This is a genomic window from Nocardia sp. Tas62D01, assembly GCF_055232035.1.
The window spans coordinates 6,797,435-7,258,807 of sequence record NZ_JBUYUZ010000001.1 but is presented as its reverse complement, the minus strand read 5'-3'; the positions used below and the strand labels follow the sequence as shown (position 1 = coordinate 7,258,807).

General features: G+C 65.4%; 425 protein-coding genes, 25 pseudogenes and 1 riboswitch (1 of these 451 running past the window's edge). Of the genes and pseudogenes, 215 read left to right on the top strand and 235 right to left on the bottom strand.

The window, feature by feature from the left end:
• Positions 1-18: 18 nt before the first annotated feature.
• Positions 19-909 carry a RecB family exonuclease gene (locus tag ACV7NQ_RS34660; protein ID WP_463365935.1) on the top strand — a complete coding sequence of 297 codons (891 nt, stop codon included), beginning with the start codon at positions 19-21 and terminating at the stop codon, positions 907-909.
• A 25-nt stretch (positions 910-934) separates the two neighbouring features.
• On the opposite strand, the gene ACV7NQ_RS34655 is transcribed toward ACV7NQ_RS34660, so the two are convergent.
• The 10 genes from ACV7NQ_RS34655 to metH all read right to left on the bottom strand — a co-directional run bounded on the left by ACV7NQ_RS34655 (position 935) and on the right by metH (position 13,528).
• The gene (locus ACV7NQ_RS34655) at positions 935-1,567 is read right to left on the bottom strand and encodes a hypothetical protein (RefSeq protein WP_463363406.1); all 633 of its coding nucleotides are present in this window, start codon (positions 1,565-1,567) and stop codon (positions 935-937) included.
• Entirely contained in the window at positions 1,567-1,701 is a 135-nt protein-coding gene (locus tag ACV7NQ_RS34650; RefSeq protein WP_463363405.1) for a hypothetical protein, read from the bottom strand. Before ACV7NQ_RS34650 ends, ACV7NQ_RS34655 begins: the two co-directional genes overlap by 1 nt.
• 153 nt (positions 1,702-1,854) lie before the next feature.
• Positions 1,855-2,706 carry an ATP phosphoribosyltransferase gene (gene hisG, locus ACV7NQ_RS34645; RefSeq protein ID WP_463363404.1) on the bottom strand — a complete coding sequence of 284 codons (852 nt, stop codon included), beginning with the start codon at positions 2,704-2,706 and terminating at the stop codon, positions 1,855-1,857.
• A 49-nt stretch (positions 2,707-2,755) separates the two neighbouring features.
• Positions 2,756-3,052 (bottom strand): phosphoribosyl-ATP diphosphatase, encoded by a 297-nt coding sequence (locus tag ACV7NQ_RS34640; RefSeq protein ID WP_463363403.1) that lies wholly within the window; start codon positions 3,050-3,052, stop codon positions 2,756-2,758.
• 62 nt (positions 3,053-3,114) lie between these two features.
• On the bottom strand, positions 3,115-4,929 hold the full coding sequence (locus ACV7NQ_RS34635) for a choline/carnitine O-acyltransferase (protein WP_463363402.1): 1,815 nt from the start codon (positions 4,927-4,929) through the stop codon (positions 3,115-3,117).
• Positions 4,930-5,002: 73 nt separating this feature from the next.
• Complete coding sequence (locus ACV7NQ_RS34630; RefSeq protein WP_463363401.1) at positions 5,003-5,839, bottom strand: methyltransferase domain-containing protein; 837 nt, start codon at positions 5,837-5,839, stop codon at positions 5,003-5,005.
• A gap of 53 nt (positions 5,840-5,892) precedes the next feature.
• The gene (locus tag ACV7NQ_RS34625) at positions 5,893-6,753 is read right to left on the bottom strand and encodes a HalD/BesD family halogenase (RefSeq protein WP_463363400.1); all 861 of its coding nucleotides are present in this window, start codon (positions 6,751-6,753) and stop codon (positions 5,893-5,895) included.
• 187 nt (positions 6,754-6,940) lie between these two features.
• Positions 6,941-7,651, bottom strand: a complete 711-nt coding sequence (locus tag ACV7NQ_RS34620; protein WP_463365934.1) for an HAD family hydrolase — start codon at positions 7,649-7,651, stop codon at positions 6,941-6,943.
• Positions 7,652-7,695: 44 nt separating this feature from the next.
• Positions 7,696-9,402 (bottom strand): serine/threonine-protein kinase, encoded by a 1,707-nt coding sequence (locus ACV7NQ_RS34615; protein WP_463363399.1) that lies wholly within the window; start codon positions 9,400-9,402, stop codon positions 7,696-7,698.
• A 529-nt stretch (positions 9,403-9,931) separates the two neighbouring features.
• Positions 9,932-13,528 carry a methionine synthase gene (metH, locus tag ACV7NQ_RS34610; protein ID WP_463363398.1) on the bottom strand — a complete coding sequence of 1,199 codons (3,597 nt, stop codon included), beginning with the start codon at positions 13,526-13,528 and terminating at the stop codon, positions 9,932-9,934.
• A gap of 225 nt (positions 13,529-13,753) precedes the next feature.
• Between metH and ACV7NQ_RS34605 the strand changes: the two genes are divergently transcribed.
• Both ACV7NQ_RS34605 and ACV7NQ_RS34600 read left to right on the top strand, forming a co-directional pair.
• A complete protein-coding gene (locus ACV7NQ_RS34605; RefSeq protein WP_463363397.1) occupies positions 13,754-14,647 on the top strand; it encodes a PAC2 family protein in 894 nt (297 codons plus the stop codon).
• A 6-nt stretch (positions 14,648-14,653) separates the two neighbouring features.
• Positions 14,654-14,922: pseudogene (locus tag ACV7NQ_RS34600) on the top strand (AMP-binding protein); the annotation flags it as partial.
• A 203-nt stretch (positions 14,923-15,125) separates the two neighbouring features.
• Here ACV7NQ_RS34600 and ACV7NQ_RS34595 read toward each other — a convergent pair.
• Complete coding sequence (locus ACV7NQ_RS34595; RefSeq protein ID WP_463363396.1) at positions 15,126-15,431, bottom strand: hypothetical protein; 306 nt, start codon at positions 15,429-15,431, stop codon at positions 15,126-15,128.
• 339 nt (positions 15,432-15,770) lie between these two features.
• Between ACV7NQ_RS34595 and ACV7NQ_RS34590 the strand changes: the two genes are divergently transcribed.
• From ACV7NQ_RS34590 to ACV7NQ_RS34575, 4 genes are all read left to right on the top strand, one after another.
• Positions 15,771-16,886, top strand: a complete 1,116-nt coding sequence (locus tag ACV7NQ_RS34590) for an XRE family transcriptional regulator (protein ID WP_463363395.1) — start codon at positions 15,771-15,773, stop codon at positions 16,884-16,886.
• Positions 16,887-17,103: 217 nt separating this feature from the next.
• Positions 17,104-18,660: a TIGR02677 family protein gene (locus ACV7NQ_RS34585; protein ID WP_463365933.1), complete on the top strand. Its 1,557-nt coding sequence runs from the start codon at positions 17,104-17,106 to the stop codon at positions 18,658-18,660.
• On the top strand, positions 18,660-20,057 hold the full coding sequence (locus tag ACV7NQ_RS34580) for a TIGR02678 family protein (protein WP_463365932.1): 1,398 nt from the start codon (positions 18,660-18,662) through the stop codon (positions 20,055-20,057). The genes ACV7NQ_RS34585 and ACV7NQ_RS34580 overlap by 1 nt, the downstream gene beginning before the upstream one ends.
• A 3-nt stretch (positions 20,058-20,060) precedes the next feature.
• Positions 20,061-24,299, top strand: coding sequence for a TIGR02680 family protein (locus tag ACV7NQ_RS34575; RefSeq protein WP_463363394.1), 4,239 nt, complete (start codon positions 20,061-20,063; stop codon positions 24,297-24,299).
• Positions 24,300-24,450: 151 nt separating this feature from the next.
• Here ACV7NQ_RS34575 and ACV7NQ_RS34570 read toward each other — a convergent pair whose 3' ends face one another.
• The 3 genes from ACV7NQ_RS34570 to ACV7NQ_RS34560 form a co-directional block, all read right to left on the bottom strand.
• Positions 24,451-24,885: a M15 family metallopeptidase gene (locus ACV7NQ_RS34570; RefSeq protein ID WP_463365931.1), complete on the bottom strand. Its 435-nt coding sequence runs from the start codon at positions 24,883-24,885 to the stop codon at positions 24,451-24,453.
• 422 nt (positions 24,886-25,307) lie between these two features.
• On the bottom strand, positions 25,308-25,484 hold the full coding sequence (locus ACV7NQ_RS34565; RefSeq protein WP_463363393.1) for a hypothetical protein: 177 nt from the start codon (positions 25,482-25,484) through the stop codon (positions 25,308-25,310).
• Positions 25,485-25,559: 75 nt separating this feature from the next.
• Entirely contained in the window at positions 25,560-27,236 is a 1,677-nt protein-coding gene (locus ACV7NQ_RS34560) for a fumarate hydratase (protein WP_463363392.1), read from the bottom strand.
• A gap of 265 nt (positions 27,237-27,501) precedes the next feature.
• Here ACV7NQ_RS34560 and ACV7NQ_RS34555 point away from each other — a divergent pair, with 265 nt between their 5' ends.
• Entirely contained in the window at positions 27,502-27,972 is a 471-nt protein-coding gene (locus ACV7NQ_RS34555) for a MarR family winged helix-turn-helix transcriptional regulator (protein ID WP_463363391.1), read from the top strand.
• Between the two features lie 26 nt (positions 27,973-27,998).
• Here ACV7NQ_RS34555 and mftD read toward each other — a convergent pair whose 3' ends face one another.
• Positions 27,999-29,225: a pre-mycofactocin synthase MftD gene (mftD, locus tag ACV7NQ_RS34550; RefSeq protein ID WP_463363390.1), complete on the bottom strand. Its 1,227-nt coding sequence runs from the start codon at positions 29,223-29,225 to the stop codon at positions 27,999-28,001.
• Positions 29,222-29,926 carry a mycofactocin biosynthesis peptidyl-dipeptidase MftE gene (gene mftE, locus ACV7NQ_RS34545; RefSeq protein WP_463363389.1) on the bottom strand — a complete coding sequence of 235 codons (705 nt, stop codon included), beginning with the start codon at positions 29,924-29,926 and terminating at the stop codon, positions 29,222-29,224. The genes mftD and mftE overlap by 4 nt, the downstream gene beginning before the upstream one ends.
• Before the next feature lie 40 nt (positions 29,927-29,966).
• Between mftE and mftR the strand changes: the two genes are divergently transcribed.
• The 7 genes from mftR to ACV7NQ_RS34510 all read left to right on the top strand — a co-directional run bounded on the left by mftR (position 29,967) and on the right by ACV7NQ_RS34510 (position 35,741).
• Positions 29,967-30,569 (top strand): mycofactocin system transcriptional regulator, encoded by a 603-nt coding sequence (mftR, locus tag ACV7NQ_RS34540; RefSeq protein ID WP_463363388.1) that lies wholly within the window; start codon positions 29,967-29,969, stop codon positions 30,567-30,569.
• A 125-nt stretch (positions 30,570-30,694) separates the two neighbouring features.
• Positions 30,695-31,600 (top strand): STAS domain-containing protein, encoded by a 906-nt coding sequence (locus tag ACV7NQ_RS34535; protein WP_463363387.1) that lies wholly within the window; start codon positions 30,695-30,697, stop codon positions 31,598-31,600.
• A gap of 12 nt (positions 31,601-31,612) precedes the next feature.
• Complete coding sequence (locus ACV7NQ_RS34530; RefSeq protein ID WP_328400287.1) at positions 31,613-32,002, top strand: STAS domain-containing protein; 390 nt, start codon at positions 31,613-31,615, stop codon at positions 32,000-32,002.
• Entirely contained in the window at positions 31,980-32,405 is a 426-nt protein-coding gene (locus ACV7NQ_RS34525) for an ATP-binding protein (RefSeq protein WP_463363386.1), read from the top strand. Before ACV7NQ_RS34530 ends, ACV7NQ_RS34525 begins: the two co-directional genes overlap by 23 nt.
• Positions 32,398-33,033, top strand: coding sequence for a SpoIIE family protein phosphatase (locus tag ACV7NQ_RS34520; protein ID WP_463363385.1), 636 nt, complete (start codon positions 32,398-32,400; stop codon positions 33,031-33,033). Before ACV7NQ_RS34525 ends, ACV7NQ_RS34520 begins: the two co-directional genes overlap by 8 nt.
• The gene (locus ACV7NQ_RS34515; protein ID WP_463363384.1) at positions 33,030-35,318 is read left to right on the top strand and encodes a SpoIIE family protein phosphatase; all 2,289 of its coding nucleotides are present in this window, start codon (positions 33,030-33,032) and stop codon (positions 35,316-35,318) included. Before ACV7NQ_RS34520 ends, ACV7NQ_RS34515 begins: the two co-directional genes overlap by 4 nt.
• An 84-nt stretch (positions 35,319-35,402) precedes the next feature.
• Positions 35,403-35,741, top strand: coding sequence for an STAS domain-containing protein (locus ACV7NQ_RS34510; RefSeq protein ID WP_463365930.1), 339 nt, complete (start codon positions 35,403-35,405; stop codon positions 35,739-35,741).
• Positions 35,742-35,801: 60 nt separating this feature from the next.
• Here ACV7NQ_RS34510 and ACV7NQ_RS34505 read toward each other — a convergent pair whose 3' ends face one another.
• Positions 35,802-36,839, bottom strand: a complete 1,038-nt coding sequence (locus tag ACV7NQ_RS34505) for an LLM class F420-dependent oxidoreductase (RefSeq protein ID WP_463363383.1) — start codon at positions 36,837-36,839, stop codon at positions 35,802-35,804.
• A 114-nt stretch (positions 36,840-36,953) separates the two neighbouring features.
• Here ACV7NQ_RS34505 and ACV7NQ_RS34500 point away from each other — a divergent pair, with 114 nt between their 5' ends.
• The 4 genes from ACV7NQ_RS34500 (at position 36,954) to ACV7NQ_RS34485 (ending at position 39,965) form a co-directional block, all read left to right on the top strand.
• Positions 36,954-37,613, top strand: coding sequence for a cyclodeaminase/cyclohydrolase family protein (locus ACV7NQ_RS34500; RefSeq protein ID WP_463363382.1), 660 nt, complete (start codon positions 36,954-36,956; stop codon positions 37,611-37,613).
• A gap of 197 nt (positions 37,614-37,810) precedes the next feature.
• Complete coding sequence (locus ACV7NQ_RS34495; protein WP_463363381.1) at positions 37,811-38,563, top strand: L,D-transpeptidase; 753 nt, start codon at positions 37,811-37,813, stop codon at positions 38,561-38,563.
• A 154-nt stretch (positions 38,564-38,717) separates the two neighbouring features.
• Positions 38,718-39,152: a nucleotidyltransferase domain-containing protein gene (locus ACV7NQ_RS34490; protein ID WP_463363380.1), complete on the top strand. Its 435-nt coding sequence runs from the start codon at positions 38,718-38,720 to the stop codon at positions 39,150-39,152.
• Positions 39,153-39,257: 105 nt separating this feature from the next.
• Positions 39,258-39,965, top strand: a complete 708-nt coding sequence (locus ACV7NQ_RS34485) for a hypothetical protein (RefSeq protein WP_463363379.1) — start codon at positions 39,258-39,260, stop codon at positions 39,963-39,965.
• Positions 39,966-40,186: 221 nt separating this feature from the next.
• On the opposite strand, the gene ACV7NQ_RS34480 is transcribed toward ACV7NQ_RS34485, so the two are convergent.
• On the bottom strand, positions 40,187-41,041 hold the full coding sequence (locus ACV7NQ_RS34480) for a bifunctional 5,10-methylenetetrahydrofolate dehydrogenase/5,10-methenyltetrahydrofolate cyclohydrolase (RefSeq protein ID WP_463363378.1): 855 nt from the start codon (positions 41,039-41,041) through the stop codon (positions 40,187-40,189).
• Between the two features lie 218 nt (positions 41,042-41,259).
• Between ACV7NQ_RS34480 and ACV7NQ_RS34475 the strand changes: the two genes are divergently transcribed.
• Positions 41,260-42,132 (top strand): YdcF family protein, encoded by an 873-nt coding sequence (locus tag ACV7NQ_RS34475; RefSeq protein WP_463363377.1) that lies wholly within the window; start codon positions 41,260-41,262, stop codon positions 42,130-42,132.
• 55 nt (positions 42,133-42,187) lie between these two features.
• Positions 42,188-42,997 carry a putative protein N(5)-glutamine methyltransferase gene (locus ACV7NQ_RS34470; RefSeq protein ID WP_463363376.1) on the top strand — a complete coding sequence of 270 codons (810 nt, stop codon included), beginning with the start codon at positions 42,188-42,190 and terminating at the stop codon, positions 42,995-42,997.
• A 246-nt stretch (positions 42,998-43,243) separates the two neighbouring features.
• On the opposite strand, the gene ACV7NQ_RS34465 is transcribed toward ACV7NQ_RS34470, so the two are convergent.
• The 3 genes from ACV7NQ_RS34465 to ACV7NQ_RS34455 form a co-directional block, all read right to left on the bottom strand.
• The gene (locus ACV7NQ_RS34465; RefSeq protein ID WP_463363375.1) at positions 43,244-44,188 is read right to left on the bottom strand and encodes a short-chain dehydrogenase/reductase; all 945 of its coding nucleotides are present in this window, start codon (positions 44,186-44,188) and stop codon (positions 43,244-43,246) included.
• Positions 44,189-44,328: 140 nt separating this feature from the next.
• Positions 44,329-45,402 carry a PDR/VanB family oxidoreductase gene (locus ACV7NQ_RS34460; protein WP_463363374.1) on the bottom strand — a complete coding sequence of 358 codons (1,074 nt, stop codon included), beginning with the start codon at positions 45,400-45,402 and terminating at the stop codon, positions 44,329-44,331.
• Positions 45,399-46,262, bottom strand: a complete 864-nt coding sequence (locus ACV7NQ_RS34455) for a metal-dependent hydrolase (protein ID WP_463363373.1) — start codon at positions 46,260-46,262, stop codon at positions 45,399-45,401. The genes ACV7NQ_RS34460 and ACV7NQ_RS34455 overlap by 4 nt, the downstream gene beginning before the upstream one ends.
• 112 nt (positions 46,263-46,374) lie before the next feature.
• Here ACV7NQ_RS34455 and ACV7NQ_RS34450 point away from each other — a divergent pair, with 112 nt between their 5' ends.
• Positions 46,375-47,037 (top strand): TetR/AcrR family transcriptional regulator, encoded by a 663-nt coding sequence (locus ACV7NQ_RS34450; protein ID WP_463363372.1) that lies wholly within the window; start codon positions 46,375-46,377, stop codon positions 47,035-47,037.
• On the opposite strand, the gene ACV7NQ_RS34445 is transcribed toward ACV7NQ_RS34450, so the two are convergent.
• On the bottom strand, positions 47,034-48,527 hold the full coding sequence (locus ACV7NQ_RS34445; RefSeq protein ID WP_463363371.1) for a flavin-containing monooxygenase: 1,494 nt from the start codon (positions 48,525-48,527) through the stop codon (positions 47,034-47,036). The genes ACV7NQ_RS34450 and ACV7NQ_RS34445 overlap by 4 nt on opposite strands.
• Before the next feature lie 461 nt (positions 48,528-48,988).
• Between ACV7NQ_RS34445 and ACV7NQ_RS34440 the strand changes: the two genes are divergently transcribed.
• Complete coding sequence (locus ACV7NQ_RS34440; protein WP_463363370.1) at positions 48,989-49,378, top strand: hypothetical protein; 390 nt, start codon at positions 48,989-48,991, stop codon at positions 49,376-49,378.
• Here ACV7NQ_RS34440 and ACV7NQ_RS34435 read toward each other — a convergent pair.
• Entirely contained in the window at positions 49,368-49,562 is a 195-nt protein-coding gene (locus tag ACV7NQ_RS34435; RefSeq protein ID WP_463366129.1) for a hypothetical protein, read from the bottom strand. The genes ACV7NQ_RS34440 and ACV7NQ_RS34435 overlap by 11 nt on opposite strands.
• Between ACV7NQ_RS34435 and ACV7NQ_RS34430 the strand changes: the two genes are divergently transcribed.
• On the top strand, positions 49,477-49,959 hold the full coding sequence (locus ACV7NQ_RS34430; protein WP_463365929.1) for a DUF3558 domain-containing protein: 483 nt from the start codon (positions 49,477-49,479) through the stop codon (positions 49,957-49,959). The two genes, ACV7NQ_RS34435 and ACV7NQ_RS34430, sit on opposite strands and share 86 nt — an antisense overlap.
• A 20-nt stretch (positions 49,960-49,979) precedes the next feature.
• Here ACV7NQ_RS34430 and ACV7NQ_RS34425 read toward each other — a convergent pair whose 3' ends face one another.
• The 6 genes from ACV7NQ_RS34425 to recC all read right to left on the bottom strand — a co-directional run bounded on the left by ACV7NQ_RS34425 (position 49,980) and on the right by recC (position 60,901).
• Positions 49,980-50,192: an MGMT family protein gene (locus ACV7NQ_RS34425; RefSeq protein WP_463363369.1), complete on the bottom strand. Its 213-nt coding sequence runs from the start codon at positions 50,190-50,192 to the stop codon at positions 49,980-49,982.
• Between the two features lie 45 nt (positions 50,193-50,237).
• Positions 50,238-50,849: a methylated-DNA--[protein]-cysteine S-methyltransferase gene (locus ACV7NQ_RS34420; protein ID WP_463365928.1), complete on the bottom strand. Its 612-nt coding sequence runs from the start codon at positions 50,847-50,849 to the stop codon at positions 50,238-50,240.
• Positions 50,849-51,328 carry an RNA polymerase sigma factor gene (locus tag ACV7NQ_RS34415; protein WP_463363368.1) on the bottom strand — a complete coding sequence of 160 codons (480 nt, stop codon included), beginning with the start codon at positions 51,326-51,328 and terminating at the stop codon, positions 50,849-50,851. The genes ACV7NQ_RS34420 and ACV7NQ_RS34415 overlap by 1 nt, the downstream gene beginning before the upstream one ends.
• Positions 51,329-51,371: 43 nt before the next feature.
• Positions 51,372-53,285, bottom strand: coding sequence for an exodeoxyribonuclease V subunit alpha (recD, locus tag ACV7NQ_RS34410; RefSeq protein ID WP_463363367.1), 1,914 nt, complete (start codon positions 53,283-53,285; stop codon positions 51,372-51,374).
• A gap of 379 nt (positions 53,286-53,664) precedes the next feature.
• Positions 53,665-57,300 carry a UvrD-helicase domain-containing protein gene (locus tag ACV7NQ_RS34405; protein ID WP_463363366.1) on the bottom strand — a complete coding sequence of 1,212 codons (3,636 nt, stop codon included), beginning with the start codon at positions 57,298-57,300 and terminating at the stop codon, positions 53,665-53,667.
• A 217-nt stretch (positions 57,301-57,517) separates the two neighbouring features.
• On the bottom strand, positions 57,518-60,901 hold the full coding sequence (recC, locus tag ACV7NQ_RS34400; protein WP_463363365.1) for an exodeoxyribonuclease V subunit gamma: 3,384 nt from the start codon (positions 60,899-60,901) through the stop codon (positions 57,518-57,520).
• Positions 60,902-61,140: 239 nt separating this feature from the next.
• Here recC and ACV7NQ_RS34395 point away from each other — a divergent pair, with 239 nt between their 5' ends.
• Entirely contained in the window at positions 61,141-61,338 is a 198-nt protein-coding gene (locus ACV7NQ_RS34395) for a hypothetical protein (protein ID WP_463363364.1), read from the top strand.
• A 128-nt stretch (positions 61,339-61,466) separates the two neighbouring features.
• Positions 61,467-62,351 carry a serine hydrolase gene (locus ACV7NQ_RS34390; RefSeq protein ID WP_463363363.1) on the top strand — a complete coding sequence of 295 codons (885 nt, stop codon included), beginning with the start codon at positions 61,467-61,469 and terminating at the stop codon, positions 62,349-62,351.
• Between the two features lie 56 nt (positions 62,352-62,407).
• Here the strand turns inward: ACV7NQ_RS34390 and ACV7NQ_RS34385 are convergent, their stop codons facing one another.
• On the bottom strand, positions 62,408-63,895 hold the full coding sequence (locus ACV7NQ_RS34385; RefSeq protein WP_463363362.1) for a cytochrome P450: 1,488 nt from the start codon (positions 63,893-63,895) through the stop codon (positions 62,408-62,410).
• Positions 63,896-64,123: 228 nt separating this feature from the next.
• On the opposite strand from ACV7NQ_RS34385, the gene ACV7NQ_RS34380 reads away from it, so the two are divergent.
• Positions 64,124-65,584 (top strand): NAD(P)/FAD-dependent oxidoreductase, encoded by a 1,461-nt coding sequence (locus ACV7NQ_RS34380; RefSeq protein WP_463363361.1) that lies wholly within the window; start codon positions 64,124-64,126, stop codon positions 65,582-65,584.
• A 213-nt stretch (positions 65,585-65,797) separates the two neighbouring features.
• On the opposite strand, the gene ACV7NQ_RS34375 is transcribed toward ACV7NQ_RS34380, so the two are convergent.
• The 10 genes from ACV7NQ_RS34375 to ACV7NQ_RS34330 form a co-directional block, all read right to left on the bottom strand.
• On the bottom strand, positions 65,798-66,448 hold the full coding sequence (locus ACV7NQ_RS34375) for an urease accessory protein UreD (protein ID WP_463363360.1): 651 nt from the start codon (positions 66,446-66,448) through the stop codon (positions 65,798-65,800).
• On the bottom strand, positions 66,438-67,157 hold the full coding sequence (ureG, locus tag ACV7NQ_RS34370) for an urease accessory protein UreG (protein ID WP_463363359.1): 720 nt from the start codon (positions 67,155-67,157) through the stop codon (positions 66,438-66,440). The genes ACV7NQ_RS34375 and ureG overlap by 11 nt, the downstream gene beginning before the upstream one ends.
• A gap of 51 nt (positions 67,158-67,208) precedes the next feature.
• The gene (locus ACV7NQ_RS34365; RefSeq protein WP_463363358.1) at positions 67,209-67,865 is read right to left on the bottom strand and encodes an urease accessory protein UreF; all 657 of its coding nucleotides are present in this window, start codon (positions 67,863-67,865) and stop codon (positions 67,209-67,211) included.
• 215 nt (positions 67,866-68,080) lie between these two features.
• Complete coding sequence (locus ACV7NQ_RS34360; protein WP_463363357.1) at positions 68,081-68,950, bottom strand: SDR family NAD(P)-dependent oxidoreductase; 870 nt, start codon at positions 68,948-68,950, stop codon at positions 68,081-68,083.
• A gap of 55 nt (positions 68,951-69,005) precedes the next feature.
• Positions 69,006-69,437 (bottom strand): hypothetical protein, encoded by a 432-nt coding sequence (locus ACV7NQ_RS34355; protein ID WP_463363356.1) that lies wholly within the window; start codon positions 69,435-69,437, stop codon positions 69,006-69,008.
• 327 nt (positions 69,438-69,764) lie between these two features.
• Positions 69,765-70,064: a nitrile hydratase accessory protein gene (locus ACV7NQ_RS34350; RefSeq protein WP_463365927.1), complete on the bottom strand. Its 300-nt coding sequence runs from the start codon at positions 70,062-70,064 to the stop codon at positions 69,765-69,767.
• A 62-nt stretch (positions 70,065-70,126) separates the two neighbouring features.
• A complete protein-coding gene (nthA, locus tag ACV7NQ_RS34345) occupies positions 70,127-70,753 on the bottom strand; it encodes a nitrile hydratase subunit alpha (RefSeq protein ID WP_463363355.1) in 627 nt (208 codons plus the stop codon).
• Positions 70,754-70,764: 11 nt separating this feature from the next.
• A complete protein-coding gene (nthB, locus tag ACV7NQ_RS34340) occupies positions 70,765-71,514 on the bottom strand; it encodes a nitrile hydratase subunit beta (protein WP_463363354.1) in 750 nt (249 codons plus the stop codon).
• A 240-nt stretch (positions 71,515-71,754) separates the two neighbouring features.
• Positions 71,755-71,988 carry a DUF1097 domain-containing protein gene (locus tag ACV7NQ_RS34335; protein ID WP_463363353.1) on the bottom strand — a complete coding sequence of 78 codons (234 nt, stop codon included), beginning with the start codon at positions 71,986-71,988 and terminating at the stop codon, positions 71,755-71,757.
• Between the two features lie 464 nt (positions 71,989-72,452).
• Entirely contained in the window at positions 72,453-73,727 is a 1,275-nt protein-coding gene (locus tag ACV7NQ_RS34330) for an IS4 family transposase (protein WP_463365926.1), read from the bottom strand.
• 677 nt (positions 73,728-74,404) lie between these two features.
• Here ACV7NQ_RS34330 and ACV7NQ_RS34325 point away from each other — a divergent pair.
• Complete coding sequence (locus tag ACV7NQ_RS34325) at positions 74,405-75,289, top strand: class I SAM-dependent methyltransferase (protein ID WP_463363352.1); 885 nt, start codon at positions 74,405-74,407, stop codon at positions 75,287-75,289.
• A gap of 56 nt (positions 75,290-75,345) precedes the next feature.
• Here ACV7NQ_RS34325 and ACV7NQ_RS34320 read toward each other — a convergent pair whose 3' ends face one another.
• The 11 genes from ACV7NQ_RS34320 to ACV7NQ_RS34270 all read right to left on the bottom strand — a co-directional run bounded on the left by ACV7NQ_RS34320 (position 75,346) and on the right by ACV7NQ_RS34270 (position 86,529).
• Positions 75,346-75,756, bottom strand: a complete 411-nt coding sequence (locus tag ACV7NQ_RS34320) for an allophanate hydrolase-related protein (protein WP_463365925.1) — start codon at positions 75,754-75,756, stop codon at positions 75,346-75,348.
• A 34-nt stretch (positions 75,757-75,790) separates the two neighbouring features.
• A complete protein-coding gene (locus ACV7NQ_RS34315) occupies positions 75,791-76,507 on the bottom strand; it encodes a GntR family transcriptional regulator (RefSeq protein ID WP_463363351.1) in 717 nt (238 codons plus the stop codon).
• A 14-nt stretch (positions 76,508-76,521) separates the two neighbouring features.
• On the bottom strand, positions 76,522-77,919 hold the full coding sequence (hydA, locus tag ACV7NQ_RS34310; protein WP_463363350.1) for a dihydropyrimidinase: 1,398 nt from the start codon (positions 77,917-77,919) through the stop codon (positions 76,522-76,524).
• Positions 77,901-79,424, bottom strand: coding sequence for an amidohydrolase family protein (locus ACV7NQ_RS34305; RefSeq protein ID WP_463363349.1), 1,524 nt, complete (start codon positions 79,422-79,424; stop codon positions 77,901-77,903). Before ACV7NQ_RS34305 ends, hydA begins: the two co-directional genes overlap by 19 nt.
• Entirely contained in the window at positions 79,421-80,308 is an 888-nt protein-coding gene (locus ACV7NQ_RS34300; RefSeq protein ID WP_463363348.1) for a carbon-nitrogen hydrolase family protein, read from the bottom strand. Before ACV7NQ_RS34300 ends, ACV7NQ_RS34305 begins: the two co-directional genes overlap by 4 nt.
• Complete coding sequence (locus ACV7NQ_RS34295) at positions 80,305-81,105, bottom strand: ABC transporter ATP-binding protein (RefSeq protein WP_463363347.1); 801 nt, start codon at positions 81,103-81,105, stop codon at positions 80,305-80,307. Before ACV7NQ_RS34295 ends, ACV7NQ_RS34300 begins: the two co-directional genes overlap by 4 nt.
• Positions 81,102-81,998: an ABC transporter permease gene (locus tag ACV7NQ_RS34290; RefSeq protein WP_463363346.1), complete on the bottom strand. Its 897-nt coding sequence runs from the start codon at positions 81,996-81,998 to the stop codon at positions 81,102-81,104. Before ACV7NQ_RS34290 ends, ACV7NQ_RS34295 begins: the two co-directional genes overlap by 4 nt.
• Positions 81,995-82,858, bottom strand: a complete 864-nt coding sequence (locus ACV7NQ_RS34285; protein WP_463363345.1) for an ABC transporter substrate-binding protein — start codon at positions 82,856-82,858, stop codon at positions 81,995-81,997. Before ACV7NQ_RS34285 ends, ACV7NQ_RS34290 begins: the two co-directional genes overlap by 4 nt.
• Positions 82,859-83,046: 188 nt before the next feature.
• The gene (locus tag ACV7NQ_RS34280) at positions 83,047-83,955 is read right to left on the bottom strand and encodes an ABC transporter substrate-binding protein (protein ID WP_463363344.1); all 909 of its coding nucleotides are present in this window, start codon (positions 83,953-83,955) and stop codon (positions 83,047-83,049) included.
• The gene (locus ACV7NQ_RS34275) at positions 83,952-84,449 is read right to left on the bottom strand and encodes a hypothetical protein (RefSeq protein ID WP_463363343.1); all 498 of its coding nucleotides are present in this window, start codon (positions 84,447-84,449) and stop codon (positions 83,952-83,954) included. The genes ACV7NQ_RS34280 and ACV7NQ_RS34275 overlap by 4 nt, the downstream gene beginning before the upstream one ends.
• A 601-nt stretch (positions 84,450-85,050) precedes the next feature.
• Positions 85,051-86,529 carry an MFS transporter gene (locus ACV7NQ_RS34270; protein WP_463363342.1) on the bottom strand — a complete coding sequence of 493 codons (1,479 nt, stop codon included), beginning with the start codon at positions 86,527-86,529 and terminating at the stop codon, positions 85,051-85,053.
• A 103-nt stretch (positions 86,530-86,632) separates the two neighbouring features.
• Here ACV7NQ_RS34270 and ACV7NQ_RS34265 point away from each other — a divergent pair, with 103 nt between their 5' ends.
• Together ACV7NQ_RS34265 and ACV7NQ_RS34260 are read left to right on the top strand one after the other, a co-directional pair.
• Complete coding sequence (locus ACV7NQ_RS34265) at positions 86,633-87,310, top strand: TetR/AcrR family transcriptional regulator (RefSeq protein WP_463363341.1); 678 nt, start codon at positions 86,633-86,635, stop codon at positions 87,308-87,310.
• A 67-nt stretch (positions 87,311-87,377) separates the two neighbouring features.
• Entirely contained in the window at positions 87,378-88,373 is a 996-nt protein-coding gene (locus ACV7NQ_RS34260; RefSeq protein WP_463363340.1) for a zinc-binding dehydrogenase, read from the top strand.
• A gap of 189 nt (positions 88,374-88,562) precedes the next feature.
• Here ACV7NQ_RS34260 and ACV7NQ_RS34255 read toward each other — a convergent pair whose 3' ends face one another.
• From ACV7NQ_RS34255 to ACV7NQ_RS34230, 6 genes and pseudogenes are all read right to left on the bottom strand, one after another.
• Complete coding sequence (locus ACV7NQ_RS34255) at positions 88,563-89,240, bottom strand: O-methyltransferase (protein ID WP_463363339.1); 678 nt, start codon at positions 89,238-89,240, stop codon at positions 88,563-88,565.
• 46 nt (positions 89,241-89,286) lie between these two features.
• Positions 89,287-89,595, bottom strand: a pseudogene (locus ACV7NQ_RS34250) (YbaB/EbfC family nucleoid-associated protein); the annotation flags it as partial.
• Positions 89,596-89,826: 231 nt separating this feature from the next.
• The gene (locus ACV7NQ_RS34245) at positions 89,827-91,548 is read right to left on the bottom strand and encodes an urease subunit alpha (protein ID WP_463363338.1); all 1,722 of its coding nucleotides are present in this window, start codon (positions 91,546-91,548) and stop codon (positions 89,827-89,829) included.
• 87 nt (positions 91,549-91,635) lie between these two features.
• Entirely contained in the window at positions 91,636-91,947 is a 312-nt protein-coding gene (locus ACV7NQ_RS34240) for an urease subunit beta (protein WP_463363337.1), read from the bottom strand.
• A 77-nt stretch (positions 91,948-92,024) separates the two neighbouring features.
• Entirely contained in the window at positions 92,025-92,327 is a 303-nt protein-coding gene (locus tag ACV7NQ_RS34235; protein WP_463363336.1) for an urease subunit gamma, read from the bottom strand.
• A gap of 81 nt (positions 92,328-92,408) precedes the next feature.
• Positions 92,409-92,822: a PaaI family thioesterase gene (locus ACV7NQ_RS34230; protein WP_463365924.1), complete on the bottom strand. Its 414-nt coding sequence runs from the start codon at positions 92,820-92,822 to the stop codon at positions 92,409-92,411.
• Positions 92,823-93,041: 219 nt separating this feature from the next.
• Here ACV7NQ_RS34230 and ACV7NQ_RS34225 point away from each other — a divergent pair, with 219 nt between their 5' ends.
• From ACV7NQ_RS34225 to ACV7NQ_RS34185, 9 genes are all read left to right on the top strand, one after another.
• Entirely contained in the window at positions 93,042-93,245 is a 204-nt protein-coding gene (locus ACV7NQ_RS34225) for a hypothetical protein (protein ID WP_463363335.1), read from the top strand.
• A 70-nt stretch (positions 93,246-93,315) separates the two neighbouring features.
• Positions 93,316-93,714: a BlaI/MecI/CopY family transcriptional regulator gene (locus ACV7NQ_RS34220; protein ID WP_463363334.1), complete on the top strand. Its 399-nt coding sequence runs from the start codon at positions 93,316-93,318 to the stop codon at positions 93,712-93,714.
• 62 nt (positions 93,715-93,776) lie between these two features.
• On the top strand, positions 93,777-94,715 hold the full coding sequence (locus tag ACV7NQ_RS34215; RefSeq protein ID WP_463363333.1) for a M56 family metallopeptidase: 939 nt from the start codon (positions 93,777-93,779) through the stop codon (positions 94,713-94,715).
• Positions 94,716-94,836: 121 nt separating this feature from the next.
• Positions 94,837-96,297: a DEAD/DEAH box helicase gene (locus tag ACV7NQ_RS34210; protein ID WP_463363332.1), complete on the top strand. Its 1,461-nt coding sequence runs from the start codon at positions 94,837-94,839 to the stop codon at positions 96,295-96,297.
• A 3-nt stretch (positions 96,298-96,300) separates the two neighbouring features.
• Positions 96,301-97,146 (top strand): DMT family transporter, encoded by an 846-nt coding sequence (locus ACV7NQ_RS34205; RefSeq protein ID WP_463363331.1) that lies wholly within the window; start codon positions 96,301-96,303, stop codon positions 97,144-97,146.
• Between the two features lie 97 nt (positions 97,147-97,243).
• The gene (locus tag ACV7NQ_RS34200; protein ID WP_463363330.1) at positions 97,244-98,680 is read left to right on the top strand and encodes a GuaB1 family IMP dehydrogenase-related protein; all 1,437 of its coding nucleotides are present in this window, start codon (positions 97,244-97,246) and stop codon (positions 98,678-98,680) included.
• Between the two features lie 444 nt (positions 98,681-99,124).
• Positions 99,125-100,543, top strand: a complete 1,419-nt coding sequence (locus ACV7NQ_RS34195) for a hemolysin family protein (RefSeq protein WP_463363329.1) — start codon at positions 99,125-99,127, stop codon at positions 100,541-100,543.
• Positions 100,536-101,600, top strand: a complete 1,065-nt coding sequence (locus tag ACV7NQ_RS34190; protein ID WP_463363328.1) for a hemolysin family protein — start codon at positions 100,536-100,538, stop codon at positions 101,598-101,600. Before ACV7NQ_RS34195 ends, ACV7NQ_RS34190 begins: the two co-directional genes overlap by 8 nt.
• A gap of 81 nt (positions 101,601-101,681) precedes the next feature.
• Positions 101,682-102,677 carry a 3-methyladenine DNA glycosylase gene (locus ACV7NQ_RS34185; protein WP_463363327.1) on the top strand — a complete coding sequence of 332 codons (996 nt, stop codon included), beginning with the start codon at positions 101,682-101,684 and terminating at the stop codon, positions 102,675-102,677.
• A 252-nt stretch (positions 102,678-102,929) separates the two neighbouring features.
• On the opposite strand, the gene ACV7NQ_RS34180 is transcribed toward ACV7NQ_RS34185, so the two are convergent.
• Positions 102,930-103,454 carry a GNAT family N-acetyltransferase gene (locus ACV7NQ_RS34180; protein WP_463363326.1) on the bottom strand — a complete coding sequence of 175 codons (525 nt, stop codon included), beginning with the start codon at positions 103,452-103,454 and terminating at the stop codon, positions 102,930-102,932.
• A 258-nt stretch (positions 103,455-103,712) separates the two neighbouring features.
• Complete coding sequence (locus ACV7NQ_RS34175; RefSeq protein ID WP_463363325.1) at positions 103,713-104,285, bottom strand: hypothetical protein; 573 nt, start codon at positions 104,283-104,285, stop codon at positions 103,713-103,715.
• Positions 104,286-104,891: 606 nt separating this feature from the next.
• Here ACV7NQ_RS34175 and ACV7NQ_RS34170 point away from each other — a divergent pair.
• The 4 genes from ACV7NQ_RS34170 (at position 104,892) to ACV7NQ_RS34155 (ending at position 108,070) form a co-directional block, all read left to right on the top strand.
• On the top strand, positions 104,892-105,320 hold the full coding sequence (locus tag ACV7NQ_RS34170; protein ID WP_463363324.1) for a magnesium chelatase domain-containing protein: 429 nt from the start codon (positions 104,892-104,894) through the stop codon (positions 105,318-105,320).
• 150 nt (positions 105,321-105,470) lie between these two features.
• Positions 105,471-106,706, top strand: coding sequence for a hypothetical protein (locus ACV7NQ_RS34165; RefSeq protein WP_463363323.1), 1,236 nt, complete (start codon positions 105,471-105,473; stop codon positions 106,704-106,706).
• Positions 106,707-106,764: 58 nt separating this feature from the next.
• A complete protein-coding gene (locus tag ACV7NQ_RS34160; protein ID WP_463363322.1) occupies positions 106,765-106,983 on the top strand; it encodes a hypothetical protein in 219 nt (72 codons plus the stop codon).
• A gap of 514 nt (positions 106,984-107,497) precedes the next feature.
• Positions 107,498-108,070: a hypothetical protein gene (locus tag ACV7NQ_RS34155; RefSeq protein WP_463363321.1), complete on the top strand. Its 573-nt coding sequence runs from the start codon at positions 107,498-107,500 to the stop codon at positions 108,068-108,070.
• Positions 108,071-108,352: 282 nt separating this feature from the next.
• On the opposite strand, the pseudogene ACV7NQ_RS34150 reads toward ACV7NQ_RS34155, so the two are convergent.
• The 4 genes and pseudogenes from ACV7NQ_RS34150 to ACV7NQ_RS34135 all read right to left on the bottom strand — a co-directional run.
• A pseudogene (locus ACV7NQ_RS34150) lies at positions 108,353-108,799 on the bottom strand (transposase); the annotation flags it as partial.
• Positions 108,800-108,820: 21 nt separating this feature from the next.
• Positions 108,821-111,151: a tyrosine-type recombinase/integrase gene (locus tag ACV7NQ_RS34145; RefSeq protein WP_463359983.1), complete on the bottom strand. Its 2,331-nt coding sequence runs from the start codon at positions 111,149-111,151 to the stop codon at positions 108,821-108,823.
• Positions 111,148-112,212, bottom strand: a complete 1,065-nt coding sequence (locus tag ACV7NQ_RS34140; RefSeq protein WP_463361685.1) for a tyrosine-type recombinase/integrase — start codon at positions 112,210-112,212, stop codon at positions 111,148-111,150. Before ACV7NQ_RS34140 ends, ACV7NQ_RS34145 begins: the two co-directional genes overlap by 4 nt.
• Positions 112,213-112,313: 101 nt before the next feature.
• The gene (locus tag ACV7NQ_RS34135) at positions 112,314-112,808 is read right to left on the bottom strand and encodes an IS3 family transposase (protein ID WP_463359981.1); all 495 of its coding nucleotides are present in this window, start codon (positions 112,806-112,808) and stop codon (positions 112,314-112,316) included.
• Positions 112,809-113,289: 481 nt separating this feature from the next.
• On the opposite strand from ACV7NQ_RS34135, the gene ACV7NQ_RS34130 reads away from it, so the two are divergent.
• Both ACV7NQ_RS34130 and ACV7NQ_RS34125 read left to right on the top strand, forming a co-directional pair.
• Positions 113,290-113,952 carry a site-specific integrase gene (locus tag ACV7NQ_RS34130; RefSeq protein ID WP_463363320.1) on the top strand — a complete coding sequence of 221 codons (663 nt, stop codon included), beginning with the start codon at positions 113,290-113,292 and terminating at the stop codon, positions 113,950-113,952.
• Positions 113,949-114,743, top strand: a complete 795-nt coding sequence (locus ACV7NQ_RS34125) for a tyrosine-type recombinase/integrase (protein ID WP_463363319.1) — start codon at positions 113,949-113,951, stop codon at positions 114,741-114,743. The genes ACV7NQ_RS34130 and ACV7NQ_RS34125 overlap by 4 nt, the downstream gene beginning before the upstream one ends.
• A gap of 177 nt (positions 114,744-114,920) precedes the next feature.
• On the opposite strand, the gene ACV7NQ_RS34120 is transcribed toward ACV7NQ_RS34125, so the two are convergent.
• A complete protein-coding gene (locus ACV7NQ_RS34120; protein ID WP_463358523.1) occupies positions 114,921-116,360 on the bottom strand; it encodes an NF041680 family putative transposase in 1,440 nt (479 codons plus the stop codon).
• 161 nt (positions 116,361-116,521) lie between these two features.
• Here ACV7NQ_RS34120 and ACV7NQ_RS34115 point away from each other — a divergent pair, with 161 nt between their 5' ends.
• The 6 genes from ACV7NQ_RS34115 (at position 116,522) to ACV7NQ_RS34090 (ending at position 120,887) form a co-directional block, all read left to right on the top strand.
• The gene (locus ACV7NQ_RS34115; protein WP_463363318.1) at positions 116,522-117,208 is read left to right on the top strand and encodes a hypothetical protein; all 687 of its coding nucleotides are present in this window, start codon (positions 116,522-116,524) and stop codon (positions 117,206-117,208) included.
• Complete coding sequence (locus tag ACV7NQ_RS34110) at positions 117,184-117,684, top strand: tyrosine-type recombinase/integrase (RefSeq protein ID WP_463363317.1); 501 nt, start codon at positions 117,184-117,186, stop codon at positions 117,682-117,684. Before ACV7NQ_RS34115 ends, ACV7NQ_RS34110 begins: the two co-directional genes overlap by 25 nt.
• A complete protein-coding gene (locus ACV7NQ_RS34105) occupies positions 117,681-118,601 on the top strand; it encodes a tyrosine-type recombinase/integrase (protein ID WP_463363316.1) in 921 nt (306 codons plus the stop codon). Before ACV7NQ_RS34110 ends, ACV7NQ_RS34105 begins: the two co-directional genes overlap by 4 nt.
• The gene (locus tag ACV7NQ_RS34100) at positions 118,598-119,179 is read left to right on the top strand and encodes a site-specific integrase (protein ID WP_463361360.1); all 582 of its coding nucleotides are present in this window, start codon (positions 118,598-118,600) and stop codon (positions 119,177-119,179) included. The genes ACV7NQ_RS34105 and ACV7NQ_RS34100 overlap by 4 nt, the downstream gene beginning before the upstream one ends.
• Positions 119,077-119,589, top strand: a complete 513-nt coding sequence (locus ACV7NQ_RS34095) for a tyrosine-type recombinase/integrase (RefSeq protein ID WP_463365923.1) — start codon at positions 119,077-119,079, stop codon at positions 119,587-119,589. The genes ACV7NQ_RS34100 and ACV7NQ_RS34095 overlap by 103 nt, the downstream gene beginning before the upstream one ends.
• 308 nt (positions 119,590-119,897) lie before the next feature.
• Entirely contained in the window at positions 119,898-120,887 is a 990-nt protein-coding gene (locus ACV7NQ_RS34090) for a tyrosine-type recombinase/integrase (protein ID WP_463363315.1), read from the top strand.
• 65 nt (positions 120,888-120,952) lie between these two features.
• Here the strand turns inward: ACV7NQ_RS34090 and ACV7NQ_RS34085 are convergent, their stop codons facing one another.
• Entirely contained in the window at positions 120,953-121,270 is a 318-nt protein-coding gene (locus ACV7NQ_RS34085; protein ID WP_463363314.1) for a transposase, read from the bottom strand.
• Between the two features lie 504 nt (positions 121,271-121,774).
• Here ACV7NQ_RS34085 and ACV7NQ_RS34080 point away from each other — a divergent pair.
• The 4 genes and pseudogenes from ACV7NQ_RS34080 to ACV7NQ_RS34065 all read left to right on the top strand — a co-directional run bounded on the left by ACV7NQ_RS34080 (position 121,775) and on the right by ACV7NQ_RS34065 (position 124,332).
• Positions 121,775-122,839, top strand: a complete 1,065-nt coding sequence (locus tag ACV7NQ_RS34080) for a cobalamin-independent methionine synthase II family protein (RefSeq protein WP_463363313.1) — start codon at positions 121,775-121,777, stop codon at positions 122,837-122,839.
• A gap of 238 nt (positions 122,840-123,077) precedes the next feature.
• Positions 123,078-123,359, top strand: a pseudogene (locus ACV7NQ_RS34075) (ArsR/SmtB family transcription factor); the annotation flags it as partial.
• Between the two features lie 48 nt (positions 123,360-123,407).
• A complete protein-coding gene (locus ACV7NQ_RS34070; protein WP_463365922.1) occupies positions 123,408-123,875 on the top strand; it encodes an SRPBCC family protein in 468 nt (155 codons plus the stop codon).
• 1 nt (position 123,876) lies between these two features.
• Positions 123,877-124,332 carry an SRPBCC family protein gene (locus tag ACV7NQ_RS34065; protein ID WP_463363312.1) on the top strand — a complete coding sequence of 152 codons (456 nt, stop codon included), beginning with the start codon at positions 123,877-123,879 and terminating at the stop codon, positions 124,330-124,332.
• 155 nt (positions 124,333-124,487) lie between these two features.
• Here the strand turns inward: ACV7NQ_RS34065 and ACV7NQ_RS34060 are convergent, their stop codons facing one another.
• The 8 genes from ACV7NQ_RS34060 to ACV7NQ_RS34025 form a co-directional block, all read right to left on the bottom strand.
• The gene (locus ACV7NQ_RS34060) at positions 124,488-125,696 is read right to left on the bottom strand and encodes a ferritin-like domain-containing protein (RefSeq protein ID WP_463363311.1); all 1,209 of its coding nucleotides are present in this window, start codon (positions 125,694-125,696) and stop codon (positions 124,488-124,490) included.
• The gene (locus ACV7NQ_RS34055; protein ID WP_463363310.1) at positions 125,693-126,544 is read right to left on the bottom strand and encodes a phosphate/phosphite/phosphonate ABC transporter substrate-binding protein; all 852 of its coding nucleotides are present in this window, start codon (positions 126,542-126,544) and stop codon (positions 125,693-125,695) included. Before ACV7NQ_RS34055 ends, ACV7NQ_RS34060 begins: the two co-directional genes overlap by 4 nt.
• Positions 126,545-126,574: 30 nt before the next feature.
• Positions 126,575-127,720 carry an acyl-CoA dehydrogenase family protein gene (locus ACV7NQ_RS34050; RefSeq protein ID WP_463365921.1) on the bottom strand — a complete coding sequence of 382 codons (1,146 nt, stop codon included), beginning with the start codon at positions 127,718-127,720 and terminating at the stop codon, positions 126,575-126,577.
• A 212-nt stretch (positions 127,721-127,932) separates the two neighbouring features.
• The gene (locus tag ACV7NQ_RS34045; protein WP_463365920.1) at positions 127,933-130,167 is read right to left on the bottom strand and encodes an ATP-dependent Clp protease ATP-binding subunit; all 2,235 of its coding nucleotides are present in this window, start codon (positions 130,165-130,167) and stop codon (positions 127,933-127,935) included.
• Positions 130,168-130,220: 53 nt separating this feature from the next.
• Complete coding sequence (locus ACV7NQ_RS34040) at positions 130,221-131,459, bottom strand: ABC1 kinase family protein (protein WP_463363309.1); 1,239 nt, start codon at positions 131,457-131,459, stop codon at positions 130,221-130,223.
• A gap of 23 nt (positions 131,460-131,482) precedes the next feature.
• On the bottom strand, positions 131,483-132,175 hold the full coding sequence (locus ACV7NQ_RS34035; RefSeq protein ID WP_463363308.1) for a hypothetical protein: 693 nt from the start codon (positions 132,173-132,175) through the stop codon (positions 131,483-131,485).
• Positions 132,176-132,195: 20 nt separating this feature from the next.
• Positions 132,196-132,939 carry a DUF6073 family protein gene (locus ACV7NQ_RS34030; protein WP_463363307.1) on the bottom strand — a complete coding sequence of 248 codons (744 nt, stop codon included), beginning with the start codon at positions 132,937-132,939 and terminating at the stop codon, positions 132,196-132,198.
• 64 nt (positions 132,940-133,003) lie between these two features.
• On the bottom strand, positions 133,004-133,447 hold the full coding sequence (locus tag ACV7NQ_RS34025; RefSeq protein WP_463363306.1) for a hypothetical protein: 444 nt from the start codon (positions 133,445-133,447) through the stop codon (positions 133,004-133,006).
• A gap of 268 nt (positions 133,448-133,715) precedes the next feature.
• Here ACV7NQ_RS34025 and ACV7NQ_RS34020 point away from each other — a divergent pair, with 268 nt between their 5' ends.
• Both ACV7NQ_RS34020 and ACV7NQ_RS34015 read left to right on the top strand, forming a co-directional pair.
• Positions 133,716-134,336: a flavin reductase family protein gene (locus tag ACV7NQ_RS34020; RefSeq protein WP_463363305.1), complete on the top strand. Its 621-nt coding sequence runs from the start codon at positions 133,716-133,718 to the stop codon at positions 134,334-134,336.
• Positions 134,337-134,355: 19 nt separating this feature from the next.
• Positions 134,356-134,988, top strand: coding sequence for a methyltransferase (locus tag ACV7NQ_RS34015; protein WP_463363304.1), 633 nt, complete (start codon positions 134,356-134,358; stop codon positions 134,986-134,988).
• A gap of 25 nt (positions 134,989-135,013) precedes the next feature.
• Here ACV7NQ_RS34015 and ACV7NQ_RS34010 read toward each other — a convergent pair whose 3' ends face one another.
• The 9 genes from ACV7NQ_RS34010 to ACV7NQ_RS33970 all read right to left on the bottom strand — a co-directional run bounded on the left by ACV7NQ_RS34010 (position 135,014) and on the right by ACV7NQ_RS33970 (position 148,990).
• On the bottom strand, positions 135,014-135,496 hold the full coding sequence (locus ACV7NQ_RS34010; protein ID WP_463363303.1) for an acyl-CoA thioesterase: 483 nt from the start codon (positions 135,494-135,496) through the stop codon (positions 135,014-135,016).
• 5 nt (positions 135,497-135,501) lie between these two features.
• Positions 135,502-141,375 carry an SDR family NAD(P)-dependent oxidoreductase gene (locus tag ACV7NQ_RS34005; RefSeq protein WP_463363302.1) on the bottom strand — a complete coding sequence of 1,958 codons (5,874 nt, stop codon included), beginning with the start codon at positions 141,373-141,375 and terminating at the stop codon, positions 135,502-135,504.
• 3 nt (positions 141,376-141,378) lie between these two features.
• A complete protein-coding gene (locus ACV7NQ_RS34000; protein ID WP_463363301.1) occupies positions 141,379-142,440 on the bottom strand; it encodes an enediyne biosynthesis protein in 1,062 nt (353 codons plus the stop codon).
• Positions 142,437-144,419, bottom strand: a complete 1,983-nt coding sequence (locus tag ACV7NQ_RS33995) for a CRTAC1 family protein (RefSeq protein ID WP_463363300.1) — start codon at positions 144,417-144,419, stop codon at positions 142,437-142,439. Before ACV7NQ_RS33995 ends, ACV7NQ_RS34000 begins: the two co-directional genes overlap by 4 nt.
• Complete coding sequence (locus tag ACV7NQ_RS33990; RefSeq protein WP_463363299.1) at positions 144,416-145,435, bottom strand: DUF1702 family protein; 1,020 nt, start codon at positions 145,433-145,435, stop codon at positions 144,416-144,418. The genes ACV7NQ_RS33995 and ACV7NQ_RS33990 overlap by 4 nt, the downstream gene beginning before the upstream one ends.
• 51 nt (positions 145,436-145,486) lie before the next feature.
• Entirely contained in the window at positions 145,487-146,713 is a 1,227-nt protein-coding gene (locus tag ACV7NQ_RS33985; protein WP_463363298.1) for an acyl-CoA dehydrogenase family protein, read from the bottom strand.
• Between the two features lie 61 nt (positions 146,714-146,774).
• Entirely contained in the window at positions 146,775-147,323 is a 549-nt protein-coding gene (locus ACV7NQ_RS33980) for a carboxymuconolactone decarboxylase family protein (protein WP_463363297.1), read from the bottom strand.
• Positions 147,324-147,430: 107 nt separating this feature from the next.
• Positions 147,431-148,603, bottom strand: a complete 1,173-nt coding sequence (locus ACV7NQ_RS33975) for an NAD(P)/FAD-dependent oxidoreductase (RefSeq protein ID WP_463363296.1) — start codon at positions 148,601-148,603, stop codon at positions 147,431-147,433.
• A 33-nt stretch (positions 148,604-148,636) separates the two neighbouring features.
• Positions 148,637-148,990, bottom strand: coding sequence for a DsrE/DsrF/TusD sulfur relay family protein (locus tag ACV7NQ_RS33970; RefSeq protein WP_463363295.1), 354 nt, complete (start codon positions 148,988-148,990; stop codon positions 148,637-148,639).
• A gap of 390 nt (positions 148,991-149,380) precedes the next feature.
• Between ACV7NQ_RS33970 and ACV7NQ_RS33965 the strand changes: the two genes are divergently transcribed.
• Entirely contained in the window at positions 149,381-150,550 is a 1,170-nt protein-coding gene (locus tag ACV7NQ_RS33965; RefSeq protein WP_463363294.1) for an IS4 family transposase, read from the top strand.
• Between the two features lie 231 nt (positions 150,551-150,781).
• Here ACV7NQ_RS33965 and ACV7NQ_RS33960 read toward each other — a convergent pair whose 3' ends face one another.
• From ACV7NQ_RS33960 to ACV7NQ_RS33935, 6 genes are all read right to left on the bottom strand, one after another.
• Positions 150,782-151,561 (bottom strand): class I SAM-dependent methyltransferase, encoded by a 780-nt coding sequence (locus tag ACV7NQ_RS33960; protein WP_463365919.1) that lies wholly within the window; start codon positions 151,559-151,561, stop codon positions 150,782-150,784.
• 231 nt (positions 151,562-151,792) lie between these two features.
• Positions 151,793-153,205, bottom strand: a complete 1,413-nt coding sequence (locus ACV7NQ_RS33955) for a DHA2 family efflux MFS transporter permease subunit (protein WP_463363293.1) — start codon at positions 153,203-153,205, stop codon at positions 151,793-151,795.
• A 95-nt stretch (positions 153,206-153,300) separates the two neighbouring features.
• Positions 153,301-154,083 carry a metalloregulator ArsR/SmtB family transcription factor gene (locus ACV7NQ_RS33950; protein WP_463363292.1) on the bottom strand — a complete coding sequence of 261 codons (783 nt, stop codon included), beginning with the start codon at positions 154,081-154,083 and terminating at the stop codon, positions 153,301-153,303.
• 144 nt (positions 154,084-154,227) lie between these two features.
• Entirely contained in the window at positions 154,228-154,899 is a 672-nt protein-coding gene (locus tag ACV7NQ_RS33945) for a class I SAM-dependent methyltransferase (protein ID WP_463363291.1), read from the bottom strand.
• A gap of 79 nt (positions 154,900-154,978) precedes the next feature.
• Positions 154,979-156,172: a MalY/PatB family protein gene (locus ACV7NQ_RS33940; protein ID WP_463363290.1), complete on the bottom strand. Its 1,194-nt coding sequence runs from the start codon at positions 156,170-156,172 to the stop codon at positions 154,979-154,981.
• A gap of 19 nt (positions 156,173-156,191) precedes the next feature.
• On the bottom strand, positions 156,192-157,643 hold the full coding sequence (locus tag ACV7NQ_RS33935) for an FAD-dependent oxidoreductase (protein WP_463363289.1): 1,452 nt from the start codon (positions 157,641-157,643) through the stop codon (positions 156,192-156,194).
• Between the two features lie 216 nt (positions 157,644-157,859).
• Between ACV7NQ_RS33935 and ACV7NQ_RS33930 the strand changes: the two genes are divergently transcribed.
• Positions 157,860-158,894: an alpha/beta hydrolase gene (locus ACV7NQ_RS33930; protein WP_463363288.1), complete on the top strand. Its 1,035-nt coding sequence runs from the start codon at positions 157,860-157,862 to the stop codon at positions 158,892-158,894.
• 133 nt (positions 158,895-159,027) lie between these two features.
• Here ACV7NQ_RS33930 and ACV7NQ_RS33925 read toward each other — a convergent pair whose 3' ends face one another.
• From ACV7NQ_RS33925 to ACV7NQ_RS33890, 8 genes are all read right to left on the bottom strand, one after another.
• Positions 159,028-160,602, bottom strand: a complete 1,575-nt coding sequence (locus tag ACV7NQ_RS33925) for a PhnE/PtxC family ABC transporter permease (protein ID WP_463363287.1) — start codon at positions 160,600-160,602, stop codon at positions 159,028-159,030.
• Positions 160,603-160,718: 116 nt separating this feature from the next.
• Entirely contained in the window at positions 160,719-161,483 is a 765-nt protein-coding gene (locus tag ACV7NQ_RS33920; protein ID WP_463365918.1) for a phosphonate ABC transporter ATP-binding protein, read from the bottom strand.
• Between the two features lie 5 nt (positions 161,484-161,488).
• Positions 161,489-162,400: a putative selenate ABC transporter substrate-binding protein gene (locus ACV7NQ_RS33915; RefSeq protein WP_463363286.1), complete on the bottom strand. Its 912-nt coding sequence runs from the start codon at positions 162,398-162,400 to the stop codon at positions 161,489-161,491.
• 80 nt (positions 162,401-162,480) lie between these two features.
• Positions 162,481-165,195, bottom strand: coding sequence for a cyclic nucleotide-binding domain-containing protein (locus ACV7NQ_RS33910; RefSeq protein WP_463363285.1), 2,715 nt, complete (start codon positions 165,193-165,195; stop codon positions 162,481-162,483).
• Positions 165,196-165,218: 23 nt separating this feature from the next.
• A complete protein-coding gene (locus ACV7NQ_RS33905) occupies positions 165,219-167,390 on the bottom strand; it encodes a CRTAC1 family protein (RefSeq protein WP_463363284.1) in 2,172 nt (723 codons plus the stop codon).
• A 653-nt stretch (positions 167,391-168,043) separates the two neighbouring features.
• On the bottom strand, positions 168,044-169,090 hold the full coding sequence (locus ACV7NQ_RS33900; RefSeq protein WP_463363283.1) for a ParB/RepB/Spo0J family partition protein: 1,047 nt from the start codon (positions 169,088-169,090) through the stop codon (positions 168,044-168,046).
• A gap of 1,574 nt (positions 169,091-170,664) precedes the next feature.
• Entirely contained in the window at positions 170,665-171,864 is a 1,200-nt protein-coding gene (locus ACV7NQ_RS33895) for a cysteine desulfurase family protein (protein WP_463363282.1), read from the bottom strand.
• Positions 171,861-172,535, bottom strand: coding sequence for an ArsR/SmtB family transcription factor (locus ACV7NQ_RS33890; protein ID WP_463363281.1), 675 nt, complete (start codon positions 172,533-172,535; stop codon positions 171,861-171,863). Before ACV7NQ_RS33890 ends, ACV7NQ_RS33895 begins: the two co-directional genes overlap by 4 nt.
• A 140-nt stretch (positions 172,536-172,675) precedes the next feature.
• Between ACV7NQ_RS33890 and ACV7NQ_RS33885 the strand changes: the two genes are divergently transcribed.
• Together ACV7NQ_RS33885 and ACV7NQ_RS33880 are read left to right on the top strand one after the other, a co-directional pair.
• The gene (locus ACV7NQ_RS33885) at positions 172,676-174,046 is read left to right on the top strand and encodes an MBL fold metallo-hydrolase (protein ID WP_463363280.1); all 1,371 of its coding nucleotides are present in this window, start codon (positions 172,676-172,678) and stop codon (positions 174,044-174,046) included.
• On the top strand, positions 174,043-175,356 hold the full coding sequence (locus ACV7NQ_RS33880) for an MFS transporter (RefSeq protein ID WP_463363279.1): 1,314 nt from the start codon (positions 174,043-174,045) through the stop codon (positions 175,354-175,356). The genes ACV7NQ_RS33885 and ACV7NQ_RS33880 overlap by 4 nt, the downstream gene beginning before the upstream one ends.
• A gap of 172 nt (positions 175,357-175,528) precedes the next feature.
• On the opposite strand, the gene ACV7NQ_RS33875 is transcribed toward ACV7NQ_RS33880, so the two are convergent.
• From ACV7NQ_RS33875 to ACV7NQ_RS33855, 5 genes and pseudogenes are all read right to left on the bottom strand, one after another.
• On the bottom strand, positions 175,529-176,314 hold the full coding sequence (locus ACV7NQ_RS33875) for a methyltransferase (RefSeq protein ID WP_463363278.1): 786 nt from the start codon (positions 176,312-176,314) through the stop codon (positions 175,529-175,531).
• An 88-nt stretch (positions 176,315-176,402) separates the two neighbouring features.
• Positions 176,403-176,894, bottom strand: a pseudogene (locus ACV7NQ_RS33870) (glycosyltransferase); the annotation flags it as partial.
• Positions 176,895-177,268: 374 nt separating this feature from the next.
• Complete coding sequence (locus ACV7NQ_RS33865; RefSeq protein ID WP_463363277.1) at positions 177,269-178,915, bottom strand: MFS transporter; 1,647 nt, start codon at positions 178,913-178,915, stop codon at positions 177,269-177,271.
• A gap of 132 nt (positions 178,916-179,047) precedes the next feature.
• Positions 179,048-180,211, bottom strand: a complete 1,164-nt coding sequence (locus tag ACV7NQ_RS33860) for a class I SAM-dependent methyltransferase (RefSeq protein ID WP_463363276.1) — start codon at positions 180,209-180,211, stop codon at positions 179,048-179,050.
• A 351-nt stretch (positions 180,212-180,562) separates the two neighbouring features.
• A complete protein-coding gene (locus ACV7NQ_RS33855) occupies positions 180,563-180,865 on the bottom strand; it encodes a hypothetical protein (RefSeq protein ID WP_463363275.1) in 303 nt (100 codons plus the stop codon).
• Between ACV7NQ_RS33855 and ACV7NQ_RS33850 the strand changes: the two genes are divergently transcribed.
• Positions 180,864-181,079 (top strand): hypothetical protein, encoded by a 216-nt coding sequence (locus ACV7NQ_RS33850; protein WP_463363274.1) that lies wholly within the window; start codon positions 180,864-180,866, stop codon positions 181,077-181,079. The two genes, ACV7NQ_RS33855 and ACV7NQ_RS33850, sit on opposite strands and share 2 nt — an antisense overlap.
• Positions 181,080-181,166: 87 nt before the next feature.
• On the opposite strand, the gene ACV7NQ_RS33845 is transcribed toward ACV7NQ_RS33850, so the two are convergent.
• Positions 181,167-183,188, bottom strand: a complete 2,022-nt coding sequence (locus tag ACV7NQ_RS33845) for an NACHT domain-containing protein (protein WP_463363273.1) — start codon at positions 183,186-183,188, stop codon at positions 181,167-181,169.
• A 567-nt stretch (positions 183,189-183,755) separates the two neighbouring features.
• On the opposite strand from ACV7NQ_RS33845, the gene ACV7NQ_RS33840 reads away from it, so the two are divergent.
• Positions 183,756-184,175: a Shedu immune nuclease family protein gene (locus ACV7NQ_RS33840; RefSeq protein ID WP_463363272.1), complete on the top strand. Its 420-nt coding sequence runs from the start codon at positions 183,756-183,758 to the stop codon at positions 184,173-184,175.
• Between the two features lie 675 nt (positions 184,176-184,850).
• On the opposite strand, the gene ACV7NQ_RS33835 is transcribed toward ACV7NQ_RS33840, so the two are convergent.
• Entirely contained in the window at positions 184,851-187,031 is a 2,181-nt protein-coding gene (locus ACV7NQ_RS33835) for a malate synthase G (protein WP_463363271.1), read from the bottom strand.
• Between the two features lie 166 nt (positions 187,032-187,197).
• On the opposite strand from ACV7NQ_RS33835, the gene ACV7NQ_RS33830 reads away from it, so the two are divergent.
• The 10 genes from ACV7NQ_RS33830 (at position 187,198) to ACV7NQ_RS33785 (ending at position 196,203) form a co-directional block, all read left to right on the top strand.
• Positions 187,198-187,953, top strand: coding sequence for an SDR family NAD(P)-dependent oxidoreductase (locus tag ACV7NQ_RS33830; protein ID WP_463363270.1), 756 nt, complete (start codon positions 187,198-187,200; stop codon positions 187,951-187,953).
• Positions 187,950-188,999 (top strand): zinc-binding dehydrogenase, encoded by a 1,050-nt coding sequence (locus ACV7NQ_RS33825; RefSeq protein WP_463363269.1) that lies wholly within the window; start codon positions 187,950-187,952, stop codon positions 188,997-188,999. The genes ACV7NQ_RS33830 and ACV7NQ_RS33825 overlap by 4 nt, the downstream gene beginning before the upstream one ends.
• A complete protein-coding gene (locus ACV7NQ_RS33820) occupies positions 188,996-189,637 on the top strand; it encodes a TetR/AcrR family transcriptional regulator (RefSeq protein WP_463363268.1) in 642 nt (213 codons plus the stop codon). Before ACV7NQ_RS33825 ends, ACV7NQ_RS33820 begins: the two co-directional genes overlap by 4 nt.
• A gap of 2 nt (positions 189,638-189,639) precedes the next feature.
• Positions 189,640-190,929 carry an acyl-CoA dehydrogenase family protein gene (locus tag ACV7NQ_RS33815; RefSeq protein WP_463363267.1) on the top strand — a complete coding sequence of 430 codons (1,290 nt, stop codon included), beginning with the start codon at positions 189,640-189,642 and terminating at the stop codon, positions 190,927-190,929.
• Positions 190,930-191,222: 293 nt separating this feature from the next.
• The gene (locus tag ACV7NQ_RS33810) at positions 191,223-192,128 is read left to right on the top strand and encodes a cutinase family protein (RefSeq protein WP_463363266.1); all 906 of its coding nucleotides are present in this window, start codon (positions 191,223-191,225) and stop codon (positions 192,126-192,128) included.
• A 435-nt stretch (positions 192,129-192,563) separates the two neighbouring features.
• A complete protein-coding gene (locus ACV7NQ_RS33805; RefSeq protein WP_463363265.1) occupies positions 192,564-193,109 on the top strand; it encodes an HNH endonuclease in 546 nt (181 codons plus the stop codon).
• Positions 193,110-193,126: 17 nt separating this feature from the next.
• A complete protein-coding gene (locus ACV7NQ_RS33800) occupies positions 193,127-193,402 on the top strand; it encodes a WhiB family transcriptional regulator (protein WP_463363264.1) in 276 nt (91 codons plus the stop codon).
• Positions 193,403-193,632: 230 nt separating this feature from the next.
• Positions 193,633-195,312, top strand: coding sequence for a VWA domain-containing protein (locus ACV7NQ_RS33795; RefSeq protein ID WP_463363263.1), 1,680 nt, complete (start codon positions 193,633-193,635; stop codon positions 195,310-195,312).
• Between the two features lie 61 nt (positions 195,313-195,373).
• Complete coding sequence (locus ACV7NQ_RS33790; RefSeq protein ID WP_463363262.1) at positions 195,374-195,718, top strand: ArsR/SmtB family transcription factor; 345 nt, start codon at positions 195,374-195,376, stop codon at positions 195,716-195,718.
• A gap of 122 nt (positions 195,719-195,840) precedes the next feature.
• Entirely contained in the window at positions 195,841-196,203 is a 363-nt protein-coding gene (locus ACV7NQ_RS33785) for an SRPBCC domain-containing protein (protein WP_463365917.1), read from the top strand.
• A gap of 147 nt (positions 196,204-196,350) precedes the next feature.
• Here ACV7NQ_RS33785 and gcvP read toward each other — a convergent pair whose 3' ends face one another.
• From gcvP to ACV7NQ_RS33750, 7 genes and pseudogenes are all read right to left on the bottom strand, one after another.
• On the bottom strand, positions 196,351-199,161 hold the full coding sequence (gene gcvP / locus ACV7NQ_RS33780; RefSeq protein WP_463363261.1) for an aminomethyl-transferring glycine dehydrogenase: 2,811 nt from the start codon (positions 199,159-199,161) through the stop codon (positions 196,351-196,353).
• 154 nt (positions 199,162-199,315) lie between these two features.
• A riboswitch (glycine riboswitch) is annotated at positions 199,316-199,418 on the bottom strand.
• Between the two features lie 150 nt (positions 199,419-199,568).
• Positions 199,569-200,120: pseudogene (locus ACV7NQ_RS33775) on the bottom strand (MerR family transcriptional regulator); the annotation flags it as partial.
• A gap of 246 nt (positions 200,121-200,366) precedes the next feature.
• Positions 200,367-200,840: a bifunctional nuclease family protein gene (locus ACV7NQ_RS33770; RefSeq protein ID WP_378681370.1), complete on the bottom strand. Its 474-nt coding sequence runs from the start codon at positions 200,838-200,840 to the stop codon at positions 200,367-200,369.
• Between the two features lie 196 nt (positions 200,841-201,036).
• Positions 201,037-201,849: a transcriptional regulator FtsR gene (gene ftsR / locus ACV7NQ_RS33765; RefSeq protein ID WP_463363260.1), complete on the bottom strand. Its 813-nt coding sequence runs from the start codon at positions 201,847-201,849 to the stop codon at positions 201,037-201,039.
• A gap of 72 nt (positions 201,850-201,921) precedes the next feature.
• Complete coding sequence (odhI, locus tag ACV7NQ_RS33760) at positions 201,922-202,407, bottom strand: oxoglutarate dehydrogenase inhibitor Odhl (RefSeq protein WP_463363259.1); 486 nt, start codon at positions 202,405-202,407, stop codon at positions 201,922-201,924.
• Positions 202,408-202,577: 170 nt separating this feature from the next.
• Entirely contained in the window at positions 202,578-202,976 is a 399-nt protein-coding gene (gene gcvH, locus ACV7NQ_RS33755) for a glycine cleavage system protein GcvH (RefSeq protein ID WP_463363258.1), read from the bottom strand.
• 41 nt (positions 202,977-203,017) lie between these two features.
• On the bottom strand, positions 203,018-203,614 hold the full coding sequence (locus ACV7NQ_RS33750; protein WP_463365916.1) for a CDP-alcohol phosphatidyltransferase family protein: 597 nt from the start codon (positions 203,612-203,614) through the stop codon (positions 203,018-203,020).
• 217 nt (positions 203,615-203,831) lie between these two features.
• Between ACV7NQ_RS33750 and ACV7NQ_RS33745 the strand changes: the two genes are divergently transcribed.
• From ACV7NQ_RS33745 to ACV7NQ_RS33735, 3 genes are all read left to right on the top strand, one after another.
• Entirely contained in the window at positions 203,832-205,526 is a 1,695-nt protein-coding gene (locus ACV7NQ_RS33745; protein WP_463363257.1) for a GMC oxidoreductase, read from the top strand.
• 217 nt (positions 205,527-205,743) lie between these two features.
• Positions 205,744-206,640, top strand: coding sequence for a nuclease-related domain-containing protein (locus ACV7NQ_RS33740; RefSeq protein ID WP_463363256.1), 897 nt, complete (start codon positions 205,744-205,746; stop codon positions 206,638-206,640).
• An 82-nt stretch (positions 206,641-206,722) separates the two neighbouring features.
• Positions 206,723-207,343 carry a phosphatase PAP2 family protein gene (locus ACV7NQ_RS33735; protein ID WP_463363255.1) on the top strand — a complete coding sequence of 207 codons (621 nt, stop codon included), beginning with the start codon at positions 206,723-206,725 and terminating at the stop codon, positions 207,341-207,343.
• 153 nt (positions 207,344-207,496) lie between these two features.
• On the opposite strand, the pseudogene ACV7NQ_RS33730 reads toward ACV7NQ_RS33735, so the two are convergent.
• Positions 207,497-208,138 (bottom strand): annotated as a pseudogene (locus ACV7NQ_RS33730) (acyl-CoA dehydrogenase family protein); the annotation flags it as partial.
• A 336-nt stretch (positions 208,139-208,474) separates the two neighbouring features.
• On the opposite strand from ACV7NQ_RS33730, the gene ACV7NQ_RS33725 reads away from it, so the two are divergent.
• Genes ACV7NQ_RS33725 through ACV7NQ_RS33715 form a run of 3 tightly spaced genes read left to right on the top strand, consistent with a single transcriptional unit; the run spans position 208,475 to position 211,673 of the window.
• Positions 208,475-209,107: a TetR family transcriptional regulator gene (locus ACV7NQ_RS33725; protein ID WP_463363254.1), complete on the top strand. Its 633-nt coding sequence runs from the start codon at positions 208,475-208,477 to the stop codon at positions 209,105-209,107.
• Positions 209,107-210,042, top strand: coding sequence for an ABC transporter ATP-binding protein (locus tag ACV7NQ_RS33720; RefSeq protein ID WP_463363253.1), 936 nt, complete (start codon positions 209,107-209,109; stop codon positions 210,040-210,042). The genes ACV7NQ_RS33725 and ACV7NQ_RS33720 overlap by 1 nt, the downstream gene beginning before the upstream one ends.
• Positions 210,039-211,673, top strand: coding sequence for an ABC transporter permease (locus tag ACV7NQ_RS33715; protein WP_463363252.1), 1,635 nt, complete (start codon positions 210,039-210,041; stop codon positions 211,671-211,673). The genes ACV7NQ_RS33720 and ACV7NQ_RS33715 overlap by 4 nt, the downstream gene beginning before the upstream one ends.
• Positions 211,674-212,053: 380 nt before the next feature.
• Here ACV7NQ_RS33715 and ACV7NQ_RS33710 read toward each other — a convergent pair whose 3' ends face one another.
• On the bottom strand, positions 212,054-212,908 hold the full coding sequence (locus ACV7NQ_RS33710) for a TIGR03619 family F420-dependent LLM class oxidoreductase (RefSeq protein WP_463363251.1): 855 nt from the start codon (positions 212,906-212,908) through the stop codon (positions 212,054-212,056).
• A 264-nt stretch (positions 212,909-213,172) separates the two neighbouring features.
• On the opposite strand from ACV7NQ_RS33710, the gene ACV7NQ_RS33705 reads away from it, so the two are divergent.
• Both ACV7NQ_RS33705 and ACV7NQ_RS33700 read left to right on the top strand, forming a co-directional pair.
• Entirely contained in the window at positions 213,173-214,651 is a 1,479-nt protein-coding gene (locus ACV7NQ_RS33705) for a threonine/serine exporter family protein (protein WP_463365915.1), read from the top strand.
• A 48-nt stretch (positions 214,652-214,699) separates the two neighbouring features.
• Complete coding sequence (locus ACV7NQ_RS33700) at positions 214,700-215,362, top strand: biliverdin-producing heme oxygenase (RefSeq protein ID WP_463363250.1); 663 nt, start codon at positions 214,700-214,702, stop codon at positions 215,360-215,362.
• 10 nt (positions 215,363-215,372) lie between these two features.
• Here the strand turns inward: ACV7NQ_RS33700 and ACV7NQ_RS33695 are convergent, their stop codons facing one another.
• Positions 215,373-216,884: a sugar transferase gene (locus tag ACV7NQ_RS33695; RefSeq protein ID WP_463363249.1), complete on the bottom strand. Its 1,512-nt coding sequence runs from the start codon at positions 216,882-216,884 to the stop codon at positions 215,373-215,375.
• Between the two features lie 495 nt (positions 216,885-217,379).
• Between ACV7NQ_RS33695 and ACV7NQ_RS33690 the strand changes: the two genes are divergently transcribed.
• From ACV7NQ_RS33690 to ACV7NQ_RS33675, 4 genes are read left to right on the top strand one after another with little or no spacing between them, the layout of a single operon-like run.
• A complete protein-coding gene (locus ACV7NQ_RS33690) occupies positions 217,380-218,726 on the top strand; it encodes a class I SAM-dependent methyltransferase (RefSeq protein WP_463363248.1) in 1,347 nt (448 codons plus the stop codon).
• The gene (locus ACV7NQ_RS33685) at positions 218,723-219,505 is read left to right on the top strand and encodes a glycosyltransferase family protein (protein ID WP_463363247.1); all 783 of its coding nucleotides are present in this window, start codon (positions 218,723-218,725) and stop codon (positions 219,503-219,505) included. Before ACV7NQ_RS33690 ends, ACV7NQ_RS33685 begins: the two co-directional genes overlap by 4 nt.
• On the top strand, positions 219,502-220,152 hold the full coding sequence (locus tag ACV7NQ_RS33680) for a PIG-L deacetylase family protein (protein WP_463363246.1): 651 nt from the start codon (positions 219,502-219,504) through the stop codon (positions 220,150-220,152). Before ACV7NQ_RS33685 ends, ACV7NQ_RS33680 begins: the two co-directional genes overlap by 4 nt.
• Positions 220,153-220,154: 2 nt before the next feature.
• Positions 220,155-221,201 (top strand): NAD-dependent epimerase/dehydratase family protein, encoded by a 1,047-nt coding sequence (locus tag ACV7NQ_RS33675; RefSeq protein WP_463363245.1) that lies wholly within the window; start codon positions 220,155-220,157, stop codon positions 221,199-221,201.
• Here the strand turns inward: ACV7NQ_RS33675 and ACV7NQ_RS33670 are convergent.
• Positions 221,185-221,739 carry a dTDP-4-dehydrorhamnose 3,5-epimerase family protein gene (locus tag ACV7NQ_RS33670; protein ID WP_463363244.1) on the bottom strand — a complete coding sequence of 185 codons (555 nt, stop codon included), beginning with the start codon at positions 221,737-221,739 and terminating at the stop codon, positions 221,185-221,187. The genes ACV7NQ_RS33675 and ACV7NQ_RS33670 overlap by 17 nt on opposite strands.
• Before the next feature lie 29 nt (positions 221,740-221,768).
• Between ACV7NQ_RS33670 and ACV7NQ_RS33665 the strand changes: the two genes are divergently transcribed.
• A complete protein-coding gene (locus tag ACV7NQ_RS33665) occupies positions 221,769-222,881 on the top strand; it encodes a class I SAM-dependent methyltransferase (RefSeq protein ID WP_463363243.1) in 1,113 nt (370 codons plus the stop codon).
• Positions 222,882-223,068: 187 nt separating this feature from the next.
• Entirely contained in the window at positions 223,069-223,659 is a 591-nt protein-coding gene (locus ACV7NQ_RS33660; protein ID WP_463363242.1) for an MspA family porin, read from the top strand.
• Positions 223,660-223,724: 65 nt separating this feature from the next.
• Here the strand turns inward: ACV7NQ_RS33660 and ACV7NQ_RS33655 are convergent, their stop codons facing one another.
• Together ACV7NQ_RS33655 and ACV7NQ_RS33650 are read right to left on the bottom strand one after the other, a co-directional pair.
• Positions 223,725-224,558: a glycosyltransferase family 2 protein gene (locus ACV7NQ_RS33655; RefSeq protein WP_463363241.1), complete on the bottom strand. Its 834-nt coding sequence runs from the start codon at positions 224,556-224,558 to the stop codon at positions 223,725-223,727.
• Between the two features lie 12 nt (positions 224,559-224,570).
• A complete protein-coding gene (locus ACV7NQ_RS33650) occupies positions 224,571-225,938 on the bottom strand; it encodes a polysaccharide pyruvyl transferase family protein (protein WP_463363240.1) in 1,368 nt (455 codons plus the stop codon).
• A 499-nt stretch (positions 225,939-226,437) separates the two neighbouring features.
• Between ACV7NQ_RS33650 and ACV7NQ_RS33645 the strand changes: the two genes are divergently transcribed.
• The 10 genes from ACV7NQ_RS33645 (at position 226,438) to ACV7NQ_RS33600 (ending at position 239,330) form a co-directional block, all read left to right on the top strand.
• Positions 226,438-227,508, top strand: coding sequence for a glycosyltransferase family 4 protein (locus ACV7NQ_RS33645; protein ID WP_463365914.1), 1,071 nt, complete (start codon positions 226,438-226,440; stop codon positions 227,506-227,508).
• Between the two features lie 11 nt (positions 227,509-227,519).
• On the top strand, positions 227,520-228,704 hold the full coding sequence (locus tag ACV7NQ_RS33640; protein ID WP_463365913.1) for a glycosyltransferase family 4 protein: 1,185 nt from the start codon (positions 227,520-227,522) through the stop codon (positions 228,702-228,704).
• On the top strand, positions 228,697-230,112 hold the full coding sequence (locus ACV7NQ_RS33635) for a lipopolysaccharide biosynthesis protein (protein ID WP_463363239.1): 1,416 nt from the start codon (positions 228,697-228,699) through the stop codon (positions 230,110-230,112). Before ACV7NQ_RS33640 ends, ACV7NQ_RS33635 begins: the two co-directional genes overlap by 8 nt.
• Positions 230,109-231,137 (top strand): CgeB family protein, encoded by a 1,029-nt coding sequence (locus ACV7NQ_RS33630; RefSeq protein WP_463363238.1) that lies wholly within the window; start codon positions 230,109-230,111, stop codon positions 231,135-231,137. The genes ACV7NQ_RS33635 and ACV7NQ_RS33630 overlap by 4 nt, the downstream gene beginning before the upstream one ends.
• Positions 231,134-232,519 (top strand): hypothetical protein, encoded by a 1,386-nt coding sequence (locus tag ACV7NQ_RS33625; protein WP_463363237.1) that lies wholly within the window; start codon positions 231,134-231,136, stop codon positions 232,517-232,519. Before ACV7NQ_RS33630 ends, ACV7NQ_RS33625 begins: the two co-directional genes overlap by 4 nt.
• Positions 232,510-233,793: a Wzz/FepE/Etk N-terminal domain-containing protein gene (locus ACV7NQ_RS33620; RefSeq protein WP_463363236.1), complete on the top strand. Its 1,284-nt coding sequence runs from the start codon at positions 232,510-232,512 to the stop codon at positions 233,791-233,793. Before ACV7NQ_RS33625 ends, ACV7NQ_RS33620 begins: the two co-directional genes overlap by 10 nt.
• A complete protein-coding gene (locus ACV7NQ_RS33615; RefSeq protein ID WP_463363235.1) occupies positions 233,790-235,145 on the top strand; it encodes a glycosyl hydrolase family 28-related protein in 1,356 nt (451 codons plus the stop codon). Before ACV7NQ_RS33620 ends, ACV7NQ_RS33615 begins: the two co-directional genes overlap by 4 nt.
• A 3-nt stretch (positions 235,146-235,148) precedes the next feature.
• Complete coding sequence (locus tag ACV7NQ_RS33610; protein ID WP_463363234.1) at positions 235,149-236,480, top strand: GNAT family N-acetyltransferase; 1,332 nt, start codon at positions 235,149-235,151, stop codon at positions 236,478-236,480.
• A gap of 188 nt (positions 236,481-236,668) precedes the next feature.
• Complete coding sequence (locus tag ACV7NQ_RS33605; protein WP_463363233.1) at positions 236,669-238,036, top strand: glutamate-1-semialdehyde 2,1-aminomutase; 1,368 nt, start codon at positions 236,669-236,671, stop codon at positions 238,034-238,036.
• Between the two features lie 175 nt (positions 238,037-238,211).
• Complete coding sequence (locus ACV7NQ_RS33600; RefSeq protein ID WP_463363232.1) at positions 238,212-239,330, top strand: glycosyltransferase; 1,119 nt, start codon at positions 238,212-238,214, stop codon at positions 239,328-239,330.
• Between the two features lie 131 nt (positions 239,331-239,461).
• On the opposite strand, the gene ACV7NQ_RS33595 is transcribed toward ACV7NQ_RS33600, so the two are convergent.
• Both ACV7NQ_RS33595 and ACV7NQ_RS33590 read right to left on the bottom strand, forming a co-directional pair.
• The gene (locus tag ACV7NQ_RS33595; RefSeq protein WP_463363231.1) at positions 239,462-239,869 is read right to left on the bottom strand and encodes a hypothetical protein; all 408 of its coding nucleotides are present in this window, start codon (positions 239,867-239,869) and stop codon (positions 239,462-239,464) included.
• The gene (locus tag ACV7NQ_RS33590; RefSeq protein WP_463363230.1) at positions 239,866-240,213 is read right to left on the bottom strand and encodes a ribbon-helix-helix domain-containing protein; all 348 of its coding nucleotides are present in this window, start codon (positions 240,211-240,213) and stop codon (positions 239,866-239,868) included. The genes ACV7NQ_RS33595 and ACV7NQ_RS33590 overlap by 4 nt, the downstream gene beginning before the upstream one ends.
• On the opposite strand from ACV7NQ_RS33590, the gene ACV7NQ_RS33585 reads away from it, so the two are divergent.
• Complete coding sequence (locus ACV7NQ_RS33585; protein ID WP_463363229.1) at positions 240,212-241,957, top strand: bifunctional metallophosphatase/5'-nucleotidase; 1,746 nt, start codon at positions 240,212-240,214, stop codon at positions 241,955-241,957. The genes ACV7NQ_RS33590 and ACV7NQ_RS33585 overlap by 2 nt on opposite strands.
• A 60-nt stretch (positions 241,958-242,017) precedes the next feature.
• Here the strand turns inward: ACV7NQ_RS33585 and ACV7NQ_RS33580 are convergent, their stop codons facing one another.
• Together ACV7NQ_RS33580 and ACV7NQ_RS33575 are read right to left on the bottom strand one after the other, a co-directional pair.
• A complete protein-coding gene (locus ACV7NQ_RS33580; protein WP_463363228.1) occupies positions 242,018-242,680 on the bottom strand; it encodes a cutinase family protein in 663 nt (220 codons plus the stop codon).
• A 163-nt stretch (positions 242,681-242,843) separates the two neighbouring features.
• Entirely contained in the window at positions 242,844-243,857 is a 1,014-nt protein-coding gene (locus tag ACV7NQ_RS33575; protein ID WP_463365912.1) for a zinc-binding alcohol dehydrogenase family protein, read from the bottom strand.
• Between the two features lie 217 nt (positions 243,858-244,074).
• On the opposite strand from ACV7NQ_RS33575, the gene ACV7NQ_RS33570 reads away from it, so the two are divergent.
• Positions 244,075-244,728 (top strand): TetR/AcrR family transcriptional regulator, encoded by a 654-nt coding sequence (locus ACV7NQ_RS33570; protein WP_463363227.1) that lies wholly within the window; start codon positions 244,075-244,077, stop codon positions 244,726-244,728.
• On the top strand, positions 244,725-246,416 hold the full coding sequence (locus ACV7NQ_RS33565) for an FAD-binding dehydrogenase (RefSeq protein ID WP_463363226.1): 1,692 nt from the start codon (positions 244,725-244,727) through the stop codon (positions 246,414-246,416). The genes ACV7NQ_RS33570 and ACV7NQ_RS33565 overlap by 4 nt, the downstream gene beginning before the upstream one ends.
• Before the next feature lie 19 nt (positions 246,417-246,435).
• On the opposite strand, the gene ACV7NQ_RS33560 is transcribed toward ACV7NQ_RS33565, so the two are convergent.
• The gene (locus tag ACV7NQ_RS33560; protein WP_463363225.1) at positions 246,436-247,167 is read right to left on the bottom strand and encodes an expansin EXLX1 family cellulose-binding protein; all 732 of its coding nucleotides are present in this window, start codon (positions 247,165-247,167) and stop codon (positions 246,436-246,438) included.
• Between the two features lie 467 nt (positions 247,168-247,634).
• Here ACV7NQ_RS33560 and ACV7NQ_RS33555 point away from each other — a divergent pair.
• Positions 247,635-247,828: pseudogene (locus ACV7NQ_RS33555) on the top strand (acyl-CoA dehydrogenase family protein); the annotation flags it as partial.
• Positions 247,829-247,883: 55 nt separating this feature from the next.
• On the opposite strand, the gene ACV7NQ_RS33550 reads toward ACV7NQ_RS33555, so the two are convergent.
• Positions 247,884-248,726 (bottom strand): IclR family transcriptional regulator, encoded by an 843-nt coding sequence (locus ACV7NQ_RS33550; RefSeq protein WP_463363224.1) that lies wholly within the window; start codon positions 248,724-248,726, stop codon positions 247,884-247,886.
• A gap of 282 nt (positions 248,727-249,008) precedes the next feature.
• Positions 249,009-249,170: a three-helix bundle dimerization domain-containing protein gene (locus ACV7NQ_RS33545; protein WP_463363223.1), complete on the bottom strand. Its 162-nt coding sequence runs from the start codon at positions 249,168-249,170 to the stop codon at positions 249,009-249,011.
• Positions 249,171-249,301: 131 nt separating this feature from the next.
• On the opposite strand from ACV7NQ_RS33545, the gene ACV7NQ_RS33540 reads away from it, so the two are divergent.
• The 3 genes from ACV7NQ_RS33540 (at position 249,302) to ACV7NQ_RS33530 (ending at position 251,380) form a co-directional block, all read left to right on the top strand.
• Positions 249,302-249,643 carry a hypothetical protein gene (locus tag ACV7NQ_RS33540; RefSeq protein ID WP_463363222.1) on the top strand — a complete coding sequence of 114 codons (342 nt, stop codon included), beginning with the start codon at positions 249,302-249,304 and terminating at the stop codon, positions 249,641-249,643.
• A gap of 82 nt (positions 249,644-249,725) precedes the next feature.
• A complete protein-coding gene (locus ACV7NQ_RS33535; protein ID WP_463363221.1) occupies positions 249,726-250,208 on the top strand; it encodes a nuclear transport factor 2 family protein in 483 nt (160 codons plus the stop codon).
• A 122-nt stretch (positions 250,209-250,330) separates the two neighbouring features.
• Positions 250,331-251,380: an aminotransferase class V-fold PLP-dependent enzyme gene (locus tag ACV7NQ_RS33530; protein WP_463363220.1), complete on the top strand. Its 1,050-nt coding sequence runs from the start codon at positions 250,331-250,333 to the stop codon at positions 251,378-251,380.
• Positions 251,381-251,568: 188 nt separating this feature from the next.
• Here the strand turns inward: ACV7NQ_RS33530 and ACV7NQ_RS33525 are convergent, their stop codons facing one another.
• The gene (locus ACV7NQ_RS33525; RefSeq protein WP_463363219.1) at positions 251,569-252,651 is read right to left on the bottom strand and encodes an NAD(P)H-dependent amine dehydrogenase family protein; all 1,083 of its coding nucleotides are present in this window, start codon (positions 252,649-252,651) and stop codon (positions 251,569-251,571) included.
• Between the two features lies 1 nt (position 252,652).
• Positions 252,653-253,444 (bottom strand): SDR family oxidoreductase, encoded by a 792-nt coding sequence (locus ACV7NQ_RS33520; protein WP_463363218.1) that lies wholly within the window; start codon positions 253,442-253,444, stop codon positions 252,653-252,655.
• A 99-nt stretch (positions 253,445-253,543) separates the two neighbouring features.
• Between ACV7NQ_RS33520 and ACV7NQ_RS33515 the strand changes: the two genes are divergently transcribed.
• On the top strand, positions 253,544-254,413 hold the full coding sequence (locus ACV7NQ_RS33515) for a helix-turn-helix domain-containing protein (protein ID WP_463363217.1): 870 nt from the start codon (positions 253,544-253,546) through the stop codon (positions 254,411-254,413).
• 253 nt (positions 254,414-254,666) lie between these two features.
• Here ACV7NQ_RS33515 and ACV7NQ_RS33510 read toward each other — a convergent pair whose 3' ends face one another.
• Together ACV7NQ_RS33510 and ACV7NQ_RS33505 are read right to left on the bottom strand one after the other, a co-directional pair.
• The gene (locus ACV7NQ_RS33510) at positions 254,667-255,662 is read right to left on the bottom strand and encodes a TAXI family TRAP transporter solute-binding subunit (protein WP_463363216.1); all 996 of its coding nucleotides are present in this window, start codon (positions 255,660-255,662) and stop codon (positions 254,667-254,669) included.
• Positions 255,659-256,096: a hypothetical protein gene (locus ACV7NQ_RS33505; protein WP_463363215.1), complete on the bottom strand. Its 438-nt coding sequence runs from the start codon at positions 256,094-256,096 to the stop codon at positions 255,659-255,661. The genes ACV7NQ_RS33510 and ACV7NQ_RS33505 overlap by 4 nt, the downstream gene beginning before the upstream one ends.
• Positions 256,097-256,513: 417 nt before the next feature.
• Here ACV7NQ_RS33505 and ACV7NQ_RS33500 point away from each other — a divergent pair, with 417 nt between their 5' ends.
• The 4 genes from ACV7NQ_RS33500 (at position 256,514) to ACV7NQ_RS33485 (ending at position 259,583) form a co-directional block, all read left to right on the top strand.
• Positions 256,514-256,996 (top strand): hypothetical protein, encoded by a 483-nt coding sequence (locus tag ACV7NQ_RS33500; RefSeq protein WP_463363214.1) that lies wholly within the window; start codon positions 256,514-256,516, stop codon positions 256,994-256,996.
• A 37-nt stretch (positions 256,997-257,033) separates the two neighbouring features.
• Positions 257,034-257,912, top strand: a complete 879-nt coding sequence (locus ACV7NQ_RS33495) for a glycosyl hydrolase family 32 (RefSeq protein ID WP_463363213.1) — start codon at positions 257,034-257,036, stop codon at positions 257,910-257,912.
• Positions 257,913-258,057: 145 nt separating this feature from the next.
• Entirely contained in the window at positions 258,058-258,555 is a 498-nt protein-coding gene (locus ACV7NQ_RS33490) for a thioredoxin family protein (protein WP_463363212.1), read from the top strand.
• A 50-nt stretch (positions 258,556-258,605) separates the two neighbouring features.
• Positions 258,606-259,583 carry a glycoside hydrolase family 172 protein gene (locus tag ACV7NQ_RS33485; RefSeq protein ID WP_463363211.1) on the top strand — a complete coding sequence of 326 codons (978 nt, stop codon included), beginning with the start codon at positions 258,606-258,608 and terminating at the stop codon, positions 259,581-259,583.
• Here the strand turns inward: ACV7NQ_RS33485 and ACV7NQ_RS33480 are convergent.
• On the bottom strand, positions 259,575-260,093 hold the full coding sequence (locus ACV7NQ_RS33480) for a hypothetical protein (RefSeq protein WP_463363210.1): 519 nt from the start codon (positions 260,091-260,093) through the stop codon (positions 259,575-259,577). The genes ACV7NQ_RS33485 and ACV7NQ_RS33480 overlap by 9 nt on opposite strands.
• Before the next feature lie 183 nt (positions 260,094-260,276).
• Here ACV7NQ_RS33480 and ACV7NQ_RS33475 point away from each other — a divergent pair, with 183 nt between their 5' ends.
• The 7 genes from ACV7NQ_RS33475 to ACV7NQ_RS33445 all read left to right on the top strand — a co-directional run bounded on the left by ACV7NQ_RS33475 (position 260,277) and on the right by ACV7NQ_RS33445 (position 265,794).
• The gene (locus tag ACV7NQ_RS33475; RefSeq protein ID WP_463363209.1) at positions 260,277-260,405 is read left to right on the top strand and encodes a hypothetical protein; all 129 of its coding nucleotides are present in this window, start codon (positions 260,277-260,279) and stop codon (positions 260,403-260,405) included.
• Complete coding sequence (xylB, locus tag ACV7NQ_RS33470; protein ID WP_463363208.1) at positions 260,405-261,835, top strand: xylulokinase; 1,431 nt, start codon at positions 260,405-260,407, stop codon at positions 261,833-261,835. Before ACV7NQ_RS33475 ends, xylB begins: the two co-directional genes overlap by 1 nt.
• Before the next feature lie 448 nt (positions 261,836-262,283).
• A complete protein-coding gene (locus ACV7NQ_RS33465) occupies positions 262,284-262,916 on the top strand; it encodes a maleylpyruvate isomerase family mycothiol-dependent enzyme (RefSeq protein WP_463363207.1) in 633 nt (210 codons plus the stop codon).
• Positions 262,917-263,069: 153 nt separating this feature from the next.
• Positions 263,070-263,591 carry a DinB family protein gene (locus ACV7NQ_RS33460; protein ID WP_463363206.1) on the top strand — a complete coding sequence of 174 codons (522 nt, stop codon included), beginning with the start codon at positions 263,070-263,072 and terminating at the stop codon, positions 263,589-263,591.
• 383 nt (positions 263,592-263,974) lie between these two features.
• Complete coding sequence (locus tag ACV7NQ_RS33455; RefSeq protein WP_463363205.1) at positions 263,975-264,646, top strand: FadR/GntR family transcriptional regulator; 672 nt, start codon at positions 263,975-263,977, stop codon at positions 264,644-264,646.
• The gene (locus ACV7NQ_RS33450) at positions 264,643-265,476 is read left to right on the top strand and encodes an ABC transporter ATP-binding protein (RefSeq protein WP_463363204.1); all 834 of its coding nucleotides are present in this window, start codon (positions 264,643-264,645) and stop codon (positions 265,474-265,476) included. Before ACV7NQ_RS33455 ends, ACV7NQ_RS33450 begins: the two co-directional genes overlap by 4 nt.
• A 126-nt stretch (positions 265,477-265,602) precedes the next feature.
• Positions 265,603-265,794, top strand: a complete 192-nt coding sequence (locus ACV7NQ_RS33445; protein WP_463363203.1) for a hypothetical protein — start codon at positions 265,603-265,605, stop codon at positions 265,792-265,794.
• A gap of 77 nt (positions 265,795-265,871) precedes the next feature.
• Here the strand turns inward: ACV7NQ_RS33445 and ACV7NQ_RS33440 are convergent, their stop codons facing one another.
• The 4 genes from ACV7NQ_RS33440 to ACV7NQ_RS33425 are packed head-to-tail and all read right to left on the bottom strand — an operon-like array spanning position 265,872 to position 270,499.
• A complete protein-coding gene (locus ACV7NQ_RS33440) occupies positions 265,872-267,020 on the bottom strand; it encodes a glycerate kinase (protein WP_463363202.1) in 1,149 nt (382 codons plus the stop codon).
• A 52-nt stretch (positions 267,021-267,072) separates the two neighbouring features.
• Positions 267,073-268,764 (bottom strand): glyoxylate carboligase, encoded by a 1,692-nt coding sequence (gcl, locus tag ACV7NQ_RS33435; RefSeq protein WP_463363201.1) that lies wholly within the window; start codon positions 268,762-268,764, stop codon positions 267,073-267,075.
• Positions 268,765-268,793: 29 nt separating this feature from the next.
• The gene (locus tag ACV7NQ_RS33430; RefSeq protein WP_463363200.1) at positions 268,794-269,678 is read right to left on the bottom strand and encodes an NAD(P)-dependent oxidoreductase; all 885 of its coding nucleotides are present in this window, start codon (positions 269,676-269,678) and stop codon (positions 268,794-268,796) included.
• Between the two features lie 14 nt (positions 269,679-269,692).
• Positions 269,693-270,499: a hydroxypyruvate isomerase family protein gene (locus ACV7NQ_RS33425; RefSeq protein WP_463363199.1), complete on the bottom strand. Its 807-nt coding sequence runs from the start codon at positions 270,497-270,499 to the stop codon at positions 269,693-269,695.
• Positions 270,500-271,148: 649 nt separating this feature from the next.
• On the opposite strand from ACV7NQ_RS33425, the gene ACV7NQ_RS33420 reads away from it, so the two are divergent.
• Positions 271,149-271,916, top strand: a complete 768-nt coding sequence (locus ACV7NQ_RS33420; RefSeq protein WP_463363198.1) for an IclR family transcriptional regulator — start codon at positions 271,149-271,151, stop codon at positions 271,914-271,916.
• 7 nt (positions 271,917-271,923) lie between these two features.
• Here the strand turns inward: ACV7NQ_RS33420 and ACV7NQ_RS33415 are convergent, their stop codons facing one another.
• The gene (locus tag ACV7NQ_RS33415; RefSeq protein ID WP_463363197.1) at positions 271,924-272,967 is read right to left on the bottom strand and encodes a LacI family DNA-binding transcriptional regulator; all 1,044 of its coding nucleotides are present in this window, start codon (positions 272,965-272,967) and stop codon (positions 271,924-271,926) included.
• Between the two features lie 134 nt (positions 272,968-273,101).
• On the opposite strand from ACV7NQ_RS33415, the gene ACV7NQ_RS33410 reads away from it, so the two are divergent.
• From ACV7NQ_RS33410 to ACV7NQ_RS33395, 4 genes are read left to right on the top strand one after another with little or no spacing between them, the layout of a single operon-like run.
• Complete coding sequence (locus tag ACV7NQ_RS33410; protein WP_463363196.1) at positions 273,102-274,127, top strand: substrate-binding domain-containing protein; 1,026 nt, start codon at positions 273,102-273,104, stop codon at positions 274,125-274,127.
• A gap of 9 nt (positions 274,128-274,136) precedes the next feature.
• Positions 274,137-275,132, top strand: coding sequence for an ABC transporter permease (locus tag ACV7NQ_RS33405; protein WP_463363195.1), 996 nt, complete (start codon positions 274,137-274,139; stop codon positions 275,130-275,132).
• Positions 275,129-275,914, top strand: a complete 786-nt coding sequence (locus ACV7NQ_RS33400) for an ATP-binding cassette domain-containing protein (RefSeq protein ID WP_463363194.1) — start codon at positions 275,129-275,131, stop codon at positions 275,912-275,914. Before ACV7NQ_RS33405 ends, ACV7NQ_RS33400 begins: the two co-directional genes overlap by 4 nt.
• Before the next feature lie 13 nt (positions 275,915-275,927).
• Positions 275,928-276,869 carry a carbohydrate kinase family protein gene (locus ACV7NQ_RS33395; protein WP_463363193.1) on the top strand — a complete coding sequence of 314 codons (942 nt, stop codon included), beginning with the start codon at positions 275,928-275,930 and terminating at the stop codon, positions 276,867-276,869.
• 92 nt (positions 276,870-276,961) lie between these two features.
• Here the strand turns inward: ACV7NQ_RS33395 and ACV7NQ_RS33390 are convergent, their stop codons facing one another.
• The 3 genes from ACV7NQ_RS33390 to ACV7NQ_RS33380 form a co-directional block, all read right to left on the bottom strand.
• Positions 276,962-277,651, bottom strand: a complete 690-nt coding sequence (locus ACV7NQ_RS33390; RefSeq protein ID WP_463363192.1) for a hypothetical protein — start codon at positions 277,649-277,651, stop codon at positions 276,962-276,964.
• Positions 277,652-277,838: 187 nt separating this feature from the next.
• Complete coding sequence (locus ACV7NQ_RS33385; protein ID WP_463363191.1) at positions 277,839-278,210, bottom strand: hypothetical protein; 372 nt, start codon at positions 278,208-278,210, stop codon at positions 277,839-277,841.
• Positions 278,207-278,575: a hypothetical protein gene (locus tag ACV7NQ_RS33380; RefSeq protein WP_463363190.1), complete on the bottom strand. Its 369-nt coding sequence runs from the start codon at positions 278,573-278,575 to the stop codon at positions 278,207-278,209. The genes ACV7NQ_RS33385 and ACV7NQ_RS33380 overlap by 4 nt, the downstream gene beginning before the upstream one ends.
• Positions 278,576-278,596: 21 nt before the next feature.
• Between ACV7NQ_RS33380 and ACV7NQ_RS33375 the strand changes: the two genes are divergently transcribed.
• A complete protein-coding gene (locus tag ACV7NQ_RS33375) occupies positions 278,597-279,190 on the top strand; it encodes a TetR/AcrR family transcriptional regulator (protein WP_463363189.1) in 594 nt (197 codons plus the stop codon).
• A gap of 73 nt (positions 279,191-279,263) precedes the next feature.
• Here ACV7NQ_RS33375 and ACV7NQ_RS33370 read toward each other — a convergent pair whose 3' ends face one another.
• A complete protein-coding gene (locus ACV7NQ_RS33370) occupies positions 279,264-279,914 on the bottom strand; it encodes an HAD family hydrolase (protein WP_463363188.1) in 651 nt (216 codons plus the stop codon).
• 202 nt (positions 279,915-280,116) lie between these two features.
• Between ACV7NQ_RS33370 and ACV7NQ_RS33365 the strand changes: the two genes are divergently transcribed.
• A complete protein-coding gene (locus ACV7NQ_RS33365; protein WP_463363187.1) occupies positions 280,117-280,791 on the top strand; it encodes a PaaI family thioesterase in 675 nt (224 codons plus the stop codon).
• Between the two features lie 176 nt (positions 280,792-280,967).
• On the opposite strand, the gene ACV7NQ_RS33360 is transcribed toward ACV7NQ_RS33365, so the two are convergent.
• From ACV7NQ_RS33360 to ACV7NQ_RS33345, 4 genes and pseudogenes are all read right to left on the bottom strand, one after another.
• Complete coding sequence (locus ACV7NQ_RS33360) at positions 280,968-282,137, bottom strand: sulfotransferase family protein (RefSeq protein WP_463365911.1); 1,170 nt, start codon at positions 282,135-282,137, stop codon at positions 280,968-280,970.
• Between the two features lie 4 nt (positions 282,138-282,141).
• Positions 282,142-282,294 (bottom strand): annotated as a pseudogene (locus ACV7NQ_RS33355) (SDR family oxidoreductase); the annotation flags it as partial.
• Positions 282,289-282,408 (bottom strand): annotated as a pseudogene (locus tag ACV7NQ_RS33350) (SDR family oxidoreductase); the annotation flags it as partial. The pseudogenes ACV7NQ_RS33350 and ACV7NQ_RS33355, both read right to left, overlap by 6 nt.
• Positions 282,408-283,571: a hypothetical protein gene (locus ACV7NQ_RS33345; RefSeq protein WP_463363186.1), complete on the bottom strand. Its 1,164-nt coding sequence runs from the start codon at positions 283,569-283,571 to the stop codon at positions 282,408-282,410. The pseudogene ACV7NQ_RS33350 and the gene ACV7NQ_RS33345, both read right to left, overlap by 1 nt.
• A 159-nt stretch (positions 283,572-283,730) precedes the next feature.
• Between ACV7NQ_RS33345 and ACV7NQ_RS33340 the strand changes: the two genes are divergently transcribed.
• From ACV7NQ_RS33340 to ACV7NQ_RS33320, 5 genes are read left to right on the top strand one after another with little or no spacing between them, the layout of a single operon-like run.
• On the top strand, positions 283,731-284,618 hold the full coding sequence (locus ACV7NQ_RS33340) for a helix-turn-helix domain-containing protein (RefSeq protein WP_463363185.1): 888 nt from the start codon (positions 283,731-283,733) through the stop codon (positions 284,616-284,618).
• A 32-nt stretch (positions 284,619-284,650) separates the two neighbouring features.
• Entirely contained in the window at positions 284,651-285,583 is a 933-nt protein-coding gene (gene cysD, locus ACV7NQ_RS33335) for a sulfate adenylyltransferase subunit CysD (RefSeq protein ID WP_463363184.1), read from the top strand.
• Positions 285,583-287,421, top strand: a complete 1,839-nt coding sequence (gene cysC / locus ACV7NQ_RS33330) for an adenylyl-sulfate kinase (protein WP_463363183.1) — start codon at positions 285,583-285,585, stop codon at positions 287,419-287,421. The genes cysD and cysC overlap by 1 nt, the downstream gene beginning before the upstream one ends.
• A 45-nt stretch (positions 287,422-287,466) precedes the next feature.
• Positions 287,467-288,855 carry an L-lactate MFS transporter gene (locus ACV7NQ_RS33325; RefSeq protein WP_463363182.1) on the top strand — a complete coding sequence of 463 codons (1,389 nt, stop codon included), beginning with the start codon at positions 287,467-287,469 and terminating at the stop codon, positions 288,853-288,855.
• A complete protein-coding gene (locus ACV7NQ_RS33320; RefSeq protein ID WP_463363181.1) occupies positions 288,852-288,989 on the top strand; it encodes an MFS transporter small subunit in 138 nt (45 codons plus the stop codon). The genes ACV7NQ_RS33325 and ACV7NQ_RS33320 overlap by 4 nt, the downstream gene beginning before the upstream one ends.
• Positions 288,990-289,019: 30 nt before the next feature.
• Here the strand turns inward: ACV7NQ_RS33320 and ACV7NQ_RS33315 are convergent, their stop codons facing one another.
• Positions 289,020-289,952: a MerR family transcriptional regulator gene (locus tag ACV7NQ_RS33315; RefSeq protein ID WP_463363180.1), complete on the bottom strand. Its 933-nt coding sequence runs from the start codon at positions 289,950-289,952 to the stop codon at positions 289,020-289,022.
• Between the two features lie 45 nt (positions 289,953-289,997).
• Here ACV7NQ_RS33315 and ACV7NQ_RS33310 point away from each other — a divergent pair, with 45 nt between their 5' ends.
• Positions 289,998-290,183, top strand: a complete 186-nt coding sequence (locus tag ACV7NQ_RS33310) for a hypothetical protein (protein ID WP_463363179.1) — start codon at positions 289,998-290,000, stop codon at positions 290,181-290,183.
• 33 nt (positions 290,184-290,216) lie between these two features.
• Here ACV7NQ_RS33310 and ACV7NQ_RS33305 read toward each other — a convergent pair whose 3' ends face one another.
• Positions 290,217-290,819 (bottom strand): QsdR family transcriptional regulator, encoded by a 603-nt coding sequence (locus ACV7NQ_RS33305; RefSeq protein WP_463363178.1) that lies wholly within the window; start codon positions 290,817-290,819, stop codon positions 290,217-290,219.
• A gap of 110 nt (positions 290,820-290,929) precedes the next feature.
• On the opposite strand from ACV7NQ_RS33305, the gene ACV7NQ_RS33300 reads away from it, so the two are divergent.
• On the top strand, positions 290,930-292,726 hold the full coding sequence (locus tag ACV7NQ_RS33300; protein WP_463363177.1) for an acyl-CoA dehydrogenase: 1,797 nt from the start codon (positions 290,930-290,932) through the stop codon (positions 292,724-292,726).
• A gap of 496 nt (positions 292,727-293,222) precedes the next feature.
• Here the strand turns inward: ACV7NQ_RS33300 and ACV7NQ_RS33295 are convergent, their stop codons facing one another.
• Positions 293,223-293,864 carry a TetR/AcrR family transcriptional regulator gene (locus tag ACV7NQ_RS33295; RefSeq protein WP_463363176.1) on the bottom strand — a complete coding sequence of 214 codons (642 nt, stop codon included), beginning with the start codon at positions 293,862-293,864 and terminating at the stop codon, positions 293,223-293,225.
• 95 nt (positions 293,865-293,959) lie between these two features.
• On the opposite strand from ACV7NQ_RS33295, the gene ACV7NQ_RS33290 reads away from it, so the two are divergent.
• Positions 293,960-295,315 carry a cytochrome P450 gene (locus ACV7NQ_RS33290; RefSeq protein WP_463363175.1) on the top strand — a complete coding sequence of 452 codons (1,356 nt, stop codon included), beginning with the start codon at positions 293,960-293,962 and terminating at the stop codon, positions 295,313-295,315.
• A gap of 419 nt (positions 295,316-295,734) precedes the next feature.
• A complete protein-coding gene (locus tag ACV7NQ_RS33285) occupies positions 295,735-296,541 on the top strand; it encodes an LLM class flavin-dependent oxidoreductase (protein WP_463363174.1) in 807 nt (268 codons plus the stop codon).
• 99 nt (positions 296,542-296,640) lie between these two features.
• Here the strand turns inward: ACV7NQ_RS33285 and ACV7NQ_RS33280 are convergent, their stop codons facing one another.
• Together ACV7NQ_RS33280 and ACV7NQ_RS33275 are read right to left on the bottom strand one after the other, a co-directional pair.
• A complete protein-coding gene (locus ACV7NQ_RS33280) occupies positions 296,641-297,249 on the bottom strand; it encodes an NAD-dependent epimerase/dehydratase family protein (RefSeq protein ID WP_463363173.1) in 609 nt (202 codons plus the stop codon).
• A gap of 365 nt (positions 297,250-297,614) precedes the next feature.
• Positions 297,615-298,118, bottom strand: coding sequence for a MarR family winged helix-turn-helix transcriptional regulator (locus tag ACV7NQ_RS33275; protein ID WP_463363172.1), 504 nt, complete (start codon positions 298,116-298,118; stop codon positions 297,615-297,617).
• Positions 298,119-298,711: 593 nt separating this feature from the next.
• On the opposite strand from ACV7NQ_RS33275, the gene ACV7NQ_RS33270 reads away from it, so the two are divergent.
• Both ACV7NQ_RS33270 and bfr read left to right on the top strand, forming a co-directional pair.
• Complete coding sequence (locus ACV7NQ_RS33270) at positions 298,712-298,981, top strand: (2Fe-2S)-binding protein (protein ID WP_463363171.1); 270 nt, start codon at positions 298,712-298,714, stop codon at positions 298,979-298,981.
• A gap of 61 nt (positions 298,982-299,042) precedes the next feature.
• A complete protein-coding gene (gene bfr, locus ACV7NQ_RS33265) occupies positions 299,043-299,522 on the top strand; it encodes a bacterioferritin (RefSeq protein WP_463363170.1) in 480 nt (159 codons plus the stop codon).
• Positions 299,523-299,636: 114 nt separating this feature from the next.
• On the opposite strand, the gene ACV7NQ_RS33260 is transcribed toward bfr, so the two are convergent.
• Positions 299,637-299,957: a hypothetical protein gene (locus ACV7NQ_RS33260; protein ID WP_463363169.1), complete on the bottom strand. Its 321-nt coding sequence runs from the start codon at positions 299,955-299,957 to the stop codon at positions 299,637-299,639.
• Positions 299,958-301,072: 1,115 nt separating this feature from the next.
• Between ACV7NQ_RS33260 and ACV7NQ_RS33255 the strand changes: the two genes are divergently transcribed.
• Both ACV7NQ_RS33255 and ACV7NQ_RS33250 read left to right on the top strand, forming a co-directional pair.
• Positions 301,073-302,220 (top strand): IS3 family transposase gene (locus ACV7NQ_RS33255; protein WP_463358517.1). Its coding sequence is split into 2 segments (ribosomal slippage): positions 301,073-301,343 and positions 301,343-302,220, totalling 1,149 coding nucleotides; the frame shifts between segments, so codons are not numbered across the junction.
• Between the two features lie 190 nt (positions 302,221-302,410).
• Positions 302,411-304,951: a LuxR C-terminal-related transcriptional regulator gene (locus tag ACV7NQ_RS33250; protein ID WP_463363168.1), complete on the top strand. Its 2,541-nt coding sequence runs from the start codon at positions 302,411-302,413 to the stop codon at positions 304,949-304,951.
• 102 nt (positions 304,952-305,053) lie between these two features.
• Here ACV7NQ_RS33250 and ACV7NQ_RS33245 read toward each other — a convergent pair whose 3' ends face one another.
• Both ACV7NQ_RS33245 and ACV7NQ_RS33240 read right to left on the bottom strand, forming a co-directional pair.
• Positions 305,054-305,935, bottom strand: a complete 882-nt coding sequence (locus tag ACV7NQ_RS33245) for an alpha/beta hydrolase (RefSeq protein ID WP_463363167.1) — start codon at positions 305,933-305,935, stop codon at positions 305,054-305,056.
• 349 nt (positions 305,936-306,284) lie between these two features.
• Positions 306,285-306,488 (bottom strand): hypothetical protein, encoded by a 204-nt coding sequence (locus tag ACV7NQ_RS33240; RefSeq protein WP_463363166.1) that lies wholly within the window; start codon positions 306,486-306,488, stop codon positions 306,285-306,287.
• Positions 306,489-306,797: 309 nt separating this feature from the next.
• Here ACV7NQ_RS33240 and ACV7NQ_RS33235 point away from each other — a divergent pair, with 309 nt between their 5' ends.
• Positions 306,798-307,652 (top strand): COG4705 family protein, encoded by an 855-nt coding sequence (locus tag ACV7NQ_RS33235; protein ID WP_463363165.1) that lies wholly within the window; start codon positions 306,798-306,800, stop codon positions 307,650-307,652.
• A gap of 389 nt (positions 307,653-308,041) precedes the next feature.
• Here ACV7NQ_RS33235 and ACV7NQ_RS33230 read toward each other — a convergent pair whose 3' ends face one another.
• Positions 308,042-308,638, bottom strand: coding sequence for a TetR/AcrR family transcriptional regulator (locus ACV7NQ_RS33230; protein WP_463363164.1), 597 nt, complete (start codon positions 308,636-308,638; stop codon positions 308,042-308,044).
• 73 nt (positions 308,639-308,711) lie between these two features.
• Here ACV7NQ_RS33230 and ACV7NQ_RS33225 point away from each other — a divergent pair.
• Both ACV7NQ_RS33225 and ACV7NQ_RS33220 read left to right on the top strand, forming a co-directional pair.
• Positions 308,712-308,906, top strand: a pseudogene (locus ACV7NQ_RS33225) (dihydrodipicolinate reductase); the annotation flags it as partial.
• A 99-nt stretch (positions 308,907-309,005) separates the two neighbouring features.
• Positions 309,006-309,224 (top strand): hypothetical protein, encoded by a 219-nt coding sequence (locus ACV7NQ_RS33220; RefSeq protein ID WP_463363163.1) that lies wholly within the window; start codon positions 309,006-309,008, stop codon positions 309,222-309,224.
• A gap of 427 nt (positions 309,225-309,651) precedes the next feature.
• On the opposite strand, the gene ACV7NQ_RS33215 is transcribed toward ACV7NQ_RS33220, so the two are convergent.
• Entirely contained in the window at positions 309,652-311,340 is a 1,689-nt protein-coding gene (locus ACV7NQ_RS33215) for a thiamine pyrophosphate-binding protein (protein ID WP_463363162.1), read from the bottom strand.
• Positions 311,341-311,526: 186 nt separating this feature from the next.
• Positions 311,527-311,805: a hypothetical protein gene (locus ACV7NQ_RS33210; RefSeq protein ID WP_463365910.1), complete on the bottom strand. Its 279-nt coding sequence runs from the start codon at positions 311,803-311,805 to the stop codon at positions 311,527-311,529.
• Positions 311,806-312,230: 425 nt separating this feature from the next.
• Here ACV7NQ_RS33210 and ACV7NQ_RS33205 point away from each other — a divergent pair.
• The 4 genes and pseudogenes from ACV7NQ_RS33205 to ACV7NQ_RS33190 all read left to right on the top strand — a co-directional run bounded on the left by ACV7NQ_RS33205 (position 312,231) and on the right by ACV7NQ_RS33190 (position 315,125).
• Positions 312,231-313,069 (top strand): annotated as a pseudogene (locus ACV7NQ_RS33205) (SAM-dependent methyltransferase).
• A 182-nt stretch (positions 313,070-313,251) separates the two neighbouring features.
• Positions 313,252-313,686 carry a MarR family winged helix-turn-helix transcriptional regulator gene (locus tag ACV7NQ_RS33200; protein ID WP_463363161.1) on the top strand — a complete coding sequence of 145 codons (435 nt, stop codon included), beginning with the start codon at positions 313,252-313,254 and terminating at the stop codon, positions 313,684-313,686.
• A gap of 27 nt (positions 313,687-313,713) precedes the next feature.
• Positions 313,714-314,136 (top strand): organic hydroperoxide resistance protein, encoded by a 423-nt coding sequence (locus ACV7NQ_RS33195; protein WP_463363160.1) that lies wholly within the window; start codon positions 313,714-313,716, stop codon positions 314,134-314,136.
• A gap of 2 nt (positions 314,137-314,138) precedes the next feature.
• Positions 314,139-315,125 (top strand): zinc-binding dehydrogenase, encoded by a 987-nt coding sequence (locus tag ACV7NQ_RS33190; RefSeq protein WP_463363159.1) that lies wholly within the window; start codon positions 314,139-314,141, stop codon positions 315,123-315,125.
• A 3-nt stretch (positions 315,126-315,128) separates the two neighbouring features.
• Here ACV7NQ_RS33190 and ACV7NQ_RS33185 read toward each other — a convergent pair whose 3' ends face one another.
• A complete protein-coding gene (locus ACV7NQ_RS33185; RefSeq protein ID WP_463363158.1) occupies positions 315,129-316,145 on the bottom strand; it encodes an NADP-dependent oxidoreductase in 1,017 nt (338 codons plus the stop codon).
• 139 nt (positions 316,146-316,284) lie between these two features.
• On the opposite strand from ACV7NQ_RS33185, the gene ACV7NQ_RS33180 reads away from it, so the two are divergent.
• Together ACV7NQ_RS33180 and ACV7NQ_RS33175 are read left to right on the top strand one after the other, a co-directional pair.
• Positions 316,285-316,614, top strand: a complete 330-nt coding sequence (locus ACV7NQ_RS33180; protein WP_463363157.1) for a hypothetical protein — start codon at positions 316,285-316,287, stop codon at positions 316,612-316,614.
• 89 nt (positions 316,615-316,703) lie between these two features.
• Entirely contained in the window at positions 316,704-317,462 is a 759-nt protein-coding gene (locus ACV7NQ_RS33175) for an LGFP repeat-containing protein (protein ID WP_463363156.1), read from the top strand.
• A 1-nt stretch (position 317,463) separates the two neighbouring features.
• On the opposite strand, the gene ACV7NQ_RS33170 is transcribed toward ACV7NQ_RS33175, so the two are convergent.
• A complete protein-coding gene (locus tag ACV7NQ_RS33170; protein ID WP_463363155.1) occupies positions 317,464-317,634 on the bottom strand; it encodes a hypothetical protein in 171 nt (56 codons plus the stop codon).
• Positions 317,635-317,951: 317 nt separating this feature from the next.
• Here ACV7NQ_RS33170 and ACV7NQ_RS33165 point away from each other — a divergent pair, with 317 nt between their 5' ends.
• Positions 317,952-319,364 carry an MDR family MFS transporter gene (locus ACV7NQ_RS33165; protein ID WP_463363154.1) on the top strand — a complete coding sequence of 471 codons (1,413 nt, stop codon included), beginning with the start codon at positions 317,952-317,954 and terminating at the stop codon, positions 319,362-319,364.
• Positions 319,365-319,438: 74 nt separating this feature from the next.
• Complete coding sequence (locus tag ACV7NQ_RS33160; protein WP_463363153.1) at positions 319,439-320,077, top strand: TIGR03086 family metal-binding protein; 639 nt, start codon at positions 319,439-319,441, stop codon at positions 320,075-320,077.
• On the opposite strand, the pseudogene ACV7NQ_RS33155 reads toward ACV7NQ_RS33160, so the two are convergent.
• Positions 320,054-320,263, bottom strand: a pseudogene (locus tag ACV7NQ_RS33155) (transposase); the annotation flags it as partial. The gene ACV7NQ_RS33160 and the pseudogene ACV7NQ_RS33155 overlap by 24 nt on opposite strands.
• A 397-nt stretch (positions 320,264-320,660) precedes the next feature.
• Here ACV7NQ_RS33155 and ACV7NQ_RS33150 point away from each other — a divergent pair.
• Positions 320,661-321,920 carry an IS701 family transposase gene (locus ACV7NQ_RS33150; protein ID WP_463358847.1) on the top strand — a complete coding sequence of 420 codons (1,260 nt, stop codon included), beginning with the start codon at positions 320,661-320,663 and terminating at the stop codon, positions 321,918-321,920.
• Between the two features lie 252 nt (positions 321,921-322,172).
• On the opposite strand, the gene ACV7NQ_RS33145 is transcribed toward ACV7NQ_RS33150, so the two are convergent.
• The 3 genes from ACV7NQ_RS33145 to ACV7NQ_RS33135 all read right to left on the bottom strand — a co-directional run bounded on the left by ACV7NQ_RS33145 (position 322,173) and on the right by ACV7NQ_RS33135 (position 324,917).
• Positions 322,173-322,904 carry a reverse transcriptase domain-containing protein gene (locus ACV7NQ_RS33145; RefSeq protein ID WP_463363152.1) on the bottom strand — a complete coding sequence of 244 codons (732 nt, stop codon included), beginning with the start codon at positions 322,902-322,904 and terminating at the stop codon, positions 322,173-322,175.
• Between the two features lie 31 nt (positions 322,905-322,935).
• Positions 322,936-324,144, bottom strand: coding sequence for an ISAs1 family transposase (locus tag ACV7NQ_RS33140; protein WP_463358437.1), 1,209 nt, complete (start codon positions 324,142-324,144; stop codon positions 322,936-322,938).
• A 92-nt stretch (positions 324,145-324,236) separates the two neighbouring features.
• Positions 324,237-324,917 (bottom strand): reverse transcriptase domain-containing protein, encoded by a 681-nt coding sequence (locus ACV7NQ_RS33135; RefSeq protein ID WP_463363151.1) that lies wholly within the window; start codon positions 324,915-324,917, stop codon positions 324,237-324,239.
• Between the two features lie 752 nt (positions 324,918-325,669).
• Between ACV7NQ_RS33135 and ACV7NQ_RS33130 the strand changes: the two genes are divergently transcribed.
• The 3 genes and pseudogenes from ACV7NQ_RS33130 (at position 325,670) to ACV7NQ_RS33120 (ending at position 328,311) form a co-directional block, all read left to right on the top strand.
• On the top strand, positions 325,670-326,503 hold the full coding sequence (locus ACV7NQ_RS33130) for an SDR family NAD(P)-dependent oxidoreductase (RefSeq protein WP_463363150.1): 834 nt from the start codon (positions 325,670-325,672) through the stop codon (positions 326,501-326,503).
• 41 nt (positions 326,504-326,544) lie between these two features.
• Positions 326,545-326,816, top strand: a pseudogene (locus ACV7NQ_RS33125) (transposase); the annotation flags it as partial.
• 751 nt (positions 326,817-327,567) lie between these two features.
• Positions 327,568-328,311: an SDR family NAD(P)-dependent oxidoreductase gene (locus ACV7NQ_RS33120; RefSeq protein ID WP_463363149.1), complete on the top strand. Its 744-nt coding sequence runs from the start codon at positions 327,568-327,570 to the stop codon at positions 328,309-328,311.
• A 291-nt stretch (positions 328,312-328,602) separates the two neighbouring features.
• Here the strand turns inward: ACV7NQ_RS33120 and ACV7NQ_RS33115 are convergent, their stop codons facing one another.
• From ACV7NQ_RS33115 to ACV7NQ_RS33095, 5 genes are all read right to left on the bottom strand, one after another.
• Positions 328,603-329,367, bottom strand: coding sequence for a hypothetical protein (locus tag ACV7NQ_RS33115; RefSeq protein WP_463363148.1), 765 nt, complete (start codon positions 329,365-329,367; stop codon positions 328,603-328,605).
• Complete coding sequence (locus ACV7NQ_RS33110; protein WP_463363147.1) at positions 329,364-329,573, bottom strand: hypothetical protein; 210 nt, start codon at positions 329,571-329,573, stop codon at positions 329,364-329,366. Before ACV7NQ_RS33110 ends, ACV7NQ_RS33115 begins: the two co-directional genes overlap by 4 nt.
• 132 nt (positions 329,574-329,705) lie before the next feature.
• The gene (locus tag ACV7NQ_RS33105; RefSeq protein ID WP_463363146.1) at positions 329,706-330,338 is read right to left on the bottom strand and encodes an FAD-dependent monooxygenase; all 633 of its coding nucleotides are present in this window, start codon (positions 330,336-330,338) and stop codon (positions 329,706-329,708) included.
• A 58-nt stretch (positions 330,339-330,396) separates the two neighbouring features.
• Positions 330,397-330,732, bottom strand: coding sequence for an FAD-dependent oxidoreductase (locus tag ACV7NQ_RS33100; RefSeq protein WP_463363145.1), 336 nt, complete (start codon positions 330,730-330,732; stop codon positions 330,397-330,399).
• Between the two features lie 51 nt (positions 330,733-330,783).
• Positions 330,784-332,211, bottom strand: coding sequence for an amino acid permease (locus ACV7NQ_RS33095; protein WP_463363144.1), 1,428 nt, complete (start codon positions 332,209-332,211; stop codon positions 330,784-330,786).
• On the opposite strand from ACV7NQ_RS33095, the gene ACV7NQ_RS33090 reads away from it, so the two are divergent.
• Complete coding sequence (locus ACV7NQ_RS33090; RefSeq protein ID WP_463363143.1) at positions 332,210-332,359, top strand: hypothetical protein; 150 nt, start codon at positions 332,210-332,212, stop codon at positions 332,357-332,359. The genes ACV7NQ_RS33095 and ACV7NQ_RS33090 overlap by 2 nt on opposite strands.
• Positions 332,360-332,430: 71 nt before the next feature.
• Entirely contained in the window at positions 332,431-333,213 is a 783-nt protein-coding gene (locus ACV7NQ_RS33085) for a siderophore-interacting protein (RefSeq protein WP_463363142.1), read from the top strand.
• On the opposite strand, the gene ACV7NQ_RS33080 is transcribed toward ACV7NQ_RS33085, so the two are convergent.
• The 3 genes from ACV7NQ_RS33080 to ACV7NQ_RS33070 form a co-directional block, all read right to left on the bottom strand.
• The gene (locus ACV7NQ_RS33080; RefSeq protein ID WP_463363141.1) at positions 333,191-333,319 is read right to left on the bottom strand and encodes a hypothetical protein; all 129 of its coding nucleotides are present in this window, start codon (positions 333,317-333,319) and stop codon (positions 333,191-333,193) included. The two genes, ACV7NQ_RS33085 and ACV7NQ_RS33080, sit on opposite strands and share 23 nt — an antisense overlap.
• 335 nt (positions 333,320-333,654) lie before the next feature.
• Positions 333,655-334,092 carry a VOC family protein gene (locus ACV7NQ_RS33075; RefSeq protein ID WP_463363140.1) on the bottom strand — a complete coding sequence of 146 codons (438 nt, stop codon included), beginning with the start codon at positions 334,090-334,092 and terminating at the stop codon, positions 333,655-333,657.
• Positions 334,093-334,173: 81 nt separating this feature from the next.
• Positions 334,174-334,635, bottom strand: a complete 462-nt coding sequence (locus ACV7NQ_RS33070) for a pyridoxamine 5'-phosphate oxidase family protein (RefSeq protein WP_463363139.1) — start codon at positions 334,633-334,635, stop codon at positions 334,174-334,176.
• A gap of 673 nt (positions 334,636-335,308) precedes the next feature.
• Between ACV7NQ_RS33070 and ACV7NQ_RS33065 the strand changes: the two genes are divergently transcribed.
• Complete coding sequence (locus ACV7NQ_RS33065; protein WP_463363138.1) at positions 335,309-336,124, top strand: class I SAM-dependent methyltransferase; 816 nt, start codon at positions 335,309-335,311, stop codon at positions 336,122-336,124.
• Positions 336,125-336,242: 118 nt separating this feature from the next.
• On the opposite strand, the gene ACV7NQ_RS33060 is transcribed toward ACV7NQ_RS33065, so the two are convergent.
• Positions 336,243-336,422 (bottom strand): hypothetical protein, encoded by a 180-nt coding sequence (locus ACV7NQ_RS33060; protein ID WP_463363137.1) that lies wholly within the window; start codon positions 336,420-336,422, stop codon positions 336,243-336,245.
• A gap of 607 nt (positions 336,423-337,029) precedes the next feature.
• Positions 337,030-337,572, bottom strand: coding sequence for an SMI1/KNR4 family protein (locus ACV7NQ_RS33055; RefSeq protein ID WP_463363136.1), 543 nt, complete (start codon positions 337,570-337,572; stop codon positions 337,030-337,032).
• A gap of 699 nt (positions 337,573-338,271) precedes the next feature.
• On the opposite strand from ACV7NQ_RS33055, the gene ACV7NQ_RS33050 reads away from it, so the two are divergent.
• The 8 genes from ACV7NQ_RS33050 (at position 338,272) to ACV7NQ_RS33015 (ending at position 347,360) form a co-directional block, all read left to right on the top strand.
• On the top strand, positions 338,272-338,793 hold the full coding sequence (locus ACV7NQ_RS33050) for a hypothetical protein (RefSeq protein ID WP_463363135.1): 522 nt from the start codon (positions 338,272-338,274) through the stop codon (positions 338,791-338,793).
• A gap of 82 nt (positions 338,794-338,875) precedes the next feature.
• Positions 338,876-339,736, top strand: coding sequence for a DUF4097 family beta strand repeat-containing protein (locus ACV7NQ_RS33045; protein WP_463363134.1), 861 nt, complete (start codon positions 338,876-338,878; stop codon positions 339,734-339,736).
• Positions 339,737-339,766: 30 nt separating this feature from the next.
• The gene (locus ACV7NQ_RS33040; RefSeq protein WP_463363133.1) at positions 339,767-340,720 is read left to right on the top strand and encodes an ATP-binding cassette domain-containing protein; all 954 of its coding nucleotides are present in this window, start codon (positions 339,767-339,769) and stop codon (positions 340,718-340,720) included.
• On the top strand, positions 340,717-341,502 hold the full coding sequence (locus tag ACV7NQ_RS33035) for an ABC transporter permease (RefSeq protein ID WP_463363132.1): 786 nt from the start codon (positions 340,717-340,719) through the stop codon (positions 341,500-341,502). Before ACV7NQ_RS33040 ends, ACV7NQ_RS33035 begins: the two co-directional genes overlap by 4 nt.
• Positions 341,503-341,770: 268 nt before the next feature.
• Positions 341,771-342,847: a tyrosine-type recombinase/integrase gene (locus tag ACV7NQ_RS33030; RefSeq protein ID WP_463357733.1), complete on the top strand. Its 1,077-nt coding sequence runs from the start codon at positions 341,771-341,773 to the stop codon at positions 342,845-342,847.
• A complete protein-coding gene (locus ACV7NQ_RS33025; RefSeq protein WP_463357732.1) occupies positions 342,844-343,167 on the top strand; it encodes a helix-turn-helix domain-containing protein in 324 nt (107 codons plus the stop codon). The genes ACV7NQ_RS33030 and ACV7NQ_RS33025 overlap by 4 nt, the downstream gene beginning before the upstream one ends.
• On the top strand, positions 343,164-344,435 hold the full coding sequence (locus ACV7NQ_RS33020; RefSeq protein ID WP_463363131.1) for an integrase: 1,272 nt from the start codon (positions 343,164-343,166) through the stop codon (positions 344,433-344,435). The genes ACV7NQ_RS33025 and ACV7NQ_RS33020 overlap by 4 nt, the downstream gene beginning before the upstream one ends.
• Before the next feature lie 609 nt (positions 344,436-345,044).
• Positions 345,045-347,360: a GH92 family glycosyl hydrolase gene (locus ACV7NQ_RS33015; RefSeq protein ID WP_463363130.1), complete on the top strand. Its 2,316-nt coding sequence runs from the start codon at positions 345,045-345,047 to the stop codon at positions 347,358-347,360.
• Between the two features lie 338 nt (positions 347,361-347,698).
• Here the strand turns inward: ACV7NQ_RS33015 and ACV7NQ_RS33010 are convergent, their stop codons facing one another.
• Complete coding sequence (locus ACV7NQ_RS33010; protein ID WP_463363129.1) at positions 347,699-348,307, bottom strand: dihydrofolate reductase family protein; 609 nt, start codon at positions 348,305-348,307, stop codon at positions 347,699-347,701.
• Positions 348,308-348,460: 153 nt separating this feature from the next.
• Between ACV7NQ_RS33010 and ACV7NQ_RS33005 the strand changes: the two genes are divergently transcribed.
• The gene (locus tag ACV7NQ_RS33005) at positions 348,461-349,471 is read left to right on the top strand and encodes a sigma-70 family RNA polymerase sigma factor (RefSeq protein WP_463363128.1); all 1,011 of its coding nucleotides are present in this window, start codon (positions 348,461-348,463) and stop codon (positions 349,469-349,471) included.
• A gap of 231 nt (positions 349,472-349,702) precedes the next feature.
• The gene (locus tag ACV7NQ_RS33000) at positions 349,703-350,056 is read left to right on the top strand and encodes a VOC family protein (RefSeq protein WP_463365909.1); all 354 of its coding nucleotides are present in this window, start codon (positions 349,703-349,705) and stop codon (positions 350,054-350,056) included.
• A gap of 276 nt (positions 350,057-350,332) precedes the next feature.
• Here the strand turns inward: ACV7NQ_RS33000 and ACV7NQ_RS32995 are convergent, their stop codons facing one another.
• Positions 350,333-350,902 (bottom strand): hypothetical protein, encoded by a 570-nt coding sequence (locus ACV7NQ_RS32995; protein WP_463363127.1) that lies wholly within the window; start codon positions 350,900-350,902, stop codon positions 350,333-350,335.
• Between the two features lie 139 nt (positions 350,903-351,041).
• Positions 351,042-351,902, bottom strand: coding sequence for a helix-turn-helix transcriptional regulator (locus ACV7NQ_RS32990; protein WP_463363126.1), 861 nt, complete (start codon positions 351,900-351,902; stop codon positions 351,042-351,044).
• A 127-nt stretch (positions 351,903-352,029) separates the two neighbouring features.
• On the opposite strand from ACV7NQ_RS32990, the gene ACV7NQ_RS32985 reads away from it, so the two are divergent.
• A complete protein-coding gene (locus ACV7NQ_RS32985; protein ID WP_463363125.1) occupies positions 352,030-353,025 on the top strand; it encodes an aldo/keto reductase in 996 nt (331 codons plus the stop codon).
• A 516-nt stretch (positions 353,026-353,541) separates the two neighbouring features.
• Here ACV7NQ_RS32985 and ACV7NQ_RS32980 read toward each other — a convergent pair.
• Both ACV7NQ_RS32980 and ACV7NQ_RS32975 read right to left on the bottom strand, forming a co-directional pair.
• Positions 353,542-353,754: a hypothetical protein gene (locus ACV7NQ_RS32980; RefSeq protein ID WP_463363124.1), complete on the bottom strand. Its 213-nt coding sequence runs from the start codon at positions 353,752-353,754 to the stop codon at positions 353,542-353,544.
• Between the two features lie 546 nt (positions 353,755-354,300).
• Positions 354,301-354,753 carry a winged helix-turn-helix transcriptional regulator gene (locus ACV7NQ_RS32975; RefSeq protein ID WP_463363123.1) on the bottom strand — a complete coding sequence of 151 codons (453 nt, stop codon included), beginning with the start codon at positions 354,751-354,753 and terminating at the stop codon, positions 354,301-354,303.
• Positions 354,754-354,843: 90 nt separating this feature from the next.
• Here ACV7NQ_RS32975 and ACV7NQ_RS32970 point away from each other — a divergent pair, with 90 nt between their 5' ends.
• The 4 genes from ACV7NQ_RS32970 to ACV7NQ_RS32955 all read left to right on the top strand — a co-directional run bounded on the left by ACV7NQ_RS32970 (position 354,844) and on the right by ACV7NQ_RS32955 (position 358,570).
• Positions 354,844-355,287, top strand: coding sequence for a VOC family protein (locus ACV7NQ_RS32970; protein ID WP_463363122.1), 444 nt, complete (start codon positions 354,844-354,846; stop codon positions 355,285-355,287).
• Between the two features lie 9 nt (positions 355,288-355,296).
• Positions 355,297-355,635 (top strand): YciI family protein, encoded by a 339-nt coding sequence (locus ACV7NQ_RS32965; protein ID WP_463363121.1) that lies wholly within the window; start codon positions 355,297-355,299, stop codon positions 355,633-355,635.
• Between the two features lie 582 nt (positions 355,636-356,217).
• Entirely contained in the window at positions 356,218-356,832 is a 615-nt protein-coding gene (locus tag ACV7NQ_RS32960; protein ID WP_463363120.1) for a class I SAM-dependent methyltransferase, read from the top strand.
• An 838-nt stretch (positions 356,833-357,670) separates the two neighbouring features.
• Positions 357,671-358,570, top strand: coding sequence for a hypothetical protein (locus tag ACV7NQ_RS32955; RefSeq protein WP_463363119.1), 900 nt, complete (start codon positions 357,671-357,673; stop codon positions 358,568-358,570).
• 551 nt (positions 358,571-359,121) lie between these two features.
• Here ACV7NQ_RS32955 and ACV7NQ_RS32950 read toward each other — a convergent pair.
• Positions 359,122-359,580: a phosphatase PAP2 family protein gene (locus ACV7NQ_RS32950; protein WP_463363118.1), complete on the bottom strand. Its 459-nt coding sequence runs from the start codon at positions 359,578-359,580 to the stop codon at positions 359,122-359,124.
• Positions 359,581-359,931: 351 nt separating this feature from the next.
• On the opposite strand from ACV7NQ_RS32950, the gene ACV7NQ_RS32945 reads away from it, so the two are divergent.
• From ACV7NQ_RS32945 to ACV7NQ_RS32930, 4 genes are all read left to right on the top strand, one after another.
• On the top strand, positions 359,932-361,041 hold the full coding sequence (locus ACV7NQ_RS32945) for a site-specific integrase (protein WP_463360932.1): 1,110 nt from the start codon (positions 359,932-359,934) through the stop codon (positions 361,039-361,041).
• Entirely contained in the window at positions 361,038-362,540 is a 1,503-nt protein-coding gene (locus ACV7NQ_RS32940) for a tyrosine-type recombinase/integrase (protein ID WP_463360931.1), read from the top strand. The genes ACV7NQ_RS32945 and ACV7NQ_RS32940 overlap by 4 nt, the downstream gene beginning before the upstream one ends.
• Entirely contained in the window at positions 362,530-362,982 is a 453-nt protein-coding gene (locus tag ACV7NQ_RS32935) for a DUF6262 family protein (protein ID WP_463360930.1), read from the top strand. Before ACV7NQ_RS32940 ends, ACV7NQ_RS32935 begins: the two co-directional genes overlap by 11 nt.
• A gap of 314 nt (positions 362,983-363,296) precedes the next feature.
• The gene (locus ACV7NQ_RS32930; RefSeq protein WP_463363117.1) at positions 363,297-363,917 is read left to right on the top strand and encodes a TetR/AcrR family transcriptional regulator; all 621 of its coding nucleotides are present in this window, start codon (positions 363,297-363,299) and stop codon (positions 363,915-363,917) included.
• A 1,143-nt stretch (positions 363,918-365,060) separates the two neighbouring features.
• On the opposite strand, the gene ACV7NQ_RS32925 is transcribed toward ACV7NQ_RS32930, so the two are convergent.
• A complete protein-coding gene (locus ACV7NQ_RS32925) occupies positions 365,061-366,035 on the bottom strand; it encodes an AraC family transcriptional regulator (RefSeq protein WP_463363116.1) in 975 nt (324 codons plus the stop codon).
• Between the two features lie 192 nt (positions 366,036-366,227).
• Between ACV7NQ_RS32925 and ACV7NQ_RS32920 the strand changes: the two genes are divergently transcribed.
• Complete coding sequence (locus ACV7NQ_RS32920) at positions 366,228-366,581, top strand: hypothetical protein (protein ID WP_463363115.1); 354 nt, start codon at positions 366,228-366,230, stop codon at positions 366,579-366,581.
• A 46-nt stretch (positions 366,582-366,627) separates the two neighbouring features.
• Here the strand turns inward: ACV7NQ_RS32920 and ACV7NQ_RS32915 are convergent, their stop codons facing one another.
• From ACV7NQ_RS32915 to ACV7NQ_RS32905, 3 genes are read right to left on the bottom strand one after another with little or no spacing between them, the layout of a single operon-like run.
• The gene (locus tag ACV7NQ_RS32915; RefSeq protein ID WP_463363114.1) at positions 366,628-367,680 is read right to left on the bottom strand and encodes an ABC transporter substrate-binding protein; all 1,053 of its coding nucleotides are present in this window, start codon (positions 367,678-367,680) and stop codon (positions 366,628-366,630) included.
• Between the two features lie 2 nt (positions 367,681-367,682).
• Entirely contained in the window at positions 367,683-368,570 is an 888-nt protein-coding gene (locus tag ACV7NQ_RS32910) for an ABC transporter permease (RefSeq protein WP_463363113.1), read from the bottom strand.
• A complete protein-coding gene (locus ACV7NQ_RS32905) occupies positions 368,560-369,366 on the bottom strand; it encodes an ABC transporter ATP-binding protein (RefSeq protein WP_463363112.1) in 807 nt (268 codons plus the stop codon). Before ACV7NQ_RS32905 ends, ACV7NQ_RS32910 begins: the two co-directional genes overlap by 11 nt.
• 149 nt (positions 369,367-369,515) lie before the next feature.
• Between ACV7NQ_RS32905 and ACV7NQ_RS32900 the strand changes: the two genes are divergently transcribed.
• The 3 genes and pseudogenes from ACV7NQ_RS32900 to ACV7NQ_RS32890 all read left to right on the top strand — a co-directional run.
• Positions 369,516-371,204, top strand: coding sequence for an ATP-binding protein (locus tag ACV7NQ_RS32900; RefSeq protein ID WP_463363111.1), 1,689 nt, complete (start codon positions 369,516-369,518; stop codon positions 371,202-371,204).
• A complete protein-coding gene (locus ACV7NQ_RS32895) occupies positions 371,186-371,857 on the top strand; it encodes a response regulator (RefSeq protein ID WP_463363110.1) in 672 nt (223 codons plus the stop codon). Before ACV7NQ_RS32900 ends, ACV7NQ_RS32895 begins: the two co-directional genes overlap by 19 nt.
• A gap of 62 nt (positions 371,858-371,919) precedes the next feature.
• Positions 371,920-372,009 (top strand): annotated as a pseudogene (locus ACV7NQ_RS32890) (SWIM zinc finger family protein); the annotation flags it as partial.
• 38 nt (positions 372,010-372,047) lie between these two features.
• On the opposite strand, the gene ACV7NQ_RS32885 reads toward ACV7NQ_RS32890, so the two are convergent.
• Both ACV7NQ_RS32885 and ACV7NQ_RS32880 read right to left on the bottom strand, forming a co-directional pair.
• Positions 372,048-373,697 (bottom strand): FAD-dependent oxidoreductase, encoded by a 1,650-nt coding sequence (locus ACV7NQ_RS32885; RefSeq protein WP_463363109.1) that lies wholly within the window; start codon positions 373,695-373,697, stop codon positions 372,048-372,050.
• Positions 373,698-373,754: 57 nt separating this feature from the next.
• A pseudogene (locus ACV7NQ_RS32880) lies at positions 373,755-375,183 on the bottom strand (selenium-binding protein SBP56-related protein).
• Positions 375,184-375,695: 512 nt separating this feature from the next.
• On the opposite strand from ACV7NQ_RS32880, the gene ACV7NQ_RS32875 reads away from it, so the two are divergent.
• Positions 375,696-375,893, top strand: a complete 198-nt coding sequence (locus tag ACV7NQ_RS32875; RefSeq protein WP_463363108.1) for a hypothetical protein — start codon at positions 375,696-375,698, stop codon at positions 375,891-375,893.
• A gap of 30 nt (positions 375,894-375,923) precedes the next feature.
• Positions 375,924-376,208: an ESX secretion-associated protein EspG gene (locus ACV7NQ_RS32870; protein WP_463365908.1), complete on the top strand. Its 285-nt coding sequence runs from the start codon at positions 375,924-375,926 to the stop codon at positions 376,206-376,208.
• Positions 376,209-376,278: 70 nt separating this feature from the next.
• Here the strand turns inward: ACV7NQ_RS32870 and ACV7NQ_RS32865 are convergent, their stop codons facing one another.
• Entirely contained in the window at positions 376,279-376,707 is a 429-nt protein-coding gene (locus ACV7NQ_RS32865) for a contact-dependent growth inhibition system immunity protein (RefSeq protein WP_463363107.1), read from the bottom strand.
• 69 nt (positions 376,708-376,776) lie between these two features.
• Here ACV7NQ_RS32865 and ACV7NQ_RS32860 point away from each other — a divergent pair.
• From ACV7NQ_RS32860 to ACV7NQ_RS32830, 7 genes and pseudogenes are all read left to right on the top strand, one after another.
• Positions 376,777-376,860 (top strand): annotated as a pseudogene (locus ACV7NQ_RS32860) (ANTAR domain-containing protein); the annotation flags it as partial.
• A gap of 214 nt (positions 376,861-377,074) precedes the next feature.
• Positions 377,075-377,248: pseudogene (locus tag ACV7NQ_RS32855) on the top strand (helix-turn-helix domain-containing protein); the annotation flags it as partial.
• A gap of 313 nt (positions 377,249-377,561) precedes the next feature.
• Positions 377,562-377,897, top strand: coding sequence for a WXG100 family type VII secretion target (locus ACV7NQ_RS32850; RefSeq protein ID WP_463363106.1), 336 nt, complete (start codon positions 377,562-377,564; stop codon positions 377,895-377,897).
• A gap of 44 nt (positions 377,898-377,941) precedes the next feature.
• Complete coding sequence (locus ACV7NQ_RS32845; RefSeq protein WP_463363105.1) at positions 377,942-378,232, top strand: WXG100 family type VII secretion target; 291 nt, start codon at positions 377,942-377,944, stop codon at positions 378,230-378,232.
• Between the two features lie 4 nt (positions 378,233-378,236).
• Complete coding sequence (locus ACV7NQ_RS32840) at positions 378,237-379,700, top strand: ADP-ribosyltransferase (protein WP_463363104.1); 1,464 nt, start codon at positions 378,237-378,239, stop codon at positions 379,698-379,700.
• 10 nt (positions 379,701-379,710) lie between these two features.
• A complete protein-coding gene (locus tag ACV7NQ_RS32835) occupies positions 379,711-379,947 on the top strand; it encodes a hypothetical protein (RefSeq protein WP_463363103.1) in 237 nt (78 codons plus the stop codon).
• A 218-nt stretch (positions 379,948-380,165) separates the two neighbouring features.
• Positions 380,166-380,735: an ANTAR domain-containing protein gene (locus ACV7NQ_RS32830; RefSeq protein ID WP_463363102.1), complete on the top strand. Its 570-nt coding sequence runs from the start codon at positions 380,166-380,168 to the stop codon at positions 380,733-380,735.
• On the opposite strand, the gene ACV7NQ_RS32825 is transcribed toward ACV7NQ_RS32830, so the two are convergent.
• From ACV7NQ_RS32825 to ACV7NQ_RS32800, 6 genes are all read right to left on the bottom strand, one after another.
• Entirely contained in the window at positions 380,618-381,376 is a 759-nt protein-coding gene (locus ACV7NQ_RS32825; protein WP_463363101.1) for an ESX secretion-associated protein EspG, read from the bottom strand. The genes ACV7NQ_RS32830 and ACV7NQ_RS32825 overlap by 118 nt on opposite strands.
• A 73-nt stretch (positions 381,377-381,449) precedes the next feature.
• On the bottom strand, positions 381,450-382,793 hold the full coding sequence (locus ACV7NQ_RS32820; protein ID WP_463363100.1) for a hypothetical protein: 1,344 nt from the start codon (positions 382,791-382,793) through the stop codon (positions 381,450-381,452).
• The gene (locus ACV7NQ_RS32815; protein ID WP_463363099.1) at positions 382,793-383,197 is read right to left on the bottom strand and encodes a hypothetical protein; all 405 of its coding nucleotides are present in this window, start codon (positions 383,195-383,197) and stop codon (positions 382,793-382,795) included. Before ACV7NQ_RS32815 ends, ACV7NQ_RS32820 begins: the two co-directional genes overlap by 1 nt.
• 47 nt (positions 383,198-383,244) lie before the next feature.
• Positions 383,245-383,787, bottom strand: a complete 543-nt coding sequence (locus ACV7NQ_RS32810) for a DUF3558 domain-containing protein (RefSeq protein WP_463363098.1) — start codon at positions 383,785-383,787, stop codon at positions 383,245-383,247.
• Positions 383,788-384,004: 217 nt separating this feature from the next.
• On the bottom strand, positions 384,005-384,184 hold the full coding sequence (locus tag ACV7NQ_RS32805; RefSeq protein ID WP_463363097.1) for a hypothetical protein: 180 nt from the start codon (positions 384,182-384,184) through the stop codon (positions 384,005-384,007).
• A 306-nt stretch (positions 384,185-384,490) separates the two neighbouring features.
• A complete protein-coding gene (locus tag ACV7NQ_RS32800) occupies positions 384,491-384,895 on the bottom strand; it encodes a DNA-directed RNA polymerase subunit beta (RefSeq protein WP_463363096.1) in 405 nt (134 codons plus the stop codon).
• Between the two features lie 336 nt (positions 384,896-385,231).
• Here ACV7NQ_RS32800 and ACV7NQ_RS32795 point away from each other — a divergent pair, with 336 nt between their 5' ends.
• From ACV7NQ_RS32795 to ACV7NQ_RS32785, 3 genes are all read left to right on the top strand, one after another.
• Positions 385,232-386,119, top strand: coding sequence for a helix-turn-helix domain-containing protein (locus ACV7NQ_RS32795; RefSeq protein ID WP_463363095.1), 888 nt, complete (start codon positions 385,232-385,234; stop codon positions 386,117-386,119).
• Positions 386,109-386,315 (top strand): DUF397 domain-containing protein, encoded by a 207-nt coding sequence (locus tag ACV7NQ_RS32790; protein ID WP_463363094.1) that lies wholly within the window; start codon positions 386,109-386,111, stop codon positions 386,313-386,315. The genes ACV7NQ_RS32795 and ACV7NQ_RS32790 overlap by 11 nt, the downstream gene beginning before the upstream one ends.
• A gap of 399 nt (positions 386,316-386,714) precedes the next feature.
• On the top strand, positions 386,715-386,897 hold the full coding sequence (locus tag ACV7NQ_RS32785; RefSeq protein WP_463363093.1) for a WXG100 family type VII secretion target: 183 nt from the start codon (positions 386,715-386,717) through the stop codon (positions 386,895-386,897).
• A 318-nt stretch (positions 386,898-387,215) separates the two neighbouring features.
• Here ACV7NQ_RS32785 and ACV7NQ_RS32780 read toward each other — a convergent pair whose 3' ends face one another.
• Both ACV7NQ_RS32780 and ACV7NQ_RS32775 read right to left on the bottom strand, forming a co-directional pair.
• A complete protein-coding gene (locus ACV7NQ_RS32780) occupies positions 387,216-388,091 on the bottom strand; it encodes a transposase (protein ID WP_463363092.1) in 876 nt (291 codons plus the stop codon).
• Entirely contained in the window at positions 387,979-388,794 is an 816-nt protein-coding gene (locus tag ACV7NQ_RS32775) for a transposase (RefSeq protein ID WP_463363091.1), read from the bottom strand. Before ACV7NQ_RS32775 ends, ACV7NQ_RS32780 begins: the two co-directional genes overlap by 113 nt.
• A 178-nt stretch (positions 388,795-388,972) precedes the next feature.
• On the opposite strand from ACV7NQ_RS32775, the gene tnpC (ACV7NQ_RS32770) reads away from it, so the two are divergent.
• Positions 388,973-390,463 (top strand): IS66 family transposase, encoded by a 1,491-nt coding sequence (gene tnpC / locus ACV7NQ_RS32770; RefSeq protein WP_463365555.1) that lies wholly within the window; start codon positions 388,973-388,975, stop codon positions 390,461-390,463.
• 360 nt (positions 390,464-390,823) lie between these two features.
• Here the strand turns inward: tnpC (ACV7NQ_RS32770) and ACV7NQ_RS32765 are convergent.
• Positions 390,824-392,034, bottom strand: a pseudogene (locus tag ACV7NQ_RS32765) (IS256 family transposase).
• Between the two features lie 76 nt (positions 392,035-392,110).
• Between ACV7NQ_RS32765 and ACV7NQ_RS32760 the strand changes: the two are divergent.
• From ACV7NQ_RS32760 to ACV7NQ_RS32750, 3 genes are all read left to right on the top strand, one after another.
• On the top strand, positions 392,111-392,416 hold the full coding sequence (locus ACV7NQ_RS32760) for a WXG100 family type VII secretion target (protein ID WP_463363090.1): 306 nt from the start codon (positions 392,111-392,113) through the stop codon (positions 392,414-392,416).
• 1 nt (position 392,417) lies between these two features.
• Positions 392,418-392,855, top strand: coding sequence for a hypothetical protein (locus ACV7NQ_RS32755; protein ID WP_463363089.1), 438 nt, complete (start codon positions 392,418-392,420; stop codon positions 392,853-392,855).
• Between the two features lie 64 nt (positions 392,856-392,919).
• Positions 392,920-394,067, top strand: a protein-coding gene (locus tag ACV7NQ_RS32750) for an IS3 family transposase (protein ID WP_463358517.1) whose coding sequence is annotated in 2 segments (ribosomal slippage) — positions 392,920-393,190 and positions 393,190-394,067 — 1,149 coding nt in all. Because the reading frame shifts where the segments join, the coding sequence is not laid out codon by codon here.
• Between the two features lie 39 nt (positions 394,068-394,106).
• Here ACV7NQ_RS32750 and ACV7NQ_RS32745 read toward each other — a convergent pair.
• Together ACV7NQ_RS32745 and ACV7NQ_RS32740 are read right to left on the bottom strand one after the other, a co-directional pair.
• Positions 394,107-394,943, bottom strand: coding sequence for a transposase family protein (locus ACV7NQ_RS32745; RefSeq protein WP_463358528.1), 837 nt, complete (start codon positions 394,941-394,943; stop codon positions 394,107-394,109).
• A 319-nt stretch (positions 394,944-395,262) separates the two neighbouring features.
• Entirely contained in the window at positions 395,263-396,471 is a 1,209-nt protein-coding gene (locus ACV7NQ_RS32740) for an ISAs1 family transposase (protein WP_463360829.1), read from the bottom strand.
• A 56-nt stretch (positions 396,472-396,527) separates the two neighbouring features.
• On the opposite strand from ACV7NQ_RS32740, the gene ACV7NQ_RS32735 reads away from it, so the two are divergent.
• The gene (locus ACV7NQ_RS32735; RefSeq protein WP_463363088.1) at positions 396,528-397,505 is read left to right on the top strand and encodes a hypothetical protein; all 978 of its coding nucleotides are present in this window, start codon (positions 396,528-396,530) and stop codon (positions 397,503-397,505) included.
• A 16-nt stretch (positions 397,506-397,521) separates the two neighbouring features.
• Positions 397,522-397,773 carry a hypothetical protein gene (locus ACV7NQ_RS32730; protein ID WP_463363087.1) on the top strand — a complete coding sequence of 84 codons (252 nt, stop codon included), beginning with the start codon at positions 397,522-397,524 and terminating at the stop codon, positions 397,771-397,773.
• Between the two features lie 10 nt (positions 397,774-397,783).
• On the opposite strand, the pseudogene ACV7NQ_RS32725 reads toward ACV7NQ_RS32730, so the two are convergent.
• A pseudogene (locus ACV7NQ_RS32725) lies at positions 397,784-398,356 on the bottom strand (IS30 family transposase); the annotation flags it as partial.
• Positions 398,352-399,022 (bottom strand): annotated as a pseudogene (locus tag ACV7NQ_RS32720) (transposase domain-containing protein); the annotation flags it as partial. The pseudogenes ACV7NQ_RS32725 and ACV7NQ_RS32720, both read right to left, overlap by 5 nt.
• 1,026 nt (positions 399,023-400,048) lie before the next feature.
• Between ACV7NQ_RS32720 and ACV7NQ_RS32715 the strand changes: the two are divergent.
• Both ACV7NQ_RS32715 and ACV7NQ_RS32710 read left to right on the top strand, forming a co-directional pair.
• Positions 400,049-400,516, top strand: coding sequence for a type I restriction-modification system subunit M N-terminal domain-containing protein (locus ACV7NQ_RS32715; RefSeq protein WP_463363086.1), 468 nt, complete (start codon positions 400,049-400,051; stop codon positions 400,514-400,516).
• Entirely contained in the window at positions 400,402-400,812 is a 411-nt protein-coding gene (locus ACV7NQ_RS32710; RefSeq protein WP_463363085.1) for an HsdM family class I SAM-dependent methyltransferase, read from the top strand. Before ACV7NQ_RS32715 ends, ACV7NQ_RS32710 begins: the two co-directional genes overlap by 115 nt.
• Here the strand turns inward: ACV7NQ_RS32710 and ACV7NQ_RS32705 are convergent.
• Together ACV7NQ_RS32705 and ACV7NQ_RS32700 are read right to left on the bottom strand one after the other, a co-directional pair.
• Positions 400,710-402,272, bottom strand: coding sequence for a serine/threonine-protein kinase (locus ACV7NQ_RS32705; protein ID WP_463363084.1), 1,563 nt, complete (start codon positions 402,270-402,272; stop codon positions 400,710-400,712). The two genes, ACV7NQ_RS32710 and ACV7NQ_RS32705, sit on opposite strands and share 103 nt — an antisense overlap.
• Before the next feature lie 68 nt (positions 402,273-402,340).
• Positions 402,341-403,795 (bottom strand): protein kinase domain-containing protein, encoded by a 1,455-nt coding sequence (locus ACV7NQ_RS32700; protein WP_463363083.1) that lies wholly within the window; start codon positions 403,793-403,795, stop codon positions 402,341-402,343.
• Between the two features lie 411 nt (positions 403,796-404,206).
• Here ACV7NQ_RS32700 and pglW point away from each other — a divergent pair, with 411 nt between their 5' ends.
• The 7 genes from pglW to ACV7NQ_RS32665 all read left to right on the top strand — a co-directional run bounded on the left by pglW (position 404,207) and on the right by ACV7NQ_RS32665 (position 424,499).
• A complete protein-coding gene (gene pglW, locus ACV7NQ_RS32695) occupies positions 404,207-408,691 on the top strand; it encodes a BREX system serine/threonine kinase PglW (protein ID WP_463363082.1) in 4,485 nt (1,494 codons plus the stop codon).
• Positions 408,688-412,323, top strand: a complete 3,636-nt coding sequence (gene pglX / locus ACV7NQ_RS32690; RefSeq protein ID WP_463363081.1) for a BREX-2 system adenine-specific DNA-methyltransferase PglX — start codon at positions 408,688-408,690, stop codon at positions 412,321-412,323. The genes pglW and pglX overlap by 4 nt, the downstream gene beginning before the upstream one ends.
• The gene (pglY, locus tag ACV7NQ_RS32685) at positions 412,323-416,213 is read left to right on the top strand and encodes a BREX-2 system ATPase PglY (protein WP_463363080.1); all 3,891 of its coding nucleotides are present in this window, start codon (positions 412,323-412,325) and stop codon (positions 416,211-416,213) included. The genes pglX and pglY overlap by 1 nt, the downstream gene beginning before the upstream one ends.
• A complete protein-coding gene (gene pglZ / locus ACV7NQ_RS32680; protein ID WP_463363079.1) occupies positions 416,210-419,029 on the top strand; it encodes a BREX-2 system phosphatase PglZ in 2,820 nt (939 codons plus the stop codon). Before pglY ends, pglZ begins: the two co-directional genes overlap by 4 nt.
• Before the next feature lie 240 nt (positions 419,030-419,269).
• A complete protein-coding gene (locus ACV7NQ_RS32675; protein ID WP_463363078.1) occupies positions 419,270-420,427 on the top strand; it encodes a helix-turn-helix domain-containing protein in 1,158 nt (385 codons plus the stop codon).
• 626 nt (positions 420,428-421,053) lie between these two features.
• A complete protein-coding gene (gene brxD / locus ACV7NQ_RS32670) occupies positions 421,054-422,367 on the top strand; it encodes a BREX system ATP-binding protein BrxD (RefSeq protein ID WP_463363077.1) in 1,314 nt (437 codons plus the stop codon).
• Positions 422,364-424,499 carry a DEAD/DEAH box helicase gene (locus ACV7NQ_RS32665; RefSeq protein WP_463363076.1) on the top strand — a complete coding sequence of 712 codons (2,136 nt, stop codon included), beginning with the start codon at positions 422,364-422,366 and terminating at the stop codon, positions 424,497-424,499. The genes brxD and ACV7NQ_RS32665 overlap by 4 nt, the downstream gene beginning before the upstream one ends.
• 126 nt (positions 424,500-424,625) lie before the next feature.
• On the opposite strand, the pseudogene ACV7NQ_RS32660 reads toward ACV7NQ_RS32665, so the two are convergent.
• The 6 genes and pseudogenes from ACV7NQ_RS32660 to ACV7NQ_RS32635 form a co-directional block, all read right to left on the bottom strand.
• Positions 424,626-425,004, bottom strand: a pseudogene (locus ACV7NQ_RS32660) (transposase); the annotation flags it as partial.
• A 934-nt stretch (positions 425,005-425,938) separates the two neighbouring features.
• On the bottom strand, positions 425,939-426,553 hold the full coding sequence (locus ACV7NQ_RS32655) for a transposase (protein ID WP_463358709.1): 615 nt from the start codon (positions 426,551-426,553) through the stop codon (positions 425,939-425,941).
• A gap of 20 nt (positions 426,554-426,573) precedes the next feature.
• Positions 426,574-427,212, bottom strand: a complete 639-nt coding sequence (locus tag ACV7NQ_RS32650) for a transposase domain-containing protein (RefSeq protein ID WP_463365557.1) — start codon at positions 427,210-427,212, stop codon at positions 426,574-426,576.
• A 742-nt stretch (positions 427,213-427,954) separates the two neighbouring features.
• Entirely contained in the window at positions 427,955-428,248 is a 294-nt protein-coding gene (locus ACV7NQ_RS32645; protein WP_463363075.1) for a hypothetical protein, read from the bottom strand.
• Between the two features lie 108 nt (positions 428,249-428,356).
• On the bottom strand, positions 428,357-428,899 hold the full coding sequence (locus ACV7NQ_RS32640) for a transposase domain-containing protein (protein ID WP_463365907.1): 543 nt from the start codon (positions 428,897-428,899) through the stop codon (positions 428,357-428,359).
• Between the two features lie 59 nt (positions 428,900-428,958).
• Positions 428,959-429,699 (bottom strand): annotated as a pseudogene (locus tag ACV7NQ_RS32635) (IS66 family transposase); the annotation flags it as partial.
• Between the two features lie 146 nt (positions 429,700-429,845).
• Here ACV7NQ_RS32635 and ACV7NQ_RS32630 point away from each other — a divergent pair.
• A complete protein-coding gene (locus ACV7NQ_RS32630) occupies positions 429,846-430,106 on the top strand; it encodes a hypothetical protein (RefSeq protein ID WP_463363074.1) in 261 nt (86 codons plus the stop codon).
• Positions 430,107-430,242: 136 nt separating this feature from the next.
• Here the strand turns inward: ACV7NQ_RS32630 and ACV7NQ_RS32625 are convergent, their stop codons facing one another.
• The 5 genes from ACV7NQ_RS32625 to ACV7NQ_RS32605 form a co-directional block, all read right to left on the bottom strand.
• Entirely contained in the window at positions 430,243-430,539 is a 297-nt protein-coding gene (locus ACV7NQ_RS32625; protein WP_463363073.1) for a hypothetical protein, read from the bottom strand.
• Positions 430,540-430,554: 15 nt separating this feature from the next.
• Positions 430,555-431,691, bottom strand: coding sequence for a hypothetical protein (locus tag ACV7NQ_RS32620; RefSeq protein ID WP_463363072.1), 1,137 nt, complete (start codon positions 431,689-431,691; stop codon positions 430,555-430,557).
• Between the two features lie 246 nt (positions 431,692-431,937).
• Positions 431,938-432,237, bottom strand: coding sequence for a WXG100 family type VII secretion target (locus tag ACV7NQ_RS32615; RefSeq protein ID WP_463363071.1), 300 nt, complete (start codon positions 432,235-432,237; stop codon positions 431,938-431,940).
• Positions 432,234-432,572: an ESX-1 secretion-associated protein gene (locus ACV7NQ_RS32610; protein ID WP_463363070.1), complete on the bottom strand. Its 339-nt coding sequence runs from the start codon at positions 432,570-432,572 to the stop codon at positions 432,234-432,236. Before ACV7NQ_RS32610 ends, ACV7NQ_RS32615 begins: the two co-directional genes overlap by 4 nt.
• A gap of 140 nt (positions 432,573-432,712) precedes the next feature.
• Positions 432,713-432,904 (bottom strand): hypothetical protein, encoded by a 192-nt coding sequence (locus ACV7NQ_RS32605; protein WP_463363069.1) that lies wholly within the window; start codon positions 432,902-432,904, stop codon positions 432,713-432,715.
• Between ACV7NQ_RS32605 and ACV7NQ_RS32600 the strand changes: the two genes are divergently transcribed.
• Both ACV7NQ_RS32600 and ACV7NQ_RS32595 read left to right on the top strand, forming a co-directional pair.
• Positions 432,903-433,205, top strand: coding sequence for a DUF2326 domain-containing protein (locus ACV7NQ_RS32600; RefSeq protein ID WP_463363068.1), 303 nt, complete (start codon positions 432,903-432,905; stop codon positions 433,203-433,205). The two genes, ACV7NQ_RS32605 and ACV7NQ_RS32600, sit on opposite strands and share 2 nt — an antisense overlap.
• A 44-nt stretch (positions 433,206-433,249) precedes the next feature.
• Positions 433,250-433,396 carry a hypothetical protein gene (locus ACV7NQ_RS32595; protein WP_463363067.1) on the top strand — a complete coding sequence of 49 codons (147 nt, stop codon included), beginning with the start codon at positions 433,250-433,252 and terminating at the stop codon, positions 433,394-433,396.
• A 127-nt stretch (positions 433,397-433,523) separates the two neighbouring features.
• On the opposite strand, the gene ACV7NQ_RS32590 is transcribed toward ACV7NQ_RS32595, so the two are convergent.
• A complete protein-coding gene (locus ACV7NQ_RS32590) occupies positions 433,524-433,901 on the bottom strand; it encodes a hypothetical protein (RefSeq protein WP_463363066.1) in 378 nt (125 codons plus the stop codon).
• Between the two features lie 25 nt (positions 433,902-433,926).
• Entirely contained in the window at positions 433,927-434,421 is a 495-nt protein-coding gene (locus ACV7NQ_RS32585) for a hypothetical protein (protein WP_463363065.1), read from the bottom strand.
• 191 nt (positions 434,422-434,612) lie between these two features.
• Between ACV7NQ_RS32585 and tnpC (ACV7NQ_RS32580) the strand changes: the two genes are divergently transcribed.
• The gene (gene tnpC, locus ACV7NQ_RS32580) at positions 434,613-436,103 is read left to right on the top strand and encodes an IS66 family transposase (RefSeq protein ID WP_463365536.1); all 1,491 of its coding nucleotides are present in this window, start codon (positions 434,613-434,615) and stop codon (positions 436,101-436,103) included.
• A gap of 34 nt (positions 436,104-436,137) precedes the next feature.
• Here the strand turns inward: tnpC (ACV7NQ_RS32580) and ACV7NQ_RS32575 are convergent, their stop codons facing one another.
• The 6 genes from ACV7NQ_RS32575 to ACV7NQ_RS32550 all read right to left on the bottom strand — a co-directional run bounded on the left by ACV7NQ_RS32575 (position 436,138) and on the right by ACV7NQ_RS32550 (position 440,147).
• The gene (locus ACV7NQ_RS32575) at positions 436,138-436,932 is read right to left on the bottom strand and encodes a hypothetical protein (RefSeq protein ID WP_463363064.1); all 795 of its coding nucleotides are present in this window, start codon (positions 436,930-436,932) and stop codon (positions 436,138-436,140) included.
• 6 nt (positions 436,933-436,938) lie between these two features.
• Positions 436,939-437,244 carry a WXG100 family type VII secretion target gene (locus ACV7NQ_RS32570; RefSeq protein WP_463363063.1) on the bottom strand — a complete coding sequence of 102 codons (306 nt, stop codon included), beginning with the start codon at positions 437,242-437,244 and terminating at the stop codon, positions 436,939-436,941.
• Positions 437,244-437,588 carry a WXG100 family type VII secretion target gene (locus ACV7NQ_RS32565; RefSeq protein WP_463363062.1) on the bottom strand — a complete coding sequence of 115 codons (345 nt, stop codon included), beginning with the start codon at positions 437,586-437,588 and terminating at the stop codon, positions 437,244-437,246. The genes ACV7NQ_RS32570 and ACV7NQ_RS32565 overlap by 1 nt, the downstream gene beginning before the upstream one ends.
• A 385-nt stretch (positions 437,589-437,973) precedes the next feature.
• Positions 437,974-438,576 carry a hypothetical protein gene (locus ACV7NQ_RS32560; RefSeq protein WP_463365906.1) on the bottom strand — a complete coding sequence of 201 codons (603 nt, stop codon included), beginning with the start codon at positions 438,574-438,576 and terminating at the stop codon, positions 437,974-437,976.
• A 457-nt stretch (positions 438,577-439,033) separates the two neighbouring features.
• Positions 439,034-439,645 carry a PIN domain-containing protein gene (locus tag ACV7NQ_RS32555; RefSeq protein ID WP_463363061.1) on the bottom strand — a complete coding sequence of 204 codons (612 nt, stop codon included), beginning with the start codon at positions 439,643-439,645 and terminating at the stop codon, positions 439,034-439,036.
• Positions 439,646-439,694: 49 nt separating this feature from the next.
• Positions 439,695-440,147 carry a helix-turn-helix domain-containing protein gene (locus ACV7NQ_RS32550; RefSeq protein WP_463363060.1) on the bottom strand — a complete coding sequence of 151 codons (453 nt, stop codon included), beginning with the start codon at positions 440,145-440,147 and terminating at the stop codon, positions 439,695-439,697.
• A 126-nt stretch (positions 440,148-440,273) separates the two neighbouring features.
• On the opposite strand from ACV7NQ_RS32550, the gene ACV7NQ_RS32545 reads away from it, so the two are divergent.
• Complete coding sequence (locus ACV7NQ_RS32545) at positions 440,274-441,137, top strand: D-alanyl-D-alanine carboxypeptidase family protein (RefSeq protein ID WP_463363059.1); 864 nt, start codon at positions 440,274-440,276, stop codon at positions 441,135-441,137.
• A 274-nt stretch (positions 441,138-441,411) separates the two neighbouring features.
• Complete coding sequence (locus ACV7NQ_RS32540) at positions 441,412-441,708, top strand: TetR/AcrR family transcriptional regulator C-terminal domain-containing protein (protein ID WP_463363058.1); 297 nt, start codon at positions 441,412-441,414, stop codon at positions 441,706-441,708.
• Positions 441,709-441,832: 124 nt separating this feature from the next.
• Here the strand turns inward: ACV7NQ_RS32540 and ACV7NQ_RS32535 are convergent, their stop codons facing one another.
• A complete protein-coding gene (locus tag ACV7NQ_RS32535) occupies positions 441,833-443,272 on the bottom strand; it encodes an NF041680 family putative transposase (protein WP_463358523.1) in 1,440 nt (479 codons plus the stop codon).
• Between the two features lie 262 nt (positions 443,273-443,534).
• On the opposite strand from ACV7NQ_RS32535, the gene ACV7NQ_RS32530 reads away from it, so the two are divergent.
• A complete protein-coding gene (locus tag ACV7NQ_RS32530; RefSeq protein WP_463363057.1) occupies positions 443,535-445,001 on the top strand; it encodes an alpha/beta fold hydrolase in 1,467 nt (488 codons plus the stop codon).
• A 50-nt stretch (positions 445,002-445,051) separates the two neighbouring features.
• On the opposite strand, the gene ACV7NQ_RS32525 is transcribed toward ACV7NQ_RS32530, so the two are convergent.
• The 3 genes from ACV7NQ_RS32525 to ACV7NQ_RS32515 all read right to left on the bottom strand — a co-directional run bounded on the left by ACV7NQ_RS32525 (position 445,052) and on the right by ACV7NQ_RS32515 (position 446,777).
• Positions 445,052-445,288, bottom strand: coding sequence for a hypothetical protein (locus tag ACV7NQ_RS32525; RefSeq protein ID WP_463366128.1), 237 nt, complete (start codon positions 445,286-445,288; stop codon positions 445,052-445,054).
• A gap of 181 nt (positions 445,289-445,469) precedes the next feature.
• Complete coding sequence (locus ACV7NQ_RS32520; RefSeq protein ID WP_463363056.1) at positions 445,470-445,925, bottom strand: VOC family protein; 456 nt, start codon at positions 445,923-445,925, stop codon at positions 445,470-445,472.
• 27 nt (positions 445,926-445,952) lie between these two features.
• The gene (locus ACV7NQ_RS32515; RefSeq protein WP_463363055.1) at positions 445,953-446,777 is read right to left on the bottom strand and encodes an alpha/beta fold hydrolase; all 825 of its coding nucleotides are present in this window, start codon (positions 446,775-446,777) and stop codon (positions 445,953-445,955) included.
• A 314-nt stretch (positions 446,778-447,091) separates the two neighbouring features.
• Between ACV7NQ_RS32515 and ACV7NQ_RS32510 the strand changes: the two genes are divergently transcribed.
• Positions 447,092-447,940 carry an NAD(P)-dependent oxidoreductase gene (locus ACV7NQ_RS32510; RefSeq protein WP_463363054.1) on the top strand — a complete coding sequence of 283 codons (849 nt, stop codon included), beginning with the start codon at positions 447,092-447,094 and terminating at the stop codon, positions 447,938-447,940.
• Positions 447,941-448,047: 107 nt separating this feature from the next.
• Positions 448,048-448,185, top strand: a complete 138-nt coding sequence (locus ACV7NQ_RS32505; RefSeq protein ID WP_463363053.1) for a DUF397 domain-containing protein — start codon at positions 448,048-448,050, stop codon at positions 448,183-448,185.
• An 8-nt stretch (positions 448,186-448,193) separates the two neighbouring features.
• On the opposite strand, the gene ACV7NQ_RS32500 is transcribed toward ACV7NQ_RS32505, so the two are convergent.
• Positions 448,194-448,439 carry a hypothetical protein gene (locus tag ACV7NQ_RS32500; protein ID WP_463363052.1) on the bottom strand — a complete coding sequence of 82 codons (246 nt, stop codon included), beginning with the start codon at positions 448,437-448,439 and terminating at the stop codon, positions 448,194-448,196.
• Positions 448,440-448,818: 379 nt separating this feature from the next.
• Between ACV7NQ_RS32500 and ACV7NQ_RS32495 the strand changes: the two genes are divergently transcribed.
• The gene (locus ACV7NQ_RS32495) at positions 448,819-450,093 is read left to right on the top strand and encodes an IS4 family transposase (RefSeq protein WP_463365544.1); all 1,275 of its coding nucleotides are present in this window, start codon (positions 448,819-448,821) and stop codon (positions 450,091-450,093) included.
• A gap of 668 nt (positions 450,094-450,761) precedes the next feature.
• On the opposite strand, the gene ACV7NQ_RS32490 is transcribed toward ACV7NQ_RS32495, so the two are convergent.
• The 13 genes and pseudogenes from ACV7NQ_RS32490 to ACV7NQ_RS32430 all read right to left on the bottom strand — a co-directional run bounded on the left by ACV7NQ_RS32490 (position 450,762) and on the right by ACV7NQ_RS32430 (position 459,120).
• Positions 450,762-451,124: a P-loop nucleotide/nucleoside kinase family protein gene (locus tag ACV7NQ_RS32490; protein ID WP_463366127.1), complete on the bottom strand. Its 363-nt coding sequence runs from the start codon at positions 451,122-451,124 to the stop codon at positions 450,762-450,764.
• A gap of 16 nt (positions 451,125-451,140) precedes the next feature.
• Positions 451,141-451,332 (bottom strand): annotated as a pseudogene (locus ACV7NQ_RS32485) (NUDIX domain-containing protein); the annotation flags it as partial.
• A 97-nt stretch (positions 451,333-451,429) separates the two neighbouring features.
• The gene (locus tag ACV7NQ_RS32480) at positions 451,430-451,732 is read right to left on the bottom strand and encodes a hypothetical protein (RefSeq protein WP_364779013.1); all 303 of its coding nucleotides are present in this window, start codon (positions 451,730-451,732) and stop codon (positions 451,430-451,432) included.
• Between the two features lie 28 nt (positions 451,733-451,760).
• The gene (locus tag ACV7NQ_RS32475; RefSeq protein WP_463363051.1) at positions 451,761-452,573 is read right to left on the bottom strand and encodes a class I SAM-dependent methyltransferase; all 813 of its coding nucleotides are present in this window, start codon (positions 452,571-452,573) and stop codon (positions 451,761-451,763) included.
• A 53-nt stretch (positions 452,574-452,626) separates the two neighbouring features.
• Positions 452,627-453,457, bottom strand: a complete 831-nt coding sequence (locus ACV7NQ_RS32470; protein ID WP_463363050.1) for a GNAT family N-acetyltransferase — start codon at positions 453,455-453,457, stop codon at positions 452,627-452,629.
• Between the two features lie 11 nt (positions 453,458-453,468).
• Positions 453,469-454,152 carry an SDR family oxidoreductase gene (locus tag ACV7NQ_RS32465; RefSeq protein WP_463363049.1) on the bottom strand — a complete coding sequence of 228 codons (684 nt, stop codon included), beginning with the start codon at positions 454,150-454,152 and terminating at the stop codon, positions 453,469-453,471.
• Positions 454,149-455,015 carry an NAD(P)H-binding protein gene (locus tag ACV7NQ_RS32460; RefSeq protein ID WP_463363048.1) on the bottom strand — a complete coding sequence of 289 codons (867 nt, stop codon included), beginning with the start codon at positions 455,013-455,015 and terminating at the stop codon, positions 454,149-454,151. Before ACV7NQ_RS32460 ends, ACV7NQ_RS32465 begins: the two co-directional genes overlap by 4 nt.
• A gap of 16 nt (positions 455,016-455,031) precedes the next feature.
• Positions 455,032-455,211, bottom strand: coding sequence for a hypothetical protein (locus ACV7NQ_RS32455; protein WP_463363047.1), 180 nt, complete (start codon positions 455,209-455,211; stop codon positions 455,032-455,034).
• 310 nt (positions 455,212-455,521) lie between these two features.
• The gene (locus ACV7NQ_RS32450; RefSeq protein ID WP_463363046.1) at positions 455,522-455,893 is read right to left on the bottom strand and encodes a DNA-directed RNA polymerase subunit beta; all 372 of its coding nucleotides are present in this window, start codon (positions 455,891-455,893) and stop codon (positions 455,522-455,524) included.
• A 133-nt stretch (positions 455,894-456,026) separates the two neighbouring features.
• Positions 456,027-456,281 carry a hypothetical protein gene (locus ACV7NQ_RS32445; RefSeq protein WP_463363045.1) on the bottom strand — a complete coding sequence of 85 codons (255 nt, stop codon included), beginning with the start codon at positions 456,279-456,281 and terminating at the stop codon, positions 456,027-456,029.
• A gap of 4 nt (positions 456,282-456,285) precedes the next feature.
• Positions 456,286-456,624 (bottom strand): DUF6247 family protein, encoded by a 339-nt coding sequence (locus tag ACV7NQ_RS32440; protein ID WP_463363044.1) that lies wholly within the window; start codon positions 456,622-456,624, stop codon positions 456,286-456,288.
• Positions 456,625-457,311: 687 nt separating this feature from the next.
• A pseudogene (locus tag ACV7NQ_RS32435) lies at positions 457,312-457,968 on the bottom strand (HNH endonuclease signature motif containing protein); the annotation flags it as partial.
• A 348-nt stretch (positions 457,969-458,316) separates the two neighbouring features.
• On the bottom strand, positions 458,317-459,120 hold the full coding sequence (locus ACV7NQ_RS32430) for an SDR family NAD(P)-dependent oxidoreductase (RefSeq protein ID WP_463363043.1): 804 nt from the start codon (positions 459,118-459,120) through the stop codon (positions 458,317-458,319).
• A gap of 86 nt (positions 459,121-459,206) precedes the next feature.
• Here ACV7NQ_RS32430 and ACV7NQ_RS32425 point away from each other — a divergent pair, with 86 nt between their 5' ends.
• Positions 459,207-460,055, top strand: a complete 849-nt coding sequence (locus tag ACV7NQ_RS32425; protein ID WP_463363042.1) for a helix-turn-helix transcriptional regulator — start codon at positions 459,207-459,209, stop codon at positions 460,053-460,055.
• 126 nt (positions 460,056-460,181) lie between these two features.
• Here ACV7NQ_RS32425 and ACV7NQ_RS32420 read toward each other — a convergent pair whose 3' ends face one another.
• Positions 460,182-460,370 (bottom strand): antitoxin VbhA family protein, encoded by a 189-nt coding sequence (locus tag ACV7NQ_RS32420; RefSeq protein WP_463365905.1) that lies wholly within the window; start codon positions 460,368-460,370, stop codon positions 460,182-460,184.
• Between the two features lie 64 nt (positions 460,371-460,434).
• Positions 460,435-461,373, bottom strand: partial view of a Fic family protein gene (locus ACV7NQ_RS32415; RefSeq protein WP_463363041.1) — the 3' portion only. It continues 180 nt past the right edge of the window; only the last 939 of its 1,119 coding nucleotides appear in the window; its start codon lies off the right edge, out of view; it ends in the stop codon at positions 460,435-460,437.

Genomic DNA, 461,373 nt, shown 5'->3' with positions numbered 1-461,373 from the left:
ATGCGAGTGCCCGTGACGATGCCCCCCGCCGACGCCGACCCGGCGGCCGCGCCCGAAACGGCGGCGAGCCGCTCGCGACCCGCGCTGTCCCCCTCGCGGGCGATGGATTTCAAGCAGTGCCCGCTGAAATACCGGTTGCGGGCGATCGATCGGATTCCCGAGCCGCCGTCACGCAACGCGGTCCGCGGCACGGTGGTGCACGCGGTGCTCGAGGACCTCTACGGGCTGCCTGCGGCCGAGCGTGTGCCCGAGCATGCGGCCAGACTCGCCGGACCGGCCTGGGCCCGGGTGCTCGCCGAGCAGCCGGAGGTGGCCGAGTTGGTGGCCGACGACGGCCTGGAGGGATTCCTCGGCGAGGTGCGCACGCTCATCGAAACGTATTACCGACTGGAGGATCCGACCCGGTTCGAGCCGGAGTCGTGTGAGTCGCAGGTCGAGGTGGAACTCGACGGCGTGCTGCTGCGTGGCTTCGTCGATCGCATCGATGTGGCGCCGACCGGACAGCTGCGGGTGGTTGATTACAAGACCGGGCGGGCGCCTGGCCTGGCGCAGGAGACCAAGGCACTGTTCCAACTGAAGTTCTACGCGTTGGTCGTGCTGCGTACCCGCGGCATCCTGCCCACGCAGCTGCGGCTGATCTATCTGGCCGACGAACAGATCCTCACCTACGCCCCCGACGAGGAGGAACTACTGCGCTTCGAGCGCACCCTAGCGGCGCTCTGGCAGGCCATCCTCGAAGCGGGCCGGACGGGCGAGTTCCGGCCGAGCACCAGTTGGCTGTGCGGCTTCTGCTCCTACAAGCACCTGTGCCCCGAATTCGGCGGCACTCCCCCGCCCTATCCGGGCTGGCCGGACGATGGCACCGGTGAATCGCCGGACGAGGCGCTGGCGGACGCGGTCACCGAGTGATGCCCGTGCCCGGCGCGGCGTGCGCCTAATGGATCTTGAACGACAGCAGCGCCTCCAGCGCGCCGCCATGAGATCCCAGCACGAAGACCGCCCCGATCAACACCAAGACGCCCACCACATCGCCGACGGCGATCAGCAGCTTTCGAGCTCTCCGCCGCGAGCGGACGGCCTCGGCACCGAGTTCCATCACTATCCTCCGATTACTCACCACTGTGGACGCCGTAACGCCCAAAACATTTTCCGTCACTTTCGATATCCAGTGTCGAGAATGAATCATTAACTTTTCGTGAGCACTCGACGCCCGTGCCGACCCCGTCTCCGCCGCACCACCCTGCGCCGGTGCGACGGATGCGGGGCCGATGAGGCCGATCGCGATCGCGTAGACCGGGAACTCGATCGACTTGGCCACCCGGTTGAACGGGGTATCGGAGGCCCACTGCGGCACGTGCGTGTCGAAGTAGCGGGTCAGTGCGCCGAGCAGGATGACGACCGCGATTCCGGCCACCACCTCGGCCACCGTCGGCCGCGCGATCGCCTGCAGCGCAGCGGTTTCGGACTGTACCGGCGCATCGGTCACGGCCCGCGCTTCGGTCTGCGCGGTTTCGATCTCGTTGCCGCCCTTGGCTGCTACCGATACGTCGGCCTCGGTATCCGACATCACGGCACCAGCCAGTCCGGGATCGCACCGACCAAAACCAGCGCAATCAGGGCCAGGCCGACGATCGCCGCCAGCCAGTCCTCGCTCCACGCGAATGTACGGCCCGAACCTTCAGCTGGCGGTGTCTGTGACACGGTGTGCTCCTTGCGTTCCTCATCGAGAGGCTGCAAAGTACCAACCTTCGATGAGGCAACACACCGATTGCGCTCGACGTGAATTAATCACCCATACAAGACAATTCCGGCAGTAGGCACCACCCAGACACCACGCGCGAGCGGCAATCAGACTCAGAACGCGCGGCAGGAGCGGATGTCGGTGGCGAGGATCGCCTTCGCGCCCAGTTCGGCGAGCTGATCCATCACCTCGTTGCCCTGCTTGCGCGGCACCAACGCGCGGACCGCGACCCAGCCGGGATCGGTCAGCGGCGACACCGTCGGCGACTCCAGGCCGGGCGTGATCTGCACGGCGGCGGCGAGGAGGTCCTTCGGGCAGTCGTAGTCCAGCATCAAGTACTGCTGGGCGAACACCACGCCCTTGACCCGGGCGATGAGCTGGTTGCGGGCACGATCGCGTTGATCGGAGCCGGTGCGTTCGATCAGCACGCCCTCCGAATCGCACAACGTCTCCCCGAAGGCGACCAGGTTGTGCTGGCGCAGGGTGCGCCCGGAGCCGACCACGTCGGCAATGGCGTCGGCAACGCCGAGCTGGATGGAGATCTCGACGGCACCATCGAGCCGGATCACCTCGGCCTCGATACCGCGCTGGCGCAGATCAGCGAGCACCAGGTTCGGGTAAGAGGTGGCGATGCGCTTGTCGTAGAGGTCCTCGACCTTCCATTCGCGCCCGGCCGGGGCGGCATAGCGGAAGGTGGAGCGGCCGAAACCGAGCGAGAGCCGTTCCTGCACGGTCGCACCGGAATCCAGTGCGAGGTCGCGGCCGGTGATGCCGAGGTCGAGTTCGCCAGAGCCGACGTAGATGGCAATGTCCTTGGGCCGCAGGAAGAAGAACTCCACCTGGTTGCTCGGATCGAGGACGGTCAGGTCACGGGAATCGGTGCGCCTGCGGTAACCGGCCTCGGAGAGGATCGAGGTCGCGGACTCCGACAGTGCGCCTTTATTGGGGACTGCGACGCGCAGCATGGGAAGAGTGTCCTTTCGGGAGAGAGAGAAACTACGGAATCGGCGTCCGTCACAGATGTCGGTACACGTCTTCGAGCTTCAATCCGCGGCCAACCATGAGGACCTGGACCCAATAAAGCAGTTGCGAGATCTCCTCCGCGAGCAACTCGTCGCTCTCGTGCTCGGCGGCCAGCCACACCTCGCCTGCTTCTTCGAGCACCTTCTTACCCTGGCTATGCACGCCCGCGTCCAGCGCTGCGACAGTCCCGGACCCTTCGGGGCGGGTGGCTGCACGATCCTGGAGCTCGGCGAACAGGGATTCGAAGTTCTTCACGAAGAAACATTCTTTCAGACCCGCTCGAAGCATCGATCGTCACGTTCGGTAACTCGGAGTTACCCAACGTGACGTTCGAGCCGGAGCGGTCTGGTTCAGGAGCCCGCCAGCACCGCCTCCAGATCCGCGACCGCGGTGCGCAGGTGGTCGGCGAACGCGTGCATCTGGTCCGCGACCGGTTTCGGCGTGGCCAGGTAGAGGTTCCAGCGGTCGGGCAGCAGCACGTAGGCGACGCCGATGCACTTGGGGCTGGTGGAGCCGAAACCGAAGTAGCGGATATTGACCGACGGCGCCGAGCTGGTGCTCAGGTAGTCGTCGCGCATGATGGTCCAGCCGGGGCTGTCGTACAGCGGGATGGGCTCCTGCACGCCGAGTTCGGCGCCGCGACGCCGCTGGATCCACTGCAGTTCCCACAGATGCTGTTCGGGCGCGTCCCCGGCCTGGCACTGTTTGGCCCGTTCGACGTGCGCGGCCGCCGCGGTCAGCGCGGCACCCATCCTGGTGCCCGCATCGATCGCCGGATCCTGCATCGTGTCCACGAAGGCGACCATCTGCGGGGTCACCACCCGCATCGCCTCGGTGCGGCCGTTGCGGTACTGGCGGGTGGCGATGGATTCGTAGGTGGCCCCGGTGATGCCCTTGCTGCGCCGATGAGCGAGCTGATAGCTCAACTGCGCGAACGCATCCGGCGAGATGCCGAGCTGCTTGGCGCGCGCGGTGCCGAAGTGCTCGAAAGAGACTGTGGTGGTGGCATTCTCGGCCGCATACCGGGAGAAGGCCGCACCCGCGGCGGCGATGTCGCTGCGCTGGGCGGCGTCGAGGACGAACTCGATCGGCTCGACCGCGGGCAGGCCCTGCGGCTGCGCACCCGACCGCGCGGCGTGCTCGGATGCGGGCGTCTCCAGCAGTGTGTCCACGAACGACAGGATGGTGGTGCCGTCCAGCCCACAGTGCTCCACGTTGATACCGGCCTGCCCGTCGCCGAAGACGATGAACGACACCGCCTTGTCGAACCACCGGTTTGCGCTGTCGCCGTGCAGCAGCTGGTCGCAGGCCTGCAATTCGTCGCGCGGGGTGAAATCCTCCAGACACACGCAGAACAGCGCGGTCTCGATAGTGTCCAGTGCCACGGCGTTCGCCGGTTCGGCACGCAACGCCTGTCTACTCGCAGCCCATTCGGCGCGCGCCTTGGTGGTGAGATGTCCGACCGCGGTATCGGTGCGGGCCGAGCGCGCGCCCGCCTTCAACACCGCCCGCAGTCCGTCGGCGAGGTCGTCGAGCGCGTACGGCACACCGTCCGCGCCGATCACGTCCATCCGAAACATGCTGCCGCGGAAGAACACCACGATGTGCCTGGCATCCGAGTGGCCCGGCCATTCATCGCTGTAGGGCACCCGCACCGAGTCCTGCGGCGCGCCGGGAATCCGGGTCTCGGAGAACAGATACTTGTTCTGCCACATCGACAGCCGCTGCCCGCGCTGGGTGACCGGCGGGATAGTCTCCGCGTCGAGAGCCAGCTTGTAGTCGACGGCGGCGGCGATGATCCCGGCGCCGCGCTCCACCTGACCTGCGGCGGTGGAGGTGGCCAGCGGGGTTTCGTCGCGGAAGAGGAAGAAGAAGTTGGCGTTCAACGCGATTCGGTCGCGCCTGCCCAGGTACCGCGAGGGCCAGAACCGGTCGAGCCAGCTGCCCACACCCGGAGTCGCGTCGTATTCCGCCAGCGCCGCGTGCAGGGTCCGGCCGTGCCCATCCGGGCGAAGCAGGTCGGCGACCGCCGCTTCGGTAGTTGCGAATTCGGCCGCGGTCAGCAGCGGTGCGCACCACTCGAGCAGTCGGGCGCAGCTGTCCTCCAGCGTCGGCAGGGGCACCCGGGGCAGGTGGTCGTCGGCGGCGAAGGTGCGTTGGCTCACGACTGCGCCTCGCTGGCGCTCAGCTCCGTCGTGCCCCATGGGCGCTGTGACACGGTTCGCTCGCGGTGCTCGCTCAATGCAGTTCCTCGGGGTCGGCGTTTTTGGGTAGCGGGCGGGAGATAAAGAGGTTGGCGTAGAGCCAACCCTCGGTTTCGTGGCCGGTGGTGTCGATACCATTGTCGGACAGGGTGTTCAGCACCTGCGCACGTTCGGCTTCGGAGGCGAACCTGCGTTGTTCGTAGACGCCGGGCGCCTGCTCGGTGCGATAGCCGAGCGCAGCCAGCTCCGCGGCGATCGGTTCGAAACTGAACATCCGCAAGACAAAGTGTGCCATCCACGGCCGTCTACATGGGTGCGCAAGCGCGACCCGAGCCAGAGTCTTCTCCGTGACGTAACCGACGCACCCGGTGGAGACCACGATATCGGCGGTGGCCAGCGTGGCGCGCTGCGCCTCGGTCGGGTCGGCGGCCTCGAGGTCGGCGTGCACGGTGTCGTGCAGGAATCCGGCGGCGTGCGCGTAGGACAGGGCCGGGCTGGCGGCATCCATGCCGATGAAGCGGACGCCGGGCACGCGGTCGTCGGCGTCCAGACGGGCGCGGTCGCGGGCGATCAGGCCCACCTGGTCGACCTCGTCGGCCTTGCGGTAGTGCTCGGCGAGCTCGCTGATGGTGGTGTCGAATCGCAACAGCGCCGCGTTCACACCGTAGGAACAGCCGATGTCGAGCACCGTCAGGGTGGCCACCCGCGCGGAGGCGCGGTATTCCCGAATCTGTTGCTGGAAGAATGGTTTCGCCAGTTCCGGAATCCGATAGTCCAGTTCGGACATCCGGGCGTAGTACTCGCGGGGATCTGGACGGTGGTAGATATCGTCGAAGGAGGCTTTCCCAGTCGTGTGTAACGGCACTGGCACTAGTTCGTTCCTCTCGGGTCGAGCTGTGGTCTGCCGACTGAACGGCGTCCTACTCAGTCGAGCAGTCGGTCGCCCCGGACGGCATCGGCCGCGGCTAGGTGATCGGGCAGTACCCGGCCGAACAGTTGTCGGGTCCGTTCGACGCTGCCGATGACACCGGGCCGATCGGTATAGGCGAAGATCGCCGAATGCCGTTGCGCGGCGCCCTCGACCGGGGACACCCGGTGCAGCGAGAAGCGGCCCCGGAACAACTGCAGGTCACCGGGTCGCAGCTCGAGCCGCTGGATGAGGTGCCCGCCCGCGCCAGTCAGCACGGAACGGACGTCGTCGAGGTTCTCGCCGTGCGGTGAGCGGATGTTCGGGCAGTACTCGAAGACACCACCCGTCGCCGCGGGCCGGGTCAGCATGCTGACGGTGAATTCGTTGGTGTCGAAGTGCCACGGGTGCGACATTCCCGGCGCAACCACGTTGAGGCACAGTCCGGCAAGGGGATCCGCGAATTCGTGCAATTCGGTCAGTCCGAAACAGTCGGCGACGAATCGCTGGAAGTGTTCGTTGATGTAAAGCCGGTGGATCAGCGCCTCGGCCGGAATACGGTCGCGCGGCACGAACGCATTCCCGCGCACCAGCACGATCCGGCCCGGATGATCTTCTGGCAGTTCGGTATCCAGCGGAATGTTGTAGGCGTTCACATGCTCGACCTCGTAATGAGCGTCGGGCGCGATCGCCTCCCCCTGCGCCCGCAGCGTCTCGATCAGCTCCGGCCGGATGAACTCCCGCAGTATGGTGCAGCCGCTGTCGTCCAGCTCCGCGCGGGCTCGCGCCACCGCGTCCCGCCAGCCTGGCCCACCCGGATCCGCGAGCGAATACCGTGCCGTGTCGACTATCTCGTCTAGAACACCCGACGCTGCCATGGCGTCATTTTGGTAGAGCAATCGCAGACACGCCCGGGATTCGACAAGATTGCCAGTGACTACAGTCACACCTACCAGCTGCGCTCACATACGTTGCGGCACAGTAACTCTCGCCATGTCGCACGTTCTCACAACTCGGTGGCTCGAATCCTTGTGACACGTAACAAGATCAACGCACCGCCGGTCCTCAGCCACGCGCACGTAACGCGTCTTCCAGGTCCGCGATCGTCAGGCCGATCAGCGAATCCCGAAAGACGCGACCCGGTGCCTCGGGCACCGCGATCTCGCACGGGACTACGATGACGGCGGAGCCCGCGGACTGGGCCGCGCGGGCGCCGGTGGGCGAATCCTCGATGGCCACGCAGTGCCGCGGGTCCACACCGAGCAGTTCGGCGGCGCGCAGGTAGATGTCGGCCGCGGGCTTGCCGTAGGCGACTTCGTCGCCGCAGACCGACTCGTCGAAGAAGTCGCGGCCGAGAGTGTCGAGTCCGAATTCAGTGAGCGACCGTTTGGTATTGGTGACCAGCGCGGTCGGGAGTCCCGCCGCCCGGACCAGAGCCAGCGCGTCTTTCGCGCCGGGACGCCACGGGATCGGACCGGTCATCAGCTCGGTCACCCGCGCTTCGAGGAAGTCACCAGCGGCCTGCACGGCAGCCGTCGTCGCTTCGATACCGAGGCCGTCGAACATCAGGCGCAGCGCGTCGGGTCCCGAGGCGCCGATCAGCGCGTGCCGCAGTTCGTCGGTCATCTCGTGGCCGTGCGCGCGGGCCAGATCACGGACGCCGATATCCCATAGCTTCTCCGAATCGAGCAGCGTGCCGTCCATATCCCACAGCACACCGGCCAAGCGCACGGATTCCGCTGCCGCACCGGCCGTCGGATCCTCGGCCGCCTCCATGGTTCGCTCGCTCACGGTGCGCTAAGTCTCCTTCGTTTCGCCGACTACGTGCCCGAGGCCGCGATCAGCAGTCGCCCATTGTCCGACGCGACCTGAATCCACCGGTTCTCCGAGGAGGTCGAGCCATTGTTCAGGCTATAGGTCAGCGATACGACCGCTCGGTTCTCACCGTTTGGTGTGATGGCCCCCACGCTCACCGAGCGGATGGTGGACCAGAACCGGGCATAGGCGTCGTACCCACCGGTCTGCGCCTGGTACGACGGCGACAGTTGCGTCCAGGCGGCGCCGACGTTGCCGGGCAGCATCCCGTAGTAGCTCTGGATGAATTGCGCGATCCGGTCGATGGTGACTGGGCCGAACGGCGCCGTCGTGACGGTGGTGGCAGGCGGGCGCGTGGTCGTCTGGTTGCCCGACGGGCTCGGCGTGGCCGACGCCGACGACGGGGCCGCGGACGAACTGGGTTGTGGCGCCGGGGTGGTCGTGGCCACCGGTGGTTCCTGCTGCGCGGGCCCGACCACGTTCGGCGAGGACTGGTCCGGATTCTCCGTGGTTGTCGAGGTGACTGGCCCGGCCGGTGGCGTTGCGGTGGCACCGTTGTCGCCACTGCGGTTGGCGGCCAGAGCCAGTCCGACCACGATGAGCACCGCGACGACGGCGACCGCCGCCACGGCGATCAGGCGACCGCGGGACTGCCCGTCGCCGGTGCCGCCGGGCAGCGTGCCACCCGCGCCGGTCGGCGGCTGTGGCGTCGCAGCGGCCGCGGCCAGCGCGGATCCCGCGGGCGAGGCCAAGGCCGCCGCCGAGATCACCTCGGTCGCATTCGCCGTATCGGCCGCGGTGTCGTCGCCAGGGGTGGACAGCACAGTCGTCGCGTCGGTCCCGGGAGCGGGCATGGTCTTCGTTACCGCCGGAGCGGGCGCCAACGCCGGAGTACGGCCCGCCGCAACGGCTTCCATCGCCTCCTGCGCCTCCCGCATGCTCGGACGCGCGTCGATCGTCGGGGCCAGCAATCGCATCAGCACCGGCCCGAGCGCACCCGCCTGCTTCGGCGGTGGAATGTCCCCGCGCGCCACCGCGTGCAGCACGGCAAGCGGATTGTCGCCCTCACCGAACGGCGGCGATCCCTCGACCGCCGCGTACAGCGTGGACCCGAGCGCGAACACGTCGGAGGCGGGCTCCGGGTTCTCCCCGCGCGCCACCTCCGGCGCGAGATACGCGGGCGTGCCCGCCAGGAAGCCGGTCGCGGTGACCGTCACATCGCCGACCGCGCGGGAGATGCCGAAGTCGGTGATCTTCACCGTGCCGTCGTCGCCGACCAGCAGGTTCGCAGGTTTCACGTCCCGGTGCATGATGCCCGCGTCGTGCGCGGCGGCCAGTGCGTCCGCCGCTTGGGCGCCGATACGCGCGACCTCGGTGGGCGGCAGGGTGCGCTTGCCGGACAGTTTCGCCGCCAGGCTCGGCGCATCCATGTATTCCATGACCAGCCACGGCTGGCCGTCCTCTTCCGCGACATCGAAGACGGTGATCGCGTTCGGATGATGCAGCCGGGCGGCGATCCGGCCCTCGCGCATCGCCCGCAGCCGCGCCTCGATGGCGGCCGACCGGGACAGGCCGGGCGCGAGCAGCAACTGCTTGACCGCGACGGTGCGCCGCAAGCGGACATCCGTGCCCCGCCAGACCACGCCCATGGCACCAGCGCCGATCGGATCCGTGATCCGATACCGTCCCGCGATCAACCGATCCGAGGTCATGGTGTTGTACCCCTCCTGCTTGCCCGCCGACCTCGCATGGCAGACATTTCCGCGCCCGTCCGCGAGATTCGAACATTCCGAGTCATTCAGCACTCCGCGCCTAAGCGGAAATCATCGAAAATCCTACGCGCGGAAGTACTTTGCAGCCGAATACAGCAGGACGAAGGCACCCGCCGACTGCTTTGGATGCAGTTGCAACGGTTCCGACAATGTCATACCCGACTGAGATACATCCACCAGCAGGCGAGTTTTCTCGTGATTCAGCAGGTCATTGCAGGCCCCTCCTACGAAAACAGCCCGGCGCGTCCCGGGTCCGGAATATCCGGCAACCGCCCTCCACCTGCGCCGCGATTGCATATTTCGAGGTAATCACGGTCGTGAACAGTCCCGCGATCCAGCGGGATCCGCTGCGTCGAAAATCACAACGCCCCATTCGGTCGGATCAACAATGTGACGCTCCGATCCGCGGGTCGCGATCGCGTGGTGTCGAGCCGTGTGGCCCGACACGCGGCGCGACGATCGCGCACCGTCAGGCGTTGAAGTACTTCGCCTCCGGATGCAGCAGCACGAACGCGTCCGTCGACTGCTCCGGGTGCAGCTGCAGTTCTTCGGAAAGCTCCACGCCGATTCGAGCGGCTTCCAGCAGGTCCACCAGCTTCGCGCGGTCCTCCAGTTCGGGGCAGGCACCGTAGCCGAAGGAGTAGCGCGCGCCGCGGTAGCCGAGCTTGAAGTAGTCCTGCACGTCGTCCGGATCGGAATCAGCGACCGCATGCCCTTCCAGCACCAACTCTTCGCGGACTCGCCGGTGCCAGTACTCCGCGAGCGCCTCGGTGAGCTGCACGCCGATGCCGTGCACCTCGAGGTAGTCGCGGTAGTTGTCCGCGGCGAACAGTTCGTTGGCGAAGTCGGCGATCGGCTGACCCATGGTGACCAGCTGGAACGGCAACACATCCACCTGACCGGTCCGCGTCGCCTGCTCACGCGAGCGGATGAAGTCGGCGATGCACAGGAACCGGTCGCGCTGCTGACGCGGGAAGATGAAGCGATAGCGTTCCGGCGCATCCGGATTGGGCTCGGTCAGCACGATCACGTCGTCGCCCACGGACACCGCGGGGAAGTACCCGTACACCACCGCGGCATGCTGCAGCACGTTCTCGGTGCTGAGCCGATCCAGCCAATACCGCAGCCGCGGCCTGCCCTCGGTCTCCACCAGTTCCTCGTAGCTCGGGCCGTCGCCGCCGCGCTGCCCGCGCAAGCCCCATTGGCCGAGGAACAGGGCGCGCTCGTCGAGCAGGCCCGAATATTCGTGCAACGAGAGACCTCTCACCACGCGGGTGCCCCAGAACGGGGGTACCGGCACCGGCAGGTCCGCGGCCACGTCGGAGCGGGCGGGCACCTCGACCGGCACCTCGACCGCCTTGCGCTCTTCGGCGATGCGCTTGGACCGCTCGTGGCGCGCCTTGCGTTCGGCGGCCTTCTCGCGCTCCGCGATCGCCTCCGGGCTGTCCGGGTCGATCCCGCCGCCGCGCTTGCGAGTCATGATGTCGTCCATCAGCCGCAGGCCCTCGAACGCGTCGCGGGCGTAGTGCACGTCGCCCTCGTACACCTCGGTCAGGTCGTTCTCGACGTAACCGCGGGTCAGCGCCGCGCCACCGAGCAACACCGGGAACTGCTCGGCCACGCCCTTGGTGTTGAGCTCCTGCAGATTCTCCTTCATCACCACGGTCGACTTCACCAGCAGCCCGGACATGCCGATCACGTCCGCCTTCTTGTCGACGGCCGCGTCCAGGATGGCCGCGATGGGCTGCTTGATACCGAGGTTCACCACCTCGTAGCCATTGTTGGACAGGATGATGTCGACCAGGTTCTTGCCGATGTCGTGCACATCGCCCTTGACGGTGGCCAGCACAATGCGGCCCTTGCCGCTGTCGTCGGTGGCGTCCATGTGCGGCTCCAGGTAGGCGACGGCGGTCTTCATCACCTCGGCCGACTGCAGCACGAACGGCAGCTGCATCTGGCCGGAGCCGAACAGCTCGCCGACAGTCTTCATGCCCGACAGCAGCGTCTCATTGATGATATCCAGCGGCGGCACCTCGTGCATCGCCTCGTCGAGGTCGGCTTCCATGCCGTTGCGTTCGCCGTCCACGATGCGCCGCGCCAGGCGGTCGAACAGCGGCAGCGCGGCCATTTCCTCGGCCCGTGACTCGCGTGACGACGAGGTCGACACGCCCTCGAACAGTCCCATCAGCTTCTGTAGCGGGTCGTAGTCCTCACCGCGGCGGTCGTACACCAGATCCAGTGCGGTTTCGCGCTGTTGTTCCGGAATGCGGGCGATCGGCAGGATCTTCGAGGCGTGCACGATCGCGGAATCCAGTCCGGCCTGGACACATTCGTGCATGAACACCGAGTTCAGCACTTGGCGTGCGGCCGGGTTGAGGCCGAAGGAGATGTTGGACAGGCCGAGGGTGGTCTGCACGTCCGGGTGCTTGCTCTTCAACAGCCGGATGGCCTCGATGGTTTCGACGCCGTCGCGGCGTGACTCCTCCTGGCCGGTGCCGAGCGTGAAGGTCAGCGTGTCGATGATGATGTCGCTCTCCAGCAGACCCCAATTGCCGGTGATGTCGGCGATCAGGCGCTCGGCGATCGCTACCTTCTTCTGCGCGGTGCGGGCCTGGCCCTCCTCGTCGATGGTCAGCGCGACCACCGCGGCGCCGTGCTCGGCGACCAGCTTCATCGTCTGCTGGAAGCGGGACTCGGGGCCGTCGCCGTCCTCGTAGTTGACCGAGTTGACCGCGCAGCGACCACCCAGGTGCTGCAAACCGGCCTGCAGCACCGGGGTTTCGGTGGAGTCGAGCATGATCGGCAAGGTCGACGCTGTGGCCAGACGGCTCGCGAGGGCCTCCATGTCCTTGGTGCCGTCGCGGCCGACGTAATCGACGCACAGGTCGAGCATGTGCGCGCCGTCGCGGGTCTGGTCCTTGGCGATGTCCAGGCACTTCTGCCAGTCCTCGGCGAGCATCGCCTCGCGGAACGCCTTGGAGCCGTTGGCATTCGTGCGCTCGCCGATCATCAGGACGCTGGCGTCCTGCTGGAATGGGACCGCGCTGTACATGCTCGACACGCTCGGCTCGTGCACCGGTGCACGGCGCGCGTCGATCGGCGGCAGCGTCGGCTCGACCTCGCGCACCGCGGCGGTAACCTGACGAATGTGCTCGGGCGTGGTGCCGCAGCAGCCGCCGACCAGGGCTAGCCCGAACTCGGAGACGAAGCCGCGCAACGCCGTTGCCAGCTCTTCGGGGGTCAGCGGGTACTCCGCGCCGTTCGCGCCGAGGATGGGCAGACCGGCGTTCGGCATCACCGACACCGGCATCCGGGCGTGCCGGGACAGATGGCGCAGGTGCTCGCTCATCTCGGCCGGACCGGTCGCGCAGTTCAACCCGATCATGTCGATGCCCAGCGGCTCCAATGCGGTCAGCGCCGCACCGATCTCACTGCCGACCAGCATGGTGCCGGTGGTCTCCACGGTGACGTGGGTGATGATCGGAATCCGCCTCCCCAGCTTGGCCATCGCACGCTGGCTGCCGGTGACCGCGGCTTTCACCTGCAGTAGGTCCTGGCAGGTCTCGATCAGGATGGCGTCGGCGCCGCCGTCGAGAATGCCGAGGGCCGCCTCGGTGTAGGCGTCGCGCAACGCGGCGAAGGGTGCATGCCCCAGCGTCGGCAGCTTGGTGCCCGGCCCCATCGATCCGAGCACATAGCGTGGGGCGCCATCCGCGCTCGGCCCCATGTCGTCGGCCACCTCGCGTGCCAGTCGGGTGCCGAGCTCGGACAGATCGCGGATCCGGTCGGCGATATCATAGTCGGCGAGGTTAGGCAGATTGCAGCCGAAGGTATTGGTCTCGACCGCGTCCGCGCCCGCCTCGAAGTACGCGCGGTGGATGCTGCGCAGCACGTCCGGGCGGGTGTCGTTGAGAATTTCGTTGCAGCCCTCGAGCCCGCGGAAGTCGTCGAGGGTGAGATCGGCTGCCTGCAACATGGTGCCCATCGCGCCATCGCCGATGACGACACGCCGACGGAGCGTGTCGAGAAGCGTGGTATCGAACTCGGCCGGAGTGGACGCAGACATGTGATCAAGCGTAATGGGCAGGTGCGACAACCCTAACCACCCTGTAGGTGTCCGGCGCCACACCGCACAGACGGGGTGGCGAGCCGTCCGCCCTCGCCCACCACGGCGCGCCAGTCTTACGCGCGCCGTTCGCCGCCCGGCTCAGGCGGCGGCGAACACGCCGCGCCGCAGGCGCGGCCAGACAACACGGCACCTCTTTTCGTCTTACGCCGTAGGCTGACCGGGGTGAACTCCAGTGAATCCCCGGTGTCACCCGAGCCGGAACTGCCCACATTGCGGGATCCGGTGCTCATCGCCGCCTTCGAGGGCTGGAACGATGCTGGCGACGCGGCCAGCGGCGCCGTCGAGCATCTGGAACTGATCTGGGATGCCGAGCCGCTTGCCGAACTCGATTCCGAGGACTACTACGACTACCAGGTCAATCGACCAACGGTGCGCCAAGTCGATGGCGTGACCAGGGAAATCCAGTGGCCCTCCACCATGTTGTCGGTGTGTTCGCCGCCGGGCAGCGAGCGCGACATCGTGCTGCTGCGCGGCATCGAACCGAATATGCGCTGGCGCAGCTTCTGCGACGACCTGCTCGAGTTCATCGAACAGCTGGGCGTGCAAACCGTCGTCATTCTCGGCGCGCTGCTCGCCGACACTCCGCACACTCGTCCGGTTCCGGTGACCGGCTCCGCCTATAGCAAGGAGGCGGCCGAGCGGTTCAATCTGGAACAGACCCGCTACGAGGGGCCGACGGGAATCACCGGGGTGCTGCAGGATCAGTGTGTGAAGGCCGGCGTGCCCGCGGTGTCGTTCTGGGCCGCTGTGCCGCATTATGTCTCGCAGCCGCCGAACCCGAAGGCGACCATCGCGCTGCTGCATCGGGTGGAGGACGTGCTCGACATCGAGGTTCCGCTTGGTGAACTGCCCACACAGGCCGAGGACTGGGAGACCGCGGTCAACGAGATGACCGTCGGCGACGACGAAATCAGCGAGTACGTGCGCTCGCTCGAGGAACGCGGCGACGCGGCAGTCGAAATCAATGACGCGATGGCCAAGATCGACGGCGACGCCATCGCCGCCGAATTCGAAAAGTACCTGCGCAGGCGTGGTCCGGGCAGCTTCGGTCTGTAGCCGGCGCGGCTGCACCCGGATCTCGCTCTGCTGCTGAGCACTCCGGGATCCACGGGTTCGCCGAAACTGGTGCGACTGTCCTGGTATCGAACGCGTCCGCCATCGCCGAGTACCTGTCCATCGGCCCGACTGATCGTGCCGCGACGACACTTCCGATGTTCTACTGCTACGGGCTGTCGGTCCTGCACACTCACCTGCTGCGCGGCGCGAGCCTGCTGCTCACCGAACGATCGGTACTCGACGACCAGTTCTGGGACGAGGTCCGCACTCACAGGGTTCTTCGCGCTGGGCCGGGCGGCCGCGAAGACGCGCACGATCTGGCAGCGTCTAGTGGTGAGCGCGGTCGTATTAGGGTCGGTGCCCGGCTATTTCGGCATGCACGATCGGGAACAACTCGTCATGGCAGGGCTGTTGCTGCTGATCTGGCTGCCCGCGATCCGGGTACCGGCGCTGGTACATGCCCGCGCTGCGGAAAAGTTCAGCTCTCGAGCGTCAGGACTTGGGCCGCCGCCTCGTTGGCCAGTTTCGCGATCAGAATGTCTCGCGGAATCGTCTGGCCGGCAAAGTGATCGAGTGACGGCACCACCACGTGGTGCGCATCGGCACGCTTGAGCTCCTGTGTCAGCTCGGCCAGGGCCGTACCGTCACCCGAAGTCGATTCATGGAACGTTGCGGCGAAGCAGAGGCCCTCCTCGCGGGCGAGGGTGCGCAGTGCATCCTCGAGCTCATCGCTGTGGCCGTCGGCCAGATCGTCACGCAAGTATCCATAGATCAACGCTTCCACCCGAACCTCCGTTGGATTGGGATCGCTGTTCTCTAATGTGGATCACCCCAGGTAGGGGCACTGCGCAGCTGCAGGGACAAATGTATACATCTCGAGCCAGGCAAACTCTCCGCGCCCATATCCAGCATGTAGGACGGCAAACTGCGAATGCAGCTGTCAACCCAGTGACATCTGTATGCCCTATTCGGGCCACCGAGCGTTAACTGGTGCGATACTACAAACGTGGCCGCTGGAGACGATCGACCCGTCTGGGCTGTCCGGATGCGCTCTGAGCGCGACGCGCGGGGGTGGTCACAAGCCGACGCTGTCCGCGTGATGCGTATGAAGTCATCCCACAACTTGCCGACAGACAGTACACTCCTGCGCAACTGGCGTCGCTGGGAATCGGGCGAGTCGCGGCCGGATGATTTCTATGCCCCTATCATTGCCGCCGCCTTCGACACCGTGTCTGCGGCATTCTTCCCCAAGGCCAGGCCGAACAGGGACGATGAGCTGCTCTCCGCCACCGGCATGGACACCCTGGAATTCATCGGCAGACTGCGCATGTCGGATGTCTCCACCCCCACCCTCGACGCCATCCGGATCACCGCCGAGCGACTGTGCTGCGAGTATCCTTACGCCGATCCGCATGAACTACACAGCGAGGGAACCGCGTGGTTGCGGCGCATTACCTCGTTGCTGGACGGCCGCCTGACGTTATCGCAACATCGCGAAATACTGGCGCTCGCTGGATGGGTCGCGCTGCTGGTCGGTTGCGTGGATTACGACCTCGGCCGACGCACCACCGCAGAGGCGACCCGCCGCGCCGCCCACTCGCTCGGCCAGGAGGCCGAGAACGCCGAAATCATCAGCTGGAGTGCGGAAATGGCGGCCTGGTTTGCTCTCACCCAGGGCAACTATCGGGGTGCTATCGAGGCCGTCGACGCCGCACCGGAGACCAGCCAGAGCCTCGGCGTCGGCGTCCAGTTGTGCGCACAGCGTGCGAAGGCGTGGGCCCGGCTCGGCGAACGCCGACAGGTCGAAGCCTCCCTCGATCAGGGCCGAGCAATCTTGCAACGACTCGACCATCCGTCCAATCTGGACAACCATTTCGTCGTCGATCCGCAAAAGTTCGACTTCTACGCGATGGATTGCTGCCGCGTCGCCGGCGAGGACACCCTCGCCGAATCCTATGCACGCGAAGTAATCCGCAACTCCACCCGAGCCGACGGCACCATCCGCAACCCCATGCGAGTCTCGGAAGCCCGACTGACCCTGGCCGTCGTCGCCGTCCGCGACCGCGACCTGGAACTGGCCGTCCACGAAGGCATGCGCGCGTTCTCCGGCAAGCGCCGCTCGCTGCCCTCGCTGATGTGGATCGCGGGCGAGGCGGCGCGCGAGATCATCGAACGCTTCCCCGGCGATCCGCGGACCCTGGTGTACCTCGACCAGTTGCGCACACTGTCCGCCGAATGACCGGCGCGCACAAGCCCCGGCAACATCGGGCAAAACGCCATAGTCCCTGTGCCTTTGGTAGACATTCCCTCGGAGTTCTGCGAGTTTCAAGCATTCCGAGGCACGCCGAATTGGGGTCGGTCGTGTCGGTGGCGACCGGCCCGCTACTACCCTGTTCCCGGTGACCGACTCCGTCGACGGCTTGCCGAGTGCCGCGCCCGCACTGTGGGACGAGCGGCTGCGGCTGTTTTCCTTCGCTACGGCGGAGAAGCGCTCCGAGTACCTGTGGGTGTTGCGGGCGTTCGACAGCGCTCGAGCGGCGTATGTGGTGTTGCTGCATGCCGATGACGTGGCCGAGTGGATCGAGCGCAACGGCGGACACCCGCAGGCCGACTCGGTCGAGGGCGACGGGCGGCTGGAGGTGCCGCGGCTGACGGGTGCCGAGATCGGGCCGCTACTTGACCAGCTGCATCAGTGGGGGGTCCTCGAGCGCAGCTATGACGGGACGCGGGCGGCCACCCTCGCGGAGTATCGCAATCGGCATTACGTCTACCAACTCACGCAAGCCGGGTTCCAGGCGTATCGCGCGGTCGCGGGGGTTCTGGAGTCCCGGTTGGACGAGGCTTCGCTGTCGCGGCTGGTGTTGCCGGAGCTCTTGGCCGATCTGCACGCGCTGGCCGAGGCCAATCGCGCCGGTGACGCGGAACGGGTCTACCGGACGCTGCGGCGGCTCGACGCCACGCTGTCGGATATGGCCGCCCGAGCGGCGCACTTCTATCTCTCGCTCGGGAATATGGTGCGCACCACCGAGATCACGCCCGAGTCCTTCCTGGCACACAAGGATGCGCTGCTGGCGCATATGCGCGACTTCAGCATGGATCTCGCTCGCTTCGCACCCCGACTGGCCGCGGCCATCGGTGATATCGAAGAGACCGGGGTCGGGGATCTGATCGAGCGGGCGGCGGGCTGCGACGAACGAGTTCTGTTGAGTATCGCTGAGCGGCAGGCGGATTGGCGGGCGCGGTGGCAGGGCTTGCGGATGTGGTTCGTGGCGGCCGCGCCGGAGTCCGGTGAGTCGTCCTCGACCGAGGCGGACCGGCTGCGCGAGGCCACGATGAGCGCAATCGCGGCGGTGTTGTCGCTGCTGCGGCGGGTGACCGAGACGCGTCGCGGCGGGGTGAGTCGCGAGTCTGCGCTGCGGCACCTGGCCGGGTGGTTCACCGCCGCCCCAACCACCGACAGTGCGCACGCCCTGTTCGATACGGTGTTCGGCCTCGGCAGGCCGCGGCATCTGGCCTTGGAGCACCCCGATGCGGAGTTGATTCCGGCGGCTCGGTCCTGGTGGGAGGCGCCACCATTGGAGATTTCGCGGACCTTGGCGGAGACCGGAAGGCCGCCGCAGGCGGGGGCGCCTGCGCGAATTCAACGCAACGACGCGGGAATTCGCCGGTTGCGGGAGGCGCAATTGGATGCGCAGCGGGCTCGGGCGGACGCCGCGAAGTCCCTGGCCGCCGCCGATGTGCATGATCGGGTGCTCGATGAGCGGGAGACCGAGGTGTTGTTGCGGTTGCTCGACGCGGCGTCCACGGCATGGGTGCCGGTTAGTGGGCGGGTCGACGGGACTACCGGCTCGGACAGCGGGGTCACGCTGACGGTGTCGGAGCATCCGGGCTCCACGGTGGTGCGTACCGTGCGCGGGCTGCTGCACCTGAACAGTCGCAAGCTCGACGTGCGGCAAACGACCCAGACACGGACGTCGGCCGGTAGATCCGAATCACGTGGGGGGAGAGCATGATTCACGCACGCCGCATCGGTTCGCTGGCACTGGGCAACTACCAGCGCGCGGCCCGGGTGGTTCTCGCCAACCACCTGGTCACCCGCACCTATCCGGACCGGATCGCGCTGCCGCTGATTCGCCGCTGGGCCACCGAGTTGCGCGAAGACCTTGCCGAGTTGTTCGGTTATCGCCTGGAGGTCACCGAGACCACGGCCCGGGTGTTCCCGGTGATCGACCGGCTCGACCCCGGCAAGCCCGCCCGCACTGTCGCGGACCGCATCTTCGACCGCCGCCGCTATGCCTATCTCGCGCTGGCACTGGCCGCGCTGGGCCGCGCCGGAGACCAGATCACCCTGTCCGAGTTGGCCGATCAGGTTGCCGCCTACACCGGCAGGGTCGACGGTCTCGAGCTGTCCCCGGACCGTGCGGCGGACCGCGACGCCTTCGTCGACGCGATCGGCTGGCTCGCGGCCAGGGGCGCCCTCACCCTCGCCGATGGCGACGCGAGCGGGTGGGCTACCGACCCGGAGGCGGGCGAGGCGCTCTACCACATCGACCGCCCGGTGGTGTTCGCCCTGTTCCGGCCGCCGCGCGCCCTACAGCACCTGCATAGCGTGGAGGGCTTGCTCACCGAGGACGCGATGGCCCATCCGGCAGGCCCGGCGCACGCCTCCGACAGCACCCGCCGGGTCCGCAGGACACTGGTCGAACGCCCGGTCGTCTACGCCGAGGACCTGGCCGCCAGCGAACGTCCCCTGCTCGCGCAGGACCGCGTGGTGGCGGATGTGGAGCTGTTCACCGGGCTGCGGGCCGAGCGTCGCGCGGAAGGCGTCGCGCTGATCGATACCTCCGGGCGGCTGTCGGACGTCCGGTTCCCCGGCACCGGCACACTCGCCCAGGTGGCACTGCTGCTGGTCGGTGAGATCGCCGACCGGGTCCTCGACATCGATCACCCGATGCCGCAACGCCCGAGCGCCGATCCCGCGACCGCACTGGCCACGCAACTCGACGAAGCCATCCCGGAATCCACGGTCTTCACCCCGCTCGCCGATCTTCCCTCGACGGATGTCGTTCCCGGCCCACCGGATTCGACCGACGAGGCACCGGAAGAAGTGACCTATCCGTTCATCGAATCGTCCTGGGTCCGCGAAACCGTCCAAGCGCTCACCGACCGCTACGGCCTCACCTTCGCCGCCCCATGGCAGGCCGACGTCCCCGGTCTCACCGCCGAGGTCGTCGCCCTCTTGGAACGCCTGCGCCTGATCCAGGCGGTCGACGACGGATTGATCATACTGCCCGCCCTGGCCCGCTATCGCGGCGTGGTCGTCACGGTGCGGACGAAACGAACCGCGGAACTCTTCGTCACCGCCTCCGACACCCTCGGGGCCGACAGCGTTGGTACGGAAGGGATTTAGATCATGTCGCTCATTCACGGCGGAGTGCGGTTCGTCCCGACCCGCGCCGGGATCATCAATCTGTGGGACTACCGCGATCAGGAATTCTGCTTCGCCGACGGCAGGCTGGTGCTGCGCGGTCCCAATGGTTCCGGCAAGACCAAGGCGCTCGAGGTGCTGTTTCCGTTCGTGCTGGACGGCCGGATCGAGCCGCGCAGGCTCAACCCGTTCGCCGGTGAAGAGCGCACGATGAAGTCGAACCTGTTGTACCGCAAGCAGGAATCGGCCTACTCCTACGTGTGGATGGAGTTCGCCCGCGGCAACCGGTCGGACCCGGAGGTGGTGACCGTCGGTATCGGGATGCGGGCGACCCGCTCCTCCGACAAGGTCACCCGTTGGTACTTCGTTGCCGACGGCCGTGCGGGCGTGGACTTTTCGCTGATCGGACCGGACGATCGCCCGCTGACCCGCAAGCAGCTGGCCGAGCAGATCGGTACCGACGCCATTGTGGATCGGCCGGTCGAATACCGCACCGCCATCGACGCGCGCATGTTCGGCCTCGGCACCCAGCGCTACGACCAGCTGATCAACCTGATCCTCACGTTGCGCCGCCCCCAGCTGGCCAAACACCTGGATCCGCACGGCCTTTCGCAGGCACTCACCGACGGCCTGCGTCCCCTCGACGAGCAGCTGATCCTCGATGCGGCCCGGTCGTTCAGCGATATGGAGGAGGTCGGCCGCACCCTAGAGGGACTGGTGCACGCAGACTCCGCTACCAGGGTCTTCGTCGGGGTGTATCGGAAATACCTTGCGGTGCAGGCGAAGACCGATGTCGATCAGGTCAGCGCCCGCATCGACGCGGTAACTCACTCCAGCACCGCACTGTTCGCCGCTACCGTGCTGCGGCAGCGGCGCGAGAACGAGCGCACCGCCGCCGAGGCACGCGCCGACGACGCCGACCGCTCCTACGAGCAGGCCCTCTCCGACCGGGAAACGCTGCGACGCTCCAGCGCCTACGAGGGCAAACAGCAGCTCGACGATCTCGCCGACGCGGTCCGCAGGCTGGAGACCTCGGCCGGCGTGCACGGCGACAAGGCACTCGAGGCGCGCCAGACGCTCGATCAGCGCGGTCAGGAGGGCGAACGCGCTAAGGCGTCGGTGCACAACGCGACCGCGGCACTGGCCCGTGGCGAGGACGAATTGCGCACCGCCGCCGAGGAAGCGGGCATCAACTGGACCGCACTGCCGGAGCAGGCCCGCGCGGATCAGTTGATCGCGGCAGTCCGCGGGCAGGCCGAGGAGCGCGACGCCGACGTGCGCGCGGTCCGCAAGGCGCTTGGTCTGATGGATTCCGCTGCCGCCGAACGGACCAGGGCCGAACGGCTCGCCGAACGAGCCAGGGAGTTGCGTGAATCCGCCGCCGCCGAGGTCGCGCACGCCCAGGCGGCCGTCGTGCTGGCGCGCACCGAGGCGTCAGGTGCGCTGCATGCCTGGTGGGACGCGCATCGAGAGGTATACTCCCCCATCGCGAACGGCCTATTCGAGGCCATGGATGCCGCGCTGGCGCACGCCGGTACCGACGAGGTGGCCGGTATCACCGAGGTGCTCGCCGAGCACGCCGAACCACTGCTCGACGAGATACGCAACCGTCGTCAGAATGCCCGCGCCACCGCGGCGGCCGCAGCCGAACGGATCACCGGGCTCACCGCCGAACGCGACGAGGTCGCGGCCCAGCGCGACGATGCGCCACCGGTTTTCGCGGCCCGCACCGGCGTCCGCGACGGTAGGCCCGGCGCACCCCTGTGGCGTCTGGTCCGCTTCGCCGACGACATCACGCCCGCTGCCGCCGCCGGAATCGAGGCGGCCCTGCACGCCGCGGACCTGCTCGACGGCTGGATCTGCGCCGACGACAAACTCCCGTCCGACAGCTCCGACCAGTTCCTGGTTCCCCTGCCTGCCGAACAGCGGCCGTCCGGTCGCACGCTCGCCGATGTCCTTGTCGTAGAGGATGATTCCGTCGAACTCACTGTGCCCACAGAGATGGTCGCGGAGGTCCTCGCCTCGATCGCCCTGCACGACAACGACTCCGATCTCGGTACCGGGGTCGCGGTCAGCACGACGGGCGGATTCCGGCAGGGCGTGCAGGTGGGCCACCACCACAAGTCCGATGCGGAGTTCATTGGCGCCACCGCACGCGCCAAGCGCCGCGAGATCCGGCTCACCGAGTTGGCGGCCGCGATCGAGGCGGCCCAGGAATCACAGCGGCAGGCGCAGGCCGACGAGACGGCCGCGGCCGCCGAACTCGCGCGAATCTCCGTGGTCGCCAAGGCATTACCGCGGCCCACTGCGGTATCCGCGGCCCTGCGTTCGGTGTCGGAGTCCGCGGGCATGATGCGGTCCCGGTCCGAATCGGCCCTGCAAGCCGAACGCGATCTCGACCAGGCGGTCGCCGAGGTGTCCGCGGTCGAGAAGAAGCTGCGCGCCACCGCGGTCACCCATCGCACCCCGCGCGACGCCCGCGAAATCGACGCACTGGCCGCCGCCATCCGGCATTTCGAGAATACCGGAACGGGCCTGCTGCGCCTGCGCACCGACCACGAACGGGAGCGCGAACGCGAACGCGAGAGCGCCGACCGCTACGACGAGGCGCGCGATCTCGCCGAGGCGTTCGCCGAGGAGGCCGAGGCTGCACAGGCGGGCTATCAGGAACAGCTGCGCAAGTTGGAGACGCTGCGCGAGGCGCTCGGCGCGGGCGCCGCCGATATCGATCGGAACCTCGAACAGGCGCGCGAGAAGATCGAGGCGACCAGGGCCGAGCAGAAGGCCGCCCGCAAGGCCGCCAACGAAGCGATCGAGGCGGTCGGCGATGCCGAGGCCGCCTACCGGACCGCACACGAAGCGCTCGGCACCGCACTCACCGAGGTGCTGGTCGACGTGAAAAGCCTCGCCCCGTACGCGCACCCGGATCTGCTCACGCTACTCGGCGCACCGTCCGACGGCCGCTGGCCAAGCAGCGACGCCGCCTGGTCCACGCCCGAACAGCTGCTCTACCGGATCGCTGCCGCGGGCTCAGAGGCCGAACCACAGGTGCTCCCCAAGGAAGTCGCCGAACTCTTCGAAAGCCTGGTCACCGCAACGATTTCGGTGCGCGCGGGTGAGACCGCCCGCAAGTCCATCCGTAGCGCGGTGACCGCGGCATTGCAGGAGTTCGACGCCGCGCTCGCCGCCTGCGGCCGCGACTACCGGCTGCAATGGGATGCCGCCGACGGGCTCACCGTCGTGCAGGTCCAGGACGACCACGGCGTATCGGCGCTTGCCGATTTCGCGACCCGCATCGACCAGGCCCGATATGATCAAGAACTGCTGCTCACCGACGCCGAGCGCCGCATCCTCGAGGACGCGCTGCTCACCGGGTTGGCGCAGCAGATCTACGAACGCACCAGCGACGCCCGCGATCTCATCGCCCGGATGGGCGCGGAGATGAAGCAGCGACGCATGTCCTCCGGTAACACCATCGGCGTGCACTGGGTGTTAGCCGACACGCTGTCGGATGCCGCGCGCGCCATGTGCAAGCTGCTCGACCGGGACGCGTCCTCGTTAGTCGCCGAGGATCTGGCGGCGATCCGCGCCCACTTCGCCTCCGAGATCCGGACCGCGAGGGCCGCGCACCCAGAGCGCTCCTACCCCGAAATCCTGGCCGCGACACTGGACTACCGAACCTGGCGGGTGTTCTCCTTCACCCTCATCTCCGCCGACGGCAGTGAGGACAAGCTGACCGTCGCCCGGCACAGTGCGCTGTCCGGCGGAGAGCAGTCGGTGTCGTTGCACCTGCCGCTGTTCGCCGCCGCCCACGTCATGCTCTACTCCGCAGACCCGCAGGCCCCGCGTCTGCTGGCGCTGGACGAGGCCTTCGCCGGTGTCGACGACAACGGCCGCAGCGAATTACTCGGCCTCAGTGTGCAATTCGATCTGGACCTGTTCATGACCGGCTATGACCTGTGGATCACATACCCGCACGTCCCCGGTTGCGCGCACTACGACCTGGCCCATTCCGCCGCCGAGAACACCGTAAGCGCGACGCTGTTGATATGGGACAGCGGTGACCTGCTGGCCGAGCACGACGGCACCGATCTCACCACCGCCCTCGGCTCCCCCAACCGCCGCCGCGTCCCGAAAACCATCGAGGGCGGGCTCACCCTGCCGAATATGCCCGGCGATCAGACCTTGATGGCCAGCGCGCCGGATACCGCCTCGGTGAGCTGATCGGTCACCCGCTCGGCGGACCAGTGCTGCTGTGCGGTGAGATCGTAGATTCACCCGTTCGTCGAAGATTGTGATCCACAGCAGGACGGCGTAGGTCCGCGAGGCCTACCGCCGGATCGAACCGCTGCTCGACGGCGATCCGCTGTAATTCCTACCGCTCGCTCGCGTCCGCGCGCAGCGGCGGGCAGACCATGCTCGGCACGGTCGCGAGTTTGAAGTGCCACCACTCGTTTTCGTAGATCGTGCACAGCCCCCACCGATTACCGTTCGTCTCGAGCCATTGCGCACCGGCACGCGGACCGACATCGATGGCCTGACCCGACACGTGTGTCGACTCCGAGGGCGGCAGTACCCAGCGCCGCGCCTCCTCCGGGCTGCCGTAGGTCCGCAGCCCGTCGAGCCACATCGCCTCCTGCTCCTCCGGCGTGCGGTACCCCGAGGTGATGGACAGATCCACACCCTCGGCGTGCGCCTCGTTCTCCGCCAGCGTGTAGGCCAGCGCGAGCTTCGGCTCGAGCCCGTCGGTCCCGGCCGCCGAGCTGGTCACCACGCGCTGATCGACCGACGCGGCGGCCGCGGTGGGCATCGACAATGCGGTGGCCACGAGCGCCGGCAGCATTGCCGCGGGTAGGCCGAGCAGGATCCGATTCCTCTGCACACTGCGTGTCAGCAACATATCGGCGATACTAAAGCGCTCCTCCGCCGGTCCAGGTCGGACGCCACGGCCCGACCGCGCGACATGGGTTCACTTCACAGTGCGTGTGTCCCCGATCGACGAAGCGTGAGCCGGGTCTTCGAATTCAGCAACACACCGGCGAATGTGCTGACAGCAGGATGTCCTCAGGACGCCGTAGCCAGAAAACCCTTGCGGGCGTATGCGTTACCGACGAGCAAGGCCGAACCGGCGTGTGCGTCGGCGTGTTGTCCACAGGAAAGATCGTTGTCCACAATCTATTCCAGTGTTGTGGATCACTTCGGGACGGGCGCTGCTATTACCGATTCCGGAACCTACCGAGCCTGTACGAGTTTCAGCACGGCATCCGTGTCCGAATTGTCGACGAACTCGACCCACACCCGATCCCCCGTCCGCAACGGCCGATCGGCCTCGATCACCGCATCGCGCACGGTGAACTCGTCGACGATTCGGGTCACCACACCGAAGCCGCCGTCCTCCGCAAACGCCACACCGGCGACCGGGGTGACATTTCCGTGTCCGCGTAGTTGCCCTTGTGGCGGTCAGACGCCCAGTTCAGACGTGTTTCAGTCGCGTTCCTTCGACCGCGTCCGCACCCGAAGGGCGATAGGCTTCTGCGTTTCGGCGAAGAAATCGTTGCCCTTGTCGTCGACGACGACGAACGCCGGAAAATCTTCGACCTCGATCTTCCAGACGGCTTCCATGCCCAGTTCCTGATACTCGAGCACCTCGACGGATTTAATGCAGTCCAGCGCCAGCCGCGCGGCTGGTCCGCCGATCGAGCCTAGGTAAAAACCGCCGTACTCCTTGCATGCCTTGGTCACCTGGGCCGAGCGATTGCCCTTGGCCAGCATGACGAACGAGCCGCCAGCGGCCTGGAACTGATCGACGTAGGAGTCCATGCGACCGGCCGTGGTCGGGCCGAAGGATCCCGACGCGTAGCCCTCGGGCGTCTTCGCGGGACCGGCGTAGTAGACGGCCATATCGCGCAGGTACTCCGGCATGGGCTCGCCCGCGTCGAGCCGCTCCTTGATCTTGGCGTGTGCGATATCGCGCGCGACCACCAGCGGGCCGGTCAGCGAAAGCCGGGTCTTCACCGGGTATTTCGACAGTTCGGCACGAATCTCCGACATCGGCCGGTTCAGGTCGATCTGCACCACCTCGCCACCGAGGATGGAGTCGGTCTGCTCGGGCAGGTAGTGCGCGGGCTCGCGCTCGAGCTGCTCCAGGAACACACCCTCCGGGGTTATCTTGGCCAGCGCCTGCCGGTCGGCCGAGCAGGAAACCGCGATCGCGACCGGGCAGCTGGCGCCGTGCCGGGGCAGGCGCACGACGCGCACATCGTGGCAGAAGTACTTGCCGCCGAATTGGGCGCCTATACCGAACTCCTGGGTGAGCTCGAAGACTTCTTCTTCGAGCTCCAGATCCCGGAAGGCATGGGCCGCAAGGGAACCCTCGGTCGGCAGGCTGTCCAGGTAGTGCGCGGATGCGTATTTGGCCGTCTTCAGCGCGAATTCGGCACTGGTGCCGCCGATTACGACCGCAAGGTGGTATGGCGGGCAGGCCGCGGTGCCCAGCGAGCGGATCTTCTCGTCCAGGAACTCCAGCATGCGCTCCGGGTTGAGCACCGCCTTGGTCTCCTGATACAGGAAGGACTTGTTCGCCGAACCGCCGCCCTTGGCCATGAACAGGAACTTGTAGGCCGGATGCGCGGGATCGCCTGCGGTGGAGTACAACTCGATCTGCGCGGGCAGATTGGTCCCGGTGTTCTTCTCGTCCCACATGGTGACGGGCGCGAGCTGCGAGTAGCGCAGGTTCAGCTTGGTGTAGGCATCGAACACGCCACGGCTGATCCATTCAGCGTCGTCCACGCCGGTCAGCACGCCCTCGGACTTCTTGCCCATCACGATCGCGGTGCCGGTGTCCTGGCACATCGGCAGGATTCCGCCCGCGGAGATGTTGACGTTCTTGAGCAGGTCCAGCGCGACGAAGCGGTCATTGCCGCTGGACTCCGGGTCATCGATGATCTTGCGCAGCTGGGACAGATGTGCGGGCCGCAGGTAGTGGCTGATGTCGTGCATCGCCTCGGCGGTCAGCAGCCGCAGCGCCTCGGGCTCGACCTGCAGGAAGGTGCGGCCGTTGTTTTCGAAAGTGCTGACGCCCTCGGTGGTGATCAACCGATAGGGGGTGTCGTCGGCGCCGATCGGCAGCAGATCTGAATAGCGGAACTCCGGCGCGGTCACGGGTCGCACTCCTATGGGCGGCGGGGCTGGGGCTCGGGCACAGGCGGGCCTGGGACTGAAGCACAGCCAGGGGCTGGTCACTAGCACGCCGAGCCTATCCACCACACCGCGAAGGACCGATGCTTAGGCAACCCTTTGTATAGGCATTACCCGAAAAGGTTGCACGTTCAACCCCCGTGGTGCTACCTCTCAATTCTGACAAGTTGTCACCGGGCCCAGGGGCGCGCGACAATTTACATGACACGTCATAGTTTGGAGCGCTATCGTGACCGATGCCCATTGGCTCAATGACATCGAAATGCGCGCGTGGCTCGGCTTCGTGCGCACCCGCGACCTCATCGCCGCGGCGGTCGGGCGCGACTCGTCCCGCCAGTCGAACCTCACCTACGTCGAATACTCGGTGCTGGCATATCTCGCCGGCGAGCCGGATCACCGCCTGACCTTCGCCGATCTGGCCGCCAAGCTGGAGTGGTCGCAGAGCAGGCTCTCTCATCAGATCACCCGAATGGAGAAACGCGGCCTGGTGGCCAGGGAACCGATCCCCGACGACGCCCGCCGCACCGCCGCCCGGCTCTCCCCGCGTGGCGCCGACGTCTTGTCGACCGCAGCGCCCGCGCACGTCCAGAGCGTGCGCAAACACATGGTCGATGTGCTCGATCGCCAGCAATTAGCCGCGCTCGCCGACATCTACGACACGCTGCTGACCCACCATCGAAAAGCGGCGGCCCCGGACTGACTGCCCGAGCCCGCCGATCGACGAATCTATCCGGCCACCACGGCTTCCGTGGCCGGGCGCGTGGAAACCTCCGCAGGGCGGGCCGGGATGCCGAGCGCCCGCTCAAAGCCCTCCGGCACGATCAGATCCGACCGGTCCAGATCCTGCACCGAGGTCTTGCGCAGACCGAGCAGTGCCGAATCGATGCCGCCGCGCAGGATATCGAGGACGTTCTCGACGCCCGCCTGGCCGTTCGCGGCGAGGCCCCACAGGTAGGCGCGCCCGATCATGACCGCGCGGGCGCCGAGCGCGACCGCCTTGACGACATCGCTGCCGCGGCGGATGCCGCCGTCGAGCACCACGTCGATCTGGGAGCCGACGGCGTCTGCCACCACCGGCAGGGCACGAATCGCGGCGGGGGTACCGTCGAGATTGTTGCCGCCGTGGTTGGACACCGAGATGCCCGCGACGCCCGAATCGACCGCGCGCAGTGCGTCGTCCACCCGCATCACGCCCTTGAGCATGACCGGCCCCGCCCACTGTTCGCAGATCCAGCGCACGTCCGCCCAGTCGGGTGCAGGGGTGCCCATCCATTCGCCGTAGGCGCCGAAGAATCCGGGAGCGGGACCGCCGCCGATGGCCATGTTCGGTGCGGTGAGGTCGGGAATGCGCCCGGACTTGAGGTAGGTGCTCAGCCAGCGCGGCTTGATCAGGGTCTGCGGCGCGAACCGCAGCATGGCCGGCAGGTCGAGCTTCTCCGGGATCACCGGGCTGCCCCAGTCGCGTCCGTGCGAGAACGACCAGTCCAGGGTGAGGATCAGGCCGACCGCGCCCGCCGCCTTGGCCCGGTCCATTCGCTGCAGGATTTCGTCCTTGCTGCCACACCAGTACAACTGGAAGAAGGTCGACGGGTTGGCCGCGATGACCTCTTCGATGGGCTTGCTGGCAAACGAGCTGAGCCCCATGGCGATGCCGCGTGCCGCCGCCGCGCGTGCGACGGCCACCTCACCGTCGGGGTGTACCGCCTGCACGCCGGTGGGCGAAATCAGCACCGGCATCGAAAGCTGCTGTCCCAGTATGGTTGTCGACTGGTCACGGTCGCCGATCGGGCCCGCGACGTGCGGCGCGAAACCCAGTTCGGTGAACGCCCGCTGGTTTTCCTCGATGGTCTGGCCGCGCTCCGAGCCGGCGATCAGCGCGCTGTACACGGATTTCGGCAGTCGTTTCTTCGCGCGCCGCTGCGCCTCGGCGACTGTTTCGAACCACGGGTTCATGTTCGGGTCCTTTCCCGGGAAGCCACCGGCCACCACAGCCGGGTTTTGTCATTCAGGTCGGTAGTCAGATGCGCGAGCAGCGCGGCGCCTTCGTCGGCGTTCGCGCCGACGGGGTCGCCGAGGACGCCGTTGGCGCTGACCGCGCGGACTCCCCCGGCTCGCAGTAGCGGCAGGATTTCGGCAAGTGGCCGGGTGTCACCAGCGGCGGCACGCTCCGCGCGAACCAGGTCAGGGCGCAGCGCCAGCGCGATCGCGGTCTCCGAGCGTCCCGCGTGCGGGTCGCCCTCGTATCGGGGCATATACACGCGCACGTCGCGAGACTCGCCGCGCAGCGACTCGCCCGCCTTGCCCAACGGTTCGAGGTTGCCGCCGTGCCCGCTGACCAGCAGGATGCGGTCGAAGGTATCGGTGGCCGAACGGCACAGCTCCACGATCAGCAACTCCAACGCGGCCTGACCGATCGACATAGTGCCGGGAAACCCCGCGTGCTCTCCGCTCGAGCCGTACGGAATCGCCGGCGCGACAAGTACATCCGGGCGCAGCGCGGCCAGTCGCGTGCACAATGCCACCGCGATATCGGTATCGGTGGACAGCGGCAGGTGCGGGCCGTGCTGTTCGGTCGCGCCCACCGGCACGGCCAGGATCACGCCCGCGGCGGCGCGCTCGCCCGCCTCGGGCCACGTGAGATCCGCCACCAACATGACGCGAGATTATCGTCAGTCACTGACATAATCAATAGCCGTGACACCCGAGCCGAATCGCACCACACGTGGCCGCCCGCGCGGCACCACCAAGCGCGAACTCGAATTGATCGCCATGCGACTGTTCACCGAACAGGGCTTCGACGACACGACGGTCGAGCAGATCGCCGCGGCCGCGGGCATCAGCGGGCGCACCTTCTTCCGCTACTTCCCCACCAAGGCCGAGGTGCTCTGGTACCAGTTCGACGACGAGGTCACCGCATTGCGTGAAGCCTTCGCCACGGTGCCCGACGACGTTCCGATGATGACCGCAGTGCGTCGAGTCGTGGTGAACGCCAACCGATATCGCGCCGAGGACGTCCCCGAGCTACGTGTCCGCATGCACCTGGTTGCCGCCATCCCGGCCCTGACCGCCACCGCGGGCGCGCACTACGACGCCTGGGAACGCGCGGTCAGCGCCTTCGCCGCGCAGCGGCTCGGCCAGCCCGAGGACAGCCTGCTCCCACTGGCAGTCGGCCGCACCACCCTGGCCGCCGCGCGCGCCGCCTTCGACGCCTGGCTCGCCCGTGCCGACGCGGACCTAACCGTCTACCTCGACGAGGCGCTGGCGGGCCTGTCACGTGGATTCGCCCCACCCGCATGAACCTCAGGCGAACTATCGGCAGGTTTCACCGGCGACCTTGATGGGGTATGACTAGGCTCGGTATCGGCGAGCAGCCGAACGCACGACTATCCCGACAAACCCGTCGAAAGGGGCTGGTAATTTCCATGTCCGAGGTGTCCATGAGCCTTTCGGCGGACTCGCTGCCCGCTGGGACGATCGACAACCTGCTGCCTCAGCTCGTTGAACATCTACGCCAGAATCGCACCGCACTGCGCGAAGAATGGGCCCGCCGCATCGGTGACGCCCAGTTGCTTTCCGCCATGACCCCTGAGGAAATCTTCTCCGAGGCCACCTCCGTCTACGACAACTACGTCGAGGTGCTCGAAACCGGTAGCGCCGAGGCGCTGCAGGCCTACGCGCGCGACCTGTCCGAACGCATCATTCCGCGAGGCGTCGAGACCGACGAGGTCATCGGCATCGTCCTGCTCCTGCGTGACGTGCTGGCCCGCTCGCTGTTCGAGAAATACCAGGCCGACTTCGAATTACTCAACGCGGTACTAGATGCCTACGAGCCCGCCGCCAACCGCATCGCCAACACCGTGACCGTATCGTTCGTGCAGGAACGCGAACGCGTCATCCGGCAACAGCAGGAAGCCATCCGCGAGCTGTCCACCCCAGTGCTGCAGGTCCGCGAGCAGCTGCTCATCCTGCCGATCATCGGTGTGCTCGACAGTCAGCGCGCCCGCCAGCTCACCGAGCAGTTGCTGCGCGCCATTCGGGCCAACCGCGCCAAGGTCGTCGTCATCGACATCACCGGTGTGCCCGCGATCGACTCCACGGTGGCAAACCACCTGGTACAGACCGTCGACGCGTCCGGCCTGATGGGCGCGAACGTCATCATCACCGGTCTGTCCTCGGAAATCGCGCTCACCCTCGTGACCATCGGGCTCGATCTGTCGAAGATGAACGCTGTCGGCGACCTGCAGGGCGGCATCGAAGAAGCCGAGCGCTTACTGGGTTACGAGGTGACCCGCGTGACGGATCGACCCATCGAACGCGACGGACGCTGATCGGGCGCACTCATGCCGGTTCCGATACTCAAGCAAGGCACCTTTCTCATAGCGTCGGTCCAATCAGCGTTGACCGACGCCGATACCGAGCGCCTGCAGGACGACCTGATGAAGCAGGTCAGCAAATATCGGGCGCACGGCATCATCGTCGACGTCACAGCCATCGACGTGATGGATTCCTTCGCGGCGAGATCGCTGCGAACCATCGCGCACATGACGCAGCTCCGCGGCGCCGAAACGGTCATCGTCGGATTGCAACCCGAAGTCGCGTTCGCCATGGTGCAGCTCGGGCTAACGTTCGAAGATATGCACACTGCCCTCGATCTCGAAGAGGGCCTCGCTTGGCTGAACCGCAAGACGCCAGCCCGTCGCCAGCGAGATGGTCGTGACAGTGGCCGCTGAGAACTTGGTGATCGCGGTCAGGGTGTCCGGTGACATCGTTATCGCGCGACAGGCCGGACGCGAACTGGCAGCCAAGCTCGGATTTTCCCTGACCGACCGCACGATGATCTCGACCGCGATATCCGAGATCGCCCGCAATATCACCAGTTACGCAGGCAGCGGTGAGATCCGGTTGCTCGTCGATGACCGGGAGGGTCGGCAGGCGCTGGTGGTACAGGCCGAGGACCAGGGTCCCGGCATACTCGACATCGCCCGTGCGCTGGACGACGGCTACTCGACGGGACGCGGCCTCGGACTAGGACTACCCGGCGCCCGGCGATTAATGGATCGGCTGAACGTGGATTCGGCACCCGGCAAGGGCACGTTGGTAGAGATGTGGAAGTGGGTACCCAACGGTGCATGAAGACGGGTTCATCGGCCGAATCGAGTGGGCGGTGGCTGGTCGCGCACTACCTGGGCAACACGTCTCCGGTGACCGCTGTGTCGTCCTCGACGCCGGCAGTGGCGGAGTGCTGTTCGCCGTCCTGGACGGGCTCGGGCATGGCGCCGCCGCCGCCGATGCCGCCGATCGGGCCGCGCAGGTGCTCTCCGAGAACCGCGCCGAACCATTGGACGTCCTGATGGTGCTCTGTCATCGGGCCATGGCCGAGACCCGCGGTGCGGCAGTGTCTTTGGCACTGTTCGATGCCGCCGACACGGTCCGCTGGCTCGGTGTCGGCAATGTCGATTCGCAGGTGCTGACCGCGGGTCCGATCGGGCTCACCATCCGCGCGACCGTGCTGCTGACCGGCGGCATCGTCGGCTATCGGCTACCGCACAACCTACAGCCGCAAACGGTTTCGGTGCGGCCCGGCGACCTACTGTTGATGTCAACCGACGGCCTCATCATCGACTCCCCGGAGAGCATCGACCTATCGAAGTCCACCGCCGAGATCACCGCCGACATTCTCGCCAAGCACGCCAAGGACACCGATGATGCCCTGGTGCTCGCCGCGCGCCATCGGGGCGGGCCACCGGATGTGACGACATGACCGCCGCGCTGGCCGCATTTCGGGACGCCTACGCGGATGCGCTACGGCGGCACCTGGATTCGCCGACACAGGCCGGTCTCGCGGAGGGCTACGACCTCGGCCGCCGCGCCCTCGTCGAAGGCATCAGCCTGCTCGATCTCACCGAGAACCACTTCCGCGTCGTGCAGGACGCGCAGCAGCCCGCAGACGAGCAGGACGCCAAGCTCGCGGAGACGGCGCTGGAATTCCTGCTCCAGACCCTCGCCGCGCTGGACATCGCCACCCGCGGCTTCCTCGACGGCAATCGCCGCTACGAGCAACAGCGTTCTCGCGCCGACGATCTCGCGGGCCGCGACGCGTTCCGCACCGCGCTGGTGGAGTCGCTGCAGGACGGTTTCTTCGTGGCCGACGCGCACGGCACCATCGTCGAGGTCAATTCCGCCTTCGGCGCGCTGACCGGCTACGGCGCCGCCGATATCCCCTACTCGCTGCCGCATCCATGGACGATGCCCGAGAGTCCGCGCTATCCCGATCTCGGTACCGAGGCACAGCGTTTCGTCATTCCGATCCAGCATCGCGACGGGCGCGTCGTGTGGCTGGCTGTGAGTACCAGCGCGCTCATCAAGCCGGAGAACAACGAGCAGATCTTCGTCGGCACCATCCGCGATGTCACCGCCGAACACGATGCCCAGGCCCGCGATCAGGCCGCCTCCCGGCTGGCCACGGCCGTCGGCGCGGCCACCAGCGTGGTGGAGGTGCTCGCGGTCGGGCTGGACGAGCTGCGGCGCACCATCGGCGCGGAAGTCGCGGTGGTGCAGGTCTGGCCGAGCCGCAATTCCGGACCGGAGGTGTATGTCTCCGGCGCCGCACAGTACGCGGAGCGGCCCGCGAACACCGGGCCGGGCGCGCCGGAGGCCGACGTGCTCGACGCACGAGCCCGAGCGTTGCTGGACCGGGCTCGGCGCAGGCCGGGCCGCAGCCTGGTCGCGATTCCGGAGGGCACCGACAGTTCCGAGGGTATCGTGGCGCCGCTCGGCGAAACCGGCGACGCCGCACTGTGGTTGCGCTTCGCTGCGCCGCGCGCCATCAGTGCCGCGGACTGGACGTTGTTCTCGCTGCTCATCGGTCATCTCAGCCTCGCGGTGCAGCGGGCGCGCAACTTCGATCAGGCCCGCTCGACCTCGCTGACCCTGCAGCGCGCGATGCTCGGCCCGATCGAGCTGCCGCCGCGGTTCTCCGTGCACTACGAGCCCGCGCTGCCACCATTGGAGATCGGCGGCGACTGGTATGACGTGGTGCCGCTGCAGGACAGGACGATCGGCATCGTGGTCGGCGACTGCGTCGGTCGAGGCTTGTCCGCCGCCGTGGTGATGGGCCAATTGCGCACGGCCGCAAAGACTCTGCTGCTGGGCGGCGCGGGTCCCGCGCAATTGCTCGCCGAACTCGACACCGTGGCAAGCCGCATTCCGGGCGCCATGTGCACCACGGTGTGCGCGGCCGTGCTCGATCCGGTGCGCGGGCTGGTCCGCTACAGCAGCGCGGGCCACATGCCGCCGATCCTGGCCGACGTCGGCCGGCCCGGCCGACTGCTCGAGGGCGGCCGCGCCGTGCCACTTGCCACCTTCGACACACCGCGGCGACCGGAGGCCACCACCGCGCTGTCCCCCGGTTCGACGCTGGTGCTGTTCACCGACGGACTGGTCGAACAGCGCGGCGTGGACATCGACGACAGTTTCGCCAATATCTCCGCGGTCCTCGCCGACACCGCGGCCAGACTGCCGCGCGAGGTGGCCGACGCGGTGCTGTCGCGGTTGCGCCCGGCCGCGGGCTACGACGACGACGTCGCCATGGTGGTCTACCGGCAGCCGCCAGCTCCGCTACAGCTGGACGTGCCCGCTCAGGCCGATCAACTGTCGGCGCTACGACGGAGCCTGAAGGCGTGGCTGGCCGCCGCGGCGGTACCGCACGATCTGGCGTCGGATCTGGTCGCAGCGGCCAACGAGGCGTGCAGCAACAGCATCGAACACGCCTACCTCGACGGCGAGCTGCAACACGTGGTGCTGACCGCCGAATGCGATACACAGACGGTGTCCATTGTGGTCGCCGACACCGGAACCTGGAAACCCCGCTCGGCCGACCCCGGCCACCGCGGCCGGGGCATCGACATGATGCGCGCACTGACCGAACAACTCGATATCGACCACACCGGACCGGGCACTCGCGTCCGCATGTCCGTCACCCTGCCCGCGATCAAATCGCCAGTGGCGAACCCGCTTCGCGGCACGAACCGCCAGGTTTCTGGGTGACGATGCAGCGAGAACGGCCGGTTCATGGCAGATTGTGATGATGTGACCAATACTTCCGGAGACGCGTATCCCCTCGCGGACACGATGACCACCGCGGTGACGTCCTACGACGCCGCAACCGTGCTGACGGTGGCCGGCGAGGTCGACCTAGCGACAGCGCCCGCGCTGGAGGCCGCGATCGAGGGCATTCTCAATGCCAAACCCGCGGCCCTGATCATCGACCTGACCGCGGTCAGTTTCCTCGCCTCGGCGGGCATGGCCGCGCTCGTCGGAGCGCACCAGCGGGCCGGGAAGGCAACGTCCATCGCCGTCGTCGCCGACGGCCCGGCGACCAGCCGTCAGCTCAAGATGACCAGCCTCGATCAGGTGTTCGCCCTGCATTCCACTCTGGACCAAGCGCTCGCCGCGACGCGCGAATCCTGAAGTCCGCTCGAACAATCCACGCTGGGCTCGCCGCACCGAATGCGGCGAGCCGCCAGCGCCTCAGCAGAGTTCGCGCAGCTGCTCGATCAGCTTGACCCGCTCACCGCGGGTGGCGGCCATCGGGACGACGTTGAGGACGGTGACACCCGCCTCGGCGAAGGCCGCGACCCGCTCCTTGACGTAACTCGCCGGGCCGACCAGGGAGATATCGCGCACCAGATCGTCCGGGACGACCTTGGCGGCCTCTTCCTTCTTGCCCGCCAGGTACAGCTCCTGGATACGGTCGGCCTCGGCGCCGTAGCCGTACTTGGTGGCCAGGGCGTGATAGAAGTTCTTGCCCTTGGCGCCCATGCCGCCGATGTAGAGGGCCAGATGCGGTTTCACGAATTCCAGTAGCGGCGTGACCTCTTCACCGATGGCCAGCGCCGGTCCGGCATACACGTCGAGCTCGCCGAGGATCGGATCACGTTTGGCCAGACCGGCATCCAGCGATTCGCCCCAGACTTCCTTGGCCTTCTCCGGCACGAAGAAGATCGGCTGCCAGCCCTCGGCGATCTCGGCGGCCAGCTCCACGTTCTTCGGGCCGAGCGCGGCGAGCAACACCGGAATGCGTTCGCGCACCGGGTGATTGATCAGCTTGAGCGGCTTGGCGAGGCCGGTGCCCTCGCCCGCGGGCAGCGGGATCTTGTAGTACTTGCCGTCGTATTCGAGCCGTTCGCGGCGCCACACCTTGCGGCAGATCTCCACCAATTCCCTGGTGCGGCCGATGGGGGCGTCGTAGGCCACGCCGTGGAAGCCCTCGATCACCTGCGGACCCGACGCGCCTAGGCCGAGCACGTAGCGGCCGTCGGAGACGAAGTCCAGGCCCGCCGCGGTCATCGCGGTCAGGCTGGGGGTGCGGGTGTAGATCTGCAGGATGCCCGAGGCCAGCTGCAAACGGGTGGTCTTGGCGGCCAGGTAACCCAGCGCGCTGACGGCGTCGAAGGAATATGCCTCGGGGACGAACACGATGTCTAGGCCGGCCCGCTCCAGATCGGCCACTTCCGCCGCCGCCTCTTTGAAACCGCCCGAGTAGTTGATGCCCAATCCGATCCGCATAACACTCAACATAACCGCAGCTACGGACCGGGCGTGCACCGGCCACCCGGGTGCGGGCGGTAGCGTATTCGCGGTAGTTCCCTGTTGTCCGAAGGAAACGAAAGGCCACCCGCCGTGTCGCAGCCCACCACGTCGCCCAAGGAAACTGCACCCTCGCTTGGCGGGGCCACGCTTGCGCAGTACCTGACCGACCTGGCCGCGAAGGTCCCCGCGCCCGGCGGTGGCGCGATCGCCGCGCTACACGCCGCCCAAGGGGCCGCGTTGATCGCGATGGTGGCGCGCTACACCACCCGGGCCAAGGACGCCGATCACCGTCCGGTCATCGATCGCATCATCGAAGCAGCCGACGCCGCTTGCGGGCGTGCGCTCGCCCTGGCCGATGCCGACGCGGGCGCCTTCACCGCCGTCGGCGAGGCATACAAGCTGCCGAAGTCGACCCCCGAGGAAGCCGCCGAGCGCACCGAAGCCATCGCCGCCGCGCTGATCGAGGCCGCCCGGGTGCCCGCCGCTGTCGTCGCCGAGGCCGATGAAATCCTGTCGCTTGCCGCGGAGTTGCTGCCGATCGGCAATCCGAACGTGGTCACCGATATCGGCGCCGCCGCCGATGCCGCCCGTGCCGCGGCGACCAGCTCGCAGCTCAATATCGAGATCAATGTTGCGTCCCTGACCGTCGACCAGGGTGGCCGATTCGCCCCCGTGCTGATGCGCATCGAGGAGATCACCGCACGCGCGGACGCATTGCACGCCGATGTACTGCACGTGGTACGCGGCTGACGCCGACGAGCGCCGCTTCGAGATCATCCGGCTGCTGTGGCGCGGCTGATATCGCTTGTACGACGGCCGATATCTGTCGCTGTCGGATGCCCGAGTGTTCGATCTGCCCGAACAATCGCCGGTTATCGCGGTGGCCGCGGGTGCTCGTTCCTCTAGAATGGATTTCTGTCTACCCACCATCTTGAAGGGGTGGAGCCATGAGGAGCGTACCTCGCTATCTGTTCCTTGCGACCATGGTGATGGCCTTGGCCGCGTTTGGGTCCGGCGCAGCATTCGCCACGTCGATCGGAACACCATCAGCCGCTTCGGTAGCGGCCGTCACGCCATCGGCCGGCCAAGAGGTCGGTATCGCACATCCGGTGACGATCCTGTTCGCCGGTGCCGTCGCGGATCGAGCCCGCACCGAGCGAACCGTCGACATCCGGTCCACCCAGCCGCTTCCCGGGACGTTCGCGTGGGCGAACGACCGCGAATTGACCTGGACGCCAACGGGATTCTTGCCCGCCAGCTCGCCCATTTCGGTGCAAATAGGCAGCGCCCGAACGGAATTCCGTACCAATGCCGGAATCGTGGCCGACGCCAATATGTCGAACCACACCTTTACCGTCACCGTCGGTGGTAGCGCACCGCGCGTCATGCCTGCCTCGATGGGCAAACCGGGTCGGGAAACACCGACCGGCACCTTCCCGATCCTCGAGCAGTTCCGTTCCCTCGTCTTCGATTCCCGCACCATCGGCATCCCGCTCAGCTCGCCCGAGGGTTATCTGCTCACCGGCGAGTACGCCGAAAGGCTCACCTGGGGTGGGGTTTTCGTCCACTCGGCACCCTGGTCGGTGGATTCCCAGGGCAACGCCAATGTCAGCCACGGCTGCATCAATCTGGCACCGGACGACGCCGCCTGGTATTACCAGATCGCGAGCGTCGGCGACCCGGTCTCCGCGCACTGGTAGACCGCCGACCATCCCCGCTTCCGACCCGGCCGGGGTCGGAAGGTGCCCCCGGTCACAAGCGGGGGAAGTACGTCGGGGTATGCGCGAGTTCCACATTCAAAGGCCCTGCGACGCAGCGGAAGTCGAATTCCAGTAGCTGTGGGGCGCTTGGGCGGTGATCACCCCCACCGATGTCGGCTCGGTATTGGGCGAGCTGCAGGCGCCCTGGTGGGTGGCGGGCGGCTGGGCGATCGACGCGTTCACCGGTTGCCGCCGCGAGCACAGTGATGTCGACGTGGCGATGTTCCGCACGGACCTGCCCCGCGCTGCGCGAGTCGGTCGGCGGCTGCACATCTGGTTGGCGGGGCCCGGACGGGATTCGTCCGGTCGACGAGCGCTTTCCCGATGTCGCCGATCAGGTGTAGCTGCGCGCGAATGCCTTGTCGCCCTGGCTGATCGACGTGCTGCTCAATCCCGACCAGCACGGCGTGTGGGTCAATCGACGCGACCGCTCCATGGTCGCCCCACTCGACGACACCCAGCGCGCCACCGTCCGCGGACACGTGCATCGGCATCACCCGGAGCACGAATGGCTCACGCTCATGGATGATATCGCTCGAGCCCCTCGCACAATGCGGCCGATGCGCAGTATCCTGCGGAGCTAACACAGTTGGGAACGAACGTGACGGTATGGCGTCTGATGAAGGGTGGGGCGATGGATCGACAGGAGACGCGCTCGCGGCCGCGCGAGAGCTACCAGGGTGGCTGGTCGGATTGGGCCGACCAGTTCCCCGTCGAACCGGATCCACCGAACGACCCGGACTACTTCTACGAAGACGAGGTCTACGCGCGCATGATCGACCGATCGCGGGGGCGGCGGTGGCGTCAGCGCGCGGCGAGCGCGCGACGTTGGCTGCCGGCTCTGCTCGGGTCCCTCGGGGCGGCCGCACTGCTCGCCGTCGCCTTCGCGCAATTCCGTGGTCCGGCACCGGCACCGGTCGCGTCATCCAATCCGACCCAGGTCGCCGCGTCGGCAACCGTTCCGGCCGCGCAATGCCCGGCCGGGCGTGTAGGTAACACAATCCGGGGCAACGGCGTGGGTGGCGTCGACTCCGGCCCCGCCGCGATCTTCGCCTTCCAATACGCCTACTACGTGGCACGCTCGAGCGAACAGGTCCGCGCCGTCGTCGCCCCCGACGCCGCCGTCTCCCCCGCCGCCGATATCCAACAGGGCATCGACAGCATCCCCGTCGGCACCATCCACTGCGTCACCATCACCCCGGGCGCTTTCGTCGGCCAATACCTTGTTCGAGTCAGCGAGCAGCGCCCGGACGCAAAATCCGTCTCCTACAACGCCCAACTGGTCACCACCGCCCGCACCGGCAACAAAACCCTCATCACCGCCATCACCGCAGCCCAGTAATCAAGGAATGCCGCGACATCGGCCGCAGGTCTGGGTTCGCCTCATACTTTGGGCGATTCGGAAGTAGACCGAGGTCCACTCGAACCGTGTGCCTGCCCAACGCGATCGAGCTGCCGACCCGGCCCTCCGGGGTCGCCGAGGCGCGGACACGGCGTCGGCCGCCGCCTCGGGTCCACACGAACCGGCCGAGGCGAAGGGCGCGCGACCCTTCGCCTCGGAGTTCAGACGCGGCGGGCCTTTTCGGCGGCCACGACGGCGTGGCGCATGAGCAGAGCGGTCGTGACGGGGCCGACGCCGCCGGGGACGGGGCTCAGCGCGGATGCCTTGCCGCGCACGGACTCCGCTTCGACATCGCCGACGATCTTGCCGTCGGGGGCCTCATTGGTGCCGACGTCGATCACGACCGCGCCCTCGCGAACGTGCTTGCCAGTGACCAGGCCGATGCGGCCTGCGGCAGCCACGACGATATCGGCGGCGGAGGTGACCGAGGGGAGGTCGGTGGTACGGGAATGGGCGATGGTGACGGTCGCGTTTTCGGCGAGCAGGAGTTGGGCCAGTGGCTTGCCGACGACGTTGGAACGGCCGACCACCGCGACATGCCGACCGGAGAGCGGGATTTCGTGATGCTTCAGGAGTTCGACGACTGCTTCGGACGTGGCGGGGACGAAGCCGTCGAGACCGGTGGCCAATAGACCCAGCGACAGCGGGCTGACGCCGTCGACATCCTTGGTGGCGACGATCGAGGAGCTCACGCCGTCCAGGGTGACGCCCGCGGGCAGTGGCGTCTGCAGCATGATCGCGTCGGCCGCGCGTTCCGCGCTGCGCGCGGTGAGTTCCTCACGGATGGTGGTCACGCTCGCGTCGGCGCCGAGATCGACGGTGTCGCAGACGATTCCGAGGCGTTCGGCGGCCTTGCGCAGTGAGTTGACGTACCAGGCGCTGGCTGGATCGTCATTGGCCACGATCAAGGCCAGCCGCGGCGCGGTACCGCTCGCGGTGAGCGCGGTAGCGCGCTCCTTGGTGTCGGCGTTGATGGCGGCGGCGAGTTCCTTGCCGGTCAGCGAAACGGTATCCACGTTATGACACCCTATCCGGCGCATCGCACCGCTGGCTCCGGCGGGCACCTCCGCGCCGGACCGGTTTGCCCTGGCACCGGAAATAAGCGGCGGATTAGGCCCCGGCAATTACGCGATTATGACCCGTACCAGTCGTATCGTTGTGGTTGCTTGCCCCGGCTAACTGTCAGCTGATCTACCGAGAAGCCCGTTTCATGCGCGGAAAGGTGTCGACTGAAGTGAAGATCTCGAGGCATTGGAAAACCCTGCTCGCGACCTCGTTCGCGGCCCTAACCATTACCGGTCTTGCCGGCGCGCCCGCCCAGGCGGCCCCGGATACCGACGCCCTCTACAACTCCGCCCAACGCAACTTCACCGACGGCAACGATGCCGCGGGCCGCTCCGAGCTGTGGCAACTGATCGGCGCGGATCCCTCCGACGCCGAGGCGCTGTCGCTGCAGGCGATTTGGTCGCACTACGCGGGTGACCTGCCCGCCACTGCCGCCGCGATGGCTCGCCTGTCCGCGGTCGACCCGGCCATGGCACAGGGCACCAACAACGTGCTCGGCGCCATCAGCGCCGCCGTCGGCACCCTGCCTAATCCGCTGCCCGCCCTCGTCGGCCCGCAAACCGGGATCGTGGTGTGCGGCTACGGCCTACAACCGGACGGGTCGCTACGTCCGGAGCTGGTGAACCGACTCATCGCGGCCTGGCTGCAGGCGATCGCCTCACCGTTCTCGCCGGTCGTGGTGACCGGCGGCAACCCGCAGAACGGCATTACCGAGGCCGAGGCCATGCGCGCCTGGCTGGTCGGCAAGGGCCTGCCCGCCAACCGCATCAATCTCGAGACCCGGGCCGGCTCGACCGTGCAGAACGCCCTGTTCAGCACCAGAATGCTGCGCGATCTCGGCGCGAACAGCGCGGTAGTGGTGTCCTCCCCCAACCACATTCGCCGCGCGGTCGCCGACTTCATGGTCGCCGGAACCCGGGTGGTCGGCGCCACCACCTCGCTGGAACAGCTGGTGTCACAGCTGCTGCCACCGGCAAAGCAGAACCAGCGCGGCATCTATCTCGACGCCACCCGGACGTTCCAGTTGTCCATCGCGCGCTAGCGCCGACCCGGATATCGGTTGGCCTGCACTGCGCGGGACCAGGCAGGATGTCCGGGTGAGACCAACGGGAAGTACCGATCTAGCCGCGCGCCTGCGCGCGGCCGGCTGCGTGTTCGCCGAAGAGGAAGCCGCGCTGCTGGCCACCGCAGCCGCGGAAACCGGCGCCGACTTGGAGATCCTGGTCGGACAACGGGTTTCGGGCACGCCGTTGGAGTATCTGCTCGGCTGGGCCGAGTTCCACGGGTTGCGCGTCGCAGTGGCGCCCGGGGTGTTCGTGCCACGGCAACGCACGGGATTCCTCGTCGACGAGGCCGCGGAGCTCGCGCGCGCACACTCTGGCGACAGCCTGCTTGTGGTCGATATGTGCTGCGGCTCGGGCGCATTGGGTCTCGCACTGGCGACGACACTGGCCGCCGAAGGACGTTTGATCGACCTCACTGCCGCCGACATCGAGCCCGCTGCCGTCGAGTGCGCGCGGCGCAATCTCACACCGATCGGCGCCCCGGTGTATGAGGGTGACCTGTTCGAGCCGCTCCCCCACGATCTGCGTGGGCGCATCGACATTCTCCTCGCGAACACCCCGTACGTGCCGTCCGAGATGATCGCGCACATGCCCCCGGAAGCACGTGACTATGAGCTACGCACGGCGCTTGACGGTGGCCCCGACGGTCTGGACATCTTCCGCCGAGTGGTCGACGCCGCGCAGACCTGGCTCGCGCCCGGCGGTCACCTCCTTGTCGAATCCAGCGCGGCACAGGCTCCGATCGCGACAGCCGCGCTGACCGACCACGGATTCACCGCCCGCGTTGCGGAATCCGAGGAGATGTACGCCACGGTCGTCATCGGTACGTGGCCTATGAACTGAACAAACATCAGAATCATTGCAGGTCAACGACTGTATCTGATACCTTCCGCGCCATGCATGACGAGGAGCGGCAACGGTAGACGTCCGGTCTCATCGTGCCGATGTCTGTCGGTTGGAGGAACGCCGAAGTACAGCGTCATGGTCTTGGCCCGCAGCTCTTCGGACATCCCCGGCACGCGATCGACAAAACCCGCTGTACCGCGATGGTTTGGGTATCGATGTACTCGAGCAAGCCCTCGTTGACGTTCACCGATCCGGCGTTGATTCGCGCGGCGACTTCTCGGCCGCGATCGGTGCGACGTGCCGCTGCTCGACGCGGTTGATCAAAGCGCGAACCCGTTCGTCGCCAGCGAGCCAATCGTCGAGCACCACGTTGACCGCGCCGCGCAGCAGGGCATACGGCTCCCACTGGACGGGAGCCATGGTGCGTGACGCGCGGTGGGCGATGCCCTGCGCGATCGATTCGGCGGCCTCGCTCACGCTGATGCGCCGACTGAGCGGCCATGGGAGCAGTGCGGCGACATTCGCGCCGAGCTCATCCTCGTCGAGGGCGGTACGAGTCATGCTGGTTTCGACGATGCCGAAATAGGCAATGCCCGCGGTGGCGCCGACCGCGGCGAGTTCCACCCGCAGCGCTCGGCCGAACTGCTCGACTGCGGCCTTGCTCACCATGTACGGCGATCCGGCCATGCCCGGCGCAAAGGCCGCCGCGGACGACACCACAACGACGTGGCCACGGGCGGCGACGATGTCGTCCAGCGCCGGGTGCACGGTGTTGAACACCCCGGTGAGGTTGACGCCGATCACGCGGTCGAAATCGGCGGGATTCATCGTCCTGATGGTCGCCGGTTCCGGGGCAACGCCCGCATTGGCGACCAGCACATCGATCCGGCCGAATCGTTCGCACACCCGAGATATGGCCTCGCGCATACCGATTCGATCGGACACGTCCGCGCGAACGACGAGCGCTCGCTCCCCCATCGATCGGCCCACCCGCGCCGCGGCGGGTTCGTCGATATCGATCAGCGCCACGAGCGCGCCCGCGCGATAGAGCTTTTCGGCCAGCGCACGACCGATGCCGGTACCCGCACCGGTGATCACGACCACCCGATCGCGCACGTCCAGCTCGGCGCCCGGGCTCGTCGCGAACGCCAGCAGTTGGCGTGCCAGTCCGAACACGAAGCTGCTCATCACACCCCTATCTCCGACGACTCGTCATCGAATCATCTTGTGCGCCGCCGATATTCGAAGCTACGGTCAGGGTACAGACCGGCATATCGGCGGGCTGCTCCAGCCGGACCACTTTTCGGCTGGGCCACAGCTGCTTCAGTTCACAAATCCAGTTCGAGCTCGCCACCGCGCGAGCGTGATACGCAGGTCAGCATCGCACTTTCACGGTCACCGTCGAGCAGTAACCGGTCCCGGTGGTCGATCCGGCCCGCCAGTACCCCCGCCCGGCAGGTCCCGCAGAACCCCTGCTGGCAGGAATACGCGACACCCGGCAGCGCCCGCCGGATCGCGGTCAGCGCGGATTCGTCGGCGGCGACATCGACATCGATCGCACTGCGGCGCAATCGAATCCGGAACGGCTCACCATCACGCACCGGCAGCGGCGAGAACCGCTCGGTGTGCAGCGACGCGGTCTGATCGTGCAGCGACAGCACCTCGCGCGCGGCGTCGGCCAGCGCGGGCGGGCCGCACACGTACACCGCGGCGCCGGTGGGCGTCTGCTCGAAGATCATCCGCGGATTCGGCACACCGAACTCGTCGTCCGGCCGCACCACCACGTCACCGCCGGTGTAGCCGGCAAGCTCGCACAAGAACGGCATCCGCGCCCGCGTCCGCCCGAAATACATCAGACGCCATGGTGTTCGGGCGCGCTCGGCGGCGGTGATCATCGGCAGGATCGGCGTGATCCCGATACCGCCTGCCACGAACAGATACTTCGGCGCCGAGATGAACGGGAACGCATTGCGCGGACCACGCACGGTCAGCAGGTCACCTGCGAACAGCCGCGCGTGGATCTCGCAGGACACGCCTTCGCCGTTCGCTATATGGCGCACCGCAATCCGGTACGAATAACGGTCCTCCGGATCGCCGTTCAGCGAATACTGCCGTTGCCGACCCGACGGCAGAAACACATCGATATGCGCACCCGGCGTCCAGGCGGGCAGCTGTGCACCATCCGGGTCGCGCAGGGTGAGGCTGACCACGCCTTCGGCCTCCGGCACGATCCGCTCGATCGCGAGCGGGAAGTCGTAACCGGAGTGCCGCACCGGCTGCGGACGCGAAAGAAGCTGCGCGGCAGTGCCTTCGACGAACACGCGCTTGTACACGTCGACCGCCGAGGCGAGTATCCGCAGCCCGGCTCCCGGCCGGAACGCCGCACCAACGCCCGTGGTCATGCGCTGGTCCGTGCCGCTGGCGATTGCGCGAGGTAGCGCAACGCGTTGTCCATGGGGCCGAGCTGGGAGGGATGGAAACCCGGCCGCAGGTACCGCGGAATCTCGGTGAAGAACGTGGTGAAGTTTGGCACCACGCCGCGCACCGATGCGCTGACCAGCTGCAGCGGCCAGAACCGTCCCTTGTCTCGCGAGGGGTCCTGATGGAACAGGTAGCCACCCGAAACCACAAACAGCGCAAGCAGTCCCGTGCTGGCGATGACCGCATGGCGCGCCTTGCGCGCGTAGCCGCCGTCGACGTACATGTACGCGTCGTAGACCACGCTGCGGTGTTCGACCTCCTCGGCGCCGTGCCAGCGGATGAGATCCAGCATCGCCGGATGCATTCCCTTCGCCGCGAGCTTGTCGTTGGTCAATAGCCATTCCCCGATGACGGCGGTGTAGTGCTCCATCCCGGCGAACAATGCCAGTCGCTCGCACAGCCATTCGCGTTTGGCGCGGCCGGTCAGCCCGTGGTCGCCGAGCACCCGATCGATCATCCAGCCGACCCGATCCACCATGGGGCCGACATCCAGCCCGAGCCGCTGCAGCTGTAGGCGCGCCTTTTCGTGGGAGCTCGCGTGCATCGTCTCCTGGCCGATGAAGCCACGCACTTCCTCGCGTAATCGCTCGTCGTCGATCAGCGGTAGGGCTTCGGCGAGCGCCTGCGCCATCGCTCGCTCCCCCTCGGGTAACACGAGGTGCATCACGTTGATGATGTGGGTCGCCATGACTTCACCAGGGATGTAGTGCAGCGGCACCGAATCGAAGTCGACGTCGCGCGCGTGGATGGCATGCGCCTGGTCAGGATAGGCAGAGCTCATGTGGTGGTCCTCACGTCTCGGTCCTGCAAAACCGCACCATTAATGTATTTCTGCCATCAGGTGATGTCAACATCACATGATGTCAACTTCTCGTTCGTGGGAGGATCGGGCCATGGACGACGAACCCGACGGATCGATACCGGGCATGCGCCGCTGGCGTGGTCGGCCGGCCGCCGACCGGATCGCCGCGCGCCGCGAACAACTCATCGAGGCCGCCATCGAGTTAATGGCCACTATCGGCGCCTCGGAAACCTCCATGCGCGGCGTCTGCAGGCAGGCCGGGCTCACCGAGCGCTACTTCTACGAAAGCTTCCCGAATCTCGACGCGCTGTTCACCACCGCTCTCGAGACGGTGGTCGTCGGCGCCCGCGACCGACTATTGGCGGCACTGGCCACGGCACCGGCCGATCCGGAAGGGCTGTTCCGCCATGCCATTTCGGCATTCACAGACTATCTCGTGGAAGATCGCAGGCGCGGCCGGATCATGTTCGTGGAATCCCAGGCCACCCGCGTGCTCGGCGAACGCGGCAATGAACTCATCGAGCAGTTCACCACCCCGATCGCGCTGACGATCGGACCGGGCACCGACGATCAACCGGCGCCGGACTCCGCCGACAACGCCCTGAACTCGCACGCCATCTTCGGTGCGATGGCCTACATGTACCGCCCGTGGCTGGACGGCGCCATCGACATGTCACGGGAACGGTTCGACGAACACTCGACCCGCGTGCTGCGCAATATCGCGGCCGCCCGGTCCTCCACCACAGCGCCCTAACCGTTGGTCGATGCCGGATCCAGCCGCTCGGCTCGCGCGAAGTTCATGGCGCTGTCGGTGATCTTGCCGTGGCGCAGGGCGACCAGGTCGCGTAGGTAGCTCATCCGCAGCAGCCACGGCGCTTTGGTGCCCTGGATCGGGAACTGGCTGGCCGCGCGCTGCACATAGCCGGGGTTGAAGTTCAGGAACAGCGACGCCGCGCCGACCGACGGATCGCGCACCGGCGTGCACCGCACGTATCCGTGCGCGTCCATGTGCCGCAGCAAGCGAACGATGTACTCGCAGACCAGGTCCGCCTTCAGCGTCCACGAGGCATTCGTGTACCCGATGATGTAGGCGAAGTTCGGCACGTCCGACAGCATCATCGCCTTGTAGGCCATGCGCTCCGACAGTGTGACAGGGCGGCCGTCCACGACCAGGTCCATACCGCCGAACGCCAGCAGATTCAGTCCCGTTGCCGTGATAATGATGTCGGCGTCGAGCCGCGCGCCGGAGGCGAGCGTCAGACCGGTCTCGGTGAAGGTGTCGACCGTGTCGGTGACGACATCCAGCTCGCCCTTGCGGATCGCACGGAAGAAATCGCCGTCGGGCGCCAGACACAGTCGCTGATCCCAGGGGTTGTAGGACGGCGTGAAGTGGGTGTCGATGTCGTAGCCCGGCGGCAGCCAGCGCTGCTGCCAACCGCGGATGCGTTTGCGCATGGCTTCCGGATAGCCTTGGCTCAGCTGGTACATCGCGGTGGATAGCGCGACATTCTTGGCACGGGCCACCGTGTAGGCGGCGCGGACGGGCAGGAACTTGCGCACCCTCATGGCGAGGTCGTCGCGCGCGGGCGCGCAGATGATGTAGCTCGGTGAGCGCTGCAGCATGGTCACGTGCGCGCCCTGTTGCGTCAGCGCCGGACCGAGGGTGACTGCCGTGGCTCCGCTACCGATGAGCACCACCCGCTTGCCCGCGACATCCAGCTCCGACCGCCAGTGCTGCGGGTGGATGATCGGGCCCGAGAAGCGTTCGGCGCCCGCGAAATCCGGGGTGTAGCCCTCGTCGTAGCGGTAGTAGCCGGAGCAGCAGAACAGGAATCCGGCGATGAGGGTGACGGTTTCGCCGGTGTCGGCGCGTTCGGCCTGCACGATCCAACGGTTGTCGGCCGAGGACCATTCCACTCGGACCACCCGATGCCCGAACCTGATGTGCCGGTCGATGCCGCTCTCGGTGGCGGTGTCGCGCACATAGTTCAGGATGTCGTCGCCGTCGGCGATCGACTTGTCGCCCATCCACGGCCGGAAGCGGTAGCCGAGGGTGTACATATCCGAGTCGGAGCGAATGCCCGGGTAGCGGAACAGGTCCCAGGTGCCGCCGATCGCGTCGCGGCTCTCCAGGATGGTGTAGGTCCGCCACGGGAACGCCCGCCGCAAGTGATACGCGGCGCCGATCCCGGACAGTCCGGCACCGACAATGAGCACATCGACGTGATCGCCCGCGATCGTCATGGATCTCGTCCTCCGTCATCGGTGGCTCCGGCGCGGCACCGGCGCGCGCCGACAGTACCCCCAGCCTATCGACCGGACCGGCATTTCCGGCGTAGTCGCACGAGCCTACGGGCCTGTCATCCGATGCGTCCGTCGTCGCGCGGCAGCCGGTATCGGGTTGCGGTCGGCCGCAACATAGTTGACGAATTGATCACTTCTGGACAACCGACCGAGACCGATCGGTACGCGCGCGAACGGCTCGCAGTGAAGTCACTCACAATCCCCCATTCGAGACACCCCATCCAGGGGGCTCGACGCCGGCTGCCCGAAAGATTAGCCACAGGTTTGCCCAGGTCGACGCGAGCAGAATTCCGGCCCGGCTCTGGAGAAGATCGACGGCGGCAATCTCTGTGCCGATGGAACCGTGCACGGGTTGCGTGCGTCTCTATCATCAGACGGAACCAGTGGAAGGGACGACCGCCATGGCTGTTGACAGCACATTCGGTCCATACATCGAGGACGCCAAGTCAGGGGCGTTGCAGGTACGGATGGAGCCGCAGGCTTTTCTCGACATCGACAAGGCCTGCCAGGATCTGATCATCGACCTCTCCTCGGCGCAGAACGATGCCAGGGCGCTCGGCGAGCGGGCATATTGGGGGCTCGGTGAGGACAATCCTCGACTGTCGTCGGCGATCGAGCTGGTGAACCTGTTCCGGGAGAAGGCTTTCGGCGGGCCGAACAACGCGTACGACACCATCGGCGACTACATCACGGTGGCCACCGAGATCCAGTCGCTGTTCACCACCATCCGCGAAGCCTATGAGCGCACCGACGAAGACTTCGCACGGCAGTTGCGTGAGCTCAGGTTATGAGATTCGGCACGGGCAGGCGGTCGGCGGGTGTCGCGACCTTCACGGCGATACTCGCCGTCCTCACCGGATGCGGCGGGAACTCCCCGACACCGACGGCGATGCCCCAAGGCTCGCCGCCCTCGACCACCAAGTCCGGTACGCCGACGAGCAGCTCGAACCAGAGCGCTTCCTTCGATCCCTGCACCGCATTGACACCGCAATTCCTGGCCTCGCACCAATGGGATTCGCGCCCACCGACGCCCAGACAAGAGTCCATCGGCGACATGCGCTGGAAAGGTTGCCTCTACGTCGCGCAGACTGCGTACACCTTCCGCGTACAAACCACCAATGGCACCCTCGCGCAGGTTCACGAAAAGTTCCCCGCCGCCGTCGATCTCACCGTCGCGGACCGCAAGGCCCTGCGCTATGAGGCACGCCCCGACGTCCCCGGCGGCTGCACCGTCAATGTCGAGATGAAGGCCGGGTCCCTCTACATCCTCGTAGACGACCCCCGTAGCATACACCTCCACAAGCTCCTCCCCTGCGCCAGCGCCACCAAGATCGCCAAATCGGTCGTCCCCCTCCTGCCCGCAGGCAGCTGACCAGCGACGCGAGCGCACTGCTAGACACCGAGTAGTGGGAGGAGAGTGTCGGCAGATTCCACGTCCAGCAGGGTGCGTTTGGCGAGGAGGCCGCCTGCGTAGCCGGCCAAGGATCCGTCGGGGCCGACGACACGGTGGCACGGGACAGGATCAGCAGATGGTTGCGGGCAAGCGCACCAGGGCGCGTAGAGGTCTCGGTGCAGGGCGTTCCAGTCGTTGTCGGTGTAGCGCAACAGGATCGGGGTCGGCTTGGTCTGCGGAGGTCCCGGTCGCGGGTTTCACGCCGCTTCGAGGGTGAGCAAAGTGTTCTTGGCTTCGATGCCGCCGACGTATTGGCCTATGGTGCCGTCGCTGCGGACCACTCGGTGGCACGGGATCACCACGGGCAGGGGGTTGTGCGAGCAGGCGGAGCCGACGGCGCGGACGGCACGCGGGTTGCCGACGGCGGCGGCGACGGCGGCATAGCTTTTGCGGCGGCCGTAGCCGATGTCTCGCAGGTGCTGGATGACCTGGCGGCGGAAGCCGTCAGTGAGTTGCAGGTCGAGGGGCAGGTCGAAATGGGTTCGGGCGCCGGCGAAGTACTCGTCGATTTCGTTGGCCGCGGCATCGAGGCGCGCGGGGGCGGCCAGTATTCGGGGGCTGACGCGCTGGGCGAGGGTGGCCAGGACGGCGACGTGGTCCTCGTTGGGGTAGGCGACCCGGACCAGACCGGCGGGCGTTGCTGCCAGCAGCAGGGTGCCGACGGGGGTGTCCAGGGTGCGGTAGGCAACGTCGAGCAGGCCCGCGGCCTGGGCATCGGCGGCCAATCGGCTGTGCAGGTGGGAAAGCAGGTCGGCGCTGTCGGGGGTCAGTCCGTCGAAGAGGCCGTCCGCGCGGTCGATGGTGGCCATCATGCTCGATCCTTCGGGTAGAGCTTGCGTAATGTTTTCAGCCCGTCCGCGGCGGCGCGGCGGGCGGCGTCGGTCGAATTGCCCAGCAGCTGAGCAATTTCGGCGTGCGGCAGACCTGCCAGATAGTGGTAGGCCACCGCTTGGCGCTGCTTGGTCGGCAGCGCCACCAGTGCGGCCCACAGATCGGGGTCGTAACCGGCCGGATCGGCGTTGGGGGCCGCGCGCACGGGCAGCGTTTCCGCCGGGACGGGTGCGCGGGTGAGTGCTCGCCCCACATCGGTCGCGCGACGGTGCGCGATCGTGACCAGCCATGCCTCGATGTTCGTGTCCGGGCCGAGATCCGGATAAGCACGCAGCGCGGACAGGAACGTCTCCGACCACGCGTCGGCGGCATCGGTCGGACCGAGCACCGCCCGGCACACGCGCAACACCATCGGGCCGTACTCGGCCACCACTTCCTCGAACGGCGGCAAACTCACACTGGGTAGACGGTGGCCGGTGGCCAAACGTGAGATCGAGATTTCACGACACCACCACCGAACTGCGAGACAGGCCGCTAGCACGGAGTACCCGCCGGCCGATACCGGCGCGGATGGAGTCGTCGGCACCGATGATGCGGACGTGGCGGCGGGCGCGGGTGACGGCGGTGTAGAGCAGTTCCCTGGTCAGCAGGGTGGATTCGGGTTCGGGCAGCACAACCGAGACGGTGTCGTACTGGCTGCCCTGGCTGCGGTGGATGGTGATGGCGAAGACGGTGACCACGGCGGGGAATTGGGTGGGGTGCACCAGATAGGGCTCGCTGCCGCGTTGCAGGGCGGCGCGCAGCGAGCCGTCCGGCATGCGCACGATCACGCCCGTGTCACCGTTGAAGATGCGGGCCTCGTGGTCGTTGGCGGTGACCAGCAGAGGTTGGCCCGGATACCAGGGGGCCTGGTAGGAGTCCGGGCCCGCACCGCCCGCTGCCGCCCACTCGGCCGCCATGCGGTCCCAGCGTTCGACACCGAAGGGACCCTGACGGTGGGCACAGAGCAGGCGATGGGACTCCAGGGCGGTCAGGGCAACCGCGGCGTCGCCGTCGAGCGCGGCCGCGGTCACTTCCTTAGCGGCGTGGACGATATCGGCGCGTACCGCCACCGTCTCTTCGGGTGCGCTCAGCGACAGCTCGGTGCCGCCCGCGCGGAGTAGATCGAGCGCGGTGTCGGCGTCGCCCGCGCGGATCGCGACCGCGAGTTCGGCGATCTTGCCGCCGAAGCGGCGACCGCGGGTCAGGCGGACGATTCCGCCGCGCATGCGGGTGCGCTCGAGATTGGTGAGCGCCTCCGGATTGTCTTCGCCCGCAGCCGATTCCAGCGCATCGGCGCCGAGGATCGGATCGAGCATCGGATTCGGTTCGCCGACAACGGGTCCCGCGACGAGGTCGGCGAGGACGGCACCCGCGTCTACCGAGGCGAGTTGATCCGGGTCGCCGACCAGCACCAGGCGGGTGTCCGGGCGCAGCGCGGCCAGCAGCCTGCTCATCATGGTCAGCGACACCATGGAGGTTTCGTCGACGACGATCGCGTCATAGGGCAGCCGGTTGAATTCGTGATACTTGAACCGGGTGGTGCGACCGCGCTGCCAGCCGAGCAGTCGATGCAGGGTGGCGGCGGTGAGATCCGGCAGTTCGAGCGAGTCGGCCTGCTCACGCACCGCTTCCTGAAGGCGAGCGGCGGCTTTGCCGGTCGGAGCCGCCATGGCGATACGGAGTGTGGGCAGTTTCGGATTCGCGCGTTGATGCGCCTCGAGCAGCGCCAGAATCCGGGCGATGGTGTGGGTTTTTCCGGTGCCGGGACCGCCTGCCACCACCGTGGTCCAGTGGGTGGCGGCGAGCGCGGCGGCCAGGCGCTGCCGGTCCGGCGCGGCACCGACCGGTGGGTCGAAGAGGCGGTCCAGTTCCCGGCGCACGATGCTCGGGTCGACCACCGGATGGTCACCGGACCGCTCGGTGAGCACCCGTCGAATGGTTTGCTCCTGCTGGTAATACCGATCCAGGTACAGCAGCGGGCCCGCGTCACTGCGTCGCTCCGCACCGACAAGCCGCAAGGGCTGCAACGGACCTGCCGGTCCCCCACACACCAGCGGGCTCACCCGCAATGCGGCGACGACGGCATCGATGTCGGGCCACGGCAGCGTCGCCGGGTCGATGCCGGCACCTGCGTCCCAGGTTCCGTCGGCGTCCACGCCGATCTCCCGCATCCGCAACAGCTCCAGACACACCGAGCCGGATCGCACCGCCCGCACCGCGAGCGCGGCCGCGAACAGCACCTCCTCCGACGCCTCCCGGCCCATCCGCCCCAGCCGCAAGGCCACGTGGACATCGGCCGCCGACAACACACCGGCCTCGTTGAAGATGCGCAAGAGCCCAGTCCCCCGCTGCGCCACCTGAATCGACGTCATCGCCGCGCCACCGCTCTCCGCCTGGTCTCCCGATCGAGTCGACCTGATCCGATCCCATCCACCGTCGAATGAGCTGACCACACCCTGCGGGCGTGCACCTGCTGATTTCTGACACACCGAATCACGGGGGAAGTCCTCTGCCGGAAATCAGCACGCGTGCGGCTGTGTCGGCGGCGGGCCGATCCGCTGGGTACCAGCGTCGTCGCAGCCGCCTGCCCGGCATCGAGCGAGCACGGAAACCTGGTGCAGTACAACGCCGTCGGCGTCGGATAACAGTCGCGACTCTGCTGACTCGGTGCGGACCGAATCGCGTCCGAATCCGTAGGCGGGACATCAAGACCCGTGCGGGCATGCTCGCGGCAAGCGCCGGGTGGGGTCATCAGGACTCCTCTCCAGCGAGTAACGCGGACAGGGCGATGATGAGGGCTGCAGGTGGGTTCCAGTCGAAGACGCCACGGCCGGTGGGGGTTTCGGGGCCGATCATGCCGCGGACGAAGAGGTAGCAGGCGCCGCCCAGATGGCGTGCGGGGTCGTAGGTGGGGAGGCGCCAGCGCAGATAGCGGTGCAGGGCCACCGAGTAGAGGAGGGCCTGCAGGGGGTAGTGGGAGCGGAGCATCTCAGCGGCCATGCGGTCGTGGGTGTAGTGGTCGACGGTCAGGTCGCCGGTGCCGAGCCGGTTGGTCTTGTAGTCTACGATCACGAATCGTGGGTCCGCACCGGGTGATTCGACGACGCGCAGGACCGCGTCGATGCTGCCGGTGAGGTAGCCGCGCAGGGGGATGTCGTCCAGGGCCGCCAATTGGTCGGCGTAGGAGGCGAAATCGTCGTCGGACGGCAGGTGCTCGCGCAGCAGATCGGCGATTTGGCGCAGGGTGGCCGTGTGTGCGCTGGGGGTGTCGCCGCCCGCGAGGGGGAGTTCGAATTCGAGTTCGTTCAGCTTGTCGCGACCGGAAATATCGGCGAGACAACCGAATCCGAACGGGGTGCGCAGGATGGCCAACAAAGCGGTGGCGAGGATCTCGGGATCCGCCTCGGCCATGAGTTCCTCGGTCGATGCGCGGCAGCGGGTGTTGACCTCGGCGGTCAGATCCACTGCGTCCGTGTCGATCAGCTCCAGCACGCCGTGCACCAGGGTGCCGAACTCGGCACCGTAGGGCAGGGCGTTCATCAGCGACAGGGCGGCACCGGAGGTCGAAGGCTCGACCTCGGCCGCTATCGGCGCGGTCGGCTCGTCGGCCGGACCTCGCTCGTCCTCGGGTTCGGCCTCGGCAACGGCGGCATTGTGCGCCCCTGCGGTCAATGCCGAATACGAGGTACGCCGCCATTGCTGGTCCAGGATGCGCGAGAAATGGGCGGCGGCAAGTTCTCCGATCACGGGCTCACTGCGCACCCGCCGGATCTCGACCGCATCCGTGCCGGCGACGCCCTCGACCGAGATCGCCTCGGGCGCGCCCGCCGCCCATGCCGAAAGTAGCTGTACTGCAACGGTATCCGCAGGCACGGCGGCGCGGGCCGGGACGAGGTTGCCGCCATCGGGACGGCCGAGGATCATCCGATGCAGCGGTGACGCGGCGGTGGTGATCGCCGGGGCCCACCAGGCCACGACCTGGCACATCGCCCGCGTGAGCGCGACGTACAGCAGTCGCAGCTCCTCACCGGCCTCCTCGGATTCGCTGCGCAGCTTGCGTTCCGCGTAGCCGGTGGCGTCCTGGCCGCCGACATCGAGCAAGCGAGCGCCCTCATCGTCGTGGTACAGCAGGGTCGCCGGGTACGGGTTCTTCGCGTTGTCCCATGCGAACGGCAGGTACACGATGGGGAATTCGAGGCCCTTGCTGGCATGCACCGTGGCAATCTGGACCGCCGCCGCGTCACGATCGAGCCTGCGGCTACGGTCGGACACCGAGCCGGAGGCCGGGTCGCGTACCCGGTCGGCGAGCCAGCGCGTGAGCGCCGTCAATCCCAGACCTTCGGTCAACGCGACCTGATCCAGCAGCTGCGCGATATGCCGCAGATCGGTCAGCTGCCGCTCACCGTTCTCGACGGCCAACAGCCGCTGCGCCAAATGCGCCTCGGACGAAAGCTTTTCGAACACGGCCGCGAAACCCGCCCGAGCGAACAACCGAGCCGCATCACGCAACTGAGCGCTGACCCGACCGACCAAATCGGCGCCCCCACTGTCGATTTCGACAGCGGTAACGCCAAGCAACGGCGTACATGCCGCCAACCGCACCCGATCAGCCCGATGCGGCTGCTCGAGCGCCCGCAATAACCACAACCAGTCGGTGGCGCTGCTCGTACCGAACACACTGGTCCCGCCCGCGAGCACCGAAGCGACCCCGACCCCATCCAAAGCCGCTCGCACCACATCGATCTGAGACCTCGTGCGAACCAGCACCGCGATATCACCGGGCCCGATCGGCCGATGCGGCACGCCATTCACGCCGGACGTAGGTCCCGCAGCCGCGTCAGGGCTGGATGTCGACGCGCCGAGCTCGATCGGCGGACTCATCGGATCGAGTGTGGACTCTCTCGCCAGACGGCCGGATGCCTCCGCCGGGACGGCGGCCTCGCCGTGGAACTCGGCGGCCGCACCGGTGCTCGGATCGATGCCCGCCAGCGGACCCGACCCGCCTGCCGGCTCGCCGCCTCCGGCCTCGCCGATTGCCGCGCGCACACCGTTCGACGGCGTGAGCGCCGCATCGACACGGGGTTCGGCTTTCGCCTCGACGGTCGTGCCGGACTCCAGCAGGCGGACGATGTCGGCGGCGAGATCGTCGGCGGCCTTGGCGCGCATGCGGCCGACGGCGGGGAAGCCGGACTTGTTGCGGGGGCCCGCGCCTGTGCGCGGCAGGGCGCGCACGCGAAGCGGGGTTATCAGGTCGGCGGGGCCCGCCAGCCGCGTCCAGGGACGGGTGGCGGCAACCGGGTAAACCGCGATTTCCTTGTGACCCAACGTCGCTCCGCCTTGCAGATGGTCCAGGGCGGCCAGTAAGCCCGCGTCGCTGCGCCAGTTGGTGGTGAGTTCCTTGCGGGTGTCGGCGTGTTCAACGGCGTCCAGGTAGCTGAGGACCTCCGCGCCGCGGAAGGCGTAGATGGCCTGTTTGGGGTCGCCGACCAAGACGAGGGTGGCGTGGCCGTGGAAGGCCAGGCGCAGGATGTCCCATTGCAGCGGGTCGGTGTCCTGGAATTCGTCCACCAAGGCGACGCGGTAGCGGTCGCGGATGCGGCGGTGGGCGCGCGGACCGTGCGCGGGGTCGGCGAGCACGTCGTGCAGCAGTACCAGCAGATCGTCGAAATCTCGCAAGCCCGCCAAACGCTTTCGGCGTTCGGTCTCGGCGCGGACCGCGGTCGCGAAGGCGACCCGCTCCCCCGCCGCGCCGTCGCCCTTCGGGACGAGCACGGCATGCCGGTCGCGCACGGCCGCCAGCGCCAGTATGTGCGCGTCCTTCAGGGAGAACGGTGGTTCGGCACGGGCGTACCGGTTCAGGTAGAGGTCGTCGGCGACTGTCCCCACCAGGTCATCGATGTTCTCGACCAGACGGGAGCCCGGATCGTGCTCGCCCGCCAGCCCGAGCTCGTCCAGCATGCGCTGGCAGAAGCTGTGCGTGGTGGCGATGGTGCCCGCGTCGAAATCCGAGAGCGCCGTGAGCAATCGGTCACGGCGAGCTCGAATCTCATCCGAATCCGCCTGTGCGACAAGCCGGATCAGATCATCGGAGTGTGCCCGCGCCGTCTCCGGATCAGCCAGCGCCGCCGCGACCGCGACGAAACGATCGCGCGTACGTTCCCGAAGTTCTTGCGTCGCGGCCCGGCTGAATGTCACCAGCAGCAACTGCGAGATCCCGATCCCGACCTCCGCCACATACCGCACGGCGAGACCGACGATCGCATGCGTCTTCCCGGTCCCCGCGCTCGCCTCCAAGACCGTGGTACCGGTCGGCAACGGCCCGTTCGGATCGAACCGATCGGCCGCCACCACGCCCGGGATGGTGAAGTCGGTGTCCTGAACGGTCACGCACTCCACCCGCTTCCGACGCTCGACAACAGTCCCGGACGCCGTCGCACCGATACCTGCCGCAGTCTCGGCTCGACGTGTTCCGACCACATCGTCGTCCGTCCGGCAGCGATGCCACGCCATGCCACGCCGACGGAGATCGAAAACCCACGATCACCGAAGCTCCCGGCCACGGAGCACGGCACCGCGGCGACGGACCGGCGGTGAACGCCGAAACTCACGGCTGCCCCTGACTCTCGGCGCCGAGCAGCGGCGCCCACATCCGGCGCGCCAGGGCACCGAAGCGCGTGGTCTCCCCCCGCTCGCCGGGCGGCGCCGGGGTTTCCATGAGGTGTTCCAGGCGGGGGGCGGGACCCCAGACGTAGCGCAGGTGGCGGTCGGCGTGGTCGCCGAAGGGGCCGGGACCGTTGGGGCCACCGTTGAATTCGCGTTCGGCTGCGGCGATGGCTTCCTCGGCATTCGAGCCGCGAAAGCGGCGGTCGGCGTAGGCGGCGGTGGCGCCGGTGGCGATCGGCAGGGGCTCGGTGAGACCTGCGTCGCGGAGTTTCACCAGCTCGCGCAGCACCGTCAACGCGACGGGCTGGTCGGGGGCGGTGAGCACGGAACGCCATGAGGGGCGGCCGAATTGGCCGCGGCCGGTGGTGACGGCGCGCCACGATCGGTCCTCGGTGACGGCCAGTGCGAGCAGTGACACCCACGCGGCGATCCGGTGTTTCGGCGCGAGCCGGGAGAACGTGGTGCGGACCAGAGTTTCACCGTGCACCTCGGGCACGGTGCCGGTGAGCCTGCGGCCGTTGCCGAGATCGATCACGATGTCGACGGAGCGCGCTGCGCTCTCGTATTCCGGCAGCGAGGCGCGCACCAGCTTGTCCACGGTGCTCTCGACCTCGTCGAGGACGGCGGCGCCGAAACCGAAGGGCGGCAACGTGCCTCGCCGCCATTCCGCGGCACGCAGGCCCGCGGGGTCGGCGCCGGTGAGCCGGGCGGCCAGCAGGCGTTCGCCCAGTTCCCATTTCGCGAGTCCGTCGAGTTCGATGGGCAGCCGGTCGGCGATGTCCTCGTCGTGGTCGGGCACCCGCAGGCCGAGGCGCTGCCAGAGGAACGAGCGGATCGGGTGTTCCACGAACGAAATCACGTCGGCCAGTGCCACATCCGCGAGTTCCGGTGCGGGCAGCGGGCCGGACAGGAACGCGGGCGGCGGCTGCGCCGACTCACCCGCGGCCACCGCACCGGCCAGCGCGACGGTGTCGTAACTGAAGGGTCGCTCGGCACGGAAATTGCGACGGTCGAAGGCCTGCAACGGATGTCGGGTCACGACCCCGGACATTCCGGCGGCGCCGACGTGCACCCGTATCGCGTCGAGCAGTTCGGCCACCGGGATCGCGGGCGGACGGTGCGCGCCGGTGACCGGGTCCGCGCCGGTGTGGAACACCAGCAGCTGCTCCCCGGCCGCCATCATCGCATCCAGCAGCAGTTGACGATCCTCGCTGCGTGAATCACGTTCGCCGAGTAGCGGATTGCGCGCGAGCACGTCGTCGCCGTCCACGCCACCCGGGCGCGGGAACACCTCGTCGTCCAGACCGAGCAGTACCACCACGCGATGCGGAACCGATCGCATCGGGACCATCGTGCAGACGGTCAGTTCGCCGGTACGGAAATTGGCCCGGGTCGGCCGGGCCGCGAGCCGGCCGGCCAGCAGCACGCCGATGTCGGCCAGCCGCAACGACACATCGCCCGCATGTTCGGTGGCACCGGCCAGCTCACGGCGCGCCTCGGTGCGCACCCACGCTTGACTGCCGGGCACATCAGTGAGCAGGTCCAGGGATCGGCCGAGCACCGCCGCCCACTCGTGCGCGGGCCTGGGTCCGCGCAGGTCCCGCAGGCAGACCGCGAGGCGATCGATGAATTCCGCGAACCGGCCGGCCAGATCCACGTCGTTGCTGTCTACGTCGTCCAGCGGTAACGCCAAATCCAGCCAGTCCTCGGAAGATTCGTCCGCAGTCACCCCGAGCAGGATGCGATCGACCGCGCTGTTGAGGGTGTTCTGTGCGAAGTCTGCCAGCCCGAACGCCTGCCGCTGGCGCTGCCCGATCCCCCACCGCGCCCCGGACTCGGCCGCCCACTCACGCAACCGTTCGATATCGTCCTCGTCGAATCCACAACGGCGCCGGACGGTTTCGGACGCGGCCAAGTCAAGCACCTGGGTGACGGTCACCCGCCCGTCTGCGAGCTCGAGCAGCACTCCGATCACCGCGAGCAGCGGATTGGTCACCCCACGACCCCGGTCGGCAAGCCGCACCCGCAACCGGTGCGCCGGATGCACCGAATCGCCCACGGCCTCAACGGTTCCGGCGGTTCGCTGCCCGAACGCGGCCCGTACCAGCGGCGCATACCTCTCAACCTCGGGACACATGATCAACACATCCCGCGGTTCCAAGGTCGGATCAGCGGCCAACAGCCCGAGCAGGCATTCTCGCAATACCTCGACCTGCCTCGCGGGTCCATGACATGCGTGTACCTGGACGGTGCCGTCACCGCCGATTCCCGATACCGGCGGCCACACGTCATCCCGAATCCCCGCCTGCATCGCGGCGAGCAACGTCCGCCGCGCACCGCCGACGCCACCCGCCGCAGCCTGTTCTGCGGCACCGACCATCCCCTTGGGGCTGGTCGCATGATGCGTGTCGGTCGCGACGACACCGGCCAGTCGCTGCTGCAGTTCACGTACATCGCGCGCGAGCCCGGACAGCAACGGATGCCGAATGACGGTCACGCTGGCGTCATCCGCCCGAGCCACCACAGCCGGACACCTGGCCAGCTCCGTCCACATCGCCGGGCTCGGGTGGGCCAGCCACAGGTGGATATCGCGATTGGCCGCCAGCGCCGAAAGGACCGCAAGCTGATCGGTCGGCAACCGAGTCACACCGAACAGCGACAATCGCGTCGGCAACGCGACCAAATCGGGTTCGGCACGCAACCGATCGCACGCGGCCGCTAAACGCTCCGCCGGGCTCGACGCACCGACCTCCGCCCGCAAGCGGCGCCACAGCGCGGGCTGCCACAACAGATCGTCGGGCACCGGGGCGCCGGCGCCGGCGGTGTCCGCACCCGCCGCCCACTCCGTGACGAGTGTCGGGCGCTGCGCCGCGTAGCTATCGAACAGTCCGGCGAGGTGCGCGGCCGTGGCGTAGCGACGCCCGACCCGGTGGTCACCTCCGGCGGGATCGTTCGCCCCGAGATGCCGCGCCAGCACCGCCGACCACGGTTCGGCCACCGAGGCGTCGATCACCCGCAGCAGCGTCCACACGACTCGCTCCGCGGCCCACGGATCGTCCTCGGGTCGCACCCCACTCGCCGCGGCCAGCACGTCGGCGACCAAGGCGGCGGGCGAGGGGAACTGGATGTTTGCGGCGACACCGTCGGTCGAACCGCCCACACCGAGCATCGTCGACAGCCGCTGCGTCAGCCACCGCTCCACCCCCTTGGCCGGCACCGCCACCACCTCCGCGGCAAACGGATCATCCAGCGGCGCGGCCAGCAACGCGGCGAGTGAATCCGCCAAGGCGTCGGAGTGCTCGGCACGGTGGATGTGCAGCGGCATCTACGCCCTCTCGTCGGGTCCGGATCCTTCGTCGAAACGCCTCGGGCTTCGTGCACTTTTATACGCCCAGCGATCGATACGCAACTCCGGCACCCCGGCACCGCGAGAGTGAAATAAGCCACACGCGAACGAATTACTTCGTCGTGTCACCTCGGATCGAGGGCCCCGATGTGCAACAGTGCTCAACCGGGGAGGAACGGGAGAATTGCACGAAAGGCTGGTTCGCGTTCATGGTTGCGATGGTGATTCCCCTTGTCCCGAGAGGCGGGTTCACAGTTCGCCGAGTCGGAGACAGATGGGAGCTGGTCAACTCGCGCTCTTACGGCCGCACCGTCGTCCTACACTTCTGGCCCCGCGACAACCACACCGAAGCGTTCGCGCATTGCTACCGGCTCAACGGCCGGACCGTCGAGGAACTGCGCGAGGCCTTCCGCTGAGCGGCAGGCCCCGGACCGACGCCGATCGAAAACCGTAGGGGCGCAAGCGCAAAACTCTGGCCTTATCACAGTGTCGAGCTGAGCTCAAGACGTGCGTCCGGCGCGACGATGTGCGATCGTGGTCCCTCGTGCGTTACCCCTTGGCCGTCACCCGGGCCGTTCCCCGCGTGGCCGCATCAGCCTGTGTCCTCGCCGCTGCCGCGATCCTGATCCCGAGCGCACCCGCGCTGATCACGATCGCGCACGCCGCGCCACCCGCGCATACGCAGGGCTGCCTGCCCGGCTTCGACTGCGATATGAGCAACCGGATTGCTGCCGTAGACGCATATGTAAGCAATCGGCCCGGCGTGACCGGCTATGTCGTCCGCGACCGGGTCAGCGGCGGGGTGTACGCGAACGAGAACGCGGAAAACTCGGTCTGGACCGCCTCCACCATCAAGCTGGCGATCGCCGTCGACCTACTCGACCGCGCCAGGGTCGGCGCGATCGGTCTGTCGCCGGAGGACCGCACGATGATGGAGTCGATGCTGGCGACCTCCAACGACGCCGCTGCCGACTTCCTGTGGAACAAGTACGCGGGCTTGGACCGTATGGCCTACAACAACGCCTTCCGCGCCAACGGCATGGTCTCCCTCGTCCCCCAGCCGACCAGCACCGCGCTGTTCCCGGACTGGTCATTCCAGAAGTGCACGCCTGCCGACCTGGATCGGCTGATGGACTTCATCTTCAACCGCATGCACCCCGACGACCGCGCCTACCTGCTCGACCGGATGCGCGCGGTGGACAGCAACCAGCACTGGGGCGTGTGGGGCGCGGGCCAGCGCATGATGCCCGGCCTGAAGAACGGCTGGTCCGATGAGCAGGGCGGCTGGGTGGTGAACTCGGTCGGCTTCGCGGGCCCGGGCGAACGTTACACCCTCGCCATCATGAGTTCACTCGGCAGCGACGGCGGCTACACCGAGGGCGCCGAGACCGACACCAAGGTCGCCGAAATGCTGTTCGCCGGCCGCTGACCAAGCCCCAGCAGTCGAACTCGAACGTTACGTCAGGTGACTTTTCCGGCTGTTGGCTAGTTGTGGAGACGGCGCAGCGTGACCGGCGCACCGTCCCTGGGGAACGGAATTGTGCTGAAGCCCCAGGGCATTCGGTAATCCTCCGGAATGGTCCACTCGTATTCGCGCACCAGAGCGGCGATGACCGTCTTCACTTCGAAGGTGCCGAAGTGCATGCCGATGCACTTGTGTGCACCGGCGCCGAACGGCAGCCAGGCCAGCCGGTGTGACTTGTCCTCGCGGCGGCGCTCGCCGAAGCGCTCGGGATCGAACAGCTCGGGGCTGGTCCACAGTTCGGGCAGCAGGTGGTTGACGCCGTAGGCGAGGTCGCACGGGGTGCCCGCCGGAATGTAGCGTCCCGCGATCTCGGTATCGCGCACCGCACGCCGCACCAGCCCGGGCACCGGCGGCATCAGCCGCAGGCTCTCCTTGATCACCATATCGAGGTCGTGCATCCGGTCCAGCTCGGCGATCGTCGGTGCGGCGCCGCCGGTTTCACTGTCGATGGCGAGCACCTCGGCGCGGACCCGCTGCTGCCATTCGGGATGTTTGCCGAGGTAATAGGCCACCGCGGTGGCCGTTGTCGTGGTGGTGTCGTGGGCGGCCATGATCAGGAAGATCATGTGGTTCACCACATCCGCGTCGCTGAATTCGGCGCCGTCCTCGCTGCGTGCGTGGCACAGGCCGGAGAAGAAGTCCGGCGACTCGGTGCGCCGCTTCCGCGGCAGCATCGCGGTGAAGTAGTCCTCCAGCACTTTCCTGCCGCGCAGCCCGGCCCGCCAGTTACCGCCGGGCACCGGGTGGCGAATGATCGACAGCCCCGCGTGCGTGCAGTCGACGAACGCGTCGAGCAGCATGCGGCGCTGTGTACCGACGTCGACGGCCATGAAGGTCTCGCTCGCGATCTCGAGGGTCAGCTCTTTGATCGTCGGATACAGCTTGACGGTGCGCGCATTGCCCCGCGGCACCCAACGCCCGATGGCCGCTCGCGCCACCGGCGTGAGCGCGGCCAAGTGCGCCTCCAATCGGTCCCTGGTGAATGCCTGCTGCATGATCCGCCGGTGGAACATGTGCTCGTCGAATTCGAGCAGTAGCAGTCCGCGCCCGAAGAACGGGCCGATGAAATAGTCCCAGCCCTGACCGAAATCGCGGCGCCGCCGACCGAGCACCTCGTCGATCGCGTCCGGCCCGCAGACCAGCACCCGATCGATGCCCAGCGACGTGTTCAGCGAAACCGGGCCGTATTGCCGGTAGCGGTCCATCATTTCCGCCGGACCCCAGCGCAGATAGTGCAACCCGCGGCCGAAATACGGCAGGCCCGCGTCGCCGTGCACCGCCGTGGTCGCGCTGCCGCGCGGGGGTGTGGCCAGGACCCGATGACGCTCAGGGACCCGGCGCAACGCCCGGTCGATCAGCCGCGTATCGGGAATATTAATCAGCGAAGCGTTCTCGGATTCGGGCCGTACGCTGGGCTTTCGACTGACGACACGGTGCCCGGTGACCATGGCAAACCTCCCTGAACAACAGCATCTATCGTATTCTCTTTCTCACATTCATCCGGTCGGTTCGCCGGAACGCGACGGTCCCTCGGCGGATCGGCGCAGGCACGGCATTCGCTTCGCAGCACAGCAGGAACCGGGATCTCGCCGTGACGGTCAAGTCAGCGCCGACTACGGTTAGGCGGGTCGAGAACGTTCATAGGGCCAAGCCCAGGTCTGTCGAGGAGCAGGACGATGAGCACTGAGTCTGTCGAGAACCGTCGTCATCGGGTGGTGGTGATCGGCTCGGGCTTCGGCGGCTTGTTCGGAACCAAGCACCTCAAGCACGCCGATGTCGACGTCACACTGATCTCCAAGACATCAACCCACCTCTTCCAGCCACTGCTCTACCAGGTGGCCACCGGCATCCTCTCGGTCGGCGAAATCGCCCCGGCAACTCGCTTGGTGCTGCGCGAGCAGAAGAACGCGCAGGTGCTGCTCGGCGATGTGATCGATATCGATCTGCAGGCCAAGACGGTCACCTCGCGGCTGCTCAACCAGAACACGGTCACCGAGTTCGACAGCCTGATCGTCGCGACCGGTGCGCAGCAGTCCTACTTCGGCAACGACAGGTTCGCCACCTACGCGCCCGGCATGAAGACCATCGATGACGCGCTGGAGCTACGCGCGCGCATCCTGGGCGCGTTCGAAGGGGCCGAACTGGCCACCACGCAGGAAATGCGGGACCGGCTGCTCACCTTCGTGGTGGTCGGCGCAGGACCCACCGGTGTCGAATTGGCGGGTCAGATCGCCGAACTCGCCGATCGCACCCTGGAAGGCACGTTCCACAATATTGATCCGCGTGACGCCAGGGTCGTCCTGCTCGAGGGCGCGGGCGCGGTGCTCGGCCCGATGGGCCCGAAGCTGGGCGGCAAGGCGCAGCGCCGGCTGGAGAAGATGGGCGTGGAGATCCAGCTCAACGCCATGGTCACCAATATCGACGCGCAGGGCGTCACGGTGAAGGACACCGACGGCACCGTCCGCCGCATCGAGTCGTCCTGCAAGGTGTGGTCGGCCGGTGTGCAAGGCAGCCCGTTGGGCAAAATGCTCGCCGAGCAGTCCGACGGCACCGAGGTCGACCGCGCCGGGCGCGTCATCGTAGAACCGGACCTCACCATCAAGGGTCACCCGAACGTCTTCGTCGTCGGCGACCTAATGTCGGTGCCGAACGTGCCGGGTATGGCGCAGGGCGCCATCCAGGGCTCGACCTACGCGGCCAAGCAGATCAAGGCCGGGTTGAAAGGCGAAGCCCCTCAGGAACGCAAGCCGTTCAAGTACTTCAACAAAGGCAGCATGGCGACGGTGTCGCGGTTCAGCGCCGTGTGCCAGATCGGCAAGCTGGAGTTCGGCGGATTCATCGCCTGGCTGGCCTGGCTGGCGCTGCACCTGTACTACCTGGTCGGCTACCGCAGCCGGATCATCACCGTGATCCAGTGGTTCGTCACCTTCCTCGGACGCAGCCGCGGGCAGATGGCCGCGACCGAGCAATGGGTGTTTGCCAGGCTTGCGCTGGAAGCCGTCAATTCCGACGAGGAAGACGCGGACGAACTCGCGGCGGCACTCGGCGCGCCGCCTGCCGAGAACGGCAAATCGGTGAAGAAGGCCAATGCCTTCGACAAGGCGGAGAAGACGGCCGCCGACCGCAAGGCGGGCTGACATGCTGCATCAATCCGCTGTCCTTCGATGGCACCGTCGATGCGATGGTTGCCATCAACACGGTGACCGCACCCGCTGTCGTGGTGGGTTCGGCTGTTGGTGCGGCAAACGGGTTATCCGGCTCCGCCAGTGGCCGCCGAGCAGCCTGCCGGATAGTACGAAGGAGTTCCTCGGCCGCGACGGGAGTCCGCTGCCCTTACGACTTGCCGCCGATCAGATCCCGAGAAGTGAACCGGTTCGGGTGAACAGTGTCCCCCCGCCCGCCAGCGGCAGGCGGGATGCGGCCAAACCCGCTGTTTCCACCGGCCGGTCATCCGGATAGACCAGTTCACTGTCGAGTGCGCGTGGCGCGGCCAGTCGATCGTCGGCAGCGCAGCCCGCGCCCAGTTCCAAGCGGTGTCGCAGCAGCGGCGCGGCACCGACATCGGCGATCAGGTCGCCGCGCCAGGCACCGTCGTCCTCATCCATGCGGCCGATCTGTATCCGTTCCCGCAGCCGCAGCCGCGCGTCGGGCGCCAGCCGGACCGTGGTGACGGCGTGGTGGTGCGCACCGCCCGCCACGATCGTCGGTTCGGGATCGAAATCGAGATCGCCTCCGGCCGCGACCTCGAACCTCCAGTGCGCGGTCGAGATCAGAGTCGCGGCACTGGGCAGCGCGATGGTCGCCGCGACCGAGCGCACCAACAGTCGCGCGCCCGGCCCGACCACGACCGCGATATCGAGATCGTCGCCACCGAGCGGAGTGGCGGCGGTACCGATCAGGTGCACCGTGTCCCGACCGGTGCGCCGCGCCGCCAGCCCGCCGCTCGCATGGATCTCCGGCAGCGTGCCGACCGCCGCGACGATGCGTAACTCAGTGCGCAACGGCCGATTCAGTAGCGTCGGTCCGGTCTTGCTCGGCGATAATCCGCAGCTGCTCGCGCACCCAGGCGAGCACCGGCGTGGCCGCCGGGTCGTCGGTGAGCGAAATCATGGCGGTCTGTCGGCCCTCGCGCACCTTCGCCGCGTCCCGCTCCATCACGCCGAGGTCGGCGCCGACCAGCGGGGCGAGATCGGTCTTGTTGATCACCAGCAAATCCGAGAACGTGACGCCGGGGCCGCCCTTGCGTGGCACCTTGTCGCCGCCCGCCACATCGACGACGAAGATCTGCACGTCGATCAGGCCGGAGGAGAACGTCGCGGTGAGGTTGTCACCGCCGGATTCCACCAGGATCAGATCCAGCGGCGGGTTGGCCGCGATGAGATCGTCGATGGCGTCGAGGTTCGCTGTGATGTCGTCGCGAATCGCGGTGTGCGGGCAGCCGCCGGTCTGCACGGCGGTGATCCGCTCGTCCGGCAGAACCGCGTGGCGGCGCAGGAAGTCGGCGTCCTCGGTGGTGTAGATGTCGTTGGTCAGCACGGCCAATGACAGCTCCTCGCGCAGCTGCCTGCACAGCGCGGCGACCAGCGCGGTCTTGCCAGAGCCGACCGGCCCGCCGATGCCGATGCGCAGCGCCTCCCCCGCATTGCGTTCACGCTTCGGCCGGTCGTGGCTGTGATCGTGCGGTTGGCCGTCGATCAGGTGCGGGGGCATTGGTATCGATCTCCTTCTCTCACTGTGACTTTCGAGCGGTCGGCCGGATGCTCAGCTGGCGAACAGCGGCATCTCGCGTGCCAGGTGCCGTTCAGCGAGGACATCGAGCAGCGGGTCGGACAGCGCGGCGGGCCCGGTCATCGCCTCAGCGGCGGTGCGATCGCACAGGTCGGCGAGCCGGATCGTGCATCCGGCAATGGCGGCCGGGTCCAGTGCGAGCAGTCGTTGCGCCGCGGTGGCCGCGCCGGTCAGCGTCGTGTAGACGACCACGCCCGCGGTCTCCAGCGGGGTCACCGCGCAGGCAGCGCCGACCATGCCGAACACCGTCGACAGGTGCGGCCGGGTCCCGAGCTCGGTCCAATCATGGTCCGGCCACATCTGTTTGGCCAGGCGCAGCAGTCCGCGGCCCTGCGCCCGCGAGGTCGTCCTTGCGCCGGGCGCGGGCGTCCTGGCATCCGCCTCGGCCTCGGCACCCATCGGATCGAGCGCACCGGAGCACACTGCGGCCGCCAACGATGCGGCGACGAGCCCAGAAGTACGGACCCTGCGGCGCAGATACAGTTCCACCGTCGCCACATCACGCACCAGCCCAGAGGCCACGGCCTCCTCGACGCCACCGGAATGCACATGCCCGCCGATCGGCAACCGCGAATCCGCCAACGCGAACAGGGTCGCCAGGCTGGAGGTACGCGCGGCGGATCTGTGCATCCGTCGATCCTATGCTCGGCGTGTTACGGGGGTTGTTGCCTGGTCCAGCCGGTCGGCTCGTCCGCAGCGGCCAGCGGCCAGCGGGTGCACGTGGACGACCGATCAAGCATGAAATCGAGATAGGCCGGCGAAGCGTGCGACTCCATCGTCCCCCGGCAAACGCTGATGGTGCACGTGGATCCCACCGAGACGGGCACAGCCGGACAGCCTTCTGGTCAGCGGCGGAAGGTGCGCTCCATGAAACGTTGGGCTTGGCCGCGGGTCAGGTCGGACCAGGCTTGTACTCCCGAAGACCACCAGGGCGCGATCTCGCGCGGTTTGGCCGTGATCGCGTGACAAACCAGATCGGAGGCTTCGTCGACGGTGAGGCCGGGGACGCGGCTGAAGTCGGTGGGTGCGCTCATCCTGGTGTGCACGAGGGGCATGTAGATCGAGGTGGTGGTGACCTTGTCGGCGGCGATCTCCGCGGCGACGCTGCGCAGCCAGACGTCGAAGGCGGACTTGGAGGCGCCGTAGGCCGCCCACCGCGGTGCGGGCGGCATGAGGACGCTCCAGGTGGATATGTTGACGATGTGGCCCTGCTTGCGTTCGCGCATGCTCGGCAGCAAAGTGAGCAACAGCCTTACCGGGCCGAGATAGTTGACGTCGATGGTGCGGGTGAAATCGTGGAAGCGATCATAGGATTCGTCGATCGAGCGACGAATCGACTTGCCCGCGTTATTGATCAGCACGTCGACCTGACCGTGCTCATCCAAGAGTTCCTGGCCGAGACGCTCGACGGCCGCCGTGTCGGTCATATCCGTCGGGTACACGTGCACGGTGCCGCCTTCGGCGGTGATCTCGGCGGCCACCTGCTCGAGATCTTCGCGCGAACGAGCCACCAACAGCACAATCGCACCCGCCGCTGCCAACTTTCGCACGCTCGCCTTACCGATACCGTGTGACGCACCCGTCACCAGCACGATCCGGCCCGCGACCTCGGCACGCAGGGATTTCTCTCGCGGCCGCGAGGTCGGATAGAGCAGCCAGCTCGCGACTCGCTCGGCGAGCGGCCGCCCACTGCCGGTGGCCGGTGTCTCATTCACACACTCGACTGTATTAGCCAATCGGCCTTTTCACATCCGGTATCCGAGGACATGATCAACCGCCGTGCTCGGCACTTTCCGCCAGCAGCCGCGGCAAATCCTGTCGAGTGAGGTACGCGGATATCCGTAGTGCACCGTCATCGCTGCGCACGATGAAGTCGCTGTCTAGCTCGAACATCTTCGGCTGTGCGTCCTCCCCCATCGCCAGCGTCCACCGCGCCGAGGCCAGCCAGTAGTGGCCGCCGCACGCGACCGTCGACTGCCCGACGAGCGTGGTACGCGGCACCGCGGGCGAATCGAACCAGCGCGCACGCGCTTCGGCCGCCGCAACGAACTCCCCGCGCGTCAGACACCGACTCGCAGTCGGTGTGACAACCAGGATCTGCGCGTCGAAATAGCTTGGCAGCGACGAGAAATCAGAGGCTTCGACGGTTGTGTTGTAGCGGCGGATGAACGCCTCGACCGTCGAGATGTCATGTAAAACCATGACATTTAATTATATCGCGAATTGCTCGTCGTTCGGGTTAGGCGCGCCGATCCGACTGCGAGCCAAGGTGTTCAGCCCTGGCCGGTGAGCCTGCGGTCGGCGGTCCCCAGCACGGTGCGGAATCCCAAGGCGATTCCCGGGGCGAGCGCCTTCGTCAATAGACCGCGCAGCATCGGAGCCTTTAGTTCGAAGGTAGAGACCCAGGTGACCGCGGTGCCGCACGATCTCCTCCCATGTCGTCGCCAGTCGGGGGTTTGGTTCGCCGGCCACGGCGGTGGCGAGGCACCGGGCATCCACAGTCGCCATGTGCGTCAGTTTCCCCTGAGCTCATTCATGATTACCGGCACGATCTTCGGGATTGATGTAGCCGTCTTCCAGCAGACCGTTCCGCTCGATGACGCTGTGCAGCGCGGTAACCCAATGCTGGTAATACTCCCAGCGGCCGCGCGCATCTTCCGGTGCGTGCTGCCACGAACCGATGACATTGATCAGTTCCTGCTGAAATTCCGGCCAGGCGTAGTGACCGAACTCCGACAGCGCGACAGCCAACCCGAAGGCTCGGCGCTGCCACTCGGCATCGAACGTCGGCTGGTTGGGGTCGGTCACGCACGTTTCATGGAAAGACACTCTGCCCGACTCGTCGTACATGAGTTCTGTGCTGTCGATGGGCATTGCCCGATTCCCTTCGATTACCTCGCCGCGGGCTGATCAGCGAGCGCGACGCCGAGCATAGACTCGGTGGTGACGAGTTCGGTGAGCTGTTTCTCGCTCCAGCCGTCCGTACCGGCCGGACGCTCTGGAACGACGAACCACCGTGAGTGACCGCTGGAGTCCCACACCCGAATCTCGGTGTCGTCTGTCAGTGGGACGCCCAGTTCAGCGAGCACCACACGCGGTTCGCGGGCTGCTCGGGCTCGGAAGACCGGATCCTTGTACCAGTAGGGCGGAAGACCCAGTACCGGCCAGGGGAAGCACGAGCACAACGTGCAAATCACGAGGTTGTGCACACCCGGCTCGTTCACGACCGCGGCGATGTGTTCGCCCTCGGCCCCTGCCATACCTTCCGGCAGATCGAGCTGTGCGATGGCTGCCGGAGTGTCGGTCGCAAGCAGCTGGGCGAATTCTGGGTCCACCCAGGCACGAGCCACGATCTTCCTGCCGTTGAGCGGAGTCATTTCGGATTCGAAATAGCCGAGCACCTTGTCCACGGTCGTGCTGGCGATGACACCTTTTTCAATGAGTAACGCCTCCAGTGCGCGAACCTGCGCGGCACTACTCTGTTCGCGGTCGCTGGGGTAATAGAACCGCTCAGTCATCAGATACTTCCTCAGGAAGGTGGAGAGAGGTAGGACTCATAGATCTCCGCGTACAGTGGGCCCGCGTGAGTTTCGGTCCGTTCACCCCAGATCTCCTGGGGTTCGAAACGCACGAGGTAGACAGGAACAGGGGCACCGAGCCGATCGGCACCGGTCGAGCAGAAATAGCCGTACTTGCCTTCGAACACGCGCTCGACCCTGCCTGTGTGGCCCCGTAGATAACCGGGCAGACGGGTATGGTCGGTCGCTGGCGGGTTACGAACCACAACATGATCGCCGGTCGCGAAGGACGGGTTGTCCGCGTGACCGCGCCGCGAAGAGTCGCCCTCACGCAGGTACTTGATCACCTGTGCATCGATCCCTTCGCACTGGCGTTCCGGCAGCGCGGCCTCCGGCACCCCCCGGTACTTCTGGATCGCCGCGTCGAGTTCGGCCTGCGTGATGTAGCCGTTGTCCAAGAAATACGCGGTGATACCGCCGAGCCACTTCTCGTAATAGCGGAATTGGAAGTAGGCCAGGGGGTTCATCGCCTCGGCGGCCTTGCGCAGGTCCGCCCAGGTCCAAGTGGTTCTGAACACCGTTGGTACCGGTTCCATGTCGTAGGCGGGGACCGACGTGCGCAGCGAGTCACTCAACCCCATCATCGCCGCATGGATACCGAAGATTCGTTTCTCCCATTCTGCGACGAACACCCGCTTCTCGAAGTCGATCGGAGCGTCGTCGAGACCTTCGAGGCCGCCCAACATGTGCTGTAGTTTCATCCCGCCACCGCCGGAGCCAGGGCTGCTTGTTTCTGGGTGGTGATGATCTTCGCCAGTTGCCCGGACACAAACCCGAACACCGCGCTGAGCAGCATTGCGGTCACCACAACGAGCACCGAATTGCCGATCGACTCCGTGTAAGTGATGCGGCGCCCGTGACCGCGACCGTCCCGACGGTCGAGGCGAAACCCCACCCGATCGCGGGAATGGCGGCAAGCATCCCGGCGCTGGACGCTTCCACTATCGTTGCGCTGCCGATCCCACGGCAACCGCCGTAAACCCGACCCCGACGTCGGCTTTTTGGATGATCAGCACACACAGCGAGGCGATCACGATGCCGGCGAGATTGCTCAGTACCGAGCAGATCCGCCCGCGCAGCCCGGCGCCGAGGATGAGGAACGACGCCCAGGCGATGAATACAACCCAGACCGGCGCATGAATGACCTTTCCGGTGAAGTAACACCGCCAGCACACTCTTTTCCGACATATCCTCTGCCTTTGAAACGAGATGTGCGACATACGCAGTCGGCACCACCGGCCAACAGAAGTAATACCCATCAGAGACCGTTGCCGACATATGTCACAAAAATGACGGATACAATTCGAGCGTACACGGGGCCGACAAATCAGGACAACCGGCACCGTCGACCAGATTCGCCACCACCAGACCCAATGCCGCTTAGCTCGCCCCCTATAGAGCTGTGACCGGCGGTTTTGCGGATGGTCGTCGTTGTGTCGGCGTGATGCAGCTTTGGTTGGCCAGCCGGATGGTAGCGGGTCCGGTGTGACGGGTTCCCTTGTCTGCCTTGCGTTTTACTCGGAAGCTGTTGTGTCTGGCGCGTTTGACGACGCGGGGGTAGGAGCGGTGGCGGCGGGGGTTGAGGTGGCGTTTTGCGGTGATCTGTTCGGCGAGTTCGGTGTGGAGCTCGAGTTGGCGGTCAGGGGGAAAAACCGTCCGGGCCTGCGATGGTGTCGCGGGCGAGTCGGACGGTCTGGGTGAACTTCACGCGGTCGGGATCGATGCCGGTCTCGACCGCGGCCCGGCAGATCAGCGAGCAGATCGCGTAGTGGGCGATGAGGAATCCGTATATTTCCTGGCGGACCATGTCCGGGGTTTGCGAGCGCAGGGTTTTGGCGGGGCCGCGGAGCTGCGTCTTGATTTGCCTGTTCGCGGCTTCGTGTTCCCAGCGTTGGTGATAGGCCTCGGCCAGGATCAGCGAGGGTGCCTCGTGCGGGTCGAGGATGGTGGTGAGCAGGCAGATCAGCTCACCGCCTTCGCCACGGTCGGTGATCTCGTACTCGATGACGCGGGCGAAACGAGTCCGGTCCCAGTCCAACTCCTCCCCGGCTATGGCCGCCTCCAGCAGCTCGGCCCGCATTTTCGCCGGGGTTTTGGGCGCGAAAAGCAGTGTCACATAGGAGCCGTCACCGAGGCGGTCCACGATCGGCAGGTCCATAATGTCACCGAGACGCCACAACAGGTCGGCGTCGGTGTCGGCGCCCTGGCACCACAGTTTGAAACTGTAGAACCCCTGGTCACACACCAACATCATGCCGGGTTCGAGTAACCAGATCAGTTCGGCCGCGGCGGTGCGTTCACCGGTGCCCTTGCCCACGACCGGCCCGATCACCGCGCCCAGGCTCACATGCGAGCCGCATTCGGTCAACGTCACCACCCGTGCCTGTGGCAACACTCCCTTGCTCGGTTTACCGAATTCCGTTGCGTTGGCCTCGGTGTCGGCCACGTCGAACACCATGCCATCAATCGAGACCAGCCTGCGTCGCGCGTAGAACGCGTCCAGGGTCAGCCGCGACGCCACCGGCACCGCGATCCGCTCGAACAGTGTTTTCATCGGCTCGAACCCCAGCCGCTGCCGGGCCTGGGTGATCCCACCCGAGGTCGGCAAACTCCACTTCGGATCCCAACAACGCCAAAGCCGCAGCGGCCCAACCAGTTTCCGCATCACCCCCTCGTAGTCCACACCTGCGAACAACGCCAACGCGACCACGAAATACATCACCAAATGCGGCGGCAACGTCCCACCACGACGCTTGGGCGCCTTGCCGTGCTCGGAAATCGCCATCTCCACCGCATCACGGTCCACCACAGCGGTCAACACACCCAACAACACCTGATCGATCAACGACACCGCACCCACATCCACCACGTCGGCGACGCTAACCCCAGCACCGACACGATCCGGCACCGACACGCCCAAAAACGCTCCACACCAACCAGTCTCACAGACCAACCAGCTGGCACTACATCGCAATCATGCCGATGACCTGCGAAAACACGTCAAGCTAAGTGGCATTGCTATCTGACCTCGCGTAGGGGATCCCGTCCACTCAACATTGCCCGGATGAGTTCGCAGCGGCCAGTTGCGCGATGGCACCGGATTCGGTTCCGGCCGAATCGGTGCAGGCAAAGGTTGCGCAGGCCGGTGTCCTCGGCAGCGCGGATGCGGTCCTCGGCGCGGGCGCGGTGACAGCTCAGGAGCCGAAATCGGCTCCAACTGCAGTCCACTTCGCCGAGATGATCTGCCACACCGAATCGAAGGGGCCCGAGCGAGGGATGCCGGCGGCGTTTGGGCTCGCGGGAGTTATGGATAGCACGCAGCCACAGAGGAGCTGGCGAAGGGCCTACTATGGGTGCAGGACGGCATACTGCGCGTGATCGTCGCGACAGAGTTTGCCGCGCCGCTGGGCCTGATGGCGGCGATCGGCATGGCCGTATGGCTCACCCCGCCGGCGGGTGGGATCGCCCGGACCATGCCGTCTTCGGCGGCACCAGCTCCACCCGACAGCACCTTATCCGGCAAGCCCTGGGGGACATCATCACCGTCCTGCCTGGTCGGTACTAGCTGCGACACAGATCGGAAGGTAAGCAATGCGGACTGATGGAGATAGTTGGGACATTGTCAGTAGTGTGGGCCTGACCGCGTTGGGGGTAGCGACGTTTCGGGCGTTGGAGACAATCCGTCCCGATGCGTTGATCCAGGACGACTACGCACCATGGTTCGTCGAGGCGGCGGGTGAACCGCATTTCACCGGGTTGTTGGCCGACCCGTCCGCACTGGGGAACACGCCCTTCCCCGGCTTCATGGGTCTTCGGACCAAGTTCTTCGATGAGTTCTTCTTGTCGGCCGTCGCGGCCGGGGTGCGGCAGGCGGTGATCCTGGCCGCCGGGTTGGACGCGAGGGCGTACCGCCTCGATTGGCCGGCGGGCACGACGGTATTCGAGGTCGACCAACCGAAGGTGCTGGAATTCAAGGAAGAGGTACTCACCGAGCATGGTGCCCGAGCGAAAACCGAGCGGCGCCCGGTGGCCGTCGATCTGCGAGACGACTGGCCTGCCGCCCTCGAGACCGCGGGCTTCGACCCTGGCAAGCCGACCGCGTGGTCAGCGGAAGGGCTGCTGCCCTATCTCCCTGGCGCGGCGCACGACACGTTGTTCGAGCGGATCAACGCACTCTCCGGTCCGGGCAGCCACCTTGCCCTGGACAACATCGCGGCGGGAACCGATATGCAACACTTCGCGGCCATCATGTCGAAGTACTTCGACAAGAACCCGTTCAACGATATCGACATATCCGAGCTGTTCTACGGCGACGAGCGGGCCGATCCGACGCACTGGTTGACCGAGCACGGCTGGTCGGTGCGGCGTTCCGATCCATTCGAGCTGGCGGCTGCCTATGGCCGACCAGTTCCGGAGCTCCCCGAAGAGCTTGTCGACCGGTCGAAGCAATTGACGTATTTGACGTCAGTGAAGTAAGCCGTTTCCTGCATTCTGAATATCCCAACGGCCCGTCTGAGCATGCGCGATTCCATTCATCGAAGACCGAGTAGGTCATGAGCTCGGGAGTTTGCGACGAGATGCGCTTGGTAGGCACGAAACCCGCCGAAGTCGGCGATGTCGACGACCTTGTCGCCCGCGGTGATCCGCTCCGGGCGCAGGATCATCGCCCGTACGGTGGAGCCGTCCACCAATTCGATCGAGCCGAGCTCGAGCTCCCCGGGTTCCTGCGGCAGCAGAGTGTCGAACAGCAGTTCGTCGGACATTTCGTAGAGCTCGCCGACGATCGAGGCCCCACCGGATTCGACCGGGAGCAAACCAGGGAACTCGTCGCGGATCGCGAAGAACCGATAGTTCGGCGCGGTGGTGGCGGCGCCGAGCAATACGGCACCAGCGATTACCGCGTGGTCCTTCTGCCCGGACATGGCGCTGCCGTTCAAAAACATGCGTTGCACGAAAAACCCTCTCTGGTAACTGAAATCAAACAGTCGGTGTGCTGATGGAATCGGCCCGCGCACCCTGCGCGTCGGTGGCGCTGCGACGTACATGCGCCTCCGCCGCGGCGACCGCACGCGCGACATCGCCACTGGCCAGCTCCGCCAGCAACAGCTCATGTTGCTCCACCGCCGGCTCGGTGCGCGCGGGATCGCGGTAGCTCAATTCGGCGGCAATCTCCAGGTACTGCAACAGGTGGTTGTCGAGCAGACCCGCGAACCGTGCACCGAACGCGATGCGGTAGATCGACGTGTGGAAGGCGAGATGTGCCTCGCCGAACGCATCGGACGCGGGACCGCGCGCCGCGATGGCCTCCCCCATCGCGGCGATCAGCGCGCGCGGCTGCTCCCACTGTTCCGGCTTGGCCCGCTCACAGGCCAACCGGGCGGCCAGCTTCTCGAGCTCTTGCCGCACCAGGAACAGGTCCTCGATTTCGTCGGCGCTGATCGTCCGGGACCACAACCCGCCGACGGGTCTGCGCTCGGCGAAGCCTTCGCTTTCCAAGCGGCGCAGGGCATCGCGCACCGGTGTTCGGCTCACCCCGATCTGGGCAGCCAGCTCGGTCTCGACCAGATGCGTATTCTCCGGGATTTGCCCGGTGGACAACGCCTTACGCAGGGTCCGGTAGACGTACTCATAGGTTTTCTGGCGCACCTCGGCCGGCAGCGAATTCACTCCGCCGAGACCGGTTTTCTTGACCACTGCCCTCTCTTCCGTCACTGCAATCCACTCGCTTCTCGGCGCAAGAACCGGCCGGAGCCAGGCTTGCCGACGAACAGTCCATTCTCCACCACGGCCCGTCCAGCAGAGATCACGGTGCGCACCCCACCGGTGAGCCGCCAGCCCTCGTACAAGCTGTAATCGACCTTCATGTGGTGGGTGTCGACGCTGATCGTCGTCTGAACGTTCGGGTCGAACACCACCAGATCGGCATCCGAGCCGACGGCGATGGTGCCCTTGCGCGGATACAGCCCGAACAGCCGCGCCGGTGTGGTGGCGAACACCTCCACCATCCTGCGCAACGACATTTGCCCGCCGAGGACACCCTTGGAATACAACAGTTGCAACCGGTGCTCGATCCCGGGCCCACCGTTAGGGATCTTGGAAAAGTCGTTCTCTCCTAAGGTCTTCTGCCCGTTCAAGCAGAAGGGGCAGTGATCGGTGGACACCACCTGCACGTCGTCGGTACGCAGGCCACGCCAGAGTTCCGCGTGATGCCGGGCGTCCCGCAGCGGCGGGGTCAGCACATATTTCGCCGCCTCGAAACTGTCATCGTCATAGACGCTGGAATCCAGGAACAGGTAATGCGGGCACGTCTCGGCGAACACCGGCCTGCCACGGTCACGGGCTGCGGTGACCTCACTGAGCGCCTCACCACAGGACAGGTGCACGAAATACACCGGCGCATTGGCCATCTCGGCCAGCGCGATGGCCCGGTGGGTCGCCTCCGCCTCGGCCAGCTCGGGACGGGTGCGCCCGTGCCAGCCCGGATTGGTGTGCCCGGCGGCGAGTGCCCGGCGCACCAGCACATCGATGACCGGACCGTTCTCGGCGTGGACACAGCACAACGCGCCGAGGTCGCCGGCCCGCTCCAACACAGTGAAGATCGTGGCGTCGTCCACCATGAGCTCGCCGGGATACGCCATGAACAGCTTGATGCTGGTGACGCCTTCGCCGACCAGCTCGTCGATCTGCCCGAGCGAACCGGAATCCATCTCGGTGATCACGATGTGCTGCCCGTAGTCGATCACCGCCTTGCCTTCAGCGGCGGCGAGCCCGTCCTCGATCGCGGCCCGCAAATGCTGCCCGCGCCGCTGCTGTGCAAAATTCACCACCGTCGTGGTTCCCCCGAAGGCCGCAGCGATCGTGCCGGACTCGTAGTCGTCGGCAGTGGTCGTCTCGCCCAGGTTGAACGCCAGATGGGTGTGCGGGTCCACACCACCCGGCAACAGGTAGCAGCCGGTGGCGTCGATGACCTTGTCAGCGGGCAGATCCAGCGACGCTCCGATCATGGTGACCGTGTCGTTCTCGACGTAGACATCGCCCAGGTAATCGTCGCCAGCGGTGATCACCCGCGCACCCTTGATCAGCAGGCTCACGGGCCACTCACCCACCCCGCCTCATCACCGCTGAACCGGTTGATCCCGATGGGTTCGGCGCAGGAACGCCGGTGGATCTCGGCGAAGTACGGTTCGAAGGCCCGGTTCAATTCCTCGACCTTTGCGTGCCGCCCCAGATACTCCTGGGCCAATCCACGCAGCTCGTCCAGCACGGCCTGCTCGTCGATCAGCAGGCACCGGCCGTCACGCACCACCGGCTGCCCGTTGACCCACACCTCGGTGATGGAGTCGCCGTTCTCCACATACACCAAATGAGAGGGCAGGTCGTTGAGCGGGGTGAAGTTCAGCGACCGCAGGTCCAACAGCACGAAATCGGCCTTGTACCCGGGCGCGATCGCGCCGACATCGCCGGCTACCCGCGCCGAACGGGCACCGCCGCGGGTACCCGCCCACAACACCTCCTCGGCCGTGGGCCAGGTCCGGTAGTCGGGGCTGGTCACCTTGTGCAGCAACGCGGCCGACTTGACCACATCGAACATGCGGGCGGAATCGTTGCTGGACAAGCCATCCGAACCGAGCCCAACGTTGACTCCCGCGTCGATCAGCTTCCGCCACTCAGCGATCCCCGAGCCCAGCTTCAGATTGGAGATCGGATTGTGCGCCACCGACGCACCCACCTCACCCAGCCGCGTGATATCGCTGTCGGTGAGCCAGATCCCGTGCGCCAGCGTGGCCCGGTCGCTGAGCACCCCGAGCCGGTCCAGGTATTCCACCAGCGTGGAGCCATAGAACTCGCGGCCGGTGACCGCCTGCATCTTCGTTTCCAGGACGTGCACATGGAAGGTGGTGTCATGCTGCGCGGACAGTTCGTTCGCGGCCACGAACAGGTCATCGGTGCAGCGCTGCGGGCCACTGGGCGCGATCACGTAGCGCAGCCGCCCGGCGCGACCGTCGTAGCGCGCCAGCGCTTCTTTGCTGAACTCCAGGTACTCCTCGGTGCTGCGCGGACGCGCCTCGCGTGCCTTGGCGAGCAGATCGGCGGGCAGCACCTCGCCCACGAACGGGATGGTGTCGATGTAGGGCCGGTTGACGATGTTGCCAGAGCAATTCGCCCGGATGCCGATGTCCTCGTAGGCACGGAACACCGCGTCCAGCGCGTCCATGCTCTGCGTCGGGCTCTCGATGACGTCGTCGAGCAGACACGTGGCGCCGTTACGCAGCGATTCCATCCCCACGAGAAGGGTGCGGAGGTACACCAGCCGCTCCGACATCGGTTCCAGGCCGAGGATCGGGTACGACAGCAGCATCCACAGTTCCAGCGGCATATTGTCATAACGCCCCTTGAACAACGCCTCCCACGAGTGCACGTGGGCGTTGACCAGCCCGGGCATGATGACGCGGTCGGTCGCGTCCACCACCGTTGCGGCGTCGGGGACCGCCATGTCCGGGCCGACCGCGGCGATCCGATCGGCGACGACCAGGACGTCGGCTCGGAACGGCTCGGCGCGATGCTCATCGTCCATGGCCAAGACAAGAGCGTTGCGGAACAACGTGGTCACAAAACCTCCTCGGGAGCACTGGGAAAGAGATCCATACGGCGGTGTTCGAAGTAGCGCAGCGTGCGGCGGGTCTGCGCGAGCACATCGAGATCCACTTTGGCGAGCGCCAAGCCGGGTCCGTCCTGCCGTGGCCGGTGTGCGAGTAGCTCGCCGTCCGGCCCGACCACGCACGACTCGCCGAAATTGTCGACCGCGTGGCCGCCGACCCACTCGGTACCTACCTTGTTGGCGGCCACCGCGAACAGTCCGTTCTCGCGGGCATGGGTGCGCAGCTCACCCAGGAAGAAATCGGCGCTGTCACCGCCGCTGCCTGCCACCGGAACAGCTACCAGGTCGGCGCGCAGCGAGCGTAGCTCGCGCCAGCATTCGGGAAATCGGCGGTCGTAGCAGACCAGCGTGCCCAGGCGGAGCCGGTCCATCGCGTGCACGCCGAGCCAATCGCCCGCGGTGAAGTGCGCGGGTTCGTCGAACCCCGGTGCAGGGTCGTCGCCCACCGGCAGGTGCAGCTTGCGGGCCGCGTGATGGGCCCGGCCCGCGCGGTCCACGGCGGCTTGAATCTGTCCTTTGTGGATGACGACGGCCGAGTTGTGGAACGTGCCTGCCGCATCGCGTTCGAACATCGGCAGCACCACGTCGAGGCCGAGTCCGGCCGCCAGCGCACCGATGTGCTCGGTGAGCGGTCCGGGTATCGGCTCGGCCCAGTCCCGGTACGCCCCAGCCGGTTCGGCACAGAAGTACGGTGTGGTCGCGAGTTCAGGCAGCACGGCCAGGTCCGCGCCTGCCGCCGCGGCGTCGGCCAATGCGGACTCGACGGCGGCCAGGTTGGCGGCACGATCATTCCCGCACGCGGGCAGTTGCACCGCCGCGACCGTTGTCACGCTCACCCGGCGGCCCTCTCCTGCTCGGCGAATGCCCGGTCGACCTCATCGGCCAGCAGGTCGACCAGCCGGTCATGCAATGCGTGGTACCCCGCCGAACGCGGGTCCCGTGGGCGATCCAGCTCGACGTCGACGATCGCCTTGAGCCGGCCCGGCCGGGCGGTGAACACCACGATCCGGTCGGCCAGCGCCACCGCCTCATCGATGCTGTGCGTCACGAACAGCACCGACGCGCCGCTTTCCTCGCGCACCTGGGCGATGTAGTTCTGCAGTTTCGCCCGTGTCTGCACGTCCAGCGCAGCGAACGGCTCGTCCATCAACAGCACCCGAGGCCGCATGGCCAAGGCCCGCGCGATCGCGGCGCGCTGCCGCATGCCGCCGGACAGCTCATCCGGGTGCTTATCCAGCATGTCGCTCAACCCCATGGTGCGCAACAGTTTCCGCGCCACCTCGCGGCGTTCGGCCTTGGGCACACCCCGTAGCCGCAACCCGAAGCCGACGTTGTCGGCGACTGATAACCACGGATACAGCGAGGACTGCTGGAAGATCATGCATCGATCCGGCCCCGGACCCGTGACCGGTTCGCCGTCGGCCTCGATGACGCCCGCGCTGGGTTGTTCGAGTCCAGCGATCATGGACAGCAGCGTGCTCTTGCCGCAGCCGCTCGGTCCCAGCATCACCAGGAACTCGCCGGGCTGCACATCCAGGTCGACGCTGTCGACCGCGAGCATTTCTTTGGTGGTGCCTTCACCCCAGATCTTGGTGACGCCGCGGCACCGCAGGGCCCCAGTCGCGTTGGTCATCGTTTTCCTCCAGCCGAGGCGGGCTGCCACCACAGCAGCCGCCGCTGTAGTTGCCGGAACGCCAGGTCCAGCAGGTACCCGGTGAGACCGATCAGGGTCATGGCGAAGAACACCAGGCTGGCGTTGAAGGTATTGCGGGCCAGCATGACCACCTGTCCCAGGCCGCTGCCGACTCCGGCCGCCTCGGCGAGCAGCACGACCATCCACGCCGCGAACAGGTTGAGCCGCAAGGTGTGCAGCAAGCCGGGCAGGATAGCGGGCAGCACGACCTGGAACAGGATCTGGCGCTTGCGGGCACCCATTGTGCGGGCGACGTTGAGGTACGTTTCGCTCACCTCGGTGATCTGGGTGATCGTTGCCAGCGTCATCACGAAGTACACCCCGACGAACACCATGAACACCGCGGGACGGTTGCCGATTCCGAACAGAAAGATCGACACCGGCAGCCAGGCGATCGGCGAGATCGGGGCAAGCAGGGTCAGCATCGGCAGCACCAGCCCACGCACCACCCGGAACTGAGTGATCAGCATGCCGGTCACCAGGCTGGCCACGAATCCGAGAGCCAGCCCGATCAGGACCCGCAGCAGCGTGGCGACGATCGTGGTGAGTACCGCGACCAACGGCGTAGCCTGGGCGGCTCCGATGGTGGATGTGTCGAAGTACCTGGCCTGCCTGCTGAAGTCCTGCAGAAAGATGTGCGGCGGTGGCAACAACAATGGTGGCGCCCAGCCTGCCGCCCAGGCCAGTTCCCACAGCCCGGCGAACAGCGCGACCGAGGCAACCCACCACCCGGCTGCCGCCCCCGCCTTGCGCGCCCATGACCACTTGCGCCGGGTGGCACCGGTTTTCTGTGGCAGCTCGACGTCGGCAGGGATCTCGACGGCGGTGGTCATGCGGACGCCCGCTGCAAGGAGTTGTACAGACCCTGGTTCTCCTGGATCACCTGGTCGAGCAACGTCCAGTCGAAGACGCTGTGGTCCGGCAGTCTCTTCAGGTATCCCAGGTCCTTCATGCCGACCGCGCGGTCCAGCATGAACTGCGCCTTCGAGCGCTGATCGACGACGTTGGGCTGCTTGGTCGAAGCGTCCAACGCATCGGAGACACTGGTCTTGAAATAGGTTCCGACGGTGGCCTGCACCGCGCTGGGCCGGTCTTGTTCGGCCTGCTGTTGAGCGACGAGCAAACCCTTGATGAGTGCCTTGACCGCCTTGGGATTCTGGGCGAGCAGGTCATTGCGCACGGCCAGCACGCAGTCGGTATAACCGGGTCCGTAGACGTCGGTCCCGTCGGAGAGTTTTACAGCACCGGACCGCGCGTTCAGCGCCTGCGTCGCATATGGCTCGATATGGCACATGCTGTCGATCGCGCCGCTGATGAACGCTTGGGCGAGCTCGGGCGAGGTTCCGAAGTAACGCACGTTGACGTCCTTGAAGGACAGGCCGGCAGTCTTGAGGTAGTCGTAGGGCAGCATTTCCAAGGTGTCGGCTTGGAAGGTGCCGAGTGTCTTGCCACGCAGGTCGGCCGCGCTGTTGATGCCTTGCTGCGCCACGATCACGCAACCCTGAACGCCACCGCCGGCCACGATGGTCACCGGCGCACCGGCGTCGCGCAGGGTCAAGAACTGGGTATAAGGAATGAGCGAGACGTCGACCTGACCGGCGCCGAACAGGGTCACGATGTCGGCATTGGTCGGGGTGACGACGAACTCCAGCGTCGCGCCGTCAGCCTGTGCCAGGTTGCGTTCCTTGACCAAGAAGATGCCCAAATTGCACAGTCCGGTGCCGTGTGTCGCCTTGAGCGCACCGGTCGCTGCGCCTGAGCTGCCCCCGACACCGGTGCACGCGCTCAGCAACCAGGCAGGCACCGCGACGGCGACGCTGGTGGCCGCCGTGCGACGAAGGAACGAGCGACGGCCCATCGAGCCGGTAAGAGGGTTGTGGGTCATCGTTGGTTCTCCTTGGTGTGGATCATCGAGAGTTCGTCTTCGAGGAGTTCGAGAGCGACGGCGGTCCGTGGCGGCGCGGCGTCGGCAGGCACCAGCGCCAGGGACCGAAGGCTGTCCCACCGGCCGAAAACGATCTCCCGCAGCTCGCGGATGTCCACTCGCGACGGTTGCCGGGTCACGGCACTGGCGAGTTCGTCGAGGTCGAACCCGGGGTAGAACTCCATCGCGTGGCGCAGCGCTGCGCGGGGATCGGCGTGAATGAAGGCTTCAGCGCGCAACATGGCCCTGATCGATGCCCGTACCTGCTCGGGGCGCTCCCGCAGGAACTTTGCGGACGCCACCAGAACCGTGTCCGGGAATGGATCTCCCCAGAGTTCGGTGCCGTCGGAGAGCGTGTGGGCGCCTTCGCGCCGCAGCCGCTCGGCGAACGGCTCGGCGAGGGTGAGGGCGGCCAGCTCGCCACGACGCCAGGCCTCGATGGACTTTTCGAGAACGTCGAAATAACGCAGCCGCACATCGTCGACGCCGAGTCCGGCGGCGGCCAGTACATCGTGCAGCAGCACTTCCATCGGGTCGGATCGGAACGTGCCGACAGGTTGCCCGGCGAGGGAGGCTGCGTCGGCGAACTCCGGGCGGGTGAGCACGGAGATGCCCATCAGGCCGCTTCCGGCGACGAGCACCGGCGGGTCGGCTCGAAACGCGTCGATGAGCGGCTGGGTGTAGGCGGCAGTACCCAGGTCGGCGACGCCACTGGCGAGTAGCTCGGCGGTCGAGCTGATGTCGTTGAAGTACGGGGCCTCGACCTCCAAGCCTTCGGCCGCGAACAATCCCTCGCCCACTGCCACGAAGAGTGGAAGATTTGACAGCGAGCAGCCATGGGTGAGCACGAGTCGTTGCCCGGTCATGCCGCACTCCCGGCCACCACTTGCCAGCCCGGCGGAACAGTATCCGGCGTCCCCTCGCAGATGACGATGGTTTGCACGAGCAGGTGGTCGCCACCCGGAGCCTGTAGCAGTGCTACGGCGTCCGCCAGCGAGATAGCCACAGTGTGGTCGTCGCCGAGGTCGGCGGTTGTCGCGATCCGGAGATTAACGCCAGGCATGGCGATCCAGCCGCCGGCCAACTCTGCGAGGGCGATCGAGGCGATCGCGTGACCCGGGACCAGATCCCGCAGGGAACGCCTAGCCCGCTCGGGCAGTGTGGGGTCGTCGGGCTCTACCGCGAGCAGCTCGATGCCGGACGCGCCGCAGCACTTGCGGTGGTTTTCGCCCACCGCGATGCGCAGGCGGTGAGCGAGCACCGGCGGAAGGCCGGCGAAGGCGGAGTCAGGGGCGAGCCCATCCCATTCCAGCGCGGTGAACACCCCCGTGAGCTGCGTTGTGTCCTGTATACATTGCACGCCACTCACTACATAGGGCTGTTATTACGCGACAGTTAAGACAGCTGTCATGCCCTGTAAAACACTGAGTCGTGGGTGTTTCGGACCTCGAGTGCGGGTGCCCATAGGTTCAGATCGTCATCGGTGATGTCCACTCGGCACGGCCAACGGTCCCTCGAGCACGGCGATCGCCTGCCGTGGCTTGGTCGCGAACCCGACATCGTCGGCGGCTGGACCGCAGGCAGCCACACTTTCACCGACCACATGGTGCGCTGGATGGCCCGTAGCTGCGCGCCTCCGTGGAGAAATTCACCGAGGAACTGCGATCCCACGGCCGCACGTGGACATGCGCTTCCAACCCGGCACGCGGCACGGCCATGGCCGTCCGGCTGGCCCACAAGAACCAGGCGATGGGCAAATTCATCGCCCGGTTCGGCCTGACCGACGAGGCGCTGCGCGGCATCCTGTCGGGACCACCCATGCGCGACATCGCGGCGGGCATCGACGCCGGGCGCTACAACCTCGGCAGCCCGCGATGCGGCTGGACGCGACATCCTGCATCGGGACCCCCGGCCAGGATTCCGCGCAGCCCTGTCGGCGCCCAACAGCTGACGCAGACCGATCAGCGCTTCGACCGCGCGGCGAAGAATGCCACCGCGGCCATCGTGGCGAGCAGGACCGCGCCGACCGAGGTCGCGACATGCATGCCCGAGACGAACGATTCCCGTGCGGAATTGATGAGCGCGGTGTTGTCACCCGCCCGCTGGACGGTCTCGCCGAGCGTGGCAGCGTAGTCGCCACCGGACCGGAAGACCAGTGCCGCAACCGAACCCAGCAGTGCGAGGCCGAGGGCATTGCCGAGTTCGAAGCTGGTCTCGGAGATACCGACGGCCGAACCGGCCCGTTCGGGCGGAACGGAGGATACCGCCACCTCCGACACCAAGGTGAACGCGAGGCCGTAACCGATGCCGGCGATGGTGGATCCGACGAGGTACCACGCCATCCCGCCGTCGACACCGACGCCGAGCAGCAGCAGGTTGCCGAGCGCGGAGGCCAGCAGGGCGAGCACGAAGCTGCCGCGCACGCCGATGCGCCGCGCCACCCGGGCACCGCCCACCGAGAACACGAACACCGCGACCGCCATCGGAATGCCGAACATCGCCGCCGCCAATGGGTCTCGTCCAGTCACCGATTGCAGGTAGATGCTGGTGAGGTAGCTCATCGCGGCCAATGCCATCATGCCGACCAGGCTGGAGCCGATCGCCACCGAGAACTGGGCGCGACGGAAGAGGCGCAGGTCCAGCAGCGGTTCGGCGAGTTGCCGCTGCCGCCGCCCGAAGACGATCAGCAACAGCACGCCGCCGAGCGCGATGACGAGCGCCGACGCGTCCAGCCCTTCCGCCGCAATATGTTTCACCGCGTACACCAGCGGCAGGATGCCGCCGATCGACAGCACCACGCTCGGAATATCCAGCGGTCCGAGCACACCCGAGCGGTGTTCGGGCAGCAGGAACGGGCCCAATGCAAGCAGGATCAGCAGCACCGGGATATTGATGAGAAATACCGAGCCCCACCAGAAGTGGTGCAGCAGCAGGCCGCCGAGGATCGGGCCGACCGCCGAACCACCCGCGAAGAACGCGGTCCAAACGCCGATGGCGGCGGCGCGCTCGCGGGCGTCCGGGAAGAGGCTGGAGATCAGGGCAAGGCTCGACGGCAGCAGTGTCGCGCCGCCGACGCCCATCAGCGCCCGCGCGGCGATGAGCACCGCGGCGCTCGGCGCGAAGGCCGCGATGATCGACGCCACACCGAAGACGCTGGCGCCGATGAGCAGAATATTGCGCCGCCCAATCCGGTCGCCCAGGTTGCCCATGGTGATCAGCAGCCCCGCGAGCAAGAAGCCGTAGATATCGAGAATCCACAGCTGCTGGGTGGCCGACGGGTCCAGATCGATGGTCAGGGTCGGCATTGCCAGGAAGAGCACCGAGATGTCCATCGACACCAGCAGCACCGGCAGCAGCAGCACCGCGAGGCCCAGCCAAGCGCGGCGCGAACCGATCTGCGACGACGTCGCGATAGGCCGCACTGCCTCCAGCTCTGTCATTCCATAACCCCTGTCACTTCTATTTCTCGTGTCGCGTACGCCGTACGCATGAACCCGGGTACAGTGTACGCAACCAGGCCCAGAACTGGAAGCGAGTCATGGGATGACCGAGCCGAAGCTCACCAAAGCCGCCATTGTCGACACCGCGATCGCCCTCGCCGACGAGGAGGGACTCGAGGCGCTGTCCATGCGGCACATCGCCGAGCGGATGGGTGTCGGGGCGATGTCGCTCTACCGGCACGTGGCGAACAAGGACGAACTGATCGCCGCGATGACCGACGAGGTCGCCGGACGCAACACCTACCCGTCCACGGAAGGGCAGAACTGGACCTGGCGCGACCGGGTCCGCATCGCCGCCGAGATCGATTGGGCGCTCTACCAGCAACATCCGTGGGTGCTGCTCACCTTCGCGATGCCGCGCTACAGCTTCGGTCCGGCAAGCCTGTCCTGTCTCGCCTGGCTGGTCGAAGGCTTCCGCGAGCTGAACGTCTCGGCCCGCGAGGCGACGACGATGGCGTTCACGGTGTGGAACTACATCTCCGGCGCGACGCTGCCACAGATCAGCGGCGCCCTGTTCGCCCGCGACGGAATCAACCCCGAGGGCGACAACGGTCTGCGCGCCCTGCTGCAAGGAACATCACAGCTCCCGATTCCACCGGCGCTCGCCGATCTGGACGGCGCCGGGGTCAGCGACCTGACATCGGAAGATCTACTTCATCTCGGCTTGAACGCGCTCTGCGACGGGTTCGCGGTACGTGCCGGAGTGACCGATCGCGGGTAAGCGGTTGACCTGAACCACACTTCAGGTTGAAGAGTGTTTTGCGAGCAACCGACACACAGGAGTCACCGTGCACGCAATCCGGCTTCACGCCTTCGGCCCGGCCGAAAACCTCCGCTTCGAGACCGTTCCGGATCCGGAACCCGGGCCCGGCCAAGTGCGCATCGCAGTGGCGGCGGCGGGCGTGCACGTCATCGACACCGCCATTCGCAAGGGCCAGCCCGGACCGATGCCGCTACCGGAACTGCCCACCGTGCCCGGGCGTGAAGTCGCCGGGACCGTGGACCGGATCGGCGACGGCGTCATTGCCGAGTGGCTGGGCAAGCAGGTTGTCGTCCATCTCGGGACCGTCCCCGGCGGTTATGCCGAGTTCGCCGTCACGGAAACCGCTCGGCTACAGGAGATTCCGGACAATCTCGACGCAGCCGAGGCAGTAGCGATCATCGGCACCGGGCGCACGACCATGGGCATCCTGCAGTTCACCGACCTCGGCCCGGACAGCATTGCCGTGGTGCTGGCCGCTGCGGGCGGCATCGGAACGCTGCTCGTCCAGTACGCCAAGAACATCGGGGCGACCGTGGTCGGGCTGGCGGGCGGACCGGCGAAAGTCGCACTGGTACAACGCAACGGCGCGGATATCGCCGTCGACTACACCCTTCCCGACTGGGTCGATCAGGTCCGGACCCAACTCAGCGGCCGTCGCGCGACGGTGTTGTTCGACTCGGTGGGCGGTGAAACCGCCCGCGCCGCGGTCGATCTGCTCGGCAAGGGCGGACAGCACCTCGTCTTCGGCTGGTCCGGCAAGGGCCCCGGCGATAGCGCACCGCTGACGTTCACCGAGAACGAACTGGCCGAACGCGGCATCGCCTCGCAGCTGGTAGTCGGCTCGCCGATGCTGCGGCGCGTCGGCGGTGACGTCCGAGTGCTCCAGGATCGCGCGCTCGCCGAAGCCGCGGCGGGGCGGTGGCGCCCGGCGGTGCGGCGATTCGCACTCGCCGATGCGGCACAGGCCCATCTCGAATTGGAGACCCGCGGCACGGTCGGCAAAGTGGTCCTGATCCCCTGAATGGCCCGCAGGTCAGGGGGGACGACCAGCGCGCATGGAATATCGGCGTGCTGGTCGCGACTGGTGAACCTGGGATCCTGGCGACTCACCTCCGGTCAAGCACTGGACGGCCGCGAAATAGCAGGTGAATAGCGCGGGCCCGCACGACTTCCAGCGGGATGGTGCGGGCCCGCAGCAGAGTGCGGCAGCTCAGTCGGTCGGATCGCCGTCCACGACGGCGTAGACGAAACCGTCCCAACCCTTGGAGCCCACCGTCTGCAATACCGTCGCGTCCAAGCGTGGATCGCTCGACAGCAGCTCGATGAGATCGCGGCTGGCGCGCACCGCCGGGTCGTCCGATTCGGCGTCGGCCACCGCGCCGTTACGGACCACGTTGTCGACGATGATGACCGAACCCGGCCTGGTCAGCCGCAGCGCCCACTGCACGTAGTTCGAGTTGTTCACCTTGTCGGCGTCGATGAACACCAGGTCGAACGGTTCGGGACCTTGGGCCTCCAGCACCGGCAGGCTGTCAAGTGCCGCGCCGACCCGGATATCCACCCGCTCGCCGACCCCTGCCATGTCCAGATTCCCCCGCGCCACCTCGGCGTGCCGAGGCTCGAATTCGAGGGTGACAACCTTGCCCTGCTCCCCGACCGCCCGCGCCAGCCACATCGTGCTGTACCCGCCGAGCGTGCCGATCTCCAGCACCCGCCGCGCCCCGATCGACCGTGCGAGGAGGTGCAGGAACTTCCCTTGTGCCGGGGAAACATCGATCGCGGGCAACCGCGCGGCAGCGTTCGCTGCCAACGCCGCCGCCGAATCCTCGTCGCCCACCAGATTCTCTACAAGATAGCTGTCAACATCAGCCCAGTCGAACGTCGTCATATCCGCAGTCTGCCACCGCGCGCCACGCGATACCGCAGACAGCGGCTCATTCCAGCCAGGACTTGCGTTGGTAGTACAGATCTTCTTCGCTCGCCTCGTCCGGAACGACGACATCATTCTCGATTGGGCTTGCGCGTTCCCGATGGCGGCTGGTGACCTGGTTGCGCAGCTTCGCTTGGGCGCGGCGGGTGCAGGCCATGAGTTCGGAGGCGAGCGCGGCGGGGTCCATGCCACGGGATCTGGCGGCGAGGTAGATGCCGGTGGTGATGCCGTTCGCGTCGACAGACACGCTGACACGCTTGTCCGCGGACGTTTCGGTCACGCTGATGGCCGACATCCGGCCCTGCAGTTCCTGATACTGCTGCGCCTTGCGCTACAGATTCTCCGCCCAGCGGGCCAGCTCGTCGGCAGCCCCGTTGAGATCATTGCTCACCAATGTCGTCCCCTTGTCACCCTGCGCCCACAAGCGCCGTGCGCGGGAACGAACCCGCAACTCCGCCCCCAATTTGGTCCGCCTGACCTTACCGACGGGCCGGTCGGCATCGCAACCGACCGGCTACCGGCGCCGCGTTGTCCGACGTCCGGTTCAGAACAGAAAGTAGCGCTGGGCCATTGGCAGTTCCGTCGCCGGTTGCTCGGTCCAGACCTCGCCGTCGATGCGGACGGTGAAGGTGTCCGGGTCGACCTCGATGCGGGGCATGGCGTCGTTATGGGGCATGTCCGCCTTGGTGCGTTGGCGAACGTTCTTGACGGGCACCAGTTTTCGGCGGACATCCAGGCGGTCGGCGAGGTTGTCTTCGATGGCCTGTTCGGAGACGAAGTGCAGCGAGTTGGCGGCAGCCACGGCGGGTGCCGCCCCGAACATAGGGCGTGGGAGAACCGGTTGCGGGGTGGGGATGGAGGCGTTGGCGTCGCCCATGGCGGCCCATGCGATCATGCCGCCCTTGAGTACCGCGTGCGGGCGCACGCCGAAGAAGGCGGGGTCCCAGAGGACGAGGTCGGCGAGCTTGCCGACCTCTACCGAACCGATTTCGTGGTCGAGGCCGTGGGAAATGGCCGGGCAGATGGTGTATTTCGCGATGTAGCGCTGCACCCGGGCGTTGTCGGCGGCACCGTCGCCGGGGAGTGCGCCGCGGCGGCGCTTCATGATATGCGCGGTTTGCCAGGTGCGCATGACGACTTCACCGATGCGGCCCATGGCCTGGGAGTCGCTGCCGATCATAGAGATCGCGCCGAGGTCGTGCAGGAGGTCTTCGGCGGCGATGGTGGAGGGCCGAATCCGGCTCTCCGCGAACGCTAGATCCTCAGGTATAGAGGCGCTGAGGTGGTGGCACACCATCAGCATGTCCAGGTGCTCGTCGAGGGTGTTGACGGTGTGCGGGCGCGTCGGGTTGGTGGAACTCGGCAGCACGTTGAGATACGAAGCGACGGTGATGATGTCGGGCGCGTGCCCGCCGCCCGCGCCCTCGGTGTGGTAGGCGTGGATGCCGCGGCCCGCGATGGCAGCGAGGGTGTCCTCGACGAAACCGGCCTCGTTCAACGTGTCCGAGTGCAGCGCGACCTGCACGCCCGCCGCGTCGGCGACGGTCAGGCACGCATCGATCGCCGCGGGTGTGGAACCCCAGTCCTCGTGCAGCTTGAAACCCGATGCGCCACCGCGCAATTGCTCCCACATGGACTCGGCGCTGACCGTATTACCCTTGCCTAGCAGCACGATGTTCATCGGCCAGCCGTCGGTCGCCTCGAGCATGCGCGCCAGATGCCAGGAGCCGGGCGTCACGGTGGTCGCCTTGCTGCCCTCAGCGGGGCCGGTGCCGCCCCCGATCAGGGTGGTGATGCCGCCGCCGAGCGCCTCGTCCATCAGCTGCGGGCAGATGAAGTGCACGTGGCAGTCGATGGCGCCGGCCGTGACGATGCGGCCGTTGCCCGAGATGATCTCGGTGGACGCGCCGACCATCAGATCCGGATGTACCCCGGACATGGCGTCTGGGTTGCCCGCCTTGCCGATGGCGCAGACACGGCCGTCGCGAATGCCGATGTCGGCCTTGATGATTCCCCAGTGGTCGATGATGATCGCACCGGTGATCACGGTGTCCGGGGCACCCTCGGCACGGGTCGCGCGAGCCTGCCCCATGGATTCGCGCAGCACCTTGCCGCCACCGAAGACGGCCTCGTCACCGGCCAGTCCCGGTCCGCCGCTGCGGTCTTCGGTGATCTCGATCAGCAGATCGGTGTCCGCCAGGCGAATTCGGTCGCCGGTGGTCGGACCGAACAGCTCGGCATACCGGGCCCGGCTCAGCTCACTCATCGCGTCCTACCTCCCGAGATGCCGTACCGCGCGGGGAATTGCGCGCCGAATCGTCTGCGAATGCCCGCGCGGGGCACGGGCGTCGGACTAGTCATCGAGATGCCCAGGCGGGTTCAGGCTGATGCCGTAGACCTCGCGGGTGCCACCCAGCGGAACCAGCGAAACCCGTTGTCCGAGACCGGGTTCGAAGCGCACGGCGGTCCCGGCCGCGATGTCGAGGCGGCGGCCGTGGGCAGCTGTCCGGTCGAAGCGCAGCGCCGCATTGGCCTGCGGAAAATGCACGTGGCTGCCGACCTGCACCGGCCGGTCGCCGGTGTTCACCACATCGAGTTCGATCCGGTCGGCGCCTGCGTTGAGTTCGATGGTGCCCTCGGCACAGAGATATTCGCCCGGAATCATCGCGCCGCGCCTTTGCCGGACATCTGCACTCGGTCGGGTCGCGTGAACGCTTCGCGATTGTGTCTCAAGCGACTCGCCTAGCCGATCGGGTGGTGGACGGTGACGAGCTTGGTGCCATCCGGGAAGGTGGCCTCGACCTGCACATCATGGATCATCTCCGGGACACCCGCCATGACATCGTCGCGCGTCAGAACCGTTCGCCCCGAGGACATCAGCTCCGCGACCGAGCGCCCGTCCCGAGCCCCTTCCAACACGTGGTCGGTAATCAGCGCGACCGCCTCGGGATGATTGAGCTTCAGCCCGCGCGCCTGCCTACGCCGGGCCAGCTCGGCCGCGTAGCTCAGCAGCAGCCGTTCCTGCTCGTGCGGCGACAGTCGCATCCGGGCTCCTCACCTGGTCGGGTGGATAGGATGACGGTCATTCTGGCACGGCCGTTCCGACCGTGCCCGGCGAGCGCCCGGTCAGTCCCGCGCGGGCAGGTTCTGCAGACGGACCTGCCCACGTGCCACCGTGCGACCCGCGTCGTCGGTGAGCACGACCTGCCACAACTGCTGCAACCGGCCACGGTGCAGCGGTGTCGCCTCGCCGAAGACCTTGCCCTCGCGGACCGAGCGCAGGAAGTCGGTGTTGTTGTTGACCCCGACGACGGTGCCCTTATTACCCTGCGCGGTGTACCAGACGCCGCCGCCGATGCTGGCAAGGGTTTCGACGATCGTGCAGTACACGCCGCCGTTGATGATGCCGGCCAACTGAAGCAACTGCGGCCCCGCGATGAGCTCGCCACGCACCAGGTCCGGCGTCACCTCCGTGAACTGGAGTCCGATCAGATCGGTGAAGGTGTTCTTGCTGAGCTCGGTCATCACCTCGGGCGTCATGTCCGCCAGCGACTGGATCGGAGCTTCCTGCTGTGTCATGCGTTCAGATTTACACCCCACAAACGCACCGGAGTTGCCGGGCCCCCGGGCCGGCAACTCGCACAAACAGAGCTCCGGGTTGCCTCCTCACGCCAACGCATTACATAATTAGGTAAGCCTGCCCTATGTTGAACAGGCGGGCCATTCAGCTGCCCGGCCGGTTCGACGGCCGAGGAGATCGTGCGCGGACTTCGCTTGCCGCGCACTCGCGGCTGCCACGGGCGCTCACCGCGCTGGTGGTCGGCGCTCGGTCTCGCCGGCGCGATCACCCAGTCGATTCTGCATAATCCGCTCGACGCGTCGGTGCTCGAGGACCCGGCGTCCGGTCGGCCGATGGTCGTACCCATCGGCACCAGGCACGTCCTCGCGCCGTATGACAAATGACACACAGCTACCAGGCAGTCACGACAGGGTGTAGTACGCAATTGTGTCGTTGAGTCCGTAAACTTGTGGCATGGCAGGACTTGGTGAACTCGAGAAAGCGGTCATGGACCAGTTGTGGTCGAGCGACGAACCGCAAACGGTCCGGCAGGTGCACGAGGCATTGGCTGCCCGACGCGAACTCGCGTACACCACCGTGATGACGGTGCTACAGCGGTTGGCGAAGAAGAACCTGGTGGTCCAGCGCCGCGACGATCGTGCCCATCGCTACGCACCCGTGCACACCCGCGACGAGTTGGTGGCGAGTTTGATGTTCGACGCATTGCAGCAGGCCGACGAAGCGGGCAGTCGTGCCGCGGCACTCGTGCATTTCGTGGAACAGGTCGGCAGGGATGAGGCTGATACTTTGCGCGAAGCACTCGCTAAGCTCGAAGCATCCGAGGGCACTGCGCCACCGTCACCATCGCAGTAACCTCGGTCCCGGCCTCACAGTGCCGTGAGCGCCCTGGCCCCACAACGCAGTGAGCTGAGTCGATGAACGCAACCGCGCCGGTCTTCGCCGGACTCGCTTTGCTTCTCGCGGGGCCTGCCGCAGCGCTGCTGAGCCGAGCGACCTGGACCTACCGGACGCCACGGGCCGCACTCGTGCTGTGGCAGGCCATCGCGCTCGCCGCCGTGCTCAGCGCCTTCGGCTCCGGCCTGGCCATCGCCGCCGAACTGCTCGTCCCCGGACCCGACGGTCGACCGACGACCGCACCGGCCAGGGAGATCGAGGCGCTCGGGCTGCCACTGTGGCTGGTCTATGTCTTCGTCTTCGCGCTCACCCTGATGGTCGGCGGCAGGTTGATCTACGCGGTGATCCGGGTCGGCGTGCATACCCGTAGGCGGCGTGCGCGCCACCGCATGCTTGTTGATCTGCTCGACCAGAGCGGACCACGTCGGCGCGCGGCCGACATCCGGGTGCTCGCCGCAACCGAACCCATCGCCTACTGCCTGCCCGGCCTGCGCCAGCGGGTGGTGTTGAGCGAGGGCACGCTGACCAACTTGGACGACGCCGAGATCACCGCGATCGTCAGCCACGAGCGCTCGCACCTGCGCGCGCGCCACGACCTGGTGCTCGAGGCATTCACCGCGGTGCACGAGGCATTCCCCCGGGTGGTGCGCAGCAGGGCCGCGCTCGGCTCGGTGAAACTGCTGATCGAATTGCTCGCCGACGACTCCGCGGTGAAGGTGACCGGCCCGACCCCGCTAGCGCGGGCGCTGGTGGCGTGTTCCAAATCGACCGCACCGCAGGGTGCGCTCGCGGCGGGCGGGCCGACCACGCTGATCCGCATCCAGCGATTGGGTGGCCGGATCGGCGACATCCGCGTCGCCTCGGCGGCCTACCTGGGCTCGGTGGCGATCCTGGTCGTTCCGACCATGGCCGTCGCGGTACCCTGGTTGGTCGAACTGGATCGGCTTTTCCGCAACTGATTCATCCCGGTCTGACCTGACATACCCGGCTTTATCTCGTTCCGACGGCCGGGCCAACCATCTCGGCCTGCACCACGCGTGCCCGGGTTCCTTCCGCCGAGACACGAAAGGCACACACCCTTTGACCTCCTCGATCCCTGCCACCGCCGCGCCCGACGTGACCTTCGCGGACCTGGGCCTACCGGTCCCGCTCGTCCAGGCGCTGCGCCGCGACGGCATCGAGGCCCCGTTCCCGATCCAGGCCGCGACGGTGCCCGACGCCATGGCGGGTAAAGACGTACTCGGGCGCGGCCCAACGGGTTCCGGCAAGACGCTCGCGTTCGGGCTGCCGATGCTTGCCCGGCTCGCCGGGGCCTCTGGCAAACCGGGCAAGCCGCGCGGACTGGTGTTGGTGCCGACCAGGGAACTGGCCACGCAAATCGAACGCGCGCTGGACAATCCGGCGCTCGCGCTCGGGCTGCGGGTCGCCGCGGTGGTCGGTGGCGCGCCGATCAAACGGCAGGCCGACCGGCTCGCGCGCGGCGTCGACCTACTCATCGCCACGCCGGGACGCCTGGAAGATCTGATCAACCAGCGCTCCGCCGATCTTTCCGAGGTCCGCATCACCGCACTGGACGAGGCCGACCACATGGCCGATATGGGCTTCCTGCCCCAGGTCACCAAGCTGCTGGACCGGACGCCGAACGATGGTCAGCGCCTGCTGTTCTCGGCCACCCTGGACGGAGAGGTCGACAAGCTCGTCAAGCGCTATCTGCGCGCCCCCGTCACGCACTCGACCGCGCCGGCGTCGGCCTCGATCACCACTATGTCGCACCACCTGCTGCACCTACGCAAGGTGGACAAGCGCACCATCGTCGCCGAAATCGCCGCACGCGACGGGCTCACCATCATGTTCGTGCGCACCAAGCACGGCGCCGACCGGCTGGCCAAGCAACTGCGCGCCACCGGCATCACGGCGGGCGCACTGCACGGCGGCAAGGCACAGAACAACCGAACCAGGACGCTGGCGGCGTTCGCCGACGGCTCCACCCCGGTCCTGGTAACCACCGACGTCGCCGCCCGCGGTATCCATGTGGACGGGATTTCCCTTGTCGTGCACGTGGATCCGCCCGCCGAGTCGAAGGCATATCTGCACCGCGCCGGACGCACCGCCCGCGCGGGCGAGGACGGCGTTGTCGTCACGCTGGTCACCGAAGACGAGCGCAGCGACGTCGAGAAGATGACGCGCAAGGCCGGTGTCGAGATCGAGGCGGTCGAGGTTCGGCCGGGTGATCGGCAGCTGATCGCGATCACCGGGGCAAGGCGGCCGTCCGGGGTGCCGATTGTTACGGCCGCCGTGGCGGAGTCCACCGAAGCCACGTCGAAGGCGAGTGCGGCACGGCGGCGTTCGGGTTCATCGAGCCACGCGAATTCACCCAGCGGCTCCGGTTCCGCCGCGGCGGGCGGTCGCGGTTCCGGCGCCGCGAAGAAGACCGGCCGCTCGACCGGTTCCGCCACCAGCGGCGACACGCCCGGGCGTTCTCGGCGACGCGCCGGACGGCCGCAGGGCGTGCCGGGTACCAGCTATCACAGAGCAAACTAACCGGTGTCGCATCATCCGTTGGGTGCCATTGTCTTCGCGCTGCTCGCGGCGCTGCTGTTCGCTCTGGCCGCGGTCACGCAGCAACATGCGGCGTCCGCGGTACCCGAAGACGCATCACTGATGCGCTCGCTGCTGAGCAACCCTCGGTGGTGGGCCGGAATCGTCGGGGACGCAGGCGGATACGCCATGCAGGTCGCCGCGCTGGCACTGGGTGCGGTGCTGCTCGTACAGCCGATCCTGGTCAGCATGCTGGTCTTCGCGCTGCCGCTGTCGGCCCGGCTCAACGGTCGCCGCGTCACCGGGCGGATGTGGGCGACGGCCATCGCGCTCACCGCCGCGCTGGCGTGCTTCCTGATCGTCGGTGATCCCACCGAGGGGAACGCCAACGCGCCGCTCCATCAGTGGATCCTGCCATTGGTGATCCTGCTCGGTCTGATCGCCGCCGCGGTCGCCGTGGGTCTCAGCACCACCGACCCGGCGCGGCGCGCGATGTTGCTCGGCGCGGCGGGCGGCTCGCTGTTCGGCCTGGCGGCCGCACTCACCGCCTGCGTCACCGCCTTGTTCGACCACGGCATGGGCCAGGTACTCGCCAGTTGGCAGACCTGGGCGCTCGTAGCCTCCGGTCTGGTGGGCCTCTACCTCCAGCAGCGCGCTTTTCAAGCCGGACCGCTCGCGGCATCACTGCCTGCCGTCACCATCACCGAACCCCTCGCCGCGGCGTTCGTCGGCATCGCCGTCCTCGGCGAGCGACTGCGCACCAACGGATTCGGCTTCGTGGTGATCGGCCTCGCCGTAATCGTCATGTGTATAGCCACAGTTCGGCTCTCGCGGGCGCAAGCCGCTGCCTGACTGGCGGTAATCGGCTGTGATCCTCGAATCCCCCGCGCCGCGCATCGAATGCCCGGGAATTGCACGCGACCCCCACGCGCCAGTTATCATCGGTCAAGTGCAGTTTCTCCCTGGCCATCAGCCGCCCTACGACCTGACCTACGACGACATCTTCCTCGTCCCGAATCGGACGGATGTCGCGTCACGGTTCGACGTCGATCTGTCGACAGTCGACGGGTCCGGCACCACCATCCCCATCGTCGTGGCGAACATGACCGCGGTCGCCGGTCGCCGGATGGCCGAGACGGTCGCCCGCCGCGGCGGCATCGTGGTGCTGCCACAGGATCTGCCGATCAGCGCTGCCGCCGACACCATCGCCTTCGTCAAGAGCCGATCGCTCACCGCCGACACTCCGGTGACCCTGGACCCGGAACGCTCGGTATCCGAGGCCGTCGCCCTGATGCACAAGCGCGCCCACGGTGCGGTCGTGATCGTGGACGGTGGCAAGCCGGTCGGTGTCGTCACCGAGGCGTCCTGCACCGACGTCGACCGGTTTGCCCGGCTGCGCGATGTCGCGATCACCGATTTCGTGCAGGCTCCGGCCGCCACCTCGCCGCGCGACATCTTCGATCTCCTCGAAGCCAAGCACGCACACTTCGCCGTTCTCGTCGCGGAGGACGGCTCGCTTGCCGGCGTGATGACCCGCACCGGCTCCGTCCGCGCTGGCATCTACCAGCCCGCCGTCGACGCCAACGACCAGCTGCGCGTCGCGGCCGCGGTCGGCATCAACGGCGGCCTGGCCGCCAGGGCCAAGGCGCTGGTGGACTCCGGCGCCGACCTGCTCGTCATCGACACCGCACACGGCCACCAGGCCAAGATGCTCGAAACCCTCAGCGCCATCCGCGATCTCGGCCTCGGCGTGCCGCTGGTGGCGGGCAACGTCGTCTCCGCGGAGGGCACCCGCGACCTGGCCGCCGCGGGCGCGAACATCATCAAGGTCGGTGTCGGCCCCGGCGCCATGTGCACCACCCGCATGATGACCGGCGTCGGTCGCCCGCAGTTCTCCGCCGTTGCCGAATGTGCCGCCGCCGCAAAGGAACTCGGCGTGCATACCTGGGCCGACGGTGGCGTCCGGCACCCGCGTGACGTTGCGCTCGCGCTGGCCGCAGGCGCATCCAACGTGATGATCGGCTCCTGGTTCGCGGGCACCTACGAGTCGCCCGGCGACCTGCGCGTCGACCGCGACGGCAATGCCTACAAAGAGAGCTTCGGCATGGCCTCCAAGCGTGCCGTCGCCGCTCGCACCGCCTCCGACAGCGGTTTCGACCGCGCCCGCAAGGCGCTGTTCGAGGAAGGCATCTCCAGCTCGCGGATACGTCTGGATCCCGAGCGCCCCGGCGTCGAGGACTTGATCGACCACATCTGCTCCGGGGTGCGCAGCGCCTGCACCTACGCGGGTGCACGCAGCCTCACCGAACTGCACGAGAAGGCCGTGCTCGGCGTGCAGTCGGCGGCAGGGTTCGCCGAAGGCCGCCCGCTGCCCAGCGGCTGGTAGAGCATTGTTTGATTTGCAGCGCCTGCGGTGCTGTGTGTTCGCGGCCCCCTGAGGCTTGCGTCCGAGCGCCGAGACTCGCGACTACGTCGCATGCGCTTCGGCCACTCGGACGCAAGCCGGGCCGCGAACGGGCGCTCGTCAGACTCGCGCGCTGTTGGTCCGCGTCGACACGCGCACCTCACCTGCCCACCGGCCCACGCGATGACATGCGTGGGCCGGTAGCATGAGAGTTGCCGGTCTCCGGCACCACACGCTCCCGTTTGCCGAAAGGAACAAGTTGTCACCCGCGTCCGAGGGCGCCGCACAGGAGGGCTCCTCTACCGAGCCGGGTGACAAACCCGGCGCTCTCCATCCCGCAGCAGTCCAACTCGATCCAGACCCCCTCCCCGCGGCCCGCCTGGGTATCGAACGCCACGGCGCCGCGTCGTGCGGGTGGTGCTGACGATGACCGTCGTGCTCACCGTACTCAGCCTGATCGGGTTCATCGCCCTCACCGCAGGCACCGCACTGTTCGTCGCCGCCGAATTCTCGCTCACCGCACTGGAACGCAGCACCGTCGAGGCGCACGCGCGCACCGGTGACGCCCGCTGGCGGATGGTCCGGCAGGCGCATCGCACCCTGTCGTTCCAACTGTCCGGGGCCCAGCTCGGCATCACCATCACCACCCTGATCACCGGTTATATCGCCGAACCGGTGCTGGCCCGGCTGCTGGGTCCGCTGTTCGCCGCGCTCGGGGTGAGTGACCGTGCCGCACAAGGCATTTCATTGGCGCTGGCCCTGGTGCTGGCCACTTCGCTGTCGATGATCTATGGCGAACTGGTGCCCAAGAACATCGCCATCGCGAAGCCGCTGGGCACCGCGCGGCTGACCGCGGGCCCGATGATCGCCTTCTCCGTGGTGTTCAAGTGGATGATCCACTTCCTCAACAGCACCGCGAACTGGGTGGTCCGCCGCTTCGGCGTGGAACCGGCGGAGGAACTGCGCTCGGCACGTTCGCCGCAGGAACTCGGCTCGCTGGTGCGCACCTCCGCACTGCGCGGCGCCCTCGATCAGCGCACCGCGCAGGTGATCGACCGCTCGCTGCAGTTCGGCGAGCGCAGCGCGGAAGAACTGATGACGCCGCGGGTCAAGATCGAATCCCTGGACAAGTCCGACACCATCGCCGATCTCATCGCGGCCGCCAGCCGCACCGGCTACTCCCGCTTCCCGGTCATCGACGGCGATCTGGACAACACCCTCGGCGTAGTGCACGTCAAACAGGCATTCACCCATCCCGCGAGCGTCCGCAACACCATCCCGCTGCAACTGCTGGCGCGCCCGGTGCCGATCGTCCCGGCCAGCCTGGACGGCGACGCGGTGCTCGAGCGCGTGCGCGCCGACGGCATGCAGGTGGCGCTGGTTGTCGATGAATACGGCGGCACCGCGGGCATTGTCACCATGGAGGACATCATCGAGGAGATTCTCGGCGATGTGCGCGACGAGCACGACGAGGAGGAGCGCGACGTCCGCCGGGTCTCCGACGGCTGGGACTGCTCCGGGCTGTTGCGCATCGACGAGGTCTCCCGCGCCACGGGATACGACGCCCCCGAAGGGGAATACGAGACCCTCGGCGGTCTCGTGCTCACCCGGCTCGGCCGCATCCCGGTGACCGGCGACGAGGTGGTGCTGCCGAATCCGGGTTCGCACCATCGGACCCAGAACGAATCGCCCGACGACGGCGGCTGGGTCGCGCGCGTCGAACGGATGGACGAGCGGCGCATCGACCGGGTGCGGTTGCTGCCGGTCACCGCCGATGTGCTGCGCTCCCGCGTGCATCACGTCGACGAAGAACAGCGGATGGACCAGGAGCACAGCCGTGGGTGATCTGTTCGGAGTCCTGCTCACGGTGGTGCTACTCGCGGGCAACGCCTTCTTCGTCGCCGCCGAATTCGCGCTGATCTCCGCGCGCCGGGACCGCCTGGAAGCGCTTGCCGCACAGGGCAAACGCAACGCCAATACGGTGATCCGGGCCGGTGAGAATCTGTCGATGATGCTGGCGGCCGCACAGCTGGGCATCACCATCTGCTCGATCCTGCTCGGCCGCGTCGGCGAGCCCGCGGTGGCGCATCTGCTCGAGGGTCCGTTCGAACTGGTCGGCCTCTCCGATCAACTGCTGCATCCGGTCGCATTCGCCGTCGCGCTGACCATCGTGGTGATCCTGCACATCCTGTTCGGCGAAATGATCCCGAAGAACATCGCGCTCGCGGGTTCGGAACGCAGTGCGCTGCTGCTCGTTCCGATCCACCTGATGTGGCTGCGGCTGGCCCGACCACTCATCGCGTTCTACAACCTGGCCGCGAACCTGTCGCTGCGGCTACTGCGGATCGAGCCCAAAGACGAGCTCAATGCCACCGTCTCCAGCGTCGAACTCGCCGAGATGATCGGTGAATCGCGCTCGGAGGGGTTGCTCGACGAGGAGGAGCACCGACGCCTGACCCAAGCGCTCGGCACCTCCGATCGCATCGTCGCCGATGTGATGGTGCCCCTGGAGACGACGAGGTCGGTGCCGTTGCGCGACAATGGAACCACCCTCGGCGACATCGAGTCCGCGGTCGCGGAGACCGGCTTCTCGCGCTACCCGGTCCGCGCCGGCGACGGTTCGCTGGTCGGCTATCTGCACGTGAAGGACGTGCTCGACAAGGTCGCCGACGAGACCGCGGGGCCGAATACTCCTATCCCCCGCACCGACATTCGGCCACTGCCGACGCTGAGCATGGGCACCACCCTGTACGAGGCGCTCGCCCGGCTGCGCCGCACCAACAGCCATCTGGGCCGAGTCGTCGACGGTCGCGGCAACACCACCGGCATCGTCGCGCTGGAGGACCTGGTGGAGGAGTTCGTCGGCACTGTCCGCGACAACACGCACCGGGTGATCGAATGAGGTTTCGCTGGCATTGGTTGCTCGAATGAATTGGTGCACCGTGGTGCGCAGTGCCCCACTGGACGGGCTCCGGTGGCTCGGATGAGTCTGCGCGTGCTACCCGAAGCCGAATGGCGGGCGCGGGCCGCGGCGCATCGTTCGCGACTCGACGAACTCGTCGGCCCGTATCTCGAACGGCGGGCGGCGGGTTCGGCGCATCCGGTGATCGACTTTCTATTCACCTATTACGGGCACAAGCCCGCGCAGTTGCGGCGTTGGCATCCCGGATACGGGGTCGCGTTGGAGGGAGCGTTCGAGTACGACGGCGCACGGGGATACCATCGCCTCGCTCCGTCCGGTGATCCCGAACGGGGCGATATCGGGGACGACGGATCTCCGGACGCTACAACGCTTCCCGAATTCGGTTACCGTTCCGCCTTCGCCGCCGACCCGACTTACCTCGAGCGGCGCCGGGACACCATCGAGTTCATCGCGAACCTGTTGCGCGCCACCGCATCTCGGCCCGCCCAGTTGTCCTGCTTCGGACTGCACGAGTGGGCGATGGTGTACCGCACCGACGACGTCCGCCACCAGCAGGTGCCGCTGCGGCTCGGACCAGCGGGCACCGACGAGGTGGTCGAGTCGATGTCGTTGCGCTGCACCCATTACGACGCGTTCCGCTTCTTCACACAGGACGCCGCCGGCCGCAATGTCGAGCCGCTGACTCGGGCGGACCAGATGTCCCGCGAGCAGCCCGGCTGCCTGCACGCCAATATGGACCTCTACAAATGGGGTTTCAAGCTGGTCCCGCTCATCGCCTCCGACGTGCTTCTCGATTTCTTCGAGTTCGCCTGCGCCGCACGGGAACTCGATATGTGCGCGAGTCCGTATGATCTGTCCGAGTACGGATACGAGCCGGTGCGCATCGAGACTGCCGCAGGGCGGGCCGTGTACGTCCGAGCCCAATCCGTACTGGCGGAGCGCTCGGTACGACTGAGACAGACCCTGCTCGATCTGTGCGACGGGTTGCTCGCGCCCGCCACTCACGCACCCCGCACCCGAGCATTCGGCGCGCAGGCGCTCCGACCTAGACAATAGGGACAATTCCGCTCCGCACCCACCACCCGACTGCCGCTGGTCGGTGCCCAGGGGTCTCCAGGGACATCGGCCGATCTGCAGTCCGATATCGCCCCGCGGCGCAGGAATTCCTCGGCACCGGCCGCACCTCGGCACCGCGCGCGGACTGCGGGCCGGGGTCGATGCCGGAAAACGGTCTGCAGGGCGATGTTCCGGCCGCCGACCGCAACAGCCGGCTCAGCACCCAGAGTGCGGTGGCTTGTCTCGTCGGCGTCAATCGATCCAGTAGCGGCGTTTCAGTGCCTGGCGGCGGAGCTGGGGTTCGATGGATTCCAGTCGGCCGCCGCAGGATTCGATGACGCGGATCGAGGCGATATTGTCGTCGTCGCAGGTGACCAGGACCCGGTCGACGCCGATCGATCGTACGATGACCAGGCTTTGGCGGAGGATCTCGCGGGCGTAGCCGCGGCGACGGTAGGCGGGTAGGACGCAGTAGCCGATGTGACCGCCGAGTCGGAGAAGTCGCGCGTTCAGTGCGTGACGGATCGATGACCGGCCGACGATTCTGCCGTCGGCTTGCGCCACCAAGAATGTTGCCGCGACCTCGTCGCCGAGTAGCCCGCCACCGAGCCGCTCGTCCTCAATGTCCGTCAGATAGTCCGCCCACGACATGCCTGCCGTGACACCGAAGCCGAAGTCGAAATCGTCCGGCGTCATCGCCTCGTGCGCCGCGTGAAACTCCCGCTCGTCGGAACTCCGCAACGGCCGCAACCGCAGCTCCCCATTCAAGGCACCCACCGGCCGAGCATAGGCGCGGTCCGGCGGGTTCGATGCGCACAGGTATCGTCGAATGGTTCGGCGGACGAGATCTCGGGAAGGGCTGGGCGACACGTGATCCGAATGGAGGAAGTCACCGTTCCGAGCATGTGCCCGGGTATCCCCACCGCGCCAAAGGTATTCGCGCGGCGCCGCAAACACCGAGTTGCGTCGTCAACCTTACGGACCTCGGCTACGTCCGATACTGCATCCGACACGTTCCGTTGCGGCAGAAGATATTCACGATGAGTCGACGAACCGATACCAACGCCCGTGGAACGGTTGGTATTCGATGCCACGACCGCCCGGTGGCCCGATGCTCGGCGGCGGATCGGCCGGGAAATAGGCGAAACCTTCCGAATTCTCCGATGTCCCTTCGGCATAGAACAGACACCCGCCGTCGCGCGGCGTAATGAAGGTGATGCTGTACACGCCGAGCAGGGTGTGGTGACCGGGGTTGACGCAGTTGATCGACTGGTCTTCGAGGATGCCGCGCGAGACCTGCCAGCCCGCGTCCTGCGGCATCTCGAACCACACCAGGGCAGCCAGGGCGGTGACCATGAGTGGGGCGGCGAGGCTGTTCTGGATGGTGTGATAGCGGATCAAACCGATCATGCCGAAAACCAGTGCGACCACGCTGACCACCGAAAGCCCCACCCACAGCATCACTTTGGTGAATACATCACCCAGGGCCGCCAGCTCCCAGCACAGCGCAGCACACAGTACGGCGATCACACAGGTGATGAACCCCATCCAGATGACGAACCAGCGCGGGGCGCCCGAACGGGTGCGGACGGGACCGGCGCTGCTCATGCCCTCAACATACGTCGGCGGTCACCGGCCCGAGCCCCAATCGAGCTTCCTCGCGCCGCCGACACACAAGCAAGCCCCCGGCGTGGCGTCCGAAAGCGGAGGCCGAACCGGGGGCTGGTCGGTGCTAGATGGTCAGCTCAGCGTCACAGCGGCGGAAATCCGGCCGAGCCGGTAACCGCCCAATTCCAGAACGACGCGGCGCGGTTGGCAACCAGGGCGATCACATCAAGGACAACGCTTCCCATAAAACTTCCTCACATCAGGCGTCTTCAGTGCAGCCCCAGGGTAACGGATCGGCATGGGGCTCGAAACTCGCCGACGGCTGGGGCGTAAGCGACGACCCCCGACACGCGAATCCCTGGCCCACGATCGTCGACCAGGGGATACGGGTCCGAGTCGCTAGACGCAGTCCAGCGCCTTCGCCTCACGGCGGCGACGGTGCAGGATCGGGTACGTTACGAGCCAGGCCCGTCTGGCTGTTGAGGGCGGTCTGCGATGAGCCGGGCGGTGGCGTGGTCGGTCACGTTGGCAGGTCAGCGCGCCGAGCCGTTGCCGGTGACAGCGACGCTCAGTCCCTCCTCACCTACCGGCTCGCGGTGTACGAACGTGACTCCGGAGTGCCGGGATCGCGTGCGGGCCGCGCTGCTCAACAGCGGTGAACTGTGGCCGGATGCCGTGGTGCGCTTGTCGATTCCTCGTGTACCGCAGCCTGCCGGGATCGCTGATCTGGCAGTGGGGGTATCGATCCTGGCGGCCACTGGGGCAGTTTATTCAATCCTGCAGGGCAAGATCATGTTCGCAGCCAAGCTCGGTCTCGACGGCTCGCTGCGCTCGGTCGAGGGGACCTGGGCTGCGTCCGATCCGGCTCCGGCGCTAGGCATCACCCACGCTGTCGTGCCGCAACCTCTGCTGCCCGAGTTCGGCGCGTGCGCCGGAGTCACTGTTGTCGGCGCAACGACGTTGTCTGAAGTGCTGGCCTGGCTACGCGGTACCTGCGCACTCCCCTGCGCGGGTACCCACCGTTGGGCCACGTAGAGCCGCATCGGGCTCAGATGCCCACGGTTCCTCTTTTTCGGAAGAGTCGATACCGGTATTTCGTTGCTGTTCAGACGAACTGTGTTGCTCCGCCACGCATTTCGCAACACTTCAGCTTCTGTCGAGCCCTCTCACCGAAAGGTCTTTCTTATGTCGAATCCTCAGTTTGTTCGTCATGCCGATTTCGGCGACATGGTCGCGCTGCTGCAACAGCAGCAAGCGAGCAAGGTCGATGTCGTCGCACCGGCTGCGTCCATGTGTGCCCGTGACGGCATGCTCGAACTCTTCGATGTGCCGCCGGTTATCGATGACAACGACGTCACCGACGTCGCTGGCCTCTACCTGCCCACCGCTGCGGCTGATTCCCAGATCGGTACGAAACTCAAGATTCCCGTGGGGTATCTGCGCTGGCTGCGTGAGGAAGGCCGGCTGGATCTCTACGACACCAACATCAACGGTCTACTTCACGGCCCCCTCGGCCGTGACGTCGCACCCGACCCGGAGGACAAGCTATTTCTGTTGCGGCTGTTCACTTCCGGGCATCCGAACCGGCCCGGTGTGCTGCGTGCCTGCCTCTCGAACCGTTACGGCATCGTCGACAACCTCGACCTGCTCACCGCGGTCATGGACGGTATCCGCCAAGTCGACGTCGACGTTGACATCCGCTCGTGTGATCTGAGCGATTCGTCGATGCGTTGCAAGGTCTACTCACCGCAGGTCTCGGCACTGGCGCCGCATTTCCTGGCCAACTATCACAGCCCCTTCGCCAATGCCGAACTCGAAGCCGACCGTCGCCGAGTCGCCGGCGAGCTGGATCGGTGGCGGCCAATCGCCGCCCGCGAAGGCATGGGCTATACCCCCGGTAGCGAACCGGTCATCACCGCTGGATTCCGGTTCTCCAATTCCGAAACCGGTCACCACGCCATCACGTTGAAGCCCGAACTGGTGATCCAGATCTGTGGCAACGGACTAACGCTGCCACTGTTCACCTACCGCAAGAACCACATCGGCGAAAAACTCGACACCGGCACCGTCACGTGGTCTCAGGACACCTACCGCAAAGAGCTCGCGGTCATCACCGCCAAGACCCGCGACAAGGTCAGCGAATGGCTCTCCCCGGAGTTCCTCCATGCCCGCGTCGATGAACTCGAAGCCCAAGCCGGGGCTCCAATCACACAGCCCGACAAGACGATCGAGGTCCTGGGCAAGAAGCTGGGATTCACCGAGGCCGAACGTAGCGGGATCTTGTCTCACTTCATCGCAGGCGGCCAGCTCACCGCGGCCGGGATCGCCAACGCGGTCACCAGCTACAGCCAAACCGTCGCCGACCCCGACCGCGCCGACACCCTCGACGATCTGGCCCTGCACGCCATGAGCCTTGTCTGAAACTCACTGCGGCTCTCCATTTTTCAACCATCCATCACCAACACAGGAGGTAGCACCGATGACCGACACCATCACCCGCGAGGAATTCGATCGCCGAGTCCATTTCGGTGACGCCGGAACCACATCCGTCCTCGATGAGGCGGAACTGGCACGCTGGCGCGAGCAGTATCCGGACTGGAAGGGCAAATACTGGTCATATTTTCCCGTCGATGACGATGATCAGCTGCTGCGTGTGCAGCCGGTCAACGTCGCGGCCCGCCCCAAGGCTCGACGATGAATCGCCGGGCGGGCCTACTTGCTCACGAGCAACGAGCACGTCGACGGCGCGCACGCCGCCGAGTGCTCGGTTCCGCACTGCCCAGCGCCGCCCAAGTGATCACTGTCAGCTCCCATGCGCTCAGCACCGTCAATGTCGGTGATTCCGAAATATTGCGTTTGATAAGGGATTTGGCGGCCATCGGCTGGCACAGTCACTACTTCGATTATCCATACCGACCGGTATCGCGCTGCAATGAAATGACTCCCCCGCTACACGACACCATCGAAATCTGACCCACACCATCCCAACCTGTCGAGTCTGGAATGGGTTCGCGCGCAACACAATTGCTCTAGTGCTGAGGGGTCCAACGCTGAGGCCGCTTCGATGGCGTGTCCCACGAGACCGACGACAAGAGCCCGCACACCGGCAGCCCTGACGAGTCGCCGAACCGGCGCCTGGTCGGCCGCCAAAAGGTTCGATCAACCACCGGGCCGATCCTCCGGCCTGGAAACGAGACGGAAGGTTTGCCTCTATGCGGAAGCCCTGGGTTTTCTTGTTCTCCACGCTCACGATCGCGATCGTCATGCTCCCGACGCTGGCCGGAACCGCCTCCTCGGCTCCGGCCCCGAACGACGAACACCTGCACGGCTATCTGCTCCGGGTGCCGCTGCCCCACGATGACAGCGATCTGAAGGTCATCACGGAGGAGAAGTATAAGAAGATTCCCGAAGCGTTCTGCGGCCCAGAAACGATGACCGCGAAGATGCTGGAGGATATCGACAAGGTGTACAAGAACGCTCTCCCGGTCACCTTCGGCACGCCGGACGCGCCCAAGGACCCGATAGGCGAGGCTCGTCTGAAAGTCCTGGGCACTGCCGACCTCACCGACAAAGTCAGGAAGAAGCTGTGTAAGAACGAGAACTCCGATGTACGGGCCGACTACTTCAAGGCGTTGGTGCAGCAGATCAAGGAAGCCGGAACCACGGCCGTGTCCAAGCGTGAGGGGGAAGAACTGACTGCCGAAGACAAGACCGACATCTGGAACCAACGGCTGGACGCCTTCAAACGCGCCTTCGGGAATTTGCTCAGCGCCAAAGACATCTGAGATTCCAACCTCGCACCCCCTCCCGCATTTCGCACCTCTTATGAAGCCCCCCAGTGGGTGCGAAGTGCGACAAGGTGTGCGGAGGTTTCGGTCCTGCCGACCGGTAGGACTGAAACCACGGCCGCTTCTACCGACCCTGATTAGCTCCGGAAGTTGACGCGCGACGGCCACGGGCACCGCACAAGCTGACTGAGAACATCGTCTCATCGGGGTGCTCTCAATAGGTCAACGCAACACTTGATTCTCGCGATGTGAGGTTCACCCCGAACGGTGGACAGGGGGCTATGCGGCTTCCGCTGCGGCTGTCGCCAGGGACTGCTCGTAGCGTAGCGGACTGATCATCCCGATCGCAGAGTGACGGCGACCGGTGTTGAACCATCCTATCCAATCATCAACGGCGGCAACAAGTTCAGCCTTCGTCGCGTAGGCGTGACGGTAGTAACACTCGTGCTTGAACGTGGACCAGAACGATTCGGCGGGACTGTTGTCCCAGCATATTCCGGTTTCGCCCATCGACCGCCGAAGCCGGTGTCTGGCACAGGATTTCGCCGTCAGACCAGCGGTGAACTCGCCACCACGATCGGAATGCAGCACGGTGTCCTCGCATCGGCCGCCGCGGGTGGCCACGGCCGCATCGATGGCCTCACAGACCATGTCGGCGCCGATGTGGTCGGCCACGACATGCCCGAGCACGCGGCGGGAGTGCCCGTCCCGGATCGCACACATTCTGTGGAATCTGAATTGTCCGGTTTATATGGATTTGCTTGGGTCTGCAGGGGTTATGGGCAACAGGGTGGCGGTGGGCGGGACGCCGATCTCGCGGGGCGTGGCGCCAGTTGGGGCGGGGACATCGATCAGTCGTTCGAGGAGCTGATCGAGGGCGCTTTGTCCCTCGTCGACGGCGACCCGTTCCTCGTCGGTGAGCGGGATGTTGGCCAGCATCCGCTGCAGGTTCTCTTTGGCCTCCAGGAGTTGCCCCTTGCTGGAGTTCTTGGGGGTGTAGAAATCGCAACGAGCGCAGGCCATTCGGTGCGGGCATTGTTCGAAGAAGGTGTAGGTGCAGAAGCCGTGACCGAGGTCGTAGTGCTGCCAGGGTTCTCCGGCGGCGGCTGCGCCGGAGGTGACAGCGTCTCGGTCGACGAGGACCTCGATGGTGCGGATGTTGCGGGCGAAGTACCCGGCCTCGGAATACGCCTTGGACAGGGTGTTCGGGGTGATTTTGGCGTAGTGCTGGGTGGTGTTGGGGGTGCGATGTCCGAGCCATGCCTGCAGCTCGAACAGGGTCATCGGTTCCTTGGCGTTGTAGAGCTGGCTCGCGATCGTGGACCGGGCGCGGTGGCTGGTGATGTTGCCGCGGACGTCGGTGGTGGGGACACCGGCTTTGGCGCAGAGCGCCGGGATGACGGTGCGGTTGATGTAGTACTTGGCGACGGGCTGGGCGCGGACCGAGAACAGCATGTCGACATGTTCATTGGTCTTGCGGTCGAGCCGTTTCGGCTGGTGCGGCCGTATTTTCTGCCAGGCTTCGATGGCTTGTCCGACGATCGGGTCGACCGGTTTGGTGAACGCGGTGCCGGTCTTGTGGACGGGAACGTCGAGCAGGCAGACCGCGTCCTCGGCGAGGACGTCGTCGGAGTCACCGGGGATGGGCAGTCCGGCGTGTTGCCAGCGGATGCAGCCCACCCGCAGGCGGGAGAGCTCGTCGCTGCGCAGCCCGGAGAACAGCCACGTCACCGTGATGGCGCGGACCAGCTCCATCGGATAGGCGGTATCGCCGGAAGTGCCGGGCAGGTCGGGGGGTTCCAGGTTGAGCCCGGCCCACAGCAGTTTGGCCCAGACCTCGTCGGCGATCACGCGGGGGTTGGGGCCGATCAGCGCGGCGACGCTGCGGGGGACGGCCAGCGCCCGGTTCGGGTCGAACCGGCGATCGATCCACTCCCATTCCTGGCAGTCCCGGAAGAACGTGCGGGTGGCATTGAGGTTCTGGGCCTTGGTGCGTGGTGAGATCGGAGTGCCAGCGCGGTCGCCGAGGGCGTCGTGGCGCTGAACCCAGTCACCGACACTCATCCGGTCGACCACGGCGACCCAGGCTGCGCAGGTCGCCCTGGTCCAGTGGCCCGGTTCGGTGATCTCGGGGTGCTCGGCGGCCAGCCAGCGGCCGGCTTTGGCCATGATATTGCGGACTGAGGCGCGGACTTTCGGGGTCAAAGTTGATGTGGCATACCATCGTTCGACCCACGGCGCCCACTCAGGATCGGTTTCTTCGATGCCGAGGACAGGGTTGTATCCGCTGCGCACCGGCGCCTCACAGTGCCCCAGTTCCGCCACGACGCGTTGCAGCGCGAACAGCATCGACCCCTGATGCCCCTCAGTTGCCGGATGCGCTCGCAGGGCCGCGAACGCCGTGGTGCTCAACTCGTCGAGGCGGGGACTGCCGTTGAGCAGCAGGGCTTGACTGACCCCGCCCCGCATCCGATGCTTGGCGTCCATGACGTCGCAGTAGCCCCACCGTTGCAGCGTCTCGCCGGTAGTTCGCAGGGACTGCTCTACGTCGGATTCACCGAAAATCAAGCAGGCCAACCGAAAACGGTTGAACGTGCCCAACCGGTGGAAGTCGGTGAACCCGCCGAGCAAGTAAGCCAGCGCCACGACGAACGGCCTGACCGTCGACTCGGTCGGCAGCGGCTGGGCGGTTTCGAACTCCCGCGCGCTGCCGCCACACACCCTGGCCCACTCCCACGGTGTCCACCCCCAATACGACCGGCCAGTGTCCGCGCAGTGCGCCAGCACGATCGCCGCGGCGTGCAAGCCAGCCCGCCGGAACCGGACATCCTCACCATGATGCAGCCCGGCCAGAGTCTCATCGAGCGGAACGACCAAGCGGGTCACCGCATTCCAGTGCCGCGCCGTCCGCCGCGGGACACCGGTGGACCGTTTGCGCCGCAGCCCCGCGGGCCCCAACGCCAGCACCGCCGCAGCCTCACCGTCGAGCAACACACCACGGCGGTCCCAGCCGCGGCGGCGGCGCGGCAGCGCGGCGACACCGCTTGCCGCCGACGACACCGCCTCGGCCGCCGTCACGCCGGCCCGTCCTGTCGGCCGTCACCGGTTCCGGTGAGCATTCCGATCCGCCATGCGTGGACGTGCGTCATCGAGGAATTCAGTTTTGCCGACAACTCCCGCCCGGACAGGTGGATGTACTGCAGTGTGGAATCGGTGCTGCGATGCCCAGCGAAACTGGCGATCGCGTGCAGCTCCCACCCCATCCGGGCCAGATCCGTCAAACACAGATGCCGGGTGGTATGGGTGGAGAACCGAGAAACATCAGCCGCCAACGCAATGCGCCGCACCACCTTCGACCACGTCCACAACGTCAGCGGCTCCGCGCGATTACGGCGTGACTCCGACAGAAACAGCGCGCCGCGAGCCCTGCTCAGGGTGGCCCGGTGCTGCAAATACTCCGACAGCAGCACCCCGGTCGGCGCCGAATACGGCACCACACGTTCCCGGCGGGTCTTGGTCGTCTCCGCCCGCACCCGCACCGTGCGGTGCGCCGGATCGATATCGTCGCTGCGCAACGAGCACAACTCCTCCCGCCGCAACGCCGCGTCGTAGGCCAGCGCCAGCATCAGCCGATTACGGATCGGCTCCTCGGCGAACACCCCCAGCAGCCGCAGCCACTCCTCCTCGCTGGGAATCCACGGCAGCTTCACCATGCGAGGCACCAGCGACCGCGCCCGACCGCTGACCACCCGGCCAGGCGTATACCGGCCCCGGCCAACAGGATTCGAGTCCCGCACCCCCTCCTCAACCAAGAAATCATAGAACAGCCGCACCGGCACCAGACGCTGCTGCATGGTCGCGTTCGCCAGCCCCGACCCCGAATCCAACGCCACCACATTCGCCCCTCGCCGACTCGGCCGCGACGTCAACTCCCGCACGAACACCGCCACCTGAGCGCGAGTCGCGGTCAGCGGATCGAAACCCTCCCGCTCACAGACCAGCAGATACTCACCCAAACCCCGCGCATACGCATCGATCGTTCGCGGCGCACGCCCCAGATCGGTCCAGATCCGCAACCACTCCGCCGCCCGCACGTGCCGACCGAGAACCGGCCACTTCGCCTCCACCGTCTCCGGCATGCACCAGCCCCGTCTGTCCGTCGAGTTCGAAAGTTCGCCGCGACGTTACTGAGCCCAGGCCCGGACCCCGCTGACCGACACACGGTCAGATTCCACGTAACTTATAGGTACATGTCGCCTTCACCGCAGTTCAGGTAGGTGATGTCGGTCAGCCAGACGGCATCGAGCCGACCCCGATCGAAGTCGCGTTGCACCAGATCCGGCGGGAACGACGCGGTCGGGTCGACCACGGTCGTTCTTACCTTGAAGGTGCGCGGGCTGATGCCCTCGATCCCGATCCCGGCCATGATCTTGGCGACGGTCTTCTCGGTCACCCGCTCACCGCGTTCGCGCAGCTCGGTGGTGATTCGTGGCGACCCGTAGGTGCCGTCGGAGTCGGCGTGCACGTCGAGGATCTTCACCGTCAGATCCGCCCGCCGCTGCGCCTGTGGAGTGAGTTCTGTTGCCGTGCGCCGTTTTCGCCACTGGTGATAGCCGGAAGTGGAGACCTCCAGCAGGCGCGCCATGCGGGTGAGGTCGAACCGCGGCGTCAGCGCGGCGGGGGTGCCGGCAGTCTCGGCGACCTCGGCGTTGTCGGGGGCGGCGTACTTTCCCATCAGCTCGAACCGCTGCGCGGGTGCTGCATCGCGGCAAAGTACGCCGAGTTATGCCGATGTCGGCATAATTCGGCTTATGCCGACCGCGTGATTATGCCGACCGTGGCTTGAAGGTGCTGGTCGAGCGGGGTGAGCCGATCGGATCGGTCGGCATAATTCGGTTTGTCGCGGTGGGTGGTCATCCAGTCTGAGTGGGTCAGGTAGACCCTTCGAGACGGGAGAAGATCATGAGTGCGCAGAGGTCATCCGCTGTCACGGTGGATGTGGTCGTGGCGGAGTTTCGCGTGTGGCTGGCCGAGGAACGGGGATTGTCGGCGGCGACGGTGGATTGTTATGGCCGGCAGGCTCGGACGTTCTTGCGGTGGATGCCACATCCGCTGGATACCGTTCTGCGGGAACTGGATTCCGGGCAGGTCACTTCGTTCATGTGGATTTCTGCCGTGACCGCAACACATGGTCGGCGAAGGCGATGGTGACCGCGGTGCGGGCGTTGCTGCGATTCCTCCATGTCCACGGCCGGGTCCGTGTGTCATTGGCAGCGGCGGTGCCAGCCGTGGCGGGCTGGCGTTTGGCGTCGTTGCCTCGCGGGCTCGAGGCAACGACGGTGACGCGGTTGATCGGCAGCTGTAATCGCGACACGGTGGTGGGTCTGCGGGATTATGCGGTGTTGATGATGTTGGCGCGGTTGGGGATGCGCAGCGCTGAGGTCGCCGGTCTCGAGCTCGGCGATATCGACTGGCGCGCCGGGGAGATCACCGTCCACGGTAAGGGCAACCGTGTCGATCGACTCCCATTGCCGGTCGATGTCGGCGAAGCTGTGGTGGAGTATCTGCGCGACGGCAGGACCGGTCGTGACACCCGGGCGGTGTTCTGCGCGACCCGTCCCCCATTTCGCGGGTTGGCGCCAAACACGATCAGCATCATCGTGGGCAGGGCGTGCGATCGGGCGGGATTTCCGCGTGCGTATGCGCATCGACTACGACACACATTGGCCACTGAGATGCTGCGTGCGGGTGCGTCCCTGCCGGAAATCGGGCAGGTGCTGCGACATCGAGACCTGGTGTCCACGAGTATCTATGCCAAAGTCGACGTCGAGGCGCTGCGGGTGCTGGCGCGTCCCTGGCCGAGTGGTGATCGGTCATGAACGGGCTGCGAGAAGCTGCCGAGGAATATCTGGCTATGCGGCGGGCTTTGGGGTTCAAGCTGGTCGGCGAGGGCCGGTTGCTGATGCGGTTGGTCGACTACTGCGAAATCCACGGCGTCGAGCACCTGACCACCGAAACCGCGTTGGCGTGGGCCACTGAACCCGGTCCTCGCGCCAGAACCGACGAGTACTACCTCGGTCGCAAGCTGATGGTGGCGCGGATCTTCGCCAGGCACCTGAAGATGCTGGACCCGGCCACCGAGATCCCGCCCGAGGATTTGCTGCGGTGCCGCGCCAGACACATCATTCCGTATCTGTATGAGCCGCAGGAGATTACCGCTCTGATGGACGCGACCAACCGACTGACCCCGCACCTGCGCGCGGCGACTTGGCGGACGATCATCGGACTGCTGGCCGTGACAGGAATGCGCAGCGGCGAAGCCTGTCGCCTCGACCGCGATCATGTCGATCTGGACAATATGTCACTGCTGGTGGAGAACTCGAAATTCGGAAAGTCGCGGCAGTTGTTTCTGCATCCCAGCAGCGTCGCTGCGCTGCGTGACTACGCCGCCTGCCGAGACCGATGGTGTCCAACGACCACGACATCGGCGTTCTTCGTGTCTCACCGCGGAAACCGCCTCAACGTCGCGCAGGTCGCACCGATGTTCGCGGCCCTGCTCGACACAGCCGGGATCGTCGTCGGGTCGGGGCGGCGACGTCCACGCCCGCACGATTATGCCGACCTGCGTGTTGTGCCGATCTCCGCTGAAAGGTGTTGTCGGGTGTCGTGATCGCCGCATCGAGGTCGGCATAACGATGTTGGCGTGAGGATCGTCTTCTTCCGGTTTATCGAGAGAGGAGACGGTCATGGCCAGGGCGAGAAGCAGGGTGAGCAGGGTTTCGATCGCGGGTCCGTTGGCCCCGTTCGCGGGTGCGTATGAGCGGGAGCTGAGCTTGATTTTTAACCTCTAACTGGCAGCCGTGGTGGTCTTACCGACCGCCTGGTGTGGTGCGCGTCGGATGTTTTTTGCGCCGGGCGGGCGTCCGGGACCCGGCCGTGAGGGTTTCGGCGCGCGGGCCGGAAGAGCGGTTGTCGGGCGGAGGTGGCGAAATCCCCTGCGGACGCGGGCTGGGGTGAGGCGGCTGGGGCTGGTTGGTTTTCTCTCCCAGGGGTGGCGGAGGTCTTCGGTGAGTCCTCGGGCGAGGCGGAGTTGGGTGTGTGCGGCGATGATGAGCCAGGTCCAGCGGTCGGCGGCGGCGGAGTCGCGGATACGCGGCTTGGTCCACCCGAGGGTCTGTTTCAGGAACCGGAAGGTGTGCTCGATGTCGAAGCGCCGCAGGAAGGTTCGCCAGATTCGGTCGATAATGGCGGGGTCGGCGATGTCGGGTTGCGAACACCATAGCCACAGTGGTTTCGGGTTGCGGTCGCCGGGTAGCCGGTCCACCCGAAGCCCGATGACGACGCCCTCGATGATCGGCAGTTCCCCGTCGTGGTAGGCCCAGGATCCTCGGCGGGCGAGTTTGGGGTGCAGACGGTTCCATGCCGTCGCACGCACGGCGCCGTAGCGGTCGGTGTCGGTGGTGGTGACGACAGCGGGCTCGGGATGGGTCCCGGTGTCGGACAACGCGAAGTCGGGGCCGTGCTTGGCGGGACGGCCCCTCTTGCCCGCACGGGGTTCGGCGGGGAAGGCCAGGACGCGGTCGGAGCGTATTCGCCCGATCAGGACCACGGGCAGATCCGCGAGCTCGTATGCCAGGCATGTGATGTCGTAGCCCGCATCGAACACGATCTTGATGTGCGGGTCGCCGGGAACATGGAGGTCGGCGGCTTGCAGGCGTTGCACGACTTCCCGGATCTGGGCGGCGGTGACCTCGGTCGCGTCGTCGTCGGGGTGCAGCCGTATCGCGTCGAGGATCGTGGTCCAAGAGGTCCGGCCGGGCTCCAGCGCGGCGACGTAGGAGAACAGCCAGCCCGGGATCATCTGCGCTTGCCCCCTGCCACGGCCATAGACATGGCAGAACGATCGATCGGGGCTGGTCGCCGCGTCGGGACGCAGCCACGGACTGGCATCGACGGCCAGCATGATCGCACCTTCGTCGTCTCGCCCGACCGTGGTCGTGGCGGTGATCGCGCGCCGGAGCCGGGCGATGTCGATACTTCCGGCGTTCAGACCGTCGTAGAGGGCGCCGTGGCCGCGTCGATATTCCCCGGTCAGACACAGTCCGACCAGCGTGGTGACCGGTCCGTCGTCGCACAGCACCGCGTCGGTGAGTTCGAACAGCGCGTCGGCGCGCGCGGTCAGGCTTTCATAGAACGAATTGCGGAACGCCGCAAGCGATTCCGGTCCCGACGGGCGCGCCGACTCGACCGGACGAAATACTTCGGGCACACTGACAGGCACGGCCACCACAACTTCTCATCAGGCTCTTTAGCGGGAACCCGACGATGATGATGCGGTGGCCGCTCCATGTCACGGCGACACGCCGAAATTCGTCCCTAAATCAACACGGCAGCAACACGTTTCGATGATCGAACCGCTCCAACACCGACCCGGACGGTCGGCGGGCAGTGACCCGGAGGTTAAAAATCAAGCTGAGACGACGCAGCTATACGCCGCTGACGGTGGTGCCCCAATTGCGTCAGCTGGCGCGGTTGAGCGGCTGGCTCAGGGACAACGGGTTCGGGGTGGCCGAGTTGAACGTTGAGCTCGTCGAGGATTTCCTCGCCGCTCAGCGCGACGGTGGGCGGCACCGTGCGCAGTGGTCGCGTCCGGGTCTGTTGTGCGTGTTGGATGTGCTGCGGGAACTGGGTGTGACCGCCGTTGGGCAGCAGGCGGCGATGTCGCCGGTGGATGCGCTGATCGCCGCGTTCGAGGGTTATCTGGTTGCCGAGCGGGGCTTGGCGGCGGGCACGATCCGGGGGTACTGCGGCCACGCGCGTCGGTTCGTGGGTGGGTTGCCCGGCGGAGCGGACCTGGCCGGGGTGCGGGCCGCCGAGGTGACCGTGGCGGTGTTGCGCGAGTCCGCGGCGGTGTCGGTGAGCGCGACCCAGTACTTCGTGGCGGGGCTTGGGGTCGTTTCTGCGGTTCTGTTTCACCACCGGCTTGATGGAGACCGACCTGTCGAAGGCCGTGCTTGCCGCTACGACGACGGCGCAGCTCACCGCTGCCTCGGGGGATCGGGAGGGACAACGCGAAAGCGTTGCTGCGCTGTTGTGATCGTCGCACCGCGGTGGGGCGGGGTGATTACGCGATGATCGTCACGCTGCTTCGGTTGGGTCTGCGCCGCGCCGAGTTGGCGGGCCTGGCGCTCGAGGACATCGATTGGCGGGCAGAGGAGATTGTGGTGCGCGGGAAGGGTGGTCGGGTCGATCGGCTGCCGCTGCCGTGGGAGGTGGGTGAGGCGATCGCCGGCTACCTGCGGCGGGGCCGTCCACCTACCGATCGCAGGGAAGTGTTCCTGCGTGCCAGGGCACCGTATGCCCCGATCGCGGCCGGCACGGTCTCCTCGACGGTGCGCCGCGCGTGCCGCCGCGCGGGACTAGCCGAGGTCGGCGCGCATCAATTGCGTCACACCGCGGCGTGCGAGATGGTCGCCGCGCAGGTCCCGTTGACGCAGATCGCGCAGGTCCTGCGGCACCAAAGTCTGCAAACCACGGCGATCTACGCCCGCGTGGACGTTGAGCAGTTGCGGCAGTTGGCCGCCCCGTGGCCGGAGCAGGTGCGGCGATGAGCACATTGCATGCCCGTGTTCAGGACTATCTGCGGTTGCGTCGGGCGTTGGGGTTCAAGCTCGAACGCGAAGGCCGATGGCTGACCCAGCTCGCGGACTGGCTGGATCGGTCCGACACCCGGACGGTGACCAGCGATTCGGTCATCGCCTGGGCACAGCAATCCACCGACGCGGGCCCTAACCAGTGGGCCAAGCGGTTGGGGGTGGCTCGCCGGTTCTGTGCCTGGCTGGTCACCCTCGACCCCGCCACCGAGATACCCCCACCGGGGGTGTTCCCTGCCCACCGGCACCGACCGGCCCCCTATCTGTGGTCACCCGAAGAGATCGCTCGGCTGATCACGGGGGCGCGAGCGCTCGCTGCGCCGTTGCGTGCTGCCACCCACGCAACCTTGTTCGGGCTGCTTGCTGCCACGGGCATGCGCATCGGTGAGGCCGTCGCGATGCGCCGTAATGGCGTCGACCTCGACGCCGGCGTCATCACGATCCGGCACGCCAAACTCGACCGCACGCGTCTGGTGCCGCTGCACCCCAGCACGATTGTCGCGTTGCGCGACTACGCCACCCAACGCGACAACCTGTGTCCGGCACCGCAGGCGGACACGTTCTTCGTCTCCACCGCCGGCACCGCCCTCGACCACAGCAGTGTCGGCAAAACATTCCGGACGATCACGACCTCGGCCGGCATCGCCACCACCGAAATCCACCCGCGCATACATGATCTCAGGCATAGCTTTGCCATGCGGACACTGCTCGGCTGGCAGCGGTCCGGGGCAGCCGTCGACGAACGCATCGCTGTCTTGTCGACCTACCTCGGGCACATCGCCCCGGCCGACACCTACTGGTATCTCGAGGCGTCACCGCAGCTCATGGCGCTGGCCGCGGACCGGTTGGACACATCGTCGGGTGCAGCCCGATGAGCGCCCTCGCGCCTGCACTGCAGGCATGGTTCACCGAACGGCTCATCCGCCAACGCGCCGCCGGCCCCAACACCATCGCCGCCTACAAGCTCACCTTCGGTCTGCTGCTCGGCTTCGCCGCCCAGCAGACCGGCAAAAAGCCCAGCGAGCTGGATATCGCCGACCTCGACGCGCCCCTGATCGCCGACTTCCTGCATCACCTCGAACACCAGCGGCACAACCGGACCACCACCCGCAACAACCGGCTCGCCGCGATCCACTCCCTGTTCGGCTACCTCGCGCTGCGCCACCGGCGAACACGCCGCGACCATCGCACGCGTGCTGGCGATACCACCCAAACGCGGCGAGCGTCGCCTGCTGTCCTACCTCACCGACACCGAGGTCGACGCGCTGCTGGCCGCTTGCGACCAACAGACCTGGACCGGTCGACGCGACCACGCCATGTTCACCCTCACCATCCAGACCGGATGAGCGGATTTCCGAAGTCACCGCACTCACCCGCGCCGACATCACCCTCACCACCGGCTCCCACGTCCACACCATCGGCAAAGGCAGAAAAGAACGACGAACACCCCTGACGCGGAACACGAAAGCCGTGCTCAAAGCATGGCTCGCAGAAAGGCCCGCCAACCCGACCGATCCTCTGTTCCCCACCATCACCGGCGGGCGGCTCAGCCGCGACGCCATCGAGCACCGACTCGCCCACCACCTCACCCTCGCCGCCGCGGACTGTCCGTCCCTGCACGAAAAACACGTCACAATGCACACCCTGCGCCACACCGCGGCCATGCGACTACTACTGGCAGGCAACGACATCACCGTCATCGCCCTCTGGCTCGGACACCAACAGGTCGCCACCACCAACGCCTACCTCCACGCCGACATGACCCACAAACAGCAAGCCATAGACCGCGTCAAACCGCTCACCACCAAACAAGGCCGCTACCAACCACCCGACGGACTGCTCGCCTTCCTCGAAAGCCTCTGACCGTTATGCCGACCTCGATGCGGCGATCACGCCACCCGACAACACCTTTCAGCAGAGATCGGCACAACACGCAGGTCGGCATAATCGTGCTTATGCCGACGTCGGCATAACCACGACCTGCGGCACAGCTTCACCGTCGCAACGTTGATCGACTGGTATCGCGACGACGCGGACGTCGCCGAGGCTCGAATACCGTTGTTGTCGACATGGCTTGGGCACGTCGACCCGAAATCGACGTATTGGTATTTGCAGGCCGCACCGGAGTTGCTCGCCCTCGCTGCCGCTCGTCTCGAGCGGGGAGCGTCGTCATGACCGCATTGGCACCGATCCTGCAGGGATTCTTCACCGATAAGCTGGTTCGTCAGCGTCACGCCGGCCCTAACACCATCGCTGCCTACCGCGACACCTACAGTCTGCTGTTGCGGTTCGCCCACGACAGGCTCGGCACCGCGCCGAGCCGACTCGACGTCGCCGACCTGGACGCAGACCTAGTGGTCGCGTTTCTGCAGCATCTGGAATCGGGCCGGGCCAACACGATCGCCACCCGCAATGCCCGGCTGGCCGCGATCCGCTCCTTGTTCCGCTATGCGGCTCTGCGAGCACCCGAGCACGCCGAGGACATCAGCCGGATACTCGCTATCCCACTCACACGATGTGACCGTCCGGTGGTGTGTTTCCTGACCGCCGAGGAAACCGACGCGCTGCTGGCCGCTCCCGACCGCACAACCCCACTCGGGCGCCGCGACCACGCGTTGCTGTTACTGATATGTCAAACGGGACTGCGGGTTTCGGAGTTGATCGGACTCACACGTGACGATGTTGATCTCGGCACCGGAGCCCATGTCCGCTGCCTCAGGAAGGGGCGCAAGGACCGCGTCACCCCGCTGACCCGTCAAACCGCTGCCACACTGCATGTTTGGCTGGCCGAGCATGGCGGTGAACCCACCGATCGACTCTTCACCACCACAGACGGTCACCCGTTGTCGCGGGACGCCATCGAGAAGCTCGTCGCCAAACACGCAGCCCGCGCCGCTGCCGACTGCGTGACCATCGGCTCCAAGCACATCACTCCGCACACGCTGCGCCACACGGCGGCGATGGCACTGCTGCGCGCGGGAGTCGACACGACGGTGATCGCGCTCTGGCTCGGCCACGAGAGTCCCAGCTCCACACAGGCCTACCTGCATGCAGACATGACCATCAAGGAACAAGCCCTCGCCCGGGTCCAACCAGCCAACACCAAACCTGGCCGGTACCACCCGCCCGACAGCCTGGTCGCCTTCCTCGAAGGACTTTGACCCCGGACAACAGCCGCGAATTATGCCGACCGATCCGATCGGCTCACCCCGCTCAACCAGCACCTTCAAGCCACGGTCGGCATAATCACGCGGTCGGCATAAGCCGAAGCTTTTTTAAGGAATTGAATGTCCTTGTCCTGCTCGGCAACTCGCTTTCGCAAGGCCAGCAGCTCGGCTCGCTCAGCCGGATCCAGCGCGGTATCACCGCGTGCTGTCGCCGCACCCATCCGGCGGCGTTCGGCTTTAACCCAATTGCTCAGCAGGCCGTCGTTGAGTCCCAACTCGCGGGCGACCTCAGCGATCGTGCGACCGGAATCGATCACCCGATGCGCAGCCTCGACCTTGTACTCGGCCGTAAACGACCGACGCTTGCGAGGAGGCATATGGACATCCTTCCAGCAGGACCGTTAGTCCTGCGAATCAGGTGTCCACTTTCCGGGGGGAACCTCAGTGATCGGGGATGTGGTGTGTGATGACCAGGACGGCGTTGCCGGAGTCGATGAAGTCTGGCGCAGGTGGCGTTCAGGCCAAGCAGTGAAGGTGCTGGCTTGCCTTCGGCAGAATTCAACTCCTCACGAGGTCGAGCAACTACCAACCGTTCGACGGCGTCGCCAAGCGCATCGTCCTCAATCGATCCACCATCGCCGTTCTTGTCACGATCCGCCACGCTTGGCATGAGTGGCGGAGGTCGTTGATTTGTTGTGGTACCGGCTCCCGTCTGCCGATACTGACTCACGGCTGCTCGGACCCGGACAAGTTGATCAGTAGTGAGCTCAGTTTTGCCTTGCTACCGTGATCGGCATCGCGACGTTCTGCAGTCAGCAGAAGTCCAATCCGTCGGTCCCACAACGATTATCGCCGACAGAGTTGGGAAGGGGACACTGCTCATGCCTTTACCGACCGAACCGATTGGAAGTATCCCGCGGCCGGCGCCACTACTGAAAGGTATGCAAGAGCACGCCACCGGGCGTATCACCGACGAGGCACTCAGCAATCTCTATGATGCGGCGGTGCGGGACACCATCGCGCAGCTGGAAGCACTTGGGTCGCCGGTCGTTACGGACGGTGAACAGAGCAAACCCAGTTTTGCCACCTATCCCCTGGCCGGATTGCCGAACCTGAGCCCCGACGGTGCCGTGATCCCCTTTGCAGACGGCCACACGAGGCAGTTGCCACTGTTGAACGCCGGCCCGTTTCGCTACGCCACCTTCAGTGCGCCGTATCTCCAGACTGCCCGGAAGTACGCGACAGCACCGGTCAAACAAGCCGTCATCGCGGCCTCCGCAGTGAGCTTGGTGTATCCCGCAGACGGCATCAGTGGGTACCCACGAGAAGAGTTCCTCGACGATCTCGTCGACAACGCCGAAGCCGACATCCGCGGCGCACTCGATGGTGGCGCCGATTCGGTACAACTCGACTTCACCGAAGGTCGACTGTCACTCAAGCTCGACCCCTCCGGCGCATTGCTCGACTCGTTCGTCGCGTTGAACAACCGTGTGCTCGATCGGTTTACAGCGGACCAGCGGCAACGTATCGGTGTGCACACGTGCCCCGGCGGGGACCAAGATTCGACCCACAGCCTCGACGTCGACTACGCGCAACTGTTGCCGAAGCTGTTCGGCATACACGCCGGACAGTTCTACGTACAGCTTGCCAGCGAGCCCGATCCTGACCGAGTACTGCAAGTCATCGCTGACAACTTGCCAACCGAAGCCAGGATCTTTGTCGGCGTGATCGATCCGATCGATCCGGCCGTCGAGACGACCGCGCAGGTCCGGGAGCGGGTGCTCAACGCCGCTCGGCACTTGCCGGTCGAACGGCTCGGAACGTGCGACGACTGCGGATTCTCGCCGTTCGGCGACGATGTCTCAACATCTCGAGAAACAGCGTTCGCGAAAATTCGTGCCCGCATCGAAGGCACTGCGGCGGCGTCCGCGGTGCTCGACGTGTGAGTTAACAGCTCCGTCGGAGCAGAACCGACTTACCGTCGGGACGGGGGACCTAATGAAGAAGTGTCTCTCATGGCTTCCTTGGCTGATCGCTTACGGCGCCTTATGGGCCATCGCGACGTGGCTTCTGCAGATCGGCTGGATACACGTCTATCCATAGAATCTACGGCCGCCGCAGCTGGCGATAGTCGCGACAGACATGTGTTGACAGGCAGGGCCGGTAAGTGCAGACTGACCGTCAGTGAGAGCTTACGTACCTGACGGCTGGGGTGTGCTCGGCGATCGGACGCGGCGGACGATCTTCGAGCTCCTCGCCGACCGTGCACAGACGGTCGGCGAACTTGCCGCGGTCCTGCCCGTAAGCAGGTCAGCGGTATCGCAGCACCTGAAGGTACTCAAAGACGCAAAACTTGTTACCGATGAACCCGACGGCAACCGGCGGATCTATCACGTCGACCCGGAGGGCGCTGCCGCGCTACGAGCAGAACTCGATAACTTCTGGACCAAAACCTTGGCGGCATTCAAAGTGTCCGCGGAAAACCACGAGGAAGGTGCCACGGTGAGCACACCGATAGAAGACACGACGGTACGCGCGCAGGTCGTCATCGACGCCCCGATTGAGCACGCGTTCGATGTCTTCACTGCACGGTTCGGCGATTTCAAGCTGAAAGAGCACAACATTCTCGGAGCCGACATCGCCGAGACGGTGTTCGAACGACACGTCGGCGGCCACATCTACGACCGGGCGGTCGACGGCAGCGAGTGCCGGTGGGCGCGAGTGCTGGAGTACGAGCCGCCGAATCGCGTTCTGTTCAGCTGGGACCTCAGCCCGCAGTGGCAGATCGAGCCGGACCACGACAAGACCAGCGAGGTCGAGGTCCGTTTCATCGCCGAGACCGATCAGCGCACCCGCGTCGAACTCGAACATCGCAACATCGATCGGCATGGTGAGGGCTGGCAGGCCGTTGTCGATGGTTCCGCAGATGGATGGCCGCTGTACCTGAACGGGTACGTCGATCTGTTCACCAAGGAGAACTGAGATGGCACCGATTAGCACGACGGTCGAAATCGATCGGACACCGGAGGTCGTGTTCGCCTACGCCACCGATCCGACCCGCTTCAGCGAATGGCAAAGCGGTGTCGTCGGCGGGCATATGGACGGCACGGGTCCGATCGTGGTCGGCCAGAAATGCTTGACTACGAGGAAGATCGGTTTTGCCGAGCGCCCCATCACCTCGGAGGTCACCCACTTCGAGGCACCGCGCGCCTGGGGTGTACGCGGAGTCGACGGCCCCATCCGAGCCACCGTCGATGTAACCGTCGAGCCGCTCGATGACCGCAATCGCGCCCGGTTGACAATCGACGTCGATTTCGAAGGGCGCGGCATCGGCAAGCTGATCGTTCCGCTAGCCGTCCGCCGCCAAGCCCGCAATGAGATGCCGGCCAACCTGCAAACGCTCAAGCAAAACCTCGAAAACGGTACCACCGGAATCTGAAGCGATCAGGCCTCTGCCGCACAACGCTTGATCCGGCATGACTGATGCCTCCACTCGTTCTGCGGTGTGCCCGAAGCTCGAAATCGACTCCGGGCACACCGCAGGACGGCGGCCATTCGGCTGCGGCAGGTCGAGATCCTGCCAAAGACCTACTGCTACATGAAGTTCCGCGTGTGAAGTGCCGAGAGGTCGGCTGCTTCATCGGCAGGAAATCCGAGGTGGATAAGTCGGCGCTGCCGACCGTCGTTCATCTCAGACTGCAATTTCATCACCGCGTCGTACCCCCTGGCAATCGCGTGCGGTGTCCAATCCCCCGCAGCCAGGACGACCAGCGAGTCGAACACATCCTGGTTGAGTCCGGACGTGTCGACCAGGGCCTCGTATCGGCGCTCGACTGCGCCGCGCAACCGTATTCGCACCGCAGGATCGAGCTCAGCTTGATACTGCAGATGGGCGACGCCGAACGCGACGTGTCTCGCTTCGTCCCGGCGGGCGAGTCTGGTGACCTGCCGAGTGACGGGGTCGGGGGCGTTGTTGTCCAGGAACTCGAGAAGATTGAGGAAACTGCCCTCGCCCAGTACCGACAGCAAGAAGGACGCCATCGAAAAGTCAGGTTCGTCTAGCAGCGTGGCAAGCGACTGGCGGCCACTCACAGACGAGGTGCCCATCTCACCACCCCGCAGCAATGCTCGACGAGTGAACACTTCTATGTGGCGAGCCTCGTCCGCGGCCTGCACCGCTAGCAGTTGCATCACTTCCCGGAAATGAGGATGGATGCGGGCGAGCAGTTTTGACGGCACGACCAAGGCCGCAAGTTCGTTCTCGACGAGATAGGTCATCACCTGGTTGACCGCTTGCTCGACCTCGGGCAGGTTGGTGAACTCGGCGTCCCATTGCACTGCCGTGTTCGGATCCCATTGGGATGCAGCAGCATTGGCGTACAAGGATGGCGCGATCTCGGCCCAGACCAAGTCTCGGTCGGTGATATCGAACGGTGTTTGGGGACCGCCGGTTTCGATGAGGGCTCCGCGTGCCGCCAAGCCCCAGTCACTCGGTGGTGTGGCTACGATCTGGTCGCTGCGCGGTCCTCCTGCCCGACGTGCGTCGGCCCAACGGTCCAGATCGGCTCGACCACGAGTGACCCACACGCGGTCACCGAAGTCGGTGTCCAGCGCGGGCCTGACCTGGTGTCCGTGTTGCCGACACCAGGCTTCCAAGTGGACCTTGAGGGCCGGGTCAGCGCCTGTGACACCCAGTTCCTGACCCGGCACCAACTCCTTCAGTCTGCGTTCTAGCAACAGATGGGCGCCTCGTTCGAAACCGAGATCCTCCAGGTCCAGAATGCCGACCTCGCGGGTGGTCACGGGTTGTAATCCTCACCTTTGACCTGTCCCTGCTCGTCGTAGAAGGATTCTTGGTCCACCGCGGTTTCGAGCAGCGAATACCCGGTCGTACGCCCCTCCTGCCACCTGGTCAATCCTTCGAGATCGAGCAAGGGGCGCACTTCCGGATCGGCGTAGGACATCGAGAGCATCGACTTCTTGAATTCCTCGACGAGATCCCTTGGGCCGGTATCGAGTACGGTCAAGTTGCAATGGTCGTAGGCTGGCGTCTGAGCCAATACACGTACACGTCCACTCGGGATAGTGCCCTCACGGCTGAATAGCAGATGATTCGAATCGATCACTGCCGCGGCTTCGACTTCACCAGACAGCAGCGCGCGTATCGCGTCGCGTTCGCCGCCGATATGGTCCCCATGGAGCCCGACCCCGACATCGAAGCGGCGGACCTGGACGTTCTGCCCCGGCGTGAGCCCTGCTTCGCGCAGAAATGCGCTCGGAATGAGCCGTGCTTGCGGCGAGTCGACTGCCCCCATCGCGACAGCTCGATTCTCCAAGTCGGAGATCTTTTCGTACGGGGAATCGTTGCGGACCAAGAAGACCGACGTGAGGTCTCGATCGGTGTCTCGCATGATAAGTGACTCTGCTTCATGTCCCAGAGCACGGGCCAGACGTACCGTTCGAATCCATGCCAGAGGTGAATTCCACGCGGCGTCGATACGTCCCGCCGCGAGGTCTTCAGCCTGGCGTTCATAGTGGGAATAGAGCACAAAGTCGAATGGAATTCCGTGAGCTCTCAGCCATGCTCGCATACCGGCCCAAATCGTCACGACTTTGGGGTCGTACGCTACCGCACCCATGAGGAAAGTCATCGTGGTGTCCTCAGCAGAATCGTTGGGCTCTCAGAACAGTGGCAGACCGAGGCTGGCACGTCCGACGAAATCGTGCAGCGCTTCGGTGGTGGGCGCCATGACCCTAGCCGCAAGCGAATCTCGGAATCGTCGCTCCACGCCCAGTTCCTTGCGGAATGCCGAGCCACCGCACAGCCGCATGACCCCGTCGGAAACCTCCGCAGCCGCCTCGGCGGCTACCGCCTTCACCTGCAGCACTCGCAGAGTGGCGTCCGCGCGACCTGAGCCCAACGCCGACAAGGTGTCCTGCAAGAACGCGCGAACCTCATCTGTCCGTGTGAGCAAGTGTGCGTACTGCCCCCGCTGGTTTGGCTGTTCGGCCAGCGTCTGCCCGAGATGGGCGAGCGTAGTGCGCTTGAGATGCTCGCCGGCTTCCGCGACCAACGACTGCATAAGGCCCACGCAAAACGCCGCATTGAGTACGAGGAACTGCGGGAGCGCAGTCTGCAAGGCGATATCGAGCCCCGCACCGTCGGCACCGAGGATGGCATCCTCGGGTACCTCGACGCCCTCGCCGGTGACCGGACTCGATGAATTTCCGCGCAGACCGAAACCGTCGAACCTCTTTTGCACGGCCAACCCAGCAGATTTGCTCGGCACGAACCAAAGGGTCATCGGCCCCTCGGCAGCGAGGGGACGGCTCGACCAAACGTAGCTATCGGCTTCTCCGGCCGAAGTGATCCAGCTCTTGCTCGCGTCCAGTTTGACCGTTCCGTTATCGGTACTGGCCGCCGAGCTGGTGGGTGCCCAGAAGTGACTGCGTGAGCCCGCCTCGGAGAATGCCAGCGTGGTGACGTGTTCTCCTGCGCCTATAGCCTCTCGAATGTCCTTGGGGCCGTGTGCTTCTAGAATGGCTGTTGCCGCGTAGTGCATCAACAGGACCATCGCTGTCGATCCGCAGACACCGGCGAGCCTTTCGATCACATCGGCGGCGTCCCCGAGGGGGGCACCTCGACCACCGACGTCGGTCGAGCTGAGTAGGCCGAGCAGACCGGCATCTCCCAGAGCCCGTATCCCTTCTCGCGGGAAACTTCCTGTGGAGTCGACCTGCTCTGCCTGCGGTCGAATTACTTGATCTATCACCGAATTGAGTGCGTCTGAAAGATTGGATTCCACGACAAATACCCCCTTTATCATTCGCAAGCCACGGGCACCTTTTCCCGCCGTCGAGTCTTGCTGACAGACGGGAACTGGTGCCGGGGTTAGTATTTAGATCCAAGCGTTACTGGATAATAAACAGACTAACCACTCTGCTTGCGGCCCGTCCAGGCTTCAAGCAAATTCGCAAGCTCGCACAACGCCGCAGACCCGACACAACGCCCCAGAACCGAAAGGTCGTGGTGGCCAACTCAACCCGCCTTCAGGGGACTGTCGGGATCCGCAACGGTCCGCAGCACGACGCCGTCCTCATCAACCTCGAGCCGGACGGCCTGCCCTGGCTTGACTGTCTCACTGAGCACCATGTCGCTGAGGGGGTCTTCGATGTAGGTGCGGATGGCGCGGCGCACCGGGCGTGCGCCTTCGGCCTGGTCACCGCCGAAGTCAGCGAGAACTTCCTGGGCCGAGTCGGTGACCGTCAGCGTGATGTTCATTCTCGCCAACCGCTCGGCGAGGCGAACGAGCTGCAGATCAACGATGGCACAAAGGTTCTGGCGACTGAGCTGCGGAAAGACGATGACGTCGTCCAGTCGGTTGAGGAACTCCGGGGAGAAGTGCTGCTTGATCGCCGAGGTGACCATGGCGGTCATGTGCCGGTACCCATCGCCATCACCAGCGAAGCCGATCGGCCCCTTTGCGGCAGCACGTGTACCGAGGTTGGTTGTCAGGATGATCACGGTGTTCGTGAAGTCGACCCGCCGCCCTGACGAGTCGTTCAGGTGTCCGTCGTCCATGACCTGCAACAGGGTGTTGAAGATGTCGATGTGCGCCTTCTCGACCTCGTCGAACAGAACGACCGAAAACGGCTTCCGAAGCACCTTTTCGGTAAGCTGCCCGCCGTCGTCATAGCCGACGTACCCGGGCGGAGATCCGATAAGCCTTGATATGGAATGGCTTTCGGCGAACTCGGACATGTCGAGGCGGATGAGATGACCGTCATCTCCGAACAGGAACTCGGCCAGCGCTTTCGCGAGTTCGGTCTTCCCGACACCGGTAGGGCCCGCGAAGACGAACGATCCGGCAGGTCGACCAGGATCGCGAATCCCGGTGCGGCCCCGCTTGATCGACTTCGTTACGGCGTCGATGGCGTGGTCGACCCCGACCAGGCGCTCGTGCAGATAGGCAGGCATTTCCGTCAGGCGGTGGGCTTCGTCGGCGCCGATGATTGCAACCGGGATGCCTGTCTGTTCCGCTAGGACAGCCGCGACGTCGCCGGCCTGTACCCCTGAATCAGGCGCATCGAGGCGCAGAGCGACCTCCGCGGCAGCCTCGTCGACGAGGTCGATTGCCTTGTCGGGAAGGAACTTTGCGGGCAGGTACCGGCGCGAAAGTTCTATTGCCGCGTCGACGGCTGACTCCGTGATGCTGACCTGGTGGTGCGCCTCAAGTAGCGGCCGCAACCCGAGCAAGATCATGCGGGTATGCACAGGCGTCGCTTCATCGACATCGATCCGCTGGAACCGCCGGCTCAGCGCCGAGTCCTTCTCGATCGTCTGACGGTATTCCGACGGAGTAGTGGCGCCGATAAGCTTGATCTCGCCCCGGCTGAGGATCGGCTTCATGATGTTCGCGGCATCGATCGAGCCCTCAGCGGCGCCTGCACCCACGATCGTGTGTACCTCATCGACGAAGAGGATGATGTCTCCTCGCTCGCGCACCTCGGTCAGTACTTTCTTGAACCGTTCTTCGAAATCGCCCCGATACCGCGATCCGGCAACCATTGAGGCGATGTCGATGGCATAGACCTGCTTGTCCCGCAATGACGTTGGCACCTCCTGGAAGGCGATCTTGCGTGCCAGGCCTTCGACGATCGCAGTCTTCCCGACACCCGCATCGCCGATGAGCACCGGATTGTTCTTGTTTCGCCGCGAGAGGATGCGCGTGAGGTGATGTATTTCGCGGTCGCGGCCGATCAACGGATCCAGCGCATCGAGCGCGGCATCTCGGGTCAGGTTCCGGCCGAATTGGTCCAGCAATTGTGAGCCGGCGGGTCGAAACGGTGCGGGCTGCCGGGCCACTGCGGTCGGCGTGGACAGCGCGGTGATCATGTCTTTGACGAGTTCACCAAGCGGTACACCGAGGCTCAACAAAATATCGGCGCCAAGATTGGAGGCGTCCTCGGCGACGAGCGCAAGCACGATGTGCGTCGGTTCCGTCATCGCGTCGCCACGCTCACGGGCGTGTGCCTCAGAAGACTCGAGAACGTGTGCGGCAGTGGCGGTCAGGGGGATTCGGTCCAGTCGCTGAGGTGGCCCTTCGCCGAGGATAAAATGCAGCTGATTGTGCAGCGACGGCAGAGACACGCCGTGGCTAGCCAGCACCTCCGCGGCTGGATTGACACGATGGTCCACGATGCCGAGGAGCAGATGTTCTGTGCCGACGTGGGGGTGGTTGAATCGCCTCGCCTGGCGTTCAGCGAGTACCACCACTTCGACGCTGGCAGGGCTGAAGGCGTTGTGCACTCGAATTCTCCCGACCTTTAGAGCAAATTCGCCATTATGTATGGTGCTGCTTCGATTTGGAAGTCCATCTCAGGCGCGAACTTATTGACAGTTCCCTCCAAAGCGATGAGACACAGCAGGGGAAAGGTCATCTCGGGGTCCGCGTAATAGCCGTTGCGCTGCTGGATCCGGAACAGCTGAACCGCGAATTTAGGCACTGAGAAGTGGGCAACATCTTGCTCGGCGGAGTCTTCTACTAGTTTGACGACTTCGGCGCGGAAGCGTTCGGGGTTCCGTCCGCGGCCAGTGGAACTTGTTGTCGACAACACGATGTCAGCGCAACGATGACCGTGCCCGTTGACCATGCCACCGAAGAACCGCGTGAACCGATCACGCGCGAATTCGCTCAGCAGGTGGGCAAAACCGACATCCAGGAGTGCCACGTTCCCGTTGCCCAGCAGATAGGCGTTGCCTTGATGGAGGTCGACATGAATGAAGCCGTGCTCGAAGATCAGACGGTACAGCCCGCGGACCAACGTGGTGATGCCATGTTGCCGCTGTCGCGGTGTTGCCTGCGCGAAGCCGTCGCGGTCCAGATCCTCGATGAAATCCATAGCGAGCAGGTCACCACTGCAATAGTGTTCGATCGGCCGCGGAACGACGATGTCCGGCTCATCGACGAGACAGTCGGCCAGCATCTGAAGCATCACTCGCTCCTGGGCCAAATCGAGCTGTGCCTCGATCGCGCCGCACAACTGGTCGACGATCGTAACGATCGGACCTGACCGAAACGGCGGAAACCAACTGAGGCCTCGCGCGAACCGGCGCATTATGTCTGTGTCGGTAAGGATCGTTCGAACCGCGCTGGGACGACGGATCTTCAGTGCGATCGGGGTGCCGTCAACTGGCTGCCACCGGTACACGCACGCGATCGAACCGCTGGCCACCGGTCCCGCCTCGACCGCGACGCGGGAGTCTGCGGGCAGTTGCGCCGGTGCGTGTTCCAACACCGCCAGCGCTTCTTCGACCGGCATCGGGGCAACACTGTCCTGCAGTCGTGCAAGCCCATCGGATATGCGCAATCCGACTATGTCGGGGCGTGTAGCCAGCAGCTGGCCGAACTTGATGTATGCGCCACCGAGCCGCTCGATACCGTCGACCAGCGCGGTGGTAACAATGTCTTGATGGTCGGCTCGCCGGGTGACACGCGCCCGCACTGCGATCGAAAGCAGGCGCAGCAGCATCGTCGCGACGACAGCAATGCGGGCCAGCAGCACTCGGCGTCGAATTCCGGTCATCGTCATCGTGTCCTCGCGAGCTGGTCGACGGCGCATTGCATGAGCCTCTCGGACGAAGCGACGCCGGGATTGGTATCGAGGGCAAGCACCGGAGTGACCCGCTCGAAAACAGTCGCCTTCGGAGTATCCGCGCGGGTGACCTGCACACGTAGCGGGACGCGGTGATCGCCGGCGGTGCCGATCTCGACGACGTGCCAGGCACGTTCGAAAATGCCGGACCGTTCGACAATCCGGGAGATCGGCGTCGTGGACACGCCGGTGTATTGCTCGGTGACGGTCAGGCTGTCCATGCGGTACACGGCGACGGCGTCGACGTAGGACGATCTGGCCGCTGTCACCGTGGGCTCCGGGAGCACGCTCGGACTGAGGGCCCGCATCAGATCGAGGTAACTGATATCAGTCAGCGGCAAAGTGTCGAACACTTGCGGGCCGCCGATATCGCGGGGAGTTCGCATCGTCGGGATGTATGTTCTGATCCGGTAAACACCACCGAAATGCTCCCAAATCGCAATCTCGGTTCCGCAGAGCGTCGACGGCACATCGATATGGACGACTGTGAGCGAACTTTCCGGTTTCCGTGCCCGGGCGAAGCTGTATCGCATGTCTCGATGCCCGACGGTCGCTGCTACTGCGAAGGTGTAGGCCGCGAGCGGGCCGGCGTCGAGATTGGCACCGACCCGCTCACGACTATTCATCGGTGAACTCCTCTATTCGCTCAGGCGAACACGATTGTCGCGAACTCCACGGGGCTAACCGCGTTCGCGATCGGGTAGTGGTGCAGCAGCGCACCGATCTCCAGGTCAGCGGCGAGAAGCGTGCCGACCCTACGGTCGCCGTCGAACAACGTGTAGGCCTTCGAGGTCCGGGACACGTCGCCGATCGGCGGGACCATGTTGACGCGCGACTCCACATCGACCCGGATATCGCCGGTGTTGATGGTGGCGCCGAGCGCTTCGATCTCGAACTGCGGGTACAGCGCGGTGACGCAGTTCTTCATCGGGGTGACCTCTGGATCGACCGGGCCTGGTACCAGGTTCGGCGACACAGTTGCGCCTTCGCTCTTCGAGGGCGTGTTCGTGACCCGAACTTGCCCGAACACATCGCTGTGGCCGATGACCTGCAGTGACAAGAACTGCGCGCCGATGGTGGCGGTGCGCCAGGTCAATTCGGTCGAGCCCTCGACGCCGTTGCGCGGTTCATGCCGGCGGTAAACGCCGATACCGTGCAGGTCGACCAGGTCCTCGCCGAGGCCGTCGATGTTGACGTGGATCCGCTCACGCACAGTGAAGGCCTCGAGCGCGGCGGGTCCGAGTGTGTACGGCCGGATCGTGTAAAGGTTGCCCTGCCCGCCCCAGGCGAGATTGTGGCCCTTCACGACCTCTGCATTGTGCAGCGCCGAACCATCGGCGCCGGTGACAACTGCGGCCTCACGTAGTTCGTTCATGATACTTCGCGACATGGAAATACTCCGTTTGGTTTCGCGATTGGATGTGAACTTTTCTGTTTTGTCCTGGGTGACAGCGTCAATCTCGTTGCGCGGCCAGCGATTCCAACAAACTGTCGAGAGCGTCGATGACGTATGCGAAATCGATGATCCGTTCGGGCAAACGGGTGCTGCCCGCGGTGTTTTCTCCCAGCTCTACCGAGAGAACATCGACCAGACGCTCGAGGTTGTTGTGCGTGATCGTGACTGGGAAATAGCGAAGCTGTTCCGCATAAGCCGGGTCGGCGGTAGGCGGTCCCGGCTCGATACCCTGATCCGGCCCGTATGCCTCTCGCCATGCGTCCTGCACCGCTATCTCGTACTGCAGAAACGGCCCACGAAAATAGGGCAACCATTTCTCGCGGAGCGCTCGCGCCGAGATGTGACCGCGGACGAAGTCGGCCGCCGCAGGCACAACAGTGGTCCGATAGTCGGCAAGCAGGGCTGTTGTATCCAAGCTCGGAATAGCGATTACATCGGTCATAGCAATCCCGTTCATCAGGTTGAGTCGAGTTCGGGGTAATCCCGTAGCTGATTGCTGACTCCCCCACTACACCATTATCGTTTTCTATAGTCAATATTTCGCGCTCGGTACCGTAAACTTGAGCACACTTAGGCCACGGTAGCCTCAATCCTGCACGGGCGCGGTAATATTCGAGCTTGATCGATAACGCGCGCAACCGAGCGCGGGAGGATCTCCGTACATCGACCGCAGGGGTCATTAGCGGCAACCATTTCACGACCCAGGGAGGGTGATCGAATTGTCGCGCCAGCGAGGCGGCCAACCCGATGACTTTTGCGTATCAGCAGGATGCGGGCCAACTACTGCGAATGACGCACCTCATGCCAATAACCACGGAGTCTCCTCGGGGGCCGACGGCATGCTCCTAGGTGATCTCTCCGCAGGTCCGACCGCCGAAGAGTTCAAGTTCGTACTCGGCCAGTTTCTCACCGGTCTGACCATTGTGGCTACGTGCGATCACGCCGGACCGATCGGTATGACATGCCAAGCTTTTACTGCAGTATCACTTTCACCACCGTTAGTGTTGTTCTGCGCTCGAACACAATCGGAGACGGCCCGAGCTGTCTCCAAGACGGGGTTTTTCTCGGTCAGCATGCTCGGCAAACACCAGCAGGCTGTGGCGGAACGGTTCGGCTTGTCGATTTCTCGCGTTGATCGCTTCACCAGCGTCGATTGGACACCAGGAGCAACGACCGGATGCCCACTGCTCACCGGCGCGATCGGGCACATCGAATGCATTTTGCGCGCATCGTATCCCGCCGGCGACCACCGGATCCACATCGGCCAGGTCGTGGCAGCGAGGGCATACACGGCTAACCCGCTGACCTACTTTCAAGGTCGTTACAAATGAGCGCGAGGTACGGACCGCGATGAACAGGTTCTTCACCGGCACCGAAGCGCGACTAGTTGCCGATAAATACGACTTCACCCGTGCTACGACCATCGTCGACGTCGGCGGAAGAAATGGACGGCTGCTGACCGCGCTTGTCCAGAGCTATCCGCTCGTCGAAGGCATCCTCTTCGACCAACCTGAAGTCACCCGAGAAGCACGGAACCAGTTCGCAGCCAATGGGTTGAGTGAACGGTGCCGCGCGATCGTCGGCGACATATTTGCGGCCATACCGCAGGGTGCTGATCACTACATCTTGAACTCAGTTCTGCGCGACTGCGATACACGCTGTATCGATCGATTGCTCATCGCCTGCCGGATGGCGATGGACGAGGACAGCACCCTCCTGATGGTCACCTACCGGGCCCGACGTCGCGCCAACCACCCCCGCTCACCTCGGAATCGCGACGGATCGGCGCTCATCGAGCTCGGAGGAGTCGAGCGCTCTGAACAGATGATCCGCGCCGTGCTCGACCAGGCGGGCCTTCGATTGGACTCCGTCATCGACACACGCAGCTCAGTCCACATCCTCGTGTGCCACAGGGCGGACAGGCGACCGAACAGAGACACCCTGCGGGACGATCGAGCAGACCGGACTGATCCAGTGCTCTGATCAGCGCGACAAGGCCGGACGTCGGTCAGTCCCGAATCCCGTTCAGTGCAGCCTCTTTGCTCAGTCTCGACGCGGATACCGGTGACCGGTACGGTGCGAGGGCGAGTCGCAGTGATTCAGGAACGCGCGTCGGTTCGACCTTGTTCTCGCCGACGTTTCGCATACACGCCACTCGCTGTCGGCCACGCGCGACGAGTCGCTCGGCGCCATCGTCTTCGACTTTCACGTAGGTGAACTCGAACTCGATTTGGGTCTGTGTCAGGTCTGTCAAGGTCATCCGCACCGTCAGGCAGTCGAATGCGGTGAGTTCGGCATAGTATTCGCAGTCACACTTGATAGTGAACAGCTTCAGATCGCGAGCGATCTCCTGCACGATGTCCGGTGCTTTCTCCTTGAGAAACATTTCGCGACATCTGCCTTGCCAGCGAAAGTAGTTCACGAAGTACACGTTGCCGACAAGGTTGGTTTCCTCGAAACCGACGATGTGGGAGATCTCGTATCCGAGCATCCTGATCAACCCTTCTGCGCAACTGCGACCACGACCGTCACCGGCGACGGCAATGCCAGCGTGACAACGACAGACCAAACAAGATCACGGCCATGCCGCATCGCAAGCCAGCCCGGAGCTGTGTCTCGGCTCTCGAACGTCAGCCGTGGCCGATTGACCGTCACGCCCAGTTTTGTCACCGCTTCGCGGGCGCTCCACACGCGCGTCGCTGCAGTAGTAAATGATTCGTCGCCCACACTGCTGCACATTTGGGCGAGTGCGACGCCCGACATCCCGAGCAGATCGCGCCACTGATCCTCGGTGCGTTCCTCCACCGGCTCTAGGTCGCATCCGATCGGCCGGTCGGCTATCACGGCGAGCGTGAGGCCGGTCCCGTGCGAGACACTGATGTTCTTGCCCGGTAATTCGGGGCGGCCGTCGGCACGGTGGTGGAGTGTTACGCACTGCCCCAATGCCGAGGCCAGCGCTCGCTCGCTCGCGGCGCGGCGACTGGGCATCCGGCGGGACTTGGTACCCATCTCTGCTGACGCCCGATAATGGTCTGCGTCGCGAACGAACGCCATCTGCAAAGGTTCTGGAAGCAGAGTGTTCAATCGACGAGTCAGCACCGGCGCCACGAGTTCCGGAGGCCAGCCGTCAGCGGGTTCGATCGCAGTGACCGCGGTCAGCTCCAGCTGTTCCCACACAGCCACAAGATTCTGTTCCTGATCGCGTACGACTACGTCATAGACGTACTTGCCAGAACCGCTCGATCGCTCGACGGCTGCGAGCTCGACCTTCCCCAGATCAGCACCCCCTGCGATCTCCCGTACCAGCCCGATCCGGGTCGGAAGCAGCGTGGAGCCGGGTACACACACCTGGATCGCATGCATGAACGCGTCCCGGGCGGCGGGGTCGCCCAGCACCAGTCGGCCTGGTTGTGTAGCCACGAACCAAGACTCATCGCCGGCCTGTATCTCAGCGATACATTGCTGAGCCGAGATATGCCTGTAGTCACGAACACTGCGAAATCGCGGACCGTGGAACATGATTCGGCGGTAGAAGTCGTTCTCCACGTCCATGTTCATCGGTGGACACTCGTCGTCGACGAGGTCGCCCAAGTCGGCAGGTGTTCCCCGATCCGCATCCGATCCGGTGATCCCGGACCCCAGACAGACAGCGCGGAAGTGATCGGTTTGGAAAGCCGTGGTGGCCGAGCGAATCGCGATCCGTACCTCGCTGCCCTGCCGCAGCGCGACGGTCCGGACGGTTGTGACACCGTCGCCGGGAACCACGATCGGGCGGAGGAACTCGACATCGCGGAGCTCGATCGAATCCGCGTGGCCGAGCAGCGCCACCGCGGCTTGAGCCATCGCTTCCATCCCCATGACAGCCGGGAACAAGATGTCGCCGGACACCTGGTGGTCTGCGAGATAGGGGTCGCTGCTGATCGAGAGGTCGGCCTCTGCGATGAGCTCGATCCCCGGAAAATACAGCCTGGGACGCTCGAGGAAGCGCAGCAGCGGCAACTCCACTTCCTCGAATGTGATCGTTGGCAGCTCGCCGGTTCTGCCGAGCACCACGACAGCGGTGGGGCAGGATGGAGTCCGAAGCAGGTCGAGCATGATCTCGACACCGGTATCCGTCGGGATTGCGTCGATGCCTTCGCGGGTGAGTGCATTCAGTACACCCAGCCGCTCGCCCATACCGGCTCCGGCCCAGATCGACCATTCGATCGTCAAGCAACGGCAGTTCAGCAGCCGTTTATCGAGAACATCGATGGAGTTGCGAAGCCAATCGTTCGCGACAGCGTAGTGGGCTTCCCCGCGGAGTCCGGCTCGTCCGATGATGCTTCCGAAACCTATGATCAGGCGCAGCTCCGAGGCTGCGACTGCCTCGACGATATGGGTAAGGCCATCAACTTTCGCGGCTACGGTGGCGCCGAACTCTTCGGGAGTGAGAGCGGAGATCAGCGCTGGTGCGTTGACTGCGGCACCGTGCAGGATTCCAGTGACGGGGCCGAGATCACGCGCAATGTCAGCGATCGCACCCGTGACCGCGGTCCGGTCGGTCACGTCAGCACGATAGTAGTTCGCGGTGATACCTGCGCCGCGAACCCGCGCCAGGTTGTCGGCAACCTCGGCGTCTTCGGCGTCGCGTCGGCCGATGAGTGCCAGCGCACAACCACTTTGGCTGGCCATGGCCAGTGCGCATTCAACGGTGATCCCGTGGGCGCCGCCAGTAACGACGACGACGTCGCCGCTGCCGACCGGAAGCTGCTGCTCACCGGTCTCGAGTTCGCGTAGTACCGGCTCAGCCCGATTACTGTCCGCGTCGTAGTCGACCTCGACGAACGCTGTGGTCGCCAGCACCTCGGCAAGCACTAGTTCCGCAGCTGTGTCCGGCGTGAGCGAAGTCGACAAATGAACAACTGTCGTCCTGACCGCGGGCTTCTCCAAATGAACTGTTTTGGCAAGAGCCGCAGCGTTTCGGCCCGTGCCGACAACCACCAACCTGTTCCCCTGCTGGATCGCTGCTTGACCGGCGGCCAGCATCCGTTTCGATTCAACCTGCACGTTGCCGTCACCGCAGAGAAGGAGCACCCCGTCGCCGAGGGGTGCGGCTTCCAGCTGCCGGAGAAGTACAGCAGCGAGTGGATCGTCCTGCGCCGCAAACACTTCCCACGTGCCGGGCTGGTCGCCATTCGGCAGTGTCCGCCGCCGCGGACGGGCAATGTGCTCGACAACGAAGCTTCGGGTCCAGGCGTCGATACCGGTGAGTTCGTCGCGAGGATGTACGTCACCGATGCGAGCGGATTCCTCGATCGCCTCGGCGAGATGTCCGACAGTCGCGGTCGCGACGTTCGTGGTGGGCTCTGGCGTTCGAAGCCCGAGCATTCGGACTGCGTCACCGACCACCTGGGTGATCGTGATACTGCTCAAGTGCAGGTCGTCTAACGGGTGCGTACCAGGTGTTATATCCGTGAGGGGAAGTTCCGTGCGTTCGGCGAGCAGCGTACGAAGTGTGTACAACGCGGACTGGGCGTGAGGTTCCGGATCATTGGCGACAGGGGCTGGGTCGGTTTCGGCAGGCGCCAGGTCGACGAGGTGCGACACGTCCGGAGCTCTCTCGCAGGGGCTTTCGATGAAGCTGAACTGCTTGTCCGAAGGCATCGCCCGGCAGAACCGCTCTGCGGTGAGGCCGGCCAGGTCAGGATTTGCGCCGATCACGTAGCACGCGGCCAGCGTCTGCAGAGTACCGACCAACGAGTCGGAGTCCGTGTCCATCGCCACAACCGGCACGGTGGGCGCGACATGTCTCGCGAGCCCAGACAACAGGCGCCCTGGTCCTACCTCGATCAGCAGATCGCAGCTCGCGGCAAGCCGGGTCAGCGCCGGTGCAAATTGGACCGGTGCCAGAATCTGGCGTTCCAGCAACTCGATGACGTTCGAGCTTGCGGTAAGCGCTGCTCCTGTGACGGTCGAGTACACGCCGTGGCGAACGATATTTCGAATCTCCGTCTTGTCGAGATATGCCCGGAACTTCGCTGATGCCGCACCAACCAGAGGCGAATGGAACGCGTGCGAGACCGCGATCTCCTGGCAGTGCAATCCAGCGGCACGCGCTCGGTCGACGACTGCGCCGATGTCGGAGGCCAAGCCGGAGATCACAGTCTGGCGAGGACCGTTGTATCCCGCGATCACAACGGATCCACCGTTCAACAGAGCGGCCACGGTGCTCGATGCGGCAGTAATTGATGCCATAGTGCCTGGGCTGGCAGCCGCGCCAGATTGCATTGCCTCGCCGCGAACCGCCGCAGCGGCGACGACTTGTGTTTCGTTGAATACGCCGCCCCAGTGCAAGGCCGTCAGCTCACCGAGACTGTGCCCGACACAGCCGACCGCCTCGACCCCGGCCTGACGCAGTAGCCGCAGCCCGGCCAACGACGCGGTGACGATACGTGGCTGGGCGTCCTTGGTCGTTGCCCCCGCCCGGTGGTGCCCGGTTGCCCGGTACAGGTCGGCGACCACCTCGAACCGCTGTGCGGCAGCGCCACCATCGCCCAAGCTGGAAACTCCTTGCCCGGGGAACAACAGGCCTATCCGAACCGCGGTTCTCGGTGGGCCGCCGAGGAATTGGCCGTGCTCTGGCATGAACACTGTTGCCTGCCCCGTAGCGAGTGCGTCTGCCAAGTCAGCGAGGCGGGCTGCTGCTTGCGCCTGGTCGGATGCGACCACAGCAGCTTTGTATCGTCCTTTGGAGTCACCGCGGGCGAGTGTGGTCGAGAGGTCTCCGAGTTCGGCAAACGAACATTGCACCGCCAACGCGCTCGTTTCGCGTAGCCGTGCTTCGAGACGCTGCGGTGTCGATTCCGAAAGTACGAAGAGCTCGCAGTCCTGCCTACTGTGCGCAAGTCGTCGACCGAGCTCACGATCGATCGGCACCGGCGGCTGGACGCTTTCGACGACAACGTGTGCATTGATGCCGCCGAAACCAAGCGCCGACATACCGGCCCGGCGCGACGAGACAGTGTCGGCTGTTGTGCCACTTGAAGATCCGGACGATTCGTCGACGGGGAACCGAGAGTCCCCGCTCGGCCAGGGCAGTGCGGCTCGTGGCAGCTCCAGCAAAGAAGTTGTGGCCAGTAGCGGATGCGGCCGGTGGTTTCCGGTGATCGGCGGAATGGTTGCATGATGCACGGCAAGGACGGTTTTGATCAGGGCCGCGATGCCCGCGGCCGCCTTGGTGTGCCCGATGTTTCCCTTGATCGCGCCGACACCGACGCGCTTACGTCCGCTGTCCCGTCCGGAGACTGCGCGACCGAAAACCTCGAGTTCAGCGCGATCGCCCACCACTGTGCCAGTCCCATGACCCTCGAGGTAATCGACGGTGTTGGCAGCGAATCCGGCCATCCGATAGGCGCGTTCGATGGCTACGAGGTGACCGGCGGCGTCCGGCCGAGTGATGCTCCCGCGACCGTCCGACGAAACTCCCCAGCCGGCGATGGTCGCGTAGCTCCGCAAACCGCGTGAGAGTGCATCGTCCTCCCGGATGAGCACGAGCATGCCGCAGCCTTCGCCAGGCCAGAAACCGTTGGAACCCTCGTCGTACACCCGCATTGTCGATCTCGCGAGAGCACCGGTCTTGGCAAATCCGACCAGCTCGAACGGATCGATCGAGATATCGACGCCACCGACGACTACTGCGTCGAGCTGTCCGGTGGCCAGCGCGTTGCCTGCTGTGGTCACCGACAGCAATGACGATGCACATGCGCCGTCCACGGTGTAGCCGCCACCACCGAAGTCGAAGTGGTTGCAGATCCGCCCGGCGATGGTGTTCGCCAATCCACCCGCAAGGCTGTCTTCGGAAATCGGTGGGAAGCTTGCCTTGAAATCGACCTCGTAGGCGGCGATGAATTCAGCGATCTCTTCAGGGGTCCAGCCTTTGCGCTCCAACGAGTTCGCCAGTGTGCGCCGTACGTATGGCCACCGCAGCCTCGTCGCGTTGGCTCTGGACATGTCACCGGTCAGCGTGTTGCCGATGACAACGCCGGTACGAGCTCGGTCCAGACCTTCGCCGGCCGGGAATCCAGCGTCGTCGAGCGCCGCGGCGGCGGTGTCGAGTGCAAGCCAATGTGCAATGTCAGTCGACTTGAAAGCCGTCCCTGAGATCCGATATTTGCGGCGATCGAAGGCCCACCCTTCGAGCACAGCCGCGTGCGAAGCGTAGTGGCGATCCGGAGCGGCGGGGTCGGCCGAGTAGTAGTCCGCCCGGTTCAGCCGGGTATCGGGAATCGGCCGAAACGCCCGCCGCCCAGCGAGCACGTTCTCCCACAGTTGTGCTGGAGAGGTTGCGTCCGGATACCGGCACGCCATGCCCACAATCGCCAATCTGGGCATGGCTCAGGCTCGCTGGATACTCGGGACCGCGGCCGACAGCGCCGGAATCGGTTCGTTCGCTTCGGATTCGGCGGCTCGGCGACTTCGGGCGGCACGCACCCAGTGGGCAATCCAGGCGTAACCGCCGCGGATCGCACAAACGATCGTCAGCGCGAAGAACAACGTGTACACGACATCGAGAGCCATCAGAATCCCGTACACAGTCGCAGCAGCAGCGCCGAACATGAACTGCCGCCGGGCTGGGAACGGCGTCGTTCCGGGGTCGGTGATCATGTAGTTGGTGAACAACACGAATGCCGTACCTGTCATCGTGCCGAGTGCGGCAACCAGTGCGGCGTCGAACAGCTCGTGACGAACGATGGCCTGGATCACGAACCCACCGACCCAGCCGACGACCAGCGGCACCCGGCGCACAAGAGTGGCGTTGATTACCGTTCCTGCAGTCAGAAGGACGAGCGGGACCGCTACCCGGAACATCGTGTTGAGGTTCTCGCCGAATTCGTACGGAGGCGCGATGCTGACCCACGCGCTGAAGCACAGCAACGTCACCGTGATCCCGAAATTGGACGGATTCATGAAATGGCGCATACGCCCGGCGAACGGAGCCTGGAACACATGCTTGCTGGTGACCGCCGCGACGACGGCGAACAGGACCGGCCAGAACTGATTGTTGGTGTAGAGCAACATGTTCACCGCGATGGCAGTGATATGGGCCGGTAGCAGGAACTCGTAGACGCCACGGAATCCGCGACCCAGGAACCGCGGCTGAGTGCTGTGAGCCCAAGCGCTGAGCATCTCGAAAACGAAGTCGGTCACATAAGCCGACAACACCGCCAGAATCGGCCACAGCGGCGGTTGCTCGAAACCGAGGATGGTGTACCCGATGATGTTGAGGACGGTGAGCGAGATCGCGAAGTTCCGCAGAGCTAGGTATCGAAAATCTTTCGCCGGCAGTTGACTATCGGGCGGTCGGCCACCCGGATCTTTACCGTTGGTTGTGGTGAGTTCGACTGCGGCCGTTGGTGCCTGGTCACCGACGATCGGTTTCCGGTTGAGCAGAGTCATGGTCTTGGGGTCCCCTCGTCGATCTGTGTGGCGGTGTCGGTCAACATCAGCGCGTGTGTGCCGGGCATCAGCTGGAGTGTCTGGTGCCGTGGGACACCCGCGATGTCGAGCCACGCAACTTCGGCGGTGACCGGGCCGGTGTCCGTGCCGAGTCCGAAGTGGACGTCGAAACTGCGTTTGCCGCCGTGCCCGCTGCCGCCGTCGAGTTGGCTGTGCATGGTCCGGCCGTCGGCGGTGTGCACGGTGACGGTCGCGTTGTAAGCGGGCTGTCCGATGGCCGCAGCGGGCCCGTTCTGGGATTGCTGTGCCGGTCGATAAAGACTCAGCTCCAGCGGATTACCCATGCTCGGTGACCGGTTCGCGAAGAACGCAGGTGGTCCCCACTGGCGGGCGACCGCGAAGTCCAGAGTTCCGTTGCCGGTGGTATCGGCAACGGCCACGCCACGCGTTGGTATCGGCTCGTTGGTGCCGACCTGATCGGTGATGTTGACGTACTTGCCATCGTTGCCTTTGGCGTAGAACGCCATGGTGTGGCCGCCGGCGATGTCGTCGCCGGGAGTTACCCTCGGCCACGTCTTCGGATCGTGGACCAGGACGTCGTTGCTGGTCGCCAGCTCCTGCAGCCAGGGCCACCGGTTGTCACCGCTGCCTTTCACGAACCCGGTTGTCTGTAGTACGTCGAGGGTTCCTGAGTTGCGCAGGTCGGCGGCTTTGATATCCCAGCCCCAGCCAGACCATGCCAGTCCGAGTTGTTGTGCCTGTTGCGAGAACGGGGCGTGCCCGTCAGCGAGCTCTCGACGCATGTCGTCGGGCGTGGCGGTGTCGTTGCGCCAGGCGAAGTTGCTCTCCTGGATTCCCCACGGGGTAGTGATGTTGCTGACGATCATGTCGAATTTCCCGCGGTTATACAGGTCGACGAAATCGACGCCCATTCCTTTGAACGAATCGTTCCCCAGCACAAAGGATTTGGGATCGGTCCATGTTCGATCGCCCGTCGCGGTCGTGAAGCGGATATTGCCCGGCGTGGACTGGTTGTACAGCAGATGATCGTGGCCGAAGTCGTTGCCGATATAGAGCTCGGGCATCAGATCGCCGGTCAAGTCGCCCGCAGCGAGCGCCAACGTCCAGCCGGTGGCCTCGGCGTATGGGACAGCTTGTTTCTCTTCGACATAGGTCGGGAGTCCGGCGCGATCGTTGCCGTTCCAACGGAATACCCGATCACCGGCCGCGTTCTTCGCGTTCGACATCGAGTCGTTCATGACGACATCGGGGTGACCATTCGGGTCGAGCACGGCCGAGTTCGGGAAGTAGTTGCCGAAGACGATGTCGGGGTGGCCGTCGCCGTCGAAGTCCGCGATCGAGACAGCGTTGGTGTTCCACAGCTCGCCGTTGTAACGAGCGGCGGGGCTGGCCGAGGGCACGACCTCGACCGGAGTGTACGACGCCACCGACAGTTCACCGGGATTCCCGTTGTGGTGGAAGATGATCGGCGTTCTCCCCCAGTAGTAGACCAGCAGGTCCATCTGGCCGTCGCCGGTGAAATTGCCAGGCGCACAACCCATTGGAGCCATTGTCGAATCCACTACCAGCGGATCGGGACGCAGGGCGAACGGCGTGAAGCGGTCTGCCGGTTGCGCTGTCGGCGTGTAAGTCACGATCACCGAGTCGGTGCGGGTGTCGACGATGCACATCCCGTCGGAGCGACCGTGTCCGACAAGGTCGTTGATCGCGACCGAAGCCCCGACCGACGAGATCCAGGATCGAATGTTCTCGTAGGCCGGATTCACTTGGCGCACAGTCTTCATCGGCACCTGGTCGTAGCCGGGTGGCATCGCGATCGGCATCGACTCCAGGTTGTAATCGGCGGCGACGGTGGCCGCGTCCTCGGTGGTGACCTGGTCGCGGCCGATCAGGAACACCGAGACCAGCAGCACCGCCGCGCCGAGTGCCGAAACGAGAGTTCTTATGCGGGATTTCATGATTCGTCCTGCGCAGTCGCTGTGGGGGAAGAGGTTTCGGTTGCCAGGTCCGCACTCGCACATCGCTGCCGGATCCGATCGCGCCACACCGCATAGCCGACCTGCCCGTCGACGATCGGCTCCACGGGGCGAGTGTCGACAGCGATGTCGGCGGCCTGGATCACGCTGTGCCCGGCGAGAATTCGCACGGCCTTCATTGTCGCGGGCTGCGTGATGCCGGCCCGCCGGCGCGCCTCGGCAGCGAAGACCGCCCCCTGTGCCAGGCACAGCCGGTGGTCTGCCGCGCGACGGGCCAGGTCGGTGAGTTCGGATTCGGTGGCGCCGCTTGCGTAGGTGGCAGCCAGACCGAGGCCGGCGAACAGGTCCGCGCGCCGATGCGGGGCGAACCCATCGATCAAGGTGCACGCCAGGTCCGGGTCCGCACCTGACACGAACCACAGCGCCCGACCGATGCCTTGGTCTATCGCGTTCCTGGCATAATCGCCGTGCGCGATCGGCAGAGCGGGCGGGTCTGTGTCCACGTAGTGGTCACCCACGTACTTGCTGGTCTTGAAGTACGCCTGGTGGAATCCGTAGCCATCCAGGGCAAGCCAGGCCAGAACTGGATCAGTGATGCCGACTGTTGCTGCTCGATGCAACCGCCGCGGCAGCCTGGCCAACGCCCAGCCGACACCGACGTAGAGCATGTAGATGTGCTCGTCCGCCACAGCGATGAAGTCGGTGACGTGATGACGGTGGCCGATCGGCAGTGCGTCGCGAATCGCCAGCGCCATGGCCGCGCCCTCGAACGCGAATCCGCGCCGGTTGCCTTCGACGTCGGACAAGGCAACCGCGGCCGCAGCTGAAGTCGAGTACTCCGCGGCGACACCGAAGCCCTCGAGAAACGCCCGCCCCGCGGTCTCAAGGCATGCCTGTGCGTACGGGGAACCGACGGGAAATCCCCGGACCTCCAGCAATACGTCACGGGTGTCGGGCGTGAGCGCAACGCGGCGCAACCGTCTCAACCAGGGAGTCATTTCAGCTCTCCTCTAGATCCATTGGCTTGGATTCGCAGCGGGACGTGGGCGTCAGGTGTAGAAGCTCGGCTGCGGGAATTCGCCGAGCAATTCGTATCGACCGACCTCACGCTGTTTGTAGGCGACTGGGTCGTGCAGGCTGTGCGTGCGCAGGTTTCGCCAGAATCGGTCGTAGCCGTGGCGGGAAGCGGTCGATCGGGCGCCCATCACATCGAACATGCGTGTCGTGATTTCGAGCCCGTCCTTGATGATTCGTTGTTTGGCTGCCGAGATGCGTACTGCGACTTCGCCACGCTGCGGCAACGTTACGGATTCCCTTGACGCGTGCAGCAATCCGGACAGCTCGTCGTTGACCTGGTCGATCAGGGCTGCGGTCGCCCACAGCGTCGAACGGAAATCCCCGTAGGTCTCGAGGATGTACCACTCTTCGGTCGCGGACTCTTTGTCGTCACCGCCGTACGGCCAGGGGCGAGTTATCGTCCTGGTGTAATCTGCGGCCGCGTTCATCGCGCCTTCAGCTATGCCCTGGTACAGGTTGGTCATGATCAACTGGAGAGTGACCAGCGAAAGGCTGCTGTAGAACACTGTTGCGGCCAGGCTGTTGTCGGCCGCGCCGAGTACCGTGCTCCGTGGGACGACCAGGTCGGTGATCGTGACACTCCCCGACTCGGTTTGCCGTTGCCCCATGTTGTCCCAGTCGTTGTTGTAAACGAGGCCGGGGGTCTTCGAGTCGACGATCAGAAATACTGGCCGCCCATCGCTGAAAGTGGCGAGCAGGCAGGTGAGATCGGATACGGCGCTACCTGACGCGAACGCCTTACGACCGTTGAGACGAAGAACGTCACCGTTCTCTGTGGCACGGACGTCTTTGTCCCGCGGATTGATCGCGCCGCCGAAGAAGAGATTCGAGCGAACGTACAGTTCCTCGTACCTATCGATCTGCTCCGGCGTGCCGAAGAAGCGAACCGCCCATGCCCACAGGTAGTGATAGCCGAGCAGCTGGCCTATCGACCCGTCGGCTTTCGACACCTCGCGGCATACCCGCAATGCTGTCGACCAGGTTTGGCCGCCACCGCCGCGCGACCGGTCACCGAGGATCGTTACGAGCCCGGCGTCCTTGAGCAATTGGATCTCGGTGTGCGGAGCGGTTCCTGATCGGTCCCGCTCCGCAGCATCTAATGAGAGGATCGCCGCGACCTCGCGGGCCCGGGATATCCATCCGTTCGGGATCGCTGGCCTGACCGTCCAGTCAGCAACGGGTGCAGGTGCAAAAGCCATGACAAAATTCCGTTCTGGTGAAGGCGACGGTCTGACACCGACCAATCGGCGATTTACTGCCCTACCCGGTAGCGCAGCGGCTGTACCCCTCGCGGATGATGTGCGCGGCCATGCCCACATAGGCGGCCGGATCCTCGGGCACGACCGCTGCCATGCCGTCGCAGTAGCGGTTGTACATGCAGAATGCGGCCGATATCAGCACCGAGTCGTGAATCTCGGTGTCTGTCGCGCCCGCGGTGCGAGCCGCCTCGACCATCTTGTCGTTGACGAGCTTGCCGTTCTCCGCGACGGCTTCCGCGATGGTGATCAGCGCCCGCATCTTTAGGGTGAGCGGGGCACTGTCGACGTCGGCGAGCACCTTGTCCACGACGGCGCGCCCTTCAGGGCTCTGCTGGGCGCTGACCTCACTGTGGGTCCTGACGCAGAACTCGCAGTTGTTCAACTGCGATACGTAGGCGGCGATCAACTCGCGATCAGACCTGCTCATGCTGTGCTCACTGCGGAGCAGTACCTCGGCGAGTTGACTGATCGGGCCGCCGGTTTCCTGGCGGTACTGCATGAGTCCGGGGGTTCCTGGTGGCAGATCTGCGGGGATAGTGACGTGCGGCATTCGAAGCTCCTTGAGTGGTATTCGACCAACCAGGCGCATACGTCGCCCGGGAACTGGCCTAGTGGTGAGAGTCGTTCCGCCAGTGCATAACTCGACGGAACATCGAGTTATACGTCGGTTCCCGACCATCGGCTGATCCAGCCGATTTCTTCCTCCTCCTTTTCCGAGTGCGACTCTGCGGACGGCTCGGTGAGCGTCACGGTCGGCGCCGGCTCCGTGTAGAAATTTCCCGCCCCTTTGGCAGCCAGGCCACCGCCTGTCTCGACATAGCAGTAACCATCCCCGCTGAATTCGGTTGGCTCGATGTCGATCCCGAGATACCGTGCGACCCCGGTCGCAACTGCCTCTGCCTGACCGCGGGCGAACACTGCAGCTTTCGGCAGCGGTTTACCGTTCGCCAACGTCACGAGCGCTACATCACCAAGTGCCCACACACCCTCCGCGGACGTCGTGAGAGTGCGTGCGTCGACCGGGATCCAGCCCGCTTCACTGAAGCGTGCTTCAGTTACCGGGCGCGGTGCGCCGTGTGGCGGGATTGCAATCAGGTAGTCGAATGCTGCTCGTGATCCATCCGCGAATCGCAACTCGCCTTCCGGATCCACTCGCTCGATCGGCGTCGACGGGTGGTACTCGATATTTCGCTCAGCGAGCAGTTCGGCTAAGCGTTTGCCGACGGCCGGGCCCGCGACCGGCATCGGTAGCGGCTCAGGGGTATAGAAGTCGATCTGCACGTCCGACCGAGCTCCGCGCTCCGCCAGCAAGTCAGCAGCCAGAAATGCGCCTTCGTACGGCGCAGCCGGACACTTGAAGGGCATTCCGGCGACTACGAACGCCAAACGGCCGCCACTCATTCGGCTCAACTGATCATGAACTGCCAGCGCTCCGTCCACGGTGTAGAACTCCCCCGCACGCCCAGCGCTGACAGCTTCCGGGAATCCAACGAGCCCTTGCGGTCTCAGCTCTGCGCCGAGTGCGATCACGAGCGCGTCGTAGCTGATCTCGCCAGCCGCAGTAACCACGCTTCGGCCGACGAGGTCGATTCGCCCGACTTCGGACTCGACCACTTCGACGTCGAGACTGTTGAGTCGATCCGGCGTGTGCATGACCTCATCAGACCCGCGCCAGCCGCGCATGATCCATAGCAGCGACAGCCCCTGCGCCGCCTTCAAACAGCGGTCGACAACGACGATCCGATCATCAGGGTCGAGCAACTCCCGCAACAAGCTCGCGGTAGTCAACCCACCCGTGCCTGCACCGAGAACTACAACGGTTCGCGACATGAGGAAGGGCCCTCCATAAAGGTGAAAGGTGGATCAAACGTTGATGACGGTGTCCGCCCACTCCGTCCAACGGCCGAGTTCAGGCATCGATGAGCGATGCGTTCCTTTCACGAGATCGGTGTCCGGAATGCCGCGAGCGTCCAGGCAGGTCCCGCAGGAGCCAAGGGCGCCACCATGTTCCACGATGCTGCGGACCATTGTCTCGATGTTGTAGTAGCCGTCAGGCGTCTTTTGCCCGGGCCGGACAGCACCCACCGCATCCCCCATGAAGAATACTTTTACCTCGTTATCCGACTGGCCGGCTAACATCCGCTGCGCCCAGCGGAGTCCGTTGTACGTCCGCTCTGTGCCATATGGAGGGTCGTGAAGCACGAACAAGAACTTCATTTTACAGTTCTCCAATCCCGGAATTACCGACATCCGAATCACGGCAAGGAGTATTAATCCGCCGTATTCTTCACTGTCTCATTATCGACAGAGATCGCTCGTCGTGACAATGAACTCAATCCGTAAGCGATGATCGACGAACGCCGCTGTCCTGCAGGGCCGTAGGATCTGAACACCTCTCAGACGTGCTCAACTTCGGAAATTCCGCATTTGAAAACTGAGCCCGTAATCACCCCGCCCCACCGCGCGCGCCGCTACAACCCGCGTGCCGGGGATTCCGCAGTAGCCAAGACCCACTCTCGACCGTCGCCGCCTACCCGGCCGCCGGCGGTAAACGCAGTTGAGTACAGTCTTACCGCAATGCCACGTAGCTAGTGTGTACTGCTTGTAGTGCAGTATTTTTCGGGTCTGCTCGGCGTGGCGTGCGTGGCTGGGTGGGTGGTTGGTGGCACGGTCGTTGGCGTGAATGCGGGTGTGGTGGTGTCGCCGGATGAGGTGTCGTTGGGTGTGTTGGTGTCTGCGGTCGACCGGGATGTGGTCGATTCGGCGGTCGTGGTGTGTGGGAAGCAGGCCAAACGTAAGGGTGGGACGTTGCCGCCGCATGTGACGGCGTATCTGACGATGGCGTTGTCGCTGTTCGGTGACGACGACTATGCGGAGGTCGCGACCAAGGTCACCGGGTCGTTGTCGCGGTGGGGATGCTGGGACGCGTCCTGGACGGTGCCGACCTCGAGCGGGATCACCCAGGCCCGTAAACGGTTGGGCCCCAAAGTAATGCAAGAAATATTCGAGGGTGTCGCCCAGCCGGTGTCGACGATGTTCACCCGGGGTGCGAGGTTGCGGGGGTGGCGGTTGATGGCGATCGACGGGTTCGAGGTCGATGTGTGCGACACACCCGAAAACGCTGAGGAGTTCGGGTATTCGGGGTCCGGGGATAACCGGTCGGCGTTCCCGAAAGCGCGGGTAGTCACGGTGGCGGAGTGCGGCACCCACGCGTTCACCATCGCGGAGATCGGTGCCTACACGGTCGGGGAGCAGACCCTGGCCCAACGGATCTACCCACGCCTACGCGCCGACGAGTTGCTGACCGCCGACCGCAATTTCTACAGCTACGACGCCTGGGCCACCGCAGCCCGCACCGGTGCGGCGTTGCTGTGGCGTGCCCCGACCCAGTTGAAGTGCCCCGTGGTGGAGATCCTGGCAGACGGCACCTACCTGGCGGTCCTGATCAACCCGAAACTGCGTGGCGCACGTCGCGAACGCGTGTTGACCGCGGCGCGCGCCGGCCACGATATCGACCCCGTTCGGGCCGTGGAGTACGACGTGCCGGCCGAGGTCACCGGCAAACTCAACGGCCCCCGACGCGACCGCGACTGCCCCCGCGCCGCCAAACGCGCCCGCCACAACAACTATCGCGTCAAGAAACGCGACGAACCCGCCAGCACCCGCCACACCGGACCCGCCACCACCGAACTCCGCCGACTCAAACCCCCACAGACAACCCCCGTAGAAGTTGAAACACTCTGCACTGCAACAAGATCCATGGCAGAGGCGTCATAAGCTACGTGGCATTGAGTCTTACCGTCAGTCCGCATGTCGGGACGATGCCCACGATCGGGCTCCGAATCGAGCACGACGCTTCGGAGCTCGATCGGCCCGAAACCCGTTGTCCACCACCGCGATACCTCGCCACACCGACAAAGACCACCAGCCGCTGGATCGCGGGCCTCGGAATAGGGTCGACGATCCAGAGCTGATGGTCAAAAGCCGACAAGCGGTGGCTTGGTCCTGTTACACAACCGTCGCGACGACTTCGAGGTACTCCGCTTCAGCGATATTGGTGCCGTCTTGAGCCCGGTTTGCCCGCTCGAACTCCGCGATGGCCGCAGCGGAAATCTCCTCCTGCTTGTCAACTGGCAGCATTTTGAACGCAGTGTGCCAAGGCGGCAAATGATTCAACAGCAACTGGACCTGAGCTTCCGCGGTAGGAGCACACCATTCGTGTACGCGGACTGCGCTCGTCAGCTTCACCCGGTCACCGAACAGCTCGCGACAATGTTCTTCAGTTCCCCACAGAGTGGGCGGTCCTCCGCCCGGCTTGGTTCCAGCGTTCGGCGGTTGCGCCATCGCCTTCGCCATCATCCCCTGAAGACGGCCGACAATACCGCTCGGCGTCCAGTTCGCGAGTCCTATCCGACCGCCGGGCCGACAGACACGAACCAACTCGGCGGCGGTACGCGCGTGATTCGGCGCGTACATTGCCCCGAAGGTCGACATGACTATGTCGAAAGTGTCGGCATCGAACGGCAGATCCTGGGCATCGGCCGTTTCGACACGAAGGTGCAGACCCTCGCTCGTGGCGCGCCGCGTCGCAGTTTCCAGCGACGACGCCACCAAGTCGGTTGCGACAACGCTTGCGCCGCGTCGAACTGCTGAGAGTGCCGCGTTGCCGGATCCGGCGCCTACGTCCAGGACATGCTGGCCTGGGTGTACGTCGACGGCACGGGCCAACAATTCGCCGACATATACGTCGCGCACCGCGATTGGGTGATAGTCGACTGCTCCCCACATACTGCGCATTCGATCCATGATCTCTGGCGCCATAGTCATCCCGGCTCCTTTTCTAGAAATACGTGATTGTCACGAATTCCTATCCGACGATGGTTACAGCACAATAATCTCGCCGAGGAGTCGAGCGGTCAAACGAGAAGCACTGAAAACGGCCGCAGAACTATTCTGCGGCCGCATTCGATCAGTTGCCCGAAAAGCTACTCAGACAAATCAACAAATACCCACTTCTGCTCACTTGACGGAGACTGCATCGACCTTTACCGTACGCGGACGGATCAGCATTGCGGGTATCAAACCGGCCAGTGTGATCGCAGCCATGACAACAGCGGCAGGGGTGAAGCCGTCAACAAAATCTTGCGGAGACCGGTAACCGCCAAAAGACGTGAAAATAGCCACGGCGATAGCCACACCGAACACGGCGCCTACCTGCCTGATGGTGTTGCTGACACCAGAAGCGACACCGAGGCGATCCGGATCGACGACTCTCATGACCGCGGTAGCCAGTGCTGGGAACAGTGCCGCCACACCGATGCCAGCCACTACCAGCGGCAACACGAGGGTTCCGTAGCCGACTCCTGCTTTGACCAGCGGCCCGATGGCGAAGAACGCGCCGGCGAACAGCACGAGCGCGACTATAACGATCGGCCGCTCGCCGATTCTATCCGCGAGTACGCCCGCTATCGGAGCGACAACCGGTGCGAGTGCCACCCATGGAAGCATTTTGACCCCGACCATCAGAGGATCGTCGCCGAGCGCGAGCTGCAGGTACTGCGCGAAAAGGAATGCGTTGCCGTAAAGGCTGGCGCCGAGGACGAAGCTGACCCCACAGCCGCCCGAGAAGCTCAAATTCTCGAACATTCGTAACGGCATCATCGGTGCAGATGCACGTCGCTGCCAGGCAACGAATGCGATCAACAGCAACAACCCCACAATAATGCCACCCACGATCGAGGGCGAGGTCCAGCCAATCTCACCGCCGCGCAAGAGTGCTTGCGACAGGGAGACCACACCAGCGGTCGACAAGAACATGCCCAAGAAGTCGATCCCGTTCGCACTGCCCCGGCTCTCCGGGACCTTCCGCCAGGTGAGCACGATGACGACGATACCGATTGGCACGTTCAACCAGAAACACCATTCCCAGGACAAGAAGTGAATAATCGTTCCGCCGACCAGCGGGCCGACCGCGACCGCCATGCCCATCACCGCGCCCCAGATGCCGAACGCGGTGCCTCGGCGCTCCGACGGCGTGGACGCTGTGATCACTGCAAGCGCCAACGCTGTCGCGATACCGCCGCCGAGACCCTGGAAGCCACGAGCGAGAACAAGCATCTCCATGCTGGTGCTGAGCGCGCATAACACTGATCCCACGGTGAACCAGGCGACTCCGACGATGAACATCCGTTTGCGTCCATACCGGTCGCCGATCACCGAGCCGGTCAGGATCAACGCGGCGAAGCCGATCTCATAGGCGTTGATGGTCCACCCGATACCTGCTGCGTCCGTTTTGAACTCAAGGTGCAGAGTCGACACGGCAGTCATCATGATCAGGACGTCTAGGCCGACCATGAATGACGCGACCGAGCCCAATGCGACGCTCCAGGCGTGGTTCCCTGCGGTGTCCTGATCATCAACTGCTGTCAGCATGTCGGCTCCTCTCGTGAAGTCGTTCATCCGGCGGTCGTGGATGCGGTCGTCGGCCCGAAAACCGGCCGACGACCGATCACACGTCTGAACTGGTGCTACTTGTTTGCGAGCGCTCCTGCGTAGGCGTCCAGGTTGGCCTGCCAGCCGCCGCCCTGATTGATGCCGTCATAGACGCCCTGCCCCTGGACCAACCGCTCGATGTTTCGATGCTCGATGTCCACCTTGGTCTGATCTGGACGTTCCGAGGCGAAGCGAATCTCGATCTCGCTGGCGTTATCAGGATCCGCGTCGAACGCGAACATGCCGTTGATCTGCCAGGTCAAGACGATCCTGTTCGGCGGATCCCAAGCGATCACGCGGCCCCAGTCGCATTCCGAACCGTCCACTCCTTTCTCGAACCACCGGCCGCCTTCGCGAGGCTCGATGACACCGTCTGCCATATCGGCTTGGCCGATGTGGAAGACGGTCGGCCACCAGCTTCTAAATGATTCGGTGAAGAACTTGAACGCGTTCTCTTGAGGCACATCGACCGTGATGCTTCCACTGATCACAGGGATCGAGGCTGGTGTACTCATAGATGACTCCTTTTCTGCTGTAGATAACGCCGCTTCCGCGGCACTTCGAAAAGAGCGGAGCGCATCTTCCTGGATTTGATCCAGATACGCTCGTATTCCTGCGACACCCTCGACGTTGAGCCGGTAGACGTGTCGTGTGCCCTGCACCTCGCAAATGACAAGTCCGCCGATTCTCAGCGCAGAAAGATGCTGGGACACCGCCGGCCTACTGATGGGTAGCGTCTCTGCCAGCTCACCGACCGAACACGGGCCTCGAGCAAGGCGCTCGAAGATTGCGCGTCTACTACGGTCACCGAGCAACATGAGAGCGGCTGAACCCCCGTGAGTGTCCACCGTGAACCTCCGTTAGTGTTCACTGACGGTTAGACTAGACTTATACACCTAGACGGTGCAAGGGCCCTCGCCGAACCGTTCTTGGTCGCTCCTCTGCGGCGAAAACTGGACCGCTCAGTCGGCTTTGCGGGCATGAAAGACCACATAGGCACCCTGCCGATCCAGCCGGAGGTCACCGAATCCCGCGCCGGTCAGGCACTCGCGCAGGTCCTCGAAGGATCCGACGGCCGCGAACTGATCTGTGCGCTGAAATTTCGCGATTGCCGCAGCCGACAGCGCGCTTCCACCGGTGATGACGACAGTGCCTCGCAGCTCGCCGCCAGCTCGCAAGACCCTGGCCATCTCCGCTGCAGCAGCGGCTGGATCAGGAAAGCAGTGCAGCCCGTTGTAGCTCACGCACACGTCGAAAGCGCTGTCGGGGAAGGGCATACGTGCTACGTCTGTGTGGACGTACTCGATACCGGTGATGCCGCGGCGTGCCGCCTCGGCTTGTGCCTGTTCGAGCATGAACGGTGAAATGTCAGCAGCGACATAGCCGGTTACCTTCATGCCCTCGATTCCACGAAATGCCACCCCGCACCCACAGGGCACGTCCAGCACCCGCGTGCCGACCGCGAGGTCAGCGAGGCCCGCGATATCGGCATAAAACGGTCGTACGTCGGCACCCCAGACGATCCTGCTGAGCAGGCGGAACAGGCGGGGTCGGCGAATGGTGTAGTTGTAGATGCGCTGGCTCGGCTTTCCCGAGCTCCAGCGACGGGCCACCTTGTCGTTCGCGACAGCCATTTGTGTCTTCCATTCTCCGATGACGGTCGGTGTGCATCCGCGTCGTAGCTGCTCCGATGACGGGTGACACGTGTGGTTTTCATACCGCGGCAGCCATACGACTCAAGATTTCGGTAAGGATGTTGGGCGACGTGGCGAAGTTCAGGCGGACGAAGTCTGCGCACCCGGGTCCGAAGCTCTTGCCTGTGCTGAGTTCCACCCGGGCGGCCTCCCGAAAGAACACGGCGGTGTCTTCTTTTTGGAGTTTTCCGCAATCCAACCAGAGCAGATAGTTCGCCTCGGGCGGATCACACGTGATCATCGGCATCCGTTGAACGACGCTGTCGCACACCATGTCCCGGTTCTGCTGAAGTCGATCCCGGACTGCAGCAAGCCAACCGTCACCGTCGCGCCAGGCAGCCTTCGTTGCTTCGATTCCGAGTACGTTGACGACACCGAAGACATCTGGCGGAGCGGCGTCGATCGCATCGCGCAGCTCCGCTGGACCGATGTGGGTCACCGCGCACCGCAGACCCGCGAAGTTGAATGCTTTGGTAGCGGAGGTCATAGTGATCGTTCTCGCCGCGATCTCAGGGCTCAGCGATGCGATCGGAATGTGTCGGTGTGGCGCGAACGCGAGGTCGGCGAGCACCTCGTCGGACACGACCACCATGTCGTTGGCGATGGCGATCTCGGCGAGCTCCTCGAGTTCAGCTCTGGTGAACACCCGTCCGGTCGGGTTATGTGGGTTGACAACGATCAGCACACGAGGGCGTTCCCTGACGATCGTCCGGCGCAGCCGCTGCGGGTCGAACGACCACCCTCCTTCGGTGCGTTCGATCGGATCCGTGATGGCACGCCGGCCCATCATCGTCACGGTCTTCAAAAACGGCGGGTAGCTCGGCGTCTGAATGACGACGCCCTCCCCCGGTGCGGTCATCGTCTGGATGACTATCTGGATTGCCTGGATGATGTCGCTGAAGCTGCGTACCCAATCAGGCTGGGGCGCCCAGTGATACAACTCCATCCGCTTCGTGAAGTCGTTCGCGAGTGGATCCGGACCGCCCCAGTTCGACCACGCGGGATACCCGAGATCACCCCGGCTCAAAGTCGCTGCCAGCGCATCCAGCACCGGCGGCGCCACCGGGAAGTCCATGTCCGCTATCCACGCGGGAAGGACGTCGGGCGCGATTCGTCCCCATTTGACTCCGGTCTTGCTCCTGAGCCACGTCAGGTCGAGGTTGTCGAAACCGCACGCGCGCAGGTCCGTCTCGTTTGCTGGGTGATCGGTCATCACGATTCCTCCGATCGAGTCAGCGGCCGACGGCCTGCCGCGTGTCCGGCTCGACGTGATCCGCAGGGACCTGCCATCGCCGGCCGTCTGCCGACGGCACAAACTTCGACGCGGCCGCGGGCATCGGCGCGTCACGATCGACCGCACCACGCATATCTCGGATGCCCATCTCCATCCCCTTGGCGAAGCCGCCGATCATGGCCGGCGGAATCGGCATTGTCTTGGCCTCCGGGGGAAGACCACTAGGGGGAAGGATGTCCCGCGCCATCATGCCTCCGACCACATCGAGGAACGCCTCGAGAACCGAGCCGTCATGGTGGGCAATGCGTTTCGCTTCCCAGTAGTACGACTCCTCGGTGAGGTTCATCTTGTAGAACGCGACGAGAAAATCTCGGAAGATGGCGAATTCCAGGCGGTACCGAGTTTCGAACTCGCTGAAACACGTGGCTTCGTCCGCACTGCCTGCGAGGTGGGTGTTGACTGCTCGAGCCGCGAGCAGCGCGCCATAGGTCGACAGGTGTACCCCGGACGAAAATACCGGATCGATGAACATCGCCGCGTCACCGACGACAGCCATTCCCGGCCGCCAGAGAGTAGGTCTGTCGTATGAGTAGTCTTTGCGCACCCTAACCTTGTCGTAGGGTGCCGCTGTCGACCGTTTAGCACCGCGCAGGTAGCGGTCGATCAGGGGGCATTGGGTGATGAACGAGCGTAGTGCCGCATCGGGATCTGCCTGGATCGACGCCGCTTTGTCGGCACTGACTACAGCACCAACACTGGTCAGTTTGTCACTCAGCGGGATGTACCAGAACCAGCCGTCGTCGAAAGCCGCCGATAGAATGTTGCCGCTGTTCGGCTCCGGCAGCCTGTCGCCGCCTTCGAAGTAGGAAAACACCGCAAGGTTCCGGAAGAACGGTGAGTATTCGCGGTCGCCACCCACCGCTCTGTGTATGCGGCTACCGTGGCCGGAGGCATCGATCACGAATTTTGCGGTGGCTGACTGGCGTTGCCCTTTGTCATCGGTAAAGGTAACTCCGCCTACTCGACCCTCGGACTCCAGCACGCCGTTCACACCATGATTTTGACGGACTTCGACTCCCTGCCGCTCCGCGTTGCGGAGCAGCATCTCGTCGAACTTCATGCGCTCGACTTGATAGCCATAAGCGCCGAGTTCGATCATATCCGGCGATGCCGCAAAGGCGAAGGTCCACGGCTCGTCGCTGGCGCCCCACCGAAATGTTCCACCATTCTTCCGAATGAATCCCGCACGCTCGATTTCGTCGCGCATACCGAGCAGCGGAATAATTCCATGGATCGTCGACGGAAGCAGCGACTCACCAATTTGAAAGCGCGGCAGCCTATCTCGCTCCAGCAGTAGCACGCGATGGCCGTCCAATGCGGTGATGGTTGCCGCGGTCGATCCAGCCGGCCCACCACCAACGACGATGACATCCCAATCGGTTGTAGTCATATAATCCTCCGTTCAAACCGCACCCCAACGATTTCCAAGGACAGGTGCCGATGCCACTCGCGAAATTGTCCCGAACCCTGAAGCGCACTGTCAAACTTTTCAGATGAATACAAGCGCTTTCGTTTACACGACGGCGTCGACTTGAAAGCTGACACCCGCCGCGATACAGCATATCTTTCAAGATTGACACCACTACCGTTAGGCCAAGGAGCTGAGATGTCGTCAACATCGTCCCCTGTTTTGTTCGGTCGATTGGACGAGCACCTGGTAGAGAGTGAATCGCTTCGCGGCAATATATTGCAGGATGCTGATACGCGGCCGCTGTGGGTGTACGTTCCGCCAGGTTACGACGAAGACGACACCCACAGATATCCATCAATTTACATATTGCAGGGCTATATGGGCCAGATCGAAATGTGGTGGAACCGATATCCATTCCAGCGCCCTTTTATCGAGATCGTCGACGAACTGATAGCCGGTGGTGAGATTCCACCAGCGATCGTCGTGTTCGTTGACACTTGGACGAAATATGGCGGAAGCCAGTTTCTCGATTCGGCAGGGACCGGCCGATACCACACCTACCTTTGTGACGAGATTGTCCCTTGGGTCGACTCGCACTACCGGACCTATCCCGAGGCCGCGCGCCGTGGCGTCTCCGGCAAGTCCAGTGGAGGATTCGGCGCCATGGTCACCTCGATGATGAGACCGGATCTCTTCGGCGGTTTCGCGACGCACGCCGGTGATGCGTTGTTCGAGTTCACCTGTTTCGCGAAGTTCCCGATGTGCGTACGCTTCCTGCGTAATTACGGCGGGGACATCACACGGTGGTGGCAGGACTTCCAGCAGCGCGGCAGCTTCACGCGGCCCGAGGACCCTTCCCTACTGATCATCTACGGCATGTCGGCATGTCTGTCGGCACGCGCGGACGGCACACCGGAACTTCCGTTCGACCCGGCCACCGGGATGCTCCGCCCAGCGGTGTGGCAGAGGTGGCTGGACTGGGACCCGGTACGGATGGTGCCCAAGCACGCCGAAGCGTTGCGCTCGATGCGGGCGATCTGGGTCGATGGCGGCACGCAGGACGAGCACTACCTGGATATCGGCGCTCAAGCGTTCCATGCAGCCCTCGAGCAGGCGGGCGTCCCAGCCGATGTCGTGCGCTTCGAGCTGTTCCCCGGCAAGCACAACGGCATCGATCACCGCTATCCCTTATCGCTGGGGTGGCTCGTCGAACGGCTCTCAGCCGATTGATCGGCCTTACGTGTTCAACCTGACTTTTCCGCAGTTGAACAGTCAAGCTGAAAGTACCGGTATCTTGAACTACGTTGCGGGCGCCGTGCATCGCGCGTACCGCTCAGAGTGGGTATCTGCGTCCATGTCCGAATCACCGTATCGACCGACGGACGAAAGCGCTGGTGAAGTCGACTGCGACAGTCAGCACGGTGAGAGCGAGCATCGCCGTGAGGGCCCCGCGAAAGTCGAACGCATGCAGCCTGTGATCGAGCAGTAGTCCCAGTCCGCCTGCGCCGACGACGCCAACCACGATGGTTTCCCGGATAGTCACCTCCCAGCGGTATAGCCCAAATGCGACGAATCGCGGAGTCACCGCCGGCACCACGCCGTAACAGAACACCTGTGCCTCGGTCGCGCCCTGCGCGCGCAAAGCCCGCAACGGGCGGCCGTCCAGGTTCTCGGCAGCTTCGGCCATCAATCGTCCCAGCACACCTGCGGTATAGACGCCGAGCGCCAGGGCGCCCGGCACGATGCCCGGGTAACAGACGAACAGGAACAGCAGCGCCCACACCGGCGGTGGAATCGCCCGCAGCACAACAAGAATGATCCTCACAACCGCGAACGTGAAGATTCTCCGCGCATGCCGCACAAGGCCATCGTTGCTCCGACGCCCCAGCTGCGACAGCCTCGCCGCGGGAAATGAGAGCACCACACCACCCCCGAACGCGAGCGCCATGGCGAGCACTGACATGGCCAGCGTTACGGCGGTCAGCTCGATCAGCTTGTCGATGCCGTCGGGCCCGATCGCGGGCGGCCACGCCTCGCTCAGCACTGTGCTGGCCTGCCTCCAGTTGCCGGGGTCGCCGAGCACTCGCACGTCGAGGCCTATCCACCAGATCGACAGCACGGCAAGCAATACGACTAGGAGCACCGAACCGACGAGCACCGGATCGCGGTGGCGGCTGCTGTGGCGGCGCCGCACCCAGCCACTCCAGAAGTCGGCCGCGACATTCAACCCGATCAGCGCGTACAGCGAGGTCCAGATCTCGTCGTAACGCAGTGTCTGAAAGCTCAGCGTCAGTTCATATCCGAGGCCACCCGCGCCGACGATACCGAGGATGGCGGCGCTGCGAATCGCGCAGTCGAAGCGGTAAAAACTGTAGGAGATCAAGTCGGGCAACGCGAGCGGGATAAGTCCATAGAGCATCGCCGGCAGCTTCCCGACCCCTGCGGCTCGCAACGCCTCGTACGGCCGACGTGGTGCTTCGTCCAGCAGCTCCGAAAACACCTTTGCGGTGACGGCACCGAACGGGATGCCGATGGCGAGCACCGCGACCATCGGGTTGAGCCCGAAGACAAGTAGGAAGAACAGCGCCCATACCACCTCGTGGATTCCGCGCGGCAATGCGAGCGCCACGCGAGCAACGGCCCAACCTGCCTTGCCACGCTGTCGATGAGTTCGAGCACCTGACGTCCACCAGGCCTGCGTTGTCAAAATGCCACCGACGATGCCGATCACAATGGCGAGCAAGGTTCCGAGCACGGCATAGGCGAGCGTTGTCAATGCCGCGGTGAGCGTCAGGAGGAGGAACTTTCCATCGAGCTCAGGGTGGAGGGCGGCTCCGAAGAACTCGATGAACGCTGCACCGCCGCCTGGCAGCAACACCGGTTTGTGCCAGATCCCGAGCACGACCGACCCCGCGACCGCGGCTACCAGCAGTCCCAACCACACATGTCGCTGGCGCGAGGGAACACCGCTGGCCCCCGCCTGCCGGCGTCGAGGGCTACCGCATGCGGGCGTTACCGCCACACCATTCGATTCGAGCTCGGTGGTCTTGACGATCATTGGCGGACGACAGCCGGTTCGAGCAGGTAGAGTTCTTCAATTTCATTGTCGTTCAGGTCTTTTCGATGGCAATCGAAGATCACCCGACCGTCTCGCAGGCCGACGATCCGCTCGAAGCAACTCAGTGCGATGTCCACGTCGTGCAGGCTCGTGATCAACGTGACGCCGGCCTCGTTCGAGAGCGTGAGAAGCAAGTCGATGATCTGCCGACCGCGAACAGGATCGAGACTTGCGATCGGCTCGTCGGCCAAGATCGCGACGGGCTGTTGCACAAGCACGCGTGCGATCGCGACCCGTTGCTTCTCGCCGCCGGACAGCGTGCCAGTCCGCTCGTTGATCTTGTCGCCGATGCCGACCCGATCCAGCGCCACGCGCACCGACCGCACATCGTGTGCCTGGACCAGCGACAGTACGGCCTTCCAGAACGGCCAGCTGCTCAGCCTGCCTGCGTTCACGTTGTGCACCGTACGGAGCTGGTCGACCAGGTCGAATTGTTGGTGGATCGTGCCGATTCGGCGCTGCGTCGCACGTACTTGACGGGCGCTGGCGGTGGCGTAGTCGCAATCGAGCGCGCGCAAGCGACCTTCAGTAGCGACGGCCGTGCCGTTCAGCAGCCCGATCAACGTCGTCTTGCCCGCACCGCTGGGCCCGATGACCGCGATCCGCTCCCCCGGCGACACCGTGAGGTCGATTCCCGCGAGAGCAACTGTTGATCCGTAACGAACTGCCACGCTCTGGAGCTCGAAGACTGGCCTGGTCATCGCGATCAATTCAGCAGGCCCAGATCGCGTGCCACGGCTTCGATCTGAGTGTAGTTGGCGGCCTCGGTCGTGATGAATTTCTGGGCCGCGAACGCCTGAAGGATCTCATGCTCGCGCTCGTCACTGCCGTCGATCGCCAATAGTGCCGCGGTCACCTTGCCCGTGAAGCCGTCGCCGAATCGCTTGTCGAGATCCGGCCGGGCAACCCAGCAATAGTCGTGGTAGGACGGCGTGCGAAAGACTTCGCGAACTTTCGACGTGTCGATCGCCCCCGAAGCCAGCCTGTCGTCCCACACCGCGGCGTTCAGCGCGCCCACTTCGTAGGTTCCCTCCTGGACGAGCTTCCAGGTCGCATCGTGTGAACCGGATAACCCGGGCTCGCCATCGAAGTCACCGATGCCGACTCCGGCTTCGTGCAAGAAGTACTGCGGCATAAGCCGACCCGAGGTCGAAGTGTCCGCACCGAACGTGTACCGGTGCCCCGCAAGCGTTTTCAGGCCTGCGACGTCGTCGACCGGCTTGATGTTGCTCCCGATGTTGGCCACGAACACGCTCCGGAACTCGGCGTCGATATCGCGTTGTGCGATCGGCGCCGCACCCGACAACTGGTGCATCGCCTGCACCGCGGTCAGCCCGCCGAAGAAGACAAGATCCAGGTCCCCGCGGACAAAGGCGCTTACCGACGCCATGTAGTCCGTGACGGGCACGTATTCGACCTTGACACCCAGTTTGCTGCCGAGCCAATCGGATAGCACTCCGTAGGTGCGTTGCAGCTTTTGCGGATCCTGATCGGGAATCGCACCGATCCGCAGCTCGGCGTTTCCGCCCTCGTGGTGCGGGCTGCCCGGCGATCCGCCGCAGGCGACCGCCAGCAATGCGCTGAGAGTGAGAATGATGGCGCGACCAAGATGTCTCATCGGAGATCCAACTTCCTCGGTGAGGATGTCCGCGTTCGTCGGCGCAAAGCTTTGCCGCACAAGCGTGCAACCTCGGTTGCTCAGTTCTGTGTCATGGCTGTCGTTGTCGGCACCGGGCGCGGCGCTCCGCATACGAGACAGAATCGGAACATCTCGTCTACGAAGGAACGGCAGCCGGTGCACCGCCACGTGCGGAAATCACCGCGCCCCCGATCTCGGTTGTCGACGCGGTGCAGATCGTCGGTGTAGTGCGTGAAGTAGCGGCCGATGTGTGCGTCGCGGACGACATCCAGGTCGCGAAGTGAGTCGACGAGTTCATCGACCACAGTCGCCACCCTCTCTCCTGTGGTGTCCGGGTGTTCGCCTCGCTCTTCCCCGTCGCGCATGATGTCGACTACCTGTTGAACGGTCCGCGAGAAGCGCGGATCGAGCAGGTTGTACACATAGGGGTCCGACGGCGAGTAGTCGCCCCTTGGGAGGATGTCCGTGATGCCGAAGAAGAATTTCAACATCAGCGCGCGTTCGAATGAGCGCGCAGAGCGGAAGCTGCGGTAGAGCATCTCGTTTTCGCGGAACAGCGCTGTGCTGATCGTGCGACGGTAGTGTTCGTACGTTTCGAAACTGGCCCGGCTGGCGTCGTCGGTGTCCAGGGCTCGGATGGTTGCTTGCACGGCCATATACGCAGTGCCAGAACCGAAGTTGAGTCCCGGCGAGAACAGCGGGTTGACGAAGAACGCTGAGTCCCCGATCGCGAGCCATCCGTCCCCAGCGGCGGACTCGAGGTCATGCACCATGTTCTGGAAGCTGAGGAAGGGGCGGCTCTTTCCATAGGGATTCTCGACCCGTTGATAGTGGCGGAGTACGGCATCGACGCCGGGGTAGCGCTTGACCCAGTAGTCGAATCGATCCTGCGGGTTGAGATGTTTGCTGTGGTCGCGGTCGTTACGGACAACCACTCCGATGCTGACGATCTCCTCTGTCTCGCCGCCGAACCGCTCAGCGAACTCGGCACGAGTCTGGACGCTGTCGCCGTCCTCGGCAGGCAGTTCATCGAGCATCGCGCTGACCATTCCGTTCAGCGCGTCGTCCGGCATCGCGTCCCAACTGCACACGGTGATGAACCACCACCAGCCTTCTGGGAAGCAAAGGTGCCTGGTCGCGGCGATGTCCCAGTGGTCGAGATCTGGGTGTGACACCCGTTTGAAATAGCCGAAGTATGTGTTCGCGTCGATGGTGTCCCGAGGCTTACGGCCCTGGCCCAGAGACCGCGGGATCACCGAGGCGATCCCGCTGGCGTCACACACAATCGAGGTCGTCATCGTGTGTTCGCCGTCAGCAGTACGACAGACGAGCGTGCTTCGTGGCACCTCGATGGCGCTGCGAGTGACGTCCACTCGCCAGCCAGTGCGGACATCGATGCCCATCCGCGTCGCGCACTGCAACAGCGCCGTCTCCAGGACGCGGCGCTCGACCTGGAACGTCTCCTCGATTTCGAGGACATCAATGTGTGTGGATGGCTTTTGTTGATCCGGCCCGACCCACCAGAACGCGAGTCCAAGTTTGTTCGCGAAGAGCCGACGCAGCATGGTTTGCGACAGCCCGAGCGACCGCAGGCTGCGAACAGTTGTCGACAACGCGCTCTCACCGACCTTGTAACCGGGGCGCCGGCGCCGGTCGATCACCACGATGCGTGTCTCCGGGCGCGCACGCTTGAGCCAAATCGCATACGCCAGGCCGATCGGTCCACCGCCGACCACGACGACGTCGACGTTCTCGGTCGCATTGCCGTGGCGTGCATCGGCGGCGTGCTCTCCTCCGACAAGCTGACCGCGCACTCTGCTGCACACTTGCCTGAACTCGCGTGCCAACTGCCGAATCAAGACCCGCCGCAACTGGATATGCAGTGCCCCGGAGGACTCTTTCATCGATCTACACGTCGAATCACCTAGTCGCGCAACCGTACTCGGGAACAATGCACGGACAGTCAGCTCTGCCGCGGTGCCAGGACCCGTGTTCGCTGCCGCGACCCAGTCTCCTGGCAGATATCGGCCGACCTCACGCTCTCGGCACATCGCGACCAACTCCCCGTCGAGCACAAGCCAGGCCGCCTCGTCGTGGTTGTCGCTCTCAGCCAGGGTTCGACCGCCCCCGATGGTCTGCACCTGTAATGCACCGATCAACGCATCGAGCTCCGGGGCGAGGGGCGGGTCGAATTCGTCGGAGCCGGCGAGAAGTGACCGGGCTCTTTCGGCTTCAGCAGGCCCGATCGGACTACCGGCGACTGATTTGCCCAACCCTCCGTCTTCTCTTCGATCAGTTCTGTCAGTCGGCGGGCGTATTCCGGAGAGCCCCGTGAACAGGGCAATCTGCTGGTATTTGAACTGCCTGAGCTCTGTTGCGAGATAGTCGAGCAGTGCTTTCGCCAGTGGTGAATCGGTCTTGGTCAATGCCCTCAACATGTTGTGCGACAAGCGGATAGCTCCACAGGGGGTCGCGGTAAGGGCAGTGGCCTCGGACGGGCTGGGGTCTACTACATCGGCAGCGCCGACGCACTCTCCCGGCCCGACAGTCTGCCTGCGTAGTGCGCGGCCACCTGTCTGCACGACCACGTCGACAGTCCCACTCAGCAGCAGGTAGAGATCGCTACCCTGGTGTTTTTGGAGGGTCAAAGCCTTGCCGGCGTCGAACTGTTCCCAACGCCCTGCGACAAGTAGGCGTTCGATCTCGGTCTGTGTCAGTCCGGCGACGAGGCGAGGAAACACCTCGGCAAACCGCAGAACTTGAGACTCCTGCATTCCGTCACCCTTACCGTCCATCATCAGTGGGCCTCGTCGAATGCGCGCAGTGCGCTGCTGAGGAGCCGATCGCCCTGCTGCTGGGTCACTTGACCGCTTGCGCTCAAGTCGCTCACCGCCTTACTGACACACGCTCGGTATTGATCCACCGGGACAGCCGGATCGGTGTAGCTGCACGGGATCTCGGGGAACGTGATGCGCTCTCCGGGCTTCACGTCGTAGAGCTTGTTCCGGACACCACCCGGCCAGAGCACCTCCACAACTGCGGTACCCGCTTGGCCCATACCGAACGTGCCCTCGAGTTCGTCCTGCGAGGCGAAGCTCGACCCTGCGATCACCGGTCTGATCGCGGTGTTGCCCCCCGCCGGGGTGAACTTGACGACCGCGCCGATACCGCTCCGGTTGACTCGCGCCCCGTCCGTCAGCCCGATGCTTCCGACCGTGCGGACCGCCGCCGAACGGTTTCCGTTGCCGCCGTTGTTCATCTCGACAACCAGGTCGCCGTCCTCCGTGTGCTTACCGGTCGGCGTGTAGAGCACGGTGTTGCGCCGTCCGCCGCCGAAAGGCGCGTAGACCTCGAGGAACTTCGCGTCATCGAACGGTGAGTTGAAATTGAACTGCTCGACATCGTGGTACGGCGTCAGGTCCCCCACGTTGACCGACGAGCCTACGGAGACAACGTCGTCGAATCCGTTGTGATCCAGGTCGGCGACCGCGACCCCGAGCACCGTCCGATGCCGATGGTCGGCGCCCGACCGGGTGAACGCATCGTCGGCGCTGAAGGACGGAAAGAAGCCGTTTCGCAGGGCCTGCGGGCCTTCGTTGTGCAACAGCGCCCCCGGGTTGTCCGCTGTCACAACGGACAACGCGTCCAGTGAGCCGTGATAGACGATGTCAGGGGATCCGTCATTGTCGTAGTCGAACGTCGAGACGCCCCAACCGAACGGTGTCGCGTTCAGTCCACCTAGGCTCGGATCTGCCGCAGTCGCAACGGGATTGCGGACCGATGACCTGCGCGGGTCGACGAACGTGCCATCGGGCTTCTGCAGCATCCAGCGGCTGGACCAGTCGCCCAGATCCTGCGTCACGATCGGCACCGGTGGATTCATCATCACGTAGTCGCCAAAGTTGGTGGAGAAGAAATCGATCGTGCCGTCGAAGTTGAAGTCCCCGAACGCAAGTCCCATCCATGCCCCCGGTTCTGCAAGACCGACCTCGTATGTCACATCCTGAAAGTGCCCTGTGCCGTCATTGCGATATACGCGGTTGAAACCGCGGTCGATACCGCCATATTTACTCATGAAGAACGCGCCCTGATCGTTGGCTACGACGAGGTCTGGATCTCCGTCCTGGTCGATGTCGACAGCAGCGACGGCCCACGAGATGTCCCCCAGTGGGGCCGGCGCGACTCCCTGAAGCTTGATCATGTCGAAGCCCGAGCTGGCTGAGACGTCCGCGAACGTCGACCCGCCGGTGTTGTGCAGCATCTGGTTCTGTTGTGTCAAGCCGTACGGCACGCCGACGATAGCCAGACCATCCGTCATGGAAAACGTGTTGGCGATCGCGATGTCGAGCAGACCGTCGTTGTCGAAGTCCGCCATCGTGCAGCTCGTATGGTTCAGATTGCCCAGGCCGGTGTTGCTCGAGTCCGTAATGTCTTGGAACGCACCGTTGCCCAGGTTCTTCAACAGATGGTTCGGCTGATTGCGTCCGAGCACGTAGAGGTCCATGTTTCCGTCGTTGTCGATGTCTCCTGCACATGCGCCGTTGGCGTCCATGGCCGTGAGTCCGACGCCTGCGGCCGACCCGACGTCGACAAAGGTCGAATGTCCGCCCTGTAGGTCGTTGCGATAGAGGCTTTTGGGCCTGCCGGGGCCGTTGGTCACGAAGATGTCGGAGTCGCCGTCGTTGTCGTAGTCGAAAAGAACCACACCGGGCAGGCCTCTGTCGTGCACAGGCTCGGCAACGAAGTCCGCGTCGTTGGACATGGGTCGTTGCCGATTCCCCTCACGTCGCGCGAACTCCGCCGGTGAGGGCGCCCGCCGATAATCACTCAGGCTCGACCCCGGAGTGATATCGGTGAATGTCACCCCCGCGGTCGCAGCGACCGCCGGTCTCGGGACGACACCGACGAAAATAACAACCGCTACAGCTGCCATCACGCTCACCCAGCTGTGCCCGACTTTCAAAGTCATTGCGCCTCCATACGCCTGCAGGCTCTATATCGAGAGCCCTTGCCTCATCGCCGCCCGGGATGAATACCAGGGAGCAAGAACTACCTATGAGAGCGGGATCTTTTGAGTCTTTACACCCCATACTTTTCAAATTGAGCCGATCGGACGGTACCGCGCTCCGCACGCGGTAGTCAATTGATGATCCGCACTAGAGAGACCCCCTTCTCGACTGCACAATAAAGCCGTATAATCGCCTCACGCCGCTGTCATGTGAGATATGCACCCAGGCCTGCGCCGACGCCCGAGGACTCATGTCGAACCCGCAGAATCACCTCGGTGCCGAAGCAAGATATCTTAATATCGACACAGTGTTGCCAATCATTTACTGAGTATCCGTAATTACGCAGCACACGTCATCAATCTCACCATGACAGCACCGGCGAAGCGGCTCCCAGCTTGGTTGAAGTAGCCCTGCGTTGTAGATTCGCTATAAGATTGCTCCTGCGAGATTATCCGAGCAGCGTGGAAGATAGATAGCAGATAAATTCTGCCAACATTCACTTCGTCGGACCTTCGATCAGGTCGAGGCCGCCTCCATCGTCACTGTGCCCCAAAATAACTGGGCAAGCGTTTAGTTCTCGAACCAATAAGCCTTTAGAAGTTTCCGACGTGGCTCAACGAGCTATCTTGTTGGCTGCTTCGATGTCATGGGCGAACCGTAGCCATGCGTTGCTGCACTGGCGAGCTAGCTGGATCACCGACTCAACACAATGCGGTGGCACCGTCCTCGCCTGCTTCATCGGGTTGTCACGCACAACATATGCATTCAGGAATCGCAAGAGCTCCCGCCCGCTCTCGGAGTGACGCAAGGACGGGTCCTTGGCGAGCCTCTGCAGAATCGATAGATCGATCTCCTCTGGCATGACTTCTCTGGACGCATGCTTACGTGCCGGGGAGTCGTTGGAGACATCGTCGGTTGGCGAGGGCGTTCGATCATCGGCCTCATCCCGTCGCCGTTGCGACGGGATCGGGCTCTCGCCGTTGCGGATCCTCTTGCGGACGTCATGTGCAGTGCCCACCGAGATCCCGGCGCCTACCGCAATCTCACGGAGCGAAGCGTTCGGGCGCTGTTGAAGTATCTCCGCGGCCCGCTTCCGTCCCATCTCAGGGTCCAGTGGCCGAACCTTTCCATCGGCGCCGATGCGGCTGCTCAACTGCGAATGTTCCGAGGTTGATCGATGACTACGGACTGCACCCACGGTTTTGTCGGACAGCCCGACGTAGCCGGCGATCGCTCGGTTGGACAGTTGCGGTGAGGACTCGATGATCCGGCGGGCAGCTGCCACTCGCTCACCCAACGAGAGGGGCAGGCCGTGTGCGTTGTTCTCCCTGACAGCCCAGATGAACGCTTCCGACTCATCGCCGTCGAAGAATCGCACCTGGATTGTCTTCGCCCCGACAAGTTTGGCGGCGTATAGCCGGTGCATTCCGTCGATCACTCGCATGGTTCGACGATGCACAAGAATAGGCGGTGTCGCCGTCTCGACCTCCGAGAGGCAACGGCAATAGTCCTCGTTGATGCCGTTGAAGCGAGGCGAGTCGGCCGGATGTAACGATTCAATCGGCACCAGCAGGGTTTCGATTCTGCTCGGCGAATAACTGCGCGGGTCTTCTGATAATTCGGTAGAATTGGTCTCCAAGGAGCCTGAATGCTGCTTCATCTTTCACCTTCCCCCTCACCAGTTCGGGCGATATAACAAGAGCTCCACGAACCTGCCCGGCGAAGCCGATTCGATGTGAGATCTTTTATATGAATGCAAATGTCCGTAGGGTTAACATGCGCTTACGTTGGAGCACCGGTCATCGACTGGTCCGAACATTCATTCTGCTGGCTTGGGTAATTAGAGCGGGATTTGCACCTCTTTGCATGCCGGACTCCCCCGACTATCACGTTTCCGATTGAAAGTTCAACCGAATCTTAGCATGCACCTTGCAAATTCAATGCTCATCTACCTGAAAACCCTCGACTGAAGCAAGCTTTTCCCAATATGTCAAGAGGAAACTGCTTACTAATCACTCGAAAAAGTGGATGTGGACTGCGCGCAGCGTCCAATGAATACAGCTCGGAGCTTTTCAATCGACCGCATTGAACAATCAAATGATGCGCGCGATCCACCTCTCGACCCATTCGCTTCGGACGAGTTAGATGGTGTGCACGGCGCGCAGCAGGAGCTCTCTACTCGCACTCAGTAGAGGAGGGCAGTTCCACTGCCGGATTTGCGTTTGACCACGCGTTCTACGGCTCTCACACGGGGTTTGACCACACCGCTGAGCGATCTTAGACCGATGACCAGTTTCGACGGTAGCAATTCGCTATGCAGACCGATCTCCCCCGATCCAGCCGAGTCGAGTTCTGCGAACTCGACCCACGCCATCACGACGGACTCGGCGGCCCCGCAGGCGCGAGAGTGATCGACCGACTGCATTGGGTTTCTCCCATTCCGAATCTGCGACTCAAGCTCCCCCGAGAGGTCCTGAACCCCCCAGTTCTGTGGGCACACAGTTCCTCCGTGGACGACTACCGGCTCAGGCTTGGATGGTAGTCGCATTTGAACTCGACCGGGCGGTTTGTGCTGAGACGGTTCATAAACCGTGTTGGTCGCACCGCGCCATCCGCGCGACTTACTATGCCGCGATGAGCCACTCGTCAACTGGTTCATCGCGTCCTGCTCAACTACCGCAAAACCCGCATCCCACAAAGAACACCGCCTCGGCAGACCCGCACCCGAACAGCCACCGCCGCTTGGCATCTCTAAACACCATGCGGGCAGCTTATTTCAGCGACCTATGTCATCGCCGATGACGGTATCGACTGGTTCTCGCTTAGCATCAGAATTCGATCTGATGCCTCTCATACTGGCGAATTTAATCGTCCACCCGATGCTCCACTTCCGCCCTCTCCCACAGTCTGACCGCAATACCGCATTACAGAAATCACCCGGTTCGCCCATCAACTCACGGGCAGTTCGAGCAATCCCCGGTTAGAACGTCAGGGCATGCCAACTGCCAGACGCATCGTCAGGTACCTCGGGGATTCAACAGACATGAAGGCCAGGTCTTGTTCGCTATGTTCAGCTTCGAGGACGCAGACGGTGGACTGAGAGCCGCAGCGGGTGTAGCGGCGACTCGGGACTCCGCCTTCGACGACGTCGCGCATCAATCGCACCTTGGGGACTTCGCAGGTCTCCAGCGTCCACGCGGAGAGACGAAAGTTCGTGTGGGGAGGCAGTGTCGGTCATCGTTCTCCTGGCGTAGTGACGCTGCGGCGGGCGGTCGCCCCTTCACATTCGGTCGCCGCCGCTGTCAGCGCGGCGACCGCGACCTGGATGTCTTCGGAGGTACTCATACGTCCCAACGACAGCCGTATCGCTCCAAGAGCCCGTTCAACCTCGATGCCCATCGCGGTCAGCACCGGTGAAGGACTGAATGTTCCGGTGTGGCAGGCCGAACCGGTGGACGCTGCGATCTGCGGTGTGGCGGCGAGGATTTCGTGGCCACGTCCGCCGTCGATACTGATGTTGAGCGTGTTGGGTAGCCGGTGCTCCGCGCTGCCGTTGAGGTGAACTCGATCGGGAAGGGCATCGGAGAGTTGTTGATACAGCTGGTCACGCAGCTGAGCGAGACGGGTGGGCGTTCCGTCGGCAAGATCTGTGGCGACCAGTTCGGCCGCGACACCGAATCCGACGGCGAACGCGACATTTTCGGTGCCTGCGCGCCGCTGGTGTTCTTGGCCGCCACCGTAGATCATAGGTTCGAGACCGATGCCTTCGCGCACGTAGAGTGCGCCGATTCCTTTGGGCGCGTATATCTTGTGGCCGACCACGGTGAGCAAGTCCGCTCCGAGCGCCGAAATATCCAGGTCGATCTTGCCTGCGGCTTGAGCTGCATCGCAGTGCAACAGTGCGCCGTGGCGGTGGGCCAACTCGGCGAGATCGGAAATCGGCTGGAGCACACCGGATTCGTTGTTGGCAGCCATCACTGATACGAGCGCTGGCCGCTCGTCGAGTGCTGCGGCGAGCGTGGCGGGGTCCAGTCGCCCATCGGATTCCACGGGCAGAACAGTGACGCGCACACCGTGCAGTCGAGATAGCGCACGGCAGGTCGCCAGCACCGCCGGGTGCTCGGTGGCCTGAGTGACGAGGTGGGCGAAGGGGCGCCCGGGAGCCAGGACGACGCCGCGCAGGGCCAGCAAGTTGGCTTCTGAACCCGAGCCGGTGAAAACGATCTCGCGCGCTGCGGCGCCGATCAACTTCGCGACCTGAAAGCGCGCGGCATCGAGCGCGGCTGCTGGTCGACGACCGTACGTGTGGTCGCTCGACGGGTTCCCGAATACCTCGGTGAGATAAGGCAGCATCGCGTCGAGGACGCGAGGATCGACCGGGGTGGTGGCGTTGTAGTCCAGATAGACCGGACGAGTTGCCGGGGCTTTGGTCATACCAGCTCGGCTACGACGACAGGAAGTTCAGCGAGTCGCCACTCGAGCATGCCGTCACGGAGCCGGATCGCGCGCCGGCCCCGATCATTGAGCAGGCGGACCGCGTCATAGGCCATCACGCAGTACTCGCCGCGGCAGTACACCACTATCTCGGCGTCGCCGGGGAGTTCACCGATACGCTCACCAAGCTGCTTGACGGGAATACAGACTGCCCCGGGAATATGGCCGGCCTGGTATTCGGGTAGCGGGCGCACATCAAGGATGACGAAGTCACCGCCTGCGCCACGGGTGAGCAGGTCCTCGCGCGTCATCTCTCGTCCGTCATCAAGCCCGAGGTAGTTGACGCGAGCCGGAGGCACAGCGCTCTGATGGGCTTCGGCGACCTTACGTAGCAACGCGAACAGTTGCGCCACATCTGGACCAGCAAGCCGGTAGTGGATCCGTACGCCCTCGCGGCGGGTCACGACGAACCCGGCCTGTTTGAGGGTCTGCAGATGCGCCGATGCCGTGGTGAGGTTCAAACCCGCAGCGATGGCCAGCGCCTCCACTGTGCGCTCGCCCTGGGCCAGCAGATCCAGCAGTAGGAGCCGTTTGCCGCTCGCCAGTGCCTTACCACTGGCGGCGAACGCTTCGTAGAGAGCCGCTTTCGCGGAGGGCTCGTCGCCACCCATCGTTGCCTCCAAAAACGCCGTGCCATAGCACATCTCGCCCCGACCCAGTTGATCGTCGGAACCGCATGGCCTACTGTACTCATATTCCATGTTTTAATGGAATAGCACTTCGCTTGAACAAATCACAGGGGAGTTCTGCGATGCCGTCTCGTTTCACGCTGGTACCCGTCATCGACGAGGGTCTGGGCAACTCGACCTACCTGCTCGACCTCGGCGACGGTCGAGCCCTAGTCCTCGATCCCGAACGCGATGTGCGGCAAGTGCTCGCTGAAGCGCGCCGCCGCGGCCTGCGCATCGCTTACGCCGTGGAGACCCACATGCACGCGGACTTCATCTCCGGAGTTCGTGAACTGGCCGAGACCGACGGCGCTACCGTGCTGGCCCCCGAGGTCGGGCCGCGTGGATTCACAGTGACAGGTATGAACGATGGGCAGCGCATCGCTGTGGGTTCGTTCACGCTGCAGGCACTGGCCACTCCTGGCCATTCCCCTGAACACCTGTCGTATCTCCTGTACGAAGGCGATCAACTGCTGGGCGTTTTCACCGGCGGGTCGTTGATGGTCGGCACTGCAGGACGCACCGACCTGGTCAGCCCGGACCAGACCGTGCCGCTGGCTCGCGCCCAGTACCACTCGCTGCAGCTGCTTATGGAATTGCCCGACGACACCCCGGTCTGGCCAACCCACGGCGCGGGGTCGTTCTGCTCTTCGGGGGTGGGTGGAGATCGGGTCAGCACAATCGGTAAAGAGCATGCCACCAATCCGCTCCTGCAAGTCGACAGTGAAGACGCGTTCGTGGAAGCCCTTCTGGGCTCGCTGGGCACCTTCCCCAACTATTTCTTGCGCCTAGGTGAGGTCAATCGCAAAGGGCCCGCGGTTTTGGGCGAGACCCGCGGGCTTGCTGCGTTGACCACCGACGAGGTGCAGAAGTTAGTCGCCGATGGTGCGCAGATCGTCGACGTACGCGAGGCCGCAGACTTCGCCGACGCGCACATACCCGGTGCCCTGTCCATCACCTTGCGTCCGGTCTTTGCCACGTGGCTGGGTTGGCTCACCGACCCGGATCGACCGCTGGTCATAGTCCGCGCCGCGAATCAGAACCCCACCGACATCGTTTGGGAGGCAGCCAAAGTCGGATTCGACACTGTTTCAGGGGAACTCGGCGGCGGAATCGACGCATGGACCGGTCAGGTCGACTCCGAGACAGTGGAATTGCTCGAGGCCGAGCAACTGACCACCGACGCACCAATGACCATTCTCGACATCCGGCAGGCCGGTGAGTTCGCCGCCGGCCATGTGCCCGGTGCCCGCCACATCGAACTCGGCACGCTCGCACACAGCCCCATCGAGGTGCCGGACGGTCCGGTGATAGTGATGTGCGGGCATGGCGAACGGGCGATGGGTGCAGCGAGCATCCTCGAAGCCGCTGGCAAAACCGATGTACGAGTGCTGGCCGGGCACCCGGCCGACTACGCCCGTGTCCGCGGAGAGGAGTTGCAAACCCAACGGTGAAGCTGCCGCGCTCGCACCGACCGGCGCTGGTACTAGGCCTTCGGGAGAACGCGTCCCAGTTCATCTTGCTCGTCGCGGTCAACGCGCTGGTCGGTGGCATGGTCGGTCAGCAGCAAACAGTGCTGCCACTGCTCGCCAGATCCGAATTCGGCCTCACCGGCTACACCTTCATATTCACCTATGTCGCAGCCTTTGGAATCACGAAGGCGATCGCGAATTACTTCGCGGGAACGTTTTCCGACCGCTACGGCCGCAAACCGGTCCTGCTGGTGGGTTGGCTGTTCGCGCTGCCGGTACCGCTGATGCTGATCGCCGCACCCAACTGGGGATGGGTCGTCGGAGCCAACGTGCTGCTTGGCATCAATCAAGGCTTGACCTGGTCGACCACGGTGGTGATGAAGATCGACCTCGTCGGTCCCACCCGCCGCGGACTGGCCATGGGGCTCAACGAAGCAGCCGGATACGGCGCAGTCGCGCTGAGCTCCCTGCTCGCCGGGTACCTCGCTGAACACTATGGCCTGCGCCCGGCCCCGTTCCTGCTCGGGTTTGCCTACGCCGCACTGGCACTGGCCTTGTCGGGGGCTTTGATTCGCGACACCCGCGACCACGCACGATTGGAGGCCGCCCGCTACAAACCATGCGACCGCGGCCTCCGCGACCACCTGGGTGCCGAGCTGACAGACCGCCAGATCGCTCTCCAAACCAGTTTGAAAGAACCCGCTCTGTCCGCGGCCAGCCACGCCGGGTTGGTCAACAACCTCAACTTTGGTTTGTCGTGGGGGTTGTTCCCGTTGCTGTTCTCGACCGCCGACCTCCCCGTCGGCCAGATCGGGCTCCTCTTCGCCCTGTATCCCGAAGTCTGGGGCGCCGGACAGCTACTCACCGGGGGACTGTCCGACAAGATCGGCCGCAAATATCTGATCGTCGGTGGGATGGCAATCCAGGCGGGGGCCCTGTCGGTGATCGCGTATTCGCGTACGTTCGCCGGGTGGGCGCTCGGAACCGTGCTACTCGGCGTTGGCACCGCGATGGTCTACCCGACGTTGCTCGCCGTGATCGGTGATGTCGCCCATCCGATGTGGCGCGGCCGCGCACTCGGTGTCTACCGTGTCTGGCGCGATCTCGGCTACGCCGTCGGCGCCGTTTTTGGCGGTGTTGTCGCCGACCTCATGGGTCTACACGCCGCAGTCAGGGCCGCCGCGACCGTCAGCGCCGCGGCCGCGCTCCTAGCAACAGTCCGCATGTACGAAACCCATCCACCGCACCACGAACCGCGCAGACCATCGCGACTCAAAAGCGGTCCGAGATAACCGATCCACAGCATCCGAGCCGCTGCCTCCAGCGGACGCAGACTGGTCGACCATCGATCGATATCAACGTCAGCAACGGAATCCGGCAGGCGCATCCTCGCACCCGGTCCGCAGTCAGGGCCGACGGGCAACGAGGACAGCGTTGGCTCCCGGCCCGTCGAGTCGGCGTATTTCAATACCTTCGAACCCGTCGGCCCCCATCCATTCGCGATATTCGGTCTCGGAGTAATTCTTCCCCGCGGTGGTCTCGATCACCATGTTCAGACCCATCAGCGCGGCGTCCTGCACGCCGAGAATCAAGCATCAGCTCACAGACCAGGAGCGCTCCGCCTGGGCGAAGGGCGTTGTAGCTCTTGCGGATCAATGCGCGATTAGTCTCTGGATCCCAGTTGTCGAGTACCCCGCTGATCAGAATCGCATCGTGCTCTTCCGGAAGAACAGGTTCCGCGATGAAATCCCCTGTTACGGTATTGATTTGGTGGGCGAGCCCGGCGTGAGCGACCCGAGCCGCAGCGTCGGCACAGACGTGATCCAATTCGTACAGCGTTCCACGCAGCGCTGGATTTCTCCGGCAGAGTTCGATCAGGAAGGCCCCCGACCCGCCGCCGACATCAAGAAGGCGGTGATGCGCACCGAAGTCATAGGCGTCCGCCAGGCCACGGGCCGTGTAGGTGGCCGCGACATGAAGCGCTTCCCAGAACATCTCGGTCATGACCCGGTCCTCCCGGGCGAACGGCGAATCCTGCACGGCAGGGTCCCACGTCATCGGTCGATCTGTCCGTAAGGCCTCGACTAGACGATCCCAGGCAGGGTACTCACGCACATCACAGAAACGGACAAAACCTCCGAAGTAGTCGGGTCCGCCTTCTACGAGAAATTGTGCTACGGTCACAGAGTTGCCGTACTCGCCATCTTTCTCGACGAGCAGGCCCAATGAGGCGCACGAGGCCAGGAACATGTCGGCCGGGCGCCCTGTCCCCCATGAGCGAATTGTCGGACAGCAGTGAATCAACGAGGTCAGGGATGAACTCCTTGCTCACCATCGTCGGCGCGAGATCAACACCGATGCCACAGGTCGCGATCCGCTGCGCATTCGCGAATTGATCAGCGAACTGGGGCAATACGAGCTGAGGCACGCCGTGTACGAGCGCCGTCATCGTGGTCCCGGCCCCGCCGTGATGGATGATTGCGCGACAGCACGGCAGTAACAATCCGAGCGGAACCCAAGACGTGACAAGGACGTTGGGCGCCACCTTCACCTCGTCGGACACCCGATCCCACGAGCCGGGGTCTATCGCCAAAACGACATCGACGGACAGCTCGGACAGTCCGTCGAGTATCGAGCGCATCATCTCGGCCGCCCAGGGCAAATTCGGCAGAATCGTGCCCAACGTGACGCACACCCGTGGCCGCTGACATCTATCGCTCATCCACGACTCGTACACAGCTGCACCGTTGTAGGGCACGTACCGGACAGACACCGTGGTGGAACTCGGCGGCGCCTGATGGAAACTGGGTGGGCAGACATCAATATTCAATGCCGCGGCCAGGTCGACGTTGTCGTCCAGACGGCCCGCCGCTACTAGCGAGTGGCGGGACTTGCCAGCGCGACGATCGACTGTCCGACAACCGATTTCGGCTTACAGCGTGAGCCCGCTAGGCGCGCCGGAAGCGACACGCTCGGGGCGCCGGCCCACAAATTAGCGATCTGCTTTCAGCCCACGCGATGTCGACGATTTTTCAATCAGGTCATGGAGCGTGGAAACGTTATTTGCTCAGCAAAGACGGCAAATCATTGCCGCACTTTCGGTTTATGGCAAACGCCTTCATGCTCAATGCATCGCGGTCCTAGCCGCCTACGCGACGAGCACCCCAAGCCCGGCGCCTGATAGGACATGTGAGCGGTTGCGGATCAGGCGGTCGCGCGTAGTTCTGCTGCGGTGATTTCCTCTAGTGGGCGGCGGCGGGTCTCGATCAAGAAGGCGATGCCGGCCGCCGCCGCGATGGTCATCGGGATGGCGCTGATGAGCGCGGTCGTCGAAATCGACGGCGTCGCCACGGCGAGAACCACGAGCGCGATCACGATGATGCCGCCCGCCTTGCTCATGCCCGCCGCCAAACCGGTTCCGCGAGAACGTATTCGGGTCGGATACACCTCGGCACCGTAGGCAACGAGTACCGCGACCACCGAGCTCGCGCCCCAGATCGGCGGAATGAGCAGCGCGTACAGCAGCGTCTTGTTGTCCGCGACCCGATCGCCGAATGCGACGAACCCGAACAGCGAGATCGCGAGCAGTGCACTGAGTATCACCATCGTCCATTTCGAGGATCGGTGATAGCAGTAGGCGACAAGAAAATTGAGCGGGAAACCGATCAACGCCGAGTCGCGCAGGATCTGATCGGCCGAGACGCCGCTGTACCCGAGCTGGCGCAGGTTGGTCGGCAACCAGAGCTGGAAGCCGTAGACGACCAGACCGACACCGAGCCCGACCAGCACGAGCACCGTGGTGATACCGCCGAACGGTCGCTGCAGCAGTCGGCGATACCCGCCGGTGACACCCGACTCGACCGCGAGCTCGGGCTGCTCGACCGGGACGATCGACGCGTGATAGACCCGCAGCACCTCCTCGGCCTCCTTGCGGCGGCCGAGCGCCAGCAGGAAGCGCGGCGACTCCGGCACCCAGCGGGTCAGCAGAATGGTCAGCAGCCCGGTCGGGAACCCGATCAGCCACATCACCCGCCAGCCGTAGCTGTCGCCGATGGTGGACGACAGCCAACTGGTGATGACGTACGCGCCCGCGATATCGCCGCCGATCAACACCAGCAGCCAGCCGCGGTGGCGCGCCGGAATCGTCTCGGCCAGCAGGGTGAACGCGATCGGCAGCATGCCACCCGCGCTGATGCCCATGATCAGGCACATCACCAGATTCAACGCGAAACTCGGCATCGCACCGCACACCGAGGTGGCCACGAAGAAGACACCGGCCAGCAGGATCGCCGCCTTGCGCCCGATCCGATCACCGAGCCAACCCCAGATGAGCGAGCCGATCACCGTGCCGGTGATCCCGGCGAGTGGCAGCAGCGCGGCAGGCAGGCCGCCGCCGGGATTGGTCGCGGTTTTCAGGCCGTACTCCTTGGCGACGCCGGGCACCACGAACGCCAGCGTGGTCGGCTTCATCACGTCGATGGTGATGGCCGCGGCCATCACCAGCAGCAATACCACGTGCACGCGATTGATCGGTGCGTCGTCCAGCGCGCGCACCCGCAGGTTCGCCACCCGATCACGATGCGCGCCAACGGGAATCAGCCCGTAGGTGGTGACCGCGAGGCCGAGGACGATCAGCACCATGCCGCCGATCATGCTGGCATCCATGGGCATATCCGCCATGTGATAGTCCATGTGCCGCGATTCCCAGAACATCGGCAAGTGCAGCGCGGTACCGAGAGTGGTTGCGGCAAGGCCGAACCAAAAGGCGCGGGTGCGCCGTTGGACAGTTGCCGAGCGAGACCCATCGTCGGATTGCTCGATCGCTGTATCCGACTGCTCTTGGTTACGCACAGATATCTCCATTCCTTGCCGCACGAACATCGAGCGGTGCAAAGCGGAGCCGACGTACCAACGCGGCTGCGGCACGACGAGCAGCATCCGTGGCGGGCAAGCCAATGCCCCCGCCGGCCAGCCACCGCGTGATCATCCGCCGACAGCCGCTTCGCGGGGCAACCATGCTGGCGCCGTCTGCTCGGTGTTCACGCCTTTTTCGATGAAGGCGATGTTGTGATAGAGGTGGATTGCGGCAACACCTTTTTCGATGTCGGCCGGCTCGTACGGTGACGTACGAAGCTGGTCTTGATGATGCAGGCCATCGATCAGAGTTTTCAGGAAGCCCACCGAAGTCCCCGGGTCGTTCAGATCGGCGCGGTTGCCGTTGTAGCCCGGCCAATAGGACGCCTGGAGATCCTCGATGACATACATCGCACCGGGCCTCATCAGCGGAAACAATGTCGTGAACGATGTGAGCACGTGGTCGCTTTGGTGGCTACCGTCGTCGATCACGAGGTCGAATGGGCCGATTTCCTTGTGCAACCGGGCCAGAAGTCCCCGATCGGACTGGTCACCGGCGATCGTGCTGAGCCGCGGCTCGTCCACCGCCGACTTGTCGAACAGATCCAGCCCGTGAACCAATCCACGAATGAAATAGTGCTTCCACATACGCAACGAGGCGCCGCCTGTGTCCCGCGACTGGTAGCCGCCGACGCCGATTTCCAATACCTTGACCCACTGCTCTCGATAGGGCGCGAAGTGCCGTTCGTAGTGCGGGGTATACCAGTGACCGCTCCATTTGTCGGAGCCGAAGCGCAACGCCAGGTCAGTGATCGTGGGCCGGAACTCGTCGCACGCTCGAACTACCTGACCGGCGGCGCTGCTCGCCAACCTCCATCTCACAACCCACGGGTCCTCGTTCGAGAACTCCACAGGCCGCCCCGCGCCGTTGATCCATACTTCCCTCGTTGCATCGTGTCGGACGCCAGGAGCGCCGTAAACCGCACGTACCAATTCCGCCAAGTCCTGCCGAACCCGAACGTCGGCGGACTCGGCCCATCCCGGCACGACCTCGACAGCCCCGCCACCCACCACAACCCGATAGGCCCATCGGTCCCCCGAATAGCCCAGATCAAACTGCACCGCAATGACTTCCGGCGGCTCATCGAAGAACTGTGTACGCGAAGCCACCTCAGTCAACACCAGCATCGCGATCTGGTCGACGTCCACGCCAGCCAGGGCAGCCTCAGTATCGGCGATGGTGCCATCCGCAATGGCGAACAAACGCTCATACACCGCATTGCTGCTAGTCATCACATGCCCCCTGGAGATGGTTCTCAACGCCAGCGTCCCTTGCGCACAACGTGTTTGGAGTCTCACTCGACGATCATGCTGCCGCTCGGCATCACCCCAAGCCTTCTGCGATCTCGAATTCCCAGCGGTTGGTGCGCCCAAACCTCCAACACATTGCTTCCAGATCGTAGTAGCGATGCTCGTAGTTCAACCTGCTCAATGTTGAGTTCTGCCCCCTTGGTTCCTCCTCGTGAACAGCCTGTCCGGCAGGCAATTTCGGCGCACTCACCTGCGGTGCAAGGGGTGCGGAAGTCACCTCGACCTGGTTGAGCGACGCGCCCAGATTCCTTCATCGAACGCAGCTTTGACACCCTATTCCGAGTACAGGGGAACGAAATGAGCATCAATCAAAAGATCACCGCTGGCGAACTGGACAATCTCACGTTTCACGGCAAGCTCGAGGACGGGCACCTGGTGCCCGGTGGCCTGCTCGGCGACCAGGCCGCTATGGACGACATCGAGGTCGGCATCTACGTGCTGGAGAAGGACGGCACGCTGATCGCCTGCAACAAGACCGCTCTCGGCGCCTGGGGACGCAGTCCCGAACTGGGCACAAGCGAGAAGTATTGCGGCGCTTTCCGTCTGCGTTACCCGTCCGGCGAGGTCATGCCGCATGAAGCGGACCCGCCTTCGGTGCATCAACAACGGCGGCACCGTCCGCGACGCCGACGTCATCTGCGAACAGCCCGATGGTTTCCGGCTGCTCGCGCTGGTCAACGTCTTCCCGATCCGCGACGAGTCCGACCAGGTAGTAGGAGCGGTCAACATCTTCCGCCACAACACCACCAAAACCGTGCCAGGACTGCTGGAGTCGGCAGGCGCCAGCTGAGCACCGTTTCAGGAGCCACGCAGCGCCTCTCCCCGGCGGAAACGCCCGCTGGGAGAGGCGCCGTGCCCGTGGTCTGGCAGCCGGGTTTCATAGCCCGGACGACGGCTGTGCAGCGAGCCACTCCTGGTAGCTCTGATGCCGAAACTGATAGGCGGCACCGGTAACTCGCAGTAGACCCGCCCCGCGCGCCCAGTCCAGGAAAGGTCCAGGCGATGATGCGAAACCAGATCCAATCGTGAACAACAATCTCGCACATCCGTATCGGATGCTCGCCTTTGCCCGCGCCAAGAAGATCAACGCACCGAGGGCGATACCCAGTGGGGTCCCAGCCAGAGCCATCAGTATTGCCACCAACGGGCTCAGCGCAAGCAACGGCAGCGAGATTTTGCCTTCAGTCGCTGCTTTGGCGAATGCCAAGACGGTGATGATCGAAGCCAGCACGAGCCACGTGATCACACCGATGTAGACGGCGGCCAGCGCATCGTCACGGATGATCCGTTTCTCGTCGAGCCGGGGTTGCCGGTGGCCGGTGAGGCTGATGCCGAAGGTCAGCACCAGCGCGGTGATGGCACCGTCCAAGACTGCGCCTTCCGCAGCGTCCCGCGGCGGCAGCGGGTTTGCCGTTGCCGGGTGCTCGTTCACGAGGAAAGCGCAAATCGAAAGGCCGAGCCCCGTGGTAACACCTGCGACCGAGGCCTTGATCCAGCGCTTGGCGTCACCGGGTTTGTATGTCCGCCACAATGCCTTTCGTGATTGGGTTTCAGATGGCCAGTAGCCACGGACGCCGCACGCCAGCGCGCACAATGTGCCGACCGCTACACCGTTCCGCATAGCTGCCCCTACGTCGGTCCCTGCCCCGACGGTGGGCACAACGAAGAGCGTGAGCACCGCCCCGAATGCGGCTACCGTAGAGACGAAGGCATGCAGCAGTCGGCATGGCAGGCGCCCGGCCAGATTCCATATCTGATCCAACGAGAAGTCGTTGCTGCCGACCCGACTCGGGCCGAGGGTGAAGTGGCGGGCAAGCGACCGCATCCATGTCGACACCTCGTCCCTGGTGTACTTCTGCTGGCTGTGGACGTCGCGAGGCTGAGCAGCGACTGCGGAAGGTATCAACGCGGAGAACAGCACATCTTCGATCGCCTCCCGGCTGGTTGCCTCCGTCAGCACGGCGGCCTCATCTGGTCGCGCGCGCTTCAGGAACTGCATGGTCAGGCCCAGCATCCAGGGTGTGCGCAGCGACTGTGCGAAGATCCCATCAGGATCGGCCTCGAGTTTGTCCTTCAGCAGCGCCCACTTCTGCCCGCCGTTGACATCGCGCCAGTCCTTTAGATGATCAGCGACCTGCTGCGCCGTCAGTGCTTGCAACGCGATCACCGACGCCTCGTGCAGCCCGGACTCGCCACGGAGTTCTGAAATTTTGCGGTAGGCGTCCACACGGGCGGTGACAACAATCGGCTTTCCAAGCCAGTGCACTTCGTTGAGCTGTTCCAAGGCCGCCCGGGCGCGTGCGGGTTCTCGCGAATCGCTGTCCATCTCGTCTAGACCGTCTAGGACTGGAAGTATCCGGTTCGTCTCGACGAGTTCTCGCGCCACCCGTAGTCGAAGCGAGTAGTCCTGCGCGATCCGCCGAGCGAGCCACTCTCCGAAACTGGTCGAATCGGGATCCCAGCTGGAAGCATTGAGGCGCACCGGAACAGGCATGCGATCGCGCTTCGAGCCCACCCGCCGATCCAGCAGGTCGAGCACGAGATTCAAGGCAGCCACGGTCTTTCCCGAACCTGGGCTGCCCACGATCACCAGGCGAGGGTCTCGCAACCCGTCGAAATACTCGCGGACCCCGGCCAGCGATCCGAACTCGCCGCTACCGACAGTCCAAGTGTCAACCAGTGCGTTCCATCGCAGACCTATTCCTTTACCGCGCGCCACCCCCAACTCTCCGAGCCGGCGCTTCTCGGTCTTCGCCACGAGACCGGCCAGGTTGTCCGCGACCGACGCCAGCGCGGTAGCCGATACATCCGGGCGCAATTTCCGCAACAGGGATCCGGCTCCTCGCGCCGCGGGCACCACCGCACGACCGACGACCGCCAACTCCGAACCTGCCACCACGCGGCCCTTTCCATCCACCGCCGCGACTGCCGGGCAGCTTGTCGAACTCGAATCATCCTCTCGCTCAGACAATTCAGCGCCAAAGCTAGTACATCCGGCAGCGCCAAGCCAGCGTGGTTGTCCCACCCGACCCGCACACGACATGGCGGAGGACCTTCGCCAGCGGATCGTGTGTGTCGCAGCAGGATTCATGCATGTCGAGCGAGCATCACCGCAGTCAACGGTCGAATGGAGAGCACTCCGACCAGTTCAGATTGCGTTACAACATTCCATCACGCCATCTACGGGTTTCCCGGCAACGGCAACGGCGGATCCGGATGAGGCCGAAGTCATCTGATTCCACTGCGCTCGCCGTGCTGTTTTCGTATACGCCTTCACCGCTTGTCAATGGCCAAGTTGAAGTTAAGTTGGCCATGGACACCGCTGGCCTTGCTCGCACATGGGGCACCTGCATTGTTTGTCGAGCAGACCGCCCAACACCCGTAGCAGAAAGGTCGCAGGAACCACGGTTACAGCAACCGGAGATCTTCCGGAATTTGCTGATCACTGCCTTGATAGACCGGAATCTTGACGACATCTGGTCGGATCCGATCCCTCGTTTTCGCGGAGATCAAGACCCACAAACAACCATTGTTGGGCACCGAGTACCGGGCAGGCTGCTGGGCACCGTCACACTTCCTCACCGACGGCATCGCCCAAGCCCAGGGAACCGTCCACTTGGCCGCGGAACAGATCGGCAAACGATTGCAGGACAAAGCCGCCGATGGCAGCGACATCCCCGGTGAGTACTCCCACCTCATCCGTCCGCGAAGCTTTCTCATCATCGGCAACCTGGATCAGATGCTAGGTAGCCATGGAGGACATCACGAGGACAGGTTTCGATCATTCGAACTGTTCCGCCGCCAACTCATCGAGCCCGAAGTACTCACCATCGACGAGTTGCTGGCACGCGCCGAATGGTCCATCGCACCCGCCGCTGGACCTTAACTGCTTAGTGCCATCGGGCTCAGCCCCGTCGGCCGCCAGGAGACGGGCACCCCTATTCCACCGGCCTCGGACACGCTCGAACGCTGAAGGTGTGAATCCCACTCCAGTGGACCAATCGTGGGGGCGACTGTCACCCGGTGCTCTTTGCCTCCCGCGCGATTACGGGACACTAAGAACGATGCAAGGCGGTGGATTACCGCTGCTTGCCCGAATCGATTCGCTGAAAAGTTGCCGGTCCAAAAACTGCCCCGGCGCGTCGCTCGGCGACACGCCGGAGGTCTGGATCGCGGCGAACGTTCTCCCAAACGAATTGGGGCTGGACGTCCCAGCAGCCGTCGGCAGCGGCCAGGGCCCCCGACTGCCGAGTATAGGCATCGGGTATCGCCGCACCAGGCACGCCGGCTACGGATCCGCAGCTCTGTGGTCCGGTGTGAAGAACATGCATCGCCGACAGAGGCGACCCAACCGTTGGCGCAAATCCGCTGGTAGGCAGCTTTGGTGACTGTGGCTACACACCCCGTTTTGTGACCGTTTTTGTGACCGTTTTGAGCGTGACGGACCGGTATTTGAGCTGATCTCCAGTAATGGAAGAGGCCCCGCTCCCGGTGTCTCCGGTGCGGGGCCTCGAGCAGAAAAGATCAGCTAGGCGCTACTTTTCAGTCACTGAACGGCACTCTACTTGCAGGCCGCCTTCGCCTCACGGCGGCGACGGTGCAGGATCGGCTCGGTGTAGCCGTTGGGCTGCTTGGCGCCTTCGAGGACCAGCTCCTTGGCGGCCTGGAAGGCGACGCTGTCCGCGAACCCCGGCGCCAGCCGCTGGTAGTTCGGGTCGCCCGCGTTCTGCTTGTCCACCACCGGAGCCATCCGCTCCAGGCTGGCGACCACTTCGTCGGCACTGACCACCCCGTGGCGCAGCCAGTTCGCCACCAGCTGGCTCGAAATACGCAGGGTCGCACGGTCTTCCATGAGGCCGACGTCCTTGATGTCGGGCACCTTGGAGCAACCGACGCCCTGGTCGATCCAGCGCACCACGTAGCCGAGGATGCTCTGCGAGTTGTTGTCCAGCTCCTGCTGCTTCTCCTCGGCCGACCAGTTCGGGTTCGCGGCAAGCGGGATCTCCAGGATCTGGTCGACGGTGGCGCGCCGACCGCCCGCGGCGATCTCCTGCTGCCGCTCGAAGACGTTGACCTGGTGGTAGTGGGTCGCGTGCAGGGTGGCGGCGGTCGGCGAGGGCACCCACGCGGTGTTGGCGCCGGCACGCGGGTGGCCGATCTTTTGCTCGAGCATGTCGTGCATCAGATCCGGCATCGCCCACATGCCCTTACCAATCTGCGCCTTGCCGGGCAGGCCGGTGGCCAGGCCGATGTCGACATTCCAGTCCTCGTAGGACAGGATCCACTGCTGCTGCTTCATTTCGGCCTTGCGGACCATCGGCCCGGCCTCCATGGAGGTGTGGATCTCGTCGCCGGTGCGATCGAGGAAGCCGGTGTTGATGAACACCACGCGGTCGGCGGCAGCCTGGATACACGCCTTCAGGTTCACCGTGGTGCGGCGCTCCTCGTCCATGATGCCGACCTTGAGGGTGTTGCGCGGCAGGCCGAGCACGTCCTCGATCCGGCCGAACAGCTCGGTGGTGAATGCGACCTCGTCAGGGCCGTGCATCTTCGGCTTCACGATGTAGACCGAGCCGGTGCGGCTGTTCTCCAGCTCGGTGTCGCCGCGCAGCGAGTGCGTGGCAACCAGCGAGGTGACCAGGCCGTCCAGGATGCCCTCGGGCACCTCGTTGCCGTCCTTGTCGATGACCGCGTCGCTGGTCATCAGGTGGCCGACATTGCGCACGAACAACAGCGAGCGGCCGTGCAGTGTGAGCTCGCCGCCGTCGATCGCAGTGTAGACGCGGTCGGGGTCCATGGTGCGGGTGAAGGTCTTCTCGCCCTTGGTGACCTTCTCCGCCAGATCGCCCTTCATCAGGCCGAGCCAGTTGTGGTAGCAGAGCACCTTGTCCTCGGCGTCCACGGCGGCGACCGAATCCTCGAAGTCCATGATTGTGGTGATCGCGGATTCCAGCACCACGTCCTTGACGCCAGCGGGGTCGGTCTTGCCGATCGGCGAGTCGCCGTCGATCTGGATCTCGGCGTGCAGACCGTTGTGCTTCAGCAGCACCGAGGTCGGCGAGGCCGCGTCGCCCAGGTAGCCGACGAGCTCGGCGCCATCGGCGGCCAGCGTGGTCACCTCGTCGTTGGCCAGCGTGACGGCAAGCGTGCCGTTATCGATGGCGTAGTGCGTCGAACTGCGGTGCGAGCCGTTGGCCAGCGGGGCGGCGGTGTCGAGGAAGTCGCGGGCGAACTCGATCACGCGCGCGCCGCGGACCGGGTTGTAGCCGGTGCCCTTCTCGGCGCCGTCGGCCTCGGAGATGGCGTCGGTGCCGTAGAGCGCGTCATACAGCGAACCCCAGCGCGCGTTCGCGGCGTTGATCGCGAAGCGCGCGTTCATTACCGGCACCACGAGCTGCGGGCCCGCGGTGGTGGTGATCTCGGTGTCCACGTTCTCGGTGGCGATCTTGAAGTCGGCCGGTTCCTCGCGCAGGTAACCGATCTCGCCGAGGAAGCTCTTGTAGGCGGCCTTGTCGTAGTTCGCGCCAGGATTCTTGGCGTGCCAGGCGTCGATCTTGCCCTGGATCTCGTCGCGTTCGTCCAGCAGGACGCGGTTGCGCGGAGCGAGGTCGTTGATGACCTGCTCGGCACCGGCCCAGAATGCGGCGGAATCTACGCCGGAACCGGGGAGCGCCTCGTTCTCGATGAACTCGTGAAGAACGCCGGCCACCTGGAGCCCGCCGACCTGAATCCGCTCTGTCATCTACTGCCTCACTCTTGAGAAAGCCGGGTAGGAAAATCGCAGCTAATATTACCCGTGGGTAGTAATACCTCCGTGCGCCGCCCCTTGATTGCATCGGCGGGTAGATTTAATGTACTGATTGGAACATTTAATAGAGGTTAGTGCGCCTAGACCAAGGGAGTGCAAGGTGTCGTTGCCGGGACAGTCGTTGTCGGACAAGGTCGTGCTCGTCACCGGCGGTAGCCGTGGACTTGGCAGGGAGATGGTTCTGGCGTTCGCGGCGGCGGGCGCTGACGTGGTGATCGCCAGCCGCAAACTCGACGGCTGCGTCGCACTCGCCGACGAGGTGAACAACACCCACGGCCGCCGGTCGCTGCCGGTCGCGTGCAATGTCAGCGACTGGTCGCAGTGCGATGCGCTGGTCGAGGCCGCCTATGCCGAATTCGGCCGGGTCGACGTGCTTGTCAACAACGCGGGCATGTCGCTGCTGTATCCGAGCCTGGACCAGGTGACGGAGGCGATGTTCGACAAAGTGGTCGGGGTGAACCTCAAGGGCCCGTTCCGCCTGTCCACCTTGATCGGCACGCGTATGGCCGCCACGGGTGGTGGCGCGATCATCAATATCTCCTCGATTGAGGCAACGCGGCCCGAGCCGCTCGCGGTCCCCTATGCCGCCGCCAAGGCCGGGTTGTCCAACCTCACTGGCAGTCTCGCGCAAGCCTTCGGACCGACGGTGCGGGTCAACACCATTCAGTGCGGCGCGTTCGCCACCGATATCTCCAAGTCCTGGCCCGATGAGTTGCGGTCGGAGATGACCAAGCACATCGTGCTCGGGCGGGTTGGCGAACCGAACGAAATCGTCGGTGCCGCATTATTTTTCGCCACCGATGCCTCGGCGTTCTGCACGGGCGCGACCCTGGCCATGGACGGGGGCTGGCGATGAAGGCATTGACCTACGAAGGCCCACAGCGGATTTCGCTGACCGAACAGCCCGATCCGGTACTGTCCGGACGAGACGGGGCGATCGTGCGCGTCACGGCCGCGGGGATCTGCGGCAGCGATCTGCACATCTACGCCGGGCACGGGTTCACCGACCGCACGGGCTACAGCGTCGGGCACGAGGCCGTCGGTGAGATCGTCGAACTCGGTTCGCAGGTCCAGGGTTTCGCGGTCGGCGATCGGGTGCTGGTGGCCGCATCGGTCGGCTGCGATCGCTGCGCGCAGTGCAAACTCGGCGTCGTCGCCGCTTGCGAACGGCATCCGCTGCCGATCGACGCCTGTTATGGACTCGGCGGCTCGCTGCCGGGTGCGCAGACCCAGCTGCTTGCGGTACCGCGCGCCGAAGGCAACCTGGTGCGGCTGCCCGACGCGGTCAGCGACGAAGCCGCGATCGTCCTCACCGACAATGCGCCGACCGCCTGGTACGGCGCACGGCGGGCGCGCATCGCGCCGGGCGACACCGTGGTGGTGATCGGGCTCGGCCCGGTCGGTCTGATGGCTGTCCAGTCGGCTTTCGCCATGGGTGCGTCGCGGGTGCTCGGCGTAGATCTGGTTGCCGAACGCCTGAAGCGCGCCGCCGAATTGGGCGCCGAGCCGGTCGACTCCGACGACCCCAAATCCGCCATCCGCGAGATGCTCGGCGGCGGTGCGGATGTCGCGATCGAGGCGGTCGGCGCCGACGCGACGATCAAGCTGGCGACCAGCGCCGTCGGGTATCACGGCCGGGTCAGCGTGGTCGGCGTCAGCCAGAACCGGGCCTTCCCGTTCCATATGCCGTTGGCACAGGTGAAGGGGCTCGAGTTCCATATCGGACTGTGCTCGATCCAATACGAGCTGCCCGCTCTGCTACGGCTCACTGCGGCTGGGCGGCTGCATCCGGAAGCCGTTGTCACGCATCGACTCCCGATGTCCGAGGGGCCGGACGCTTACCAGATGTTTGCCGAGCGGGCGGACGGGGTGTCCAAGGTCGTCCTGGATCCACGGCTATGACCGACATCGCCGCCCCACGTCGCCGCGGTCGTCCACCCGCGGCGGAAACGACCGCCGAGGCGACCCGCGAACGCATCGTGCTGGCCGCCGTGGAGCTGTTCGCTGAGAAGGGTTTCCACGGCACCGGGGTCGCCGAAATCGGCGACCGGGCCGGGGTCCAGCGGGGCGCGCTGTACTACCACATCGGGTCGAAGGAAGAACTGCTCTGGCAGATCCTGCGCGACTACATCCAGCTGATGCTGATCGACGCGCAACGGATCGCCGACAACGACGACGACCCGATTGCCAAGCTGCGCAGCCTGATCCACAGTCACGTCGACCTGATCGTCCGACACCGACGCGCAGTCGCCATCCAACTGCGCGACGTCACCGCGCTGACCGGCGACCGCGGCACCGAACTGCAGGACCTGCGCGATCAGGTACAGCAGTGCTGGCAGCGTGTCATCGACGCCGGTCGCGCGACGGGCGTACTGCGCACCGACGACCACGTCGTCACCAACAGCATGCTCGGCATGCTCAACATGGTGACCCTCTGGTATCGCCCGCACGGCGAGCACTCACCGGAGGAGATCGCCGACATCCTCGCAAGCACCTTCCTCAATGGCATTGTGCACCCGACCGACCAAACGAAAGGCTGACCATGGCTTGGGACTTCGAAACCGACCCGGAATACCAGAAGAAGCTGGACTGGGCCGCGGAGTTCGTCCGTACCGAGGTGGAGCCCATGGACCTGCTCTACCCGAATCCCTATGACCGGACCAATACCGAGGCCATGGCGCTGATGCGTCCGCTGAAGGAGCAGGTCAAGGAGCAGGGCCTGTGGGCCTGCCACCTCGGGCCCGAACTGGGTGGTCCCGGCTACGGGCAGATGAAACTCGCTCTGCTCAACGAAGTGCTCGGGACGTCGGTGTGGGCTCCGTCGGTATTCGGTTGTCAGGCGCCGGACTCCGGCAATGCGGAGATTCTCGCGCACTACGGCACGCCGGAACAGAAGGCGAAGTACCTCGCGCCGCTGCTGTCCGGTGAGATCGGCTCCTGTTACGTGATGACCGAACCGACCGGCGGCTCGGATCCCACGACATTCAAGACGACGGCCGTGCGCGACGGCGATTCCTGGGTCATCAACGGCGAGAAGTGGTTCAACTCGAACGCGCAGTTCGCCAGCTTCCACATCGTCATGGTGGTCACCAACCCCGAGGTCAGCGCGTACCAGGGCATGTCGATGTTCATCGTGCCCGCCGACACCCCCGGCCTGGAGATCGTCAAGAACTTCCACGTCAACGGCTTCAGTGAACACGAGGGCCATTTGCGCTTCACCGATGTCCGCGTCCCCACGGACCACCTGCTCGGCGCCGAGGGCCAGGGCTTCATCGTCGCCCAGACCCGCCTCGGCGGCGGCCGCGTGCACCACGCCATGCGCACGGTTGCCTTGGTGCGCAAGGCCTTCGACATGATGGCCGAGCGCGCGGTCTCCCGGCCGATGCGTAAGGGTCCGCTGGCGGGTTTGCAGATGACCCAGGAACGTATCGCGGACAGCTGGATCGAGATGGAACAGTTCCGTTTGCTCGTGCTGCGCACCGCCTGGCGCATCGACAAGGAGCAGGACTATCTCAAGGTGCGCAAGGACATCGCTGCCATCAAGGTCGCCATGCCCAAGGTGATGCACGACATCGCCCAGCGCGCACTGCACCTGCACGGCGCGATCGGTGTCAGCACCGATCTCCCGTTCGTCGACATGATGAACTACGCCGAGGTCATGGCCATCGCCGACGGACCCACCGAGGTCCACAAGATCACCCTCGCCAAAGAGGTACTGAAGGACTACGCCCCCGGCGATCCGGTCTACCCCAGTGGCTACCGCCCCGCGCTGCGGGAGCAGGCCCGCGAACTGGTGGCCCGGCGCCTCGAACACATCGTCGGCAATCTCTAAGTCGGTCTATCAAGCGCGAGTTGTGGATCGAGGTGATAGAGCGACTCGCGTCGGAGGCGATGGTGACGTCGACCGGATAGCCCGGGTCGGCGTCGCACACCGAGGCACGCCGGCACGGCCACCTCGCGATGCCCCGAACGACGCGGCGCGCAAGCGACGAAAAATGTTCACCTCATGTCCCGCGTCGTACTCCCCCGAATCGCCAAACGGACCGTACGGTTGTCTACATCGCGCGCTACCTCCTGGCGCGCGGCAACTGGCCGACTTCGGAACTAGCAGCACCGGGGTGAGCAATGTTTGTTCGCAAGACGATTAGCGCGGTATTGGGAATCCTCACGGTCGGTGCGGCTGGTGCCGTCACCGGCGGCAGTGTGGCGACAGCCGCGCCGGAGCAATGTCCGGGCATGTACATAGTCGCGGTTCCTGGCACCTGGGAGACCTCCGACACCCGCCCTGGCGAGGGCATGCTCGCTTCCGTCACCAACAATCTGCCCTCCGATATCCGCGCCGACTACGTGACCTATGCCGCCACCGCGTTCCCGTGGGAGGCCGACGTCTACGGCCGTTCCAAGAGGCAGGCCATCGACAACGCACGCGGCTTGGTCAGCGCGATGGCCCAGCAGTGCGGCGCCACGAAGATCGCGCTCATCGGCTACAGTCAAGGCGCTGACGCCGCCGGTGACCTCGCCGCCGAAATCGGCACCGGCCTCAGTCCGATCCGGCCGGAGCGCATCGTCGCCGTCGGCCTGCTCTCGGATCCGCGCCGGTCCCCGACCGACGCGCTGATCGGACCGCCGGTGCAGGGCGCCGGAGCGGGCGGACCGCGGATCGGCGGCTTCGGCTTCCTCAGCCAGCAGACCCGAACCATCTGCGCGGACGGCGACCTGTACTGCTCCACCCCGCCCACCGATTTCGCCACTCGTTTCGCCGGTTTCCTCGCCCAGATTTCCGACCCGAACCCGGCGCAGCTGTGGCGCTACCAGCAGGAAGCCGTCGCGATCTTCAACGACCTGATGTCCACCGGCGTCGTCCCGCTGCTACAGAACCAACTGGCAGATCCTGGGATGGAACAGCGCAAACAGAAGTTCGAAGAGTTCTACAACTCCTTCGTCCACCAGAACTACCCGGCCTACGTGGTAAGCCCCAATGGCGCCACCGCCACGTCATGGTTGCGCCAGTGGCTGGTCGGCCTGGCATGAGCCGATAGCCCCCTCGCACACCCGCACCCGCCGAAATGGATCTGGCACTCCGCTGCGGTGGTGCGGCGGATCGGCGTCCCCGCATACTGCCAGAGTGACCAGGAGCAGGTGGCTGCTGACGGCCCACATCGAACGCTGGGCCACCATCACTGAAGCGTGTCAGCGCCCGAAAAATGACCAGACAACGGCGGGTCCGGTGTGCCACCATGTGATTCGACGATGATCGCCCGATTCCGCGGGTGATCCCGAGCACCCGAAAGGAGGAGGTGGCTTTGACCTACATGAATCCCATTGCGATTCAGCGGATTACCGCAGCGGTCGGATCCGGCGTGCGTCAGTGCAGTGGACCGGATCTCGGCCGCCTCCCGGCCGACGCCTGATCCTCACAGCTCCCCTTTCGCATTCGCTCGCTCTTTCCGAAACATGGTGACTCCCATGACGTTCCACCGTGCCACCGACCCGGTGGTGTTGACTGTCGACAATTGGATACACGCCCGAGTGTTGGTGCTCAACGCCAGCTACGAGGCGCTCGAAGAGATCACCGCCGAGCGGGCAATCGTGCTGCTCATGGGCGGCGCCGCCGAGTCGGTCGCCGACCGGGAGCCGCACTTCCCGATCCGGTCCAAGCACCTCGAGATCGCGCTGCCGGAGACGATCCGGTTGGTGCGGTACGTGTACCTCGAGCATGTGGTGCGGGTGCAGGACGAGAGCCGGGCGACGCTGGCGGGCGTACTGCGCCGCGACAGCCACCGGTGTGGCTACTGCGCCGCGTGGGCCCGCACCGTGGACCACATCCGCCCACGCAGCCGGGGCGGACCGAACACCTGGAGCAACCTGATCGCCTGCTGCGCGCCGTGCAACACGATCAAGGCCGACCGCACTCCCGAGGAGGCGGGCATGCGGTTGCTCTGGGAGCCGAAGTCGCCCAATCACTTGGAGAAGCGGCAGCGGCAAATCTGGAAGCAACTGGCAGGCACCTGAGAAAGGAGAAGATCGCCATGAATGTCCGATTGGAGACGACCGCATCCGCCGAATTGACACTGATCGACCTGCTCCCGCTCTCGGACAGCCAGGGCTGGCACCGGGCCGCCTGCCGGGGTGACCCGAATCACGAGGCATGGTTCCCGTACCCGTCACAGGATTTCGACTACGCGCGCGCGGTCTGCGCGGGCTGCCCGATCCGCGTGGCCTGTGGCGAATTCGCCGCGCGCACCGGGCAATCCGGGGTCTGGGGCGGCCACGAGTTCGACCGGGGGAACATGGTCCGCGAGTGAGCGGATCGGGGTGGATCGGAGGGTCCCCGTGGCCTCCGGTCCACCGCTGTCGACCATGCACCACTGCTACGCGATCTGACACATCGGTCGCCCGAGCTGCGGACTTCTGCCCGCGCCACACCGAGACTCGTGACCGACCCGCGGTCCTGCGCACCTGCGGACCTGTCCCGAGGTCTCGATTGGGTGGCACGCTCGCCCGGCAAATCTGGCGTGAACATACACTGAGGATCGTGGGCACTCATCGCAGCGGAACCCGGTCCCGGGGCATCAGCAAGGGTCCGGTTATCGCAGTGTTGGCCGTTGTGCTGGTTGTTGCCGGTGTGTTCGTGTGGTTCCAGCTACGCGATAGGGCGAACAATCAAGATACTGCCGCCGCGGCCGAGTGCGTGGAAGGCGACGCGACGCTGTACGTCACGGCCGACCCGGACATCGCGCCCTCGGTGCGTGCTGTCGCCGACCAATACAACGCGACGAAGGCGCGAGTCCGCGATCACTGCGCGAAGGTGGTGGTGACCGCCCAGCCGTCCGCGGCAATGGTGACGGCCTTCACCACCAACGCGCCGTGGAACCAGCAACTCGGGCCGCAGCCCGCCCTGTGGATCCCCGACTCCATGCGTTCGATCGAATCCATGCGCGTGCCAGGGCTGATCGAGGGCAACCCAGCCCCCGTCGCGGTGAGCCCGATCGTGCTCGCCGTTCCCGACGACCTGCGACGCGCGCTCGACCAGGCCAAGGTCACCTGGGCGGATCTGCCTCGCCTGCAACAGGGTTCGCTGGCCGAGATCGGCCTCGCCGACTGGAGTGGGCTGCGCATGGCGCTGCCGCCCGGTGACGCCACGCTGGCCGTGGCCACCGCCGTCGGCTCCGCGGTGTCGGGCACCGATCCACTCACCGATCAGGCCACGCAGTCCGGTCAGGTGGTGTCCGCGATCTCCCTGGTCGCCGCCAAAGCGCCAGCGGCGCAAGACGTTACGGCCGCACTGGCCTCGATGGCAGGTACCCCACAGCCCGCTGGCGCGCCGATTCATGCCGTCGCTGCCACTGAGCAGCAGGTGAAAGCCAGTGGCGGATTGGCCGCGTTCAGCCCGGCGGGTTCCGCTCCGGTGGCCGACCACCCGGCCGCGATGATGTCGGGTCCGTGGGTCGACAAGACGCAGAATCTGATCGCGGGCATATTCGCCGACTACCTGCGTGCCCCGCAACAGACGCCGACCTTCACCACGGCCGGGTTCACCGCAGCACCGGCAACCGCCGCCGCGGTGCCGTCCCGTGCCGCGCTGGACAAGGTCCGCGCAACCCTCGCCAATCCGGTCCTCGGCGTGCAGGCGACCGTGCTGCTCGATGTCTCCGCCTCGATGGGCAATACCGACGGTTCGGCCACCCGGCTCGCGAATGTCCTTGCCTCGCTCAGCTCGACGATGAACGTGATGCCGCCGGACTTCGGGCTCGGCGTATGGACCTTCGGCAAGAACCTCGACGGCGGCACCACCCCGTATAAAGTCCAGGCGGTCACCGCGCCGCTGACCGACGACCAGCGCGCCACCATCACCACCGCGCTGAATACCATCCACCCCACCGAATCTCGGACCGACCAGGCATATCCGTCGTTGCTTGCCGCCTACCGCACCGCGGTACAGGGGTACACCGCGAGCCGCACCAATTCGGTCCTGCTCATCACCGATGGCCCCGAGGACGACTCCAACGTCACCGGCGCCAAAATGCTCGCCGACCTCACCGCCGCCACCGACGCGTCACACCCGGTCCGCATCGACGTCATCGTCATCGGCGGCAGCGGCACCGAAACCCTGCAGGCCGCCGCCCAACGCACCGGCGGCACCTACACCCGCCTCGCCTCCTCCGACGACGTCAGATTCGGCACCGCCATGGTCCACGCCCTCACCACCCCCTGACCTGCAGCGCTCCGCCACCGGACGTAGACAACGCACATCCGTAAGTATAGACTTACGGTTCGTGAAGGCTTACCGAGATGCGGCGTTAGACGCCCTGGGCGATCCGACGCGGCGGGCGATCTTCGAACGGCTGGGCCAGGGGCCCTGCGCCGTGGGCGAGCTGGCCAGGGAACTTCCGGTGAGTAGGCCCGCGGTGTCCCAGCACCTCAAGGTGCTCAAAGCAGCCGGACTGGTGATCGATGAGGCGGCAGGCACCCGGCGGGTATATCGGCTGAATCCGCTAGGCATAGACGCACTTCGGGTGTACTTCACGCAGTTCTGGTCGACAGCGATGTCGGCCTTTCAAGACGAGGTGAACAAGCGGGCCGCCACCGAGCCGCCCGCGGACACCCACGATAAGGAGTAGCAATGACACAGCAGTTGAGCGACAAGGAAGTTCGGGTCGACCTCGTCGTCGAGGTACCGATCGACGCGGCCTACGACGTCTTCACCAACGGCATCGACAGCTGGTAGCCACGCGGCCATCACATCGGCAAGGGCCAGCTCGCCGAGGAAGTCATCGAACCACGCCTGGGCGGCCGCTGCTTCGGCCGCGAGACCGACGGCACCGAATGCCCGTGGGGCACCGTGCTCGTCTGGAATCCGCCGCATCATTTCGCCTTCTCCTGGGAGATCGGCCTGGACTGGCAGCACGAGTCGAGCCCGGAACGCGCCAGCCGCGTCGACGTCACCTTCAGCGCCGTCACCCCCGACCGCACCGCGGTCACCCTGGTGCACAGCGACTTCGAAAGGCACGGCGACGGCTGGGAATCGATGCGCGACAGCGTCGGCAGCGAGGGCGGCTGGCCGGATCTGGCCCACAGCTACGGCAAAGTGGTTGCTGCACACTGAAACCCGCATCCGCCTAGCCCCCGGGCGAACGCCGGAATCCACCACTGCATCGGTGACGGAGTGCGGACCCGCACCCGAGGGAAACGGCACGGGTCCGCACCCGACAGGTGGACTGTGGAAGGCCGGGATACCGAGTACGCCAGTGATCTAGTCGGCATACGCCTCCAACGGCGGGCAGGAGCACACCAGGTTGCGGTCGCCGTAGGCCCCGTCGATACGCCGCACCGATGGCCAGACCTTGCCGCGGTCGGGGGTCAAACCGTGTGGGAACACAGCGATTTCGCGGCTGTACGGGTGATCCCATTCGCCGACCAGGCAGGCCGCGGTGTGCGGTGCGCCACGCAGCGGGTTGTCCTCCACCGGCCACACGCCCGCGGCGACCTGATTGATCTCGTTGCGGATCGAGATCATCGCCAGGATGAACTCGTCGAGCTCGGCCAGGTTCTCGCTCTCGGTGGGCTCCACCATCAGCGTGCCGGCGACCGGGAAGCTCATGGTCGGGGCGTGGAAGCCGTAGTCCGCCAAGCGCTTCGCGACATCGTCGACGGTGACGCCGGTCTGCTTGGTGATCTCGCGCAGATCAAGGATGCACTCGTGGGCGACCATGCCGTGCTCACCGGTGTAGAGGACCGGGAAGTGCTCGTCGAGGCGGCGCGCGATGTAGTTGGCCGAGGCGATCGCGGTCAGCGTGGCCTTGCGCAGGCCGTCGGCGCCCATCATCCGGATGTAGGCCCAGGTGATCGGCAGGATCGAGGCCGAACCGTACTTGGCGGCCGACACCGCGTGCGAACCGGTTTCGAGCGGATCGCCCGGCAGGTACGGCGCCAGGTGCGAGCGCACCGCGACCGGGCCGACACCGGGACCGCCGCCACCATGCGGGATGCAGAAGGTCTTGTGCAGGTTCAGGTGGCTCACGTCGCCGCCGAACCGACCCGGACGGGCCAGTCCGACCAGCGCATTCAGGTTCGCGCCGTCGATGTACACCTGGCCGCCTGCATCGTGCACCAGCGCGCACAGGTCGGCGACCTCGTGCTCGTACACGCCGTGCGTGGAGGGGTAGGTGATCATGATGCAGGCCAGCCGATCGGCATGGTCGGCGATCTTGGCGCGCAGGTCGTCGAGGTCGACGTCACCGTTGTCGCGGCACTTCACCACCTCGACGCGCAGCCCCGCCATGGCCGCCGATGCGGCGTTGGTGCCGTGCGCGCTGGACGGGATCAGGCAGGTATCCCGGTGCGTGTCACCGCGATCCAGGTGGTAGCGCCGGATGCCGAGCAGTCCGGCGTACTCGCCCTGGCTACCCGCGTTCGGCTGCAGGCTCACCGAGTCGTAGCCGGTGATCGCCGCCAGCCAGCTCTCCAGGTCGAGGATCACCCGCAGCAGGCCGGGCGCGTCCTCGACCGGCGCATAGGGGTGCACGCGTGCGAAGCCGGGCCAGGTGATGGCTTCCATCTCCGCGGTGGCATTCAGCTTCATGGTGCAGGAGCCGAGCGGAATCATGCTGCGGTCCAAGGCGATGTCCTTGTCGGACAGTCGCCGCAGGTACCGCAGCATCGCGGTCTCGGTGTGGTAGCTGGTGAATGCCGGATGGGTGAGGAATTCCGAAGCACGGTTCTCGATGGAGCTCCCCGGCGCGGCGGCGACGCCGGTGTCGGAAGTCAGTGCGGTGCCGAAGGATTCGAGCACGGCCGCGACATGTGCCTTGGTGGTTGCCTCGTCACAGGCGATACCGACGTGGTCGGCGTCCACCAGCCGTAGGTTGATACCCCGCGACTTCGCCTTCGCCACAATGGCTTCCGCACCGCCGGGGACGTGCACCAGCACGGTGTCGAAGAAGCTGTCGTGCACCACGGCGCCACCCAGTCCAGTGGCGATGGCACTCGCGTGCCGATGCACCCGGCGTGCGATATCGCGCAGTCCATCGGGCCCGTGGTAGCTGGCGTACATCGCGGCCACGATGGCCAGCAGCACCTGGGCGGTGCAGATATTCGAGGTCGCCTTCTCGCGACGAATGTGCTGCTCACGGGTCTGCAGCGCAAGTCGGTAGGCGACCGAGCCGTCCGCGTCCACGGACACACCGACCAACCGGCCCGGCAGCTGCCGCGCATGCTTGGAATGCACCGACAGGTACCCGGCGTGCGGACCACCGAAGCCCATCGGCACACCGAAACGCTGGGTCGTGCCGAAACACGCGTCCGCGCCCTGCTCCCCCGGCGGCGTGATGAGCGTCAGTGCCAGCAGATCCGCGCCGACCGCGACCAGGGCGCCGCGCTCGTGCGCCGCCTCGATCACCGGCTTCCAGTCGACCACGCGACCCGAGGCGCCCGGAACCTGAACCAGCACACCGAAGAACTCACCGTCGGGCAGACCGGAGGCCAGGTCGGCCTCGACGATCTCGATGCCGAGCGGCTCGGCCCGGGTGTAGAGCACGGTCTTGGTCTGCGGGAAGAGGTCTGTGTCGATGAGCAGTCGCGCGGATTTGGACCGGCCCGCCCGCCGCAGCAGCGTCATCGCCTCGGCGGCCGCGGTGGCCTCGTCCAGCATCGAGGAGTTCGCCACCTCCATGCCGGTCAGATCCGACACCGCGGTCTGAAAGTTGAGCAGGGCTTCGAGGCGGCCCTGGCTGATCTCCGGCTGGTAGGGCGTGTACGCGGTGTACCAGGCCGGGTTTTCCAGCAGGCTGCGCACCAGCACCGGCGGGGTCAGGGTGTCGTAATAGCCGAGCCCGATCATCGATGTGGCGACCGTGTTCGAATGGGCAAGCGCGGCAAGCTCACTGAGCACCTCGTGCTCGGTAGCCGCGGGCGGCAGCACATCGAGTCCGGAACCGTCCAAAATGCTCGTGGGCAGTGCCGCGGTCGCGAACTCATCCAGTGAGCCGGCGCCGACGACGTCCAGGATCCGGGCGATTTCGTCCCGGTCGGGTCCGATGTGGCGGTCGGCGAATGATCGAGTCACGGCAGCTCCCAAGGTCGGGCGGGTCGACCACGCGGTCGACGGGTACCAGCCCTCCCCCTCTGTCGTGGAGCCTGAGAGATTCGGGGCCGAGCCCCTTTCCCCATGGGCGGGCGACCCCTGCTTTGTGCAGCGGCCACCGCTTTCCAGAGACGTCGAAGCCCGTACGGTCCCTTTTGCCTGAGAGATTGACGGGGAGGTGCTGCTCCTTCGGCGCCCGGACCCTCTTATGGAGTCCGGAACTCTCCCGCACGGCGGCGACGCACCGTCAGTTTATGCCGCGTCTGCAACGAGGCGCGCCACCGGACCCCCGACGGATGTGTCGTCCTCATCACTTTCGACCTCATCACCCCGGTGAACGCCGGGACCCAGCGATAGGGATCCCGGCTTTCGCCGAGGTGGCGGGTCGACTAGCCGGTCTTCTGGTTCAGCCGGGCCTTGCGACGGAAGGACAGTTCGTCCTCCGGACGCTCGGATGCGGAGCCGCTGACGGCCCGCTCGGCCGGGAAGTTGGCGATGGCGCCGGTCAGTTCCCGCATGGCGCCGCTGACCGCGATCCCGAAGACGCCCTGCCCACCCTGCAGTAAATCAACTACCTCCTCGGCCGAGGTGCACTCGTACACCGAGGTGCCGTCGGAGAACAGCGTGATCCCGGCGAGGTCCTGCACACCGCGGCTACGCAGGTGGTCGACCGCGATCCGGATGTTCTGCAGCGAGATGCCCGCGTCCAATAGTCGCTTGACGATCTTCAGGACCAGGATGTCCTTGAACGAATACAGCCGCTGACTGCCCGAGCCCGCGGCGCTACGAATCGAGGGCACAACCAGACCGGTTCGCGCCCAATAGTCGAGCTGCCGATAGGTGATCCCGGCCACCTGGCATGCGCTGGGGACGCGGTAGCCGACAAGATCATCGGGCACTGAATCGTCCGGGAACAGGCCTGGCTGTACGACTCCCTGCGATTGCTCTGCCACTGACCACTCCCTTGCTTCGCCGACGCCTGGTCTCATCGATGACCCGGCTCCGTTGACCTCATACACAAGTCATAACGGACTTGGCCCAACTATCAAGATTACTCCCCCTGATTGTCCGGGGAGCGGCATTGTCAGACCAAGTGCGACGCGCGATTAAAGTCTCGACCTGTAGTTCAGGTCCAGAATTTAGTCGAACGTCACTCGCAGAACCAGCCCACAGCGCTGCAATCGAACTCAACTATCAGTCGCTTTGAAGTCGTCCGGAGAGACCGATTCGAGGAACTCCTTGAACTTCTCGACCTCGTCCTCGCGCTCGTCCGGCATCACCAGACCGGCTTCCTCGAGGACCGGTTCCTCGGCATAGATCGGGCAACCCACCCGCAAGGCGATCGCTACCGAATCCGACGGCCGCGCGGAGATCCGCAGGTCGTTTTCGAAGACCAGATCCGCATAGAAGGTGCCCTCTTGCAGATCGACGATCCGAACCTCCTTGAGGGTGTGCCCGAGGTCGGTGATCAGGATCTTGATCAGATCGTGAGTCAGCGGACGGATCGGGGTCACCCCCTCCTGCTCGAGCACGATCGCGGTCGCCTCGGCCTGTCCGATCCAAATCGGTAGATACCGATCACCGGACGCCTCGCGGAGCAACAGCACGGGCTGGTTCTGTGGCTGCTCGACACGTATGCCGATCACGCGCATTTCACTCATCGCACTGCCTCCCAATACTCGCCGGCCACCCGGCATGACTACCGCAGAGCTCGCCGTACCACCGAGTCTAAGCGAACGGGAAGGAGTCCAGCGATCCATGTGCGGAGCCGAAATCAGCGTGTTGTCCGAGTGGAACCTGGTTGTGCAGCAACAACGGACCTCGTCGCCCGGCAACGAAGAATCCGACCGCGGAATCTCAGCCGCCGAGCGAGTTCCGTACCGACGCCTTTACCAGACAGGTGTGCAGGGTCAGCGACAGCGCCGCGAGCTCGCGCACCGTCTCCTCCGCACGCGCGCGGGCGCCCGCGTCCCGACTCTTGGCGATCGGGGCGGCGATCTGTGCCACCAGCGCCGCCTCGCGGTCGGCGGCGAGCTTGAAGGCACGCAAATGCCGTGCCTCCAGCCCGAATTCCGCCATCGCCTTCGCGGTCCTGGCGAGCGTGACCGCCTCCGCGTCGAAGAAGCCCGCGGCGCCTGGGGCGATCAGGTTCGCTCGCATCAGATCGTTCAAGAACTTCTCGTCGATATCGGCCTGCGTGAGCAGATCCGCACGGGTGAGCCGGATTTCGTGATCGAATCGCAGCTCGTCCGGCGAGACTTCACCCGGGACGACGCCGAGCCTGCGCGGCGCGTTGACGCCCGTGCCACGCACGGCGTGCTCGGTGGTCGGTGGCATGACGGGCTCGGTGTCGCGGACGCAGTGCGCTCGGGCGCGCGCTTCCCGCACACCAAGCGTCGCCGCACCGCTGTCGATCGCTTCGAGCTGTTCCTTGATCACCTTCAGCGGCAGGTACTGATCACGTTGCGCGGTCAGTACGAACCTGAGCCGTTCACAGTCGGCGATCGAGAACCTGCGGTATCCGGACGGAGTGCGCTCCGGCCGGATCAGGCCCTCGGCCTCGAGGAAACGGATCTTCGAGATGGTGATGTCCGGAAAGTCCGGCCGCAGCAGGTCCAGCACGGAGCCGATCGACATGCCTCCGCGCGCCCATTGCGCCGCGCCCGTCATAGCATCGAGTCTTTCATGAAGCCGCGTTCTTTCCTGCCAACACGGCCGTCACGAAGACCCGTGCCGTTTGCGTCATAGACTGCCGGCGCCCGCCGACTGCTCGTTGACCTGGGCGCGCGGGCCGGTGAGGAACACCAGGCGGAACTTGCCGATCTGGACCTCGTCACCATTCTGCAGCTCCGAGGAGTCCACCGGCTCCCGGTTGACATAGGTGCCGTTGAGGCTGCCCACGTCGACCACCTGGAAGGAATCGTCATCCTGCCGGAACTCCGCGTGCCGACGGCTGACGGTGACGTCATCGAGAAAGATGTCACTATCGGGATGGCGGCCCGCCGATGTGGTCGGCTGGTCCAGCAGGAACCGCGAGCCCGCGTTCGGGCCGCGCTTGACGACCAAGAGGGCCGCACCCACCGGCAGACCCTCGACCCCTTGGACCGGCTGCTCGCCAGTCGTCTCTCCGGCGCGCGACGCGTCGACCTCGTTCAGGAAATCCGCACGGAAGACCGACGTCGTCTCGGCCGCGGTCTCCCCGTAACCCGGGTCTTTGTTCTCGCTCACCGTTTCTCTCCTCCTCGAACCTGATTATCCATGCAAGCAGGTGCTGCCTTCATCGTCACAACCTGGGAGTTGTGGCGCTAGATCACCGATATCAGCTCACCGGCACATCTGTTGGCTTTGACCGTACCCTGCCAGGGCGTACCCGTGCAGGTAGAACCCGGAAGGCTGAGTCAGCCCCCGATAACTCCTTGGTAACCCGCCGCATCCAGCAGTTCACCGAGTGCGGCGTCCACGGTTGCGGCGTCGCTCAGCTCCAACTCGAACAACCAGCCCGCACCGTACGGATCGGTGTTCAACGTTTCCGGCTTCTGCACCAAATCCTCGTTCACCGCAACAACTTTCGCGGCCAACGGGGCGTAGATATCCGACACGCTCTTGGTCGATTCGACCTCGGCGACACTGTCGCCCGCCGCTGCGTCCCGATCCGCTTCGGGCAGTTGCACGAACACAACGTCACCGAGTTGAGACTGGGCGTAGTCGGTGATGCCCACCCGAACCCGTGTCGGGCTGATCCGTTGCACCCACTCGTGCTCCTCGGTGTAGCGCAGATCGTCGGGGGTCTGGGTCACAGGCCGTCCTTTCGTCGGGAACGTTCACGCAACTCTAATCGCTACCGGGTCCGGTGCGGCACAGCCGGTATGGCTCTCGCGACCGCCACGGCCTTCCCGGTATAGAGCACGCCGGTCCAGACATACACCGCGGTACCCCAGACCAGGAATGCCCCACCGAAGGCACGGCCGAAACCTGCCAGCATCCAATCCATCTGACCGGCCAGCAACCAGGGCAGTGCGGACATGAGCGCGAAGGTGGCCGCTTTGCCCAGGTAGATGACGTCAGGAGGGTCCAGTTCGCGGCGTTTGTACACCGAAAGAGTCACGGTGAGCACCAGGTCTCGGACGACCAGAATCACCGCGATCCACCATGGGATCAGGCCGCGGATGACGAAGGCGGCCAGGGTCGTCACCAGGTAGAGCCGGTCCACGAACGGGTCGAGCACCGCACCGAGGCGCGAGGACTGATCGAGGAGTCTGGCCAGCTTGCCATCGAGGAAATCGGTGACGCCGCTGGCCACCAACAGCGCGAACGCCCAGCCATCGGCCCGCTCGACCAGCAGCAACCATAGGAACAGCGGAACGCCCACCAGCCGCAGCACGCTCAGTGCGTTCGGGATGGTGAGGATGCGGTCGGCGAAGATACCGCCTGCCACGCCGCCCGCGGTGGAGTCGGCGCGCTCGCCCGGCTCCGTTGCCCCCGATTCCGTTGTCACAGCCCGTGCATACCCCACCGACCCCTGCTCACGCCATCCGGGCACCCCAGAGGTGGCGACATCGCCGGCGTTCGGGCTATGGTCCCACCGCATCCGATCCGGTGACAGAATGAGTATGAAAACATCTCATCTATTGCTCGGTGAGTGAGAGGAAGTCATGCCCGCATTCGACTACGACGTGGTGGTGATCGGTTCCGGATTCGGTGGCAGCGTCAGTGCGCTGCGACTGACCGAGAAGGGGTACCGGGTCGGGGTGCTCGAGGCGGGCAGGCGCTGGAACGCCGAGGACATCCCGAAGACGAATTGGGATGTGCGCAACTCGATTTGGGCACCACGACTGGGTCTGACCGGACCGCAGCGGATCAGCATCCTCGGCAAATGCGCGGTGTTCTCCGGCGCCGGTGTCGGCGGCGGCTCGCTCATCTACGGCAACACCCTCTACACGCCGCTGCCGAACTTCTACACCGACAAGCAGTGGGCGCACATCACCGACTGGAAGTCCGAGCTCGCGCCCTATTACGACCAGGCGCAGCGCATGCTCGGCGTGGCGCCCAACCCGCGGATGACGCCCGCCGACGAGGTGATCAAGGAGATCGCCGACGATCTCGGCGTCGGCCACACCTTCCACGCGACGAACGTCGGCGTGTTCTTCAACGAGGACGATCCGGGCACCGAGGTCGACGACCCGTACTTCGGTGGCGCGGGCCCGCGTCGGCGCGGCTGTGTGCACTGCGCGCAATGCTTCACCGGCTGCCCGAACAACGCGAAGAACACCACCACCACGAACTACCTCTACCTGGCCGAACAGGCAGGCACCGAGGTGCATCCGCTGACCACCGCGACTGTGGTGCGCCCCCTGTCCGGCGGCGGTTATGCCGTCGAGACGGAACGCTCCGATCGCTGGATTCGCACGCAGCGCAAGACCTTCACCGCCGAGCAGGTGGTCTTCGCCGGCGCCGCGCTCGGCACCCAGAAACTGCTGCACAAGATGCGCGACGAGGCGGTGCTGCCCGATCTCTCCCCCCGGCTCGGCGAACTGACCCGCAGCAACTCCGAGGCAATTCTCAATGTGGTGAGCCGCTCGCGCCGCGATTTCGCCGAGGGCATCGCGATCACGTCCTCGATCCATCCGGCGGCCGACACCCACATCGAGGTGTGCCATTACGGCAAGGGGCAGAACGCGCTGTTCCCGATGTCGGTGCCGATCGTCGACGGCGGCGCGTTCCGGTTCCTGCGCTTCCTGCTCGCAATCATGTTGCACCCCTTGGTATTTCTGCGCAGCCTCAATGCCAGGCATGCCTCGGAGAAGTCAGTGATCCTGCTGGTGATGCAGTCGCTGGACAACTCGCTGACTTCCTTCCGCAAGCGAGGTCTGCTGAAGACCAAGCAGGGCACCGGCGAAGCGAACCCGACCTGGATTCCGTTGGCGCACGACGTCGGGCGCCGCTTCAGCGCCAAGGTGAACGGCGATACCCACGGTCTGATCATGGACGTGCTCAATATTCCGGCCACCGCGCACTACATCGGCGGCTGCGTGATCGGCGAAGGCCCGGAAAGCGGTGTGGTGGACCCCTATCAGCGGGTGTACGGGCATCCCGGGCTGCATGTCGCGGACGGCTCGGCGGTGACGGCCAACCTCGGCGTCAACCCGTCGCTGACCATCACCGCCCAGGCCGAACGGGCAATGGCGTTCTGGCCCAACAAGAACGAGGCCGACCCACGCCCGGAACTCGGCTCGACCTACCAGCGCATCAACCCGGTCGCGCCGAACCATCCGACGGTCCCGGCCGCCGCGCCCGGCGCACTGCGGCTGCCGATCACCCCGGCCGACCCGGCCGTTCCCGCCACTTGAGCCGACGCGGCCACGCGGCGAGCAATGCGGGGCGGTTGACGCACCTGACGCCTGCGGGTAGGCCGAATGATGGCCTCGCCGTTCACCTTCTACCGTGACGCGGCGGGACTGTGTATCTCGGCCCCAACACGCCGTGTCTGGCCGCAGACGCGGCGAACCGGGCCGGGTTCCTCGTATCCTTTCCACCATCGAGTGTCGACGTGAAGGGCGGTCGCGAATGCTCGTGCGAGTGCAGAACCCGGCAGGCACCAACGCCGAACGGGCATTGATCGACTGGCTGCGCACCTGGAAGGACCCGGCCAGCCCGCACGGCGTCGCCACGATCAACTGCAGCCTGTTCCACAAGGACCACCTGCACCAGTTCGACGCGGTGGTCTGGACGCCGACCAGTTGTGTGGTGATCGAGGCCGAGGCGCTGGTCGCCCGCCAGGACGGCGTGCTGGAGATCCCGCTCAACGGTTCCTGGACGATCTCGGGTGAGCAAGTCGCCATGGAAGGTCGGGACCGGCGCACCCCGCTGGAGAAGTCGCGCGAGCACACCTTCGCGCTGCAGAACTGGATGGCCGCGCGCGGCCTCGGCCAGCGCGCGGTGCACGGTGTCGCGCTGGTCGTTCCGTTGCGCGGCGCGGAGCTGAAGATCCAGCAGGCCTGGAGCGACCCGAGTTTCGATGTCATCCTCGGCACCGACCCGGGTCGGCTGCGCCATTATTTCGAGATGCTCGCCGAGGAGGAGGCGCACCTGTGGACGGCCAACGATGTCGCGGTGGCCTTCCGCGGCCTCGGCATCCTGCCCTATCTGCCCGCGCCGCGGGAACTTCTGAACGAGGGGTTCCTCGGCCCCATCGACATCACGCTGTGGCACGGCGGCCCGCAGCAGGCCCAGGCCGAAGCCTATGCGGAGGAACTCGCGCACGCCGAACGCGAGGCGCAGTCGCCCGGGCTGGTCATCGAGGCGCCCTGGTACAGCCCGTGGAAGCTGTATCCGCGGGAGACCGGGAATATGGATCTGGGCCGCGCGTTCATGCGGATCGTCTTGGCAGTGGGCATGGTCATCGGCGTGGCCTGGGTGATCTGGTTTGCCGTCACCGCGATTCTGACCTTCGGTCCCGGCTGACGGATCGACGGGCTGATCCGCCCCGAGGCGGTCCCGATAGACCATCCGCTGGATGGGGCCGGCTGGTCGCTATCGTCGACCCGTGATCACCGCTCGGCAGGTACTCGGTTCGCGCACTACACCCCGGTTGGGCATGGCAACGCTGTGCGGCGCCGTCACTGTCGCGCTGCCGGTGACCTTCCCTCACGACGGCGGGCCGACCGGGGTCGATCGCGAAGTCGCCGCGCCCATCCACACCGCGCTGGACGGTCATCCCGGCGCGTACCAGGCGCTGGTGATTCCGAGCAACGGATACATCCTGATTCCCCTGCTGCTGATGGCCGCCGCCTGGTTCGCGTATCGCGGCGACCGGTGGCGAGCGGCAACCATGCTCGTGGTGCCGGAACTGACCGTCGCGATCAACAGCTGGCTGCTGAAACCGCTGTGGGGGCGGCCGCTGCACGACTATCTCGCCTATCCGAGCGGGCACACCGTGCACCTGGTCGCGATCGCCGCCACCTTCGTGCTGCTGACCGAGTCAGCGCGAGCACGGGCTGTCGTGCTCGCGCTGACAACAGTGTCGCTGTGTGGCGCAGCCGTCGGCATGATAGGCGTCGGCTATCACCTGCCGACAGACATTCTCGGCGGCGGCGCCGCCGCGATCGCGCTGGTTACTCTGCTGTGCTGGTCGGCTGAGCGCGTTCGTACACGCTCGCATCATTGAGCAGCGCCGCGCGCAACATGCTCTCCGGTACGCCCATGCCCTCGACCAGGGTGAGCGCCTCCGGGCGCAACCGGTCGACGAGTTCGTTCACGCCGCGACGCACCGCCTTGGCGCGTTCGACGGACATGAACCGGCGCATGATGAACCAGCACCCACGACATTGTCGCCCTCGAAAGTGGTGAAGACGTCGGTGTCGGCCTTGAGCGTGACGATCCGGTTTTCGGTGAGATAGCCTGCGCCACCGCATGCTTCGCGGCATTCCTGGATCGCCCAGGTGGCGTGCTTGGTCTGCGCGACCTTCAGGCCCGCGGCCCGCTTCTCCAGTGCCCGCTGTGCACCCGGGTCGAGATCCTGGCCCGTCTGCACCAGATGCATCCGGCACACCAGATCGTTCTGCGCGAAGGCCAGCGCGTAGGACCAGGCGATCAGCGGCAGCAACCGGCGCTGATGGCTGCGGTAGTCCAGCAGCAGCGTTTCGCTGCCGTCGTCCGGGTCGGAAAACTGGCGACGCTTCAGCGCGTACCGGGTGGCGATGCTCAACGCGACCCGCGCGCCCGCCGCCGCCGCTCCGCCTACACTGACCCGCCCGCGCACCAGCGTGCCGAGCGTGGTGAAGAAGCGGCGGCTCGGGTTCTCGATATCGGAGCTGTAGGTGCCGTCCGGCGCGACGTCCGCATAGCGGTTCAGCAGATTCTCGCGCGGAATGCGAACGTGCTCGAAGACGATGCGGCCGTTGTCGACACCGAGCAGTCCGCCCTTGAGCCCGTCGTCGAAGGTGGTGACGCCGGGCAGATCGATCTCCCGCATCTGGTCGAGGACCCGTGCCCGCGCCGCCTTGTAATCGAGGTAGGGATCCCCAGCGAACTGATCCGCGGACAGTTGTTTTCGGGCGTCGTCGCGTACCGCCCCCCACGGTCCGTCGAGTGCTGCACGAAGGTGATCTGCCGTCGATGCGCTGCCGGTAGCCATGATCCGACGATAGCCCGCCGGGTCGTCATGATCGGGCGACAAACCCTTGACACGACATTCCAGGCGAACCCTTGCTGTCGATTAAACGCGTGTTTAGTATATTAAACATGTGTTTAGCCAACAGCCCGTTTCTCAAGGATCCGCCACTGACCGAGGAGCGCCATGGACCTGAGTTCACCTGACCTCAGCACCGCCGCTCGGATTCGCGATGCCGCGATCGAAATCTTCGGGGAGCACGGATTCCAGGTCGGCGTCCGGGCGATCGCCGCCGCCGCCGGCGTCTCACCGGGATTGGTGAACCATCACTTCGGCTCCAAAGACGGTCTGCGGGCCGCCTGCGACGAGCGGGTGCTGCAGCTGATCCGGGACGAGAAGGCCAAGGCGATCTCCGCATCCACTGTGGCGAATGGAATGCTCGCCGCCTTGGCCGAGATCGAGGAGTATGGCCCGCTGGTCGCCTACATGGTCCGCAGCCTGATGGCGGGCGGGCCCATGTCGGAATCACTACTAGAGCACATGATTTCCGATGCCGAAGTGGCCATCCAACAGGGCGTCGAGGCCGGCTCCATCAAGCCGAGCCGAGACCCGAAGGCGCGCGCCAGGTACCTGATGATGGTCAACATCGGCGTGACCGTGCTCTACATGCAGATGCGCCTACAGCGCGGCGAAAAGCTCGACTACCGCAAGGCAATTCGTGAACTCACCGAGGAGCTCACACCCCCTGCCCTGGAGTTCTACACCCAGGGCCTACTCACCGACCCCACGATCTTGGACACACTCACCAAGGAGATCTGATGTCCGACATCATCGAAGTTCGCGATCTGCACAAGAACTTCGGCCACGTCGCCGCCCTGGACGGGCTGAATCTCGAGGTGGCCGAGGGCGAGATCCATGGCTTCCTCGGCCCCAACGGTGCGGGCAAGTCGACCACCATCCGGATCCTGCTCGGCATTATGCGGGCCAGCTCCGGGCGGGCCGAACTACTCGGCCGGGACCCGTGGACCGATGCAGTCGCCCTACACCGCGAACTCGCTTATGTTCCAGGCGATGTCACGCTATGGCCGGCGCTGTCCGGTGGCGAGACCATCGATCTGCTCGCCAGGATGCGCGGCGGTATCAACCAGGAGCGGCGTGCGGAGCTGATCGAACGCTTCGACCTCGATCCGCGCAAGAAGTCCCGCACCTACTCGAAGGGCAACCGGCAGAAGGTCGCCCTGATCTCCGCGCTGGCATCCGACGTGCGCCTGCTGCTACTGGACGAGCCGACCGCGGGCCTGGATCCGTTGATGGAGCAGGTTTTTCGCGAGTGCGTGGGGGAGGCCAAGCAGCGCGGGACCACGGTCCTACTGTCCAGCCACATCCTGTCGGAGGTGGAGGTGCTGTGCGACCGGGTGACCATCATCCGGGCTGGGCGCACCGTGGAGAGCGGCTCACTGTCGGAGATGCGGCACCTGTCCCGGACCTCGATCACCGCCGAATTACTCGGCGACCCAGGCGATCTCAGCCGCATCCCGGGTGTCGAGGACATAGAATTCGACGGCTCGACGCTGCGCTGCCAGGTGGAGGGCGAGCATCTCGGCGAGCTGATCCGCGTCCTGGGTGACACGGGGGTGCGCAGCCTGACCAGCGCGCCGCCGACGCTGGAGGAGCTGTTCATGCGGCACTACCACGTCGATGGCGACAGCTCGAAGTCCGCCACCGCGCCTTCCGGGGAGAAGGTGGGAGCATGACCACCGTCACCGCGGGCAGGCACTATGCCGCTCCGGCGGTGCGCGGCACCACCGACTTCGCGGGCACCGCCCAACTGCTGCGGCTCTACCTGCGTCGCGACCGAATCATCTTGCCGCTGTGGGTGCTTGCCTTCGGCCTGCTGCCCGCCTTCTATGTGGCGAGCACCAAGAAGGTCTACAGCACGCCCGCCGAACTCGGCAACTACGCCAAGACCATCATGGACAGCCCCGCCCTTGTCGCAATGTACGGGCCGGTGTTCAGTACCGAACTCGGCTCGATTGCGTTGTGGAAAGCCGGGCCCTACTTCGCGATAGTCGCGATCGCGACGATCCTCACCGTCATTCGGCATACCCGCGTCGAGGAGGAGACCGGACGCGCGGAGCTGGTGGGCGCCACCAGTATCGGCCGCTATGCCGGGCTCACCGCGGCCATGCTGATGACTGCGGCGGGCTGTCTGGCCGCCGGAATCCTGTGTGCCGTCGCGCTTCACGGCAATGACCTGCCCATCGCCGGTTCGGTGGCGTTCGGGTCCGCGCTGGCCGCCTCCGGCCTGGCGTGGGCCGGGGTCGCCGCGGTCGCCGCCCAGGTGAGCACCGGCGCGCGGATCGCGCGCGGGGTGGCCTTCGCAGTGCTCGCCACCGCCTTCGCGCTGCGTGCTGTCGGCGATGCCGGAAACGGTGTGCTGTCTTGGTTTTCGCCGCTCGGCTGGTGCATCCAGATGCGGCCGTACGCGGGAGAACGCTGGTGGGTGCTGATTCCGCTGGCGACGGTTGCCGTGCTCACCACCGCGGCCGCCTACGCGTTGCTCAGCCGCCGCGATACCGGCTCGGGCATGCTCGCCGAGCGGCCCGGTCCACCCGTCGCCGCGCCCACGCTGTCCGGCCCGACCGGGCTGGCGTGGCGGCTACAGCGTGGCTCGCTGCTGGCCTGGTCGATCGGCTTCCTGCTGTACGGCATGTTGATGGGCAGCGCCCTCAACAGCGTTGGCAAGATGCTCGACAACAACAGGTCGATCCGCGATCTCCTCGCCCGGGTCGGTGGCACGGATGTGCTGGCGAATTCGTTCATCACCTTCGCGATCGCCATACTCGCCATCGGGGCCGCCGCCTACTCCATCTCGGCCGTGCTGCGGCTGCATGAGGAGGAATCCAGTCAGCGGGCCGAGGCGACGCTGTCCGGGTCGGTGAGCCGGGAGCGATACGCGTTGAGCCACATCGGCTTCGCGCTACTGGGCCCCGCGGTGGTACTGCTGATCGCGGGCGCGGCCATCGGGGTCATCTACGGCTTGATGGCCGGTGACCTAGTGGGCAAACTGGGCGACGCGCTGGGCGCGGCGGCGGTTCAACTGCCCGCGGTGTGGGTGCTGACCGGGATCACGGTGGCCATCTACGGCATCGCGCCCCGATTCACCCAGGTCGCCTGGGGCGTGCTGAGCGTCATGCTGGTGATCTTCTTCGTCGGTTCGCTCGACGGGCTGCCGCAGTGGGTCGTCGACGTGGCGCCCTTCGTTCATCCGCCGAAGCTGCCGGGCTCGGCCTTCGAGGCAGTACCGGTGCTGTGGCTGCTCGGCGTCGCGGCGGTGTTGCTGACGGTCGGCGTCGTCGCCTTCCGCCGTCGCGACCTGCGCTGAAACAGCAAGCGCCCCCTCCAGGAGCCACGTCTCCTGGAGGGGCGTTTTGTAGACGATCGGTTATGCTGTTGATCTTCTCAGCATCATCGGCCTTTCGGTTGCCGCCTTGCCCGCACAGGCGGAGAAAAGCCCGGAGCCGACCGCGCAGTACGCGCCGACCCCGCTCCTTCTGGACGCCTGCGGTTCCATGCATCGTCCCGATCCGCGGTTGCCGCCATCGGTGCCGCCGGAGTCGGCGTCCTAGCCATGATCACCGGCTGGCTCGTCGCGCGCAGACGGCGCGGCTAGCGCGGACAAAGTTCCGCCCGCGGCACCGAGAGATTACCCCGGTGCCGCGGGCGGAACGGTCGGTGGAGCCTCGGCGCCGTGGATCGCGGGCGTCAGCGCGTAGGGTCGATACCGAGCTTGCCCGCGAGGCGCGCGAGGTAGGCGCGCACATCCTCGGCACTCCGGTCCGGCAGGCCGAAAACCGCCTCGGTGACACCGAATTCGGCCCACTGGGCAAGCTGGACGGCGTCATGGCGACCGGCCAGCGCGACGACCTCGGGTGTGCCCGTGCGGTCGTGTTCGCGCCAGACACGGTGCAGCAGTTCGATCTTCGTGTCCAGACCGTCCTCGGTCGGCGTGGTGAGCCAGCCGTCGGCGTTCTTGGCCAGCCAGGTGAAGGACTGTTCGGTGCCCGCCGCGCCGAGGATCACCGGAATGCGCTTGCGCACCGGCTTCGGCCACGACCAGCTCGGCCCGAAGTTGACGAACTGACCGTCGAAGCTGGCCTCTTCCTCCGACCAGATCGCGCGCATGGCATCCAAATGCTCGCGCAACACCGTGCGGCGCTTGTTCGCGGGCACGCCATGGTGGGCGAGTTCGTCGGTGTTCCAACCGAATCCGACACCGAGGCTGACCCGGCCGCCGGAAAGGTGATCCAAGGAAGCGAGGGTCTTCGCGAGAGTGATCGGATGATGCTCGGCGGGCAGCGCCACCGCCGTGGACAGAGTGATCCGGCTGGTGACGGCAGCGGCGGTGGCCAGCGCGACCCACGGATCGAGGGTGCGCAGGTACCGGTCGTCGGGCAGGCTCGCATCCCCGGTGCGCGGGTGCGCCGCGGCACGGACCACCGGGATGTGCGTATGTTCCGGCACGTAGAACGAATCGAAACCGGCCTGCTCGGCGACCGCGGCCGCATCGGCGGGCGTAATGCCCCGGTCGCTGGTGAACAACACAATTCCGTTCCGCACCGTACGCTCTCCTATCGCCAAATTAGAACAAGTTCTACCACCTTTGCCGGTCCGCACCAAGGCCGCATACATTGCGACCGCGTCCGCACATCCCGAACCGTGCACCGACACGCCCGCTCCGAACGGCGCGGATGACGACAGGGCACCTTCATGACTAGGTTCGCGTCCATGGTTCCTGACACACTTTTGGGAGGAGACGATACGAGCGCGCCGGTGACTCAACCCCGTGGGCGGCGGGGTTTGCGGTTGCGCCGCGCATCGCGAATCCCTGTGGTCAGTCAGGCCGTCGGCAAGCTCGTCGCCGACCGGCAGGCCACCGCCGACACCATCGTCGCGGCGCCGACGCCGCTGCAGCCGATCGATCTCACCGACGACGCCCGCGTCGCCGAGGTTTTGGATCTGGCCGTGCGCGTCGGCGAGGTGGTGCTGGCCTCGGGCACCAGCGTGATCGACACGACCACCCAGGTGCGGTTCATCGCCGCCACCTACGGCCTATCCCGCTGCAGCATCGATGTCACCTACGACGCGATCAGGATCTGGGCCGATCGCGGTCCGCAGTTACCACCGGCCAGCACCATGCGCATCGTGCACTATCGGTCGCTGGACTTCACTCGGCTCGCCGCGGCCGACCGGCTCACCCGCCGCATCCGCAACGAAGTGGTCGCACCCGAGGACGCGCGCGCCGCGCTCGACGCCATCACCTCGGCCCCGCACCCCTATCACCGCTGGACCGCCACCTTCGGCTGGTCCCTGCTGGCCGCGGCGATCGCCGCCCTGCTCGGCGGCGGCGTCTTGGTGGCCGCGATCAGTTTCGCTACCACGCTGGCGATCGACCGGGTCAACCGCGTGCTCAATCGCTATGGCCTGCCCTTCTTCTTCCAGCACATGGCCGGAGGCGTCATCGCCGCGGCACCCGCGGTCGCGCTGGCCACCCTCGCCGGTCCACTCGGCATCGATGTCGACCCCACCTTGATCATCGCAGCCGGAATCACCGTGCTGCTCAGTGGATTACAGCTGGTCGGCGCGGTTCAGGACGCCATCACCGGCGCCCCGATCACCGCGTCGGCGCGCATGCTCGAGGTGGTGATGATGACCGGCGCTATCATCGCCGGTATCGCGCTGGCGTTGCGCGTCGGCGATCTCGTGGGCGCGACGGTGCCGCCGGTGTATCTGGCCAGCCGCAACTTCACCGACCTGCCGATCACGTTGCTCGCGGGCGCGGTCGCGGCGCTCGCCTTCGCACTGGCCTGCTACGCCGAGCGGCGCGCGCTGGCCGCCGCCGCGTGCAGTGGCGCCGCGGGTACGATCTGCTTTCTGCTGGTGCAGCAGGCCGGGTTCGGTCCGGTGGTGTCTTCCGGCGTCGCCGCCACCCTGGTCGGCCTGGCCGGTGGTCTGATGGCGCGGCGAGCCCTGACTCCCCCATTGGTCGTCGCGGTCGCGGGCATCACGCCGCTACTGCCCGGCCTCAAGGTGTATCGCGGGCTGTATGCCGTGCTCAACGACGAGCTGCTGATCGGAGCCAACCAGTTGCTCGCCGCCATCGGCGTCGGTTGCGCGCTGGCCGCCGGCGTGACGCTGGGCGAATGGGTCGACCGCACGGTGCGCAGGCCGCGGATTCTCAGCCGTTTCGGCTCGTTGCGGCGGCCGATCGTGCGCCGCCGCCGCGCCGATCGCGGGTTCCGGGCGGCATTGCGCGACTCGCGTGCGACCGCGGCCGTGAACCGGTATCGTCGTACCGGTTAGTTAGGCTAGCCAAACACAGCGGCTCCGGATAGTGAGGTGGTTTCGGACATGTCGGAAACAATTCCGTTCTCGACGGCGATCCGTGCCGCCACCGAACAGCAGCACACCGAGGCCGAGAACTCGCGGTTCATGAGCGACATGCTCGGCGGCGCGTTGGGCGTGGACTCCTACCACTGCTACACCGGTCAGCTCTGGTTCATCTACCACGCTCTCGAGGGTCGCTGCGACAGCCTCGCCGACGACCCGATCGCCGGGCCGTTCATCCGCCCCGAACTGGCCAGGATCGCAGAACTCGAACGCGACCTCGCGCACCTGATCGGCCCGGCCTGGCGCGAGAATCTGGATGCGCTGCCCGCGACCGCCGCCTACGCCGCGCGCATCGACGAGTGCGCCCGCGACTGGCCCGCCGGGTATATCGCCCACCACTACACCCGCTACCTCGGCGACCTGTCCGGTGGCCAGGTCATACGCGGCACCGCCGAAAAGCTGTGGAACCTGCCGCATCGCGGCGACGGCGTGCGCTTCTACGTCTTCGACGCGGTCGGCAACCCCGCCGCGTTCAAGCGCGAATACCGCGCCCTGCTCGACCAACTGCCCCTCGATGACCTCGAGCGGCGCCGGGTGCTCGACGAGGGTCAGCGCGCCTTCGCCATGAACACCGCGGTCTTCCAGGAACTGGCCGCCGAGTTCCCGGCCCGGCGACCGTCCTGACCCGAACCGTTCAGTACGCACCCTCGCCGCGTGCCACGGCCCCGATCGTCTTGGCGATGAGCAGCAGATCCAGCACCATCGACCAGTTCTCGACGTAGGAAAGATCCAGTCGCACCGAATCTTCCAGCGACAGATCCGACCGACCACTCACCTGCCACAGTCCGGTGACGCCCGGCTTCACCAGCAACCTGCGCCGCATATTGCCGTCATAGGAATCCACCTCGCGCTGCACCTGCGGCCGCGGGCCGACCACGCTCATCTCGCCGCGCAGCACATTCAGGAACTGCGGTAGCTCGTCGAGGCTGAACTTGCGGATCACCCGCCCGATCGGGGTGATCCGCGGATCGTCCTTCATTTTGAAGAACACGGGGTTGCCGCCGTTGCGCTCGATGAGTGCCGCGATGTTGCTGTCGGCATTCACGAACATGCTGCGAAACTTGATCATCCGGAACGGCTTTCCGCCGCGCCCGATCCGCTCCGACAGGTAGAACACCGGACCCGGGCTGGTCGCCTTGACCGCCAGTGCGATACCGAGCAGCGCCGGTGCGATCGCCAGCAGCACGGCGGCGGCGAAGCACACATCGAACACCGCTTTGCCCGTCGACTTGGCACGGTCGTACTGCGGTTTGGCGATGTGCAGCATCGGCATGCCGGCCACCAGTCGATTGGTCAGCCGGGTGCCCGCGATGTCGACAACGCCGGGGGCGACGATCAGCTCGACCCCGAGCGGGTCGAGTTCCCAAGCCATTCGACGCAATTCGAGCGGACCGAGGTGATCGGTGGCGGTCACCGCGACGGTGTCGGCGCCGCTGCGGCGCACCGCCTCCAGTACCGACCGGTCGTCACCGACGACAGAATACGTACGGCCCGACGCCTCGAAATCACAATCGATGTTTTCGTTGACGCCGTTCGGAATACATACCCCAACGACCTGGTACCCGGAAGCCGGACTGCGGGAGAACGCGGTCGCCATCGCCTGCGCCGCCTCGGCACGCCCGACCACGAGCACCGAGGTGCCGTACTCACCGAAATCGCGCCGATGCCGCGCGTTCAGCCGCCACAGCAACCTGCTCACCATCAGCCCCAACAGGCCCAGCGGCAGCGCGATCGCCAGATATCCACGCGCGAACTCGATTTGGAAGATCAACGACGCGATGGCAAGGAAACCGAACAGGCGTAGTGTCGCGGACACCAGGCGCCGGTATTCCTCCGATCCGCTGCCGACCACTTGCGGCGAGCGGCTGTTGCAGACGGCCAGGAAAGTGATCCAGGCGAACGCCAGTGTCGCCGAGACCACGGAGTAGCCGACCTCGTACGGCATCGGCCAGGCCAGCGGTGGCGCCACGGGCCCACCGAAGCGAATGATCTGCGCCAGCGCGACGGCGGCGATGATTACCACCAAATCTGTTGCGGCCAAGCGCTTTACATACTCGGCCTGCCACCGTTCCCGTTCCGAGCGCGGCGTAGCGTGCGGCGCTCTGGACAGATCCAGATCGTCGCCGTCGGTGAGCTCGAAGCTCATGAAAGACGCACCTCCCCCTGGGAGAGAGAATTTGTTGCCCCCGATCTCCATCGATCGGTCCCCTCGGCACAGCCTGACCGCCTGGGGTGTCCCGTCAGTCGGTGGCCAGAAGGAGATTGTTACAGAACGCAATCCGTTTCACCTGTCGAATAACAAGGGCCGCAAAGTGTTCCACGAAATAGCCGACAGAGGGCCGGTTGGTATTCTACCCCAGCACCTGAGCGCCGACCTCGACGGCAAGAAGGCAGGTGGCGCACGTGCGCCACGTGTGGCCGACGTTCTCACTTGGGCCTTTACCGCCCCGGCATAGCATTAGCCGGCGGGACGCTACCGGCCGGAACACCCCGAAAGTAGTCCGGAAACCGTTACCACACAATCAATTTCGACAGCAACACGCAGGCAGTTCGTTGTAACGTCTCACTGGATCGCGCCGACGTCACGGCCATGCCGGTAATGCGCCGGACGATCAACTCAACCGCAGAAGGCGGTGCCTGCATGCGTTGTCGACTGTGCGATTCCGAGCGCCTGTCGAGCGTTCTCGACCTCGGCGCGACACCGCCGTGCGAGAAGTTCCTGGCGGCCGACGAACTCGATCTTCCGGAGCCGACCTACCCACTACATCTGCGGCTCTGCGACGATTGTCTACTACTTCAGATCCCGGCGTTGATCACGCCCGAGGAAACATTCACCGAATATGCCTATTTCGCTTCGTATTCCGAGAGTTGGGTGCGGCACGCGGAAACCTTCGTGCTGAAGGCTATCGAAAAGTTGGGGCTCGGCGCGGACTCGTTCGTGGTCGAAGCCGCCAGCAACGACGGCTACCTGCTGCGGCACGCGGTGGCGGCGGGCATCCGCTGTCTCGGCATCGAACCGTCGGTGAATGTCGGCTCGGCCGCCCGCATGGCGGGGGTGCCCACCGAAACCGCCTTTCTCGACGAAGAATCGGCCGCGAAGGTCCGCGCCCAGCATGGCCCCGCGAACCTGGTTGTCGCCAACAATGTTTACGCGCACGTCCCCGACCTGCGCGGCTTCACCCGTGCGCTGCGCGAACTGATGGCCGACGACGGCTGGCTGTCCATCGAGGTGCACCACGCGCTGAACCTGATGCGCCGCGGCCAATTCGACACCATCTACCACGAGCACTTCCAGTACTACACCGTGCTCTCGGCCCAGCGCGCACTGGCCACCGCCGGGCTGGCGGTCGTCGATGTCGAACTCCTGGAAACACACGGCGGTTCGATCCGACTGTGGGCGCGGCCCGAGGCAGTCGCCGACGCGCCGAGTGCCCGCGTACTCGAGGTGTTGCGCACCGAGGCGGCCGCCGGCCTGAACCATGAGCGCGGGTATCAGGACCTGAAACCCCGCGCCGAGGCGGTGCGGCAGGAACTGCTGCGGTTCCTGCTCGAGCAGCGGGCCGCTGGCAAGCGCGTCGTCGGCTATGGCGCGCCCGGCAAGGGCAACACACTGCTCAACTATTGCGGTATCCGCCCGGACCTGCTGAGCTATACCGTCGACCGAAATCCGTACAAGCACGGGAGATTCACGCCCGGCACCCGGATTCCGATCCATCCGCCCGAGCGGATCGATCTCGATCGGCCCGATGTCGTGCTGATCCTGCCATGGAATCTCGAAGCCGAGATCACGGCACAACTGCGCCACGTTGCCGAATGGGGCGCCCGGCTCGTCTATCCGCTTCCGACCCTGCACTTCGCTGAATTGAACCCCAGCGTCGAATTGAAACCCGGCGTTCGATCGAACCCCGGCATTGAATCGAACCCAAGCGCCGCTCCGGACCGTGGCGCCGCTCTCAGCACTGAAAACACCGAAAGGCCCGCACGATGAAGGTTGTGCTGTTCTGTGGCGGCTACGGCATGCGGATGCGTGACGGCAGCGACGACATTATCCCCAAGCCCATGCAACTGGTCGGTCCGCGACCGCTGCTGTGGCATGTGATGCGGTACTACGCACACTTCGGACACAAGGATTTCATTCTGTGCCTCGGGTACGGCGCCCAGCACATCAAGAACTTCTTCCTGAACTATCAGGAGTCGGTCTCCAACGATTTCGTGATCCGCGACGGTCGAGTCGAGTTGCTGCACACCGACATCAGCGACTGGTCGATCACCTTCGTCGACACCGGCGTCCAATCCGCCATCGGCGAACGGTTGCGCCGGGTACGTCCGTACCTCGAGGGCGAACAGACTTTCTTGGCGAACTACGCCGACGTGCTCACCGACGCACCGTTGGACGACATGATCGCGAAGTTCACCGCGTCCGGTGCGGCCGCCTCGATGATGGTGGTGCCGCCGCAGTCGTCGTTCCACTGTGTCGATCTGAAGCCGAACGGCGAGGTGAAGGAGATCATGCCGGTCTCGCGAATGCCGCTGTGGGAGAACGGCGGATACTTCGTGCTCACCCAGGAGGTGCTGGACCTGCTGCCACCCGGTGGCGATCTGGTCGCCGACGCCTGCGGGAGGCTGGCGGGGCAGGGCCGGTTGTTCGGCTATCAGCACCTCGGGTTCTGGAAGCCCGCCGACACCTTCAAGGAACGCGCCGAACTCGATGCCGGATACCGCACCGGCATGCGCCCCTGGATGGTTTGGGAGAAGCAGCCGGCATGATCGCGCTGACCACCGCGCCGCTCACCGAAATCGCCGTACTCGGAGCACATTGCGACGATATCGCCATTGGCATGGGCGCCACGCTACTGACACTGGCGCGCGGATATCCGGGTCTGCGAGTGCGGGCCATGGTGCTCTCCGGCGGCGGCACCGAGCGGGAATTCGAGGAACAGACGGCACTGGTCGAATTCTGTCCGAACGCGGACCTCGACCTCACCGTGCTCGATCTCCCCGACGGCAGGGCGCCCGCATACTGGGACCGAATCAAGTACGCAATCAAGGACTTTCGCGATCAGACGCAGCCGGATCTGGTCTTCGCCCCGCAGCGTGGCGATGCCCACCAGGACCATCGGCTGCTGGCGGAACTGGTACCCACCGAGTTCCGCGACCACCTGGTGCTCGGCTACGAGATCCTCAAGTGGGAGACCGACACTCCGGCACCCGCCGTATTCCACCCGGTCACCGTCGAACTCGCCGAGGAGAAAGCGCGGCTGTTGCGCAAGCACTACCCGTCGCAGGCGGGTCGTGACTGGTTCGACGAGCAGGCGTTCACCGGCCTGGCCCGACTGCGCGGCGTGCAGTGCCGGACCGGGTACGCCGAGGCATTCATGGTCGACAAGGTTGTCCTGAACTTGGGAGCGATATGAGCATGCGGGTCTTGGTTACCGGCCATCAGGGCTACCTCGGCACCGTCATGGTGCCGGTCCTGCGGGCCGACGGACATGAGGTGGTCGGGCTCGACTCGGGGTTCTTCGCCGTCTGCGTACTGGGCGCGTTACCCGGCGATCCACCCGGCTTGACCGTCGATCTCCGTGATGTGACCGTCGAGCAGCTGACCGGTTTCGATGCGGTGATCCACCTCGCCGCGCTGTCGAACGATCCGCTCGGTTCGTTGGATCCGGAGATCACCTACGCCATCAACCATCACGCGTCGGTTCGGCTTGCCCGGCTCGCGAAAGCGGCAGGCGTGCGGCGCTTTCTGTACGCCTCCACCTGCTCGGTGTACGGCGCGGCGGGTGACGAGCTGGTCACCGAGGACGCGCCACTGCGGCCGATCACGCCCTACGCGGAAAGCAAGGTGCGCGTCGAGGACGATGTCGCCGCGCTCGCCGACGCCGACTTCACACCGGTATTCCTGCGCAACGCAACGGCATTCGGCTTCTCGCCGCGGCTGCGCGCGGACATCGTGCTGAACAATCTCGTCGGATACGCGGTGCTCACCGGCGAAGTCAAGGTGCTCTCCGACGGGACACCATGGCGGCCGCTGGTGCATGCCGCCGATATCGCATCGGCCTTCGCCAACTGTCTCACCGCGCCGACCGCGGCAATTCACGGCAAGGCGTTCAATATCGGCTCCGAGGTCAACAACCTGACCGTCGCGGATATCGCGAAGGCAGTGGTGGACGCGGTGCCCGGATCGCAGCTGAACATCACCGGGGAAAGCGGCGCCGATCCTCGCTCCTATCGCGTCGATTTCTCCGCCGCGCGCGAGGCCATCGGCTTCCGCGCCGCGTGGGGCGTGCCCGCGGGCGCGCGGCAGCTGTATGAGGAATACACCGCGAGGGGGCTCACCAGTGACGACTTCTTCCACCGGTTCACCAGATTGCCGCACCTGGAAAGACTCCGGGAGACCGGGGTTCTCGACGCCTCGATGCGGTGGGTCGGCACCGGGCCCGCGGTTATGGCACCCGCGTAATCAGCTGCCGCCAACTGCGTGCGGCCCGGTCGCGGGCGGAGACGACAGTAACCGGCAGCGGCCAGACGATGGCCAGGTCCGCGTCGTCGTAGGCGACGCCGATGTCCTCGGCCGGATCGTGCGGGCGGTCGATGCGGTAGCACACGTCGGCCGTCGCGGTCAGCGCCTGGAAGCCGTGCAGGAATCCGGGCGGCACGTACAGGTGCCGGAATTCGTTGTCGTCGAGCAGGAATGCCTGCTGCCGTCCGAACGTCGGCGACGCGGGCCGGATATCGACGAGCACATCGTGCACCGCCCCGTGTGCGCAGCGCACCAACTTCGCCTCGCCGCGACCGGATCGTCCGTGCATGCCGCGAATCACGCCCCGCAGCGACCGCGATTGCGAATCCTGCAGAAACGATGCCGCCAAGCCCGGCGTACCGAGCTGGGCGTCGAACTCTTCGGCATCGAAAGTCCTGGTGAACAGGCCGCGTTCGTCGCGAGACGGTTCCGGCGCCAGCACCAGGACATCGGCGAGATCGGTCTGCTCGATACGCACGTGGCCATGGTGTCACGAATGTGGCCGTCGTGAATACCGCCCGTGGGTGCCGCGGCTGTGGGAGTGTCGAGCTGACAACTGTTCTCGATCTCGGCAAGGTTCCGGCCGCCGATTACTTCCCGCGCGCCGACGCACCGATCGGCGCCGACGAGGACACCCATCCGCTCCGAATGGACCTGTGCGGCGCATGCGGTCTTGCGCAGCTGGCCGACGATGACACCCGCACCGAGGAACCCCGGGGCGTCGAGCCGCGGGCACTACGCGATCAGGCCGTCGCGGCCGTCGACCGCGTGGCACAAGCGGGCCTGCTGCGCGGGACCACCGTGCGCGAGTTCGGCAGCCCGCATGGTGGTACGTGGCTGCCGCTGCTGGCCGAACGCGGCTTCCGCGCCGTCTCCGGCGCCGCCGATATCGTCCCGGATTGCTTCGGCATCATGCACGAGCCGGATCAGCACGCCGCATTCCGGGAGCGCGCTGCGGCCACCGCACCGGGCGGCCTGCTGTTGATCCAGTATCACTCGGTGGCCACCATCGTCTCGGCCGGCCAGTGGAACGCGCTGCGGCACGGACACTTTGCCTACTATTCGCTGTCCGCTCTGCGCCGGTTGCTCGAGGTCGTCGGTATGAGCGCGGTGACGGCATGGGGGTTCGACCTGTACGGCGGCACGGTCCTGGTCGGTGCGGTGCACGGCGAAGTCGCGCCGGACGATGCGGTGCATGCCCAGCTCGCCGCGGAGGCCGGGCACACCGATCTTGCCGCGCTACAACGCCTCCAGCACACGACCGATCAACATGCCACGGCGTTGCGGCAGTGGCTCGAAGCCGCCGCACGGCGTGGCTCGCGGGTGTACGCCTACGGCGCCGCCTCCCGCGCGGTGGCACTGTTCAGCCTGGCCGGACTGCACCGCGGTCTCGTCGCCGCGGTAGCCGACGCCGCACCGGCCAAGCACGGTCGCCGCATGCCGGGCACCGATATCCCGATCATCGCGCCCGCCGAACTCGTCTCGGCCCGACCGGACTTCGTGCTGTTGACACTGCGCGATCTGTTGCCGGAGGTGCGGGCCGCATTCCCCGAGCTGGAAGGCCGCTGGGTGCTCGACGACCCCGAAGGCCCTCAGAAAGAAGGTGACAACTTGCCTTGAACTCGATTGACCTGACTTATTGATTTACCGCCACCACGCCACCCAGGACGATCGAAGGGCTTGTCGCCCTCGACGCTGGGGGTCGGTACCGAGCGCGGCAATGCGCTCGGTCTGGTGCTGGGACCACAAGGGGTACACAGTGAGGGAATCCATTCCGCTCCGTCGCCGAGGTCTGCGCATGTTCGTCATGACCTCCGTCGTAGCCTCCGGCTTGATATTCGCAAACGGCATCGCTGGGGCTGCCGTCGATAGCACCAATTCCGTCGTCGACCACAGTGACCGTGTGGTCGAGGCGATCCAGTCCGACACCCGGATCGACTTCGTGCCACCGCTGGACGGAAATCCGTTGACCCGCGAGTGGTTCCACAACGGCGAGGCAGGTTTCCGCATTTCGGGCCCGCACGCCGAGGACTGGACCGGTCACGTCACCATCGGCTACCAGGTCGGGTTTCCGGCCACCTTCAACGGCAAGCTGAAGTTCGAATGGGCAACCCCCGGCCTCGGCCTTGACCTGGGCGGCGCCGATGGCGCGTTGCTGAACATCGAAGGTCTGATCCCACGGGGCGGCGTCGAACTCGAAGTCGGCTTCGGCCCCGGCATTCAGACAGTCGAATGCGCGGGCGGCGACGTCTCCGGCAGTGCGGGCTTCGTCCGCATGTCCGGCTTCCACGGCACCGTCACCGGTGTCCTCGGCCCCACCAACATTCGTCCGTTCGTGCGGGTGGTCGGCTCCAGTGGTGACACCGTGATCACCTACGGGAGGCTCTGGACCATCTGAACCCGATCGACCGAACGCGGTGTCCGGCACGGACACCGCGTTCGGCGTTCAGACCAGGTGCGCGCTCAGAGCAGATCCGGCCGATGCCGGACGGTGGCAACGGTCCGGACACGCAACCGATACAGCGCCTGCTTGGCCAGCCGAGTGTCACCGGCCAGTACATCGGCGCGCTTCACCAGCTCCGGATAGTCGTTGGCGATGCGATGGTGGAACCGGAGCATGTCGGTCAGCTTGCTTACCGTGGAGGTACTGCTGCACAGGTTGAACGACGAATTGCGCCATGCGGCCGTGATTTCCGGCATCCCGTAGAACAACCCGAACGACGCGACCCGCGCGAACAGGTCGACATCCATCGGGAACACCAGGTCCCCGCGCAGCCCGCCGACGCGATCGAAATGCTCGCGACGGAACATGGCCGCCGCGGTCGGCCCGAAATCGGCAGGTCCGCGCCGCACGATCGTGCGCGCCAGAGCGCGCGAGGTCTGTTTGCCTTCCAGTCCGGCCAGTCCGAGCCCGGCTTCCAGCACTTCCCCCGCCTCGTCGATCACCTCGAATCGGCTGGCGCAGATGGCGATCGACGGATCGGCCATCACCTTCAGCTGGGCCGTCAGTGCGCCGGGCCGCAGCACATCGTCGGCGCAGACCACCTTGACCAGCTCCCCGGTGGTGGCTCGGATCCCCGTGTTCCAGTTGTCCCCGATCGGGAGCACGGCGTTGTTGCGGATCACCCGCAGCCGCGGGTCGTCGAACGAGTGCGCGATCTCCGATGTTTCGTCGGTGCTCGCGTTGTCCACGACGAGAAGCTCGAAATCCACGTCCTGGTCGAACACGGACCGCAATGTCGCCGCGAGGGTGCGCCCCGCGTTATAGGCCGGAACGCACACCGACAGCGTGCTCATCCTGGTTACTCCCTAGACGGTGGACCGGCGGACCGGACCGCTTTCGACCAACTTGAACACCCGCTCCAGGCCGGCCCTGCTGGCATCGATCTGCTCGACAGCCCTCTGCCGCAACGGATCCCGCACGGCGGGTGCGCCTTCCCACACCTCCTCGATGACGCGGGTGAGGTTCGCTTCGAGCGCCGGATCGTTGAGGTGTACCACGCGCATGCCGGTACCGAACATCTGCGCCAAGCCGTGGAATTTATCGTCATAATACTCCGACGCGGTGATCCCGACGGCCGGAATGCCTTGCGACAGTGCGAATACCGCGAGGTGGTAAGCACTGGTCACCAGCAGCCGACAACGCGCCACCTGGCGCGCCACATCCTCGGGGGTGCCGCCACGACCGACCGGCGGTAGCGCCCTGGCCACGCCGTCCAGCAACGGGAGCGTGGAAATGCGGTCCTCGGAGGCGTATTCGGAGATGATCAGCGGCACCACACCGGCATTCAGCGCCGTGGCCCGCTCCCGCACCACGTGACCGAGCGTCGACTGGGCCGCTGCGCTCACCTTGGCGTAGTCGGCGACGCGCAGGCACAGTCCGATATCGGCGCCGATCCGCGCGCCGCGCAACCGGTAGCCGAATTCGACGGCGTCATCGCCGGTCACCATGACCCGGTCGGACTCGACACCGAACTTGGTGAGCAGATCCGGGCCGCGCCGTCCTTCGCGCAGCCCGATGAAGTCGGCCTCCGGCAGCACCTCCGCCGCCCGGCGCAGCAGCAGCGGATCGCGCAGCGGTCCCATGCCCTGGCCGACCATCGCGGTCGGAATGCCAAGCGTATGCGCGTGTTCGAGGAGGTTGAGGGTGCGGTTGGCCTGGTAGCGGTCCACATCGGTCATGTAGCCGCCGCCGAGCGCGAGCACCAGCGACGCCTGCTCGACCGCGGCCGGGATCTCGACCGGGAACTCAGCCTCCGGCGTCTCGTCGCGCGCGGCTTCGGGTTCGTCGCGATTGCGTGCGCGTGCGGTGGCCCACATCGCGCGTATCCGGTCCTTCGGTCCGTCGGTAGCGGCGCGCCATCGCAGTGCGGCCGGGCCGACCAGTTTCGATCCGGCCGTGCGCGAAAGCCATCCCTGCCACCCATCCGAGCCCCAGCACCAGTCGGGACCGCAGATCGGTTCCGCCGCGGGCAGCAGCCCCTGCAGCACGGCGGGTTGATGGGTCAGCACGCCGATGCGCGCGTGCGGCCAGCGTTCCCGTAACCGCTCCACCGTCATCGCCATCATCGCGATGTCGCCGCGGTTGCGCAGCCAGTATTCGCCGTTCTCGACGAGTATCCGAATCTCCTGCTCGTCGATGCCCGCACGATCTATCACCGAATGCTCGGTCCCCACAGTCCAGTCCTCCCGCCGGTCCCCCGCGGGTCGGCTCGTGCCGAGCACGAACTCGCTGTGAAATCTACCCCACCCGAGGGGTGTGGGCCAGCGCCGCGAAGATCCGTTCCGGTGGGTTTCCTTCCCTAATCCGTTGTGCGCTTCGCGATCTAGCCGACATGAATGGCGCGCACCCGACGCCCCCGGCGAAGGCCGTGCAGTAGTCGATGAGATCGTCCATCGGCACATTCAGGCGACCGCCCTGTTTCTCCACGATGACCCATTCCAACACGGCGCGTGACGCCGCGCGATATCGAGCCGGGCAGCCGAATTTCTTCGATCTCGGCTAGATCCCAGTGAACGATCGAGGGCCGGTTGGCCGCGCTCCGACAGCCGCCCGGAATGCCGGAAGTCACTTAGACTATTGCGCGGGAAGCGAGTTCGACAGGAGGCCCGCCCCAGGATCATCAGTCGTAGGGGGCAAACGGTGATGGCATCGACCGGGCCGCTCCGGGTACACATGACGGGGTCCGAGTGGTTCGCGGCGGCGCCGGGCGGACTCAACCGGTACTTCACCGAACTCTTCCATGCACTCACCCGGCAACCGGACATCGAGGTGTCCGCGGCGGCCTTCGGCAGGATCTCCACGGACACCGTTCCCGGGGCCGGATCCTGGGGTCCGATCGGCGGATCGACGGCGCACCGGGCGCGCACTGCGTTCCTGGATCGCACCGAACTCCATCGCGCATCGGTACTCGACCGACATTTTTGTCTGTATGGGCCCGCGGCGATCGATCGGCGCGGACGCGTGCCGCTGGTCGTGCACTTTCACGGTCCGTGGGCCGCCGAGAGCAGGATGAGCGGGCAGAGCGAACTCGGCGTCAGGACGAAGTATCTGATCGAGCGCGGCCGGTATGCCGGTGCGAACCGATTTGTAGTGTTGTCCAATCACTTTCGCGATGTGCTCAGTGTTGACTATCGGGTGCCCGCCGACCGGATCAGCGTCATCGCCCCCGGCGTCGACCTGAGCCGCTTCCAGGTAGCCCCGATACCGACCGGTACCAACCGCACCGTGCTGTGCGTGCGCAGGCTCGAGCGCCGGATGGGCATCGACACCCTGCTGCGCGGCTGGCCCGGCGTTGTCGCCGAGCACCCCGACGCTCGCCTGGTGCTGGTCGGATCCGGCACAGCGGAACGGGAATTGCGCGCCCGAGCCGCGAGCATCGGCGACTCGGTCGTCTTCGCCGGGCACGTGGCCGACAAGCGGCTTACCGAGCTGTACGAACAGGCGGCGCTGACCGTCGTACCGACCACCGCACTGGAGGGGTTCGGTCTGATCGCGCTCGAATCCCTCGCGGCGGGTCGCGCGCCGATCGTGACCGACTGCGGTGGGCTGCCGGATTCGGTTCTCGGACTGGATCCTTCGCTGATCGTGCCCGCTGGCGACGCCGACGCACTCGGTAGCCGAATCATTGCCGCCCTGTACGGCAAGCTGCCGACGCCAGCCGAATGTCGCGCCCACGCAGAAACTTTCTCGTGGGATGTCACAGCGGAGCGACATCTCACGATGTACCAGGAATTAAGGCAATGACTCCTCAGGGAATGACCAAAGCCCTCTTCCTCGCGCATACCGCCGCCCCGTCCGGTGCCGAACTGGCCACCCTGCGGTTGGTCTCGGCGCTGCGCGAGCGCGGGCACACCGAAGTTACGGCGATTTATACGGAGGACGGCCCGATGGTCGGACGCATGCGGGCACGCGGGATCGAGACCCGCGTGCTGCGAGGCGGATTCGACAGTCGTGCCATGACCATCGGATCGGGTCCGATTCGGTTGCTCGCCGGATTCGTCGCCCTGCTCCGGCTGGGTTGGACGCTGGGCGCCACCGCTCGCGAACTACACGCCGAGGTACTGGTCGCCGAGAGCACAAAGGCACTCGTGATGGGCGCGGTCGCCACCCGCCGCGCGGGCATTCCGCTGGTCTGGCAGGTGCACGACCGCATCGCGGCGGATTATTTCGGCCGGGTGCCGACCCTCGTCGTCCAGACCCTCGGTCGGCTGGTGGCTCGCGGCTATATCGCCAACAGCCGAACGACATTGGCGACACTGCACACCGGCCGACGCCCCGCGATCGTCGCCTACCCGGGCATCGAACTCGACACGGACACGAAGGCCCGCGCCATGCAGCGTCCGCCCGCGGAAACGGTGGTCGCCGTCCTCGGCCGACTCAGCCCATGGAAGGGCCAGGACGTGTTGCTGCGCGCCATCGCCGCGACGAAAGTTCGCCCACGCCAGGTCATTTTGGTCGGCGGCACCTTCTTCGACGAGGAGCCGTACCGGGCCGAGCTCGAACGACTCGCCGACGAACTCGCGCTGCCGGTGACCTTCACCGGCCATGTCGAAGATCCGAACCGCTACCTGCACGGCGCGGACATCCTCGTGCACTGCTCGGTGCTCCCCGAACCCTTCGGCCAAGTCGTGGTGGAAGGCATGCACGCGGGTTGCGCGGTCGTCGCGGCGGGCCCCGGCGGTCCAGCGGAGATCGTCGAGCCGGGCGTCAGCGGGCTGCTGGTGGACGGCGGCGACGAAGGACAGCTCACCGCGGCCTTGGACACCCTCATCGGCGATCCCGACCTGCGGACCCGCCTCGCGACAGCGGGCCGCGCCCGCGCCGGACGCTTCGACATCGCGGAATCGGCGCGGCTCGTCGCCGCCTTCCTCGACGACCTCATCCAACGCAACGGCGCTGCGGGACAGCAGAATCCGCGAGAACGGACTCCGCATGTCTGAGCAAAGACACGCAGCGGGCAAGCCCTCGTCCCGCCACCCCCCGCTGCCCTCGACCACCGGCGGCGCACATCGCAAAGACACCCCCGGGCGCGGTAGCGCCGGGGGCGGCGCGCACCGCTCGCATGCCATCGTCTCCGTGCTGCGCGATATCGGCTACGTCACCTTCGGCAAGTACGGGCAGTACATCATCACGCTCGTGACGGTGCCGCTGATCGCCAGGGTGCTCGGTGCGCACGGCCTCGGCCTGCTCGCGATCGGCATGTCGTCGTACTTCATCGGATCGCTGCTCGTCGATCTCGGCATCACCTCGTTCCTGGCCGCGCGCGTGCACGATTCGCGCGAACCCGACCGCGAACGCATCGCGCACATCAACCAGCTGCGCGGCGACTACCTCGCCATCCGGGCCACCATTCTCGGACTTGTCGGCGTCGCACTGCTGATCAGCCTCGTGGCCTTCGCGCCGGTCCAGGTGAACATGATCCTGCTCGGGCTTTTCACGGGCGGTTTCTGGTCCATCTCCGAGGACTGGCTGCTGATCGGGCAGGGCAGGTTCGCCTCCTCGACCGCGTATCAGGCGGTCGGCCGGATCGGCTACCTCATGCTGCTCGTCGCGGTGCTGCCGCGCATCCCCACCGCGCAGGTCGCATTGCTCTGCCTACTCGTGTCCTCCATCCCCACCGTCATGCTGACCTGGTGGGACTCGCTGCGCACCTTCGGCGCACCCGCGCGGCCGCGGCACTACCGCGAGGTATTGCGCAGGGGCACACCGGTATTCACCTCGCGCCTGCTGGTGACGACCTACGGGCAAGGTGCGGCGGCGGTGTATTCCGCCGTCCTGGACGCGGTCTCGCTCGGCCTGTACTCCGCTGGTGATCGGCTGGTGCGGGCCATCCAATCCACCCTCGACCCCATCGGCTTCGCCCTGCTGCCCCGCATGGCCAAGCGCAGCGCCGACGACCACTTCTGGCGCCGCGCTATCCAGGCGTTGGCAGCCTGTGTCTGCGCCGCCACCGTCGCGGCCGTCGCCGTGTGGCTCGCCGCGCCCATGCTGATCCATCTCGTCTTCGGCGACGACTTCACCGCGGCGGTCGGGCTGTTGCGCGTCGAGATCTTCATGCTGCCCGCCACCACCATCACCTCGTTCATCACCACCGCCGTGCTGCCGGTGCGCCAGGACACCATCGGCGTGCTGATCGGCGCGATCCTCGGCACCTGTGTGGCGGCCGTCGCGCTGGCCGTCGCCTTCCATACCCGCTCGGTGTGGACGTTGGTCTACGGCAGCGTGATCGTCGAAAGCACTGTCGCGGTCTGGTATGTCGCCCGTATCCGCAGACTCATCGTCCGCGAACGCACGGTGCCGGCCACCGGTCCCGCGGTCGCGCTGATGCGCGAGGAGGGCGTGGCGTGAGGATTCTCTACGTCGGCGACGACTGGATCGGCAGCAATGCCCGCTCGCTGGCCGACGGATTCCGGCAGGCCGGGCACGAGGTGGTCGTCATCGACTCCACCCCGGTCACCCTGCCGACCCGACTGTCACCGCCGTGGGTCTATGCCAAGGCCACACACCGGCGAGCGCCGTGGACCATCGCGGACGTGCACGCCGAAATCGACCGTGCCGCAGCTGATTTCCAGCCCGAAATGCTGTTCGCGTTCAAGGCCGTACACCTCGACCAACAGCGCCTACTTGCGGTGCCCGCGCGGTGGCACGTGCACTACAGCCCCGACGATGTCGCCAATGCCGAGAACACCAGCCCGGAATACCTCGCGCACGAATCCGGCTGGGATCTGATCGTCACCACCAAGCAGCACAACGTGGCGGAACTGCGCGCGCGTGGCGCCCGTGCGGTGACCTTCGTGCGCAGCGCCTACGACCCGGCGTGGCATCATCCCGCCGCGCGGCGCGGCGCGCGGCAGTTCCTCGTCGGCTTCATCGGCGTCTGCCGGCCCGATCGCCGCGCCGACATGATCGAGTTGGCCCGCACCTACGGTGACCGGATGCTGGTTCGCGGGCCGGGCTGGCGTCGCGTCCCGGAGTTGCGCGCCACCCACGCCGCGGTCGCGGGACCCGTGTACGGCCAACACTATTCGGCGGTAATCGCGGACGTGACCGCCAATCTGGTGCTGCTCAACTCCGACAATCGCGATACCCACACCTGCCGCACCTTCGAAGTCCCCGCCGCGGGTGGGCTTTTCGTCGGCCAGCGCACCGACGAGCACGCCGACCTGCTGCGCGACACCGTCGAGTGTTTCCTGTTCACCGAACTTTCCGAACTGCACGACATCCTCGACTGGTGTGCCGCCCACCCGGAGAAGGCGGCCGCGATCGCAGATGCCGGATATCGGCGCATCGCCGAGGGCGGCCATCGCTATGTCGACCGGGCCCGCGAAATCACCGACTCGCTCGGGCCGATTCGTGGTGAGGTGCCGTCGTGAGCGCCTACGCCGAGGTCACGCTCATCGCCTGCGCGCTGGCCACGCTCGCCGTGGCAGCGGCCTGGGTGCCCGGTGTCGCCCGGGTCTTCATTATCGCGCAGGCCGCCTTCTGGTCGCTGTCCTATGTGTTCCGGCCCGTCGTCCTGCTGGTGGTGCAGCCCGATCCACACTACGGCGACAATGTACCCGACCCACGGCTGGCCGAGTACGGCTACGACACCGCCATCGCGCTGGTGCTGCATCACGTCGTGTTCGGTCTGTGGGTGTACGCGTTACTCGTTGTGGGGTACGCGATCTGGTCGCGCCGCCACCGCGTCGAACGCGAGCCCGCGATCGCCGCCGACCCCGATTTTATTCCGGCCTTGGTCGCCATCTACGTGGTCGGCGCCCTAGGGCGCGCCGCATCGATGGCGACCGGCGCCATCGGCAAGGCCGGCGATGTCGACAGTGCGAACCCGATTCTCAACTTCGTCGCCATCCTCGGTACCGTCGCCGCGCTCGGACTGATCATCTTCGCCCGACCCGCGCGGCAACTGACTACCGTGCTGCTGCTCGGCGGACTGCTGGCCGTGGAACTGGGCTGGACCGTGGTCGTCGAGTCCAAGACACCCATCCTGGGCGCCGCGCTTGCGGTAGCGGTCCGCTTCGCCATCCTGGGCTGGACCAAGGCCAAGGCCGTCGGCGTCACCGCGATCGCGGTACTCGGCGTCGGCGGCTTCGGCTGGCTGCAATCTTTCAAAACCACCGAGGTCGCCAAAAGTGAGTCGGCACTGATCAATTCCGACTATCCGACAGCGGTGCAGCCGTTCCTGAGCATCCTGCGCCGCTTCGATCTGCTCGAAGCGGCCACCGACGCCTATTACCACGGACCGGGCTTCTGGCTGACGCCCGACGAGGTGGTCCGACACGCCTCGCTGAGCCTGATTCCCACCCAGCTGCTCGGCGCACAGAAGTTCCAGTCCGGCACCGCGTGGGCCAATGACGTGCGCGGGGCCTCGGTGGACATGACCCGGGTGTCGGTGTCGCTGGCGGAGGGAAACGTCAACGAGGGCTATGTGATCGGCGGCTATCCCGGCGTGGTGGTCTGTGTCGCTTTCACATTCGTGCTGCTGCTGGCCTGGGCGAAATCGCTGTATTCCCGATTCTTCCCGCTTGTGGTGCTCGGTCTGGCCATGACCGGCGCCTCGTCGCTGTTCGAGCGCGGAATCCTGGGCAGCATGGAGGCACTCGGCAAGTTCCTGCAGGCCGCCGTGCTCGCGTGGTTCATCTATTTGCTGGTCAAGGAATATCGGCGCCGCGCGAATCCGCCGCCGATACCACCCCCGGAGCACCGAGCAGCACTTGCCATCACCGCGAAAAGAGGATCCGGGCCATGGGATTGATCGATTACTGGCGTATCGCGCGCAGGCGGTGGCTGATCATCGCCGGTGTGCTGTTGCTGTGTCTCATCGCGGCGGCGGGATATGCGCGCACCGTGCCGACCACCTATGTCGCGTCGAGCAGTATGTACGTGTCGATGGCCACCGGAACCTCGGTGAACGACTCGTATCAGGGCGGACTGGCCGCGCAGCAGCGCGTACGCTCCTACGTCGATCTGGCGAGCAGCGCCACCCTGGCCAAACGCACCATCGACGACCTCAGCCTCAAGCTGTCCGTCAGCGACGTCCAGGGCAAGATCACCGCGTCCTCACCGCCCGCGACCACGATGATCATCATCTCGGTCCGCGACAGCACCCCCGAGCGCGCCCGGGATATCGCCAACACCGCGGTCGCCCAATTCCGCCGCCTCGTCGGTGAACTCGAGACCATCGAGGTCGGCGCCGCCCCCGCGGCTCGGGTCGAGGTGGTCGACCGGGCGGAGTTGCCCACCGCGGCAAGCGGTCCGCAGACCACCCGGCTACTCGCGCTCGGACTGCTCATCGGTCTCGCGCTGGGCTGCCTGGCCGCCTACGTCCGCGACCGCACCGACCGCAAGCTGCGCACCTCCAACGATCTGCAGGCAGTGCTTCCGGTGCCGATCCTCGCCATCATCGACTCGGGCCGTCCCGGCGCCGCCGACGAAACCCGCAGGCTGCGTACTCGACTGCTGCGTAACAGCGACGCCACGAGTGTCCTGCTCACCAGTCTCTCCTCGTACTCCGAGCCGGAAGTGGCACTGGCACTGGCGAAGTCGTTCGCCGACACCGGACGGCATGTAGTGCTGATCGATGCGGACACCTCAGGCGAGGGCGGCTCCCGCCAACTCGCCTCGGACCACTCCCCTGGACTCGCCGCGGTACTGCGCGGGTCGACACCGGTCACCGACGCGCTGATCGGATGGCCGGAGGCCGGGCTCACGGTGCTGCCGCTCGGCAATGCCGACGAACAGACCCCCGACCTGCTCGCCTCCGCCCGGTTTGCCGGGGTCATCGCCAAACTGCGCACCGACTACGACCACGTCGTGGTGCAGGCAGCCCCGGTCGCGCACGCGGCCGATGCCATCGCGCTGGCCCTGCTGTGCGAACACACCATCGCCGTCGTCGAGCTCGGCGCCAGCACCGCCACCCAGGTGCGCGGTGCGCTCGCCACCCTCGGCGACACTCCGCTGACCGGTGCGGTGGCGTTCAGCGCGCCGCCAACCGGCCTGCAGCGCTTGGTGGGGAGGCTGCGGGTATGACCGACGAGGCCGTCCGTCGACGACGACTGCTGGCCGCGACACTGGGGGCCGCCGCGGCTCTTCCGCTCGCGGCGTGCACCACGTCCGACTCGCCCGGTGTCCAATTCCGTTCGCCCCACGTCACCGATGCACCGTCGGCGCGCAACGTCAAGGACTTCGGCGCGGTCGGCGACGGCGTCGCCGACGACACCGCCGCGATCGCGGCGGCGGCCGCGGTCGGCGACACACCCCTGGTGCTGTATCTGCCCGCGGGTCACTACAACGTGCGCTCGTGGCCGGAATTATCCGACTACGCAACGATTCTCGGCGATGGCGCCGACGTGTCGGTGGTGACCTGCGATGCCGACACCACGCTGATCACGCTGCGCAAACGCAACCGGGTGCGGTTCGCTCGGCTCGGCATCTTCATGTCCGGGCCGCGCTCAACCGCCGTCGTACTGTCGGAATGTTTCCGCTGTTCGTTCGACGCGGTGGTGATCCGCGGCAACCATCTCAGCGAAAACCACCCGCGCTTCCTGGAACAGCGCGGCGTCGTCCTCGAGAAGAACACCGGCGGTACCGCGTTCCTCAATTGCGACATCAACAATTTCGGGTTCGGCATCGTCACGTCGTGCATCCAGAACTACGTCACCTCGTCCAAACTCACCAGCAACTACATCGGCGTGCTCGGCGCCGGCAACGACCACAATGCCGGACTGGCCATGACCAACGTCGAATTCGTCTCCGACCACGACCCCCGCACCACCGACAAGCACATTGCGGTCGACGGTGCGGCGAACGACTGGTGGTTGACCAATGTGTGGTTCGAGGGCGCCGATATCGCGCTGTCGATCGGTCAGCGCGATCGCGGCGGTCCGGCCCAGTTCGGCATGATCAACTGCAAGGTGGCCGCCCGCACGGTCGGGCTGGACCTGATCTACTGCCGTCAGCCCTATCTCGCCAATGTGCAGTTCGACAAGGACCTCGACAGGGCGCCCACCGAATTGCGTGTCGACCCGGCGGGATGCCCGGAGGGCACCGCGGTGAACCTGATCTCTAGTGCCACAGACGATTTCAGTCCCGCCGTCTTCCCGGACGGCTGGCATGTCATCGGCCGCGACACCATGCACTCCCCCCGGTTCAGCGGCACCATCATCGGCCGGGCCGGGCGCGGTGACAACGACATCTTCCAGGCGCAGACCGCCGACGGGGCCGTGCGATCGGCCGTATTGTCCAGCGGCGCATGGCTTTCCGATCATCCAGAGAGCGGGATCGTATTGAAGGACCAGTCCGGCGGCTATTGGCGTCTGTCGGTCGGCACCGACGGTGCGGTGAAGACATCCTCGCTCGGCCGACAGCGACCCAGGGAGTGAGCCGTGCCCAACCGCCCGCATTCGTTGTCCGGCATCCAGCTCGGCCCGGCCACCCTGCACGGCGCCATCGTCGTGCTGCGCCCGCCCCGGATCGCCGACTACGCGCAGTGGCGGCGGATCCGGTTGCGCGACCAGCACGCTATCGAGCCGTTCTGGTCCAGCTCACCGCTGGACTGGGCGTCGCGCCATTCCGGAAAGCTATGGGTCCGTGAATGTCTCGCGGTCGGCGCGGAGGCACGTTCGGGGCGGCGACTGTCGATGGTCATCGAGGTCGACGGGCGCTTCGCCGGTCAGATCGACCTGGTGTCGATCGAACCCGACACCGGCAGCGCGGAAATGGGGCTCTGGGTGGATGCCGCCGTGGCGCGGCACGGCCTCGGCGGGCTCGCGGCGTCACTGATTCTGGATTTCGGTTTCGGACCGGCCGCGCTGCAGCGCATCACCGCCCCGATCTCCCCGGCGAACCTGGCCACCGCGCAGGGCGCCGCGCTGATGGGCTTCCAGCGGGAGGCGATGATGACGCGGTACTTCGATGTCGGAGGTGCGCGCCGCGATCACGAATTGTGGGCGATCACGCGGGCATCGGTACCGCCCGAGGGTTTCACCGGGCAGTGGATCGAGCGCCACGACGCGAAGCATCCGTCCTCGGCGGCACCGGCGACGAGGGTGTCCGGCGACGTGGCACTGCCACTGACCACCGTGCTGGTAGCGACTGCCAGGTATTACGCCGGCCGGACGCTGCACATGTTCGATCCGCTGCACACACCGCAGCAGGTCCGGCTGACCGACCCCGATCGACCGGCGGTCCTCGTCCGTAGCCGCAGGCTGTCGGACTGGGCCCCGTGGCGCGGGGCGCGACTGCGCGCTCGCGACGAACTCGACCCGCATCCCGACGGACCAGGGGCGGCCTGGGCCGCGCGACACACCCGACCCCGCTGGTTGCGCGAATTCCTCCGGGCCCGAACAGGTTTGCACTCCGCCGCAGGGCTGGTGCTGGCCATCGAGATCGACGGCGAGTACCGCGGCGAATGCCGCCTCTTCGATCTCGACATGTTCGACCGCAACGCCAGGATGTTCGTGTGGACCGACGCCACCTGCACCGAGCAGACCCGCATGGCGGCGACCCAACTCCTGCTCGACTACGCGTTCGGCACACTCGGCCTGTGCCGAATCGCCACCGCCATCGAACCCGACGATGTCGGCTCGGCCGCGATCGCCGCGCGCGTCGGAATGATCAGGGAAGGCCGGATGCGCTACTTCGTCGGCGCCACTGGACGCCGCGCCGACCACGACCTTTGGGCGGTTACCACACCGGGACCCACCGGCGATGGGTGACGGGCCAGTACGGACGGACTGGTCATCCGGTACCGGCGCCGCGTCACCAGCACGGGTCAATGGTCGTGGACTCGCACGGACAAGTCGCCCGACCTGACGTACAGTGATGCGGAGAATCCCTCGCGCGCAAACAGATTCGTGCCGACGGCGTTCTGTGCGCGTGCTTCCCGACACCTCAGGAGCCGCTCATGGACCATGTCTCGGGTGACATCCCGTCGGCCCATCGCCGACGCTTCACGCGCAGCAACGAACTCCAGTCCCGGCTACATGATCTGGTGCCCGGCGGGGCGCACACTTATGCGCGCGGCGCCGATCAGTATCCGGAGTTCATGGCACCGATCCTGACGCGTGGCAACGGCGCCCGCGTGTGGGACGCCGATGGCAACTGGTATGTCGAATACGGTATGGGGCTGCGTTCGGTCACCCTCGGGCACGGGTTCGTGCCGGTACTCGACGCGGTGACCGCGGCCATCACCGACGGCGTCAGCTTCAGCCGCCCCACCGAGCTGGAACTGCTTGCCGCACAGGACTTTCTGACGTTGGTTCCGGGCGCCGACATGGTGAAGTTCGCCAAGAACGGCTCCGACGCCACCACCGCCGCCGTTCGGCTGGCCCGAGCCGCCACCGGGCGCGCCGTCATCGCCGTCTGCGATCAACCGTTCTTCTCGGTCGACGACTGGTTCATCGGCACCACCCCGATGGACAGCGGCATCCCCGCCGACGCCGCCGCGGGCACCACGAAATTCCGCTACAACGACCTGCCCAGCCTGGCGGCGGTGCTCGACACCGGCGCGGTCGCCGCCGTCGTCATGGAGGCGGCCACCGCGCTCGCCGAGCCGGAACCCGGTTTCCTGCAGGGGGTTCGCGATTTGTGCGACCGCTACGGCGCCCTGCTCATCTTCGATGAAATGATCACCGGCTTCCGCTGGTCGGCCGGTGGCGCACAAGCGGTGTACGGGGTGCGGCCCGATCTGTCCTGCTGGGGCAAGGCCATGGGCAACGGCTTCCCCATCTCCGCGCTGGCGGGTAAGCGCGAATTCATGGAACTCGGCGGCCTGCGCACCGAGCGCGACCGGGTGTTCCTGCTGTCCACCACGCACGGCCCGGAATCGGGCTCGCTGGCGGCATTCCGCGCGGTCGCCGCCGAGTACACCACCGGCGACCCCATCGCCCGCATGGAAGACGCGGGCCGGATGCTCGCCGACGGCGTCAACACGATCGCCGCCGAACTCGGGATCGCCGACCACCTCCAAGTCCTCGGCCGCCCCTCCTGCCTCATTTTCACCACCCGCGACCCCGAAGGCCAACCCTCCCAGGAATTCCGCACCCTCTTCCTCCAAGAGCTCCTCGAACGCGGCGTGCTGGGCCAATCGTTCGTCACCTCGGCCGCCCACACCGAACCCGATATCGCCCACACCATCGCCGCCTGCCGCGAGGCAGCGGCGTTGTATCGCAAGGCCATCGAGCAGGGCGGCGTCGACGGGCTGCTTGTCGGCAGACCTGTCGCTCCCGCGCTGCGCAAGCGCGCGGCGCCCCGCCGAGTCGACTCGGCATGAGCCGCGACCACGAGATCACCGTCGATCGGTCACCGCCACACCGCTCGAACCCGCGGCGTATCGCCGCACGGACAGGAGACCGAATGGACCCTCATCGCAACGACAATGGTTGCTGCCCACCACTATTCGCACGCTCCGAGCGCGTGCCCGGCTTCGACGCCCACCAGGTGAAGCGATGAGCGAGCCACGAGTAGCGATCGTGCACGAGCGGTTCACCGAGTTCGGCGGCTCCGAGGCGGTGGTCGGTGAGTTCGTCGAAACATGGCCGGACGCAGCGGTATTCGCCCCGATCGTCGACCCCGAGGGTGTTCGGCCGCCGCTGCGGACGGTCCACGACACCTGGCTGAGCCGCGCCCACGCCGCCACCGGCCGACGCTCGCACGCCCCGCTACTCCCGTTCGCCCCCCGAGCCTTCCGCCACCTGCCCTTGCGCGGCCGGTACGACGCCGTCCTGATCAGCCACCACGCCTTCGCGACCCAGGCCGTATTCGCCACGGACGCACCGACCATCGTCTATGTCCACAGTCCGGCTCGCTGGGCCTGGGATGCCGAATTCCGGGCCAAGGAGGCAGGCGGGCGCGCAGGCCGATTAGCGCTCACCGCGTTGGGCCATGTCGCCCGTCGCGCCGAACTCCGCGCCGCGTCGCGCCTGACCCACGTCATCGCCAACTCGCACGCGGTCGCCGAACGCATCCATGATTGGTGGGGCCTACCGTCCACCGTCATCAACCCACCCGTACAGGTCGAACAATTCACCACCGACCCCGCGATCCCTCGCGAGGACTTCTTCCTCTTCGCCGGCCGCCTGGTCCCCTACAAGCGCCCCGACCTCGCCATTCTCGCCGCCCAACGCGCGGGCGTCCGCCTGGTCGTCCTCGGTGACGGCCGCTTCCGTTCCCACCTCGACACCCTCGCGGGCCCCGAAACCACCTTCCTCGGCGCCACCTCCTTCGACGTCCTGCTGGACACCTACCGCCGCAGCCGCGCCCTCCTGATGCCCGGCATCGAGGACTTCGGCATCGTCCCCGTCGAGGCAATGGCATGCGGCACACCGGTTCTCGCGGTCGCCAAGGGCGGCGCGCTCGACACCATTCGCCCCGGCGTCACCGGCGAATACATCGACCACGGCACCGACGAACAGATCATCGAAGCCTTCGCCACGGCCATGCGCCACTTCACCCCCGCCACCTACCACCCGGAAACCCTGCGCGCGCACGCAATGACCTTCTCCCCCAACGCCTTCCGTACCAACATCGCCGAAACGCTCGCCGCCACCCTCACCAACGCGCACTGACCCGCCGCTGTCGAGTGGCGGACCCGCCCGGACGCCACCCTCGCCGCGGTTGCCGCGGCTCTCCCCGAAATCCACGCCATGTAGAACTGCGCGGCTCGGCGGCCATCGGACACGGTCGACGGCCGTCGAGCCTAGGGAATGGTGTCGGTTTGGACGTCGGGGTTCAGTCGGAGCAGCACCGCCGCACGGTCGGTCAATACGTACCAATTCCGGGACAGCGCTTCCTGCACGGCGTGCGCGGCCGACAGCAGCGCGACGGCGTCCGAACGACCGATCAGCAGGGCGCCCACCTCCGCGGCGACGCCGCGATCCAGTGCGGGTACCACGGTGTGCGGCATGCCGAGCAACGCCGCCAGGACGTCGAGTTGACTGCCGGGTACCAGTGCTCGCGCCGCGGTCAATACGGCGGCGGGCACGACGATGGTGTTACCGGATCCCGCGGTGGCCCAAGCGATCGCGTGCGGATATGGATCGAGACGGCACCAGCCGAGAACGGCGCCGAGGTCGAGCACGACCCCGGTCAGACTGCTCGGGTTCACGCAGCGCCAGCCGAATACTCGTCCTCGGTGAGGGGCGCCAAGCCTAATAATTCGCGTCCTCGATTGACCATCTCGAGTGGCGGTCTGCCGCCATAGACGCGTTCGATGGTGGCGACGGACTGGGTGCGGTCAATCCGCTGCCGGATCGATTCGGAGACGAACTGGGAGACGGATTCGATCTTGCCGCCCGCGCGCCATTTGTCGAGGGTCACCGCGATTTCCTCCGGCACGGTGACCGTCACTTTCCGCGTTTTGCGCCCGTTCGCCATATCCGAAGTGTACTCGGGTATGGCGGCCTCCTCGGGGGTGCGTGGACGGCCTGGGCGTGGGAAAGTCTCGTCCATGAGAGCGCACCGTCGCATCGCCACCGTCATCGCCGGATTCGTGAGCATCGCGCTGTTGGCGGGCTGCGGCACCGCGGCGGACAGGGGAAACGGACCTACCACCTCGACCGTGGGCGTGATTCCGCTGATCTCGACCGACGATCTGCGCGGCGCGAAGCCCGATGAGATACATCTATTCGGACTCAACGACCTCCATGGCAATCTGCAGCCGCCGGGTGGATCGACCGGCAAGATCGCCGGTTACGACGCGGGCGGGGCCGCGTACCTGGGGACGCATCTGGCGCGATTGAAGAAGGCATATCCGGCGAGCGCGGTGATCGCGGCGGGCGACAATATCGGGGCGAGTCCGCTGATCTCGGGACTGTTCCACGACGAGCCGACCATCACGTTCCTCAACTCCGTCGGACTGGCCGCCTCGTCGGTGGGCAATCACGAATTCGATGACGGCATTATCGAATTGGGGCGCATCCAGCAGGGCGGCTGCGCATTCGAAGGGTGCGCGCCCGGAGCGCCTTTCGCGGGGGCCAAGTTCCCGTACCTGGCCGCGAACGTCACCGATGCCGCGGGCAAACTGCCGCCGGCTTTGCGTCCGTGGACCATGCTCGAAGTCGGCGGTCATAAGGTCGGCGTCATCGGCACGGTGACCCCGGATACCGCGAATATCGTTTTCCCCGAAGGTATTCGGGGCTACCAGTTCGGTGACGAGGTGGCCACGATCAACGCGTATGCGCCCGAGATGACGGCGGCGGGCGCCGAAACCATCGTGGCGCTGCTGCACGACGGCGGCGTCCAGCAGGTGAAGCCGGACGACGCGGTCGACTACAACGGCTGCGCGAACGTCTCCCCCGAGGTCACCGCGTTCGCCACACGTACCGACCCCGCCGTGCGGACGCTGATCACCGGCCACACGCACCAACCGTACGTCTGCGCGATCGACGGCAAGGTGGTCACCCAAGCCGCCTCCTACGGCCGCCTGATCACCGACATCACGCTGAAATTCGGCGCCGGCGGCGTGCAAGCCTCAGCGGTGAATCGGGTGGTGACCCGCGAGGTCACCCCGGACCCGGCCACCGCCGACCTGGTCAACTTCTATGCCGAGCAGGCCAAGCCGCGCGCGGCCCGGGTGGTCGGCACGGCGGCGCAGACGTTGGCGCACGAATCGGCGAAGTCCGGCGAGTCACCGCTCGGCGATGTCATCGCCGACTCGATGTTGGCGGTCACCGCGGCCACGCCGCCCTCGCCCACCGCGGCCGCGCCGCCCTCGCCCACCGGGCAGGCCGCCGCGGTGGCGGCCTTCATGAACCCTGGCGGCGTCCGCGCCGATCTGAAATCCGGCGAAATCACCTACGCCGACATCTACACCGTCCAGCCTTTCGGCAACCAGGTCGTCACGGTCACCCTCACTGGCAGCCAGCTCCTGCGGCTGCTGGAACAGCAGTGGGACAACGTCAGCAAGCCGAACATCTTGTCACCGTCGGGCCTGACCTATGCCTACGTCGATGCCGCGCCCAAGGGCAAGAAGGTGGTCGCCGACAGCGTGCGCATCGGGGGCCAACCCCTCAACACGATCGCCACCTACCGCATCAGCACCAACAGCTTCCTCGCTTCGGGCGGCGACGGGTTCACCGCCTTCACCGAGGGCACCGACAAGACCGTCGGCCCCATCGATCTCGACGCCTTCGAGACGTATCTGCGGGGTAGTCAACCGCTGCAAGCGCCCGCCGCTCGCGCCGAAAAGCGCTAGCGCGCAACACCGGCGGCGGGGCCGACTCGTCGGTCCCGCCGCGCGGATTTCCCGGTGGGTCTATACCTGGCTTGCCGCGAACCAGGCAGCGGGCCACAGGGCCCAGCCGTAGTTCGAGTGCGCCGTCGGATCAATGCCGCTGCCGCACACCGGATCACCGCCCGCGCAATAGTCCGCGGTGCGCCCGACGAATTGACCGGGGACACCCCAGCCTGCCAGCCGCAGCGGATCACCGAACAACAGCACGGCCGCCACCTTCCACTGCAGATCGCCGGGGAGCACGAAGATCCCGGGCAGCGTGGTCACGATGCCGGTGCCGAGCACACCGTGCACGACGGCCGCGCCCTGCGAGTAGCCGACCAGGATGAACCACTGATCCGGGCACATCGCGGACTGCTGGATGACGTGGTTGGTCATATCCTGGGTGCCGACACTGAGCGAGGCCGGATCGAGTAGGTCCGCCGGGTAGTTCACCCGATAGGCGCCAGCGCTCACCGGAAGTGCTTGCAGCAGTGTGCCATACAGCGGATCGCCGATGACCGAGCCGAGGTACCCGGGTTCCTGGGTACCTCTGGCGACGACCACATCGACCGCCGCACAGCCGCCCGCCTGTGCCCGCAATCCGAGATTCGTCGTCACCGTGACTCCGACCGCGAGCAATAGCACAGCGAATGCGCGCGCCACACGCCACTTTTCGAACAGGGATACCTTCCGGTTGACCATCGTGATCACCTCTCACGCCGTTGTGAGAAGCCGAGGTTCTGACGATTGTCAGTGACAATTACTCGGCTATATACACGATGGTAAGAACGGTGGCAGGTGCTGTCGACCAACCGGACTCGAACGATACCGAGTTACCGCGCAATCGTGTCCTGGGCGGTCTCGCTCAAGAGACGAGAACCGCTGCGCCAGTGAAACGTCCGTGAGCGAGATCCGCGAGCGCGCGATCCGCCGTATCCAGGGAGTACCCGCGGATAGTCAGATGTATGCGGTGTTTTCCCGCCAGACTAAGGAATTCGCGCGCGTCGGCGCGGGTGTTGGCGGTCACCGAGCGAATTTCCCGCTCCTGGAACAGATGCCGCTGATAGTTCAGCACCGGGATATCGCTGAGGTGGATGCCCGCGATGGCGAGCACGCCCCCTCGATCCAGCGCTTCCAGCGCGGGCAGCACCAGATCGCCGACCGGTGCGAAGAGAATCGCCGAATCCAGTTGGACCGGAGGACGATCCACCGCGCCCTGTACCGATGCGGCGCCGAGATCCCGCGCCAGCTCGCGCGCGGCCGGATCCCTGGTCATCACATGCACCTCCGCGCCGCGCGCCAGGGCGACCTGGGCGGCGATATGCGCGCTGCCGCCGAAACCGTAGATCCCCAGCCGACCGCCCCGCGGCAGCGCTGCCCGCTGTAGCGCGCGGTACCCGATAATGCCGGCGCACAGCAGCGGCGCGGTCTCGACATCGGAGTAGCCGGTGGGCAGCCGCAGCGCATAAGCCGCTGGGACAGTGGCGAACTGGGCGTATCCCCCATCTGCATCCCAGCCCGTGTACTCCGACTGCGGGCACAGATTCTCATCGCCGCGCAGGCAGTATCGGCACACCCCGCAGGTGTGTCGCAGCCACGCGATTCCCACCCGATCGCCGACCGCCAACCGATCTGCGCCATCCTGGCGAATGTCGGGACCCAACGCCACCACCTCGCCGACGATTTCGTGCCCTGGCACCACGCCCGGCCGATGGACCGGCAGGTCGCCCTCGGCCACATGCAGATCGGTCCGGCAGATGCCACACGCCAGCACCCGCACCAACAGTTCATCCGCGAGGGGCTCCGGCACGGGTTTGTGAACTCGGTCCAACGGCCCACCATCGATCGGCCCCGGCCGCCGCACGCGCCACCCGATCATCGATGCCGCACCTGAAACCGCGCTCATACCGATCACTCCTCGCCGCTCAGCAGGAAAGGTCGCATCGGTGCCGGCGGTCGCCGAGATGACGGCCTGGGCTCAACCCTACCTACTCGGTTTCCGGATGCCACGACACTCACGTTTGATACATTTCTGTATTGAATACACCGATTTATCCGATGGGTCGGATTCCCGGTCCGCCCCGAGGAGGTTCGCCTTGGCGTCGTCCACCGCTGCGGCGGCTCCGGCCAAACGGGTGACCCGCAGACGCACCGAGACCCGAAACCGACTGCTCACGGCCGCCTACGAGGTGTTCGCAGAGGAGGGCTTCGGCCGTTCCACCGTGGAGCGCGTGTGTGATCGCGCGGGGTTCACACGCGGCGCGTTCTACTCCAACTTCACCTCGCTGGACGAGTTGTTCCTCGCGATGTGGGAGCACCGGTCGGCGGCCATGCTCGCCGACGCCCGCGCCACCCTCGACGAGTTCTCGGTCGCGGGCGTGACCGATCTCCGCACTGCGGTCGAGCGCCTGGATCGCGCGGTGCCGATCGACGAGGCATGGTATCGCATCACCGCCGAGTTCACCACGCACGCGCTGCGCACCCCGGCGCTGCGTCAGGTGATGGCCGCCCGCGAGGAGGCGATTGTGGCTGCGCTGATGCCGACCATCGTCGCCGCACTGGCCCGCGTCGGTCGCACCGTCCCCGATTCCGTCGCGCTCGGACAGGCGCTGGTCGCCGTGCACGACGGCACCACCGTGCAGGTCCTGATGGAACCTCGCAGCCGCCGGGTGCGCCGCCGGCGCACCGACCTGTTGTGCCACGTCGTGCTGGCCTACAGCACCGCTAACGAATCCACCACCGAAGGATGATCATGTCCAACTGCAGTCCCGAATTCGCGCAACAGGCAGACGTCATCGTTGTCGGCGCAGGTCTGGCCGGGCTCGTGGCGACCCACGAACTGGTCAAGGCAGGTCGCAAGGTGCATGTGCTCGACCAGGAGAACCGCAATAACCTCGGCGGACAGGCATTCTGGTCGTTGGGCGGGCTGTTCTTCGTCGACAGCCCCGAGCAGCGGCACCTCGGCATCAAGGACTCCTACGAGCTGGCGCTGCAGGACTGGCTCGGCTCGGCGGGCTTCGACCGCGACACCGAGGATCACTGGGCCCGCCAGTGGGCGCAGGCATATGTACGGTTTGCCACCACCGAGAAGCGGGATTACCTGCACGACTTGGGTTTACGCGTGACCCCCCTCGTCGGCTGGGCCGAACGCGGCGGCGCCTTCGCCGACGGTCACGGTAACTCGGTGCCGCGCTTCCACCTGACCTGGGGCACCGGCCCGGAGGTGGTGCGTGTCTTCGCCGAGCCGGTGCTTGACGGCGAGCGGCGCGGTCTGGCGGGCTTCAGCTTCCGCCACCAGGTGGACGAGCTCATCGTCGAGGACGGCACGGTGGTCGGCGTGCGCGGCAGCGTGCTCGAAGATTCCGACCTCGAACGCGGCAAAGCCTCCTCCCGAACCGTTGTGCGCGACTTCGAATTCCGCGCCAAGGCCGTGATCGTGACCTCCGGCGGCATCGGCCACAACCACGAACTGATCCGCCGCAACTGGCCCACCGACCGGCTCGGCCCGTGTCCGGAAACCCTCATCTCCGGCGTGCCCGCGCACGTGGACGGGCGGATGCTCGGCATCACCGAATCCGCGGGCGGCGCCATCGTCAATCGCGACCGCATGTGGCACTACACCGAAGGCATCATCAACTGGGATCCGATCTGGCCGGACCACGCGATCCGGATCATCCCGGGCCCGTCGTCGCTGTGGTTCGACGCCAATGGAAAGCGTTTGCCCGCACCGTGTTTCCCCGGTTTCGACACCAATTCGACCATGAAGGAAATCCTGGCCAGCGGTTACGACTACTCATGGTTCGTGCTCACCCAGTCCATCATCGAGAAGGAGTTCGCGCTGTCGGGCTCCGAACAGAACCCGGACATCACCGGCAAGGATCTCAAGCTCACCCTCAAGAGCCGGGTAGCCAAGGGCGCGCCGGGACCGGTCGAGGCGTTCAAGCAGCACGGCGTCGATTTCGTGGTCGCAAACAATCTGCGCGAGTTGGTCGACGGCATGAACAAGATCGCCCGCGGCCCGCAGCTGGACTACGACGCTCTGGAACGTCAGATCATCGCCCGCGACCGTGACGTCACCAACAAGTACTCCAAGGACGCCCAGTTGATGGCAATCACCAACGCGCGCCAATACTTCGGTGACAAGGCAGGCCGGGTCGCCAAACCGCACCGCATCCTCGACCCCGCGCACGGTCCGTTGATCGCGGTGCGGCTCAACATCCTCACCCGCAAAACCCTCGGCGGCCTACAGACCAACCTCGACTCACAGGTAATGCGCGCAGACAGCACTCCGCTGCCCGGCCTGTACGCCGCGGGCGAGGTGGCCGGGTTCGGCGGTGGCGGCGTGCACGGCTACAACGCGCTGGAGGGCACCTTCCTCGGCGGCTGCATCTTCTCCGGCCGGGCCGCGGGTCGCGCGTTGGCGACGAAACTCGCCTGACCGAACCGGTTGCGCGCGGTCACAATTTGCAGCCCGAGACCTGCCCCTCGGTCTGCCGGGGCTGGGTGGGCGCCGGCGGCGCCGGCGCGGTTGTCAGCGCTTCGACCATTGTCGAACCACCAGCCTGCTCAACGGTATACAGCCGCGAACCGGTGAACCGCTGGCCCGGTGCCAACGAGATCCCCGAGACCTCCACTTGATGTCCAAGAACGTCGGTCACCCTAGCGGCGAACGGTCCCTGTCCCGCACCGGTCAGCGTCCAGTAATTGTCCATCCCGCGGTTGAGCTCCTGCCACCTCCCGCCGGTCGCGTGCCGAATCGCCACCCGCTGGATGGGATTTCCCGAACCGGTCACCAGCATGGCGAACCAGTCCGCGGAGGCATCGGGCTTGATCTCGTAGGACAGCTCGGGCGGCGGATTCGGGTCGCGGACCACGGTGTAACGCACTTGCGCCACACCATCGGAGCGGTCGGCGATCTGCTCGAAGGCGGCGGTGCTCAAATCCAGTTGGCCCGGACCACATCCCGGGCACCGATCGGCAATGAGCACCCGCACGTCACCGCGCGGTCCGTACACGTCGAGATAGGCGCCACACAGGTCGGCGTGGCCGTATTCCTCGGTCGAGACGCCCCCGTAGAAGCCGTCGAGGGACAGTCCGGGAATGGAGCACGACACTTCCGGACCGAACGCGTAGAACCGCGCCTCGCCGGGCTTAGCCGGAACGGACGCGTCGACCGTGTGTCTGTTCACGATGCCGGAACTACGGGCAGGCAATGGCAGTCGTGACGACGTGCCGCTGTCGGCAACCGTGTGTGTGGCATCGCACGACGCCGGATCGGGCCGCGTCACCCAGACCACCACTCCGACCACGGCTATCAACGCACCCGGAGTCGACCACAGCCAACCCGAGCGAAAGTGTCGCTGCTTGATCGGTATTCGGTGCACCGCTGTCCCCAGCTTCCGGCTCACCCAACTCGCGGACTGTCCTTCCTGACCGTTCCAGGAAAGCAGTTGAAACGGCAACGCATGCCTCGAACGAAAATCTTCGTGGTGAAACACTCACTGTTCGGCAATCTCGCCGCAAATAGCCAGCATTCAACTGGACAGCACGGACGAGGGACGGAAAAGATCCGGAGCGTCACCGTTTACGAAGTGACCCTGAGGCGAACATGCGCTCCATCACGAACTGGGACATCTGCTGCTGGAAACCGTGACCGATCTCGCCGGGAGCTCGGCGTGATCGATATAGCAGCGAACATCAGGAATTCCGGGCCGTGGTTCGACGGTATGTCGAGCAGAAGATCTATCCACATGTGGACGAGTGGGAGCGGGCCGAGATGATGCCCTGCACGAGATCTTCGCGGATATGGCGAAACTCGGGATGTGGGTTGTCGGGCTCGCCCAGTGGCCCACCATCGAAAGCGCTACTCGATGTTTGCCGCAGCCATTTACCACTCACCGGTTGCTCAACGCCAACGGGCGTGGCGGGGGAAGAGGGCGCGGCCAGCTTCGTTGGCGACTTCGACGAGGACTCGGGCCAGCCGGGCGGTGTCCAACGATATTCGGTCGCCGCCGATTTGGCCGGAGAGGGACAGGGCGCCGACGGCGGCGCCGCGGCCGCGGATGGGGACCGCGACGCAGGCGATGCCGGTGACGGATTCTTCGTTGTCGACGGCGACGCCCTGGCGGTGGCGGATGCGGGTCAGCTCGCGGTGCAGTTCCGCTATGTCGCTGATGGTTCGGGGGGTCAGCTTGGTTAGCCGCTCCCGGAAGGACGCTTCGACGATGCTCGGCTCCAGGGTGGCAAGCAGCGCCTTGCCGAGGCCGGTGCTGTGCGCCGGCATCCGGCCGCCGAGGCGGGTCGGGATGTTCGCGGTGAAGCGCCCACCCGCCTTGTCCAGATAGAGCACCTCACGGCCGTCGAGCACACCGAGGTGCCCGACCATGCCGGTGCGCTGACACAGATCGTGTAGCAGCGGGCTCACCGCATCGCGAATCTCGTTGTGGTCGGCGGCAAGTCCGCCCAGTTCGAACGGGCGCACGCCGAGGCGGTAGCCGCCGGGGGCGTGCGCCAGCCAGCGCAGCCGGATCATCTGATCCAGGATGCGGTGCACGGTCGAGCGGGGCAGCCCGGTGCGTTCGGCCAGGCCGAGCAGTGTCAGGACCGGCGTCGAACCGTCGAAAGCGTCTAGGATCAGCGTCATTCGCTCGATCATGGTTACCGGTGGTTGATTAGTCCTGGCTGCCGCGGGATCCGCTCCCGTCCCCAGCTCCTCGAACTCGGGGTGAGTCATCACCTCGGACGTCATGGCCCACCTCCTTGTGTAGCTCATACAGCTTAGAAGTGTGGAATCCGTTAACGACAGCCGCCTGCGATCACCACGCTGACGGTGGCGGACGCGCGCAACGTCGAGGCGGCACCGAGGGCGTGCCGGTGGACGAATCCACCTACACAGCAGAAGAAATGGCGGCCTAGAGTTGCTGGGGCCACGAGTGGTCCGGCGGCGCCTGACCGCCTGACCGCATTCAGATCCTGGTTCGACCGGATCTGTGCACGACCGGGGCGTGCGGGGTCGCGGGAACTTCCTCGGTCATCGCGTGCAGCCATTCGCGGGGTGTAGCGCTCGGCCAGCCAGCAGCGGCAGGAAGTTGTCGACGGTCGCGTGGTCTGCCACGTGGTCGTAAGCGGAATGCAGGCACTGGTCGATGATGTCGTCACCGACGCCGTCGAATTCGCGCGCGTTCGCGCGCACGCGACGCCGAATGCAGCGGGCTCGTGACAGAGCTTTGAGACGTTCATCAAATTGCCTGCCCCGACATTACGCGCTACCCTTGCGGCATATATCAACAGCCTTAGTGAGGGTTTTAAATGACCAGCTCCGGGATGACCAACACGGACGGAAACCTCCTCTGGGTCGCGCCGGATGCGTGCACCCTGCCCACCGCGGAGCAGCCGCTACGGGTGGCCGAGTTCGCCGACCTCTTCGCTACGGCACTGCGCCGTAGCGAGCGCATGTCGCCGACCCGACTGCGACTCGAGTTGGCCACGGCACACGAAACCACCGCACGCGAACTGACCGCACGCGAGATCGTCTGCTGCTCGTTTTTCACCTTCACTTTCACGCCGGCGGGCTCGGATTCTGTGCACCTCGATATCGACGTCCCCGTCGCACGGGTCGCAGTACTCGACGGACTGGCCACCCAGGCATCGGCCGCGCGACCGTGATCGGCCGACACGCTACTCAACCGAATCCGCCAAAGTAGAACAGGTTATTGTTTCCCTACCTTCCACGTGCCACGCTGGATCAATGGATCTCGCCGCCATCGAAGCCATTCGCCAGCTCAAGTACCGCTACTTCCGGACGCTGGATCTCAAACGCTGGGACGAGTTCGCCGACACGCTCGCCGTCGATGCCGCGGGCCGCTACGGCACCCACGCCCTCGGCGAACCGCTCATCCTCGACGGCCGCGACGCCATCACCGCCTTCATGCGCGAGAACCTCGGCCCCTCGGTTGTCACCGCCCACGTGGCGAACCACCCCGAGATCACCGTCGACAGCGAAACCGCCACGGGTTCATGGGCTTTCGAGGACACGGTGATCGCCACCGAATACGGCGTCCTGATCCGCGGCGCGGGCTACTACACCGACAGCTACCGCCGCGACGCCGACGGCCAGTGGCGCATCGCCACAACGGGTTACCAGCGCATCTACGAATCGATGCAATCGCTCGCCGACACCCCCAGCTACCAACTGCTCTCCAACATGTGGGCGACACCGACTCCTCGATAGCCGCGCCCGGACCCTGAAAAAACACCACCGCCCCGACGCCGCCGCGCGCTGATCGCCAAAATCGGTCCACTACCGGACCGCTGGCGCTGGACGGGGCCGCGGTGACGGCGGATGCTGCGGATATGTCCTCCCTTGCGCCCGACGAGTTCAGCCAAGAAACCATCTACCTCAATACCGCCTCCTACGGATTGCCGTCCGCGCGGGCGCTGACCGCCGTGCACGAAGCCAACGCGCAGTGGGCCGCGGGCCGCGGCGGGCCGATGTCCCACGACAACCTGATTCCCGAGTTGCGAACCGCGTTCGCGCGGCTGCTGGAGGGTGCGACGGCCGACGACATCGCACTGGGTAGCGCTGTAGCGGGTCTGATCGGACCGGTGGCCAACGCGTTGCCACCGGGTGCCGAGGTGCTGCTCGCGGAAGGTGAATTCTCTTCCGTGTCCATGCCTTTCGTACACCGCGGCGATCTGTCGGTCCGGTTCGTACCATTGGAGCGGCTGGCCGAGGAGGTGCGGCCCGAGACCGCGTTGGTCGCGGTCAGCGTCGTGCAGTCGAAGGACGGCCGGATCACCGACCTGCCAGTGCTCCACGCGGCCGCCGAGGCGCACAACGCGCGCCTGCTGGTCGACGCCTCCCAGGCCGCCAGCTGGGTGCCGCTCCGTTTCGCGGACGCGGACTACTGGGTGTGTGCGGCCTTCAAATGGCTGATCGGCGCCCGCAGCATCGCCTTCTTCGCGGCCACACCGGAAGCGACGGCAGGCGTACGCCCGCTCGCCCCTGGCTGGTATGCCGCCGCGGACCCGTGGTCGGAGCTCTACGACCCGCGCGCCCTCCCCACCACCACTCGGCGTTTCGACGCCACACCGGACTGGCTCGGCGCGATCGCCACAACCGCCGGGCTCGAGCTGATCGAAGAGCTGACCGTGGAAAAGATCGGCGCCCATAACCTCGACCTGGCCGACCGTTTCCGAACGGGTCTCACCGAACTCGGCTACGAGCCGGTGCCCGGCCCCTCGGCGATCATCTCGGTAACCGGCGCGAGCGACGCCGCCTCCGCCCTCGAACGAGCCGACATCATCACCTCCGTCCGCGGCGGCGGCCTCCGCTTCTCCTTCCACCTCTACAACGACACCACCGACGTAGACCGCACCCTCAACGCCCTGCCCGAGCGCTAGCCCCTCATCGAGTGGTGCGTGGCCGCGGCGCATGTCGACTTCAACTCGCGATGGTGTGTCACTCCCCATCTGCTGGGTGGCGACGAGAACCCAGCGCAGCGGTCGGCTGAACCGCTGCGGCGTCAGTCGGCATTGGAGACTGCCGCCGAGTGCTTGATGACGTGCGCCAACGACGGCTGTGGCATCGGCTAGGTTGCCCTCGGCGGGTGGGCGGCCGGGGTGGTGATGAGTGGGAGATCAAGGGCGGTAAGGATTCCCGGAGGCGCCTCGACCACGGCGGGGACGGCATTGACGATGCGCATGGCGGTGGCCAGCAGCGTGCCGTGGTTGTGGTCGCCGTGTGGGCTCGAGGTGACGAGGTCCATGGCGTAGCCGGGGTCGCCGGTGATCTCGACGCGGTAGGAGCCCTCGGGGTGAGCGGGTTGCGGCCAATCCGGGCAGAGGTCGGGGCGTAGGCGGGTGACGTGCTCGAGCACGGTGACGGGCGTGTCGCCGACCATGCCGCGCACCTCGAAACGCAGTGCGGCAGCAGTACCTTCGGCAATGTGGCCGGTGACGATGTCGAAGGAATCGGGTGCCGGATTGCGCTCGTAGGTCTCGGTGACGGCATCGAGTGTCACGCCGATTCCGGCCGCGAGCTGACGCACGGTGCCGCCCCACGCGAGTGACAGCACGCCAGGCTGCAGCAGCAGCGGGATGTCGTCGAGGGGTTTGCCGAAGCCCATGATGTCGAACATGACCTCGCGATTGTCATAGCTCGCATAGTCGACGATCTCCAGGCAGCGCAGTTGTTCGATGCTCAGGCAGGTGCCCGCGAGGGCAAGTGGCAGCAGGTCGTTGGCGAAGCCAGGGTCGATACCGTTGACCCACAGCGACGAATTACCTTGGGCCGCAGCCTCCTGTACCGGTTTCAGCAGTTCGTCCGGCAGCACACCGTGGGGATATTGGAAGAACACCGGCGCACAGGCGACGACGTTGATTCCGGCGCCGAGGATTTTGCACAGGTCTTGTACCGCCTCGAATAGGCGGTTGTCGGTCATGGAGCAGTAGACGACACAGTCGGGCTTCGCGGCGAGGAGCGCGTCGGCGTCCGTCGTCGCGGTCACGCCGACCGAATGCTCCAGTCCGGCAAGGGTGCCCGCGTCGATCCCGTCCTTCTTCGGACCCGACACCCATACTCCGGCCAGCTCCAGGTCGGGGTTGGCGATGATGCCCGCCAGCGCGGGCTTGCCGACATTGCCTGTGCCCCATTGCACTACGGAATAGTTCATGTCACAGATCCGGAATCGGGAGGTCGAGGTTCGGGGAGATCAGGCCGCCGTCGGGTTCGAGCACCTTGCCGGTGACGTACTTGCCCGCGGGCGACACCAGATACAGCGCGGCGGCCGCGATGTCCTCAGGATCGCCGATGGCGTGCAGCGGTGTCTTCGATTCCAGCTCCGCGCGCACGGCGTCGTTACCCGCGACGATTTCCAGCGCCGAGGTCAGGATCGAGCCGGGCGCGATGGCATTCACCCGAATCCGGGGATTCAGGTCGAGCGCGGCCAGCCGGGTGTAGTGCGCGAGCGCCGCTTTGGCGGTGCCGTAGGCGGCGAACGCCCGGCCCGGCAGGCGGCCCATGGTCGAGGTGATATTGAGAATCGAACCGCCACCGGCGGTTTCGAGCATCCGCGGCACCGCGGCGCGGACCAGCGCATGCGCATTGGTGACATTGAAATTGAACGCCTCGACCAGCGCCTCGGGCGTGGTGTCCAGCAGCGTGCACGGCATCGCGCCGCCCACATTGTTGACCACGATGTCCAGCCGCCCGAAGTGTTCGATGGCCGTGGCGGCGAGTGCGGCCGTCTGGTCGATGTCACTCAGATCCGCGGGCACGACATGCGCCTGCCGCCCGACCGCAGCCACCTTCTCGGCCACCTCGTCCAGCTGGCTCTTGGTGCGCGCGGCGATCACCACATCGGCCCCGGCCTCCGCGAAAGCGACGGCGATCGCCGCGCCCAAACCTCGGCCCGCGCCGGTGACTATGGCCACCTGCCCGTCGATTCGGAACCGATCCAGAATCATCCCGCGCTCCATCCCGCACCATGTGTCGAATATTCGACACTACGTGTACTAATATTCGACATCGTAAGCCGTCCATCCAAGCCGAACAAGGGGTTCGCCATGCCGGACCGGTCGCCGTCACCACCGACCCGCCGCGTCGTCGAGGTCATCTCGCTGCTCACGGCGGCGCCGGACCCGATCAGCGTCGCGGGGATCGCCGACCGACTCGATATCGCCCGCGCCACCGCGACTGCGATTCTCGCCGAACTGGATTCGGCGGGTTGGGTCGTCCGCGATCCGAGCCGCGGCTATGTCATCGGCCCCGCGCTGGCAGGCCTGGGCAACTCGGCACTCCCCCATGACATCGGCGAGATCCTCACCACGCTCACCACCCGCACCGGATGCGGCGCGACCCTCAGCCGTATCGAGCCCGACCGCCTGACCGTACTCGACGTCCGCCATGGCCCCGACCGTGTCGTTCCCGGAATCCCTGTCGGACAACGCATTCCGCTCCAATTTCCAGCAGGCGCAAGCGTCATGCCGTGGCGCGCGGCCACCGAACAGAACCGCTGGCTGTCCGCCGCACCGGATTCCGACCGCCGCACCGCCAGCGCACTGCTGACCCTGGTTCGCGAGCGCGGCGCGGCCCTCTTCCGCCCCCTCGCCGACGACGCCGGCCTGGTCGACCTTCTCGCCGACCTGCTCACCGCGGTAGGAACCGAACTCCTCCAACCACATCTGCGCACCCGCGTACTCCGCCAACTAGCGGCCCTCACCTCCCGCCCCTACACCAAACCCGAACTCGACTCCGACACCATCCTTCCCCTGAGCTACCTGGCCGCCCCCGTCTTCGACGCCACCGGCGCCGCCGCCTATGAGGTCCAACTCGGCCCCCTCCGCGCCGCCACCACCAAACCCGAACGCGACGAATACATCTCCGCCACCCTCGATGCCGCCCGAGCCCTGACAGCCACCATGACCAACCATTAGTGGCACGCCCGACCACCGACCAGCCTCCGGATACGCCGCCGGGATCGAGGAGCAGAACGCCTGGCCAGTCGCGTGCGGCATGGCCGCCAGGTGGCCGATCGTGGGCCGCAGTGCGCTATCGACTGTGGTTCTGGGGATTCACATGTCGAGCAACCGTCGACCGAGCCCGCACCTTGCTTCGGGTCGCCGCGTGCGCCCACCGTGCAGGACTGGCCGGCGAAGAGGCGAAAGTCGCCCCCCAGACGTAACCCTGCTACTTGGTCAGGGCGTGGACGGCGCCGCGGTGGAGGGGGACGGGGGTGGTCAGGGTGGCGGCGTCGCGGTTGATGCCTTCGGCGGCGGAGTTGGCCTGTTCCAGTTGGTGTTTGCGGTCGAAGAGGGTTTTGGTGAGGACGCAGGCGAGGTTCGCGTCGAGGTCGTCGCGGACCAGCAGGACGTTGGGGACGACAATGGTTTTCGCGTCGGCGGGGGTGCCGTAGGTGGCGGCGGGGATGGTGCCCTCTTCGTAAATTGAGTTCGAAGTGCGCATGCTGCCTGCGAGATCCGCGATATCGAGCAAGCGGACCTTGTCATGTGCGGAGGTGAAAAGGTCGGTGACGCCGGGCGTCGGCAGGCCACCGGAGAAGAACATGGCGTCGATCGAGCCGTCCTTCATGCCGTCCACCGTTTCGGTGAGATCGAGGTGCTGCGCGGAGATGTCGGTGACGGGGTTGAGGCCCGCGGCCTGCAGTATCCGATTGGCGATCACCTCGGTGCCGGACTTGGGCGATCCGGTGGAGACTCGTTTGCCGAACATGTCGGCGACCGAGTTGATGTTGGCGCCCGCGCGGACGATCACATGCATGTAATTGGGGTAGAGCCGCGAAAGCGCTTGCACGGGTTGACGCTTCCCCTCGAAGCTCGCGCCGCCGAGCACGGCGTCAGCGGCGGTATCGGCAAGGGAGAACGCCACCTGATAGGTGCCCGCGACCAGTTGCTGGATGTTCTGCACGGAGGCACCGGTTTCCACGGCGGTCGCCTTCACCTTGCCGTCGGTGGCTTGCGCGAGTTGTTCAGCATAGGTGTTACCCAATGCGAAGTAGACGCCGGTCGAGTTTCCGGTCGCGATATCAACGCGCACTTCGCTTTTCACCTCGCAGGTGACCTCACCACCCGCGTCGGTCTGTGGGGCGTCGCGCCGACCCCCACATCCGGCGAGCAGCCCTGCCACCACCACGGCGACGGCAAAACCTATTGCGACTCTTCTCATGTCGCCCTCCTTCTAGAGAACAGAGTGACCCCGACGGCGGTGGCCAACGCGACCAGCCCGGCGACGATCGCGCCCGGCTCCAGGTACAGCAGTACCAGCCCGCCGACCGCGGCGAGCACCGGGGCGAGCGGTCGCGCCGGGCCGACGCCGAGGATCCAGCCGCCGGTCGCCGCAGCCAATGCCGCCACGCCCACGCAGGCGATCACCGTCGTACACAGCACACCGAGCACCGGCCCGTGTCCGAGCAGGTATTCACCGGGCCCGGTGAGTACGAACACGATCGGCACCAGGAACGCGGGCCGCTCCTCGTCGTCGACCTCTATCTTGATCGGTTGATCATCGACCGACTCGGCGGTCTGCTCCGGCGACTCCGCGGCCGCACCCTCGTGCTTCGGCGGCGCTGTACCTAGATCAGCGCCCCGCGTGTCCGACATGGCAGGACGATAGCAACGCACGACCGTCCGTATGTACCTAATGAAACCAGGGGCAGCAAATCACCGCACCTCGAACTCCAAGCCTAGGTGCGCGATTCGCACTGCTGTCCACTACAGCGAGTCGGCGCTTGTGTGCAGCAGACAGGGGGGAGGAGGGGGGATGGTTGTCGATCGGTTCCACCTCTTCGGCTCGTACACGGAAGGTTTCGATTTCCGGGCGGTAGCCGCCGACCGAGCCGAGGGTGGCGTGCACGGGGTATTCCAATTCGCGCAACCGCGACACTGTCACGGGATCACGACCAACTCGGCCTGCCCCAACCGCAGTGGAACTGGCCCGATTACAGAGGATTCTGGTCGAGGCGGCGTAGCTCGAGACACACCCGGAGCCCGGGGGAAATGTCCAGTAGGGTGCCGTGCATGAACGAGGATGAAGGCTACGAAAAGCTGGCAACGCCCACGGAGAAACAAGCATGGGCCAAGCAGAACAATCTGATGTACGGCGGGCTGATCGCCATCGGTGTCGTCATCCTGCAGGGCTTTCCCACTGCCGCGCCGCTCACTGCCGCAGGCAAGATCTCCGTGCTGGCATTCGCGATTTCGCTGCCACTGCTCGCGGTGCTGATCATGCTCGGTGAACTGCATTCGGGAGATCGGACGGTGAAGTCGAGCCTGACCGATGAAGCGGCCAAGGGCTTGGCACTGGCCAGTTCCCTGATCGGGGTGATCGCGGCGTTCTGGCATATCTACTGGCTCGCGGGCGTCGCGGTGCTCGTCGCCGGGATCGTCGGTCTCGGACTCTACGGCGCGCACTTCACCGGTTCGAATCTCAGCCAAGCGTTGCTGCGGGGCAACCAGCAACAAGAAAAACAGGCGAATCCGGAGACGACGACACCGCAATAGGCGCTACCGTGCCGCCCGCGGCGGCATCATGATCCCTATGGCAGCGCGCGATGTGGTGAAAGCGGGCGTGTTTGCGAAGGTCTACGACCCCAGCGTCGGGGAGCCGGAGTCCTGGTACATCAACGACCACACCCTCATCCGGGCAGGCGCCGGGCGCTGGCATTTGTTCGGCATCACCCACCCGGAACCGGCCGATCCGTTCCTCGAGGTCGAATTCGCCCACGCGACCGCGGATAACCTGCACGGACCGTGGTCCAAACACGAACCAGCGCTGCACGTCGACCCGAAGTACGGCGAGACGCACCTCTGGGCGCCGCATGTCATCGCCGCGGACGGGCGATATTACATGTTCTATGCCGGTGGCGGCGCGGATCGAACCGCCGCGGCAATGAATCTGGCCACCTCGACCGACCTCTTCCACTGGACTCGAAATCCGGCCGGACCCCTGTTCCGCGACGGCTACGACGCGCGTGACCCGATGGTGCTGCGGGTCGGCGAGAAGAGGCTGATGTATTACTGCGCGACCAGCGCACCGGCGGGCGGTCATCATGTGGTCGCCTATCGCGCCAGTGTCGACCTCGTGCACTGGGGTGAGCGCCACATCGCCTACACCGATCCCAGCAGCGGCACCGAGGCGGGCAACACCGAATCCCCGTTCGTGGTCCCGCACGGCGGCACGTGGTATCTGTTCATCGGTCCGCGCCCGCGCTATGTCGGCACCGATGTGTTCCGCAGCGACAATCCCTTTCGCTTCGGAATCGGCAACAAGGTCGGGCAGATCGCCGCTCACGCGGCCGAACTGGTGCAGGACAACAACCGCTGGTGGATCACCAGCGCGGGATGGGCGCAGGGCGGCGTGCATCTCGCGCCGGTCACCTTCCCGAACCCCCGCGCGATCAGCGACATTCCTCGATAACCGTCGAAGATCCCCACTCCACGCCCCCCGGCGACTATCGCGCCCACGTCAAGGGCCGTCTGCACGCTCCTCGACATCACCCTCGACGAATTCACCCGCTGAGTTGCCGATGGCCGGTTCCTGCAAAATATGCAAGGATCCAAGGTTGTTTGTAGGAGATTATGGCGAGGAAACCATGCCCACAATGACGCTGACCCAACACAACTTCGACACCACGATCGCCAGCCATCCGATTGTGCTGGTCGACTGGTGGGCGGGCTGGTGCGGGCCGTGCCGCCAATTCGCGCCGGTCTACGAGGCATCCTCCGACCTGCATCCCGAAATCGTGCACGGCAAGGTGGACACCGAGGCCCAGGAGGCGCTCACCGCGTTGGCGAAGGTCGACCGCTTCCCGACCCTGATGGCGTTCCGGGATGGGCTGCTGGTGTTTGCGCAGGCCGGGTTCATGGCCGCTGATGTGCTCGAGGAATTGGTCCAGCAGGTCCGCTGGCTGGATATGGACCAGCTCCGCCGCGATATGGCCCAGCAGTCCGGCGTCGAGCAGTCCAACGCGGAATACGCGCCGAGTCCGAGCCTGGCCTCGTCCGGACGCCAGGCGGGTCTGGCCGCGGGATCCGACCGGTACGGCTGGCCGGGTCTGTGACCGCGCCGGGTTCGAACCTCTGGCGACTCGATGCCGCGCGGACCCGATCGGTGAGCGCGGAAAATCCGACCGGCGCTCCGGGAGCGGGCGCGCGCGCGGTCGACGGCACCGGAGCCCATGCGGCGCGACTGCTCGGCGCCGGGTGGAAGATCTCGCCATCGATCGAACTCGCGTCCGGCGATACTGCCACCCTCGCAGACGTTTCCGGCCCCGGCGTGGTCCGGCACTTCTGGCTGACCACAGATCGCACCGTGCTGCGCCAGCTGACCCTGCGCATGTTCTGGGACAACGCATCCGAGCCGGCCGTCGACGTGCCGCTCGGCGACTTCTTCTGCAACGGCTGGGATGAGCTGGCTCTGCTGAATTCGGAGATGGTGGTGGTCGCACCCGCCGGTGGACTGAACAGCTTCTGGTCCATGCCTTTTCACGCCAACGCGCGGATCACACTGCACAACGGCAGCGACCGCTCGATACCGGTGTACTACCAGGTCACCTATACCGAGGAGCCGGTGCCGGAGTCCGCGGGATATCTGAATGCCCAATGGCGCCAGAGCAATCCGATCGGCACCCCCGCGGTGCACACGATCCTCGAGACCGTGCCCGGCCCCGGCCGCTATGTCGGCACCTTCCTCGCCATCCAGCCCGGCGCCCCCGGCTGGTGGGGCGAGGGCGAACTCAAGTTCTACCTCGACGGCGACACTACCCATCCGACCCTCTGCGGCACCGGCACCGAGGACTACTTCGGCGGCGCCTGGAATTTCGATCTCGACGGCACCTACCGCACCTACTCCACGCCATACCTCGGGCTGCACCAGGTCCTGCCCGCGGACGAGATCTATCAACCACACCAGCAATTCGGCATGTACCGCTGGCATGTCCGCGATCCGATCTGCTTCCACCGCGGCCTGCGCGTCACCATCCAGGCGCTCGGCTGGCACGACGACCGCACCTATCTGCCCCTGGACAACGCCACGATCGCCACCACCGCGCTGTGGTATCAGGGCGTCGAGCGGACGGTGTCAGTGTAGGTCGCCGCGATCCGAGTCCCCGGTGTCGTCCGGGAAGTCGGGGATCTCCGTGGCCATGAGCTCATCGACTCTGGCCATGGCTTGGTCCATGGTGGTTTCGATGTCGTCCATGGCGGTGAGGCCGTCGAGCAGACCCTCCAACTCGCGCCGCGTGGTCTCCAGTTCCGCGATCGCCGGGTCGACGGAGAACCAGGCGACGCCGTCACGCCACCAGGGGTTGCTGTCGATCCATGCCCACATGACATCGCGAACCAACCCGGCGTCGGGAGTGTACATCTGGAAGAGCTCATCGGGTGAGCCCGCGCTGTGTTCGAGTTCGTAGACGCCGTCGGGGAGCAGCCGGGTCTGGATGTAATCGTGGTCGCCGCAGCTGAGGACGATGAACGGGCATTCCGGATCGGGTGGCGCGCTCAGCAGGTCATCGAGCACCGGGGCCGTCAGATACGGCACCGTGGTCCCGTCACCTGTACGGACGTGCACGTCCTCGTGCCGGTCCGGGTCGTCACTCACCCGCGACAGTCTGCCTCATAGCCGGTTCACCGGTCTGAGCGGACAGTTTTCGGTCGTTCTGCTGGGATGTTGCGGTTTATCAGTGGGAAGCGGGTGGTGAGCGTCCCCCAGCAGCGCACAGGACCCCTCCCCCAAACCCCGAAAACCCACCACACAACGCCACTTCACATGCAAGGTGTTCCTATGCGCATGGTAACAACCGAGATGCCAACAAAACCCTCCGCCCAAAACGGGCCGACCCCAACGCCCGCCCCCGGCAACACCGCAATCCGGCAGCACGCAGTCGGCACCCGCACCCCCGGAGTCGCCTGATGCCCACAGTCGCCGGAATAGACAGTTCCACCCAGTCCTGCAAGATCGTCATCTGCGACGCCGACACCGGCGAGATCATCGACCAAGCCCACGCACCACATCCCGACGGCACGGCGGTTCCAGCGCAGGCCTGGTGGGACGCGCTGTCCACCGCCGGCACCGGATTGCTCGATCGCGTCGACGCGATCGCGGTGGCCGGACAACAGCATGGACTCGTCACCCTGGACACGGACGGGCAGCCCGTTCGGGATGCGCTGTTGTGGAACGACACTCGATCGGCGGCGGCGGCCGATGACCTGATCGACGAACTCGGCGGTCCGCAGGCCTGGGCCGAAGCCGTCGGCAGCGTGCCCGTCGCCGCGTTCACCGTCACGAAGCTGCGGTGGCTGGCCGATCACGAACCCGATCTCGCCGACCGAACCCACCGGATCATGCTCCCGCACGACTACCTGACCTGGCGGTTGCGCGGCGGTCTATCGGCGCAGACCCTCGAACCCACCACCGACCGCGGTGACGCCTCGGGCACCGGATACTGGTCGCCCGCCACCAACACCTACAGCAAAGATCTACTCGCGCTTGCCTTTCGAGGTCGCACACCAGAGCTGCCCCGCGTGCTCGACCCGGCCGAAGCCGCCGGGCACACCCCCTCCGGCGCGCTGGTTGCGGCGGGCACCGGCGACAACGCCGGCGCCGCACTCGGTCTCGACATCCAGGAGGGAGATATTGTCATCTCCCTCGGCACCAGCGGCACCGCCTTCGCCCGAAGTGCGCACCCCAGTGCGGATCCCACCGGCAGCGTGGCCGGTTTCGCCGACGCCACCGGTGCGTTCCTACCGCTCGTTTGCACCCTCAACGCCGCCCGTGTCCTCAGCTCCACGGCCGATATGCTCGGCGTCAGCCTCGCTGAACTGGAAACCCTTGCCGCACAAGCACCTCCGGGCGCCGAAGGGATAGCACTCCTGCCCTACCTCGCTGGCGAACGCACCCCCAACCTCCCGCATGCCACCGGTAGCCTGCACGGACTCCGCCCGAACACCATGCGCCCCAGCAACATCGCCCGCGCCGCGTTCGAAGGCATGCTCTGCAATATGGCCGACGCCCTCGACCATCTGTGCACCACCGGCGTCCCACTCCGCCGTGTGCTCCTCATCGGCGGCGCTGCCCGTTCCCCCTTGGTCGGCGAGATCGCCACCCAGATCTTCGGCGTCCCGGTCACCGTCCCCGAACCCAATGAATACGTGGCGCTAGGCGCCGCCCGGCAGGCGGCGTGGGCTCTGCGCCGCCAGTCCGCACCCAACGGCACGCCGCCGATCCCGAATTGGGTGGCGCGTCCCGCTATCGAGATCCCCGCGCCGAATGATGGCGACGCGTCGGGTCAGCGCGTGCGTGCGGAATACCAACGGGCGCAACAGGCTCTCCACGCCCGCTGACTCATCGGTTCAGGAACTCATCGCGCGTCGGTGCTCTAGCGCGCTGACGAAGACCCGACTTCAGCCCACCGATGCTCGACGGTCTGTCTGCCGCGTAGCCGGCCGGAGCCGAACCGCGTTGGTCGCTGGCATCTCCACTCTTCGCCCCGCTCGCCGGACTGCCACCGCTGCTCGTGCAGGTGGGTACGGCTGAGCTGCTGCTCAGCGATTCGGAGCGGCTGGCGAAGTCGGCGGGCGGATGCCGGGGTACAGGTAGTCCTGCAAATCGGCGAAGGTGTGCCGCACAGGTCGGAAGCCATCGAGGTCACCGCGGCGATCGGGACGTTCCCGCGAGAACACATCCGCTGAGTGTCCCGGTGACACCGTCGGACCACCGATGAATTTCGCCGCGCCGATCCGTCGTAAGTCGGGGAGAGGTTCGACATTCGACGGGCGATGAGCAGTGACGATGACGGATACCGAGGTGCGAGAGGCGATCGCGGCGCAACGCCGCGATCTCGTCGACATCCTCGCCGGACTGGACGCGGCGAACTGGGAGGCTCCTACGCTGTGTGACGGGTGGCGGGTGCGCGAGGTCGTCGCGCACATCACCATGCCGTTCCGGCTGTCGATGGGCCGGTTCGCACTCGAAATGCTGAGGGCCCGAGGGAATTTCAACAAGATGGCCGACCGGAGTGCCCGCGCCGACGCGGCCGTGATGTCGTCGGAGGAACTCATCGCGTCCTTGCGGGACAACGTGAATCATCCGTGGAAGCCACCGGGCGGCGGTTTCGAGGGCGCGTTGAGCCACGACGTCATCCACGGCCTCGACATCACGGTCGGTCTCGGCCTGGAGCGGACCGTCCCCGAGGACCGGATGCGGCTGGTGCTCGGCGCGCTCTCCCCCAAGAACGCCAAATACTTCGGCGTCGACCTCGACGACATCGAACTGCGCGCCGACGATATCGATTTCAGCTATGGCTCCGGTTCCGTGCTGGCCGGTTCGGCCCAGGACCTGCTGCTGGTGCTGTGCGGGCGCAGACTGCCCGCGGGCAGTCTGCGTGGTGCGGCGGCGGAGAGATTCACCTCGCCCGGAGCCTGACCGTGCCGCCGCGCCATCCACCCGCACCAGCTGCCCGTCCGGGCCGCCAGACGAGATTACCGATTCCGCCGTGCCGACATGAACAACGTCGGCACGGCGGCATCGGGCGTTATTCGGGAGCTTCGAACCATGGTTCCGCGTTACAGTCGGCGGGTGACGTGGACCGCACCCGACCTCGATCGAACCCAACCGCCGCTCATCTCCGGTGAGCGGTCGATGCTGCAAGGGTGGCTCGACTTCCACCGCCAGACGTTGCTGCGCAAATGCGCAGGCCTCGACGCCGAACAGCTGAAACAGCGCTGCGTCGCACCCTCCATGCTGTCGCTGCACGGCCTGATTCGGCACATGTCCGAGGTGGAACGCGGTTGGTTCCGCATCGCCAGCCGCGGCGAGCCAGTGGACTACCTCTACTGCACCCAGGCCAATCCGGACGGCGACTTCGACGACATCGGAGACGCAGACGCCGCCGCCGACTTCGCGACCTTCCAGCAAGAGATCGAACGCTGCGATGCCGCGGTCGCTGATGTCCCACTCGACCACACATTCCTGCACCCTCGGCGTCCGGTCGAATACAGCCTGCGCTGGGTCTATGTGCACATGATCGAGGAGTACGCCCGCCATAACGGCCACGCCGACTTCCTCCGCGAACGCATCGACGGCACGACCGGCGAATGAGACCTTCCGGTCCTGAGCCGTCTGTAATCCTCGGTACGACCGCCTCACCTACCAGCGCCGAATCGACCGATAAATGCGCATATCTATGTATCAAGATGTGATCCGGGAGTGGATTCCGCGACAGCGAACGGATCGAGACTCCCCGTTCGTTGTCAGGGTCCAACCTCGACTACTTACTTTGTCGGCTCATCATATCGGCGGCGCGGACGACTGCCGCGAAGGAGGCTTCCAGCACGGAATTGCCGTCACACGGAGGGTGACCGGCCACGACAAAGCCCCACGGCGGGGCCGGTTGGTCAGGCCCCGTCGTGGCGGCTGAGGAGAGGCATGGTGCGCATGATTGGTAGACTATACAAAACTCCTCAGACAAGTAGAGAGGTTCGATGGTTTCGCAGATCCGGAGGCATCCGCTGGCCGCGCAGGCTGCCGAACTGCTGCTGACCCGTATCAGAGACGGCGAATGGCCACTGGGACACAGGCTTCCAGGTGAGACGACCCTGGCGGTCCAGCTCGGCGTCGGCCGTTCCACGCTGCGCGAAGCCATCCGCGAATTGGCGGGCAAGGGCGTGCTCGACAGCCAGCAGGGCGCGGGAGTTTTCGTCACGGCCCTGGATGTGACCGAGGACTGGGATGTGGTTCTGCGCCGCGCCTCCATCGCCTCGGTGCTCGAGGCGCGCATCGCCATCGAGGCCGAGGCCGCCGCCCTCGCAGCACAGCGCCGCACCCCCGCCGACCTGCGTACCATGCGCCGCGCGCTGGCCGCGCGGGAGGCGCACGGTGAGCCGATCGCCGAGCATGTGGACGCGGACATGGCCTTCCATCGCGCCGTCATCGTCGCCGCGCACAACGATGTGCTGACCCAACTCTTCGACACCTTTCTGCCGCGACTACGCCTGGCGATGATCGATATGCTGAAGATCCGCCCGGTGCCCTCCGAACCGGCCGACCACGACGCCCACATTCGGCTCACCGATGCGATCACGCACCGAAATTCCACCGCCGCAGCGGAATTCAGCCGCTGCCACCTGAACACCCTGAAGGAGGCATTCTCGTGACCGACGCACCCGTGCTGGAACTGACCGACGTGACATTCCGCCGCGAGGGCAAGCAGATCATCGACGGTATCTCGCTGACGGTGCGCGCGGGCGAACACTGGGCGCTGCTCGGCCCCAACGGCGCGGGCAAGAGCACGCTGCTCGGTTTCTGCGGCGCGGTCACCTTCCCGACCTCGGGCACCGTGCGCGTGCTCGGCGAACAACTCGGCCGCGTCGAACTGGCTCGGCTGCGGCATTCCATCGGCCACGTCAATCCCCGCCATCCGCTGCAATATCCGCTGACGACCCGCGAAGTCGTGCTCACCGGCATCACCGCTACCATCGACACACCGATGCGTTGGACCCCGACCCCCGATGAGTTGCGCCGCGCCGACGCCATGATCGACACCGTCGGTCTCAAAGGCAAAGCCGACGACACCTGGCCGACGATGTCCCAGGGCGAACGTGGCCGCACCCTGATCGCACGCGCCCTCGTCTCCGAACCGCGCCTGCTGCTGTTCGACGAGCCGTCCACCGGCCTGGATGTGGCTGCGCGCGAACAACTCCTGGAAACCATCGACACCCTCGGCGAAACCCATCCGGATGTGGCCTCGATCCTGGTCACCCACCATCTCGAGGAACTCCCGAGCACCACCACCCACGCCCTGCTCATCGCCGACGGGCGCACCGTCGCCAGCGGTACCGCCCGCGCCACGGTCACCACCGACAACGTCACCGCAGCCTTCGACCATCCCGTCCGGGTCCGCTACGACGACGGCCGCTGGACCGCCCGCGCTGCCCACCGCGCCAGCGCCTGGTCGGCGCCCATGGACGGTGGACCAGGCAGCTAGCGCACCCGCATGTGCCCTCAATGTGCGCTTGTGCGATCCAAACCGACCACCCGGTGGTTGGCCCGCGAGATCGCCTGACCCTTCGGTGTGCTTTGCCGCTCCCGGAACGGTGGCAGGATCGGTGCTATGCCGAGATGTGGCTCAGCGGCGGCAAGCGGCGATCGCCGCCGCGCACGCCATGGCGACCACCCCGAGCAAACCGATTGGCAGCGCATCGCCGGACTGTATGCCGTCCTCGCCGAACGCTTTCGGTCCCCGATCGTCGAACTGAACCGCGCGGTGGCGGTGAGCATGGTGCACGGCCCGGCCGCCGATTGATGGTGTGCCTGGGTTGCGCCTTTAGCCGGAACGACGGTCGGGTTTTCGCCGGAACGACGGGGTGGCGCTCACGACGCTTAGCTCCGGCTCAGTACCGGCTCGGCCGGCCAGTCGTGAGCAATCTGCTCACCTTGGCGCTGCAGCAGTTCCGCGGCTTCGTCCTGACAGCGCTGCAGATCCGGTTCCAGATCGGTGAGTGCGTAGGCGGCCTGGAAGCCGGCGGCCCGCAGCTGCCCCTCATCGAGTAGCCGTCGGCCCGCCACGGCGATTGTCGCGACACCGGCCTTGGCCGCGCGGGCCGCGACCCCGGCGGGTGCCTTGCCGTGCAGGGTCTGCTCGTCCAGCGAGCCTTCCCCGGTGACGACCAGGTGCGCGCCCTCGATGTTGCGATCGAAGCCGACCAGATCGAGCATCACGTCGATGCCGCCGGCCCGGCGTGCGCCGAGGACGGCGATCGCCGCGAACCCGATACCGCCGGCCGCACCGGCACCGGGCCGGTCGGCGGCATCGAATCCGGTGCGCTGGGCGACCAGCCGGGCCCAGTGCGCCAGGCCGACCTCCAGTGCGGCAACTTCACCCGCACCGGCTCCCTTCTGCGGCCCGAAAACACCGGCGGCACCGTGGTTTCCGAGCAGGGGGTTGTCGACGTCGCTGGCCAGCACCAGCTCCACCTCGTGGATGCGCGGATCGAGCTTGTGCAGGTCCAGGTAGGCGATATCGATGAGACCACCGCCACCCGGACCCACCGGACGCCCATCCGCGTCCAGCAGCGCCGCTCCTAGTCCGGCCAGCAGGCCGGCGCCGCCGTCGGTGCAGGCGCTGCCACCTACACCGAGAACCAGTATGCGACAACCGGTGTCGAGCGCGGCTTGCACCAGTTCGCCCACCCCGAGGCTGGTTGCGGTCATCGGGGCGAGCTGCCCGGCCGGTAGCCGGGACAGCCCGCAGGCCGCAGCCGCTTCCACGACCGCCACCTCACCGTTGTGCGCGAACGCCGCTTGCACCGGCTCCCCAGTCGGCCCGCTGACTTCCACTGTGGTGCAGTCGAATCCGGCGGCAACCGCCGCGTCCACCGTCCCCTCCCCGCCGTCGGCCACCGGTACCCAGCGGATGTCGGCGTCAGGGCGAACCCGCCGGATCCCCGCAGCGATCGCCTCGGCCACCTCTCCGGCAGTCAGCGACCCCTTGAACTTGTCCGGGGCTAATACGATCCGCGGCACACTCATGTGCTCGCCTTCCCGCTGAGGTCGGCCTTCGGTCGGGTCGGGACGGTGGTGGTCATGAGGGCTCGAACTCCCGCACCGCGTCGATGGCCGGGCCGTGCGCGGTGTTGGCCTCACGCTCGACCATGATTTCCACCAGCACCGGTCGGGAGGTGGCCTCGGCCTGCTTGCGCGCCCAGGCCAGCGCATCGGCGATGTCGCCCGGCTCGTAGACTCGCCGACCCAAGCAGCCGTAGGCCTCCATGATCTTCACGTTGTCCGTGCCGAACTCGTCGTAGTGGATATCGACCTGGTAGTTCATCTCGTACGGCAGCGAGGCCTGGCGGATCAGGCCCAGGTACTCGTTGTTGATCATGACGATTACGAACGGCACGTCGTACTGGGCGGCCACCGCCAGCTCCTCGACGAGGAACTGGAAGCCGTAATCACCCACCACCGCAACGACTTCCGCGTCAGGCTTAGCGGCTTTGACGCCGATCGCGGCGGGGATCTCCCAGCCCAGCGGCCCGGCCTGACCGCACACCTGGTAGTGCCGCGGCAGGTACGTCTTCTGGAACTGCCCCGACCAGATCTGGTAGAGACCGATGGCGGTGACGAAATAGGTGTCCTCGCCGAAGGTTTCGTTGATCTCCTTGAACACCCGCGGCGGCTTGATCGGGGTGACGTCGAAATCGTCGCGGCGCGTGAGGGTCCGGCGCAGTTCGCCCAGCCGCGCCACCCACGCAGAGTAGTCACTCCGGCGCTTGCGGTTGCGGGCCTCGGCCAGCAACGCGGTGAGGAACGGCCGAATATCCGACACCACACCGAGATCCGGCCCGAACACCTTGCCCAGCTGGGTGGGTTCGATGTCGACGTGGATGAACTTGCGGTCACCGCGGTACACGTCGAGCTTGCCGGTGTGCCGGTCGCCGAAGCGCGCACCCAGGGCCAGCACCAGATCCGATTCCAGGAAGGCGGCATTGGCCCAGCGCTGACTGGTCTGCACACCGGTCATCCCGGCGAACAGCTCGTGATCCTCGTGGACGGAGCCCTTGCCCATCAGCGTCACCTGCACCGGAATGCCGAGCAGCTCAGAGAGTTCGCGCAGTTCGTCGTGCGCCTCGCCGATGATCACGCCGCCACCGGCCAGGATCAGCGGCCGCTCGGCCTCGAGCAGCAGGTCCAGCGCGCGGGCCACCCGCGGCGGATGCGGCAGCACCTGCGGCACCGGCAGCGGCGCGTCGATGCTGGGATCCCACTCGATCTCCTGCTTCTGGACGTCCAGCGGCAGGTCGATCAACACGGGGCCGGGACGACCCGAGCGCGCGATGCGGAAGGCTTCGCGGAAGATCCACGGCGCCTGGGCCGCCTCCTTGACCTGCACCGCCCACTTGGTGACCGGCTCGGCGATGGAGACGATGTCGACGGCCTGAAAAGCCTCCTGGTGCAACTTCGTCGACTCGGCCTGGCCCGTAATGCACAGGATCGGAATAGAATCCGCGAGCGAGGTGTAGAGGCCGGTGATCATGTTGGTGCCGGCCGGACCGGAGGTGCCGATGGCGACGCCGACGTTGCCGGTGGTGCGCGCCCACCCGTCGGCCATATGCGTTGCGCCCTCCTCGTGCCGCACGATCAGGTGCCGCATATCGGTTTTGCGCATCGCGTCGTAGAGCGGCAGGATGGCCGCGCCGGGACAGCCGAAGGAGACGTCTACGCCTTCGGACAGCAGCACGTCAACCACGGCCTGCATGACCGGGACTTTTGCCATTGATAATTTCCCTTCTGGAATTGCCCGGACTACTTCTCGCCGTGGCCGTTGAGGTTCTCGATCACCTTGAGCAGTGCCGAGTGATCCAGTGAGCCGTAGCCCTGGGCGCGACCCGCCGCGATGAGCGAGGCGACCAGCGCGGAGGCCGGCAGCGACACATCGGCCTGGCGCGCGGCGTCGGCGACGATGCCCATGTCCTTGTGGTGCAGGTCGATCCGGAATCCGGGGGCGAACTCGCGCGCCACCATCGACTTGCGCTTGAGTTCGAGGATGCGGCTGCCGGCCAGGCCGCCGGCCAGCACGTCGAGGCCCTTGCCTGCGTCGACGCCCAGCGCCTCCATCAACACGATCGCCTCGGCAACCAGCGCATAGGTGCCGCCGACGACCAGCTGGTTGGCCGCCTTGACGACCTGCCCGGCACCGTGCGGGCCTACGTGGATGTAGGTCTTGCCGACCACCTCGAAAATCGCTGTGGCAGCGTTGAAGTCGAGCTCGGTGCCGCCGACCATAATGGACAGCACACCCTGTTCGGCGCCGGCCTGGCCACCGGATACCGGCGCGTCCAGCACCCGGAACCCGGCCTTGGCGCCGGCCTCGGCGATGGCGATCGAGCTCTCGGGGCGGATGGTGGAGAAGTCGATCAGCAGCGCACCCGCGGGCGCATGGACGAAGACGCCGTCCGCACCGAGCACCACGTCTTCGACCTGCGGATGGTTGGGCAGCATGGTGATGACGATCTCGGCGTCGGCCACCGCCTCGGCGATGCTGCCGGCCGCCTTGCCGCCGTCGGCCTCGAGCCGCTCGAACGCCTCGGTGTTGAGGGTGTAGCCGACGACCTCGTGCCCGGCCTTCACCAAATGGCTCGCCATGGGCGAACCCATGATGCCCAGGCCGATGAATCCGATCTTGCTCATTCAGTTTCTCCTTGTCATTGTGGCAGCCAGACGAAGCTGGCGGCGCTGGCACCGCTCGGGACGTATTCGGCGGCGACGTAGCCGCTGTAGCCGGCCGCGCCGAGCTTGTCGACGTAGCCGAAGATGTCGAGCTCGCCGGTGCCGGGCTGGTGCCGGCCGGGAGCGTCGGCGATCTGGACGTGGGCGATGCGGTCGCTGTACTGCTCGATCACCTTGTCCAGATCGTCACCGTTAGTGGCCAGGTGGTAGAGGTCGGCGAGCAGGCCCAGGTTCGCCGACCCTTGCGCTGCGCGCACCCGATCGAGCACGCCGACCACGTCCTCGGCGGTCTTCAACGGGTATTGCGGCATCCCGCTGACCGGTTCGAGCAGCACGGTGCCACCGATCGCGGCCAGTTCGCGCGCGGCCAGTGTGAGATTGCGGATCGCCAGCTCGTCCTGGTCGCCGGGGTCCACGCCGTCCATTCGGTTGCCGTACAAGGCATTGAACGCCCGGCAGCCCAGACGCTGCCCGATCCGGACGGCGAGGCCGACGCTGTCGGCGAACTCCTGCTCGCGCCCCGGCCACGACACCAGGCCACGCTCGCCGCCAGGCATATCGCCGGCGAACAGGTTCAATCCGATCAGCTGCACACCGGCCTGCTCAATGGCCTGTACGAAGGCATCGACCTCGGCGGCGTCCGGAGTGGCCGTGGCGAACGGCCACCAGAACTCCACCGCGTCGAAGCCGGCTGCCTTGGCCGCGGCAGGACGCTGCAGCAGCGGTAGTTCGGTGAACAGGATGGACAGGTTCACCGCGTAGGGGAGGGGTGCTCGAGTCATGCGGTCTCTTCTTCTGTCTGGACCCGTCGTGCCCGCGAAGACCGGGTGCGAGGGTGTGCCGTCGTCCCGGTGAAGGCAGGGATCGGGTCGGGTGTGCTGTCGTCCTGGCGAAGACCGGGTGCTGGGCGCGTCGATGCCGAGGTTAGATTTCCGTAATACGGAATGTTTATTCCGTCATTCGACGGTAGCGCCATCCAGGCGTGGCGGTCAACACTTTTCGGAAATCTCGTCGAACCTTCGCCAACCCGTTGACAGAGCCTCGCAGCCGGACCTATCGTGTCTTCAACGGAATTTAACTTCCGCATCGTAGAATAATACATCTCCCGAACGGAGGGGTATCCGGCGAGGGAACCGCTCACGATTTCCCGGATCATCCACGCATCGGCCACCGCGCCGGGCTGGCAAGCCGCGAGCGAACAGTCGGGGGTCGATGCCGCCGACACCGAGCCGGCCGCGCGGCTGCGGGCGGGAACCTGGCCTACGAGGCCAGGTTCGGCCACATTGGCCGGTGCGGCCGCGAGCGTGACGTGATTCGATCATGGCGGTCGCCTTCCGTATCAGCGAAGTAAAATTCCGCCATACGGATTTCCGTAGGATGGAACCTAGCTGCAAAGATGGTGAGCACCCACCCACGTAAGGAAGGACCGCCGTGACCGAGACTCGTCCGCAGACAGGCGGCGGTGTGCAGTCTGTCGACCGCGCCTTCGAACTGCTGGAGTTGGTCGCCGATGCGGGCGGGGAGGCAACGCTGTCCCAGCTCGCGGAGGCCTCCGGGCTGCCGCAGCCGACCATCCATCGACTGCTTCGTACGCTTGCTGTCGGCGGCTACATTCGCCAGCAGCCGTCGCGGCGATACTCGTTGGGGCCCAGGCTGATTCGGCTGGGCGAGACGGCCAGCCGGGTGCTGGGCGCCTCGGCCGGCCCGCATCTGACCCGCTTGCGGGATCTGACCGGAGAGACCTCCAACATGGCGGTGCTCGACGGCGACCAGGTCGTCTATGTCGCGCAGGTGCCCTCCCCGCACGCCATGCGCATGTTCACCGAGGTCGGCCAGCGCGTCGACCTGCACTGCACCGCCGTCGGCAAGGCAGTACTGGCCACCCTGCCACCCGACGAGACCGACCGCATCCTGTCGCGAATCATGATGAGCCCCCGCACCATTCACACCATCACCGACCCCGCGGTGATCCGTGACGAGATCGCCCACATCCGCGTGCAGGGTTTCGCCGTCGACGACGGCGAACAGGAAATCGGCGTCCGCTGCTTCGCCGTCGCCGTCCCCGACGCCCGCACCCGCGCCGCCATCTCCATCAGCGGCCCACAGGCCCGCGTCTCCGGCCTGAACATGGACGAAATCATCCCGCTGCTCCAACAGACGGCCGCCAACCTAGGTCGCGACCTGGTCGCGCAGGGCTGAGTGTCCTTCAGTCGAAGCAGGTGATCTCGCCGGAACCGCGGATCAGCAGGCGGGTGGAGATCACCTCGTGGCGGGGTGGGGAGTCGTCGCCGTCGAGGCGGGCGAACAGGAGTTCGGCGGCGGTGCGGCCGATGTTGGTCGAGTCCTGGGTGACTGCCGTGAGGGCCGGGTCCAGGAGTTCGGCCAGGGGTAGATCGTCGAAACCGACGATGGCGATTTCCCTTTGAAGGCCGCGTTTTTGGATCGCACGCAGGACGCCGACGGTGACCAGGTTCTGGGCGCTGAACAGAGCGGTCGGGCTGTCGGCGCGGTCGAGCAGGGCATACGCGGCCACTTCGGCGGCGTCGGCGCTGTGCAGGTCGGCGCAGATGAGGGTGGGGTCGAGGGGGACGCCGGTGCGGGCCAGGCCCTCGACGTAGCCGGCGTAGCGTTCGGCGGCGGTCCAAATCGTGTGCAGGTCACCGAGATACGCGATACGGCGGTGGCCGTGCGCGGCCAGGTGCTCGATGGCGCGGCGGGCGCCCTCATGATTGTCGACCGTGACGCTGTCGATTTCGGCGGTGGCCGGTTGCCGGTCGACGAAAACGATTGGCGTGCCACGTCTTTGCTCGTGCAGCAGCAGGCCGTGGTCGGATCCGACCGGCATCACGATCAACCCGTCGACGCGGCGCGACAGCAGGGCGTCGAGGACCTCGCGCTGACGGTCGGGGTGCTCGTCGCTGCTGACTGCGAACACCAAAGTCCCACGGACGTGGGCGAAATCCTCGACCGCGCGGTGCAGGGCCGAGGCGTACGGGTTGGCGACATCCATCAGCACCAGGCCGATCGCGGCCGTCTTCTGGCCGTGGCCGCGCAGCGTGCTGGCCGCGAGATTGTGCCGGTAGTCGAGCATGGCGGCGGCGTCGGTGACGCGGGCGGCCAGTTCCGGCGAAACGCCGCCCTCGCCGCGCACCACCCGCGACACTGTCTTGATACTCACTCCCGCCAGGGCGGCGACCTCGCGCATGGTGGCGACCCGGCGTGTGGCATGTGGGTCTGACAACGCTGACATCGCCACCTTCCTAACACGCCCGAACCGAGCTCCGTTCTGCAGAACATCATAGAAGATAGGCACTAGACGTGAAATGAATCACGTTCTATCGTCTCTGACAACGTTGTCTAGCAGTACCTTGCAGGAGCACATCGATGTCCTCTCGTGCCGTCCGTATCGCCGCCGTCAGTCTCGCCGTCGCTTCCCTCGCCCTCACTGCCACCGCGTGTGGCAAAGGCTCGAGTGGCAGCAGCGGGCAGATCACGGTCGGGCTGATCACCAAGACCGACACCAACCCGTTCTTCGTCAAGATGAAGGAGGGTGCACAGAAGGAGGCCGATGCGGCGGGCGTCAAATTGCTGACGGCCGCAGGCAAATTCGACGGTGACAACGCCAGCCAGGTCACCGCAATCGAGAACATGGTCAACGCGGGCGTCAAGGGCATCCTGATCACCGCCAGCGACACCAAGGCGATCGTCCCGGCGGTCAGCAAGGCCCGCGCCAAGGGTGTCGAGGTGATCGCGCTCGACACCCCGACCGATCCGCAGAGTGCGGTCGATGCCCTGTTCGCCACCAACAACTTCACCGCCGGCACGCTGATCGGCAAGTACGCCAAGGCCGTCGAGGGCGACAAGCCGGTCAAGATCGCGATGATCGATCTGAACCCCGGCGTCACCGTCGGTGTGTTGCGGCACAACGGTTTTCTGACCGGATACGGCGCCGCGCAGGCCACTCAGGACATGAAAGAAGGCGTGACCGCACCGAATGTGGTGTGCACGCAGACCGCCGAGGGTGACCAGGCCAAGGCACAGTCGGCGATGGAGACCTGCCTGCAGAAGGACCCCGGCATCAACGTCGTCTACACCATTAACGAACCCTCCGCGCTCGGCGCGTACACCGCGCTCAAGACGGCCGGCAAGGAGAACGACGTGCTGATCGTCTCCGTCGACGGCGGCTGCACCGGCGTGCAGGCGGTCAAGGATGGCAAGATCGCGGCGACTTCCCAGCAGTACCCGCTGAAGATGGCCAGCCAGGGTGTGAAGGCGATCGTCGACTACGCCAAGAACGGCCAGAAGACCACCGGCTACACCGATACCGGCGTCACATTGATCACCGGCAAACCGCAAACGGGGGTGGACTCCAAGGATGTCCAGTTCGGCCTGGACAACTGCTGGGGATGAGTGCCGCGGATGACCACGACAACCACGTCCAAGGCGCCGGAGCCGAAGTCGTCGGCGCTGAATCGCGTACTGGCCCTGCCGAATTTCGGGCCGATCGTGGCGATCATCGTCGCCGTCGTCTTCTTCGGCTCCCAGTCCGACCGGTTCCTCACCGGCGGTAACTTCTCGCTGATCGTCCAGCAGGTGATGGTGGTCGGCACGCTGGCGATCGGCCAGACCCTGATCATCCTCACCGCCGGCATCGACCTGTCCAACGGTGCGGTGATGGCGCTGGGCAATATCGCGATCACGAAGCTCGCCGTCGACTCCGTGTTGCCGCCGCCGCTGGCGATCGTGCTGGGGCTCGCGCTGACCGCCGCATTCGGTTTGGTGAACGGCGCCTTGGTGAGCTTGGTCAAGCTGCCGCCGTTCATCGTCACTCTCGGCACGTACGGGATCGCGTTCGCGCTCACGCACATCTACTCGAAAGAGCAGACGATCTCCGGGTTGCCCGGCACGCTGACGTACTTCGACAAGACGTTCCCACTCGGTGGCACCGACATCACCTACGGATCAATCGCGATGCTGGCGCTGTTCGCGGTGGCCTGGTATGTGCTGCGCCAGACCGCGGCCGGGCGCCATGTCTACGCCGTCGGCAACAACCCGGAGGCGGCGCGGCTGAGCGGAATCGACACGCGCCGAGTGCTTTTGGGTGTGTACACCGTGGCGGGCCTGATCTACGGCCTGGCCGCGCTGTTGCTGGTGGCACGCACGGGTGTCGGCGACCCGAACGCCGGGCAGACCGACAACCTCGACTCCATCACCGCGGTCGTGCTCGGTGGCACCAGCCTGTTCGGCGGGCGCGGCAGCGTCATCGGCACGCTGCTGGGTGCGCTGATCGTCGGCATCATCCGAAACGGCTTGCAGCTCATGGGAGTTCCGTCGATCTACCAAACCCTGATCACCGGCATCCTGGTGATCGGGGCGGTGGCCGTTGACCAGTTCAACCGCGGGAGGCAGAAGTGACCGAGCCGGTGCTACAAGCCAAGGGTTTGGTGAAACGGTACGGCCATGTCACCGCACTCGACGGGGCCGACTTCGACCTGTATCCGAACGAGATCCTAGCGGTGATCGGCGACAATGGCGCCGGCAAATCAACACTGATCAAAGCGCTTTCGGGCGCAATTATTCCGGATGAGGGCGAAATCCTGCTCGACGGCAAGCGGGTGCGGTTCCGCCGCCCCATCGATGCCCGGCGCGCTGGTATCGAAACCGTGTATCAGGATCTGGCCGTCGCACCCGCGCTCGACATCGCCGACAATCTGTTTCTGGGGCGGGAATTGCGGCGTCGCGGTGTCCTCGGCTCGGTGTTCCGGATGATCGACAAGGACCGGATGGTCCGAGAATCTCAGCAGCACATGGCGAATCTGAAGATCGGCATCCGATCCATGAAGCAGGCGGTGGAGACACTGTCGGGCGGGCAGCGCCAAGGTGTCGCGGTGGCACGCAGTGCGGCGTTCGCCCGGCACGTGGTGATCATGGACGAGCCGACCGCGGCGCTGGGCGTCAAGGAAACCGGCATGGTGCTGGATCTGATCCGCGAGGTCCGCGATCGAGGACTGGCGGTGATCGTCATCAGCCACAACATGCCCAATGTGTTCGAGATCGCCGACCGAGTGCACATCCAGCGGCTGGGCCGGCGGGTCGCGGTGATCGAACCGCACGAATTCTCCATGTCCGACGCCGTCGCGATCATGACCGGTGCGATGGCGGGCGCCGAGGTGGACAATCATCGTGTCAGCAGCTGAGCCCGTCGTCGCGGTGGCGGGCGAGGCGCTGGTGGATCTGCTGCCCACCGGCGCGCCCGGGCGGTTCCAGGCGGTGCCGGGCGGCAGTCCTGCCAATGTCGCTGTCGGACTGGCACGTCTGGGCCTGCCGGTGCGCATGCTCGCCCGAGTCGGCGCCGACCCGCTCGGGCGACAGATCCGGAAATATCTGCAGGACAACGATATCCGTCTCGACCATGTGGTGGAAGCGACCGAACCGACATCTCTGGCGGTCGTCGATGTGGACCCGGAAGGCATGGCGCACTACGACTTCCGCATCGAAGAGACTGCCGACTGGCAGTGGACCGATGCCGAGCTGGACCATGCGCTGGACGACGGGGTGGTGGCCCTGCACACCGGGTCGCTGGCGCTGATGTTGCCGCCTGGCGCCGCCGCCCTGCTCCGCCTGGTCGAACGGGCGCGGCAGACCGCGACCATCTCCTATGATCCGAACTTCCGGCCCCAGTTGATGATTCGCGATGCCGCGCTCGAGCGGGTCGACACGATGCTGGGGTCGGCCGACGTGGTCAAGGTCAGCTCCGAAGACCTCGCCTGGCTGTACCCGCGGCGCGTACCGGAGGATGTGCTCACCGACTGGGCCGCCCGAGGCCCGGCCCTGGTCGTGGTCACCCTCGGCGGCGACGGCGCGCTCGCAGCCACCGCCGCGGACCCGACGCCGATCCATCGCCCCGGCAGACAAATTCGGGTGGTCGATACCGTCGGCGCGGGCGATGCCTTCTCCGCCGGCCTGCTCGCGGGCCTGCACCAGCGCGGGCTACTGGGGGCCGATCGCCGAAATGCGTTGCGCACCATGGCAAAAACGGACCTGACCGACATCCTCGATGAGGCAACCCTGGTGGCGGCGCTCACCTGTGGGCGCCGGGGGGCCGACCCGCCGAATGCCCTGGAGGTGCGCCGCCATTCGGCCTCAGGGTGAACTATTCGCTCGAGGCAGCGTCGATCGGGCCGCATCGTGCGGAAAGTGCACGCCCAGGCCGATATTCGATGAGACCGACCCGGGCGGCTCGATCAGTTGCTGCTCTGGCTGGGTTGTCCGGTGCCGCTGCCGAATTGACCATTGGGTCGTCCGAAACCGCCGGGTCCGCCGCCCATTTGGCCGTTGGGTCCGCCCGCCTGTCCGGGTCCGCCGGCCATTCCGCTGCCGTTCCGCCGCCCGGGACCGCCGTTCATGCCATCGGCCTGGTTCGCGCTGCCCTCGCTGATTGCGGTGACGGTAGCAGTGTTGTCGGATTGAGTGGCCTGAATGCTCACGGTATCACCGACTTTCACCGACGAGGCGCCCGTGGTGGACGAGGTGATGGTGTAGGTCTGGGAGTAGTTGTCGGTGCTCTTGGCGGTGATCGAGTCGGCCGACACCGCCGTGACCGTACCGGTCTGGGTCAGCTCGGTGCGATAGCCGCCGTTGCCGTTGGAGACGACGAACTGGCCATGCAACGCCCCGGGCAGGCCGCCCGCGCCGACTCCATTTCGGCCGGGCGCGCCGTTCATGCTCATACCGGGACCACCTGGACCGCCCGGCCCACGATCGCTGCTGGAGTGGCCGGACGCGGCGTAGATGACGCCGCCGCCCACCGCTGCGATCGCCGCCGCGACGCCGAGGGTGGCCAGTGCCTTCTTGGTCGACCAGGACGATGCCGGAGGTTGGGGCGCGCCCCAGGTCTGTTCGGGGCCGGACGGTTGCTGGACGGGGTTCGTCATGATCGGGTGCTCCTCTGCGGTGAACGAACGGTCTGGTGCAGCGACGTGGTCGTCGCGCTCGGTCCCACCGTGATCGGCGAATGTGGGTGTGCGCTGTGGGTGGTGTCAGGGTTGGCTGTGGGCTCGCCCGCGCTGGGTGTCGGCTGCGTGATCGCTGTGCTGCCAACCTGATGCCCGACGAACCGGGTCAGCGCCGCCCAAGGACTTTTACTGGGTGATCCCGAGTGCGGCAGACGGGTCCGACACGTCCGGCGACCAACGTGATGTGCCTGCCGAGGACGAAGGACACCAGCTCGAACTGGGACATGAACCGTTGTCCCACCGCGAGTTCGGTGAGTTCCGGGTCACGGCGGCGCGGACTGCGGCGACCGAAGTGGTCGAGCAGGTCGTAGCTATACGGCGCCACCCGCAGCTGACACAGCCAGGTGTAAACCACATTCGGCGGCGCCGCGATGCTGATGGCCCGATCCGCCTGCACCCCAACGGGTTCCAGCTCGTCGCATGGCAATGGATGCTCGCGTTCGGCTTCGGTCGCGCCCCAGACCAGTCCGGGAATCACGCCGCGGCAGCGATTCGACGTAGCATGCCGCGAACCACGATCTTGTGCCCACCGGTGCCGATGACGAGGGCTCGGTAGATCTTCCCGTGCGGGCCCGGGAAATCCCCCCAACTCTGCGCACGGACCCGAGTGCGACCCGGCCCGTCCTCGTCGAGTTGGAAAACCAGCTCATACCGCGAGAACCAGTGCCGCCCCTTCAGCGCCAGGCGCGCGGGCGGTTCGGCCGAGTCGAGCACGAATCCGGTCGGCACCGTCGACGGATCGGCCGGGTCCTTGCAGACTACTTTCAGCAACCCCTGCCACGCCCGGTTCCGATTCGCGTCGACCGTTGTGGCATGTTCATCAATATAGGACAATCGCTCCATATAGAAGGAACGTACTAGTAAATGGCCCCGCCCCGCAAGCACGACACTGATGTGATCCTCGACGCAGCACGCGCCCTGGTGCTCGCCGAAGGACCCCGCGCTGCCAGCGTCGCGGCCATCGCCGCCGCGAGCGGCGCCCCCGTCGGCACGCTCTACCACCGCTTCGGTAACCGCAACGGCGTCCTCACCGCCGCGTGGCTGCGCGCGCTGGAACGCTTTCAGAGCGGCGTCATGACCGCCGCCGACAACCCTGACCCGGTCGAGGCAGGCGTCGCGATGACGATGGCCGCGGTGCGGTTCGGCCGCGAATTACCCGACGACGCAAAGCTTCTGCTGAACCTACGTCCCAGCGACCTGCTCGACGGCGGCCCTGACGAGGCGTTCCGCGCCCGCCTCGCTGGCATGAACGCCCCACTCATCGAGCACCTGCGCCGCATCGCCCGCGGTCTCTTCGGCGCGGACGGCGACCGCGAGATCGACGCTGTCAGCCGCGCCGTCGTCGACCTCCCCTACGCCGCCCTGCGCCGCCACGCCCACGCCCCCGAACTCCCGGACTGGCTCGACACCGACCTCGCCGCCGCCGCCCGCACACTGCTGGCGTCCTACCGGCGCTGAACGGTACATGAGCGAGGGCGCCTCTCGGTCGCCGCAGCCATGTCCCGCTCGGCGGACAGGGCCGGGCTCGGATTTACCCGGCGACGAGGTCGGGGGTCAGTTGGTCGAGGCCGTCGATGACGTGAGCGGCCAGGGCGAGCGCGTCCGGGGCCGGCGGGTACTCGGGGCGTGGGGCGGCGATCACCCGCATACCCGCCGCGTGTGCCGCGCGCAGCCCATTGCTCGAATCCTCCACGGCCGCACACTCGGTAGACTTCTGCCGCATAAAGCCCGCGACGGCCACGTACACGTCCGGTGCGGGCTTGCCGCGATCGACCTCTTCGGTCGAGAACGTCACGTCGAAGAATTCGATCAGCCCGGTGCGGCCGAGCACGACGTCGATCAGGGTGCGCGGCGAGGAACTCGCCACACCGAGGGGCCACTGCTCACTCATCCGCTGCACCGCCTCGACGGCGCCGGGCAGCAGGGGCACCCCCTGGTCGTAGTGGTCGGCCATCCGCTCGATCACCTCGTTGGCCACCGTATCGGGCGATTCACCGACGCCGAGCTCGCCGCTCAGATAGTCCGACCATTCCTCGGTGCTCATGCCCATCAGCCGCTGCTGCGTGTCGGGTAGCCAACGTCCGCCCTTTTCGGCGACGTAGGCGCGCCGGACCCGTTCCCACACCGGCTCGGAATCGATCAGTACGCCGTCCATATCGAAGACAACTGCCGTAATACGCATCAGCACAAAGCCTTTCGCCAGCCACGCTGGTCGGCGACCGAATCTATCGGCGCCGACGGTGTCGAGGGTTCTTCGGAAGACCAGATGGACGAGCATCGTAACCGGACTCGTGTACGACTCGATTTGCATGCCCCGGGAAACGGCGTGGCACTAACAGCCCCGCCGCGCGAGTATTTCCCGGGCAACCGATAACTTGTTCTACATGAACGAACAGCAGGCCGGTGACTCGCTGCCGAACGAGCAGCACCACGAGGGCGGGTTCCGGCCGATGTCGGAGCTGATCAACGCTCACGACGAGCAGGACATCGATATCACCCGTGGCGGTCCGTACTACGGCGAGTTCATCGAGCAGGTGCGCGGCCTGATGGACCGTGCGCGGCTGGCCTCTCCGTCCGATGAGCTGGCCTTGGAGACGATCGGCGTCCTCAAACAACTCAACGACAAGCTGGACGCGGCGATCGTGGACGAGTGGTCCGCACCGACCTTGACCCGGATCGACCTGCCCGCCCGCGGCAACATCACCCTGCCGCCATTCGTGATCGACCATGTCGACCGGGACGGCGTCGACGCCAGCATCACCTTCCGCACCTTCCACCTGGGCGGCAACGGCGCCGCGCACGGCGGGCAGATCGCCATCGGTTTCGACGATCTACTCGGCATGGCCGCCGCGGTGCACGCGGGTGCGGTGACCAGAACCGCCTCACTCACCGTGGACTACCGGTCCATCACCCCGCTCAATACCGAGCTGACGGTGCGCGCCTGGACCGAACGCCAGGAGGGCCGCAAGGTCTTCGTACGCGCCACTCTGCACGACGGTGAGCGGCTCTGCGCCGAGGCGCACGGCCTGTTCATAGTCCTCAAACCCGGGCAGCCGTAAGGCAGTAGTTCACTGGATCCGGCCTCGAGCGCGCGGTGCCGGCTGGTATCCACGGCCACAGCTCCGGCACGCCGTCCGGGATGATCCCCACCGATATGGTGGTAATCCCACACGACGGTGCGGCCCATCGGCGTGAAACTTGGTGGGCTGGAACACTGCCCGACCCACCAATCTGCTCACTTGCCTGGGAAGTGTTCGCTTCGGTAGTCCGCGAAACGGGCGTCCACCTGGTCGCTGGTCAGCCCGAAGTCCTCCAGTGTGTATCGATGCGCAGGCCGCGCCGCACCCGAGGTGCTCGCCGAATGCAGTGCCGCCATGGCGGATTCGGCTTCCTGGCTCAATGACAAATCGAAGTGCTGATAGATCGAGCCGACTGTGCCGATCGGGTCTGCGACGAAATCGTCGTAGTAGACGTCGCAGAACTGAGCGGCGTTGTGGTGCTTGCGGTCCGCGAGGCACCGATCCGCTCCCCTGGCCCACAGATCCAACTGCGCCGCACCGACAACGGGACCACGGAACTTGTCCGACCAACCCTCCGTCGCCTTCTCGTTCAGGCTGCACACCGAGCCGATGATGGTCCGCGGATCCCGATGCATCTGAATGACCAGCGCATCCGGGTACATCGCGAAAATCGCGTCCAGCGCGAACAAATGGCTCGGGTTCTTCAAGACCCACCGTCGTCCGGGGTCCGGCAGTCCGATCAGCTGCAGGTTGCGCCGATGCCTGTGGTAGGCGTCGGTCCAGTCCTGCTCGCGCAACCATTCGGAGTAGCCCGGCAGATACCCCAGGCATTCGTAGGACACCGACATGGCCGACTGCCGCAGCAACTGCCAGCACTCCTCCACCTGGTCGGCCGACATATGGTGCATGCCCATGAGTTCCGGGTGTTCTACGTGATGCTTCTCGAACACGGCCTCGATGCGCTGGTAGGCCGGATTGTCCGCCCACGTCTCGCACGGCGGCCGCGGCTGCGGCATCTCGGTCAGCCACATCTCCAGGCCCTGGTGCGCCGGGTCCGCGGTGAGCAGCCGGTGCACCGCCGTCGTGCCCGAGCGAGGCAGTCCGGTCACGAAGATGGGTCGCTCGATCGCCACCTCGGCGTGTTCCGGAAAACGTTGCCACGCCGACTCACTGAGCAGCCGCGCGATCAGCGCGCCACGCAGGAAGGCCCGATTCATCTTGTTCCCGAAGGGCGTCAGCTGCGCGTCCTTGGCGTAGGACTCGAGCAGCACCTCGAGCCCCTCGCGGTAGCCGTCGTCCCCGAAGTCGTCGAGCCCGACGACCTTGGTCGCCGAGGCGTGCAGATCGTCGATGGTGCCGACGTCGTCTCTGCCGATCACGGTCATCTCCTCAGTGGTGGTATTCGCCGCCGTTGACATCGAGGCACGCCGCGGTAATCGCCCACGCTAGGTGCGAGGCGAAAAAGACCACGGCGTCGGCGATCTCATCGGGTTCGGGAAGCTTTCGCAGATCAATGGTTTCGGCGGTTTCGGCGTGCGATTCGGTGCGCGAGGCGAGCACCACGTCCGCACCAGCGCGTGCACTCTGCACCGCGATCGACCGACCAAGCCCCCGCCCCACTCCGGAGACCACAACGACCTTGTCCTGCAACAACATCAGCCCAGCATCCTTTCCGCCACGGCGACCTGCCGTGCCGCGATTCGCGCCCGCCACTGCTCCGGTGTGACTCGCGCCTGCTCGTAGAACGGAAGCCGCTCCGGCAGTTCGGCGAATGACAGCACCTCCACCGTCGGCCCGTCTTCCGGCTTCATCTCCCGGGCCAGCCGCTGCCAGCGGAACTGCACATACCCGCGCGCATGGCCGGTGCGTTCGATCCAGTTCGCCAAGCCGGGATCACGCTCGCTGACCACGAGCCGGATCATGCCGTCGGGATCCACCTGCGCCTGATCGGCGTTGAGGCTGGTCTGGTGGTTGATGTAGTCCAGCGACAGATACCACATGCTGCCGAGCTGGAAACCCTGATAGGGCGCATCGGATTTAGGCACCGTGATGATCAAGACCTGGTCGTCGTCCAGCTCGTAGTGGCCCGCCGAGGAGAACTGCGTGGTGAGTCCGCCCGGGGTGGACCTCGGCTCGTTCATCGTATTGACCGGCAGGTTGAGGTAGAACCACTTCGGGAAAGCCAAGAAGGTATTGAGCCGCGACACCAGCATCCTGCCCGCCACGCCGTAGCGCTTGGCCAGTAGATCCTTCGTCAGCGGCGGCGGCGCGTCACCGATCTTGTCCACCCGCTGGATACGCACCGTGCCGGGCTTCTCCGCGGCCCAGTCGCTGTAAATCTCGCGAATAACGAGCATGGCGGAGTCCGGGGCGAGGTGCACATAGCCGGGGCGCGCTTCGCCGGGACCGAGGCGCAGTTCGTAGGAACCGTCCGCGGCGACCTCGATCGAGCGGTCGTCGAATGCGGTCAGGCTGTCGGGCACGTCCACCGGCGAATAGTCGCCGTTGAGCACCTGGAAGCTCAGGTCGCGGGTGGTGCCGCGCTTGCCGGTCACCACGTATTCGGCGTCGGGTCGTAGATACGAATGGAAGTAGAGGGTATCCGGGTTGTCCAGACCCATTTTCGTGTACGGCCCGGTGGACTGGACGAAGAATGGAAAGTCCCGCTCATACGCCCATGCCATCTGAATGGCCGCGCGAATGCTGCCCGCGAGGTAGTCGTAGCCCTCGACGAGATCCTGTTCGGTCCGGATGTGTGGTGCGCCGATGATGATCTCCTCGGCGGCGGCGATGGCGTCCGCGAACGGCTGTGTAAGCAAGAGGCTTCTCCGACCCTTCCGAGCGACCTGCAAGCAGTCGCTACGGCCCTTTCGAGCGACCTGCAAGCAGTCGCTACGGTTGATCCAGGTGTTCCAAATACGTACCACTCTGGTACATTTCGATAGGAGCAAGATTAGAACGTGTTCTAGGAGTGGTCAATGGTTGCCCGTAGATCCGCCCCCACCCAGCGGGTGGTCCAAGTGCTGGACTTCTTCGTCGAGCAGCGCGGCAAACGCTTCGGCCTGTCCGAACTGGCCCGCGAGCTGGAGCTGGCCAAACCCACCTGCCTCGGCATTCTCACCGAACTCAGCGCTGGCGGTTACCTGGTTCGCGACACCCACACGCTCACCTACGGTCTCGGACCTGCGCTGATCGCCGCGGGCCGGGTCGCGCAGGACAGCTTCGCCATCTCCGCTATCGCCCGCAACGAGCTGGAGGAACTCACCGCGGAATACCGCACCACCTGCACCGCGTCGGCCGTGGTCGGCGAGCAGATCACGGTGCTGGAGAGCACCGGACCCGGCATGGTCAAGGTCGGCGCGTCGTACCTGTTCGCACCGCCAGTGGGCCTGATGTACGTGCTGTGGGATACCGCCGCGGCCTTCGACGCCTGGCTGAGCAAGCCGTCGACGGTGCCGCTGCGGCAGGACGAGACCCGGTTGCGGCGGGTGGTCGCGGAGTGTCGCGAGCGCGGCTACCTGGTGGAAAGCCTCACCGGCACCGGCCGCCGCTTGTACTCCTTGTTGGCTGGAGTCGCCGCCCGTGACCTGCCCGAAGAGATGCGCGAACTCGTCGGCGAGTTGGTCACCAGCCTCGGTGAACGGGTGCATCTGGGCACCGACCTACGACCGCGCAAGGAACATCCGGTGAGTCTGCTTGCGGCGCCGACCTACGGCGGCGACGGCAGGCAGAACATGGTGCTCACCATGTACGTCGGCAGCTCCATCACAGGCGCCGAAATCGCCCGTCGCGGCGCCGCGCTGGTGGCCGCGGCCGATGCGGTGACCGACGCGTCCGGCGGACGCAAACCGCCAGCACCCCATTGACCATTAACCGAAACGTGTTCTAGTTTTGGGACGTGAGCCAGTACGCAAAGTCGACTGCGAGCACCTACGAGCTGCCGCACCTGGACGCGCTCGAGGCCGAGTCGGCACACATATTCCGTGAAGTCGCAGCGACATTCGAGCGGCCGGTTTTGTTGTTCTCCGGCGGCAAGGATTCGGTGGTGATGCTGCACATCGCCGCGAAAGCCGTCTGGCCCGCACCGCTGCCATTTCCGGTCATGCACATCGACACCGGGCACAACTTCGACGAAGTCATCGAATTCCGCGATCGCACCGTGGAACGACTGGGCCTGCGGCTGGTGGTCGGCCGGGTACAGCACGATATCGACTCGGGTCGCGTGGTGGAGGATACCGGCCCTCGCTCCACCCGAAATCGCTTGCAGACCAGCACCTTGCTGCGTTCCATCCGGGAGCATTCATTCGACGCGGTATTCGGCGGCGCGCGCCGGGACGAAGAAAAAGCGCGCGCCAAGGAGCGGGTGTTCAGCTTCCGCGACGAATACGGTCAGTGGGATCCACGCAACCAACGACCCGAACTCTGGAACCTCTACAACGGCCGCCACCGCGCGGGCGAACACATCCGAGTGTTCCCGCTGTCCAACTGGACCGAGCTCGATATCTGGCACTACATCGCCGCGGAACAAATCGAACTCCCGCCGCTGTACTACGCGCACCGCCGCCCGGTTGTGCAGCGCGACGGAATGCTGTTGGCGCACACGCGTTTTCTCGAACTACTCGACGGCGAGCAGCCGTATGACACCACGGTGCGGTTCCGGACGGTCGGCGATGCCACATGCACCGGATGCGTGGAATCGACGGCGGCCACCCCCGACGAGGTGGTCGTCGAGGTCGCCGCGACCCGCGTCACCGAGCGCGGCGCCACTCGCGCCGACGATCGAATTTCCGAGGCAGGCATGGAAGACCGCAAGCGAGAAGGTTACTTCTGATGAGCACGACAATCCTGTTGCGCCTCGCCACCGCTGGCAGCGTCGACGACGGCAAATCCACCCTGATCGGGCGGCTGCTGTTCGACTCCAAGACGATCTTCACCGACCAGCTCGCCGCCGTGGAACGCACCAGCCGCGATCGCGGCGACGACTACCCGAACCTGGCCCTGCTCACCGATGGCTTGCGTGCCGAACGCGAACAGGGCATCACTATCGACGTGGGGCACCGCTATTTCGCCACGCCCCGACGGAAATTCATCATCGCCGATACCCCGGGCCACATTCAGTACACGCGCAATATGGTCACCGGCGCTTCGACCGCTGATCTGGCGCTGATCCTGGCGGACGCACGCAAGGGCATCGTGGAGCAGACCCGGCGGCACGCCTTCCTGGCCAGCCTGCTCGGCATCCCGCACCTCGTGCTGTGTGTGAACAAGATGGATCTGGTCGGCTGGTCGCAGCAGCGCTACGAGGAGATCCGCGACGAATTCGCCCAGTACACGACGAAACTCGACGTCGCCGACCTGGCCTTCATCCCGATGTCGGCGTTCACCGGCGACAATATCGTGCACCGCGGCACCAGCATGCCCTGGTACGAGGGCTCTCCCCTGCTGCACCATTTGGAAGAGGTGCACATTGCCTCCGACCGAAATCTCATCGACGCGCGGTTCCCGGTGCAGTACATAACCCGAAGGCACGCCCAGGATTTCCGTGGCTATGCGGGCACCATCGCCGGCGGCGTCTTCAAGCCCGGTGACGAAGTGACCGTGCTGCCCTCTGGATTCAACAGCAGTATCGCGGCGATCTGGGGCCCCGGCGGCACTCCAATCGCGGAGGCGTTCCCGCCGCAGGCGGTGACCATCCAGCTCGCCGACGAAATCGATATCGCACGTGGCGATTTGATCTGCCGTCCGGCCAACCGGCCGCACGCGGGCCGCGATATCGACGCGATGGTGTGCTGGTTCACCGAGGAGGCAGATCTCACGCCGGGCGCCACCTACACCATCCGGCACACCACCCGTACCGTCACCGCCGAGGTCCGAACCCTCGACTACCGCCTGGACGTCAATACCCTGCACCGCGACGAGACCGCGGAGTCGTTGTCGCTCAATGAGATCGGACGCGTCCAGCTGCACACCCGCCAGCCGCTGCTTTTCGACCCTTACCGCCGCAACCGCACCACCGGCAGCTTCATCCTCGTCGACGACACCACCAACAACACCGTCGCCGCAGGCATGATCACCGGACCGACCCTGCCGTCCTCCCGCGTCGTCTGGCACTCGACCGCCGTCGGGCGCGACGAGCGCCCGACTCGCGGCATGACCGTCTGGTTGACCGGCCTCTCCGGGTCCGGAAAGTCCAGCGTTGCAGTCGAACTCGAACGCAGACTGGTGGCGGCAGGCCGCCCGGCCTTCCTCCTCGACGGCGACAACCTGCGCCACGGCCTCAACGCCGACCTCGGCTTCGCCGCCGTGGACCGCGTCGAGAACGTCCGCCGCGTCGGCGAGGTCGCCCGTCTCTTCGCCGAAGCCGGTACGGTAGCGGTGGTTTCGCTGATCAGCCCGTACCAGGCCGACCGCGAACGGGCCCGAGCCGCCCACGAAGCGGCGGGCATCGACTTCATAGAAGTCTTCGTGGACACTCCGCTGGAGATCTGCGAAGCCCGCGACCCCAAGGGCATGTACGCCAAGGCCCGAGCGGGTGAGATCCGCGGCTTCACTGGCATCGACGACCCGTACGAAGCCCCCACCGACGCCGAGTTGGTGTTGCGACCCGGCGATGGCGATCCCGCTGCAATGGCGGCCACCATCCTCGAAAAGTTGGCCGATCTGGACTGACTGGGGCAATATGACCGCGACACTGCTACACGTGGAGATCTCAGCATGACCGCAGCAACCGAAGTCAAGTCCGTGGGGTATTCCCGCATCATCGCACCACCGGGTTGGAGCCGCTGGCTGGTTCCGCCCGCCGCGTTGTCCATCCACCTCGCCATCGGGCAGGCGTACGCATGGAGCGTCTTCAAGCCGCCGCTGGAAAAGGCGATGCACGTCTCGGGTACCGGCAGCGCGCTGCCGTTCCAGCTCGCCATCGTGATGCTCGGCCTGTCGGCAGCATTCGGCGGCACCCTCGTCGAACGCCGCGGTCCGCGCTGGGCGATGACGGTTTCCCTGGTGTGCTTCTCGTCCGGCCTGCTGATCTCCGCGCTCGGCGCGGTGGTCGGCGCATATTGGCTCATCGTCCTCGGGTACGGGTTCGTCGGTGGGATCGGGCTCGGCATCGGCTATATCTCACCGGTCTCCACGCTGATGCGCTGGTTTCCCGACCGGCCAGGCATGGCGACCGGGTTCGCCATCATGGGCTTCGGCGGCGGCGCGCTGATCGCGTCGCCGTGGGCAACCGAGCTGCTCACGGATTTCGGTATGGACCATACCGGCATCGCTGCGACCTTCCTGGTCATGGGCCTGACCTACGCGGTGTTCATGTCGGTAGGCGTGCTGCTCGTGCGGGTGCCGCCGCCCGGTTGGCGGCCAGCGGGCTGGGAGCCATCGGCGAAAGTCACCAAGCTGATCAGCGGCAACGACGTCGCCGCGAAGGACGCTATCCGCACCCCGCAATTCTGGCTGCTCTGGATCGTGCTGTGTTTCAACGTCACCGCAGGCATCGGCATCCTGGAGAAGGCAGCGCCGATGGCGGTGGACTTCTTCAAAAACACCTCGACTCCCGTGACGGCCGCCGCTTCGGCGGGCTTCGTCGCGGTGCTCTCGGCGGCGAACATGGGCGGGCGCATCGGCTGGTCCTCGCTGTCGGACCTGATCGGCCGCAAGAACATGTACCGGATCTATCTCGGCGTCGGTGCGCTCGCCTATGTGCTGGTCTGGTCGGTTGGCCAGACGAATAAGCCGGTCTTCATCCTCGGCGCCATGGTGGTCCTGTCCTTCTACGGTGGCGGATTCGCGACGGCTCCGGCGTATCTCAAGGATCTGTTCGGGACGTACCAGGTCGGCGCGATCCATGGTCGACTGCTCACTGCCTGGTCGGTAGCGGGCGTCGCCGGGCCCTTGATCGTCAACGCCATCGCGGACTCCGGCCAGCAGCACGGTAAGACCGGGTCGGCGCTCTACGGGCCCTCGTTTGCCATCATGATCGCACTGCTGTGCGTCGGCTTCGTCGCCAACGAACTGATTCGCCCGGTCGCGGCGAAGTACCACCGGCCGGTCGTCGCGCCGACCGTCGTCGCACCGACCCCCGTCGCAGAGGGAGAACCAGCATGAACCAACCCAACCGGACCGAGGCCGCCCCGGCCCAGCGTATTCCGCTGCTGATCTTTTCCTGGCTGTGGGTCGCCGCGCCGTTCGCCTACGGCGTCGATCGCCTGATCGTGAACCTGGTCAAGCTGTTCCATTGAGATCAGGCGATCGGGTCCGCCCTAGCTCGGTCAGTCGGTTGCGCGTAGCGCTGCGCTGAACCAGGCGAACACCAGTGCCAGACTCGGCAGGGCGGGCCAGCCGTTGATGACGGCAAGCAGCTGCCAATACCGTTCGGCCCGAATATCTCCCGCGACTTCGAGGCGAGTCAGCAGCCAGCGGCGCAGTTCCGCGTCATCGGGTCGGCCGAAGGTCTCGGCATACCGTGCCGCGAGCTCCGCGACGATGGACTGAGCCGCCGCCGAATCCGGGGCGACATCCGACGCCACCGCGGCGCCGACCCGGTCCCGCACCACCTCGGTCAATTCGTGGTGCAGACCGGTGGTATCGCCCTCCGCTCGTTGCGCCGCTTGGTATTCGGCCATGCGCCGCACCGCCGTGCGGAAGTCCGGGTCCTGGGTGAGCTCGCCGAGTTCCACCCACGCCTGGATTTGCGCAGGTTCCGGATCATCGGGCAGCTCCGGCATGGCGGCGCGAATCATCTCGACGAACTCCGGGTTCGCGTCCGCGGTCGCGAACGTGTCATCGACAAAGTCGCTGATCAGGCGCCGACGCTCGGCATCGGAGAGCTTGACGAGTTTGTGCATGAGTTCCATCTCCTCAGGGGTAGGGTCCCGCTCGGCAATCGCCCGTAACACCGTGCGCCGCAACCGAAGCGTGCGAATCTGGACTTCGATCGCCTCGGCATGCGACGCCGCCACCTCGGGCACCGACCTCGTCCGATCCAGCACCTGCCGAACCGCCGGAAGGTGGATTCCCAATTCACGCAACGTCCGCACCAACTGCAATCGAGCAAGCGCCGCGGAGTCATAGAGCCGATAACCGGCGGGACTGTAAGTGGTCGGCGGCATAACACCGGAATCGGAGTAGAACCGAATCGTCTTGACCGAAAGCCCGGTCCGCTCGGCCGTCACCCCGATCGAATAGAGCGTGTCGCCGTCCATGCCCCTACCCTCCTGCCTCCCCTATGTGGAGACTCAAGCAGTGTGATGCGAGCGCTGGTGGGGCAGGTGGGTGTTGCGCGGCTCGCCGAGTTGCTGCCCGTACCGCGGCCCGTCCTGTCGCGCTGGCTGCCGGAGTTCGCCGACGCCGACGAGAAAGCCACTGCCACGGCCGTCGGCGGCTCCGTATCCGCGGGCGACGCTGCCTCACCACACGCAGTGGGTCAACACTGAGGCTGGTGATGGCGAACACCCAGGAGCAGTGATTCAGTGCGGCTCCGGCTCCAAGCCGAGGATGACCACCAGCACGTCACGGAGTCGCCCGACATCGCCCCGAATGCCCGTCACCGCATCCTGATACAGAAATGCCTCGATGAGGCGAACCAGCGCGTAGGCGAAAGTGGCTGTGTCCAACCGGTTCTCGTAGCCCTCCGCGACGGCGGCATCGAGCAATTCCGCGACCGCGGCGACGACCCTGGGCTGCACCGGCCCATCGCTGGTGGTAATGATCCGGCCGGCGGTGGCCCGTTCGGTGGCGATGAAATACCGATACGGTTCGCTGCGCGCGAGCCAGCGCGCCACCCGGTCCAGCATCCACAGCACCCGCCGCGCGCCGATGCCGGTGCTACGGGTGCGTGCCTCCTCGACCACGCGATTGAACTCGGCCACCATCACCGCGCCGAGCAAGCCGTCGCGCGATCCGAACCAGCGGTAGATGGTCGCCCGCGACAGCCCGAGCCCGGCCGCGATGGCCTGCACATCGACCCGCTCGGACGCCAGGAACTGCGCGCTCGCCGCCGCCAGCACCTGATCCTGGGTCGCGGCGGCGGGCCGACCGACGGGCCGGGCGGCGCCCGAGGTAGCAGTCATCCCAGCCCTGGGAGAAATTCGCGACACATACGTAGTAACGTACCAAATCAACCTGGGCGAGCATCGCGTCCGCCCGTACCTCGGCTGTGCGACCGCGAGAGGATGTGCCCGTGCGCTCGACGTTGATCTCCCGCAGAGACCTGGATTTCCTGCTCTACGAATGGCTGCGGGTGGAGGGGCTGACCGCGCTACCGCGGTTCACCGAGCATTCGAAGGACACCTTCGACGGCTTCCTCGACCTGTGCGAGGACCTGGCCACCCGGCATTTCGCGCCGCACAACAAGCTCAATGACGCCAACGAGCCCACCTTCGACGGCGAACGGGTGACTATCATCCCGGAGGTGAAGGCCGCGATCGAGGCGTTCACCAAGGCGAATCTGATCGGCGCCGCGATGGACGAGGAAATCGGTGGCCTGCAACTGCCCGCCACCGTCGAGGCGGCCGGGTTCTGCTGGTTCCAGGCGGCCAATGTGGGCACCACCGGCTACCTCTTCCTCACCGTCGGCAATGCCAATCTCCTTGCCGCGCACGGAACTCCGGACCAGATCGACCGTTTCGTCAAGCCGATGGTGGAGGGCCGATTCACCGGCACGATGTGCCTGTCCGAGCCGCAGGCGGGTTCCTCGCTTGCCGATATCGTCACCCGCGCCGAACCGCAATCCGACAGCACCTACCGGCTTTTCGGCTCCAAGATGTGGATCTCCGGCGGCGAGCACGAGCTGACCGACAATATCGTGCACCTGGTACTGGCCAAGATCCCAGGCGGACCGGCGGGCACCAAGGGCATCTCGCTGTTCATTGTCCCCAAATTCCTTGTGCAGGAGGATGGTTCGCTCGGACCGCGCAACGATGTGGTGCTGGCGGGCTTGAACCACAAGATGGGCTACCGCGGAACCACCAATACCGTGCTGAATTTCGGTGAAGGCAAGCACACACCGGACGACGCGCCCGGCGCGGTCGGCTATCTCGTCGGCGAACCGCATCGTGGGCTTTCCTACATGTTCCACATGATGAACGAGGCCCGCCTCGGTGTCGGCCTCGGCGCAACGGCGTTGGGCTACACCGGATATCTCAAATCGCTCGACTACGCCAGACAGCGCAAGCAGGGACGTTCGGTCACCGCCAAGGACCCGGCCGCGCCGCAGGTGCCGATCATCGAGCATGCCGATGTCAAGCGAATGCTGTTGGCGCAGAAGGCTTATGTCGAGGGCGCCCTCGGCTTGCTGCTGTACTGCAACCGGCTCGTCGATCTGGAACGCACCGCCACCGATCCGGATACCAAGCGCGCGCACACGTTGCTGCTGGAAATCCTGACCGGCGTCGCCAAGAGTTGGCCCTCGCAGTGGTGTCTGGAGGCGAACAACCTCGCCATCCAGGTGCACGGCGGCTACGGCTACACCCGCGAATACGACGTCGAACAGCACTACCGCGACAACCGCCTCAACCCGATCCACGAGGGCACCCACGGCATCCAGGGCCTGGACCTGTTGGGCCGCAAGGTAATCCAGCACGATGGCGCCAGCCTGCGGCTGCTGGCCGCGCAGATCGAACAGACCGTGCTCGCGGCGACGGAAGCCAGCGGCGAGTGGACCGAGTTCGGTGGCCAGCTCGACGCGGTCTGGCAGCGCCTGCTCACCGTCACCGGCTGGATGTTCGGCTCCGGCGACATCGGCGCGGCCATGGCGAATTCCAGTGTGTACCTGGAGGTATTCGGCCACGTCGTGATCGCCTGGATCTGGCTCGAGCAGGCGCTCGCCGCCTACGGTCGCGACGGCGACTTCTACGAGGGCAAGCGCGCCGCAGCCCGCTACTTCTTCCGCTACGAACTCCCCAGGACCACACCCCAACTGGACCTGCTGGAGCTGATGGACCGCACCACCTTGGACATGCAGGACGCCTGGTTCTGACGCCGCGCAAAGGGCGCGCTCAGCGCAAGCCGTGCTCCCGGTCGGACCGCAGGGCGGCGAGTTCGTACGCGTCGTGCTGTCCTGTCTCATCCAAGGTGAGGCACGGCTCACGGACCCGAGGCATCCAGCGAGAGTCTCACCAAATTGAGCACCCGTAGCCGTCTTCATGGCCCGATCGTTGGGACGATCCGGCGATTTGCCTCATGATCAGTGAGACGGCGTGCAGTTCGGGCTGTCTCGCATATCTGAGGCACCGCAGCTCAGTGCGCTGATCATGCCTCACATGCAACGAGACAGGACACGTGCGCACAGAACGGACCCAGGTCCAGGTCGATCATCGCGACACCTGAGTCAAGACCAACTGCGAGCCCTCCATCCACAGCAGCGAGGCTGAGTGCGCCACCACGCGGCGCAGGCCTACCATTCCGGCCGCTGCCCGACGTATTCGACGATCCGGATCCAGGTCTTCCCGATAGCCAGAATTACATCGGTCGGCTCAGCGATGGTCGGCGTCGTCGCGTGCGGCGTCGACCGCCGCGACGTACAGATGCGCCAGTTCCTCGATGTACTCCTCGCGCGGGAGATCGATGCCACCGCTGAGCCATTGGGCGGCGGCGTGCGCCTGGCCGCCGACGATGATGTGGGCGGCGAGCAGTAGGCGGGTGTGGCGGCGGCCGGTGAAGGTACCGTGCACGATTTGGGCCTGGTCGGCGGTGTACTCGGCGAATTTGCGCACGGAGTCGGCTTTGCGTGGCGCGACGACTTCGTTGCCGATCGCCTCGGTGAACAGACGGGCCTTGCGCGGATCGCCGGTGAAGTAGTCGACGAACACCTCCATGGCGGCACGGGCACGCAGGAACAGGTCCTCGGGTTCCGCTTCGACCGCGGTGCGCGCCTGCGCGAAGAACTCGTCGAACATGGTGTCGAACAGCGCCACCAGCAGGTCTTCCCGACTGCTGAACTGCTCGTAGAAGTAGCGCTGGGTAAGTCCGGCGCGCTCGCAGACGGCCGTCATCGTCAGCTTCACGACGCCGTTCGTGCCGACCTCGTCGAAGCCTGCGTGGATGAGGTCGGCGCGCCGCTGCGCCAGCCGATCCTCGGCGCTGACCCCCCTGAAGGGGCGGACAACCGATGCCATATCCCAATCTTGACACACGGTCATGTCAAGTTCAGACTTTAACGAAAGTTGACATGGATCACAGTCAGCTTTCGCCCTCGCCGTGGAGGAACCCGATGACGACCTTTCTGAGCAGCCCGCCGACCGCGCCGCCGAAGGGCAGCGGCCTGCAATCCGTCGCCGGAGCGGGCGGGCTACCGCTGATCGGGGAAAGCTATGTGATGCTGCATCATCCTCGCGAATGGGCGCGCAAACGTTACGAGCGCTACGGGCCGGTGTCCTGGACGACGGCCTTCGGCAGGCAGATAATCGTGCTGCTCGGTCCGGACGCGTGGGACATACCCATGGCCAACCGCGACAAGACATTCGGCAGCGGACCGGCGTGGGACTACATCATCGGCCCGTTCTTCCGGCGCGGCATCATGCTGCTCGATTTCGAGGAACATCTGCATCACAAGCGAATCATGATGCAGGCCTTCACCCGATCCCGCTTGACCGGCTACCTCGATGCGATGAATCCGACCATCACACGGGGCCTGGCGGGCTGGGCAGCATCGGACTCCTTCCGCGGCTACCCGGCCATCAAACAGGTCACCCTCGACATCGCGACCAGAACCTTCATGGGCGCGGCCCTCGGCGCCGAATCCGATTCCGTGAACCAGGCTTTCATCGACTGCGTGCGCGGCGGCACCGCCTACCTTCGCTTTCCGATGCCGGGACTGCGCTGGTCGCGCGGGCTGCGAGGGCGCAGGGTGCTGGAGCGGATGCTGCGAAAGCAGTTGCCCGCCAAGCGCTCCGGAGATGGTGACGACCTGTTCAGCGCGCTGTGTCACGCGCGCACCGACGACGGGCAGAGCTTCACCGACGACGACGTGATCAACCACATGATCTTCCTGCTGATGGCAGCGCACGACACGACAACCATCACGATGACCACGATGATGTACTACCTCGCCAAACACCCCGAGTGGCAGCGGCGCTGCCGCGCGGAGAGTGCGACGCTGGGCGCGCCCGTGCTGGACTACACCACCCAGGAACAGCTGACCGCCCTCGACCTCGTCATGAAGGAATCCCTGCGCCTACTGACCCCGTTGCCGCAGATCCCCCGAGCCGCGGTCGCGGACACCGTAATACTCGGCCACTTCATCCCCGCGGGCAGCTTCGTCACGGTAATGCCGCAGTTCACCCATCAAATGAGCGAATACTGGCCCGACCCAGACCGTTTCGACCCGGAGCGCTTCTCCGAGGCCCGCCGCGAAGACAGAGTCCACAAACACGCCTGGGTCCCTTTCGGCGCGGGCGCCCACAAATGCATCGGCCAATACTTCGGAGGCATGCAGGTCAAAGCCTTCATGCACCAACTGCTCCTACAGTTCGAGTGGACCATCGCCCCTGGCTACGAAATGCACTGGGACAGAACGTCACTCCCCCGCCCGAAGGACGGTCTGCGGATTCAGCTACGTCGGCGCTGACCGGCCTCAATGGACACTTTCGCCCAGGGACGCGCGATTCCTGACGCTGTGGGGCGAAAGTGTCCGCCTAAACGCACGGTTCACCTGAACTCCGGAAACTGTCCGAGGCAGCCTTGTTCGCAGCGTCAGAACCAGAGCAACTGTTCGCCCGTACGCTCACGCGACACCACCTGGGCATCTGGCCAATCACCCGGTCGGCCCGTATATCTGCGTTTTCATCGATCAGCGATCGCGTACGATCGCCGAGATCGACGGACGCGAATTCCGCAGCGAAGCAAGCGTATTCCGCCAGGACCGGCGACGACAGAACTGGCTGGACCGGAACACCCTGAGCGCTTCAGACATAAGGCTGAGCAATCCAACCATTGGAGCGCTCAGCACACTCGCCTGGCGTCGAAGCCAACACGAGAGGATGATCAGTGACCATTGAGATTGGCGTAATCTTGCCTACTTCCACGCCTGATCCGCAGCACCCGATCCTGGGGGATGTGCGGGCGAGTGCACGATTTGCGGAAGAGGTGGGGCTCGAATCGGTGTGGTCTACCGACCATCTCATTGCGAGTGCGCCGATGTTGGACAGCACCGTCACGCTGGCTACGGCGGCGGCGGTGACCGATCGGGTTCGGATCGGGTTCAACGTGATGCTGCTGGCATTGCGGCCGACGGCGTGGGCGGCCAAGCAGATCAGCACGCTGCAGTATGTGTCCGGGAATCGGGTCATGCTCGGTGTCGGGACCGGGAATCCGGCGCATGGGGATGTCGGGTGGCGGGCCGCCGGAATGTCGTTCGAGGACCGGGGTCGGCGGACCGACGAGGCATTGCGGGTGCTGCCCGGTCTCGTCACCGGACAGTCGACGACATTGGCGGACGGACTCGAGGTGACGCTGTCTCCGGGTGCGGCGATGCCGCCGGTGTTGGTGGCGGGCAACGGGAATCGGGCCCGCCGCCGCGCGGCCGCTTACGGTGACGGGTGGATCACCCTGCAGACGGGTCCCGATCAGCTGGTCGGAGAGATCGCCGAATTGGGTGAGCTCGCCGCCGAGCACGGCCGTCCGACGCCCGCGATAACCGTTGTCGCCCCGTCGTTGTCGGCCGATTTCGCGCAGGCCGCGCAGCAGGTGTCCGCCTACGCGGCCGCCGGGGTCGAGCGGGTCATTCTCGCGCCGACCGGGTCGGACTGGCAGCGAGATTATGAGCATGCGGCGAAGCTGCGTGCCACGCAATAAGTCGGGATGCCGAGTGGCTATCTGGCCGCCGTGGACACTTTCACCTCCGCACAACAGATTCCTGTGCATTTACGCTGAAAGTGTCCGCGACACCAGCGCTCACCGATCGGCGATCACCACTACCCCGCTGTCCGCCTCGAGCAACTCCATGGTGCGGGCAGCAGCATCATTGACATGCACCCGCGGCTCAGCGGGCAACTCCGCCTCGTAATACGTTCCCAGACCATAGAACTGGCCGTACTTCACGACCACCCCTTCGACGCCCAACACTGCCGCCTCGTGGTCGCGAATCGCCTCGCCACGCCCGGCCGGCTCCCACGCAATGCTCTGCGCGAGAAACCTTTTCGCTCCGGCAGCCCGCGCGGCGGCCAGCAGATTCTGCGTCCCCTCGGTGCGGATCCGCGCGTTCGCGCCCGCGAGTTCCGCCAGCAGCGCGGCGTCGTCGGGCAGATCGGTGAGCTGGTGCATCACCAGGTCGGGGCGGAAGTCGACGACTGCGGCGGTCAGTGCGGCCAGGTCGTAGACGTCGCAGACAACCGGCTGCGCGCCCGCCGCGCGCACCTGCTCGGCCTTGTCCGGCGAACGGGTCATGCCCGCCACCTCATGCCCCGCCGCAACCAACAGGGGCAGCAGCCGTGTTCCGATAACGCCGGTCGCGCCGGCCAGAAAGATCCGCAAAACCAGACTATCGACCCACCGCGCCGCCACCCGCAGCAACTTCCTAGGTCCGTTCGCACTGACCATGTTGCTGCTGCCGCTACTACGCCGGACGGAGTAACCGCGGGTCGCGACGATAAGCGGCGGCACCGCGTTCTACGGCCGCATCCATTTCGACGATCTGCAACACGAACGCCGCTACAGCCCGAACGGTCCTACGCCCAGTCGAAGCTGGTCGACCTAATGTTGACGCTGCGTCTGGCCGACATCAGCACCGAACGCGGCTGGAATTTGCTGAGCACCGGCGCCCTGGCTACACACGCGTGGTCCACCGAACCTCCGGTAGTCCAACGCCAGGCCCCAGGTCCTCGATTGCCTGAGCGGAGTCGATCGGCGCGGGCACGCGCTTGCCCTGCCTACCGCTCCGGGCGCTCGGTGACGATGGTGTCGAGTCGTCCGCCCAGCTCATTGACCTGGTCGCGCAGCGCGATGATTCGTTCCAGCGGGTAGTCCACGGCGGCGAGGACGGTCTCGATCATCGCTTCGGCCTGGAGTTGCAGCGCCTGGCCTGCCTCGGTGGCGCGCAGTTCGACGGCACGGCGGTCCTGTGCGCTGCGGACGCTTTCGACCAAACCGTGGGCCTGTAGCCGCTGGATGAGCGGCGAGACGGTGCCATAGTCCAGGCGAAGTTGTTCGCCGAGTTCCTTCATCGTCATGGCGGGTCGCTCCCACAGCGCGAGTAGCGCGAGGTACTGCGGGTAGGTCACCCCCATCGCGTCGAGGAAGGGCCGGTAGGCCGCAGTCATCGATCGGGACGTGGAGTACAGGGCAAAGCACAGCTGTGCGGCGAGCAACAGGAGGTCGGGGGTAACGGCCGCTCCGACACGCACCACGGGTGTGGGATGCGCTTGTTCAGGCATTCAAACACTTTACTGCAGCGAACTTGCTGCTGTTCACGTGCTAATACGCTGTCCGCGAAACGAGTTGGCGATCGGGCGGCTCGCCGGTTGCTCGCTGTGCGCCGGGGGTGGGCATGGCTGAGGCCAGAATCATTCCGGTTATTCCGCCGATGCCAGACGGGCACGCCGGGCCGGGTCGCGTTGCCAAGGGCGTCTCGAGCCTTCCGCTGGCGCCGGTCCTGCCACCGCGTCATTCGGGCAGGCAGAGCTCTGTATTCGATATTCGCTCCGTCGATGTCGACGGTCGAGTGGTCGACAGGTTCGTCGGGGACGCCTTGGGATGGCAGTCGGGCGACGGCCTGCATTGGCGGATCTGTGGCGGCATCGTCGTCATCTCGTCGGTCAGGGTCCGCGGCGTGCGGGTCCAAACGCTAAACACTCGCAATGGGCTGCTTGCCTCGAGCTGAGCGAACTCGCTCGCAAACCCATCTGCCCGATCCCGAACCCGAACCCGAACCAGTCGGTCAATGAGCTGGGCCGCAATAGCACTTTCCAACTGGATTAGGTGAGGCTAAGCTAGTTCTAGAGATTCCACCGAATTATGCGAGGCTACCGTGTACGTGTGTATTTGCAACGGCGTCACCGAGGACGACGTGCGGAGTTGCGTTGCAGCAGGCGCGTACTCGACCAAGCATGTCAAAGAGGCCTGCGACTGGAGGCCGGGCTGCGGCTCCTGCACGGGTCGCCTTGCTGGTTTGCTCCGTGAAGCGCACTGCGGCGCCCAGTTGACAATGGATGCGATCGCCGGCCTCCCGTTGTCGCCCTCGGAGGTCTCCGGCCGTCTATCCCAGCTTCATCAAGGGGCCGAGTCCCCGGCAGCCTGAACTTTCAGACACGTCCTTCGGGGAAGGTGTATCGCGGGACCCTTCATGCCACCATGTTCGGATGGAAGGCGACAAGGACGTTGTGGCGCTGCTCAATGAGCAGTTGACTGCTGAACTCACCGCGATCAACCAGTACTTCCTCCACGCCAAGATGCAGGAAAACTGGGGCTATGCCAAGTTGGCCAAGCACACTCGGTACGAGTCGATCGACGAGATGAAGCACGCGGAAAAACTGACCGATCGGATCCTGTTCCTAGACGGGCTGCCCAACTACCAAAAGCTCAATCCGTTGCGCATCGGCCAGACCGTTCCCGAGCAGTTAGCAGCCGATTTGCAGATCGAGATGGAGGCAGTCACCCGGCTCCGCGGTGGCGTCGAGCTCATGCGTTCGCGTGGCGACATGACCTCGGCTCGGATCTTCGAGGAGATCCTGGAGGACGAGGAGAAGCACGTCGACTACTTGGAGACCGAACTCGGCCTCGTCGAGGCCCTGGGCGAGCAGCTCTACCTCCAGCGCTTCACCGATACGCCGGAGGATTGACACGCACGGTCCGGAGGCTCTCGGCCGGTTCGTGACGCAAGTGGTGAGTATTGCCGTCGATGGGGTCTTATTGGGCGGACACCGATAGGCGATGCTTATGGCTTCGGTGGCCCTTCACGCCGGCAACTCGCATACGTGTGCGTGGCCGCGAGCGGCCATCACATCGAGCAGGCACATACGCGGCGTCGCCATCCCTGTCAGGTGCCCGCACAGCGTGAACACTATGTGTGCCTCTGCGCGGCGACACTCATCTATCAGATCTATGAATGCTTGCGGCAATGTCGCGTTCTGCGGCGCCCGTTCTTGGAAGACGGCCGCGAGTTGGTATCCACGTTCGCGAGCGAAGGCCTGCAACCGCTGCTCGCAGGTGATCAACTCACATCCGGCAAGATCCAACCGGATGTAACCGTACGCCAACGGCAGGTTCACACTCATTGGTTGCCGCCCCGGCTCCGAATGGACGCCAGAAGCTGAACAGTATGGGAGCCACACGCCGTGGTGCGGCCGCGGCCCTGGCAACCGCTACGACGGTGTGGCAGGTATGGAGCCAGGGCCAGGCAGCTCGGCACCTCCACCTCGAGAGGGTATGGCTGGCTGTGCCTGCGCCGTACTCGGAACAGATACCCACCCTGCAACCCCAAGAAAACCAGACCCCCGCGCAGCGTGTAGAACAACATTCGTCTCAACCTCGCATCGTTCTGATAGATCGTCACCGGTCGGCTCGCAGACCGTGCCGACTCAGTGACTCGAGCGGTCAATCGAGACCAGCATGGCTGACTACATGGCAGCCTTAGCATCGGTAGCCTGTAGGTAGCCATCCTCGCCGGGCTGTGGCGGCCTTCCAAAGCCGGTTGTCAAAGCTACTGGTCGACGGCGGAAATGTTGCGGGTGGCCAAAGTATTGGCGCTGCTCGATGATTTGCGGTGTCGGAGCCATGACCTTGGCGCTAACCGTCAGCGATCAGGTTATCCGGCGGTATCACAGACGTCCGTCCGTGTCGGGTTCATCGGTCACCTCAGGGCGGTGATGCTGCCGGTGGAGGTGGTGCTGGTGGCGTGTCGTTGATCGCGAAAGGCCCGCGTCCGAATCCGACTACCTAAATGACCAGCGGTGCTCGCCTGATGTCGATCCCGCCGTGAGGTTGATGCTGGCCCGATTGGGCCGGATTGTCCCGGCCGATGATGTGTCCTCACGTCGGCGGGAGCCGATCGAGGCTCGGCTTGTCGACACTGTCTGCCCGCCGACCGAAGAGGTACGGCGCGGCACCGCCGGCACAATGCTCGATAGCGAGATGGCTTGATCGCGCAGCTCCAGCGGGAAGACTTCACTGACCTGTGAGATTGGTCGAGAGCGTGCCGGCCGCGGTGAAGCAGATGGGCCGGGGAAACCGTATCCCTGATGAGCACTGGTATTCAGGACACGTTGGGCCGATTGTTGTCCGTATTCCAGGTTCTGCCGACAGATGACCCTGGCCCGTCCCCAATGAATGAGACCGCTCGGTATTAGAGTCCTGTTGGCCCTGGTAGGGGCCAGAAGGGACGATTGGGATCATGGCTGGAGGACGGAAGCGGCATTCCGCGGAGGAGATCGTGCGGAAGCTGCGCCGTGCCGATGAGCTGGCCGCGGCCGGTAAGTCGGGCGAGGAGATCGCCGCAGAGCTGGAAGTGTCGGCGGCGACGTTGTACAACTGGCGCCGCTCTTACGGCGGTATGGATACCGATGCGGCGAAGGAGCTCAAGGAGCTGCGGGAGCAGAATTCCCGGCTCAAGCGGCTGCTGGCCGAGGCGGAGCTGGAAAAGGACGCCCTGCGGGAGATCAGCCGGGGAAAATTCTGAGCCCAGCGTCCAAGCGCCGTGCCGTCGACATGCTCACAGCAGTGAAGGGCGTGTCGGAACGGTTCGCGTGCAAGGTCGTTGGGCTTGCTCGTTCGACGTATCGGCGGCTGCCCCTCGCGCAGACCCCGGATGATCCGGACGCCGGTTTGCGGGCCTGGCTGCGCTCGTATGCTACGAAGAACCCGTGTCACGGGTTCCGGCGGGCGTGGGCGCGGTTGCGGTTCGACGAGGGCAGCTCGGTGAACAAGAAGAAGGTGCATCGGCTCTGGCGGGAGGAAGGGCTGCAGGTGCGTGAGCACCAGCCGCGTAAACGGGCCGGCGTTTCGTCGATGCCGCCGGTCGATGCGGATGCACCGAAGGTGGTGTGGGCGTTGGATTTTCAGTTCGATTCCACCATCGACGGCAGAGCGGTGAAGATCGCGTCGATGGTCGATGAACACACCCGTGAATCACTATTGCATCTGGTTGAACGCTCGATCACCGCCGAGCGGCTCGTCACCGAGCTCGAGAAGGTCTTCACCACTCATGGTGGGTCGCCGACGGTGTTGCGGATGGACAACGGGCCGGAAATGATTTCCCATGCGCTGCAACAGTTTTGCGCAAACCGGGTCGGGATCATCTACATCCCACCGGGCACGCCGTGGAATAACGGATTCGTCGAATCGTTCAACCGTCGGCTGCGCAAAGAATGCCTCGACCGGAACCACTGGACAAGCCTGCTCGAAGCCCGCGTCGTCATCGGCGACTACAAGGTAGACCACAACCGACGACATCGACATTCGGCGCTGGGCTATCTGACCCCGGCCGAGTACGCTGCCCGCTGCAGCCACAGCCACCACCCGGTGGCCTGCGGCATCAACTGAATACGGATCGAAAACAACCTGGCTCTAAAACCGGGTGGTTCCGTCATCGGGGACCGGTCAACCCGACCTGCTCTGGGATAGCTGGTGGTGTACCGGAGGACTAAGCTCAAACAGTATGTCGGCGGAGCGCCGAGCACGGTTTGGGGGTTTGCCTGCGGCAGCGGATGGTTTCGTTGGCCGAGATCCAGAGTTGGACAGGGTTATCGACTTGCTGCTGTCCTCGGCCCGGCTGATTACGTTGATCGGACCGGGCGGGATCGGGAAAACACGGCTCGCGACCGAGACCGTCCGCCGATTCCGCAAGGCAACGCGGACACCGGTCTACTGGGTGCGGCTGGCACGGTTGATCAAGGGCTCTGACGTGGCCGCAGTCGAGGAAGAAGTTGCTCACGCGGTGGTCGATGCCGACTTCTCGGGACGGTCTGGGTGGGACGCACTAGTCGACACGTTGACCGTGACCGACGAGGCGGGGCGGAACCAGCAGTCGGTGCTGGTGATGGACAACTGTGAACATGTGCTCGTGGGCGCTGGCCAGTTGATCGGGGAGTTGCTGGAGGCGGTGCCGGGGTTGACCATCCTGGCGACCAGTCGTGAGGCGGTGGGGTGGGTAGACGAGTACGTGGTGGTGGTTCCCTCGCTGTCGCAGGAGCAGGCTTTGATCTTGTTCCGTCAACGCGCCAAACTCACGGGCTATCGCATCGTTGAGAGGGAAGATATCGCGAAGGCGACCCTGATTTGTCGTCATGTGCACAACCATCCGCTGTATATCCGGTTGGCGGCTGCGCGGTTGTTGCGGCAGCCGTTGGCGATGATCGTCCAAGAACTGAGTGGCGAGGTAACCGACAAACGAATGCGATGGTCGCATGGCCCCCGGGTTGGGGCAGAGCCGCGGCATCAGGGGATCCGCGACGTCATCGCCTGGTCCTATGAACTGTGCCTGGATCAAGAACGGCTGCTTCTGGACCGGATGTCGGTCTTCGCTGCGGGATACGACACGAACCTCGAGGATGACACCAGCTCCATTGTGGATGTCGGCGTCGACTTGGAAGCCATACAGGTGGTCTGCGCGGACGATCCCCGACACGAGCGGGATCAGGCGAACGGTAGGGGCGCGTTCGTAAGGCTGACGGCCAAGGATGTTGAGGGCGTGCTCGAGCGTCTGGTCGACCAGTCTCTGGTGACCGCCCACATCACGCCAGCCACGGTGCGGTACTCCCTGTTGGAGAGTGTTCGAGTGTTCGCAGCGCAACGGCTGCAAGAACGCTCCACCGGCGAAGTGGACGAACCCGCACGGCTTGCTCGGCGTCATCGACGATACTATCGAGACAAAATCGTTGCGGCGCAGCTCAATTGGATCAGTCCCGCCCAGCAGGAACTACTGGACTGGGTTCGCGCAGCTTGGGACAACCTCGTCAGGGCGATCGAGACAAGCCTGACCTCGGGCGAGCCGACACTCGGCCTGGAAATCTCCGCAAGTCTGACCGGCATGCCTACAGTCAAAGGCTCACCCCGAGAAATGCGCCTGTGGACTGAACGCGCGCTCCAGGCCACCCGCGCGCTGACCCCGCAGCCCACCGACCTGCAGATCAAAGCCATGGCCCTGATCGGGTGGAACGCCCTGGTCCAGGGCAAGGACGAATACGCCGAACGGATGCTCGAAGAATCCGCCGCCGCCTCCATTCACGACCCGGAAATCCGACACGACTGGCGGCAGACACCGGAAATCGACATCGGTCTACCCGCGCCCGTCGAATTCACGTGGGGCCTGGAATTGATGATGGTCCACCGAGACCCGAGAGCGATCGCCGTGTTCGCCCGCGCCCGCGAAAAGTTCCGTGTCCTCGGCGATCACGGTGGCGAGGCCAGGACTGCGGAGAAGGAGGCATGGGCCGCGAGCAACATCGGATCGGCACAGCAGGCCATGCGGATCACCCGAAGGAACCTCGATTACGCCACTGCTTCCGGCGCCGGGTGGCTGAAGGCTTGGGCAGAGATGGAGCGGGCGATCGCGTTGACCAAGCATGGTAGTCCGACCGAGGCGTTGACCCTCGAACGTAGCGCGCTGGCGTACCAGTTAGCGGCGCATGACCAGTGGGGCGGGGCGTGGACGGTGCATATACGAATTTGGTCGTTGGCGCAGATCCTCCGCGACATGATCACGGCCGGAAGGACTGACCGTGCCGAACTCAGAGCACTGGCCACCGAAATCGCTCAACTCGCTGGCGGTGCCGCCACGTTGCGAGCGGGGCTGGGTATCGATCTCGGCGATGGGCCCTTCACCGATGATACGAACAAGGCAATCAACGTTGCCCGCGGGGTGCTGGGACGTGAGGTGTTCGCCGCCGCGCAGCGGCAGGGCTCCCTGTTGCGTTCGGAGCTGCACGAGGTGCAGCGCCTCGCGTTGGGCACACTGTCCCCGGACAGGTTGCCGATAGACCATCCCGCCAGGCAGAACCTTCCCTCACACTGGCAGGAGCTATCGACCGCCGAGCAGCAGGTGGCGACCTTGGCCGCGGCGGGATGGACGAACTCCGCGATCGCGGCCCGCCGCGGGAATTCCTGCAAGACCATTGACGCACAGATGGCCGCGATCTTCCGGAAACTGGTGATCACCTCGCGAGACGACATCATCAAACTTGTTCCCAAAGACCAGATCGCTCAGGTCCGGTCCGAAGCAGCGAAGCAGCCACGGCGGACCAGCGAAAAGCGGTCTCGGCCACGGCTGCGGTGATAGATACGGCATAGGGCGCATCGCGCACCGTGTAGATGTAGAGCGGGCGTGTCGCCGACCGAGCAATGAGACAGCTTCAGCGTCGTGATGTCCAGCAGGTGGTTATGCGGCCAGGTGCTGGGTGTACCAGTCGCGTGCTGCTTCTGCGGTGGCCTGTTGGTCGCGGATGTAGGCGTCGAAGTGACCGCCGTGGAAGAGGACGAGCTTCTTCGGCTCGTGGGCTCGGTCGTATGCCTCCAGTGACTGATCGACGGCGGCGAGTGTGTCGTTGTCCTCGACGATCATCAGCAGCGGGGTGGGTCCGACCTTGTCGACATAGCCGATCGAGTCATGTTCGAGGAACGTCTCGATCGAGCGAAGGGTGACCTTGTTTATCCAGCGGGGTGCGCCCTGGAATCTCTCGAATGCGTTCTGTCCGGGGAAGGCGCACAGCTCGGTCGGGTCCAGGCTGGCGACGGCGACCATCTGCGGAGCCTTGCCAGCGAAACGGTCCTGTCGGTCGTCGGCGAAGCGAGCGAGGATCTCGGGGAAACGGTCTTCGGCGATCGCCCGGTGGGCGTTGCGGTAGCCGCTGACGACGGGGACCTGGGAGACGACGCACTTCACGCGCTTGTCGATGGCGCCGACGATCAGGACGTGTCCGCCGGTGTAGCTGGTGCCCCAGATACCGATCCGGTTCTCATCGATGTCGGGGAGGTTGCCGGCATAGGTGATCGCGTGGCGGTAGTCCCGGATTTGGCCCCACGGGTCGACCTCCTGGCGGGGCTGGCCGTCGCTGTCACCGAAGTTGCGGTTGTCATAGACCAAGACGCCGAAGCCGGCAGCAGCAAAAATGTCGGCGTACTTGTCGAGGAACATCTCCTTGACGCAGGAGAAGCCGTGGGCCATCACGATCGTCGGGACTGGCCCGTTCGCTTTGTCCGGCAAGTACAGCCACCCCCGTAGCGTCAGTCCTTCCGCGTCGAACGCAATGTCATGCCGCATGGTGTACACGCTCCATTCGACTCGAAGCCCGCAAATCGGCGGCCGCCGATCGCTAGACCGGTCCAACACACCAATTGTATTCCCGGTACCGGGAGTATCAGATCAACGATTCGCGTGCCGTTGACACTCGGCTGGACCCATCCGCCTCAAATCCTCATACGCGAGACGCTCTGATTCAGACATGCCAGCCAGCTGTTTTAGGGCGTCAGCTCCGGCAACTCCTCGAAGTTCGTCACGCCATCATCATGCCCGCGAAGTACGACAATGCTCACTGTCGCTCAAACAGGCATAACTCGGATTGTGTCGTTCCAGGACACTGACTTGTTTGCGCGTTTCGGACCGGCCCCGACTATCGATCGTCGTAGGTCCGCGCGTACTTCCTCGGCAGCGGCGGCGCGCCCTGCTCACCACCCCACGGCGTCTCACGCGACGCCGGGATGTGCGTGTGCTCGGCCCACATCAGCCAGCGATGGCCGCGCTCCTCGACGAGCCGCGCGAACTCCGCGGGCCCAACGGCATCGTGGGTCGGAAAGTAGGCGACTCCAGCGTCCATCTCTTGGACGCTACTCCCCCGTCCAACAGCTACTATGACAACCGGCCGCGCCAGCGAGCGGGTCTGGGCGTAACACCCCCGAGGGGAGCCGCGACGGTGTCCCATTGATCGACATGGCTGCCGCGTCTCTCTCCAGAGTCATAGCGAGCGAATGTTCATCGAACTCACCGAGGAAGCGATCAGACTCGACGACTGAACAAGGGCCCGGCTATCGCATCCGGACGCTCTCTCAGCGTGTTTTCAGCGCGAACAAGCCACTCTGTCGGAGAGCGTTCGTATGCCGAATCGAGATGAAGAGAGGTCGACACTGTGACTGAGCAGGCCCGCAGAGTGGTCACCCAATACAAGCTTCCGCAGATCACAGTTTTATTTTGGGTACTCAAGATTGCCGCCACCACACTGGGCGAAACCGGTGGTGACATGATTTCGCAAACCCTCAACTTGGGTTACGCTGCCGCGTCGGTGTTGTTGTTCTCGATATTCCTGGTCAGTCTGCTGACCCAGCTGCGGGCGCGTCGATTCCATCCGGCCCTGTACTGGACAGTGATCGCCACCACCAGCACCGCAGGCACGACCATGGCCGACCTGCTCACCCGGGGCCCCGGCGCGGGGACCTCCACTGCGGGCGGATTCGGCTACGCCGGCGGAGCCGCCATCCTGATAACCGGCCTCGCGGTCGTGTTCCTGGTCTGGAAGGCCTCCGGCCTGACCTACGACGTCACCAACATCACGACGTTGCGGGGTGAGCTGCTGTACTGGGTCGCGATCCTGCTGTCCAACACGCTGGGCACCACCACCGGCGACTATCTGGCCGACGACACCGGCCTGGGTTACCTGCGCAGCGCCGCGGTCATCGCCGTCACGATGGTGCTGCTGCTGGCTGCTCATTACTTCACCAGGGTCTCCGGCGTGCTGCTGTTCTGGGTCGCATTCGTGCTGACTCGGCCCCTCGGCGCCAATCTGGGCAACTTCTTCTCCAAGTCTCAGGACGCGGGCGGCCTCGGGTTCGGTACATACGCTGCCTCGGCTACGCTGCTGGTCGTCCTCGTTGCCGGTATCGCCTACAGCTATCGCGCAAACCGTCGCACCGAGGCGGCCCGGGAAACCGAACTGCAGGATCACCAAAGATCCGAGCCCGTCATGCTAGCAAAAGACCTCGAGTAGGTCGCGGCTCGTGCCGGACCGGCCAGGGTGGCGACCGGCGGCGATGTCCTCGGCGGTTACTCGATCAAGGCCGGGACGACAGTCGCGATCGTCCCGCGAGGACGGCCGCCGCCGACTAATCTCGTCCGCGTTCAGCGCGAAGATGCACGCTTCCGGTTCAAAGACGTTGGCCCGGAAGCCAGTCCGGCGACGCTCCGAGGCGTCCACGGTTTGTGCGCCCGATGCTCATGGGTGTTGGAGGTGGTCGCCAGCCAAGCCAGGACGCGAGCGGTGTCGAGTTGGCGGGGGCGGGGAGTGACCGGCCAACAGGCCGGGCAAGATCGGCGCTGCTTCGTAGGTCAGCAACGCCACGTCCACACCGCGGGCCTGCCAGCCTGGGAATTCCGGTGTCAGGACGGTTGGTGGTCGCGGTTGGTGGGGTCGCCTGCGAGGCCGTAGAGCAGGAGGTTTTCGAGGGATTCGGCGAAGCTGTCGAGGTCGTCGATGTTGCGGATGCACATCGCGAACAGGGCGGCGCCGGCGATGGTGTCCAGCAGGGTATTCGGGTCGGCGCAGGGTCGGGTCGCTTCGTCGTCGTGCAGGTAGTCGGCCAGCTCGCGGCGGGTGGGGGTGTCCAGTCGCGCCGAAAGTTTTTGGTAGAGGCCCGGATCCGCGCGCATGTCCGACATCAGTCCCGGCATTGCTTCGCGAGCCGCTGGGGCGCTGAACAATTGGATGGTCCCTTGGATCACTTTCCGGATCTCGGCGGTGATGTCGGTGGCGACGTCGTCGGTGCCGACGTCGGGGAACACCGCTTGCGCGATCAGATGCGCTTTGGAGGGCCAGCGGCGGTAGATCGCCGGCCGGCTGACACCCGCTCGTGTCGCGATCGCGTCGATCGATGCCGCGGCGTAGCCGCGTTCGGTGAGCAGGCTGCGGGCAGCCTCGAGCACCGCCTGATCCACCGCCGGATCGCGGTGCGGGCCGAGGCGATGGCGAGTGCTCACGAAATACCGTCCTTATCCTTGTCATCACGGGCAGCAGTCGTTACAGTGTGTCACACCTAAGTCGTTACGTAATGTAACTGCTAAGGGTTTACCGTCGATTTCGCAGGAAAACCCGTTCCGATTCACCGACGGCACCGCCCACACCCCCGCCCTGCCTCGCTACCAGCATGCGCGCACTCAACGCCATACCCGCGGTCAACGACCTACCACCGGGATGGGTCACCCTCTCGACCTCCCGCTAATCCCCGGCATCGGCACCATCCGCTGAGCAGCCACACACTGGTCTCCCCAAAGCGAGGAGCCCTGTCCGGTGCGCCGTTGGCGCAAAACATGCTCGAAATCCTTGGCACCTGCCTATGATCCCCCGATGGGACAGCAGGCTGCCGAACGGTTGCTGGATGACTTGCGTGCGCGTCACGGCACCGAACACCGTGTACTCGCCCAGATTCAGCGTTGGCGCAACGACCCGCTCGCCGACACCATCGAACTACCCACGATCGTGGGCCCCTGGACAATCCCTCCAGCCTCAACGGGCGGACGCCATCGACGCCACGACCAACCGGTGACGCCCGACAGCGAGTTCTGAAGGCGGGTCACGCGACACGCCACGGCTGTATACCCCCGTGGCCCTGGCCTGCGCCGGTGATGCGGCGTGTCGCACATCCCGTCGGGCCGCCGCATCGGTAAGGATGCACGCATGACCGACCGGCAGCACAACGCATCGGAGTTGTCTTGATCGCGTTCACCGCGACAACCATCGGACAATCCGGCCTTTATTGACGCGTCATTCGACGGATCGTGCAGGGCAGCCGGTCTCAGCCGCCACATGAAGTTCCCGTCAGTTACGGCTGTATCAATAATGAAGGTATGGAATGTCAGTAATCACAGAGCACCGCGTTGTCGTGGTCGGATCGGGGTTCGGCGGAGGGGTAACCGCCTTGCGCTTGGCCGAGCCAGACTCACACCTAGCTGTTTGGATCTCAGGGATTGCCCGACGGCCGTGGCTGTTTCGGTCATGCGGAGGACTCCTTCAGAAACGGTGCGAACGGTGGGATTTCGTCAGGGTCACAAGCGATTTCGATGAAGACAGGACCCGCGACGCCGCGGGTCTCGTCCAGCGCGGCCGCGAACTCCGCCAGGGTGGCGGTCGCGTAGGCCGGAAGGTGCGGGAACATGGCGGCGACCGAATCGCCGATCCGGGCGGAGCCGAATCTGTTGAACGTGTAATCGCCGGTGAAATAGAGCTGTTCGCGGGTCACGCACATGGCGTGGGCGTTGTTGTTGAAGACGATGAACGTCACCGGCACATGATGCTCCACCGCGGTGTGCACCTCGTGCCCGTGCATGAAATACGCACCGTCACCGGCGATTACGAAGGTTCGGCGACGTCGGCCGAACGCGCTGCCGATGCCCGCGCCAAACGCGTATCCCATGCCGCCCATGCCGAGCGCGATGAGGAATCGGCCGTCCTCGGGCACCGGAAGATGATGGACCACGGCCGCGCCGGTATTGCCCGCGTCGGCGACCACATCCGTGCCCGGCTCCAGACGTGCCGCGATCGCCGCCACCGCGTCGCGATAGCGTACGCCGGGCCCCGAGGCGGGCGGAACACGCTGCGAGGGAAGCGGAGTCGGCGTGATCCTCGACGTCGAGGCGTTCGCGGCGGACAGCGCCGTGGCGAGATCCAGTAGGCCGCGAGCCAACGGCGCATCCAATTGCTCGTGGACCGGCACGAACGGTGCCTCCACGCCGAGATGCAGCACTCGTGGGCATTCGGCGAGTGCAGTTTCGAGACCGGCGCGCGCGAGCATAGGCAGCGGGGTGCCGACCAGCACGACCTGCGCGGCAGCGCCGATGAACTCGGCCACGTGTGGATGTCCCATGATCCCGACGATGCCGCCGAAGAGCGCATGGTCGTTGGCGAACACATCCTTGGCATCCGGTGTCACGAGCACCGTCGCACCGACCGCCACCGCGAAAACCTCGAGCTCGGCCCTGGCGTCGGCCCGCGCCACCTCCGGGCCCGCGATGATCACGACCGGGCCGGGCCCGGCGGTGGTACTGAGCGGCGTGGCTGCGAGCGGCCGGGGCGGCACGTCACGCAGGGTCTCCGGCTGCGGCGACGCCAACGCGGTCTGAATGTCCTTCGGCAGCAACAACACTGCCGGACCACCGCTGCGCGCGGCATCGATCGCCTCCCCTACCCGGGCTGCCACGTCCTCGGCCCTGGTCACCTTGGCGCAATAACGCGCGACCGCGCCGAACAGTCCCTCGGCATCGAGTCGCCCCGTGGCGCCGCTCGTATCTTGAAACGCGCCCTGCCCTTCGAGGGCCAGTGGCGGTTGTCCGACCAGGGCCAGCACCGGAACCCGGGAGTCGAACGACTCGCCCAGTGCCGCAAGCAGGTTCAATGCCCCACCGCCCGAGGTAGCGGCGACGACGCCGAGCCGGTTGGTGGTGCGGGCGTAGCCGTCGGCCATGGTGGCGGCGCCGAACTCGTGTTTGGCGACGATCCCGGTGATCGGTGCGGCGCTGCGATGCAAAGCGTCGTAGATGTCTTCGATATTGGCGCCACCGACCCCGAAGACGTGGTCGCTGTGTTCGGCGACCGCCGCGATGATCTGATCGGCGACTGTCGCTGTTACCGAACGCCCGGGAGGCGGATTCGTTGCTTCAGCAAAATACGATTGTGTGCGATGCATCGCACACAATGTATCTGGGACAGTTGGGTCTCCGCAATGTGACTCGTATCATATTCGCTTTTGCAAAATGGTTGTGTCGCAACACATTTGAACAAAAGTCCAGGAAAAATCTCGACCACACGCCAGCAAGCCCGGCGTGTGGTCGATGATGTCCGTCGCGGCCTTCCGGCCTCCGACCAGGACCGGCTACCCGACCACTGAATTCATGATCGTGCCCGCACCCGTCGCGACCACACCGCCTGCCATGGCGCTGGCGATCATCTTCGGTGACTGCAGCCCGCCACCATTCCACTTCTCCCATGCGAACCGGCCGCCGCCGTAGGTGATGGCGGTGATGCCGGACAACTGGATGAGCCAGCTGAAATAGCTGCCCATTTGCAGCAGCTTGTCCGCCATGGGCGGGGCCTCCGGGGTCGGATTATCGATCTCCGCGAGAATGGTGTCGTGCAGCGCGGCGAGAATCATGCTCACTTTTCGGGCTCCTTTTCGCATGCCGGGGTGATGCTGCAGAAGGAGGACTGGAGATGTCTCCGAAATGAGGTGCGCCGCCGAGGAAAGCCTCGGATCACCGGCGCGTCGGCTCTATTTGGAGTCCGACGACACAGCAGTCGGGTGCCATGTCGCGTCCCGCTTTCCGCTCGTTTGCTGGAGGAAAACTCGTTGACGTCATCGATTCAACCTCATCAAGATCATTAACCGGCGATGACACACCGATCCTGTGTGACGCCGCGCACACCGCGACGAGTTCGCCACCTCGGAACCAACACGCTCAATCCGCTAGTTATCCGGCGCATTAGCCGCATGCCGGACGTTCGCCAGGCATATCCTGAGCGAGGAAAATTTGAGGCACGGGTCGCCGACCATTTTGCGGCTCGTTGGAGGGAATCGTTATGCCGGACAGCCAGGCTCAGACCACCACCGGATTGCCGACCAAGATCGACACGAGCGTCGCTCACGAGGCGCGTGTCTACGACTATTGGCTCGGCGGAAAGGACAACTACCCAGCCGACCGGGTGCTCGGTGACGCGATAGGCGCCCACATCCCCGCCATCCGCAGCATGGCCCGCGCCAACCGGGCCTTCCTCGGCCGCGCCGTGCACCATCTGGTCGGCGAGGCGGGCATCAGCCAGTTCCTCGATATCGGCACCGGCATCCCCACCGCGGGCAATACCCACGAAGTCGCCCAGCACCTCGACCCCACCGCGCGGGTGGTCTACGTCGACAACGATCCCATCGTCCTCGCGCATGCCAGGGCACTGATGTCGAGCACCCAGGAGGGCAGGACCGCGTTCATCCACGCGGACCTACACGAGCCGACGGCCATCCTGCACGACGCCGCCCTCGCCGAGACCCTCGACTTCGAAGAGCCCGTCGCGATCATGCTGGTCGCGATCATGATGTATTTCCGCGACGATGACGACCCGCTCGGGGTCATCCGCGTTCTCCTGGACGCCGTGCCTTCCGGCAGCTATCTCGTGATCACCATCCCACCGCCGATTTCGACGCCCGCGCCATGGCACGAGTGGTGGCCGCCGCGGAACGGGCCGGCATCACCTTCCACCCGCGCAGCCGCGCGGAAATCGAAAGCCTTTTCGCCGGAACAGAACTCGTTGAGCCCGGCGTCGTCCCCGTCGTCACCTGGCGCCCGGAACTATCCGAACAGCTGTCCGCCGCCTCTGCCGACCCCGAATCCGCCTGGTACTGGGCCGGAATCGGTCGCAAACCCTGACATCGGCCCGCGTGCTCCCCCGCTTCGACCCGTAGGAGGCCGTGGAATGCGTGTCGGGCGGGCGCCTCGCTCCCGGTGGAGCTGCTGCACGAATTGGAGCGAGCCTTCGGCTCTAGGTGCTGTGACGGGAACCATTGAGAAATCGGTTGTGCACAATATTATTGGCCTCTACCGTTATGGCCATGACCGATCACCTCACTCTCGACGAGCAGATCTGCTTTCCGCTGTACGCGGCGTCGCGGGCGATGACCGCGGTCTATCGCCCGCGGCTCGAACGCCTGGGCCTGACCTACCCGCAGTACCTCGTCATGCTGGCATTATGGGAGCGTGACGGCCGCAGCGTCGGCGATCTCTGCGATGCCCTCGCCCTCGACTCCGGAACGTTGTCGCCGCTGCTCAAGCGGCTGGAGGCAGCGGGGTTGGTGGCACGGCGCCGATCGGCCGCCGACGAACGTCGCGTCGATATCCAACTGACCGAGCGTGGGCGCGCATTGCGCGCCGAGGCACGGGAAATCCCGGCAAGCATGGCCGAGGCCGCGGGCCTTTCCATGGACGAACTCGTGGCACTACGCGAAACCCTGCGGCGAATGACCGATTCGCTGCAGTCGCACATCTGATCGACCCACATCCGAAAGAGAACAGACATGAAGACTCTGTACACCGCCGAAGCACTCGCGACCGGCGACGGACGCAACGGGCACGCCCGCACCACCGACGGCAAGGTCGATGTCGATCTGTCCATCCCCAAAGAGATGGGCGGCAACGGCGAGGGCACCAACCCCGAACAGCTGTTCGCGGCCGGTTACGCGGCCTGCTTTCACTCGGCGTTGCGACTGGTCGCCAAGCAGGCCAACGCGAATGTCGACGACTCCGCGGTCGGTGCGAAGGTGAGCATCGGCCCGAACGACGCCGGCGGCTTCCAGCTCGCGGTTACCCTCGAGGTCTCGCTGCCGCACCTGGCCGCAGACGAGGCGCAGGCGCTGGCCGACAAGGCCCATCAGGTGTGCCCGTACTCGAACGCGACGCGGGGCAATATCGATGTCGCCGTCGTCGTCGCGGAGGACTGATCATGCGCGCCGTAATCATCGAACAGTTCGGCGAGCCCAAAGACGTGCTGACCGTCGCGGATCGGCCGACGCCCGAGCCCGGCGCCGGTGAGGTGCGGATCAAGCTGATTCTCGCGCCGATTCACAATCATGATCTGGCGACTGTGCGCGGAGTGTACGGGTACAAGCCGTCGCTGCCCGCCATCCCTGGCACCGAAGCCGTCGGACGGATCGATGCGCTCGGACCCGGCGTGGACGGTCTCGAGATCGGTCAGCGCGTCAGCGTTTCCGGTATTCACGCCGCATGGGCCGAATACTTCGTGGCCAGGGCCGCGCAGGTGGTCCCGCTGCCCGACACGATTTCCGACGAAACCGCCAGCCAGTTGCTCGCGATGCCGCTCAGCGCTCTGATGCTGCTGGAGGACCTGCGGGTGACGCCCGGCGACTGGATCGCCATCAACGCGGCCAATGGCGCGGTCGGCCGTTTGGTGAATGTGCTTGCGCGGCAACGTCGTATTCACGTGCTCAACCTGGTGCGTGGAGCCGTGTCGGTGCAGGCGTTGCGGGAGTTGGGTTTCGAGCCGGTGATCGACACCGAGTCCGACGGCTGGCTCGAGCGCGCCGCCGAATCCACCTCGGGCGCACCGATCGTTCGCGCGGTGGACCAGGTCGGTGGCCGTGCGGCCGACGGCCTGTTGTCGTTGCTCGCGCCGAACGGTGAGCTGATCTCGTTCGGTGCGCTGTCGGGACAGCCGCTTTCGATCAACCCTGGTCCGCTGATCTTCAAACAGGCCATCGTCAAAGGCTTTTGGGGTTCCAAGCGCGCCGAGAACACCAGCGCGGACGATATGCGCCGGTTGATCGGCGAACTGGTGGGCATGGCGGCCAGCGGCGCCCTGCGGCTCGATGTCGAAGCGGTCTACCCGCTGGAAGCCGCGGCCGATGCCGCCGCGGCCAGCGAAACACCTGGGCGTAGCGCCAAGGTCGCGTTGTCGCCCGAGCCGGTGTAATCGCTACCCGACTCGAACGACGACCTTGCCGAAGTTGCGGCCCTCGAGCATGCCGATAAAGGCTTCCGGAGCATGCTCGAGGCCGTCGACAATGTCCTCCCGATAGCGGACCCGGCCCTCGCCGATCCAGTCGGACATATCGCGCAGGAAGTCCTTGTACATCTCGTGCACGAACTCGGCCTGGAGGAATCCGCGAATGGTCAGGCTCTTGGTCAGAATCCGGCCATAGAAGGCGGGCAGCCGATCCGGGCCCTCCGCTGCGCCGGACGCGTTGTAATTGGCGATCAGACCGCAAACCGGCACGCGCCCATAGGTATTCAGCAACGGGTACACCGCATCGGCCACCGCGCCACCGACATTCTCGAAGTAGATGTCGACCCCGTCCGGCACCGCGGCCCGTAACTGCTCGACGAAGTCCGGCGCGCGGTGGTCGATGGCGGCATCGAACCCTAGCTCGTCTTTGACATACGCGCACTTCTGCGGTCCACCGGCAATGCCGACCGCCCGCGCGCCTTTGATGCGAGCGATCTGCCCGACCGCCGACCCGACCGGCCCGCTGGCGGCGGCAACCACCACGGTCTCGCCGGGCTTCGGCTGCCCGATTTTCAGCAGTCCCGAATACGCCGTGAATCCCGGCATGCCGAGCACACCCAGCGCGGTCGATACCGGAGCCTTGTCCGGATCCAACTTGCGCACACTGGACGCGAGCACCACCTCATGTGTTTGCCAGCCCGAGTAGGCTTGCGCCACATCACCTCTCGTCAGCGATGGATCGCGCGACTCGACAACCTCCGAGACCGTGCCGCCCACCATGACATCACCCACCTCGAGTGGCGGCGCATACGACTTGGCGGCACTCATCCGCCCGCGCATATACGGATCGAGCGACAAATACAGCGTCCGCAGTAGCACCTCGCCCTCGCCCGGCTCCGGTAGTTCTACGGTCTCGATACGAAAGTTCGCCGGGGTCGGTGCACCCTCCGGCCGGGACGCAAGCACGATTCTCGTCGACTCGACCATGCCTCACCCTAGCCCGACCATGTCGACGCAGCGACCGGATACACCGACACGCCCGGGCTAATGGACGTTGCCGGTCCGCCGATGCGGGTGTGTCGAATACCTGACGACATCAGCTGTTGCTCCAGTCGGAAGGGATACCGTGAAATTACCCGTCAAACGCGTGCTGCTCGGTGCGGCCACCGCAGGTTTGCTGACCTTGGCCCTGACGCCACAGGCCGCCGCCTACCCCGTCGGACCATTGGGCGTCGAAGGCTCCTGCCGGGGGTTGGAGCCCGATCAGTGTCCGGCCAGCCCGTCGCAGGACGGCCTGACCTGGTCTTACCGAGGCCAGGCTAATAACTACGACAAGTTCGGCAACTTCGTGTGCGGCACATTCAGCCCCGCCGATCACCTCTACTGCGACCCGCTGATGGCCTTGGTCCGCGCGCTGCCGCCGCAGCCGATCGGCCAGTGGCTTGCACCCCGGTAGCTGAGCCGCGCGCTCCACCCGCGTTCCACCGCGGGTGGTTCTGCGCCCGTGATCGTCGCACCCGCCCTCAACCTGATCAGGGAGTTCCTTTGACACGGCTAGGTCATACCCGCTCGTCCCGACCACGCAGACCCGCCACGCTCGCCACGACCGCCGCCGCGGTCGGTGTGCTGCTGGCCACCACCGTCGGCACCGCCGGTGCACGACAGATCGGCAACTTCGACATCGGCGGCGCCATCGAAGTCGAGTACGACCAAGCCGGCGGCCCCGGCTTCTTCGGCGACCCCACCACCCCCGAATCCGATGCCGGGCGCGGCGGCAGGTACCAGGCCTTCGAACGCAACTCCTCCATCTACTGGCACCCCGATACCGGAGCCAACCAGGTCGGCGGCGCCATTCGCGACAAATGGGGCAGCCTCGGCTGGGAAAACGGACTTCTCGGCTACCCCGTCACCCGCGAAAATGCCACACCCGGCAACCATGGGAGCTACAACCACTTCCAGGGCGGCTCGATCTACTGGTCACTAGGCACCGCCGCACACCAAATCGGCGGCGCGATCCGCGACAAATGGGCCGCCTACGGGTGGGAAAACAGTGCACTCGGATTCCCTATCACCGACGAAACCATGGCCGGTAAGGACAACGGCCGCTACAACCTCTTCGGCGGCGGCGCCATCTACTGGTCGGCGCGCTTCGGCGCCCACCCCGTCTGGGGAGCGATCCGCAACGACTGGGAAGGCGCAGGCGCGGAAAACGGCCGCTACGGCTACCCGACGAGCGACGAATACGACTTCGAGAAAGGCAAAGCCCAAGATTTCCAAAACGGCCGCATCACCTGGGCACCCTGACCTAACGGTCGGTACTCGCGGTCGTCCCATCATCGGCGGGCGGCGGATCAGCCCTGGGCACCCGCGCGACACCGGTGTCGAGATCGATATCGAAGCGAGGACGGTGCGACTGGCCAGCGCTGTCCTCGCTGCCCTCGTCGGTCAGCTTCTTACCCGGGACCAGTTCGCCCATGACGCCCATGCCTTCACGGTACCGTCAGTAGCCGTGATCGGCTGTCCTGCCAGCAGCGCAGCCCGGCGTCGAGAAGCTCGACGCCGGGCTGACGGGCGCACACGAACTAGACGGTCGCGCCGGTCTTCGTCGCTTCGACGACCACGCCGATCCACTGCAGCACCGCGTCGCGGACTTGGACGGGGTGCGGCCATAATCCGTTGGCCAAGACATCGCTGTCAAGTTCGCCACAGCCGGAAATATTTCCGTGCGGGAATAGCTGAGGCCACGATACGTTCGTTCGAGGTGGTTAGTCGAACGAACGAGAGGGGCCGCTGGTGGCGACCGAGACAGTGCAGGAATCCGTCGGTTTCCGATCCGAGCGAGGTCCGATTCTCGGTGCGCTGATGCTGGCGACCGCGCTGGTGGCATTGGATTCGACGATCATCGCCACGGCGGTGCTGACCATCACCCACAATCTCGGCGGCTTCTCGCAGTTCCCCTGGCTGTTCTCGATTTACCTACTCGCACAAGCGGTTACGGTCCCGGTATACGGCAAGATAGCTGACACCGTCGGGCGCAAGCCGGTGATCCTGTTCGGGATCGCGGTGTTCGCGCTCGGCTCGCTGCTGTGCGGTCTGGCCACGAGCATGCTCGCACTAATCATCTTCCGCGCGGTGCAGGGCATCGGCGCCGGTGCGGTCCAGCCCATGACCATGACGATCGCCAGCGACCTCTACACGCTGTCCGAACGCGCGAGAATACAGGGCTACCTGGCCAGCATGTGGGCGATGTCCAGCGTCCTCGGCCCGCTGCTCGGTGGGGTGTTCGCCGAGTACGTCAGCTGGCGGTGGATCTTCCTGATCAACCTTCCGCTGTCCGCGGTGGCCGCCTGGATGCTGCTGCGCAGTTTCACCGAGAGCGCGCCGCGACGCAAACAGCGCGTTGACTACCTCGGCGCTGGTCTGCTCACCGTGGGCACAGGCGCACTCATCCTCGGGTTGCTCGAGGGCGGACAGGCATGGGCCTGGTCGTCGCCGACCAGCATTGCCATCTTCGTCGGGGGTGCGCTGGTTCTCGCGCTGTTCATCGTTGTCGAGTGGCGGGCCGAGAACCCGATCCTGCCGCTGTGGGTGTTCACCCGCCGGGTGATCGTGGCAAGCAGTCTCGCCTCGCTGCTGGTCGGCGCCATCATGCTCGGATTGACCTCCTACGTACCGACTTTCGCCCAGGGCGTGCTCGGCACCGGCGCCCTCGTCGCCGGTCTGACCGTGGGTACGCTCACCATCGGCTGGCCGATGGCGGCCTCCCAGGCCGGAAAGGTGTACCTGCGCATCGGTTTCCGCTTCACCGCGCTGATCGGCAGCTCCCTGGCCACCCTCGGCGCGGCGTCGACACTGCTGATCGACGAGGATTCCACGCTGATCCAGGTCGCCGCTTCCTGTTTCGTGATCGGCATCGGCATGGGCCTGGTCGCCGCCCCCACCCTGATCGCGGCCCAGTCCAGCGCCGAGTGGACCGAACGCGGCGTCGTCACCTCGAACACTATGTTCGCGCGCTCCATCGGCAGCGCGGTGGGCGTCGCGGTATTCGGTGCGATCGTCAACTCGCACATCGGCACCGCCGACCACCCCGCCCCGGCGACACTGTCCTCGGCGGTGCACCTGGTGTTCGTCGCCGTTGCGGTAATGGCGCTGCTCATGGTGGTCGCCTCCGCGATGATGCCGAGCCGCGGCGCGAACGCGGCGTAGGTTCTGTCCTGTAATTCATCGGAGCCGAGGCCATCCGCAATGCCGCGTCCGATATCCGCTGGTGCCGGACGTGGATGGTAGACAGACTGTGTTGCATGGGTGCGGCTTTCGATGGAATCGTCGACCGGTTCGTGCTGGCAAGTGCGGAATTCGAGCGGAGACTGCAGACGGTGCAGGCCCGCCAGTGGGTTTGGCCGACGCCCTGCACCGAGTGGAACGTGCGCCAGTTGGTCAACCATATGGTTCGGGGAAATCTCAACTACCTGCACCTACTGGACGGTGGCAGCCGCGACGAATTCCTGCGCATGCGGGAGGTCGACGCACTGGGCGATGATCCGATACTCGCGTACACCGGGTCCGTGCGCGAGTGCGGCGAGGCGTTCACGGCACCTGGCGTCCTGCATCGGGTCCTCGATTACCCCAAGGGTCAGGCTCCCGGGCAACAGGCTCTCGCCGTGCGCACCACCGATACCGTCATTCACACCTGGGATCTGGCTCGGGCCATCGGTGGCGAGGACATTCTCGACACCGACCTGATCACCTGGATCGACGACCATCTCTATGAGATCTACGCCGGACTGGCCGAAACGCCTACGTCCGTGGACACATCCCACCGCTACTTCGCCGCACCCGAGAGTGCGAATACCGGCGCCGCGACGCGGCAGGACCGATTGCTACGGCTGATGGGCAGAAACCCCGACCGTAGCGGCTAGGTTTCTGAAGCATCGCTCGACCACGTTGCGTCGCTTGTACAGATCGCGGTCGAACATCGGTGGGCGGCCACCGCGTGAGCCTTTGGCTTTGCGTTGTTCGATCTGGCCGTGGCGTTCGGGACTGACGTAGCGGATGCCCCGCTCACGCATCGCCCGGCGGGTGGAGGGATGCGAATACGCCTTGTCTCGATCACCGTGTCGGGTCGGGTGCGGGGACGCCCCGGCCCGACACGAGCGCCGCCGTCGGTGACGGTTTACGTCCGGCTCGGACTCGCACCCGATCCCGCAGTGCGTCGTGAATCCGTTGCCACGCACCATTTTTCGTCCATCGGCTGAAGTTGTCGTAGACGGTGGTGGCCGGTTGAGGACCGCGTGGATAGCTTCGTGATCAGTCGGTTTCAGATCGTCCAAGCATTGCTTGTAGTCCTCCCCGCGCTCGTCGATTCCTGCGACACGTGCGTAGACCGCGAGTTCGGTCAAGATCTTCCTGGCGAGTGCGTATCCAGCCTTTTCGCCTAGTAGTACTTTGTTAGGTATGACACATAGCCTCGAGTTTTCTCGGCGGTCTCGAGAGTCTGTGTAGGTGGATGCCGCCGATCTTGCTCGCTTGGGTGAACAGCTCGACTCGTATGTGGGTGAGGTGTTCTCGTCGTTGTACCGGAAGGACCGGGTGGCGACTGCGGGGACCTATGTGCGGGGGTTGATGCTCGAGGGTCGCCGTAAGTCGATGCAGCCGATGGCCGAGCGGCTCGAGGTTGATCACCAACGTTTGCAGCAGTTCGTGACGTCCTCTCCGTGGGATGTGGTTCCTGTGCGGAAAATGTTGTCCCGCAAGGCATGTGCTGTGATCGGACCGGACGCTTGGGTCATCGACGACACCGGTTTCGCCAAGGAGGGCGACCGCTCTCCCTGCGTGACACGCCAATATTCGGGCACTTTGGGCAAGGTCGACAATTGCCAGATCGCGGTCAGTGTCCATGCCGCGTCCGACGAAGCGTCCGCTCCGTTGGATTGGCGGCTGTTCCTGCCCGAATGCTGGGACGACGACCTCGCCGAAGCCCCGGAGGACTTCGCGGTGATCACTGAGCGCCGCAAGAGAGCGGGCGTGCCCGCCGATGAACATCACCGCCCGAAATGGCAGATGGCGCACGAGATGATCGACGAACTCATCGAGTGGGGACGCACACCACCACCGGTGGTGGCCGACGCCGGCTATGGCGACACCACCGCGTTTCGTGACGGCCTGACCGAACGAGGCATCGACTATGTCGTCGCCGTGAAGGCCGCCACCAGCGCCCACCCCGCCGCCGCCGTCCCCGAAGCACTGTCCTACCAGGGGCGCGGACGACCGCCAACGCCGCGCTATCGCCAAAAGGCTTCCAGCCTCAAAGATCTCGTCCTGGCTGCCGGTCGCGCCGAAGCACGTGGAGTGACCTGGCGTGAGGGCACGAAAGCCGACGCGGACAACCCGACCGCCGCGATGTCGTCACGATTCGTCACCCTGCGCATCCGACCCGCCAACCGCGGCATCGCACGCGCCGCCGACGGCACCCTGCCCGAAGTCTGGCTGCTGTCCGAATGGCCCACAGACACCAAAGAACCCACCGACTACTGGATCTCCACCCTGCCCGCCGACACCAAACTCGAAGAGCTCGTTCGACTCGCCAAAATCCGGTGGCGCATCGAACACGACTACCGCGAACTCAAAACCGGCCTCGGCCTCGACCACTTCGAAGGCCGCTCCTGGCTCGGCTGGCACCACCACGCCACCCTGGTCACCGCCGCCCACCTGTTCATCACCACGCTGCCGATCACCGACCCAAAAGCGAATGGGCGGGACTGACCCTCTACGGCATCCTGCGCGAAATCCAACGCGCACTTGCCTTTTGGATCGGCACCTGCCCACTATGCCACCACACCTTTCCAACCTGGAGGGTCGAGAGCTGGCGCGGTGCCGTGATCGGCGGTAGGTCGCGGAGCCGCTGGTGACCGATGCGGTTTCCCGTGGGTCGTTCTTCTCCTTGGCCGTGGCCGTTCTGGTTCCGTTTCCAGCTCCCGCCCGTCAATCCGTGCATGCGGTTCTCCCGCACACGGCTTACCGACGCCGTTCACCGCCGGCATTCGGCGTCACCCGCCAAGCCCGAAAGGGCCTGGGCGCGACCACGATCCCATCAAGGCTGATCAATCCGAGCTGGTTGTCCGAGGACTGGGAAACCACCCACATCCCGAACCTCCGGCTACGCCTGTGCTTCTTGGCGAGCAGGCCCGCCACCCGCTCCAGCGCGTAGTGCCGGATCTTGGTGAACCGGGCCGAGGAGTTCCCGTATCGGAAATACCCAGCCCACCCGCGCAGGAAGCTGTTGAGCTCCCCCACGATCACGTCCACCGACAGCAACGTCCGGTTGCTTCCCGTGAGACCACGGATACGGTCCCGTGCGTGCTGCATCGCCTTGTCCGAGGGCCAACGAGCGAGGAATTCCACACCCTTGCCGCCGGTGCGTCCTTTCGCGCGCACCCATCGGTGATGAAACCCGAGAAAATCGAAGCCGTCACCACCCACCTCGAGGCGCACGATCCTCGTCTTGGCTTCCTTCGGTTCCAGCCCGAGTTCAGCCAACAGCTCCCGCAGCCGCTCCAGGGCGGCTTCGGCCTGCTGACGAGTCCGACACATCACAACAGCGTCGTCGGCGAAACGGACCAGCACCCCATGCTCGCGCACATCCCACACCCGATCGACCCGGTGCAGGAACACGTTGCACATCAGCGGTGAAATCACACCACCCTGTGGGGTTCCGGTCACCTCACGCCGCACCACACCCCCACTCATCACCCCCGCACCAGGGCTCCGGCGTTGTCGCCTAACTAGCCTGCGACCAAGGGTTTTGGGTGTTCGTCAGCAGGTGGAGGCCTCTGTTCGGTGAGAAGGCTGTCGTCCGGCAGGCCTCGGCGATGTTGGCGGCACCATCGATGCGGTGAAGGCTTATCGCCGTGTTTCGGAGCGTCGCGGCGACTTGCGGAGCGGTGCCGGTCCGCAGGGTGCTGCGGTCTTCGTCGTAGGTCACATCACGGACCCAGTGGATCGCATTCTCAATTCCCCAATGGTTTCGCAACCATTCGGCTAACTGTCGGGGTTTGGCTTGCTCGAAGGTGACACTGCAGATGGCGTATACGGTCTCGACCGTCAGTTTCCCGGTGGTGACCTGGACGCGTTCGCGGGTGATCTGCATGATCTGGCGGGCGTAGGGAAACCCGATCCCGCGCGGCACGCTCAGCACCTTCATGGTGCGGGTCTCGATCCTGCCGTGCGATGGCTTGGCGTCGGCGTCACGGTGGGCGATGGGGACCTCGGCCCACGGCTGGGCGATAATGCGAGCCAACAGCTTGGGCTGATTCGCCTTCACCGTCATCAAATAGTGCGACTTGAGCTGCCCGCAGATCAGTTTCGCCGTGGCGACCTGCGTGTGCATCGCATCGATCGTGGCGATGAGCCCGGTCCGGTTCATTGCCTTCAGAAGCTTTCGCACCGTGGGGATTTCGTTGGACTTCGCGGCGACTGCCAGCTGGCCGAGGACCAATCGCGCGTGGTGGGCGAAGATCGACACCAGGTGCGGTGCGCGGCCCCCGCCCAGGCGCGCCCCGCGCACGGTTTTGCCATCCAGGGCCACCGCCATCAGTCCGCCGGAGTCCGCGGCAGCGGCCACGGCGGCGAAATAGTCACCCAACCGGCGATCCAGATCCGCGGCGTCGAGTCTGGCGATGAGGGTTCGCAACGTCTTCTCGCTCGGGCGACGCACTCGGATGCCCAGTTCTGCCAACACTTCCGGTGGCGCGGTACGCACCCAGGTGGCGAACCCGGCCACCGACTGCATCCCCGCCGCCGTGGCCAGGATCATGATCGCCAGCAACCCCACCAACGGGTACCGGATTCCACGGGGATCACGCGGGTCGGGAACCGTCTTCAGCACCTCCAGCAAACACGGTGCGACCGTGTGGGTTTCCGGTTCGACGCGCCGTCGATCCAACACCTCCACAACGGGCTCGACAAGGGATACTGAACAGACGGACACGGGCGACTCCGGGGAAGATTCTGGCCTAAGGAACCTTCATCCTCCTCGAGCCACCCGTGTCCGCCTCGCATCCGAAACGGCGTGTCGCACAGCTAATTACCGCAGCTCACCGGCTTGCAGACCGACAACGCCGGAGCCCTGACCCCCGCACGCAGCATCGCACGCAGCAGCTTGAGCACAGCATGGTCACTGACGCGTTCCTCGACCGCTTGTATCAACTTCTCGTGCGGAATCGCCGAAAAGCAGTTGGCGATATCCGTTTCGACCACCCACCTGCGACCGCGCCACGCCTCATCGACGAGGACTTGCAGCGCGTCGTGCTGACCGCGTTTCGGACGGAACCCGAACGAACACGGTAGGAAATCGGCTTCGAAGATCGGCTCGAGCACGATCTTGCACGCCGCCTGCACGATCCGGTCCCGCACAGCGGGAATCGACAACGGCCGCTGTTCCTTCGAGCCAGGCTTGGGAATCCACACCCGACGCGTCGGCAACGGCCGATACGTTCCATCCCGCAATTGCGCAGCCAACTCATCGAGCAGTCGCTCGATCCCGTACTGCTCGACCTCGGCCAGAGTGGTTTTGTCGACACCCGGTGCACCATTGTTGGCGCGCACCGCGACCCACGCCCGCCACAGGATGTCTCTGCGAAAGACCTTGTCCCGCAACGAATGAAACCGTCGCCCGGGATCGGCCTTGGCCGCCCGGTACAGCGCATGCTGAAGATCTCGAACCGGGTCCAACCCGGACCCCACCGTGGCGGAACTAGCCATGACCGGCACTCACCAGGCCCCTCTCAACAAACACGACACATCGACGAAGCAGCGGCCCTTCCCTCACCGACGGTTCTGTTGTCCGTTCGGCTCGATCGGTACTACGACCGCCTCCGACTCCCTCCCGACAGGCCACCCATTTCCCGAGGTCATCGGTTATAGGGCACCACCCTCCAGCGACATATTTCCGCAGGTCGCCGGGCCGGGGAGGGCCTCACCAGTTCCCGCCGTCACTATCCGAACGTTCCGCACCCCATACGCCGGGGAGTTCTTCGACGCCTGCACATTCAGGTCTTCAGCGTCTTCCATGGCCTTCACCGTGATGCTGGCGGCTCGGCACTCCCTTTGCCCACCCGAAGACGGGTAGTTAACGACGCCGCAGGCTTCGCTTAATGCTACGGACCGCTCGGTTGCTCCCCCAATAGGGCTTTCGACACTGGGCTTCGACCCCGCAGGTTTCCCCACGAAGCCGCCAGTCTGCTACCGGGCCTCCTGACAGCTACCCGGACCGGACTCACACCGGCAAGCGACGACGAGCTTACGAACACAGGTCACCTACACAAGGTCACCTCCGTTCCCTGGTCGCGCAACAAAGTACTACTAGGAGGCCGCTGAATAATCGGCGCGTCTCCCCGGGAAGCGACAATGTCGGTAGTGGTCGATGCGGGCGAGATACGCCGGTCCGTTCTCCGATGAGTCCACTACCTGTCGGGTAATTGCCGACCGCGCGCGTGGTCGACAGGATGGAGCCCATGACCAATGCGCTGAACGGCAGCGTAGCCATTGTCACCGGATCCACAAGCGGCATCGGTGCCGCGACAGCGGCGGCGTTTGCCCGTGCGGGCGCATCGGTGGTGGTGACCGGCCGCCGAGCCGACGAGGGGGCACGGATCGCGGAGCAGATCGGCCCGAACGCCACATTCATCCAGGCCGATCTGACCGCGGTCGCGGACGCGATCGGCTTGGTGGACCGGACCATCGAGCAGTTCGGCCGGATCGATAGCCTGGTCAACAACGCCGGGACGCCCGGCCATGCGGTGTCGATCACCGAGCTCGACCTGACGGATTTCGATCGTGCGATGGCCGTGCATGTCCGCGCACCGCTGCTGCTGATCCAGCGGGCGGCCCGGCACATGGTGCTGCAGCGAGCCGGCAGCATCATCAATATAGCGAGCGTGTCGGGGCTGCGGTCCGGATTCTCGGGCCCCGACTACTCGATCGCCAAGGCCGCGCTGATTCACCTGACCCGATGCGCCGCTGTCGAATTGGCCCAGTCGGAGATCCGGGTCAACACTATCTCCCCCGGGCCGGTGGCTACCGGGATCTTCGCCAAGGCCACGGGTGCAGCCGATTCCGGCGACGCCGAATCGCTGGTGGGCCCGCTGCTTTCGCAGTGGCAGCCCTATCCGCGCATGGGCCGGCCGACCGACATCGCCGAGGTCGCAGTGTTTCTCGCCAGTGATGCTGCCCGCTACCTCAACGGTCAGAACATCGCCGTCGACGGCGCCATCACCGCCGGGCGCCCATGGGATACCGTCGTCCGCGAGCGCGCGGCGATCGCTCAGGCCGTCCGTGCGCGCGCCTGACCGCGGCGGCAACCCCTACTTTGAGCTGGGATGATTGTTTGGTGCAGGGTGTTGAGCGAGCGGATCGTGAGCTGTTGGACGCGCAGGCGTTGGTTGGTCATCTGGTGACGTCGGGCAGCATGTTCGCATTTTTGGCCGGTCATCGCCAGGATCTGTTTCCGGACAATGCGTTCGAGGACTTGTTTCCGTCGGGTAAGGGGCGGCCGTCGATTCCGGGGTCTCGGTGATGGCGTCGATCTTGGTGTTGCAGACGTTGCATGATCTGTCGGATCGGGAGACCGCGGAGGCTGCCCGCTGCGATCTTCGGTGGAAGATCGTACTGGTTCAGCAGGCCGGCCGTCCCGTCGAGGGCCTGCTTCAGAACCGAGGCCGCGGAGACGTATCCGGGCTGCCCGCCCGCTCCGTCGGCGAACTGGTGCCCGGTGTCGTCGTCGCCCCAGCGCCCCTCGTTGCCGACGGTGTCGGTCGTCAGATTGGTCAGCACGCCGGAGATCCGCTGGGCAACCGCATCGAGGTCGCTCGCGGCGCCGCGCAGCGCACCGGTGTCGACATGGAAGGAGCCGCTCATGTTTCACCCCGAAAGGACAGTCCGGTAATGATTCTCGGATTCTAGCCGCCGCGTCCGGGTGCGTCTCGCCATCGCGTGAACGGTAGCGGTCGGGCGGGTGAAACTCGCCGAGCGCCGACGGCGGCGGGGTAGGTCCGGTCGAATTGCGAGAAGTCGTCGTCGGGCGAGTCATGTTGTCGTACTTGCGGTTCCGGTGCGACGGGCGAATGCTTGTAAGTCGGGCAGGGTGTTGGCTGCGGGGTGGCGGGGCGGCTGTCTCCCGGCGGGTGATGACCGGCGGCGTGGGCGCACGGTAACAATCAGCGGGTGTGGAGATCGGCTGCGGAATTCACCTTCGCCGTGTACTGGGCTGCTCGCCGCCCACCACGAAGCCATCGTCCACATCGCCATGACACGGACATGCTCAAACGCCTCGCGAAACAGACCGCTGAACCTTCATGAGTTTCGGACACGAGCCCTTGACCTGGAGCGCACTCCATGGCTTACGTTCGCTGTCATGGACGAACGCATCGTACTAGCCAACCGTGTCGCTCTGGTCACCGGCGGATCCCGAGGCATCGGTCGGGGCATCGCGCAGGCACTGGCCCGCGCTGGGGCGGTGGTTGCCGTCAACTATCGCTATAGGCAGGACGAGGCAGCCGCGACGGTTGCCGAGATCGAACGGGCCGAGGGCAGAGCGATCGCGGTGCGGGCGGACGTTGCCGTGCGGGCCGAGGTAGAGGCGATGGCCGAGCGGGTCGGGTCTGAGCTCGGTCCTATCGACGTGCTGGTGAACAACGCCGGTATCGCCACTATCCGCGGTGTGGACGACATCACCGAAGAGGACTTCGACCAGACGCTGGCGGTCAATTTGAAGTCGGCGTTCCTGTGCACCCAGGCCGTAGTCCCCGGGATGCGGAAGCGACGCTGGGGACGGATTGTGAACGTCTCGTCCGTGGCGGCTCGCGGTGCGGGCGGCATCGGTGTGCATTACAACGCGTCCAAAGCGGGTCTGGAGGGGCTGACGCGCGGCTACGCCGCGCGTCTTGCCGCCGATGGGATCACGGTCAATGCCGTCGCACCTGGACTCATCGACACGGAAATGGCTGTGCCGCTGAAGGAATTGGGTGTCGCCGACCGTCTGCCGGTCGGCCGCATCGGCACACCCGACGAGATCGGTCAGGCGGTCCTCATGATGATCGGCAACGGTTTCCTCACCGGGCAGACGGTAGCGGTGAACGGCGGCGGAAGCTTCCTCTGAGAACTCATCCACACCAACGGATTCGACCCGGAAGTCGCCCTTGCACAAACGCCTCGCAAAACAGACCACTCGACCTTCATTAGTTTCCGGACACGCTCTTACAGGACACGCCCTAGCCAAGAGGAACCGTCCGGCAAGCTGTGCCCGCCGCGAAGTCCTGAGTGTCAGGCGGGTTTGCGCGCCTCGACGAGCATCCGGGTCGCGTGCGCCACGAACGGGCCGTCGGTCTGGATCTGGTCAGGTAGTTCGCGGAGGCGATCGCATCGCGGTACTGCTCGACGGTGAAGCCTATTACGAAGCGGGACGGCAATCCGCGATTTCAGCCAGCGCCCGGTCGCGGAGGTCGGGTGGCAGCTGTTGGGCCGCGGTGCGCACCGCATCGGTGGCGGATTCCGAGAGCACCGCCAGGGTTGTTCGGTACTCCGACCATAGATCGTATTCCGCTGCGGCCCGGAGCATTTCGGCGATTTTTGCTTCGGAAGCCAGGTTGACGAACCGCTCCAGGTTCGCAGCATCGTCGACGAGGTAGGCCGACCGGACGAGGGCAGTGCCGTCCAGGACCGCTTCGGTAGCCCGTGCCGCGACGTCGGAGACCGCGGCAACCAGGTCGCCGAGAGTGAGCCAATCTTCGCGCTTGGCAAGCTCTTTCGCGACGGCGACCACGGTGTCTTCGGGCAGCCCGGTGATGAGGGGCGTCGACCGGCGGGAATCGATTTGGGACGCGATGTCGGCCAGGAAGTCGACCGGCAGACGCTTGGCGACGTCCACCGCATGCGCCGGGTCGAGCACAGCCGACATACGCGCCGCGAGTAGCGCATTGTGGTGGCGCGCCACCAGCTTCGCGATGGCCGGGGTGGGAATCACCTTGCTCGCGGAGGCGACCCGGCGCAAACCGCCGGACTGTGACTCGAAGAGCAGGTCGGCGACCTGGAGTCGGAACGCGCGGATGTCCGCGTCGGGTACGTCGGCGAGGTAGGCGAGTTGCTCGACCGGAACACACAGTGTCCGCGCCAGTTTGATCAACTGGGCGTTGGCCACGTGGTCGGTAGCGCTCACAGTCCGGCCGCCTTCTTCACCGCACCGCGCAGGAAGCGGGGCACGAAGTCCAGCAGCGACATCACCGCGCCCTCGAGGTCTTTCTTTTGCTTACGCCGGGCCTCCACGACGGTGGTGGCGAGCTCGGCTTGAACATCAGGGGGAAGGGCGGCGATCCCAGCGGGCAGTTCGCCGGGGACCAATTCGGCCAGCGTCTTCGTTGTCATTCGTACCTCCATACGATCCGACTGTGCGCGGGCCACCACACGATATGCGGAAGATCGGGTTCCAGCCTGTCGATAGCGGTTGACGCGCCGTCCCCACCGGTTCTAGCCTCGCAGCCGTGTACCCCAGTGTGGCTACCGGACCGGCTCGCGTGCCCGCGCTCGGGCGACTTGGGCGCGTTCGTCGTTGATCTGGTTGCGGCGGGCGGTCATGGCGTCCGCAATCGAGGTATCGGCGGTGATGGTCTGATGCAGTGCCAGGGCGTCTTGGATGGCGTCGCGAGCGCCGACACCGGCGGCGGGGGTGATGGCGTGATCGGCGTCGCCGCAGAGGACGACGTCGTCTCGGGGTGCGCGGGCGTTGGTGAGTGGGACATTGCGTGCGTTCGAGACGTGGACGGTGTCGGTATCGTCGAGCATGGCCTCGACCAGGTCGGAGATGTCGGGTGCGACGGCACGGACCGCGTCCACCCATTCATCGACCGGGTGAAAGCCGATGTCCCGCACCGGGGTCGCCGGGCGGGTGATTCGGGCGAACCAGGCCGCCGATTCGTCATTCCACAGATGCCCGAACGCATCGGTCGGCTGCGCATTGCCGACGCGGTGGATTTGGAAGTGCAACAGCGACTTCTCGCTCGGTAGCGGAACCGGGGTGTTGGTAACTCCGTAGACCACGACCTGGTGGGCATAGGCCGCGGGCCGCTCGGGCTCGAGGCGGGCGCGGACCATCGAGTCGATACCGTCCGCGGCAATCAGCGGCCCGTCCACGGGCACCTTCTGGTCGCCGACCCGGATCGTGCCATCGTCGAAATCGGTGACCAGACAGTCATAGCGCAGATCGGCGGGCGTAGCGGCGGCGAAGCCGGTGCACCCGCATCAGATCCGGGCGAAAGTACATACGCCGACCGTCACCGGGAACGACACGACTCGTACCGGCCACCTCGTGGACCGCGAGGCCGTCCACAGAGTGCGAGACGGCCTGCAAATCTGCGACGGACACCCCGAGCTCGGCGAGCGTCTCGTGCGCGCGGCCGTCGAGAACGAGAAACGCACCCGCCCCGACGGCCGTCCGTCGCTCGTATACCGTGACCGAAACCCCGTCCCGGGCAAGGGCTCCGGCGAGCACTGTCCCGGCGATTCCGCCGCCGATAATCGTGACCATGGGCACTCCTCGATGCTTCGCCGTTGTCAACCGGTCCGCCGGGACGCGCGCCTATGCGGAATCGGACGTGGCACTCCGCTTTCCGAGCTTGTCGAGCAACACGTAGCCCGCGCAGACCAGCACTGCCCACACTGCACCGACAATCACCGCGGTGCGGCCACTTTCGGTGAAGAAGAGCAATACGACCACCAGGCCCAGGAAGGCCAACGCGAGGACCGTGGTGATGGGAGCGGCCGGGAGCCGATAATCGCTGGCAGGCAGCAGGCCCCGCTGCACCCGGCTGCGGTAGATCAGGTGGCAGACCAGGATGATGCCCCAGACGAAGATGATGCCGATGGTGCTGACCGAGGTGATGTAGGCGAACGCCTTGTCCGGCGAGATGATGTTGATGATCACCCCGATGACCATCGCGGCGGCCGAGGCGGAGATACCGGCGTATGGGACCGAGCGCGAACTGAGCTTGCCGAGCGCGGCCGGGGCCTCCTGATGCAACGACAGGGTGCGCAGCATGCGGCCGGTCGAATAGATGCCCGAGTTACAGGAGGACAGCGCCGCGGTCAGCAGCACGAAGTTGATGATGCCCGCCGCGCCGGGGATACCGATCTGCTCGAACACCTCCACGAACGGGCTGCGCCCCGCATGGAAGTTGCGCCAGCTCGATACCGACATGATCACCAGGAGCGCGCCCACGTAGAACAGTCCGATACGGAAGGGCAGCGTGTTGATCGCCTTGCGGAGGGTCTTGCGCGGTTCGTGCGCCTCACCCGCGGTGACACCGACCAATTCCACACCCACATAAGCGAACAGCACGATCTGCAGCACCAGCAGCGACTGTCCGAAACCGTTCGGGAAGGCCCCACCATCGGCCCACAGGTTGGTGACAGTCGGGTTGGCGGCATGCCCGAAACCGAAGATCAGCACTCCGATACCGATCAGGATCATGCCGATGATCGCGGTGACCTTGATGGTGGAGAACCAGAACTCGCCCTCGCCGAACAGCCGCACAGAGATCAGGTTCGCGCCGAACATCACCGCCAGCACCACCAGCGCGGTGATCCAGGGTTCGATATCGAACCAGTACTGGACATACTTGCCCGCGACGGTGATCTCGGCCATGCAGGTGGCGACCCACACCGCCCAGTAGGTCCACCCAGTGACGAACCCGGCGAAGCGACCGAGGAATTCGTGCGCGTATTCGGCGAAGCTGCCCGATACCGGCCGATAGCTGAGCAGTTCACCCAGGGCCCGCATGATCACGAAGATGGCCAGGCCGGCGGCGAGGTAGGCCAGGATGAGGGCGGGACCGGCTTGCTCGATCGCGCCGCCCGCGCCATAGAAGAGGCCGGTGCCGATCGCGCCGCCGATGGCGATCATCTGGATGGTCCGCGGATTGAGTCCCCGGGAGTAGCTTTCCTCGCCCGATCCGGTCGAGTCTGTTGGCGCCGTGTCCGCTTGAAGCTGACGGTCAGAGGCTGTCATGAGGCGCCACGCTACCGGCACCCGGTCCGGGTGGCAGCCGCGACCGGGAGTCCCCGCTCGCGGCGACCGTTCTGATCACGCGAAAATCTACGACATCGACGACCGGGTCCGCTCGTTCGGACTCATCAAGGAGAAGGTCACGGCATGACCATCGACGGTTTGTCGATCAACCGGGTACTGTCCGTAAGGCAACCCTAATTTTGATAACCGGAGGTTACCTTGGCCCGGCCCCGCACCACCCTGACCGTGCAACGCACCGAGCAGCTGACACCCCACCTCATCCGGGTCCATCTCGGCGGCCCCGGCTTCGCCGCGTTCCAGCCGAGCACGTTCAGCGACTCCTACGTGAAGTTCATCTTCCCGCGCGACGGCATCGACGTGCTGCGCACCTACACCGTCCGCTCCGTCGACACCGTCGCGGGCGAACTGGCCGTGGATTTCGTCTATCACGGCGACGAGGGCATCGCTGGGCCGTGGGCGGCGACGGTCCAGCCGGGCGAGACCATCGACGCCTTCGGCCCCGGTGGCGCGTATTCCCCACGCGCGGACGCCGATTGGCATCTGCTGGCCGGTGACGAAGCGGCCCTGCCCGCGATCGCCACTGCGCTGGAGGCCATGGATTCCGAAGCGCGCGGATGTGCATTCGTCGAAGTGTCTGGCCCCGAAGATGAGCTTCCGCTCACGAAACCGGCAGGCGTGGAACTGATCTGGCTGCATCGCGGCGCTCGCGCGACCGGTGAACTGCTCGCTGAGTCGGTCCGGAACGCACCGTGGGACGAGGGCCGGGTACAGGTCTTCATCCACGGCGAAGCCGAGTCCGTCATGCACAATCTGCGCCGCTACATCCGCCGCGAGCGCAACGTGCCCGCCGAGTGGGCCGCGTCGATCTCCGGTTACTGGCGCCGCGGCCGCACCGAAGAGGGCTTCCGCACCTGGAAGGCCGACCTCGCCGCCCAAGAGCAGGCCGAGCCCGCGACGGTCACAGCGCTACCGCGTCGGTGATCCAGATCTGGACCTCGGATGTTGATTCAGCGTCGGTCGCGATCCGCTCGACGACCCGGATCAGGTCCGCCAGATCGTTGTCCTCGGCCAGCAGTTCGATCCGCATGCCCGGCTCGACATGGGGTCCCGGTAGTAATGGCGGAAAACAGGCGCAAGATTGCTGACCTAGGGCTACGGGCATATCCGTTGTTTCCGCACGATTACTACCGGAACCCCATCGCCTGCGCGAAGGCGTCTTCGGGCTCATCGGCGCTGACGAGTGTCCAAGAATTGATCGTTTACCGACAACGTGACGCCAGCCTTGGCAACGGCTTCGGCCCGCGCGGTATGCGGCATGTTCGCGCATGGTGAAAGGCCGACATCATCTCTGCCAGTTGATCTTCGGGGTGGTTCGAGTCACTGTCGGCGCTTGATCGGGAGCCTTGCGGCGAGGAGTGTCGTTTAGTGGAGTTCCTCGACCAGCCCGATGATGGTGCCGTCGGGGCCGCGGACGTAGCAGTACCGGTAGATGTCTTCGTATTGGGCTACCGTGCCCACGAGTTCGGCGCCGTGGGCGCGTAGGCGGTCGAGGACGTCGTCGACGTCGTCGACGACGAACGTCAGGCGAGGGATGCCCGGGGTGTTCACCGGCGCCTTCGGCGCAGTGCTGGTGGTCGCTGGCGAGTGGAACGTCGAGAGCTCGACCCGGCCATGGCCGTCCGGAGTCCGTACGACGGCGATGTCTGCTCGGACGCCGTCCAGTCCGAGGAGGTCGTCGGCCCATTGGCCACCGACTGTTGCTTCGCCCTCCAGTTCCAGGCCCAGTTCGACGAAGAACGCGATAGCAGCCGCGAGATCCTCGACCACAATGCCGGCGTGATCCATCCGGTGGATCGTCATGATGTTGTCCTTAGGTTCGTTACGGCCCATTCTGGCCGGGTTGATCGGTTCAGGCGCGCTGACGCTCGGCCCGCTGCTGGATCAGCTCCTCGACGTGGGGAGGGTGGTTTCGAAGTCGATGAGTTTGACCCACGTCGGAGTGATGACGATCCGGACCATGCCGTCGTAGAGCGAGCGGACCTCGGCCTCCCACTCGACGCGCTGCTCGGGCGTCATTTCGTAGCTGCCGTTCATCTGCAGGTACTCCTCCGGGATGCCGTCGACCACGTCCAGCTCCGCCCGGCCGCGGATGAGCAGGATCTTCGGCGGGTGTACCTCGGTGTCGATCGTCAGCGCGACCTCGGGGTTGTGCCGCAGGGAGGGCAGCTTCGGGGCATTCTTCGTGGTGCAGACGACGATCTGTGAGCCGTTCCAGGTGAAGGCGATGGGGATGTTGCGGGGTGTGCCGTCCTGGGCGACGTAGGCCATGCACAGCAGGTCGCGAGCCAGGAGCTCCTGACTGATCGGGAGGTTCAGGATCACGGTGATCTCGTTCGGTTGCATGGTGGTCGCTCCTTCGTCGGTGTCGTCGATGCCCGTTCGGCTGCTCGTACCCCTGGGACGGAGCCGCCCGAGCGTCCCCGCGTGTCTGTCCTGCAGCCAGACACAACTGCCAACCCGCCCCCAGCTCCTCGACAAACCGCGCGTTTGGTACCGGCGTCAGATGCGCTGTCGGACAGGCGATCAGAGTCCACCCGCCGAACGCGGGTAGTGGACCGCCCATGTTTCAAAGGGCTTGTCGGTGTGCGGGAGTGGCTATATCGTGATCCCGATCTTGAATCTGTTGCAGAACAATTTCGGATACGACGGCAGCACCGGCGACTCCGACAGCCGATCGGTCACGATCACCGGGGTCACGCAGATCTGGTCCGGCCACAACCAGGGGACGATGGGGTTCTCATGCGGGCCGAGGGCTGCGAAATAGGACTTCGGTCAGAACCAGCACGTCTTCCCGTGCGAGGAAATTATCCACGGCGGCGGCACGGCCGAGGTCAGCTGGATCAACTGCGCAGGCAGTAGCCTGCACCCACGAAATACGCGCTCATCGGCATTTCAGTGCGTTGCTCGACCTCGCATTCCAGCGGCACCTGCCAGCCCGGGCGGCTATAAGTCCTGCTGAAGAGCACTTCGAACATCGCTGAACGCGACTCCGAACATCGACAGTAGCGTCGCTGGTGTGCGAGACACCGAACTCGTTGGAGTGCAGAAGACCGTCAGCCCCGTCCTCAGGGCCAAAGCACTGGACAACCGGCTGCCGGACCCGATCCTCGGCGACAAATACGCCGAGCAGGCGATGCGCCGCCTCGACCCCGACTACGACAACCGCAGATTCGGCACCAGCCAGATGGGCCTCGCCGTCGTGGTGCGCGCCAAGGCCCACGACGACTGGGCCCGAAACTTCCTCGCCGATCACCCCGACGCGGTGGTGCTGCACCTGGGCTGCGGCCTCGACGCCCGGGTGTACCGGATCGACCCGCCCGCCACAGTCGACTGGTACGACCTGGACTACCCCTCCATCATCGAACTGCGGCAACAACTCTTGCCGCCGCGCGAGCACTACACCCTGATCGGCTCCAGCGTCACCGACCTGACCTGGCTGGACCGTATCCCCCGCGGCCGGCCGGTGCTGATGATCGCCGAGGGACTGGTGCCCTACCTGACTGAGACCGACGTCCGGCGGCTGCTGGCCAGCGTCGTCGACGCCTTCCCCACCGGCCAAATACAGTTCGACACGGTGGCGGTCTGGGCGTGGCGCACCTCGAAATGGCTCCCCACGCTGCGCAAATACGACACCCAGTTCCACTGCGGCTTCAACGATCCGGCCGCGCTGGCCGATTGGCACCCGCGGCTCGAATTCGTCGACGAGGCGCCGATGAACGACTCACCTGTGCTGATGGCCAAGGCGCCCGCGAACGTACGCCGCATGTTCCACCTCTTGAACCTGCTGCCGGGCATGAAACGGTCCACCCGCATCGTGCGGTTACGGTTCTAAAGTGCCGGGTGGCCCGACGGGCTAATCCTCGGGGGTGTTCCAGTCGTTCTGGTCGCCGCCCGAACCCCCGCGTCGAACATGGCGTCGCCCGCCGAACGTCGTCCCGTCGAACCAGGCGTCATTCAGCCCAGTCTTGGTCCGCGGTACGACCCTGTGCTGACGTGGTGTTCTGCGTGACGTTCTGGAGGTTGAGGATGGTGTTTGACATCCGAGGTGCGGGTGCTGCCTTGTCGGTCTCGGTGGGGGCGTTCTCGGCATCGGTGGTCACGGGCTCAGTTTCGGGTGTGGGCTCTGCCATGTCTGGCTCCTCACGGGATCTGTTCCGGCGTGGGTGTCGGACCTGCACGGATCATCCCATGGCGAACCGATGCCGAATCAGCGTTCGCCCATGAAAGCCCGCGCTGCGGTGTTGCCGGGGCGCGTATTCCTCGAAACAGCCGGACCGAGGGTCAGCACCTGGGAACCACGCTGTCGGAGCTGTATCGCGCCACGCCGTCACGTGGCATCCTCGAACATATGAGCGAACAGCCTCCGGAGTACGCGCCAGGTGATCGGGTGATGGGAGGCGACGAGCATCCGCGCGGAATCCGGCGGTAGCGCGAATCGAACTGGGCGTTTGCTGTCTGGCCGCCCCCCGACGTGGCCGTACCGCGCATAGTTTCCAGAGTCGACCAGTCCCCAGGCCAAAGTGCCAGGTCGACCGTTCGAGTTACCGCGCATAGTGCGCTGTTATCTGCGGTAACTCCTTAGCGCCGGATTGGGCAGTATCAACCCCCGATCCGGCGTACTGACCCGGGCGTGGCCGCGGCCGTGGTCCCGGGGGAGCCGACGGGCCCGCCGCACGCGGGACGCCCGGACCGTGACCAGTCCTGGCCTCCGTACGCGGCATGCTCACTGCGGGGGCGTCAACCCCGCGCCTGGAACGTCACCTCACTCACGCCCCAGAGGAACTCGCCGCCCAGCGGATTCTCCGGCCATTCGGCACGGAAGTTCCGGACGAGATATTCCACCATCCCGCAGTCGTAGCGGCTCCACAGCGAGCCGTTGCGCTTGTAGACCACGACCGGCCACTTGGCGGGATCGTCGTCCGACGCGTCCCAGCACAACATGTCCGCGGTGGCGTCGACCCCCCAGGTGATCAGCACCGGAGAAGTGCCCTCCAGCTCGGGTGTCTTCTCCTCCGTCTCCCAGTCGGCCTCGGCGGTCGCCGTCTCGATCACTATGCCGTCCCGCGGTGCCTGCTCCAGCGGCACCTTGGGCTCCGGCCTGCCGATCGACAGGTAGTTCTGCACCGCGCCGGCGCCGTAGACCTCCATGAAGCGCCGGTAGTCGGGCGGGAACGGCTTGCCCCACGATGCGGTGAGGGCAGCCCAGTCGACCGTCGTGCCTCCGTCCGCTGGCGGCGGCATGAGCCGTCGCAGGGCGTCCAGGTCGGTCGGCTCACTCATCGGTACCTCGCTCTGTGTCCATTCGACCCTCGTCGATCCGCGTCATGGGGTGCTCCCTGTGGGGGTGTCGGCGCACCGCCGCTGTCCATCTGTGTGCCGAGATTGTCTCTCGTACTCGGCCCGGAGCTCCGGGCCGATTCTGGCAGCTCGTCGAGTACCGCCAGCACGACAGCATGCGCCGCAGCATCTACGGCGTCGATGACTGACCAGCGCATGCATCTCTGCGTCGCGGCCGACCACAGCTGACTCTTAATCAGTGGGTTTGGGGTCGAGTCGTTCATCCTGGTGCCTGGATGGCCTCTATGAGCCTGGCGGACTTGTGTCAAGAATTCGCCCAGAGACATTGGCTTGACGCCGTTTCGGCTGGCTACTGGTGTGGTGTCGGGGTTCCACCCCAAAGACATGTTTGTCTGTGCGGGTTTCCGCGCTCCTCCAGCGGACCCTCGGTTCCGGTTCGAACGGCCCTGGTTGGTTTCATCGCCAGGGCATGTGCTGTAGGCACCAGGTGTTGCCGTCGGGATCGGCGAAGTGGGCATACAGTACGCCGCCTCCGACGTCCTCGATGGGACGCCTCGTTCGATCAGGTCCCCGTAGTAGGTCCCAACGTCGATATCCATAACGGCACCCCGACTCGCGGCGGGGGCGAGAATGAGCCACGTGGGGTTGCGGTGAGCCATTTTTGGTGCCATACTGGCTCACATGGATCTCAGGCCCTATCTCGAAAGCCTTCGGTACGAGCTGGTCGTCGCCGCGGAGGCGGGCGGTGACGAGGCACGCGAGCTGGCCGAACGGCTCACCTCGACACTCACCTCGGCGACGCGGCTGGCCTTACTCAACGCGTTGTCCGACGCCGCCGACGAGATCACGCGCGACCTCGCGCCCGGCTCGGTCGAGGTGCGGTTGCGGGGCGTGGATCCGACCTTCGTCGTGACGCCGCCTCCCTCGGAACAGTACTGGGAGGACGGTGCCACGCTGGCACCGGTGGTGCCACCAGTGGCACCACACGATGACAGCGGTGGCACCTCGCGGATCAACGTCCGGCTCCCGGATCAGCTCAAGCAGCGGGTCGAGGAGGCGGCGGGCCGGGAGGGACTCTCCGTCAACGCCTGGCTGGTCCGGGCGGCAGCGGCGGCGCTGGAGCCTCCGCCTCATCCGCCCGTCGCGAGCCAGGGGTCCCGCGCCACCGCGAGCGGACGGACCTTTACGGGCTGGGTGCGCTGACAGAGCGCCGCGGTCAACGACGTTCGCACCCCACACCCCCACCAGGGATTTCACACCACATCAACGACAGGAGGGCACAGCCATGCCTGAATTCGACACTCCCGAACCCATTTCCGCCGTCGTCGAGGCCTACGTGGGCGACATCAGAATCGTCGCGAGCGACCGGCCCACCACGGTGGTCGAGGTGCGCCCCGTCAGCCAAAACCGGCTCCTCGACGTCGAGGCCGCCGAGCAGACCCGGGTGGACTACTCAGCGGGCCAACTGCGGGTGAAGGCGCCGCGCCCGCCGCTGTGGAAGCAGGCGGTCATCTTCGGCCGCAAGTACGGCTCGATCGAGGTCGTGATCGAGGTGCCGAGTGGCTCACGAGTCCAGGCCGACACGGAAATGGGGGCGATCCACACCAGGGGCCGGCTCGGCGATTGCCGGTTGAAGAGCGGGTTCGGCGACATCCAGGTCGACACGGCGGGCGCACTGGAATTGACCTCCGGCATGGGCACCATCTCCGTGGAGCAGGCCCACGGTCGGGTCGAGGTCCACACTGGTTCCGGGGCGGTGCGCATCCGGCGCGTCGACGGCTCCGCCGAGATCAACACCTCCAACGGCGCCATCATGATCGACACGGTCACCGGCGATCTGCGGGTCAAGTCGGCCAACGGCGACATCATCGTCGGCACCACGGAATCCGGCGTCACCGCCAAGACGGCCGCAGGTTCCATCCGCATCGGCGAGGTCGCCAGGGGATCGGTCTCCATGGAGACCTCCGCCGGCCAGCTGGAGGTCGGCATCCGCCGCGGCACCGCCGCGCTGCTCGACCTGCACACCAAGTTCGGCTCAGTGCGCAACGAGCTCGACACCGCCGACCGCCCCGAACCGTCCGACGAGAAGGCCGAGGTGCGGGCGCGCACCTCCGCCGGCGACATCACCGTCCGCCGCCCGGCCTGACGACTGCGGCAGAGACGAAAGGGAACAGCTATGTCCACCACCGCGATCGACGTCCGCGGACTGCGAAAGTCCTACGGCGACAAGACCGTTCTCGACGGCATCGATCTGACCATCCCGGCGGGAAGCGTCTTCTCGCTGCTCGGCCCGAACGGCGCCGGCAAGACCACCACCGTGCAGATCCTGTCGACGCTCATCCCCGCCGACGACGGCGAACTGCGTGTGGCCGGTTACGACGTGACGCGCAAGCCGGAGGCCGTGCGCGCCACGATCGGCGTCACCGGCCAGTTCTCCGCGGTCGACGAGCTCATGACGGCCGAGGAGAACCTCCTGTTCATGGGCGACCTGCACCACCTGGACCGGCGCGAGAGCAAGCGTCGCGCCAACGAACTGCTGGAGAAACTCGACCTGGTCGACGCACGCGGCAAGATGGCGCAAACCTTCTCCGGCGGCATGACCCGGCGACTCGACCTGGCGATGACCCTCCTCGGCCAGCCGAGCATCATCTTCCTCGACGAGCCGACCACCGGCCTGGACCCGCGCAGCCGCCGCGCCGTGTGGGACATCATCCGCGGCCTGGTCGCCGAGGGCATGACGGTCTTCCTCACCACCCAATACCTGGAGGAGGCCGACGAACTCGCCGACCGGATCGCGGTGCTCGACCACGGCCGGATCGTCGCCGAGGGCACCCCGGATCAGCTCAAGCGCCTGGTTCCCGGCGGCTACATCCGCCTGCAGTTCGCGGACATGGACAGCCTCGCTGCGGCCGCGAACACCCTGGACGGCGCGCTGCGCAACGGACAGGACCTGACGCTGCAGGTCCCCAGCGACGGCGGCATCGGCTCGCTGCGCGGCGTTCTCGACCGGCTCGACCACAGCCGGATCCCCGTCGAGGGCCTGTCGGTGCACACCCCCGACCTCGACGACGTCTTTCTCGCACTCACCGGCCACACCACCGGCACGGAAACGGAAGCGACACTGCGATGACCACCCTGGCTTACACCTCGAACGACTCCCTCACCATGCTGCGGCGCAATCTGCTGCACGCCCGGCGCTATCCGGCGATGGTCTTCTCGATCATCATCATGCCGATCCTGTTGCTGCTGATCTTCAACTACTTCTTCGGACACGCGTTGAACGCGGGCGTCGGCGGCGGACACGGTGGCAAGTACATCAACTACCTCACCCCGGGAATGCTGCTCATGATCCCGGCGTGGATGGTGGCGTCCACCGCGGTCGGCGTAGCGACCGACCTGACCAAGGGCATCGTCAACCGGTTCCGCACCATGGCGATCTCCCAGACGTCGATCCTCACCGGCCACGTCGTCGGCTCGCTGATCCAGGCGATGCTGGGGGTGGGGTGCATGATCGGCGTGGCGTTGGCCGTCGGATTCCGACCGACCGCCAACGCGGTCGAGTGGCTCGCCGTCCTCGGCCTGCTGGCTCTGCTGTCGTTCGCGTTGATCTGGCTGGCCGTTGGATTCGGCGCGTCGGCGAGCAACCCGGAGTCCGCGAGCAACGCGCCGACTCCCATCATCATGCTGCCCTTCCTCGGCAGCGGATTCGTGCCGACCGATTCCATGCCGACCGGCGTCCGCCAGTTCGCCGAGTACCAGCCGTTCACGCCGATCACCGAAACCCTGCGGGGACTGCTAATGGGCAGCCACATCGGCAATAACGGCATCATCGCCGTAGCCTGGTGCGTCGGCATCGCCGTCATCGGATATTTCTGGGCCCGAGCGTCTTTCCAGCGCAAGGCCACAGCGTAAGCAGCCCGATTCCCGCCCCGCCCGCTCGACTGCACCGAGCGGGCGGGGCTGTGTCGGGGGTAGAGGTGCAAAAGGCCGAGATGGTAACCAACAGTCGACGAGTTCCTGAGCCGTCCTGTCTTCTCCCCCCTGCCGTTTCGTGCCTGGGCCTGGCGGTTTCCTCGTTCCCCTGCGCCATATCACTCGACTGAAGTAGCCTCGCTGCGGCCGATCAGATCACGGCTGTAGCGATAGTTCTTCACTGGGAGTGAAATCAAGGAGGCGTGGGTTGGCGCTCGCGGCGGTGCGGGATCTGCGGGAGCTGCGGGCTCCGGCGACCGAGGACGAACTCGCCGCGTTCGAGACCGACGTGCTATCTGGGTTTGTTCTGGCGCGGGCCTCCGCGGGGCTGGTGGACTCCACGATCCGTAACGACGTCAATCACCTTGAGCTGGTTCGGGATTGGTTCGGTCGGCCATTGTGGGAGATGGAGCCTTCCGACGCCGACACCTATTTTGGGAAGGTGCTGCGGGAGGCGAAGCCATCCACGCGGACCGGCCGCGCGGCCGCGCTGACGGTGTTCTTCCACTTCCTGGAGCTGCGACACAAGGTCGAGCTGCACAATCTCACCGGCCGGGTCGTGGAATGCCCACTCGACGAGATCAACCGGCCGCGGGCGTCGGTGGATCCGCAGCTACGCATCCCGCCGACGGCCGAGGAGATCGAGCAGTTGTTCGCCGGGTGGCGCGCAGAGCTGGCGACCTGCCGCAAGTTCGCCCCGATCGCCCGCAACTACGCCGTCGCCCGCCTGGCCGCCGATGTCGGCTTGCGGATCAACGAGGCCCGCATGCTCGATCTCGACGACGTGCGGTGGGAGCTGGGCCGGTTCGGAAAGCTGAATGTCCGCCATGGCAAGGGATCTCGCCGCAAGGGCCCGAAACCTCGACTGGTGCCGCTGATCAACGGCGCCGACCGGAGTCTGCGCTGGTTCATCGAGGACGTCCTCGGTCTGTTCGACATCGACCCCTCGCGCCACGGGACGCCGCTGTTTCCGTCCGAGCGTAAGAACACCGACGGCACCGCCATGCGCGCGACCGCCGACGTGTTCCGCCGTGCCCTCGCCGATGCCGCCGACCGGCATCTGCTGACCTGGTCCGGGAAACTGACACCGCATGTCCTGCGCCATTTTTGCGCTTCCCAGCTTTATCTCGCTGGGATGAACCTGTTCGCGATCCAGGAATTATGTGGTCACTCCTGGACGGCCACAACTGCCCGGTATATCCACGTCCACGCCACCCATGTCGAAGACGCGTGGGTGACCGGGCAGCGCCGGGTCGCCGACCGATGGAAAGGACTCACCCGATGAAATGGAACCTGCGCCTGGCCGCGGCCAACCGCGGCATCTGGAAGGCCAGCGAACTGCAACGCATGCTCGCCGACCGCGAGCTGGTTATCAGCGCCGGGAAGATGTCCGGGCTGTGGTCGGGCAACCCGAATGTCGTCAAACTCCGCGACCTGGACGTCATCTGCGCTGTCCTCGGCTGCGGCGTCGAGGAACTGCTCATCCCCGAACCCGAGACCGTCACCGCACCGGTTCCGGCGGCCGAGGACACGCCTGCGGCGGTCGGCGAGGTTCGGCCGGTCGTCCCACGCGCCCGGACCGGGAGGTCGCTGCCGCCTCGATGAACTGCCTGCACTGCGGCACTCCGCTGCCGGAGAAACGGCGGCGAGACAAAATCTATTGCAGCCGAACCTGTTCGGCACTTGCCTCCTACTACCGGCGAAGAAACGGTGAGCCGCTCCCGTCACGCTGGCAGCACCAAGCGCTGACCGTCAGCGATCCCGCCCTGCGGGCGGCGGCGCAGCACGCGCAGCAGCTCGCCGCGACGAGGGGCTGGAGCCCGTCGACCTTGCACTGCGTGCTCGATGGGTTGGTCACCGTGCTCGACGGGCGGACCGCCGGTGACAAGGTGCCGGTGAGCGAGATCCGTCAGCGACCTCACCGCCACGTGTCCAGGACACGGCTGATCGAGGTGCTTGCCGATCTGGATCTCCTTCACGACGATTCGACACCGCCGGTTCGTTCCTGGATCGACCGCGCGACAAGCGATCTCGCGCCCGGATTCGCCAGTCCGGTCCGATCCTGGCTGCTGGTTCTGCTCGACGGCGACGCCCGCGCCAGACCCCGCTCGCCCGCCACCTTATATGCCTATTTCGGCGACGTTCGGCCGATCCTGCGCCAATGGGCGACCCACTACGGTCACCTGCGGGAAGTCACCAAATCCGACATCTACGCCGCCCTCGAGCCGCTGCACGGCTACCAGCGCAACAACGCAGTTCAGGCGCTGCGCTCGTTGTTCCGAACCACCAAGAAACGTGGCCTCACCTTCGACAACCCGACCATCGGCGTCAAAGCACCACACATCGACCCCGCGATGGTGCCGATGACCGACGACGAGATCCGCATCATCGAGCAGTTGGCCGTCCGGCCATCCGACCGTCTCGCCCTTGCCTTGGCCGCCGAACACGCGGCCCGGACGAACACGATCAGAAACCTGATGCTCGACGACGTTGATCTGCCCAACCGCCGCATCACTCTGGCCGGCCACAACCAGAGGGTCGGCGACCTCACCTACCGGGCAATACGAGCTTGGCTCAACCACCGCCGCACCACCTGGCCGCACAGCCCCAACTCACACCTGCTCGTCAGCCCCCGCACCGTCCACGGCACAGGACCGGTCAGCCACGAATTCGCGCGTTTCTCCCTGGGGCACAACGGATTCAGCATCGACCGAATCCGCGCCGACCGCATCCTGCACGAAGCCCTCACCGCCGGACCGGACCCACTGCACCTGTCCCTTGTCTTCAACATCCACCACGAGACCGCCCTGCGCTACTCGACCGTCGCCGAGCACCTACTCAGCGACGAAATCGAACAGCCACCTGGCCGATAGAACAGTCCGGAACGGCTAGAATCCGGCCACGAACCCACCGCATTCCAGATCTGCGAGCGCCGAAAAGCCGTGGGTTCCCGTTGAAATCGCTTCAGTCGCGATGAACCCACGGGAGAGCCCCGAATCCTGAAGCTGTCAGGAAGTGCAGAGAAACCCGGGCCGCATACGCACTGTCATCGGCAACTCCAGAAGCCATGGCACGCATGGTAATCCACACCGGGAAAGTCAGGGGCACCGTCGACGGACCGTCCGCATAGCGCCCGCCGCGGTCGAGCAGCTCCTCGTGTGTGCCTTCCGCTACCAGTGCACCGTGGTGCGGCACCGGGATGCGGTCGCAGTACCGGGTCGCGGCGAGGCGGTGGGTGATGAGGACGCGACAGCGGGTGCAACTCGTGGTGTCGCCGAGACATCTGCCTGATCGGGTAATTCCGCCGGAACGATATCGAACGCATCGCGGGATACGCCCGCTGGTGTGTCGGAGCCGCGCAATCGTCGCCCGCTGGCAGGATGATCCAGGCGTCATCGCTTGGGTCTCGAGATCGGCGCCTGTGGGTGAGTCAAGCGTCGTCGGTCCGCTCGTACATTGTCGAACGCTGATCGAGGAGAGGGATGTCGGCACATCGGCTGGTCTGCTGTGTCGTTCCATTGCTGTCGTTGTTGGTCCCGGTCGCCGCCACGGCGGAGATCACGGCCGCCGATCCGATAGCACAGGTGAATCCGTTCGTCGGCACGCAAGACGGCGGCACCGATTTCGGGCATGGTGGCGGCGGCGGCATGACCTTCCCCGGTGCGGTCACACCGTTCGGAATGATGCAGTGGAGCCCCGACACCGTTCGGACGGCGGGCGGCGGCTACAAATACGAGGACAACCGGCTGCGCGGGTTTTCGATGACCCACATCTCCGGCCCCGGTTGCACTGGTGCGCAGGACTTTCCGGTTCTCCCGATCTCCGGCGCGATCGGTGTTTCACCCGCCGTGCACGGCTACGTGCAGACCTTCGACCACCGCAATGAACAGGCCGAACCCGGGTACTACGGGCTCACCACCGACGCCGGGGTCGAAACCGAGCTGACCGCATCGCCCCGGGCCGGCGTCGCCCGCTTCACGTTCCCGGCGAACAAGCCCGGCACGCTATTGCTCGATATCACGGGTTCGGTCAACGGCGTCGAGGACGCAGGGGCGGCCATTCTGGGCAACACCGTCTCCGGCTGGGTGCGGACAGGTGGGTTTTGCGGAGCGCCCAGCCGTTACCGGGCCTACTTCCATGCCGTCTTCGATCGTCCGTTCACCGCGTACGGCACCTGGACCGACGATAAGGTGCACCCCGGCGAGACCATCGTGCGCGGAGCTGCCCCGACCAGGCGTACCGATCGCGGTGAGCTGGTTGCCAACGGACTCGGCAGCGGCATCTATCTGCAGTTCGACGCGGCTGCGCCGGTTCAGATCCGCGCCGGACTCTCGTATGTGAGCATCGAGGGCGCACAACGCAATCTCGCGGCCGAGATCGCCGCGCAGGACTTCGACACGGTCCGCTCGCAGGCTCGTGCGGCGTGGCTGCGCAGACTTATCCAGATCGAGGTCACCGGCGGCGATCCCGACCAGCTGCGCACCTTCTATTCCGCGCTGTATCACGTATTTCTGCAGCCGTACATCTTCGACGACGTCGACGGCGCCTACATCGGGTTCGACGACAGCCTCCACCGAGTGCTTCCGGGACACCATCACTACGCCACCTTCTCCGGCTGGGATATCTATCGCAGTCAAACGCAATTGCTGGCATGGCTCGCCCCGGACGTCGCCTCCGATATCGCGCAGTCGATGTTCGACAACGCAGCCGTGATCGGTGACGTGTGGGACCGATGGTCACATCAGAACACCATCACCGGCGTGATGAACGGCGACCCGTACCACTCGGCCATCGCCAGCGCGTATGCATTCGGCGCGCGCGACTTCGACGTCTATGGTGCACTCGCTTCGATGGTCGCCGGAGCCGAGCGCGTCGGCGAGAAGTCCGGCTACACCGAGCGCCCCCGAAACGACGAATACCTGCGGCTCGGCTATGTGCCGGGGCAGGTCTCCGACACCCTGGAGTACGGCATCGCCGACTTCGGCATCGCCCAACTGGCCGATCGCCTCGGCGACCGGGCGAACGCCGACAAGTTCCTGCGCCGCGCACACGGCTGGCAACAACTGTTCAATCCTGCCACCGGGTGGCTGCAGCCCCGCTCCGCGGACGGCGCGTTCGGTGCGGCGTTCGATCCGGCAGACACCGACGGATACGTGGAAGGCAATGGCGCGCAATACCATTGGATGGTCTTCGCCGACGTGCGCGGACTGTTCGAGATGATGGGCGGACCCGACCGAGCGGCCGAACGCCTGGACGCGTTCTTCACGAAACTGAATGCGGGACCGCACGAACCGTTCGCTTACCTCGGCAATGAACCATCCCTGCAAACACCGTGGCTGTACGCGTGGGCCGGACGCCCCTACCGCACCCAGGACGTGGTCCATCGCGCTCGCACCGAACTGTTCGGCCCACACCCGAACGGCCTGGTCGGCAACGACGATCTCGGCACCCTCTCGGCCTGGTACGTCTGGGCCTGTCTGGGCCTCTACCCTGTCATTCCCGGCCGCGCGGAACTGCTCGTCCACGCACCGGCCTTCCCAGAGATCGTGGTGCACCGTTCTTCCGGTCAGCAGATCTCTATCGACAGCGACGGTAGCGGCCGATACGTCCAAGCCCTCCGGATCGACGGCAGGAACACGACCAAGGCATGGCTGCCGGAATCCTTCACCACCACCGGCGGCCACCTCGATTTCATCCTGGGACCCGACCCTCAACCTTCGTTCGGCGCCGACGAAGCCGACGCCCCACCCTCATTCGAAGCACACAGCCCGCAGCTAGCGGCACTTCCGCCACGTTGACCGTTCGCCACGGCCGATACACCTTGGACAACTCCTACGGGCAGTAGCGGCGCGACCGTCATGCGGACGATGCGGCTACCACGGCCCCCGGCCGACTGTCTTGCGTCAACCTCTTGGCAGGATCTGCCTGGTCACAAGGTTGATGCTACGGACAACGAGGTTGCTCGCGACCGCTCGGTAATGCCGATTACCGGATGTTGATTACCTGCACCCTGGGTTGTGCCTGCTCTCACGCAGGCTGGACGTCGGGTTTGTGTAGGTCCGGACGGGACCCCGCATTGCACGGGGCACCCGGTGGGATGCGTCCGCCGACGCGGGTGCATCCCACCGGGTATCACTCATTCGGCCGAGTCCTCGGCGTCTCGGATGCACTGGTAGGTGAGGTAGGTGAGGCTGTCACCGACGGTATGGGTGTCGACAAGGCGCAGGGGTTTTGGGCGCAGGGGTTTTGGGTTGCTGGTCTGGTCGAAGAGGCGGTTGCCTGCGCCCATCATGAGCGGGAACATCGCCAGCCGGAGCTCGTCGATGAGGTCGTGCTCGATCAGCGTGTGCACCAGCTGGGAGCTGGCGTAGACGCGGATCTCGCCGTTGACCGTGTGCTTCAGCGTCGAAACCTCGTCCACGACTTCGCCGTCGAGTACCGTCGAGTTGTTCCAGCCGGGATCTGCGAGGGTGGCGGAGACGACGTACTTGGGCAGGCTGTTCATCCTGTCCGCCATCTCGCCAGTGCGGTATGGATACCGTGCGGCGAAGAACTCGTAGCTGCGTCGACCCAACAGCAGAGCCTCGGCAGCCAGCGCGTCGTCGAGTAGGCGTTTGGCCCATTCTTCGCGGTCGGTCGGGGCGAGCCCGGCGCGCCAGTCATCGCGGTTGAAGCCCTCCTCGCCGGTCGGGTCCTGGATGACTCCATCGAGGGAGACGTTCTCGAAGACGACGATCTTTCCCATGTCGGTGCTCCTATGTTGGTTTTGTCGGACTACGTCTTATGTAGAAACCGCGGCATCGCGAAACTGGGCGCGCGCCAGCCGCCCAGTTCCTCCATCGGCCGGTGTCCATACCCGATGGAAGTGCCATGCAGAGCGAGAGAAGGTGACACGAGGGTGGCAACCGGCGAACTGATGTCGAAGGCGCGGGCCGGGGACGGCGGCGCGTTCCGAGAGTTGACCGAGCCGTACCGGCGGGAGCTACAGGTGCACTGCTATCGGATGCTCGGATCGTTCCAGGACGCCGAGGATGCCCTGCAGGACACGATGCTGGCCGCCTGGCAAGGCATCGGCGGATTCGAGGGGCGCGCCTCGATGCGCACCTGGCTGTACCGGATCGCCACCAACCGGTGCCTCAACGCGCGTCGCTCGGCGAGCCGACGCCAGGCCAAAGAGTGGAACGTGCCCCATGTCGAACCGCCCGAGCCGACCCGGCTCGGCGAGGTCATCTGGCTGCAGCCCTATCCCGACACCCTGTTCGAGGGCGCGATCGACGCGCCGCTCGGGCCGGAGGCCCGCTACGAGCAGACCGAATCGATCTCCCTGGCGTTCATCACCGCTTTGCAGGTTCTGCCGCCTCGCCAGGTCGCCGTCCTCGTCCTGCGTGACGTCCTCGGATTCCACGCAGTCGAGGTGGCCGACATGCTGGACTCGACCGTCGACTCGGTCAACAGCGCCCTCAAACGAGCCCGCGCCGCCCTGCAACACCGCCAGCCACCGGCCCCCGACCACCAACCGCCTCCCACCTCCGACTCGGCCTCCGAGGACGCGATCGTGGCGAAGTTCGTTCGCGCGTGGGAGTCCGCCGATCTCGACGCACTGGTGGATCTTCTGACCGACGACGTCTTCATCTCTATGCCGCCGGTACCCTTCGAGTACGAAGGCCGAGACGTCGCTGCCCGCTTCTGCGCCAGCATCTTCCGCGCGGACCGGAGGTTCGACCTAGTGCCGACGCGAGCCAACGGTCAACCGGCGTTCGGAGCTTACCTGCGCGCCCCCAACGACATCAGCCACGGGACCGGCCTCTATGTTCTCACCCTCGCCGGCGACCGGATCAGCGCCATGACCCGATTCGACAACAGCGTGCTCCCGTGGTTCGGGCTTCCACGCTCACTTCCGAGCCGATAGACCATCCCGACGGAACGTCCGAGCAGGCGCAGCGTCCTAGCCGCACGGTAATGCCGCTGGGCGCGCGGTCGCCGGGACGTCCGGTTCTGCCGAATTGAGTGCGTGGAGCGTCGCGCTCGGGTAATTTCCGTCGTACGCTACGGCGGAACAGCCATGACCGCAGTGCGCGAGCGGACACGCGGCAGTGTTCGGACGATCATCATGCACATCCGTTGCAGGCAGGAGGGCCGCGTGCGCGCCACACGCATTATGGCCAACCTTCGGGTGGCTGACATTGAGGCAACGAAGGGCTTCTACACCGACTACCTCGGGCTGAGCACCGAGGAGTTCAACATGGGATGGGTAGCCCGCTACACCTCTCCCGACGGCAAAGCGAACGTCCAACTCGTGACGCACGATGCAACCGCACCCGAAGACTCACTCATTTCCGTCCACACGGATGACGTCGAAGGTGCTTATGAAGAAGCTCAGAAACTCGGCTACGAGATCGTGCTTCCGATAACTACAGAGCCATGGGGCGTGCGCCGGTTCTTCGTCCGAGCGCCAGACGGCAACGTAATCAACATCGTGAACCATCGGGACTGAAACAGCGGCGCGGCGTGCGATTCGGGGCGGTCAGAAATGGTCATTCATGTGACCGGTCGGTGTCGGTGGCCGATATCAAGCTCGTTCGCGAAAGCTAAAAAGACGTACTCACATGCCGCATTCCACGCGTTCGGAACGTCCGCATCTGCCGCTGGGCGCGCGGTTTGCAGACCAAACCAGCTGCGGCTCAGGACATCCCATAATGCCGATTCCAAGATGTTTGCTCCTGAGTAGCCCTGCAGCGATGGCGCGAGGGCGTTCGCGTGTCGCCCGAGCTCAGTCCGACGCGTCGCCGAACAGGAGCAGACCCTCACGGTCTGCGTTGAACACTAGAAAAGCGAAACCCCAGAACACAGGGTAGCCAGGAAGTCCAGTGCAGCCGCCCGCAGAAATGACCGATTCCGGTCCGATGAAGCCGCGAACGTACTCCCTATAGCGGTCTTGCAACTCCCGTAGCTCGACCTCTTGGTCATCGGTTAGCGCCAGCCCGCTCCCGCTGTCGCTGCGGTAGCCGAATGCGTGGTCGATCTCCTCCCAAACCGTGGCAGCGTCCGTGGGTGTCGGGTCGGTGAGCGCTGCCTCGGGATAGCCCCGGACGATTGCGGCTTCGGCACTTTTCAACGATGTCCCAGCTGGCAACGGCAACAGACCGAGAGTGGTCGCATAGTTCAGCCCGTACATCAGGTTTTCGGGCAGCAGCTCGGCGAAGTCCGGTAGCGGCAAGGGCGGCGGAAGAAGTAGCCAAGCACAGAGGGCAGCCCCGGAAGCTGGTCCGGGGCTGCCGTCGGAGACGGTCCACAGGCGTCGGGCGCTGGCTGGGTCACTGGCCGCCGCCGAGCCGGCCACGCGGCCGATGCCTTGGCGGTCTCCGGTTCCGGCTGACGCGGACCCGCAAGTCGGCTGCCCAGCAATCCTGCGGTTCAGGGGACGGCCACTCCGCCGACCGGACCGCCGAATACGAGCCGGTGCCCCGTGGTCGGCCGCTTCACCGTACGGGCGTGCCCGTTGCCCCCGTGGGGAATTCCTCGATGCCGAGTACCCGCAGCAGCTCCAGCCGCTCGCGGGCCTCGGCGTCCGCCGGGGTGAGCACCAGCAACTGCTGGCCCTGGTCGGGAGTGACCAGGGTCTCGCAGTCCATCAGTAGGCGGCCCACCCGCGGGTGCAGGAAGGCCTTGCGGTCGGCGCGCCGGACCGCCACCTCGTGCTCGGCCCAGAGCTGGCGGAAGCCGGCGCTCGCGGCCTGCAACCGGTCGACGAGTCCGGCGACCGTGGGGTCGCCGGACCGGCGGCCGGCGGCCGCGCGCAGGTCGGCCACGAGCTGACGGGCGTGATACTCCTGCTCCTCGGGCGGGCAGACGGCGCGGGCAGCGGGGTCGGTGAACCAGCGGTGTACGACGTAGCGCTGGTCGCCGGAGAAGCCGGTGTGGTCGCCTGTCAGCAGGACGGCTGCCCGGTTCTGGGCGAGGACCTCGCCCAGGTCGGACAGCACAAGGGCCGGGGTGTCACCGAGCAGGTCGAGCATGCGCATCATGCCGGCGCGGGCCAGGGCGGCCACCCCGTCGGCGGGTGGGGGCCGGTGGCCGGCCAAGTGGAACAGGTGGTCGCGCTCGTCGTCGGAGAGGCGCAACGCCCGGGCCAGCGCGCCGAGCAGCTGGGCCGAGGGCTGACTGCTGCGGCCCTGCTCGAGGCGTACGACGTAGTCCACCGACATGCCGGCGAGCATGGCCACCTCTTCGCGGCGCAGGCCGGTGGTGCGGCGACGGGGGCCGTCGGCGATGCCAACCTCGGCCGGCCGGATCGCCTCGCGGCGGCGGCGCAGGAAGTCGGCGAGCTGGTCACGGTGCATGACCCCATGGTCCCTCGCTGCGGGCGAGCCTATCCAGGGAGCGGCTCTCCCATGATGAACGCTCCGCTCCCGTTCGTCGCGGCGGGGGCGCAAGGTGGGTGACAGATCGACGACGAAGGAGAACGTGATGCAGATACGAACCCTGGGCCGCACCGGGCCGGCCGTTTCCGTGCTGGGCTTGGGTGCGATGGGCATGTCGGGCGCTTACGGCGCGGCCGACCGCGCGGAGAGTATCGCCACCGTGCACGCCGCGCTGGAGGCCGGCGTCACGCTGATCGACACTGGCGACTTCTACGCCATGGGCCACAACGAGTTGCTGCTCGCCGAGGCGCTGCGCGGCCGGGATCGGGACAGCTACAAGCTGAGCGTCAAGTTCGGCATGCTGCGGGGGCCGGGCCCGGAGTTCGGTGGGCATGACAGCCGTCCCGAGGCGGTGAAGAACTTCCTGGCCTACTCGCTGACCCGGCTGGGCACCGACCATATCGACATCTATCGCCCGGCCCGGCTGGACCCGGCGGTGCCGATCGAGGAGACGGTGGGCGCGATCAAGGAGATGATCGACGCCGGGTACGTGCGGCACGTCGGCCTCTCGGAGGTCGATGCGGCGACGATCCGCCGGGCGCACGCCGTGCACCCGGTCGCCGACCTGCAGATCGAGTACTCGCTGATCTCCCGGGCGGTGGAGGCGGATATTCTGCCTACGCTGCGGGAGCTCGGCATCGGCCTGACCGCGTACGGGGTCCTCAGCCGCGGTCTCATCTCCGGGCACTGGTCCGCCGGCCACAGCGCCGGCGCCGGCGACAGCCGCGAGTTCAGCCCGCGGTTCTCGAGCGGGAACGTGGAACACAACCTCGCCCTCGTGGCGGCTCTGCGCCGGGTCGCCGAGGCGAAGGGGTGCACCGTCGCCCAGCTGGCCATCGCCTGGGTGGCTGCACAGGGCGAGGACATCGTGCCACTGGTCGGCGCTCGCACCCGCGAGCGGCTGGCCGAGGCGCTGCCCGCGATGGAGCTGAACCTCACCAAGGATGACCTCGCCGAGATCGAGAAGGCGGTGCCGCCGGGCACAGCACGCGGCGACCGATACCCGTCCGCGTTCATGTCCAGTCTCGGCGTGGGGAACTGAGCCCGGCTCTCCGGGGGGCCCGCTCCGGCGGCTGGCTGCCGGAGCGGGCCCCGCCTATGTGGGCTTCTCCGTGGCCAACGCCGCACTTGCTCGACCTAATGTTCTCGGTCAAGCACAGCCCGGAGGCATTGGAGGCGCTGGGCGCGTCGGCCCACCGGTGGTCCGAGCAGCACGTTGTACTGCTTGTCGACGAGGTCGTCGACTGATGGTCTCGGCATGCGGTGGCCGGCGAGGATCTCTGGGATCGAAAGTGAGGTGCCGGATCGCGGATTCCGCCACCTGGACTTTCGCCATGGGTCGGCGGGCAAGTGGCTCCGCCCTCGGGAGGGGAACCGCCAGGCCAGCCCCGCCGAAGCGGTGTCGATAAAACGTGTCGAAAGGTATGAAGCTGCGGCGGCGGCATCCCGCCCAAACGAACATCCGGTAATGCCGCTTCCCCCGCGGTTCGAAGCGGCCACGGGGCTCTCTGGAAGATCAACGGGCCGAGATCATCTCGGGCTGCGGCTGGTGCCGCGCTCAGTCGGCGTCCGTAACGTAGAAGAACGCATTCGGTCTGCGAATTTCGCGCGGCATGTCTTCGTCCAGCCAATCCTGTTCGACACCGCCATCGAGATGCCCGATCCCAACACCCACGATCACACGCCACGTCCGCGGCTGAAGTTTGCCGATCACCCGACAGGCAAGGCTGTGGGGCACGACGGTCAAGTGGACCACGTAACGCATAGCCATCAAGCCCCTCTCGCGTGCTGAACGCACCCATAACCGACCCCCGGCGCGTCACCTGCACTCCGCTCGTGCTGCGCGCGGTTCGGAACGGCCACGTGGCTCCCGTGGGTTCAACGGCCGGTGATCCTCTCCAGCACGGTCGGACGCACGATATTGCCGAGTTCCGGACGACTGGCTGTATCTCGCACTATCGGCCCCCGAAGAACACATTCTCGCCAATTTGCCAGTGGTAGTGCGAGTTCCGGCCGGTTGGTCTTGCTGGGTGTCCGCGCACGACAGCGCACTGTGCTGCCGCATACCGCGCTGACCGAGCCGGGCGGCGCGGGGCGGCCGGCAGCGAGAATGGTCGCAGCACAGGGACGTTCGCTACTGGCGAGTCCCGCGTGTCCAGTGGGAGTTCGCTGCTGGTGCACGATGACCTTGAGGGTTCGAGCCAACTCGGATCCGAAGCCGACGGCCAGATCACCTCAACGCCTACGCTGCCAAAGCGTGAGTTGCTGGTCGCCGAGCGCAGCGGAAGGTGTCCGATCCAGGCAATCCGGCCTTTGGTCATGAAGCCGCACCCGGGCCTGGGAGGAGGTCAACGTCGTCAGCGTGCATCGGCTCGCCGCAATGACTGCAACGCGGGTCGACGTGGCCGATCTCTCCGCAAGCATGGTGGCGGTACAGGACGGGAGGCCCGGCCTCGCCGGCGAGCCAGCGGTCACCCCACCGCACCATCACCATGAGCATCTCGACGAGGTCGGTGCCCTTCGGGGTGAGGTAGTACTCGAAGCGGGGGCGGGCGTCGTAGGGTTGCCGCTCGAGCACCCCCTGTTCGACCAAGTGGTTGAGCCGCTCGGTGAGTACCTTGCGGGAGATCCCGAGGTCGGCTTGGATGTGGTCGAAACGGCTCACCCCTGCCCACACGTCGCGCAGGATCAGCGGCGACCACGGCTCGCCGATCACGTCCAACGTGCGCGCGATGGAGCACGCCATCTCCCCGAACTGCGTTCGTTGCATGACACCAATCTAGCAAATAGGGTTCCCTTAAGGAACTTGAAGGTGCTACGGTCCTCAGCGTCTCTTCAAGAAAACGTAGGAAGGTATCCGATGGGCTTCGCACAGCGCTTCGACCACGTCGGCATCACCGTTGCCGACCTCGACGCCGTGACAGCGTTCTTCGTCAGCCTCGGCCTGGAGGCCGATCAGAAGATGGCCGTCGAAGGCGAGTTTCTGGACACCGTGATCGGCATGACCGGTGCTGCCACCGAGATCGTCATGCTGCGACTACCCGGCGGAGGAACGACGCTGGAGCTGTCGCGCTTCGCACGGCCGGATCACCTCCCGGGTTCGCCGGCCGCGCCGGCCAACGAACTGGGCCTGCGCAACGTCGCCTTCGAGGTAAAGGACCTACAGGCCGCGGTCGACCACGCAGCAGCCGACGGCTACGGCCTGGTGGGAGGCATCGGCGAATACGAGGGCGTGTGGCGGATGGCCTACGTCCGGGGACCCGAAGGAATCATCGTCTCGTTGGCCGAGCGCATCCAGAAGTGAGGAGACATCATGAGCACGACAGTGACCGACGAACAGATTCGGACTCTGGCTGCGACCGCGAAACCCTACAGCCTGGCGCTCCTTCAGTGGGGGCCGGAGCGGACCATGGACGGCGCGGACGCAATCGAACTCGAACACCAGCGACGGATGGTGTCGCTGCGCGCTGACGGGGTGATCGCTATCCTGTGTCCGGTCGCCTCCGACACCGTAGCTGGCGTCGCGATCATGACCGTGCCGGCCGAGGAAGCCGCGGAGATCATGGCCGGAGACCCCAGCGTGCGAGCCGGGATGATGCGCTGCGAGGTACACCCATGCTACGGCTTCCCCGGAGACGCCCTCCCCGCATGAGCGATCTCGGCCTGGTCAGAGTTGGACGTATTCGCGAGTTTGCCTTTTGACATGCGGGCCCTGATCGCTGAGGGCCAGGCCCAGGGTCGGCAGTGTCCGGGCGATCTCGATACCGGTCAGGGGCTGTCCGATCGGGACGTCGCAGCAGCCGCGGTCGGCTTCTAGCGTTTACCGACCACGGCCCACCGCAGTAGACCGACTCGGTCCGGTCCGAAACGCCCGCTCATGCCGCGAGGCGCGTGTTGGTCAGTTGTCCAGAATAGTTGCCGACAGCGCCTTCCAGCGCACGCTCATCAGCCGATGAGCGTTTGGAGGAGAAACTGATTCGCCCGGTATGCGGCTGCGGGCGAGACCTGCCGCAGCTCGAACATCCTGCAGAGCAGGCAGCTATGGCGTGCTCTGGTTGAGAATCCGGGTAATCGGTGAGCTCTACGTGGGCGAATTCGGGCGCTGTTATCCGCCTGAGGTCCGGTGTCGGTGGGCGGCTGCACCGGCGGCGGGTGTGATCAGGCCGCGCGCTGACGATCGGCACGGTGGTGGCACAGTTGACCAGAGGCGGGCCCGAGTGAGGAGGGACAGACCATGAACGGACGTACCCCGAGCCAGTGGGAGGAGCTCACTGCTGCCGACCCTGCGCATTCGACGTGGTATGTGGAGCGGTTCCGGGCAATGGCGGCCGAGGGCACGGATATCGTCGGGGAGGCGCGGCTAATCGACGCGATGCTCGACCGCAGTGGCCGAGTCTTGGATGCGGGGTGCGGTCCGGGCCGTGTGGGTGGCTACTTGCACCGAGCCGGTCACGTCGTGGTCGGCGTCGACGTCGACCCGGTGTTGATCGCTGCGGCGGAGCAGGACTATCCCGGTCCGACCTGGATAGTCGGTGATCTCGCCGAACTGGACTTGCCGGGCCGTGGGATCTTCGGCGACTTCGATGTCATCGTGTGCGCGGGGAACGTGATGACATTTCTGGCTCCGTCCACCCGGGAGGCGGTGCTGGCCGGGTTCGCCCGCAATCTCGCCCCGGCCGGTCGGGTGGTTGTGGGGTTCGGTGCCGGTCGTGGTTACGAGTTCCCGCAGTTCCTGGCAGACGCCGAGGACGTCGGACTCACGGTGGATTTGCGGCTTTCGACGTGGGACCTACGCCCATTCACCGACAAGTCCGACTTCCTAGTGGCCGTGTTCTCGCGCGCAGATTGAAGCCTGCGTAGCCCCGGGGAATCTCGAACCCGACTGGGCTCTATCCGTTCCACTGCAGCACCGAACATCCGCTCATGCCGCTTATCGAGTGTTTTCCGCTGGTCACAACCGGGAGATCTATCGAGTCCGGTGTTTCGGCGCCGCCGATCATGCGGGTGCACGAAGAGCGCTGATAACCAGCGAACCGCCAAAACCGCAGGTCATGCGTTCAATGTCACCCTGCGTGTGCCTACTGGCTTGATCCGGAGCGTCGGCCCTTCGGCCGTCGGGTGGTTCGGATTGATTAGGGTTAGGCCCACAAAATGGCAAAACCACAGGTCAACGGCCTGTGGTTTTGTTGTGTTTCTGCAGTTATCCGAACCATTTCCGTGCTGCAGCGTGCACAGCCCGGGGCAGAGCGGCATGTCGCGCAAAGCTCCCGGATGGGCTCGTGACTGTCTGCTCGCTATCGATGATGATGTCGGCGTCGACGCAACCGGCGCAGAGGAGTGCTGGTGCAACTGCGTCGTCGGGGCCAGTCGGGCCGTACATGGCCGTCCTCGCGCACTGGCTATACCTGGGACGAGTGAGCACTCATGCCGAATGGTGCGCACTTCTCGTGTGCGACAAGGCTGTTCATAGGTAGGCTCACACCCGGTACGAGATACGGACATCGGGGGCAAGATGACGCCAGCGATCTTGGCGGCGGCAGCAGGAATACTCGGAATCGCGATTGGTCGTTTCTGGGACACCAGAACAGAGTCCGCACGATGGCGCCGAGATGCCCTGCAGGTCAGGACATCCTGTAGTGCCGAATTTCAATTCAGCCCGAAATATCTGGCTCGATAGGCTGGCGGTCATGAATCGTCCAGACCCGAGCTCTCCGCTGACCTACGACGAAGCGCTGCGAAAAGCGCGCGATCTGGCACAGGATCCCGGCACTCTCATCCCCTACACCCACCAGGGGCTCGAGAATGCCCGCTACGGACGAGGTTTCGCCTTCTTACAGACGATCGGAACCGACCGCGGCGATATAGACGGCTATGTCCTGGTGACCACGACTAGTTACGGCAGCGGGCTACTGTCTGTGGACGGAGACACCATCGACACGGTGATCGCCGAACACCTGGCGCGAGCCGAACACGCCAACAGACAAATCCCCGATAGCGAACTCTCGGTGGCGCACCGAGTGGCGCTCGATGCCTACGATGCCGGCCTCACGCGCATCGACGAGATACCCGGGCGCGGAGCGATCGACGCCGAGACAGCCGACTACGCTGAGTTCGTTCTGCTGGTCCTGCGGCGCAACCGCAACCAGGGAGACTCGGGGCGTGACATCCTCGCCCACAACGACCTGTTGCAAAGTCCGACCCTTGGGCGTCGATACACCCAGCCCTGCCCGCACTGCGAGCAGCCAGCGATCTACCAAGAACGCTACCCCCGCGCGGTCTGCGATCCCTGCCTGCACCGCACCACCGACCGCGCCGGGCGCCGGGTCACCGGTTTCAACATTGATTTGAGTGGCGGAATGATCGCCTACTACGCCGACACGCTCGAGCACTCGGACGGCTCCGGCTCCCGACAGGAAGAATGCGTCGAGGTCAGCCGAACCGGTGTGTGTTTTATCGACGGACACCCAGCGACCATGCAGGAGGCACGCTTCGGTGGGATCGTCGTCCAAATGGCATCCGCCGACGGAGATGGCTTAGGCAGGCCGAACGGCACCGTAAGCCGCTTACGTCGCGTTTTCCGCTGGTAGCGACGACGGCAGGACATCGCGCGAGTGTTCAGCCGCGGACCAGTTGGCGCGTCACGAGCGTCGATCATCAACGATCGACCAAACCCGCAGATCATGTCTTGGATGTCACCTGCCGCGCGCCTACCGTCCTGATGCGCAGCGGGGGCCCTTCGGCCGTGGGATGGTTCGGATTGATTAGCGTTAGGCCCACAGAACGGCAAAGCCACAGGTCAACGACCTGTGGCTTTATCGCGTTTAGGTAGTTATCCGAACCATTTCCGTGCTGCAGCGCGCACAGCCCCGGGGCAGAGCGGCATGTCGTGCACAAGTTTCCGGATCGGCTCGTGGCTGTCGTTGCTCGCTGTCGATGACGGAAGTCGGCGTCGGTGACGTCATCGGCACAACCGGCGCAGAGGTTGCTGGTGCAACTGCGTCGCCGGAGGCCAGTCAGGCCGCACATGCTCGCCCTCGCGCGCCTGTCATAGCTGAACGAGTGACCGCTCTGTAATGCCGATTACATCGCAGTCGATCGCAGGGCGCATGCCGAGCTGCGCGCTCGAGTTTGTCCCGAATCAGGAAGACGATCGCCGAATCGGCCGCCGGACGGCGACTCGTGCCAGGCTCATGACAACCCCGGCGACTCCGACCCCCACACCCCATCCGGCCAGCACATCGGTCGGCCAGTGCGCCCCCAGGTAGACCATCGCGATACCGATCGATACGACCAGCGTGGCAATAAGGCCCGCGATCCAGCGCCGGCGCTCCGTCGGCCAGGGCAGCGCCAGATAGGCGGTGACCGCGACAGCCGCCGTCATCGCGGCCACGGTCGACGGCATCGAGAACGCACCGACCTGAACTACCGACAGATCTACCGGTGGGCGCTCCCGCTGAATCATATGCTTCAGAGCCCTGGCTGCCGACTGCGCCGCCACTACCGACACAGCGATCGTAATCCCTTGCCACCCCCAGCGTTTCGTGACCACAACAACCAGGCCCACCACACCGGCCGCAACTATGACCGTGTTGCTCATCCCGGCATCCATTGCCAAACGCGCCACCGTTGTCAAAGCCGGTGTTCGATGTTGAGAAAGCCACCGCAGGATATCCATGTCCAGACTCACCGTGCACATTCTGCTCTGCCCTGCGACCGCTGCCGGATGCGATCGACTCAGCGAAACACCCGTCCACCACTACCCGGAGCGACCGGACATGACTCCGCTCATTCCGCATTCCGCGCGATGCGATGGGTCAAAACGAACGTTATCTAGAGCCTTCGGAGCTGTGTTGTTGATGTCGAGCACGAGGGTTTCGGCTTCCCGGGTTCGCGTGGTGGACGTGGTTACCTACAGCCCGTCCATCTCGCGAATTGTCTTGGAGGAGCGATGCATGTGGTGCGGGTGTTGTCCCCGGTCTCGCGACGTGAGTCGTGGACGGTCCTCGGCGACGACGGGCCGGTGGGACCGGTGGAGCGGTATCTGGCGTATCTGACCGACATCGAGCGGTCGCCGAACACGATCAAGGCGTATGCCCACGATCTAAAGGACTGGTTCGTCTTCCTCAGCCAGAAGGAGATCGACTGGCGGGCGGTCCGGCTGGAGGATGTCGCGGAGTTCGTGTCGTGGCTGCGGCGGCCGCCGAACACTCGGGACGGGTCGGTGGCCGTACTGCCATCGGTGGAGTATCACTGCACGGAATCGACCGTGAACAGGAAGCTGTCGGCGGTCAGCGCCTTTTACCAGCACGCCACCCGTAATGGCGTGGACTTGGGCGAACTGCTGGTGACGTGGCAGCCGGCCGGTCATCGTCGGGGAACGGGCTGGAAGCCGTTCCTGCATCATGTCACCAAGCGAGAGCCGCAGGCTTGGCGCGCGATCGCTTTGAAAGCGCCTCGGAAACTTCCGCGGGTGCTGACCGTCGCCGAGATGCAGGCCATTCTGAACGGTTGCGACCGGCTACGCGACAGGTTCCTGTTCGCCCTGCTGCACGAGACCGGCATGCGGATCGGCGAAGCGTTGGGCCTGCGACATGAGGACATCGCTGCCGCTGAGCGGGAAATCAGCATCGTGCCGCGGGACAACGACAACGGTGCTCGCACGAAATCCCAACGGCCACGGGCGATCCCCGTCAGCGGCGAGCTGGTTCGCCTCTATGCCGACTATCTGCATGGAGAGTACGGGGACCTGGATTCGGACTATGTCTTCGTCAACCTCTGGGCCGGTCCATACGGGCGTCCCTGGTCGTATCCGGCGGTCTACGACCTGGTCTGCCGCCTACGGCAACGGACCGGAATCGACTTCGATCCGCACTGGTGCCGGCACACCGCAGCCACCCGGATGCTGCGGGACGGTGTGCCGATCGAGGTCGTGTCGAAGCTGCTCGGCCACGCCAGTCTGACCGTCACCTCGACCGTCTACGGTCACCTCACCGTCGAAGACGCCCGGAAAATCCTTGAGAAAGCCGGATGGTTCAGCGGGAACGAGGTGACGTTGTGAACTCGAGTGCCTCGATCAGCGACATCAGTGAGGCCAGTGGAAACCGGCGGCCTCAAATCCGTGCGGCCAGCCGCGACGACGACCCCTGGGCCGAGGAATACAGTCGCGACACCTGGAATCTCCGTCGGGTCGGTGCGCGCCGCGAACACGGGCATCTGGCGTATCTGCGGTTCGGCGGCATCCCTCAAGGCTGGCTGAAGGAGTTGGCCAAGCGGTGGTCAAGGTGGCGGATCTCGGTCGGAAGGACCAGCGAGACCGTCGGCTTGGGCGTTCGCGCGATCACCAGGTTCGCTGAATTCCTTGCTGCACAGCCGATTCCGGTCCGCCACCTTGGAGAAATCGATCGATTACTGCTGGAGCGGTATCTGGCTCATCTGCACTCCGAATGTGGTGGGCGGGTGATGCACCGTCACATGATCGGGCAGCTCAATCAGTTCTTGATCGCGATCCGCCAGCATGGCTGGGACACTGCGCTGCCGGTCAGCGCCATGTTCTTCCCGGAGGACATCCCCAAGGATGGTGAGTGGCTGCCGCGGGCGTTGAGCGACCACGTCATGGCGCAACTGGAGAGCCCTCAGAATCTCGACAAGTGGCGCATTCCCGCATATCGGCTGGTGACACTCATCCTCATGCGATCCGGGCTACGCGTTACCGACGCGCTCGGTCTCGGCGTCGACTGCATCGTTCGTGACGGCGAAGGCGCGCCTTATCTGAGGTACTTCAACCACAAGATGCGCCGGGAAGCGTTGGTGCCCATCGACGAGGAACTGGAACAAGCCATCAAACAGCACCTGCACGATCTGGAAGGTCAATGGCCGCAAGGGGTTCCGCGCCTGTTCTCGCAAGAGAGGAACAATCCAGACGGTCAAAGGCCCATTTACGGTGACGTCTATCGCCGCGCTCTGCGCAGGTGGTTGGCGCGGTGCGATATCCGAGACGAGAACGGGCAGCGGGTCCGGGTCACGCCGCACCAGTGGCGGCATACTCTCGGGACCCGGCTGATCAACCGCGACGTTCCGCAGGAAGTGGTCCGCCGGATTCTCGATCACGATTCACACCTGATGACCGCGCGATATGCCCGGCTGTCTGATACGACTATCCGTCGCCACTGGGAAGCCGCCCACAAAGTCGGCGCCGCTGGCGATACCGTCGTCCTCGATCCGGATGGACCACTCGCCGAGGTGTCCTGGGCCAAACAGCGTGTCAGCCGGGCGACCCAGGCCCTGCCGAACGGATACTGCGGGCTTCCGCTGGTGAGAACCTGTCCGCATGCCAACGCGTGTTTGACCTGCCCGATGTTCGTGACTACCGCCGAGTTCCTCCCACAGCATCGACAGCACCGCCAGCAGGTCATCGAACTGATCTCCGCCGCCGATGCCCGCGGCCAGCAGCGCCTTGCGGAGATGAATGAGCAGATTCTCGGCAACCTGAACAACATCATCACCGCCCTCGAAAACGGCCCTAATTCCACCGAGCAAGGAGCGGCGGATGCGAGCTGACAACAGCCGGCACCTCGTTGCCGCAGCACATCACCGGCACGAACTAACCCGCAGCAAGGCCATACGAGCAATCCGCGAACTGGATGCCGCTGGCGCACCCGTGACCTTCCAGACCGTTGCCGCCGCCGCAGAGGTCTCGCGATCCTGGCTCTACTCCCAGCTCGACATCCGAGCCGAGATCCAGAGGCTACGCGATCTCAAACGCCGCGCCCCGGAAACGTCGCTACCAGCACGTCATCGCACCAGCGACCCATCGCTGGTCCGCCGACTGGAACTCGCGAATACCAGAAACCGGGAACTGGCCGAGGAAAACCAGCGGCTGCGACGCCAACTCGCAGAAGCACTCGGCCATCTTCGGCACGCGGGCATTCGCCCCGCACCTGAAATCGAATCTCCCAGCCCTCCACCGCGTTCCAGGTCCATAACGATCGGCCCGTGCTGATCAACCATCCCATCAGGATCGTCTGCACCACCGGGGCAATCAGCGGCTCTAGATAACGCTCGTTTCCAAGACGCGGCGTCGCACGCCGTACGGCTAGTTGAGGATGTTCGGCCCCATTGGTCAATGGCGGGCCGACCCCGCCGTGTTCGGGGCTGTGCGCAGCCTCGAACACAGGAAGCATCGTGAATCGGACCCAAGAGCGGCCACACAGCAATCCAGGTCGCGTGTCGGTAGTCCCTTTGACTGACTCAGGGGCCGGGCATACGATTTAAGAAACGCTACGGTAGCGTTTTGTAAATCGGAGACGCGTGAAGATGCGGACACCAGCAGAACGGACCGCGGCCCCGGCCGGACTACCGGTGGCGCGGGGAAGACCGCGTGACGCCGAGCGTGATGTGGCGATCCTCGACGCGGCGCTGCACGTACTGACAGAAGTCGGGTACGACCAGATGTCGGTCGAGTCGGTCGCGGCCCGAGCCGGGGTCGCCAAGACGACGATCTACCGGCGCTACGCGGACAAGGCCGCTCTGGTGGTCGCGGCGGTCGAGCATCGTGCGGCAGCCGCTGCGCCGACCGTCCGCTCCGATGATCTACGCGGGGCCCTACTCGAGGTCGTGCACTGGCTGGCACGGGAGATCACCGAGCAGGAGATCGGATTGCTCGGCGCCCTGTTCGCCGGGATGCGCAGCGACCCGAACCTCGCCGCAGGGATGCGGCGCCTCCTGCACCGCGACGAGGCCGCGATGACTGACGCCTCGTTCGGCAGGGTCCTCGAACGCGGTGACCAGTTGAACCCGCGAGCAGCTGAGCTGTTCGCCGAAATCGCGCCGGCCGTCATCGTGCACAGGTTCGTGGTCGCAGGGAAGCCCTGCGATCCACCCTTCCTCGAGTATCTCGTCGACGACATCCTCCTACCGCTACTCCAACACCGGTAAAAGAGAGAGAGTACGGCTGGCAGTGGCCGAGCCTGTGTGATCATAAATCGCTGGAGGTAGTGCATCTCCCCATTTTGGGAAATGTACGCCGCGAATTGCGGTGCCAGCCTGGACAATTTGATATTCGGAATTATCGTAGATCTGTGTCTACATCGTCTCGCAGGTAAATCGAGGTGCCGCGACCAGCCGGAGCGATGGCTTATGGGAATTGCCCGAACTCGCTGGTCCAGTATTGCTTGTTCATCCGACCTCTAGAACGTCACGACAGATCCTGCTGCGCTGCGTGACGACCCCTCGTGAGAGATCAGAAGCAGGTCTGGCCGTTATTAGAATTCTCTAGCGCCCCGGCCCAAATCCAGCCACACCCCTATAATTTCGACCCAGTCGCCGTAAATCCTACCGCTGTTGATTCGGTTTCCTGCCTCAATGAAACCTTTGAATTCTCCATTCTTCTCAGCCGCTTCCCAGACCTCGGTATCCCTGACCACCAGGTTGGTTTTGCCGCATGGAAGCTGTGCGTTGGCTACCCTGGGGCCGCGATAGCAGCTACGGCAGCGACCGCGGCAGCTGCTGCTGCTATCGTTCCACCCGTCCACTTAATGTTGAGCATTCGAGCCTTCCAGTCCCGGACCATCCGCGACCAGAGCAGAATAAATGACAGCCGACTTCCTTGGCAGCCCCCGCAGCGCTTCTACGGACGATATCCGCGTAATTCGGATAGCGTGCAGCGTCTCGACACTAGTTTCAACCTCCCGATCGACGTCCATCCAACTTTTGTGAGACCACGTGGCCGACCTGTGACGTCGCAGAATTGCCGTGACCGATTCCTACATTCTCCTCGGTCACCGTGTCGTCGGTAGGCCGCAGTGACCACACCGCAGTCGACCCAGCGCGCGACTCGATCCCGCACGGTCGCCGGTCGAGAACGATGGCGCCGGGTGTCACTGCCGTGCACCGAGTTCGCCGCGGATCCGCACGGCGCCTACCAGGAGATGGGCGAAAGATCCCAGCCGCTGAACCATTCTTGATGCCGCTCTTCGGTTTCGGCCGTTCCAGGCGCCGTCGACAAACTGTCGCAATCGTGGTCACCTGGTGATGGAGCCGACGGCGTTGCTTCGGCCAGAACCATCTCGACCGGTCGGGTCACGAACGAAGGGTGGCGGACGGAGAGACGCCCCAGCGCTGTCGATAAGCGATCGAGAAACGTCCGAGATGCCCGAATCCCCAACTCGACGCGATAGCCGATACCGTCGTGACAGTCGGGTCCGCAGCCTTGAGGTCGGCATGGGCGCCGACAAGTCTTGCCTCACGCAGCCGTGCCATGGGTGTGGTGGCGAGGTAGCGTCGGAACCCTTCCTGAAGGCTCCGGACCGACAATCCCACCGCCTCCGCAATGTCTTCGATGGTCAATGGCTCCCGCGCGTGTTCGATGACCAGTTGTTCGGCGCGCCGGATCGGGCGCGGTGCCGGGTCTGGGGTGTCGGCACCTGCCAACGCCTCGGAGCAGTTGTTCGGGTGGGCCATCAGGAGCTGGGACATGAGTAATTGTTCGACCTGTGGTCGCAACATCGGGTTGCGGAGCAGACCCGTTCCTTCGGCGTCGGCCCGCAATAGCCGCACCGTCTCCAGCCACGAACGGATCCGCGGGTTCGCCAGGTCCATCGCCTCGGCCAGCCGCAGTGGACGATCCGGTTCGCGTCCCAGCATCCGGCGCACCTGGTTGTCGAGAGATTCCCGGTCGATCCGCACGATCAAATGGGAATTACCCGCGTAGGCGTGCATGTCGAGCGGGATATCGGGATCGGGCACCGATGCCACCGTCGGGTCGGAGGCGATCTCGATGTTCCCGAACCTGACGTCGCAACGCCCTACGAGCGGTATCTGCACCGCATGGAAGGTGCTCATCGGTTCCGGACAACCCACCCTCACCTCAGCGCAGTAGTTCACGTAAGCGAGCGCCACGCTGCCGTAATCAGCGTAGTTTAAACAGGCATCGATCCGACGGTCTCGAGCAACCGGCTCCAGTCGGTGCGGGGAAAACACTTCACCGATTCCCAGGCGGGCTTCATCGATGTCGGAGGTGCGCACCAGCCGGTGCTGGGCCAAGGGTTCAGCCAACGTGATCGTTCTCCAGTACCCCAGTCGGTGGACGGAATCCGCGCGTCGAGGATAGTCCAAGATCATCTCGCGACACTAGACCGCTGGTTTCGCGACCACTTTCGCCAATCGGCCTTAAGAAATCCTTAACGACAGGTAAGCACGGTTGACCGATGGCGGCTCCCGTCCAAGTATTTTCCGATCGCAGCGGCGATGAGGAGGACTTTCGAATTCCTGGCCGGCTGTGTGCGGGCGCTCGGCTTGGACGGCGCATTGGAGCTGCGTGAGCCGCTGATCGGCGAGCAGCCGACCGAGTTGGTCCGCGGCTGGATGTCGGCCGCCCGCCCGCCGCGCAGCCCCGATGCCCTCCGCGACCAACAATTCGCCAGGTGGCTGGACGCTGTCGCGGTGGTGCTGGCCGCGCGCCGCCAGCGAAGCGGACAGAGCGGCGCTCCTCTCATCCGGTGGCCCCAAATTGGCCGCGGGCAACGCCGAATTGTTTGTGCGCCCAACATTATTCGAACGGTCGACGTCATCGTGGCACGGCAAACCGGAGGTTGTCCCTAGTGGTCTGAGCGGCCACGACACCCGCAGATGTGCCGCGGTGTTCCGACTACGGCTGCGGTGCGCGCAGCGCCTCCTCCACGAATTGCGTCGTGTAGGTCTTCGACAGATCGATGCGGTTGAGCACCGGCTGCACATTCTTCGAATACTTGCCGAGGATGTTCAGCACGTTCTGTGCGCCTTCGGGTTTCATCAGCCCGTCACCATTGAACATGCCGATCGAGTCGTGGATCGACTGGACGTAGAGCTCCTTGCCCGCCGACGCGTACTGCGGCGGCATCTTGTCGGCGATCTCCGCCGGTGTGTGCGTCTTGATCCATTGCAGGGTCTGCACGAAGGCCGCGGCCAGCTTGCTCACCAGATCCGGATGGGCGTCGACGGCGTCGCAGCGCATGTACAGCGACGATGCCGGGTACAGGCCGCCGAGCGCGGCGCGGGTGCCCGCTTCGGTGCGCATGTCCACCAGAATCTTCGCCTCGCCGGAGTTCACCATCTGCGCGACGGTCGGGTCGGTGGTCATGCCCGCGTCGATGCCGTTATGGTTCATGCCCGCGATGAAGGTCTGTCCCGCACCGACTTTCACGCGCGTGTAGTCGGCGGTAGACATGCCCTCCTGCCCGGTGAGGGCCTGGGTGAGGAAGTCGGTCGAGGAGCCGAGCGATGTTACGCCCAGGTTCTTGCCGCGCAGATCGGCCGCCGAGGTGATGGTGGCCGCGTCCTGTTTGGATACCAGCTCCACCTCCCCCGGCACGTCGGCGAGCTGCACCACCGAGGTCAGGCACTGATCCTTGGCCTGCAGGTCGATGGTGTGGTCGTAGAACCCGACCACGGCCTGCACGTCACCGGTGAGCAGCGCGGTCTCCGCCGACGCACCGGACTGCTCGCCGAGCAGCTTGACGTCGATATCGTTCTTCTCGAAGAGGCCGAGCCGCTGGGCGAGCATGGCGGGCAGGTAGATCACCTTTTCCAGCCCACCGACCATAATGGTGATCTGCGGGCGGCCGTTGACCATCGGAACGATGCGGGAATCCCGACAACTGGTCGCCAACAGCAGTGCCGTGATCGCGACGACGCAGATCATCAGATGCTTGCAATACCTCATCCTCAGATCCCCTGGCTCGAGGTCGCCTGCGAGGGACGCCATTTCAGCAATCGGCTCTCCGCGAGACCGATCGCCCATTCGGCAATGAGCGCGATGACAGTGATGATGATCATGCCCGCGTAGATGCCCGCCGAGTCGAAGGTGCCCTGCGCGTTGCTGATCAACAGACCCAAACCCTTGCTGGCGCCGGCATATTCACCGACCACCGCGCCGATCAGCGCGAAGCCGAAGGCGGTGTGCAGGCTTGACAGGATCCAGGTGGTCGCACTCGGCAGCACGATCGAGCTCAGCACCTGACGACGGCTCGCGCCGAGGATCCGGGCATTGTTGATGACATTCCCGTCGACTTCCCGAGCGCCGGTGAAGGCATTGAAGAAGACCGCGAAGAACACCAGCACCACCACGGTCGCGACCTTGGAGCTGAGTCCGAGACCGAACCAGATGATGAACAGCGACGCCAGCACGATACGTGGAACGGCGTTGAGCGCCTTGATGAATGGTGCGAGCACCTCCGCCCAGTACTTGCTGCGGCCCAGCAGCACGCCGAGCACGACACCAGCGACGGTGCCGATCACGAAGCCGAGCACCGCTTCCTGCACGGTGGTGTAGATCTGCAACCAGATGGAGCCGAATTGGGTTCCGTCGGTGAACCATTCGACCAGCCTGTCCCAGATCAGCGACGGCTTCGAATAGAAGAACGGGTCGATCCAGAGGCTGGCTGTGACCTCCCAGGCGCCGAGCCACAGCACGACAAGGGCGGCGCGCAGGCCCCAGGTACGCAGCCGAGCGCGGCGGGCATTGCCACGCACGCGGTCGAGAATCTGCTCTTCGGTTTCGATTTCGACCTCGGGCGCCGACTTCGCGGCCTCGGTCAGAACGTCATGCGACACGGGAGGCTCCCTCGCCTCGGGCTGCCTCGACCTGATCGCGCAGCGTTTCCCAGATTTCCTTGTAGATGTCGCGGAACTCGGTGGTGAGCCGGACCTCCTCGACACTGCGCGGGCGCTCGAGCCCGACGGTGAAGTCGCCACACACCGTGGCGGGGCTCGCGGTCATGACGACGACTCGATCCGCGAGCACGATCGCCTCTTCCAGGTCATGGGTGACGAAGATGACCGCCGCACCGGTGCCCGCCCAGACGCGCAGCAGTTCGTCCTGCATCAGCTGCCTGGTCTGCACGTCCAATGCGCTGAACGGCTCGTCCATCAGCAGGATCTCGGGGTCGGTGACCAGCGTCTGCGCCAGCGCGACCCGCTTGCGCATGCCGCCGGAGAGCTGGTGCGGGTAGTAGCTCTCGAATCCGGCAAGGCCGACCTTGCGCACCCAACTCTCGGCCTTCTCGCGCGCCTCGGCTTTCGAATCGCCGCGCAGCCGCGGACCATAGGCGACATTGTCGAGCACGCTCTTCCACGGCAGCACCGCGTCCTGCTGAAACATGTAGCCCACGCCGGCGGGGATGCCGGCGACATCCTTACCGCGTACCAGCGTCCGCCCGGCCGAGGCCGGTTCCAACCCGGACACTAGCGAGAGTGTCGTCGATTTTCCGCATCCGGTCGGCCCGACGACGGCGACGAATTCGCCAGGTCGTACCGCAAGGTTCAGATTCCGCACGGCGGTGTGGATGCCGCCGCCGGTGCCGGGGAAACGCTTCGTCGCGCTCCGCAGCTCGATCAGTGGTTCGGTCATTGCTACTTCGCTCCTAGAAATGAGGTAACGCGAAAGTTACGTGGCCCGAGTCACACGGCGCTATTTCTACGCACAACCCGCGCAAACTGCGGATTCGCAGGTTGTGCGCATTCTGCTCACGCACCTCGAGGTGCATTATGCTGGCGCAAATGGCCAAGGAAAGGACACCGGCCGTCCGGTTGCGCACCCAGGTTCTGCTGCTGCAGATCGTGGTCGTCACGCTGACTCTCGGTGTCGCTTTTGCCGTATTCGGCTACATCAGCGGCGAACGCCTGCACGACGCCTACGGCCAGCGCGCCCTCGCCGTCGCGCGCACCGTCGCCGCCGACCCGCTGGTGCGCACCGAGGTGGCGCGGTATGCGCCGGGCACCGTCGACTCCGATCCGCTGCTGCGGCAGCAACTGGCCGCAGGGCCACTGGAACGGATCGCGGTCGACACGACCCAGCGCACCCGCGCGCTGTTCGTGGTGATCACCGACGACGCGGGAATTCGGCTGGCACATCCGGAGGAAGACCGGCTGACCGAGCATGTGAGCACGGACCCGTCGGACGCTCTGGCGGGCCGCGAGGTCATCGTCGAGGAGCGCGGCACGCTCGGCGATTCGGTGCGCGCGAAAGTCCCTGTGCTGGAAACCGCTTCGGATCGGGTGGTCGGCGCGGTCAGCGTGGGCATCTCCACCGCGGCGATCCGCGACCAGTTGCTCTCGGACCTGCGCACCGCGGCGCTGCTGGTCGCCGCAGCGCTGCTGGTCGGTATCGCGGGTTCGGCACTGCTGGCCCGCCGCTGGCGTGGGCTGACACTCGGACTCGAGCCCGCCGAACTCGCGGAACTCGTGCGCGGTCAGGCGGCGGTGCTGCACGGTATCGGCAGCGGCGTACTCGCCGTCGACCGCTCCTGGCGCACCACGTTCGTCAACGACGAGGCCCGCCGACTGCTCGGCATCGGCGCGGGCATCGGGCAGTCCGTGGATGAAATCGGGCTCACCCCAAGGATTCTCGAAGTGTTCCGGTCACTCGACGAACAGCCGGCGCCCGCCACGGTGGGTTCGCATATCGTGGTCGTCTCGGCCCGTCCGGTCAGCCGCGACCGCCACGATCTCGGCGCGGTGCTCACCGTCCGCGACCGCACCGATGTGGAATCGCTGACCCGCCAACTCGACGCGGTGCAGTCCATGAGCACCGTCCTGCGCGCCCAGCGCCACGAGTTCTCCAACAAGATGCACCTGATCAGCGGCCTGCTGCACGGCGGGCGCACCGAAGAGGCGTCACATGTCATCGATGAGCTGATCGGCGCGGGCCCACTGGGCGCGGCGACGCCGGGCATCGACGCCATTCACGATGCGTACCTGCAAGCCTTCCTCGCGGCGAAGGCGGCGCATTCGCGCGAAAGCGGTGTCGAACTCGTCCTCGGCCCCAACACCTGGGTGGCGGGCAATCTCGCCGACCCCGTCGACGTCACGACGGTGCTCGGCAACCTGCTCGACAATGCGATCGAGGCGACGCGCACCTCGGACAATCCGGTCAAGCAGGTGGAAGTCGAACTGGTGCAGGAAGATTCGACACTGCACATCGTGGTCGCCGACAGCGGCGACGGCATCGCCCCCGGGTTGATCGACACCCTGTTCACCGAGGGCACCTCCACCCGCGAGGATCGCGGCGTGCCCGGCGGGCGCGGCGTCGGCCTCGCCCTGATCCGTCAGATCGCGCGCGTCCACGGCGGTGACGTCCACCTCGCCACCCCGCACGGCGACACCCCACCCCTCGTCGGCGCCGAATTCATTGCCCGTATCCCCGGAGTCCTCGTAGACAGCGATATGCCATGGCCGCAACAGATCTGACCGTGCTCGTCGTCGACGACGACTTCCGCGTGGCGAACCTGCACGCCGGAATCGCCGAGTCCATCCCGGGTTTCACCGTGGCGGGCACCGCGAACACCCTCGCGGCGGCCCGCGACCTGAACGCCGCGAACTCGATCGACCTCGCCCTCGTCGACGTCTACCTGCCCGACGGCTCCGGCATCGACCTGGTCCGCGAACTGCAGTGCGACGCAATGATATTGACCGCGTCCAACGAAAACACCACGGTCCGTGCAGCATTGTCCGCGGGCGCCCTCGCCTACCTCGTCAAACCCTTCCCACACACCATGCTCGTCGCCCGCCTGACCGGCTACGCACGCTACCGTCAGATCCTCGCGACGCCACAGATCGACAACACCGGCATCGAAGAGGCGCTGCAGGCACTGCGCCCCGACCCCCAGCCCACCGCCCCCACCTCGGTCTCCTCCCCCACCAAGGACCTGGTCCTGCACACCATCCTCGAGGCCACCGCTGCGCTGTCGGCGGGCCAGGTCGCCACCGCCATCGGCATCTCCCGCGCCACCGCCCAGCGCTACCTCGCCGACCTGGCGGGCGCGGGCACGGTCCAGATGCGCCTGCGCTATGGCACGACCGGTCGACCCGAGCAGGAATACTCGGCCACCACTCGCGCCTGATACCGCGCCGAATGCCTGCATCGAGGCCCTGACGAGTTCGACCGAATTCCCTACATACTCGCACCTGCCCGGACCCGGGCTGGCCGTGCAAGCATGTGGCCGCGGTCGGCTATCTGCTGGCTGAGCGGCTCGACGAACGCCCACCCAGGATTCCGTGCAGATCATGGTCGGCCTCGACGATTGCCTACGGCTAGGAGGAGAGCTGGAGGTAGCGATGCACGAAGGCGATCGCCGCGCCGCCCTCACCGACGGATGCTGCTACGCGCTTCACCGATCCGGAGCGTATATCGCCGACGGCGAAGATCCCTGGGGCGCTCGTTTCGAGAGCGAACGGGTCGCGATCGGCCTTCCACTGTCCCGCCTTCATCGCGTCGGTTCCCGTCAAGATGAAGCCGTGCTCGTCGCGCGCGATCTCCGAGGGCAGCCAGTTAGTCGTCGCTTCGGCGCCGATGAGGACGAAGAGCGCCCTCGCATCCCGTCGAGATGTCGTGCCGGCCCTTCGATCGATGACCTCGATCGCCTCGAGTTGCTCGTCTCCGTGCACCGCGACAACCTCGGATCGCGTTTCCACCCGGATGTTCGCTTTCGTTACGATCTGCTCGATGAGGTAGTGAGACATGCTCGCTGGAAGCGACTCGCCCCGCACGAGGAGCGTCACCGATCGAGCGTGGTTGGAGAAGAAGATGGCGGCCTGGCCGGCAGAATTGCCCGCCCCGATCAGATACACATCGTTTCCCTGCGCCAGACCGGCGTCGCTGCGTGCCGCACCGTAGTAGACACCGGAGCCGACGAATCGATCGACCGAGTCGACCTCGAGGCGCCGCCACTGCACACCCATCGCGAGAACGATCGACCTCGTTCGAAGGACGTCGCCTCCATCCAGCCGGACGGTCAGGTCGGCAGGGTCGATGCCTTCGACCCGGCGGGTCACGACGATCTCAGCGCCCAGCCGCTTGGCCTGTTGCAGCGCCCGGCGCGCGAGCTCGTCCCCGGAGACGCCGAACGGGAACCCGGTGTAGTTCTCGATCCGGGTGGAAGTACCGGCCTGCCCGCCCGGGGCGAAGGACTCGATCAGCCCCGTCTGAAGACCCTCGGAGGCGCCGTTAACCGCCGCCGTCAGACCCGCCGGCCCGCCGCCCACGATCACCACGTCGTAGCGCGCCCGGCCTGGCGCGACCGTCAGTCCAGCGACTGTGGCAACGACACGCATCGTCGGGGCAATCAGCCGAGTGCCGTCGCGCAGCACCACCACCGGATAGGGGGCGGCCACGGCGGCTCCACCTCCTGTGCGTGCAACAGCGGCAGGATCGTCTGGGTCCAGGCGATCGTAGGGAATCTGGTTGCGATGGAGGAAGCTGTCGCAGCCGTGGACTCCCGGGTCGAGGCGCGGGCCGATTACGAACATCGCGGGCTCGAGTGGCTGCGCGGTGGCGTTTCTGAGCATCTCCAGCCGCTCCAACGCGGCGGCACCGACCGTTGCGGAGACCTGGGGGGCCATGGCGGCGAGCGTGTGGAACACCTTGACGGTCACCTTCAGCACGCGCGACGGCTCGACGGCCCGCATGCTGGCGGGCAACGGCGTACCGAACGTCATGGGGATCTCGCCTCCGAGCTCCCCTGGGAGCCGGACGCCGATCACCTGCTCGACGTCGTTCACCAGCTTCGTCAGCTCGGTCTTCCCCTCGACCACGACCGCCAGGAACTGGCCTTCACCCTCGTGGGCCACGTACTCCCCGGGGATGAGGTGGATGTCCTCAACGGCGCCGACAAGATACTCCAGCTCTTTCTGCGCGAGCGTCGAGAAGAGTGGAATCGTGGCCAGCTCATCGACAGTCAACACGATTCCCTCACAACCTCTTCCTCCTAGCCCGCGGGCATCGACGCGGCTGGCGGATGGTCAGCTGGTGTAGCAGTACGAGTCGCTGGACGCGTCACCGCCTTGGAGCCGGGTTTGGTGGACCCTGAGGCCGTGGAAGTCATCGCCGTGCGGAAAGAAGCGTGTGTCGGCGACTAGACCGCCCGCGGAGACGTCGACGTCAAGCTTCGCCATCCAAGCGCCGACCCCGTCGGGGTAGAAGACCTCGTCCCAGGACGCATAGAGCGAGTTGGTGGCATACACCCGTCGCCCATCACGGCTGATCTCCACCATTTGCGGGCCGCCGCCGAGCGGCGTGCCCGGATCGGCCGGGTGCGGTTCGCGTCGCACGATCCCGCCGAGGCGAACCGAAGCGGTCTCTCGCGGGTGGAAGGGGTCGCTGACGTCGTACTGCTTGAGTTCACCTGTGCCAAAGCAGGATACGTACAGCCAGCGATCATCGACTGACAGGTCGATGTCGGTGACCAGCGGCGGTGCCGCGCCGAAGGGCTTCAGCGCCGGTGGCAAGTCGTCGGCGTCCGCGGGCTCGGCCGGGATGGTGATGACCTTGTCGACCGCCCATTGATCGCCGTCCTGGTGCCACAGCCACACCGACGCCGACAGATCCTCGACGCTGATCACCCCTCCCACGAAGCCGAAGGCCTTAGACGGGTCGTGGGCCGGTCGCAGCTCGAGCACCATCTGATGTTGGTCACCGAGATCGACGCGCTGGGTCAGCTTCCGCTTGGACATGCTCCAGAAGTTCACGTGGTGTCCGAACTTCCGTCCGAGCAGGTCTTCGGGGTCGAGCCCCTTCTCGATCGCCGAGATCGGCCCCCCACTCCGACGTCAGCACCGTGTCGTACTTCAGATGCCACCACACGTCGTAGGCGAAGTATTGCGCTCCGCGGTCCAGCTCCCACGCGCCGATGACCTCGAAGGTGTCGTGGTCGATCAGCGCGACGCCGCCGGGACCGTCATCGCCGTTGGGGCCGCCCAGAGCCGACATGAAGATGCCGCCCGGTCCACAGTGGACGGTGTGCGGGCGCGAGTACCCGGCCTTGGCTGCGAGCTCACCGGCCTCGATCGTGTGTGTCACCACCGGATGGCGAGGGTCGGGCTTGGTGTCGAGGACGAAGATGTCGGACGAGCGAATGCCGGGTACGAGCAGGTAGCGACGCTCGAGCGGTTCCCTGTGATCCCCGGCGTGGTGGCCGCCGTGCCCGCCGTGGCACAGTGCACTCGAGCATGCGTTCCACCCGAAATGGTGCAGCTCGTTGCCCGCCGTCGGCAGCTCGGCCCAGCCGACCACACCGCCGTACGTCGAGGAGTTGGGGTCGCAGTCCACCACGGCGATGGCATCCTTCTGCTGGCCAGCCGGGTCGAAAGCGGCGACGTAGGCGAGTTGCTCGGGCGCAGCCGCGACAGCGGCGCCCGGGCTGCGGTAAAACGTGGGATCTGTTGCAGCCATGGTTCCTCCTCGGCTCGCGCCCATTCGCCGAACCACCATCTGGGGTACTTGGTCAGTCGACGTGACAGCCAGGTGTATCGCTCTTGATCCTTCGCCGCGAATGCGGGGCTGTCTATCCCCGGGGCGTCTTCGTCAACTGGTTGGGCCGCTCGGGGTCAGCGACTCGAGGGCAGGAACTCGGTGTGCAGGCCCGAGGCGCGGACCTTGAAACATCTCGACCGGTTTGGCGATGTCGCGCAGCCGCCGCGACCAAGGACCGACACCCGTGAGAGCACTTCGTCCCGAAACCCCGTGAAGGAAATCCGATGGAAGATGATTGGCTCGAAGCCCAGGAACGGCGCAGGCAGAAGAGACTCGGGAATCTCCGTGTTGAACGCGCGGCCGTCGCCGCCACCGAACGGTGATCTCGCCGGTGCTGGTACAGGCACTGGAGATCGCGCTCGACCCCGAGGTTCGTATCGAGTCGAAAGGCTTCGGCGGCCACGATCTTTCGCAGACCTTTCGCTTCCACGGTGCAGTCCACGGACAAGCGGCCCACTACGATCGTGCAACTACCAGGCACCGCACCCGACATCGGCGGCGACGTGATCGTGGCGCTCTGCGCAGCGGACCAGATCGCCGAACATCTCGTCGCCGCTCTGCCACCCGCGCGAGCCGGTACCCGCCCGCGGATCGAGATGCGGCGCGAACTGGTCACCGCGGATCGCTAGCGCTATTTCCGAAATGTCAATGAGCTCAGCCTGATCGAACAGCTCAATCGCATCTTCAAACGAACCCGGCTCGCCATGGGCGAGGTCACCGTCTTCGCTGGCCAGGCAATCGACGCCCGCCCGGCATTCGGACGCGGCTTCTGGTGGATGGACTACGAGGACGGCCGCTACTACGTCAAAACCGGCGACCCGATCATCGCCAACCCCATGGACGCCACTGACATTGCCGCCGAAATCACCCGCCTCACCACCCTCACCCAGCGCTATCACCGCGAGGACCGCGAACATGACGAGTACCTGCGATCTCAGCGATAGATGCAGGCAACAAACCGCCCTACTCGGTCTCATCCATTGGGGACGGGCCACTGGCGTTACGACGAAACCCTCACAATACGCCGGACGACCTCAATTCCGCTATCCGAGTCCATATTTCGTCGTCCGGTGGCAAGTAGACATCCAGATCGTCGCGCCGCATCAGCCGGTCAATCACAGCACGGAGGCGAATCACCGACCCCGGATCCGCGGCCCAATCGCTTCGAGGAATCTTCAGCGCTGCTACCAGGAGGTCGCCGGGATAGTAGTCACCTTCAGCCAACGGGTTCCGCTCCAGCACCTCGAGTGCTCGTGGCAGGAGAGCGGATGTTCCTTCATGCTGCCCCAGCATGATGCGGAGATCTTCGGCCGTGAACAAGCCAATCGGCTTGTGGCGCAATACGTGTACCGCCTTCATCAGCCGCGTCGCATCTGGCGGCGGGTCCGGCCACACGACGCCGTCTACCTGCTCTAGCGTTTGGCTCGCAATATCGTCGTTCACGCTTTCCCTGGTTCTCGTGGACAATACACATTTACGCGCCGAGATATCATCAACGACGAACTGCCCGACATGGTCGCCGCGCGCGAGGTGATCGATCAGGCCAAGGGCGCGTTGATGGCCATCTACAGCGTCGACGCCGAGCAGGCGTTCGCGGTGCTGGTATGGCTCCGTACCTCCATAGGGCTGATCTTCCCGCCGCAGCGAGTCAGTAACGGCGATACCGGCCCAAGCCGCGCCGACACCTCGATAGCGACCCGCAGCGCCCGTTCACACGAACCCACAATCCAGACCAAATGGTTTCTCGCTGACATTCAATTGCGTTCTGTCGCTGACACTTTCGCCCATCGAGGAAATGCAGCGGTTCGTCGGGCGCCCGCGCCCGCTGTCGGCGGGCCAGGTCGCCACCGCCATCGGCATCTCCCGCGCCACCGCCCAGCGCTACCTCGCCGACCTGGCGGGCGCGGGCACGGTCCAGATGCGCCTGCGCTACGGCACGACCGGTCGACCTGAGCAGGAATACTCGGCCACCACTCGCGCCTGATACCGCGCCGAATGCCTGCATCGAAGCCCGAACTTCATCCCTGACCGAACGGATCGCAGCACAGCCCGCACGGCTCGATCGCTCGAGAGCGTGTGCGTCGGTATCAGCCGCGGTCGAGGTGTGGAATGCGGTCGGCGGCAATGGATTGGAGGTGAGGTGCTGCGGAGTCTCAGGATTCGACGTCGCCGACGAGGTCGAGTGGTTCGCTACGCTGTGTCTGGTTGTGCGCGTTCCCTTCTGCACGGAACCAATCCCTTTCGAGGCGCGTCCTATCAACCAAGCCCTGACCCACCGATGTTCAGAGAGGACCGGAATGACCGAGGCTGCGTCTGCGACGCCCGGCACCCAGTTCGTTGTTGTTCCGGAACATGTTTCGGATGCCGGCAGGTATGTGCAGGAGACGGCACAAACGCTGATCAACGGGGTTCGCTCGGCGGATGCCGAGGTCGCAGGGTTGATGAGCACATGGCGGGGCGCGGCTGCTGATGCCTACTCGGCCGGATGGGATGAGACCCGTCAGGCTGCCGTCGCGGTACTCGAGGCGCTCGGTGACATGGCCGAGTTACTGGGTGTGGTCGCGACCGAGGTCGACGCGCTCGATCAGACGCGCGCAGATGCGTTCCGGCCGAGTTCGCTGGATCTGCCCTGAAAGAAGAGTCTGCTGAGCCCGTCGAGTTGAATTGATTGAGATACATGGAATATCGCGTTGATCTAGAACATCTGGATGAGGTGACAGCTCGGATCGAGGGGTTGCGCGGGTTCGTCACCGAATCACTGCGCGAGGTAGAGGAGCGGATCGCGACCGTGCAGCAGTCGTGGAACGGGGAGGCCGCCGACCGGCACGCCGAAGCACACGCGGAATGGGTGACCGCCGCGGAGCGGGTGCGCGCGGGGATCGAGAAAATGCGGGCTTCCGCGCAGGCCGCGCACGGCCATTACGGTGATGCGGTCGCCGCCAACCTGCGCACGCTGGGACGGCAGTAGCCCTGTGACCGTGATCGATGTCGACACCAGTGTCTACTACGACACCGGTAACCGTCTGGTCAGCTTAGGGACCGAATGGTTCGCCGCAATAGACGGGCTCTGGCCCACGCTGGCGGAATGCAAATCCATGACCGGCTCATATTCCGAGGCTCGCGATTGGGCTGCCTCCTACGACCAGCGCGCGTATGACCTGCTGAATGTGGCCACCACCATCGCCGAGGCGGTCCACGCCTACGGCGCCGTGCTGCTGGAGGTGGGCTACAACCACGAGTTGGCCGACTACAACGCGAACATCGGCGACACTGGGCCGCCACCGGACAAACCACCCACACCCGCACCAGCGGCGTACCTGTGCCGGATCCCGCTGCCCTCGGCCGGCGGCCCCGGGCAAGGGTTGCTCGATGACGGCATCCAACTGGTCGAAAAGATCGGGATCACCATCCCCGACGGCGACACCACCCGGTTGGCGCGGTGCGCCGCCACCTGGGCGCAGATCGCCGCCGCCGCCCCTGTAGCGGGTATGGCCGGCGAACTGGAACGTCTCGCTGGTCAATTCGAGACCGTGACCAGCCCCGAAACACAGTTCATCGACGAGGATCTCCGCGCACTGCGCGATGCGGTCAACACCGCGGTCGCGTCGTTCGGGGAACTGTCGACCTCCGCACGCGAACACCACGACGCCCTCGTCCAGCTCCGCGCCGACCTCAGCAGGGAGCTGGAACACCTTGCCCACGAGCTGGCGAAAGAGCTGGCGATCACCGCCGCGATCAGCATCGCCGCGTCTTTCGTGACGTTCGGTATCGGTGCCGCGGTCGGTGCGGCGCGGGCCGCCGGCATCGCCGCCCGCTTCGCCCGCCCGATCCGCTCGCTGATCGAGGCATGGAAGGGCGCGAAGAACCTGCAAAAGGGAGTGCGCGTCGAACAGAACGTTGCCCGCCATCGAAACGACTTGCAGCGCATCAAGAATCTGGAGCCGAAGAGTTCGGCTCCGATGCCGAAGCCGGGCAGTCCGGGGTCGCTGCTGAGCGGAACGGACCGGGCGGCGCTGTGGGACTACACCGGCCCCGGCGGGTCGGAGAGCCTGAACTGGGTGCTGCGGCACGGCGGAATGAGCCGCGCGCAAGAGCTCCGGATCTCCGATATCAATGCTGCACTCGACAAGTTGCCTGACTATCAGGGGGCGGTAACCCGCCGCGCGAACCTGTCCCCGGAGGATCTGGCCCGCTACCAATCCAACACCACCGTGACCGAGGCCGGTTTCACCTCCACGTCCAGGTCACCCGAAGCGGCGTTCGACCGGCCGGTCGAGTTTCAGATCGTTTCCAAGCATGGAAAGAGCGTCGAGGACTTCGCGCGACGACCAACCGAGCAAGAAGTTCTGTTCAAGAGCGGTACACAGTTCCATGTCGTGAACCGGTTCACCGACCCGGAAACCGGGCGGATCATCATTCAAATGGGCGAAATCTAGGAGGCATGTTATGGCTGAATGGCACAACGGTCGGCGGTTTTCCACTCGCGAAGAAGACGGCCTCCCGCCACTGAGCCAGGAGGAGCGCGATCACATCGCGGAGACGCTGGCCGAGTTCAACCGCCGCCGCAACGCAGTCCCTGACGATCAGCGCATCCATCTGTCCTCACGGTTCGGCGACGACGACTTCGACGACGACCCCGGCAACCGCAACCCTGACGGCACACGCAAAGCCGACCGCACATGACCAGCACTGCCGGAGGTCTGGTTCGGGTACCTTCGCCGGAACGGAAGAAGCCGATGGTGGGGTGCGAACTGAACTGAATGGAACCGTTCGTGCACCTAACGCGTCTGAGCAAGTAGACGAGATTCCGGGCGACAGGCGGCTCCGACGCGCCAACAATGACGACGAAGCCTCCAGCGGCAAGCAGCGGGGCGTGAGCACTGGCGTTGTTATAGTCGCTCGTGGTCGGGGATCAGCTGTACGACTCCGACGGGACGGTGGTCGGGACCGCAGGGTTCTACATCGACGTCACCAAGACTGTGGCGGCCGAGCGCCGAGACATCATCGACGACGAACTGCCCGACATGGTCGCCGCGCGCGAGGTGATCGATCAGGCCAAGGGCGCGTTGATGGCCATCTACGGCGTCGACGCCGAGCAGGCGTTCGCGGTGCTGGTATGGCTCCGTACCTCCATGGGGCTGATCTTCCCGCCGCAGCGAGTCAGTAACGGCGATGCCGGCCCAAGCCGCGCCGACACCTCGATAGCGACCCGCAGCGCCCGTTCACACGAACCCACAATCCAGACCAAACGGTTGCTCGCGGACATTCAATTGCGTTCTGTCGCTGACACTTTCGTGCGGCCTCTCAGTCGCGAGAGGCTGTGCGGGCTCGCGGAGTTGGCGACGCGGGCGGGCTACCGGGCGTGGGTGCGGTCGACGGTGTCGATCCGGGACTGTAGTTGTCGCATCAGTTCTTCAGCGGGGCCCGGGGTGAAGCTGACGTCGTCCCGGTTGTGGTTGATCAGGAGATAGCGGCCGTCTTCGGGGTAGTCCATCCAGATGAAGGCGCGGCCGTCGTTGGTGGGCCGGGCGTCGTAGGCGGCGCCCGGATAGACGGTGATCTCGCCGGTGCTGCTGCGCGGGCGCCGGACGAACCGCTGCATTTCCTCGATGGGTGACAGCTTTGTCGGGTGGCGCGCATACACCGGCTGGTTCAGGTCGGACCGCCGCGCCGAGAACGGATAATGGCTTCCGCCTTGGCATTGCGGCAGTTTCGCCGCGAGCTCCGCGACCAGCATGCCCGCGCCGCATTGGGTGATGACCACATCGTGGCCGTGCTCCCGGTCAGGGCCGGGCAGTTGCTGCGCCACCGTGGCGACACGATCCGCAAGACCGGCGTGGATGCGCACCACCTGCGACAGCTCCGGTCCGTAGAAGCCGTGGATCTCGATCCGCACCCGTGGTTCCAGCAATGTGGTCAGCGCACGATGGAACCGTTCGTCAAACATCGGTTCCAGCCGCTGCGCCGTGCGCACGCGTAGCCGTTCGTAGTCGTCACGATGCTCCATGAATTCCGGCTGGTAGCTCAGTGGGTACGGCAGGCGGTCGCGACCCATCGCCGACATCGCGATGGTGAACGCGAGACCGTCCAGCCGCCAACGGTTTTCGCTCATGCCTGTGCCTCGCTGGCGCTCGGCTCCGGCATGCGCGATGCGCGCTGTGACACGATTCGCTCGCTGCGCTCGCTCATCCGCCGATGACCCCACCCGGCGGTAGCACGCGCGGCTGCACGCCGAGCAGCTCCGTGGTGCGGTCCTGGACCAGGTAGTCCGGTGTCTTGTGCTCCTCGTTGTCGTCTCCCTTCCCGCGGGCGGCGGGCGCACCCATGCCGGGCATGCCGGGTCGCCCGGCCTGCGGGTTGCCCGCCCTGGACCCGGGCGCACCGGGACCGGGCCGGCCGGGCGGCCTGCCACCGGGGATGCTCTTACCAGGACTCGGTGTGCCGGGCGGCGTGCCACGGAAACCCGGAGCACCGGGCGAGCCGGGGCCTGGCGTTCCGCGACGGCCGAGCGGGTCATCCAGGTAGTTCGTGGGCAGCTTCGGGTCGGGAGTCGCGTTCTGCGGCGTAGTGTTCGCCGGACTCGTGTTGAGCGGGTTCGTGTTCTGGGGGCTGGTGTTCTGGGGGCTGGTGTTCTGCGGATCAATGCTGTTCGGGTCGCCCGGTTGCTCGCCATTGGCGCTGGGCACATCCGGCTTGCCACTGGACGGGACACCACCGGGGTTCGGGCCGTTGCTGCCGGGGCCGGGCGCGGGAGCGGGTTGGCCGCCGGACCGGTCGACCGGATTGAACGGCTCGGGCAGCAGCGGCGTGCGCCCGTCGACCTTCAACACGCCAGGTTGATAGACCGTGGTCATCACTTCCTGCGCGTGCGCGGCGGCTTCATTGGCCCGGTGCTTGGACAGCTTCAGCACACCATTGCCGGGGATGTGCCCCATGAACTCGCCGAAGCCGTCCACGTGCTCCGGCGGCGGCACGGACCGTTTGGCCTGATCGAGGTAGCCCTGCATGAGGTCGATGCCGTTCGCGACCATCTGGAAGCTCACCGCCAGCTTCTGGAATTCATCCGAATAACTGCGGGTGGCCTCCATCGCGGAATTGGCGGCGCGCCCAGCCCACAGCGTCGCGATGTCCTGGTCGACGCCGGTGCGGAAGGCATTGATCGCGTTGGTGGCCTGCTCGGTCAGACGCCGCCAGCCGTCGGCGCCGCTGTTGATATCGGCCTGCTCGACCCCTTTGACGCCACCGTGACCGTTGAGCGCCTCCCAAATCTGTTGGTGCGTCCAGGTTTCGAATGCTTCCGGAGAGAGGATCTTGTTGGGTGCGGGCTGATGGGACTGCGGGTCCAGCACACCCCACTCGTTGTCGATGATCTGCCGGTCGCCCTTCCAGTAGTCATCGGCGTCCTTGCGGAGATCGGAGTCCCGGTCGTTGTTCTGATTCGACTGGGTGCGCGCGTCGAAGATCGCGACGGGTACGGGACCCGCGACCGCCGTGACAACAGCTTTGGCAACGTCGAGTGGGTTGACCATCAGCGCACCTCCTCGGTGAGAGTGCTCATCCGGCTGCCCGCTGCTTCGTCGGTGGCTTGCAGCTTGCCGATCGCGGCGGCGTAGGTGTCGTGCATCAGCTGGACTACCTCGATGTGCTGTTGGAGACGGGCAACGGCGGAGTCGTTGGGGTCGTGTGAATCGCCGCCGGCGGCTTTCTTCTCGAACTTGGCTTGCAGGGTTTGCGCTGATGGGAGGTCGCCGTAGCCCGAGAGACGATCGAGACGCTGCGCCTGGGTCTTCATGGACATGAGCTCCCCGAGGAATGTTTCGCAGCGCCTGCGCAATGCCTCGCCGATCCCTTGCTCCACGCGGAACTCGCCTGATTCGGCCTTCTGTTTGAGTTGTTGCCAGCGCCGCATCTCGCCCTGCATGTCATCCGCCATTGCGTCTCCCCTCACACGAATCTGAGATTGCTGTCGGTTGCGCCGCTTTACTTCGGCAGGTTGGGCTCGAGATCCTTGGCGTGTTTCACGGCCAAATCACACAGATCAGGCTTTTGGGCCCTGCTCTCCCAGCCAACGGCAATCTCGAACATGCCCTGCTCAGCAGGGAAACTCACATAGCAACTGTCGCCTTGGGTGTCGGATTTGTCCTGGCTGATTACTCCATTGCGGGAGCCGATCGTCACCTCCCGAAGGATGGTTACCTTGCTGTTCGCTCGGGTCTCCGCGAGGGTGTGACTGGTCGACATGACATCGACTTTGTACTTGTGCTCGGGCGGGTACCAACCGCATACGCGCCACGAAGCGGGCCCTTCGGGCGGATCTGTTGTGACGTCTTTGGTGGCGGGGTCCAGACCGATCCGGCGCAACACGTCGTCGCTGAGCTGTGTGCAGGGGTTGAAGACCTGGATATCGTCCGTGGACTTCGCCGGTGTGGTTGCTGTCCCATCCACACTCGACCCGCAGCCGGTGGCCAGTGCCAGCGCAGCGACACCGCCGAGCGTGGTGCGTAGAACGTCAGCGGTGCGCATATCTCTCCTGGCGTCGGTAATCCCCGTCGCTACTATATGACGCGCCAGACCCGGCCACGGTTCCATCGGGTTTCGTGAACGGCGGTGGTACGCGGGTTCTTCCGACCCGACGCCGAGCTGGCGCGAATCGTGTACTGGCGCACCAATCGGCATGAGGTGGCGCGCCCGAAGGAGTTCAAGATACCGGCAGCCCAGACTGCACCGGCACGAGTCTCCTTCATGGATCGAGGAACAAGCGCTCGCACGGCAAGCGACTCAATTCGGTTGTGTCGCCGGGGAGTACGTCGACGGCATCGGCGTGGTGGCGGGCCTGGTGGTCTTGGATAAAGAGCAGGGCGGCGGTCAGGCAGGCCGCGAAATCGAATCTTGCGCCACACAGGAAAATGCTGAGGTGCACGTCCGGTTCATCGGGGCGCGGGGAAGCGGCGCCCGTCACTGCTCGCTATCCCATCGGGCTGCCTCGGTGTCGATGATTCTGTTCGGCAGGCCGAGTGGGTTAGCGCGGTCGTCGACCACGCGAACACCGATCCACGGGCAGCGTCCACCGATCGTTCGCTCGTGCTCGGTCAGTTTGCCGTCAACCAACCGAACCCATGTCGCGCAATGCCGTGACGGACAGGCGACCTCGGTCAACGCGTTGGTGCGCGGGTCGAACTTTCCGAACCCGCAGTGCGACCACTTGATCCACGGTCCGCAGTCGCAGTCACCCATGGGTCACCGCCCGGCGCTTTCCCGGGCCGAGGCACGCGCGGATCGCGTTGAGCACCACGGCACCTGAAGGCCGGTACATGCAACGGGGTGGCTCGACCCAGCGCCGGAATTCCACGCGCTGGTCGGTGGGTGACGGTAATGCGATGGTGCCGCCCTCCCGGACAACCGAGACGTTGAGCCGGAACAGTTCGGCGAACAGGCTGTCCTCGTCGGGCAGGTCCGGCCGGACGAGATAGGTCCATCGGACCGAGCGGGGATGCGACAGGATCGGGCCGAGATCGGTTCCCTGGCTTTGCATTTCGACCTTCACCGCCTGCCCCAGATGCGCGGGCATCATCAGGGCCCACACATGAGTAGCGGGCATGACGATGCGACCCAGATGCGGCGGGTCGATCACGGCAGGCAGATCGCACACACGCCGGTAGAAGTGGCATCGCGTCAACGGTGTATCACCAAAAGGTATGTGGTCCATCAGGTTAGACCTCTGATCGCGTAAGTGGGCTGAGGTGCGCCCGGCCCCTGGCGGTATCCGCGAGTGCTAGGGACGGGAGCCGAGGAGGGAATCGGACGGGCTCCCTACCGGACGCACGCCAAGGACACCCCACTGGATGTCGAATCGGAAGTCAGAATCGGGAACCCGAAGAAAATCGGCTGAATCCCCAGCAGAGTGACCGAACCACATGCGAGAGTTCTCCCGATTCGGAATCACACACCTACCCGAAGGGGAACACGAATGTCAGGGGGAGACAGCACTATTCCGCGCCGCCAGCTTGGTCGATACCTACGCGAAGCGCGTGAAGCAGTCGGCATGACGCTGGACGACGCCGCCCGGCTCATGGAATGGGGCAAGAGCAGCCTGCAACGGGTCGAGAAGGGACAGAACCAGAAGGTCCGGCTCCGCGATCTCGATGGATTGATCGAGATCTACGGCGTCGACGAAGACCGCGCCGCCGGGATGAAGGGGCTGGCGCAGCAGGCGGCGGAGAAATCCTGGTGGCACGAGTTCGGCGATCTCATACCGGCCAACTTCAGCGTATACATGGGCCTGGAGTCCGCAGCGCTGAAGCTGACTACCTACCAACCGGACCTCATGCCAGGGCTACTCCAGACACCGGACTACATCCGCATGCTGGTGCGGGCAGGAAACCCCGAACTCAGCGAGACCGAGATCGAGGGGCGAGTGCAACTGAAGGCGCGCCGACAGCATCAGATCACTCGTAAAACCAAAGCTGCCAGCTTGGATGTAGTGCTCGGCGAAACGGTGTTGCGTCGCGTGATCGGCGGACCTACGGTCATGGCGGCTCAGCTCAGGCACCTGGCCGACGCCAGTACGCTTCCCAACGTCACGATTAGTGTCCTGCCTTTCTCAGCCGGTTATCCAACAGGCGATCAGATCGGACCTTTCGTGATCTTGGAGTTTGACACGGACAGCCGAGGCGAGCCGGTCGAACCGACGATCGTGTACGCGGAGAACTACACGGGAGACATGTACTCGGAGAAGGTGGGTACCGTGCAGCGGTACGCACAGGCGTACGAGCGCATCCGGCAAGCGGCGCTGGATGAGGCCAGCAGCAGAAGTCTGTTGCGGAACATAGCAAGGGAGTACCAGCGTGAACGTTGATCTGTCCGAAGCCCGTTGGTTCAAGAGCAGCCGCAGCGGGGCCAGCAAGGAATGCGTTGAGGTCGCCTTCCTCGATGGGGGCATAGTCGGGGTCCGCGACTCGAAGAACCCCACCGGCCCAGCGCTGATCTTCACACCAGGCGAGTGGGAGGCGTTCACCGCTGGCGTCGTCGACGGCGAATTCAACCAGAATTAGCAGCAACAGCGGAAGGCCCTGCCCTCGTTGAGATTTCGAGGTGCAGGGCCTTTTGCGTCAGCTGGCTGGATCAGCGCAAGGCGTGCGGGGACGACATGTCATCTGGGTCTGCCTGTTTGGTCCCCCTCGGATGATCCCCGCGCGTGCGGGGACGACCCAGAAGGAGATCACGCGATGATCCGCGACGAAGGATGATCACGGCGATCGGCCAGGCATCTTCCTCGCTGAGTACCGGATGGTCCAACCTCGCGCTGGCACCGGACTCAACCGAGTCGCCGAACCTGCGGCGTATGTCACAAATATTCACACTGAGGAACCGGAGCCTGATCCCATGCGTCCAAACTCAGTGAATGCACCTGAGTGCATGGTTGCTCGCTGCGTCGTCACAGGAAGGATCGCATGGCTACTGAGCCGAACGCGCCCGTGTTCGCGATAGTCCCGCAAGAGGTCACCGACGCCGGGCACTACGTCCAGCAGGTCGCCGAATCACTGATCAACGGCTTGAACGCACTCGACACTGAGATCGCTGGTGTTCTCGGCAACTGGCGTGGCACTTCTGCTGATTCATTCTCTGCCGGCTAGGCGGAAGCCAAGGAAGGTGGCGCGGACGTCCTCGACGCCCTAGCCGTTATGGCCAACCTTCTCGGCGTCACCAGCAAAACCATCACTCACCAAGACATCGCCGGTGCGAGCCACCTCAGCTCCCTAGGTGGTTGGTGTTAAACGAGGCCTTGTGAATCAGAGCCGGTAAATCCGTGGCGTGGGCGATGCCATGGAATGGTCCCTGGATGTGTGGGGACGGTGTCGGGATCATCTGGTCGCTCGGCGGATTGGTGGTTTTATGGGGGCGGGCGGCTGATGGGTCTTGACAGCTGCGGATATAGCTCTTGGCGGGGCCTGTCAGGCGGTCGCGGTTGTCCAGGTTCGGTCGGGGCCGCCGGCGATGCCGAGGACCGTGAGCCTGGCGAGGTTGATCGCGGCGGCGAGCAGGGAGAAATCGGCTGCGACTTTGTCGCGGCCGAGGACACGGGCGCGGCGACCACCGTGCTTGCGTCGCATCAGATGCCCGATCTTGCGTTCGACTTTCGGGCGGGTCGCCCGGTACTCGGCACGCCACGCGGGATCGGCCTGGGCGGTGCGGGCACGGACGAGTTGCGCCTCATACGGGGTGATGGTCACATTGCGCCCCTTGCTGGAGCTGGTGCACTGGGTCGCCAAAGGGCAACCGGCGCATGCCTTTCCGAACGAGGCAACCCTGTTCCCGGAATCCGCGGTGGCTGGGCGGATCGCCGCGGTGATCCCGTTGGGGCAGGTGACCGTGTCATGTTCCAGGTCGACGACGAAACGATCCTTGGCGAACCGACCGTCCCTCGACGCGGGGGGCTGAACCTTCGTCATGATCTCCGCGTCAGCGTCCTCCAACTCCTCGAGCAGCTTCCCCGCTCCATAAGCAGCGTCGCCATACACCGACAACCGTTGCACGGCAACGCCATCCGTATGACACTCGTCGCCGTCGGCGCGGGGTGCCCCACCGTCGCTGTCACCGCACATCTCGTCGATCTCGTCGATCTCGTCGGCGTCGTCGATCTCGTCGGCGTCGTCGACCTCTGTGTCGGCGCGGTGGGGCAGGTCCTCGGCGAGCAGGTCGGTGGCCGCGTCGACATCACCGGTGTTGCCCGGAGTGAGGCGTGGTGGCGGTGACGATCTCCGAATCCGGATCGACCGCGACGTGCCCCTTGTAGCCGTCGAAACCCCGCGCGGCGGTCTTGTGTCCATGCCGTGCCTGCGGATCCACGATCGAGATCACCCGATCCTTCGCCACCCGACGCGCGATACCGAACACCCCATCGACGTCCTCGTCGAGATCCTGACCGATCACCGTCGCCAACAACTTCGCGGCCTGGTCGATCCCCGCCGACAACTCACGCCCGTCCACCACCGCCAACAACGCCCGCGCGTCGGTGGCCAACGCGTCGACCAGCGCTTCCCGCGCCTCGGGGTCGTCGTAATCACAGACCGGTTTGCCCGCCGCCACATAGTCGTCGTCGCGACGCAACACCGACCGAAGCTCCGCCTCCAACGCCAGGTCCGCGACCCGCAACAACGACCGGATCGCCGAACGAATCAACGTGACCGTGTCCATCGTGGCCACCGCGTCATACAACGGCGTCGAGTCCAACACCCGCTTGCGGCCCACCAACCCCGCCGCCTTCGCCACCTCCAACACGGCTTCGAAGATCCGGTTCGGCCGATCCGAGGACGCCAACCTGGCCCGCATATCCACCAACACCGTGTGCACGAACCCCGGATAATCGAAATCCAAACCCCCCGCCGCGTACTTCCACCGCGCGTCGAACGCAAACCGGTCGGCCGCCTCCCGATCCGACAAACCCTCCAACCGCTGCAACACCATCACCACCGCCACGATCATCGGCGGCACCGACCGACGCCCCACCACGGTGAACAGATCAGCGAACATCTCATCCGGGGTAGCTATTCAGCTGTCCCCCTTGGGGTTTGATGGCGTGTCGGTTGGATTGTGATGGCCTGTCGGGCATAGTGGCGGGGTGTCTGGAGCGTCGTCGGTTGAGCAGCTCGTTGAGCGGGTGGCCGAGTTGACGGCGCAGGTGAGGGTGGTGCTGGCCGAGAACGCGGAGTTGCGGGCCGCGAATGCGGAGTTGCGGGCCGCGAATGTGGAGTTGGGTTCGGAGAACACAGAGTTGAAGGCGCTGGTGGGGTCGCAGTCCGAACAGGCTGCGGCGCAGGCGGATCGGATCGCAGTGCTGGAGCGGCGGTTGGCTGCGGATTCGTCGAACTCGGGGTGGTCGTCGGGGTCGGACTCGCCCTATGACAAGAAACCGGCCAAGAAGCGGTCGTCGCGGACCCGGTCGGGGCGGTCGGCGGGTAAGCAGAAAGGCTCGGCAGGCACGTCGCGGCCACTGCACGATGACCCGAACCACACGATCCGGTTGGAACCGCCCCGCTGCCAGGGGTGTTCGTGTTCGCTCGACGGTGCCGCCGAGGTCGCCTGCGAACGCCGCCAGGTCGTGGACACGGCACCGGCGGCGGCGCCGGTGATCACCGAGTATCGGCGTATCGCCCGCGAATGCGGGTGCGGGACAGTGACTGCCGGTGACTGGGCCGATGCGGCACCCGAGCATGTCGCGGTGATCGCGGCGGCGGGGTCGCCGGTGCGGATCGGGCCGGTGGCTCTGGCCCGGGCGGCGTTGCTGACCTGCGGGCATTACCTACCGATCGGGCGGAGCCGGGATCTGTTCGTCGCACTGTGCGGCCTCGATATTTCGACTGGCTGGCTGGCAGGGGTGCGTGGCCGCGCCGCGCGGCTGCTGGAACGACAGTTCTCCGTCCACATGCGAACTCTGCTGGCCACCGCGCCGGTGTTGCATGCCGACGAAACCACCGGCCGCGCCGCCGCGGAGTTGAAGTACGTGCACGTCGCCTGCACCGACTATCTGACGTTGATGCACGTCGGTGGCCGCTCCGCCGACGATATTGATGCCGGTGGTGTGCTCGGCGAGTTCACCGGGGTACTGGTCCGCGACGGCTACGCCGGGTACGCGCACCTCAAAGCGGCCCACGCGTGGTGCGGTGCGCACCTGCTGCGCGACTTGCGGTCGATCCACGATGCCGATCCAGCCGGGCAGGTATGGGCGAAAGCGATGATCGACTGCCTGCTCGACGCCCACACCGCCGCTGGCCGGGCCCGCGCCGCTGAGGCATCGGCTCTCGACGCCGACACCCTCACCGGGATCCGCCGCGCCTACGCCGGTGCGATCGGGCTGGGCCGCGACGACAACCGTGACCGGAAAACTACCTTGGCCGCCGACGCCCGCAAGCTGGTGGCCCGGTTCACCCGCTACGAAGACATGATCTTGCGGTTCGCGACCGACCTGACCGTCCCGTTTTCGAACAACGAAGCCGAAAGAACGCTCCGACCAGTCAAAATACAGCAACGAACCAGTGGTGGAGCATGGCGAACCTTGCAGGGAATCACCGACTTCGCGATCGTCACTTCCTACCTCGACACCGCCCATAAATGGGGCCTCGACAAACTCGACGCCCTCACCCAACTGTTCACCACCGGTCCGTCGCTACCGCCTGCCCTCACACCCGCAGCCGCCCCATAACCACGCACGCATACCACACCGACCACCGAAAACCTCACCACCCCAGGTGAATAGCTACCATCCGGGAACAACCGGACACACTCCCGATGCAGCACACCATAAATCGAGCCCGCCGCCACCCGACCCTCGCAGAAATGCACAGTCGACCGAAAAAGATCAGCCTGCCCCGGTGTCCGTCCCAACGTCACCCAGTCATTCAACTCGAGCCCCACCCAGCCGGTCAACGCCAGACGAAAAACACCAGCCACCTAGATCTTCCGGCGTTGAATTGGTAGAGAACTCCCAGCCCTTCCGTGTTGATCTGGACGAGATCGAACAGCTGGGACTGTCAAGTTAACGGTGTAAGTGGTTGATTGACAGTTACTTTCGTCCGGCGGACAAGCGTCCGTCGAAGGTGATGTCGAAGGCGTTGAGTGCGTCCTTCCACCGGTTGGACCAGCGTTTCTGGCCCTTGCCGGTGGGGTCGAGGCTCATGATGGCCAGGTAGACGCATTTCAGGGCGGCCTGCTCGTTGGGGAAGTGCCCGCGGGCGTTGACAGCCCGGCGGATCCGCGAGTTCAGGCTCTCGATGGCGTTCGTGGTGCAGATCAGGGTGCGGATGGCCTTATCGAACTGCAGGAATGGCACGAACTCGGCCCACGAGTTCGTCCACAGCCGGATGATCGCGGGATAGCGTTTCTCCCACTTGTCGCTGAATCCGGCGAACCGGTCCAGTGCATCCTGCTCGGACGCAGCCGAATACACCGGTTTCAGGTCCTTGGCGATCGCGGCCCAGTCCTTGCGGGAGGCGTAACGGAAACTGGCCCGCAACAGGTGGACCACGCAGGTCTGCACAATGGTCTGCGGCCACACTTGCCCGACGACCTCGGGCAGGCCCTTGAGACCGTCGCAGACGAGCATGAGCACGTCGTTCACGCCGCGGTTCTTCAGCTCGGTCAGCACCCGCAGCCAGTACTTGGCGCCCTCGCCGTCGCCGTGCTCGCCGGCCCACAATCCCAGCACCTCGCGAGTGCCGTCGCAGGTCACCGCCAACGCGACGTAGATGGGCCGGTTCGCCACGTTACCGTCGCGGATCTTGACGTTGATGACGTCCACAAACACCACCGGATACACCGTGTCCAGCGGCCGGTTCTGCCACTCGGCCATGCCCTCGACCACACACGGTCGGTGATCGTGGAGATGGTCTGCTTGGAGACCTCCGCCCCGTACACCTCGGCCAAGTGCGCGGAAATCTCGCCGGTGGTCAACCCCTTGGCCGACAACGAGATCACCAGCTCGTCGACGCCGCTGAGCCGCCGCTGCCGCTTGGCCACGATCTTCGGCTCGAAACTGCCGGCACGGTCGCGGGGCACCTCGACCTCGACCGGCCCGGCCTCGGTCAGCACCGTCTTCGCGCGCCGCCCGTTGCGGGAGTTACCGTTTCCGCGGCCGGTCGGGTCGTGCTTGGCGTAGCCGAGATGGTCGTCCATCTCGCCCTCCAGCGCGGACTCCACCACCAGCTTGGTCAGCTTCGCCAGCAGGCCGCCCTCGCCGGTCAGCTGCAGCCCGTCGGCGCGGGCCTGATCGACCATCTCCCGCAGCCGCGCCTCATCGAAAACCTCACGGGCCGAACCGGCCTCGGTCTCACGCTCGATCACATCAGTCATCGTGGTGCATCTCCGTTCAGAGTTACACCGTTGTTCTTACAGTCCCGAACAGCTTGTCACCCGGGTGTCTGGTTTCGTCGGCTTCCTCAACGAGAGTCTCGACGGTCTCAATCAGCGCATCGCCACTGTGCAACAGACGTGGCACGGTCAGGCCGCCGATGCTCAGGACGCTGCTTTCCGTGAGTGGCATGTCGGGGCGACTGAAGTCGCTGAAGGCATCGGTGCGATGCGCGACGCAGTACAGGCTGCGCACGACCGCTACACCGCGGCGATCGAAGCCAACCGAAGCATGTTGGGAGGTGCGTGAGTTGGGTACCAAACTTGTGGTCGACCCGATGGTGTACTCCCTAGCGGGGGCGTCCTTGTACTCATACGCGACCGAGTTCCGTAAGATCTTCGCTGCCCGGATCGGAGCCTTGTCGGGGTTGGGCGCGATGGGAGGCAACTGCGGAGAGTCGAAGTCATGGGCGACAAATTACGACGCCACCGTCGCTGACGCCATGACGATGACCGAGACCTTGATCGTGGCGATGGGAAACTACGCCAGTGTTTTGCAACAGCTTGGCTATAACTACGCATTAGCGGACTATGAAGCAGGGAGTGGTCGTCCGCAGCCGGTAGAGCCGACGCCGTTCGCTCCGGCGTGGGCAGCCTGCCAGGTACCTCCACCAGCAGCAGACGGTCCCGGCAGTGGCCTATTCGACGACGTCGGCTTCGCGGTAGACGCCCTGGCCCGTCCCCAATGAATGAGACCGCTCGGTATTAGAGTCCTGTTGGCCCTGGTAGGGGCCAGAAGGGACGATTGGGATCATGGCTGGAGGACGGAAGCGGCATTCCGCGGAGGAGATCGTGCGGAAGCTGCGCCGTGCCGATGAGCTGGCCGCGGCCGGTAAGTCGGGCGAGGAGATCGCCGCAGAGCTGGAAGTGTCGGCGGCGACGTTGTACAACTGGCGCCGCTCTTACGGCGGTATGGATACCGATGCGGCGAAGGAGCTCAAGGAGCTGCGGGAGCAGAATTCCCGGCTCAAGCGGCTGCTGGCCGAGGCGGAGCTGGAAAAGGACGCCCTGCGGGAGATCAGCCGGGGAAAATTCTGAGCCCAGCGTCCAAGCGCCGTGCCGTCGACATGCTCACAGCAGTGAAGGGCGTGTCGGAACGGTTCGCGTGCAAGGTCGTTGGGCTTGCTCGTTCGACGTATCGGCGGCTGCCCCTCGCGCAGACCCCGGATGATCCGGACGCCGGTTTGCGGGCCTGGCTGCGCTCGTATGCTACGAAGAACCCGTGTCACGGGTTCCGGCGGGCGTGGGCGCGGTTGCGGTTCGACGAGGGCAGCTCGGTGAACAAGAAGAAGGTGCATCGGCTCTGGCGGGAGGAAGGGCTGCAGGTGCGTGAGCACCAGCCGCGTAAACGGGCCGGCGTTTCGTCGATGCCGCCGGTCGATGCGGATGCACCGAAGGTGGTGTGGGCGTTGGATTTTCAGTTCGATTCCACCATCGACGGCAGAGCGGTGAAGATCGCGTCGATGGTCGATGAACACACCCGTGAATCACTATTGCATCTGGTTGAACGCTCGATCACCGCCGAGCGGCTCGTCACCGAGCTCGAGAAGGTCTTCACCACTCATGGTGGGTCGCCGACGGTGTTGCGGATGGACAACGGGCCGGAAATGATTTCCCATGCGCTGCAACAGTTTTGCGCAAACCGGGTCGGGATCATCTACATCCCACCGGGCACGCCGTGGAATAACGGATTCGTCGAATCGTTCAACCGTCGGCTGCGCAAAGAATGCCTCGACCGGAACCACTGGACAAGCCTGCTCGAAGCCCGCGTCGTCATCGGCGACTACAAGGTAGACCACAACCGACGACATCGACATTCGGCGCTGGGCTATCTGACCCCGGCCGAGTACGCTGCCCGCTGCAGCCACAGCCACCACCCGGTGGCCTGCGGCATCAACTGAATACGGATCGAAAACAACCTGGCTCTAAAACCGGGAGCGTTATTCATAAGCCTCCGCGAAAAAGTGCAGTGCGACTATCGTTTTCAGGGCAGAGGGGAATTTGTGGACTGGCGCGCGGTAGCGGCCGCCTTCCTCGCTGAGCATGCGCCAGGTCTTCAGGTGAGCGACGGCTCGCTCCACCGCGGCCCGGATTCCGGAGAGTGCGGTATTGAACGCGGCCTGGCTCTCGTGCAGTTCGCGGCCCGGAGGTTTCTTGTAGGGCACCAGATCGATTCCGTCGACACCGACGTAACCGGAATCGGCGACAGTGTCGATCTCGGCGAGAAGGTCGGCGAGTCCGGAGGCGGCGTATGCGTGCGCGTCGTGTCGGGCGCCGTGCACGATCGTCATGCCGACCGCGACGAGCCTGCCGTCGAGGTCGGCGGCGATCTGGATGTTGAACCCCGGATACTGGGTTTTTCCGGAGAACAGGTCCGGGATCGCCGACCAGTCCCAGGTCGGGCAGATTGTGCCGTCCACCAGCACGGACCCGACTCCGATGACGTCGCGGGGGTTGGGAACGAACTCTTCGAGTACGTCAGCGATCACCGGTCGCAGCAGATCCCAGCGGCGGCTCACCGTGGACTGACTGATCCCGAAGAACGCGCCCGCGACATCCTGGACGAGGTTTCTGCGCATCAACGACACCACCAAAGCGACAGACCTGAACAAGCTCAACGCGTAAGGGCGACCGGCCGACTCGAACCCGCCGACGGTCTCGTGTACCCGGGCAGTCAGTTCCGTCAGTTGCCCATCGGTCAGCCCCGTAATAGCCTTGTACCGCAACGGCCCTCGTTCTCGCTCGTAGACTTCGTAACTCCACGAACTGAGATACATGAGGGCCGTTGCCAATTCGGCTGCGACGCGCCGACGTATCAAGCAGTGCGATCACCGTCTCACCGGCCACACAGGCCACACAGGCCACGAGAGTTGCTATGCCACAGCCGATTGCGGGACAGGCTTATGAATAAGCCTCCGGGTGGTTCCGTCATCGGGGACCGGTCAGCCCTTGCTCAGTTCGGGGTCGAGATGCCTGATGGTGACCCCGATAAGCTACAAACCGCAGCTGACGCGTGGGCGAAATTCGCGTCCACGTCTGGCGCAGCGAATCTTCCCGCTCTGCTAGAGGGGCTGGCCAGGGCTCCGGCGTTGTCGCCTAACTAGCCTGCGACCAAGGGTTTTGGGTGTTCGTCAGCAGGTGGAGGCCTCTGTTCGGTGAGAAGGCTGTCGTCCGGCAGGCCTCGGCGATGTTGGCGGCACCATCGATGCGGTGAAGGCTTATCGCCGTGTTTCGGAGCGTCGCGGCGACTTGCGGAGCGGTGCCGGTCCGCAGGGTGCTGCGGTCTTCGTCGTAGGTCACATCACGGACCCAGTGGATCGCATTCTCAATTCCCCAATGGTTTCGCAACCATTCGGCTAACTGTCGGGGTTTGGCTTGCTCGAAGGTGACACTGCAGATGGCGTATACGGTCTCGACCGTCAGTTTCCCGGTGGTGACCTGGACGCGTTCGCGGGTGATCTGCATGATCTGGCGGGCGTAGGGAAACCCGATCCCGCGCGGCACGCTCAGCACCTTCATGGTGCGGGTCTCGATCCTGCCGTGCGATGGCTTGGCGTCGGCGTCACGGTGGGCGATGGGGACCTCGGCCCACGGCTGGGCGATAATGCGAGCCAACAGCTTGGGCTGATTCGCCTTCACCGTCATCAAATAGTGCGACTTGAGCTGCCCGCAGATCAGTTTCGCCGTGGCGACCTGCGTGTGCATCGCATTGATCGTGGCGATGAGCCCGGTCCGGTTCATTGCCTTCAGAAGCTTTCGCACCGTGGGGATTTCGTTGGACTTCGCGGCGACTGCCAGCTGGCCGAGGACCAATCGCGCGTGGTGGGCGAAGATCGACACCAGGTGCGGTGCGCGGCCCCCGCCCAGGCGCGCCCCGCGCACGGTTTTGCCATCCAGGGCCACCGCCATCAGTCCGCCGGAGTCCGCGGCAGCGGCCACGGCGGCGAAATAGTCACCCAACCGGCGATCCAGATCCGCGGCGTCGAGTCTGGCGATGAGGGTTCGCAACGTCTTCTCGCTCGGGCGACGCACTCGGATGCCCAGTTCTGCCAACACTTCCGGTGGCGCGGTACGCACCCAGGTGGCGAACCCGGCCACCGACTGCATCCCCGCCGCCGTGGCCAGGATCATGATCGCCAGCAACCCCACCAACGGGTACCGGATTCCACGGGGATCACGCGGGTCGGGAACCGTCTTCAGCACCTCCAGCAAACACGGTGCGACCGTGTGGGTTTCCGGTTCGACGCGCCGTCGATCCAACACCTCCACAACGGGCTCGACAAGGGATACTGAACAGACGGACACGGGCGACTCCGGGGAAGATTCTGGCCTAAGGAACCTTCATCCTCCTCGAGCCACCCGTGTCCGCCTCGCATCCGAAACGGCGTGTCGCACAGCTAATTACCGCAGCTCACCGGCTTGCAGACCGACAACGCCGGAGCCCTGAGGGGCTGGCCAAGTCATTCGAGACTGAAACAGCTCCCGATCTTGCACAAGTTGATGACGATCTGCGAGAACTGAAGACGTCCGCGGTGGTGGTGCTCAGCCTGTATGGCGAGCTCGCACAGGCTTGTAGCAACCATCGCTCGGCGATTGTCTCGTTCCGAGACCAGATGAAGCAACTGCTCGAAGACCTCGCGGTCGACCTCGCGATAGAAGCAGCCACGACGGTGGTGTTCTCGCTGGTCGCCGGAGCGTTGACAGCGGGGTTGGGCGCAGCTGCGGTAGCGGCCGCCAAGGCGGGAAAGCTTGCGGTCAAGCTGAAAACATACGTCGATCGCGTGCTCAGGATAAAAAAAGCCGCCAACTTCATTTCGAAGATTACGGAAAACGCTGAGGAGCTTCTGGCTAAGCGCACCGAACTCAAGCGACTCGCCGATCTTATTAAAAATCGGAAAAATCATGGCGACGTCATGTCAACAGGCGGTCGTGTAGGACGCGTACCCAAAGATGACGCTGAGCGATGGTACGTGTGGGCGGACAAAGCCTATGATTACATTAGGAATGACACCCTCGACGTTGCCAGCATCGCCGATAAAAATGGCCTGAGCATATCCGATGTGGAAAAGATCAAGCAGCACGTATTCAATGCTGAGCACAAGATTGTTGACTCGTATACCGGAGAGGTTCGTGTCGGGCGCTTCGACGCAGACCCGGATATGGCGGAGATATGGCGGAGGCGTGGTTGCGACTCAGCGAAGGGCGGGGAACAACAACTGACCGACTGCTACTCGATCATGAACTTTCAGAGCTTAGGTACCTCGAAGACCATCCTGGCGCGACGTACAATGATGCGCATGCGGTCGCAAATCAGGCCGCCAACTGGGAGTCTACAATAGGAAGGAAGTAGCACAGGTGGGAGCAATGATGAGCGGGCGGCTCATTAGCGAGAATGCCGAGTTTGCCGAATATGACGTGAATGCTCCGGGCGTATTTCCTGATGGTACAACGAGAATAGTTCGCGTTCCAGAGGAAGGCCCTGCCGGATATTCAATCAATGACGCCGAATATGAATACGCCGGAAAGCGGGCAGCCATGATTATTTGGAAACGGCGGATTGAGGCCGGTGGGCAGTGGCCGAAGACATTCCTCTTTGCCAGTGGGTAGCGCGATATCGTCAGCAAGCGCGCGGGCGGTGTCGAGCGGTGGAAGCAACGGAGTCGAGCAGCAGCTTGGTGAAGATCTCTCGGGGCGTACGGAATCCGAGGACGGCTCGGGGTCGGTCGTTGAGCTCGTCGGCGATGGCGTCGAGGTAGGGCTGGTGGTCTGTGATCTCGATGCCCTTGGGCAGGTACTCGCGGATCAGGCCGTTGGTGTTCTCGTTGGTCGGGCGTTCCCACGGCGAGTGTGGGTGCGCGAAATACACCGGCAGCTCGGTGGCCAGCGTCAACGCGGCGTGCCGTGCCATCTCGGTGCCCTGATCCCAGGTCAACGACCCCCGCACCTGGGCAGGCGGGTTGCTCACGGTGTCGATGAGCACGTCGGCCAGGCCCTCGGCCTTCTTGCCGTCGGGCAGGGCGCAGATGATCACGTAGCGGCTGGTCCGCTCGACCAGGGTCGCTGCCGCGGTTTTGCCGGCCTTGCCGATGATCAGGTCGCCCTCCCATGCCCCAGGCACCCGGCGGTCGGCCGCGGCGTCGGGGCGGTCGTCGATCGAGGTCATGCCGATGACCCGTCCGCCTGTCCGCTCCCTCGGCGAGGAAGGCATTGCCGTCGAAGCCCTTGTCCCACAACACCAGCATCCCGGGGTCCAGCAGGCGCAACAGGCGCCCGGCGTAACCGGTCTCGCCCTCGACAGTAGGGCCGAACACCGCGCCCAGCATCCCCCGGGTGCCGGTCTCCACCAGCGTCATCAGCTCCAGCATCGGATAACCGGCACGAGTGGACCAGCCGAGCCCGGTTACGTTTCGTGTCGGGCACCTTCTGGGAGGTGCAGCCGTCGAAGGACACTCCTCCGATAGCGGCCGAACCTCGCCCCCGGAGTCCTCGGCTGGGCAAGCGGACCAGCAAGCACCTCGAACAACGCCCTTATCGGGGCGACACCGACCCTGCGGCGCAGGTCACGCAGGGATTTTGAGGTCGGGGAGACGACAGGAAGCCCACCCAGTCCCGAGGTCATCTTGCCCCACACCAGGCGATAGCCGACCTCGGGGAACAGGCACATCGCGAGTAGGAAATAGACCCCGACCCGGGACGGTAGATCACGCAGTCGCTGCTCGAGTGCCCGTTCCTCCTCCAGCACCGCGTCGACCAGTTCGAAAGGCACAATGGCCGTCAACTCCCCCACATGCCCCGGCGCGAATACCCCCGCAGCCACCGTGATCGTGCGAGTGATGGCCCTCGTGGCCGAGGACAGGGCAGAATGACGGGGCAACGGAGTTCCTCGTGGACAGGGCTGTCTTGGTCGACTGCCAGTTCTACCGGAACTCCGTTGCTTTCGTTTCCCCACACCTGAAAACCTAACTCCCCCTCGACAAGCAGCCTCAGCGGCTAACTACCCGGCCTTGGGGCGTGGGGACGCGGCGCCTGTCACTGCTCGTTATCCCATCGGGCTGCCTCGGCGTCGATGATTCTGTTCGGCGGGCCGAGTGGGTTAGCGCGGTCGCGCCTCTTACCTGCCGCTGGCATAGAAGGCCGGCCGCCGCTCGCATGCTACCAACGAACCGGCAGAACGGAATTCCGTTGTCGAGAAGGCTAATTCGCGGCTCTGTGCGCCGCAGGGCCCGGAGAGTAGTTGGGCGGTGAGTGCGCGGGTGCCATGCCACGGGCGCGAAACAGTCTCCGCTGCACCGGCTCTGAGGCTTATACCGTTGTGGCACGCACGGTGGGTCGTGCACGAAGCGTAGTGCCCGACATGCTGTGGGTCGTGGCCTTCCCAGGCGCGGCGTGCGGCCCCGCAGCCTGAACGCAAAAGACCGGCGTCTCTCCGCCAAGAGATTGCGACGCCGGTCCGTGCACCCGAAAGGACACCTTAGATGCAGCGCGACCATATCAAACCTATCCGCGAACATTACTGAGCCCCCGGCTATTTCGTCACTGGGCCCAGTTGTTCGGGTTGCGACTCCACCGAAATCGCAGTACGAGAGCATATTTCGTGATTGGGGTGTATTAGGGGATGGGACATCTGCGTGATTTGTTGCTTTGCTGGGGATCACCCGGGGTGCGGCAGGCGCAGAAGGGTGCGGCGCGCGGCATGGGTGCGGCGCGACGGTGCCGCAGGGGTGCGGCTACGCGGCGGGGGACTCCCGTGCACCCGTCGGGAACGTTGTCACAGTCCCGATCCGCATTCGCACGGCTGATCCTCGAGAGGGTTAGCAGAGCGGTGTGATCCAATACCCTCAGCGGAGGGATCAGGGGAGAGCTGCGGAGCAAGATCGACCGGTTGTGGGATGCCTTCTGGTCGGGCGGTATCTCGAACCCGCTGGAGGTGATCGAACAGATCACCTATCTGATGTTCCTGCGGCGCTTGGATGACTTGCAGACGGCCAAGGAGCGTCAGGCGCACTGGACCGGCGAGCCGATCGAGAACCCGATCTACACCCCGGAGACTGAGCATCTGCGTTGGTCACAGTTCAAGGAACTCGACCCCGACACCATGCTGGCCACGGTCCGCGACGGCGTGTTCGGCTGGCTGCGCACGGCCGGTGGTGAGGACTCCACCTACAGCCACCACATGAAAGACGCCCGCTTCACCATTCCCTCGCCGAACGACATCCCGTCGACATGCTCGACGGGATGTCGTTCGGCGAGGGCGACACCAAGGGCGACCTGTACGAGTACATGCTCGCCAAGATCGCCAGCGCCGGTCAGAACGGCCAGTTCCGCACCCCGCGCCACATCATCGGGCTGATGGTGGAGATGCTGGCGCCCGGCCCGCACGACGAGATCTGCGATCCGGCCTGCGGCACCGCCGGCTTCCTGGTCGGTGCCGCTGAATACGTCAAACGCACCCACCCGCGGGTGCTGACCGACCTGGCGCAGTCGAAGCACTTCCACCAACGTCAAGCGCCCGAGTTCCGCAGCGCCGGTGTATCGACCTCCGATCAATTCGGTGGCGGCTCCATGGCCATCAGCTGGTCGAGCGCTTCCACCGTGTCGCGGGTGAGCGGGTCGTCGGTGCCGCGGACGAGAAGAAGGTCTTCGTAGGCCTCGTTCAGGACGACAGCCGCTTCGGTTCGCTCCCCGACCAGAGTCAGTAGCCGTCCGAGGCTCAGGCGCAGGTCCAGTGCGAGCTCGCTACCGTCGCCCTGGCTTTCACGCACTTGCGCCAGCAGTATGCGGGTTTGCGCCAGCGCGGCGGCCAACTCACCGAGCTCAGCTCGGCACGTCACCGCATATCTGCGGCATTGCAGAGCCGTCTCGTCATCGGGGCCTGCGAGTAGCGAGTATCCGTCGGCCAGAAGCTCGAATTCCGTTGCTACCCTACGGAATTCACCGCCGGAAAGGAGCGCTCGGGCAATCTTGCACCGCAGATCGAGCGCCTGCCTGCTCTCGCGTCCGGATACGGCTTGCACTTCTGGCAGCGCCATGGCGAGCACATCTGCGGCCTGCGCAAAACGGCCTTCGTCGACCAGTTCCTGAAACTCGGCCTCTCCGGCCGAAACCACGTCGCCGAGTCCGGAATTGACCGCGCGCACAGCATCTCGACCAGCAGAGCGGGCTGCGGTCCGGCACAGCCCTGGTTGCCTCGGGGCGTTCGGCCGCCGGAAGATCTCTACGGGGTCGGGGTACCCGGCTGGTGCCATCTCGCCGCACAGCCCAGCGTCGGGCGACTGCAGCAATGCCAGCAGACGATCGAAGACTGCTTCGGCGTCGACCGGTCGGCGTTCCGGCGATTTCGCCAGCAGATCGAGCACCAACAGATTCAGTTCCGGTGGCACGTCCGCGCGAAGATCTGCAGGTGGAACAGGGTCGGTGAACGCGTGGTGGTGTGCAACCGTCGGCGCACTGCCGACGAAGACAGCTCTGCCACAGAGCATTTCGTACAGTATGCAGCCCAGCGCGTACAGATCGGAGCGTGGGGTGGGTTTGGCACCGATCCCTTGTTCCGGCGACATGTACGCGACAGTGCCGAGCATCATTCCGGTCATCGTCAGTTTCGGAGTGTCGGACACGAGCAGCGCCGCAAGGCCGAAGTCGATGATCTTCACAGTGCCGTCGGGCGCCAGCAGGATATTGTCCGGCTTGAGATCGCGGTGCACCACCGGCAGGGCATGCGCGTAGGCGAGCGTGGTGGCGATCTGCGCGGCGACCGCGACTGCCCATCCGACCGGCAACACGATGTCCGAGCTCAGGCATTCCTGCAGTGTGGTCGCGCCCTCGATGTACTCCATCACCAGGCATACTTCGACGAGTTCGGCGTCGAGTACGGCATCGAACACCTGTGGCACCCCGTGGTGTCGAATCCGTGCGGTGACCCTGGCTTCCCGGCGGAACCGTTCGGCGAGTTCGGCGGCCTCGGCGCTGGATCGGATCTGGTTCAACCGGATGAGTTTCACCGCAACCTCACGGTCTAGCACGGCGTCGTAGCCGCGCCACACCGATCCCATGGCACCGGAACCGATCTCATCGATCAGGTCGTATCGCGTGCCGATGCGCGTTCGCACTGTCGATTGCCTGCCATTCCGTCGTGGTTCTTCACTATGTTGTCAACCCAGCGGGAATCCCGCAGACGTCAGCCGGTCTCGACACTCCTGATCTGTGCGGCCAGTTCGACAACGCGACGGTCCTGCTCACCGTACCGAACAGCCATCTGAGTGTGGAGATGCTGCAGTCGTCGCACAGCGCCGCGGGCGTCGCCGGTATGAGCATCGCAGCGCGCGAGTTGCTGCTGGCAATACAGCACCTGGCCGTCGTAGGGTCCCCCATCCTCGGTCAGGTCGTCGATCAGGCTGCGATACAGATCGCCGGCGCTGCGGTAGTCACCGATCTCGAGGTGCAGGTCCGCGAGGCGGGTTCGCGCGTCGACCACCTCTCGATCTCGTGAGCCCAGAACCGGGACAACTGCATCGACCACTGTCCGCAGTTGGTTGATGGCATCCGGGTACCGCGACGCATCCGTGAGCACACGGGTGCGCTCCATCGTCTGCCGCAGACCATCCCGACTGCTGCCTGCCGTCCCAGCAGCCTCGCCGACGTTTCCGACTGCGCGGTCGGAGTCCACCACCGATTCCGGTTCTGGCGTGGGCTGGGGCACCCCCATGGCACCAACCGCCAAGGCATACATGAGCGCAGGCTCGTCGAGTCCGTTCACTTCCGGCAGCGATCCGAGTCCGCTTGCGTGCCGAAGCAGGCCGACGTGCGCCACCGAGGCGTCGTGGGGCCGTCGGGTGGGTGATTTGGCGAGCATGCTCATGAGCAGCTCGGCCATGTCGGGCGGCACATCGCGACAATCGGTCTCGATCTCGGGAGCGGGCCGATGGAGCTGGTTCTGCCAGACGACGAAGGGTGTGCTGCCGGTCATCACCCGCTTTCCGGTGAGCAGTTCGTGCAGCACGAGGCCCAGCGCGTACAGATCGGTCTGGGGCACAACAACTTTGCCCTCGACCTGCTCAGGCGCCATGAATGCGGGCGTGCCGAGCGTGGTCCCCGTCGTGGTGTACCGCGTCACGTCGGTGTCGAGGGCGACGGCGAGCCCGAAATCCAGGACCTTCACCGTGCCGTCTGGACACAGCATGAGGTTCGACGGCTTCAGATCCCGATGGTAGATCCGGTGGCGGTGGGTGGCGGCCAGCACCGCAGACGTTTGCGCTCCGAGTGCGGCCACCACCCCGACCGGCAGGGATCCGTGGTTGGCGAGCAGATCGTCGAAGGTGATGCCCTCGACGAATTCCATAACCAGATAGGGCCTTTCGGGACTACCGGGGAGAACGCCTGCGTCGTGGATGGCAGGCAGTCCGGGATGGCTCAATCGCGCCATCAACTCGGCCTCCCGGAAGAAGCGCTTGATCCAGCCAGGATCGTTGTCCAGGCTCGGTTGCATGAACTTCACCGCGACCCGACGTCTGAGATTGCGGTCGAACCCCTCGTAGACCCGCCCCATTCCGCCGGATCCGATCTGTTCGAGGAGCTCATAGCGATCCCCGACAACCTGCGGTTGCACGGCAACTACCTCCGTCAGTCCGATCACGATGCCATGGCAAGCAGCCCGCGCACCGCCTACATCTTCCCACCCCGTTGGCCGACTCGTCCCGACACAGCGCGGTGGCAGCCGGACCTATTCGACCAAGGACACCGCGCTTTGATTGACAATGTTTTCACGATTCATTACGGTTTACATTGCTCAACAAGTAGAGGTCGAGGAAGGTGAACGGGTACTCGAGTGTGCCGCAGGCACTTTCGGCGAGCTCGATCTGGTCGGTCGCGCCGCTATCCAGGCGTACTGCCCGCAACACACGCTCTGACAATCCATTTGGAGCCGTCGGCGATCACGACCCGACGGATCGCCGTCGGTGCTTCGAGCAAGCATTCCGGCCGCTACTGTTGTCTTCGCGGCGGCGGGGCCGGCGATGCAGGGACGACAAGAACAGGACGCGCGAGTATGGACGAGGGTCGGTGGACAACGGTCACCGAGTCGAGTTTCGAGCACGAGCGCCGGGGGCTGGAAGCTATCCGGACACAGTTGCCGAATGTCGATCCGTGGTTTGCCTGGTCGAACTTCACCTTCACGGCCGACACCGGGCATGTGCGTGAGGTCGATCTGCTGGTGATCGCCCCGAACGGGGTGCACATGATCGAGCTCAAGGATTGGAGCGGCCGCCTGTCCTCGGAGGGCGGCGACTGGGTTCAGACGAACAAGCGTGGCGACCGCAGGTTGTTCCGCAGCCCGCTGCACCTGGTGAACCAGAAAAGCAAGGAACTAGCGAGCCTGCTCGGTGACAGCGGGACCCGCGTATTCGTGAGCTCGGCGGTCTGCCTCACCAACCAGGGGCTACGGTTCGAGTTGCCCGCCGGTGACCGCGCCAACACGCACACGATCAAGGAACTGCTGGATCGGCTCAATGCGCCGGTCACCGATGCCAGGCGCCGGATCGATGCCCGCCTGGCCAGGAAGATCAAGAAGGCGTTCGAAGACGCGGGCGTCCGCCGCAGCGACGCAGAATTCACGGTCGGCCCGTACCTGTTGCAGCGCAAGCCGATCGATGCGGGTCCGACGTGGCAGGACTATCTCGCCGTCCACACCGAGCTGCGTGAGCCGGTTCGCGTGCGCGTCTACCTACGTGAACGCGGCGCCGATGAAGACACCCGCAAATCGGTGGACGCCGCGGCACGCCGTGAGGCGGCGGTGCTGCGCCGGTTCCGGCACCCGGGTGCGGTGCAGCTGGAGCATTTCGATTCCTCCGGCCACTCCGCAGGCCCTGCGCTCATCTTCCGGTACCACCCCGACACCTTGCACTTGGACGAATACCTTTCCCGCTACGGAGAGTCGCTGGACATCGGCGATCGCATCAGCTTGGTGCGTCAACTGGCGGAGACCCTACGCTCGGCGCATTCCTCACGCTTGTACCACCGCGCACTCGCCGCCCGCTCGATTCACGTTGTTCCCCAACGTGGTTCGACTGAAACCCAACAGTGGCGCACGCCACTGCTGCAGATCTCCGACTGGCAGGTGGCGACGCAACGCTCGGCGGGCACAGCCCTGTCCATGACGCGCCACGCCCCGACGCTGTTGTCGGCGCAGCACCTGTCGACCGGTTCGGACGCCTACCTCGCCCCCGAGGTTGCCGCGACCTCGCCCGATCCCATCGCCATGGACGTCTACGGCCTCGGCATGCTCACCTACCTGCTGGTGACCGGCAAAGCGCCTGCCACTTCCCAGGCCGAGCTCTTGGCCCGTTTCGAAGCGGGCGAGGAGCTACGTCCCAGTGCTCTGGTCGACGATCTACCGCAGGATGTCGACCTCCTGGTCGCGGCGGCGACGGACTACCGTCCCGCGCGGCGGCTCACCTCGATTGCCGAGTTCATCGAGGTGCTCGAGGATGTCGAAGACGCACTGACCACACCCGTCGAGGAGGAAGTCGACGAACCCGACCTCGACCCACTCGAGGCCGTCCGCGACGACGTGTTGGCAGGCCGCTGGGAGGTACGGCGCCGCCTGGGCACCGGGTCCACGAGCCGCGCCCTGCTCGTCCGTGATCTGCACGCCGATCCCGACAAGCGCAAGCCGTATGCCGTGCTCAAGGTTGCACTCTCGGACGACCGCGGCGACGTAGTGATCCGCGAAGCAGGCGTACTGCGTGGCCTGCGCCGTCACTCGGGCATCATCGACCTGGTCGATCCGGGCGTGCTGACCCTCGCCGACCGCACCGCATTGGTCCTCGAGTACGTCGGCGATGAACAGGGACTGGAACAGGAATCCAAGCACCGCACCGAGGAGACGGTCGCGCGCGAACTGCGCGACAACGGCCGCCTGCAGGTCGGCCGCCTGGAAACATACAGCGACTACTTGTTCGGCGCCCTCGATTTCCTCGAGGGCGAGGGCGTCTGGCATCGCGACCTGAAACCGGACAATATCGCGATTCGCGTGCGCCCCAACCGAACTCGCGAGCTCGTCCTCATCGACTTCTCGCTGGCCGGCTACCCGGTGCAGAACACCGAAGCCGGTACCGAGGGCTACCTCGACCCGTTCATCACCACAGTGACCCGTGGCGTCTACGACGCCCACGCCGAGCGCTATGCGCTGGCGGTAACCCTGCACGAGATGGCCTCGGGCGAACTGCCACGCTGGGGCGACGGCAGCGTACTGCCGCGCCAGCTGGATGCCGCCGAGTTCCCGTATCCCCGGATCGCCGCGGATGCGTTCGACCCGTCGGTGCGCGACGGCCTGGTGGAGTTCTTCCGCAAGGCCCTGCATCGCGATGTGGCCCAACGCTTTTCGGATCTGAAGCCGATGCGTGACGCGTGGCGCAAGATCTTCCTGGACATGAGCCGCTCGGTGCCGTCGCGGCCGTTGAGCGCGCATCCGGCACCGCCGGTCGACGTGGACGAGGTGTCGCCGGAGGATCAGCGGCGCCAGATCGCCGAGCAGGCGACCGTCGACACCCACCTGTCGCAGGCGGGGATGACCGCGGCGACCGAGCAGTTCCTCTACGGCCTCGGTGTCAATACCGTCGGCGAATTGCTCGACTACGGCCGTGGCAAGCTGATCAACGCACCGGGTCTGGGCGTTCGCGCGCGCCGCGAGATCCAGGACCGGCTCAAGGAGTGGGGTCGGCGCCTGGGCAAGGAGGAGCCCGCACCGCTCACACCGGAAGCCAGGAAGGAAGCGAAGGCCGAGCTCACCGCCGCCGGAACCGACCTCAGCACCGGTCTTCTGCGCACCCTCAGCCTGGATACCCTCGCTGCCGGTTTCGTCCCCGAACGCAACAACAACGGCGCCAATGCCAACAAGGTGGACGCGGTAGCCCGACTGCTCCGCATCCCCGGCGCGGGCGACCTGCCCGACCTCGATGCATGGCCGACCCAATCAGCTGTGGCCGACACCCTCGGCTTGACCTCGGGCCGCGTCGCTCAGCTGCTGAAAACCCAACGCCAGCAATGGAAGAAGGACCCCACTGTCCAGGCCCTGCGCGAGCAGGTGCTGGAACTGCTGGAGAGCTTCGGCCGCGTCGCGGCAGCAACCGAACTCGCCGACGCGCTGATCGCCCGGCGCGGCACCCGTCTGCACGAGCGCGCGCAACGGCGGGCCTTGGGGCTTGCCGCGGTTCGGGTCGTCGTGGAAGTCGAACAGCTCGCCCCGGATGAGGCCGCGATCTACGTCGCCCAGAAACGCGATTCCGGCGCGAACCCGGTGGTCGTGCTGGCGCTCGAGGCCGACGAGGACGTCGCATTCGACACACCGGCAGCGCCCGCTCTGGCCCAGTACGCGCTGCGACTGGGCAAAACCGCCGACGCGCTGGCCGACCAGGAAACCCTGCCGACCGCCGCGACGGTGCTCGACCGACTCGGCGCGATCGAGCCGCCCGAGGGTGCGTTCACTTTGGACGAGCGTCGTCTGGTTCAGGTGGCCGTCAGCGCGTCCCGCAATGCCGCGGTCACCCCGCGCCTGGAAATCTATCCGCGCGACCTGCCGTTGGTGCGAGCTGTCCGGTTGACTCAGGCAGGTCTGGTCACCCTCACGCCCGGTATGCCGCTACCACAGCAAGCCGGCCTGCTGGCACGGACTGTGTTCGACCGCATCCTGGCACGGTTCCCGGAGCTGTTCATCGCGGGCAGCGACAATGAACTGCCGACTCCGGAGCTCACAAAAGCACTGCGGGAGGCGGGTTTCGGCCTGGTAGTCAAGACGCACCCGGTGTCGCGCGTCCAGCGCTATCTTCCCGAGCACGCCGAGGAGAACTCCAGCTTCACCGAGCATGCTCCCCGCTGGACGACCGCTGTCAATTCGCACGCGCTGGGCAGCTACTCCGACGACCCGAACTTGGCCAGGGCCGCCCGCGCCGAGGATCTGCTCGCCGGCGCGACGCTGCGTGACGGATTTCGGGTACTCACCGCGCCGATCATGCGCAATGACGACAGGAACCGCCCCAACGCCGCGGCGGAATTGCGGGACCGTTTCTCCGCCCGCCCGATGTCGGCGACGGCGCTGTTCCTGGCCACTATGCACGACCTCGTCCCTCCCGATACGAAGCCGACCTGGGAGACCATCCTGCGCGCCGACGTCGCGCCGCCCGGTTCCCGCGCCGCCATGAAGTTCTCCGAATACGCGCGCACCGCCTGGAGCCGCATCGAAGCCGAGATCGCCGACAACGTAGCCGGTAACGGCCCACTGCTACTCACCGACACCCTGGTGTTCGCCCGCTATGACGCGATGGGTGTGCTCGGCCGCTTGGCCGAGCAGGCCCGCCGCGGCAAGGGCGGCCTGTGGTTGTTGTGCCCACAGTCCGACCCGATGCGGCCCCCGCACCTCGGTGCCGTTGCCGTGCCCTACCAATCCGCTCTCAACGAGTGGATCCCCTTGCCCGCCTCGTGGATCAACAACATCCACCGCGCCAGCCCATCGCCCGACACAGGAGTCACCGCATGATCGACCGCGCCGCATTGCTCTCCGACCTGAAAAAACAGGTCACCGCGGCAGAGGCCGACCTCAACAAACAGCTGCGCGCCCTACCCGAGGTCAAAGTACGCCTGCACGACGAGTGGGCCCACGCCCGCAAACTCAACCGCACCGCAGCCACCGAAACCTCCTGGCTCGACGAACGCATCACCCAAGTCGCCGTCGCCTGGGTCCTCGGCACCGTCTTCGTCCGCTTCTGCGAAGACAACCGCCTCATCGCCGAGCCCTACCTCACCGGCCCCACCGACGACCGCCGCGAACTGGCCCACGCCCGCTACGACGCCTACGTCGAATCCGACCCCGACCCCACCTACCGAGGCTGGCTCACCCGCGCCTTCGCCGAACTCGGCGCGGGCCAAGCAGGCAAACTCCTCTTCGATCCCAACCACAACGCCCTCTACCAAATCCCCCTCTCCCACGACGGCGCCCGCGACCTCATCGAATTCTGGCGCACCCGCGACGAACACGGCGTACTCGTCCACAACTTCACCGACCCCCTCGACGAAGACGGCATCAACGGCTGGGACACCCGCTTCCTCGGCGACCTCTACCAAGACCTCTCCGAAGACATCCGAAAAAACTACGCCCTCCTCCAAACCCCCGAATTCGTAGAGGAATTCATCCTCGACCGCACCCTCGAACCCGCCATCCGCGAATTCGGTTATGCCGATATCAAACTCATCGACCCTACCTGCGGTTCCGGCCACTTCGTACTAGGCGCATTCAAGCGGTTGACCGGGCGTTGGGCCGCCGAACAGCCGACCAAGGACCGACACGAGCGCGTCCAAGCGGCGCTGAACTCGGTTCACGGCGTCGATCTCAACCCGTTCGCGATCGCTATTGCACGCTTCCGTCTCTTGCTAGCAGCCATGGCAGCCGCCAATGTACGTACCCTCGTCGAGGCCGCGCGCTACGAATGGCCCATTAGACTCGCCATCGGCGACTCACTCATCAAGGCCCGTCAGCTGGAACTCAGCCTCGACGGAGAGAATGGTGATCCGCTTGCCGAGTTTTCGTATGCCACCGAGGATTTGCAAGATTACCCTGGCATCCTTGAACAGGGGCGCTATCACGTGGTGGTGGGCAACCCGCCGTACATCGCTGTCAAGGACTCGAACCTCAACAACGTCTATCGAGACCTTTATAGTTCCTGCTCAGGAAAATATGCCCTCTCCGTTCCATTCGCGGAACGGTTTTTCGAACTAGCAAAGCGCGGCAATATCGACGGGACCGGGTTCGGTCAAGTCGGGCAGATCACCTCCAACTCCTTCATGAAGCGCGAATTCGGAACCAAGCTCATCGAGGAATTCTTTGCGCATACTGTCGAACTAACCGAGGTGATCGATACATCGGGCGCTTATATCCCCGGACATGGCACACCGACCGTAATACTCATCGGCACTCGACGCTCTGGCAGCGGCCGGAAAGCGACCATCCGCACAATCCGAAGCGTTCAGGGCGAACCGATGCCACCGGAAAGGCCCGAAGAGGGGCACGTCTGGCAGGCCATAGTTAGCCAGATCGATGTGGTACCAAGCATTAGCCAATGGGTGTCCGCCGATGATCTTGATCGCATGCGGTACTTTAGCACCCAGCCATGGGTTCTTGCCGACGGCGGACTTGAGATGACGGAGAAACTCGAAGAGGTTGCGGTACGCAAATTATCATCAGTCGCGGACTCAATTGGGATCACGAGTTTTACACTAGAAGACGACCTCTATATATTTCCACCGCACAACGCAGATCGTCGACGCATTCCGCCCGAGTTTGTACGGCCAATGGTAACCGGCAATTGCCTTCGCGATTGGGGTGGCAGCGACTTCGATCACGCAATATTCCCCTACGACAAAGAGCTACGCCCAGTAGCAGTCGAAAAGATTCAGCCAATGTACGAATTCATGTGGCCAGCTCGGACGAATATCTCTCGAAGTGTTCTATTCGGAGGAAAGACCAAGCTTGCAGCGGGGCTTCGATGGACGGAGTATGGTCGACTTACGGCCAGCAAGCTTCGCGTTCCGAAATCAATAGCATTTGCGTTCGTGTCGACGCACAACCATTTTATGCTTGACCGGGGCGGGAAGGTCTTCAAGCAGACCGCGCCGGTGATCAAGTTGCCGGAGGGGGCGAGCGAGGAGGAGCATCTGCGGCTGCTCGGGCTGCTCAACAGCTCCACCGCCTGCTTCTGGCTCAAGATGGTGAGTCATGACAAAGGAAACGGCGGAATCGGCGGCGGAATCGCCAGTGAATCATGGGAGAAATTCTATGAGTTCACCGGTACGAAGCTGCAGGAATTCCCGCTGCCCACAGAGTTTCCGACAACTCTTGGCGTAGCCCTGGACGCCCTCGCGCGCGCTCTCACAGACACCGAGCCCGCAACACTTGCAGTTGAAGCACCCCCAACAGCTGAGAGGCTTCGCGAAGGTCGCCAGCAGTGGGAGTCGGTTCGCGGCAAGATGATGGCAGCTCAAGAGGAACTAGATTGGCAGACCTACGCGATCTACGGCCTAGCCACAGAGCCGTTGACTCTCGCGGGGCACGAGGTGCCAGAGCTTTCCTTCGGGGAGAGGGCATTCGAGATCGTACTGGCTCGGAGAGTTGCTAACGGCGAAGCTTCTGGCGAGTGGTTCACCCGACACTCGGCGTACCCGGTGACTGACTTTCCTAGCCACTGGTCTGACTCTTACAAGCGGATTGTTCAGCGACGCATAGATGCGATCGAATCGAACCGCGCGATCGGCATGATCGAGCGCCCGGAGTATAAGCGTCGCTGGGCAACCGAAGGTTGGGATGCACTGCAAGAGAATGCGCTCCGCTCCTGGCTACTCGACCGCATGGAGTCTCGCGACGTGTGGTTCGGCGATAGTGAACAGCCGCAGATACTCACTCTTTCCAGGCTGACTGATCGACTGGCTGTCGACGACGACTTTGTCTCGGTCGCTTTCCTGTATGCGCCTCGCACCGACCTGGCGAAAGTGGTCGCCGATCTGATCACCGACCAGCACGTCCCGTTCGTATCTGCCTTGCGCTACAAGCCGTCCGGCCTGAAGAAGCGCAAGGATTGGGAACACGTCTGGGACATGCAGCGTCAAGAAGACGCCATGCCCGACGGCCACGACAAGAACGAATTCCGCAAGACGATCCCGGTCCCACCCAAGTACACCTCTGCTGACTTCCTGCGCACTTCCTTCTGGCAGGCGCGCGGCAAGCTCGACGTGCCCAAGGAACGGTTCATCTCCTACGGATCGACCAACGCGGCGACCCCAGACCTCTACGGCTGGGCCGGCTGGGACCACCGCGAGCAGGCCATGGCCATCGCCATCTACCTCGCCGAGCACAGCCTCTCCACCGAGGAGATCACCCCGTTCCTGGCGGGCTTGCTCGAACTGCAGCCCTGGCTTGACCAGTGGCACAACGAGATCGACCCGAACTTCGGCATCGCCCCGTCGACATTCCTCGCCGGTGATCGGCACGACAGGCAGAGCGAGCACGGCCTGACCGACGACGACCTGCGCAACTGGCGCCCGCAACCCGCCACCCGCGGCCGCCGCACACCAACCAAACGCACAACGAAGAAGACCGAAGCAGCACAGGGGGATAACTGATGGACGAGCGCCCACTTCTGCGCGACCTCATCGATATCAAGGAGCACATCGCCGGCTCGGACTATGTGCTCACCCTTGCCGACGCAGTCACCGAAGCAGGCTCGACCAAGGCTGTCGAGGACTATGTGCTCACCGAGCGCCTGCTCGGCAACTTCGATGAAGCCCTCGCACTGATCAAGTCGGCTCTCGACGGGAACACCTCCAAGCCGGCCTTCCTGCACGGTTCGTTCGGTGCCGGTAAGTCGCACTTCATGGCGGTGCTCTACGCCCTGCTCTCCGGCAACCCGGTCGCCCGTTCCCGCAGCGAATTCGATCCGCTACTCACCAAGCACGAGTGGCTGCTGTCGGACGGCAAGAAGTTCCTGATGGTGCCGTATCACATGATCGACGCCAAGGCGATGGAGCAGCGGGTGCTCGGCGGCTACGTCGACTTCGTCAGGAAGCTGCACCCGGAGGCGATGATCCCACCGGTGTACCGCACCGATGCGCTGTTCATCAACCTGCGCTCGCTGCGTACGACGATGGGTGAGCAGCCCTTCCTCGCCGCGCTCAACGGCAACAACACCGAGGAAGGCGACGACGAATGGGGCGAGCCGACAGCATTCTGGACTACGCAAAAACTCGACACCGCGCTGGCAGCGTCCGAGGCCCACGACGGTAGCCCCCTCAACCTGGTGAATCCGACCACCGGCCCGGAGCTACGGGCCAAGCTCGTCCACGATGCGGGCACTACTCTGCTGCCCGGTTTCACTCAGCAGGCCGCCGAGGACGAGACGGGCTTTATCTCCCTCGACGCCGGCCTCAGTGTCATTGCCTCGCACGCGAAGTCGCTCGGATACGACGGGATCATCCTGTTCCTGGACGAGCTGATCCTGTGGCTGGCCAGCCTCATCCACGACGAGAAGCGGGTGGCGCGGGAAGCCAGCAAGATCACCAACTTCCGTGAGGGCGGCGACGCCCGTCGCGATATCCCGATCATCTCGTTCATCGCCCGCCAGCGCGACCTGCGTGAGCTGGTCGGTGAAGAGCTCGCGGGCGCTGCGGAATCCGCGATTCAGGATGCGCTCAACCATGCGTCGGGCCGGTTCGATCTGATCAGCCTCGAAGACCGCAACCTGCCGCAGATTGCGCACGCTCGTCTGCTCAAACCACGCGACGACGCCGCAGCAGCCCAATTCGACGCGGCATTCGACCGGACCAGGAAGCTCGGTCCGAAGGTGTGGGACGTCCTGCTCGGCTCCGACGAGTCCACCACCGGCGCCGACGAGTCGTCATTCCGGTTGAGTTACCCGTTCTCCCCGGCCTTCCTCGACACCCTCGTCCACATCTCGGCTGCCCTGCAGCGCTCCCGCACCGGTCTGAAGTTGATGGGCCAGCTCCTCGCCGATCACCGCAACGAACTGCGTCTCGGTGACCTGGTCCCGCTGGGTGACCTCTACGAGCAGCTCACCCGCGGTGGCGACCGCCCGTTCGTCGCCGACAAGAAGGTGCTTTTCGACGCCGCCGACAAGCTGTACAAGACGCGCCTGCGTCCGTATCTGCTCAGCACGTGCGAGGTCACCGAGGACGATATCGACGCCTACGTCAACCGGCGCGACACCATCACCGACGCCAAGCTCCTCGGCAACTGCAAGAAGTTCGTCGGCCAGAACCGGCTCGCCTGCACGGTGCTGCTGGCGGCCCTCGCACCCAGCGTTCCCGCTTTGCGGGACTTGACGATTCGCCGTCTCGGCGCGCTCAACTACGGCTCGATCACCACCATGATCCCCGGCCGGGAAGAGGGCGTGATCAAGGACATGATCGGCGAATGGGCCGGTCGGTTCCCCGAGATCAAGCCCACCGGCACCGACGCCAATCCCGGTGTGCGCCTGGAACTCTCCGGTGTCGATGTCGAGTCGGTGATCGCCAACGCGCAGGTCAACGACAATCCGGCCAATCGGCTCGCCCTCGCTCGCGATCTGCTCGCCGAGGAGTTCGGGCTCGATCGTGCCAATGGCCGCTTCGATGCCGACGAACTGCGTTTCGTCTGGCGTGGGTCCAATCGCATCGCGGAGGTGGTGTTCGGCAACGTCAGCGACGACGACGCGCTGCCCAACCACGACCTGCAGCCCGCCTACGAGGGGCGCTGGCGCATCGTCATCGACCTGCCCTACGACGAGGGCGCCCACACGCCGATCGAAGACGCCGACCGGATTCGGCGGCTCAAGGAAGAGCAGGGCGGGAACCACCCCAACACCGTCGCGTGGCTGCCCACCCACCTGACCAAACCTCGCTGGGAAGACTTCCGGCGACTGCTGGTCATCACCAAGGCGCTCGCCGACCCGTACCGCTTCGACACCCAGTACGCCCAGCACCTCAACCCCGACAACCGGGCCAGCGCCAAACAGCTGCTCGAATCGCAGCGCGAGGTGCTGCGTCAACGCGTGCTCGCCACCTTCAAACAGGCCTACGGCCTGGCCGAACGCAAACCCGAGGATGTCACCAACGACTTGGGCGAGCTGTTCCACCCGCTACCCGACATCGACAGCCTGACCGTTTCGATCGGTCAGCCGCTGCATGACGCCATCCGCAACCTCGCGGGCAAGCTGCTGGCTCACCAGTTCCCCGAGCACCCGAATCTCGACCCGGACGGCACCGGAGTAGCTGTCAAGCCGGCCGAAGCGAAAATCGTTCTCGCGCAGGTGAAGGGCGCTGCCGAAGCCCGCGACGGACGTTTCGAAGTGCCTGCCAAAGAGCGCCCACTGATGCGCCGGATCGCCGAACCGCTCGGCTTGGGCCAGCAGAAAGAGGCCTACTTCGAGCTGTCCAAACGGTGGGCCGACCACTTCCGCCTCGCCGCCCAGAACAACGGCAGCACCGGCGATCTGTCGGTCATCTCCCTCGGCGACTGGATCGACCTGCCGCAGCCGCGTGGCCTCGAACCCTACATCGCCAACCTCGTGATCGCCTCGTTCGCCGAGATGGACGACCGGATCTGGGTGCGTGGCGGAGTCCCCATCGACACCCCCGAACTCACCAAGATCCAAGCCGGTGACGCGTTGCGCACCCAGCCGCTGCCGAGCGAATCGGACTTCGATGCCGCGCGCAACCGATTCGAGGTCATCTTCGGCGACAAGGCCCCGACGCTGCTGCGCGGTGGGCCGGTGCAGCAGTTCGCCCGTCAAATCAACAGTGCCGCAACCAAATACCAGGATTCGGCGGCTCGCCTCGTCGAACAGCTGCAGAAGCGCGCCGACTTCCTCGAGCTCGACGGCAGCGATGCCGGAGAGCGGCTCGCGTTGGCTCGACGCTCGCTCGAACTGCTGTCCACACTTGCCACGGTCGGCACCGGTGGGTCGGCCGGCGCGAAGAAGGCCGTCGAGGCGCTCGCTCGGTTCGATCTGGCCGAGGTCAACGCCGACCGGTATGGAACCTCCATCAAGTCGGCCGATCAGGTGACCTCTGCGCTGGCAAATGCCGCCTGGCACAGCCTCGAAGATGCCACCCTCCTCGGCTCAGAGGGCGCAGCCCTGCTCGACTCCCTGCGCACTGCCGCTCAGGCCGACCAGCGTTCCGCCGACTTGATCGAGGCGTTGCGCAGCGCGGGCGCGAAGGTCACCGTGCTGAACCGGCGAATCCTCGAACAGCGACGGAAGGAACAGGCCGCGGCCGCGACATCGGCGGCCGAGCCCGCGCCGCACCCACCGAGCGCCGACGACGTCAACCTGAACACGAAAACCAGCGCTCCCCCGCTGCGCGACACCCCTGTCGGCGTGCGCACCGGGCGCCGGGCCAACAAATACACAACGACCGCCGGTGCCGCCGTCGCGGAATTCTCCGCTGACCTGGCCGAGTTGGCGGCGCTGGAACCTGACGCTTCCATCGAGATCCTGTGGCGGGTTGTCGAATGACCAGCGCTACCGACACCACCGCTCTGCGGCTATCGAGAGCGACAGTCGCTCAATATCTTTCGGCGCAGAAGAGGCTGCAGACCGAACTCGCGACACCGGGTGGACCGGTCATCGTGCTCCTGCGCGGCGAACCGGAGTGGGACGGTCCCCCCGTCCTCTCCCTCAGCGAGGGTAAGGACGCCCAGGTGTCCGTCGCCGCATCCCCATTGGCGGTGCACGAAATCGTGCTGGCGCACGCCCGTGAACTCGCACCGGATCCGCGAGTCCTGGTGGTGCTCACCAATATCGAGGAACACGATCTGGACCCAGCCATTCTCGCGCGCGCCCACCGAGGCCGCGTACATGCCGTCGACCGGTGGGACATCGTCCGAGAGTCGTTCGGCGCCAGAGCCATCGACCCTCGGCTCAAACGCGATGGCTGGGCCTGCGAGGCCCTGCTCGACGCCGCAGGCGCCCAGGGGTGGCCCACCGCGATCGCCGGCCGGGTCCTCTCCCGCGTCGGGGCGCTCACCGCCCTGATTGGTCGACGATTGCGTATCCCGTCGGATGCCGACCGTATCGACCCCGTCACCCTGCTCGAGTGGACGCAACGTCCGGGCGCGTCCCAACAGCTGCTCGACCTGCGAGCCCCCGAACGCGACGGCATCATCGAATTCCTCAGTGAGCCGGAACAATCCGGTGCGACCGGCACCGCGCTCACCGCGCTGACCCTGGCCGGCCACGGGTCCGAAGCGCTGGCCTACGGGCTCGTGTGCGCGGCCCTGTGGCAGCACGCGACCCCCGGCAACGCCGTCTACCAGGCACGCGGCCGCGTCGAACGCTGGCTCGGTGACCGGCCTCCGGTGCAGGGCGAGGCCCTCGACCGCCTGCTCGCGACGTTCGGCCGCACCTGCGAGGACTATGTCCGCGATGTGCTGGTCAAAGCGCGCATCGCCGCCGACCTCCACGACGACGCCGACGACGCTGCCCTGACTGCACACAAAGCGGCGAAAACCGTCCTCGCGCAAGCTGATCTCTTGGTCCGCCAGTTCGGCGCGGGCGAAGCAGCAGCACAGAGCCCGCTACTCGCGGCCGGACTCGAAGCCAGGTTCACCGCTGCCGGGCAGGCACTCGGTCGCGGCAATCCCGCGGAGATCGACCGGGCCGTCGCCGCCCTGCGCGACCATGACCTCGCCGCAGATCACCGGGTGCGCATCACCCGAGTTCGAATGGCCCAGCGCCTCACCCGGTGGCTGCACACCGACCCCGACCCCACCGTCGACGGCAGTGTCGCCGCGGCACTGAACCGTCAGATGCACAGCACTGCCTGGGCCGACCGCGCCCTCGACTACCTCGACGCGGGCGGCGACGACGACCCGGCCCTGCGCGTCGCCTACGACGCCATTGCCACCCGCGCCCGGGCGCTGCGCCGGGAATTCGACCGCGAGTTCGCGAAGAACCTTGCGATATGGACTGAGTCGGGAACTTCTCCGGGTGCAATGCTCACCGTGGAGACCTTCCTGCATCGCGTGGTCCGTCCCCTGGCATCTGCGCACCGCGTTCTGCTGATCGTCGTCGACGGTATGAGCGCGTCCATCGCCACCGAACTGGCCGGTGAACTGCGCACCACCTTCGCCGAACACGATCCGCTGCCCGACGGTGAAGCCCGCCGCCGTTGCATGGCCGCGGCGTTGCCGAGCCTGACCGCGGTCTCCCGCACGTCGCTGTTCGCCGGAAAGCTCATGAAGGGCGACCAGAAAACCGAGCAGCGTCTTTTCCCCGCGCACTCGTTCTGGGGAGCGAGGCGCGCGGCCGTCTTCCACAAGAACGACCTGCGCAGCAAGCCCGGCGAACGCTTCGGCGCCGACCTCAATACCGCGCTCGACGACCCGGAGTGTCACGTCGCGGTCGTCCTCAACACCATCGACGACCGCCTCGCCAAAGAAGCCAAACTCGACGACTCCGGCTGGGAAGCCCGCGAGATCGGCGACCTACGGGCACTCGCTTCGGCAGCGACAGCTCAGGGCATGGTCGTGCTGATCACCAGCGACCACGGCCACGTCATCGACCGACACGGCAAGCCCGTCGACGCCACCAACATCGAGTCGGCGCGACACCGTCTGCCCGCCACCGAATTCGACCGCCGCACCGAAACCGAAATCCTGCTACACGGCCCCCGAGTCGTCTGGCCCGAGCCCGGAGCATCGATCGTTGCCTTGTGGGACAACGACTCCCGCTACACCACTCAAAAGGCCGGCTACCACGGCGGCGCTGCACTAGCAGAGATCACCATCCCGGTCCTGGCCTTCCTCCCCTACGGCGCCGAGCGACCCCCCGGCTGGCGTGAACTAGGCGACCAGCGCCCGTCCTGGTGGCGCGATGATGCTGACGCGCTGTCCGAGCCCCAGACTCCGGCGGCCGTCAAGAAGGCAACCAAGCGCATGAGCAACAAGATCGCGGAACAGGTCGCCGCGCAGATAACCCTGGACATCCCGTTGCCCGCCCCCGAACCGCTATCGCGGCCCTCGAATCCGACAGAGGACCTTGTAGCCGGCCTGCTCGCATCGGATATGTTCGCGGCACAGTTGGAACAATTGGCACGCAAACCAGGTAACTCGAAGCTGGAGAAGGCCATTCGAGCTCTACTCGACGGTCCGCAATCCACCACGGCTCTCGCCCAACGGGTCGGCGATCCACCGACCCGCGCCAATGGCTTTGCCGCCGTCCTCGGACAGCTGCTCAATGTGGACGGAGCGCAGGTGCTTGAAACTCTGCCGGACGGGCGAACACTGCGACTGAACGTGGGGCTGTTGCGAACCCAATTCGGTCTGCGGTGACGGATCGGGCGGCGCTTACGGCGGCCGAGCGCTCGCCCGGCCAGTAGGCACCTCAGATCGCGCGGAGCGCGCTGGGGGCCGTGATCGTCCAGGCGCTCGTCGGTATTCGTGCTGGCAGAATGGCGCCGCTAGCATCGCATGGGTAGTCCATCGTGCCTGGTTGAGGTCAGATCGGCGATCTGGTCAATCGTGACCAATGGAATGTTGGGATATTCCCAACGTAGGCGCTAGGCTGGAGGTATGGACGACGAGCTGCGCGCGGTGGGTGATCGAATTCGATCTGTCATGCCGGATGGGTTGAGCCAGCGACAGCTCGCGGAGCGAACGAGTATGAAGACCGACGCTCTGTCGCGAGCCTTAAATGGGCAGCGAGGGTTCTCCTCTGTGGAACTTGCCCGGATCGCGGATGAACTCGGCACGGATCTCTACTGGCTGGTCACAGGCGAGCAGGATCCGCATCGTGTGAGGATCGCTGCTCGGCACAGCTGGGACACCGCTGCGCGTCTTCGAGTCAACCCGGAACGTCCGGGTGATGACGAGCTACTCGGGCGGGTGGCCGAAACGTATGCCGCGGCCTACCCGGAAGGGCCGTCTCCGACTGAACCACTGCCTGAGAATCCCACGGCCATGCGGGAGGTATTGGGTGAACATTTCGTGAGGGCGTATGGCGCCATCGTTGAGGATCGGCTGGGCGTGGATGTCGTGCGTCTGCCGATGCTATCCACTGATTACTCGTTAAGCATAGGCTCCCGGGCGGTCGTCATACTCACGACCACGCCGTACTGGTTCCGGAGCAACTGGTCGTTGGCTCATGAACTGGCGCATTTCGCGCTCGGACACCACAAGGGAGACTCCGAGCCGGGTGAGGCGGATGAGTGGCCTGCGGACCAATTCGCGGCGGAGTTGCTGCTGCCGGAGGATCTGGTCGTACGGGAGGATTGGCGTCGGATGGATGAGCCTGCTGTAGTGGAATTCCTTTGGCGGACAGGGGTATCCACAAAGGCTCTGAGTATTCGACTGGGCTCGTTGGGTGTGTCAGTCTCGACAGAGGTGGTTGCCGCGCTGAAGCGGAGCACTCTGGACCTGATTCGCGCCAATGCGGGCGAGGATCGAGGAGGGATCGGTGGTGTGAAGGAATTGATCGTTCGTCAGCAACAGTCGGCCGCCCGCGTGTTTCCCGCGGCCCTGGTCGATGCGCTTCAGAAGCGAGTCGGGGCCGGCGCGGCCTCGCCCGAGCATCTTGCGTGGGTGCTGAATGTGCCGGTGGACGAGATCGATTTCCCCGAACCCGACGATGACATCGAAGCCGGCGACGACTACGAGCGTGTGTTTGCCGCTCGGCCGAGCGCAACTGATCTGGAGGACTGGCTGGCTGCGAGTAGCCAGTCCGCGCAGTGAATCCGCCTGACATCCGCTGGGACACAATCACCGAACGCCGAGAGGTGAAGAACCATCCATTTCAAACGTTTTCGTGTACCGATCCGCATCCGAAGACGTCGCAGGGTCGAAAACTGCCTCATCCGAAGCCGTGGGAATGGAATGCGCAAGGCTTCATTCGGCAGAGCTCACATAACTTCCAGCCAGGCAGTTTGTTGGTAGTCGGCTGATCACTCACCGACAACGAGATCCTTGCAGTCGCTCACTTGATTCCGGATATCTCCGTCGTGGGGTTCTCTGTTCATGTCGGGGTAATCGGTGTCAGTACGGCGGTGCGTGGCCAGGGAGGGGCGGTCGCTGACCGGACGCTGGAGGAAGTGCGCGATGTCGCCCTCGGGGATGGACGAGCAAGCGGCGCGAACGCTGTGTTCGCGACCGCCAACATTCATACTCGGAACTTCGCCAGTCAGCGGCTCTTCGAGCGCGCTGGGTACGAACCGCGTGGGGTCCCCAGCGGCGACCTCCAGCAATGGATCTGCCGCCTCGATGCCTGAGCCTTTTTTCATCGTCTGTGCGGGTTCAGACTCCCCGGTCGGGCGGCAAACTCCTCGGATAGGCACGACCCCTGCCCATGCGAAACTGTCCAGGTGAGTAGCCAGCCAACCCAGGTCAGCGCGGCACGGCGCCGCGCGGTCATCGATGCGCTGCGACGCGGCGCCGTGCCGGAGAGCGGACTGGACCTGCTCGCTACCGGGCTCGACCGATTCGAGGCCGCCCTCGACGCGGAGCTGGACGCGGTCGAATCGGGCGGGTCGGTGTTCAAAGCGGTTCGCGGCGAGTACGGATCGGGTAAGACGTTCTTCGCGCGATGGCTGGGCGAGCGGGCGAAGCGGCGCAACTTCGCGGTGTCTGAAGTGCAGATCTCCGAAACCGAGACGCCGCTGCACAAGCTGGAGACGGTGTATCGGCGGTTCACCGAGCGACTCACGACGTCGAGCTTCCCGCCGAGTGCGCTGCGCTCGGTGGTCGACGCCTGGTTCTACGCGCTCGAGGAAGACGCTCTGGCAGCCGGCGCCGACGATGACTCGCTGATCGGGGCTGTCGACGAACTCATGACAGCTCGGTTGATCGAGGTTTCGCGGCACGCGCCCTCCTTCGCCACGGCGCTGCGGGGGTACCGCACAGCACTGGTGGACGGTGACGAAGCGACTGCCGCCGCGATCCTCGCCTGGCTGGGCGGACAGCCGAACGTGGCCGCCGCGGCCAGGCGGGCCGCGGGAGTGCGAGGCGAACTCGACCACTTCGGCGCCTTCGGATTTCTGCAAGGTCTGCTCACCGCTCTGCGCGACAGTGGTCATCGTGGTCTGCTGCTGGTACTCGACGAGGTGGAGACCCTGCAGCGAGTGCGATCCGATGCCAGGGACAAAGCCCTCAATGCTTTGCGTCAGCTCATCGACGAGGTGTACTCCGGCCGTTTTCCCGGGTTGTATCTTCTCATCACCGGCACGCCGGCGTTCTACGACGGCCAGCAGGGTGTGCAGCGTCTTGCGCCGCTGGCGCAGCGCCTTGCCACGGATTTCACCACCGACCCCCGTTTCGACAATCCTCGCGCCGTGCAGCTCCGATTGTCGGGGTTCACCATGGATTCGCTTGTTGCGCTGGGCATTACGATTCGTGACCTGTATGCCGACGGTAGTGAGCACCCCGAACGGATCCGTGACATCGCCGACGACGCCTACATCGCCGACCTCGCCAAGGCGGTCGGCGGCACTCTCGGCGGCAAGGTCGGCGTCGCGCCCCGACTCTTTCTCAAGAAACTCGTCGGAGACGTCCTCGACCGCATCGACCAGTTCCCCGACTTCGATCCGCGACAGCATTACAAGCTCACCGTCAACACCTCCGAACTCACCGACGCCGAGCGCAATCTCGTGCGGGCCGACGACATCGACCTGGAACTGTGACCGACGAGCCATGGGACCGCCTCGACCCGGTGGTGGTCCACCACATCGTCAATACCCTCGGGTGGCCGGGTCTGCGACCCTTGCAGGAACAAGCGATCGCCCCCCTCCTCGACGGCGAGGACGCCGTGCTCCTGGCACCGACGGCCGGCGGCAAAACCGAGGCAGCGTGCTTTCCGTTGCTCAGCGCGATGTCCCAGCAACAGTGGACCGGCACCTCGATCCTCTATCTGTGTCCGCTCAAAGCGCTGCTGAACAATCTCGCCGTCCGGGTCGACGGGTACGCCCAGTGGCTGGGTCGCACGGCCGCACTGTGGCACGGTGACATCACCAATTCCGTCCGCGACCGCATTCGCCGCGAACACCCCGACATCCTGCTCACCACGCCGGAATCCTTGGAAGCCATGCTGATCGGCACCAAGACCGATCACCACCAGCTCCTCGGAAACATTCGGGCAGTCGTGATCGACGAGGTACACGCCTTCGCCGGCGACGACCGCGGCTGGCACCTGCTCGCCGTGTTGGAACGACTGCAGCGGGTCACCGGGCAGCCGATCCAGCGGATCGGTCTATCGGCCACCGTCGGCAACCCCGACGACCTGCTCACCTGGCTGCAGGGCTCCGGCGCGGGCGTCCGACCAGGTCGGGTGGTCGCCCCCGGAGTGACGCTGCCACATCCCGGATCCACTTCCGCGCCGCCCCCCGGACACGTCGAACTCGACTATGTCGGCTCGCTGGAGAACGCCGCCAAAGTCATTGCGACACTGCATCGCGGTGAGAAGCGTTTGGTGTTCTGTGACTCACGCCGACAGGTCGAGGAGCTGGGTGCGGCACTTCGGACACGACAGGTCACGGTCTTCCTCTCCCACGCGTCACTGTCAGTCGACGAACGCACCAGGGCCGAACAAGCTTTCGCCGAGGCACGCGACTGTGTCATCGTGTCCACGTCCACCCTTGAACTCGGCATCGACGTCGGCGATCTGGACAGAGTCATCCAAATCGACTCCCCCGCAACAGTTGCGTCGTTTCTGCAGCGCATCGGCCGCACCGGCCGCCGAGCAAACGGCACCCGCAACTGCTTGTTCCTGGCCACCACCGACGATGCACTGCTGCAAGCCGCGGGGCTGTTGCTGCTCTGGGGGCGCGGATGGGTCGAACCGGTCACTCCCCCACCAAAACCGCGCCATCTGGTCGCGCAGCAACTGCTCGCTCTCACCCTGCAACAGCACAGCATCGGTGATCGCCGCTGGCCGCTGGAATGGAACGACCTGGCACCGTTCGACATCTCCGCCGCACCCATCCTGCGTCACCTGATCCACGAAGGTCACCTCGAGGACGACGGTGGACTGCTGCACATCGGCCCCGCTGCCGAGAAACGTTTCGGCAAACGCCATTTTCTCGACCTGACCGCCGCCTTCACCGCGCCCCCACAATTCACAGTGCTCGCCGGACGCCAGGAGATCGGGCACACCGATCCCTCCGTGCTCACCGCCGAAACCGCCGGTCCCCGTATCTTGCTACTCGCCGGACGCAGCTGGCGGGTCAACTACATCGACTGGTCACGTCGACGCGCATTCGTCGAACCCGCCGACGCCGGCGGTGTGGCGAAGTGGTCCAACACCGGTTTGCGCGGATTGTCGTTCGAGCTGACGCGGGCAATTCGGGACGTATTGCTCGGGACGGATCCCCCGGTCGATCTCACTCGGCGAGCGCGCAATCAACTCGACGATCTGCGGGCGACCAAAGGAATCGGAATCGCGGACCGCCACGCCACCATCATCGACCGTGTGGGCAGCGCAGCACGCTGGTGGACCTGGGCAGGCTTCCGCGCCAACGCCACCCTGGCCGCGTCCCTCCCTACCGTGGTGGATCCGACGCAGCGACCCAACGACTTCAGCATCCGATTGCGCCCCGACCTCACCGCCGGGATGTGGCACGACGCACTGGCCGAGCGGCGTGCCCAGGATCCAATCGTGATTCTGCCCCAGGCCGACGAACGCGCGACCCGCGGACTGAAATTCTCGGATGTGCTGCCCGACAACCTGGCTGCCGCCACGATCTCCGCGCGACTGGCCGACGTGGACGGCGCCCTGCGAGTCCTCCAGGAGCCGGCCCTGTTTCATATCAGCCAATAGCCTGTCAATGGCTCTCGAGCCACTGACACGGCGGCGACGCAGCCCCAATTCCGGTCACAAGAACCACCCGACATCAGCGTCGATAGCATCGACGCAGGCGCAATTGCATTGAACAGTGAGTAGCTGCTCCGGCGACTCGACCGAATCGTGGGACTTGAAAAGACTTGTGAATCTGAGGGATTCGACGAGCTTCTCCATCCGCCGCGTCGAAACACCCAGCAGATAGCAAGGTCGCCACCACCGACGTCAGGGCGCGTTCGGCGCGTTTGCGGCGTTCGAGCAGCCAGTCCGGGAAATAGCTGCCCTGCCGTAGTTTCGGATTGCGACGTCGATGGTGCCGACGCGGGTGTCGAAGCCGCGGTGGCGGTAGCCGTTGCGGTGGTTGGTCCGCTCGTCGCTGCGTTCGCCGTAGCCGGCACCGCAGACCGCGTCGGCTTCGGCGCCCATCAGGGTCTGGACGAAGCTCGACAGCGGTGCACAGCAGATCGGGCTGGATTGCGGTCATCGCGTGAAATCTCCTACGAGAGACTGTGGAAGGTCCTTCGAGGATCACGCGGTGACCGCCTTGCTGTCCGGGGAGTACGCCAGACTCGGCGACCGATCAGGCCGCCGACGCGTACACCATCTTGCTGAACTCAACCCGGGCAGGTTGCCGAATCTCCGATCGGCGTTGTTCGGATCGGTAGATCAGCGGCAGTAGTCGCATATTCCGCTCGCGGGGAGCTGTGTGTAGCAGCCGCGGCAGAGCGCCGGCGGGGTCGGCTGTGCCTTGGCTTCCGCCCGACGGGCCGCAGCGACGCGTGGGGTCAAGGTCGGTACGCCATGGTCGTCGGGAAGGTCGGCTCCATAGTGTTGATAGCACTGCCACCGGGCGTGTGCGGCGTGCATTTCCAGATCCTCTGGGATAGGTAGCCCGGCGAGTTCGAGGACATACTTGTATCCCTCGCCGACTGTCTGATCCTGCCGGACACACAGGGCGGTAAGGGGTGGCTCGCACGCCCCGTGGCAACGGTCGGCGACCCTCCCCAGAACGCTCCCGATCCAATTGCGCATCTGCGAGCGAGTGCGGATGCCTGACATTTTCTGGACCTGTTCAGAAAGTTCCTTGTAGGTGATGAAATCGTTGAACCGCGTCGCGGTGTCGACGAGCACCTCATGCGCGGCCAAGGCCCAATGCCGCTTAGCTCGCCCCCTGTAGAGCTGTGACCGGCGGTTTTGCGGATGGTCGTCGTTGTGTCGGCGTGATGCAGCTTTGGTTGGCCAGCCGGATGGTAGCGGGTCCGGTGTGACGGGTTCCCTTGTCTGCCTTGCGTTTTACTCGGAAGCTGTTGTGTCTGGCGCGTTTGACGACGCGGGGGTAGGAGCGGTGGCGGCGGGGGTTGAGGTGGCGTTTTGCGGTGATCTGTTCGGCGAGTTCGGTGTGGAGCTCGAGTTGGCGGTCAGGGGGAAAAACCGTCCGGGCCTGCGATGGTGTCGCGGGCGAGTCGGACGGTCTGGGTGAACTTCACGCGGTCGGGATCGATGCCGGTCTCGACCGCGGCCCGGCAGATCAGCGAGCAGATCGCGTAGTGGGCGATGAGGAATCCGTATATTTCCTGGCGGACCATGTCCGGGGTTTGCGAGCGCAGGGTTTTGGCGGGGCCGCGGAGCTGCGTCTTGATTTGCCTGTTCGCGGCTTCGTGTTCCCAGCGTTGGTGATAGGCCTCGGCCAGGATCAGCGAGGGTGCCTCGTGCGGGTCGAGGATGGTGGTGAGCAGGCAGATCAGCTCACCGCCTTCGCCACGGTCGGTGATCTCGTACTCGATGACGCGGGCGAAACGAGTCCGGTCCCAGTCCAACTCCTCCCCGGCTATGGCCGCCTCCAGCAGCTCGGCCCGCATTTTCGCCGGGGTTTTGGGCGCGAAAAGCAGTGTCACATAGGAGCCGTCACCGAGGCGGTCCACGATCGGCAGGTCCATAATGTCACCGAGACGCCACAACAGGTCGGCGTCGGTGTCGGCGCCCTGGCACCACAGTTTGAAACTGTAGAACCCCTGGTCACACACCAACATCATGCCGGGTTCGAGTAACCAGATCAGTTCGGCCGCGCGGTGCGTTCACCGGTGCCCTTGCCCACGACCGGCCCGATCACCGCGCCCAGGCTCACATGCGAGCCGCATTCGGTCAACGTCACCACCCGTGCCTGTGGCAACACTCCCTTGCTCGGTTTACCGAATTCCGTTGCGTTGGCCTCGGTGTCGGCCACGTCGAACACCATGCCATCAATCGAGACCAGCCTGCGTCGCGCGTAGAACGCGTCCAGGGTCAGCCGCGACGCCACCGGCACCGCGATCCGCTCGAACAGTGTTTTCATCGGCTCGAACCCCAGCCGCTGCCGGGCCTGGGTGATCCCACCCGAGGTCGGCAAACTCCACTTCGGATCCCAACAACGCCAAAGCCGCAGCGGCCCAACCAGTTTCCGCATCACCCCCTCGTAGTCCACACCTGCGAACAACGCCAACGCGACCACGAAATACATCACCAAATGCGGCGGCAACGTCCCACCACGACGCTTGGGCGCCTTGCCGTGCTCGGAAATCGCCATCTCCACCGCATCACGGTCCACCACAGCGGTCAACACACCCAACAACACCTGATCGATCAACGACACCGCACCCACATCCACCACGTCGGCGACGCTAACCCCAGCACCGACACGATCCGGCACCGACACGCCCAAAAACGCTCCACACCAACCAGTCTCACAGACCAACCAGCTGGCACTACATCGCAATCATGCCGATGACCTGCGAAAACACGTCAAGCTAAGTGGCATTGGGCCAAGGCCCACGCAAAGAGGGCATCATTGAAGGACACGGCAGAGCCGTCGACGGTCCGCCACGTGCCGGGCGTCGCGCTGGTGGATTCACTCACCCGGACACGCTATCGCCCCTCCTTTCTACCTTCGCCATCGACCGAAAGCAGTCCCTTGCGGGTGGAGCCCAACGCTGGGTCGACACCGACGTCCACTCGGCCTCGCCGATCGAGTTGTGCTGGACGCTCATTCGCCATTGCCTACGATTGGATCGCGCCCACCATCCGGCGCCTGTATTCGAGCCTTGATGCCAGCGTGTTCTTCGAGGAGACAGAGGAGATTGGCGCCATCGATGAGCTCGATGGGTTTGTTATTTGCGAATTTAAACGAGGCGACTTTCATCGGCAATGCCACTTAGCTTGTACCTGACAGTGCTTTGACCTGCGGTTTCCCTGTTGTTGTGGTGATGAAGCTGTGGTTGGCGAGACGGACGGTGGCGGGGCCGTTGTGTCGGGTTCCTTTGTGGCCCAGGCGTTTCACCGGGTAGCTGTTGTGTCGGGCGCGTTTGACGACGCGGGGGTAGTCGCGGTGGCGGATCGGGTTGAGGTTGCGTCGGCCGGTGGTCTCGGCACCGAGTTCGGCGCGCGCCTGTTGCTGGTGGTCAGGGGGAAAAGGCTTCCGGATCGGCGAGCCTGTCGCTGATGATGCGGAAGGTGTTCGTGAATTTGACCCGGTCGGGGTCGATGCCGGTTTCCTCGGCGGCTTGGCAGATGGACGCGCAGACCGCGTAGTGGGCGAGCGGGTAGCCGTAGATCTCCTGACGCACCATCTCGGGACTCTTCGACCGCAAAACCCTTGCAGGACCGCGCATCTGGGTTTTGATCTCCTTGTTCGCCGCCTCGTGTTGCCACCGCTGACGGTAGGCCTCGGCGAGCATCGGGGCCGGGGCCTTCATCAGGTCGAGATGCTGGTGAGCAGGCAGATCAGGTCCCCGGAGCCTCGATCGGGCACCTCGCACTCGACCGCCCGCGCCAACCGCGCCCGGTCGGATGTGTCGGCGAGGTCATCCCCGGCGCGAGCACGTTCGAGCAGCCGCGCCCGTTCGAGTTTGCCGACACCGGGCGCGAACAACACGGTCAGATACGAGCCGTCCCCGCAGCCGGACACGACCGGCAACGCCATGATGTCGCCGAGCCGCCACAACACCGCGGCGCCGGTCTCCACGGCCTGGCACCACAGGTCGAAACTGTAGAACCCCTGGTCGCACACCAACATCATGTCCCGGGCGAGCAACGGGATCAGCCTCCTTGACCGGCTCGAACCCCAACCGCTGCCGTGCCTGGGTAATCGCCCCCGACGTCGGGAACCGCCACGCCGGATCCCAGGACCGCCAAAGCAGCAGCGGGTCGAGAACCTCGGTCGCGATCGTGGACCGGTCCAGCGCGCGGGCTTGGTGTGCGGCGGTGTTGAGCTCGTACAACGCGTCCAAAGCCGCTTTCGGCCAGGCGTTGGTCGGGTCGGCCTCGCTGGCGGCGACGAGTTCGCGGGCGATGTGGGCGCCGCACAACGCGTGTATGGCAGCGGCGTAATCCTCGCCGTCATACACCGACAGCGAGTCATGCAGCACACCCCGGTATAGGCGGGCAGGATACCGAATTCGTTGACCGCGACCCGGCCCCTCGACTTGTGCAGAAAGTAGGAGGTCAGTGTCGCTGTCGAGGCGACATGCAGCCACATCTTCGTGCCGTTGACGTTGATCGTGGTCTCATCGACATGCAGCAGGTAGGCCCGGACCAGCTGCGCCCGGATCAAAGCGTCGGTATCGACGAGCGCTTCTCCGGTCGCCGCGATTACCGAGCTGATCCATCCCGTCGACGGGCGCGCGCCGGTTATATCGGCGATCAACTCGGCGGCACGAGCAAACGGAACATGCTGATACACAACGAGATAGGTAGCCAACGCCCGCAAGCGCGGGCCGTACTGAACCGGGGCGCTCACCCCCTCCGGGGCGTCGGCTTGTGTGAGGTGACCGCACCCGCACCGCACCGAATGCAGCCGATGCTCGAACGCCATCGCACCGACCACCTCAGGGATGTCGACAACCTGCCGCGCGGACACCTTCCCCGACTCCCGACCGGCCAGATCGTTGCCACAACCACCACATGCAGGCGGAACGTAATCCAACCCGTCGTCGGGAGAATCGCTGCGCCGCAACGTGAAACCCTGCTCGCCTGACTGTTTGCCGGGTTTGCGGTCGGCCTTGCGCTGTTGCGCACGAGACAGACTGCGGTTCAACCGATCACCCGACGGCGGGCGCGAGGAGTTTTGCGAGTTCTGACCCAGACGCCGCTTGAGCTCCGCGACTTCCGCCTGCAACTCGCCGATCAACCGCGCCTGCTCAGCCACCACCACAAGCAACTGCTCGTAGGTGGGCGCGGGATCGGACACCGAGCAAGCCCATCAGTAGCCACACCCGCAGTCAAGCCGCCACACCGACCAAACAGCCAGTCACACAGGCTGAATGGTTACCACAGAACTGGGATGAGATCCGAATGCGCTCGCTGGCAAAGAGATACGGATACGACCTCGCGAAGACCATCGTGTTCACCCCACGAACCCTCGACCCGATCACCCGGTTGATCACCATCGTCCGCCGGACCGACACCGAAGCCGTCTTCACACCCCACCTGAGACACCTCGGAGCCGAGATACCAATCGTCCTGGCCAGCACCTGCGACGTGATCACCGTCGATGACGAGAACACCTACGCAAGATCGCATTTCGGCTGTTCGCTACCAAACCGCGGCAGATGATCGCTGTGGGGAACCCCCGCTGGCCGCGAAGGTACCGTTCACAAGGGCTACCATGCCGGGCACCCGGATGCGCAAATTCGCCGCCTCGCGCTGCGCGCAGGACCGGCTGCAGCAATGGCGGAAAACGCTCACGACTTCAGTCCCCACTGAACCAAAGATACCCATTCCTACGGATAGCGGTTTCGGCGGCGTCGCGCAATACGACGAGCATCTCCGCTTCTTTGTCATTGTTCGGCGACAGGTTTTCTAGTTCGTCCAAGAGCATGGTCAGCTGGGTTGTGTTGAACATTGTGTCCGCGTGCGCGTGAAGACCCCGAAGCATTGAGCCTGCCGGAGCATTCCCGCGATACCTGACAAGCGTATCGTCCGCGTCCCCATATGCCAGGTCGATCCGTTCGTGGATTTGATTTTGAATAATTATGTCGATTCCCAATTCAACTCCTAGCATCTACGGTATCGGATACATGGTAATAATGCCGCCGAATCGGTCGGTAATGATCTTGTATCGGCTGGCGGCGTAACCACCCAACTGCTCTGACACACTGCCGATGACTTTACCGGCGTCAACTTCGCGTTCGAAATTGCCGTCGTGGTTCGGTCCTCGTGCCGGTGAGTTTTCGGCCGCCTCGGCCAGCTCGTCGAGCGCCTCGCCGGTCATCGTGTCAGGCCAGGTGCCCTTTGAAGGATTATAATTGGGAGCGCCTTTGACATGCTTCCCAAGGATGTACTTTTCAACTTCATCAGTCATACCCGGAGCGGGGTTGCCCGGAGCCAGCGGCAAGTTCTCGAATTCGTCTGCGGCGTCGATGAACACCTTCATGCCGATAATCGCGATGAGTTTCGCGGCATCAGCGAAGGTGGGGACTTTGTCGAACGCGGTGACCGTGAAGGCTGCGGCGCCCGCCACTGCTGCCGCCGTGCCGATTATTTTGATGAGTTTGCTTGTGTCGTAGGCGCTTTTGAGCACCCTGGCGGTGTTGCCGGCAATGACGACCACACCGGCGCCGGCGGCGACGTCGCTGAGGGCGGCGGTGATCCAGGTGGCCGCGATACCGATGACGACAGTGGCTCCGGCCGCTATCAGGGCGTTGGTGACCGCGTCCCGGAATTTTTCGCGGACCTCGGAGGTGGCGCTGCTGTATTCCGCGACGGGTGCGGCGAGGTTCAGGGATGCGGAGGCGAGGTGGGTGGCGCCACCGTTGAGGGTGGTGAGGTGTCCGAAGAGGGGGTCGAGGCCTTTCTTGTCCTGGATGTCGTTGAAAAGGTTGCTGATCTCGGTGATCCGAGCACTGGCACCTTTGATGGTGGTGTGTTCGGCGAACGTTTTCCACGTGGATGCGGCCTTGGCGAGCTTGTCTTTGTTGCCATTGGGCAGCTTGCCTCCGAATTCGTCCTGGATCTTTCCGACCAGGGCGTCGTAGAAGCCTGGGACACTGCCGTCGCCCTCGGTGACACCGTCACCGTTCTTGCCGACCGAGGTCGGGATCGACACCTTGTGCTCCGACATCGCCGACACGGTGGGACGGTCGGGCATCGGGTTGGATTTATTGGCCAGCGCCCAGTTGTACCCGGCGGCGGCGAGCATGTACCCCATGTTGGTGAGGGCATCGGCCAGATTCGTGCAGGTCTGCATCGTCTCCTGGGCGACGCGATCGTAGGTCTTCCCCCACTGTTCACAGCCCGCCGTGTCACCGGCCATACCCGCGCACTCACTTTTGACCGCATCGTGGACCGGTTTGTCTGCGGTACGAAGATCAGTGGCGAGGGAGTGGCATTTCTTGGCGGCGTCGTAGTAAGTCTGCCAGTCGATGACCAGTACACCCATGTTGTTCTATCCCCCGGAGAACATCTTGTAGTTCGTGTCGACGGCGGTGGTGTAGCGCGCGTGGGCTGCCTTGGCCGCGTCGCTCATGTCCTTCACACCCTCGACGAATTCCCTTGCCCCAGTGACCCATTGAGCGTGGGACTCGGTATATGCCTGGGCGGCAACGCCTTCCCAGCCGCTACCGGCCAGGGTGGCGACCCGATCGTCGATCTCATCGAGATGCTCGCCGATGAACCCGGCCAGCCCCGACAGGCGGGCCACGATCTCATCGAGATAGTCCAGATCGACCGAAAACTGGGAGCTCATGGCAGATCCAAACTCGAAGTGTTCAATACAGCGGCGTTGCTCTCATCTCGGGCCTGGTAGGTGTCGGCGGTGACGCCCAGCTTCTCCGCCATGCCGGTCAGGGCGGTCATGATCCGGGAACCGCCGTCACGCACTTCTGTCCAGCCCTCAGAGAATTCCGTGGCCGCATCACCGGTCCAGCTACCATCAGTCAGCGAAGCGACATCCTTAGCCGCGGAGTCCAGTGCCGATCGCAGTGCTTCGGCCAACTCGTAGACGTACTTGCCGACCTCGCGCACCTTCTCGGGCACCACCGAGAGGTTCTGGCCAGAGGCTGGTGTCCCCCCATCACTCATGACGCGAATCCTAACCGATGCCCGTTGGTGACAGCGCATAGAGCGAGGTGGGAGATCTTGGTCGGTTGCGGGCCGCCGGCACCCGTGGGGGACTTCGGCGGCGATAATGATTAAGCCTCGATCCCTGGATGGGTGCGCTATTAGGGGCCGAATGCCGTCATGTACAGATCTGTCTTCCCCGTGCGGGCTGCGAACTCCTGTGCCGCTCGGACATGGTCGGCCGCTGCGGGGTAGTTCAGCGTCCGGGCGTCCTTGATCGCGCTGGCCAGCGCGCTCGAGCCTCGAATCTCGGGTGACGCTAGCTCCGGGGTGCGAAGCGTCGAGACATTCATGCTCGACCTCGTCTGCACGCTCGCCGCGATCAAGGCCGGGGGGCGAGGACCACGAATCCTCGTCCACGACAGCCACTTATTCGATGCGATCGACTCACGTCAGGTGGCATCCTGCCTGAACATCGGAGCCCGGCTCGCCAATGAACACGGATTCCAGTACATCGTGGCGCTCAACTCCGACTTCCTCGACAGCGTCGAAGCGCAGAGCGACAGAGCTTTCGACGCCGGGCCCTACATTCTCGACCAGCGACTGACCGACGAGACAGACACCGGCGGGCTGTTCGGCTTTCGTTTCGATTAGTCCCAAGTGCGTCTGGTCGTGAACGCCCCGAGCAGGTCATGCGCATGACACGCACCCGCACGAATCGCGCCACCGAGAAACGATCAATCGAAACCGTGTACACGATCATCATCCTGTCGACTACCGACGCCAGACCCGAGCAGATAGCAGGATTCCTCGTCGGCGTCGCCGCTGGCGCGATTTTCACCTAGCGCCCGCGGTTACGGCAGATTCATGGTCGTCAGTTGAGCGAAACAGCCCGTCAAGCACCTCACGCGCCACCACCAACCATTCGCCCGTGTTCCTCGGCACGTGTCCGGGAGAGATCGGCCGGTGGCGTCAACTGGTTCGGAGAACCTCGATCTGGGCCGGTTCCGGCAGAGCGCGAGGGCGCTCATCAGTATACCAGGCGTACTCGATGCCACTGAGCCACCCGTTCTCGACCCACAGGATGACTTCGCCGACCGGTGATCCGTTGCGGTCGGTGACCGCGCCATTGGCGAAGATCCCATCGGCGGAGCCGGCTGCCTGCGCGGCCCCCGGCCGCACAGCCAGATCGACGCTGGGTGACCCGACGCCCCAGGTCGCGACGACCTGCGTATACGGGATCTGCGTCCGGAACTCGTCAGCGCCAGCACCGCCGACGGACAGCAGTTTGGTGACGACATCGGATTCGAGGTCGGTCAGCGGTCGTGGCTGAATGGGTGTGGTGCTCATCGATCTCCTCGGATCCTTCGCTGTGTCAGGGAATGTAGGCGGTGCCGATTTTGAACACACCGTCGATCATCGCGCCGCGAATATGAACGGTCTCACCATTGATGGTGCGCACCAGAGGATTCGAAGCATTGTATACGCCGTTGGGAACCCCCTGAACACTCTCGATGATCTTGGTCATCGTCGCCTCTTCGCCGCCCAGTGACTTCACGAGATTGTCCAACTTGTGCTTCGGCACGAAGACATGGCCCATCGCCTCCTTGTCGAGCGCGTAATCCAGAGAGCTCTTGAGCTTGTCGCGTGCGGCCTTGGCGATATCGGCTGTGCGTTGCGCGAGGAGGTCGGCAATGCGCTGGATTGCGGCGCGTCTGGCATCGAGATCGTCGCCAGTTTGGGCGACTTTCTCGACGAATTTGGCTGCGCGTTTGGCGGCGAGGACGCGGTCGACATACTTCTTCATCTTCAGCGCGAGCTTGCCCGCCTTGGCGGCAGCGATGGCGGCGGTGCCGAATCCGGCTGTCAAGGCGCCCGCGATGAGCCCGAGGAGTAGCTATTCAGCTGTCCCCCTTGGGGTTTGATGGCGTGTCGGTTGGATTGTGATGGCCTGTCGGGCATAGTGGCGGGGTGTCTGGAGCGTCGTCGGTTGAGCAGCTCGTTGAGCGGGTGGCCGAGTTGACGGCGCAGGTGAGGGTGGTGCTGGCCGAGAACGCGGAGTTGCGGGCCGCGAATGCGGAGTTGCGGGCCGCGAATGTGGAGTTGGGTTCGGAGAACACAGAGTTGAAGGCGCTGGTGGGGTCGCAGTCCGAACAGGCTGCGGCGCAGGCGGATCGGATCGCAGTGCTGGAGCGGCGGTTGGCTGCGGATTCGTCGAACTCGGGGTGGTCGTCGGGGTCGGACTCGCCCTATGACAAGAAACCGGCCAAGAAGCGGTCGTCGCGGACCCGGTCGGGGCGGTCGGCGGGTAAGCAGAAAGGCTCGGCAGGCACGTCGCGGCCACTGCACGATGACCCGAACCACACGATCCGGTTGGAACCGCCCCGCTGCCAGGGGTGTTCGTGTTCGCTCGACGGTGCCGCCGAGGTCGCCTGCGAACGCCGCCAGGTCGTGGACACGGCACCGGCGGCGGCGCCGGTGATCACCGAGTATCGGCGTATCGCCCGCGAATGCGGGTGCGGGACAGTGACTGCCGGTGACTGGGCCGATGCGGCACCCGAGCATGTCGCGGTGATCGCGGCGGCGGGGTCGCCGGTGCGGATCGGGCCGGTGGCTCTGGCCCGGGCGGCGTTGCTGACCTGCGGGCATTACCTACCGATCGGGCGGAGCCGGGATCTGTTCGTCGCACTGTGCGGCCTCGATATTTCGACTGGCTGGCTGGCAGGGGTGCGTGGCCGCGCCGCGCGGCTGCTGGAACGACAGTTCTCCGTCCACATGCGAACTCTGCTGGCCACCGCGCCGGTGTTGCATGCCGACGAAACCACCGGCCGCGCCGCCGCGGAGTTGAAGTACGTGCACGTCGCCTGCACCGACTATCTGACGTTGATGCACGTCGGTGGCCGCTCCGCCGACGATATTGATGCCGGTGGTGTGCTCGGCGAGTTCACCGGGGTACTGGTCCGCGACGGCTACGCCGGGTACGCGCACCTCAAAGCGGCCCACGCGTGGTGCGGTGCGCACCTGCTGCGCGACTTGCGGTCGATCCACGATGCCGATCCAGCCGGGCAGGTATGGGCGAAAGCGATGATCGACTGCCTGCTCGACGCCCACACCGCCGCTGGCCGGGCCCGCGCCGCTGAGGCATCGGCTCTCGACGCCGACACCCTCACCGGGATCCGCCGCGCCTACGCCGGTGCGATCGGGCTGGGCCGCGACGACAACCGTGACCGGAAAACTACCTTGGCCGCCGACGCCCGCAAGCTGGTGGCCCGGTTCACCCGCTACGAAGACATGATCTTGCGGTTCGCGACCGACCTGACCGTCCCGTTTTCGAACAACGAAGCCGAAAGAACGCTCCGACCAGTCAAAATACAGCAACGAACCAGTGGTGGAGCATGGCGAACCTTGCAGGGAATCACCGACTTCGCGATCGTCACTTCCTACCTCGACACCGCCCATAAATGGGGCCTCGACAAACTCGACGCCCTCACCCAACTGTTCACCACCGGTCCGTGGCTACCGCCTGCCCTCACACCCGCAGCCGCCCCATAACCACGCACGCATACCACACCGACCACCGAAAACCTCACCACCCCAGGTGAATAGCTACCCCGAGGACGACCGTTTCGGCGACTTCCTGGGCGAGGTCCTTCGCGAGATCGACCAGCAACTGGCCGAGCTGTGTCCGGAATTCCAGGATCGCGGAACGGTGCTCGCGGCAGGACTTGGCGAGGTCCTTGTAGAGGGTGAGGACCCCTTCGGCCGACTTCTTCAGTTCGCGAATGTCCTCATCGACATATGCTGCGTCGGGCGTGGTTTCGCTTTCGAAGGATTTCGCGAGCCGGTCCAGCAGGGTCGGCAGGTTGCCGATACCCGACTCGGCGGCAAATTTGTCCCAGGTGTCCGCGGCGGTCTGCAGATCGTTCGGTTCGCCGTCGGGCATCGAAACGCCGAATTCCTCGAGCGCCGACACTGCGAATCCGATGTCGTCGAACAGACCGCTGCCAGGGCCACCTGCCGAAGGTGGGGGCGCCAGGCACGGAGCCCACGCCGGGGCGAGCTGGGTCGGTTTGGCCGGTTCCGGCCGTCCGGTGCTGGCGACGTAATCGGCCAGAGCATGGTTGTAGCCGAGCTCCCGCAGGATGTTGGAGTAGTTGCCCATCGCGGTGATGAGCAGCTGGGTCATGCTCATCGCCGTCATGACGGTCGAATCGTAGGAGGTAGCCCACGCCTTGGATTCGCCGACGTTGCCGCCCATGTTGGCGGTATCGCTCAAGGCGGCGATCTGCGTGGAGTACACCCGCTGATACTCGGTGGCATAGGAATGCAACGACGCCCCGGCAAGCGAGTACACGGTGGGATCGACTACCAGGGTCGTCATGAGGTGCTACGCCCTGCCCAGCATCGAGAGGTTCGCGGCGATGGCGGCGTTGTATCTGCCGTGAGCGTCCTGGACTGCCTGCCGCATAGTTGCGATACCGTCGGCGACATCGGTTGCGCCGGTGTGCCATTCACGGAATGCCTCGGCTTGGGCGTCGGCGGCGGCGCCGTTCCAGTTCCGCTGGACAGCCGAAACCCGTTGCTGCAGCCCGTCGAGGCTGTCGTTGAGAAACCCGATGAACCCGGACACGCGGGTGACGATCTGTTCGAGTTCGTCGAGATCGACGCGGAAAGGTTCTGCGTTGTCAACCATCACAGCTCCGGCAGGTCCAGGGACGTGGTCAGGGCGGAGGTTGCCGCCGCTCGTGCACCGTCCTGGTCCTCGAGGGTCTTGCTCGTGACACCGAGCAGTTCGGCCATGTCGGCCAGCGCGTCGAGGATGGTATCGGCGCCCTGCTTGGTTTCGGTCCAACCCGCGTTGAACGAATCGGCGGAGATGCCACGCCAATTGGACAGCAGCGTCGCGATATCGGTGTCGAGGGAGGTGAGACCGTTGACGAGGGATTCAGCTACCTGCTGAAGGTAGCGTCCGGCGTCGGTGACCTCGTCGGGGACCAGGGCGAAGTCGGTGCTGGTCGAGCCGGGTTGGCTTGTCATACGTCAGTCCTCGAATATCTGGGCAGATCACCATGATTAGACGTGAGGCGATGCGATCCGGTTCCATCGGGTGATGGTGTCGACGCTCACAGCGTTGATGCGCGCCGAGATGATGCTCGGGCGGGATGGATTCGACACTCGGCTGATGCGCCAGCCCTATCCCCGAAAAGTTCCGCGACGACGTCGTGCGTAACCACGGCGACAGGGTCACCGTCGACCAGATCGCCGCCAACTTCGGCGTCCTCCCGAGGACGTCGCGGCTTCCCTTGTCCGTCTGGAAGCGCAGGTCGTACCGCAGACCTGCTGAATCGCAGGCATCATTAGTCCCGGCGGTGAATGGCGGTGAGCATCTCCTCGACGCTCTTCGGTGTCTGAAACGCCATCGCTACGCCTCCGGGTCTAGATGTGCCTCGGGGGCCACAGATCTCATCGCCAACCGCGTCGCCTTGATCACCGCGCGTCCCATCACAAGGTTGCCACCGGCCCCAATCGCCATCCCGGCACCGAACGGCGCCACCCGACCCAGGACCACAATCCCTTGTCGAGCACCGTATCTGGTCACAAAGTTCGCGCCTAGGACTCTATTCACCGAGCGAATGGTGGCGAGTGGAACCGAGTCGGCGAGCAGACGGCCCAGGTGTCCACCTGTTCGACCCGCAGCCTTGCCGACGAAGCCCGAACCGGATCCACCGACGAGGGCCGTCAGCACGACAGCCTTCTGATGCTCGAGGTCGGTGAGTTCGTAGCCGTACAGCCGCAAGACCGACAACACATGTGTAGCAGCGGCTGTCGTGAACCACGCGGCGTCGCCTGCGGTCATCGCCAGTGCCGCACCGGTGCCGACGCCCGGCACCGCGGCCGTCGCACCTGTCGCGGCGCCCGTCGCGGTCACCGTGGACAGCAGGGTCCTCTCGAGCTTCCGCACCAGTTCTTCGGCAGTGGCATCGGGGTGCGCGTGACGAAGGCGATCGACTCGAGCAACGACCAACGGAGATGCCAGCGCCAGCGCACGATCGGTCTTGTAGAGCCCAATTGTGGTCTCCGCCAACGCATTATCATATGCGCCGCCGACCGAACCGATCGAGGAAACCATGCCCGACAGTAGCAGCGCTCTCGTAATCGATCGGAATACTTCGTGCCCCGTCATGCTCTGGATAGCCGAGCAGCTCTTCGGGTTACCCCGAACCATGTTGCGCCACAAGGAGAAATCGTTGCGGCGATCCCACAACCCCCATGCTGGAAGGCTAAAACTCGCCGACCGGAATCACATCGTAGACACCAGGCTAGCGGGCGTAGCACCAACGCAGTCCCTATTCACAAACAAGCGTCCCGGTCGCGAGACGGGCCGATATGACCGCCACCACGCCGACCCCCAGACCGCGCTGCGATGTCAACAACCCTCCAGTCCGTGTCGATTGCGAACCACCCCATCGGTGCCGCCCGAATCATTGATTCGAGACGAAGATCCGACCCACATCCAGCGTCTGGAGGTGTCGCCGCACACGTTCGGCGAAGCCGTCGGCTCCTGCCGCGCGCAGGGCTTCCGGCAGCGCTTTGCCTTTGCGCTCAACCCAGTAGACAAGTTGCTCTTGCGCCACCGCGCGAACAAGCGCAGGCTTCGAGTCGTCGACGAGTTCGAAAAAGGCGTCAGCGCTGTAGACCTCGTAGTTCAGGTCATCGCTGCCATCGAAATCGAAGTCGTCACGGTTCGCCGTCAGGACGATGTCCACCTCCGCGTGGATGGCAGCGCTGTGAACATGGGCGTCGAAGACGTCGGGGTAGGCGAGATCCCGATCGACGGTGTACCGGACGATTTGGCTGTGGTCGCCGAAGGTCTCGATGATGGTTCGCCGTATTCCGCCGACCTGCTGCTCGGCAAGGAATGGGTTCTTCCTGCGGAGGTGGTACAAGGCCTCGGCCATGATGTCCTCGGTCCAGTAGACCTGGAACATCTCGCTACCTCCGCGTAGGTAGAGCAGACAGAGCCAGTCGCGCAGCGTGCGGGAATAGAAGATGTTGGCATCCACCAGAACTCGCTGCACCTGCCTGCCGCCCATGTGGATCATCGTAGCGGGCGCAGGCAGGTCGGCAGCTGGATCTACCGGGTCAGTCCGTGATTCCCCATTGCTCCTCGAGGGCACGCAACTCATCGAAAGCCGCACTCTGACGGGCCAATTGGGCCCGACGGTATTCGATGACATCCCGGCTGAACAGACGAGTGTGCGCACCAACCTTGTGCGACGAAATCTTCTGCTCCCTGACGAGTTTCATCACAGTGGTCCGGGAGATGTTCAGCATCTGCGCGGCCACGGTAGTGGTCACCTCGGCGGGGATGCTGCCGACAGTAACCGTGCAGCCTCGTCCGACGAGATCGATCAGCTGCAGGATCACAGACGTCAGTTCGGCCGGCACAGTCAGCAAGGCATCGGGGCCGTCACCCGCCTGCACAGAAAGCGTCGGCTGGGCATCCCCCAGGAATGCGCGAACGTTACCGGCTTGCTCGACCTCGCGTGTGGTCACCGACACTGTCGCGCGATCACCGCGCAGCAGCGGATCCATGGCCCTCTCCTTCGATTCGGTTGCGGAGCTGGTACATGTAGCAAGCCTAGCGGGCTTCACTTGCATCTACAACGATCTTTCGGTTACAAGTGCAACTTTGCAGGCCGCCGCCGCCGAGCGCTGTTCGTGGTAGCCGGTCATGGCGTCGCGGCCGCCCCCGCCGCAAGCGACGCCCATATTCAGTTGCCCTGGCTGACTCCTGAGCCGGGCGCAGTGCAGGCGTCGGGAGCCGCGCTGGCAGACGGAATCATCGGCACGGTGCTGTGGTCGCGACAGCCGAACACCCCGGTCCCGATAGCCAGCATCGCGAAGGTGATGACGGCGCTGGTCGTGATCAACGCCGGCGACCTCGACCGGACCATTACCGTGCCGCAAGAAATCATCGCCTACGGCACCAAGTACGACGGAAGCAACGCAGGCCTGGTCCCCGGCGAGGTGCTCACCGCGCGACAGCTCCTATACGCGATGATGCTGCCGTCCGGCTGCGACGCCGCCTATACCCTTGCCGAGGCCTACGGGCCCGGCCAAGACGGCTTCATCGCCAAAATGAACGACACCGCGCATCAAATGGGCCTGGCGGGAACACATTTCACCGATCCCAGCGGGCTGCCCGCCCCCACCGACCACTCCACCTACTCCACACCGGCGGACCTGGTGGCCCTCGGTCTGCGTGCGATGAGCCTGCCAGTGTTCCGCGACATCGCCAGGTCGCAGAGCTATCACCTGCCCGCCGGCCCGGGCAACCGCGCTCACCTCTGGCAGACCACGAACTTGCTGCTGCACGACTATCCCGGCACTATCGGCATCAAAACCGGATCCACCGACGCTGCGGGAACCTGCCTGCTGTTCGAGACGGTCAGGGCAGGAATACCGCTGATCGGTGTGGTCCTGCACAGCTCACCCGACAGCGCGGTCGCCGCAAAGGACGACGCCGAGCGCATGTTGAACTGGGCCTACGACCCGATCCTGAACGCGCTGCCGATCAGCTAGCTAGAGCGCCGAATGCGGCAGGCTTGCCTGCGGATCCCGGTGCGCACCATGCCAAGAAGTCCGACGCGGAGGATGTCTGTCTCGAGTCAAGATCTTGGCAGGTTCGGGTGGCCGCAAGTTGATGGCCGAGCCGACGTCACAGGCACTCACGATCGCCGGCACGAGTGAGCGCTCATGCCGATTACCGGTGATCAGGTGCGGTCGCCGACTACGGCGGGTGGAGTCCCGATGACCGGCCCACGTATATTGCACCACCACTCGTGGTAACTCTCAGTTGCCGAGTACAGACCCGAGCCTCAGCGTTCCGGAGATCGACGATCCGACGCACTGGCGCACGGCGACGCAGGAGTGTGCGCAAAGCCTGCGCGCGATGATCCTGCGGCACCCGTGGTTGGCCTCGACGCTCGGCCAGGTCGGACTGTCCTATCTGGGCCCGAACGTGATGCGGCTCAACGGTCGCATGGTCGGGTTGTTCCAGGCGGGCGGATTCCCCGGCGACGAGGCCAGCGACTGCATCGGCACAGTGATCAGCTACGTGGTGGGCATGGCATCACCGAGGCGGCATGGCTGAGCATGCTGGCGCGCAGCGGACAGACTCGATCTGAGTGGGTGTGGGTTACCACAACCGAACCCCCGTATCGGCTACGGTTCACGTCGCACCAACCTGCGTGATCCCTCAGCTTGATTTTTAACCTCTAACTGGCAGCCGTGGTGGTCTTACCGACCGCCTGGTGTGGTGCGCGTCGGATGTTTTTTGCGCCGGGCGGGCGTCCGGGACCCGGCCGTGAGGGTTTCGGCGCGCGGGCCGGAAGAGCGGTTGTCGGGCGGAGGTGGCGAAATCCCCTGCGGACGCGGGCTGGGGTGAGGCGGCTGGGGCTGGTTGGTTTTCTCTCCCAGGGGTGGCGGAGGTCTTCGGTGAGTCCTCGGGCGAGGCGGAGTTGGGTGTGTGCGGCGATGATGAGCCAGGTCCAGCGGTCGGCGGCGGCGGAGTCGCGGATACGCGGCTTGGTCCACCCGAGGGTCTGTTTCAGGAACCGGAAGGTGTGCTCGATGTCGAAGCGCCGCAGGAAGGTTCGCCAGATTCGGTCGATAATGGCGGGGTCGGCGATGTCGGGTTGCGAACACCATAGCCACAGTGGTTTCGGGTTGCGGTCGCCGGGTAGCCGGTCCACCCGAAGCCCGATGACGACGCCCTCGATGATCGGCAGTTCCCCGTCGTGGTAGGCCCAGGATCCTCGGCGGGCGAGTTTGGGGTGCAGACGGTTCCATGCCGTCGCACGCACGGCGCCGTAGCGGTCGGTGTCGGTGGTGGTGACGACAGCGGGCTCGGGATGGGTCCCGGTGTCGGACAACGCGAAGTCGGGGCCGTGCTTGGCGGGACGGCCCCTCTTGCCCGCACGGGGTTCGGCGGGGAAGGCCAGGACGCGGTCGGAGCGTATTCGCCCGATCAGGACCACGGGCAGATCCGCGAGCTCGTATGCCAGGCATGTGATGTCGTAGCCCGCATCGAACACGATCTTGATGTGCGGGTCGCCGGGAACATGGAGGTCGGCGGCTTGCAGGCGTTGCACGACTTCCCGGATCTGGGCGGCGGTGACCTCGGTCGCGTCGTCGTCGGGGTGCAGCCGTATCGCGTCGAGGATCGTGGTCCAAGAGGTCCGGCCGGGCTCCAGCGCGGCGACGTAGGAGAACAGCCAGCCCGGGATCATCTGCGCTTGCCCCCTGCCACGGCCATAGACATGGCAGAACGATCGATCGGGGCTGGTCGCCGCGTCGGGACGCAGCCACGGACTGGCATCGACGGCCAGCATGATCGCACCTTCGTCGTCTCGCCCGACCGTGGTCGTGGCGGTGATCGCGCGCCGGAGCCGGGCGATGTCGATACTTCCGGCGTTCAGACCGTCGTAGAGGGCGCCGTGGCCGCGTCGATATTCCCCGGTCAGACACAGTCCGACCAGCGTGGTGACCGGTCCGTCGTCGCACAGCACCGCGTCGGTGAGTTCGAACAGCGCGTCGGCGCGCGCGGTCAGGCTTTCATAGAACGAATTGCGGAACGCCGCAAGCGATTCCGGTCCCGACGGGCGCGCCGACTCGACCGGACGAAATACTTCGGGCACACTGACAGGCACGGCCACCACAACTTCTCATCAGGCTCTTTAGCGGGAACCCGACGATGATGATGCGGTGGCCGCTCCATGTCACGGCGACACGCCGAAATTCGTCCCTAAATCAACACGGCAGCAACACGTTTCGATGATCGAACCGCTCCAACACCGACCCGGACGGTCGGCGGGCAGTGACCCGGAGGTTAAAAATCAAGCTCAGGTCGAGAGGCGAAGTCTGTTGTCGGTGAACCTGTTCTGGCGTTCGATGTCTGTAGTGGCGGTGTCCCTGCTGATGGCTGTGCCGGCGTACAGCCAGGCGGACCCGGTGGACGACGCGCACCCGATCGGGTTGGACCGGTTCTATCGCCAGCGGCTCGAGTGGAAGCCTTGCGGCGTCGAGAATGTCGACAAGGCCGGTGGCGAGTGCGCGGATGTACTGGTGCCGCTCGACTATGGGAATCCCGACGATCGCACGATGACCGTGGCGATTTCGCGGGTGAAGGCCGGCGATCCGGTGCAGCGGCGGGGAATTCTGCTGTCCAATCCGGGCGGTCCCGGTGCGGAGGGGCTCGACAGTCTGGATCTGCTCGGTGATGTGCTCTCGCCGGAGGTCTTGGCGAGTTACGACCTGATCGGCATGGATCCGCGCGGGGTCGGCGAATCCGGTCGGAGTCCGCGGTGCGGGTGGCCGGTAGGCGAGATGATTCGGTCGGCGGGTCTGGATCCGCTGGGATTCGTGCACGACACCGTTCAGTCCGCGGGGATGGCCGCGACCTGCCTGATTCGTGATCCAAACAAGCTGAGGCAGTTCACCACTCGCAACACCGCGCGTGACATGGACATTGTGCGAGGCGCCCTGGGTGAGGAGAAGGCCAACTTCTACGGCGTGTCCTACGGCACCTACCTCGGGGCCGTGTTCACGCAGATGTTCCCCGAGAGGAGTGACCGCGTCGTGCTCGATAGCACGATCGACCCGGACCGGTACTGGGAGGGCTTGGTTCAGGATTGGGGTCCGGCAGATGAGATCGCGCTGGACGACTGGGCCGGCTGGGTTTCCGGTCGGGACGACGAGTTCCGGCTCGGTGCGACTCCGCAGCAGGTGCGAGCGAAGATCGAGGAGCTCGTTCGTATCGCCGCACGCCAACCGATTGTCATCGATGGGTTTGCCATTGACGATCACTGGCTTCCGTTCATCCTGCACGGATTGCTGATGAACTTCCGGCTGAACGAAGCGATGGCCGCCACTGTGCGGGAGATCGCCGATGCCGCGGGCGGTCCGCCCACTACATCGCGAACACCCCGGCTTCGCGCCATCGTGGAGGCGCTGCGCGACAATGAGAACTCGGTGCTTGCGCAGATCGCCTGCGGCGATGTCGGGGCACCGATTGATCCGACCTGGTACTGGCGCAACATCGAAGAGACCCGGGCCACGCAGCCGGTGTTCGGCGCGCTGGCGAACAACATCCAGCCGTGCGCCTTCTGGCCTCGCCCGGTCGAGCCTGCGACTGTCGTCCGGAATTCGGTGCCCGCGCTCATCTTGCAGGCGACGGGAGACCCCCGAACTCCTTATGCCCACGGCGTCCGATTGCATCAGGACATGTCCGAGTCGCGGATGGTGACGCTGCAGGATGTCCGTATCCACATGACATTCCGGCCCGAACTCAGCGGCTGCGTAAATCACGCGATCAACACATACTTCAGCGTGGGAACCATGCCGGAAACCGACATCACCTGCTACGCGGATCATTCCACGCCCTAGCCCACACCGCTGACCCAGGATGATCGGTCTCATCCGAGCCAGCGAATCGGTCAAGCGGAGACCGTGACAGTTTCGTCGGCGAACTGGGTGCGGTACAACTCCGCATGGCGACCGTCGGCGGCCAACAGCTGAGTGTGGGTGCCGCGCTCCACGATTCGACCGTCCTCGAGCACCAGGATCTGATCGGCCGTGCGAATCGTGGACAGGCGGTGTGCGCGCCCGCCGCCCCGAAGCAACCCGAACCACCGCACCCCGACCTCATGGTGGCGGCCGACGCATAACGTCACCGCGCTCCAGGAACGCGAGCGGACTCCTCTCGAAGGTCAAGCGCGAACCAGACGACCGAAGCGGAAAACTGCGTCCGAATCATACGTGCCGGGAATCTCGCCCGGTCTCGACGCCCACCCCGGAGGAGCCGCCGGTGACGATGGCACGCTTGCCGCTCAGGTTTGCTCTGTCCTCCTCCGTTCAGCAGTCCTCGACGTCCCGGTCAGCGTAGATGCCGTGGAGCATCCCGGTACCCTGACCGATCTCGATGAGGTAGCCGTCGGGGTCGCGGAGATAGCACCGGATCTCGGCCTTGCGGTCGAGTGGTTCGGTAAGGAATTGTGCCCCTTTGGATTTGGCGTCGGAGTAGAACGCGGCGATATCGGCGACCCGCACGTTCAAGAATGACGAGATCGGATCACCTGGCTCCGGGGCAGTCAGGGTGACATCGGGTTTGTCCGGGGTCGGGCCGCCGCCCGGATTCATGATGATCCAACTGTTGGCGACCTTGATGATGGCCGGGTTCTCCTCCAGCACGACCCGACCGCCGAGAATGTCGGCGTAGAAATCGCGCGAGCGAGCCACGTCGCGCACGGCCAGGAAATGCGTCAAGACCAGTCCCTGTTCGGGAGCGGGTAGGTCGTTCCGGTCGGTCATGATTCCCTCCAACGATTCGGCTTGGTGTCACGCCTTCAGAAAGGCGAGCAGGTCGGCGTTGACGGTCTCCGCCTGGGTGGTAGGCATGCCGTGCGGGAAGCCCTCGTAGGTCTTCAGCGTGCCGTTCCCGAGAAGCTGTGCGGACAGCGGGCCGGAGTCCTGGTACGGAACGATCTGATCGTCCTCGCTATGCATCACCAGCACCGGCACCGTGATCGTCTTCAGGTCTTCGGTGAAATCGGTCTGCGAGAAAGCGACGATGCCGTCAAAATGCGCCTTCGCGCCGCCCATCATGCCTTGGCGCCACCAGTTTTGGATGATGGCCTCCGACGCCTCCGCGCCCGGTCGGTTGAAACCATAAAAGGGGCCCGAGGGCAAGTCGCGATAAAACTTCGCGCGATTCGCCGCGAGTTGCGCCTGCATGTCGTCGAAAACTTTCTTGGGAAGGCCGCCTGGATTGGTCGCCGTCTGCACCATCAGCGGCGGCACCGCACTGATCAGCATCGCTTTCGCCACTCGGCTTTCGCCATGGCGTGCCAGATAGCGCACAACCTCCCCACCGCCGGTCGAATGGCCGACGTGCACGGCATTCCTCAAGTCGAGATGCGCCGTCAGGGTCGCAAGATCGTCGGCATAGTGATCCATATCGTGGCCTTCACCGGTCTGGGTCGATCGGCCGTGGCCCCGCCGGTCGTGGGCTATGACGCGATAGCCGTGCTGCAGGAAGAACAGCATTTGGGTGTCCCAGTCATCGGCTGATAGCGGCCAGCCGTGGCTGAACACGATGGGCTGACCCGTGCCCCAGTCCTTGTAGAAGATCTCCGTGCCATCAGCGGTGGTGATCGTGCTCATGTGACCTTCCTTCTTTGAAGACCTACCGAATGACGCACCGGCCCGCTACCGAAGTATGCCCGTTTGCACAGCCGCTTTCACATGTCTGTGTCTACAGCGGATTTTTGTAGATTCTTATCATCGAGTCACGACTGATCCGGCGCGCGCCCTATATGACTAGGACTCGAGATTCGTGGCCGGCGCGACCGAAGTGCCGGTAGACGCGGCCGCATACGCGTCACCGTGCGTCCAAAGGGCTCAGTATGCGGTAATGTCTCGGATCACGAAGTCGACATTACACCCGATCCCCGGGCACCTTGCCCCAGGAGAATGCCATGGCGATAGTCGGTTTTGTGGGCCTCGGGGACATGGGTTCTCGTATGGTGCCCCATCTGTTGCGCTCCAACCATCGAGTAATTGTCTTCGACGTCGTAGCGGACCGAGTTGATGGGATGACAGCGCTGGGGGCGGTATCGGCTGACAGCCCGGCTGTGGCCGCACGCGACGCGGATGTGGTGATCAGTGCCGTGATGTCCGCCGACATACCAGCGGCACATCTGGGACAGAATGGCATCCTCGCCGGAATGCGGCAGGGAGCAGCCCTGGCTGTTTCGTCGACGACGACCCCGGAGATGCTGCAATCGATTGCCTCGCACATGCCGGCAGGCGTTCACCTTGCCGACGCCCCGCTCATCGGAGGGGTGCGTTACGCGTCGGAAGCCGCGCTGACCGTGTTGCTGGCGGGTTCCGACGACGCGATGACCTTGACCGAACCGATCCTCGCAACTTTCGGGGATGTTGTTCGTGTCGGCCCGCTCGGATCCGGCGTCGCCTACAAACTGATCACCAATGTTGTCGTCATGGCTGCGGAGGCGGGGTTGCGCGAAGCCCTCGACCTGGCCGACATGCTCGGTGGTTCGTACCACACCACGCTCGACCTACTGGCCCGCGGTCCGATGGCGGCGGTGGTGAAGCGTGCGTTGGATCGCGACAATCCCCGCGCCCTGCGCGATTCGGCCCTTGATTTCGATGTGCTGGTGGCTGCAGGCGGAGAAGACAACCTGCCGATCTCGGCGGCCGGCCGTCGTCGGCTCTGGGCCGCTGCCGAAGCCGCTTCTCCACCTCCGGTTTTCGTCGACCTGACCTCCCACACCACAGCCCTTCCCAGGTTCCGCAGCGAATAGACGCCACTTCGGCCGCGCCGACTGTTCGAAGCTTTTGTGCTTGAACTGGCGCAGCATCAACGCTCCCCGAACTCGGAGGCGACAAATGTCTGAGTGTCGAGTATTCGGTGCCGCGGGTTGCTGTAGCGCTCGAGGATGCGCAGGGACGAAGAGAGAACGGGGCCCTGACCGGTCCGGCGCTGACATTTACCCCGGATGCGTGGGATGCCTTCACCGCAGAGTGTCGGCGCCGGCGGTCGTATTGAACGCTCTACTAGTCCCAATCGAAGAACTTGAACGGCAGTAGATGCTTGAACCATCCCGGAGGGATTCCCCAGCCCGGAGGGAAGAAGAAGTGCTTACTGTCCCAGCCGTGGTCCCAGTGCTGATCGACAGGGGTGGGGGCGTAGTTGGTGACCACATCGGCCTGGGCCGGCACGGTCACGGCGGTGACCGGAGCCACCGCAATCGCACCGGCAAGGACGGCCCGAGCCACCGTTTGCCTGGTCATTGCGAACATTGCTGATCCTTCTAATGATCCATTCAACTCGATTGCACCAGGGCTATCCCCGCGCAACGTGCGTGGAAGACTACTCGGTCGACTGCTACTGAATCAGCAGTGGAAATATGGGCCGACACATCCGCAGCACGGCGAATAGCACTGGCAGCGCCACAACCATAACCCCGCCAGATCCTTCCGAGCAATTGATCGCTGCCTTTATCCGGGGTTCCGGTAGCAATCGCCGAGAATCCAACGAAGTTCGGGCATATCCCCTGGTAGGGGTGATCTAGCGGCAATGCCACTTAGCTTGACGTGTTTTCGCAGGTCATCGGCATGATTGCGATGTAGTGCCAGCTGGTTGGTCTGTGAGACTGGTTGGTGTGGAGCGTTTTTGGGCGTGTCGGTGCCGGATCGTGTCGGTGCTGGGGTTAGCGTCGCCGACGTGGTGGATGTGGGTGCGGTGTCGTTGATCGATCAGGTGTCGTTGGGTGTGTTGACCGCTGTGGTGGACCGTGATGCGGTGGAGATGGCGATTTCCGAGCACGGCAAGGCGCCCAAGCGTCGTGGTGGGACGTTGCCGCCGCATTTGGTGATGTATTTCGTGGTCGCGTTGGCGTTGTTCGCAGGTGTGGACTACGAGGGGGTGATGCGGAAACTGGTTGGGCCGCTGCGGCTTTGGCGTTGTTGGGATCCGAAGTGGAGTTTGCCGACCTCGGGTGGGATCACCCAGGCCCGGCAGCGGCTGGGGTTCGAGCCGATGAAAACACTGTTCGAGCGGATCGCGGTGCCGGTGGCGTCGCGGCTGACCCTGGACGCGTTCTACGCGCGACGCAGGCTGGTCTCGATTGATGGCATGGTGTTCGACGTGGCCGACACCGAGGCCAACGCAACGGAATTCGGTAAACCGAGCAAGGGAGTGTTGCCACAGGCACGGGTGGTGACGTTGACCGAATGCGGCTCGCATGTGAGCCTGGGCGCGGTGATCGGGCCGGTCGTGGGCAAGGGCACCGGTGAACGCACCGCCGCGGCCGAACTGATCTGGTTACTCGAACCCGGCATGATGTTGGTGTGTGACCAGGGGTTCTACAGTTTCAAACTGTGGTGCCAGGGCGCCGACACCGACGCCGACCTGTTGTGGCGTCTCGGTGACATTATGGACCTGCCGATCGTGGACCGCCTCGGTGACGGCTCCTATGTGACACTGCTTTTCGCGCCCAAAACCCCGGCGAAAATGCGGGCCGAGCTGCTGGAGGCGGCCATAGCCGGGGAGGAGTTGGACTGGGACCGGACTCGTTTCGCCCGCGTCATCGAGTACGAGATCACCGACCGTGGCGAAGGCGGTGAGCTGATCTGCCTGCTCACCACCATCCTCGACCCGCACGAGGCACCCTCGCTGATCCTGGCCGAGGCCTATCACCAACGCTGGGAACACGAAGCCGCGAACAGGCAAATCAAGACGCAGCTCCGCGGCCCCGCCAAAACCCTGCGCTCGCAAACCCCGGACATGGTCCGCCAGGAAATATACGGATTCCTCATCGCCCACTACGCGATCTGCTCGCTGATCTGCCGGGCCGCGGTCGAGACCGGCATCGATCCCGACCGCGTGAAGTTCACCCAGACCGTCCGACTCGCCCGCGACACCATCGCAGGCCCGGACGGTTTTTCCCCCTGACCGCCAACTCGAGCTCCACACCGAACTCGCCGAACAGATCACCGCAAAACGCCACCTCAACCCCCGCCGCCACCGCTCCTACCCCCGCGTCGTCAAACGCGCCAGACACAACAGCTTCCGAGTAAAACGCAAGGCAGACAAGGGAACCCGTCACACCGGACCCGCTACCATCCGGCTGGCCAACCAAAGCTGCATCACGCCGACACAACGACGACCATCCGCAAAACCGCCGGTCACAGCTCTATAGGGGGCGAGCTAAGCGGCATTGGATCTAGCGGTTGCGCCTCTTTGGACCCGGCGTCACGACCGATAGCACCCTCAGCTGCGGTTGCTTCGATATCCGCCCGATTTTCGGCGAGTACTACGGCGACCCCAACTGGCGTCCGAGGGTCGCTTCTCGGTCCCGGTGGCCCGCACGTTCCCGCTCGATGACTGGCGCACGGCCGCGGACTGAGCCAGTCCGGACAGGCACGCGGCAAACTCGTCCTACAGATCGGCTAGTGCCAGCGGAAAACTGCTCAATAAGCCGCTACCGGATGTTCTGGGCATGTCTCTGCTGCGACGGAGTCCGTTGAGCAGTTCGGCCAGTTGAGGGCTGATCGGGAGTTCGCGAGGTTCACCCATGATCATTTTCTGAACCGACGGGATTGAGCCGGGGCCGGTACTGCTTATCCAAAGAACGAGGTGGTCGGTGAGTGTATGGCGAATCGGGCGATGGCATCGAGGTCGGGCGTGTAGCCGTTGCTGGTGTCCACGGTCAGGGTCGGCACGTCCATGCTGACCGGCACGAAGGACTGCGTGCCGGTGTCGATGGCCGCGACGAGGCCGCTGTCGTCGTGGGCCTGCCTGTGGGGGTCGGTGTCGGCGCGCTGGGTGATGCGGTCGCGCACAATCGCGGTCGGTGCGATGCAGTGGACGATGCGGATGTCGGCGATCTCGGTCAGCGGCAACAGGTTCGGCCGCCACAGTTTGTCCTGGAACGCGGCTTCGGCGACCGCGCTGACACCGCTGCGGGCGAGCAGGGTCAGCACGTCGAAGAAGGTGTGCAGGACAGATCTCCACGATCGTCAGGCCCGTCTCCTCCCGTATCGCTCGGACAGCGGCTGCTGCGGGCATCTCACCTGGCTCGACTTTGCCGCCGGGTAGATTCCAGTACCCGAAGTGGTCACGGACCAGCAAGACCTGACCCACGGGGTTCACGACAAATACTCGGGCGAACGCGATCTGATGCGCACTCACGGCAGAACTCCTTCGTTGATCAGTCGCACGCGCTGCGCGGGTTCAGACGCCGTGGCCAGGGCGGCGGCCAACAGGTCCAGTACTGGCAGGGTGGCTTTCACTCGGCGGTGATCCAGTGGACCTCATGGATTACGCCGTTCTCGATCAGGTAGCGGTCCATCTCGAGGTCGAAGATCGTCTGCGGATCGTTGCGATCTACTCGGTACTCGCGTGCCTGCACGCGCCCGTCCTCGAGGGTCCGCACGTTGGTGTAGCGGCGGATCCCCAGCGGTGTTTCGAACTCCTGGTACATCTTCCACCCGGCCTCGGCGGTTTCGCCTCGCATCTCGGCTGCTCCGAGCTCGAACAGACGCTGTTTCTCACCCGGCTCGAGGTCGTCGAACGGGTCTGTCTCGTCCATGGTCGGATCCCTTCGATCTAATTTCTACTCAGCAGTTTCCGGGGGAGCGCTGGGACACTGGGGTGGTTTCGGGTTTCAGTGCGATCAGATGGGCGAAGCGGGCCGTTTCGAGGTAGGGGTGTCGGTCGGCGAGCAGGTTCTCCAACCGCAGCAGTTCGCCGAAAAACTGAGGGTCGTGTTTGGCCTCGTCGTCGCTGATCAGATCGCATACCGCGCGCACCCCGTAGCGGACCGGTCGGCCCAGGCCTGCGGTGATCATGTCGGCGGCCAGCTCGGTCGCGGTGATCGCGTCGACCTCGACGTTGTAGGTGAGTGCGGGCCGGGTTGGGGCGTCCAGCAGCCGTATCGCCTCGGCGAGCTCCCCGCGCCGCACGGCGGCGATCAACGGGTCGCTGGCGGGGTTGGGCACGAGCACCGACAGCAAGCCCCCGGGCGCCAGGACCGACACCATCGCCGCGAGCACTTCGGCCCGGCCGGGCACGTATTGGAGCACGTTGTGGGCCAGGACCACATCGAACGATCCTTCTGCCGCGACGCCGGCCAGGGCTTCGATGTCGGCGAGGCGTGTCTCGAGCAGTTCCGTGCAACCGTTGCTTCCGGCCAGCGTTATGGCCTCGTCGAGTGATGCCTGGGAGGTGTCGACGATCGTGACGTGGTGGCCCAGGGCTGCCAGGTGCAGCGCGTCCAGGCCGTTGCCGCCGCCGACGTCGAGGACCCTCAGCGGCCGGTGCGGTAGGTGGCGAGCGAGGTTGGTCGCGACCTGCTCGTAGCGCAATCGGCCCCACGGGGTCTCCTGGTAGCGACGGAATGCATCCAAGTGCCGATCGAATTCCGAGACCATAAGGCCCTTTCTACGCGAAAGTCGCTGGTGGTGAACACGAATCGGCGGGCCCGTCAACGGAGATCGGCAGCGCCGAGCACGTCGATCGTTTCCGACCAGGGCCGGGTGGGGGTGCGGGGATCGTCTCGGTGCAGGGTGGCGATCCAGCCATCGGAGAAGCCGCCGTCAGGGCGCAGGCATAGCCCGCGCACGCGGCCCTCGAATCGGAATCCGTTGCGCCACGCTGTTTTTGCCGAGGCCCAGTTGCCGACAGCGGCCTGCCAAGCCATCAGGTGCTGCCCGTCGTGCTCGAAGGCATGGTCGAGGACCAGGCCCAGCGCGATCGACATGAGGCCGGCACCGCGAAAGGCGGGGTGTAGCCCGTATCCGACTTCGGCGGTGCCGTGGCCGGTGGGCCGGTAGTCGATTGTCCCGGCGAACGCGTACTCGCCTTCCTCGCAGCGGGTGGTGATCGCCCAGAATCGCGGCGAAACGGCGCCGGGCTGGGCCCAGCTGCTGCGGGCGAGGTCGAGTAGCTGATGGGCGTGCTCGAGGTTGTAGGGGCGGGGGATGCGGGTGTATTCGAGCATTGCCCGGTCGTGGCACTGCTCGACGATCGCCGGAATGTCCTCGGCTCGGTGACCGCGCAGCACGACCATGCGGTGTGCGTCGGTGAGGATCGGGGCCGCCGCGGGTGTGCTGGCAGTCCAGGATGCGAGCGCGTCGGCGAGTTGGCCGGCGGCCTGCGGTGCGCTGATCGAGGTGGTGTCGATCACGAGATCGGCTGCGGAGGCGAGCCATTCGCGGCGGGCGTCGGCGAAGGCGAGCGTGTGTCTGCCGCAGGCCTGTTGACGTGCCGACCGAACGCGGCATCTGGCGGTGGTCGTCTTGTGGCTGGGACTCACTGCGGCGGCTGCTACCAGGGCACGGGCTGGTCCTGGTAGTTGAGGAATTTCAAGCCCTGTTCGCCACGGTGGCGTTCGATCGTGTCCACCACGCCTGGGATGGACTGGTCGATGGTCAGCGGTGCGGTCGTTCCGGCGAGTTCGGTGAGGACGTGGCCGGGGCAGATGAGCAGCAGGGTGTGCGCGGCGTCGGGGTATCGGGCGGCGTAGCTGCGCATCAGCTGGTTCAGGGCGGATTTGCTGGCGCGGTAGACGTCCTGACCGCCGTTGGTGTTCAGGCTGATGCTGCCCTGGCGCGAGGACATGACGCCGATTGTCCCGGTCGGCGCGACCAGCGAGCGGAAGGACTCGACCACGCGCATAGGGCTCAGTGCGTTCGTGACCATGACCTCGACGAACATGTCCGCCGGGACATCGCCGATAGGAATGTTGCCCCGGGTGATGGCAGCGTTGACGAACAACAGGTCGAGGGTGCGTCCGGCCAGGCGTTCGCGCAGCGCGGCGACCTGTTCCTGCTGTGTCATGTCCAGCGACTCGACTCTGACCCGGCCCCCGGACGCCTCGGCCAGGTCGTGCAGGCCGGTGCGCCGAGTGCCCCGGACGGTTCCGATGACGTCCCAGCCACGGCCGGTGTACTCGGTGGCCAGGCCGAGTCCGAGGCTGCGGGATGCTCCGACGATGAGCGCTGTGCTCATGCCCGGACCGCCGGCACGAGGACCTGTTCACACCACTCGCGGAAGGTTGTCGGGCCGGTGGTGGCAGGCGTGCGCCGCACGCCGTCGTCGAGGCCTTCGTCCTTGGCGCGCATCATGTCGATATAGCCCTGCACGGTCGCGTCTGCTACGCCGCGTGCGGTGAGTGCGGCGCGCAGGTCGTCGAGTGACTGCCGCGCGTAGCGGACCGGGCGGCCGAGCACCTCGGACATGATGTGTGCCATGTCGTCCGGTGAAAGGTCCTCCGGCCCCAGGACCGGGACCTCACCCGTTCCTGTCCACGAGCGGTCGAGCAGCAGACCGGCCGCAGCCGCGGCAATGTCGCGGGTGGCGACGATCGGGTCGGTGCGGGCGGCGGCGACGGTGTCGGTGAACACGCCGTTGTCGCGGATCGAAACCACTTGCCGCAGCAGGTTGTCCATGAATGTCGGATTCGCCAGCGCCCGGTAGGCCACGCCGGTACTCGCGATGAGGTCGTCCATGGCCAGCGACGCGGTCACCTGACCGGCGTGGCCGGCGACGGGAGTGCCGCGACCGAGCGCCGAGACGCCGACGACATGTCCGACGCGGTGGGTGGTGAACGCCTTCGCCGCGGCGCGCGTGAACCCGGAATACACCGCGTCCAGGCTCGGTGCCCGAGGGTCCGGCGGGACCAGCCAGAACACGGCGTCCGCACCGGCGAATGCCCGGTCCACGACGTCGGTGTCGCCATGTGAGCCGGTGACGACATCAACGCGGGCGCGGACCGTCTCGGGGAGTTTCCCGGGGTCGCGCACGATGACCGCACCGATCCGCAGCCGGTAGCGCGGCCGGAGGCGTTCGAGATATTGGCTGCCCCCGGACACCGAGTATGGGCCTGGGTCAGGGATCGAGGAATAAGCGCTCGCATGGCAAGCGACTCAATTCGGTTGTGTCGCCGGGGAGTACGTCGACTTCGTCGGCGTGGTGGCGGGCCTGGTGGTCTTGGATAAAGAGCAGGGCGGCGGTCAGGCAGGCCGCGAAATCGAATCTTGCGCCACACAGGAAAATGCTGAGGTGCACGTCCGGCTCTTCGGGGCGCGGGGAAGCGGCGGCGCCTGTCACCGCTCGCTATCCCATCGGGCTGCCTCGGGGTCGACGACTCTGTTCGGTGCGGTTGATCGGGTCGGCGCGGTCGTCGACCACGCGAACACCGATCCACGGGCAGCGTCCACCGATCGTTCGCTCGTGCTCAGTGAGCTTGCCGTCGACCAACCGAACCCATGTCGCGCAATGCCGTGACGGACAGGCGACCTCGGTCAACGCGTTGGTGCGCGGGTCGAACTTTCCGAACCCGCAGTGCGACCACTTGATCCACGGTCCGCAGTCGCAGTCACCCATGGGTCACCGCCCGGCGCTTTCCCGGGCCGAGGCACGCGCGGATCGCGTTGAGCACCACGGCACCTGAAGGCCGGTACATGCAACGGGGTGGCTCGACCCAGCGCCGGAATTCCACGCGCTGGTCGGTGGGTGACGGTAATGCGATGGTGCCGCCCTCGCGGACAACCGAGACGTTGAGCCGGAACAGTTCGGCGAACAGGCTGTCCTCGTCGGGCAGGTCCGGCCGGATGAGATAGGTCCATCGGATCGAGCGGGTGTGCGACAGGATCGGGCCGAGATTGGTTGTATGGCACTGCATTTCGACCTTCACCGCTTGCCCCAGATGTGCGGGCATCATCAGGGCCCACACGTGAGTAGCGGGCATGACGATGCGACCCAGGTGTGGATGATCTGGGTCAGCGATTGCGTGGTAGCGGACACCACATCTGCCTGCAGCGGATCCCCGGCACCGACAAGTACTACGCCTAACCTGGGCTACTTCTTTCCAGGGAGGTGTCTCAGCCGACCCAAGTCACGCTGACGACGACCACGCGGCGTTCCTGTTCGAGGACCACGTACACCGCGAGGCCCTCACCGCCCTGGCCGAAAACCATCCGGCGCATGTTGGCATCCGGGTTGTCTGCCCGGTAGGGCGGGCCCGCCCACGGAGTCAGCTCCAAGAAGGCGATGAGCTCGGCGTAGAACACCAGCGCATCATTGGGGATGCCGTCGACCTGTTCCCGGGCCTCGGGAACGATCTCGTAGGAATACATCGGCCTACGAGCCGAGTTTGGCGTTGATCTCTGCTCGGTGCGCGGCCGCCCCGATGGTGGTGACATTCCGGCCCTGCTGGAGGTCCGCGACCCGGGCGAGCATCCGGGTGTGAGCGTCGGCACCGTGGCGTTGGGTGATCTCGGCGACCTTGCGGAAAGTTTCCAACACCGCCAGCACGCCCGTCAGATCCAGGGACTGGGCTGCGGTCGCCATCTCCTCGGCGTAGTGGCGCTCGAACTCCACGCGTTCGGAACCAACCAGGGCATCACGAATTGCGCGCGGTGTGGATGGCGCCAATAGCGCGGGAAGCGCCGACGACCTGGACGACTCTGGTGACGCCATGCCAACATCATAGCCTTGCCATACGACCGCATCGGGGTCGTTCCCCACACCATCCAGATGAGTCGAAGCTGGGGGCTACCTGCCTCCTCATCGCCGCGCGTAAAGGTCCTGGTGGTAGAGCAGCAGGCCGACTACTGCGTCGTTGACGGTGTTCCAGGGTCCGCGGTTGGTGATGAGGTTGCCGTTGTCGTTGACCGCCTGCCAGCGGCCCCGCCCGCCGCTAACCTTGACCTGGCGTTCAGAGGTACCTGTAGGGGTCGCTGACCCGGTATCCGCCGGCGGGGTCGCGCTCGACGGTGACCAGCTCCGGATCCGGAGCTCCTGCCGGGGTGCGCTTCCGCTGGGGCCCCGTGGCAGCCGGGGGGTTTTCGTCGGCTTCCTGTGGTGTGGCGTCTTGGTCGTGGTCGCGAGCGCCGACGAGTTGTTCACCGACACTTCCGGCCTCGATCTCGTCGTCGTCGCGACACCGGACCCAGCCGAAGCATGGTCGCGATCGTGAAGAACATTCGAACGGCAGCCGTTCCCACCGATGTGCGGGCCTCGAGCCCGGAACGGATCGCCACCTAGACACGTCGGGGCGAGGCGGGTCCAGCCGTGCCGGTCGGCATCGCCGATACGAGTGTCAGTCGGGTTCGTTTATCACCCGGGTTGTTTGTCAGGTGGGTTGTTTGTCGGGTGGGTTGTTTGTCACCCGGGTTGTTTGTCGGGTGGGTGGTGTTGGGGCGCAAGGTATTCACTCGGATGGTGAAAATGGTTGATCCGAGGCGTTTGTTTCGAGTCGATAATCTCGGGTGGGATCCACTGCGTACGGCCGGGAGTCGGATGGTCGGCGGGTGCGGGGACGGTACTCCACTGCGTGTCGCTGCTGCCGATGAGCCGGTGATGCGGTTCGCACGCGAAAGTCAGCCGGTCGGCGTCGGTGCCGCCGCCGTGCGCCCATTCGTCACGGTGATGTGTTTGGCAGAGGTATCCGGGTTTGCTGCATCCCGGGTGAGTACAGCCGATATCGCGGGCATGCAGGATGATTCGCTGATCAGCCGACGCGATGCGTTTGGTCCGACCCAGATACAACGGCCGCCCGTCACAGTCATCGAAGATGGCGAGGTAGTGGTAAGCGTGGGCAGCCATCCGGATCAGGTCATGCATCGGCAGCAAACTCCCACCACCAGTGACCACCGGTGGACCGGAAACCAACAACCGGTCCGAACCACCAGCCGGATCCGCTTACCCGACAGCATCTTCCAAATCCTGCAACGACGTGGTGGCCACCACCGACACCGGTAGTCCACGATGCTGCCCCAGATCCCCGGAGGCGAGCATCGCACGCACCACGGTCTTGAGAGCGGACGGCGCCGTTCCTTTGGGAGCGGCGTCGTTCGGCATTTCGGGGAGCGGTTTCGACGTCGCGAGTTCGGTGCATGGGGTTGCTCGAGCCGTCAGTGCAGCGGAGGATTCTTCCTGGTGATCGGTGGTGTGCCGGTCGAGCCTGGTCAGTATTTCTTCCAGTTCGGAGGTGGTGAACTTCCACTGGAATGGCTGTGCTGTGGCGTTGTAGCGGTCTTCGAAGGCTCGGAGCCGGTCCCGGACCTCGCTGAGATCGGTGAAGTCGATGGGTTGGACGACCTTGTGCTGGAGGGCCGAGGGGCTCTGAGAGGGGCGGCGTACTGCGGCGCCCGGGCGCGCAGTTGCGTCTCACACCGTGATGCCTCCGTCGACGGGCAGGATCGCTCCGGTGATGTACGAGGCGCGGTCGCTCAGCAGCCAGGCGGCCGCTTCGGCGACTTCGTCGGGGTCGGCGGCGCGTCGCAGGGGGGTGCGGGCGTTGAGCTGCTCGACGATGGCGGGCTCCCGGATGGCCCACTGCCGCATCATGGCGGTCATGGTTGTGCCGGGAGCGATGGCGTTGATGCGGATGCCTTCCGGCCCGTACTCGGCGGCGGCGGTCTCGGTGAGGCTGTTGACCGCCCGCTTGGCGGCGGAGTAGGCACCCAGTCCCGGGTTGCCCATCAGACTGCCGACGCTGCTGTTGTTGACGATCGCGCCAGTCCCGGACGTCCGGCGGATCGCCCGGACCTCAGCCGCCATCGCCAGCCAGACGCCTTTGTAGTTGATCGAGGTGACGAGGTCGAAGTCGCCTTCGGGCACGTCGGTGAGGGACGCGAGGGGGATGGCGGTGCCGGCGTTGTTGAAGGCGACGTCCAGCCGTCCATGGCGCTGCACTGCTGCGTCGACCGCGTTCTGGACGCTCACGGCGTCGGCCAGGTCGGTCACCACGTAGCTGGCGGTGCCGCCGGCCTTACGGATTTCCTCGGCCACGTCGCCCAGTTCGGATTCGGTCCGCGAAGCCAGTACGACCATTGCGCCTTCCCGGGCGAACAGCCGTGCCGCGGCGGCGCCGATGCCTCGTCCGCCGCCGGTGATCAGTGCGACCTTGTCCGCCAGGAGGCCGCCAGGAGCGCGGTCCGGGCGGCTGTTCGGTGTCGTTGCATTGCTCATGCCCACAGCCTGTGGCAGTTCCGCCGGGCCAGCCAGGCACTGCCGGTACCTGGCCGGCCCGCGTGGACGGCGGAACACTGGGCGGTGTGGACAAACCTGAACTGGCGGCCTTCCTGCGCAGCAGGCGCGAACAGTTGCAGCCCTCGCATGTGGGACTGCCGACCGGACCACGACGGCGCACGCCCGGTCTGCGCAGGGAGGAGGTCGCCCAGCTCGCCCACATCTCGACCGAGTACTACACCCGCCTGGAACAGGCCCGCAGTCCCCACCCCTCCCGGCGCGTGCTGGCGGGCATCGTGCGTGCTCTGCGCCTGTCCGACACGGAACGCGACCACCTCTACCACCTCGCAGGTGAGCCCCCCGGCCCGCAGCCCGGCCCGCCCCGCGAGGTGCGGCAGAGCATCCTGGACCTCATCGACCGCCTGCCACAGGCCGCTGCCATCGTGCTCGACGCGACGTACGAAGTGATCGCCTGGAACGCCCTGGCCGCCGCGCTCCTGGAGGACTTCTCCGCGCTGGCACCACGCGAGCGCAACCTCATCCGGCGCCACTTCCTGCACTCCGACCCGGCACAGCGGCATTACGGCCTGTCCGGCGAGGAAGCGTTCGGCCTGTTCGCCGCCGGCCACCTGCGCGCCGCAGCGGCCCGCTACCCCGACGACCCAGGGATCCACGCTCTCGTTGACGAACTGGTGAGTGGCAGCGACGAGTTCGCCCGCCTGTGGGCCTCACATCATGTGCGGACCGCCCGCCACCTCCACAAAACGATCCACCACCCGCTGGTCGGACCGATCACGCTGAACTGCGATGTCCTTGTCGTCCCCGACCAGGACCAGCACGTGGTCATCTTCACCGCCGAACCCGGCTCCCCCTCCGACCAGGCCCTGCAACTCCTCTCCGTCCTCGGCACCCAGAACATGGATATCCACACATAGGCCACCCCAGCCGCTGCGTCCGATCTTCGATGGGGACCCGGCAACATCGGACTGCCACAGCGTGAAGCCCCACGTCAAACCCCGAAGGACTTCCAGGCTCGACCACTTGGCCTCGTTCAGGTAAGGCTATCGGGTGAGACCGTGCAAGCGCCCAACGCGCTCACGCATCTGAGCTGTGCTGATCTTGCCCTGCGCCCACTCCTCGGGGATCGCTTCGGCGTCCGAACCGGGTGAAAGCCCTTCGGCCCGAACCGAAGCCGCCGCTTGACGGACCGAATACGCACGTTCCGCGGTCGCCTCTTCGAATACCGGCATCATCACCGCCTCGGCTATGCGATGGACCCATCCCAGGCGGACCCGACTCGGCCGCGTCCGCGGTTCATGGCTGAACCAGTTCGTAGGATGTGCTGCGCCCGCCGGAGTCTGATCGGCGTAACGCGCCCAGCTCGAGCAATTCGTTGATGTCCCGAAGCGCGGTGTCCTGGGAGGATTTCGTGATGAGCGCCCACTTGCGTGTGGTGAGTTTGCCGCTGAATCCGTCCAGGAGTCGGTTGAGCATGGCGATCTGGCGGGCGTTCATCGTGGTCTGCCCCCAGTGACGCCAGAACTTGGCCTTCGTCAGGACCGTGTCTACGGTGCTGTCGGCGTGGGAGATCGCGCGTTGCAGTGCGCCGAGGAACCAGAGCAGCCACTCGGTGACGTCGAGCGTGCCCTTTTGGGTGCGCTCCAAAACGGAGTAATAGGCGCTTCGGTCCCGCTGAATCTGTGCCGAGAGACTATAGAAGCGTCGCGAGCTGCCATCGGCCCGCGCCAGCCACAGGTCGCCCAGTGCTCGACCGATACGCCCGTTGCCATCGTCGAAGGGGTGAACGGTCACGAACCACAGATGCGCCAGACCGGCTTTCACGATCGCAGGCTCTGTGGCATCGCGGTTGAACCAGTCCAGGAACCGGCGCATTTCGGCGTCGAGCCGGTCGGCTGGCGGCGCCTCGAAGTGCACCCGCTGCCTGCCATAGGGGCCGGATATCACTTGCATCGGTCCGGTGGCGTCGGTGCGCCAAGCACCGACGCGCACGCGGGAGATACCCGAATATCCAACGGGAAACAGCCCGGCATGCCAGCCGAAGAGCCGTCCAGTCGTAACCAGCTGATCGTGGTGGATCGTCGCGTCGAGGACCATCTCCACGACGCCGTCCACGTGCCGGTCGGCCGGAACAGTGGCGCCGATGTCCATGCCGAGATGACGCGCGATGGAGGAACGGACCGACGCGGCGTCGAGCAGTTCGCCCTCGATCTCGCTGGTTTTGACCACGTCCGC

Coding starts and splice junctions, on each gene's coding strand:
- ACV7NQ_RS34215 (WP_463363333.1), top strand. CDS start 93,777: ATGAACGCAACCGCGCCGGTCTTCGCCGGACTCGCTTTGCTTCTCGCG.
- ACV7NQ_RS34380 (WP_463363361.1), top strand. CDS start 64,124: ATGAGCACTGAGTCTGTCGAGAACCGTCGTCATCGGGTGGTGGTGATC.
- ACV7NQ_RS33600 (WP_463363232.1), top strand. CDS start 238,212: ATGAGCGAGCCACGAGTAGCGATCGTGCACGAGCGGTTCACCGAGTTC.
- ACV7NQ_RS32745 (WP_463358528.1), bottom strand. CDS start 394,943: ATGTATCTCAGTTCGTGGAGTTACGAAGTCTACGAGCGAGAACGAGGG.
- ACV7NQ_RS33440 (WP_463363202.1), bottom strand. CDS start 267,020: ATGAGTGTGCCGCGGATCGTATTAGCCCCGGACAAGTTCAAGGGGTCG.
- ACV7NQ_RS34495 (WP_463363381.1), top strand. CDS start 37,811: ATGAGGAGCGTACCTCGCTATCTGTTCCTTGCGACCATGGTGATGGCC.
- ACV7NQ_RS34660 (WP_463365935.1), top strand. CDS start 19: ATGCCCCCCGCCGACGCCGACCCGGCGGCCGCGCCCGAAACGGCGGCG.
- ACV7NQ_RS33700 (WP_463363250.1), top strand. CDS start 214,700: ATGTCGGAAACAATTCCGTTCTCGACGGCGATCCGTGCCGCCACCGAA.
- ACV7NQ_RS34245 (WP_463363338.1), bottom strand. CDS start 91,548: ATGAGTGAGCTGAGCCGGGCCCGGTATGCCGAGCTGTTCGGTCCGACC.
- ACV7NQ_RS33615 (WP_463363235.1), top strand. CDS start 233,790: ATGACCGACGAGGCCGTCCGTCGACGACGACTGCTGGCCGCGACACTG.
- ACV7NQ_RS34395 (WP_463363364.1), top strand. CDS start 61,141: ATGGTGATTCCCCTTGTCCCGAGAGGCGGGTTCACAGTTCGCCGAGTC.
- ACV7NQ_RS34195 (WP_463363329.1), top strand. CDS start 99,125: ATGACCGTCGTGCTCACCGTACTCAGCCTGATCGGGTTCATCGCCCTC.
- ACV7NQ_RS32445 (WP_463363045.1), bottom strand. CDS start 456,281: ATGTATTCCTACGAGATCGTTCCCGAGGCCCGGGAACAGGTCGACGGC.
- ACV7NQ_RS34240 (WP_463363337.1), bottom strand. CDS start 91,947: ATGATTCCGGGCGAATATCTCTGTGCCGAGGGCACCATCGAACTCAAC.
- ACV7NQ_RS33565 (WP_463363226.1), top strand. CDS start 244,725: ATGATCATGTCCAACTGCAGTCCCGAATTCGCGCAACAGGCAGACGTC.
- ACV7NQ_RS32450 (WP_463363046.1), bottom strand. CDS start 455,893: ATGCCCGCTACTCACGTGTGGGCCCTGATGATGCCCGCACATCTGGGG.
- ACV7NQ_RS33465 (WP_463363207.1), top strand. CDS start 262,284: ATGACGGATACCGAGGTGCGAGAGGCGATCGCGGCGCAACGCCGCGAT.
- ACV7NQ_RS33745 (WP_463363257.1), top strand. CDS start 203,832: ATGCCCGCATTCGACTACGACGTGGTGGTGATCGGTTCCGGATTCGGT.
- ACV7NQ_RS34445 (WP_463363371.1), bottom strand. CDS start 48,527: ATGACGATCGCGGGCGATCACGTCGATGTGCTCATTGTCGGTGCCGGA.
- ACV7NQ_RS33290 (WP_463363175.1), top strand. CDS start 293,960: ATGACGACCTTTCTGAGCAGCCCGCCGACCGCGCCGCCGAAGGGCAGC.
- ACV7NQ_RS34005 (WP_463363302.1), bottom strand. CDS start 141,375: ATGCCCAGATTGGCGATTGTGGGCATGGCGTGCCGGTATCCGGACGCA.
- ACV7NQ_RS33575 (WP_463365912.1), bottom strand. CDS start 243,857: ATGATCGGGTGGCGCGTGCGGCGGCCGGGGCCGATCGATGGTGGGCCG.
- ACV7NQ_RS34515 (WP_463363384.1), top strand. CDS start 33,030: ATGACCGCCGCGCTGGCCGCATTTCGGGACGCCTACGCGGATGCGCTA.
- ACV7NQ_RS33170 (WP_463363155.1), bottom strand. CDS start 317,634: ATGGGCGAACTGGTCCCGGGTAAGAAGCTGACCGACGAGGGCAGCGAG.
- ACV7NQ_RS32970 (WP_463363122.1), top strand. CDS start 354,844: ATGGGCTTCGCACAGCGCTTCGACCACGTCGGCATCACCGTTGCCGAC.
- ACV7NQ_RS33645 (WP_463365914.1), top strand. CDS start 226,438: ATGACGGGGTCCGAGTGGTTCGCGGCGGCGCCGGGCGGACTCAACCGG.
- ACV7NQ_RS33605 (WP_463363233.1), top strand. CDS start 236,669: ATGGACCATGTCTCGGGTGACATCCCGTCGGCCCATCGCCGACGCTTC.
- ACV7NQ_RS34365 (WP_463363358.1), bottom strand. CDS start 67,865: ATGCACAGATCCGCCGCGCGTACCTCCAGCCTGGCGACCCTGTTCGCG.
- ACV7NQ_RS34465 (WP_463363375.1), bottom strand. CDS start 44,188: ATGAGCAGCTTCGTGTTCGGACTGGCACGCCAACTGCTGGCGTTCGCG.
- ACV7NQ_RS34325 (WP_463363352.1), top strand. CDS start 74,405: ATGCGGACTGATGGAGATAGTTGGGACATTGTCAGTAGTGTGGGCCTG.
- ACV7NQ_RS34460 (WP_463363374.1), bottom strand. CDS start 45,402: ATGACCACGGGCGTTGGTGCGGCGTTCCGGCCGGGAGCCGGGCTGCGG.
- nthA (WP_463363355.1), bottom strand. CDS start 70,753: ATGACTGAGCGGTTCTATTACCCCAGCGACCGCGAACAGAGTAGTGCC.
- ACV7NQ_RS32530 (WP_463363057.1), top strand. CDS start 443,535: ATGGCTGTGCCGGCGTACAGCCAGGCGGACCCGGTGGACGACGCGCAC.
- ACV7NQ_RS33455 (WP_463363205.1), top strand. CDS start 263,975: ATGGTTTCGCAGATCCGGAGGCATCCGCTGGCCGCGCAGGCTGCCGAA.
- ACV7NQ_RS32600 (WP_463363068.1), top strand. CDS start 432,903: ATGCTCGACCTCGTCTGCACGCTCGCCGCGATCAAGGCCGGGGGGCGA.
- ACV7NQ_RS33325 (WP_463363182.1), top strand. CDS start 287,467: ATGACCGCAGCAACCGAAGTCAAGTCCGTGGGGTATTCCCGCATCATC.
- ACV7NQ_RS33035 (WP_463363132.1), top strand. CDS start 340,717: ATGACCACCCTGGCTTACACCTCGAACGACTCCCTCACCATGCTGCGG.
- ACV7NQ_RS33495 (WP_463363213.1), top strand. CDS start 257,034: ATGGCAGCGCGCGATGTGGTGAAAGCGGGCGTGTTTGCGAAGGTCTAC.
- ACV7NQ_RS33860 (WP_463363276.1), bottom strand. CDS start 180,211: ATGACTAGCAGCAATGCGGTGTATGAGCGTTTGTTCGCCATTGCGGAT.
- ACV7NQ_RS33160 (WP_463363153.1), top strand. CDS start 319,439: ATGGTAGACAGACTGTGTTGCATGGGTGCGGCTTTCGATGGAATCGTC.
- ACV7NQ_RS33725 (WP_463363254.1), top strand. CDS start 208,475: ATGGACCTGAGTTCACCTGACCTCAGCACCGCCGCTCGGATTCGCGAT.
- ACV7NQ_RS34090 (WP_463363315.1), top strand. CDS start 119,898: ATGACCGCATTGGCACCGATCCTGCAGGGATTCTTCACCGATAAGCTG.
- ACV7NQ_RS33935 (WP_463363289.1), bottom strand. CDS start 157,643: ATGACTACAACCGATTGGGATGTCATCGTCGTTGGTGGTGGGCCGGCT.
- ACV7NQ_RS33010 (WP_463363129.1), bottom strand. CDS start 348,307: ATGGGAAAGATCGTCGTCTTCGAGAACGTCTCCCTCGATGGAGTCATC.
- ACV7NQ_RS34140 (WP_463361685.1), bottom strand. CDS start 112,212: ATGCCGGAGACGGTGGAGGCGAAGTGGCCGGTTCTCGGTCGGCACGTG.
- ACV7NQ_RS34270 (WP_463363342.1), bottom strand. CDS start 86,529: ATGACAGAGCTGGAGGCAGTGCGGCCTATCGCGACGTCGTCGCAGATC.
- recC (WP_463363365.1), bottom strand. CDS start 60,901: ATGCCGCTGCACATCCACCGTGCCGAGCACTCCGACGCCTTGGCGGAT.
- bfr (WP_463363170.1), top strand. CDS start 299,043: ATGGAAGGCGACAAGGACGTTGTGGCGCTGCTCAATGAGCAGTTGACT.
- nthB (WP_463363354.1), bottom strand. CDS start 71,514: ATGAAACTACAGCACATGTTGGGCGGCCTCGAAGGTCTCGACGACGCT.
- ACV7NQ_RS34035 (WP_463363308.1), bottom strand. CDS start 132,175: ATGAATAGTCGTGAGCGGGTCGGTGCCAATCTCGACGCCGGCCCGCTC.
- ACV7NQ_RS34125 (WP_463363319.1), top strand. CDS start 113,949: ATGAACGGGCTGCGAGAAGCTGCCGAGGAATATCTGGCTATGCGGCGG.
- ACV7NQ_RS32565 (WP_463363062.1), bottom strand. CDS start 437,588: ATGACAAGCCAACCCGGCTCGACCAGCACCGACTTCGCCCTGGTCCCC.
- hisG (WP_463363404.1), bottom strand. CDS start 2,706: ATGCTGCGCGTCGCAGTCCCCAATAAAGGCGCACTGTCGGAGTCCGCG.
- ACV7NQ_RS34535 (WP_463363387.1), top strand. CDS start 30,695: ATGTCCGAGGTGTCCATGAGCCTTTCGGCGGACTCGCTGCCCGCTGGG.
- ACV7NQ_RS34440 (WP_463363370.1), top strand. CDS start 48,989: ATGGCTGTTGACAGCACATTCGGTCCATACATCGAGGACGCCAAGTCA.
- ACV7NQ_RS34015 (WP_463363304.1), top strand. CDS start 134,356: ATGAACAGGTTCTTCACCGGCACCGAAGCGCGACTAGTTGCCGATAAA.
- mftD (WP_463363390.1), bottom strand. CDS start 29,225: ATGAACCCGTGGTTCGAAACAGTCGCCGAGGCGCAGCGGCGCGCGAAG.
- ACV7NQ_RS33770 (WP_378681370.1), bottom strand. CDS start 200,840: ATGAGTGAAATGCGCGTGATCGGCATACGTGTCGAGCAGCCACAGAAC.
- ACV7NQ_RS32965 (WP_463363121.1), top strand. CDS start 355,297: ATGAGCACGACAGTGACCGACGAACAGATTCGGACTCTGGCTGCGACC.
- ACV7NQ_RS32500 (WP_463363052.1), bottom strand. CDS start 448,439: ATGTTCGCAATGACCAGGCAAACGGTGGCTCGGGCCGTCCTTGCCGGT.
- ACV7NQ_RS33930 (WP_463363288.1), top strand. CDS start 157,860: ATGTCGTCAACATCGTCCCCTGTTTTGTTCGGTCGATTGGACGAGCAC.
- ACV7NQ_RS32975 (WP_463363123.1), bottom strand. CDS start 354,753: ATGCAACGAACGCAGTTCGGGGAGATGGCGTGCTCCATCGCGCGCACG.
- ACV7NQ_RS33360 (WP_463365911.1), bottom strand. CDS start 282,137: ATGACCGTGATCGGCAGAGACGACGTCGGCACCATCGACGATCTGCAC.
- ACV7NQ_RS32595 (WP_463363067.1), top strand. CDS start 433,250: ATGACACGCACCCGCACGAATCGCGCCACCGAGAAACGATCAATCGAA.
- ACV7NQ_RS33295 (WP_463363176.1), bottom strand. CDS start 293,864: ATGGCATCGGTTGTCCGCCCCTTCAGGGGGGTCAGCGCCGAGGATCGG.
- ACV7NQ_RS33475 (WP_463363209.1), top strand. CDS start 260,277: ATGCGCATGGTAACAACCGAGATGCCAACAAAACCCTCCGCCCAAAAC.
- ACV7NQ_RS32955 (WP_463363119.1), top strand. CDS start 357,671: ATGAATCGTCCAGACCCGAGCTCTCCGCTGACCTACGACGAAGCGCTG.
- ACV7NQ_RS33815 (WP_463363267.1), top strand. CDS start 189,640: ATGGCTTGGGACTTCGAAACCGACCCGGAATACCAGAAGAAGCTGGAC.
- ACV7NQ_RS33590 (WP_463363230.1), bottom strand. CDS start 240,213: ATGGACGAGACTTTCCCACGCCCAGGCCGTCCACGCACCCCCGAGGAG.
- ACV7NQ_RS32550 (WP_463363060.1), bottom strand. CDS start 440,147: ATGGATCCGCTGCTGCGCGGTGATCGCGCGACAGTGTCGGTGACCACA.
- ACV7NQ_RS33145 (WP_463363152.1), bottom strand. CDS start 322,904: ATGAGTGGGGGTGTGGTGCGGCGTGAGGTGACCGGAACCCCACAGGGT.
- ACV7NQ_RS32645 (WP_463363075.1), bottom strand. CDS start 428,248: ATGAAGGCCCCGGCCCCGATGCTCGCCGAGGCCTACCGTCAGCGGTGG.
- ACV7NQ_RS33680 (WP_463363246.1), top strand. CDS start 219,502: ATGATCGCGCTGACCACCGCGCCGCTCACCGAAATCGCCGTACTCGGA.
- ACV7NQ_RS34105 (WP_463363316.1), top strand. CDS start 117,681: ATGAGCACATTGCATGCCCGTGTTCAGGACTATCTGCGGTTGCGTCGG.
- ACV7NQ_RS33310 (WP_463363179.1), top strand. CDS start 289,998: ATGCGAGCGCTGGTGGGGCAGGTGGGTGTTGCGCGGCTCGCCGAGTTG.
- ACV7NQ_RS33940 (WP_463363290.1), bottom strand. CDS start 156,172: ATGACCGATCACCCAGCAAACGAGACGGACCTGCGCGCGTGCGGTTTC.
- ACV7NQ_RS34255 (WP_463363339.1), bottom strand. CDS start 89,240: ATGACGACGTTCGACTGGGCTGATGTTGACAGCTATCTTGTAGAGAAT.
- pglW (WP_463363082.1), top strand. CDS start 404,207: ATGGACGAGGGTCGGTGGACAACGGTCACCGAGTCGAGTTTCGAGCAC.
- ACV7NQ_RS33060 (WP_463363137.1), bottom strand. CDS start 336,422: ATGGCAGAGCCCACACCCGAAACTGAGCCCGTGACCACCGATGCCGAG.
- ACV7NQ_RS33375 (WP_463363189.1), top strand. CDS start 278,597: ATGGCCCCGCCCCGCAAGCACGACACTGATGTGATCCTCGACGCAGCA.
- ACV7NQ_RS34320 (WP_463365925.1), bottom strand. CDS start 75,756: ATGTTTTTGAACGGCAGCGCCATGTCCGGGCAGAAGGACCACGCGGTA.
- ACV7NQ_RS34025 (WP_463363306.1), bottom strand. CDS start 133,447: ATGACCGATGTAATCGCTATTCCGAGCTTGGATACAACAGCCCTGCTT.
- ACV7NQ_RS33690 (WP_463363248.1), top strand. CDS start 217,380: ATGCGTTGTCGACTGTGCGATTCCGAGCGCCTGTCGAGCGTTCTCGAC.
- ACV7NQ_RS33620 (WP_463363236.1), top strand. CDS start 232,510: ATGGGATTGATCGATTACTGGCGTATCGCGCGCAGGCGGTGGCTGATC.
- ACV7NQ_RS33905 (WP_463363284.1), bottom strand. CDS start 167,390: ATGACTTTGAAAGTCGGGCACAGCTGGGTGAGCGTGATGGCAGCTGTA.
- ACV7NQ_RS32795 (WP_463363095.1), top strand. CDS start 385,232: ATGTCAGGGGGAGACAGCACTATTCCGCGCCGCCAGCTTGGTCGATAC.
- ACV7NQ_RS33855 (WP_463363275.1), bottom strand. CDS start 180,865: ATGCGGCATGACCTCGCCGGACGGGTAACGCAGACGGAAAGCGCCGCA.
- ACV7NQ_RS33365 (WP_463363187.1), top strand. CDS start 280,117: ATGAACGAACAGCAGGCCGGTGACTCGCTGCCGAACGAGCAGCACCAC.
- ACV7NQ_RS32575 (WP_463363064.1), bottom strand. CDS start 436,932: ATGACGACCCTGGTAGTCGATCCCACCGTGTACTCGCTTGCCGGGGCG.
- ACV7NQ_RS33015 (WP_463363130.1), top strand. CDS start 345,045: ATGTCGGCACATCGGCTGGTCTGCTGTGTCGTTCCATTGCTGTCGTTG.
- ACV7NQ_RS34265 (WP_463363341.1), top strand. CDS start 86,633: ATGACCGAGCCGAAGCTCACCAAAGCCGCCATTGTCGACACCGCGATC.
- ACV7NQ_RS33850 (WP_463363274.1), top strand. CDS start 180,864: ATGAAGCGGACCCGCCTTCGGTGCATCAACAACGGCGGCACCGTCCGC.
- ACV7NQ_RS32605 (WP_463363069.1), bottom strand. CDS start 432,904: ATGAATGTCTCGACGCTTCGCACCCCGGAGCTAGCGTCACCCGAGATT.
- ACV7NQ_RS34165 (WP_463363323.1), top strand. CDS start 105,471: ATGTCGAATCCTCAGTTTGTTCGTCATGCCGATTTCGGCGACATGGTC.
- ACV7NQ_RS33995 (WP_463363300.1), bottom strand. CDS start 144,419: ATGAAATCCCGCATAAGAACTCTCGTTTCGGCACTCGGCGCGGCGGTG.
- ACV7NQ_RS33315 (WP_463363180.1), bottom strand. CDS start 289,952: ATGGACGGCGACACGCTCTATTCGATCGGGGTGACGGCCGAGCGGACC.
- ACV7NQ_RS33055 (WP_463363136.1), bottom strand. CDS start 337,572: ATGAGTGAGCCGACCGACCTGGACGCCCTGCGACGGCTCATGCCGCCG.
- ACV7NQ_RS33910 (WP_463363285.1), bottom strand. CDS start 165,195: ATGCAGGAGTCTCAAGTTCTGCGGTTTGCCGAGGTGTTTCCTCGCCTC.
- ACV7NQ_RS33130 (WP_463363150.1), top strand. CDS start 325,670: ATGACCAATGCGCTGAACGGCAGCGTAGCCATTGTCACCGGATCCACA.
- ACV7NQ_RS34485 (WP_463363379.1), top strand. CDS start 39,258: ATGGATCGACAGGAGACGCGCTCGCGGCCGCGCGAGAGCTACCAGGGT.
- ACV7NQ_RS34235 (WP_463363336.1), bottom strand. CDS start 92,327: ATGCGACTGTCGCCGCACGAGCAGGAACGGCTGCTGCTGAGCTACGCG.
- ACV7NQ_RS34525 (WP_463363386.1), top strand. CDS start 31,980: ATGGTCGTGACAGTGGCCGCTGAGAACTTGGTGATCGCGGTCAGGGTG.
- ACV7NQ_RS33520 (WP_463363218.1), bottom strand. CDS start 253,444: ATGATTCTGGATCGGTTCCGAATCGACGGGCAGGTGGCCATAGTCACC.
- pglX (WP_463363081.1), top strand. CDS start 408,688: ATGATCGACCGCGCCGCATTGCTCTCCGACCTGAAAAAACAGGTCACC.
- ACV7NQ_RS33195 (WP_463363160.1), top strand. CDS start 313,714: ATGAAGACTCTGTACACCGCCGAAGCACTCGCGACCGGCGACGGACGC.
- ACV7NQ_RS33800 (WP_463363264.1), top strand. CDS start 193,127: ATGAATGTCCGATTGGAGACGACCGCATCCGCCGAATTGACACTGATC.
- ACV7NQ_RS34505 (WP_463363383.1), bottom strand. CDS start 36,839: ATGCGGATCGGATTGGGCATCAACTACTCGGGCGGTTTCAAAGAGGCG.
- ACV7NQ_RS33720 (WP_463363253.1), top strand. CDS start 209,107: ATGTCCGACATCATCGAAGTTCGCGATCTGCACAAGAACTTCGGCCAC.
- ACV7NQ_RS34615 (WP_463363399.1), bottom strand. CDS start 9,402: ATGACCTCGGATCGGTTGATCGCGGGACGGTATCGGATCACGGATCCG.
- ACV7NQ_RS33685 (WP_463363247.1), top strand. CDS start 218,723: ATGAAGGTTGTGCTGTTCTGTGGCGGCTACGGCATGCGGATGCGTGAC.
- ACV7NQ_RS33380 (WP_463363190.1), bottom strand. CDS start 278,575: ATGGAGCGATTGTCCTATATTGATGAACATGCCACAACGGTCGACGCG.
- ACV7NQ_RS32620 (WP_463363072.1), bottom strand. CDS start 431,691: ATGCTCGCCGCCGCCGGGTACAACTGGGCGCTGGCCAATAAATCCAAC.
- ACV7NQ_RS34510 (WP_463365930.1), top strand. CDS start 35,403: ATGACCACCGCGGTGACGTCCTACGACGCCGCAACCGTGCTGACGGTG.
- ACV7NQ_RS34080 (WP_463363313.1), top strand. CDS start 121,775: ATGCCTTTACCGACCGAACCGATTGGAAGTATCCCGCGGCCGGCGCCA.
- ACV7NQ_RS32430 (WP_463363043.1), bottom strand. CDS start 459,120: ATGAGCAATGCAACGACACCGAACAGCCGCCCGGACCGCGCTCCTGGC.
- ACV7NQ_RS34055 (WP_463363310.1), bottom strand. CDS start 126,544: ATGACTTTCCTCATGGGTGCGGTAGCGTACGACCCCAAAGTCGTGACG.
- ACV7NQ_RS33095 (WP_463363144.1), bottom strand. CDS start 332,211: ATGACAGCCTCTGACCGTCAGCTTCAAGCGGACACGGCGCCAACAGAC.
- pglZ (WP_463363079.1), top strand. CDS start 416,210: ATGACCAGCGCTACCGACACCACCGCTCTGCGGCTATCGAGAGCGACA.
- ACV7NQ_RS34010 (WP_463363303.1), bottom strand. CDS start 135,496: ATGCTCGGATACGAGATCTCCCACATCGTCGGTTTCGAGGAAACCAAC.
- ACV7NQ_RS33410 (WP_463363196.1), top strand. CDS start 273,102: ATGTCCTCTCGTGCCGTCCGTATCGCCGCCGTCAGTCTCGCCGTCGCT.
- ACV7NQ_RS33240 (WP_463363166.1), bottom strand. CDS start 306,488: ATGGACGCTGGAGTCGCCTACTTTCCGACCCACGATGCCGTTGGGCCC.
- ACV7NQ_RS32615 (WP_463363071.1), bottom strand. CDS start 432,237: ATGAGCTCCCAGTTTTCGGTCGATCTGGACTATCTCGATGAGATCGTG.
- ACV7NQ_RS32930 (WP_463363117.1), top strand. CDS start 363,297: ATGCGGACACCAGCAGAACGGACCGCGGCCCCGGCCGGACTACCGGTG.
- ACV7NQ_RS32655 (WP_463358709.1), bottom strand. CDS start 426,553: ATGATGTTGGTGTGTGACCAGGGGTTCTACAGTTTCAAACTGTGGTGC.
- ACV7NQ_RS32850 (WP_463363106.1), top strand. CDS start 377,562: ATGACCGAGGCTGCGTCTGCGACGCCCGGCACCCAGTTCGTTGTTGTT.
- ACV7NQ_RS33970 (WP_463363295.1), bottom strand. CDS start 148,990: ATGAAGTTCTTGTTCGTGCTTCACGACCCTCCATATGGCACAGAGCGG.
- ACV7NQ_RS34280 (WP_463363344.1), bottom strand. CDS start 83,955: ATGACCGGGCAACGACTCGTGCTCACCCATGGCTGCTCGCTGTCAAAT.
- ACV7NQ_RS34085 (WP_463363314.1), bottom strand. CDS start 121,270: ATGCCTCCTCGCAAGCGTCGGTCGTTTACGGCCGAGTACAAGGTCGAG.
- ACV7NQ_RS32905 (WP_463363112.1), bottom strand. CDS start 369,366: ATGACCGAACCACTGATCGAGCTGCGGAGCGCGACGAAGCGTTTCCCC.
- ACV7NQ_RS32555 (WP_463363061.1), bottom strand. CDS start 439,645: ATGGGCGGCAGGCAGGTGCAGCGAGTTCTGGTGGATGCCAACATCTTC.
- ACV7NQ_RS32895 (WP_463363110.1), top strand. CDS start 371,186: ATGGCCGCAACAGATCTGACCGTGCTCGTCGTCGACGACGACTTCCGC.
- ACV7NQ_RS33215 (WP_463363162.1), bottom strand. CDS start 311,340: ATGCATCGCACACAATCGTATTTTGCTGAAGCAACGAATCCGCCTCCC.
- ACV7NQ_RS33370 (WP_463363188.1), bottom strand. CDS start 279,914: ATGCGTATTACGGCAGTTGTCTTCGATATGGACGGCGTACTGATCGAT.
- ACV7NQ_RS33305 (WP_463363178.1), bottom strand. CDS start 290,819: ATGACTGCTACCTCGGGCGCCGCCCGGCCCGTCGGTCGGCCCGCCGCC.
- ACV7NQ_RS32985 (WP_463363125.1), top strand. CDS start 352,030: ATGCAGATACGAACCCTGGGCCGCACCGGGCCGGCCGTTTCCGTGCTG.
- ACV7NQ_RS33275 (WP_463363172.1), bottom strand. CDS start 298,118: ATGCCTGAACAAGCGCATCCCACACCCGTGGTGCGTGTCGGAGCGGCC.
- ACV7NQ_RS33190 (WP_463363159.1), top strand. CDS start 314,139: ATGCGCGCCGTAATCATCGAACAGTTCGGCGAGCCCAAAGACGTGCTG.
- ACV7NQ_RS33950 (WP_463363292.1), bottom strand. CDS start 154,083: ATGTTGCTCGGTGACCGTAGTAGACGCGCAATCTTCGAGCGCCTTGCT.
- ACV7NQ_RS32510 (WP_463363054.1), top strand. CDS start 447,092: ATGGCGATAGTCGGTTTTGTGGGCCTCGGGGACATGGGTTCTCGTATG.
- ACV7NQ_RS33915 (WP_463363286.1), bottom strand. CDS start 162,400: ATGAGACATCTTGGTCGCGCCATCATTCTCACTCTCAGCGCATTGCTG.
- ACV7NQ_RS33425 (WP_463363199.1), bottom strand. CDS start 270,499: ATGACTCGAGCACCCCTCCCCTACGCGGTGAACCTGTCCATCCTGTTC.
- ACV7NQ_RS33120 (WP_463363149.1), top strand. CDS start 327,568: ATGGACGAACGCATCGTACTAGCCAACCGTGTCGCTCTGGTCACCGGC.
- ACV7NQ_RS33820 (WP_463363268.1), top strand. CDS start 188,996: ATGACCGACATCGCCGCCCCACGTCGCCGCGGTCGTCCACCCGCGGCG.
- ACV7NQ_RS34220 (WP_463363334.1), top strand. CDS start 93,316: ATGGCAGGACTTGGTGAACTCGAGAAAGCGGTCATGGACCAGTTGTGG.
- ACV7NQ_RS32915 (WP_463363114.1), bottom strand. CDS start 367,680: ATGAGGTATTGCAAGCATCTGATGATCTGCGTCGTCGCGATCACGGCA.
- ACV7NQ_RS32710 (WP_463363085.1), top strand. CDS start 400,402: ATGTCGTTCGGCGAGGGCGACACCAAGGGCGACCTGTACGAGTACATG.
- mftE (WP_463363389.1), bottom strand. CDS start 29,926: ATGTTGGTGGCGGATCTCACGTGGCCCGAGGCGGGCGAGCGCGCCGCC.
- ACV7NQ_RS33135 (WP_463363151.1), bottom strand. CDS start 324,917: ATGGCTAGTTCCGCCACGGTGGGGTCCGGGTTGGACCCGGTTCGAGAT.
- ACV7NQ_RS34385 (WP_463363362.1), bottom strand. CDS start 63,895: ATGGTCACCGGGCACCGTGTCGTCAGTCGAAAGCCCAGCGTACGGCCC.
- ACV7NQ_RS34175 (WP_463363325.1), bottom strand. CDS start 104,285: ATGAGCAGCGCCGGTCCCGTCCGCACCCGTTCGGGCGCCCCGCGCTGG.
- ACV7NQ_RS33655 (WP_463363241.1), bottom strand. CDS start 224,558: ATGAGCACGCTGTCGGTGTGCGTTCCGGCCTATAACGCGGGGCGCACC.
- ACV7NQ_RS34160 (WP_463363322.1), top strand. CDS start 106,765: ATGACCGACACCATCACCCGCGAGGAATTCGATCGCCGAGTCCATTTC.
- ACV7NQ_RS33445 (WP_463363203.1), top strand. CDS start 265,603: ATGCCGAGATGTGGCTCAGCGGCGGCAAGCGGCGATCGCCGCCGCGCA.
- ACV7NQ_RS34050 (WP_463365921.1), bottom strand. CDS start 127,720: ATGATAAAGGGGGTATTTGTCGTGGAATCCAATCTTTCAGACGCACTC.
- ACV7NQ_RS33510 (WP_463363216.1), bottom strand. CDS start 255,662: ATGAGAAGAGTCGCAATAGGTTTTGCCGTCGCCGTGGTGGTGGCAGGG.
- ACV7NQ_RS33960 (WP_463365919.1), bottom strand. CDS start 151,561: ATGTGGGGAGCAGTCGACTATCACCCAATCGCGGTGCGCGACGTATAT.
- ACV7NQ_RS33810 (WP_463363266.1), top strand. CDS start 191,223: ATGTTTGTTCGCAAGACGATTAGCGCGGTATTGGGAATCCTCACGGTC.
- ACV7NQ_RS32630 (WP_463363074.1), top strand. CDS start 429,846: ATGCGCTCGCTGGCAAAGAGATACGGATACGACCTCGCGAAGACCATC.
- ACV7NQ_RS34640 (WP_463363403.1), bottom strand. CDS start 3,052: ATGCTTCGAGCGGGTCTGAAAGAATGTTTCTTCGTGAAGAACTTCGAA.
- ACV7NQ_RS33895 (WP_463363282.1), bottom strand. CDS start 171,864: ATGACCAAAGCCCCGGCAACTCGTCCGGTCTATCTGGACTACAACGCC.
- ACV7NQ_RS33075 (WP_463363140.1), bottom strand. CDS start 334,092: ATGACGATCCACCGGATGGATCACGCCGGCATTGTGGTCGAGGATCTC.
- ACV7NQ_RS33835 (WP_463363271.1), bottom strand. CDS start 187,031: ATGACAGAGCGGATTCAGGTCGGCGGGCTCCAGGTGGCCGGCGTTCTT.
- ACV7NQ_RS33525 (WP_463363219.1), bottom strand. CDS start 252,651: ATGAACTATTCCGTAGTGCAATGGGGCACAGGCAATGTCGGCAAGCCC.
- ACV7NQ_RS33975 (WP_463363296.1), bottom strand. CDS start 148,603: ATGTCGCGAACCGTTGTAGTTCTCGGTGCAGGCACGGGTGGGTTGACT.
- ACV7NQ_RS34030 (WP_463363307.1), bottom strand. CDS start 132,939: ATGTCGCGAAGTATCATGAACGAACTACGTGAGGCCGCAGTTGTCACC.
- ACV7NQ_RS33585 (WP_463363229.1), top strand. CDS start 240,212: ATGAGAGCGCACCGTCGCATCGCCACCGTCATCGCCGGATTCGTGAGC.
- ACV7NQ_RS34530 (WP_328400287.1), top strand. CDS start 31,613: ATGCCGGTTCCGATACTCAAGCAAGGCACCTTTCTCATAGCGTCGGTC.
- ACV7NQ_RS32785 (WP_463363093.1), top strand. CDS start 386,715: ATGGCTACTGAGCCGAACGCGCCCGTGTTCGCGATAGTCCCGCAAGAG.
- ACV7NQ_RS32825 (WP_463363101.1), bottom strand. CDS start 381,376: ATGAGCGAAAACCGTTGGCGGCTGGACGGTCTCGCGTTCACCATCGCG.
- ACV7NQ_RS32675 (WP_463363078.1), top strand. CDS start 419,270: ATGGACGACGAGCTGCGCGCGGTGGGTGATCGAATTCGATCTGTCATG.
- ACV7NQ_RS33405 (WP_463363195.1), top strand. CDS start 274,137: ATGACCACGACAACCACGTCCAAGGCGCCGGAGCCGAAGTCGTCGGCG.
- ACV7NQ_RS33550 (WP_463363224.1), bottom strand. CDS start 248,726: ATGACGTCCGAGGTGATGACTCACCCCGAGTTCGAGGAGCTGGGGACG.
- ACV7NQ_RS34155 (WP_463363321.1), top strand. CDS start 107,498: ATGCGGAAGCCCTGGGTTTTCTTGTTCTCCACGCTCACGATCGCGATC.
- ACV7NQ_RS33875 (WP_463363278.1), bottom strand. CDS start 176,314: ATGTTCCTGGCCTCGTGCGCCTCATTGGGCCTGCTCGTCGAGAAAGAT.
- cysC (WP_463363183.1), top strand. CDS start 285,583: ATGAGCACGACAATCCTGTTGCGCCTCGCCACCGCTGGCAGCGTCGAC.
- ACV7NQ_RS33430 (WP_463363200.1), bottom strand. CDS start 269,678: ATGAGCAAGATCGGATTCATCGGCCTGGGCATCATGGGTTCGCCCATG.
- ACV7NQ_RS34455 (WP_463363373.1), bottom strand. CDS start 46,262: ATGAGCTCTGCCTATCCTGACCAGGCGCATGCCATCCACGCGCGCGAC.
- ACV7NQ_RS33890 (WP_463363281.1), bottom strand. CDS start 172,535: ATGGGTGGCGACGAGCCCTCCGCGAAAGCGGCTCTCTACGAAGCGTTC.
- ACV7NQ_RS32845 (WP_463363105.1), top strand. CDS start 377,942: ATGGAATATCGCGTTGATCTAGAACATCTGGATGAGGTGACAGCTCGG.
- ACV7NQ_RS34000 (WP_463363301.1), bottom strand. CDS start 142,440: ATGACTCTGCTCAACCGGAAACCGATCGTCGGTGACCAGGCACCAACG.
- ACV7NQ_RS33675 (WP_463363245.1), top strand. CDS start 220,155: ATGCGGGTCTTGGTTACCGGCCATCAGGGCTACCTCGGCACCGTCATG.
- ACV7NQ_RS32820 (WP_463363100.1), bottom strand. CDS start 382,793: ATGGTCAACCCACTCGACGTTGCCAAAGCTGTTGTCACGGCGGTCGCG.
- ACV7NQ_RS34100 (WP_463361360.1), top strand. CDS start 118,598: ATGAGCGCCCTCGCGCCTGCACTGCAGGCATGGTTCACCGAACGGCTC.
- ACV7NQ_RS33740 (WP_463363256.1), top strand. CDS start 205,744: ATGCTCGTGCGAGTGCAGAACCCGGCAGGCACCAACGCCGAACGGGCA.
- ACV7NQ_RS33020 (WP_463363131.1), top strand. CDS start 343,164: ATGAACTGCCTGCACTGCGGCACTCCGCTGCCGGAGAAACGGCGGCGA.
- ACV7NQ_RS34570 (WP_463365931.1), bottom strand. CDS start 24,885: ATGCCCACCGCGGCCGCCGCGTCGGTCGATCAGCGCGTGGTGACCAGC.
- ACV7NQ_RS32945 (WP_463360932.1), top strand. CDS start 359,932: ATGCATGTGGTGCGGGTGTTGTCCCCGGTCTCGCGACGTGAGTCGTGG.
- ACV7NQ_RS32480 (WP_364779013.1), bottom strand. CDS start 451,732: ATGGACGAGACAGACCCGTTCGACGACCTCGAGCCGGGTGAGAAACAG.
- ACV7NQ_RS33500 (WP_463363214.1), top strand. CDS start 256,514: ATGAACGAGGATGAAGGCTACGAAAAGCTGGCAACGCCCACGGAGAAA.
- ACV7NQ_RS33040 (WP_463363133.1), top strand. CDS start 339,767: ATGTCCACCACCGCGATCGACGTCCGCGGACTGCGAAAGTCCTACGGC.
- ACV7NQ_RS32815 (WP_463363099.1), bottom strand. CDS start 383,197: ATGGCGGATGACATGCAGGGCGAGATGCGGCGCTGGCAACAACTCAAA.
- ACV7NQ_RS33985 (WP_463363298.1), bottom strand. CDS start 146,713: ATGGCTTTTGCACCTGCACCCGTTGCTGACTGGACGGTCAGGCCAGCG.
- ACV7NQ_RS32515 (WP_463363055.1), bottom strand. CDS start 446,777: ATGAGCACGATCACCACCGCTGATGGCACGGAGATCTTCTACAAGGAC.
- ACV7NQ_RS33955 (WP_463363293.1), bottom strand. CDS start 153,205: ATGCTGACAGCAGTTGATGATCAGGACACCGCAGGGAACCACGCCTGG.
- pglY (WP_463363080.1), top strand. CDS start 412,323: ATGGACGAGCGCCCACTTCTGCGCGACCTCATCGATATCAAGGAGCAC.
- ACV7NQ_RS34625 (WP_463363400.1), bottom strand. CDS start 6,753: ATGGCAGCGTCGGGTGTTCTAGACGAGATAGTCGACACGGCACGGTAT.
- ACV7NQ_RS32990 (WP_463363126.1), bottom strand. CDS start 351,902: ATGCACCGTGACCAGCTCGCCGACTTCCTGCGCCGCCGCCGCGAGGCG.
- ACV7NQ_RS33540 (WP_463363222.1), top strand. CDS start 249,302: ATGACCAACACGGACGGAAACCTCCTCTGGGTCGCGCCGGATGCGTGC.
- ACV7NQ_RS32780 (WP_463363092.1), bottom strand. CDS start 388,091: ATGGACACAAGACCGCCGCGCGGGGTTTCGACGGCTACAAGGGGCACG.
- ACV7NQ_RS33885 (WP_463363280.1), top strand. CDS start 172,676: ATGCCGTCTCGTTTCACGCTGGTACCCGTCATCGACGAGGGTCTGGGC.
- ACV7NQ_RS33505 (WP_463363215.1), bottom strand. CDS start 256,096: ATGTCGGACACGCGGGGCGCTGATCTAGGTACAGCGCCGCCGAAGCAC.
- ACV7NQ_RS33990 (WP_463363299.1), bottom strand. CDS start 145,435: ATGACTCCCTGGTTGAGACGGTTGCGCCGCGTTGCGCTCACGCCCGAC.
- ACV7NQ_RS32570 (WP_463363063.1), bottom strand. CDS start 437,244: ATGGTTGACAACGCAGAACCTTTCCGCGTCGATCTCGACGAACTCGAA.
- ACV7NQ_RS33415 (WP_463363197.1), bottom strand. CDS start 272,967: ATGTCAGCGTTGTCAGACCCACATGCCACACGCCGGGTCGCCACCATG.
- ACV7NQ_RS33715 (WP_463363252.1), top strand. CDS start 210,039: ATGACCACCGTCACCGCGGGCAGGCACTATGCCGCTCCGGCGGTGCGC.
- ACV7NQ_RS33070 (WP_463363139.1), bottom strand. CDS start 334,635: ATGCAACCGAACGAGATCACCGTGATCCTGAACCTCCCGATCAGTCAG.
- ACV7NQ_RS34290 (WP_463363346.1), bottom strand. CDS start 81,998: ATGACCACCGCCGTCGAGATCCCTGCCGACGTCGAGCTGCCACAGAAA.
- ACV7NQ_RS33390 (WP_463363192.1), bottom strand. CDS start 277,651: ATGACGAACCCCGTCCAGCAACCGTCCGGCCCCGAACAGACCTGGGGC.
- ACV7NQ_RS34135 (WP_463359981.1), bottom strand. CDS start 112,808: ATGGGAAAGTACGCCGCCCCCGACAACGCCGAGGTCGCCGAGACTGCC.
- ACV7NQ_RS32420 (WP_463365905.1), bottom strand. CDS start 460,370: ATGCCGGTATTCGAAGAGGCGACCGCGGAACGTGCGTATTCGGTCCGT.
- ACV7NQ_RS34430 (WP_463365929.1), top strand. CDS start 49,477: ATGCCCCAAGGCTCGCCGCCCTCGACCACCAAGTCCGGTACGCCGACG.
- ACV7NQ_RS33580 (WP_463363228.1), bottom strand. CDS start 242,680: ATGGTCAACCGGAAGGTATCCCTGTTCGAAAAGTGGCGTGTGGCGCGC.
- ACV7NQ_RS33080 (WP_463363141.1), bottom strand. CDS start 333,319: ATGCGGATCGAACTGCTGGCCGAGGACAACGATCTGGCGGACCTGATC.
- ACV7NQ_RS33220 (WP_463363163.1), top strand. CDS start 309,006: ATGGGACAGCAGGCTGCCGAACGGTTGCTGGATGACTTGCGTGCGCGT.
- ACV7NQ_RS34620 (WP_463365934.1), bottom strand. CDS start 7,651: ATGGAGGCGGCCGAGGATCCGACGGCCGGTGCGGCAGCGGAATCCGTG.
- ACV7NQ_RS34420 (WP_463365928.1), bottom strand. CDS start 50,849: ATGGCCACCATCGACCGCGCGGACGGCCTCTTCGACGGACTGACCCCC.
- ACV7NQ_RS33635 (WP_463363239.1), top strand. CDS start 228,697: ATGTCTGAGCAAAGACACGCAGCGGGCAAGCCCTCGTCCCGCCACCCC.
- ACV7NQ_RS32900 (WP_463363111.1), top strand. CDS start 369,516: ATGGCCAAGGAAAGGACACCGGCCGTCCGGTTGCGCACCCAGGTTCTG.
- ACV7NQ_RS33530 (WP_463363220.1), top strand. CDS start 250,331: ATGTCCTCCCTTGCGCCCGACGAGTTCAGCCAAGAAACCATCTACCTC.
- ACV7NQ_RS33695 (WP_463363249.1), bottom strand. CDS start 216,884: ATGAGCTTCGAGCTCACCGACGGCGACGATCTGGATCTGTCCAGAGCG.
- ACV7NQ_RS33025 (WP_463357732.1), top strand. CDS start 342,844: ATGAAATGGAACCTGCGCCTGGCCGCGGCCAACCGCGGCATCTGGAAG.
- ACV7NQ_RS33210 (WP_463365910.1), bottom strand. CDS start 311,805: ATGATTCTCGCCGCGCTGCACGACACCATTCTCGCGGAGATCGATAAT.
- ACV7NQ_RS32835 (WP_463363103.1), top strand. CDS start 379,711: ATGGCTGAATGGCACAACGGTCGGCGGTTTTCCACTCGCGAAGAAGAC.
- ACV7NQ_RS32590 (WP_463363066.1), bottom strand. CDS start 433,901: ATGAGCACCACACCCATTCAGCCACGACCGCTGACCGACCTCGAATCC.
- ACV7NQ_RS34355 (WP_463363356.1), bottom strand. CDS start 69,437: ATGGTTTTACATGACATCTCGACGGTCGAGGCGTTCATCCGCCGCTAC.
- ACV7NQ_RS33050 (WP_463363135.1), top strand. CDS start 338,272: ATGGATCTCAGGCCCTATCTCGAAAGCCTTCGGTACGAGCTGGTCGTC.
- ACV7NQ_RS33320 (WP_463363181.1), top strand. CDS start 288,852: ATGAACCAACCCAACCGGACCGAGGCCGCCCCGGCCCAGCGTATTCCG.
- ACV7NQ_RS32775 (WP_463363091.1), bottom strand. CDS start 388,794: ATGTTCGCTGATCTGTTCACCGTGGTGGGGCGTCGGTCGGTGCCGCCG.
- ACV7NQ_RS33090 (WP_463363143.1), top strand. CDS start 332,210: ATGAGGCGCCACGCTACCGGCACCCGGTCCGGGTGGCAGCCGCGACCG.
- ACV7NQ_RS32475 (WP_463363051.1), bottom strand. CDS start 452,573: ATGGTCTCGGAATTCGATCGGCACTTGGATGCATTCCGTCGCTACCAG.
- ACV7NQ_RS32520 (WP_463363056.1), bottom strand. CDS start 445,925: ATGACCGACCGGAACGACCTACCCGCTCCCGAACAGGGACTGGTCTTG.
- ACV7NQ_RS33260 (WP_463363169.1), bottom strand. CDS start 299,957: ATGAGTGTGAACCTGCCGTTGGCGTACGGTTACATCCGGTTGGATCTT.
- ACV7NQ_RS34450 (WP_463363372.1), top strand. CDS start 46,375: ATGGACGACGAACCCGACGGATCGATACCGGGCATGCGCCGCTGGCGT.
- ACV7NQ_RS33200 (WP_463363161.1), top strand. CDS start 313,252: ATGACCGATCACCTCACTCTCGACGAGCAGATCTGCTTTCCGCTGTAC.
- gcl (WP_463363201.1), bottom strand. CDS start 268,764: ATGGCAAAAGTCCCGGTCATGCAGGCCGTGGTTGACGTGCTGCTGTCC.
- ACV7NQ_RS33945 (WP_463363291.1), bottom strand. CDS start 154,899: ATGGCTGTCGCGAACGACAAGGTGGCCCGTCGCTGGAGCTCGGGAAAG.
- ACV7NQ_RS33980 (WP_463363297.1), bottom strand. CDS start 147,323: ATGCCGCACGTCACTATCCCCGCAGATCTGCCACCAGGAACCCCCGGA.
- ACV7NQ_RS33920 (WP_463365918.1), bottom strand. CDS start 161,483: ATGACCAGGCCAGTCTTCGAGCTCCAGAGCGTGGCAGTTCGTTACGGA.
- metH (WP_463363398.1), bottom strand. CDS start 13,528: ATGTCTGCGTCCACTCCGGCCGAGTTCGATACCACGCTTCTCGACACG.
- ACV7NQ_RS34655 (WP_463363406.1), bottom strand. CDS start 1,567: ATGTCGGATACCGAGGCCGACGTATCGGTAGCAGCCAAGGGCGGCAAC.
- ACV7NQ_RS32440 (WP_463363044.1), bottom strand. CDS start 456,624: ATGGCGTCACCAGAGTCGTCCAGGTCGTCGGCGCTTCCCGCGCTATTG.
- ACV7NQ_RS34065 (WP_463363312.1), top strand. CDS start 123,877: ATGGCACCGATTAGCACGACGGTCGAAATCGATCGGACACCGGAGGTC.
- ACV7NQ_RS32980 (WP_463363124.1), bottom strand. CDS start 353,754: ATGGCTATGCGTTACGTGGTCCACTTGACCGTCGTGCCCCACAGCCTT.
- ACV7NQ_RS34185 (WP_463363327.1), top strand. CDS start 101,682: ATGAGTCTGCGCGTGCTACCCGAAGCCGAATGGCGGGCGCGGGCCGCG.
- ACV7NQ_RS32935 (WP_463360930.1), top strand. CDS start 362,530: ATGCGAGCTGACAACAGCCGGCACCTCGTTGCCGCAGCACATCACCGG.
- ACV7NQ_RS32920 (WP_463363115.1), top strand. CDS start 366,228: ATGAGGAGGACTTTCGAATTCCTGGCCGGCTGTGTGCGGGCGCTCGGC.
- ACV7NQ_RS32810 (WP_463363098.1), bottom strand. CDS start 383,787: ATGCGCACCGCTGACGTTCTACGCACCACGCTCGGCGGTGTCGCTGCG.
- ACV7NQ_RS33045 (WP_463363134.1), top strand. CDS start 338,876: ATGCCTGAATTCGACACTCCCGAACCCATTTCCGCCGTCGTCGAGGCC.
- ACV7NQ_RS32950 (WP_463363118.1), bottom strand. CDS start 359,580: ATGAGCAACACGGTCATAGTTGCGGCCGGTGTGGTGGGCCTGGTTGTT.
- xylB (WP_463363208.1), top strand. CDS start 260,405: ATGCCCACAGTCGCCGGAATAGACAGTTCCACCCAGTCCTGCAAGATC.
- ACV7NQ_RS33515 (WP_463363217.1), top strand. CDS start 253,544: ATGCCGGACCGGTCGCCGTCACCACCGACCCGCCGCGTCGTCGAGGTC.
- ACV7NQ_RS33100 (WP_463363145.1), bottom strand. CDS start 330,732: ATGGTCACGATTATCGGCGGCGGAATCGCCGGGACAGTGCTCGCCGGA.
- ACV7NQ_RS34230 (WP_463365924.1), bottom strand. CDS start 92,822: ATGACGCCCGAGGTGATGACCGAGCTCAGCAAGAACACCTTCACCGAT.
- ACV7NQ_RS33535 (WP_463363221.1), top strand. CDS start 249,726: ATGGATCTCGCCGCCATCGAAGCCATTCGCCAGCTCAAGTACCGCTAC.
- ACV7NQ_RS33825 (WP_463363269.1), top strand. CDS start 187,950: ATGAAGGCATTGACCTACGAAGGCCCACAGCGGATTTCGCTGACCGAA.
- ACV7NQ_RS33805 (WP_463363265.1), top strand. CDS start 192,564: ATGACGTTCCACCGTGCCACCGACCCGGTGGTGTTGACTGTCGACAAT.
- ACV7NQ_RS32610 (WP_463363070.1), bottom strand. CDS start 432,572: ATGAGTGATGGGGGGACACCAGCCTCTGGCCAGAACCTCTCGGTGGTG.
- ACV7NQ_RS33660 (WP_463363242.1), top strand. CDS start 223,069: ATGACCTCCGTCGTAGCCTCCGGCTTGATATTCGCAAACGGCATCGCT.
- ureG (WP_463363359.1), bottom strand. CDS start 67,157: ATGCCCCCGCACCTGATCGACGGCCAACCGCACGATCACAGCCACGAC.
- ACV7NQ_RS33900 (WP_463363283.1), bottom strand. CDS start 169,090: ATGAAGCAGCATTCAGGCTCCTTGGAGACCAATTCTACCGAATTATCA.
- ACV7NQ_RS33640 (WP_463365913.1), top strand. CDS start 227,520: ATGACCAAAGCCCTCTTCCTCGCGCATACCGCCGCCCCGTCCGGTGCC.
- ftsR (WP_463363260.1), bottom strand. CDS start 201,849: ATGACGGGCGCGGCGCAATGGGCGCGCGGAGGCATGTCGATCGGCTCC.
- ACV7NQ_RS32960 (WP_463363120.1), top strand. CDS start 356,218: ATGAACGGACGTACCCCGAGCCAGTGGGAGGAGCTCACTGCTGCCGAC.
- ACV7NQ_RS33340 (WP_463363185.1), top strand. CDS start 283,731: ATGGTTGCCCGTAGATCCGCCCCCACCCAGCGGGTGGTCCAAGTGCTG.
- recD (WP_463363367.1), bottom strand. CDS start 53,285: ATGACGTCGATTCAGGTGGCGCAGCGGGGGACTGGGCTCTTGCGCATC.
- ACV7NQ_RS33185 (WP_463363158.1), bottom strand. CDS start 316,145: ATGGTCGAGTCGACGAGAATCGTGCTTGCGTCCCGGCCGGAGGGTGCA.
- ACV7NQ_RS34295 (WP_463363347.1), bottom strand. CDS start 81,105: ATGACCAACGCGACTGGGGCCCTGCGGTGCCGCGGCGTCACCAAGATC.
- ACV7NQ_RS33110 (WP_463363147.1), bottom strand. CDS start 329,573: ATGACAACGAAGACGCTGGCCGAATTGGTCCCCGGCGAACTGCCCGCT.
- ACV7NQ_RS33245 (WP_463363167.1), bottom strand. CDS start 305,935: ATGCGGCATGACATTGCGTTCGACGCGGAAGGACTGACGCTACGGGGG.
- ACV7NQ_RS32465 (WP_463363049.1), bottom strand. CDS start 454,152: ATGAGCACAGCGCTCATCGTCGGAGCATCCCGCAGCCTCGGACTCGGC.
- ACV7NQ_RS34575 (WP_463363394.1), top strand. CDS start 20,061: ATGTCGCTCATTCACGGCGGAGTGCGGTTCGTCCCGACCCGCGCCGGG.